The organism is Shewanella sp. GJ50-10 (genome assembly GCF_055808815.1).
This window is the reverse complement of record NZ_JBVVSS010000001.1, coordinates 173,015-634,387: the sequence shown is the minus strand read 5'-3', so window position 1 is coordinate 634,387 and position 461,373 is coordinate 173,015. Positions and strand designations below refer to the sequence as shown.

At 41.4% G+C, this 461,373-nt stretch carries 373 protein-coding genes, 5 tRNA genes and 4 pseudogenes (2 of these 382 only partly in view); 167 read left to right on the top strand and 215 right to left on the bottom strand.

All coding sequences use genetic code 11. The features are described 5' to 3' along the window. Nucleotides 1-1,031, bottom strand: the start of a protein-coding gene (locus AC0L4E_RS02540; RefSeq protein ID WP_473677865.1) for a S9 family peptidase. The gene continues 1,246 nt to the left of window position 1, outside the view; only the first 1,031 of its 2,277 coding nucleotides appear in the window; its start codon is at nt 1,029-1,031; its stop codon lies beyond the left edge, outside the window. A 234-nt stretch (nt 1,032-1,265) separates the two neighbouring features. Between AC0L4E_RS02540 and AC0L4E_RS02535 the strand changes: the two genes are divergently transcribed. Next, complete coding sequence (locus tag AC0L4E_RS02535; protein ID WP_473677864.1) at nt 1,266-2,258, top strand: class 1 fructose-bisphosphatase; 993 nt, start codon at nt 1,266-1,268, stop codon at nt 2,256-2,258. Between the two features lie 352 nt (nt 2,259-2,610). Further along, nucleotides 2,611-2,733: a hypothetical protein gene (locus AC0L4E_RS02530; protein ID WP_473677863.1), complete on the top strand. Its 123-nt coding sequence runs from the start codon at nt 2,611-2,613 to the stop codon at nt 2,731-2,733. A 14-nt stretch (nt 2,734-2,747) separates the two neighbouring features. Here AC0L4E_RS02530 and AC0L4E_RS02525 read toward each other — a convergent pair whose 3' ends face one another. The 10 genes from AC0L4E_RS02525 to AC0L4E_RS02480 form a co-directional block, all read right to left on the bottom strand. Then, a complete protein-coding gene (locus tag AC0L4E_RS02525; protein ID WP_473677862.1) occupies nt 2,748-3,503 on the bottom strand; it encodes a thioredoxin family protein in 756 nt (251 codons plus the stop codon). 105 nt (nt 3,504-3,608) lie between these two features. Next, complete coding sequence (locus AC0L4E_RS02520; protein WP_473677861.1) at nt 3,609-4,853, bottom strand: dicarboxylate/amino acid:cation symporter; 1,245 nt, start codon at nt 4,851-4,853, stop codon at nt 3,609-3,611. Nucleotides 4,854-5,462: 609 nt separating this feature from the next. Continuing rightward, a complete protein-coding gene (locus AC0L4E_RS02515) occupies nt 5,463-6,683 on the bottom strand; it encodes a phosphoenolpyruvate carboxylase (RefSeq protein WP_473677859.1) in 1,221 nt (406 codons plus the stop codon). Beyond that, on the bottom strand, nt 6,680-7,351 hold the full coding sequence (locus AC0L4E_RS02510; RefSeq protein WP_473677858.1) for a condensin complex protein MksE: 672 nt from the start codon (nt 7,349-7,351) through the stop codon (nt 6,680-6,682). Before AC0L4E_RS02510 ends, AC0L4E_RS02515 begins: the two co-directional genes overlap by 4 nt. Next, a complete protein-coding gene (locus AC0L4E_RS02505) occupies nt 7,351-11,025 on the bottom strand; it encodes an ATP-binding protein (protein WP_473677857.1) in 3,675 nt (1,224 codons plus the stop codon). Before AC0L4E_RS02505 ends, AC0L4E_RS02510 begins: the two co-directional genes overlap by 1 nt. 437 nt (nt 11,026-11,462) lie before the next feature. After that, nucleotides 11,463-13,082, bottom strand: coding sequence for a methyl-accepting chemotaxis protein (locus tag AC0L4E_RS02500; RefSeq protein ID WP_473677856.1), 1,620 nt, complete (start codon nt 13,080-13,082; stop codon nt 11,463-11,465). 190 nt (nt 13,083-13,272) lie between these two features. Continuing rightward, complete coding sequence (locus AC0L4E_RS02495) at nt 13,273-14,385, bottom strand: GGDEF domain-containing protein (protein WP_473677855.1); 1,113 nt, start codon at nt 14,383-14,385, stop codon at nt 13,273-13,275. 300 nt (nt 14,386-14,685) lie between these two features. Next, nucleotides 14,686-16,287, bottom strand: coding sequence for an alkyl hydroperoxide reductase subunit F (gene ahpF, locus AC0L4E_RS02490; RefSeq protein WP_473677854.1), 1,602 nt, complete (start codon nt 16,285-16,287; stop codon nt 14,686-14,688). Nucleotides 16,288-16,479: 192 nt separating this feature from the next. After that, nucleotides 16,480-17,049 (bottom strand): alkyl hydroperoxide reductase subunit C, encoded by a 570-nt coding sequence (gene ahpC, locus AC0L4E_RS02485; RefSeq protein ID WP_473677853.1) that lies wholly within the window; start codon nt 17,047-17,049, stop codon nt 16,480-16,482. A 179-nt stretch (nt 17,050-17,228) separates the two neighbouring features. Beyond that, a complete protein-coding gene (locus AC0L4E_RS02480) occupies nt 17,229-17,975 on the bottom strand; it encodes a spermidine synthase (RefSeq protein WP_473677852.1) in 747 nt (248 codons plus the stop codon). Nucleotides 17,976-18,169: 194 nt separating this feature from the next. On the opposite strand from AC0L4E_RS02480, the gene AC0L4E_RS02475 reads away from it, so the two are divergent. Then, on the top strand, nt 18,170-18,757 hold the full coding sequence (locus AC0L4E_RS02475; protein WP_473677851.1) for a mechanosensitive ion channel domain-containing protein: 588 nt from the start codon (nt 18,170-18,172) through the stop codon (nt 18,755-18,757). 72 nt (nt 18,758-18,829) lie between these two features. Here AC0L4E_RS02475 and AC0L4E_RS02470 read toward each other — a convergent pair whose 3' ends face one another. Then, nucleotides 18,830-19,567: a dienelactone hydrolase family protein gene (locus tag AC0L4E_RS02470; protein WP_473677850.1), complete on the bottom strand. Its 738-nt coding sequence runs from the start codon at nt 19,565-19,567 to the stop codon at nt 18,830-18,832. Between the two features lie 34 nt (nt 19,568-19,601). Continuing rightward, a complete protein-coding gene (locus AC0L4E_RS02465; RefSeq protein ID WP_473677849.1) occupies nt 19,602-20,591 on the bottom strand; it encodes a 2-hydroxyacid dehydrogenase in 990 nt (329 codons plus the stop codon). A gap of 172 nt (nt 20,592-20,763) precedes the next feature. Between AC0L4E_RS02465 and AC0L4E_RS02460 the strand changes: the two genes are divergently transcribed. The 5 genes from AC0L4E_RS02460 (at nt 20,764) to AC0L4E_RS02440 (ending at nt 27,160) form a co-directional block, all read left to right on the top strand. Further along, complete coding sequence (locus AC0L4E_RS02460) at nt 20,764-21,183, top strand: hypothetical protein (protein ID WP_473677848.1); 420 nt, start codon at nt 20,764-20,766, stop codon at nt 21,181-21,183. A 36-nt stretch (nt 21,184-21,219) separates the two neighbouring features. Then, nucleotides 21,220-21,510, top strand: coding sequence for a hypothetical protein (locus AC0L4E_RS02455; RefSeq protein WP_055022681.1), 291 nt, complete (start codon nt 21,220-21,222; stop codon nt 21,508-21,510). A gap of 208 nt (nt 21,511-21,718) precedes the next feature. Next, entirely contained in the window at nt 21,719-22,396 is a 678-nt protein-coding gene (rluA, locus tag AC0L4E_RS02450) for a bifunctional tRNA pseudouridine(32) synthase/23S rRNA pseudouridine(746) synthase RluA (RefSeq protein WP_473677847.1), read from the top strand. 156 nt (nt 22,397-22,552) lie between these two features. Then, complete coding sequence (gene asnC / locus AC0L4E_RS02445) at nt 22,553-23,014, top strand: transcriptional regulator AsnC (protein ID WP_220752653.1); 462 nt, start codon at nt 22,553-22,555, stop codon at nt 23,012-23,014. Nucleotides 23,015-23,269: 255 nt separating this feature from the next. Continuing rightward, nucleotides 23,270-27,160 (top strand): S8 family serine peptidase, encoded by a 3,891-nt coding sequence (locus AC0L4E_RS02440; RefSeq protein ID WP_473677846.1) that lies wholly within the window; start codon nt 23,270-23,272, stop codon nt 27,158-27,160. A 174-nt stretch (nt 27,161-27,334) separates the two neighbouring features. On the opposite strand, the gene AC0L4E_RS02435 is transcribed toward AC0L4E_RS02440, so the two are convergent. Beyond that, entirely contained in the window at nt 27,335-28,558 is a 1,224-nt protein-coding gene (locus AC0L4E_RS02435) for an anaerobic C4-dicarboxylate transporter (RefSeq protein WP_473677845.1), read from the bottom strand. Nucleotides 28,559-29,096: 538 nt separating this feature from the next. On the opposite strand from AC0L4E_RS02435, the gene AC0L4E_RS02430 reads away from it, so the two are divergent. Together AC0L4E_RS02430 and AC0L4E_RS02425 are read left to right on the top strand one after the other, a co-directional pair. Beyond that, complete coding sequence (locus tag AC0L4E_RS02430) at nt 29,097-29,657, top strand: outer membrane beta-barrel protein (RefSeq protein ID WP_473677844.1); 561 nt, start codon at nt 29,097-29,099, stop codon at nt 29,655-29,657. Nucleotides 29,658-30,034: 377 nt separating this feature from the next. Then, nucleotides 30,035-30,265: a hypothetical protein gene (locus tag AC0L4E_RS02425; RefSeq protein WP_473677843.1), complete on the top strand. Its 231-nt coding sequence runs from the start codon at nt 30,035-30,037 to the stop codon at nt 30,263-30,265. Between the two features lie 138 nt (nt 30,266-30,403). On the opposite strand, the gene AC0L4E_RS02420 is transcribed toward AC0L4E_RS02425, so the two are convergent. Then, nucleotides 30,404-30,488, bottom strand: a tRNA-Leu gene (locus tag AC0L4E_RS02420). Between the two features lie 325 nt (nt 30,489-30,813). Here AC0L4E_RS02420 and AC0L4E_RS02415 point away from each other — a divergent pair. After that, nucleotides 30,814-30,945 carry a DUF3149 domain-containing protein gene (locus AC0L4E_RS02415; protein ID WP_076540587.1) on the top strand — a complete coding sequence of 44 codons (132 nt, stop codon included), beginning with the start codon at nt 30,814-30,816 and terminating at the stop codon, nt 30,943-30,945. A gap of 195 nt (nt 30,946-31,140) precedes the next feature. Here the strand turns inward: AC0L4E_RS02415 and AC0L4E_RS02410 are convergent, their stop codons facing one another. Together AC0L4E_RS02410 and tcdA are read right to left on the bottom strand one after the other, a co-directional pair. Continuing rightward, nucleotides 31,141-31,752: a superinfection exclusion B family protein gene (locus AC0L4E_RS02410; protein ID WP_473677842.1), complete on the bottom strand. Its 612-nt coding sequence runs from the start codon at nt 31,750-31,752 to the stop codon at nt 31,141-31,143. A gap of 94 nt (nt 31,753-31,846) precedes the next feature. Continuing rightward, nucleotides 31,847-32,641, bottom strand: coding sequence for a tRNA cyclic N6-threonylcarbamoyladenosine(37) synthase TcdA (gene tcdA / locus AC0L4E_RS02405; protein ID WP_473681472.1), 795 nt, complete (start codon nt 32,639-32,641; stop codon nt 31,847-31,849). Nucleotides 32,642-33,086: 445 nt separating this feature from the next. On the opposite strand from tcdA, the gene AC0L4E_RS02400 reads away from it, so the two are divergent. Both AC0L4E_RS02400 and AC0L4E_RS02395 read left to right on the top strand, forming a co-directional pair. Continuing rightward, nucleotides 33,087-34,145, top strand: a complete 1,059-nt coding sequence (locus tag AC0L4E_RS02400; protein ID WP_473681470.1) for a porin — start codon at nt 33,087-33,089, stop codon at nt 34,143-34,145. A 483-nt stretch (nt 34,146-34,628) separates the two neighbouring features. Beyond that, a complete protein-coding gene (locus AC0L4E_RS02395) occupies nt 34,629-35,660 on the top strand; it encodes a porin (RefSeq protein ID WP_473677841.1) in 1,032 nt (343 codons plus the stop codon). A gap of 117 nt (nt 35,661-35,777) precedes the next feature. Here the strand turns inward: AC0L4E_RS02395 and AC0L4E_RS02390 are convergent, their stop codons facing one another. Both AC0L4E_RS02390 and AC0L4E_RS02385 read right to left on the bottom strand, forming a co-directional pair. Beyond that, nucleotides 35,778-36,443, bottom strand: a complete 666-nt coding sequence (locus tag AC0L4E_RS02390) for a thiopurine S-methyltransferase (protein ID WP_473677840.1) — start codon at nt 36,441-36,443, stop codon at nt 35,778-35,780. A 207-nt stretch (nt 36,444-36,650) separates the two neighbouring features. After that, nucleotides 36,651-37,001 carry a hypothetical protein gene (locus AC0L4E_RS02385; RefSeq protein ID WP_473677839.1) on the bottom strand — a complete coding sequence of 117 codons (351 nt, stop codon included), beginning with the start codon at nt 36,999-37,001 and terminating at the stop codon, nt 36,651-36,653. A gap of 299 nt (nt 37,002-37,300) precedes the next feature. Here AC0L4E_RS02385 and AC0L4E_RS02380 point away from each other — a divergent pair, with 299 nt between their 5' ends. Then, nucleotides 37,301-39,103, top strand: a complete 1,803-nt coding sequence (locus AC0L4E_RS02380; protein WP_473677838.1) for a protein kinase domain-containing protein — start codon at nt 37,301-37,303, stop codon at nt 39,101-39,103. Between the two features lie 121 nt (nt 39,104-39,224). On the opposite strand, the gene AC0L4E_RS02375 is transcribed toward AC0L4E_RS02380, so the two are convergent. The 5 genes from AC0L4E_RS02375 to AC0L4E_RS02355 all read right to left on the bottom strand — a co-directional run bounded on the left by AC0L4E_RS02375 (nt 39,225) and on the right by AC0L4E_RS02355 (nt 50,890). Then, nucleotides 39,225-41,603: a zinc-dependent metalloprotease gene (locus AC0L4E_RS02375; RefSeq protein ID WP_473677837.1), complete on the bottom strand. Its 2,379-nt coding sequence runs from the start codon at nt 41,601-41,603 to the stop codon at nt 39,225-39,227. Between the two features lie 111 nt (nt 41,604-41,714). Continuing rightward, nucleotides 41,715-45,422 (bottom strand): response regulator, encoded by a 3,708-nt coding sequence (locus AC0L4E_RS02370; RefSeq protein ID WP_473677836.1) that lies wholly within the window; start codon nt 45,420-45,422, stop codon nt 41,715-41,717. A gap of 449 nt (nt 45,423-45,871) precedes the next feature. Next, complete coding sequence (locus AC0L4E_RS02365; protein WP_473677835.1) at nt 45,872-46,645, bottom strand: oligogalacturonate-specific porin KdgM family protein; 774 nt, start codon at nt 46,643-46,645, stop codon at nt 45,872-45,874. 87 nt (nt 46,646-46,732) lie between these two features. Then, nucleotides 46,733-49,300 (bottom strand): hypothetical protein, encoded by a 2,568-nt coding sequence (locus tag AC0L4E_RS02360; RefSeq protein ID WP_473677834.1) that lies wholly within the window; start codon nt 49,298-49,300, stop codon nt 46,733-46,735. Nucleotides 49,301-49,339: 39 nt separating this feature from the next. Continuing rightward, the gene (locus AC0L4E_RS02355; RefSeq protein WP_473677833.1) at nt 49,340-50,890 is read right to left on the bottom strand and encodes a polysaccharide lyase 6 family protein; all 1,551 of its coding nucleotides are present in this window, start codon (nt 50,888-50,890) and stop codon (nt 49,340-49,342) included. A 298-nt stretch (nt 50,891-51,188) separates the two neighbouring features. Between AC0L4E_RS02355 and AC0L4E_RS02350 the strand changes: the two genes are divergently transcribed. The 3 genes from AC0L4E_RS02350 (at nt 51,189) to AC0L4E_RS02340 (ending at nt 55,009) form a co-directional block, all read left to right on the top strand. Next, nucleotides 51,189-52,133, top strand: a complete 945-nt coding sequence (locus AC0L4E_RS02350; protein ID WP_473677832.1) for a polysaccharide lyase family 7 protein — start codon at nt 51,189-51,191, stop codon at nt 52,131-52,133. Between the two features lie 291 nt (nt 52,134-52,424). Then, the gene (locus tag AC0L4E_RS02345) at nt 52,425-54,290 is read left to right on the top strand and encodes a putative nucleotidyltransferase substrate binding domain-containing protein (RefSeq protein ID WP_473677831.1); all 1,866 of its coding nucleotides are present in this window, start codon (nt 52,425-52,427) and stop codon (nt 54,288-54,290) included. Further along, a complete protein-coding gene (locus AC0L4E_RS02340) occupies nt 54,290-55,009 on the top strand; it encodes a 3'-5' exonuclease (protein ID WP_473677830.1) in 720 nt (239 codons plus the stop codon). The genes AC0L4E_RS02345 and AC0L4E_RS02340 overlap by 1 nt, the downstream gene beginning before the upstream one ends. A gap of 150 nt (nt 55,010-55,159) precedes the next feature. Here the strand turns inward: AC0L4E_RS02340 and AC0L4E_RS02335 are convergent, their stop codons facing one another. Next, nucleotides 55,160-56,413, bottom strand: a complete 1,254-nt coding sequence (locus AC0L4E_RS02335) for an alginate lyase family protein (RefSeq protein WP_473677829.1) — start codon at nt 56,411-56,413, stop codon at nt 55,160-55,162. A 589-nt stretch (nt 56,414-57,002) separates the two neighbouring features. Between AC0L4E_RS02335 and AC0L4E_RS02330 the strand changes: the two genes are divergently transcribed. Beyond that, on the top strand, nt 57,003-58,778 hold the full coding sequence (locus AC0L4E_RS02330; protein WP_220752672.1) for a sodium:solute symporter family protein: 1,776 nt from the start codon (nt 57,003-57,005) through the stop codon (nt 58,776-58,778). A gap of 144 nt (nt 58,779-58,922) precedes the next feature. On the opposite strand, the gene AC0L4E_RS02325 is transcribed toward AC0L4E_RS02330, so the two are convergent. Further along, on the bottom strand, nt 58,923-59,636 hold the full coding sequence (locus AC0L4E_RS02325; RefSeq protein ID WP_473677828.1) for a FadR/GntR family transcriptional regulator: 714 nt from the start codon (nt 59,634-59,636) through the stop codon (nt 58,923-58,925). An 879-nt stretch (nt 59,637-60,515) separates the two neighbouring features. Here AC0L4E_RS02325 and AC0L4E_RS02320 point away from each other — a divergent pair. The 3 genes from AC0L4E_RS02320 (at nt 60,516) to AC0L4E_RS02310 (ending at nt 63,533) form a co-directional block, all read left to right on the top strand. Then, complete coding sequence (locus AC0L4E_RS02320; RefSeq protein ID WP_473677827.1) at nt 60,516-61,226, top strand: FadR/GntR family transcriptional regulator; 711 nt, start codon at nt 60,516-60,518, stop codon at nt 61,224-61,226. A 135-nt stretch (nt 61,227-61,361) separates the two neighbouring features. Next, nucleotides 61,362-62,750 carry an MATE family efflux transporter gene (locus AC0L4E_RS02315; RefSeq protein ID WP_473677826.1) on the top strand — a complete coding sequence of 463 codons (1,389 nt, stop codon included), beginning with the start codon at nt 61,362-61,364 and terminating at the stop codon, nt 62,748-62,750. Nucleotides 62,751-63,011: 261 nt separating this feature from the next. Beyond that, the gene (locus AC0L4E_RS02310; RefSeq protein WP_473677825.1) at nt 63,012-63,533 is read left to right on the top strand and encodes a DUF4823 domain-containing protein; all 522 of its coding nucleotides are present in this window, start codon (nt 63,012-63,014) and stop codon (nt 63,531-63,533) included. Nucleotides 63,534-63,600: 67 nt separating this feature from the next. Here AC0L4E_RS02310 and AC0L4E_RS02305 read toward each other — a convergent pair whose 3' ends face one another. Beyond that, complete coding sequence (locus AC0L4E_RS02305) at nt 63,601-64,086, bottom strand: VOC family protein (RefSeq protein WP_473677824.1); 486 nt, start codon at nt 64,084-64,086, stop codon at nt 63,601-63,603. Between the two features lie 262 nt (nt 64,087-64,348). After that, a complete protein-coding gene (locus AC0L4E_RS02300) occupies nt 64,349-65,425 on the bottom strand; it encodes a DUF1254 domain-containing protein (RefSeq protein WP_473677823.1) in 1,077 nt (358 codons plus the stop codon). Nucleotides 65,426-65,639: 214 nt separating this feature from the next. On the opposite strand from AC0L4E_RS02300, the gene AC0L4E_RS02295 reads away from it, so the two are divergent. Further along, the gene (locus tag AC0L4E_RS02295; protein WP_473677822.1) at nt 65,640-66,590 is read left to right on the top strand and encodes a LysR family transcriptional regulator; all 951 of its coding nucleotides are present in this window, start codon (nt 65,640-65,642) and stop codon (nt 66,588-66,590) included. Nucleotides 66,591-66,703: 113 nt separating this feature from the next. Here AC0L4E_RS02295 and AC0L4E_RS02290 read toward each other — a convergent pair whose 3' ends face one another. Both AC0L4E_RS02290 and AC0L4E_RS02285 read right to left on the bottom strand, forming a co-directional pair. Beyond that, nucleotides 66,704-68,878, bottom strand: coding sequence for a heparinase II/III domain-containing protein (locus tag AC0L4E_RS02290; protein WP_473677821.1), 2,175 nt, complete (start codon nt 68,876-68,878; stop codon nt 66,704-66,706). 1 nt (nt 68,879) lies between these two features. Further along, the gene (locus tag AC0L4E_RS02285) at nt 68,880-71,042 is read right to left on the bottom strand and encodes a heparinase II/III domain-containing protein (RefSeq protein WP_473677820.1); all 2,163 of its coding nucleotides are present in this window, start codon (nt 71,040-71,042) and stop codon (nt 68,880-68,882) included. Between the two features lie 299 nt (nt 71,043-71,341). Between AC0L4E_RS02285 and AC0L4E_RS02280 the strand changes: the two genes are divergently transcribed. From AC0L4E_RS02280 to AC0L4E_RS02270, 3 genes are all read left to right on the top strand, one after another. Further along, entirely contained in the window at nt 71,342-71,677 is a 336-nt protein-coding gene (locus tag AC0L4E_RS02280; RefSeq protein WP_473677818.1) for a cupin domain-containing protein, read from the top strand. Between the two features lie 27 nt (nt 71,678-71,704). Next, nucleotides 71,705-72,640 carry a 2-dehydro-3-deoxygluconokinase gene (gene kdgK, locus AC0L4E_RS02275; protein WP_473677817.1) on the top strand — a complete coding sequence of 312 codons (936 nt, stop codon included), beginning with the start codon at nt 71,705-71,707 and terminating at the stop codon, nt 72,638-72,640. An 85-nt stretch (nt 72,641-72,725) separates the two neighbouring features. Beyond that, nucleotides 72,726-73,349, top strand: coding sequence for a bifunctional 4-hydroxy-2-oxoglutarate aldolase/2-dehydro-3-deoxy-phosphogluconate aldolase (locus AC0L4E_RS02270; protein ID WP_473677816.1), 624 nt, complete (start codon nt 72,726-72,728; stop codon nt 73,347-73,349). 419 nt (nt 73,350-73,768) lie between these two features. Here AC0L4E_RS02270 and AC0L4E_RS02265 read toward each other — a convergent pair whose 3' ends face one another. Next, nucleotides 73,769-75,163 carry a PhoH family protein gene (locus AC0L4E_RS02265; protein ID WP_473677815.1) on the bottom strand — a complete coding sequence of 465 codons (1,395 nt, stop codon included), beginning with the start codon at nt 75,161-75,163 and terminating at the stop codon, nt 73,769-73,771. Between the two features lie 345 nt (nt 75,164-75,508). Here AC0L4E_RS02265 and rapA point away from each other — a divergent pair, with 345 nt between their 5' ends. Continuing rightward, on the top strand, nt 75,509-78,415 hold the full coding sequence (gene rapA / locus AC0L4E_RS02260; protein ID WP_473677814.1) for an RNA polymerase-associated protein RapA: 2,907 nt from the start codon (nt 75,509-75,511) through the stop codon (nt 78,413-78,415). A gap of 93 nt (nt 78,416-78,508) precedes the next feature. Next, nucleotides 78,509-79,480: a DUF3530 family protein gene (locus tag AC0L4E_RS02255; RefSeq protein WP_473677813.1), complete on the top strand. Its 972-nt coding sequence runs from the start codon at nt 78,509-78,511 to the stop codon at nt 79,478-79,480. A gap of 47 nt (nt 79,481-79,527) precedes the next feature. Here the strand turns inward: AC0L4E_RS02255 and AC0L4E_RS02250 are convergent, their stop codons facing one another. Together AC0L4E_RS02250 and AC0L4E_RS02245 are read right to left on the bottom strand one after the other, a co-directional pair. Further along, nucleotides 79,528-79,863 carry a YqhA family protein gene (locus AC0L4E_RS02250; RefSeq protein ID WP_473681468.1) on the bottom strand — a complete coding sequence of 112 codons (336 nt, stop codon included), beginning with the start codon at nt 79,861-79,863 and terminating at the stop codon, nt 79,528-79,530. Between the two features lie 275 nt (nt 79,864-80,138). Further along, the gene (locus AC0L4E_RS02245) at nt 80,139-80,945 is read right to left on the bottom strand and encodes a crotonase/enoyl-CoA hydratase family protein (protein WP_473677812.1); all 807 of its coding nucleotides are present in this window, start codon (nt 80,943-80,945) and stop codon (nt 80,139-80,141) included. Nucleotides 80,946-81,325: 380 nt separating this feature from the next. Between AC0L4E_RS02245 and AC0L4E_RS02240 the strand changes: the two genes are divergently transcribed. Then, nucleotides 81,326-82,321, top strand: coding sequence for a response regulator (locus tag AC0L4E_RS02240; protein WP_473677811.1), 996 nt, complete (start codon nt 81,326-81,328; stop codon nt 82,319-82,321). Nucleotides 82,322-82,383: 62 nt separating this feature from the next. Then, the gene (locus AC0L4E_RS02235; RefSeq protein ID WP_473677810.1) at nt 82,384-83,346 is read left to right on the top strand and encodes a GGDEF domain-containing protein; all 963 of its coding nucleotides are present in this window, start codon (nt 82,384-82,386) and stop codon (nt 83,344-83,346) included. A 167-nt stretch (nt 83,347-83,513) separates the two neighbouring features. On the opposite strand, the gene rraB is transcribed toward AC0L4E_RS02235, so the two are convergent. The 6 genes from rraB to AC0L4E_RS02205 form a co-directional block, all read right to left on the bottom strand. Beyond that, nucleotides 83,514-83,912, bottom strand: coding sequence for a ribonuclease E inhibitor RraB (rraB, locus tag AC0L4E_RS02230; protein ID WP_473677809.1), 399 nt, complete (start codon nt 83,910-83,912; stop codon nt 83,514-83,516). A gap of 55 nt (nt 83,913-83,967) precedes the next feature. Continuing rightward, nucleotides 83,968-84,699 (bottom strand): 1-acylglycerol-3-phosphate O-acyltransferase, encoded by a 732-nt coding sequence (locus AC0L4E_RS02225; RefSeq protein ID WP_473677808.1) that lies wholly within the window; start codon nt 84,697-84,699, stop codon nt 83,968-83,970. Nucleotides 84,700-84,914: 215 nt separating this feature from the next. Beyond that, nucleotides 84,915-85,700, bottom strand: coding sequence for a metal ABC transporter permease (locus AC0L4E_RS02220; RefSeq protein ID WP_473677807.1), 786 nt, complete (start codon nt 85,698-85,700; stop codon nt 84,915-84,917). A gap of 3 nt (nt 85,701-85,703) precedes the next feature. Then, on the bottom strand, nt 85,704-86,612 hold the full coding sequence (locus AC0L4E_RS02215) for a metal ABC transporter solute-binding protein, Zn/Mn family (RefSeq protein ID WP_473677806.1): 909 nt from the start codon (nt 86,610-86,612) through the stop codon (nt 85,704-85,706). Then, the gene (locus AC0L4E_RS02210; RefSeq protein WP_473677805.1) at nt 86,596-87,795 is read right to left on the bottom strand and encodes a hypothetical protein; all 1,200 of its coding nucleotides are present in this window, start codon (nt 87,793-87,795) and stop codon (nt 86,596-86,598) included. The genes AC0L4E_RS02215 and AC0L4E_RS02210 overlap by 17 nt, the downstream gene beginning before the upstream one ends. A 105-nt stretch (nt 87,796-87,900) precedes the next feature. After that, entirely contained in the window at nt 87,901-88,179 is a 279-nt protein-coding gene (locus AC0L4E_RS02205) for an ABC-type zinc uptake system zinc chaperone (protein ID WP_473677804.1), read from the bottom strand. Between the two features lie 231 nt (nt 88,180-88,410). Here AC0L4E_RS02205 and AC0L4E_RS02200 point away from each other — a divergent pair, with 231 nt between their 5' ends. After that, complete coding sequence (locus tag AC0L4E_RS02200; protein ID WP_259651232.1) at nt 88,411-88,536, top strand: hypothetical protein; 126 nt, start codon at nt 88,411-88,413, stop codon at nt 88,534-88,536. Between the two features lie 38 nt (nt 88,537-88,574). Here AC0L4E_RS02200 and AC0L4E_RS02195 read toward each other — a convergent pair whose 3' ends face one another. Further along, entirely contained in the window at nt 88,575-88,886 is a 312-nt protein-coding gene (locus tag AC0L4E_RS02195) for a hypothetical protein (RefSeq protein ID WP_473677803.1), read from the bottom strand. A gap of 107 nt (nt 88,887-88,993) precedes the next feature. Here AC0L4E_RS02195 and AC0L4E_RS02190 point away from each other — a divergent pair, with 107 nt between their 5' ends. Then, nucleotides 88,994-90,619: a mechanosensitive ion channel family protein gene (locus tag AC0L4E_RS02190; RefSeq protein ID WP_473677802.1), complete on the top strand. Its 1,626-nt coding sequence runs from the start codon at nt 88,994-88,996 to the stop codon at nt 90,617-90,619. 110 nt (nt 90,620-90,729) lie between these two features. On the opposite strand, the gene AC0L4E_RS02185 is transcribed toward AC0L4E_RS02190, so the two are convergent. Together AC0L4E_RS02185 and AC0L4E_RS02180 are read right to left on the bottom strand one after the other, a co-directional pair. Beyond that, nucleotides 90,730-91,599, bottom strand: a complete 870-nt coding sequence (locus AC0L4E_RS02185) for a MaoC family dehydratase (RefSeq protein WP_473677801.1) — start codon at nt 91,597-91,599, stop codon at nt 90,730-90,732. A 159-nt stretch (nt 91,600-91,758) separates the two neighbouring features. Next, nucleotides 91,759-92,670, bottom strand: a complete 912-nt coding sequence (locus AC0L4E_RS02180) for a TraB/GumN family protein (protein ID WP_473677800.1) — start codon at nt 92,668-92,670, stop codon at nt 91,759-91,761. A 50-nt stretch (nt 92,671-92,720) separates the two neighbouring features. Here AC0L4E_RS02180 and AC0L4E_RS02175 point away from each other — a divergent pair, with 50 nt between their 5' ends. Together AC0L4E_RS02175 and AC0L4E_RS02170 are read left to right on the top strand one after the other, a co-directional pair. Continuing rightward, nucleotides 92,721-93,032: a prephenate dehydrogenase gene (locus tag AC0L4E_RS02175; RefSeq protein WP_220752699.1), complete on the top strand. Its 312-nt coding sequence runs from the start codon at nt 92,721-92,723 to the stop codon at nt 93,030-93,032. A 358-nt stretch (nt 93,033-93,390) separates the two neighbouring features. Then, complete coding sequence (locus AC0L4E_RS02170) at nt 93,391-95,133, top strand: EAL domain-containing protein (protein WP_473677799.1); 1,743 nt, start codon at nt 93,391-93,393, stop codon at nt 95,131-95,133. A gap of 92 nt (nt 95,134-95,225) precedes the next feature. On the opposite strand, the gene AC0L4E_RS02165 is transcribed toward AC0L4E_RS02170, so the two are convergent. Beyond that, the gene (locus AC0L4E_RS02165; protein ID WP_473677798.1) at nt 95,226-95,756 is read right to left on the bottom strand and encodes a DUF3016 domain-containing protein; all 531 of its coding nucleotides are present in this window, start codon (nt 95,754-95,756) and stop codon (nt 95,226-95,228) included. A 324-nt stretch (nt 95,757-96,080) separates the two neighbouring features. On the opposite strand from AC0L4E_RS02165, the gene AC0L4E_RS02160 reads away from it, so the two are divergent. Then, nucleotides 96,081-96,407 carry a hypothetical protein gene (locus tag AC0L4E_RS02160; RefSeq protein WP_473677797.1) on the top strand — a complete coding sequence of 109 codons (327 nt, stop codon included), beginning with the start codon at nt 96,081-96,083 and terminating at the stop codon, nt 96,405-96,407. Between the two features lie 128 nt (nt 96,408-96,535). Here the strand turns inward: AC0L4E_RS02160 and AC0L4E_RS02155 are convergent, their stop codons facing one another. Next, nucleotides 96,536-97,045 carry a DUF4240 domain-containing protein gene (locus AC0L4E_RS02155; protein ID WP_473677796.1) on the bottom strand — a complete coding sequence of 170 codons (510 nt, stop codon included), beginning with the start codon at nt 97,043-97,045 and terminating at the stop codon, nt 96,536-96,538. 158 nt (nt 97,046-97,203) lie between these two features. On the opposite strand from AC0L4E_RS02155, the gene AC0L4E_RS02150 reads away from it, so the two are divergent. The 5 genes from AC0L4E_RS02150 (at nt 97,204) to AC0L4E_RS02130 (ending at nt 100,426) form a co-directional block, all read left to right on the top strand. Next, the gene (locus AC0L4E_RS02150) at nt 97,204-97,557 is read left to right on the top strand and encodes a hypothetical protein (RefSeq protein ID WP_473681466.1); all 354 of its coding nucleotides are present in this window, start codon (nt 97,204-97,206) and stop codon (nt 97,555-97,557) included. Nucleotides 97,558-97,646: 89 nt separating this feature from the next. Further along, a complete protein-coding gene (locus tag AC0L4E_RS02145; RefSeq protein ID WP_473677795.1) occupies nt 97,647-98,444 on the top strand; it encodes a response regulator transcription factor in 798 nt (265 codons plus the stop codon). A 211-nt stretch (nt 98,445-98,655) separates the two neighbouring features. Continuing rightward, entirely contained in the window at nt 98,656-98,928 is a 273-nt protein-coding gene (locus AC0L4E_RS02140; RefSeq protein WP_102526648.1) for an HU family DNA-binding protein, read from the top strand. A gap of 297 nt (nt 98,929-99,225) precedes the next feature. Continuing rightward, a complete protein-coding gene (locus AC0L4E_RS02135) occupies nt 99,226-99,918 on the top strand; it encodes a TorF family putative porin (RefSeq protein ID WP_220752706.1) in 693 nt (230 codons plus the stop codon). Nucleotides 99,919-100,249: 331 nt separating this feature from the next. Continuing rightward, entirely contained in the window at nt 100,250-100,426 is a 177-nt protein-coding gene (locus tag AC0L4E_RS02130; RefSeq protein WP_473681772.1) for a hypothetical protein, read from the top strand. Between the two features lie 69 nt (nt 100,427-100,495). Here AC0L4E_RS02130 and AC0L4E_RS02125 read toward each other — a convergent pair whose 3' ends face one another. The 7 genes from AC0L4E_RS02125 to metB form a co-directional block, all read right to left on the bottom strand. Further along, a complete protein-coding gene (locus AC0L4E_RS02125; RefSeq protein ID WP_473677794.1) occupies nt 100,496-100,894 on the bottom strand; it encodes a hypothetical protein in 399 nt (132 codons plus the stop codon). A gap of 69 nt (nt 100,895-100,963) precedes the next feature. Continuing rightward, a complete protein-coding gene (locus AC0L4E_RS02120; RefSeq protein ID WP_473677793.1) occupies nt 100,964-102,328 on the bottom strand; it encodes an alanine/glycine:cation symporter family protein in 1,365 nt (454 codons plus the stop codon). Between the two features lie 523 nt (nt 102,329-102,851). Beyond that, nucleotides 102,852-103,118, bottom strand: coding sequence for a cysteine-rich CWC family protein (locus AC0L4E_RS02115; protein WP_473677792.1), 267 nt, complete (start codon nt 103,116-103,118; stop codon nt 102,852-102,854). A 165-nt stretch (nt 103,119-103,283) separates the two neighbouring features. After that, the gene (locus AC0L4E_RS02110; RefSeq protein WP_473677791.1) at nt 103,284-104,339 is read right to left on the bottom strand and encodes a c-type cytochrome; all 1,056 of its coding nucleotides are present in this window, start codon (nt 104,337-104,339) and stop codon (nt 103,284-103,286) included. Nucleotides 104,340-104,348: 9 nt separating this feature from the next. Next, a complete protein-coding gene (locus tag AC0L4E_RS02105; protein WP_473677790.1) occupies nt 104,349-105,026 on the bottom strand; it encodes a c-type cytochrome in 678 nt (225 codons plus the stop codon). A gap of 200 nt (nt 105,027-105,226) precedes the next feature. Continuing rightward, complete coding sequence (locus AC0L4E_RS02100) at nt 105,227-107,620, bottom strand: bifunctional aspartate kinase/homoserine dehydrogenase II (protein ID WP_473677789.1); 2,394 nt, start codon at nt 107,618-107,620, stop codon at nt 105,227-105,229. Nucleotides 107,621-107,718: 98 nt separating this feature from the next. Beyond that, entirely contained in the window at nt 107,719-108,879 is a 1,161-nt protein-coding gene (metB, locus tag AC0L4E_RS02095; protein WP_473677788.1) for a cystathionine gamma-synthase, read from the bottom strand. A 221-nt stretch (nt 108,880-109,100) separates the two neighbouring features. On the opposite strand from metB, the gene metJ reads away from it, so the two are divergent. Together metJ and AC0L4E_RS02085 are read left to right on the top strand one after the other, a co-directional pair. Then, the gene (gene metJ / locus AC0L4E_RS02090; RefSeq protein ID WP_102526657.1) at nt 109,101-109,418 is read left to right on the top strand and encodes a met regulon transcriptional regulator MetJ; all 318 of its coding nucleotides are present in this window, start codon (nt 109,101-109,103) and stop codon (nt 109,416-109,418) included. A gap of 132 nt (nt 109,419-109,550) precedes the next feature. Then, a pseudogene (locus AC0L4E_RS02085) lies at nt 109,551-110,290 on the top strand (sulfite exporter TauE/SafE family protein). 138 nt (nt 110,291-110,428) lie between these two features. On the opposite strand, the gene AC0L4E_RS02080 reads toward AC0L4E_RS02085, so the two are convergent. After that, nucleotides 110,429-111,655 (bottom strand): conjugal transfer protein TraF, encoded by a 1,227-nt coding sequence (locus tag AC0L4E_RS02080; protein WP_473677787.1) that lies wholly within the window; start codon nt 111,653-111,655, stop codon nt 110,429-110,431. A gap of 122 nt (nt 111,656-111,777) precedes the next feature. Further along, nucleotides 111,778-112,686: a LysR family transcriptional regulator gene (locus tag AC0L4E_RS02075; protein ID WP_473681464.1), complete on the bottom strand. Its 909-nt coding sequence runs from the start codon at nt 112,684-112,686 to the stop codon at nt 111,778-111,780. 208 nt (nt 112,687-112,894) lie between these two features. Between AC0L4E_RS02075 and AC0L4E_RS02070 the strand changes: the two genes are divergently transcribed. From AC0L4E_RS02070 to AC0L4E_RS02035, 8 genes are all read left to right on the top strand, one after another. Further along, nucleotides 112,895-113,614, top strand: coding sequence for an SDR family oxidoreductase (locus tag AC0L4E_RS02070; RefSeq protein WP_473677786.1), 720 nt, complete (start codon nt 112,895-112,897; stop codon nt 113,612-113,614). A 457-nt stretch (nt 113,615-114,071) separates the two neighbouring features. Then, on the top strand, nt 114,072-114,401 hold the full coding sequence (locus tag AC0L4E_RS02065; protein ID WP_473677785.1) for a c-type cytochrome: 330 nt from the start codon (nt 114,072-114,074) through the stop codon (nt 114,399-114,401). Nucleotides 114,402-114,562: 161 nt separating this feature from the next. Continuing rightward, nucleotides 114,563-116,305: a DUF3373 domain-containing protein gene (locus AC0L4E_RS02060; RefSeq protein ID WP_473677784.1), complete on the top strand. Its 1,743-nt coding sequence runs from the start codon at nt 114,563-114,565 to the stop codon at nt 116,303-116,305. A 45-nt stretch (nt 116,306-116,350) separates the two neighbouring features. Beyond that, a complete protein-coding gene (locus AC0L4E_RS02055; RefSeq protein ID WP_473677783.1) occupies nt 116,351-117,754 on the top strand; it encodes a tetrathionate reductase family octaheme c-type cytochrome in 1,404 nt (467 codons plus the stop codon). Nucleotides 117,755-118,071: 317 nt separating this feature from the next. Continuing rightward, entirely contained in the window at nt 118,072-119,745 is a 1,674-nt protein-coding gene (locus AC0L4E_RS02050; protein ID WP_473677782.1) for an ABC transporter transmembrane domain-containing protein, read from the top strand. Then, entirely contained in the window at nt 119,742-121,838 is a 2,097-nt protein-coding gene (locus AC0L4E_RS02045; RefSeq protein ID WP_473677781.1) for a peptidase domain-containing ABC transporter, read from the top strand. The genes AC0L4E_RS02050 and AC0L4E_RS02045 overlap by 4 nt, the downstream gene beginning before the upstream one ends. Then, nucleotides 121,831-123,156, top strand: a complete 1,326-nt coding sequence (locus tag AC0L4E_RS02040; RefSeq protein ID WP_473677780.1) for an HlyD family type I secretion periplasmic adaptor subunit — start codon at nt 121,831-121,833, stop codon at nt 123,154-123,156. Before AC0L4E_RS02045 ends, AC0L4E_RS02040 begins: the two co-directional genes overlap by 8 nt. 9 nt (nt 123,157-123,165) lie before the next feature. Then, the gene (locus AC0L4E_RS02035; protein WP_473677779.1) at nt 123,166-135,117 is read left to right on the top strand and encodes a VCBS domain-containing protein; all 11,952 of its coding nucleotides are present in this window, start codon (nt 123,166-123,168) and stop codon (nt 135,115-135,117) included. Between the two features lie 162 nt (nt 135,118-135,279). Here AC0L4E_RS02035 and AC0L4E_RS02030 read toward each other — a convergent pair whose 3' ends face one another. The 3 genes from AC0L4E_RS02030 to AC0L4E_RS02020 form a co-directional block, all read right to left on the bottom strand. Further along, on the bottom strand, nt 135,280-136,305 hold the full coding sequence (locus AC0L4E_RS02030; protein ID WP_473677778.1) for a lipid A deacylase LpxR family protein: 1,026 nt from the start codon (nt 136,303-136,305) through the stop codon (nt 135,280-135,282). Between the two features lie 252 nt (nt 136,306-136,557). Further along, the gene (locus AC0L4E_RS02025) at nt 136,558-137,493 is read right to left on the bottom strand and encodes a pseudouridine synthase (RefSeq protein WP_473677777.1); all 936 of its coding nucleotides are present in this window, start codon (nt 137,491-137,493) and stop codon (nt 136,558-136,560) included. Between the two features lie 145 nt (nt 137,494-137,638). Further along, complete coding sequence (locus tag AC0L4E_RS02020; RefSeq protein WP_473677776.1) at nt 137,639-138,217, bottom strand: LON peptidase substrate-binding domain-containing protein; 579 nt, start codon at nt 138,215-138,217, stop codon at nt 137,639-137,641. A gap of 673 nt (nt 138,218-138,890) precedes the next feature. On the opposite strand from AC0L4E_RS02020, the gene AC0L4E_RS02015 reads away from it, so the two are divergent. Continuing rightward, nucleotides 138,891-139,379 (top strand): hypothetical protein, encoded by a 489-nt coding sequence (locus tag AC0L4E_RS02015; RefSeq protein WP_473677775.1) that lies wholly within the window; start codon nt 138,891-138,893, stop codon nt 139,377-139,379. A gap of 190 nt (nt 139,380-139,569) precedes the next feature. Here the strand turns inward: AC0L4E_RS02015 and AC0L4E_RS02010 are convergent, their stop codons facing one another. Continuing rightward, complete coding sequence (locus AC0L4E_RS02010; RefSeq protein ID WP_473677774.1) at nt 139,570-140,625, bottom strand: patatin-like phospholipase domain-containing protein; 1,056 nt, start codon at nt 140,623-140,625, stop codon at nt 139,570-139,572. Between the two features lie 277 nt (nt 140,626-140,902). Here AC0L4E_RS02010 and AC0L4E_RS02005 point away from each other — a divergent pair, with 277 nt between their 5' ends. From AC0L4E_RS02005 to AC0L4E_RS01980, 6 genes are all read left to right on the top strand, one after another. Further along, nucleotides 140,903-141,364 (top strand): NanQ anomerase/TabA/YiaL family protein, encoded by a 462-nt coding sequence (locus tag AC0L4E_RS02005; RefSeq protein WP_473677773.1) that lies wholly within the window; start codon nt 140,903-140,905, stop codon nt 141,362-141,364. 359 nt (nt 141,365-141,723) lie between these two features. After that, the gene (locus tag AC0L4E_RS02000; RefSeq protein ID WP_473677772.1) at nt 141,724-144,012 is read left to right on the top strand and encodes an aminotransferase class V-fold PLP-dependent enzyme; all 2,289 of its coding nucleotides are present in this window, start codon (nt 141,724-141,726) and stop codon (nt 144,010-144,012) included. A 243-nt stretch (nt 144,013-144,255) separates the two neighbouring features. Then, the gene (locus AC0L4E_RS01995) at nt 144,256-144,591 is read left to right on the top strand and encodes a 5-carboxymethyl-2-hydroxymuconate Delta-isomerase (protein ID WP_473677771.1); all 336 of its coding nucleotides are present in this window, start codon (nt 144,256-144,258) and stop codon (nt 144,589-144,591) included. Between the two features lie 41 nt (nt 144,592-144,632). After that, on the top strand, nt 144,633-144,980 hold the full coding sequence (locus tag AC0L4E_RS01990) for a hypothetical protein (protein ID WP_473677770.1): 348 nt from the start codon (nt 144,633-144,635) through the stop codon (nt 144,978-144,980). Between the two features lie 459 nt (nt 144,981-145,439). Further along, nucleotides 145,440-146,516 (top strand): hypothetical protein, encoded by a 1,077-nt coding sequence (locus tag AC0L4E_RS01985; protein ID WP_473677769.1) that lies wholly within the window; start codon nt 145,440-145,442, stop codon nt 146,514-146,516. Nucleotides 146,517-147,301: 785 nt separating this feature from the next. Continuing rightward, nucleotides 147,302-149,821, top strand: a complete 2,520-nt coding sequence (locus tag AC0L4E_RS01980; RefSeq protein WP_473677768.1) for a PKD domain-containing protein — start codon at nt 147,302-147,304, stop codon at nt 149,819-149,821. A 2,340-nt stretch (nt 149,822-152,161) separates the two neighbouring features. Here the strand turns inward: AC0L4E_RS01980 and lysS are convergent. From lysS to AC0L4E_RS01965, 3 genes are all read right to left on the bottom strand, one after another. Continuing rightward, nucleotides 152,162-153,664: a lysine--tRNA ligase gene (gene lysS, locus AC0L4E_RS01975; protein WP_473677767.1), complete on the bottom strand. Its 1,503-nt coding sequence runs from the start codon at nt 153,662-153,664 to the stop codon at nt 152,162-152,164. A gap of 12 nt (nt 153,665-153,676) precedes the next feature. Continuing rightward, a protein-coding gene (prfB, locus tag AC0L4E_RS01970; RefSeq protein ID WP_473677766.1) for a peptide chain release factor 2 occupies nt 153,677-154,775 on the bottom strand; the annotation gives its coding sequence in 2 pieces (ribosomal slippage) (nt 153,677-154,699 and nt 154,701-154,775; 1,098 coding nt in all). A gap of 278 nt (nt 154,776-155,053) precedes the next feature. After that, nucleotides 155,054-156,718 (bottom strand): methyl-accepting chemotaxis protein, encoded by a 1,665-nt coding sequence (locus AC0L4E_RS01965; protein WP_473677765.1) that lies wholly within the window; start codon nt 156,716-156,718, stop codon nt 155,054-155,056. A gap of 385 nt (nt 156,719-157,103) precedes the next feature. Between AC0L4E_RS01965 and fdhF the strand changes: the two genes are divergently transcribed. Then, entirely contained in the window at nt 157,104-161,378 is a 4,275-nt protein-coding gene (fdhF, locus tag AC0L4E_RS01960; RefSeq protein WP_473677764.1) for a formate dehydrogenase subunit alpha, read from the top strand. An 80-nt stretch (nt 161,379-161,458) separates the two neighbouring features. Here the strand turns inward: fdhF and AC0L4E_RS01955 are convergent, their stop codons facing one another. Then, nucleotides 161,459-162,409: a LysR family transcriptional regulator gene (locus AC0L4E_RS01955; protein WP_473677763.1), complete on the bottom strand. Its 951-nt coding sequence runs from the start codon at nt 162,407-162,409 to the stop codon at nt 161,459-161,461. A 144-nt stretch (nt 162,410-162,553) separates the two neighbouring features. On the opposite strand from AC0L4E_RS01955, the gene AC0L4E_RS01950 reads away from it, so the two are divergent. Further along, a complete protein-coding gene (locus tag AC0L4E_RS01950; RefSeq protein ID WP_473677762.1) occupies nt 162,554-163,366 on the top strand; it encodes an enoyl-CoA hydratase/isomerase family protein in 813 nt (270 codons plus the stop codon). 119 nt (nt 163,367-163,485) lie between these two features. Here AC0L4E_RS01950 and chrA read toward each other — a convergent pair whose 3' ends face one another. Together chrA and ohrR are read right to left on the bottom strand one after the other, a co-directional pair. Further along, nucleotides 163,486-164,637 carry a chromate efflux transporter gene (gene chrA, locus AC0L4E_RS01945; protein WP_473677761.1) on the bottom strand — a complete coding sequence of 384 codons (1,152 nt, stop codon included), beginning with the start codon at nt 164,635-164,637 and terminating at the stop codon, nt 163,486-163,488. 126 nt (nt 164,638-164,763) lie between these two features. Further along, nucleotides 164,764-165,201: a transcriptional regulator OhrR gene (gene ohrR, locus AC0L4E_RS01940; protein WP_473677760.1), complete on the bottom strand. Its 438-nt coding sequence runs from the start codon at nt 165,199-165,201 to the stop codon at nt 164,764-164,766. A 194-nt stretch (nt 165,202-165,395) separates the two neighbouring features. Between ohrR and AC0L4E_RS01935 the strand changes: the two genes are divergently transcribed. After that, a complete protein-coding gene (locus AC0L4E_RS01935; RefSeq protein ID WP_473677759.1) occupies nt 165,396-165,587 on the top strand; it encodes a cytoplasmic protein in 192 nt (63 codons plus the stop codon). 98 nt (nt 165,588-165,685) lie between these two features. After that, nucleotides 165,686-166,318: a lysozyme inhibitor LprI family protein gene (locus AC0L4E_RS01930; protein WP_473677758.1), complete on the top strand. Its 633-nt coding sequence runs from the start codon at nt 165,686-165,688 to the stop codon at nt 166,316-166,318. Nucleotides 166,319-166,451: 133 nt separating this feature from the next. Here AC0L4E_RS01930 and AC0L4E_RS01925 read toward each other — a convergent pair whose 3' ends face one another. Then, the gene (locus AC0L4E_RS01925; RefSeq protein ID WP_473677757.1) at nt 166,452-166,838 is read right to left on the bottom strand and encodes a glycine zipper family protein; all 387 of its coding nucleotides are present in this window, start codon (nt 166,836-166,838) and stop codon (nt 166,452-166,454) included. A gap of 206 nt (nt 166,839-167,044) precedes the next feature. Further along, nucleotides 167,045-167,743: a DUF3581 domain-containing protein gene (locus AC0L4E_RS01920; protein WP_473677756.1), complete on the bottom strand. Its 699-nt coding sequence runs from the start codon at nt 167,741-167,743 to the stop codon at nt 167,045-167,047. 320 nt (nt 167,744-168,063) lie between these two features. Between AC0L4E_RS01920 and AC0L4E_RS01915 the strand changes: the two genes are divergently transcribed. Further along, nucleotides 168,064-170,250: a TonB-dependent receptor family protein gene (locus AC0L4E_RS01915; protein WP_473677755.1), complete on the top strand. Its 2,187-nt coding sequence runs from the start codon at nt 168,064-168,066 to the stop codon at nt 170,248-170,250. 187 nt (nt 170,251-170,437) lie between these two features. Here AC0L4E_RS01915 and mrcB read toward each other — a convergent pair whose 3' ends face one another. The 3 genes from mrcB to AC0L4E_RS01900 all read right to left on the bottom strand — a co-directional run bounded on the left by mrcB (nt 170,438) and on the right by AC0L4E_RS01900 (nt 177,827). Beyond that, complete coding sequence (gene mrcB / locus AC0L4E_RS01910) at nt 170,438-172,867, bottom strand: penicillin-binding protein 1B (RefSeq protein WP_473677754.1); 2,430 nt, start codon at nt 172,865-172,867, stop codon at nt 170,438-170,440. A gap of 33 nt (nt 172,868-172,900) precedes the next feature. Beyond that, nucleotides 172,901-175,480: an ATP-dependent helicase HrpB gene (gene hrpB, locus AC0L4E_RS01905; RefSeq protein WP_473677753.1), complete on the bottom strand. Its 2,580-nt coding sequence runs from the start codon at nt 175,478-175,480 to the stop codon at nt 172,901-172,903. 103 nt (nt 175,481-175,583) lie between these two features. Beyond that, on the bottom strand, nt 175,584-177,827 hold the full coding sequence (locus AC0L4E_RS01900; RefSeq protein WP_473677752.1) for a putative bifunctional diguanylate cyclase/phosphodiesterase: 2,244 nt from the start codon (nt 177,825-177,827) through the stop codon (nt 175,584-175,586). Nucleotides 177,828-178,102: 275 nt separating this feature from the next. Here AC0L4E_RS01900 and thpR point away from each other — a divergent pair, with 275 nt between their 5' ends. Continuing rightward, nucleotides 178,103-178,684, top strand: coding sequence for an RNA 2',3'-cyclic phosphodiesterase (gene thpR / locus AC0L4E_RS01895; RefSeq protein ID WP_473677751.1), 582 nt, complete (start codon nt 178,103-178,105; stop codon nt 178,682-178,684). Between the two features lie 82 nt (nt 178,685-178,766). Here the strand turns inward: thpR and pepB are convergent, their stop codons facing one another. Beyond that, the gene (pepB, locus tag AC0L4E_RS01890; RefSeq protein WP_473677750.1) at nt 178,767-180,041 is read right to left on the bottom strand and encodes an aminopeptidase PepB; all 1,275 of its coding nucleotides are present in this window, start codon (nt 180,039-180,041) and stop codon (nt 178,767-178,769) included. Between the two features lie 141 nt (nt 180,042-180,182). On the opposite strand from pepB, the gene sfsA reads away from it, so the two are divergent. The 8 genes from sfsA (at nt 180,183) to AC0L4E_RS01850 (ending at nt 187,100) form a co-directional block, all read left to right on the top strand. Beyond that, nucleotides 180,183-180,887 carry a DNA/RNA nuclease SfsA gene (gene sfsA / locus AC0L4E_RS01885; RefSeq protein ID WP_473677749.1) on the top strand — a complete coding sequence of 235 codons (705 nt, stop codon included), beginning with the start codon at nt 180,183-180,185 and terminating at the stop codon, nt 180,885-180,887. A gap of 118 nt (nt 180,888-181,005) precedes the next feature. Then, nucleotides 181,006-181,449: an RNA polymerase-binding protein DksA gene (gene dksA / locus AC0L4E_RS01880; RefSeq protein WP_055024924.1), complete on the top strand. Its 444-nt coding sequence runs from the start codon at nt 181,006-181,008 to the stop codon at nt 181,447-181,449. A 124-nt stretch (nt 181,450-181,573) separates the two neighbouring features. Beyond that, complete coding sequence (gluQRS, locus tag AC0L4E_RS01875) at nt 181,574-182,446, top strand: tRNA glutamyl-Q(34) synthetase GluQRS (RefSeq protein ID WP_473677748.1); 873 nt, start codon at nt 181,574-181,576, stop codon at nt 182,444-182,446. 180 nt (nt 182,447-182,626) lie between these two features. After that, the gene (pcnB, locus tag AC0L4E_RS01870) at nt 182,627-183,988 is read left to right on the top strand and encodes a polynucleotide adenylyltransferase PcnB (RefSeq protein ID WP_473681462.1); all 1,362 of its coding nucleotides are present in this window, start codon (nt 182,627-182,629) and stop codon (nt 183,986-183,988) included. Between the two features lie 2 nt (nt 183,989-183,990). Then, nucleotides 183,991-184,470, top strand: a complete 480-nt coding sequence (gene folK, locus AC0L4E_RS01865) for a 2-amino-4-hydroxy-6-hydroxymethyldihydropteridine diphosphokinase (protein WP_473677747.1) — start codon at nt 183,991-183,993, stop codon at nt 184,468-184,470. A 66-nt stretch (nt 184,471-184,536) separates the two neighbouring features. Next, nucleotides 184,537-185,331 (top strand): 3-methyl-2-oxobutanoate hydroxymethyltransferase, encoded by a 795-nt coding sequence (gene panB / locus AC0L4E_RS01860; protein ID WP_473677746.1) that lies wholly within the window; start codon nt 184,537-184,539, stop codon nt 185,329-185,331. Nucleotides 185,332-185,430: 99 nt separating this feature from the next. Beyond that, a complete protein-coding gene (panC, locus tag AC0L4E_RS01855) occupies nt 185,431-186,276 on the top strand; it encodes a pantoate--beta-alanine ligase (protein ID WP_473677745.1) in 846 nt (281 codons plus the stop codon). 287 nt (nt 186,277-186,563) lie between these two features. Beyond that, entirely contained in the window at nt 186,564-187,100 is a 537-nt protein-coding gene (locus tag AC0L4E_RS01850) for a DUF4124 domain-containing protein (protein ID WP_473677744.1), read from the top strand. Between the two features lie 159 nt (nt 187,101-187,259). Here AC0L4E_RS01850 and AC0L4E_RS01845 read toward each other — a convergent pair whose 3' ends face one another. Further along, the gene (locus tag AC0L4E_RS01845; RefSeq protein WP_473677743.1) at nt 187,260-187,457 is read right to left on the bottom strand and encodes a YheV family putative zinc ribbon protein; all 198 of its coding nucleotides are present in this window, start codon (nt 187,455-187,457) and stop codon (nt 187,260-187,262) included. A 151-nt stretch (nt 187,458-187,608) separates the two neighbouring features. On the opposite strand from AC0L4E_RS01845, the gene AC0L4E_RS01840 reads away from it, so the two are divergent. Further along, the gene (locus tag AC0L4E_RS01840; protein WP_473677742.1) at nt 187,609-189,519 is read left to right on the top strand and encodes an ABC transporter ATP-binding protein; all 1,911 of its coding nucleotides are present in this window, start codon (nt 187,609-187,611) and stop codon (nt 189,517-189,519) included. A 218-nt stretch (nt 189,520-189,737) separates the two neighbouring features. Next, a complete protein-coding gene (locus AC0L4E_RS01835) occupies nt 189,738-190,196 on the top strand; it encodes a TIGR02444 family protein (protein ID WP_473677741.1) in 459 nt (152 codons plus the stop codon). A gap of 80 nt (nt 190,197-190,276) precedes the next feature. Here AC0L4E_RS01835 and arsJ read toward each other — a convergent pair whose 3' ends face one another. From arsJ to AC0L4E_RS01810, 5 genes are all read right to left on the bottom strand, one after another. Further along, a complete protein-coding gene (gene arsJ, locus AC0L4E_RS01830) occupies nt 190,277-191,500 on the bottom strand; it encodes an organoarsenical effux MFS transporter ArsJ (RefSeq protein WP_473677740.1) in 1,224 nt (407 codons plus the stop codon). A gap of 54 nt (nt 191,501-191,554) precedes the next feature. Beyond that, nucleotides 191,555-192,571 (bottom strand): ArsJ-associated glyceraldehyde-3-phosphate dehydrogenase, encoded by a 1,017-nt coding sequence (locus tag AC0L4E_RS01825; RefSeq protein WP_473677739.1) that lies wholly within the window; start codon nt 192,569-192,571, stop codon nt 191,555-191,557. Nucleotides 192,572-192,627: 56 nt separating this feature from the next. Further along, nucleotides 192,628-192,966 carry a metalloregulator ArsR/SmtB family transcription factor gene (locus tag AC0L4E_RS01820; RefSeq protein WP_473677738.1) on the bottom strand — a complete coding sequence of 113 codons (339 nt, stop codon included), beginning with the start codon at nt 192,964-192,966 and terminating at the stop codon, nt 192,628-192,630. Nucleotides 192,967-193,274: 308 nt separating this feature from the next. Next, nucleotides 193,275-194,864 carry a GMC family oxidoreductase N-terminal domain-containing protein gene (locus AC0L4E_RS01815; protein ID WP_473677737.1) on the bottom strand — a complete coding sequence of 530 codons (1,590 nt, stop codon included), beginning with the start codon at nt 194,862-194,864 and terminating at the stop codon, nt 193,275-193,277. 43 nt (nt 194,865-194,907) lie between these two features. After that, the gene (locus tag AC0L4E_RS01810) at nt 194,908-195,408 is read right to left on the bottom strand and encodes a TAT leader-containing periplasmic protein (RefSeq protein WP_473677736.1); all 501 of its coding nucleotides are present in this window, start codon (nt 195,406-195,408) and stop codon (nt 194,908-194,910) included. A 155-nt stretch (nt 195,409-195,563) separates the two neighbouring features. Between AC0L4E_RS01810 and AC0L4E_RS01805 the strand changes: the two genes are divergently transcribed. The 3 genes from AC0L4E_RS01805 (at nt 195,564) to AC0L4E_RS01795 (ending at nt 197,829) form a co-directional block, all read left to right on the top strand. After that, the gene (locus AC0L4E_RS01805; protein ID WP_473677735.1) at nt 195,564-196,526 is read left to right on the top strand and encodes a hydrolase; all 963 of its coding nucleotides are present in this window, start codon (nt 195,564-195,566) and stop codon (nt 196,524-196,526) included. Nucleotides 196,527-196,544: 18 nt separating this feature from the next. After that, nucleotides 196,545-196,799, top strand: coding sequence for a YheU family protein (locus AC0L4E_RS01800; protein ID WP_473677734.1), 255 nt, complete (start codon nt 196,545-196,547; stop codon nt 196,797-196,799). 154 nt (nt 196,800-196,953) lie between these two features. Further along, nucleotides 196,954-197,829, top strand: coding sequence for a phosphoribulokinase (locus tag AC0L4E_RS01795; RefSeq protein ID WP_473677733.1), 876 nt, complete (start codon nt 196,954-196,956; stop codon nt 197,827-197,829). Nucleotides 197,830-198,166: 337 nt separating this feature from the next. On the opposite strand, the gene AC0L4E_RS01790 is transcribed toward AC0L4E_RS01795, so the two are convergent. After that, a complete protein-coding gene (locus tag AC0L4E_RS01790; protein ID WP_473677732.1) occupies nt 198,167-198,586 on the bottom strand; it encodes a hypothetical protein in 420 nt (139 codons plus the stop codon). 192 nt (nt 198,587-198,778) lie between these two features. After that, nucleotides 198,779-199,570, bottom strand: a complete 792-nt coding sequence (locus AC0L4E_RS01785; RefSeq protein ID WP_473677731.1) for a tetratricopeptide repeat protein — start codon at nt 199,568-199,570, stop codon at nt 198,779-198,781. A 376-nt stretch (nt 199,571-199,946) separates the two neighbouring features. Here AC0L4E_RS01785 and crp point away from each other — a divergent pair, with 376 nt between their 5' ends. From crp to AC0L4E_RS01765, 4 genes are all read left to right on the top strand, one after another. Then, nucleotides 199,947-200,582, top strand: a complete 636-nt coding sequence (crp, locus tag AC0L4E_RS01780) for a cAMP-activated global transcriptional regulator CRP (protein WP_055024942.1) — start codon at nt 199,947-199,949, stop codon at nt 200,580-200,582. An 86-nt stretch (nt 200,583-200,668) separates the two neighbouring features. Further along, nucleotides 200,669-201,013 (top strand): PepSY domain-containing protein, encoded by a 345-nt coding sequence (locus tag AC0L4E_RS01775; RefSeq protein WP_473677730.1) that lies wholly within the window; start codon nt 200,669-200,671, stop codon nt 201,011-201,013. Next, nucleotides 200,994-201,668 (top strand): response regulator, encoded by a 675-nt coding sequence (locus AC0L4E_RS01770; protein ID WP_102529218.1) that lies wholly within the window; start codon nt 200,994-200,996, stop codon nt 201,666-201,668. The genes AC0L4E_RS01775 and AC0L4E_RS01770 overlap by 20 nt, the downstream gene beginning before the upstream one ends. Beyond that, on the top strand, nt 201,665-203,035 hold the full coding sequence (locus tag AC0L4E_RS01765) for an ATP-binding protein (protein WP_473677729.1): 1,371 nt from the start codon (nt 201,665-201,667) through the stop codon (nt 203,033-203,035). The genes AC0L4E_RS01770 and AC0L4E_RS01765 overlap by 4 nt, the downstream gene beginning before the upstream one ends. 201 nt (nt 203,036-203,236) lie before the next feature. Here AC0L4E_RS01765 and AC0L4E_RS01760 read toward each other — a convergent pair whose 3' ends face one another. The 7 genes from AC0L4E_RS01760 to AC0L4E_RS01730 all read right to left on the bottom strand — a co-directional run bounded on the left by AC0L4E_RS01760 (nt 203,237) and on the right by AC0L4E_RS01730 (nt 212,776). Continuing rightward, nucleotides 203,237-204,037, bottom strand: coding sequence for a 2-oxoadipate dioxygenase/decarboxylase family protein (locus tag AC0L4E_RS01760; protein ID WP_473677728.1), 801 nt, complete (start codon nt 204,035-204,037; stop codon nt 203,237-203,239). Between the two features lie 64 nt (nt 204,038-204,101). Then, nucleotides 204,102-205,562 carry a succinylglutamate-semialdehyde dehydrogenase gene (gene astD / locus AC0L4E_RS01755; protein ID WP_473677727.1) on the bottom strand — a complete coding sequence of 487 codons (1,461 nt, stop codon included), beginning with the start codon at nt 205,560-205,562 and terminating at the stop codon, nt 204,102-204,104. Nucleotides 205,563-205,571: 9 nt separating this feature from the next. After that, complete coding sequence (astA, locus tag AC0L4E_RS01750) at nt 205,572-206,591, bottom strand: arginine N-succinyltransferase (RefSeq protein WP_473677726.1); 1,020 nt, start codon at nt 206,589-206,591, stop codon at nt 205,572-205,574. Between the two features lie 120 nt (nt 206,592-206,711). Next, a complete protein-coding gene (locus AC0L4E_RS01745; protein WP_102529213.1) occupies nt 206,712-207,929 on the bottom strand; it encodes an aspartate aminotransferase family protein in 1,218 nt (405 codons plus the stop codon). 336 nt (nt 207,930-208,265) lie between these two features. Then, the gene (locus AC0L4E_RS01740) at nt 208,266-209,408 is read right to left on the bottom strand and encodes an HDOD domain-containing protein (protein ID WP_473677725.1); all 1,143 of its coding nucleotides are present in this window, start codon (nt 209,406-209,408) and stop codon (nt 208,266-208,268) included. A 170-nt stretch (nt 209,409-209,578) separates the two neighbouring features. Next, complete coding sequence (locus AC0L4E_RS01735) at nt 209,579-212,062, bottom strand: S9 family peptidase (protein ID WP_473677724.1); 2,484 nt, start codon at nt 212,060-212,062, stop codon at nt 209,579-209,581. Between the two features lie 141 nt (nt 212,063-212,203). Further along, nucleotides 212,204-212,776 carry an anthranilate synthase component II gene (locus AC0L4E_RS01730; protein ID WP_473677723.1) on the bottom strand — a complete coding sequence of 191 codons (573 nt, stop codon included), beginning with the start codon at nt 212,774-212,776 and terminating at the stop codon, nt 212,204-212,206. 289 nt (nt 212,777-213,065) lie between these two features. Between AC0L4E_RS01730 and AC0L4E_RS01725 the strand changes: the two genes are divergently transcribed. After that, entirely contained in the window at nt 213,066-214,346 is a 1,281-nt protein-coding gene (locus AC0L4E_RS01725; RefSeq protein WP_473677722.1) for a metallophosphoesterase family protein, read from the top strand. A 188-nt stretch (nt 214,347-214,534) separates the two neighbouring features. Here the strand turns inward: AC0L4E_RS01725 and AC0L4E_RS01720 are convergent, their stop codons facing one another. The 19 genes from AC0L4E_RS01720 to orn all read right to left on the bottom strand — a co-directional run bounded on the left by AC0L4E_RS01720 (nt 214,535) and on the right by orn (nt 229,546). Continuing rightward, nucleotides 214,535-215,008: a ClpXP protease specificity-enhancing factor gene (locus tag AC0L4E_RS01720; RefSeq protein ID WP_473677721.1), complete on the bottom strand. Its 474-nt coding sequence runs from the start codon at nt 215,006-215,008 to the stop codon at nt 214,535-214,537. Then, complete coding sequence (gene sspA / locus AC0L4E_RS01715; protein WP_220752204.1) at nt 215,008-215,637, bottom strand: stringent starvation protein SspA; 630 nt, start codon at nt 215,635-215,637, stop codon at nt 215,008-215,010. The genes AC0L4E_RS01720 and sspA overlap by 1 nt, the downstream gene beginning before the upstream one ends. A 96-nt stretch (nt 215,638-215,733) precedes the next feature. Next, the gene (locus AC0L4E_RS01710; protein WP_473677720.1) at nt 215,734-216,471 is read right to left on the bottom strand and encodes a cytochrome c1; all 738 of its coding nucleotides are present in this window, start codon (nt 216,469-216,471) and stop codon (nt 215,734-215,736) included. Next, the gene (locus AC0L4E_RS01705) at nt 216,471-217,685 is read right to left on the bottom strand and encodes a cytochrome b (protein WP_220752200.1); all 1,215 of its coding nucleotides are present in this window, start codon (nt 217,683-217,685) and stop codon (nt 216,471-216,473) included. The genes AC0L4E_RS01710 and AC0L4E_RS01705 overlap by 1 nt, the downstream gene beginning before the upstream one ends. Beyond that, entirely contained in the window at nt 217,685-218,275 is a 591-nt protein-coding gene (gene petA / locus AC0L4E_RS01700) for a ubiquinol-cytochrome c reductase iron-sulfur subunit (protein ID WP_473677719.1), read from the bottom strand. The genes AC0L4E_RS01705 and petA overlap by 1 nt, the downstream gene beginning before the upstream one ends. Nucleotides 218,276-218,673: 398 nt before the next feature. Beyond that, on the bottom strand, nt 218,674-219,564 hold the full coding sequence (hflC, locus tag AC0L4E_RS01695; RefSeq protein ID WP_473677718.1) for a protease modulator HflC: 891 nt from the start codon (nt 219,562-219,564) through the stop codon (nt 218,674-218,676). Nucleotides 219,565-219,567: 3 nt separating this feature from the next. Then, complete coding sequence (hflK, locus tag AC0L4E_RS01690) at nt 219,568-220,725, bottom strand: FtsH protease activity modulator HflK (protein ID WP_220752193.1); 1,158 nt, start codon at nt 220,723-220,725, stop codon at nt 219,568-219,570. A gap of 33 nt (nt 220,726-220,758) precedes the next feature. Beyond that, nucleotides 220,759-222,078 carry a ribosome rescue GTPase HflX gene (gene hflX / locus AC0L4E_RS01685; RefSeq protein WP_473677717.1) on the bottom strand — a complete coding sequence of 440 codons (1,320 nt, stop codon included), beginning with the start codon at nt 222,076-222,078 and terminating at the stop codon, nt 220,759-220,761. A 19-nt stretch (nt 222,079-222,097) separates the two neighbouring features. Beyond that, nucleotides 222,098-222,358, bottom strand: coding sequence for an RNA chaperone Hfq (hfq, locus tag AC0L4E_RS01680; protein WP_220752189.1), 261 nt, complete (start codon nt 222,356-222,358; stop codon nt 222,098-222,100). An 88-nt stretch (nt 222,359-222,446) separates the two neighbouring features. After that, nucleotides 222,447-223,373 (bottom strand): tRNA (adenosine(37)-N6)-dimethylallyltransferase MiaA, encoded by a 927-nt coding sequence (gene miaA / locus AC0L4E_RS01675; protein WP_473677716.1) that lies wholly within the window; start codon nt 223,371-223,373, stop codon nt 222,447-222,449. A 1-nt stretch (nt 223,374) separates the two neighbouring features. Continuing rightward, the gene (gene mutL / locus AC0L4E_RS01670; RefSeq protein ID WP_473677715.1) at nt 223,375-225,273 is read right to left on the bottom strand and encodes a DNA mismatch repair endonuclease MutL; all 1,899 of its coding nucleotides are present in this window, start codon (nt 225,271-225,273) and stop codon (nt 223,375-223,377) included. A 3-nt stretch (nt 225,274-225,276) separates the two neighbouring features. Further along, nucleotides 225,277-226,584, bottom strand: coding sequence for an N-acetylmuramoyl-L-alanine amidase (locus AC0L4E_RS01665; RefSeq protein ID WP_473677714.1), 1,308 nt, complete (start codon nt 226,582-226,584; stop codon nt 225,277-225,279). Between the two features lie 17 nt (nt 226,585-226,601). Then, nucleotides 226,602-227,060 (bottom strand): tRNA (adenosine(37)-N6)-threonylcarbamoyltransferase complex ATPase subunit type 1 TsaE, encoded by a 459-nt coding sequence (tsaE, locus tag AC0L4E_RS01660; protein WP_473677713.1) that lies wholly within the window; start codon nt 227,058-227,060, stop codon nt 226,602-226,604. Nucleotides 227,061-227,232: 172 nt separating this feature from the next. Then, complete coding sequence (locus AC0L4E_RS01655) at nt 227,233-227,688, bottom strand: hypothetical protein (protein ID WP_220752319.1); 456 nt, start codon at nt 227,686-227,688, stop codon at nt 227,233-227,235. Between the two features lie 682 nt (nt 227,689-228,370). Then, a tRNA-Gly gene (locus tag AC0L4E_RS01650) sits at nt 228,371-228,446 on the bottom strand. Nucleotides 228,447-228,469: 23 nt separating this feature from the next. Beyond that, a tRNA-Gly gene (locus AC0L4E_RS01645) sits at nt 228,470-228,545 on the bottom strand. Nucleotides 228,546-228,569: 24 nt separating this feature from the next. Beyond that, a tRNA-Gly gene (locus AC0L4E_RS01640) sits at nt 228,570-228,645 on the bottom strand. A 97-nt stretch (nt 228,646-228,742) separates the two neighbouring features. Next, a tRNA-Gly gene (locus tag AC0L4E_RS01635) sits at nt 228,743-228,818 on the bottom strand. A gap of 182 nt (nt 228,819-229,000) precedes the next feature. Continuing rightward, nucleotides 229,001-229,546 carry an oligoribonuclease gene (orn, locus tag AC0L4E_RS01630; RefSeq protein WP_473677712.1) on the bottom strand — a complete coding sequence of 182 codons (546 nt, stop codon included), beginning with the start codon at nt 229,544-229,546 and terminating at the stop codon, nt 229,001-229,003. A gap of 113 nt (nt 229,547-229,659) precedes the next feature. Between orn and rsgA the strand changes: the two genes are divergently transcribed. From rsgA to AC0L4E_RS01605, 5 genes and pseudogenes are all read left to right on the top strand, one after another. Next, a complete protein-coding gene (gene rsgA / locus AC0L4E_RS01625) occupies nt 229,660-230,715 on the top strand; it encodes a small ribosomal subunit biogenesis GTPase RsgA (protein WP_220752178.1) in 1,056 nt (351 codons plus the stop codon). Between the two features lie 65 nt (nt 230,716-230,780). Beyond that, the gene (gene asd, locus AC0L4E_RS01620) at nt 230,781-231,641 is read left to right on the top strand and encodes an archaetidylserine decarboxylase (RefSeq protein WP_473677711.1); all 861 of its coding nucleotides are present in this window, start codon (nt 230,781-230,783) and stop codon (nt 231,639-231,641) included. A gap of 9 nt (nt 231,642-231,650) precedes the next feature. Then, entirely contained in the window at nt 231,651-232,577 is a 927-nt protein-coding gene (locus AC0L4E_RS01615; RefSeq protein ID WP_473677710.1) for a DMT family transporter, read from the top strand. A gap of 23 nt (nt 232,578-232,600) precedes the next feature. Beyond that, nucleotides 232,601-235,803: pseudogene (locus AC0L4E_RS01610) on the top strand (mechanosensitive ion channel domain-containing protein). Nucleotides 235,804-235,807: 4 nt separating this feature from the next. Beyond that, nucleotides 235,808-236,533 carry a glycerophosphodiester phosphodiesterase gene (locus tag AC0L4E_RS01605; protein ID WP_473677709.1) on the top strand — a complete coding sequence of 242 codons (726 nt, stop codon included), beginning with the start codon at nt 235,808-235,810 and terminating at the stop codon, nt 236,531-236,533. Between the two features lie 81 nt (nt 236,534-236,614). Here the strand turns inward: AC0L4E_RS01605 and AC0L4E_RS01600 are convergent, their stop codons facing one another. Continuing rightward, on the bottom strand, nt 236,615-236,947 hold the full coding sequence (locus tag AC0L4E_RS01600) for a DUF3392 domain-containing protein (RefSeq protein ID WP_473677708.1): 333 nt from the start codon (nt 236,945-236,947) through the stop codon (nt 236,615-236,617). A 36-nt stretch (nt 236,948-236,983) separates the two neighbouring features. On the opposite strand from AC0L4E_RS01600, the gene AC0L4E_RS01595 reads away from it, so the two are divergent. Both AC0L4E_RS01595 and AC0L4E_RS01590 read left to right on the top strand, forming a co-directional pair. Then, nucleotides 236,984-237,910 carry a D-2-hydroxyacid dehydrogenase gene (locus AC0L4E_RS01595; RefSeq protein WP_473677707.1) on the top strand — a complete coding sequence of 309 codons (927 nt, stop codon included), beginning with the start codon at nt 236,984-236,986 and terminating at the stop codon, nt 237,908-237,910. A gap of 226 nt (nt 237,911-238,136) precedes the next feature. Continuing rightward, complete coding sequence (locus tag AC0L4E_RS01590) at nt 238,137-238,331, top strand: bacterioferritin-associated ferredoxin (protein WP_055023428.1); 195 nt, start codon at nt 238,137-238,139, stop codon at nt 238,329-238,331. A gap of 101 nt (nt 238,332-238,432) precedes the next feature. Here AC0L4E_RS01590 and parC read toward each other — a convergent pair whose 3' ends face one another. The 7 genes from parC to nudF form a co-directional block, all read right to left on the bottom strand. Then, nucleotides 238,433-240,727, bottom strand: coding sequence for a DNA topoisomerase IV subunit A (gene parC / locus AC0L4E_RS01585; RefSeq protein ID WP_473677706.1), 2,295 nt, complete (start codon nt 240,725-240,727; stop codon nt 238,433-238,435). Further along, nucleotides 240,727-241,767: a PQQ-dependent sugar dehydrogenase gene (locus tag AC0L4E_RS01580; RefSeq protein WP_473681460.1), complete on the bottom strand. Its 1,041-nt coding sequence runs from the start codon at nt 241,765-241,767 to the stop codon at nt 240,727-240,729. Before AC0L4E_RS01580 ends, parC begins: the two co-directional genes overlap by 1 nt. Before the next feature lie 180 nt (nt 241,768-241,947). Further along, a complete protein-coding gene (gene parE / locus AC0L4E_RS01575; protein WP_473677705.1) occupies nt 241,948-243,834 on the bottom strand; it encodes a DNA topoisomerase IV subunit B in 1,887 nt (628 codons plus the stop codon). 56 nt (nt 243,835-243,890) lie between these two features. After that, the gene (locus tag AC0L4E_RS01570) at nt 243,891-244,466 is read right to left on the bottom strand and encodes a YqiA/YcfP family alpha/beta fold hydrolase (RefSeq protein WP_473677704.1); all 576 of its coding nucleotides are present in this window, start codon (nt 244,464-244,466) and stop codon (nt 243,891-243,893) included. 74 nt (nt 244,467-244,540) lie between these two features. Then, the gene (gene cpdA / locus AC0L4E_RS01565; RefSeq protein ID WP_473677703.1) at nt 244,541-245,380 is read right to left on the bottom strand and encodes a 3',5'-cyclic-AMP phosphodiesterase; all 840 of its coding nucleotides are present in this window, start codon (nt 245,378-245,380) and stop codon (nt 244,541-244,543) included. 32 nt (nt 245,381-245,412) lie between these two features. Continuing rightward, complete coding sequence (locus AC0L4E_RS01560; RefSeq protein ID WP_473681458.1) at nt 245,413-245,871, bottom strand: DUF1249 domain-containing protein; 459 nt, start codon at nt 245,869-245,871, stop codon at nt 245,413-245,415. Nucleotides 245,872-246,014: 143 nt separating this feature from the next. Then, the gene (gene nudF, locus AC0L4E_RS01555; RefSeq protein WP_473677702.1) at nt 246,015-246,638 is read right to left on the bottom strand and encodes an ADP-ribose diphosphatase; all 624 of its coding nucleotides are present in this window, start codon (nt 246,636-246,638) and stop codon (nt 246,015-246,017) included. 282 nt (nt 246,639-246,920) lie between these two features. Here nudF and tolC point away from each other — a divergent pair, with 282 nt between their 5' ends. Continuing rightward, the gene (gene tolC / locus AC0L4E_RS01550) at nt 246,921-248,231 is read left to right on the top strand and encodes an outer membrane channel protein TolC (protein WP_473677701.1); all 1,311 of its coding nucleotides are present in this window, start codon (nt 246,921-246,923) and stop codon (nt 248,229-248,231) included. 353 nt (nt 248,232-248,584) lie between these two features. On the opposite strand, the gene AC0L4E_RS01545 is transcribed toward tolC, so the two are convergent. The 3 genes from AC0L4E_RS01545 to AC0L4E_RS01535 are packed head-to-tail and all read right to left on the bottom strand — an operon-like array spanning nt 248,585 to nt 250,794. Then, nucleotides 248,585-249,322, bottom strand: coding sequence for a TIGR04219 family outer membrane beta-barrel protein (locus AC0L4E_RS01545; RefSeq protein ID WP_473677700.1), 738 nt, complete (start codon nt 249,320-249,322; stop codon nt 248,585-248,587). Nucleotides 249,323-249,324: 2 nt separating this feature from the next. Then, nucleotides 249,325-250,296 (bottom strand): DUF2333 family protein, encoded by a 972-nt coding sequence (locus AC0L4E_RS01540; RefSeq protein ID WP_473677699.1) that lies wholly within the window; start codon nt 250,294-250,296, stop codon nt 249,325-249,327. A gap of 12 nt (nt 250,297-250,308) precedes the next feature. Further along, complete coding sequence (locus tag AC0L4E_RS01535; RefSeq protein WP_473677698.1) at nt 250,309-250,794, bottom strand: copper chaperone PCu(A)C; 486 nt, start codon at nt 250,792-250,794, stop codon at nt 250,309-250,311. A 35-nt stretch (nt 250,795-250,829) separates the two neighbouring features. On the opposite strand from AC0L4E_RS01535, the gene AC0L4E_RS01530 reads away from it, so the two are divergent. Further along, complete coding sequence (locus AC0L4E_RS01530; protein WP_473677697.1) at nt 250,830-251,567, top strand: enoyl-CoA hydratase-related protein; 738 nt, start codon at nt 250,830-250,832, stop codon at nt 251,565-251,567. A 129-nt stretch (nt 251,568-251,696) separates the two neighbouring features. Here AC0L4E_RS01530 and AC0L4E_RS01525 read toward each other — a convergent pair whose 3' ends face one another. The 7 genes from AC0L4E_RS01525 to dnaB form a co-directional block, all read right to left on the bottom strand. Then, a complete protein-coding gene (locus tag AC0L4E_RS01525; protein WP_220752145.1) occupies nt 251,697-251,903 on the bottom strand; it encodes a PspC domain-containing protein in 207 nt (68 codons plus the stop codon). Next, nucleotides 251,900-252,079 carry a hypothetical protein gene (locus AC0L4E_RS01520; protein WP_285164076.1) on the bottom strand — a complete coding sequence of 60 codons (180 nt, stop codon included), beginning with the start codon at nt 252,077-252,079 and terminating at the stop codon, nt 251,900-251,902. The genes AC0L4E_RS01525 and AC0L4E_RS01520 overlap by 4 nt, the downstream gene beginning before the upstream one ends. 3 nt (nt 252,080-252,082) lie before the next feature. Next, nucleotides 252,083-252,430, bottom strand: a complete 348-nt coding sequence (locus AC0L4E_RS01515; protein WP_473677696.1) for a hypothetical protein — start codon at nt 252,428-252,430, stop codon at nt 252,083-252,085. A gap of 304 nt (nt 252,431-252,734) precedes the next feature. Then, a complete protein-coding gene (dusA, locus tag AC0L4E_RS01510) occupies nt 252,735-253,751 on the bottom strand; it encodes a tRNA dihydrouridine(20/20a) synthase DusA (RefSeq protein WP_473677695.1) in 1,017 nt (338 codons plus the stop codon). A gap of 166 nt (nt 253,752-253,917) precedes the next feature. Then, complete coding sequence (locus AC0L4E_RS01505) at nt 253,918-255,243, bottom strand: BamA/TamA family outer membrane protein (protein ID WP_473677694.1); 1,326 nt, start codon at nt 255,241-255,243, stop codon at nt 253,918-253,920. Nucleotides 255,244-255,281: 38 nt separating this feature from the next. Beyond that, nucleotides 255,282-256,361 carry an alanine racemase gene (gene alr, locus AC0L4E_RS01500; protein ID WP_473677693.1) on the bottom strand — a complete coding sequence of 360 codons (1,080 nt, stop codon included), beginning with the start codon at nt 256,359-256,361 and terminating at the stop codon, nt 255,282-255,284. A gap of 134 nt (nt 256,362-256,495) precedes the next feature. Continuing rightward, complete coding sequence (dnaB, locus tag AC0L4E_RS01495) at nt 256,496-257,905, bottom strand: replicative DNA helicase (RefSeq protein WP_220752133.1); 1,410 nt, start codon at nt 257,903-257,905, stop codon at nt 256,496-256,498. A 131-nt stretch (nt 257,906-258,036) separates the two neighbouring features. On the opposite strand from dnaB, the gene AC0L4E_RS01490 reads away from it, so the two are divergent. Next, nucleotides 258,037-260,235, top strand: coding sequence for a S46 family peptidase (locus tag AC0L4E_RS01490; protein WP_473677692.1), 2,199 nt, complete (start codon nt 258,037-258,039; stop codon nt 260,233-260,235). Nucleotides 260,236-260,538: 303 nt separating this feature from the next. Here AC0L4E_RS01490 and rplI read toward each other — a convergent pair whose 3' ends face one another. The 4 genes from rplI to rpsF are packed head-to-tail and all read right to left on the bottom strand — an operon-like array spanning nt 260,539 to nt 261,974. Beyond that, nucleotides 260,539-260,991 (bottom strand): 50S ribosomal protein L9, encoded by a 453-nt coding sequence (gene rplI / locus AC0L4E_RS01485; RefSeq protein ID WP_220752128.1) that lies wholly within the window; start codon nt 260,989-260,991, stop codon nt 260,539-260,541. 28 nt (nt 260,992-261,019) lie between these two features. Then, nucleotides 261,020-261,247, bottom strand: coding sequence for a 30S ribosomal protein S18 (gene rpsR, locus AC0L4E_RS01480; RefSeq protein ID WP_055023454.1), 228 nt, complete (start codon nt 261,245-261,247; stop codon nt 261,020-261,022). A gap of 12 nt (nt 261,248-261,259) precedes the next feature. Continuing rightward, nucleotides 261,260-261,562, bottom strand: a complete 303-nt coding sequence (gene priB, locus AC0L4E_RS01475) for a primosomal replication protein N (RefSeq protein ID WP_102528004.1) — start codon at nt 261,560-261,562, stop codon at nt 261,260-261,262. A 7-nt stretch (nt 261,563-261,569) separates the two neighbouring features. Further along, a complete protein-coding gene (rpsF, locus tag AC0L4E_RS01470; RefSeq protein ID WP_220752126.1) occupies nt 261,570-261,974 on the bottom strand; it encodes a 30S ribosomal protein S6 in 405 nt (134 codons plus the stop codon). A gap of 339 nt (nt 261,975-262,313) precedes the next feature. Here rpsF and AC0L4E_RS01465 point away from each other — a divergent pair, with 339 nt between their 5' ends. Continuing rightward, a complete protein-coding gene (locus AC0L4E_RS01465) occupies nt 262,314-263,057 on the top strand; it encodes a DUF481 domain-containing protein (protein ID WP_220752124.1) in 744 nt (247 codons plus the stop codon). Between the two features lie 90 nt (nt 263,058-263,147). Here the strand turns inward: AC0L4E_RS01465 and rlmB are convergent, their stop codons facing one another. From rlmB to zapE, 8 genes are all read right to left on the bottom strand, one after another. Continuing rightward, a complete protein-coding gene (gene rlmB, locus AC0L4E_RS01460; RefSeq protein WP_473677691.1) occupies nt 263,148-263,894 on the bottom strand; it encodes a 23S rRNA (guanosine(2251)-2'-O)-methyltransferase RlmB in 747 nt (248 codons plus the stop codon). A 4-nt stretch (nt 263,895-263,898) separates the two neighbouring features. Continuing rightward, entirely contained in the window at nt 263,899-266,397 is a 2,499-nt protein-coding gene (gene rnr / locus AC0L4E_RS01455) for a ribonuclease R (RefSeq protein WP_473677690.1), read from the bottom strand. 42 nt (nt 266,398-266,439) lie between these two features. After that, nucleotides 266,440-267,051, bottom strand: coding sequence for a tetratricopeptide repeat protein (locus tag AC0L4E_RS01450; protein ID WP_473677689.1), 612 nt, complete (start codon nt 267,049-267,051; stop codon nt 266,440-266,442). Nucleotides 267,052-267,290: 239 nt separating this feature from the next. Next, nucleotides 267,291-268,586: an adenylosuccinate synthase gene (locus AC0L4E_RS01445; protein ID WP_220752116.1), complete on the bottom strand. Its 1,296-nt coding sequence runs from the start codon at nt 268,584-268,586 to the stop codon at nt 267,291-267,293. Nucleotides 268,587-268,653: 67 nt separating this feature from the next. After that, the gene (locus tag AC0L4E_RS01440; RefSeq protein WP_473677688.1) at nt 268,654-268,842 is read right to left on the bottom strand and encodes a DUF2065 domain-containing protein; all 189 of its coding nucleotides are present in this window, start codon (nt 268,840-268,842) and stop codon (nt 268,654-268,656) included. Between the two features lie 157 nt (nt 268,843-268,999). Next, nucleotides 269,000-269,392, bottom strand: coding sequence for a 30S ribosomal protein S9 (gene rpsI, locus AC0L4E_RS01435; RefSeq protein WP_102528011.1), 393 nt, complete (start codon nt 269,390-269,392; stop codon nt 269,000-269,002). A 15-nt stretch (nt 269,393-269,407) separates the two neighbouring features. Further along, complete coding sequence (gene rplM / locus AC0L4E_RS01430) at nt 269,408-269,839, bottom strand: 50S ribosomal protein L13 (protein WP_020910899.1); 432 nt, start codon at nt 269,837-269,839, stop codon at nt 269,408-269,410. A gap of 347 nt (nt 269,840-270,186) precedes the next feature. Further along, nucleotides 270,187-271,299, bottom strand: coding sequence for a cell division protein ZapE (gene zapE, locus AC0L4E_RS01425; RefSeq protein ID WP_473677687.1), 1,113 nt, complete (start codon nt 271,297-271,299; stop codon nt 270,187-270,189). Nucleotides 271,300-271,535: 236 nt separating this feature from the next. Here zapE and AC0L4E_RS01420 point away from each other — a divergent pair, with 236 nt between their 5' ends. After that, a complete protein-coding gene (locus tag AC0L4E_RS01420) occupies nt 271,536-272,888 on the top strand; it encodes a DegQ family serine endoprotease (protein WP_473677686.1) in 1,353 nt (450 codons plus the stop codon). 118 nt (nt 272,889-273,006) lie between these two features. Further along, nucleotides 273,007-274,089, top strand: coding sequence for an outer membrane-stress sensor serine endopeptidase DegS (gene degS, locus AC0L4E_RS01415; RefSeq protein ID WP_473677685.1), 1,083 nt, complete (start codon nt 273,007-273,009; stop codon nt 274,087-274,089). Between the two features lie 382 nt (nt 274,090-274,471). Here the strand turns inward: degS and AC0L4E_RS01410 are convergent, their stop codons facing one another. From AC0L4E_RS01410 to mlaF, 11 genes are all read right to left on the bottom strand, one after another. Continuing rightward, on the bottom strand, nt 274,472-276,115 hold the full coding sequence (locus AC0L4E_RS01410; protein WP_473677684.1) for an Ig-like domain-containing protein: 1,644 nt from the start codon (nt 276,113-276,115) through the stop codon (nt 274,472-274,474). 484 nt (nt 276,116-276,599) lie between these two features. Further along, nucleotides 276,600-278,123, bottom strand: coding sequence for an Ig-like domain-containing protein (locus AC0L4E_RS01405; protein WP_473677683.1), 1,524 nt, complete (start codon nt 278,121-278,123; stop codon nt 276,600-276,602). Nucleotides 278,124-278,469: 346 nt separating this feature from the next. After that, the gene (locus tag AC0L4E_RS01400; RefSeq protein ID WP_211029358.1) at nt 278,470-279,102 is read right to left on the bottom strand and encodes a response regulator; all 633 of its coding nucleotides are present in this window, start codon (nt 279,100-279,102) and stop codon (nt 278,470-278,472) included. Then, nucleotides 279,095-280,498, bottom strand: coding sequence for a sensor histidine kinase (locus AC0L4E_RS01395; protein WP_473677682.1), 1,404 nt, complete (start codon nt 280,496-280,498; stop codon nt 279,095-279,097). Before AC0L4E_RS01395 ends, AC0L4E_RS01400 begins: the two co-directional genes overlap by 8 nt. Nucleotides 280,499-280,652: 154 nt before the next feature. After that, complete coding sequence (murA, locus tag AC0L4E_RS01390; RefSeq protein ID WP_473677681.1) at nt 280,653-281,912, bottom strand: UDP-N-acetylglucosamine 1-carboxyvinyltransferase; 1,260 nt, start codon at nt 281,910-281,912, stop codon at nt 280,653-280,655. A 15-nt stretch (nt 281,913-281,927) separates the two neighbouring features. After that, complete coding sequence (locus AC0L4E_RS01385) at nt 281,928-282,179, bottom strand: BolA family protein (RefSeq protein ID WP_153915444.1); 252 nt, start codon at nt 282,177-282,179, stop codon at nt 281,928-281,930. 25 nt (nt 282,180-282,204) lie between these two features. Continuing rightward, complete coding sequence (locus tag AC0L4E_RS01380; RefSeq protein ID WP_220752104.1) at nt 282,205-282,501, bottom strand: STAS domain-containing protein; 297 nt, start codon at nt 282,499-282,501, stop codon at nt 282,205-282,207. Continuing rightward, nucleotides 282,498-283,163 (bottom strand): MlaC/ttg2D family ABC transporter substrate-binding protein, encoded by a 666-nt coding sequence (locus tag AC0L4E_RS01375; RefSeq protein ID WP_473677680.1) that lies wholly within the window; start codon nt 283,161-283,163, stop codon nt 282,498-282,500. Before AC0L4E_RS01375 ends, AC0L4E_RS01380 begins: the two co-directional genes overlap by 4 nt. Nucleotides 283,164-283,175: 12 nt before the next feature. Further along, the gene (gene mlaD / locus AC0L4E_RS01370; protein ID WP_220752102.1) at nt 283,176-283,646 is read right to left on the bottom strand and encodes an outer membrane lipid asymmetry maintenance protein MlaD; all 471 of its coding nucleotides are present in this window, start codon (nt 283,644-283,646) and stop codon (nt 283,176-283,178) included. Nucleotides 283,647-283,683: 37 nt separating this feature from the next. After that, entirely contained in the window at nt 283,684-284,469 is a 786-nt protein-coding gene (gene mlaE / locus AC0L4E_RS01365; RefSeq protein WP_473677679.1) for a lipid asymmetry maintenance ABC transporter permease subunit MlaE, read from the bottom strand. Beyond that, complete coding sequence (mlaF, locus tag AC0L4E_RS01360) at nt 284,456-285,283, bottom strand: phospholipid ABC transporter ATP-binding protein MlaF (RefSeq protein WP_473677678.1); 828 nt, start codon at nt 285,281-285,283, stop codon at nt 284,456-284,458. Before mlaF ends, mlaE begins: the two co-directional genes overlap by 14 nt. Before the next feature lie 177 nt (nt 285,284-285,460). Between mlaF and AC0L4E_RS01355 the strand changes: the two genes are divergently transcribed. From AC0L4E_RS01355 to AC0L4E_RS01295, 13 genes and pseudogenes are all read left to right on the top strand, one after another. Beyond that, entirely contained in the window at nt 285,461-286,423 is a 963-nt protein-coding gene (locus tag AC0L4E_RS01355) for a calcium/sodium antiporter (protein ID WP_473677677.1), read from the top strand. A 68-nt stretch (nt 286,424-286,491) separates the two neighbouring features. Continuing rightward, on the top strand, nt 286,492-287,469 hold the full coding sequence (locus AC0L4E_RS01350; RefSeq protein WP_473677676.1) for a KpsF/GutQ family sugar-phosphate isomerase: 978 nt from the start codon (nt 286,492-286,494) through the stop codon (nt 287,467-287,469). A 1-nt stretch (nt 287,470) separates the two neighbouring features. After that, nucleotides 287,471-288,034 carry a 3-deoxy-manno-octulosonate-8-phosphatase KdsC gene (gene kdsC, locus AC0L4E_RS01345; protein WP_473677675.1) on the top strand — a complete coding sequence of 188 codons (564 nt, stop codon included), beginning with the start codon at nt 287,471-287,473 and terminating at the stop codon, nt 288,032-288,034. After that, nucleotides 288,031-288,591: an LPS export ABC transporter periplasmic protein LptC gene (gene lptC / locus AC0L4E_RS01340; RefSeq protein ID WP_473677674.1), complete on the top strand. Its 561-nt coding sequence runs from the start codon at nt 288,031-288,033 to the stop codon at nt 288,589-288,591. Before kdsC ends, lptC begins: the two co-directional genes overlap by 4 nt. 34 nt (nt 288,592-288,625) lie before the next feature. After that, nucleotides 288,626-289,108 (top strand): annotated as a pseudogene (lptA, locus tag AC0L4E_RS01335) (lipopolysaccharide transport periplasmic protein LptA); the annotation flags it as partial. A 284-nt stretch (nt 289,109-289,392) separates the two neighbouring features. Further along, the gene (gene lptB / locus AC0L4E_RS01330) at nt 289,393-290,124 is read left to right on the top strand and encodes an LPS export ABC transporter ATP-binding protein (RefSeq protein ID WP_153915579.1); all 732 of its coding nucleotides are present in this window, start codon (nt 289,393-289,395) and stop codon (nt 290,122-290,124) included. A gap of 181 nt (nt 290,125-290,305) precedes the next feature. After that, complete coding sequence (locus AC0L4E_RS01325) at nt 290,306-291,790, top strand: RNA polymerase factor sigma-54 (protein ID WP_473677673.1); 1,485 nt, start codon at nt 290,306-290,308, stop codon at nt 291,788-291,790. A 24-nt stretch (nt 291,791-291,814) separates the two neighbouring features. Then, nucleotides 291,815-292,102: a ribosome hibernation promoting factor gene (hpf, locus tag AC0L4E_RS01320; protein WP_102528030.1), complete on the top strand. Its 288-nt coding sequence runs from the start codon at nt 291,815-291,817 to the stop codon at nt 292,100-292,102. Nucleotides 292,103-292,104: 2 nt separating this feature from the next. Next, complete coding sequence (ptsN, locus tag AC0L4E_RS01315; protein WP_473677672.1) at nt 292,105-292,548, top strand: PTS IIA-like nitrogen regulatory protein PtsN; 444 nt, start codon at nt 292,105-292,107, stop codon at nt 292,546-292,548. Next, the gene (rapZ, locus tag AC0L4E_RS01310; protein WP_473677671.1) at nt 292,545-293,390 is read left to right on the top strand and encodes an RNase adapter RapZ; all 846 of its coding nucleotides are present in this window, start codon (nt 292,545-292,547) and stop codon (nt 293,388-293,390) included. The genes ptsN and rapZ overlap by 4 nt, the downstream gene beginning before the upstream one ends. 14 nt (nt 293,391-293,404) lie before the next feature. After that, the gene (locus tag AC0L4E_RS01305) at nt 293,405-293,671 is read left to right on the top strand and encodes an HPr family phosphocarrier protein (RefSeq protein ID WP_473681456.1); all 267 of its coding nucleotides are present in this window, start codon (nt 293,405-293,407) and stop codon (nt 293,669-293,671) included. 278 nt (nt 293,672-293,949) lie between these two features. Next, complete coding sequence (gene mgtE, locus AC0L4E_RS01300; RefSeq protein ID WP_473677670.1) at nt 293,950-295,311, top strand: magnesium transporter; 1,362 nt, start codon at nt 293,950-293,952, stop codon at nt 295,309-295,311. A gap of 805 nt (nt 295,312-296,116) precedes the next feature. Beyond that, complete coding sequence (locus AC0L4E_RS01295) at nt 296,117-296,284, top strand: transposase (RefSeq protein WP_473677669.1); 168 nt, start codon at nt 296,117-296,119, stop codon at nt 296,282-296,284. A gap of 976 nt (nt 296,285-297,260) precedes the next feature. Here AC0L4E_RS01295 and AC0L4E_RS01290 read toward each other — a convergent pair. Next, a complete protein-coding gene (locus AC0L4E_RS01290) occupies nt 297,261-297,986 on the bottom strand; it encodes a hypothetical protein (protein ID WP_473677668.1) in 726 nt (241 codons plus the stop codon). A gap of 223 nt (nt 297,987-298,209) precedes the next feature. Between AC0L4E_RS01290 and ubiD the strand changes: the two genes are divergently transcribed. Together ubiD and fre are read left to right on the top strand one after the other, a co-directional pair. After that, the gene (gene ubiD, locus AC0L4E_RS01285) at nt 298,210-299,691 is read left to right on the top strand and encodes a 4-hydroxy-3-polyprenylbenzoate decarboxylase (RefSeq protein ID WP_473677667.1); all 1,482 of its coding nucleotides are present in this window, start codon (nt 298,210-298,212) and stop codon (nt 299,689-299,691) included. Between the two features lie 86 nt (nt 299,692-299,777). After that, nucleotides 299,778-300,476, top strand: coding sequence for an NAD(P)H-flavin reductase (gene fre, locus AC0L4E_RS01280; protein WP_473677666.1), 699 nt, complete (start codon nt 299,778-299,780; stop codon nt 300,474-300,476). Between the two features lie 125 nt (nt 300,477-300,601). Here the strand turns inward: fre and AC0L4E_RS01275 are convergent, their stop codons facing one another. The 11 genes from AC0L4E_RS01275 to AC0L4E_RS01225 form a co-directional block, all read right to left on the bottom strand. Then, nucleotides 300,602-301,891, bottom strand: a complete 1,290-nt coding sequence (locus AC0L4E_RS01275; RefSeq protein WP_473677665.1) for a winged helix-turn-helix domain-containing protein — start codon at nt 301,889-301,891, stop codon at nt 300,602-300,604. A gap of 188 nt (nt 301,892-302,079) precedes the next feature. After that, nucleotides 302,080-302,901 (bottom strand): ABC transporter permease, encoded by an 822-nt coding sequence (locus AC0L4E_RS01270; RefSeq protein WP_473677664.1) that lies wholly within the window; start codon nt 302,899-302,901, stop codon nt 302,080-302,082. 9 nt (nt 302,902-302,910) lie between these two features. Next, nucleotides 302,911-303,813, bottom strand: coding sequence for an ABC transporter ATP-binding protein (locus tag AC0L4E_RS01265; protein WP_473677663.1), 903 nt, complete (start codon nt 303,811-303,813; stop codon nt 302,911-302,913). Nucleotides 303,814-303,819: 6 nt separating this feature from the next. Next, entirely contained in the window at nt 303,820-305,187 is a 1,368-nt protein-coding gene (gene nosD, locus AC0L4E_RS01260; RefSeq protein ID WP_473677662.1) for a nitrous oxide reductase family maturation protein NosD, read from the bottom strand. Between the two features lie 96 nt (nt 305,188-305,283). Further along, nucleotides 305,284-305,787 (bottom strand): nitrous oxide reductase accessory protein NosL, encoded by a 504-nt coding sequence (locus AC0L4E_RS01255; RefSeq protein ID WP_473677661.1) that lies wholly within the window; start codon nt 305,785-305,787, stop codon nt 305,284-305,286. A gap of 105 nt (nt 305,788-305,892) precedes the next feature. Continuing rightward, on the bottom strand, nt 305,893-306,840 hold the full coding sequence (nrfD, locus tag AC0L4E_RS01250) for an NrfD/PsrC family molybdoenzyme membrane anchor subunit (RefSeq protein WP_473677660.1): 948 nt from the start codon (nt 306,838-306,840) through the stop codon (nt 305,893-305,895). A 1-nt stretch (nt 306,841) separates the two neighbouring features. Next, nucleotides 306,842-307,549 carry a 4Fe-4S dicluster domain-containing protein gene (locus AC0L4E_RS01245; RefSeq protein WP_473677659.1) on the bottom strand — a complete coding sequence of 236 codons (708 nt, stop codon included), beginning with the start codon at nt 307,547-307,549 and terminating at the stop codon, nt 306,842-306,844. Between the two features lie 69 nt (nt 307,550-307,618). After that, nucleotides 307,619-308,359, bottom strand: a complete 741-nt coding sequence (locus AC0L4E_RS01240) for a tetratricopeptide repeat protein (protein ID WP_473677658.1) — start codon at nt 308,357-308,359, stop codon at nt 307,619-307,621. A 76-nt stretch (nt 308,360-308,435) separates the two neighbouring features. Continuing rightward, complete coding sequence (locus AC0L4E_RS01235; protein ID WP_473677657.1) at nt 308,436-309,209, bottom strand: FKBP-type peptidyl-prolyl cis-trans isomerase; 774 nt, start codon at nt 309,207-309,209, stop codon at nt 308,436-308,438. Between the two features lie 73 nt (nt 309,210-309,282). Further along, nucleotides 309,283-309,714 (bottom strand): rhodanese-like domain-containing protein, encoded by a 432-nt coding sequence (locus tag AC0L4E_RS01230; RefSeq protein WP_473677656.1) that lies wholly within the window; start codon nt 309,712-309,714, stop codon nt 309,283-309,285. Nucleotides 309,715-309,799: 85 nt separating this feature from the next. Further along, the gene (locus AC0L4E_RS01225; RefSeq protein ID WP_473677655.1) at nt 309,800-311,824 is read right to left on the bottom strand and encodes a cytochrome c3 family protein; all 2,025 of its coding nucleotides are present in this window, start codon (nt 311,822-311,824) and stop codon (nt 309,800-309,802) included. A 515-nt stretch (nt 311,825-312,339) separates the two neighbouring features. Here AC0L4E_RS01225 and AC0L4E_RS01220 point away from each other — a divergent pair. The 4 genes from AC0L4E_RS01220 (at nt 312,340) to AC0L4E_RS01205 (ending at nt 316,129) form a co-directional block, all read left to right on the top strand. Continuing rightward, nucleotides 312,340-314,316, top strand: a complete 1,977-nt coding sequence (locus AC0L4E_RS01220) for a heme lyase CcmF/NrfE family subunit (RefSeq protein WP_473677654.1) — start codon at nt 312,340-312,342, stop codon at nt 314,314-314,316. After that, nucleotides 314,313-314,798, top strand: coding sequence for a cytochrome c-type biogenesis protein (locus tag AC0L4E_RS01215; protein WP_473677653.1), 486 nt, complete (start codon nt 314,313-314,315; stop codon nt 314,796-314,798). Before AC0L4E_RS01220 ends, AC0L4E_RS01215 begins: the two co-directional genes overlap by 4 nt. Further along, on the top strand, nt 314,791-315,375 hold the full coding sequence (locus AC0L4E_RS01210) for a redoxin domain-containing protein (protein ID WP_473677652.1): 585 nt from the start codon (nt 314,791-314,793) through the stop codon (nt 315,373-315,375). Before AC0L4E_RS01215 ends, AC0L4E_RS01210 begins: the two co-directional genes overlap by 8 nt. Nucleotides 315,376-315,550: 175 nt before the next feature. Next, nucleotides 315,551-316,129 carry a nucleoside triphosphate pyrophosphohydrolase family protein gene (locus tag AC0L4E_RS01205; RefSeq protein ID WP_473677651.1) on the top strand — a complete coding sequence of 193 codons (579 nt, stop codon included), beginning with the start codon at nt 315,551-315,553 and terminating at the stop codon, nt 316,127-316,129. A gap of 138 nt (nt 316,130-316,267) precedes the next feature. Here AC0L4E_RS01205 and AC0L4E_RS01200 read toward each other — a convergent pair whose 3' ends face one another. The 5 genes from AC0L4E_RS01200 to AC0L4E_RS01180 form a co-directional block, all read right to left on the bottom strand. Further along, a complete protein-coding gene (locus AC0L4E_RS01200) occupies nt 316,268-317,269 on the bottom strand; it encodes a hypothetical protein (protein ID WP_473677650.1) in 1,002 nt (333 codons plus the stop codon). 31 nt (nt 317,270-317,300) lie between these two features. Continuing rightward, entirely contained in the window at nt 317,301-318,188 is an 888-nt protein-coding gene (locus AC0L4E_RS01195) for an alpha/beta hydrolase (protein ID WP_473677649.1), read from the bottom strand. Between the two features lie 113 nt (nt 318,189-318,301). Further along, nucleotides 318,302-319,183: a 4-hydroxybenzoate octaprenyltransferase gene (ubiA, locus tag AC0L4E_RS01190; RefSeq protein WP_473677648.1), complete on the bottom strand. Its 882-nt coding sequence runs from the start codon at nt 319,181-319,183 to the stop codon at nt 318,302-318,304. Nucleotides 319,184-319,387: 204 nt separating this feature from the next. Further along, nucleotides 319,388-321,556 (bottom strand): DNA helicase II, encoded by a 2,169-nt coding sequence (uvrD, locus tag AC0L4E_RS01185; protein WP_473677647.1) that lies wholly within the window; start codon nt 321,554-321,556, stop codon nt 319,388-319,390. A gap of 199 nt (nt 321,557-321,755) precedes the next feature. Continuing rightward, complete coding sequence (locus AC0L4E_RS01180) at nt 321,756-322,115, bottom strand: RidA family protein (protein WP_473677646.1); 360 nt, start codon at nt 322,113-322,115, stop codon at nt 321,756-321,758. A 239-nt stretch (nt 322,116-322,354) separates the two neighbouring features. Between AC0L4E_RS01180 and AC0L4E_RS01175 the strand changes: the two genes are divergently transcribed. Beyond that, nucleotides 322,355-323,287 carry a LysR family transcriptional regulator gene (locus AC0L4E_RS01175; protein WP_473677645.1) on the top strand — a complete coding sequence of 311 codons (933 nt, stop codon included), beginning with the start codon at nt 322,355-322,357 and terminating at the stop codon, nt 323,285-323,287. Nucleotides 323,288-323,425: 138 nt separating this feature from the next. Here the strand turns inward: AC0L4E_RS01175 and AC0L4E_RS01170 are convergent, their stop codons facing one another. Further along, nucleotides 323,426-323,968 carry an outer membrane beta-barrel protein gene (locus tag AC0L4E_RS01170; RefSeq protein ID WP_473677644.1) on the bottom strand — a complete coding sequence of 181 codons (543 nt, stop codon included), beginning with the start codon at nt 323,966-323,968 and terminating at the stop codon, nt 323,426-323,428. A 417-nt stretch (nt 323,969-324,385) separates the two neighbouring features. Here AC0L4E_RS01170 and AC0L4E_RS01165 point away from each other — a divergent pair, with 417 nt between their 5' ends. The 3 genes from AC0L4E_RS01165 to AC0L4E_RS01155 are packed head-to-tail and all read left to right on the top strand — an operon-like array spanning nt 324,386 to nt 330,019. Beyond that, complete coding sequence (locus AC0L4E_RS01165) at nt 324,386-325,480, top strand: efflux RND transporter periplasmic adaptor subunit (protein ID WP_473677643.1); 1,095 nt, start codon at nt 324,386-324,388, stop codon at nt 325,478-325,480. Between the two features lie 2 nt (nt 325,481-325,482). Next, nucleotides 325,483-328,533 carry an efflux RND transporter permease subunit gene (locus tag AC0L4E_RS01160; protein WP_473677642.1) on the top strand — a complete coding sequence of 1,017 codons (3,051 nt, stop codon included), beginning with the start codon at nt 325,483-325,485 and terminating at the stop codon, nt 328,531-328,533. Then, nucleotides 328,520-330,019 carry an efflux transporter outer membrane subunit gene (locus tag AC0L4E_RS01155; protein WP_473677641.1) on the top strand — a complete coding sequence of 500 codons (1,500 nt, stop codon included), beginning with the start codon at nt 328,520-328,522 and terminating at the stop codon, nt 330,017-330,019. Before AC0L4E_RS01160 ends, AC0L4E_RS01155 begins: the two co-directional genes overlap by 14 nt. Nucleotides 330,020-330,166: 147 nt before the next feature. On the opposite strand, the gene AC0L4E_RS01150 is transcribed toward AC0L4E_RS01155, so the two are convergent. The 7 genes from AC0L4E_RS01150 to udp form a co-directional block, all read right to left on the bottom strand. Beyond that, nucleotides 330,167-330,790, bottom strand: a complete 624-nt coding sequence (locus AC0L4E_RS01150) for a hypothetical protein (protein ID WP_473677640.1) — start codon at nt 330,788-330,790, stop codon at nt 330,167-330,169. 97 nt (nt 330,791-330,887) lie between these two features. After that, nucleotides 330,888-333,107 carry an LruC domain-containing protein gene (locus tag AC0L4E_RS01145; RefSeq protein ID WP_473677639.1) on the bottom strand — a complete coding sequence of 740 codons (2,220 nt, stop codon included), beginning with the start codon at nt 333,105-333,107 and terminating at the stop codon, nt 330,888-330,890. Nucleotides 333,108-334,111: 1,004 nt separating this feature from the next. Next, nucleotides 334,112-335,182 carry a glycosyltransferase family 4 protein gene (locus AC0L4E_RS01140; protein WP_473677638.1) on the bottom strand — a complete coding sequence of 357 codons (1,071 nt, stop codon included), beginning with the start codon at nt 335,180-335,182 and terminating at the stop codon, nt 334,112-334,114. A gap of 246 nt (nt 335,183-335,428) precedes the next feature. Continuing rightward, a complete protein-coding gene (locus tag AC0L4E_RS01135; RefSeq protein ID WP_473677637.1) occupies nt 335,429-336,367 on the bottom strand; it encodes an SPFH domain-containing protein in 939 nt (312 codons plus the stop codon). A gap of 1 nt (nt 336,368) precedes the next feature. Beyond that, entirely contained in the window at nt 336,369-337,304 is a 936-nt protein-coding gene (locus AC0L4E_RS01130) for an SPFH domain-containing protein (protein WP_473677636.1), read from the bottom strand. 103 nt (nt 337,305-337,407) lie between these two features. Continuing rightward, on the bottom strand, nt 337,408-337,878 hold the full coding sequence (locus AC0L4E_RS01125; RefSeq protein WP_220755239.1) for an NfeD family protein: 471 nt from the start codon (nt 337,876-337,878) through the stop codon (nt 337,408-337,410). A 334-nt stretch (nt 337,879-338,212) separates the two neighbouring features. Beyond that, the gene (gene udp / locus AC0L4E_RS01120; protein ID WP_220755238.1) at nt 338,213-338,971 is read right to left on the bottom strand and encodes a uridine phosphorylase; all 759 of its coding nucleotides are present in this window, start codon (nt 338,969-338,971) and stop codon (nt 338,213-338,215) included. Nucleotides 338,972-339,276: 305 nt separating this feature from the next. Here udp and AC0L4E_RS01115 point away from each other — a divergent pair, with 305 nt between their 5' ends. Then, complete coding sequence (locus tag AC0L4E_RS01115; RefSeq protein ID WP_473677635.1) at nt 339,277-339,486, top strand: YdcH family protein; 210 nt, start codon at nt 339,277-339,279, stop codon at nt 339,484-339,486. Nucleotides 339,487-339,635: 149 nt separating this feature from the next. On the opposite strand, the gene AC0L4E_RS01110 is transcribed toward AC0L4E_RS01115, so the two are convergent. Further along, nucleotides 339,636-340,100, bottom strand: a complete 465-nt coding sequence (locus tag AC0L4E_RS01110; RefSeq protein WP_473677634.1) for a hypothetical protein — start codon at nt 340,098-340,100, stop codon at nt 339,636-339,638. 284 nt (nt 340,101-340,384) lie between these two features. Between AC0L4E_RS01110 and AC0L4E_RS01105 the strand changes: the two genes are divergently transcribed. The 3 genes from AC0L4E_RS01105 (at nt 340,385) to AC0L4E_RS01095 (ending at nt 342,174) form a co-directional block, all read left to right on the top strand. Further along, nucleotides 340,385-341,224: a mechanosensitive ion channel family protein gene (locus AC0L4E_RS01105; RefSeq protein ID WP_473677633.1), complete on the top strand. Its 840-nt coding sequence runs from the start codon at nt 340,385-340,387 to the stop codon at nt 341,222-341,224. Between the two features lie 333 nt (nt 341,225-341,557). Continuing rightward, entirely contained in the window at nt 341,558-341,977 is a 420-nt protein-coding gene (locus tag AC0L4E_RS01100) for a hypothetical protein (RefSeq protein WP_473677632.1), read from the top strand. Next, nucleotides 341,974-342,174, top strand: a complete 201-nt coding sequence (locus AC0L4E_RS01095; RefSeq protein ID WP_473677631.1) for a helix-turn-helix transcriptional regulator — start codon at nt 341,974-341,976, stop codon at nt 342,172-342,174. The genes AC0L4E_RS01100 and AC0L4E_RS01095 overlap by 4 nt, the downstream gene beginning before the upstream one ends. A gap of 32 nt (nt 342,175-342,206) precedes the next feature. Here the strand turns inward: AC0L4E_RS01095 and AC0L4E_RS01090 are convergent, their stop codons facing one another. Continuing rightward, nucleotides 342,207-342,662, bottom strand: coding sequence for a GNAT family N-acetyltransferase (locus AC0L4E_RS01090; RefSeq protein ID WP_473677630.1), 456 nt, complete (start codon nt 342,660-342,662; stop codon nt 342,207-342,209). Nucleotides 342,663-342,806: 144 nt separating this feature from the next. On the opposite strand from AC0L4E_RS01090, the gene AC0L4E_RS01085 reads away from it, so the two are divergent. Beyond that, entirely contained in the window at nt 342,807-343,514 is a 708-nt protein-coding gene (locus AC0L4E_RS01085; protein WP_473677629.1) for a DUF3313 family protein, read from the top strand. A gap of 60 nt (nt 343,515-343,574) precedes the next feature. Here AC0L4E_RS01085 and AC0L4E_RS01080 read toward each other — a convergent pair whose 3' ends face one another. Further along, nucleotides 343,575-344,501 (bottom strand): radical SAM protein, encoded by a 927-nt coding sequence (locus AC0L4E_RS01080; protein WP_473681454.1) that lies wholly within the window; start codon nt 344,499-344,501, stop codon nt 343,575-343,577. A 108-nt stretch (nt 344,502-344,609) separates the two neighbouring features. On the opposite strand from AC0L4E_RS01080, the gene AC0L4E_RS01075 reads away from it, so the two are divergent. Beyond that, the gene (locus tag AC0L4E_RS01075; RefSeq protein WP_473677628.1) at nt 344,610-344,861 is read left to right on the top strand and encodes a hypothetical protein; all 252 of its coding nucleotides are present in this window, start codon (nt 344,610-344,612) and stop codon (nt 344,859-344,861) included. A 175-nt stretch (nt 344,862-345,036) separates the two neighbouring features. Here AC0L4E_RS01075 and AC0L4E_RS01070 read toward each other — a convergent pair whose 3' ends face one another. From AC0L4E_RS01070 to AC0L4E_RS01060, 3 genes are all read right to left on the bottom strand, one after another. Beyond that, on the bottom strand, nt 345,037-345,498 hold the full coding sequence (locus AC0L4E_RS01070) for a GNAT family N-acetyltransferase (protein ID WP_473681452.1): 462 nt from the start codon (nt 345,496-345,498) through the stop codon (nt 345,037-345,039). 155 nt (nt 345,499-345,653) lie between these two features. Continuing rightward, nucleotides 345,654-348,818: a TonB-dependent receptor gene (locus tag AC0L4E_RS01065; RefSeq protein ID WP_473677627.1), complete on the bottom strand. Its 3,165-nt coding sequence runs from the start codon at nt 348,816-348,818 to the stop codon at nt 345,654-345,656. 462 nt (nt 348,819-349,280) lie between these two features. Continuing rightward, entirely contained in the window at nt 349,281-352,442 is a 3,162-nt protein-coding gene (locus AC0L4E_RS01060; protein WP_473677626.1) for a TonB-dependent receptor, read from the bottom strand. A gap of 330 nt (nt 352,443-352,772) precedes the next feature. On the opposite strand from AC0L4E_RS01060, the gene AC0L4E_RS01055 reads away from it, so the two are divergent. Further along, nucleotides 352,773-353,567, top strand: a complete 795-nt coding sequence (locus AC0L4E_RS01055; RefSeq protein WP_473677625.1) for a S1/P1 nuclease — start codon at nt 352,773-352,775, stop codon at nt 353,565-353,567. Between the two features lie 363 nt (nt 353,568-353,930). Here AC0L4E_RS01055 and AC0L4E_RS01050 read toward each other — a convergent pair whose 3' ends face one another. The 6 genes from AC0L4E_RS01050 to zntR all read right to left on the bottom strand — a co-directional run bounded on the left by AC0L4E_RS01050 (nt 353,931) and on the right by zntR (nt 365,358). Further along, a complete protein-coding gene (locus AC0L4E_RS01050; protein WP_473677624.1) occupies nt 353,931-355,928 on the bottom strand; it encodes a multiheme c-type cytochrome in 1,998 nt (665 codons plus the stop codon). Nucleotides 355,929-356,358: 430 nt separating this feature from the next. Beyond that, nucleotides 356,359-358,338 carry a multiheme c-type cytochrome gene (locus AC0L4E_RS01045; protein ID WP_473677623.1) on the bottom strand — a complete coding sequence of 660 codons (1,980 nt, stop codon included), beginning with the start codon at nt 358,336-358,338 and terminating at the stop codon, nt 356,359-356,361. Nucleotides 358,339-358,808: 470 nt separating this feature from the next. Next, on the bottom strand, nt 358,809-360,698 hold the full coding sequence (locus AC0L4E_RS01040; RefSeq protein ID WP_473677622.1) for a multiheme c-type cytochrome: 1,890 nt from the start codon (nt 360,696-360,698) through the stop codon (nt 358,809-358,811). Nucleotides 360,699-361,262: 564 nt separating this feature from the next. Beyond that, on the bottom strand, nt 361,263-363,083 hold the full coding sequence (locus AC0L4E_RS01035) for a multiheme c-type cytochrome (protein ID WP_473677621.1): 1,821 nt from the start codon (nt 363,081-363,083) through the stop codon (nt 361,263-361,265). 329 nt (nt 363,084-363,412) lie between these two features. Then, complete coding sequence (locus AC0L4E_RS01030; RefSeq protein WP_473677620.1) at nt 363,413-364,894, bottom strand: SO_0444 family Cu/Zn efflux transporter; 1,482 nt, start codon at nt 364,892-364,894, stop codon at nt 363,413-363,415. 14 nt (nt 364,895-364,908) lie between these two features. Next, a complete protein-coding gene (gene zntR, locus AC0L4E_RS01025; RefSeq protein ID WP_473681450.1) occupies nt 364,909-365,358 on the bottom strand; it encodes a Zn(2+)-responsive transcriptional regulator in 450 nt (149 codons plus the stop codon). A gap of 319 nt (nt 365,359-365,677) precedes the next feature. Between zntR and purH the strand changes: the two genes are divergently transcribed. The 5 genes from purH to AC0L4E_RS01000 all read left to right on the top strand — a co-directional run bounded on the left by purH (nt 365,678) and on the right by AC0L4E_RS01000 (nt 370,421). Next, nucleotides 365,678-367,267, top strand: a complete 1,590-nt coding sequence (gene purH, locus AC0L4E_RS01020; protein ID WP_473677619.1) for a bifunctional phosphoribosylaminoimidazolecarboxamide formyltransferase/IMP cyclohydrolase — start codon at nt 365,678-365,680, stop codon at nt 367,265-367,267. An 83-nt stretch (nt 367,268-367,350) separates the two neighbouring features. Then, nucleotides 367,351-368,652 carry a phosphoribosylamine--glycine ligase gene (gene purD / locus AC0L4E_RS01015; protein WP_473677618.1) on the top strand — a complete coding sequence of 434 codons (1,302 nt, stop codon included), beginning with the start codon at nt 367,351-367,353 and terminating at the stop codon, nt 368,650-368,652. Nucleotides 368,653-369,057: 405 nt separating this feature from the next. After that, entirely contained in the window at nt 369,058-369,381 is a 324-nt protein-coding gene (locus tag AC0L4E_RS01010; RefSeq protein WP_473677617.1) for a hypothetical protein, read from the top strand. A gap of 9 nt (nt 369,382-369,390) precedes the next feature. Continuing rightward, on the top strand, nt 369,391-369,684 hold the full coding sequence (locus AC0L4E_RS01005; protein WP_473677616.1) for a hypothetical protein: 294 nt from the start codon (nt 369,391-369,393) through the stop codon (nt 369,682-369,684). Between the two features lie 569 nt (nt 369,685-370,253). Next, entirely contained in the window at nt 370,254-370,421 is a 168-nt protein-coding gene (locus AC0L4E_RS01000; RefSeq protein WP_473677615.1) for a hypothetical protein, read from the top strand. Between the two features lie 28 nt (nt 370,422-370,449). Here the strand turns inward: AC0L4E_RS01000 and AC0L4E_RS00995 are convergent, their stop codons facing one another. Together AC0L4E_RS00995 and AC0L4E_RS00990 are read right to left on the bottom strand one after the other, a co-directional pair. After that, entirely contained in the window at nt 370,450-370,986 is a 537-nt protein-coding gene (locus AC0L4E_RS00995; RefSeq protein ID WP_473677614.1) for a GNAT family N-acetyltransferase, read from the bottom strand. A gap of 205 nt (nt 370,987-371,191) precedes the next feature. Further along, nucleotides 371,192-371,623 carry a hypothetical protein gene (locus AC0L4E_RS00990; RefSeq protein ID WP_473677613.1) on the bottom strand — a complete coding sequence of 144 codons (432 nt, stop codon included), beginning with the start codon at nt 371,621-371,623 and terminating at the stop codon, nt 371,192-371,194. A gap of 450 nt (nt 371,624-372,073) precedes the next feature. On the opposite strand from AC0L4E_RS00990, the gene nhaC reads away from it, so the two are divergent. After that, the gene (gene nhaC, locus AC0L4E_RS00985) at nt 372,074-373,549 is read left to right on the top strand and encodes a Na+/H+ antiporter NhaC (RefSeq protein ID WP_473677612.1); all 1,476 of its coding nucleotides are present in this window, start codon (nt 372,074-372,076) and stop codon (nt 373,547-373,549) included. Nucleotides 373,550-373,553: 4 nt separating this feature from the next. On the opposite strand, the gene AC0L4E_RS00980 is transcribed toward nhaC, so the two are convergent. Together AC0L4E_RS00980 and AC0L4E_RS00975 are read right to left on the bottom strand one after the other, a co-directional pair. After that, on the bottom strand, nt 373,554-374,906 hold the full coding sequence (locus AC0L4E_RS00980) for an NAD(P)/FAD-dependent oxidoreductase (RefSeq protein ID WP_473677611.1): 1,353 nt from the start codon (nt 374,904-374,906) through the stop codon (nt 373,554-373,556). Nucleotides 374,907-374,997: 91 nt separating this feature from the next. Next, nucleotides 374,998-375,588: a GNAT family N-acetyltransferase gene (locus AC0L4E_RS00975; protein ID WP_473677610.1), complete on the bottom strand. Its 591-nt coding sequence runs from the start codon at nt 375,586-375,588 to the stop codon at nt 374,998-375,000. A 207-nt stretch (nt 375,589-375,795) separates the two neighbouring features. Here AC0L4E_RS00975 and AC0L4E_RS00970 point away from each other — a divergent pair, with 207 nt between their 5' ends. The 4 genes from AC0L4E_RS00970 (at nt 375,796) to AC0L4E_RS00955 (ending at nt 379,763) form a co-directional block, all read left to right on the top strand. After that, the gene (locus tag AC0L4E_RS00970; RefSeq protein ID WP_473681448.1) at nt 375,796-376,503 is read left to right on the top strand and encodes a spondin domain-containing protein; all 708 of its coding nucleotides are present in this window, start codon (nt 375,796-375,798) and stop codon (nt 376,501-376,503) included. Between the two features lie 11 nt (nt 376,504-376,514). Then, complete coding sequence (locus tag AC0L4E_RS00965) at nt 376,515-377,279, top strand: spondin domain-containing protein (RefSeq protein WP_473677609.1); 765 nt, start codon at nt 376,515-376,517, stop codon at nt 377,277-377,279. A 144-nt stretch (nt 377,280-377,423) separates the two neighbouring features. Next, complete coding sequence (locus tag AC0L4E_RS00960) at nt 377,424-378,158, top strand: response regulator transcription factor (RefSeq protein ID WP_473677608.1); 735 nt, start codon at nt 377,424-377,426, stop codon at nt 378,156-378,158. Between the two features lie 150 nt (nt 378,159-378,308). Beyond that, nucleotides 378,309-379,763, top strand: coding sequence for an ATP-binding protein (locus AC0L4E_RS00955; protein WP_473677607.1), 1,455 nt, complete (start codon nt 378,309-378,311; stop codon nt 379,761-379,763). A gap of 142 nt (nt 379,764-379,905) precedes the next feature. Here the strand turns inward: AC0L4E_RS00955 and AC0L4E_RS00950 are convergent, their stop codons facing one another. The 3 genes from AC0L4E_RS00950 to hemE form a co-directional block, all read right to left on the bottom strand. After that, the gene (locus AC0L4E_RS00950; protein WP_473677606.1) at nt 379,906-380,124 is read right to left on the bottom strand and encodes a hypothetical protein; all 219 of its coding nucleotides are present in this window, start codon (nt 380,122-380,124) and stop codon (nt 379,906-379,908) included. Between the two features lie 330 nt (nt 380,125-380,454). Further along, nucleotides 380,455-380,886 (bottom strand): hypothetical protein, encoded by a 432-nt coding sequence (locus AC0L4E_RS00945; protein WP_473677605.1) that lies wholly within the window; start codon nt 380,884-380,886, stop codon nt 380,455-380,457. Between the two features lie 242 nt (nt 380,887-381,128). Continuing rightward, nucleotides 381,129-382,193 (bottom strand): uroporphyrinogen decarboxylase, encoded by a 1,065-nt coding sequence (gene hemE / locus AC0L4E_RS00940; protein ID WP_473677604.1) that lies wholly within the window; start codon nt 382,191-382,193, stop codon nt 381,129-381,131. 468 nt (nt 382,194-382,661) lie between these two features. Between hemE and rsd the strand changes: the two genes are divergently transcribed. Then, nucleotides 382,662-383,138, top strand: coding sequence for a sigma D regulator (gene rsd / locus AC0L4E_RS00935; protein WP_473677603.1), 477 nt, complete (start codon nt 382,662-382,664; stop codon nt 383,136-383,138). 165 nt (nt 383,139-383,303) lie between these two features. Here rsd and AC0L4E_RS00930 read toward each other — a convergent pair whose 3' ends face one another. The 3 genes from AC0L4E_RS00930 to AC0L4E_RS00920 form a co-directional block, all read right to left on the bottom strand. Continuing rightward, nucleotides 383,304-384,347, bottom strand: coding sequence for an MJ1255/VC2487 family glycosyltransferase (locus tag AC0L4E_RS00930; RefSeq protein ID WP_473677602.1), 1,044 nt, complete (start codon nt 384,345-384,347; stop codon nt 383,304-383,306). A gap of 148 nt (nt 384,348-384,495) precedes the next feature. Next, the gene (locus AC0L4E_RS00925; protein ID WP_473677601.1) at nt 384,496-385,020 is read right to left on the bottom strand and encodes a phosphatase PAP2 family protein; all 525 of its coding nucleotides are present in this window, start codon (nt 385,018-385,020) and stop codon (nt 384,496-384,498) included. Between the two features lie 237 nt (nt 385,021-385,257). Continuing rightward, on the bottom strand, nt 385,258-385,515 hold the full coding sequence (locus AC0L4E_RS00920; protein ID WP_220753765.1) for a uroporphyrinogen decarboxylase: 258 nt from the start codon (nt 385,513-385,515) through the stop codon (nt 385,258-385,260). 382 nt (nt 385,516-385,897) lie between these two features. Between AC0L4E_RS00920 and rraA the strand changes: the two genes are divergently transcribed. The 18 genes from rraA (at nt 385,898) to AC0L4E_RS00830 (ending at nt 415,864) form a co-directional block, all read left to right on the top strand. Further along, nucleotides 385,898-386,383, top strand: a complete 486-nt coding sequence (gene rraA / locus AC0L4E_RS00915; RefSeq protein ID WP_220753764.1) for a ribonuclease E activity regulator RraA — start codon at nt 385,898-385,900, stop codon at nt 386,381-386,383. A gap of 195 nt (nt 386,384-386,578) precedes the next feature. Continuing rightward, the gene (locus AC0L4E_RS00910) at nt 386,579-387,616 is read left to right on the top strand and encodes a formimidoylglutamase (protein WP_473677600.1); all 1,038 of its coding nucleotides are present in this window, start codon (nt 386,579-386,581) and stop codon (nt 387,614-387,616) included. Nucleotides 387,617-387,993: 377 nt separating this feature from the next. Further along, nucleotides 387,994-388,749: a bifunctional demethylmenaquinone methyltransferase/2-methoxy-6-polyprenyl-1,4-benzoquinol methylase UbiE gene (gene ubiE, locus AC0L4E_RS00905; RefSeq protein WP_473677599.1), complete on the top strand. Its 756-nt coding sequence runs from the start codon at nt 387,994-387,996 to the stop codon at nt 388,747-388,749. Beyond that, entirely contained in the window at nt 388,749-389,369 is a 621-nt protein-coding gene (locus AC0L4E_RS00900; RefSeq protein ID WP_473677598.1) for a ubiquinone biosynthesis accessory factor UbiJ, read from the top strand. The genes ubiE and AC0L4E_RS00900 overlap by 1 nt, the downstream gene beginning before the upstream one ends. Next, nucleotides 389,366-391,015 (top strand): ubiquinone biosynthesis regulatory protein kinase UbiB, encoded by a 1,650-nt coding sequence (gene ubiB, locus AC0L4E_RS00895; protein WP_473677597.1) that lies wholly within the window; start codon nt 389,366-389,368, stop codon nt 391,013-391,015. Before AC0L4E_RS00900 ends, ubiB begins: the two co-directional genes overlap by 4 nt. A 100-nt stretch (nt 391,016-391,115) precedes the next feature. Continuing rightward, nucleotides 391,116-391,355, top strand: a complete 240-nt coding sequence (tatA, locus tag AC0L4E_RS00890) for a Sec-independent protein translocase subunit TatA (RefSeq protein WP_102526388.1) — start codon at nt 391,116-391,118, stop codon at nt 391,353-391,355. 6 nt (nt 391,356-391,361) lie between these two features. Continuing rightward, nucleotides 391,362-391,760: a Sec-independent protein translocase protein TatB gene (gene tatB / locus AC0L4E_RS00885; protein WP_220753759.1), complete on the top strand. Its 399-nt coding sequence runs from the start codon at nt 391,362-391,364 to the stop codon at nt 391,758-391,760. 10 nt (nt 391,761-391,770) lie between these two features. Further along, the gene (gene tatC / locus AC0L4E_RS00880) at nt 391,771-392,529 is read left to right on the top strand and encodes a twin-arginine translocase subunit TatC (protein ID WP_473677596.1); all 759 of its coding nucleotides are present in this window, start codon (nt 391,771-391,773) and stop codon (nt 392,527-392,529) included. 52 nt (nt 392,530-392,581) lie between these two features. Then, nucleotides 392,582-393,121, top strand: coding sequence for a hypothetical protein (locus AC0L4E_RS00875; protein WP_473677595.1), 540 nt, complete (start codon nt 392,582-392,584; stop codon nt 393,119-393,121). Between the two features lie 2 nt (nt 393,122-393,123). Next, complete coding sequence (locus tag AC0L4E_RS00870; protein ID WP_473677594.1) at nt 393,124-393,921, top strand: TatD family hydrolase; 798 nt, start codon at nt 393,124-393,126, stop codon at nt 393,919-393,921. Next, nucleotides 393,921-395,825, top strand: a complete 1,905-nt coding sequence (locus AC0L4E_RS00865; protein ID WP_473677593.1) for a sensor domain-containing diguanylate cyclase — start codon at nt 393,921-393,923, stop codon at nt 395,823-395,825. The genes AC0L4E_RS00870 and AC0L4E_RS00865 overlap by 1 nt, the downstream gene beginning before the upstream one ends. 26 nt (nt 395,826-395,851) lie before the next feature. Further along, complete coding sequence (gene hemB / locus AC0L4E_RS00860) at nt 395,852-396,862, top strand: porphobilinogen synthase (protein WP_473677592.1); 1,011 nt, start codon at nt 395,852-395,854, stop codon at nt 396,860-396,862. 229 nt (nt 396,863-397,091) lie between these two features. Further along, on the top strand, nt 397,092-409,523 hold the full coding sequence (locus AC0L4E_RS00855; protein WP_473677591.1) for a T1SS-143 repeat domain-containing protein: 12,432 nt from the start codon (nt 397,092-397,094) through the stop codon (nt 409,521-409,523). Nucleotides 409,524-409,629: 106 nt separating this feature from the next. Continuing rightward, nucleotides 409,630-411,858, top strand: coding sequence for a type I secretion system permease/ATPase (locus tag AC0L4E_RS00850; RefSeq protein WP_473677590.1), 2,229 nt, complete (start codon nt 409,630-409,632; stop codon nt 411,856-411,858). Beyond that, entirely contained in the window at nt 411,855-413,168 is a 1,314-nt protein-coding gene (locus AC0L4E_RS00845) for an HlyD family type I secretion periplasmic adaptor subunit (RefSeq protein WP_473677589.1), read from the top strand. Before AC0L4E_RS00850 ends, AC0L4E_RS00845 begins: the two co-directional genes overlap by 4 nt. Nucleotides 413,169-413,192: 24 nt before the next feature. Continuing rightward, nucleotides 413,193-414,488, top strand: a complete 1,296-nt coding sequence (locus AC0L4E_RS00840) for a TolC family outer membrane protein (RefSeq protein WP_473677588.1) — start codon at nt 413,193-413,195, stop codon at nt 414,486-414,488. A 1-nt stretch (nt 414,489) separates the two neighbouring features. Then, complete coding sequence (locus tag AC0L4E_RS00835; RefSeq protein WP_473677587.1) at nt 414,490-415,125, top strand: OmpA family protein; 636 nt, start codon at nt 414,490-414,492, stop codon at nt 415,123-415,125. A 187-nt stretch (nt 415,126-415,312) separates the two neighbouring features. Further along, on the top strand, nt 415,313-415,864 hold the full coding sequence (locus AC0L4E_RS00830) for a thioredoxin family protein (protein ID WP_473677586.1): 552 nt from the start codon (nt 415,313-415,315) through the stop codon (nt 415,862-415,864). 95 nt (nt 415,865-415,959) lie between these two features. Here AC0L4E_RS00830 and AC0L4E_RS00825 read toward each other — a convergent pair whose 3' ends face one another. Both AC0L4E_RS00825 and rhlB read right to left on the bottom strand, forming a co-directional pair. Beyond that, nucleotides 415,960-416,904, bottom strand: a complete 945-nt coding sequence (locus AC0L4E_RS00825; protein ID WP_473677585.1) for a Ppx/GppA phosphatase family protein — start codon at nt 416,902-416,904, stop codon at nt 415,960-415,962. Next, entirely contained in the window at nt 416,905-418,203 is a 1,299-nt protein-coding gene (rhlB, locus tag AC0L4E_RS00820; RefSeq protein WP_473677584.1) for an ATP-dependent RNA helicase RhlB, read from the bottom strand. A 145-nt stretch (nt 418,204-418,348) separates the two neighbouring features. On the opposite strand from rhlB, the gene trxA reads away from it, so the two are divergent. The 3 genes from trxA (at nt 418,349) to AC0L4E_RS00805 (ending at nt 421,102) form a co-directional block, all read left to right on the top strand. Further along, nucleotides 418,349-418,675 carry a thioredoxin TrxA gene (gene trxA, locus AC0L4E_RS00815; RefSeq protein ID WP_102529367.1) on the top strand — a complete coding sequence of 109 codons (327 nt, stop codon included), beginning with the start codon at nt 418,349-418,351 and terminating at the stop codon, nt 418,673-418,675. A gap of 355 nt (nt 418,676-419,030) precedes the next feature. Further along, a complete protein-coding gene (rho, locus tag AC0L4E_RS00810) occupies nt 419,031-420,296 on the top strand; it encodes a transcription termination factor Rho (protein WP_473677583.1) in 1,266 nt (421 codons plus the stop codon). A gap of 113 nt (nt 420,297-420,409) precedes the next feature. Continuing rightward, nucleotides 420,410-421,102, top strand: a complete 693-nt coding sequence (locus AC0L4E_RS00805) for a hypothetical protein (protein ID WP_473677582.1) — start codon at nt 420,410-420,412, stop codon at nt 421,100-421,102. Between the two features lie 103 nt (nt 421,103-421,205). On the opposite strand, the gene nrfD (AC0L4E_RS00800) is transcribed toward AC0L4E_RS00805, so the two are convergent. The 4 genes from nrfD (AC0L4E_RS00800) to AC0L4E_RS00785 all read right to left on the bottom strand — a co-directional run bounded on the left by nrfD (AC0L4E_RS00800) (nt 421,206) and on the right by AC0L4E_RS00785 (nt 427,144). Then, nucleotides 421,206-422,153 (bottom strand): NrfD/PsrC family molybdoenzyme membrane anchor subunit, encoded by a 948-nt coding sequence (gene nrfD, locus AC0L4E_RS00800; RefSeq protein WP_473677581.1) that lies wholly within the window; start codon nt 422,151-422,153, stop codon nt 421,206-421,208. Continuing rightward, on the bottom strand, nt 422,150-422,722 hold the full coding sequence (locus tag AC0L4E_RS00795) for a 4Fe-4S dicluster domain-containing protein (RefSeq protein WP_473677580.1): 573 nt from the start codon (nt 422,720-422,722) through the stop codon (nt 422,150-422,152). Before AC0L4E_RS00795 ends, nrfD (AC0L4E_RS00800) begins: the two co-directional genes overlap by 4 nt. Nucleotides 422,723-422,734: 12 nt before the next feature. Continuing rightward, nucleotides 422,735-425,011, bottom strand: a complete 2,277-nt coding sequence (phsA, locus tag AC0L4E_RS00790) for a thiosulfate reductase PhsA (RefSeq protein WP_473677579.1) — start codon at nt 425,009-425,011, stop codon at nt 422,735-422,737. A 348-nt stretch (nt 425,012-425,359) separates the two neighbouring features. Next, nucleotides 425,360-427,144 (bottom strand): sensor histidine kinase, encoded by a 1,785-nt coding sequence (locus AC0L4E_RS00785; protein ID WP_473677578.1) that lies wholly within the window; start codon nt 427,142-427,144, stop codon nt 425,360-425,362. A gap of 153 nt (nt 427,145-427,297) precedes the next feature. On the opposite strand from AC0L4E_RS00785, the gene AC0L4E_RS00780 reads away from it, so the two are divergent. Further along, nucleotides 427,298-427,894: a response regulator transcription factor gene (locus AC0L4E_RS00780; protein WP_473677577.1), complete on the top strand. Its 597-nt coding sequence runs from the start codon at nt 427,298-427,300 to the stop codon at nt 427,892-427,894. A 195-nt stretch (nt 427,895-428,089) separates the two neighbouring features. On the opposite strand, the gene AC0L4E_RS00775 is transcribed toward AC0L4E_RS00780, so the two are convergent. Continuing rightward, nucleotides 428,090-428,809, bottom strand: a complete 720-nt coding sequence (locus tag AC0L4E_RS00775; protein ID WP_473677576.1) for an FRG domain-containing protein — start codon at nt 428,807-428,809, stop codon at nt 428,090-428,092. 1,653 nt (nt 428,810-430,462) lie between these two features. On the opposite strand from AC0L4E_RS00775, the gene AC0L4E_RS00770 reads away from it, so the two are divergent. Next, nucleotides 430,463-430,801 (top strand): cytosolic protein, encoded by a 339-nt coding sequence (locus AC0L4E_RS00770; RefSeq protein ID WP_473677575.1) that lies wholly within the window; start codon nt 430,463-430,465, stop codon nt 430,799-430,801. Nucleotides 430,802-431,414: 613 nt separating this feature from the next. Here AC0L4E_RS00770 and AC0L4E_RS00765 read toward each other — a convergent pair. From AC0L4E_RS00765 to AC0L4E_RS00755, 3 genes are all read right to left on the bottom strand, one after another. After that, nucleotides 431,415-432,152, bottom strand: a complete 738-nt coding sequence (locus AC0L4E_RS00765) for a fumarate reductase iron-sulfur subunit (RefSeq protein ID WP_473677574.1) — start codon at nt 432,150-432,152, stop codon at nt 431,415-431,417. Then, entirely contained in the window at nt 432,152-434,140 is a 1,989-nt protein-coding gene (locus AC0L4E_RS00760; RefSeq protein WP_473677573.1) for a fumarate reductase flavoprotein subunit, read from the bottom strand. Before AC0L4E_RS00760 ends, AC0L4E_RS00765 begins: the two co-directional genes overlap by 1 nt. Before the next feature lie 68 nt (nt 434,141-434,208). Beyond that, nucleotides 434,209-434,949 (bottom strand): fumarate reductase cytochrome b subunit, encoded by a 741-nt coding sequence (locus AC0L4E_RS00755; RefSeq protein ID WP_220753737.1) that lies wholly within the window; start codon nt 434,947-434,949, stop codon nt 434,209-434,211. 380 nt (nt 434,950-435,329) lie between these two features. Here AC0L4E_RS00755 and prmA point away from each other — a divergent pair, with 380 nt between their 5' ends. From prmA to AC0L4E_RS00735, 4 genes are all read left to right on the top strand, one after another. Beyond that, nucleotides 435,330-436,211: a 50S ribosomal protein L11 methyltransferase gene (prmA, locus tag AC0L4E_RS00750; RefSeq protein ID WP_102529535.1), complete on the top strand. Its 882-nt coding sequence runs from the start codon at nt 435,330-435,332 to the stop codon at nt 436,209-436,211. A gap of 173 nt (nt 436,212-436,384) precedes the next feature. After that, a complete protein-coding gene (gene dusB / locus AC0L4E_RS00745; protein ID WP_473677572.1) occupies nt 436,385-437,353 on the top strand; it encodes a tRNA dihydrouridine synthase DusB in 969 nt (322 codons plus the stop codon). Nucleotides 437,354-437,371: 18 nt separating this feature from the next. Further along, nucleotides 437,372-437,680 (top strand): DNA-binding transcriptional regulator Fis, encoded by a 309-nt coding sequence (fis, locus tag AC0L4E_RS00740; RefSeq protein ID WP_055023591.1) that lies wholly within the window; start codon nt 437,372-437,374, stop codon nt 437,678-437,680. Nucleotides 437,681-437,884: 204 nt separating this feature from the next. After that, nucleotides 437,885-438,553, top strand: coding sequence for a cyclase family protein (locus tag AC0L4E_RS00735; RefSeq protein ID WP_473677571.1), 669 nt, complete (start codon nt 437,885-437,887; stop codon nt 438,551-438,553). 2 nt (nt 438,554-438,555) lie between these two features. Here the strand turns inward: AC0L4E_RS00735 and AC0L4E_RS00730 are convergent, their stop codons facing one another. Beyond that, nucleotides 438,556-438,750 (bottom strand): helix-turn-helix domain-containing protein, encoded by a 195-nt coding sequence (locus AC0L4E_RS00730; RefSeq protein ID WP_473681446.1) that lies wholly within the window; start codon nt 438,748-438,750, stop codon nt 438,556-438,558. Between the two features lie 512 nt (nt 438,751-439,262). Between AC0L4E_RS00730 and AC0L4E_RS00725 the strand changes: the two genes are divergently transcribed. Beyond that, nucleotides 439,263-441,791 (top strand): Ig-like domain-containing protein, encoded by a 2,529-nt coding sequence (locus AC0L4E_RS00725; protein ID WP_473677570.1) that lies wholly within the window; start codon nt 439,263-439,265, stop codon nt 441,789-441,791. Between the two features lie 128 nt (nt 441,792-441,919). Here the strand turns inward: AC0L4E_RS00725 and AC0L4E_RS00720 are convergent, their stop codons facing one another. Together AC0L4E_RS00720 and AC0L4E_RS00715 are read right to left on the bottom strand one after the other, a co-directional pair. Continuing rightward, nucleotides 441,920-442,663 (bottom strand): PepSY domain-containing protein, encoded by a 744-nt coding sequence (locus AC0L4E_RS00720; RefSeq protein ID WP_473677569.1) that lies wholly within the window; start codon nt 442,661-442,663, stop codon nt 441,920-441,922. Next, the gene (locus AC0L4E_RS00715; RefSeq protein WP_473677568.1) at nt 442,663-443,325 is read right to left on the bottom strand and encodes a peptidase; all 663 of its coding nucleotides are present in this window, start codon (nt 443,323-443,325) and stop codon (nt 442,663-442,665) included. Before AC0L4E_RS00715 ends, AC0L4E_RS00720 begins: the two co-directional genes overlap by 1 nt. A gap of 401 nt (nt 443,326-443,726) precedes the next feature. Between AC0L4E_RS00715 and AC0L4E_RS00710 the strand changes: the two genes are divergently transcribed. From AC0L4E_RS00710 to AC0L4E_RS00700, 3 genes and pseudogenes are all read left to right on the top strand, one after another. Then, on the top strand, nt 443,727-444,812 hold the full coding sequence (locus AC0L4E_RS00710; protein ID WP_473677567.1) for a Kelch repeat-containing protein: 1,086 nt from the start codon (nt 443,727-443,729) through the stop codon (nt 444,810-444,812). Nucleotides 444,813-444,902: 90 nt separating this feature from the next. Next, nucleotides 444,903-445,439 (top strand): annotated as a pseudogene (locus tag AC0L4E_RS00705) (hemerythrin domain-containing protein); the annotation flags it as partial. Between the two features lie 325 nt (nt 445,440-445,764). Then, nucleotides 445,765-446,952 carry an alkane 1-monooxygenase gene (locus AC0L4E_RS00700; protein WP_473677566.1) on the top strand — a complete coding sequence of 396 codons (1,188 nt, stop codon included), beginning with the start codon at nt 445,765-445,767 and terminating at the stop codon, nt 446,950-446,952. A gap of 121 nt (nt 446,953-447,073) precedes the next feature. Here the strand turns inward: AC0L4E_RS00700 and AC0L4E_RS00695 are convergent, their stop codons facing one another. The 10 genes from AC0L4E_RS00695 to lptM all read right to left on the bottom strand — a co-directional run bounded on the left by AC0L4E_RS00695 (nt 447,074) and on the right by lptM (nt 458,156). Beyond that, nucleotides 447,074-450,187 carry an efflux RND transporter permease subunit gene (locus tag AC0L4E_RS00695; RefSeq protein ID WP_473677565.1) on the bottom strand — a complete coding sequence of 1,038 codons (3,114 nt, stop codon included), beginning with the start codon at nt 450,185-450,187 and terminating at the stop codon, nt 447,074-447,076. 11 nt (nt 450,188-450,198) lie between these two features. Beyond that, on the bottom strand, nt 450,199-451,296 hold the full coding sequence (locus tag AC0L4E_RS00690) for an efflux RND transporter periplasmic adaptor subunit (RefSeq protein WP_473677564.1): 1,098 nt from the start codon (nt 451,294-451,296) through the stop codon (nt 450,199-450,201). Further along, nucleotides 451,293-452,585 (bottom strand): TolC family protein, encoded by a 1,293-nt coding sequence (locus AC0L4E_RS00685; RefSeq protein ID WP_473677563.1) that lies wholly within the window; start codon nt 452,583-452,585, stop codon nt 451,293-451,295. The genes AC0L4E_RS00690 and AC0L4E_RS00685 overlap by 4 nt, the downstream gene beginning before the upstream one ends. Nucleotides 452,586-452,753: 168 nt before the next feature. After that, complete coding sequence (locus AC0L4E_RS00680) at nt 452,754-453,185, bottom strand: hypothetical protein (protein WP_473677562.1); 432 nt, start codon at nt 453,183-453,185, stop codon at nt 452,754-452,756. A gap of 225 nt (nt 453,186-453,410) precedes the next feature. After that, entirely contained in the window at nt 453,411-454,121 is a 711-nt protein-coding gene (locus tag AC0L4E_RS00675) for an HAD-IA family hydrolase (RefSeq protein WP_473677561.1), read from the bottom strand. Next, nucleotides 454,121-455,077 (bottom strand): tyrosine recombinase XerC, encoded by a 957-nt coding sequence (gene xerC, locus AC0L4E_RS00670; RefSeq protein ID WP_473677560.1) that lies wholly within the window; start codon nt 455,075-455,077, stop codon nt 454,121-454,123. Before xerC ends, AC0L4E_RS00675 begins: the two co-directional genes overlap by 1 nt. A gap of 35 nt (nt 455,078-455,112) precedes the next feature. Beyond that, entirely contained in the window at nt 455,113-455,730 is a 618-nt protein-coding gene (locus tag AC0L4E_RS00665; protein WP_473681444.1) for a DUF484 family protein, read from the bottom strand. Nucleotides 455,731-455,804: 74 nt separating this feature from the next. Further along, nucleotides 455,805-456,632 (bottom strand): diaminopimelate epimerase, encoded by an 828-nt coding sequence (gene dapF, locus AC0L4E_RS00660; protein WP_473677559.1) that lies wholly within the window; start codon nt 456,630-456,632, stop codon nt 455,805-455,807. A gap of 71 nt (nt 456,633-456,703) precedes the next feature. Then, the gene (lysA, locus tag AC0L4E_RS00655; protein ID WP_473677558.1) at nt 456,704-457,948 is read right to left on the bottom strand and encodes a diaminopimelate decarboxylase; all 1,245 of its coding nucleotides are present in this window, start codon (nt 457,946-457,948) and stop codon (nt 456,704-456,706) included. 31 nt (nt 457,949-457,979) lie between these two features. Then, nucleotides 457,980-458,156, bottom strand: a complete 177-nt coding sequence (gene lptM, locus AC0L4E_RS00650; RefSeq protein ID WP_473677557.1) for an LPS translocon maturation chaperone LptM — start codon at nt 458,154-458,156, stop codon at nt 457,980-457,982. Nucleotides 458,157-458,236: 80 nt separating this feature from the next. On the opposite strand from lptM, the gene cyaY reads away from it, so the two are divergent. Then, entirely contained in the window at nt 458,237-458,566 is a 330-nt protein-coding gene (gene cyaY / locus AC0L4E_RS00645; RefSeq protein WP_220753724.1) for an iron donor protein CyaY, read from the top strand. A gap of 65 nt (nt 458,567-458,631) precedes the next feature. Here the strand turns inward: cyaY and AC0L4E_RS00640 are convergent, their stop codons facing one another. Next, a complete protein-coding gene (locus AC0L4E_RS00640; protein WP_473677556.1) occupies nt 458,632-461,061 on the bottom strand; it encodes a class I adenylate cyclase in 2,430 nt (809 codons plus the stop codon). A gap of 255 nt (nt 461,062-461,316) precedes the next feature. Between AC0L4E_RS00640 and hemC the strand changes: the two genes are divergently transcribed. Then, nucleotides 461,317-461,373: the start of a hydroxymethylbilane synthase gene (hemC, locus tag AC0L4E_RS00635; protein ID WP_473677555.1), read on the top strand. Its footprint extends 873 nt past the window's final position; the window shows 57 of its 930 coding nt (coding positions 1-57); its start codon is at nt 461,317-461,319; the stop codon falls past the right edge of the window.

Genomic DNA, 461,373 nt, shown 5'->3' with positions numbered 1-461,373 from the left:
TCAGCCTTGCCACTATCACTCACATCAGCAATGCGCAAATCGAGTGATTGTTGGTCGCGACTCTGCCATTGGAATGACAGATGCTTACTATCAGGTAACCATTTCACTCTTGGCAGGTAAATGTCTTTCTCTTTGCCTAAATCAATCCAAGAAACAGATTGTTTGTTATTGCCCTTTGCAAGCTTGATTACACCCAGCTCAATCTCGACATTGGTTTTGCCAGCATAAGGGTAGCGTTGTTCAGTGAGCTTAATTCCGTCGGCATAAATCTCATTACGAGTCACCAGCTCAACACCTGACTCATCAATACGATTAAAAGCGATTGATGATTCATCTGGCGACCACCAGTAACCTGTCATGCGACCCATTTCCTCTTGGGCAACAAATTCAGCCATGCCATTTTTAATTGGCCCTTTACCGTCAAAGGTCAATTGCGTCAGTGTCGATGAGTCTAGCGCTAATACATAAATGTTTTGCTCACGAACAAATGAAACAAAGTTGCCTTTTGGCGATAAACGCGCATCAGTGACAAAACCTTCGCCAGTATCTAGCTCAATCGTTTTATTATCCGTAAGCGTAAAATAATACAGTTTGCCAGCGGCAGGGATTAATAACGCTTGGCTGTTTTCAGCCCAAAAGTATTCCATGATCCCTTGACCATAAATACGCTGTCGCTCTCGACGCGCTTTCTCTTCGTCTGACAATTCACCCGATGCTAAATCATCAGCATTTAACAGCATGCTGCGTTTTGATGTTTTGATATCCATTTGCCACAAATCGTAAAAATGCTGATTATCTTCACGGCTAGCAAGATAGGTCACAAGGCGACCGTCTGGCGATAACTTAAGGCCGCGAGGACTCGCACCAGCCAGGGCTGGAGAGGCATGAATACGTTCAATTGTCAGTGGTGTTGAATTACCAGTCATTTTCATTGTGGTGGCCATAACGTGAGGTGAAATAAGTGAGCTAGCAAATACTAGCGGAATCGCTGACACCAATGAAAGCGTCGCTGATTTCCAATTATTAATCATTGTTATTCCTTGTAGTAAGCCGTGGCAACCTGTGTTGTTTTAGTTATTTAATTAACCTGATGCCTACGAGAAACCTTAATTTCGCCTGAGTTTATAACAAATCAGTCCGAAGTCATATAAAGTGCAGCTTTTTCACGCTGTAATGAAAGCCGATCTAAGGTATTATCTGTGCCAATAAATTAGAACATTAACCACTGGTTACCGACCTTAACCTCTATTGTCTTAGGAACAAGCATGCAAACTTTGACACAAACCCTTACAAAACAGGCTGTATCAGCTTCACTTTCTCAACTGATTTTAAGTTTGGCTGATTGCTCAAAAGAAATCAGCCAAGCAGTTCGCCATGGCGCTTTAGCAGGTGTTTTGGGCGCAACAGAACAAGAAAATGTCCAAGGTGAAACCCAAAAGAAGCTCGACGTTATCACTAACGACATGCTTAAAGATGCGCTTAAAGCCGAAGGTAATGTACGTGGGTTAGCGTCTGAAGAAGAAGACTATGTTGTTGAAGTTAATAAGCAAGGTGAATACCTAGTTTGTTTTGACCCACTAGATGGCTCATCAAACATTGATATTAACTCGTTAGTCGGCACTATTTTCTCAGTATTGCCTGCACAAGATGGTGAGTTTACTGAAAGCAGCTTTTTACAAAATGGCCGCAAACAAGTTGCCGCAGGTTATGTGCTTTACGGTCCGTCAACCATGATGGCGCTAACAACTGGTCAAGGTACTCAGCTATACACGTTAGATCCAGATACTAATGACTTTTTGCTAACCGATGAAGCCGTTAGCATCAGTAAAGACACTGCTGAATTTGCTATTAATATGTCAAACCAACGCTTCTGGGAAGCGCCGATGCAAACTTACATTAGCGACTTATTGCTAGGTAAAATCGGCACTCGTGAAAAGTCATTCAACATGCGTTGGATTGCGGCAATGGTGGGCGATGTTCATCGCGTATTATGTCGTGGCGGTATCTTTATGTACCCTACTGATAACAAGAACCCTGAGAAGCCATACAAGCTGCGTTTAATGTATGAAGCTAATCCAATGGCATTATTAGTAGAACAAGCCGGTGGTAAGGCATCTACTGGCTATGGGGATATTTTAGATATTGAACCTGAAGCCATCCACCAGCGTGTAGCTGTTATCTTAGGTAGTGCTAACGAAGTTGATACTTGCTTAAGCTATCACGGCCTTGATTACAGCAATGAGCCTAATATAGATTAAGCTATAGCTCGCAATTCATATTCTACAAAAAGCCAGTAAATTAAATTACTGGCTTTTTTACTTGTTAAAAATGTATCACTTTGCAACTTAGTAACGATTTCTTCCTATAGCGCCTTCAAATACTCATAATCAAACGTTAAGATCTAAAAAGGTTAATTAATAATCGATAAAACCAATTACAGCTATATTATTTTAAAGACAAGGCCGTCAGAATATGGATTTTTCTTCACCTAAAAAGCGCATTAACCTACTATTCAATACTGTTTATTTTTATTTGGTTTCGAATCTTTTATTCTATATATACAGCTCTTTTACTCTGGCTCCAGAATATACCCAAACATTCGAATACATAATGAAATCAGATCTATTTAGACATATTTTACCCTTAATGGCTTTGCTACCTATTAATATAGCCATCAATGCCCTATTAGATGATTTAGCCAAAATAAAAGACAAGCTCGAAATTAAAGATTAATTATTGCCAATTATTTATTGCCAGCTAAAGTCAGCATATTCAGGAAACAACAATTTGGCATCAGGATTATCGGTAAGCTCAGATTTAAGTCTAAAAATATCTTGTTGAAGTTGAACTCGAAACTTCCAAACTTCGGTCGCAACCTGTTGAAGCTGCTTAGAGTCAGTTGCTGTACCATTTCTCACCGCGGCCCATATTGGACGTAGATAATCAAAACCCTGCTTTAAATGGGCCACATTATCATCAATGAAGTCATCTAGTTGCGGTGATGTCGGTAATGATTCAACAGGCTGAGTGCCAATGGTTGAGAAAAAGTCGATATATTCATCTAACGGAACGCTGTCTGCACTTTGCCATTTTGATAGATTTGCTTCATTAAGCAACTGCCCCGTTTTCGGTTCAATAACCATCACAGTAGGCGTGCCGAAGTAAGCGGGATAACCATACTTTTGCGCTAAGCTATGCATATCGTCAAAATATGCCACATCGACGAATACGGTTTCAAAGCGTGAGATTAAAATAGGCTGCATTGTTTGGTCTGAAAAGTTACCCGCTAAACCTCTGCTGTCATGGCACCACTGTGCCCCCATCACTACCAGCAGTAATTTTCCTTGCTCTACAGCCTTTGACTGAGCCAACTCAACTCTTTGCAGGTCATTATCATGGGCGATAAAAGTGTATTGCGGTAACACTTCAGCGTGGTGTTCTGTTGACTGACAGCCCATCAATAACATCAATGGCACTAATAATATTCCAATTGCTAATCTCACTTAACGCTCCCTTTTGGCCAGTGATACAGATTTACTTTATCAGCATATACAAAAAAGGCCTGCTAATGCAGACCTCTTTTTAATTAACCAATAATCTAACTATGCTTACGCTTTTTCAGCGTCTAATTGATGCGGCTTTTCAGTTTGATCAACGATGGTTAATACCGCGGTATCACCTACGACATTACAAGAGGTCAGTACCATATCAATAATACGGTCAAGGGCAGCAACAATCGCAAAGGCTTCAACAGGTAAACCCATTTGGTGAATAAGCACACCAATCATTACCATCCCGCCACCTGGAACGCCACCAGCGCCAACTGATAATAAGAACACACTGAACAATAATGCAGGGATTTGTTCGCCACTGATTGGCATACCAAAAGCATTCGCCACAAAGAAAATAGCGATGGTAATGTAAATTGATACGCCACCCATATTCATGGTTGCACCAAGCGGAACACCAAAACCTGCTACCGCGCGATTAACGCCTAACTTATCGGTTAAAGTTCGCATAGTGACTGGAATCGTCGCGTTCGAGCTGGCCGTTGAAAGCGAAAATAAGATTTGCTCACGGGTTTTCTCTCGGAACTGCTTGGCAGTCACTTGAGTAAAGAAGCTAACTGCGTATGGGTAAACCACAAAAATCCACACTAATAACAAACCAAGGATCAGCAGCAGATACTGCACAACACTAAAGAAGATTGCAGGCTCTAAAGTGGCACCTAATTTAAACATCAGGGCAAAAACACCGATTGGCGCAAGACTCATGACCACTGTAATTAGGCGCATCATAATCACGTTAGCAGTTTGAAAACCTTTAACAGCTCCCTTAGCCACTTCGCCTAATGACTTAATCACACCACCAAGTAGTAGCGCCATGAAAATCACTTGCAGCATGTTGCCTGAAGTAAATGCAGAGAATGGATTATTCGGTACAATATCAACAATCAAAGTCATTAAGTTAGGCAGTTCAGTCGCTGTAATCGCAACATCAACATTACTAGACATGTCGACGCCTTTACCTGGTTGAATCAACATCGCAACGGCGAATGCGGCAGTCATAGCCACTAACGTGTTGATAATGTAAAAGCTGAATGTTTTTCCGCCCAAACGACCAAAGCTTTTTAAATCTTGAAGTTCGCACACACCACAAACAATACTGACAAATACTAATGGCACCACCAGCATCATGATCATATTGACGAACATTTTGCCTATGCCGGAAGCTGCTTCAACCAAAGTGCCCGAAAAGAACGCCACGTCATTTAGCGCAAATTGAACAATGCTACCCAGTAGCACCCCTAAGAATAACCCGATAAAAATTCGAGTTGATAATGATTTAGTCATGATTGTTGTATTCCTAGTTCAAGCCGACTTCAGAAAGCAAACGCCTAAAAACGACAAAAAATTTGTTTTAATTATTTTTAACGACAAGGATACTGAAACAAGATGCAACATATTTCAATGTTAGAGATCAATAAGTTGCCAGTCGCTTTGAAAGGAGATATTTACAACCAAGCTTAAGTTTCTGATTTTAATAGACTTAGTGTTTAAATGTTATTTTCACTCTCCAAAACTAGTTCTGAAAACTAAAACACATCCTCATAACAGATAAATATACCAGCCAAGAAACTTTCAACAGTTAATTTATCTAGCTCGTTGAGTGATATTTCCGCTTGATACCAGTCATGACTATTCGAGTAACATATATGGCTAAATCAATTTAATCTAGACGTTACAGCATCGCCCAATAAGCACAACTGAGCCGTAACAATGTTCAGCGTTACCGTTACATCCAGGTTCGCTAACCACATTATTATCTAGCTTGAATAGCCCTTTAAATCAGCATTTGAAAATAAGCCTAACAATTAAAGCCAATAAAAAAGCAGTTGAGTTAACTCAACTGCTTTTTAGTTTAATGCCAAGTTAATCAACTATAGCTAACTCAAACTTATTTTAAGCTAACCACAGCTCCACATCGTGGATCATAAAGTTACCGCTATAAACTGGATCTGGCTCACCAATAGGTTCTAATTCAAAGTAAGCTTTATGCTCATCGGGCAGGCCTTCATAGCCACCAATCACTTGATACAGCCAGTTTTCAGCAGCCCAATCCAGTTGATTAGCTTGCAAGTATTCCAATGCCGATTGACGCACGCCAGAATCGATAACCTCACAGAAATACTGATCCACCGCTAATTTGAGCGGATTGTCTGGTATATCAAAGTCCTCAACCTCGCTCATAGTCATTTCAACATTATGCTCACGCACTTTTGCTGGCAGCAGATCACGGCTAATGGCTTTTATTTTCGATACCGTATCCAGTAAAATCAGCTCATGTTCACTGTTACTCACATCAACACTAGCTGGTTTGATTATGGCTTCAGCGCAATTGAACAGGTTAGGCACATACTTATGAGCAACATGATTCTCAGGCTGATAGTCAGGATGCAAATCCGTGTGCAGTAAGAAGCCTTTTAGCAATCTCGTTCTGCCTTGAATTTGTCTGAAGCGACCCAGTAATTCAAGTAACCTGCCCTGTACGGCACTGATCTCTTGAGTACATTGACTCAAGGTTTCTTGCAAACTGGTCACAAGTAATCGTCTGAGTTCGCGTATATCGCCAGCAATTTCACTTAGTTCACTAAACTGGAACATTTCCAGTCCATTTAATAATTCAGAAACTTGGCTTTGCGCTAACTCATTTTCGCGAATTTTAGCGCTAATACTGCCTACATAGCCAAATTCATTATTTATCCGGCTCCACAACACCCTTATGGAATAACGTAGGCTGTCGGTAAAGCTATAAACATGCTCACTTAAATCAGCCAAGTAAGCTTCAGCTGCGCCGTAATCAATATTATGACGCGCTTCTTTATAATGATCGGCTAAGGTTTTAATGGTGCTAAACGCCGAACCAACATTGGCATCAATTTGACGATTACGCTCATCACTCAAAGCCTCTTCAAGTAAGGCTCGAACAGAACGTTTTAGGCGCAGCTCTTCATCGGGTTCGGGTCGCCATAAGATGCCACTCTTCTTAAGTTTCTCAATCACTGCAGCATCATGAGTCATCTCATTTACCGATCCTGCTAGATAGGCATCCATAACCACATCAGCATGACGGCTAAGCTGTTTGAGCAGCTTAACCCCGGCTTGATGTAAATTATTACTCATACTAAGTCCCTTTGAGTGGCCGTTTCCGCTTGCGCTTCTAGGCTTAAGCCTTCGGTTTCATCGATAAAGCGAATCACTTCATATAAGTAATCAAGCTTACCAGTGGCAATATAAATTTGTTTTTCGCTGTTCGGTTTAACTAAGTAACCTAATTCAACCAAACGCTTAAAGACCAGCTTAATCTGATTATCGACATTGCTACTGGTTGAGCCAAATAAGCGATATTGACTGAGTTTGGCCAATTGTTCCATAAAGGCTGGCGTATCTTCTATTCGAGCTTGCAACTCAGTTAAGCGAATGGGTGCGCCTTCACTTAATGGTGCATCTTGGCCACTGCTTTCTTGTACCAGCACTAGCCATTCCACTAATGGAATTAAAGCCGAACAAATGTCTTTAAATTGGCTCGAAATAACCTTCTTTTCTTGCTCGCCTAACTGCTGGTATCCGCAAAAGAATACATCGCCTTCGGCAGCTGACGAAATCGTACGATTAATTTGATTAAGGTATTGCTCAACTTTCTCAAATGTTTGACTGTTCTTAAGTGCGCGCCAACCATCTTCATTAGTCGTGCGGCAAATAAACTCACCTCGAAGTAACTGCTCGATAAGCATGCCTGTTCCCACTAATGTGGTTTCTGAAGAGAAGGCAGTTTGGTTTGATTCAGACATTAGATTGCCTCCTTATTAGCGCGTTGACTTAAGCGTTCAGCCAAAGGGTTACTTTTAGGTTTTACCACTTGGAGTTTACGGGTTTGCTTATTGATGATGTAGCGGTTAGCAAACAGGTTAAGCACTTCAGATTCAGGGTTCGGGAATGCCCCTAATACACTGATATTGTTATTCACACAGGCATCAAAAATCTTCTTCACATTAGTGTGATGCAAGGTGCCTAACTCATCAATTGGCCAATGGATAGTCACATCAGCTTTACCACGTAATAAACGGGTAAATGCCAATAAGAACTTACACAAAATTAAGTAAGCCATACCGTGACTTGATGACTCATTAAGCTGTCTATCGGTGCGGATAATCAAATCACTATTGCCTTCTTTTAGGCGCAGCTCAATTTCCAGTAACTTAGCAATGCCACCAGATAATGCTGAGCGGCCAATAATATCTAGGGCGCGGCGCATACTTGAGGTGTAATGCTCATCAGGTAATTGGCTGAATCCATCAGCTTTCCACTGTTTGAAGGCTTTTACAAACACTTCAAGTTCAGGCCAGAACTCAAGCTCGCTTATCCGCGAACGAATTCTGACTGCAGACTCAGAAACACCATCGAGGAATAACTCTTCACCAACTTCACGGGTAATACGCGCGCTTTGTGAAGCAATACGGCGATCAATATCTGCTAATACGTCATAGTAGGCAGTCAAATCGATACCGAAAATACGTCCTTGCTCGCGAATCGCCATTAACGATTGCGGCACCATGACATTCAGCAGTTGCTCAAGTTGCGGCACTAGCTTGCGGTAATCTAATAAGCGGATGCCTTTGTCATTAGTAAAGCTAGACTCATCACGAGCTCGCTCCCAAAACTCAGCTAAGCTTGAACCTGACTTACTAGCGATAACGGAATCAAAGTGTTCAACATACTGCTTTACTGAGCCCAGTAAATAATCTCGTTGCAACAGTAACTCTTCACCTTGGCGTAAACGCTCGCCAATACTACCGTCTGCTTCATCTTTGCTTTTAGGTAATTTAAGCTCAGCCAGTTTACGCATTACAGCACGTAATTTTGTGAGATTTTCAGAGGCATCAACTTGGGCCGCATCTGAGGCTTTTTTCATTGTCTCAAGTTGCTGTTTTCGCTGCTTAACATCGGCTGTTTTATTCGCTAGTTGTTGCTCTAATTCAAGCGCAGCTTGCTTAACCTTTGATAAGTCAGTTTGCAGCTTAGGCTTAGTAACAAGCCAAGCATTTTGATACCAATGGTCGTAACGTAGTACATCACTACGACGTTTTTCTGCATTACTGATTTGAATTTCTAACTCACGAATTTTGCCTTTAAGCGCAACAATCGCCGCTTCATCAACACCACGGGATTTGAGCTCATTTTTATACCAAGTATCACACGCTTTTTGCTCTTGCTTGGCATTGCTACGACGGGTATCAATGTTGGCTTTTAATTGACCTAATTGATTATCCAGTGACCCCACCACATCTTGCCAATAAGCATTCTTTTCCATTCGCGCTTCAAGGGCTTGGTCTTTTTGCTCACTAAGCCATTCAAGATGATGGTTGTGTTGTTGCTTTAACTCATTTTCAAGTTGAACTAGGCGCTTACCCGCATGGGCTTTTCTATCTGCTAGTGCTTGGTTTATTTGATTTTGCGTACTGCGCTTTTCATCAAATAAACGGCGTACATCTTCACGGCTATTTTTATAAGCTGTACGAGCGAAAGTCAGCTCTTTATTGAGATTATCTAGCTCATCATTAATCGCAACCAGTTGATCTTCGTGCTCAGCTTTTAACTCTTCAGCTTGGGCTAACGCTTCTTCCGCTTTAGTTAGGCGTAATCGTAAGTCCTGCTCCGATGCGGCGTAATCAGGAACATCAATCGCTTTTAAATCAAGACCGATACCAAATAAAGCTTCATCACTATTGCCTGCAACATTCGGGTGTAAGTCAGTGCGGTGGAGTAATTCTGGCGCAATCACCTTACCGAAACTTTGTTCCCAGCCTGGAGACTCTTTACGAAGGAACTCTAGCAACGTATGAGATTGCGGGAATAAAATACCTTTTACATCATCTACGTCACTCAAGCGCTCGTTAACGCGTACACTGGCAATGCGCAGCGCTTCACTAACTTGGTCACGTTTGGCACGGAGTTTACGTTCATCAATTGATAAACGATCGACTTTTTGATTACAGATCTCTTGTTCTTCATCTGCGCGGCTAATGCGCTCATCAAAAATCGCTAATGTGGTTTTCTCTTCCTCGGTGTAAGTGACACCATCAACTTGATGGCTGAGCTCACCGCGAGTTAATTTAAGCTTATACTCTTGCTCAGCAAATGCCGCTTTACCTGCATCGGTTTTCTCACGCCACAGATTTTCTAACTTAGCTAAATCATCTGCTGATGCTTCACGCTGCGCATCTCTGTTTTCCCGCAGCTCATCTTGCTCTTCGTGGAGTGATTCAAGCTCTCGGTGCAACTGTTCAGCAATTTTACTTCGGCGAGTGCTGTAAGCGGCTTCAATATCCTGATGTTTCTCAGTTTGCAGTTTGTGGCGTTCGGTTAAATTCTCTAAGTCACTACGCCAGTTATCTAGGCTATCTAAATCAGCTTTGGCTTGTTCGATATTTGAATTTAAAAAGCCTTCATATTGATCTTCAATAGCATCTAAATCAGCTTCAAATTTACGTGTATCACCTTGAGCAAACGATAGCTCTTGGCTAATTTCATCACGGGCTTCTTTCCACTCTTCATCTAACATGCGCAGCTGTAAGCTGGCGTCTTTAGACTCGTTTTGACTTAACTCTTGTCTTTCAGCCTCAAAGGTTTCATCTGCACGATAACCTTTAGCTAAACTGCCTAAGCGAAGTTCAGCACTGAGTAATTGATTAAACTCTTGCTCAAGCTTTTCAAATTCCGGACGAATTTGTTCAAAACCTTGCACTAACTGGCTTTCTCGGATCCAACTCTCAACTCGTTGAGGGTTTAATCGAGAAGTCGGTGGATTAACACCATCTTCTTCTAAAATCGCCGCCACCATCGACTTAACGGTTTCCATTTTTCCTTCTTTGGAATGCACCGCTTTTGCGAGTTTTTCAATATGACGTAATGAGTATTCACTATCACATAATGAGAATTGGTGACCATAAGTGCGCAGCTCGCCTTTATTACCACCTGTTGTGAGTAAGCTGCGATCATGCTGAATAATGGCGCGATACTCACGAGTATTTAATAAATTGGTGTGAGTGACTTGGGCGCGTTTCATTTCACGGCCGAGTTCTGCCATGGTATGACAAATGATCGTGTCGCCATTACGAGTTTTGACATAATCATCAAGCTCAAAACCTTTAGCAATAAAGCGGTAATTTACCCCTTTGCCATCACCAGCAGACGCCATAACTGCTTGATATAATTTACCATCACTCTTTTTATATTCGTAAATGATGTAACTTGAATCATGGGGAAGATACCAACGCTCAAAACTGTCACGTGTTGACGGTACAACTCGACTTGGGTACTCGCCATAAAAGACAGGAACAAGACGCTGCAGTGTCGTCTTACCCGAGGCATTGGTACCACAAATATTGGTGTGTCCATCGAGTTGCAGTTCAACGACACCCGGAAGATGGGTATTAATTAACACGATTCTTATCAAGCTTGGCATTGGGATCCTTTTACGCACTGTCTGCGAAAGCCAAAACGGTAATACACGTTTTTGGTATGAGCTATTTTCTTATGGCTTTTTATTGATTATTTTTAGTTACGGGTAATAAGTTAAATCAAAGCGATGAATGAAGCAATTTCACTGTTTATATAGTTTGAGATAATACGCTAACACAGTGAAAAGTAGCGCTTAACAAAGCAGCAGTTGATAAAGCTAACGGGAAGTTTTTTCAATTATTTGTTAAACATTTTAGAAACTAATATCGATGCAAACTCAATTATTGTTTTAATTGAAAGCAGCTATTGTTTGAATTAAAAACAGCAATAAAAAAACCACCCTAAGGTGGTTTTATAAAAGCCCTAATGGCTTTTAGCTAGAGCTAACTAACTTTTGAATTGCACCAGCTTTAACTTGAGCCGATTTTAGCTTGAACTGACTTACAGCTTGAATTGCGAAGTCGCATTTTGTAGTTCATCAGAAAAATCGAGTAGACCATCAGATACATCTTGCACTTCTGCCAAAATATCTAAGGTTTGTACAAACGATGCATTCATTTCTACTACGTTATTACTCACCTGCGCAGCTACCGCTGACTGCTGCTCAGTCGCCGCAGCTATGTGGGTGTTCATAGTATTAATATTAACGATTCGCTCTTGAATCGACTTAAGCACATCCCCTGTTTCACGGGCATGTTTTTCATTATCGGACGCTTTACCAATTGCCACATCCATGGTGCTAACCGAAGACTCAGCCGCCACTTTTAAACGCGATAACACTTCTCTAATTTCTTTAGTGGCATCAGCCGTTTTTGAAGCAAGCGCTCTCACTTCATCAGCAACAACCGCAAAACCACGTCCTTGCTCACCTGCTCGCGCCGCTTCAATCGCAGCATTTAAAGCAAGCAAGTTAGTTTGCTCAGCAATGGAGGTAATGACATTCAAAATAGAATTGACGCTTTCGGTATCTTTGGCAAGTTCATTAATCGATTCAGACGCCACTTCGATTTCGGCATTCAATTCTTGTGAAATATTGATTGTACTTGCCACTACAGCTAAACCGTTGGTGGCTTCTTGCTCAGCGCTATCTGCAGCTTCTGCAGCTTGTTGGGCGCTTTGGGAAATTTCATTAACTGATAAACCCATTTCTTCCATTGAATGCTGCACAGCTTTAGCGTCCAAACTTTGTTTTTCAGTTGCTTGGGTGGCAATACCCATGCGCTCTTTTAATGATTCAGCGCTTTGTAATAACGGCGCAGTCACACTCACCACTTGCTGAATAGCATCGGCTAGCAAACGTAAAAAACGATTAAAGTTGGTAGATACTTGGCCTAGTTCGTCTCGACCTGCTACATCTAGTTGATGACGTAAGTCGCCCTTACCATCTGCTAGCTCACCCAATGAATTAGCAAGGTTACCCGCTGAGCTACTTAATGACTTAGCAATGGAAATTGTCGCAATGGCCATTATTAATAATAAAACTAAGCCAATTGATAATGTCAGCACTAAACTGCTTTCCGAGCGGCTTACTGACTCTTGGATGGTATTGTTAAACTCGGCTACTTTATCAGTTTTATAACGTTGAACGCCATCAATCAGCTTGTCATACACTTTGGTTTTATTGGTAATGATTTCACTCACTTTGCTCATATCAAGGGTGTTATCAATCATGCCATGGGCCAGATCGTAAGTGATATCGTTGTATTGGCTTAACTCACGGTTTAGGGTTGATAAGTTTCCTGCTTGCTCGCTATCAATTCCCGATAAGCTATTGAGGTTTTTCTTTAATGATTCGAATGTTTTATTGGCATTATCAATTAAGTCTTCGTCTGCAAACGATACCGCTTGCGTATAAAGTTCATCAAGGCGCTGCACAAAAATCACATTTTGATTTGCTAGTTCAACACGCTGAGAAACCTTGTCTTGCATAAACGTCATCGTATCGTTGTTTTTATTAATTGATACGATACTGATGGTTAAGTTAACCGCAAAAATGATCACTGATAATACGAATATCAGCCCGATTTTCTTAAAAATAGACATATTGCTGAACCAATTCATTTATTGCCCCCAAAAGCATTCGAAAAAGGAAATCTAGACCTTTAATACACGTATATTTTTAAACAGCTGCGACTTTAAGCAAAATTAGGATGATGTGTTGTGCTGTTTGTTCAGAGAAACGCGTAAATCCTTTTAATCAGGCATGAACCTAAATACGTTACAAATTGTATATCGGCTATAAAACATAGAACTAAAGTGCGAAAGCAATATTATTTCTGCTATTTGCTTTAACCTCATAAAGTTTATCATCAGCTTGTTTCACTAATTGCTCGACTGTCATTCCTTTGCGCCATTGCGCGACACCTTGTGATACGGTAACAAACTCACTAGCGGCTGAGTCCGGGTGTCTAAATCCTAATTTGTTTAACTTGATTTTTACCTTATGCGCCACATCTACCGCACCGGTAACATCAGTTTCAGGCAGCAAAACAATAAACTCTTCACCACCATAACGGGCACATACATCTCTCGGCCTTTTTATCTGATTTTTTAGTAACTTAGCCAGTTCCACTAAGCACTCATCACCTCGTTGATGCCCTAAGTAATCGTTAAGTTTTTTAAAGTAATCTATGTCCATGAGAATAATCGACATGGGTTGACCTGTTCGCTCTGAATGTTGGATCTCTTTTTTCAGCATCATATCGAAGTGACGTCGATTACTTAGCTTGGTCAGCCCGTCAGTTAACGCGAGTTGATTGAGCTCTTCAAATAATCTTTGATTTTCCACATCTTTAAAAACGGCTTTACGGAACCACTTTTCCATCACTTGTTGACCAGAGATAACCACACCTGCAAAACAAAGCATTTTTACAATAGGGAAAAATAACTCTTCTGAGTAAAATATCCTCAAAGTAGCCATATAACTTGCCATAACAAAAACAGATAGTAATAAAATACCGCGTTTTGGAAATAAGGCCACAGACAGTGAAAAAATTAATAAATGAAGTATCGCTTCAACTCGAACTTGAGCCGAAATCCCCTGCACAACCAGCATATTACACACAGTCACCCAGCATAGGACTAAGGCTAAAATGTATCTGTAGTAGCGATTGAAGTTTTCAACATCAGGTTTTTCTGCGTGTAAGAAGTTATGTACTGAACCATAAAAAGAGACACCAACTAAAGGCAAAATACTGAGCGTAGTGAACATCAAATCTTGATTAGGGTTATTGTATAGTTTGGCGAAAAATGTCACTAATCCTAAAACAAAACTCAATATGCTTATCCAACGACACCCTTTGGCAAGGTATTGCTGAGTTTCGATATGTAATTGGTGTTCAAATGTTGGAGTTGGCTTGAGCATTTAGCGCTTTAGTTGAATTGTTATCTATTGATTATAACGATTATTTAACGAATTGTGACATGAGAAATGAGTTTAATTTGCTCAGTGCAAAGCCGCTTTGAATTAAGACGCCTGATTTACCTGAGTCAATTTTAAAAGTGAAAACAAAAAAGCAGCTAACCTAGGCTTTTATATTTGTAGAATATACATGCCGAATATCCGTACTAAATATATAGGTTAACTGCTAGATGATTTGAGGTTCCCCCTCAAATCAACTTGTCTAAGTGGTTGTCTAAGTGGCTGTCTAGGTGGCTCTTAAATTTAAGCTGCAACAACCTGCGCAGAAGTAGTTTCAGTCACTTGCTCAGTCACTTGCTCAGTTTCACTATGACGAATTAAGTAATCAAATGCACCTAGTGAAGCTGTTGCGCCGCTCCCCATCGCAATAATGATTTGCTTATAAGCTGAATTAGTCACATCGCCTGCAGCAAATACACCAGGAATAGACGTTTGCCCTTTTCCATCGACAATAATTTCGCCGCGATTGGTTAGCTCAACGGTATCAGTTAACCATTCAGTGTTAGGCACTAATCCAATTTGTACAAAAATACCTGCTAACTCAACGTCGTGTGATTCATTGGTGCTTCGGTCAGTGTACTTAAGTCCAGTAACCCGCTTGCCATCACCAACAACTTCAGTGGTCATTGCTTGAGTAATAATATCAATATTGCCCATTGAATTTGCTTTACGTTGTAGCACTTCATCTGCACGTAATGTGGTATCAAATTCAAGTACCGTTACATGCTCTACAATGTTTGCTAAATCGATAGCTGCTTCGATGCCTGAATTACCGCCACCAATGACAGCAACTCGCTTTCCTTTAAATAAAGGGCCATCGCAATGTGGGCAATAAGCCACGCCGCTGCCACGATATTCTTGCTCACCAGGGACGTTCATTTCACGCCAGCGAGCACCTGTTGCGAGTAATACTGTTTTACTTGATAACTTAGCGCCGCTTTCAAGTTCTAACTCAAATAAACCGCCGTCTTTTAATGACAAGGCACGTTGGTTATCCATGATATCGACATCATAATCTTTAACGTGGGCTTCTAAATTGGCCACAAGTTTTGGACCTTCAGTTTTTGATACTGAAATAAAGTTTTCAATGCCGACAGTTTCAGCGACTTGGCCACCAAATTTATCAGCAACAATACCAGTTCTAAGCCCTTTGCGTGCTGCATAAATTGCTGCAGAAGCGCCCGCTGGGCCGCCGCCTACTACAAGCACATCAAAAGCTTCTTTGTTGTTAATCTGCTCGGCTTTTCTGGCTACTGCATTAACATCGAGCTTATTTAAAATTTCAACAACACTGATTGCGCCAACAGAGAACGGTTCGCCATTCATGTAAACGCTAGGGACTGACATGATATTACGGTCATTCACTTCATCTTGAAATAACGCACCGTCAATCATCACATTAGTAATATTTGGGTTAATCGCTGCCATCATATTTAATGCCTGTACCACTTCAGGACAGGTTTGGCAGCTCAATGAAACATAGGTTTCGAAATGAAACTCACCCGGCAGTGACTTAATTTGCTCGATGACTTCGTCAGCTAATTTAATCGGGTGACCACCGGAATGCAGCAAAGCTAAAACTAGAGAAGTGAATTCATGCCCCATAGGTAAACCAGCAAAGGTAATATTGGTTCCATTTTGCGGGTTTTGTATGGCCATTGACGGTGTTCTAGCCGATGACAGCTGCTTTAAGCTCACTAATGTTGAGAGGCCTTCAACATCTTTAGCAAGCGATAATAATTCTTGAGATTTAGGGCTATCGTCTGCTGACACGACAAGTTCAACTGGGTACTTGAGGTTCTGCAGATAAGTGTTCAGTTGGTTTTTAATATTCGTATCTAACATACGTGTGCTCCTAGAATAATAAATGAATTGAGCAAAAAAATATCAACCTTAGAGAGTCAAACCGGTGATGAATCCAGCTTGAGTCATGGGACGTCTAAGGTTGATTGGAGATGATTTGAAACAGTGTGGGTAAATCTATTGTGATAAAAGCTCACTCACGATGATGAGATGAGTGAGCCCAATTTCAATAGTTTAGATTTTACCGACTAGGTCAATTGATGGAGCAAGAGTTTCTTCACCTGGCTGCCATGCTGCTGGACATACTTCGCCGTCATGAGTTGCAACATACTGTGCAGCTTGAATTTTACGTACTAGCTCAGATGCGCTACGGCCAATACCTAGGTCATGTACTTCAGCAACTTTAACTTCGCCTTCTGGGTTCATTACAAATGTACCGCGAAGTGCTAGACCGTCTTCTTCAATCATCACACCGAAGTTGCGAGTGATTGCGCCGGTTGGGTCACCAATCATTGGGTAAGTAATTTTACCGATAGTGTCAGAACTTGCATGCCATGCTTTATGAGTGAAGTGAGTGTCAGTTGATACTGAGTAAACTTCTACGCCCATTTCTTGTAACTTAGCGTAATGGTCAGCCATGTCGCCTAATTCAGTAGGACAAACAAAAGTGAAATCAGCTGGGTAAAAGAATACCACTGACCATTTGCCTAAAAGGTCTTGCTCAGTCACTGGAACAAACTCGCCGTTGTGAAATGCAGTTGCTGAAAATGGCTTGATTGTTGAGTTGATAATTGATTGAGTCATTGTGTTACTCCGATATATTTAATTAAGTGTTTAGCTGTATCCGTTTGATGGAATAGATAATAGCGGTAACTTAAAATTAAATATAACGGGTAAAAACTATCAGCTTAATCGGTTTTTCAGAATGAAAGCACGCTGTTAATCTCAGGTTATCGGATTTTCCGATAACCTGAGATTTCAAATCAATTCTGCCATTGCGTAAAGCGGGTTAACGATCTTGCCACAGGATAGTCTAACTGTTGTGATAATAACTGCAGCTGCTGCTTATTGGTCGCTGCGCTAAATGAATGTGGTTGCTTACTGGCATAAATAACCCAATTGCCACCGCCGGTTAATGTTGCATATACACTGGCAAATTGTTGCGACAATATTTGCTTTAACACTTCACTCTTACTGTGCTCTTTCCAGCAATTAAGCACTAAAAAGCCATCCGCTTTTAAGCCTTTATGACAATTTTCGATAAACTCATTGGTGAGCTGCTTTTCATCAACACCTTGTTCGATATACATATCAGCGAAAATAATATCTACTCTTTTGTGCTCAGTTTCAGCTAAAAAACTGCCGCCATCTTGATGAACAAGATTTAGCTTTTTACCAATAGGCAACTGAAAAAATCGTTTGGCAATTTGGATGACATGCTCGCGAAGCTCAACTGCGGTCAGCTTAATAGCTGCGTCATAGCGACGCAGAGCATGAACTAATCCACCGCCACCTAAACCTAAAATAATCGCACTCTTGGGTTTTGAAAATAACAAAACAGCCAACATGGCTTGGATATAAGTATGTTGAGGGATGTGAGGCTGAGCTTTGAGGATTTTACTTTGCTCGTCGTTATCACCAAAAGATAAAATTCTGAAATCGCCATCTTCAAGTACAAAGATCGGGCCGATTTCATCGCTGACATGGTGTAACTGCTGGTAATCTGACATTAAACTGACTCGGTTTTATTCGCTTTCACCCTTATCGCTAACGCTATTCACGCTTGGTTTGCGATTTCAAACAAACAGGTTTGTAACGAATTAGATTGCAAGCTCGACAGTTTACAGGATAAATTCAAACTCACATCATCTTGAGTTCAAAGTTAGCCTAAATAAGCTAAACAACACAGAACAAGCGAGCCATCATGACCACTCAAATTTTCATTTGTGCAATTTGTTTAGCTGTATTTATGTTTATACAACGCCAACTAAAGTACTTTATTAGTCAACAAGCTAAAAAGAAACAAGTTAACGAAGTACGCAGTCGCTTAGTGACTCGATTACTAACTTACTTACTATTTTTTATTACCGCCTCGATTATGGCGGTGTCATTAGGACTTGGGTATCAAGAGGTTTCGCTATTCGTGTCGTCGGCATTTGCCGTTTTGGGCGTGGCATTATTTGCCCAATGGTCGATTTTAAGCAACATTACGGCTGGAGTACTTATCTTCTTCGCTTGCCCTTATCGCATTGGCGATAAGATTAAAATTGTCGATAAAGATGAAGATATGACAGGCATTATTGTGGAAATCAGTTTATTTCATGTGATTATCAAGCGCGATCAGGGCGACGTAATGACTTACCCTAATAACCTAATGTTACAAAAAGCAGTGATTAAAGTGCCGTCGTCAGCTACACCAACCCGCACCTCAAATATATCAGCCAGCACCACTCAAACACCTATGCCTGAGACGATCAAAACAGTGACTCAAGAAACAACTGATACTAATTAACTCACAAGGGAAATGCTATAGAGTTAATAATCTGTGCAGATTACTAACTCTACTCATATTAAGTGTTTACGATTAGCTCAATATTCGTTGGAAAAATGCGACAGCCTGAAGGTACATTTGCAGTGCAAGGGCTGCATCATAACGCTCACCTTCATCGCGCATGAATGCATGCTGAGCATTAACTTCCTGCCAGCTAAAATTAACCTCTTCTTGTTCAAGCTTTTGATAAATCAATTTACGTCCTTCACTGGATACATGAGGGTCTTGCTTGCCAAAAATAATAGCCACTTCGCCAGCAATATCGCCCGTACGGGTTAGTGAGTCATTGTTATCATCACAAGGTAGAGTATTCGAATGAATGTCGGTTGGGTACAGACAAAACGCACCACTGATATCAGGGTTTAGTCCAGCTCGATAAGCCAAATGACCACCAATACATACCCCCATCGCACCCACTTTACTGGTGCAGTAAGCTTGGCTGCGCGCAAACTCAACCATTGCTTCGGTATCACTATCATGATGTTCTAAGGTTTTAGCAAACTTGTCAGCATTACCTTTATCTTTGCCAACATCGTCGTACTCAAGCACTGTGCCTATTGGATTAAGTTCATGAAATACTTCCGGTACTAACACCACAAAACCGTGGCCTGCTAATATCGCGGCGCTTCGAGCTATCGGCGCCGTTTGCTGAAAAATCTCCGAATAAAAAATAATACTCGCAAACTGACCTGGTGCGTCAGGGCGATAAACATAAGTGCGCATCACGCCTGTCGGTGTCGCAATATCATGAACTTCCTTAGTGATTATCATATTCCCTCTTTATGCTTATAGTTTTAGTTGCGGTTTAATTTAGTTCATTGGCAGAATGCTGACCTGAAAGTAAGTCGGTGACGTTTTTCAAGGTTGTTAACGCAATCGCATTTAATGCTTCGTCGGTTAAAAATGCCTGATGTCCGGTGAAAATAACATTGTGACAGGCTGAAAGCCTTCTAAACACATCATCTTGAATTATTTCATTAGACTTATCTTGAAAAAATAGCTCTTTTTCATTTTCATAAACATCCAACCCTAACGCCCCTATTTGGCCAAGTTTTAATGCTTCCATAGCATCTATCGCGTTAAGTAAGCCACCACGACTAGTATTCACCACCATTGCGCCTTTTTTCATTTGATTAAAACTATGGGCGCATAATAAATGATGGTTTTCTGGGGTTTGCGGACAATGCAGACTGATAATGTCGCACTGAGGGTATAACGACTCCAAACTGATATATTCAACACCTAAGCCTTTAACTATATCGCTAGGGTAAGGATCGTAAGCAACTACCTTACAGCCAAAGCCCAGTAAAATTTTGATGGTTGCAATACCAATTTTACCCGTCCCAATTACCCCAACAGTTTTTCCATGCATGTTAAAGCCCACTAGGCCAGTGAGTGCAAAGTTGGCATCGCGAGTACGCTGATAAGCTTTATGAATTTTACGATTTAACGTCAGCATTAATGCAATTGTGTGCTCCGCCACAGATTCAGGTGAGTATGCAGGTACATTTACCACAGTAATCCCAAGGCGTTTTGCCGCCGCTAAATCAACATTGTTAAAGCCTGCACAGCGCATTGCGATGATTTTTGTGCCACCTTTGGCCAGCTCAACCAGCACTTCTTCACACAGTGAATCATTCACAAATGCACACACGACCTCGAAACCCACGGCTAACTTGGCATTTTGCATACAAAGACGGTAGTCAAAGTATTCTATAGTGGCACCAAACTGTTTATTCATCGCATCAAAATGTTGAATATCATAATGTTTGGCACTGAAGAATCCGATTTTCATATTGCAATCCTTAACTCAAAAAGCAGAAGCCCAATAATGTTTCATCTGCGCTTCAATTGATTCATTTCTACCTTTAGCATATCAATAATTTAGATTTTGCTATAGATCGCTATTCATTCGAGATGAATTTGCTAAGCTGATGCTTCATTAAAAGCAACAAATGTGTCCTCCCATGTCTAAAAAGCAATACCAAGAAGTATCCGAGTTTCAATTTTGGCTACAAAGATTAGGCAAAACCAGCTTACGTGCATTGCATATCGTTGGAATTGTTGGCGCTGGCGGCGGTTTATTATTAGGTATCGAACAAAGTCAGTGGCTTAACTATTGGATTTTGGCGATGACCAGTGGGGTCGCTTTATTTGCTTGGGAAGTGATTAGAGACTGGCGCTGGTTAATCCAATTAAAAGGCGTATTAACGATTCTAAAAGTGTTACTGCTTGGCTTATTTATTCCTATGGCCGACTGGAAGCCCGAAATAACAATTTTTATCGTGTTGTTATCAGTAGTCGTGTCGCACGGTCCAGCCGGATTAAGGCATTATTCTGTGGTCCATAGAAAAGTAATACATGGCAAAAAGGAAATTAAAGGTTAATCTAGTGTTATCTTTTGTTATTTTTAAGGTAATAGGATGTTTCCTTATCCAGAGCAATACCGGTTAGCTGCGCCGCCACTAACCACCAGTTTTATGGTGTTTTGGGCGCTGTTTAGTCACAGCATATTTGCTGATGCCAGCCCGTTTGCGCTATACCCATTATTATCTTTGTTTCCATTGGTGCTTATTGCGCATGTGTATTTGATTTGGAATGCCCAAGGAATGTCGCGATTGGATCAAAGCTTTTATGCCTTGGTACATGTGCCATTGGCCTTTGTTGTTTGGACATTTACAATTATGCACGTCAATGGCAATGCATTCTCATAATCAGCTAATCATTAAGCTTTGAGCATCGACATCATATAAGTGCTATCGCTTAAATCCTTTAGCTCTATAAAGTTTCAGGTGCTGATTACAGTTACTAGTTACAGCTGCTAATTACAGAGGCTAATTACAGGAGCTTTAACCATTAGATGACTTGCACTATTCATAGCTGAAAGGTATCTTTGCCGCGCATTCTAGTAAAAGGCTTACCATGGCAGACTTCATCTATACTCCCCCTACCGATCCTTGGCTTGATATTATTCATGAAGATAAAGATATTATTGTTCTGAATAAACCTTCAGGCCTATTGTCAATCCCAGGCCGTGAAGCCCAATACCATGACAGCATCTATAGTCGTGTACTCGAAAAGTATACCAACGCTCAAATAGTCCATAGATTAGACATGGCAACATCAGGCGTAATTGTTGTTGCACTTCGTCGTAATGCCGAGCGCGAATTAAAACGCCAATTCAGAGACCGTGAAACAGCTAAAACCTATTACGCAAGAGTTGCTGGTCATGTCAGCTCCAAGGTTAAACAAGTTGATTATCCACTCATATGTGATTGGCCTAATCGTCCAAAGCAAAAAGTTGATCATAATTTAGGCAAACCTTCGTTAACTCACGTAGAAGTGGTCAGTTACGCCAAACAATCAACCTTAGTGAAGCTAACACCTATCACAGGCCGCTCCCATCAATTGCGCATTCATATGATGGCCATAGGTCATGTAATTTTAGGTGATGGTTTTTATGCCGACCCGCTCGCTAAACGTTTATCTGAACGACTTTTATTGCATGCAGCAGAACTTACTATTCATCACCCTTATAGTCAGCAAGAAATGACATTTACCTCAGACGTGCCTTTTATTGAGCCTGTTGGCTCACAATAGAGTTAACTAAAGTTTCAGACTGAAAGTTCTCACACACCGCTTAAAGACTTGATGGTTCAAGTTAGATAAAAACTCTTCATGAGAACTTTTTGATAGCCATTATTCATCATTCATCGTAAATTAATGCCTAATTATAATTTAATTAGGCATTTTACTATGGAAACTCCATTTCAAAGAGATCAGCTCGACAACCAAATTCTTCAAGCATTAATGGAAGAAGCAAGAACGCCATTTGCAGAGCTCGCCAAACGATTTGCAGTCAGTGCCGGCACTATTCATGTTCGTGTCGAAAAAATGAAGCAAGCTGGCATCATTACAGGTGCGCGTATAACAGTAGATCCTAAAGCTTTAGGTTATGACGTTTGCTGTTTTATTGGCATTAATTTAAAAAGTGCAGGCGATTATCCTGCTGCCATATCAAAGTTAAATGCACTAGAGGAAGTTGTTGAAGCATATTATACCACTGGTAATTACAGCGTTTTTGTAAAGGTAATGTGCCAGTCTATCGATGGATTACAGCATGTTTTGATTAATCGCATTCAATCAATTGATGAAATTCAATCAACAGAAACCTTGATAAGCCTACAAAACCCTATTGTTCGTGGTGTTAAACCTTAGGCCTTTTAATTATTAATTATAACAAGTCGAAAAACAAACTACCTCAAAAGAAATAGTATCTATTTACATTAAATTTAACGATTTGTAACAACTTTGATTACCTTTGTTAAATATTTGTGTTAAAAAGTCGTAGAGCGCATCAAAGAATGCACTAAACACATTAATACAAAAATATAACAATCAGCATTACCACCGACCTAGTCTCTATCCTACAAATACTTGGACGTGGTAAATGCTTAAACCAAGGAAGAAGTTGTGAAGACTAAATTATCTCTAGCTATATCAGCAGCGCTACTCTCTAGCGCTAGCTTTGCAAACACCGAAATGACTGGCAACAAGTACAACTTAGAAATATTGTCTATTGATCAGCATAAGAAACCAGCAAATAAATTAACCAACATAAATGCCCCTCAACGTTTCATTGTAGAGCTGTCATCTCCTGCTTTAGCAGTTTCTGGTAAATCGGCTGCAATGTCAGACAAAAAGACTAAACTGGATATTCAGTCAGCTGCAGTACAAAACTATGCTTCACAGCTAGCCAATGAACAAAAAGCATTCTCGAATGCATTAAATAAAGTTTCAGCTAATAGCAAAATAGAACGTCAATTCAAAACCTTATTTAACGGTGTAACCGTTGCGGGTCAAAACTTAACTGTGGAACAGTTAATGGCGATTCCTGGGGTTAAATCCGTTTATCCAGAAACCATGTATGACATTAGTATGGATGCATCGCTTCAAGTGATTAACACTGAAGCAATGTGGAATACCGTTAGCGGAATGGAGAATGCGGGTAAAGGTATTCGAGTAGCAGTTATTGATGGTGGTATTCGCCCAGAAAACCCAATGTTTGCTGACGAAGGTTTTGAAGCGCCAATGGGTGCTATGCCAACTGATGATTATTGCTCAACAACCGATGAAGCTTTTTGTAATAACAAGTTAATCGTTGCACGCTGGTCACAACCTACCTTTGAAGTCTGCCCAGATGAATACATGAGCCCACTAGGTTACGGCGGTCACGGAACTCACGTTGCAGGTACTGCTGTAGGTAACTTAGTCTCTACACAATTTAATGACATTGATGTTGAATTATCAGGCGTAGCTCCAGCAGCTTACTTGATGTCTTATAAAGCACTTTACTCAAAAGCTGATTGTTCTGGCGGTAGTGGTTCTAACATCATGTTAATGGAAGCGTTAGAGCACGCTGTCAATGATGGCGCTGACGTAATCAACAACTCTTGGGGCGGTGGTGCAGGTGCAGATCCAGCAAGTAGCCCATACAAAACAATGTTTGAAGCTGCAGAAGCCGCTGGTGTTGTTGTAGTTTCAGCTGCTGGTAACGATGGCAATGGCGCGAGCACTATTGGTTGTCCTGCATGTATTGAGTCTGGTATTGCTGTGGCCAACAGCACAACAGGCCGTTACTTTGCTAACAGCTTTAATGCGGGCGGAGAGGATTTATTAGCAATCCCTGGTTCTGATACTGTTATCGAAATGGATGTAACAGCCTCTGTTGTTGCTGCAATTAACCTTAACCCAGACAATGTTAAGGGTTGTGATGCATTCGAAGCTGATAGCTTTAAAGACAGTATTGCACTGATTTCACGTGGAGATTGTGCATTCTCTGACAAAGCAGAAAATGCCATGAATGCAGGTGCAACAGGATTGGTGGTTTATAACAGTAATCCAGGTGCTCCAATTACCATGTCTATGCCTGGTGTTACTTTCCCATCGGTAATGATTTCTAAAGGTGATGGTGAAGCTCTAGTTGAAGCTATGGGAGAAACAGCATCAGATGGCACAATTGGTTCTGAAGTTAAACGTTTAATGGTACCTAGCCTTGCCGATACGATTAATAGTTCGAGCTCTCGTGGCCCGAATGGTAATCAAAATATGCTAAAACCAGATTTAGCAGCACCAGGAACCAATATTTTATCAGCTTACTCACCAGATGATGGTGGAGAAGACTTTAATATGATTTCGGGTACAAGTATGGCAAGCCCTCATGTTGCAGGTGCTGCGGCAATGATGCGTCAGCTTCACCCTGATTGGTCTGCTAATGACATTAAGACTGCATTAACTTCGACTTCAACAGTTGATGGAATTTTAGACGATGATGCCACCACTGCAGCAACTCCGTTTGCTATGGGTGCAGGTCGTATGGATTTAGATGCTGCTGCTAAAGCGGTATTAACCTTCGATAAACCTTCTATTGCTGCTGACTCATGTGTTGGACCATGTACTTTCACTCGCACCGTTTATAACAAGAGCGATGAAGACACATCTTGGTCATTGGCTGCAAGTTCTGACTCTGCAGGTATTATGGTTTCTCCTTCTACATTGGATATTCCAGCAGGTGGCTCGGCAAGCTTCATGGTTACTGTAGATTCTACTTTTACTGAATACGGTGAGTGGATTTTTGGTAATATTATGCTTTCAAGCGCTTCAGGACTTCAAGATGCACACCTACCCCTAGCTGCGCTTGCTCAAGAATCTAGTAATGCTTCACTCATTTCAATTTCATCAGATGACAGTGATTTAACGACTGCTGATGATATGGAAATAACTGCTGTTTTAAATAATACCATGTTTGAAAATACGGTAACTTTTGTTGCTAAAGCGCCTGAAGGGTCAAAATTAACTTCAGCAGATGACGTATCAGTGACGTTAACTAACGCTTCTCAAAATGGTTTTAGTGTAAACGAAGACACTGGTGTAATCACATGGGTTGGTAGTCTTGAGCAATCACAGATGTCAATTGATGCTTCTACAGGCACTTATCCAAGCATCTTTGATGCTGGTTTAGCATATGTGCCAGCTTGTGAGGATGGTTGTGATGAGAAATCTTTTACCTTTGAAGGTTTACCAGAGTTTTTATTTAATGGCGTAGCTTACGACACCATCACAATCTCGGATAACGGTATTGTATTAGTGGGCGGCGGCAATACTGGTGGTACATGGAATAATAAAGAATTACCAGATAGTACAGCACCAAATAATATCCTAGCCCCATTTTGGTCTGATTTTGATTTAAGTGATACTACTGGTACCGATTCGGGTGGTGGTCAGCTTGGTCTTAATATCATTGATTTAGGTATTGATCCCGATACTGGTAACCCAATCAAGTATATAGTTGTTGAATGGAAAGATGGCCAACTTTATGCTGATGCTTCTGAAACTCCTTATTCATTCAGTGTTTGGATTAAAGCAATTGATGAGGAAAAAGTTGTTGAAGATGTATCATTTAATTACTTGAACATCCCCAATATGCCTGCAAATGTGTCAATTGGCGCAGAGAATGTCGGTGGTACTGTTGGTATAACTCATCATTACAATGGTGAAGGTTCAGCTGTAACAACAGGGGATTACTTACAAATTTTATCTTCTGCTGCAGGTCAAGTTAAAATCGACTACATGGCGACAGGTAGTGACTTTGACTTAGGTTCTATGGACAGTTCAACTACAGTTGAAGAAACTGCTGTGACATTTAATGTACTAGACAATGACACTATGCCAGCTCAAAAAGTGGCTCGTTCGCAAGTAACAGGTGACGGTATTACTGCAACAGCTCAGCGTATTATCAATATTGCCGCTTCTGGCGTTCTTGGTAGTGTTGTTGTAGTTGATGAGCCAGCAAACGGTTCTGTGGTATTGACTGAATCAGGTGAAGCAACATATACACCTAACAAAGATTTCTTCGGAAAGGATACATTCAGTTATTCAGCAACAGATGCTGCTGGTACTGTGAGTACTCCAACTGAAGTTGTAGTTGATGTAACCAATGTAAACGATGCACCGACTGTATCTCCTTCAGCCAGCAAAATCTTAGTAGGACTAGAAGCTACCGTTAGTTCTGGCGCTGCAGATGTTGATGGTGATGACCTAACATACGCTTGGACTCAAACTGCTGGACCTGTAGATGTATCTTTTGATAGTACAGCTAAAGATATTAGCTTTGTTTCTACTAAGACTGGTGTATATACCTTCTCTGTCACGGCAAATGATGGCGAAGCAGATAGCACTACTGAGCAAGTATCAATAGATGTTATATCTGCTCCAGATCTTAAAGATGATAGTGGCTCTATGGGCTGGTTAACAACACTTCTTCTTCCTTTAGCGGCATTCCGTCGTCGTAAAATGAAGTCTTAATTGTTGATTAAAACATAACGTAAAAAGCCCAGCATATGCTGGGCTTTTTTATATCTAGCTTTTAATCAATCACATTAGTGATTAATAACCAATGTCGATATGAAATAACCTAAAACAGTCGCCGTTGTTACTCCAATAAACCCTGGAATAATAAAGCTATGGTTAAGGACGTATTTACCAATATTGGTAGTACCCGATTCTATCAAAGCTAATCGCCGCTAAATCACTTGGGTAGAATGGGAAGAAGAAATAAGCATAACACGCTGGAATAACACCAATTAATACTGGCGCAGGAATGCCTAACGCAAAGCCTAATGGGAACATAATCGTCAATACTGCAGCTTGGCTCTTTAAGAATACAGATGCCATAAACATCGCAATAGCGAACGACCAAGGATAAGCGCTCACTAAGTCACTCAACGAGCTCACTAAATAACTCTTATGGTGACTAATAATAGTGTCACTTAGCCAAGCAATACCAAAAATTATCACCACAGCCGTCATACCAGCAGTAAACACATTACTGTTAACGATTTTTTGCGGAGATACTTTCGTTGCTAATAATATAATCGCACCAACCGATAGCATCATGAACTGAATGGCCACCGACATACTCACACCTTCAGGTAGCAACTCCTTGCTAAACATAGCGATGACAATGACAGAAAGGATACCCGCTAAGAATAACGCTAATCCACGTTTAGCAATGCTATCAGTATGAGCCTGATCAGTTGATTCTACTTCTGGGTCAACTAGGTTATTGCGAAAATCTTCATCTTGTAAGCGGGCTTGAAACGCTTCATCTTTATCTAAATCTTTACCGCGATTTAAACTCCACGCACAACCTGCAAGTACACCGACTAACGTAGCAGGGATTGTTACAGACAATACATTGATTAAGCTAATATCAAGGTTATTGTCCATGGCAGTTGCCATAACAACTGCAGCAGCTGCTGCTATTGGGCTGGCTGTAATCCCCATTTGCGATGCAACTGTTGCCATAGCAAGCGGACGTTCAGGTCTGATACCTTTCTTATAAGCAACATCATAAATAACAGGTAATAATGGATAAACTGAGTGACCCGTTCCGACCAATACTGTTAAAGAATACGTACATAAAGGGCCAAGGAAAGTAATTTGACTTGGATGTTTTCTTAATAATTTTTCAGCGTACTTTACCAGTAACTTAAGACCACCAGTCGCCTCTAATGTTGCAGATGCTGCAACAACAGCCAGAATAATCAGCATGACACTGACTGGTGGTGAGCCTGGTGCAATACCAAATACGAACGCCAGCACTGACACACCTAAGCCGCCTAACAAACCAAAAGCGACGCCACCATGACGGATACCGACAAATATCACGGCCAATAACAACAGCATATGAATATAAAACATTAGCTAAATCTCCTTAGCAAACATTGAGTAATCTATGGCAACTCCAGCCATAAAAGTAAAACTTAGTATTAATACCCTATTGATATAAGGGATTTGTATATCAAGTAATAAACACTAAAATTCGTCGTCGAGAGCTAATTGAATTGTTATCTTTTTGGTTAGCCCTCAGATTGTTTATACAACAAATAACTAGCTGCAAATATAAGCCAGGAACGATACAGTGACCTCGCGCATAGAATCTTTGAAGTAAGTTATAAATTTGTGATCTCTCAATATTTAAGTATTCCATCATGTAAATATTCTTGTTTAAAATCAGCTTAATTAAACCAATGTAAAGCCAATTTTTATGACTAACACTCAATAAAAACGCAATCACTAATTTCAATTATTAGAAGCCCAATATGAACAATATTTCACTAAATATTTTTACTTCAATAATTCACTAATTAAATTCATTCAGTTTTTATACAGCAAGCGGGGCTTATAGTGACTCCAACAAAAACGAGATAACAAATTTCTTAATACCTTGGAGTGAATTATGAAAACTAAACAACTTATTTTAGCTGGTGTAATAACGTCTATGATGTCAGTACCTGCAATGGCATCAGATTGGTTTGTCGGTGGTGCAGCTGGTTATCAGAAAAATACTTACAAGCTAGACTCTTCAGTCGATGGCTCTAAAGAGAAAGAAAAAGATATGGCCTATCAACTTCGTGTTGGTAAGTATATTAATGATAATAGTCGTGTGTATGGTACTTATGGCTACAATTCTGAAGATATTGGTAAACAGCAGAACTTCTTATTATCTTATGACTACCTAGTACCACTTGGTCAAAGTAATATGAACTGGTTCGTTGGCGCCACGGCCGGTATGACCCACACTAGTATCGACGCTGCTAACTTAGATTCGGGCAACAATTTTGTTTGGGGTGGCCAAACCGGTTTCACGTATAACATCAATGACAATTGGTCTACTGAAATTGGCTACCAGTACTTAAAGCAAGATTATGAGAAAGATGTCAGTAATGGTGCGAACACAAGTTCACTCTCATTAAATGATACCCAGCAGGTTTATCTAGCAATTGATTATAAGTTTTAATTAAAAACTACTCCAATTTAAATAAAGGGCACATTTAGTGTGCCTTTATTTATAGTCCCCAAATATACTTAATTTGCTAAATTCTTTGGATGAATTTTAATTAACTAATAGATAAATATAAGTAATAAGAGTAAATCGGCAATAGATCTAATTATGAATTACCAAGAATATTTCTGATAATTTATTACTACCCTGTGCCAAATAAATAGAAAGCTTATAGTTAAATTAATGAATCAAAAACACATTCATAAAAACGTAACCAATGCTCTTTAGTATTCATGCCATTATTATTTTGGTTGTCTTTATTTCTGTTATCAATTTGATTAAAAAATAGGATGACTCACCGATAAGACACAAGCTATATAAAAGAGACAGCTATGGGACAATACTTTTCTGGGATCATCCAATACACCTGCATTACAGCAGTGCTTCTTTATGGCTTGGGCTGGTACGAAGGAGAGAAAATTGCCGATAGTTTGTCCATAGATGACACTAACTATTCATTGGCTCAAGAATCTTTAGCGCGGAAAATTCCATTCTACGAACTGGGGATTACTGCAGGTTATGAAAAACAACAACTCCTAAACACCGCCCTTCGCACTCAATAATCGAGTATTGGGATTAAACTAAGAAGCAAGAAAGCGTTACCGCTATGAAATGAAGCTGGCAAACGACGTTATAGATTTAAGTAAACGTCAGGCACAAAAAAACCGACATAAAGTCGGTTTAATCCTCTTAAGAGGAGATGGTACCGGTGGGCGGACTTGAACCGCCACGCTCGAAAGCAACGGATTTTGAATCCGTCGTGTATACCAATTTCACCACACCGGCATCATATTGATGTCTCAAAAGAGCTAGGCTCAATCGAGAGTCAGAATTATACCTAGGCTAAGGCCAATGGCAAGCCCTTTCAGCGCGATATTCTCAGTTTTCAATTCAATAGCTCAAAACTCATTCAAACTATAGCTTATGAAGCTTAGGGATGTTGTCACTCCGACCAAGTGAATAAACAATGAATCACCATAATGATTTACACTTTACTAATTTAATACATTAGCGATAAAGCAATAACTGAAACATTAATTGATCGAGATCATAATTGTTAACAGATGTTTGCAGTATGTTATTTATGACTTCACTATAAAGGAGATAAAAAATGGCATTCTGGTTAGATTTAATGTTTGGTAATGCAATTGGTTTGCTATCAATGATTGTTATCTTCTGCACCATGGGAATTATGTCGTACATGATGTGGATGTTTATCGTGAAGTCGGCTCCAAAAGAATAGGTAGTACTTATTTAGATTTAAGTCAGTTTTTTGTGTTTTTTGCAAATAATTAGGGGGCATTTAGCCCCCATTTTTGTGTCTATGATTGCTTGTATCAAAATCTTCTATATCTAAAATTCTTATAATCTAAATTCATTCGTCAGACTAACAATTTACCCTTAACACATCCTAGTTACTGAGAGTGCATATCAAGCATTAAGCTGCATGCTTTCTTGGTTGAACTAAGCCATTGATAAATTGTGGTCTTGCTTTAATCAAATGCGATAGTTCTTCTTTACTTGGTTCGCCTGCCGGTAATCGTAAAACATCACGATTTAAGTATACTCTGGCTTTCATCGAAATTTTATATTCCGCAGTAGGGCCTTGTATTGCGTAATGACGTTCATTGCCAACAAGTTCAAGAATGCTGGTCGCTATCAAGCCTTTCACAGCCAATTCATTTTGAGGTAATGCCAATATAGTGGCACCTTGAAGGAAAAACTCTCTCAGTAAGGCGCGTTCTGCAGGGTCTAGCAATTTCACCTTGGCTTCAATGGTCTCGATTGCGCGCTTTTCACGTAAATGACTAATGGATTCATCAACAACAAAAGTGAATAACTGACTTAAGAAAAAGGCTGCGCCAACAATCAAGCCTAAACCAATAAAATGACCATAGTCGCTTACTAAACTATCAAGGGACAGGGTTTGTAGTACATGGGAAGGAGCAAACAACAGCACAGCACAAGCAACAACCCACCAAAGCATAACACTGACTAAAACACGCTTTACGCTGGCTAACTTTATGTTATCAAATTTAATTTTCATCATCTCGCTTCCAAAGTGTCAGATTTTTGAATCTATCACTTCAAAAGCAATTTTAATGCCAATGAATAAACTTAATTTATCTTTTTAAATTAAATCGTTATTTATCGGCAAGTCTTGCTAATACTCGGCTCGCAGCAATGAACCCAAACGTGCCTGTAACCATAGTCACAGCGCCAAATCCAGATGCACAGTCCATACGCATGCTGCCTTCTGCAGTTGCTTTTGTGCTGCAAACACTGCCATCATTTTGTGGGTAAACTAGGTGCTGAGTAGAAAACACGGCATCGACAGCAAAACGTCGTTGGGTATTCTTAGTAAAATTATATTCGCGGCGTAGAATGCCTCGAACTTTAGCAAGTAATGGGTCTTGAACCGTTTTAGCCAAATCAGTGAGCTGAATTTGAGTAGGATCTGTTTGACCACCAGCGCCACCTACAGTGACAATCTTTAGCTTGTTGCGCTTACACCAAGCAATTAAAGCAGCCTTTTGTTTTACAGCATCAATACAATCAACCACATAATCAATCGATAATGGGTCGTTTTTAGTCCCTAAGTATTCAGCTAAGTTGTCAGCAGTCACAAAGTCTTCTATCTCGTTGACCACACACTCCGGGTTAATATCGCGAATACGCTTAGCCATAACCTCAACTTTAGACTCACCAATTGTTGATGCAACGGCATGTGATTGACGGTTGGTATTAGTGACACAAATATCATCCAAATCAATTAGCGATATTTGCCCAATCCCACTACGTGCTAAAGATTCAGCAACCCAAGTACCCACACCGCCAATACCTATGATGACTACATGAGCGTTAGCAAAGTTTTGTAGCGCATTTTGACCGTATAAACGACCTATTCCACCAAAACGATTTATATAAGATTCTGACAACATGTAACGCTCTTGAGTGCTCACTAATAAGGGGGCGATATTTTATACGAAACTGACATAAATCGAAATAACTGAGTGACTAAAAATAACTGCACATTTTTATTCCATAACTGCCACTTTAAACCCGCTCACAAACGACACAATTGTTATCAATTTACGCCAATAGGACAAACAAGAGGTCCTGTTAGTTAAGCAAGCTAAAAAATATGTTACCCAGAACCACAAACCTTGTAAATCAATATGATGCATATCGAATAAATCCAACCTTTAGTGATAAGTATCACACTTTTTTATTAACTTTTTATGGCAATATCGAGCGCAGATACAGGATTCCATAAATGGCGTACGCACCGTATCCGTTGCGTCATCGCTATTTCTATCAATGTTAGGCACAACTGATGAGTGTCCAACAAAATCAAGCCCTTACCAAAGGAAGATTAAGATGATGAAAAAAAACCTGATCACTGCTGCAATTTTATCTTGCACTGCAATGACCTCTTTTACTGCGCTAGCTGATGGCCCAAATTTCTACGGGCGTGCTGATCTTGCATTCACCAATTCTGATACGGGTGTAGCCACTCAAAATCAAAAAGACGGCACTATTATTGAAAACAACTTCTCATGGTTAGGTGTTAAAGGCACTGAAAAAATCAATGATGATTTTGAAGTGATTTACCAAATGGAGTTCGGTGTAAGCAACTTTGATAACTCAGGCAATACTTTCGCAGCTCGTAACACATTCATCGGTTTAAAAACCAATGCTGGTACTGCACTAGTTGGTCGTAACGATACTGTATTCAAAGCTTCTGAAGGTGGTTTCGATTTATTTGGTAACACTAACTCAGATATCGACTTATTAGCTGCTGGCCAAACACGTTCAGGCGATGGCATCAGCTACTATTCTCCAAAAATTGCTGACATGGTAACACTAAACGCGACTTACCTAATGGACGACAACTACGATTCACAAAGTGATTCTATGTACGCTGTTAGTGCAACAATTGGTGATAAAGCCCTTAAAGCACAAAACTTCTACGCTGCTGCGGCATACCAAGACGGTATTACAGACATCGAAGCTTACCGTGGTGTTGTACAAGCTAAATTCGGCAACTTCATTGTTGGTGGTTTATACCAAAACACAGAAAGCCTAAAAAGTGAATTAGCGCACCTTGAAGGTGACAGCTATTTCATCAACGCAGCTTATGTAATGGGTAACCTAAAAATTAAAGCTATGTACGGTTACGATGATTCAGGTCTAGGTAAAATTGTAGACCGTCGTACTGGTCAACTTGAAAACAACGAAGGTGCAAACATTTTAGATGCTCGTAAAGATGTATCTGATGTTGAAATCCAACAATTCAGTGTTGGTGCTGATTACCGCTTAAGTTCAAACACTTTAGTTTATGGTCACTACACTAAATACGATGGCGACATGAAATTAAATGGTGTTGTTGAAGATTTAAGTGACGACATCTTTACTGTTGGTGTTCGTTTAGACTTCTAAACTAACCAATTAGCCGCTGATTTACACCGCGGCAAGTTGTTGCAAAAATGATAAAGCGACCTTAAAAGGTCGCTTTTTTTATCGCCTTTATTTTATTCAACCTTTAGATTATGCAAAACAGCATAACTTCATCAGTTTTACCGCTTAAGAGTTAACAATTTAGCAACACCTTAACTAGCCGCATAGTCAATACAGATAAGCCTTACACGAATTAACAAAGCTTGTGAACCTCTATAAATAGGTAGTTTGCTAAAAAGCTGTTAACCAATGCTCAAAAGTATCGAATTTGTCACATTTTTACCTTAAATCATTACGTTAAACCAAAAACTTTGACCTACTCCACAACTTATCCCCTATAAACCTGCAAAAATTCCGATCAGTTCGTTATGCAAAAGCATTTTCTATTACGTTTTTTGCAACTGAAATTCACTATAACACCCATAATGGGAATAGGACTTCGGTTCTATAAGGGAGTATGAAAAGATGAAAAAGACGCTAATCTCAGCATCTGTAGCCTCAGTTATTGCTTTAACTTCATTCGGTGCGCTAGCCGATGGTCCAAATTTTTACGGTCGTTTAGACCTAGCAGTAACTAATTCTGATCTTGGTGTTACTACCCAAGAAGGTAAAGAAGGTACAGTATTCGAAAACAACTTCTCTCACTTAGGTGTTAAAGGTAGCGAAAAAATTTCTGATGCTGTTGAAGTTTTATACCAAATGGAATTCCAAGTTGAAAACACTTCTTCAAGTTCAGATGTTTTCAAAGCACGTAATACTTACCTAGGTCTAAAAACTAACTTCGGTACTGTATTAGTTGGTCGTAACGACACAGTATTCAAGCAATCTGAAGGCGGCGTAGACGTTTTCGGTAACACCAATGCTGATATCGACCGTTTAGTTGCAGGTCAAACTCGTTCTGCAGATGGTATCTGGTACTACTCTCCAAAAATCGCTGATTTAATTACCTTAAACGCGACTTACTTAATGGAAGATAACTACACTGATGCTGATGACAACGAGTCTTATGAAGATCAATATGCATTGAGTGCAACGATTGGTGATAAAAAACTTAAAGCTCAAAACTACTATGTAGCTGGTGCTTACAACACTATCGGTGGCATCGATGCTTACCGTGCAGTGGGTCAAGTTAAATTTGGCGATTTCAAAGTTGGCGGTTTATACCAAAACACAGAAAGCCAAACAACTGATCAAGAAGGTGATTCTTACTTCTTAAACGTAGTTTACAACCTAAACGGCGTTAACTTAAAAGCTGAGTACGGTGTTGATGAAGGTGGTTTCGGTCGTTACCTAACTAAGCAAAAATCAGCAGATGGTGTTGTTACTGATGCTAGCATCACTCAAATCACTGTAGGTGCTGATTACCGCATCTCTAAATCTACTCTAGTATATGGCCATTACGCTATGTACGAAGGTGATTACCAACTTGACGGTGGCCCAACCATCGATTTAGAAGATGACAACGTATTTACTGTAGGTATGCGTTACGACTTCTAAATGAGAAAATAACTTTTAATTAAGTTACTCATAATAAAAAAGCGACCTAGTGGTCGCTTTTTTATTGCCTTTTGATTAGATATGAAGCTTTAATAACGTTTAACTATTCAGATATTTTCAGCTTGATACTTTTCGAGTCAGCACGTAAGCCGCTTCGTTAAGCCAAGGAACATTCTTTTTCACAAATCGCTGATTGTCAGCCAAAACATCTGCACACTCTAAAAGCTCAACATCAAAGAAAGGTGCTAGATATTGTTCAATCCACTGCGGACTAACAGCAAATGGCGGGCCATTAAGGGTTTCTTGTGGGTAATCCAAGGTCACCAGTAAACCTTTAACGCCAGCAGGAATTAATGCTGCCAGCTTTGTCGCATATTGCTGACGCATTGCTTCTGGCCAGGCAATAAGTGCAGCGCGATCATAAAAAGCAGTAATTGATTGAGTAGATTCTGTCGGCAAGGTAAATATATCACCTTGAATAAGCGAAACTTGCTCGGTGGAGTAAACTTGATGCTCACCTTTAACTTGATGAGTCACGGGGAGGTTGTTTTCTTTGAAAAAATCTTCGACTGCAATTTGATTTAGTTCGCAGCCAAGTACGTTATGCCCTAACTCCGCTAAGTAACACATATCTAATGACTTGCCGCACAATGGAACAAACACCTCTGCTGAGGTAGCTAACGATAAACGCGACCAATACTTAACCAGAAATTCATTAATTTGCGGTTGATGGAATCCAATTTGTTTTAAATCCCATTTTTCGTGCCAAAAACTCGGCTCCATGATTACAAACCCCTAGTGATATATTATCAACAACTAATGGGCTTCACTGTAATCACAAAAATAGTGATATGCAATATGGCGCAGAAACTTAATCACTCAGAAAAATCTGATATAGGGATTGTTATTAAGGCGCTATTCACTTTAATAATGGCTGCCAATATGGATGATTTACCAAGTTGCTAACTTAAAGTGAGCTAGTCTAATAGACTATTCAGGTTTACCTTCTAACACTTGTTGCACTTTCTTAAGCCATTTGCAGTTATCACATTGGCAGTTGCGGCGTGATAAATGGTGTGGGCTTAAATTTGAATCAATAAAATCCACAGCGATCAATAATTGCTGCTTTAGCTCTTCAACGGATTTCTTCTCAATCGCCACTAGCTCATCATTGTGATTCATCCAAATACATTCTTCCCCTTGATGGCAAGTGGTACATTGCTCATCACTGGCATTGTAGAACACTGCATGTGGGCAATGCGTTACTTCCATCGACTGTAAAATACGCTGACGCGGAAAAGAAAATAGTGGAATTAAGTCAGCTTTATTAATGGTAGGCATAAGCACTCCTTGATTAAACCGAATCCGTTGATTCACTTAAATAGTACCTGTCTATCGCTAAAAACAAATTGATTCATGTCAAAGTTTACAACTCCGTTTTTTTGAGATAGGCAGCTTTACGCGCAATAGCTAATATAAAACTCACTTTAGGCCTAATTGCAGCTGTTCTGTCGCTCATTTTGCTTTTTACTCATTAATAATAGTAAAAAGTTATCGCAGACCTTGCCTGATAAATCGAAATATGAGTTTATGGTGTTTCTAATTCATTACGCCGATGAGTTAGCTAACAGGAGTACCCAGTGCAAACACCTCAGCTACAACACTTTTATATTAATGAAGAGCAGTCTGTTTATTTATTAAAAGCTGAAGATGCCCGTAAACATCGCGCGTGGATCCGATTATGTAACCAGCAACTAAGTAAACTCGGTTATGCCGATATCGAGTTTATTGGTAAAGGCGCTTATGGCTTTGTATTTGCTGGCACCAACGACATTGGCGAATCCCATGTGTTTAAATTCTCTCGTATAACCCTGCCCCGTAGCGTCCAAGACCGACTTGAAGAAGAAGCATTTATGCTAAGTCAGTTAGTCCACCCTAACGTGCCAAGCGGCATCAAATTTGAGCGGGTAGGTAAGCAAGGGATTATGGTAATGGAGCGAGCGCAGGGTGAGGATTTAGATAAAATCTGTCATCGTTTGGGCGTATTACCAGTGGCAATGATTGTTAGTATTGCACGCCAATTAGCCAACCTACTTTATTACCTTCGCACTGGTAAGTGTCTTGTTCACGGCGATATTAAACCTTCTAATTTAGTCTATGACATCGAAAATGATCACCTGTCTTTGATCGATTGGGGCTCTGCGGTCTTCGCTCAACGTGATGAACATAATAAAGCCGTTGAAGATAACGTGATGTCTTTGATGTCGAGCGATCAACACCATACTAATGCCAGAATGGGTGACGTTTACTTTATTGGTTCTGAGCAACTTAACGGCGCACTCTCCAGCCCACGCTTTGATGAGCAAGGTGTCGCTGCCACCTTATATGCATTAGCTTCAGGACAAATCAGTCGCTTTGGCAGTAAAGTGATACCCGCTAGCAGTTTGGGGCTGCCCATTGAGCTTGCACGCACGTTAGACGGCATGCTTAGTGATGATGTTGAAAGACAAAACCTTGCTGGCGATTACTTTTTAAAAAGTATGCGCCATAACCACAGAATGCACTTGCCCAATTTGCAAACTCAGCCACTGCACGAAGATATTCCACTGTGGGTACTGCCAAAACAGAAACAAGTTGAAACGGTAAGCTATAGTTCTCGAAAATCATTTTTAAAAGAGCACAACACCCAAGATCCCATCGCCAAAATGGACGACGTACAACTAGAGAAGTACTACCGAAATTTCTTAGCAGGCATGGGGGATACCGAAAAAGGCTTTGTCGCTGCAGTGGGTAAATTAGCCCAGTATCCGATTGTAGGAGGCTTAGCTATCCATTGGCGTAAAAGCGGGGTTTATATTGACTCAAACCTTGCGATTTATGACCCTGAAACTAAAGATGTACTCATCAAGGCAGTCAATAATATGGTTACCCTCGCCCGTGGCATTAAGCGTATCGGGGTGTTTAAAGCCTGCTTTTTTAACGCTAAAGACACATTGCATTTGGAGCGAGAAAACGCATCAGAACCTTACAAAATGGTTAACGACGCGCAGTTAAGTTTTGAAGTCGGTGATGTCCCTGCATCAGAGGGGCGGTCGCGATTACACTCTTACTTTGAAGACGGTAAAGATCCAGAGGAAAACTTAGAGCTGCCAACCGAAATCATGACCGAACTAGGCTGGATTAACCAAATCCATCATACCGGTTGCATCATCTTTGAAGCGCTACCTAACCACCTAAAAGTGCACAGTTATTTACGACTATTAAATCCGCGTAAACAGGCGGCTTTTCGCGCTTCACTTGATCGGATTTTACATCATGCCACTAAGATTCAAGGCCACGGCGTATCAGGGTTTATGAAACTCCCTTATAAGAATACCCGTCAGTTTTCACATATCGACAGTAAGGCTGATCATTTCTACCCTAAAAACCCCAAACAAGTGTAAAGCTAAGCTTTTAGAAATATCAGCTTTTAGATAAAAAAGCTTCAAGAAAAATAAGCTCTAAGTGAATAGTTTTAAGACCAGAAACAAATAAGCCTCATTTAAAAATGAGGCTTTTAATCAATTAGATTGGTGAACCCGGGGGCATTTTCAGCGGCTTATCAATAAAGCGGTATTCTTTCGACTCTATTCCCTGAGCGAGGCCCTGTAATAACCAATCAAAATGGGCAGCTTGGTAATTACTGGCGCGATTACTACGACGCTTTAGTTGTTTTTCAGCATAGTGAAGTCTAGCAAGTAACTGAGCTTTAACTTCTGGTGAAGTTTTATCATCATGATAACTGGCTAATACTTCATCCAATACCACTGCGTTTACCCGCATTTGTACGGCTAACAATTGGCCTCGTTGTAAGTCTTGATACACAGTTTTTGCCAATAATTTATCCACTAAGCTGACAACTGACAACTGCTCTGAATCATCCATAAATCCTTGATTAACACGATTTAGGCGCTCGGGCGCTAAAAGCCTGTTCGCAATTTGACGACTCAATACTTCCGCCATGCCAATAGGATCGGTTAACACCCCAATACCAGAATCAAAGCTTTCGCGGGTTTTACGATAGTTGCCTGCTTTAGGCACTAGCATCTCTGTCACTTCAGCTGGAACAGATAAGCTTTGGGCCGATATAACATCAAGTAATGAGGCTAATGCAGAATGTTGCAGCTTGGGAGAAAGATAATGCCAACGTTCAGCCGAACCTTGTTGTTGGTAGCTGTAGTCACTGCCACCAATCCACTTAGCAGCCGCATCGATTTGATATCGAGTTAACAAATAAATTGGCACAAACGCATCACTCAACTCGCCTAACGGCTGCTCTTCAAGCAGTGCTTGGGCATTAAACTGCTCAATGGCGCTGCGGCGAACTTTTTCTAATCGAGTCAACTCATCGGCGGCAGATGCACCATTATCCCATAAGCTCGCATAAGCATGACTAGATGAAGGTGAACGTGAATCAGCTTCCCCAATGTAGCGTAAACCTTGAGTTCTCGCCTGACGTACTAGTTCAGCCATGTTGGCTTCATTGCCATAACCATAGGCAATGGTAAATTTATCCCATTCACCAATACCTTCTGAGTATGGCGCCGAAATATCAATTTTATCGCCATTTAATGTGGCATTAGGATGCGGGTAATCCATCACCGAAGCATTGTCATTAGTAGATGATGCGAAGTTATGATCCAGTCCAATCGTATGGCCAATTTCATGGGCCGATAACTGACGAATTCGGGCTAGCGCTAATGCCATTGATGCATCACTAGCAGCTTCTCTGTCTTCCCACCCTGCTGTTAAGCCACGGGCGATTAAGTGATCTTGTTTAACCCGCAAGCTGCCTAAGGTCACATGCCCTTTAATGATTTCGCCTGTGCGAGGATCTTTAATTGATGCGCCATAAGACCAACCACGGGTCGCTCTGTGAACCCACTGGATCATGTTATAGCGAATATCTTGTGGGTCAGCATCCTCAGGGAGCATTTCCACTTTAAAACCATCAATAAAGCCTGCTTCAGTAAAAGCTTCTTCCCACCAGCGGGCACCATCAAGTAATGCTGTGCGGATAGGTTCAGGCACCCCCGGGTCGAGGTAATAAGTTATAGGTTTAACCACTTCGCTAGACGCAAGACCTGGAGTGACTTTTTCTAAACGATGTCTGAGTAAATAGCGTTTGCTCACTGGTGAGTCTATCGGCGCAGAGTAATCAAAGTACTCACCTGATAGATAACCGCTCATTGGTTGATACTCGCGGGGCTGATATCCTTCTTCAGGCAAATCGACAAACGAGTAACGCATACGTACCGATACGAATTTACCATCAGGAGTCACTTGGCGAACGTGCTCACCTTCTTTCTGGCTAGTAAATGTCAGTAATACATCCACGTCTGCATTTTTTTCAAAAGACTTAATACCCTCTTCTAGAATCACTGAGCGCGAGGTATCTAAGCTGTAATTACCTTGTTTGGTATCAGCAAAACGTTGCGCTACGCCATGTAGATCGTTAAGGACTAAATTATTGATTGAGACTAAGGGCGTTTTGCCATCTAAGACTTTTCCGCGCCACAAAACTGACTCTGCGAATGCTTCTTTAACAGCTAATCGCTCGGCGGGATTATCACTACTGGCTCGATAAAAGGTGTTTAATTGCTTTAGTAAAATGAACGGCCCTTGGCGCTCAAACTGCACCATTCGAGTTTCACCTAACTGACCACGATCTAGGCCAATGTCATTCGACCCTACGCCATGTGGCAAGCTGGTTATCATCAAAAACGGTTGATTAAGTTTTTTGGCTTCTACATACAACTCACCTGATTGGTTTTGATAGTAAAAGTTAATAAACCCGCTGGCTTTCTCACTTTTTTTTATCACTTCTTGCGCAGGTGTAGCCGCATGAGTCATAACCGGTATTGCGGTTAATACCAATGAAAGTGCAATGCTGTGGCGGATCATTCAACTATCTCCAATTCGATAAAACAGGGTTACTCACGTTTTAACAGTGCAAGCGTTAAGCAAGTTAATACAAATAGCAGCGCTAGGCTAGAACTAACGCTGTCTGCATAACTACGACTTGTGACTATTCTTGTAATCTATCCAATGCTCTAACGTATCAAACAACTCATTCAACACAATAGGTTTAGTAATATGAGCATTCATGCCAGCTTTTAAGCTCTTTTCTCTATCGCCCGACATCGCATGTGCCGTCATCGCAATAATAGGCATTTGTTCGCTAGAGTAACGCTTGCGTAGCTCTTGGGCGGCGGTTAAACCGTCCATTACCGGCATTTGAATATCCATCAACACCGCATCAAAAGCTTTAGTGTCAATGATGTCTAATGCTATTTGACCATTATCAGCTAGTACTACTTCATAGCCCGCGCTCTTAAGTAATTCTGTCGCCACCTGTTGGTTGATAAAGTTATCTTCCACTAATAGCACCAAACCAGCTTCTTTGGTTTGCTCAGGATCTTCTTCCACAACAGGTGCTACGTTTAGCTTAGGCTCAGCAGCAAATGCACCGATAATCTCATCAAATAAGGCTGACGCTTTAAAAGGTTTTTGTAATATTGCAAACACGCGGTTTTCATCAAACTCAGCTTCTAAAGGCTCAGCTGAGTAAGCCGTCATTAAGATAATTACAGGGCGTTTTTTCAGTCGACCGTCTGCTACCATCTCATCAACGATATCCACCACATCGCCGCCACCCATTTCAGGCATCATCCAATCTAGCAATAACAAATCAACTGGTGAGTGAGATAATACTTCAAGGGCTTCAGCGCCACTTTGTGCCGTCTTAACTTCAAAGCTAAAGTCGCTCATTACGGTTGAGTATATTTGTAATGCACTTGGATTATCGTCGACCACTAACGTGGTCAAATTATTCAACTGCTCAGGGACCACTAACGGGGTAACGACATTCTCTTCGGCAATTTCAAAGCTAATATTAAAGCTAAAGGTACTGCCTTGATTTGGCTCAGATGACACTTCCATCGTACCGCCCATTAGCGACACTAAGTGTTTACTAATCGACAAGCCTAAACCTGTGCCGCCATACTTACGCGTGGTTGAACCATCGGCTTGTGAGAAGGCATCAAACAACTTAGCTTGCTGCTCTTTGCTAATACCAATACCAGTATCACGTACCCAGAATTTAAGGGTAATGCGATGGTCACGCTCGCCCACATCTTCACAACCCAGCTCAATTTCACCATTTTGAGTAAATTTAACTGCGTTAGATAGTAAGTTCACCAACACTTGACCTAAACGTAGTGGATCACCATTTAGAATCAATCCAGCTGTTACTGGTGCATAAAGCAGTAACTCAACCCCTTTTTCTTGGGCTTTTTGTGCGTTCATATCAATAACATGATCGAGTACTTTATCTAACGGGAATGACACTCGCTCAAGCTCTAACTTACCAGCCTCAATTTTAGAGAAATCGAGAATGTCATTAATAATCCGCAATAATGACTGAGCAGAGAAGCCGGCTTTATTTAGGTAATCTTGTTGTTGCGGCGTCAACTGAGTACGCTGAGCTAACTGCAACATACCGATAATCGCATTCATTGGCGTGCGGATTTCATGACTCATGTTAGCCAAGAATTCACTCTTATACATGTTAGCTAATTCAGCGTCTTGTTTCGCTTCCAGCAAGGCCACTTCGTTACTCTTTTGACGAGTAATATCTTTATGGGTACCCAACATACGTTTTGATTGGCCATCTTCAGCAAACTCTACCGCACGACCACGTGATAACACCCAATGATATTCGCCCGACTTAGCCCGCATTCGGTACTCAATCTCATAGGTACCTTCAGGATTTTTAGCATAATCACTTCGGTATTCTTCAACTCGCATACGGTCATCAGGATGAATAAGTGCATCCGTTGATGATATCAGCGCAGGGAATTCATTAGGTTTATAGCCCAGCATTGAGTAAAACGCTGGGTTACAGATCAATTGTTCAGAGTCTAAATACCAATCCCATAAACCATCTTCTACTGCGTCCATCGCTAAATGGTAACGTTCTTCAGATAAACGTAATTGCTCAGCCGATTCGTACTCACGAGTGACATCACGCCATACCGAAATCAAACCCAGTAGCTCACCGCGACGATTATAAAAAGGCAGTTTAAGTGTATCGAGTAGTACGGTTTTACCACCGATATCCACTTTTTCTTGATAACGCAGTAATGAACGATCGCTTAAGACTTTTTGGTCTTCCTCACGGATCCTGTCGCCTTGATCATGGGTAGTTGCTAATGACATCTGGCCAACCATGTCGTTTTCTTTGCAGCCCAGCATGTACTCAGCTGACTTATTACAGCCTAAATACTTACCTTCTTTATCTTTATAAACAATGGCCTCTGGGATCGAATCAATCAGCGAACGCAGTAGCGCAAACTCTCGTTCACGCCGCTCAGTGGTATCACGTAAACGTTGGGTGCGCCGCGCCACCAGATTATCTAAGCGTTTGTTTTGTTCGGCTAAGTGGCGGGTATATTGCTTGTTCTCTTCAAAAATTCGGCTCACTAATAAGAACCATGGCTCCCAACCTTCAGTAATTTTTTTCGGTGCAGCAATTGGCTCACGCGAACAGGCTTCTAAATGAGTTAATAAGCGAGACGCTGGGTTTACGAATGAGCGACGAGTCTGCCAGTGAACAATCGTCACCAACACCGACAGTGCCAAAACCACTAACAAGAAGGTCAGCTTTAGCTTGTCCCAGGCATCTTCAAATAACACATCTTCATCTTGCAGATACAGTAAACGCCAAGGTGGGTTTTGCAGCGCAACAGAGTGAATATAATAACCATTACGCAATATGCCATCGTGGGCATCAAACAGTTCTGATTCAGGTAAGGAATGCAGCTCTGACGGAATTCGCTGACTGATATGATAAACACGGTTCATATCATTGGAATCAAAGTCACTGTGGGACAGGATATTGTTGTATTGATCCAGCAATATCACTGTTCCTGGCATCTTAAAGTACATCCGCATTTGCTTAGCAAGCGATGCCAATGTCATATCTAAGTTGATTGAACCGATAAAATCATCTTCAAGGTATACCGGTAAACCAAGGGTAGTAAGTAAACCTTGGTCTGCTAAGTCAACATAAGCTTCGCGCCAAAATACACTACGTTGAGGATTCATCGCAGGTGTCGCAAGTTGAAATTGCTTCTTGTTTAACAACTCTTCCCTAAAGCGGGACTCGTTAGTCGCCCAAGGGAACGACGACATAATCCGCTGCTTTGAGATGTAATAGATTGATGAAGCTTTAGGTGCAGCTTCTTTAGCAACAGGAAATGACAGTGATAGCTCAAACAACATTTCTAGTTCTTGATAGAAGGTGTCGCTGCGACCATCTAACGACCCCATGCCTGTGATTCGCCCCATGTTAGTGAACGGTTCACCACTAATGGCATAGCTAGGTTCTAGGGTAAAAAATTGGCCATCTTCATTGAATTTTTCATATTGAGGCAAGCGGTCTTTACGAACGAGCTCCCCCAATCGTAAGTTATCAACCGCCACATTTCGCAGGCTTTTTACCGCGCGAATACTGGACTCAAGCAATAGATCAATTTGCAATACATGACGCAAAACCTGTTCTTCACGCTCTTTAATTAGTTGTGTTTTTTGGCGTTCAAACAACATCCAAGCCGACAATAAAGCCATCACAATCACACCAATATAGGTATAAAAAACGGCTCGATTATACTTTCGTTGAATAAGCGATTTTAGATGTAAATCTGGCTCGGTCGATTTCATTGAAATCCCTTTGGTTTACTCAGTAGTGTCGGTGTTCTAAAAAAGGAGAAGCGCTACTCTAGTTTATTTTTATTTAGTTCTTATTGACTAATACATGTTATCAGGAAGGCATTCTTAAGCACATGAATAACCTAGATCAATCGTTATAAAATGTGTCACTTTACTGAGTTTATTCATGGCTACTAAAACATAGCAAATTATCGCCATAGAATCATGGTCAATTAGTCTTTAATAATAAGAAATCTGATTCTTTGTATCGTGATAGATAAAAGCATCAATTTGAATGTCTTTCTAAAGTCATTTCTTTGCTAACAAACTAAGGAAAGTAGCGTAACGCCCTCTAGTTCAGTCAATACCATAATAAACATACAAAACCCGATTAAATGTATAAAAAAACCGATGGTGCTAACACACCATCGGTTTATTTTTTTGAATACGTTTAAACCTGATTAGAATCGATATTTGTAACCAATTTCGACTGCATTATCACGCTTTCCATACCAATCATATTCACTGTTTAAATGGCTATTTTTGAGCAATTCAGCTTTATACTTAAATTTGCCATAAAAAGCATGGGCACGGGCATCAGGTAAACGGTACTCAGCACTTAACTCGTGCTCCCACACATTACCTTTATTGTTATCAAAAACGTTATCATCTAACTTGTCTTTGTAAATTGCATCCCAGACAAATCTAAAGTCATTCCACGTATAAGTTAACCAAAGATCGTAACGCATCTCTTTACCCACAGCGTCATCGTACACGCCACTGCTAAGGCTTAAACGGTCTAAATCTTCAGAGTAACGCGCACGCACTTTCATGCGAAAGTTTTCTGTTAAACGGTAACCATAGAAAGCACCATAGCGGATTTTCTTAGCGTTCTCTTTGATTTGATAATCAAGGATTGGGCCGACTTCATGCTCATTACGATCGCCCCAACGATGGCGGTAACCGGTTTTGATCGTGAACTCATACTGATCAGGTGCATAACCTGTTTCAAGTTCTGACTTACTGCGATCGTATTGCCATACTTGCTCAAAGCCAAACATGAAACCATTGTCCATTCTGTGGCTAAATTCGACTTTAGGGCGAGTAGTTCTGCCATCTAACAATTTATGTTCCCATTTCATGGTGATGGTGCTATTTGCTAATGCAGAGCCACTGACTAATGTCGAACCACTCACTATACTTAATACGCTTAAGGCTAAAATTGATTTTTTCATCTTAAAATATCTTCCTGTAGGTAGTTAAATACCCAGCATGTGCTCGGCACATGCCTTTTCAATTTCAATTAACAATTCTCGGAATAGTTAGTTGTGAGTGTTATCAGTGAATTCGTTGGTACTTTCTGCAGGTAAGCGAGCAAAAATTGCTGCATCGCGTACACCACTACCTACATCATTAACCGCTTCAAGGGTATAGTCAGTGAAGGTGTTATTACTCACCGTCACAGCACAGGTATTCTCATTGTCAGCATCTTTAATAATGCCGCCACTTGAGTCACCAATTTTGACTGCGGCAGTTTCTTTATTGCCGTCACCAATGATGCTGAAAGTATTGCCATCAATTAGCGTACCCATGCGACCTTTACTTGAGCTACAAGTCAGTTTGACCATGTCATTTTGAAGGTTACGGCTTTGAGAAAGGAATTCGCTACCTGTTAAGTTGATGAAACCGTATGAACGTATCCAAGCACCTTTGTTTTCAATTTGGTCTTGCTCAGTAATACCTGAAGCATCAAATGAAAGGTTATTGAGTACTATCGGCATGTTATCTTCACCGACTTTTTGGATGTTAATTACCGCTTCTTTGGCATCACCTGTAAGACCGCATTTAGCAATAGAGTCATTATTGAATGCGATGTTTGAGATTTCCGCGCCTGCAGCGCCATCAATCACATCAATACACGCACTACCAGAAATAGCTGCGCCATCTTGACCTGTTAATGTAATCGCTCTATCGATAGTGATAACCCCTGTTGAATACTCAAAGCTTGCGCCTAAAGTAATCGTGGTGCCTGCTGTTGCAGCTTGAATTGCAGCATTCACTTCTTCAACGTTTTCTGGATATGTTGGCTCTGGATCTGTGCCGCCGCCAGTCACTGTGTTATTGGTTTCAGTGGTGTCACCAAACACATCATAAAGTGCTGTAGAGATGTCATTGGTTTCACTGATTAACTCATTGAAGTTATCAAAGGTGTTTTCAGAGAACTCTGCAACACAGTTTTTATTTTCTTGGCCTAAGTTACTTGGCACACCAATAGTTGCAGCAATGGTCATCCCAGAAGTATTTTCAGCACCCAAGCCAAAAGTACTACCCGAAATGATTGAACCGCGAGGGTCGGTATTAACTCCACCGCGAGAAGCTGAGCTGCCGCAGTTTAGGTAAACAATGTTTTGCGCATCTGCAGACTTATTAGCAAATACTGAGTCAGAAATATCCACTAAACCACGTGAATAAACCCAAGCATCACTTTCACCCGTTGATTCTTCAAAACCACTGCCATCAAAGGCTAAGTTATCAAGGATAACCGCTGTTTTGTCTTTACCGACTTTACCGATGTTAATGATAGAAGTTGAGGCGCTTTCACCTGTACCACAATCACTCATCACAACATTTTCAAATGCGATATTAGTCAGCTTAGCTTGATTACCACCACGTAACTCTTCAGCAGCTTCAGTAGGAATATCGATACAAACTGCGCCAGAGAATACCGCTTGCTCAGTCTCACTCACCACACCATCTGCATCGGTAGATTGTAAAGTGATAGCTTTGTTTATAACGATGGTGCCTGCGTTAGCAAAGTCTCCAGCAACATCTAAATTGATTGTGGTACCTGAACTTGCAGCTTCAATAGCCGCAACTAATTCATCAACAGTTGTAACCACACCTGGATCAACTGGTGGAAGGCCTGGATCAGTCTCTTCATCAGGTAAAAGGTTATCTGACTGAGTTGTATCACCAAACACATCGTAAAGTGCAGTTGATTGATCACTTGATTCGCTTATTAAGAAGCCAAACTTCTCAAAAGTGTTCTCTGTGAATGTTGCTGCACAGTTTTTATTTTCTTGGCCTAAGTTACTTGGCACACCAATAGTGGTCGCTTTTGTTGCATCATTGGCATTAATTTCTGCGAGAGCAAAAGTATTACCCGTCATGATTGAGCCAGTATCATTGGCGTAACTGCCACCACGTGATGCTGAACTACCACAGTTAAGGTAAAGCATGCTTTGTGCATCGGTAGATTTATTAGTGAAAACACTGCTAGAGATATTGACCAATCCGCGAGAGTAAACCCAAGCAGCGCTGTCACTGGTAGACTCTTCATAGCCTGTGCCATCAAAAGTTAAGTTATCTAAAATAACCGGCGTTTTATCTTTACCGACTTTACCAATGTTAATAATTGAATTTGATGTGCTTACACCACTACCACAGCTGTCCATGGTGATGTTTTCAAATGCAATGTTTGAAACACGCGCTTGGCTGCCACCACGAAGGGTTTCAGCGGCTTCAGTAGGAATATCAATACAAATAGCGCCCGATAATACTGCTTGCTCCCCAGCAACAGGATCATCAATTGCACCGTCTGCATCAGAGGTAATTAAGGTAATCGCTTTATCAATGATCACAGTCCCGACATTTTCGAACGTGCCAGCAATGTTTAAACCAATCACATCACCTGCAGTTGCTGTATCGATGGCCGCTAGTAATTCAGCAGAGCTTGATGCTACGACATCAGCAACATCAGGTGTTTCTACTGGTGGTAACCCAGGATCAGTACCGCCGTCTCCTGGTGGTTCATCATAAAAATCACAACCTGCTAATAAACTTGTAGATAAAGCAATGGCCACAAAAGCCGATAGTTTTTTAATTCTCATTTTACTGCCCCATTAATGAGTTTAATGTTCATCTTGTTATTATTTGATACGGTAACTTGCACCAGTATCTTGAGTCGTTAACACTTTCAAACCTTTAGCTCCGCCATCAAAATTGGTTGCTTCTAGCAAGCCATTTTCAGCACGTTCTAGTTTAGGGTTTCGATAAATCACCCCATCCCAAGGAAGTTCAATTCCTGACACTGGGCCATAGTACAAATCGTTTTCATAAGTTGGATTTACTAGCGGCGCAACACTCTCATTACCAGTTAACGCTAGGGTTCTTGAACCTTTTGCGTAAGACAGATTATTTTTAAAAGAGATGTCTGTTCCGGCAAAAATCGTACTCACTTTGGCATTGTCATATAGGCTGACACGGTGAGTTTTAGTTGAATAAAGGATGTTTTGACGAGAGTCGACAATAGTATTGTTTTCGATACTGACTTTATAAGGTGTGGCTTGCTTATTAAGCTCTTTGCCTTTGACGTCGTTATTAAGCGTTTCGCCATTAGCAACATCTGTAATACCGGTATTTACCGCAATACCGCCACGCACATCGCCCGTCCCCATAACTCGTTCAATGTAATTGTTACGAATGGTATGACCCGCATCATAAAATCGAATACCGCCAGACTGTTTCTTGTTGTTGCCTAAAATGACATTGTCTTCAACTACGTTATTGGTGCCATGACGCATTGAAATCATTGAAGCATTATCAACAAATGTATTGCCGCGCAGTGTGTTACCACCAGACTTTAATGACACTAATTCAGTCTCACCATCACACTTTAAGAACAAGTTACCTTCGATTAAGGTTTTCGAAGCGTAAATAGAGCTCTTTGAATCACCTAAACGAATCGCTTCCCAGCTGTTTGAGTTATAACGAACCGCATCTTTGTTATCGAACTCGTTAAACTGGTTGTGCTGCTGGTTATAAAAAAGGTTGCCTTTAATGGTGTGGAAATCAGGAGTCGTGTCGCCTTTTGATTTTTGAACACCAATCAATGTGCCGCGTTTATGCTTACCTTCAAAAGTGTTGTTAATTAGGCTGTTGTGCTTGCCATATAACGAAATCCACAAGTATTTAGGATATTCAGCGCGTTTGTCATCTGGCTGATAAAGGTAGTCGTCATTGAAAAAATAGAAAGTAGAGTTGGTTAAGGTATTATTGTCACCACGGAAAACCACCCCGCCCATTCTTTCTGCTGGGCCGCCATCGGTAAATACCACACCATCAAGAGTGATATTGTCGCCGCGAAGATTAATCTGTACTAATCCCGTAAACCAAACTTCGCCAGGGTTCGCAGCTTTAATCGTGACATTATTTGCTTTGATATCGAACTTACCAAGGTTGGCATATTTGCCAGCGTCAATGACGAGTGTTTCGCCATCTTGGAGTGTGAGTAATTTATCTTTTAATGCGGCAGCATCTGCTGTTTGCAAAGACGTCGCATCAATAGCACTTTTATTATTTTGCTCAACCATTGCTCCTGTGATTGTTGCTGTCCCCACAACATCAACCGCAGGTTCTGTTACTGCACAACCCGTTAGCAGTACCAAAGAAATAGCTGAAGCAATAATACGCTTTCTCATACCTTCCCCTTTTTATTTGTATTATTTAACACAAGCTTATTTGTATTATTAATCTTTTGGTAGGAAAAACTGTGAGATCGTTCATAAAGTAACTAATTAGAGGTAACTCTATGAATAAAACTTATCACACGACCACATAAAGCCTTAATACAAGCACGTAAAGATTAATAAATAACCAAAAAAACAAACATACGTATCGAGTAAATGTTACAAATTAGGTAGAATAATAAAAATTCCTCCCACTTTTTCGATTAAAATCGTAAGCTATATTGTCTTACAAATAAGGAAAGTTATCGTTATGTTAATACGCATTGCTCTAATAAATGTATTACTTATAGCTCTTTTGGGTTGTTCAGGTTCTTCAGAACCGGCAGATACACCACCAGAAACTACACCACCTGAAACTCCGCCATGCGAAACCTGTAATTGGACCATAGAGCAATGGAAGTTAACGATTCCAGAAAGCAAAGATAGCTTTTATGGCTCAGGTGGAAGCAGTGCCGCAGAATTAAAACCAGCCACATGCAGCAGCAACCAAACCTTGGATAATGACACTGATATTGCCTATTTTTGGACTGAGCAAAGTCCACAGCAAATGGTGTTTAACGTTGATTTAGGAATAGATGGCGCCACAACACCTAATGCTCAATATGTTCGTTCAGAGCTAAGAGAGTTATATCGATACGATAGTGAAGATCCGTGCTCAGCCACCAACCAGAATTGGCCTATCGCGGGCTCGCATCAATTAGATGCGACTTTGAATGTCATTCAATATCCACAAATTTCATCAACAACGCCTAAAGTGATCGTGGGTCAAGTACACGGCAAAGACATTAAGCAAGCATTAGTTAAAGTGCTGTGGGAAGGTGAAAGCAAACCCGTCAGAGTCATATTAAATGACAGCTTCAAACCTAATAATGAAACCTGTGATACTTGTCAGCCATTTAGTATTGAGCTTGGCACTGCTGAAGCTTACCAAGATTGGCAATACTCTATTGAAGTCGATACCACTGGCATTACGCTTTCAACAACCATTGAAGGGACAGTCAATCAAAGGTTATTAAAATGGGGTGAAGCCATCATTGCTAATGATGGTAAAGAGTACACTTTAGACAAAGCTTGGCTTGATGAAGAGTATTACTTTAAAGCTGGTATATATCCGCAAATCACGACTTCGGCTGATTATGCAGGACAAATATTTGAAGTAGGCTTCACTGAACTTACAGTTACTCATGATCTTTAAATCACAGTAAGGCTATTTATTTAGCGAGTCCAAGTTATGGGTACCGTAACTTGAACTCGACTAGTTAAAGAAACAAGAACAAAACTAAAAAACAAATTTACCCACAATGTGCACTAGTGGCTAAAGCCCAAATGTAAAACAAATTATTCAAGCAACTCAATTGATAAGCGTTTAAGCTTGAAGAGAAAACAACCAAGCTTAAACGCTGACTCACATTACAATAGCCAAATAAACTTAAGCGGCTAGATTCTAATCGGCAAGCTTAAGTCATATATTACGTAAGGTATTAAGATGGACGAATCTTTACTTCCCAACGTCATCCAATTCATTGGCCAAATTGATCCATTTGATAAACTGCCTAAAGAAGTGGTTCGCGATCTTGCTGAAGTGGTCAAAATTATCTATGTAGCCCAAGGCGAAGTTGTCGACTTATCTGCAGATAATGAAGAAAAGCATCTTTATATTGTTCGTTCTGGCGCCATGGAACAACGCAAAAAAAGCGGTGTACTTCGCGCACGTCTAGAGTCTGAAGACTTATTCGGTTTTACCTTTTTAGACTCAGATGTCGATGATGACCAAGGCTACCAAGCCATTGCCATCGAGCCTTGCTTACTTTACCTGATTCCGCATTCTGCTTTGCTTAGCTTGTTTTCTAAAACACCTGAATATGCCGAGCATTTTGCCTCCCAAGCTCAGGTACGCTTAAACTCAGCATTAGATGTTGTGTGGTCTAATAAAGAAAAGGGATTGTTCATCCGTAAGGTGAAAGATGTCGCCAGCGGACGAATTGCTGTCGTTACCGCAGACATGAGCATTCAGGCTGTTGCCCACGAAATGCGAATGATTAAGCGTACTTCTTGCGCCGTTATTTATGAAGATGACAAGATTGTGGGGCTAATCACCGATCGCGATATGACTAAACGCGTCATCGTTGAAGGCTACCCGATTGATAATCCGATTAAAGATGTAATGACATCAAACCCGTTAACGGTCAGCCCTGACGATCTTGTGTTGCAAGCTGCATCACTCATGATGCAGTACAACGTACGAAACCTACCTGTAGTTGAAAACAATAAAGTAGTGGGCTTATTAACCACCACCCATTTGGTGCAAAATCACCGTATGCAGGCAATCTTCCTAATTGAAAAAATTAAGTATGCCGTCAGCGTTAAAGAATTAGCCGAGTTAAACCCTGAGCGCCAAGCGATTTTCGAAGCCTTAGTTGAAGGGAAAGTCGTTCCTGAAACCATAGGTAAAGTGATGGCAATGATTTTTGATGCTTACACGCGAAGATTAATCAATATCATGATTGATCAGCTGGGCGAACCGCCTTGTGATTTTGCTTGGATTGTCGCAGGCTCGCACGCTCGAAATGAAGTGCATTGTTTAACAGACCAAGATAGCGCGATTGTTTTAGCAGATAACGCCACCGATAATGATCGGATTTACTTTAAGCATTTAGCAGACTTTGTTACTCAAGGACTTGACCGTTGTGACTACCCTCTTTGCACTGGCAATTACATGCCCACCACTGAAAAGTGGCGTCAGCCTCTATTAATGTGGAAGCAATATTATAAAAAATGGGTCGCCAACCCTGAATATGAACGCCTATTAAACATCAGTGTGTTTTTAGAAATTAGAACCGTATTTGGTAACCCAAACTTTGAAATAGAATTGCATGAATCTATGCATACCCACATTCGCAACAATGCCGAGTTCTTAGGTATTTTGGTAAAGGATGCCACCAACACGAGTCCGCCTCTCGGTATTTTTAACTCCTTGGTATTAGAAAAAAGTGGCGAGAACAATAAAACCCTCAATATTAAGAAGTATGCGATTAATTTAATTATCGATTTAGCGCGAATTTACGCTTTAGCTGTGGGCAGTGATGCGCTGCAAACCGAGGCTCGTTTTGAGGCTGCCAATAAAGCTGGAGTGTTAAGCGATGACGCCTTTAAAAATATTATGGGGGCTTATCGGTTTATTTTATCGTTCAGATACAGTCATCAATTAACCGCTTTAAAAGAAGGCAAAGTTCCAGACAACCACATTAATCCAGACACCTTTGGCAGTTTCGAGCGTAAACATTTAAAAGATGCCTTTAGGATTATTGCAGATCAACAAGATGCGGCTAAATTGCGCTTTGGAAATATCTAATGAGTCTTTTAGATTACTTTCATCCCCTGTCAGCTTTAAAAAGGCAGCGTGAAAACTTTAAGATTAAAGACAGCTTAATGAGTAGTTTAGTCAAGCCAACCTCAGCGCCATTACCTGAACTTAAAGCCTTGTGCAGTGAACTGACTTATGTGGTACTTGATATTGAAACCACAGGGTTTGATCCTGTCGAAGATGAAATACTCAGCATGGGCTGGGTAGTGATAAAAAATCAACAAATTGATTTAGCTAATAGCCAGCATGTTTATATAAAGCATTTTGATAAGGTAAAACCTGAGTCAGCAGTGATTAACCATATCACCCCGCAAATGTTGGCTAACGGTGTATCGCTTCATGAAGCCATGAGTTACTTCTTCACTCAACTAGGCGACAAAGTGTTAGTGGCTCATGGCTCAGTGATTGAGGCTGAGTTTATCAATTACTACGCCAAAAAATATTGGCAACTACCAACTCTGCCTTTGCTCTGGCTCGACACCTTATGCTTAGAAAAGCACTTTGCCACTGCGATAGATCATTATTCAGATGTCGACCTAACATTAGCAGGAACCCGAAAACGCTACGGATTGCCTGAATATAATAGCCACAATGCCTTAGTCGATGCCCTCGGTGCCGCGGAGTTGTTATTAGCTCAACAAAAAAGGCTATCAAGAGGCAGTCGAGATAGCTTTGCCCGCTTATATAGGCTCAGTCAGCGTAAATAAAAGGCCAGCGTCAGTAAATCCAACGTAAGTAAAATCAGGCAATACAAATATCTAACACTAAAAAAGCGAATACCTCGGTATTCGCTTTTTTATTTGGGCTGAACTTTGATTAAGAGAGTGATTAAACTCGCTTAAAACTGTTATTAACAACTACTCAGCACGATACAACAATTCAATTTCGCGTTGAGCCCATACTTCTGCCAAGTTTTTACTTACAGTATATTGGCTAAAATCAGTTTCTTTAGCTAAGTTAATCCACTGTTTATTATCTAATGCCTGACCTGCTTTTAAATATATAGGCGACATACGCGCGATCCTACGGCTATCTTTTTCAGGAAATGGCCACTTTGCTTGAGGGTCGTTGTACTTCACCATAAAATCGATGCCTTTTGATAACGACACCCCTTGTTGATTTTCATAGTGCCATAAATCAACCCCCACTTTATCGCCAAGCTGAGCAATGCCCACTAGTGGATCTAAGCTAAAGTAATGGTAGTGATACGAACGAGTACGTTGGGCCTCATGGGGCTGCGAGCCATCTTCAGCAAACTGAGTATCAACCCGCACCTTACCTTTTTGTACCATTTGCTTAGTTAAATGTGCATTCCCAAGGAAATAAGCAATACCTGCCATTTGATAATCGTACCAAGTGCCATGGTTATTAGGGGCATAAGCTTCACCTTTTGGTCCGCCACTTAAGTCATCTTCAATCAGCCAATCAAGATAATCGCTATACCATTGGTTAATCCCTTGCTCATCTTTGTCTGTCCAAGCAGGAGATTGAGATAAAATGGCTATCGCATCTAAATTTCGTTCAACCAGGGTTCGGGTATCAATCAAGCCACTGCGTCTTCCATCGGCAACACCAGGAACACCCTGACCGAAATTAACATTCGGATTCATCCGAGTCGCATCATCTATATACCAAGCACGAACGAGCTCAATAGCTTTATTGGCATAAGCCTCATCTTCACTGAAGTAATAACCCAAAGCTAATGCACGCACAGTTCGAGTAAAAGTACCAATACGCACTGAATCCGTTTCGTCAGATTTAGACGCTGGATTTGTTTTTCCATCAAAGCGTATCCAAGGTAGGCCATCCGCTTTAGTTTCATCAGGCCACCAATAAGGACTAATACTCATATAGTCATTTTTATCACCACTAGGTGGAGTGAAACCTTTATGTGCCACACTAAAAATGCCTGCTTGTTTACCAATATCCGCTTCTTCTATTAATTGCTGATAACTGTGTTGCATAGCTTTTGGCACATTATCTGATTGTAATAAATCACGATTAGCCGCCAATGTGGCCTCGTCTAAAAAAACAAAATTTGCAGCCCATGCAGAACTATTGGCAAAAATGCCCATTAAGGCGACTGCACACAAAGATTTTGGGACTTTCATTTGCTATCTCCAGCTATTAAGTAATACAAATATAGCACAAGATAAAAGAACTTCAGTGATTTCGATCATGAAAAATCACAATTCACAATTCACAAATAAAACATTAAACCTTAAATAACAGTGGCTTAGCCAAGTTAAAATTCTAGCTCAATAAATACTGCAATGAAATATGACCCGTATCTCACAATTGATATTGTATTATGTTAGTATCATTTTATTAATTTAGTGAGAATTCAGTTAACAGTCCTTACCTTGTTTAGCGGATAAGGTTCCAGTGGACATGATGAATTAAGCCTTATTAATGCTTTTATCGCTAACAAATGAGTAAGCACCTTTTACTAACAAACTTGATAAAAGGTCTGACTGAAGTTAGCTACTGATTGTAATGAGTAAGCAGTTGCTATCAGTTTTTTGAACGGCTATTTAGCTATTCATACAAGAAGAGTTGTTAACGTTTTTATTAAAGTCAGTCTGATTACACAGTGACTAATTTACACAATGATTAGTTTACACGGTAATAAAGACTTGTTTTTCAGCATTGCTGCTGAAGTTGGTTCCCATAGATTTACTCTTATAAAAGGTTATAAAAATGGAGCTAAATACAATCATTGTAGGTATCTATTTTCTATTCTTAATTGCAATAGGATGGATGTTCCGAACATTTACAAGCAATACCAGTGACTATTTCCGTGGGGGCGGAAGTATGTTGTGGTGGATGGTAGGGGCAACTGCCTTTATGACCCAATTCAGCGCATGGACATTTACAGGCGCCGCCGGTAAAGCCTACACAGATGGCTTTAGTGTCGCGATTCTTTTCTTAGCCAATGCCTTTGGTTACTTAATGAATTACGTTTATTTCGCACCTAAATTCCGCCAACTCCGCGTTGTAACGGTAATTGAAGCGATTCGTATGCGATTCGGTAATGCCAATGAGCAAGTATTTACTTGGACAGGCATGCCTAACAGCGTCATCACTGCTGGTATTTGGTTGAATGGACTAGCAATTATTGCATCGGGTATCTTCGGCTTTGATATGACCACCACCATCGTACTCACAGGCTTGGTTGTATTAGTTATGTCGGTAACGGGTGGATCATGGGCGGTTATCGCATCTGACTTTATGCAAATGGTTATCATCATGGCGGTGACAATTACCTGTGCGGTGATGGCTTATGTTCATGGCGGTGGTATCACCAATATTATTGATAACTTCCCGACAGATTCATTTGTATCTGGCGGTGATTTAAATTACCTAAGTATCTTTGGTGTTTGGGCTGTATTTATCTTCTTAAAGCAGTTCAGCATTACCAACAACATGTTGAACTCGTACCGTTACTTAGCAGCAAAAGATTCTAAAAATGCACGAAAAGCGGCATTACTTGCCTGTATTCTAATGAGTATTGGTCCTGTTATCTGGTTCCTACCTAGCTGGTACTTAGCAGGTTCTGGTGTCGATTTAGCAGCAATATACCCTGAAGCAGGTAGTAAAGCAGCTGACTTTGCATACCTATACTTCGTACAAGAGTACATGCCTGTTGGTATGGTCGGCTTATTGATTGCTGCCATGTTTGCAGCAACCATGTCATCTATGGACTCAGGCCTTAACCGTAACTCTGGTATTTTTGTTAAAAACTTCTACGAGCCAGTGGTTCGTCCACATGCTAGTGAAAAAGAGCTGATGTTAGTGTCTAAACTGACTTCGACCTTCTTTGGTATTGCCATTATCTTAGTATCGTTATTTATTAACTCACTAAAAGGGTTAAGCCTATTTGATACCATGATGTATGTAGGTGCCTTAATCGGCTTCCCAATGACAATTCCAGCGTTCTGTGGTTTCTTTATTAAGAAAACACCAGACTGGGCAGCTTGGGGAACACTCGTTGTAGGTGGCTTTGTTTCTTACATTGTCGGCTTCGTTATTACTGCTGAAATGGTTGAAAACGCACTGGGTCTTGAACATGCATTAACTGGACGTGAATGGTCTGACTTAACGGTAGCAATTGGTCTGATGGCGCACGTTGTGTTCACTGCTGGTTTCTTCGTTGCTTCAACTTTATTCTACAAACCTTTGACTGAAGAACGTCAAAAGAATGTTGATAAGTTCTTCGAAAACTTAGCTACACCGCTAGTATCTGAAGGTAACGCTCAGAAGCAATTGGATAACAAGCAACGTCGTATGTTAGGTACCCTAATCGCAGTAGCAGGTATCTTTGTTATGGCAATGTTCCTTCTACCTAACCCATTCTGGTCTCGCATGATATTCGTATTATGTGGTGCAATTGTACTCTCTGTTGGCTTGTTATTGGTCAATGCGGTTGATAGTAAAATCGAGGATGAAGCAGCGGCAGAAGCTGAAGCAAAATAAGGTTAAACGGCATCAGGTTAACTCACTGGCTATAAGCATTAAGTGAGTTAACCCAAATAATGCCTAGCCATAAAAAAACGCAGACCTAAGTCTGCGTTTTTTATTGGGTGTCTTTTGTATATTTAACAGTAAAACAATGACAACTTATTCATCGATTCGGTGATTAATCGACTGTAAATGATCTTGAGACATCTCACGCGCTTTAGCGGCATCACCAATCATAATCGCTTCATAAATCAATTTATGCTCATTAAAGCAGGTGCCACCTTCTTCAGATGAGTAGGCAATAAAGTGCTCAAACATGGTCGTAAGGATATTGCCAAACGGCAGGTAAAAATCATTACCTGTTGAGAAGAAAATAATTCGATGGAATTGAATATCAATTTTAATCCATGCTTCATTGTCTAGTACTGGCGCTGAGTTTAATTCACTCATTTGTTGGAATACTGACGACAGCTCTTTGCGCTGCTCTACCGTGGCATTTTGAGCCGCTAAAGCACAGGCTTCTGGCTCAATAGCGCGGCGAAAACCTAGGAACTGATTACAAAAATCATTGATATCAGTCAGGCCATCCATCCACTCAATTAATTGCGGGTCTAAAAAGTTCCAGTTGCTCTTTTCAACAACTCGAGTACCAATTTTAGGACGTGATTGCAGTAAGCCTTTTGAAGTCAGCAACTTTACCGCTTCTCTTAGTGCAGTTCGGCTGATGCCAAATTGTTCACACAGCACCATTTCGCTCGGAATAATGCTGCCCTGAGCAAGTTCACCAGAAAGGATGGCACGGGCGATTTCGCGGGCAACGTGTAAATGCAAGCTACGTTTAGCCCCTGATATTGAATTGAAGCCAGTCGACATTTTGTTTTCACAACGCTGTTTTTAAGAATTATCGGCGTAATATAGCATGATAAATATGAGACTAAAATGCTATCGATTTGCACTTTACGACTGATTTATAACAAGTTTAATCACACTTACCTTGCTTAAATCATACAAATAAAAGCAAGTTCATTAAGAGATAAAATCGCTAACGACAATATAGAATATGAAACTAACGCGCTTCTGAGCAGAGTCATTTATTCTTTTTCATAACAATCATAACTTTACAAATTTTAATCAATTGGTAACTTTGGAATGTTACACAGCGCGAGACATACAAACTTGTTATAACTGAATAACTTAGCTAAACCTTAACCTATAGACTCGCAAACCCACTCAATTTGTACGACAATAAAAGGCCGTTACCGCTGATTTTATCGATTAAAAAATGATTAAAAAAAATCAATAAAAATACAAATATTATTAATATATGTGAGTTACAACAACTTTTAACACCCCTTGATAACATAAACAGGTTTTCTAAAACCCACACATATTGTAGTATAATACAACAGGAAAAGATGAGCGTTACCGGTCCATATTTCGGTACAAGGGTAAGCCTTTTAGCAACGCGTTGTACCAGTAACCTAGATACTAGGCGTTATATGCTCACTCTATTGTTACGGTATAAACATGATTTGATATGTATCAAATTCATTAATACCCCGTTCTATAACAGCCTTTTAAGCAGTAAATCTATATAGGTTTATTGTCGCCAACAAGTAATACCACTTTTATCACTATCTGTGATGGACACTGACATCAATCAACTACGCTAGGCGCGTTTTTGTTTACCAATGTTCTGAGCATATCGATATTTTTGAGCCAGTTTTCATATTTAAAAAGGATCGAGAGATCATGTTCATACAAGTAGAAGATTCAAGCAGACGAGTCCACGTGCAAGTCGCTAGACAAATTGCCCGTAAAATACTGTCAGGTGAAATCGAACCTTTGCAACGACTTCCTTGTGAAATGGATTTATGTGAAATGTTTGGTGTGAGCCGCACAGCTTTGCGTGAATCAACGAAATTATTATCAGCGAAAGGCTTAATTGAATCGCGACCTAAAGTGGGTACCACAGTCAGAGCACGTGCTAACTGGCACTTTCTTGATCCGCAATTATTAGACTGGATCCAAGGACTTGAAAATACTGAAGTGTTTTTAAGCAAGTTTTTAGGCTTACGAAAAGCAATTGAACCTGAAGCCTGCGCCCTTGCAGCAACCTACGCCACAATTGAACAACGCAAACAGTTGTCAGTATTGATGCAAAATATGATCAAAGCGGCAGAAGAGTTCGATTATGAACAGTGGACGATTAACGATCATTTGTTCCATCAAACGATTTACTTATCTACTGAAAACCAGTTTTATATCCCGTTTGGTAACATTTTAACTACCATCTTTAAGCTGTTTATTGATCACTCGGCAGAAGGCGGTCGTTTTTGTATTAATGAGCATAAAGGTATTTATGACTCCATTATGTCTGGCGACGCCGAGCAAGCCCGCAGTTACTGTCAGCAATTATTAAAAGACGACAACCAGCGTTTCTCAGAGGTTCCTGGGGTATAAGCCGCCAAGTTTATTTAAGTCACCGAAGTGGCTTCTGCACAAAATCGATTAAGAATGACAGTAAAGTAACTCACTAGCAGAAGCCCTAATTCAAGGAAGAATTCATGATAGAACCATTAATGATTGTAGGTAAGCATGCAGCTCATTAATCGCTATATTCGCAACCAATATGTTCGTAACAACATTGCCTTAGCATGGCCGTTGGCGCTAAATGCCTTACTCATGCAATCAATGCTGATGATCGACACCTTGTTAGTCTCTCCACTCGGAGAAATTCCATTAGCCGCCATGGGTATTGCGACCACCATTGTTGCCTTTATCATGGGTATTCAAATGGCGTTGGCAAATGGTTCGCAATTAGTCATGAGCCGCGCAGTAGGCTCAAAAAACGCCCTCGCACTAACAAAATCATGCTGGTCAGGCATGAGCATCAACTTCTCAGTAGCACTGTTTTTTTGGTCGATACTATTACTATTTGAAAAATCAATTGTTGAACTGATCACCAGCAATACACCCTTACAAGCTGAGGTGCTTCGCTACTTAAGTGTCGCCAAATATGTGGTGTTATTTAATGCCATCACCCAAGTTTGTATTGCGTTATTCAATAGCTTAGGGAAAACAAAAATCGCCTTCAAAGGCTATTTAATCGAGCTACCAATAAATGCCGCCTTGTCCTATGCGTTTATTTACGGCATCGCAATAAATGGCACTAACATTACCCCTGAACTAGGTGTGGTAGGCGCTGCAGTAGGTAGTTTAGTCGCTATTTTTGTGCGCTTTATTTATCTCGCCTTGTGCGTATCGACCCTTGATAACATCAACCTTAAGCTAGCAGTAAATCCGCAAGAAGGACTCATTAATATGCGCAAGCATTTTATTGAGATTTTCCCTGTGGCCGCCAATGTCACTATGCTCTCTATTGGCGTCAGTGTTTATCAGCTGCTCTACTCACAATTATCGATTAATGCTTATGTTGCTATCACTCTTGTTTTACCTTGGATGCGAGCTGGCGGGCAATTTATAACGGCTTGGGCCCACTCTTCAGCTATATCAATAAGCCAAGCAATTGGTTCTAAAAAGCTCCATGATTTAGAAGAAAACGTTAATATCAGCATCAGATTGGCAGTGGCAATATCACTGGTTACCATGGGATTTTTCTTCGTATTAAGTTTTTGGATTGCAGATATTTATCCAGATATGGCAGACGAAACTTACCAAGCGTTAGCCATCATCGCGCCTATTTATATCATCTTGCCACTGGTGCGAGGTTACAACACAGTTCATGGTCATGTACTCAGAGCCATGGGACACACAACAGCAGTATTTAAAATCAACTTCACTGGGCAGTGGGTAATATCAATCCCCTTATGTGCCCTACTTATTTTGTATTTTGATGCATCAATATTCTGGGCATTTGCGATTCAACCCTTTGAAGAAATCATTAAAGCATTTCCATTTCGCTTTTTAGCCCGTAAAGCCGTGAAAGAATTTAGTCATCATGATGCTGAAAAGCTGAGTTATTGATTTCAAATCAATTTTTAAGAGGTTTGTTTATTCAAACCTTTTAAGTATCACTACTCCCCATCCTCACATTATCTGTTGATGTCAAAGTAATTAGCCCAAACTAGACGCAATAACCCTTTCAAATAAATAAGGCTCATGTGTTTTTAGAAGTTGCTTACGCTAATAGGCATCAATATGTAATATGTTAGTTATTAATGTAGTTTGAAACTAAAGCTCTTTAAAGCAGACAAATAAATTTGAAGTATCAAAGGAGTGATTAACATGAAGCGTAATATTATTTTTGCAGGGTTAACCTTATTAATTGCATCGGGTTGTAGCTCTTCTTATCAGCGAAGTGAATTGCAAACCCCAGAGGTTAAGTTAGATCGAAATCTTGGCGTGTTAATTTCAACGCCTGAGAATGGTTGGTATGAGCAAACAGAATATCAAAACTCAGGTCGCATGACGGCAAATGCTGTTAGAAGTGCATTTAGCAAAAATGCTCAAAAAGTCACTGTCACTTCAGATTGTGAAGCAATGAAATGCTTAGAAACCATTGATAGTGAAATGTTCGGCTATTATGTTCAGCCCATTATTCTACATTGGGAAGATCGCTCAACTGAGTGGTCAGGTAAATCCGATAAGTTAGAAATCCAAATCATTACCTATGACACCAAAACCAAAAAAGAAATTGGTAACTCGACTTATTCAGGCCAAAGTAAGTGGGCAACATTTGGCGGCGATCACCCTCAGGATCTTTTAGCTGAACCAACAAATCAATATGTTGAAAGCCTTTATAAGTAATGACTCGTTAACCCCAATAACAAAAAAGGCCGACTTTATAGTCGGCCTTGTACTTTTTGTCGCTAGATTACTCGTAATCTGCAGCGTACGTTTCTTCATAGGTGTGCGAATATAATTCGAATAAGTTTCCGAATGGGTCTTCTAGATACACCATTTGTGCGGTGTTGTTGTCACTTTCTGGGTGGTAGCGCATGATGTCCATACGTACTTTACCGCCAAGCTCTTGGGTGCGTTTAATCACACCGTGAAAGTCGTCTGTTTGCAAACAGAAATGGAAAATACCGATGCGAGAGAAATCAACTTCGTGACGCTCTTGGCGCTGTTTCATTTCGAAAAGCTCAAAGCCGATACCGTCTGATGTGAGTAAGTGAGCAATGTTAAAGCCTTTAAAGCCCTCACCGAATACTGCAATACACATTCTACCGATAGCAGTTTCGCGCTCTTCTTTGACTTTGGTGTTACCCATAACCACTTTCATATCAAGTGCTTTAGTGTAAAACTCAACAGCTTTGTTCATGTCGCCAACCATGATTCCTACGTGATTCATTTTCATAACTTACCTCAAAATTCGTTTGGTTAATTCGTGTTCTGTTTCGATGAGGTAATATTAAGCCTTTAGTTAAATAAACAAAAATTATTATATTTTATAGTATTGATAATATAAATTTATTAAAAGTCATAGCGCTTCAAGCAAGTTAAAAGAGTTACAGATAAGGGCATAACTTACTGCCATAAAAAATGGGAAGCTATTGCTTCCCATTTTGGGCTTACGTCTCGCCAGCTTTTACTACTAAGCCCTTAATCAATGTCTCTTACTACTGAGCTTTTACCAGCGGTAGGATGCGATATCCATCCATTTTTACTTTATCGCTTGGCTGATAATGGCGGATACCAATATTGAACACTCCAGAGTCATTGTCTGTAGCAATATTATTTATCGCATCTGCGCCGCAGCCAAAGCTCACCGTATAAGTGCCATCACTGTTCACCTTTGCGTTATTTGAGCTGACATTGGCGACATCGTTAAACATAAACCCAGACTTGTTATATATGGTGATAGACCAAAATGCGTGGTTGTTAGGGTCCGCAAAAGTAGCCTGATGACACGTTTGAGCAGGGAAATTACCTGACACTTCGTAAATGTTATCCTGAGCTTGAGCACCGCCCCAACCTATCGCTGCGCCCACTTCATACTTCTCTTGGGTAAATATCTGATTTGATTCATCATCAACATCAGTAAACATACCTTGCAGTGCATCACTACCATCACGCTGATTAATCATCGGCATTTTAGCTTTAAGCTCATCTTCAACACGTTTGAAAGAGGCTTTATCTACCGCTTCAGAGGTAAACTTATTAGCGCTATTGGCACTAATGCTCATTTGCTCTTGATACATGGCCGCTTCAGCTTCAGTGAAGGTAGCATCAAGTCGCACCACTAAATATAAATGGTCTCCAATGTGAGTTGATAAGTTAAAGGTACCCGCACCGTAATACATAGGTTGAATGCGATGGTCTTCTGTAATCGGCTGCACTGAAATGTATTTACCTTTAGGAAGCTCTGGCATTGTCACTGTTGCTCCTTTCGAAATATCGACGACCGCCATTGAGTAGTAAGTGTCGCGATTCATGCGTACCACGGGTTGCTCATTAGTTGGCGTTAACTGACGCTTATGCAAAAACTTATTCACTCCAACCAAGTCTTGGTTTTTTAGAAGTTGATGTGAAGTCTCATGTGTAGGATAAGTATCAGCTGTCACTATGCTGCCACCTTCGACAAAAAAGCCATTCAGATTTTCTGTAGCTGATGATGCTATTTGCGCTGCAGAAGCAAAGCTCACTGTCGCAATTGCACTGAATAAAATACCGCGAGTAATTGGTGATAGTTTCATGGTGTAGCTCCTGTGAAGTTGTTTAATTAGATGCTATTTTCAAGCTTGGATGAATATTAGCCAAAAAATGATATCCACGGAAATCATAAAATTTAATATCTGATATACTTATTGGTAATATTATTAAGCGATATGAGTTTCACTACAGAGGCGCCGCTTAATTGCGAGTGATGAGTATTGCGGTATCAGCACTCCATGAGCATTAAGGTAAATAATGAAAACACTTGAACAAGAATTATCACGCATCGATTTGAACTTATTGGTGTCGTTAAGCGTGTTAATTAAAGAAAGAAATGTGTCACGTGCGGCTGAAAAGCTGTACTTATCGCAACCTGCGATGAGTCGAATACTGGCACGCCTAAGGGATGTTTTTGATGATCCGTTGTTTTATCGAGAATCTAATGGGCTGCAACCCACCGCTAAAACCTTAGAACTTGAAAGCCAGTTAGATAGCATCTTGTTCTCCATCGACAGCCTAGTGAATAGTTCAAACTTTTCTCCTGCATTGTGTGAAAAGACCTTTAGAATTTCAACGCCACCGCTAATGAGCAAACTCATGACTCCGCTTATTGCTAAAGCAATAAACTTAGCAGCACCTAAAGTGACTCTTGAAGAGTACCCTTCAGCAATTGATCCCAGTTTATTGCTTAAAGAAGGCTCAGTAGATTTTTCTATCCACGTCACAGATACGGTCATTGCGGATGAGTACTACTCTGAAAAGGTCGGACACACTTATCCAGTGATTTATGGCGCAGCAGACCATCCATTATTGCAAATGGACAACGTTAGTATCGATGACTGCCTTAAGTATGCATTCGTCGATTTATCATTAGATATTCGCTCCACTGGCGAATACCTCAATACTTTAGATGTTGAACTCATGGCGCAAGGAAAAAGTAGAAATGTGGCATTGAAATCAGGGCAGCTTTCAACCTTAGTGGAGTCAATTCACGGAACCGATAGACTGATGATTGCAGGGCATTTGCTTGAACAAGACGCAACGGACGGAGCAAACTTTAAAGCGATTAAAACCTTTAACCACCTGCCTTACATCACTAATATTTATTTGATTGAACATAAACGCACATTGAGTAGCCAGCCCCATAAATGGTTTAGAGATTTAATCACACAATCTATTCGCAACACCTTTGGGATGCCAGATTAATAGTTAGCGATAAAACCGCTTTTTATCCATAAAAAATGGGAAGCTCTATTGCTTCCCATTTTACTCTCTAGCTTAATATCTATTTAAGCTGAAGTTGCTTATTCAAGTGCTGATTATTCAGGTTCTACATCCGTAGGCTCAATTTGAGCGAATGCGCCTGTCCAGGTGTAGTAATGCGAGTCAAACTTCACGGTGCGCGTTTCAGCATGTTTAGCTTCTTGTTCGTTTGAAATCGCAAAGTAATAGTCGTTACCTTTAACTGTTTCGATACGGATAACCGTACCAATGTCGTCATGGCCCATTACGTTAACTGACTTCACTTCACCACGAGCATTTAGTGATGCTTCGGTAGACTCGTTAAAGTAGCCGTGGGTTTCAAGCACTGAGGCAAACACATGGTTTTTACCTGACTGACGCATAATAAATGCAGGTTCGCTGCGCATATTAAAGTCTGGATCATTTGCGCCAGTGCGAGCAAAAATCACTTCGCTGTTTTCGACGGCACTCGTCACTAAGCTGTAGTAGCTGCTGTCGTGTAACCAAGTCACTAAAGCACTGGCTTCCACTTTACCGCTACCTACATTCCATAAATGCTCGTAACCATTATCTTGGCCTAATGGGCGTAACTTGCTTTCAACTTGGTAGTCAAAGTCAGTACGAATAATCTGACCACTGTAATGCACTGGCAAGTCGTATTGGTGCTCAGCATCGGCTTCGATTAAGTAAACATCAATCACTAACGGCTTTTCAAACTCTTCAAGCTCAGCCAATATCACGCTGCGCTGCATAGTAATGCCATCATAGTAATCGCTAATAACGCCACTCATACCTTGCAGTGCAGGGTTATCTGCCACAAAGAAGTGCTTTTGACCAAACTTAGATTCAGCTGTTGCTGTGTCGAAGTTGTTTTGCGTTTTCTGGTCTACGGTTACCGTGTTATGGGCAACGGTTTGTTTGCAGTAAGATTTGTTTTCAGGGATATAACGGCCACCAAATTTCGGCTCAACGTTTACCCAACGACCAAAGCCATAGTCGTTTAAGACTTCATGACCACGGTTAAATACACTTAAATGCAAACCATCATAATGACCATGATCTAGCGCCGAATGGTACTGGTGATCACTACCATGTTGGCCAAACCAAATTAGTGCCATAGTGTCATCATCTTGGCTATCACGGTGACGTAAAATACTCACGCCGCCCTTCTCACCTTCCGGCCCATCGGTCACAAACAAGCTACCCCAGTTAAACGGTTTAATGTTGTCTGCATTGGCTACAGCTGTTGATAATGTCTGACCTGAAGAATGAACCCACACATCTTGTTGATGGTTAGCCATACCTAATAGGGTTTCAGTTTGCTCGTAACGATGGAAACACACAGATGTTGCCATGATCACGCCTTCATCGTTGATCGAAATCGTTTTCGATGAATCGTTTAATGCAGGTAAAGAACCGTCTGGGAATGCGGTTTTAAATACTGCATAAGACGTCGTTTTAATGACTGAGTCATTGAACTGATAAATACCAATATCAGGTTGACGACGCTCAATTGCTTCAGCGAACAAGTAAATTGGACGCAGTGAGAAACGGTGATAATAAGGACCTTCCATGTAATAGCCATCTGGCGAAAACAATTGGTCTAACTGAGCTAAGAAACCGCCGCTCACTTTATCAAGTTTTAAACCGTATAGTGCTTTATCAACTGACGCTTGGTCATTGATGGCGTAACCACAAATACCTACTGCCGCAACCGCCCATAAACCATGGTTATGCACAATGTCGAAGTCGTGGGCGTAAGTCACCACAAACATTTCGATCATTTGCTTTAATAAATCGTCTTCGATTAAACGTTTTTGGCTGTCACTTAACGTGTGATAAATACAGCTATATGCACAAGAAGCGTAAAGCATCCACATGTTTTCGTTTAACGTTTGGTGGAACAACTTACCCGGTGGGTTCGAGTCCTTGCTGACGTTACTTTCAAGCGTTGGATATACGGTTGCATATGCAGTTAGCATATCGACAATGTAATCACGGTATTTAGTGTCTTCAGTTATTAAGAACAAACGACCCGCAAGATCCATATGAATATAGTTTTGCTTATGACGGTTATGTTCATAACCGCCACCTTCGCCATGGCCTGGCACTTCAATGCCGACTTCAACCATGTAACCGTCAGTTTGTTTAATGTCGCGGCTTAATGCATTGCCAAGCAATGTATCTTTGCCTAATTCTTTACGCAGCTCGATGGCTTCATCAAAGCTAATTAATAATGGTTGATAGCTCATCTTACTTCTCCTGCGCTGTGGCTGAGATTGCGGTGCTTGAAACGGCGTAGAAGCCTGTCCAAGTAAAGATTTGACCGTTAACATCAATATGATGTTCAGTGGTGTTAGTTGCATCTGCTTGGTTGCTAATCATCACAGTAACTAAGCTTTCAGCTGTTTCAATTTCAACGACTGAACCCACTTCACTATGACCAATCACCTTGATGTTTTTAACTTGACCACGAGCATTAACAGACTGCTCGAACTCTTCATTAAAGTAGCCATGCGTCTCTAACACTGAGGCGAATAAAGTATTGCCGCCTTTACTACGAAGCGTAAAAGCAGGCTCGCTACGTAAATTGAAGCTAGGGTCATTAGCGCCTGTGCGAGTAAAGATAACTTCTTCGTTGTCGTTAGAGCTTGTACCCAACCAAGTGTAATAATTGTTGTTTTGCAGCCAGCTAACTAATGCTGTGTAATTCACTTTACCGTCTGCCACATGCCATAAATGTTGGTAGCCGTCTTTGTCACCTAAGGTGTCGAGCTCTTTATGGGTGGTGTAGTCAAAGTTAGTGCGAATAATCTGGCCATCGTATTGATGCGAGTAATCGTATTGATGCTCACCTTCGCCATTTAAGCGGTAAAGGTCTAACAGTAATGGCGCTTCTAACTCATCAATGTTTAGCATAAACACACTGCGCTGCATGGTGAATCCATCGTAATGGTCATTTGCAAAAGCACTCATGCCTTTAATGCTGTCACTGTCGACGGCGAAGAAATGCGGAATACCATGTACGCCATCAGCACGGGCTACATCAAAGTAGTTTTGACAGGTTTCATCAATCGTCACTAAGTTATGTGCGATAGTTTGACGAGCATATGATTTGTTTTCATCTAAGTAACGGCCGCCAAATTTTGGCTCTACGTTTACCCAGCGTCCAAAGCCATATTCACGTAATACTTCTTGGCCACGGTTAAAGTAAGTAATACCCAAAGTATCGAAGTTACCATGACCCATACCGTGTTGACCGTAGTTCATCACCAGTTGGAATACGTCTTGTTTTTTATCCTGCATGCGGATAAAACCTTGTGCGCCACTTTGGCCTTCAGGGCCTTCGTTAAGCTCAACACTTGGCCAGAACGGCATGCCGATTTCACGTTCTTCACTGGCTTTTTCAAATGCTTGTGACAATGCTAAACCACATGGGTGCATCCATACTGCATCTTGAATTTTTGCCATGCCTAGTAAGTTGTCATCTAAGCCGTAATGTTTGCTGTAAACACTGACTGCAACTTGCACGCCCATATCGGTAATACCCATAGTGCGAGAAGCATCGTTTAATGCAGGGAATTCACCATTAGGGTAAGCAGTAGATAATAATGCTTGAACTGTGTTGCCAATCACGCCGTCTTTGTATTGGTAAATATCAACTTCTGGCATGTGACGATGCAAGATTTCTGCAAATACACAAGTAGGACGAATTGCATAACGGTGGTAATACGGGCCTTCCATGTAGTAACCCGATGGGGCAAATAACTGTGATATTTGCGCTAAGAAACCACCGGTATCATCACGGTCTAAACCGTATACAGCGTGCTCTAAGTATTCACGCTTACCAATAGCTAAACCACATATACCCACTGCGGCTACCGCCCATATGCCATGATTATGAATGCGGTCAAAATCATGGGCATATTTAACAGTGAACATATCTAGCATAGGTTCAAAAATTCGCGCTTTAATGCGCTCTTGTTGTGCTTCGCTCATTTGTGAAGCCACACAAGAATAGGCAATACTGGTGTAAAACAACCAGCAATGCTCATTCAAAATCTGATGGAATAAACGCCCTGTTGGGTTGGTATTTTTTTGAACGTGGAAATCAAATGTCAGGTACTTATCTGCATATTGTTCTAATACAGCAATGACAAAGTCTGCATACTTCTGTTCTTTAGTGATCAGAAATAATCGACCGGCTAAATTCATATAGGTGTAATTTTGCTTATGGCGATTATGCTCATATCCACCCGCTTCACCATGCCCAGGTATATCAATTGGCAGTTGCATAAATGCATCGACATCTTTCTGGTTAGCCGCAATGGTTTTGCCCATCAGGCTTGAACGACCGACTTCTTTACTTAACAGTGAAATCTCGGCTTCAGTTAGCAATATAGGTTGCGTTGCCATAAGTTTAGTCACCTTTTAACAGTCATGAAATTTAAGAGCTAGACATAAAGTAATACAATATACGTTATAGTTGTATCTAATCCTATCAGAAAAATGAACTTGATCACATTCGCAATCAACTGGACAAGACTCAAGGTATACAACGTTTTACAGATAAACAGCTTACTTATTTGACGATAAATAATACTTGATTTAGCTCACACAAATAAAAACATATTGTATTACAAATCAAAAGTAAGCATTATGATAAACAAATATTGATGATAAGCAATGTTTTTAAACCCCTTTGGAGCGACAAGATGAACGTATTTTTTAAAGCTGATGAACATCCATGGGAAGTAATTGATGAAGGGATTAAAAGAAAGATTGTTGGTTTTACTGATGATCTAATGGTTGTTCATGTGTGTTTTGATAAAGGTGCTGTGGGCACTCCGCACACTCATGAGATCCACGATCAAATAGGCTATGTGGTTCAAGGTAAATTTGAAGCACAAATAAATGGCGAAAAACAAATTTTAAATCCTGGCGATGCTTTCATTGCGCGTAAGCACTTTGAACATGGCGCCGTAGCTTTAGAACAAGACAGTGTACTGGTCGATGTATTCTCGCCTTCAAGAGAAGACTTTCTTAAGTAACAGATAACCCTAAATAGGCACTTGAATATGAAAAATCAAAAAATTGCGATAATTGGCGAATGCATGGTTGAGCTAAGGCCATCAGGCGAGATGCTAGCGCAAAACTTTGGTGGAGACACATTAAATACCGCGCTGTATTTAGCGCGACTAACCCAAGATGCCGATTTAGCGACCTATTATGTTACCGCATTAGGTCATGACCCTTTCAGCACTGCAATGAAATCAACTTGGCAAGCTGAAGGGATTATTACAGACCATGTATTACATGTTGAAGGGAAACAGCCTGGCTTGTATTACATTAAAACCGACGATTGCGGCGAACGTTCATTTTTCTACTGGCGAAATGATACTGCAGCCAAGTATTTATTTGAACAAGCAGACAGTAAACAACTCGCTGAATCGCTAGTAGAATTTGATGCTGTTTATTTAAGTGGGATCTCGCTGGCTATTCTAACCACCGAAAGCCGCAACGTATTATTCAATGTACTGAAGCAATTTAAACAAGCCGGTGGCAAAGTTATTTTTGACAATAACTATCGACCACAACTCTGGCAAGAGCCGTCTCAAGCCATTGAAAATTACAAAATCATGTTGGAATTTACCGATATTGCATGTTTAACCTTTGAGGACGAACAAGCGTTATACGGTGATACCGATGTAGAGCAATGTATTGCACGCACTCAAGCACTTGGTGTCACTGAAATCGTAGTCAAACTCGGTAGTGAACCTTGTTTAGTCATAACCCCTGATGAACGTATCAGTGTAGCAGCGACAGTGGTAGACAAAGTTGTTGATACCACCGCTGCAGGAGACTCTTTTAGCGCTGGTTATCTAGCGAAAAGGCTCACAGGCGGTAGTACTGAAGCTGCAGCAAAAGCGGGACATCTACTAGCGGGAACCGTCATTCAGCATGCAGGCGCAATTATTAGCCCGCAAGCTATGCCTAATTTAAGTCTTAACTAGGCCACGTTAGCCTGAGTTAGGTCTAGTTAGCCTAAGTTAGATCAAAGTTAAGCCTTTTGAATTCAAGTAATAAGTGAGAAGTATTGTGCCAACATTAAATGAAAAGTTATCTCAATTAAAAGTCATTCCAGTTATCGCGATTGAAAATGCGGATGATGCAATCCCACTAGGTAAAGCATTAGTTGAAAATGGCATGAATTGCGCTGAAGTGACCTACAGAACTGCCTGTGCCTCACAAGCGATTCGTAATATGCGTGAAGCCTTTCCTGATATGTTGATTGGTGCTGGTACTATTTTAACCACTGAACAAGTGGATGACGCTATCGACTCGGGCGTAGATTTTATTGTTAGCCCTGGATTTAATCCAAAGATTGTTCAGTACTGCTTAGATAAAAACATCCCAATTATTCCCGGTGTTAATAACCCAAGTTTAGTTGAGCAAGCGATGGAAATGGGCTTAAAAACAGTTAAGTTCTTCCCTGCTGAGCCATCTGGCGGCATTCCAATGCTAAAAGCGTTAACTGCCGTATATCCAGTATCGTTTATGCCAACAGGCGGCGTGAGCTTAGCCAATGTTGATAAATACCTTGCCATCCCTGCGGTTCTGGCTTGTGGTGGCACTTGGATGTTACCGCCAAAAATGATTGCTGATGGTCAATGGGATGAGATTGGTCGCTTAGTTAAAGAAGCTGTGGCTCACGTAGCTTAATCATATCGATTAAAAGTTAATGTCTTAGTAGCTATTTAGCCGTGAATTAAGCCAAGCCTTGATAAGAGTTAACAACAAAAATTAAGCTGATTTATCAGCTCTTGCCTAACATCATCAGTAGGCAACTTAACACTGACATTTCTAGATGCATGCTAGAACGTCAGTGTTTTTTTATGGGTGCTTTTTATAAAAACATGAATATATAAAAGATACAGACTATTTAGTTAACCCAATACCCAAACAATAGAAAGCCACCGATTAAAATCGATGGCTTGATGATGCTGCTATTTTCACACTTCTAACTGACTTACTCTTTATCAGTGCGCTTGTTATAAGTGCGCTTGTTATAAGTGCTCTTGTTATAAGCGCTCTTGTTATAAGCGCTCTTGTTATAAGCGCTCTTGTTATAAATGGTCTTGTTATAAGTGCTCTTCGGCAAATTCAGCCAAACGTGAACGTACCACTCCGTTAAGGTACACATTTGCGCTGCCATCAAAGTCCTTAAAACGCTCAACAATATAAGTGAGTCCTGAGGTTACGGCTGTTAAGTATGTCGAATCAATTTGCGATAAGTTACCGCAACACACTAACTTAGTCCCCTCACCCATACGCGTTATCATGGTTTTGATTTGCGATGCAGTGAGGTTTTGACACTCATCTAAAATCACCACCGAATTTTGAATAGAGCGGCCGCGCATAAAGTTTATCGACTTAAACTGCACATTGGCCTTTTCCATGATGTAATTCATGCTGCCTTGAGGGTTTACATCGTTTTTATGTAATACCTCTAACGTATCGGTAATTGCAGCCAACCATGGCGCCATTTTCTCTTCTTCAGTGCCAGGTAAAAAACCTATGGATTCGGCAATTTCAGGAGTATTACGGGTGACAATAACCTTCTCGTATTGTTTTTTCTCAACCACTAACTCAAGTGCTGCAGCCATGGCGATTAGGGTTTTACCACAACCTGCGGGACCAGTGAGAATAACCAAGTCGATTTCAGGATCAAGTAAGGCATTTAACGCCATACCTTGATAGATATTTTTCGGTTTAATTCCCCAAGCTTGCAAGTGCTCTAAGCGATCGCGGCCGTAATCAATAATATTAAGGTGCGTTTCAGTACGACTAGCAACCTTGCCGCAGAACTCGGTATCTTCATCAATCAAGTACTGGTTTTTGTAAAATGGCTCGTTACCCACTTCATCAATATTCACCTGATGCACGGTTTTACCACCAATACGATCGGTTGAGACTTTATCGACATTTCCCCAAAAATCGCCGTCAAACTGATAAAACCCTTTGGCAAGAAAGCGAATGTCATCAATTAACTGATCGGTGCGATAATCTTCCACCCTTTCAATACCCGCGCCTTTAGCTTTAAGACGCATATTAATGTCTTTAGTAACGAGTACGACTTGTCGAGGGTGGTGCAGCTTTTGAAGATGAAGTGCGGTATTAATGATGCGGTTATCGTTGTTATCACCGGGCAAGGCGCCAGTAGTAAAGTCGATTTGATGGTCTGGAAAAATGGATAAGCTGCCTGAAACGTCTAAATGGCCTTCGCGGCTGGGGAGTGAAACACCGTTAAGAATTTGTTCTGGTGAAGTTTTTCCTCCGAGTATATCTTCTAACGCCCTAATGGCGACTCGCGCGTCACGACTAATATCGTGCTTTCTGTCCTTAATATTGTCTAACTCTTCTAACACTGTCATTGGGATGATTACGTCATGTTCCTTAAACGAATATATCGCTAAAGGTTCATGCAGTAACACATTGGTATCCAGTACAAACAACTTTCTGTCGTTATGTTCCATGGCGCCTCCAGAGTGCTCAATGCATAGGGGTAACTAAGGGATTAATCCAATTTAAACTCCTGATAATAAAAACATAATAAACTTACAACGATAGATAATCTCTATCAATGCACAATTAAACTATGCCAGTAAATTTACTAACTCTCAATAGTTAATCGGATGTATACGGGGTCAGTTTAGGGGGATAAAGATGTCATTGAGATGACAATAATGTGTCAAATTCAGCGTTAGCTAAATAAAATTGCCCATCATGAATATTTAAATCGCTGCTAGAATTTAAATCTAGTAGCGTTTGTTATAACATACGCGCCCTTTGTATATATCTGTTCCGAATGAGAGTAAAAAATGCCGTTTGCTTTAGGTCAACGTTGGATTAGTGATACCGAGTCAGAACTTGGTTTAGGTACCGTAGTCGCAGTCGAAGGACGCATGGTTACAGTACTGTTTGCTGCCGCTGATGAAAACCGTTTGTTTTCACGCGATGAAGCTCCATTAACTCGTGTTATTTTTAATCCAGGTGACTCAATTGAAAGCCATGAAGGCTGGAAACTTACCGTCAATGAAGTCGAAGAAAAAGATGGTTTAGTGACCTATATCGGCATTCACAGTGAAACGAACGAAAGCGTTCGTTTACGTGAAACCTTATTGAACCACAATATTCGTTTTAATAAGCCACAAGATCGCTTATTTGCAGGTCAAATTGACCGTTTAGAGCGCTTTGGTATTCGTTATCAAAGTCAGCTTTTACGCCACAAACTAGCCACCTCAGACTTACTTGGCCAGCAAGGCCCGCGTGTAGGGTTAATCCCGCACCAACAGTGGATTGCACATGAAGTGGGTCGCCGTTATGCCCCACGTGTTTTACTGGCTGATGAAGTTGGCTTAGGTAAAACCATTGAAGCAGGTTTAATTATTCACCAGCAACTGCTTACTGGCCGCGCTGAACGTATTTTAGTCATTGTGCCTGACACATTACGCCATCAATGGTTAGTCGAAATGCTGCGCCGCTTTAACTTAAAGTTTTCAATCTTTGATGAAGATCGCTGTGTTGAAGCCTACGCCGATAACGACAACCCATTTTACACAGAACAATTAGTCATTTGTTCGCTTGAGTTATTACGTAAAAAACGTCGTTTAGAACAAGCTATCGATGCTGATTGGGACTTAATGGTGGTTGATGAAGCTCATCACCTTGAGTGGAGCGAAACCGCGCCAAGTCGCGCTTATCAAATCGTTGAAGCTTTAAGTGAAGAAGTGCCAGGTGTATTGCTATTGACCGCAACCCCAGATCAACTCGGCCATCAAAGTCACTTTGCCCGCTTACGTCTACTTGACCCTGATCGTTTCTATGATTACGACGCATTTCTTGAAGAAGAAAAAAGCTACCAAAGTGTCGCTGAAGCCGCTGAAGCACTGACTGCCAACACTAAGCTAGCTGATAGCGCCATTAATAGCTTAACTGAACTACTTAGTGAGAAAGACATTATGCCTAGCATCAATGTAATTCAAGCTGAAGATGTTGCTGATGACGTTAAACAGGCCGCTCGCGAAGAGTTACTGCAAGAATTACTCGACCGTCATGGTACCGGCCGTATTTTGTACCGTAATAGCCGCGTATCTGTCAGTGGTTTCCCGCAGCGATTCTTTAACCCTTATCCATTAGCGATGCCGCAGGAATACGTTACTGCAGAGCGTGTTAATGCCATGATGGGTTCTAAAAAGTCGCCACAAGATCAAGCCAAGCAATCACTGAGTCCTGAAAAGCTATACCAAGCGTTTGAAAGTGACAGTGCCAGTTGGTGGAAGTTTGATCCCCGCGTTGATTGGTTAATCGATTTCTTAAAAGAACATCGCAGCAAAAAAGTGCTGATTATTGCCAGCCAAGCCGAAACAGCTTTAAGCCTTGAAGAAGCTTTACGTACTCGTGAAGGTATTCAAGCAACCGTGTTCCATGAAGGTATGTCCATTATCGAACGTGACAAAGCCGGTGCTTACTTTGCTCAAGAAGAAGGCGGCGCTCAGGCATTAATTTGTTCTGAAATTGGTTCTGAAGGTCGTAACTTCCAGTTTGCCAGTCACCTTGTGTTATTTGATTTGCCGTTAAACCCAGACTTACTGGAACAGCGTATTGGCCGCTTAGATCGTATCGGTCAGCAAAATGATATTCAAATTCACCTGCCTTACTTAAAAGACACGGCGCAAGAGCGTTTAATGAATTGGTATCACCAAGGTCTTAATTCATTCGAACTAACTTGCCCAAGTGGCCATGTCCTTTACTCAGAATTTGCAGATGAGTTAACTGCTGTACTTAATGATGCTGACCCAGAGTTAATGACGCAGTTACTTAATCACACTCAAAGCCGTTACCAAGAGCTTAAACAAGCAATGGAGCAAGGCCGTGATAAGTTATTAGAAATCAACTCTCATGGCGGCGAGCAGTCTAAGAAGTTAGTTGAACGTTTAGCTGAGCGAGATTCAGATACTCACTTAATCGGCTCTGTTATCCGCTTATGGGACATTATTGGTGTCGATCAAGAAGATCGCGGTGAGAACTCTATCGTATTACGCCCAAGTGAGCACATGCTATTCCCATCATACCCAGGATTGCCTGAAGATGGTGTGTCAGTGACATTTGACCGTGAAACCGCGCTTTCTCGTGACGATATTGCCTTTATCTCTCAAGAGCACCCGCTGGTGCAAACGGCATTAGATTTAATCACGGACTCTGAAACAGGCACCACCAGTGTCGCCGTGCTTAAAAACAAAGCATTACCTGCTGGCACCTTGTTCTTAGAACTGATTTATATGGCAGATGTGACAGCTCCTAAATCATCACAGCTTTACCGTTATATGCCACCAACACCGATTCGTGTGTTGTTAGATAAAAACGGTCAAAACTTAGCGGATAAAGTTGACTATGCAAGCTTTGATAAGCAGCTAAGTGCGGTGAATCGTCACATTGCCAGTAAGCTTGTTAATGCATCGCAGCCAATTCTGCACCCGTTATTAGCTAAAGGTGAAGAGCAAGCAGAAGCAGCTTTAGCAGGATTAGTTGAGCAAGCACGTGAGAAAATGACTCAGCAATTAAACGGCGAGTTAACCCGTTTAGAGGCACTTAAAGCGGTGAATCCGAACATTCGAGATTCTGAGTTAGATTATATTCGTAATCAAATGGCAGAACTCAATGGTTACATTGATGACAGCCAATTCCAGCTTGATGCCATTAGAATGGTATTAGTTAGCCACGTATAATACACTGCTAACACTAAGTAAAAAGCCCTGAACTTCTTATGTAGTACAGGGCTTTTTTGTATTTATCTTGCAGATTTTGTATAAGTTATCGCGATGAAACTAATTCAACGAACTCGTCTAACTCAACTAACTGGGCTAGCTAAAGTCAGTAGACTGTCTTTACACTCTCGATGCCGCACATGGTTGTTTTTAAGCTTGCTTGCACCGATAAGCTTGTTGCCATTCAGCGCTCAGAGCTCTATTTTAATCAGTGCCAGCTTATTATCCGAGAGTGTTTTTACCCCTGTCAGTGATTCTGAGAAACAGCAAATCACAGTCCAAGACAAAACTGTCGACGTATTAGTTAAACCTTGGCAAGGTAAAAAGCAGCGCGGCGCCGTTGTGGTCGTTGGCCCCACTGACACTCAAGCCAGTGGCCGTGGTTTTACTCGGTATTTACGACAAGAAATTCCCGCAATGGGCTGGGCAAGTATCAGTTTAAAACCCACAGAAGGCTTGTACCGTCCCAATTTCGCTACCTCAGTCGATCAAGTGACGAAAGCCGGTGAAAAACAAATTGCATTAGACCCTCATCAAGTAACCCCTAAATACAGTTCAAGCCAGCTTTTAGAACTGAGAAACTTTCAACAAAATGTAATGAACGAGTGCTTAGCCCAGCTGGATGACATTGGTGCGCAATTCCCAGGAAAACGCATTTTAATCGTCACTGACGATAGTGCAGGAATGGTGGTTAACCTTCTTCACCAAGACAAGTTAGCTAAACCTGATTTATTAGTAGTGATTAACCCTTACCGAGAGTTCGAACAATTAATTGATGAGCAAAGCCGTGACTTGTCCATTGCCATGCAGTTAAAAGAGCTCGATATTCCAGTTTTAGATTTACAGTCAGCTAATGCCAACCAAGTGTCCATTTCTGAGGCTAAAGACCGAAAGCAGCAAAATGAAATCAAATCGAGTCAATTGTACCGTCAATACATAATGCAGTTAGATCTGAATAATCTAGGTGGCTGGGAAGAAGCAATGGAATACATTGAAGGGTTTGCCCGCAAAATAGTTGGCCGCTAAGTGCAGCCAACTTCACTCTACTATCGTTATGGTTAGGGTTAGGGTCTTTACTCTTTTTTATCTTTGCTTAGCATCAGTGACAGTGCGACAAGTACCACAATGATGCCCATATACAATAAATCTAACATCGACTCAGGCTTCATCTCAGTAAAGTAAGAAAACACCTTGATGATCAACATCATCAGTATCACTTTACCCAGTTTGCTTTTTAAAGAATCGATACTGCTAATCACTAAAATTCGGCCACCACTGTTAGTGTCATTGGCATTTTTTAAATCGCTAATAAACAACTCATAAAGGCCAAAAGCAAAAATCAGCATCACAGAACCCAATAGGAAGGTATCTAGGATCTCAACCACCACCATAATGATGTCGTTGCGAATTTCATGACTGCCGCTGATAAGGTAATTCCAAAGTAACTAGAGTAAATGAACAACATCTTTTATGCCCACAGCAAAAATCACCAAAGCCCCAACAACACAGGCTATCACTCCAACAGTTACAGAGAGTCGGCTACTCCATAATAGCTTCTCAAAAAAATCACGCATTACTCAATCTCATACAATAAATAGGTATTAGTTATGATCATAGCAAGGAATTATTGCAGCAGCATAAATTCCTTACACACGCTAAAAGCTCTAAACACTCAATACTCTAGCTACCAGCCTGACTGCCTATTTTGATAAGGCTTGTCAGACTTTTTGATTTCTCTATGGCCAGCTATGCTGCGGTTTTTACCAACAAGTAAGCGAATTTGGCTTAAAGATTCACGGCGCAACAAACTGCGTAACGTCCCTGACCAGTTATTGTTAATACTCAGTTTTACCGCGGCATTAGTATCAGGTGAACGTTGCATCAGTTTTTCAGCAAATAACAAAGCTTGTTGATGCGGGTCTTCATACACTTCGGTTACCAAACCAAACTCTAAGGCTTTATCAGCGCTAATAATATCTGCGGTATAGGTCAGCTGCAGTGCTTTATCTTTAGGCATGATTTGCCTTAATCCTGCAAGCCCAGCCATGTCAGGTAATAGCCCCCATTTAGATTCCATTATAGATAATTGCGCATCTTTACTGGCAAATCTAAAGTCTGCACCTAGGGCGATTTGCACCCCGCCGCCATAGCAAAAACCTTCGATAACCGCGATAACTGGGATAGGTAATTTCTGCCAACCCAATGACACTCTTTGGGCCAAATTAGCATTACCCGGTAGCCATTTAAATAATAACTTAAGCGCTGGCATAATCGATTTAGACACGCTTTTCACATCAAGACCTGAACTAAAGTTACCTTCAGCACCCGACAAAATGACCACTCTTACTGATTTATTCTTATGTAGTTTGTTGATGGTTTTATCTATGGCCTGAAATAATTCAATATTCAATGCATTGTATTTATCGGGTCTATTTAACGTGACATGGGCTATGCCATTTTCAACCGTTAACTCAACGAGTTTATTATCCATGGTTCATCCTTTACTGGTCAGTCCAGATTGCAAGTTATCATACATCGGCAATTTGGCGAATAGTTAACCACTATTAAACCCTTTAAAAAAATTAACCAAATCAAACACCAAAAAAACACCAAGTTCAAACAGATGTATCCAGCGCAATATAAAAAACTGCCATAAAAGATACAAAATAACGACAAACGCCAAAAAACCGTCGAATTTTAATGCTAATTGTCAGTAATAAGTTGTAAAATATTGTTTAATAAATGTAGGATGCACTAAAACGACCATTTCAACAGCTAACTCACTGTTGCTTAATGAAATATGCTCGATTAATAAATTTGTCGACTACAATCAATAATAATAATAACCCTGTAAAAGGATCATCAGTCTCTATGACTATTCCTATTTTGATATGCGATGACTCAGGATTAGCCAGAAAGCAAATGGCGCGAACCTTACCCAAAGAATGGGACGTTGATATCAGTTATGCCACTAATGGTGCTGAAGGGCTCGACGTTATTCGAGCTGGTAAAGGCGAGATCGTATTTCTCGACCTTAATATGCCTGTTATGGACGGTTATGAAGTATTAGAAGCCATTCAAAAAGAAGATTTACCCGCGCTAGTTATCGTGGTGTCTGGTGATATTCAAATTAAAGCTCATGAGCGAGTCAAAGCGCTCGGTGCACTCGACTTTATACAAAAGCCAGTTAGTGCTGAATCCATTAGTAATATTCTCGAAGAATACGGCATTCTCACATTGGCGTTGAAAGATGCAAGTAATGACACGCCAATGTTCGAAGTGGATTTACGTGATGCTTGCCAAGAAATAGCCAACGTTGCAATGGGACGCGCTGCAGACTTATTGGCAACCCTTTTAGATGTGTTCGTTATGCTCCCTATTCCTAACGTTAATGTGTTAGAAGTTAGCGAACTAACCATGGCGCTTAAAGCAACCGAAGAAAGCTCAAAAATATCAGCTTTATGCCAAGGCTTTATTGGTGCGGGAGTCGCGGGCGAAGCATTGTTGTTATTCCACGATTCAAGTTTTGAAGATATGGCCAAATTAATGGGTCACAAAAACCCACAAGATACGGCCAATGAAATTGAAGTATTAATCGATACGGGGAATGTGCTTATCGGGGCATTTCTCAACGGTATTTCTGAACAATTAGACATGAAGTTTAGTCAAGGTCATCCAGTCGTTTTAGGCCGCCACTGTACAGTAAACGAGCTTATTCATGATAATTCAGAAAAATGGCAACGTACCTTAGCAATGGAAATCAATTACCAGATTGAAAACCATAATGTGCAATGTGATTTATTACTATTATTTACTGAAGATTCCATCCCAACGCTTAACTTCAAGCTGGGTTATTTACTCGATTAACCAATCTATTTAGCGATCAATTCGCAAATAATTAAAATAATAAAGAAGTTGGATGTTAACTCATGTCTACTGATCAAAATGCAATGAACGAACTTCACTGGCTTATTGATATGGTGCAAACCATAGAAGTTGGCTTGGTCGTATTAGATCGTAATTACAACATCCAACTTTGGAATGGGTTTATGGAAAACCACAGTGGCGTGTCTCCCAACGCCATAAAGGGCAAAAACCTATTTGAAACCTTTCCCGATTTACCCAATGAATGGTTAACCCAAAAAATGGAGTCGGTTTTTTTACTCAGAAACCGCTCATTCATCAGCTGGGAACAACGCCCTAATGTATTCGAGTTTAAAAATTATCGTCCAATAACAGGACGCGCTGATCATATGTATCAGAACATCACCTTGCTACCACTAGCCTCGCTTGCTGGCAACATTACTCATATCAGTATTATTGTGTATGACGTTACCGATGTGGCGATAAACAAGTTGCAATTAAAGTCTGCTAACGAGCAGTTAGAAAAACTCAGCCAGACAGATAGCCTAACGCAGTTGTTTAACCGTCGTCATTGGCAAGAGTGCTTTGACAAAGAATACGAACGCTTTGCCCGATACGGTGAGAACGGCAGTATGATCATGATTGATATCGATAACTTCAAGCAAGTTAATGATAAATACGGCCATCCAGCTGGCGACAAAGTGATTCAGAGTATTGCCCACATATTAAAGCAATCATTACGTGAAACCGACTTTGCTGGCCGATATGGTGGTGAAGAGTTTGCAGTGGTACTGACCAATACTAACGCTGACGAATCAAAGTATTTCACTGAACGCTTACGTAAAAAAGTCGAAGCCTCGCAAGTGGTATATAAGAATCAAATTATTAAGGTGACGATCAGCATTGGGGTTAACTCACTATCTGAAGATACCAAAAACAGTGCGAACTGGTTATCTGGCGCTGATAAAGCCTTGTACCTTTCAAAAGAGAATGGCCGAAACCAAACCACAGTATTCAAAAACGACTAGCTCACTACTTGCTTGCGTATGACTCATGCTATCGAGCATTAATTAAAATGTTAGAGCATTAGCACATAAGCCTAAATAGTAGAATATTGACCTTAATAGCCAATAAAAAACCCGCTCATTTGAGCGGGCTTTTTATTATATTTTCTACGAGAGACTAAGTAAGCTAATTAAAAATTATCTTGTTCATCTTCTTCGCCATCAAGGTCATCTTCGTCACCGACAAAGAAAGTACCCCAACCGTCATAATCCACTTTTTGCTTTTGCGCTAAAATCATTAACTGCTCACAAGCCTTATCCAACAAGTCAGCTTCAAGCGCATGATTAGCAATCGCATCAAAACAGAAAATGATTGAGCCATCTTCTAGCTCCATCTCTTCGGCATCGTTCACTTCAAAACCAAGTTTAAATGCATCAACCGCGGCTTTTTCTAAACGGTCAAAATTAGTCGACGAAAAGTGATGCTCAATCGTGTATTCGGCATCGGCTTGCGAACCATCATCAAGCAACGCTTGGATGATTTCACGGTTCTCAGCAAACTGCTCTTTTAATAGACCTTCAATAGACATGGAGTAACTCCGTTAACAAAATAATGCGGCTAATCGCTAATTATACTTGATAAATCTACTGAGGTTTAGCCATTAATGCCGAAGCTTCTTGATTTAATTCAGCCAAACGCGTCGACATAGCCTCATGCACCTTGGCACAAAGCTTTTTAACATCCGCTTTATCCACATTTGCTGTCGACATCGGTGCCATCATTTCCACAATCACCACACCGTTATTCCAGCGATTTAACTTTATATGGTTTTGACATGACGCCAATACAGGCACAATTGACGCTTTAGCTGCAACAGCAGTATGGAAAGCACCAACTTTAAAAGGTAATAAACCACGGCCGCGAGAGCGAGTGCCTTCAGGGAAAATCCACACTGAAAGTAACTTATTTTTCATCTTCTCGACGGTTTTAGCCATGGTATCAAAAGCACTATGACGGTTCTTACGGTCAATAAGAATATTGCCCGATAACCAGTAAATCTGTCCAAATAGCGGCATCCACGCCAAACTTTTCTTACCTAAACTTACTGTCGCTTTTGGAACAGCTGAAGTATGAGTAAATAAATCAAAGTTATTTTGATGGTTGGCTAAATAGATTTTAGGTTCTGTTTGAGTTTCTTCAGTGGCATGGCGAGTAATGACTTTAATACCCAAAATTGGCGCAACTGATGAAAAAATACGAGCAATAACATGGACATTATCGCGATGCATTGGTCTAACTAGACAAAGAATTATTGCGAAAAAAAACGCCAGTGTTAATAACACTGCAAGAATAATTGAACGAGCAATTAACAGCACAAGCAGACTCCTGCGAAAAAAGTGGCGACAGTATAGCCAGCACTGAAGCTGGACTCAATGGTTTGTTTGATTTGAGTTTACAATTGTAAGCTTAAATTATTATACACCAGCTAAGATGAATTAATGATGCGTTAAACATTAACGCATCATTAATTATGCAGTATGACTCTTGTTTTGACTTTGACGTTATTAGAGTGTGTTGATTAATGTCTGCATTAAGTTGTTGATGAAGAAACCGTTTCAGATTTCTTCACCGACAATAACACTCGCATCAATACTGCACTCACAGCCAAAGCGGCAACAATTGCTGCACCACTCGGTAAATCATAACTGGCCGAGAGTATAAGCCCTGCTAGGTATCCAACAAATCCAACCACATAAGTGAGTGCTAGCACTCCTTTGCCTTGGTATTTATTTAAAGCGAGTGCTGGCAGAATTAAGGTACTAAATACCAAGTAAACTCCCACTAACTCAACCGAAAGTGTTATCACTATCGCGAACAAGAAATAAAAACCAGCTCCTTCTAACACCTGAGGCTTTAACACCACAACGGCCAAGATAATTGCAGAAACAATGGCAGGAAGCACGAGCTGCGACCAGTTAACCCATAATATTTGTCCTGACATGAGTTGTTTTAATAGCTCAGCCCCATGAGGGTCATTTGACAACAGCAGCATAGCTGCCACTGCACTGAGTACATAAAAACAACCAATGATTGCTTCAAGTTCATCAGCAAAACGCTTTGAAAGCCAAGCAATAAATCCAGCTCCAGCTAAGGCAAAAATAGCAGGCATCCAAACATGTGAAAATGGCAGTTCTTCAATGCGGTGATCCATATGCGCCACGATTGCACCTAGTGCTGCCACTTGTGCAATCGCTAAATCGATAAAGATAATCCCACGTTTAAGAACCTGACGCCCTAACAACACATGTGTAGAAAGTACCAGTAAGCCTGCTACAAAAGCAGGCAATAGAATGGGTAGCAAGTCGAGATCTAGCATAGGCTATTCAACCTCAGTTAATAGCGTTAGCACGCTATCATATAGGCTAAATAAATCTTTACTGTCACTATTACCGCCAACTGACATAGGTAGGACTAATACCGGTAAATCAGTGCGCTCACCCAGCCAATTTGCGCCACGTTCATCTTGGTAAGACGTCACTAAAATCGCCATCACATCGCCTTGCTGGCTGCGACTGACAAGTTTAGCTAAATGACTGCTGCTTGGTGGGATACCAGGTTTTGGCTCTAAGTCTTCGACCTGTTCAATGCCTAACCAATTAAACAAGTAACGAAAACTTGAATGGTAAGCTATGACCTTTTTGCCTTTTAAACCCGCTGCTTTTTGTTCCCATTTAGGAATAGCTTGTTGCCACTTTTCACTAAATTCAGCAAGCTGCGCTTGGTATATTTGAATACCATCGGGATCTAAGGCGATCATTTTGGCAGACAAGGCATTAGCCACTTTTAACATTTTACGCGGGTCAAAATGAAGATGTGGATTGCCTTTGGCATGAACATCGCCCATAGAGCGGTCAACATGATCAAGCTGATCTAAAGTTTCAATGTGTTCTGCAGCATAAAACAAACCATTATCTGTTGAACGCACTTTATTGTTTGATGCCTTCATTTGCAGCATAGGTAACCAGCCAATTTCTAAATCAGCCCCAGCACAAACAACAAGGTCTGCTTGGCGCATTTTAGCAATCAGGCTAGGTCTAGCTTGTACTTGATGCGGGTCTTGTAATGCACTGGTGGCAGAATAGACTTTGGCATCTGGCGCAAGTTCCTGCGCTAAAGCTGCATATTCTGGCTCACAAGCAAATACATTTAACTTGGCATTAGCCGTACTCGTAATAAAGGCGCTACATAGCGCGCCCATAACGATTAGTTTCTTAGAATTGATGCGCACCGTGAGCTCCTAATGTCATAACGTACTGAAGAGTGACGATGTTATCGTCTTCAAAACCATCAAAGTTAGTGCCCTTTTGATTGGTATATTGTAGACGTACAGTAGAGAAGTGACTGTGATGCCAAGCTAAACTTAACTCAGTTTCCTTTAGTTTTTGTGCATCTAAATGGTCGCCATGAAGTTCAAATGTATCAACTTCACCATAACGTAAGCCCGCAGACCAATGAGGAGAGAACTGATACACACCGCTTAAGTACCAACCTTCGTGGTAATCATCGCCGTGTGACTCTTCATGTTCTTGCTCATCATGATCATGCTCTTCCTCAAAAGAGAAAATATCATTAACTCTAAAGTACTCACCACTCACGGTTAAATGTTGGTATTTGTAGTTACCGTTTGGCGCCCATTTATAAACAAAATCTGCGATGTAGGTGTTTTCACCCGTGTAAGATGCACTGTGGCTATGACCTTCATGATCGTGGTCGTCATCGGTATGTTCTTCGTGCTCATCTTCAACCACACCTTTACCATTTGAGTTACGTAAGTAGCTCAAACCCACTTGCCACGAACTCGACATACCAATGTCGCCACCAAATTTGGTGAATGCAGAATAAACACCAACAGTGTCGAAATCACGCTCACCATGTTCATCTTCAGCGCGCATTTTTTCGCCTTTAAACGCTTCAACACCCATAGTCCAATAAAGGTCTGTCGGTGCAACATACGTTAAACGCACACCATCATCAAAGTAATGGCCACCCATAAAGGCACGATAAGCACCTGGACGATCAACAAATGAATCTGTGTGTAGATGTTGGTTATTTAAATAACCAACATCTGATAAGAATCGACCAGCACGAATACCTAAACCAGCTGGTAATCCCATGGTTTGAATAAAGGCTTCTTCTAGCTCAATTTCAGTTTCACCGTCGTGGGACTCTAAAATTGCGGTCACTTTACCGTAGAACATATCATCAATGTTGGCACTGATCGCAAGCTCTGTTTCGCCTAAACCAAAACCTTCGCTACGACCACCTAAACCACGATCACCAGTTTGATAAAAGCCATCTAAAACAGCACTGATGTTAGGGTTAGTTAAGCTAGAATCTTCAGCGACAGCGTGAGTAGAAGCGAATGCGCAGGCAACTGCGACCAAAGAAAGGCGTTTGTTTAAATAAGACATTTTTTCTCCAAAATACAACAAGTATTCGACCATCATTAATGATGGACGAGTAATAAATTTATCCGTAAAAATTTGTTGAGTGATTGTTCAATAAAAAATATTGAATTAGGAGAAAACAGGTGGAGCGCGACTGTGGTATACAACTTGATGGGTAAAATAAGAATAGGCAACCGGATCTGGCGTGAGCTCAAACGTTTGACGAATAACGGCAAACTGAAATTCACTACCAACAATGGTTTTATGTAACTGGTGCTGATGAAAACAAAGAGTACAGTCTGTGCTAACGCCTTCATGCTGATGTGCAGAATCATGTGCGGCAGCTGCAAACGACAACAAAACGAGCATGGCTGAAAGCCAGATCGCTATTACTTGTCTTGTTCGCATTGAATTGGGCAAAGAAGTGTTCTCTGTTTGACAAAAATCGCGACTATCTTAAAAAAATTGAAAAAAAAGCAACCGAAAGAATGTTACAAATCACTTTTTGAGAATTTTTGTGACTGAGTATGCCAATATATGGCATTCGACATTTGGTTGATTTAAGATTAGCTTAAGCTGAAAAAGCTAAAATATTAGCCATATATAGCAACGTATACAGCCTAAATAGAGGATTTAACTATGATGAATTTGCTCAAAGACAACATCGGTATTATTTTAACCATGGTGATCATTGGTGTTGTTGTACTTGGCGGTATTTATTACGTTGAAGCAGCTTTAGAAAACCAAGTACAAGTTGTTGACTAGTATTTAATTGATGGCTCTGTTATTTAAGCCCTTTTGATTTAAGCGTCTTCCTCAGGTGCTTCTATCACCAACAGATGATCCATCAAATGCGTTACCCCTGTTAGTATCAGCGATAGCATGATCACAGGGGTAATGATATTAGCAAGCCCTGCCACAAAATATCCTGTAATAGCCGCAATCACAGCCGTATAAAACCCTATCACTTTTAGTACTGTTAATATGCCATGGCGCCCTAACCATGCTTGACAGTGATAACACTGTATTTGCGCAGAAAACCCTTTACCACGAGTTCCTGTAATTTTTGTCACTGAAATGGGTTTGTGACAATGCGCACATTGCAAAGCAGCCATATTAACTCTACCGAAAAATAAAAAGTGCGTAAGTCTAGCAAATTATCGTCAAACTTCCCGCAATAACTTATCATTAGATTTCTACTATATTGACAGGAAGTTTTACCATGCCAAGAATTCTGTTTATTATTTGCTGTTTGCTCAGTGTAATTAGCTTTTCTGGTACCAGTTTTGCCGCTGAAGTCAGCCCAGCAACTGATAATAAAATTCAACAATTACAACAAAAAATCGATACCGATATTATTTGGCTCAAAACCGCTAAAGGCGAGTTAAAAGACGTCAGCGAATATCGTATCCGCAACAAAACCAATTTACTACGTGAAGAATTGGCTGCCCTCGTAAATCAACCCGACCCAGATATTGAATACCTAGTTCCACAGGTAAACAAGCAATTGGTGTTTCTTGATAAAGTTGGCCAATACCTTGATGAAAGGGTCAATGAATTAAAGCTTCAATTAGGCGGTGACAATGATGCCTCTATCATGCAAAAAATCATCAAACGAGAAGAAGACCGCGACCATTTCCTTGAAGCTGAACTAGAAACGATTAACTGGGGCAAAACCCTCAACATCAATGTCGACAACGCAGAAGCGGCATTAACGGCAGAAGTACTACTTCGCGCTGACTACTTTGAAAGCTTGGTGACCTATACTCAGGCACAATTAAAAAGTGCCATAGCTGATGCATCTGATGCTGGAGCCGATGTTACCGCAGAGCAAAAAAGTGAAGTGAGTTTACTTAAAGATCGCCTCGCTATGCACACTGAAAGCTTAAATGTTGCCGTTAATATGATGGAATCATTAGGCGAAGACACGACGCAGATTAAACAAACCCTATTTAGTGTTTCAGGTGATATCACTCAAGATGTACTTAACTTTGATGTGGCATCAAGCCTTATTGAAGAATGGATGACTATTGCTAAAAACCAAGCATTAGAAAATGGCGCAGGCATTACGTTTAAAGTGATCATCTTTTTAATCATTTTATTCTTAGCAAGCATCGTCGCTAAGCTTGTTCGTAAGGTCGTTCGTAAGGCGGTTAATTCATCTAAGTTAAACTTCAGCATGCTACTGCAAGATTTCTTTACCTCAATCTCAGGTAACGTGATTTATGTGCTTGGTTTGCTGATTGCTCTATCACAACTTGGATTTGAATTAGCACCATTACTCGCAGGTTTCGGTATCGCAGGTGTGATTATTGGTTTTGCGTTGCAAGACACCTTATCTAACTTTGCATCAGGCATGATGATCTTAGTCTATCGTCCTTTTGATGTCGGTGACTTGATTAATGCTGCTGGTGTTACAGGCCGTGTCAGCCACATGAGCTTAGTATCAACCACAGTTAAAACATTAGATAACCAACGTTTAATTGTGCCAAATAATAAGATTTGGGGAGACACCATTAACAACATCACCGTAGAGCAAGAACGTCGCGTTGATATGACATTTGGTATTGGTTATGGCGACGATATTCCTAAAGCAGAAAAAATTCTCACGGATATCGTAATGGCTCATCCAAAAGTGAAACAGTTCCCAGAGCCAATGATAAAGCTGCACACCTTAGGTGAATCATCGGTTGATTTTATTGTCCGTCCTTGGGCTGCCCCTCTCGACTACTGGGATGTATATTGGGATATTACTCGCGAAGTGAAAATGCAGTTTGACGCACAAGGCGTGAGCATTCCATTCCCGCAGCGCGATGTGCATATTTACCACGAGAAAGCAGCAGACTAGTTCTGTATTCCCTTTATAGAGGTTTAGACTATACCAACAAAAAGCCCGAGTGAATTCACTCGGGCTTTTTAATTTATACTGTGCAACTCTTGCCAGTTAACCGCTTTTGTTTAATCGAGGTAAGTCATGTTACCGAGTAAATGCGGGCGACGACCTTTGATATCACGCATTTCAAAGCGCTTACCATTTTCCATACTCTCAAAAGCAAATGTCACTTCCGATGGCATAAACACGGGTAGTTTAAATTCAACATCGACTTTGAAAGGACGATGACCAATAAACTGCATGAGTGCCGCAAGCGATCGTGCTTTAGACCACATGCCATGAGCAAGTACACGTTCAAATCCAAAACGTTTAGACACCACAGGATGTAAGTGGATTAAATTATAATCCCCAGATGCTTTGGCATATTTACGGCCTAAATCTTCTGGCAATGTCCACGTTTGAACATCTTCCCATGTCATATCAGATGCGCGTGGCGGTCTAGCTCTGCGCCCTTTCGATTCGATACGATAAAGGTAAGTTGATAAAGCTTCCCAAACGAGTTCATCACCAACATAAATTTTAGAAACAAGTTCGAACTCTAGACCGGCATCAGTCGTTTGGCTTGAACTCAGTTCACACTGCACATCAAACACTTCATCTGCACCAATTGGCCGATATAAGCTGATACTGTTCTTTAAATGGATCATTCCGAGCAGCGGAAAGGTAATCGCTTTATCGGTAAAAATCGTGGCGTGCAATCTAAATGCAAGCACATACAAGAAAGTTGGTGGCAAAATTTTACCGTCAAAATCAAACTCGCACACTTCAGCATACTGATTGATTTTCTTGTCAGAGACTTGAATTCCTTTAGCCTGAACTTTCACATTCGGCAAAGGTTGTTGATCCCAACCAGGCTTACGGGTCAATAATATCTTGCGATACAATGACAACAAAGATGGCATCGAAGCTAATTCTATAGAGTAATCGTTACTCAAATGAGTTACCTTTTCTGTAAATAACGGAAAACGCAGTATTTAGCTAACCTAAACACTGCGTCATAAAATGTTTCATTGGCATTATTATACATCTAGATTGGTAACATCAGTCAAAAAATGACTAACATTGCTAATTAATCAAGAATTAAATTCACATTCTCAATACGCATTACACCTTATTTGCCAACAATCAATCACGCTTAATCCTGATTTTTGTAACAACTCTGGCAGGGCTTGCTGACCCACTACATGACCTGCGCCGACAATCACAAACAGCTTTTGGTAATCAGTTTTCGCTAACATTTCAACAATTCGCTGGGTCATAGTATGGTTGCGCTGCCAAAGTAATTTGTCGAGTAACTCTTCAGAATCTTCAGCTTGATGCTCCATAATATCGGCAATGGCTTGATGGTCGCCACTACGCCACGCCGAAACGAGTTTTAGCATTTCATCATCGGTAGCATTTATCGCTTCATCCAATAATTGCGCTTGGGTTTTATCTGAAAAAGATGAAATGAGATCGAACTGAAACTCCACGCTTTCTAGTTCAAGTAATGGTTTGGCAGGATCCCGCGCTATAAAAGTCACATCGACACCCGCTTCAGGCGTAAAACCTAAAGCAGCAAATCGCGATACCCCAATTTGATTTGCTTGTAGCCAAGTCGCTAAAGGCTTTAAGCCGTCGCACATGGTTTGGTTCTGACCACAAAAGCTTGGGTATAAACGGGTAATATCAGACTGTTTTGCTGTGGCAAAACCATACTGTTGCAGTAGCTGTTGCACATTCGCTTTAGTCACATCCGCCTCAACCACTAAAGCATCAGACTCCACAAAAGCTTGCTCAATCTGCAGTGGCAAAGGATAAAAATCAGCTTTACCAATATGAATAGAACCTAATAAGTAGACTTCTTTGCCTTGATAGTTTGCTTTGAAAAATGGTGGTTTATCAGAATCGGCGGCAAAGACACTACCACTGACTAACAATGATAAAACCACCAGCGCAGTTACTTTTCTGGTGCAAAACTGCAGCATCATTGCGATTTTTAACGGTATTTGACTTGTTAGTACCATGCCAGCCCCTTATAATTTAGCTTAATATTATGATGTTAAATGAGGCTATCATGCCGTATACCCAAGTTATCCATCAATTAAAAGAAAGTCTACAAACAGGATACCGCCAAGCCATTGATGCCGATAAAAGGCTCGACGAGTTGCGTCAAGCTGGCCATGGTAAGTTTGTGGCAATTTTCACTGAAGAACAAGGCTTTAGCCAAAAAAGCAATCGCTTTTTACCCTATGTTCAGGAACTTGCAAATGAGTTAGAAGAGCTACAAGGCCTAACCCATATTCCACCTGAAGCGCTGGAAGCACACGTGAAAAAAATTGGTGCTTTGCTGCAAACCCTGCATTTATTTAAGCAAAATACTAAATAAGCCAGCTAAGCATAATCTCTTAACGCTTATCTCTTAACGCAGCCTTTTGGCTGCGTTTTAGTTTTATTGGCTTGCTTATCATTTGAAAATAAAACACTTCCTACAAAGCTTCCAATACTAAACAGCTAACACAAAGCAGCGAACACAAATTAACCCAGATTAAGCAACTTAGACAGAGCAACTCAAACAAAGCGCAGCAAACGTCTAGTCGCCCAAATTTCAGCTCAATCTCATTATTTCACTATGAACACTTTTCAAGTTAATACCTTGGTTTTAATAACTTACTCAGCATAGTCGACATAATTCTGTCATTTGTCTGCAATAGACTGACCCAATTACTTTTGATGGGATTGATAGAATGAGCGTTATAGATCTAGAAAAAGAACTGACTAAGATTATTAATAAACAATCCATTAAAGCCATTTTTCAGCCCATTTTTAATATTACTAATCAAAAAATTCATGGCTTTGAAGCATTAAGTCGCGGCCCTGAACACAGCACCTTATACTCTCCAGTACCATTATTTAAAACCGCAGAACATCTGGGAAAACTCAGTGAACTAGAAACCCTTTGCCGCAGCATTTCTATCAATGCTTTTAAAACCTGTGAGCTTAACGGCAAGCTTTTTATCAATATTTCCCCAAAAGCATTGCTCGACCCAGATCACCCCAAAGGCTTGACCTTACAGCTAATAAAGCAAATGGGTTTGCGACCAGAAGATGTCGTGATTGAGCTGTCTGAGCAATATCCAGCTGACGATATCGATTTACTCAAAGATTGTTTAAACCATTATCGTAATCAGGGCTTCTTAACTGCAATTGATGACTTAGGCGCTGGCTATTCAGGTTTACGTTTATGGTCAGAGTTATCACCGGATTATGTCAAAATTGATCGCCACTTCATTCATCAAATCGATAGTACCGCCGTCAAACAAGAATTTGTTCGCTCAATAGTTGAGTTATGTCAAAACTTAACCTGCAAAGTCATTGCTGAAGGCATCGAAACCCCTGCTGAGCTAACAATGCTTAAACAACTCGGTGTCACATATTGCCAAGGCTACCTACTTGGGCGTCCCAAAGTAAAACCTAATACCCATATGGATTCAGAGTTGGTTTCTATACCGATGGCTCCGCAAAATCGCTACTGCGAAACAGCAGAAAGCTTATGCGTCCCAGCAAATATTGCCGCACCAGGTACAAAGCTCAAGCAACTTAGTGAGCAATTTATTAACCAACCAGCGTTACAAGCCATTGTTATTGCTGATAACGGACAGGCTCAAGGCATTGTTAGCCGCAATCATATCTTGGAATTATTTAGTACTCCCTACGGTAGAGCACTACACGAAAACCACCCTGCAAATGCGGTAATGGATAAACAAGTATTACAAATTGATGCCTGTGAGCCGTTATCGACTGTCAGCCAGTTACTCACATCAGAGCATTCAACCACGGTGGCACAGCAATTCATTATTTTACGTCATGATAAATTGATAGGAATTGGCCACACCAAAGATCTGCTGCAGCGTATTACAGAACACCGAATTAAAGTCGCAAGACACGCAAATCCGCTTAGTAACTTACCTGGAAATGTGCCAATTCAAGAGGAGTTAAAACGATTACGAGCCCAGAAAAAAGCCTTCTACTTAGCTTACTTCGACTTATGTCATTTTAAACCTTATAACGATATTTACGGTTTCTCCCGTGGTGATGAAGTCATAATGGAAGTGGCAAACCTATTAACCCAACACCAACACGAAGGCTGCTTCGTTGGTCATGTAGGTGGGGATGATTTTGTGATGATTTGTACTTGTTTTGAGGCAATGAATCATAGCCAAGCGATCATTAAACAATTTGAGCATAGTAAACACGCCTTTTACAGTGACCAACATTGGCAAGCGCAAACCATGCATGCCAAAGATCGACAAGACAACATGGTCGATCATCCACTGATATCGCTTTGTGTTGGCGTGTTATCACCTGATGTCACTGTCAATACAACGGATCATGAGTTATCAATGCTTAGCGCAGAAGCTAAGAAACAAGCAAAATTTGCTAAAAATGGTTTTTACGCGTTAAATTTTACCCAACAAAAAACGGCTTAATGAATAAGCCGTTTCAGTGGTATTACTATAGTGAACTTTGTACTTGGTGCTTGGCGCTTAGCTCAGGACTAGCTCAACCTAAGAGTTAGCCGTTAAAGCTTTGGTTCAACCGTTTTCTTTAACCAATCTTTTAGCATATCTGACTCATACTGAAATGGCTTTTGATTTCGCTTTGAGCTAGTTCCGTACATAAAGTTCATATCAACAAGCTTCTCGTCACCAGCCATAATCACTTTATCACCTTCTGTGATACTGTATGTAAAAGTCATTCTTGGCGGATATAAATCCTTCACGATACGCAGTTCATTAGCAGTTGTTGCGCCAAATGTAGGACGTAAATCCCCCGCTAAATCAACATCCGAAACTTGCATCTCAAGCTTCTGATTAGGTTTAAGAAACTTTTCAGCTTCTTTATTCAAATTTTCAGTTATTGTATCAAAAAAGCGCTGTTGAAAACGCGACTTTACTTCAGTTGCTGTTTTCAAGTCTCGATAATTATTAGGCTCTTGCCATTCGACTTTAACTACCCCTTCCTCAGTTACAGGATTTGGGACCACTTCTTCGTCTGCAATAGCTGCATTACACATTAATGCGCCTGCAATAAGTAGATGTCTAACTTTCATATGTCGTCTCCTGGCTGTATATCTCTCAAACCTAATTTATGCCATTAGTATAAAACCCTAACCTGTATATCAGCTTAACGTAAAGTGTTTAAGTTTGCTGTAGGAAATTGACCCATTGAGATGCAAGGCAAACAACTTAATGGTCAAAACAACACCAACATCTGTTCAGTTTCTATTCAGCAAGCTTTCGCTAATATACATCCCAAGCAAACGCACAGCGCCAAACAAGGCAGCAGATAAACAAAACTCTGTTAGCGTCACTGCACATTATCGCTCAAGGAATTAGCGCAAATACTAACCTAAGTGTACTACTGGAGTAATAATATGAACAACATCGCAACTCAAACGACTTTTTCTACTGCCGGCATGACTAAAAAACTTTCTTTAGCCGCGACCTTCTTCGTTGCCCTAGTCGTTTCATCTTCAAGTTTCGCTTATCAATTTGATGTTGATGCTCAAGGCGAGCAGGCGATTAAAGAACATCACCAATTAATGGATCAACATATGGCTTCAGCAGAACAAGAATACTCTGCAGAACTGAATCAAGAGTTTGACAAGCAACTGGAAACAGCTGAGAGTAAATTCTTAGACCAGAAATGCGAACAACGCGGAATGGACTTTGATAGCCAATCTGAGGTTTGCGAAGGCTAATCAAAAAAATACTAATTCAATAAAAAATGCAGTCACTGAATAAGCAGCGGCTGCATTTTTTTGGATAAATCAATAAGGCTGATTCATTAGTGATGCTTCATCAAAGATGATTCTTTAGCAATAGTTTACTAAAACGGAAAACGATCACTTAAATTAGGGTAGTTTTTTCTTAAATCTTTTTTCTTGGTACTGAACTTTTTACCTTGCGGACTATGTTGACCAGAAGGTACAAACGGTAATTCATCGCCTGTTCTATCTTCATAGATCTGACCTGCCACTAAATCATAATCTTCAATAAACGGATATGCAGAACCATCTTTAGTTGGCCATAAGGCTAACTCACCTAAAGCATCAGGCTCGTTAATGATTTTGTTGTACCACTGTTCACCTAATGACAGTATGAAACCTCTAAACTCTGCAAAGGCGTAATCTGAATCACAGCCAGTAATAATATATGCTGCCCCCCAGACTGCCCAGCTGTAGCTGCGGCGCATTTGTTGACCAAACATTTTATCAAATGCCGCCAATGACTCATCATCAAGCAAAGCCAGTTTTTCTTTTAAGGCATCGTGGCACTCTTGCTCGGATTGCTGTGGTGCACTTCGGGTAACTAGAGACCAAAATTCAGCGTCTGTCATTTCAATTTTCCTAAATTCTTTTCAAACAACTCACAAAACTGAGTCTACTCGCGCTATTCTACACCACATAAAATCTAAAACCTTACAGCCTATATCTAATCCTTATGAATAAACTCAGCACAACCAGCATTAAACCTCCGCGCAGGCTTATCATTTTGATGGTATTTTACGTATTGCTTTCTATTTTAGCATTACTGCGTTCTTACTCCATCCAAGGCATAGATCTATTTACTATTGGTGTTATCCCTGTCCTTTTTGGACTAATAAAACGTAGTCACTGGGCTGGAGTGGTATTTAAGATTTATCTTGGGATCCAAACCCTTGCCGCATTAGCGTTAACAACCACTGCAGTCATTGCCTATCAAATTACCCCTGAAGATGTAAAAGTCGAATTTAATGGCATCAATATTCCTATTCCAGCAATTGCATTATCGATCTTTATCATTCTTGGATTTCAGTATTGGGTCGCATTAAGTAAAAAAACCAAAGAATACTTACAGCAAGCTTGTTAACGAAAACCTGCATAAATGTGTATTCGGAACCAAGCTTGAGTTAAAATAGGCGTTATAAGACTCAATTATAATAATAAGAAGTAATAAAAATGAGCCATTTATCACCCAGTGAATTATCCATTTTGCTGCTAGAACCTTCTGATGTTCAACGTAAAATCATCACAGGCAGATTAAATCAAGAAGGCGTTAATAGCATTCAAACCGCTTCGAGTATTAGTGAAGCAAAAGAGATTATCGCCCGTCATACGCCAGATCTCATTGTCAGTGCATTACATTTTGAGGACGGTGAAGCCACCGAACTATTAAGCTTTATTAAACAAAGTAAAGCTTACCAAGATATTCAATTTATGCTGGTTTCTAGCGAATGCCGCCGTGAACAATTAGAGATATTTAGACAGTCTGGGGTAGTGGCGATCTTACCTAAACCTTTCGATGCTGATCATCTCGCTACTGCACTGAACTCAACCATTGACTTAATCAGTAATGATGAGTTGGATTTGAGCCATTTTGATGTTCAAGATATTCGCACTTTGGTGGTTGATGATAGCCGTATGGCCCGTAACGTCATTAAACGCACCATTGGTAATCTAGGGATAAGAATTATCAGTGAAGCCGAAGATGGCGCTCAAGCCATTGAGTTAATGCAACAACAAATGTTTGATTTGGTCATCACCGATTACAATATGCCTAGTGTTGATGGCTTAGCCTTGACGCAATATATTCGCAACGAAAGTCAGCAATCACATATTCCCATTTTAATGGTTTCTTCTGAGGCCAATGACACCCATTTAAGCAATGTGTCTAGTGCCGGCGTTAACGCCCTGTGTGATAAGCCTTTTGAACCCAAACTTGTCAAACAACTCTTGTATCAACTGTTAGAGGAATAACATTTAGCCTCAGCTATTTAAGTTGACTGACTTAATTGACTAGTCATATTCGCCTTTTAAGTAGCTCAATCAGGTAATTTATCCCTTAAATGTCGTCTAAATGCCATATAGCTACACATTTATCAGATAAAAGGCTTTCAAAGCCCCATGGCTTATGGCATGTTAATCTAGTTTTAAATAAACACATCTATGGAAAGCAGAGAATATCAACATGAACAAAAGTGAATTAATTGCAAAAATTGCAGAAAATGCTGAGTTAACTAAAGCTGAAGCTGGTCGCGCACTAAAGTCTTTTGAAGAAGCTGTTACTGAAGCCATGAAAAGTGGTGACAAGATTTCTATCGTAGGTTTTGGTTCTTTTGAAACCTCAGTTCGTGCAGCACGTACTGGCCGTAACCCACAAACCGGCAAAGAAATTCAAATCGCTGAAGCGACTGTACCAAAATTCAAAGCTGGTAAAACACTTAAAGATAGCGTTAATTAATTTAACAGCTTGAATTATAAAACCTCCTAACTTGGAGGTTTTTTTATGCCTCAAACTTAATGTTCCCTACTGAATTCTGCAGCAATAACGCACAACAAATGTGCACCTCCGCCTCATTTTAATGCAACATTTTTGCTACAAGTCGGTGCAAAATACGCCAATAGACTGATATTAATACCTTTTTAAACATGGCACACCATTAGCAATACCTCATACAGATAAAATCAACATTGAACCAAGCTGCCCGATGAACAAGCAATTGGTGCAATGAATAAGAAAAACTTGAGGGAATGAAAAATGAAAAAATCGTTATATAAAGCTATTGCGCTATCAACAGGTTTATTACTCAGTGGTTCAGCATTAGCTGAAGTCACGGGTAATATCGGTGCGACGTCTAACTACCTATGGCGTGGTGTGAGCCAAACAGATAATGGCGCTGCAGTTCAAGGTGGCATTGATTATGCTGCAGACTCAGGTTTTTATGTTGGCGGTTGGGCTTCAAATGTCGACTTTGGTGACGGCACCTCATACGAGCTTGATATTTACGCGGGTTACGGTGGCAATATCACAGAAGACTTAAGCTATGACATCAATTATCTTTATTACGCTTACCCAGACTCTCCTGGTAGCGTAGATTTTGGTGAAGTGACTGTTGGTCTAGCTTGGAAATGGTTAGATGTTTCATACTCTCATACAGTGAATGGCGGTGATGATATTGCTGCAGAACCATTAGATTCAAAAGACATGATGTATGCACAAGCTAACCTAACCTTCCCATTAACTGAAAAGTTATCACTGGGCGTGCATTACGGTTACTCAGATGGTGATGTCATCACAAGCTGGTTCGGTACAGATAGCTACTCAGAATACAATGTTTCACTCAGCGCAGATACTGATTACGGTACAGTGTCATTTACTGCATCAGATACTGACTTAGATGAAGACGATGCTAAAATTGTACTAGGTTACTCATATAGCTTTGGATTATAAGACTTAATTAACGCTTTCAACATTATGGAAGCTTGATTTAAGCATGTTAAGCACAAAAAACGCCACTCACTTGAGTGGCGTTTTTAATGGCAGAAATAAAAATTTTCAATTCTACAATTAAGCAATTATTTAAATAGCTGCTACATTCAAATTATGTCGCTAATTTGATGTTTTCGCTTACGTCTATTAGCCCAATTTTATCGTTTTACCAAACATTGACGTTGCTGGCACCAAGTAACCTGTGACACTCAGGGCAGATTTACCTTTCGCTTTTCACACTTGTTTGAACACTGACTCAGCACTGTCAGTGAACAATGACATAGAGGGTAGAATGATGGCCAATATTACTGAAAACATTCCCAATGACACTGAAATTGAAGCTATGGTCACGCCTAGAAACAAACGTTCAGCAGAAATTATTGAACGTAAAAGGCAGGTTAAACGACGTCTAGATGATTATTTAGAACAGGCAGAGCTAAGAAGAAATCTTGATGATGAGCTGTTTTGAATCAATAAACTCACTTATCGATCAAGCTTTTTATAAGTGAGTTAATTAAGCTATAGACACTTTTAATCATTACGATTTTAAAAAGTATGCAAGCCCACTGCACTCTAAATAAACAGAGCAAGCAGGATAAATCATTTCCCCGCAGTCAGTAATAATAAGCGCATTTCCGCCTCTTTCCTTGGTTTGTACTTTCAGTTCTTTCTGTAAAGTGTTCAAGCTAGGGGTACCAAATTCTATTTGTTCGCGGGTGCTGGCGCAAAATGTTGTCACCACTTCACCTAATGGTTCATTGTCGTGATTATAAAGCTCGCTCGGTTGATAAACCTCAACTGTAGAGGCTACAGCTTGATGGGTAATATATTGATCTGCATTGGTTCTAAACGACACCCCATTACAGCCAGCCAACAATAACGAACATACCAATAATCCACTCAGTGTCTGTATCGTTTTGCGAGTTACTTTTATCATGTAATATCCTTTTTAAAGTAAAGGCATACACTCCCCTGTGTATGCCATTGCATGAAACCTATAGCTTCATTAGTTCTCTAAAGCTTGCGCCTTCTGCTTAGCAAAATATTCACGAGTTAGAGCAAATACCACTGGGCTTAATAGCGCGAGCGCAATCAAGTTTGGAATCGCCATCATAGCGTTCAGCGTATCCGCTAATAACCAGATAAATTCAAGAGAGCTCACTGCGCCAATTGGCACCACGAGTGTCCACACTAATCTAAACGGTTTAACTACCTTGTCACCAAACAAATACTGCATACATTTTTCACTATAAAAACTCCAGCCTAGGATAGTGGTAAATGCAAAAACAGCCAGAGCGATAGCAACAATATAATTGCCCATAGGCAGTGCATGCGAAAAGGCAAATGATGTTAATGCAGCGCCTGTTTCACCTGATGTCCAAGCGCCAGAAACAATAATCGCCAAGCCTGTAATCGAACACACAATAATGGTGTCAATGAATGTACCCAGCATGGCAATTAAGCCTTGCTTTACTGGTTCATTGGTTTGCGCTGCGGCATGAGCAATAGGGGCGCTACCTAAACCTGCTTCATTTGAAAATACACCTCGGGCGACACCAAAACGAATCGCTGCCCACACTGCAGCACCAGCAAAACCGCCTTGAGCAGCGACAGGATTAAACGCACTGTGAATAATTAATTGAAATGCTGCAGGAACTTGGTCGGCATAAACCACTAATACCGCTAAACCAGCTGTAATGTAGAACAAGGTCATTAACGGCACTAATTTACCAGCGACATCAGCAATACGCTTAATTCCGCCCATCAGTACAGCGCCAACTAATACCATTAGCACTAAACCTGTAACCCAGTTAGGGACACCAAAGTTACTACTCATCGCATCAGCAACAGAGTTAGTTTGCACTGTATTACCGATACCGAAACCAGCGAGTGATCCTAATACCGCGAATGCTGTGCCTAACCAAGCCCATTTGCTGCCGAGGCCATTTTTGATGTAATACATCGGACCGCCGACATGATTACCATTACCGTCTTTTTCACGAAATTTTACTGCTAACACGGCTTCAGCAAACTTGGTTGCCATACCGACTAAAGCAGTGCACCACATCCAAAACAAAGCACCTGGGCCACCTAAGAAAATAGCCGTTGCCACACCAGCAATATTACCGGTACCAATGGTGGCTGATAATGAGGTCATCAAGGCATTAAACGGGCTAATCTCGCCTTTTCCATCTTTATCAGATGTATCACGTCCTGACCATAACAGCTTAAAGCCTGTGCCTAATTTTAGGATTGGCATTAATTTCAATCCAATGGATAAAAATAATCCCACTCCTAAAATCATCACCAACATGGGAACACCCCATACGATGCCGTTAATCGTGTTTACAAATGCTGTAACCTGTTCCATCTAAAACCTCATAATGAGTTAAGTATTTATTGTTATTTTCATTATTGTTAGCTGTTGTTATCACTTAAGTTTTAATCAGCAACTATGCTTCCTATTTACATCACGCTAAAAAGAAGAGAATTCAGATTACCTGCATTACACACAAATTGGAAACACCAACGTGATAATCATCTAAAATTATGCCATTAACTGTATAAAATCAGCAGATTGATTGGATTTAATTATTAAAAAAGGCACTGCTAATATTGCAGTGCCTTTTGCAAGAGTTTTAATATTGCCGCTTTACAAAGCAGGCTCTTGATAAGATAAAGCAGACTTGCGAAGGGTAAGCAGAGTAAAAACTCTCTCTTCAGTATCACCTTCAAGTGTTCAAGCCCTGCTTGTAAGTCATTACCTATTGCGGTTTCAAAGTTCATCAGCATCTATACCAACACCAACACCAACACCAACACCAACACCAACACCAACACCAACATGCTAATCATCGGATTATCCATATGGCCGCTAAAGCCCCAAGTTACTTTTATTCGTTGTTTGGCAATTGAGTTAATTTTTTATAGCATTCTTGGCAAATACAAGCTTTACCTGATAAATCAGATAATAATTTCGGGTCCACTTTTTTTTCAGCTGACTGAGTCAAACACCAGCAACTTTCAATCGATAAACCCGTGGTTACCGCGCACTGATTTTGTTTAAAGCATATTGGACAAGTTAAAGGTTCACTCACCTCTTTCGAGCCAACTGACTCATCACTTGGTTGAAAAACCTGTACTGGGGTGACTTTTGCCATTAAGGCTCCTCATTTCAAACCCATAGAGTTTAAGTTTACTTTGGTTAACTTTACTTAACTGCAGTTATTACTTACGTCATTGTGAGCCCAGAGTATAAAACAAAGAATCGGTGCCAAAGCACCGATTCTTTTACTTACAAAAGCTTACTGACTTAAAGTTATCTTTTATTGCGATGTTGGGAATATCGGATAAGCTTTTGCGCCTAATATGACACTCGCATCTATTGGGCTTGGCTTGCCATAAAAACCATCATGCTGGTGAAAGCTGGCTTGGGTTTCAACGATATCACCTTTAAACCTTGGGTCTTGCGGACGTTCATGAGCATTAACAAACGCGGCGACATCCCAAGCTTGCTGCACGGTTAGCTGCATGCTTTTACCTAGCGGCATATTTTCATAAATAAAATTAGCACCTGTGTTAACTCGGTGCATACCTGCGCCCCAGTTATAGCTTTGTGGTCCCCACAATGGCGGTAATGAACTGACTTCTGCCATCTTCAAGCCTTGGCCATCATCACCATGACATGCCTGACAATGGGCTTGATAAACGGCTTCACCGCGCTGCACTGAATAAGCCAACTCAGGCTTAGCTAGCTTTGGAAAACCTCGTCCAGGTAACATGGTAAGCGCCTTTTGATCGAGCTTTGAAGTTACCGCCTCAGGTAAAGGAAAATCTTCTCTATTTCCGCCCTTAAGCAGCTCTCCATCAGCCATTTCAGGCACAGATCCAGTAATGCCAAACTGATTCATTAAGCCACTCATGGCTAACCAATATGAATAAGCTGAAATCGCCACCAAAGGTTCACTGCCAGATTCTGGCGCTTGACCATTCATTGAGTAAGTAAAACAGCCTTGAATACGCTCTTCATAAGAGTTCACTTTATCGTTTTTCTTACGATATGCTGGGTAAGCCATATAGGCGCCCCAAAGCGGCGAAGCATTTGCCTTGTTACCTGCATTCATATGGCAATTAACACAGTTTAATTCGTTACCCACGTAGGTATCGCGCATTTGCTGACTGTTCACAAATAACTGATACCCCTTTCTGACTTTGTCGCCAAATTCGCCTTTAGGAATAGTAGATAACGCACTTGGTGTTAAATATTGTGCATTAGCATCTTTTGCAACTGAGGGAAGTTGCGCTTGTCTATCAGGTAACTCTGTTGCTGATAATCCCAAACTTAGGAACACACCAGCCACTGAAAAATAATATAGCTTCATAGTATGTCCTTATTTCTGAGCCGAAAAGTATTGAGTTAATGCATCAATTTCTGCAGCGGTGAGCTTTTTAGCAATATTGCCCATCATGTTGTCAGCATCCCCAGTACGGGTACCTGCTTGCCATGCCAATAATTGATTTTTAAAGTAGGTGGGTTCTTGACCGGCTAATCGAGGGAATTGGCCCGCGCCAATACCTGACGGGCCATGACAACTGGTACATGCAGGAATATCCCGTTGCCAGTCACCTTGATATGCCAGTTTCTCACCAATGTCGTCGATGACCACTTTGTCACCTCGATATTGCAACTTAATATCTGTCACAGGCTTTGATGCAAAAAAATCCGACACTACTTTGATATTATCGCCTTGGACTGTCATCGCCATAGCCATCATTGTTGGGTTTTGACGTAACCCAGTCTGAAAATGACTCACTTGTGCAGCAATATACTCGCTGGATAACCCCGCTAAACGAGGCCCTACAACTCCTAGTCCTTCACCATTTACACCATGACAGCTAAGACAAACTTGCGCAGCTGCTGGCACAGTTTGTAATAACTCTTTGGGTGATTCGTCAGGAATATTAGCCATTGCACTAAAACTCATAACACTGCTTAAAAAGATACTAGCCCAAACGGCAGAATTTACACTCGTCAAACAGTCATCCTTTAAACGATTATTTTTATTCATTTATCAGCCTCTTGTTGAAATCCATCTCCGACTTAATACCACTATAGACAAAAACGTCACGCTTAAACAGAATGTTTTTTGTACAAAAGCATTGAATTAGGTTCAATACATATCTTCCTATCATTTAGCGACAAAAAAGGCCTATTCCCTTTAGGAATAAGCCTTTTGTAAATACAATTATTGCTAAACTACAGCAAAAGTTACTCTTGCAGTAGGTCTTTGCAGATCTGTACTAAATCAGATTGCACCGCTGCTGCTGTCACTTCTCTGCCAGCTCCAGGGCCCCGGATAATGAGTGGGTTGCCTTGATAAAACGCACTGCGGATAACAAACACATTATCGCCAGGGGTTAAATTGGCATAAGGATGATTGGAATCAACCCATTGAATACCCACTTCAGCATGCATTTTGCCATCGACTTTATCCAGAGACGCCACATATCGCAGCACTTTATTTTGCTCAGAAGCCGCAGTAAATTGTTGCAACATGCTTTGATCTAATTCGCCAATTCGGGCGAGAAAGTCATCCAAAGATAAATCCGCTAACTCTGCAGGCACTAACGAGTTTAAAACAATATCTTCAAGCTCAATATCAAAGCCAATCTCACGGGCTAGGATCAGTAACTTGCGCTGCATGTCTCGACCAGAAAGATCGTCTCGAGGATCGGGCTCTGTTATCCCTAATCCACGTGCTTCAACCACTAATTCAGAAAACGACTTTTGACCATCGTAATGTTCAAATAACCAACATAAAGTGCCTGAGAAAATACCGCCAACAGCTTCAATCGCATCACCACTATTTCGCAAGTCATTTAACGCATGCTGAATCGGCAGTCCTGCACCACAACTGGCGTTATAACGCCAAAATAAACGGCGATTACTGAGTTGTTGCTTTAACTCACGATAAAACGGCAATGGTCCAGAGCCTGCAAGTTTATTGGCACTCACCATATGAATGCCACGAGCAAATAGTTCAGGGTATTGCAGTGTTAAACTCGCACTTGCACTGATATCTAATGCCACTAACTCATCGCAATCAAGCTGTTCTAACTGTTCAAATAAGCTCGGGTAGTCCCACTTATTGGCTGTGGTATCAAAACTGTCTTGCCAGTTATTAATATCGATACCTTGAGGGCAAATTAACGCTTCTTTTGAACTAAGTAAGCCAACTAACTGCACGGTAGCTTCTAATTCACGGTTTAGCGCAGTTGATGAGCGCTGGAATAAATCAATCCACGCCTCACCAATATTACCTACACCTAACAGCAACACACCAATTCGCATACGCGGGCCTGCGCAGCGGCGATGCACTTTTTGAGTCAATAAATTAACTTGGGCTTTAGGCACTAATGTCACTAAGCTCAATCCATCTTGATATAACGGCTTAGCGTCACGACTTAGCAGACGAGCAAAACTGCGACGATAATGCTCAGCATCAGCGCTAACGAGTGCCACTAAACCTAAATCGTTATTCACGCGAATATCACTGATCGCCAAAGCTTCGCTATGTAATTCAAGTAAACTATGAACCTGCTTTTGGTTTTCAAGGGTAAAGGCTAATTCCACCTTATGATGGGCAGAAGTCCAGTAAGCTAATGGCGCAATGCCTTCTTGAGCTAATACCGCAATTAAATCTTGAGCTTGAGACTGCTGCTTAATTCGAAACAACACCACTTCGTTTAGATTAGTCACCACTGGCGCACTGGCCGATGAGCTTTGTGGCGCAATTAAGGTAAAGTCTGTGTGTGATGCATAACTTGAGCGCACAGCTAAGCTGACATTGGTATCAAATAATGGCTGTAAAGTTCGGTTATGCAGCACTGGAGAGCCCAGGTGAGCAAGACGATCAGCTTCAACAAGTGACATGCTATTCAATAATTTTGCATCACTGATTTTATTTGGGTCGGCGTTAAATACCCCTTCAACATCAGTCCAAATTGTCACCCGTTCAATATCCGCTAAGCTCGCAATAAGAGTTGCGCTGTAATCAGAACCATTGCGACCAAGTAACAAGGTTTCATTGTGCTCATTAGCACAAATAAAGCCAGTAATAACCAAACGCTCATCAGGGTGTGCTTCAAGAAGCTTCTGCACTCTTTGACGAGACTCTTCAATGCGAATATTTGGTACAACACCTTCGTCAGCCACAAGAATCGAGCAAGCATCAACATTGATTGCTGCAACCCCTGACTCACGCAAAAGCGCCGCCATTAATCTTGCAGACCAACGCTCGCCAAAACTCAGCACATGGTTAAGCTGAAATTCGTTTCGTTGCTCTAAAGATAACAAACTAATGAGTTGTGATTTGTCAGTTGATAAGCGCTCGCGTAGATCCCGAGCTTGCTCATTGGAAAGTAACTGTTCGATAAGGTTTTGCTGATAACTTACCAGCACTTGTAGTTCTTCTTGCCAAAGCTCGCCTGTTTCTCGAAGCGACAGTAACTTATACAAAAAGTTAGTACTTTTACCCGCAGCTGACACAACGACTAAATCATCACAATTGCCATGAGTCAGCAAAATATGTGCGACACGGCGATAGCAATCAGCATCAGCTAAACTTGAACCACCAAACTTATGTAAATGACTGCGGGTCATTTGTAACTCCTTAAACCACTTCAAACTGCCATGCAGATTTAGCATGGCAGCTAATAAAATCTTACTTGTTCAACTTAAGACTGTTTAACGGCACTCACTTAAAGCGCGGCAACAGCAGCTAGACCAGCTTGAATATCAGTCACTAAGTCTTCAGCATCTTCAATACCGACAGATAGTCTCAATAATGTATCTTTAATACCAGCTTCATAACGGGCTTCAGGCGCCATTGCTCTATGAGTCATAGTTGCAGGTACGGCAACTAAGCTTTCCACTCCGCCTAAGCTTTCAGCAACACAGAAAATCGACAATGCATTTAAGAAAGCAACAACTTCAGCTTCGCCACCTTTAAGTTCAAAACTTAACATAGCGCCAAAGCCTTTTTGTTGTTTGGCTGCAATATCGTGACCTGGGTGGTCTTTTAAACCTGGGTAATAGATTTTATCGACCACATTACTGGCTTGCAGCACTTCAATGACCCGTTGAGCATTAGTTTGATGCTCACGAATACGCACCGCAAGAGTGCGAATACCGCGTAAGGTCAAATAACTATCAAAAGCTGACCCCGTTAGGCCTAAGGTGTTAGACCACCAATGGAGTAATTCGCCAAGCTCAGGATCTTTAGCCACAACTGCGCCGCCAACCACATCACTGTGACCATTAATGTATTTCGTGGTTGAGTGCATCACGATGTCTGCACCTAGCTCTAATGGCTGCTGTAAAATAGGCGAAAGGAAGGTGTTATCAACCACCACTAGCGCATCAACATCATGGCTTGCCGCCACAATCGCTTTAATGTCTACCACTCGTAATAAAGGATTCGATGGGGTTTCTAACCAAACCATTTTTGGTTTTTGTGCAATGGCATCAGCCAGTGCTTTTTCATCTGTTTGATCAACGACGACTAATTTAAATTGACCTTTGCTGGCAAGATTAGTGAACAGTCGGTAGCTACCGCCATAGCAATCATGGGGAACCACGATTAAATCTTCTGGCCCCAATAAGCTGGTAACCAAAGTTATTGCAGCCATTCCTGTGCATGTCACCACACCCGTCGCGCCATTTTCAAGCTTGGCAATTGCCTCACCTAATACGCAACGAGTCGGATTACCAGAGCGGCTATAGTCGAACTCTCTTGGGTTTGTGTGTCCATCGAACGAATAGTTGGTCGAAAGATAAATCGGCGGGACTACTGCGCCATATTGCGTATCTGATTCGATACCTTGGCGAACGGCAAGTGTAGCAGCGCGATGTTTGGTCATAATAAGCTCCTAAAGATTGACACACTAGAATAAAACAGCAAAGAGATGTCTAGATGGCTAAATGTACCTAAGCTAAATCTGATCGTCAACACAAATTAGACGTTTAGACGTCTAAACATAAAGAAATCTATTTGCTTTCGTTATAGAATAGCAGCAATAATTTGACTGTAATAAATAAGCAGTTAAAATCTGCCACGAATCTATCGTATAAAGGTGAGTTAATGACTGAATGGAATGGCGACTATATCAGCCCATATGCCGAACATGGCAAAAAAAATGAACAAGTTAAAAAGATCACGGTATCGATTCCTTTAAAAGTATTAAAAGTATTGACCGATGAACGAACTCGCCGTCAGGTGAATAACTTGCGTCATGCGACCAACAGTGAACTTTTATGTGAAGCATTTTTACACGCATACACTGGTCAGCCACTGCCAAATGATGATGACTTATCTAAAGAAGGCCCAGACAGTATCCCAAGTGAAGCAAAAGCACTGATGGATCAAATGGGTATTGAGTGGGAAGACTTAGACGACTAAGTTAAATAGGAGCTAAATGCGTCTTGCGCTTATTTTTTAATGTAAGCCCCATTAGTTTAGCTTACCCACATCGCCACATTACCCAATGTAATATGGCGATTTCTGAGTCACCTTGTACTCACAGAGAAGTATATGGCATTTATCGATCCGCAAACCTTGATGCTTGCATCGGTTATTATATTTCTTGGCGCATTAACCCAAGGCCTTATCGGCTTTGGTTTAGCGGTTGTTGCAAGCCCCCTGCTTTACATTATTGACCCTCAACTTGTCCCAGCACCTGTTATTGCCTGTGGGTTTTCCATTGCCTTTTTGACCTTGCTACGGGAACGTACTTCGCTGCAATTTAATGGTCTGCAATATGCTTTGATTGGGCGTATTCCTGGTGGGTTTCTTGGCGCAGCATTACTGGTATTTGCTCCGCAATCGGTACTTGGCCTCGCCATTGCCTTTATTGTTGCTTCAGCGGTCATTCTCAGTTTTTACAAGATTACCGCCCCCGTTAATCGTATAACCTTATTTATCGCTGGAGTGCTATCGGGGATTTTTGGCAACATAGCCGCAATAGGCGGCCCCCCTTGGCCATTTTGTTAGCAGGAAAAGATGCGCCACAGTTCCGTGCAGCGTTATCAATATTCTTTGTATTCAGCTCAATGATTGCGATGGTGATTCTAATCATTGTTGGTTTAGTTGAAACCAAACATGTTTGGCTGTCATTAATGCTATTACCATCGGTATTTTTAGGCAGTTACGTGGCAGGAAAACTCAGCAATAAAGTCGATAAACAGAAAACCCGGATGGCAACGCTTGTATTATGCGGACTTAGCGCCTTAGTGTTAACCATAAAATCATTACTCGAGCTCTCCGCGGGTTAAAGCGATAACCTTTGAGAATTAGTAAAGTGCAAAGATTGAATTAGTCATAGAGGTTGAATGGCTCCCTAAAACAAAATTGAAGCAAGAGAGGTTAATACAAGCACAATGATGTTTTGCTAAAACAGATGCTAGAAAGAGCTAGAAATGATAAGAGGTTTGAAGCACAGCGCCTATGGCATCATCTTCACCATAGCTACCACTCATATCAAGCTTAAAAGCCTGACCAATGGCAAAACCAGTCCCAAATGAGTATATATCGACACTGTTATCTTTAAGATCATGACGATAGCCCATACGCAAATACAACCAATTTGTAGCTTTTACTTCACCGCCAACGCGCCAATATTGCACCGCATCAAACTCTTTAAAACGGGTCTGGTCTATCAAATCAATATCTGTAGTTAAGGTCACTGATGCCCAATCATATGCGGCTCCAGCTGTAATAAGCGGCTCAACTTGATAATGAAATTCACGCCCTTGCGACTCAACTGTTTTAACGGTTTTACTGAATAAGTTTCGCGCCGATAACCCAATAGTCAGTGCATCCATTGGCTCAAAAGCAACGCCAATATCGAGATTAAAAAGATTCTCATCATTGCGGTATTTATCATCGTCAAAATCATCAGCATCGAAGTTATTGGCATTGACAGAATAGTGGTACGTATCTATACGCTGAAACTTAGGTGAAATCCCCACTCTAACCGGCATATTGACAATCGATAATGGGAAACTTAATGCCACACCAAAGTCAGTGACGCCACCTGCTAACACTACACCTTGAGAGTCTAAGTCAGTGATTTCTGATGGTGGATTTAGTGGGTCAAGCGTACTCAAGGTATCTATATCTGACTGAGCAATATCGGCAACCCCAACAGCGTCTAGGTAGCTTTTATAAAACACCGCCATAGGCAGATACTCATTAGGGATAACAAAAGCTGCGCCAATGCCAGCAGATACATTGGCGGTATTACCTTTTAGAGATTCTAAATCAACGACTAAGTCATCTCGAAAAACTTCTATATCATTGGAATCACCGTTATTGATAGCCGCCTCAAGACCATCATAAGAGTCTTGTAATGAATCAAACTTATCAATCATATTATCGCTATCAGCGCCTTCGGCGCCAACTGCAGGCAGTAATAAAGAAAACTCTTGAGTCTTCTTTATTTCTTCATTGGTATATGTGGCATGCGGAGTCAGAATCGCCAATAAAGCAGGGTTAATAAAACTTGCGCCAACTCGGTTAGATGCAGCTACACCAGTACCGCCCATACTGTCACTGCGAGCTTCAAAATAAAGCCCGCTAGCTTGCACATTACTGGCAAGCATAAGTAAACAGAAAGGTAGCGCTAGCCTTTTTAGCATCCATCATTTCCCTATTTTTATTGTTTTATAAAGATAGTAGAAATATAGAAAAATGTGATACTAATCACTTAGCCACAAAGCAATAAAACAGAGTCTTTTTGTCTGTCTCTAAAAAGATCTATCTATAAATCAGGCAGATAAGTTTTAAAGTTTTCATGGGTGAATTGTATAAATTTTTTTAAACGTTCAGGTTGAAATTTATCTTTATGATAAAGCACATAAAACGGCGTATCAGGGATATGCCAATCGCTAAATACCTCGACTAATTCATTGGCTCGCATTTCTTCAGAGCAATACAAGTACGGTAATCTAACAATCCCATTACCCGCTAACGCACTGATTTTCATCGCGCGGCCATTTTTACATCTAAAGCTGCCTTTAATTGCCACTTCTACGCTGTCTTTACTTGAGCCCTGTTGCTCAAAACGCCAATGATTTATCGAGCCAACAATACACGCATATTTATTAAGTTGGTTCGGATGTGTCGGTTGTCCATATTTTTCAAGATAAGCAGGTGATGCCAAGGTGCAGTTTTTAATATCCATCAACTTTCTGGCGATAAGGCCCGAGTCTGCCAAGGCGCCCATTCTAAACACCGCATCAAAATGATCTTCAATCAAATCCACTCGCTGACTACTAAAGTCCAAGTCGATAGTGATATCTGGGTAGAGTTGGATAAAGTCATTGACCAACTTAACGATAATTTCTTCACCTAAAATCCCCCCAACACAATTGATATAAATATTACCTTTAAGACGTTCTGCACTTTCGACCGTAGTCGCAACAGCTTGATCTATTTGCTGCAGAGCTTGCTGACATTGCTGTAAAAACAACTCGCCTTGATCAGTTAAGCGCTGTGTGCGCGTGGTACGAATAATTAAACTCACCCCAAGAAATGTTTCTAAACTCAATAATTGCTTAGACAGGTGCGATCGCGAGCAACCAAGCACTTCTGCTGCCACAGTAAAATTCCCTTGCTCAGCAATAACTACAAAAGCGCGAATATCCACCAGATTTATCTCAGTGTTCATTATGGAACTGCCTATAATTTTATTCATTGAGTAAAACCTCCTAACCGTTACACCAGATACTTACCGCGTTATTCGGCAGGTAATGAAGCATCAACCAAGCAGCAATCAATTAGAAGTTATAAGTAAACAATTATGTTCTTTATTGATTATATATCAACAATAAAAAGCTCACTATAATTCTCGCAACTTACAAACAGAGGTCGACACAATGAAACAACTTATCGTAATTACAGGCGCATCTTCAGGTATTGGTGCAGCTATGGCTAAAGCTTTTAATGCAAAGGGCCACCCTCTATTATTGCTGGCACGTCGCATTGAACCAATGCTGGCGCTACAACTAGAAAACAGCTTATCAATCAGTGTTGATGTGACTGACGCAGCAGCAATGAAACAAGCCATTGCCACTGCAGAAGAAAAATTTGGACCAGTGGGCTGCTTAATTAACAACGCAGGTGTGATGTTACTAGGCCAAGCTGATGTGCAAGACCCTGCTGAATGGAGCCAAATGCTCAACGTTAATGTGATGGGCGTTTTGAATGGCATTCACTGTGTACTTGCTGATATGAAAGCCCGCAAAACAGGTACTATTATCAACGTAAGCTCTATTGCAGGTCGTAAAACGTTCCCGAATCACGCAGCATACTGTGCGACAAAGTTTGCAGTACACGCACTAACTGAGAACATTCGTGAAGAAGTCGCAATGGATGATGTACGTATGGTCACTATCGCCCCTGGTGCTGTTGAAACAGAGCTATTGAGCCATACCACCAACCAAGAGATTAAAGATGGTTACGCAGACTGGAAAGAAGTCATGGGCGGTGTGTTAGCTGCTGAGCATATTGCTGAAACGGCTGTATTTGCTTACGAAATGCCACAAAATGTTTGTGTTCGTGAAATCGTTTTAGCTCCAACTCGTCAGCAACCATAAGCTTACCGACAACATCAATAGACACAGCTCATTTAAGAAAAGCCAATAGACATTAGTCAATAGACATATCTGTCAATGTGCACTGTAACTAATACAGTGCACAATTTCTGCTACACCCTTCCTCCTATTTACTTTTATGCAACCACCATGTATCACTTTAGAGATAGTTAAATATTAAAAATGTGATCTAAAACCTACCTCTAAAAGCGAAACTAAGGCTTAAACAATACTTACCCTCTCTTAATGAAAAATAAAATACCTATATTTATCAATAACAAAAACAGACACCACTTAAATCATTAGATTTTTATCAATGATATTTTTATCAATTAGATTTTTATAATTTACTTGATCAACCTCAATAATTACTTTTATTACAACTGTTAAATTTAATAACAAGCAGGATACATAAATATCCAAGCCCATTAACTCAGTACAAAGTAAGACAAAGGAAATGATGATGAAAACAATAAATAAAATACTCGTATGCGTCACTCTCGCTTTATGTTTTGGAGCACAAGTTCAAGCTGCTGATGGAGGTAATCCTAAAAAAGGCAAACACCTCTATAAAAAAGAGTGCAAGGCTTGTCATGGCGTAGGCGATGAAGGTGGAGAAGTAACCCCAATGAGCAAAACAATGAGCCAATGGGACCGTTTTTTTAAGCGTAATAAGCACAAAGCAAAAGCTGAAGTATTCAACGCCCTGGATGAACAAGAATTATTAGATATCCAACAGTTTCTATATGACCATGCAGCGGATTCAGACCAACCACAAACCTGTGGCTAGTTAACCTATTTCGACTGTAAAACACTTTTAATTCAATAAATTAATAAAAAATGGGAATTATCTCAGGGCTTCATGCTGCCTAAATTTAGCAAAACTGAGGATTTCCAACATCAATCGAAGGCAGTTTATGTAAGAGCTGCTCATTCGAAAGGAGAGATGATATGCGTACTCTAATTTCACTATTAGTTGCTAATGCTTTGATGTTATCAGCAAGCGCTTATGCTAATGATGTTGATATACAAAGAGATAGCCTTAATAAAACCGATGCACAAAAAATTGCAGAGCTTAAAAAACAGCTTGTCGATATCAATGATGAACTTGATGATATTAACAACCGAGTCGATAAAAATGAGCGCCACACAGCATTAGATAGAATAGAAATCACTGGTGACTTTAGAACTAAAGTTCATTCACTTCACTACCAAGATGTCACGTGGAACCCTGCCATTAATGTCGACTTTAACGATTTTGGTGCCAAGGCGATGGGCGGCGAGTTTGGAATGCCCGATGATGCCAACTCACCTTTAGCAAAAATGATGGCGGCTAACCCCAACTTAGCGACAGCTTTTCAAAATGGACAGCTTCAAGGCACCATGCCTTACGTATTGTCGCCCAAGTCCGTACAAGATATTGATAACGACCTATATTACACCACTCGATTAAGACTGAACCTTAAAGCCAAAGTATGGGACAACGTCAGCTTTGCTGGTCGCCTGAGTATGTTCAAGAACTGGGGAGATTCAACAGGAGTACAAGTCTTTGATTCTTGGCGTTCATTTACTATGGATGGCACCAATAGCGGCAACCCAAGCGGCGACTGGCTCAGAGTTGAACGCGCCTATTTTGATTGGAAAAATATTAACGGTTCACCACTGTATTTATCCATAGGGCGCCGACCTTCAACTTATGGCCCACCAACCCAGTATCGTGAAAATGAAAAACGCGGCGGCACCCCTTCAGGCCATTTAGTTAACTTCAATTTTGATGGCGCCACTATGGGTTATCACTTAAGTGATATCACTGGTGTTGAAGGTCAAGTAGTTCGCTTTTGTTACGGTCAAGGGTTCGAATCCCAATGGGGAAATGGCGAAATGTTTGGCGATATCGTCACTAAAGACACTCACTTAGGTGGCTTTAATATTGATGTCGTTAACGACGGAAAAAACTTCCTTCAACTCACCTTGTTTGGCGCAAAAGATGTCAATGATGGCTTTAAAGGCACCATGGCTTTTCCAACTCAATTGGCTGAAATATTTGCCCCAACCATGTATCAAGACATGCAAAAGTTTGAGGACTTCAACTTCGTCACTCGAGTGCAACCTAGCGATGTCATTGGCGATATGTTCTTAGGTGGCATTGGCTTTGCTCGCGAAGAAGATAATGACGTGAAGTGGTTCGTATCTGGAGGATGGACCCGCGCCGATGGTAATGGCAATGCGGGTATGTTTGGCGGCATGCTAACTGATGCAGTATTTGAAGCTCAATTAAATGCAGATTCCAGTGAAATTATCATGATGCCTTCAGCCGCTGAAGAAAATGATGCCAAAGACGGCTACGGAATTTATGTCGGCGTACAAATCCCAGCACCTTACGGTAAAGTCGGCCTTGAATATAACTATGGCTCTGAATATTGGACTCCTTTCACCCAAGCTCAAGATGACCCTATTGGCAGCAAACTGGCTACCAGAGGACATGTGGCTGAAGCCTATTACATGTTTGATATTAATCCGAGAATGTTTATCAAACTCGCTGGGCTCTATTACGACTTTGAATATACAGGTAGCGGCACGCCTGTTGGCAAACCACAAAAAGTGGATGATGTTGTTGCAGGCACAGCCTACTCAATGCTGCCAGTCGTCGATACCGCTTACGACGTGAATGCATCTCTTACCGTTAATTTCTAAAGCTAATAACTTCCCTCGGTCATCGCCGAGGGATGGAGCCTCACTATGAAACTATTATTTATAAGCTTAATCACCAGCGGATTATGTTGCTTCAGCTTAGCGGCTAATGCTGCAAATCCACATAAAGACTATATCGAAGGGCCTTTTACTCAAGGCAGCGAAGTCACTAGTCAGTGTATCGAATGTCATGAAGATCATGCTAAAGACGTGATGAAATCTTCTCATTGGACGTGGGAGCTTGAACAACAACTGCCAGGGCGCACAGTCAAACGTGGTAAAAAAAATGCCATCAATAACTTTTGTATCGCCGTCTCAGGTAATGAGCCTCGATGCACTAGCTGCCACGCAGGTTATGGCTGGAAAGATGACAGCTTTGATTTCAATGACATGACCAAAGTCGACTGTTTAATTTGTCACGACACTACTGGTACTTATGTCAAAGATCCTGCAGGTGCAGGCGAAGTACTTGCCAAAGTTAACCTTGAGCGAGTGGCCCAAAATGTCGGTGCCCCAGTTAGAGATAATTGCGGTAGTTGTCACTTCTATGGCGGCGGTGGCGATGGGGTTAAACATGGCGATTTAGACTCATCGATGTCTTACCCTGATAAAGTCACTGATGTGCATATGGATATTGATGGAAATGACTTCCAATGCCAAACTTGTCATACAACGGAGAGTCATCAAATCACAGGTAATGCCATGGGAGTATCACCTGGTGGCATGAGCGATATTGGTTGTGAAAATTGCCATGAAGCCGCTCCACATGACAATAAACGACTCAATAGCCATACCGCAAGTATTGCATGTCAAACCTGTCATATCCCTGAATTTGCTAAAAATGAACCCACCAAAATGAGCTGGGATTGGTCAACGGCTGGGCAAGATATTGAGCAAACCAAAGATGAGTACGGCAAACATACCTACATGAAAAAGAAAGGTAACTTTGTTTGGGCTAAAAATGTTCAACCTCAATATGCTTGGTATAACGGTAAGGCTGATGCCTATATGGCAGGCGATAAAATGGACCCTAAGGTGGTCACTAAATTGACTTACCCTCTCGGTGATATCAATGATAAAAAAGCCAAGATATATCCATTTAAAGTGCATACTGGTAAGCAAATTTATGACAGCAAACAAAACATTTTCATCACTGCTAAGGTCTTTGGGAAAGGCGGTTATTGGAAAACCTTTGATTGGAATAAAGCTGCTGAACTCGGTATGCAGGCCAATCAAGCGATGTTAGATAAAGGCATAAAATACAGTGGCGAGTATGGCTTTGCTGAAACTGAGATGTGGTGGCGTATCAATCATATGGTTGCCCCAACAGAGCAGGCTTTAAACTGTAATGATTGTCATAATAAAGGCACTCGCATGGATTGGAAAGCATTAGGTTATGAAGGCGACCCAATCAAAAATAAGTCGATTAAGAAACATGCAACAACAGACTAGCTAACCCGATTTGAGATAAAAGAAGGTTTAAACTTGAAAACTGCCCAATGCAAAGAGGGCAGTTTTTTATATAGAGTGCTACAAATATTCCTTTCCATTTCCCCTTCCACCTTTATCTCAATCTATAACTCTATAAACCGATCAACCGACATAATTATTCTCAATCAAACACGCCCTTTTCCCAACGTTCAACTTTCGAACTATAACTAACGTTAATTGTTGAATTAATGACCTTTAGCATTTAACTTAGAGGTAATTCACCCAAAGTGAACTACGCTTTATGGATATCAGTTAGTGTTTATAAGGAAGTTGAATAAATGCGGGAAAACTTCAGTTTACTTTCCAAAAATAAAGCCTTTCCGGAGCTTTTTTTATCGTCGACATTTATTAATTTATTGTCGCTTGCCCTGCCTTTCACCATGCTGCAAATTTATGACCGAATTTTACCTAACCAAGGTTATGGAACTGCAACTATTTTAGTCTCTGGCGTCGCTATCGCTATTTTGCTTGAGCTGCTGCTCAGGTATGTAAGAAGCTGGCTCCTTGCGGCATCTGCAGCCAACTTCGAATTAAACACTACCAAGGATGTGGTCAATAAATTAATGCTAGCCGATTACCACCATGTTGAAGCGATGGGGACAGGTAAAATTGCCAATGGACTGGCCAGCATTGCGAACATGAGGGAACTCTATTCAGGGCAAGCTATTGTGGCTTTGATGGACTTTCCTTTTGTACTGATTTTTCTTGCTTTAGTGACCTATATTGGCGGCACATTGGTGTTTATCCCCATTGCAGTATGGTTAGTTGTCGGCGCATTAGTCTATTTTATTGGAAAAAAACTCGCAGTTGCCACACACGCACTGGCTCTGTCTGATGCTGAACGAACTAGAATGCTGATACTGGTTTTATCAGGTTTAACAACAGCGAAAGCCTTGTCACTAGAAGATCGTTTATCAGGCATTTATAACAACATCAATTACCAGCGTCTTGATAAGCAGCAGCAAGTCGATTGGTTATCGGCAAAATTACAAGAAGTGATTCAAGGCGCTTCCCAAGGTACGACTCTGATTTTAGTCATGCTGGGTTGTCTCGAAGTATTAAACGGCTCACTGACGACAGGTGGGCTTGCCGCTTGTTCGATTTTGGCAGGCCGCGCCGTTGCGCCATTGAGTGCAATTATTAGCCTGCGTTCAAGGTTAGTCAGCGCTAAAACCGCCATGTCACATGTTAACGACCTTACCCAAGTTCCAGCTGAGTCGTTTAAAGCCACAAAGGTTTATCACCAAAAGCTCCCTTTAGGCCCGATTACATTTGAGAATGTCACCAGTAATAATCTTGGCACTGCCATCAATAACTTCACCCAATCCATCCAGCCCAATAGCTTAGTCAATTTGCAGTCTAATCCTTTAAGTCACGCAAGCCATGTGCTCAGCATTATTGCAGGTTTCCAAAAAGTATCAGATGGCCAAGTCTGCATTGATGGTATTGCAATTGAAGATCACGATGGCAAGGAATTCAGGCAATCAATAACCTATGTTGCCCCCTGGCCTACACTCTTTGCTGGCAGCTTATTAGAAAACATGACCATGTTTAGAGCTGAGTACGAACCTCAGGCAATGGCCATTGCTGATGCACTCGGGCTAACCAGTAAAATTGCCGAACTCCCCAATGGTTACCAAACCCTGGTCGGTGACAGTGATAGTCAAATGCTCAATAAGGGCGCAATAAAAATCATTGCGATTGTTCGGGCTGTTGTTCAATCACCTTCAATATTATTGTTAGACGAACCCATGATATCGCTAGATGCTGATGCCCAAAGTCGGTTAGTTAATTTGCTCGAAAAACTAAAGCAGCAAATGACCATTATCACAGCATCTCACTTCCTTGAACTGGCCAATATTAGTGATAGTAATATTGAAATCATGGGTCATGCCCACAATACACCTAACACTAAAAATGAGCTTAAATCGAATAAAGAGGTGAACTCATGAGCACTTCTGATGTAGAACTTAAACCACTTATTGTTGAACTGTTTAAGCAGTTAGGTCTTTATACTCAGGCCAGTAACATTTCTAGCGATAACAATACCATTCAACTAAATACCCTTGGGTTATCACGCTTACTTAAAAAGCATCAAATTGATTTCACTGTCACAAACAATTCAGCCAAGCATCTTCATCTCTCGATTCACCCATTCTTGGTCATTCCACAAGATGAGGCTGGCTTTATTGTTAGAAGACAAGCGAATGTTTTCGAGAAATTTCAAGATAACCAATGGCAGCTATTCGATCTAACGCAAATAGATGATTCAGCATATATATTCTTAATCGAGTCATTGCCGACAACGAAGAAAAATGTTCAAGCTTTCGCAGCACATATGAGTAAGCGAACCAAGTGGTATCGCCCTGTATTTTGGTTAAGTTTATTGGCAAGTTTGACTGGGTTAGCCGTACCTCTATTCACAATGGCAGTATATGACCGTGTTATTGGCGGGCAAACTCCTGCCATTTTACCCAGTATTGCCTTGGGCGGATTATTAGCCGTAGGCATACTCGTTAGCACTCGCCTTGCTCGCGCACAAATATTAGCGACAACCAGTAATCGATTCGCCAGAGACCTATCAGAAATTACCTTTTATCGACTACTGCATATGCCACTCATGGTGTTATCTAGAGTGGGCATATCCAACCATATTGCCCGCATGCGAAATGCAGAAAAAGTCAGGATGCTGTTATCAGGTCCCGGTGGCGGTGGTTTGGTCGACTTACCTTTCACCCTAATCGCATTATTCGCCATTATGTTTTTAAGTGGCTGGTTAGTGTTAGTGCCAATTGGCATGTTAATTCTGTATTACTTGGTCATGAAAGTATTGAGCCGTTATGTGCAGTCAGCATCACCCACCATCAGTGGCGAATATCAAAATGCCATGAGTGAATTATCAAAAAATTTACTGCAATTAAAAGCGGCTGGTGACACTGAAGCTTGGCAAACTAAATTCATTCGTCAAAGCCAAGAAAACAGTCGCCAAAACTTCCTTTATGCCAAGCGCAATGGCCTCAATGCCGCAGTGGCTCACTCTTTAAGTCTATTTACTGCCTTGATAACCGTTTTTACAGGTATCTTTTTAGTGTTAGATCAAACCATATCGCCAGGTGCGCTCATTGCCTGTGTGATGATGATTTGGCGCATTACAGGTCCTGCACAGTTAGCATTTTCATCTAAGCAGAAGTTCACCATGATGGACATTGCAGTGAAACAGTTTGATCGTTTCATGCAAGCGAGTACTGAACAGTCAGAGTTAAGATTAGATACGCCCGATAATACCAAGGCGCCTTCGTTAGCATTTCAGCATCTCACTTTGCGCTATAAAGCTGAGGGGGAAGCGGCATTATCAGGCGTGTCATTTGATGTTGAACCGGGTGAACTTGTTGCGATTATTGGCCCCAATGCCTGTGGTAAATCAACCCTATTACTCAGCGCACTTGGCGTACTTGAAGCCCAAGCAGGCTTCGTGACCTTAAATGGCAAAAACCTAAAACAGTACGATACTGAGCAGTTTCGCCACTGGGCAGCTTATAGTCCATCACAGCCTGACATATTCCCGGGGTCATTAGCCGAAAATATCAGAATTGCCAAACCTGGCGCCAGCGATGAACAAATCATTGCAGCGCTGGAAAATGCTGGCGGAGAAAGCTTTTTTAACAGTATCAATAATGATTTAACCGTCGACTTATTGGGCGAGAATAATGCCATGCTCTCAGCCATTGAAGGCAGTTATATCAATTTAGCCAGAGCCTTCATAAAACAATCGCCATTCATATTATTAGACGAACCCTTGCCTCACCGTAACCCTGCGTCCAAGGCTAAATTGATTGAAACCTTACTAAACCTCAAAGGCAAATCCACCGTATTGTTTACGAGTCACGATCAAGATTTAATTAAACATGCTGATAAAGTCGTCATTCTCGATAAAGGCGCTGTTGTATACGCAGGGCCTATTCCAGATAAAGCTGCTGAATCTCCCCAAGCTTCAACAACATCACCTTCAGAGCAAGCCATGCAGGAGTCTCCGACTAATGGATAATCGTCAACTAGCTAACAGAGTATGGCCTGAACATGAATTTGCAGAGGCCATTGAAGCACCCGCAGAACGCAAAATGATCCGGAACGTTATTTTGATCATTACCGGATCCATTTTATTGATGCTGATTTGGTCTATTTTCACCGATGTTGAAGAAATCTCGAAATCCAAAGGCCAAGTTGTTCCATTAGGTCACCGCCAAGTGATTCAAAGCCGCGCAGGAGGAACAATTGCGTCAGTAGTGGTTGAAGAAGGTGATGTGGTTAAAAAAGGCGATATTTTAGCAAGCTTTGTGTCTATCGACAGCTTGTCAGCTGAAGAAGAGTTAACCAGTAAACGTGCCAACCTTATCATGCGAATCGAGCGCTATGACGCCTTTGCGGAGCAAAGAGAGGCTGACTTTAGCGAGCTTGCTATCGAATATCCTGAGCTACTGCGACTTCATACTTCCGCTTTAAGACGTATGAATGAAGAACGTATTGCAATGGAGCAATTGTCAGAATCCGATATTGCCAAAACCCAAGCAGAACTTGATGGTCTCAAAGCAGAAATCCCGCCACTAAGCGACCAAATACAAACTGCTGAACAAACCCTAAAAATGATGCTGTCAGTCACTGCTGAACAAGCTGTCTCTAAGTTACGCATTTTAGAATCGCAACAAAAACTTGATTCCTACATGCGTGAACTTAAATCAATGGAAAGTAAGCAGCAAGTGCTATCTAAAAACCTCATCAATTTAGAGCGACAGCTTAAGCAAAAACAGGCATCGCTATTTAAAGAAGTCGGCGAGAAACGCACTGATACTCAGGCAGAATTGCTCGGGGTGGTTGCAAGACTTAAATCTTCTGATTCTTTAGTCTCCCAAAATACTGTCACCGCCCCAGTTGATGGCATTATTCAATCCATTCCAACAAGTTCAACTGGCAGTGTCATTCAGCCGGGAGGCACAGTGGCTGTTATTGTACCCATGACAAAAACGGGTCTAATGGAAATTAAATTATCGCCCCGAGACATAGGTTTTGTTCACGTTGGACAAAGTGCACGAATTAAAATTGATGCATTTGATTACAGCCGTTATGGCGCACTCGACGGAGTAGTAAAGCGTATCTCGCCCAGTACTGATTCCGATGAAAAAGGCGGCGTTTTCTACAAGGTTCAACTGGCCATCGATAAGCCTTATTTCTTAGATAACCCCAGCCAGTTTGAACTCATACCTGGCATGACAGGTGAAGCTGATATTGTCACGGGTGAGAAGAGTGTTTTCCAATACTTATGGAAACCCGTTTTTACCAATATTAACGAAGCATTTGGCGAAAGATAGGAGTCCAGCATGAGTAAGGACAAGAACAATAATAGCACGTCAAATGTCGGAAAAACTGCACAAAAAAATGAACAAAAAAAGCGCGATAACAAAGCGAAACAAGCAGTTAAAAAAATCACTGCTGAAGCAGAAAAAATAAAAGCCAAAGAAGCCAGAGATGCGACCAAAATTTCAGGAACAGTTAATCAAGATTTAGTGGCAGATAAATCGTCTTCTGCCTTATTGGCGAATCAAGCAGAAGCGCCAGCTACTCAAGCTGACAGTGCTCAAGCTGACAGTGCTCAAGCTGACAGTCTTAAAGCTGCACAACTACAAGGCTCAGAACTGACAGCTACGACTAAAAATAATTCGGGCAGCTCAGACAAACAAGCACAGAGCCACGAACCAAGTTCACAAGCCGAAACGACTTTAGAAACCGCAGCAACAAAGCCACCTTCCCCTGTCAAAGAAAGCGGCTCTACTGAGACCACTGGAATAACTTCAAATGGTACTTTTCAAGGCGGCCACACTCAAACACAAGATATTAGCCAATTTAGAACGCCACAAATAAGCTTAGCAAACCACAATACTACGCCATCATTTTTAATCAGCTCTGTAGACCATCAAATATCAACGATGACAACTACAGCTAAAATTACAACGACTGGCACTGGCACTGGCACTGGCACTGGCACCGGCACTGGCACTGGCACCGGCACCGGCACCGGCACCGGCACCGGCACCGGCACCGGCACCGGCACCGGCACCGGCACCGGCACCGGCACCGGCACCGGCACCGGCACCGGCACTGGCACCGGCACCGGCACCGGCACCGGCACCGGCACCGGCACCGGCACCGGCACCGGCACCGGCACCGGCACCGGCACCGGCACCGGCACCGGCACCGGCACCGGCACTGGCACCGGCACCGGCACTGGCACTGGCACTGGCACTGGCACTGGCACTGGCACTGGCACTGGCACTGGCACTGGCACTGGCACTGGCACTGGCACTGGCACTGGCACTCACGAAAAGCCAACCACTATTTTAAGTCAAGCATCAATTCCAAATTTAAAAGAAGATGAGCAAATAAATTCAGCAAGTGGCACGCTTCAAGCTGAAGGAACGCACACATCTAATATCAGTTGGGGTGCAGAAAATACACAAGGAACATTTGGTCAATTGGTTCTCAACCCAACCACAGGCCAATGGCAATACATACTGGATAACAGTAACCCCAATACAGATGCCTTGAATGAAGGTGAGCATCAAACTGAACAATTCACCATTACTGCTACTGACAATAATGGCGATAAAGTTTCCGCCGTCATCGCAATTGAAATTCAAGGTAGTAATGATCTCCCAGTCATATCGGGATTGCATCAAGCCAGCCTTAATGAGCTTGGGAGTATTGATAGTGCTAACGGAAAACTCACGGCGACAGATCCCGATAAAGGCGATATCAGTGTGTGGGGAGTTACTCAGTCTCAAGGTCAATTCGGCCAACTGACTATCGACCCATCAACCGGAGAATGGCATTACCAGCTTGATAATCAATCGACTAAAACATTAGGGTTAAATGCGGGTGATATTGCGAATGAACATTTTCAAGTCACAGCAACAGATAGCTCAGGTAAACCCGTCACACAAATTGTCACCATAGAGGTTCACGGCACCAATGAAAGTGCTCAAATAGGTGGGATAAATTCAGGTTCGGTTACCGAAGACAAAGATGTTCACTCTGGACAATTAAGCATTGCAGGCGCCCTCTCCGTCACTGATGTCGATAACGGGCAAAATCAGTTCCAAGCAGAATCCATTCAAGGCCAGTTTGGTACCCTATCGATTAATAACTTAGGCCATTGGGTTTACACCGCCGATAACTCGCAATCTGGCATTCAAGGGCTGAAAATCGGTGATTCGATTACTGATACTGTAATAGTTCACTCGGTGGATGGCACGTCGCAAAAAGTGACTTTGACCATTAACGGCACTGACGATAAAGCGGTAATTGCAGGTACTTCAACTGCCAGCCTGACTGAAGATAATGACCTTCATTCAGGCATCTCATCACAAGAGCTTCGAGTTGATGGCGCCCTCACCGTCACCGATGCAGATAACGGTCAAAACCAATTCCAAGCCGAATCGATTCAAGGTCAATTTGGTACCTTGAGCATCAATAATCTCGGCCATTGGACGTACACCGCCGATAACTCGCAATCAGGCATTCAAGGCTTGAAAACCGGTGACTCGGTAACTGATACTGTAATGGTTCACTCGGTCGATGGCACATCGCAAAAAGTCACTGTCACCATTAACGGTACCGATGATAAAGCGGTGATTGCTGGCACCTCAACGGCCACTCTCACTGAAGATAAAGACCTTCATTCAGGCATCTCATCACAAGAGCTTCGAGTTGATGGCGCCCTCACCGTCACCGATGTCGATAACGGTCAAAACCAATTCCAAGCTGAATCGATTCAAGGTCAATTTGGTACCTTGAGTATCAACAACTTAGGCCATTGGATTTACACCGCCGATAACACTCAAGTCAGTATTCAAGGCTTGAAAACCGGTGATTCAGTTACTGATACTGTAATGGTTCACTCGGTCGATGGCACATCGCAAAAAGTGACTGTCACCATTAACGGTACCGATGATAAAGCAGTAATTGCAGGTACTTCAACCGCCAGCCTTACTGAAGACAAAGACCTTCATGCAGGACAATTGCGTGTGGACGGTGCCCTCACCGTCACCGATGTCGATAACGGTCAAAACCAATTCCAAGCTGAATCGATTCAAGGTCAATTTGGTCAGCTATCTATCAACAATTTAGGTCACTGGACTTACACCGCTGATAACTCGCAATCTGGCATTCAAGGGCTGAAAACCGGTGATTCGATTACTGATACTGTAATAGTTCACTCGGTGGATGGCACGTCGCAAAAAGTGACTGTGACCATTAACGGCACTGACGATAAAGCTCAGATTGCAGGTACTTCAACCGCCAGCCTTACTGAAGATAAAGAGGTTCATTCAGGCATCTCGTCACAAGAGCTTCGTGTCGATGGTGCCCTCACCGTCACTGATGTGGATAACGGTCAAAACCAATTCCAAGCTGAGTCGATTCAAGGTCAGTTTGGTACCCTATCGATTAATAACTTAGGTCATTGGGTTTACACCGCCGATAACTCGCAATCTGGCATTCAAGGCTTAAAAACCGGTGATTCGATTACTGATACGGTATTGGTTCACTCCGTTGATGGCACGTCGCAAAAAGTGACTGTGACCATTAACGGCACAGACGATAAAGCGGTGATTGCTGGCACTTCAACCGCCACTCTCACTGAAGATAAAGACGTTCATTCAGGCATCTCGTCACAAGAGCTTCGCGTTGATGGTGCACTCACCGTCACTGATGTGGATAACGGTCAAAACCAATTCCAAGCTGAGTCGATTCAAGGTCAGTTTGGTACCCTATCGATTAATAACTTAGGTCATTGGTCTTACACCGCCGATAACTCACAAGCTGGCATTCAAGGTTTAAAAACCGGTGACTCAGTTATTGATACGGTAATGGTTCACTCGGTTGATGGCACGTCGCAAAAAGTGACTGTGACCATTAACGGCACTGACGATAAGGCTATAATTGCTGGTGTAGATACCGCAAGTGTTGATGAAGGACATGGTCATTACTTTGATATGTCACCTAATTATGGCAAAAGCCAGTTAACTTCCGAAGCGCTTTATGCCGATGGGAAGTTAGACATCACCGACCCTGATTTGGGTGAAAGTAAGTTTGACGACCATGGCGGTGGTTATAGCTACAGTGGCCAATATGGCCGTATTAATCTGCATGAAGACGGCACTTGGCACTATATGGTTGATATCGGCCATAATGGATTTACCAGTGGCACAGCGACTACCAATGTCGGTACAACCATTGATAAATTAGGAGATGGTGACTCGTTAACGGATACCATCACTGTCTACTCAAAAGACGGTACTGCGCATGATATTGTGGTGACCATTCATGGTGATAATGATGCCCCGTATTGCTCATCTGAAGTCCAGCTAAATTCAGGCAAAGAAGATATTGCTCAAACCTTAACGCTAAATCAATTACTGCAAAATACAGTCGATGTTGATACCAATGATGCGGGTCAACTGGCTATTGGTAACCTACAAGTTGATCACGGTTCCATTGCGATGAATGCCGATGGCACATTTACCTTTACCCCAGCTAAAGATTATAACGGTCCCGTCCACTTTACTTACGATGTAAAAGATGCACACGGCGGTGTGACGCATACGGGGGCAAGTCTTGATTTAGCTGCCGTCGATGATGCTGCAATAATCACAGGCCAATCAACCGGTGATGTGGATGAAGGCTATGGCACTTTTGGAGATAGATCTCCAGATTATGCTCAAGCTGGCATGGCGAAAATAGGGCAAGGCGCATTAACAGCCGATGGCAAGTTGAATATTGTTGACCCGGATACTGGTGAATCTCAGTTTGACCCTAAAGGCGGAGCTTGGAATAACTCCTACCACGGGCAATATGGGCATTTACTATTAAATACTGATGGCACTTGGCATTACGATGTCCCTGTAGGCAGTGTTGATTGGGTTGGTAATCGTAAAACAACAGTCGGCACTACCATAGATAAACTCGGTGAAGGGCAGACGCTCACCGATACAATCACCATTCAATCTAAAGACGGCACAACTCACGACATAGTGATTACCATTCATGGTGATAATGACAAGCCTTATTGCTCATCAGAAGTTCAGCTAAATTCAGGTAAAGAAGATACTGCTCAAGTATTAACGTTAAATCAGTTATTACAAAACACAGTGGATGTTGATGCCAATGATGCCGGTCAACTCACCATTGAAAATTTACATGCGGACCATGGTTCAATTCTCGATAACAAGGATGGGACATTTACCTTCACCCCAGCTAAAGACTACAACGGCGGCGTCCATTTTAATTATGATATAAAAGATGCGCACGGTGGTGTGACGCACACTGGCGCGAACATGACATTATCAAGCCAACAAGATACGGCTACTTTTAGTGGTGTGGAAACTGGTGATGTACACGAAGGTCATACTTATACTGCGCCTGATGGACATATGACGGGCGGCAGTGTGGATGACCGCTCTCCAGATCATATGCATGGCAATATTGGTAAATTGTCGAATGATTTAATTCACACTGAAGGCCAGCTTATTGTCAATGATGCCGATAAAGGCGAGAGTCATGTCGCTACAGGCACTTATCAAGGGCATTATGGCCATATCATCATGTTACCAAGCGGTGAGTGGAACTATTACGCCTCAATTGGCCAAGATAGCACAGGCCGGGAAATCGATCATTTAGGTAAAGGTGAAATATTAACCGACACCGTTACCATTAAATCAGCAGACGGTACACGCCATGATATTAATATCACGATTCACGGTGATAATGACAGTCCGTACTGTTCTTCAGAAGTCACTTTAGTCAATGGTGAAGAAGACAAAGCCATTATTTTAACATCTGCACAATTACTACAAAATACCGTCGATGTTGATGCGAATGATGCAGGTAAACTGAGTATTGATAACCTGCAGGCAACTCATGGCGCAATAACGATTAATCCTGATGGTACGTTTACTTTTACACCAGAGAAAGATTATAACGGAGCAGTGCATTTTGATTATGATATCAAAGATGCACATGGTGGGGTAACTCATACAGGAGCGACAACCACGTTAGTCGCTGTAAACGATAATCCCGATGTACAACCTTTAACAGACAGTGTTATTGAAGGAGCGACATCACCGCACCACCTAGATCTGCTAGCAGGCGCGACAGATAAGGAAGGAGACGCTCTAAATATTGAACAGCTGTCATTTTCAGTTGATGGCGGCAATACCTCTCGCTCACTGCCTGATGGAATTACAATTGCAAAAGATGGTCACTCTTTGATTGTCGATGCTACTGATCCTGCATTTGATCATCTTAGTGCTGGGCAATCGTTAAAAATCCAAGCATCTTATCTCGTAAGCGATGGTCATGGTGGTCAAGCTCAACAAACCGCTGTTGTTACCATTGAAGGAACTGACGACAAAGCTGCATTGGTTTCAAACGTCATCCAAATGAGTGAAACAGAAGCATTGCAGAGTGAGTTTACCCGCTATCAAGGTAAACTACAGCTTATTGACCCAGATACTGGCGACAATACTCAATTTCAATTTGGCGGTGTTTATATAGGGCAAGGTTTTCCCCCTGGTGAACTTGATATATGGCCTGATGGGTCGTACTCATTCCATTTAGAAACAGCTCTCAATCGCCATTCTGATGACTTAGTCAGTAGCTTACATAAAGGGGAATCAATGGAATTCCCTTATACTGTTAAAACCACTGATGGGCAAACAGTGACTATCATGGTGAAAGTCATTGGTGAAGACAGCCAAGCAAGAATCGAAATTGGTCGTTATTCAAGTGTTGATAACCATGTCACTGAAGACCACTTTACTCCCGGAAGTACCCATAACCTAATAAGTAGCAGTGGTCATTTACATGTTATCGATCCCGATCATGATCAAGCTGGTTTCATAGCACAAAACATCAGTATCCCGGAAGGTGGTCATTTTCATATAAATGCTCGCGGAAGCTGGGCTTACAATATAGATAACAGCAAGTTACAACACTTAGGTGCTGGTGAAAGCTACCAGAAAACATTCACCGTAGAATCTATTGATGGTAGTGCCCATCGAGATATAACTGTCACAGTGCATGGTACTAACGATAGCCCTGTAATTTCCTCTGCAATAACCCTAGCTGCTGGAGTCGAAGATACTCAAATCACACTCACTTCAGACCAGTTGCTTGCTAATGCAACGGATATTGATGATAACGATTCAGGGCTGCTTGCTGTCACAAATTTACAGGTCGATCACGGATCTATTGCCGCTAATGTAGGTGGCACTTTTACCTTTACCCCTGAAGCTAACTACCACGGACAGGTAAAATTCACTTATGACGTTAAAGATGCACATGGTGGCATTACGCACACAAGTGCGAGCACAACATTGGCAGCGGTTAATGACGCAGGTGTAATCACAGGAGATAAATCAGGCACTGTCACCGAAGATAGCCACGTACAAGGTGATGCTCAACATACGATTTATACCGTTGGCGTTCTTAATGTCACCGATCCCGATACTGGGGAAAATCATTTCCATGAAAACCATAATGTTCATGCTCTCCATGACCCATTTGGAGGGGCTTTCACCATAGGAAAAGCTGGAGATTGGAGTTACTCTGTTCCTAATTCCAACGTACAGCACCTTGCTAAGGATCAAGTTGAGACAGTGCAATACGAAGTGCTCACACAAGGTGGCGATAAACAAATCGTTACCGTGAGTATCCACGGCACCAACGATGCACCAATACTTTCGGTCACGCAAACTACGCCAACAACAGGTACGCTGACTGAAACAGATATCGATTTAACAGATACGCATTCTTTCTCAGTAGTACACCCTACAGGGCAATTTGGCGCTCTATCGGTTGATTCTACCTCTGGCGCTTATGTTTATACGCCAAACGCTTCTGTTTCAGGCATGAGCTATAACTCTGCCACTCACACCTACCATGGCGCAGATGTGTTTGAAGTTAAAGTTGCAGATAATCATGGTGGCGAGTCATCAAGGTTTGTTACTTTTGATACTAATGGACAGGTTACATCGACTAATGGACTACCGCCTAGTATCTCTACAACCGTTCCACAAAACCCAATCGTGACTACGGCACAGCCAACTCTCCCAGCAGGCACTAATACGCCACCAAGTAATACGGTTAGCGTAGATTTAGCGGCATCAACAGATACTGGAGCATCTGATACTGATAACTTGACGAATAACAATACGCCAACCATAACCGGTCAAACTGATATTCCCTATTCGCAAGTCACGATTTACGATGGTTCCATCCCAATCGGGCATGCAGTTTCAGATGCTTCAGGTCAATACAGTGCCGTAGTAAGCAACTTAACAGATGGCGATCATAATTTATCCGCCAAAGCGCTGGCTCCTTCATCAGTACTGCCTGCAACGTCTTCACTGCTTTCTGTTCATGTCGATACTGCCATTGCCCCACTTACCATCGCGCTGACCAATGATACAGGCAGCAACGCTTCTGACTTAATTACCAACGATGGTGCACTAACAATTGGTGGGCAAGATGCAGGCGCAACCGTTGAGTATTCAACGGACAGTGGTCAAACATGGACATCGAGCTTTACACCGCAGCAAGGCGTGAACACGGTTAGCGTGAGACAGACAGATACTGCGGGGAATGTGTCAGCTTCGACATCATTAACATTTACTCTTGATGACCAAATCGCAGCACCTTCTATTGATTTGAAATCATCGACTGACTCCGGCTCGTCCTCTACAGATGAGCTTACTAATATTCACACTCCAATCATTACAGGTAGCGCCGAAGCGAACTCTATCATTGCCATCACCGATGAAACTGGCAAGGTGATTGCGACAGGTACAGCTAATAACAATGGTATTTATCAGCTCACCACATCCGATATTACTGAGGGAAAACATACCCTAACAGTAGAAGCCACCGATATAGCTGGCAACCATCAAAGCAATGCTCTGGCACTTGAAGTTGATTACACTGCGCCAAATATCTCTAAAGTAAACTTAAAAACAGAAACCACTCATCAACCCACATTTAGCGGTACCGTTAGTTTAGATACTGAAAATGTTGATATTGCCATTAAACAAGGCAGCACAGTGGTACAAACCTTACATGCTGCTCTCGATGGGAATGGTGGGTATAGCGTGGATGCTAGCAATTTACCAGATGGGCATTATACCGCTTATATTCAAGCAACAGATAAGGCAGGTAACCAAACTCCTTCCGGCTATACTGGCGAATATGATAATTTTTCTGTGGATACACACGCCAAAGCGCCAACCATTAGCTTTGAAAATACCGGTAGCGACAATCTGTATAATGCAGCTGAAGTTGCTGCAGGTGCAGCCAATACCATAACTGCCACTATTCATCTGCCCGATGATGTCTATGCAGCAGATACATTAATAATCAATGGCGTATCTCATGTGATCAGCAACACTGATGTTGTTGCAAGGCAAGTTAATGTCGAAGTGTTACCTGGCTCAACTCTCAGCGCGAGTATTATTGATTCAGAGGGCAATCAATCCACACTCACCAGCCAAACAGCTCCCACAGCTGACTTGAGCGCCGCCCCTTTAACCCTGTCTTTAACCCATGACACCGGAAGCAGCGCTGCCGACTTAATCACTAACGATGGCGCATTAACGATTAGCGGCCAAGAAGCAGGCGCGATCGTTGAGTACTCAACAGATAATGGCACCCATTGGAGCCAGAGCTTTACAGCAGGTCAAGGGGCAAATACCGTTACGGTAAGACAAACCGATAGCGCTGGTAATGTTTCTCCGTCCAGCTCATTGAGTTTCACATTAGATAATCAAGTTACCGCCCCAAGTGTGAGTTTACGCAGTGATACCAGCGGTCAATTTCATCCAACGGCTGACCTTATAACCCAAGATGCTCGCTTGTCTATTCAGACTGAAGCGGGCGCGCAAGTCGAGTATTCTAATAACGGTGGTCAGAGCTGGAGTAGCATGTTCAACCCAGTTGAAGGCGTAAATAACCTACTGGTTAGACAAACAGATATTGCTGGCAATCAATCAGCAACGACCCACTTCAGCTTCACCTTAGACACGACTCCAGGTACCGTTTCGGTAAACCCAATTTCAACAGACAATGCGCTTAATGCCATTGAAAACAATCAAGCATTAGTCATCACAGGAACCACCTCCAATATTGCTGCCGGAGATCGCGTATACCTCAATTTCGGCAACAATCATTTTCGTGAAGCGAGTGTGCATAGTGATGGGACTTGGAGTTTAACCGTCAGTGCTAGCGATCATCAAAGGTACTTTAGTGCCGATGGAAACTACCCCATTAAAATTGGTACTGTCGATCTTGCAGGAAACGCGACCCCTGAGATATCAACTCACTTAATCGTTGATACCCAAAAACCTATCCCGCATATTAGTGTCGATAGCGTGACTCGCGACAATATTATTAATCTTGCAGAGTCAGGACAGAACATTGATATCACAGGGCATGTCAGTGGTGACTTTAATGTAGGAGATGCTGTCAGTCTCAGTGTTAATGGCGCAACTATAAGTGCCTTAACAGGTGTCGTCGATAGCCAAGGCAATTACAGTATTTCTGTGCCAGCTCAAACGCTCATAAAAGCGAATATTCATAGTATTTATGCCTCTGGTCAGCAACCCGTTCATTCGATTGAAGCCACTGTTATCACCACAGATCAAGCCGGCAATATTGGTAGTGCCACAACCGGTACCCAAGCATTCTCAATCGATAAGATCGCATCCGCCAATATCCAACTTGATCCTGTCACCGCAGACAATGTGATTAATGCGGCTGAATCTAATCACAATGTCAGTATTACAGGTCATGTCAGTGGTGATGTGCAGCAAGGAGACACTGTCAATATTCTTGTAGGGCAGCAGACACATACAGGCATTGTTGATCAAAATGGACAATTTAGTATTGATGTCGCCGGCTCAGAGTTAACAGCACAAACGGCGATAACAGCAACGGTGGACACAACTGATAATGCAGGTAATTCAGCTCATGCGAGCCAAACCTTAAGTTACGCTGTCGATACCCAAGTCGATATGCCCACTATTACCTTTGAAAACCCAGGTATTGATAATGCCTATAGCAAGGCGGAAATAGCGCAGGGACATGCTGGAACTATAACCGCGACGGTACATGCCGCAGCGGATGCAAAAATTGGCGAGCATATCAATATCAATGGTGTTGACCATGTACTCGATGCCGATAGTTTAAACCATGGTATTTCGTTAGAGGTCGCACCAAGTACTATCGTTAAAGCCATCATGACTGATGAACATGGCAATGTAAGCTCTAACTTAAACATTGCAGCAGGAGCCAAACCTGAGCCTATTGTCGTTAAGGCACCACCTGGTAGCCATCAAATCAGTGCATCCTTAGGTATACCATCGTTAATACCGACACAAACTCCAGTTCCAGTTGCTGAGCAAGGCTGGAAAATTTTAGTCAACGGCCACTATCAAACAACCTACAACAGCCAATGGGGAACACTGTCGATAAATCCTAAAACAGGCGAACTCAGTTACCATGAGCATGCCAACACTCACACAGGGCCTCACGGTTCAGCACAAAATGTTGGCATCCACGAAGACAGGTTTGAAGTCGCGCTGCAAGGCTCGCATCATGATGACGTCATCATGCATGTTGAAGTGAGTATTTTAAGTCATGGGCCGGGCAATAGTGGCAAGTTAACGCTAGGCTCAGAAGTCCTCGATATGACAGTCACTCCGGTGATAAACCACCAACCTTCGCCGCCTCCCGCACCCGTGATGCATGATGCTCCTCAAGACATTCAAAATATTGAAGTTTCGTTTGACGAAGTCATATCTATTTCGCCAGATGAGGCGCTGCAAGCGCAAAACGAGGAACATCTTCATACTCAAACAGATACTACTGAGGCACATTTAGTTGAAACCCCAGTTCAAACATCAAGCTCCCCTATCGACCATTATTTAAATATGGTCGGTATGAGCCAGCAAGATATCTCGCCACCAGCAAGCAGTGCACCGTCAGCAGATATTGCAGGTGTACCAGAGCTAACCTCATCAGATAGTCAGACTGACATGTTGGATGTCACTCAGGTAGATCCGTTTGAAAATCCATTAGACGATGATAACAAAGCACATCATCAACACGCTGACATTGACGCCGCTAGCATGATTGATGAGCCCACTGATGAGAGCAACATTAATCAAGATAATGACGATGACATGCTTCATCAAGCATTGAATGATATGCACAATCAATTTTAAGGGAATAGCTTGAAATAAGTGAAGTTAATCATTCAATGCTAAGAGTTTGCCATTAAGCGCTAAACGTATGTTTTGACGTGATAAAAAATAAAGCCCTCATCATTATCCATGATAAGGGCTTTTTTTATCTATTTTTTGTTTATCTGCTTTTGTTTACAAATTTCAAAGCACTTTGGTGTAACTAATCACGCCGTAACCGTGCCAGTCATCGACATCAGATTGATATTCTTTGCTGTAAAAATTAAAGCTCCAACTGACTGACCAAGTTGGGAATGCCCAGATAACACCTAAGTTCGCTTGAACTTGTTGATGTTCAATTTCAAGCAAGGAGTCATAAGGTAAATCACCTTCAATGGTTAAGTCATTAAACCGATAACCCGCCTGCATTCTAAGGTAAGCTTGCCAACTGCCATATTGATTGGCCGCAGAAGTATAATTCCCCATGTGCCCCGCTTGACTCGACAACTGGCCAAAGGTTTCAGCTAAATCATCACCCCATCGTAAAGTTAGGCCTAAACTCGATTGGGAGCGTAAATTACCCGCCATGGTGTGATTATAAACACTTATATCCCACTGACTATTTTCAAACGCCTGTTGACGCGATAGCAAAGCATCGACTTCGTACGCCAGTTGATAGGTCATTTGATTTTCAATTTGATAATCCCAGCCCTTGGGTGACGTTGAGCCAGTAATTTTATGAACAAAAGTCTGCATTTCATCAGCAAAAGATGCAGGCCCAATAACCCCTAATGTTAGCCAATTTTTTTGCGCTAGACTTGGGCTAAAAGCACCTGTGTAGCTTTCAAACTCAAGTAGACCTGCATAAGGACGTTCATTGCTTTGTGGGTAGTCATAGGCAATTTCGGTAGGTGTCCACATGCGGTGGTACATTTTTGCGCCCCAATTTACATGGGTAGATGATTGAGGAAACATTAGTTTGGATTGCCACTGCATTGGCGTAATTGCAGATGAAAAATCAGTTTCAGGTGACGCTAACCACCCAACAACAAAACCACTAGAATAATCACCATCAGAGCCAATAATCACATCGTTATCAAAGTTAAAATACAATTGGTCTGCGACAGAAAGTGGCGAAAAGCTTGAACATAGCAGCGTGACAGCACAGCCAGAAGTGGCGACAAAACGACGAGAAATCACCCAGCGATTGAAAGCATTTACGTATGTCAAAACAGCCCCTTATCTTGGTAATGGATCTGACAACCTTATCTATCTACCTTTAGTGTAAACGCCCTTCTTAATAGCTCAATGACAATTCAACCATTTAGTTTAAAAGCGCTGTCAAAAACAATATCACTCACAACTCAATCACAAGAGAACCACTCAAGCCACCACCTCGTCAGCAATTCATTTTCAACTCGCGCACTCACCAAACAGCCGCATCCTTATGTATCACAAGGATAGATCAAGCTTTCTTCACTGTTAAACATTAAAATAAGCGTCGTACCCTTCGCAATTAACTTGCCTTTTTATCTTGCTTATCGGATCCACAAAGGTCAATGACTTGGCAATTAATCGTAATGGTTTTTCAAAATTATCAGCTGCTTTCTCAGCCAGCACTGGATAGTTAGTATCATTTTCCAGCGGCATACCAAGGGACATCATATGCACTCTAAGCTGATGCATTTTTCCTGTAATTGGGCTTAATTCAAACAAGCCTCGATTTCCTTTTACCGCAATTAACCGAATTTCGGAGTGTGTGTTTGCTTCACCCTCAGTGATTTTCATTAAAAAGCTCGGAGTTGAACGCACCATTCGATTCTTCACAGTCCAATGCATAGGCAAACTGAGTTCGCCCGCTTGATGCTGAGCTAACAACTCTGGGGTTAACTGCGCTATCGCTTGATATTGCTTACTTATGCTTCCAGTAGTAAACAGCTCATGATAAGCATGCCTTGATTCAGGGTTTACCGTCATTAGCATCACCCCAGCGGTTGGCCGATCAAGTCGGTGAGCCGGTGATATGGTATCAATCCCAGTAGCAATTCTCAGACGGTGAATTAAGCACTCATTGACATAATTACCACTCGGCGTGACGGGCAAAAAATGAGGTTTAAACACTAAAATGCAGTGCTTATCTTGATGCAGCACCTTTTGCTGAAACGGTATTTTAGTTTCAACAGCGACTTCACGATAGTAATACACTCGAGTGGCAGGTCGATAAGCAGTCTTAGGAGTAATTAACTCACCATCAGTCCAGTGCACCTTGCCTAAATCAACCCTTTGCTGCCATACCGAAGCTGGGATCTGCTTAAAATGTGAAATTAAAAACTCAAGCACGGTTTCAGGGTGCGAAGATTGCTGTGGTAACACAACATAAGAAGGTTGAGCGGCGCGAGCTGAAGTATCGACAGGCATAATTCCGTATAAACAAAGAGCGACATTTTGATACAGTATAACCAACTAACAAGGGTTAACTAAAGCCTAGTAAAGGCATTAGTTAACCAAAGTACACATTCAAGTAAATTATCAGTAAATGAGTAAATTAATGACTATTTAACCATCAAACATCAACGTGTGACTTTAGTAATTGCAGCACAAAGTCCATAGTTTTATGGCAGTTAGGTTGCTCGACCAGCAACAACTTATCTTTGTTATACATAGGTAAAACCTCTAACCATCGCTGGCTAACCCAAGTTGCATCTTCAAGATGAACCTGATTATATAAATCCAGTAAGTCAGGATTAACCTCGTAAAACTGCTCTAGTGCGGCACTGATAATTTCAAACTCTTCACCAATGGGTTCATCTTGCCAGTTTTGACAAGGCAAAGTGCGCGCTATCCAGCTTTGGTCTCTTAATTGAGCCCCAGACAATATTTTTACCCGCTGACGTCCTTCCACCACAATACTAAGTGAATCATCATCTAATTGATGAAAGTCGATAATCTCACACTCTGTTGCAGTGTCATAACAAGGCGGAACACAGCTACTTTTGCTAGCAGCCAGCGCCAGTCGGTAATGCCCTTTAAGGACATTCGCGACCATAATTAACTGGCTTGGTGACGCCATTCTAATCTCTTGTCGACCTCCAGGAAGCAATACAGCCTCTTGGATAAGTAACGCCATTTCTATCGTTTGCATAGCAACCTCCAGACCACAGCGCTTCTCGATTATTCCATTTATAAGGAGGTAAAAACCTCTTAAGAATGCTGCAGAGATAGTAGCCTACCGCTACCAAGGACCAATAAAAATCAACACCTTGTATTTTGAATTACAAAAATAAGTTTAGCAGTCAAATTGGAGTTTTCCAGCTTTAGCAAAGCTAATACAACTTTATGATTAGCCAAGAAAACGTGTTCTCAATTATCAAATCCACAATTACAACTGGTTATTTATTAGACAGGCAAAGATACGAAATAGTTTCAGTAAATGATCACTATTTGAGTTGAACAGATTAAGGAAGTTATTAAGTGTAAATGAAGCACGCTGGAATGGTGATAAGTCTTAATTGTTGATTTTGATAGCTGACGTAAAAAGTTAATTGGCTTTTCTAAGTCAAAATATAAATCACAGTCGTGGCGCTTCGCCCTGCGTCGTTAATGCCCAGATCACGGCTCTTTCGTAATAGGCTGTATTCATGTCTTGTCTGTAAGGCTTTTATTTATTAATTGCTAATAGAGGTTACGATCAGTTTAAAGCTAATCAATCGACTTTAATTTCATATAGGAAAAATCTAAAAATATGCTTAAGCTTAAAACCCAGTAAACTACCAAGCTCAGCTTAAGTGTCAGGCAATCAAGGAAGTCTTGTTGTTATGAATATTATTCGATTTATCTTTGTGGTTCTCATTAGTGGTTGTGTATCGTCTGGAAACCAAGCTATTGGATATCTTGGTTTCGTCGATAACGGAAAGTGGGCAATTCAATTTAACGATTGTTCGGTGGTTTCATTTGAACAAGCACAGCAATATATTTGGTTTAATCGTGGGTTAAGCTCAATAAGTTGTTACACACTAAAAGATGACGATACATCAGCAATAAGAAACATACCCATTCGAGTTTATTCTCAACCCAATAAAAATTCAGAGTACAAAGAAATATTAGAATTCAGCGAACTAAGTATTTCAGAGTCAGGCTGGGGAACTTTTCCTAGAGTTTACAAAAAGATGAATTCAAATTGGTTTAAAGTTGCAGATGGGTGGATTCAATTGAATAGTTCAGATAAAGCTTTTGTTAACTTCTATTCAGGGTCTCAAAATTTAGAAGGAAAAAAAGAACACGATTTATATTTTTTGAGACACTAATTACTATGTATATGAAGATTTACCTAACAGCTGATTATGATTAAACCTTAACTCATTTCAGCCAAAAATGAGTTAAGATATGATCAGACTTTATTGTCTTTTTCATTTGAATTTGAGTAAAAAAAGGCCTTCATAAACGACTCACATCTTACGCTTTTAATACTTATTACATTTCAAAACAGAACCAGCTTTAAAGCCGCTCTATATGATCCATTATTGATTGCTTTTCAACAATATCCGCAAACAACTCACCTAGTTGCTCACTTCGTTTCAATGATTCACGCCAATAAGCTATGCGGCTATCGCTATCTAATTGTTTAAAGTCTTCACGATCTGGGATCTTTTGATACGGCAGTGACTTTAAAAACTCAGCAGTAGGCGCGAGAATTAATGCATTGTGATAATGCTTTTTAGCCCGTCGCCATTTTAACGATTTATCAAACCAACCTGGGCTCATGTGCGGATAAAAATGTGGGTATAAACTTAAGCCTTCAGGTGTGTGGGTTGGCATATCAAAGTGATAATCAGTAATGCCGCCATCATAGTAAGCGCCATCACTAATCCCATTAATACGCTTTACTGGTGCAAGTAATAACGGAATAGACCCTGTCGCTAGCAAGACTTGATTGATGTTATTACGGGTTAACTGCGCATGCTCTGTGGGCAAATCGTTTAACTGCGAAAAAGGTGACTTAACCTGCTGATGGCTAAATACGACTCGCTCAAAATGCCAGCCTAAGCTTCGACGACTCACAGCATTACTTAACGCTGTTGCCGCAAGTCCCAATGCCAGCTTACCTCTAGAGCGACTCGCATTTAAATGCTTGGCCTTACACACAACAAAATGGCTTTGAATAATACGGTTATTAACGATATCCATCGCACCGTGTTCGCCCAATATGCCACTAATGATCCGCTCAACTTGTTCTGTTACTTCTTGGCGATTAGGCACATGGTCGTAACGTTGGCCAATATAAAAATCTTCTAAACGCGTATAAGCTGCTAACGGATCTTTCTGAGCTAAACAGGCTAAGCGCCATGCACCTGATGAAGCGCCCATGGTATATAGAGGGGTTTGCCTGTCAGCGAAGAACTCACCAAACAAATACTTATCAAGCCCTGCAACGCCAATCCATTTGGGGCCGCCAGATGCGGCAAATAACTGAGTGAACATTTGCGGCGTTAAACCATTTTGTTCTATTTGTTGATAAGCGGTTTTACCGGCGAGTAATCGTAATACTGTCACTGCACATCCTGTATTTAAATATCAGCTATAAACCAAGGCTTGTGGGTCTAATCCCATGAGCTAAAACTTATGGTTCATCCCCTATTTAGGGAGCCTGTGTAATTTATCTTAACTAAGTTTGTCATAGGGTTAAACCACCTAAGGGTTGAAACCATTATTAACTCAAAGACTAATCTAATCATCAATTCAACTAATAGCGTCATCAAAGGCATATCAACGTGGCACTGTCACAGTGAATAAGTAATAATATTGCATCATCAAAAATCAGAGAACCATTATGGTCGTCGATAGCCTTGCAAACCATTCGCTTTATCACTCAATCAGCCCAAGACTTGCTATAGCGCTGACTCACTTATCTGAAACTGATTTTACCCAAGCCGAAGTAGGAACCTATCCATTAGACGGCAAAGATATTTTTGTTATCGTTAATGATTACCAAACTAAGCCGAAACACACAGAGCCTTTTGAAGTCCACCAGCGCTATATTGATGTGCAGTATGTGGTTAGCGGTGAAGAAGAATTTGGTTATTTACCACTGGCAGAACAAACGCCACTGGCGCCTTATCATCAAGAACATGACTTTACCGAGTTTGATTATGAATCAAATAAGCAAGACGCTGCTTTTATTCCATTAAAAGCAGGCATGTTTGCCTTATTCTTTCCAGATGACATGCACATGCCAGGCACATTTGATACAGCTAAACCAGTAAGAAAGGTCGTGATAAAAGTGAAGATTTAATCGCGTTTATCGCTGAGTTAATATCATCCATTTAAATCAACTAAACTATCCCGCAATATTATGCCTATGAATAAAAGCTGCGGTTGCGTAGCTTTTATTCCTGTCTAATAAGAACACATCCAATCTCCCCCAACGACTCATCACCTTCTATTTTTCTACTTCATCAAACTGCCAAAAACTAAACCCAACAAATCATAAACTTAGCTTTAAATATTATTTCGTACAATAAACTTGACGAAAAAACACTCAAACACTCAAAACGTGATCTTGATCAATATTTAAAGAATGCTAATATAACCGCAAGAAATTAGTTATAACTAAAAGCTATATAACAACTAATCAATAGATGAGTCGCTCCCATGAAGAATACGTCACCATTAAGCCAGATTTATTTAGATGCTAACGCCACAACCCCCGTTTTGCCACAGGCTGCAGAAGCGGCATTAAACAGTATGAAAGTATTGTTTGGTAATCCAAGTAGTAGCCACATTACCGGCCTTAAAGCGAAAGACTTAATGGAACAAACCCGTAGCAATGCCAAAAAAGTCATTGGTGCAGATACTGGCAAAGTTATCTTTACTAGTGGGGCCACCGAAGGGATCCAAACTGCAATCATCTCAGCCTTGGTTGAAGCCAAAAAAAGAATTGAAGCAAACAAACTCTCTGCAACGAATCAAAGCTATAGCTTGTTATATGGCGCAACAGAACATAAAGCGGTGCCTGAGTCATTAAAACACTGGAATCAAATCTTAGGGATCAATGCAGACCTTAAAGCAATTCCAGTTGATGCCTTAGGTAACCTCGATAAGCAGTTCATCGCAGAAGAAGCGCCTAATGCTTTAATGATTTGTACCATGGCAGTAAACAACGAAACAGGTGTGTTTCAAGACTTAGCTGAACTAGACCAAGTCATACGCAGTGCCAACAATGACATTTTTTGGATGGTAGATTGCGTACAAGCACTAGGTAAAACCTCATTAAACCTTGCTGACACCACAATCGATTACGCCCCTTTCAGTGGCCATAAACTCTATGCACCTAAAGGCATTGGCTTTGTTTATATCCGCCAATCAGCACCTTTCACGCCAATTATTGCTGGAGGCGGACAAGAAAGTGGCCTGCGTTCAGGCACCGAAAACTTACCAGGAATGGCAGCGATTAACGTTATTTTCGAGATGTTATTAAATCAACAAGATAGTGCATTTGCCGACATTGATATTCTACGAGGTTATCAAGCTCAATTGGTTGATACCCTAAAAGCTGTTTTCCCTGAAGTAGTGTTTAATCACAGCTTTAAAAACAGCGTGCCAACCACCCTTAACTTTGCAATTGCAGGCTTTAGTAGTAAAGAAATCATGGATTTATTCGATGCTGCCAATATCCGTGTCAGTTCAGGCTCAGCATGTTCATCGAAAGTGACCCGAAGCTTTGTACTCGACGCCATGGGGTTACCTGCTTGGCAAAGTGAGTCAGCCATTAGAATGTCGTTTGGCCCTGCAATGACTCAAGCACAAGTGGATGAAGCATGCGCGCGCATCACTTCTGCAGCAAAAGCATTAACCCATAGCTGCATGATATTAGACAGTGGCGAAATTAATGAAAAACAACCTCTCAATGGATTAGTTCAGCTGCGCTCAGGCTCTAATTGCACTTGGGTGTACGCTGATCAACAAAGCAAACAAGCCTTCATTATCGATCCATTGCCAGAAATTAACGATCGCTTAGATACCTTATTGCAATGCCAGCAATTAGAGTTAGTGGCCATTATTGACACCCATGGTCACGCCGATCATCAATCTGGACGCACTTTCCTTGCAGACAAACATCTGCCGACGCAACAAACAGATGCCTTAGGTTGGCCACAAGATTGCCAACAGTTCAATCAATTGCAGTACATCAATATCGGTCAGCAATGGTTAGTAAAGATTGCTACCCCCGGTCACACCGATGACAGCATGTCATTATTACTGTGTAACCCATTTGATAATGAACAAGACATTAGCCAGCAGTGCCAATTCGCATTTTGTGGCGATACGATTTTAATGGGTAGCTTAGGCCGAACTAACTTTGACTCAAGTAGTGCAGCTTCAATGTTCTTAAGCCTTAAAAAACTCCATTCGTTGATCGGCGATCAAACCTTGATCTGCGCAAGCCATGATTACAATAACGAATTTACCACCCATCTCAGTGCTGAATGTGCTCGAAACCTGTTATTGGCAAACACCCTCAACGGCAGTCTTAACCTTGCACAATTTGAAGTGCAAAAGGCACAGCTAGACAGCCACTTGTGCGACCAAAGCGGCAGCGAAATCATGTGCGGTGCATTAACTGAGAGTCAGTTAGCAGGGCAACCGATTGTTGAATACAATCATCAAAGCCTGAATGATGCCTTACAGCAAGACAACGTCACCCTAATTGATATTCGTGAGCCTCACGAATATGCATTGCAACACACTGAAGATTCCAGCGAAAACGTGCCGCTCACCCGTTTAGTCCAGTTTATTCAACAGCAGCAAGATCAAAAGCACCGAAAATGGGTATTAGTTTGTCGTAGTGGCAGCCGATCATTTGTGGCCGCTCAAGCAATGCAGCGTTTAGGCTTTAATAATGTAGCCCATCTAAAAGGTGGTTATGCATTGAGTAGCTAAAAGGCATTCAATTGTAGAAACTAAGGTTTCAGCTCTAGTTGGAGTTGAAGCCTTTTTTATACCAGCGATTAAACGCCTGATACGATATTAACTCTTCGACTTACTCCCTAGGTCTTGCTACATCACTTAACCTTACTAAATGATCTCCTAAGTTCACTCCTAAACTTCACTTGGCATTAATCATGGTATTTCGTCTTCATCTGGCGCAAGATAAGCAAAACTTATTCTAGATTGGAGAGCTAAATGCCCCATTGCATTGTCGAACATTCAGCTAACCTTAACGGCCAAGCTTTGGTCAACTTGGTACATCAAGGCGCTTTAACGTCAGGGTTATTTCAAGCACAAGGCAGTGATATTAAAGTAAGAGCCATTGCTTATTCAGACTTCAAAACAGGCAGTGTTGATATCGGATTTGTCCATGTGACGATGAGGATCTTATCTGGCAGGAATGATGAGCAAAAGACAATGTTAACCCAGCAGGTGTTAACCCAGTTACAAACCTTGATTAAGGTGGATTGCTCTTTGTCGGTTGAGGTGGCGGATATTAACCGCGAAACTTATTCTAAAGTGGTTGTTTAACCACTTCATTCTTCTGTCAGTGTTTCCAAGGAATTGTTTACATGCCTCATGTAGAGATTAAGTATTCAGATAATCTAGAGTTCAGTTCAAAAGATATGTTTGATGAGATAGAAGGTATCATTAATCTAAGAGATGCCAGTGCAGGCCTTTGTAAATCAAGAGCTTACCCTTGCTCTGAGTATAAACATACTCATATTCTTATCACAGTCTCTTTACTCACTAAACCACATAGAAACGAGCAGTTTACTAAGGAGTTAAGCACAGAACTTGAGCAAGCGATTAAACGTCACCTTAAACAGAGTGTGTATTTTTCATTAAATATCGAATACAGCGGAGCGTATTACTCAACCAATGTTCATCATGTTGATGGAGACACTTTAGCTAGCTAAGTTATCTAGATTTTGAATAGCGTCGTGAATTCTTCATTCAACCTAGTTCAATCTAATTCAATCCAAAGAGAAGAGAAGAAAAGCCGCTTCACTTATTCGAGAATCCTACCTACTTGAGGGTTCTAGCTGTTTATTATGGGTGAATCAGCAGTCACAATTTACAATACCATTGGCTAACACAGCTCAAACCAATACCACTCAAACTATCATCATTCAAATCAACACTTAAACCAATAAAATCAACACTTTAACCAATAAAATCAACCGATAATCAATTTATACTTATGTGTTTTACTATCCATAAATTCATTGACCGCATATTGAGTTACTCCCCTTTAAAACGAAAAATTATAAAGATATTTCGAATATCATCCTTTAACTGTTAACATTATTGTATCAATCAAGAAAAGGGAATTATCTAAGTCTTCGCTCAGTGAAGTCTTTTAAATGGATTTAATAATGAAAAAACTACTCACTTTATTGTTAGTGTTATTGCCGTTTGCCACTCAAGCAGACTTTGATACTAAAGACACCATCTACGTTGACTTACTCACCAGCAACAATCTACAAGAAGTAAAATTAGGTGCAAAAGCATTGCACCACAGCTTGCCTGAAAATATTCAGCTATGGGATCTAGCTGCCTTTACACTTTGGTCGATGAACCAAAAAGGCGATAAAGAACATGATGAATTTGACGACACAATATCTTGGTTAGCGAAAGCTATTGGTGAAAGCCAAAACCCAAGGTACCGAACACTTTTGACCGAACAAAATAGCAGTGAAGCGTCACGGAAAGTGAAGAAGTATTTCAAAAGTGCAATCAGAGCCCTTAACAAAGACGACGTCCCACAATTTCAACCTCAAGAGTTTGACCTCGCAGCAATAAAAGTTAGCCCCAACACGGTTACCCCAACCCTTGCTAACTTTGAGTTGATTACCCAAGGTGTGACGCTGGACACCGTCATCGAAAACCTTGGTAAACCTGATGGTGTAGGCCAATATCTTCGTAGTTATCGACGTCCATTTATTGGTCGTCAAACTTTTCATAATCTTAGGCTTTCTTATATCAACTTAGGCTCTATGGAGCTTAAGTATGAAAAAACAGAATGGGTGGTTGATTTAATCTCAACTCAAACCAGCCTTGATATTTCAGGCGTTGCAGATCAATACCGAGACTTATTATCCAGACTTGTGAGTAATGATGTCACTCAAATCAGATCCGCTGCTAGAGAGGCTATTAAACTGCCACTACAAGATGAGCAAAGCCTTGATCATATTGCCCAGTACATTTGGAATGCTCAAAACACCCAAGACAAACAATTTGCCGACTCTTTAGCTTGGTTATGTAAAGTACTTAGCAATAGCGGTAATGGACGCTATAAGGAAATGCTACTGACCTTATCTCAAAAACCGCTGCATTCTAAGATTACACGCTATGCAGCAAAATCAGCTGAGTCATTAACCAGCACAGAACCATTTTTTACTCCTGCAGTTCAAGTTAAAGGCGCAGACAGCAGCAAAACGGACAATTTATAAATATATAATTTAAAAGTATAAACTCACCTTGGGTACTCATGCTTATCAAAGGCATGAGTACCTGCTCGCTTAGCGGTTAAGTGTTTTTATTTGGTGCTACCTCTAACGCGCTAACGATGTTTTATGCATTCTTTAACGAATAATCGAATTCAATGGCGCATATTACACGCCCCATATTCATCAAATTAGTGAAGATAATATTTTCCTGCTTCGCTTGGATTAACGTCGTGAGGCTTCGTCCATACCAGACGAACAGGGAGTGAACAGTGACTCCCTCTTATTTTTGCTAATAGTTACGCCTTGTAGCTCCGGCGGAATATCCAACAAAGAACCATCCACCTTTAACCTTCTTTTGTAGCTACATCTGTAAGCAACCAAAACCTTCAACACTTAGGGTGGAGTCCCATTTTCACTCATCATTGTTGACCCTCTTCTCTAACGCAAATTTTTTGTGAGATTAAGTTAACTTCTATAATCTCAGTCAACCTGAAGTAAGAGTCTATTTATTACCTTTTAGACTTCAGTTAAAAATTTCAATATTAGTCTCTTTCTTAGATAAAAGAGTCCTACAAAAACAGTTGATTAGTCATTCATTCTAAGCTTAACAATTTGTAACTTTCCCCAGTTGCTTTTTTGTTATTTCAATGTAAATTCATGGTGATATTTAGGATAATAACAAGCTTAAACACTGCATATATTGTAAGCGCTTAAAAAGGAATTAAAGCAGTAACTAATCAATATGTAGACAATAGGTTTACCAATAATAATCATAATAAAGGTAAGGTATGTCTAAAAAAACAATCACTTCACTTGCACTATTACCTCTAACATTGGCATTAACAGCTTGTGGCGGCAGTGATGAATCAACACCCACTCCTCAGAACCAGATACCTCAAATAGCACCAATTGCAGAGCAGACAGTTAAAGAAGGATTGCCGTTAACAATAAACGCTAGTGCAACTGATAGCGATGGCAGTATTGCCAGCTACTTATGGCAACAAACGGCAGGTATTACTGTGCAGATGACTGATGCAGATAGTGCTAGTCTGAACCTTACAATGCCGATGATAGATCAAGATCAAAAAGTGACATTCGAGCTGACTGTCACAGACAATCAAGGCGCAAAGGCATCAAGTTCAGTCAATGTGCAATTGCTCAACAATAAGGCTCCAACTGTCGTTATAGCTCCATTAACTCAAATTGATGAAGGCAAAACTTACACTCTTTCTGCCACAGTGGAAGATGAAGATGGTGAAGTTGCAACAACCCAGTGGCAGCAGGTCCTAGGCAATAAGGCTGAACTGTCTGGTGAAATGAGCGACACACTCACCATAACGATGCCCAAAGTCACTCAAGCAGAAATCGGTCAGCTTAAATTTATTGCTACCGATGACAGCGGTGAATCAACGGAGGTATTACTTGATTTCACTGTTAATAATACTCATCACAATATTGAGCTGACTGGTAATGCTAACACTAACGGTACTATCGTTAGCGACACTAATATTACATTAACTCTTAATGAACAAAGCTTTGTTACCTCAACCGATGCCGATGGTAATTATGTACTAGCTGTAGATATCGATATATTGCAGCAACAAGGCTCTTATAAATTGAGTGCAGATGTAGCTCAAAACCCACTAGTACGAACTGGCTTAATTGCCGAACTACTACAACATATCGACTTGCAGGAGCCTGAAGCTAATAAAACAGAACTTAATAAAGTAACTAGATTACAACAGGTATCTGCTGTTAATGGCAATGTAAAAGCTGATCTCAATAGCTTAACCACAGCTGACTACTTATATTTAGCCACGCTTTTTGATGATAATAACTTTATAAATGATACAAGTATTGACGCAACAGTATTAGCGACAAAATATAAAAGCGTTGATACTGAGCTGCTATTAGAGATAGCCACCGCATTAAGTTATGCAAAAGAACAAAATCAGCTTGTCCCAACCAGCAATGGCATGGTCGGGCTTCAAGAATACTTAAATGAGATTTATGCCGATGAGGCAGGAAAAGCACTGTTTGATACATTACTAAATCAACAAAAACAGCAAACGGGCAATAATGCGAGTGAATTCTTAGCCAATGGCAAAACCTACTACGCTACCTTAGCCAGCGCACCTGGAACGGTTAGATTGGGTCTGCCATTTAATTTATCCTACAACTTCGCGGAGAATGGGCTTTTCACACAACAGAGCATTGACGAAATCATCACAGCGAGTTGGTCCGTTGACGGAAATGGCATTGTGGTTGATGCCTCAACTTGGTCAACTCAAGTTTATTCTAATTGGATAGAAGGGGTCGAAGAGCCTGCTACTTGCACCTATACACCGATAAGTAAACGTTTTGAGATGATCAAGGGGCGCTTTAAAGGTGTCCAACAAGCTGTCGAAATCTTTAAACGCCATCGAGTATGTGTAGATAGAGACAACGGCATTGAGGTTGCCAACGAAATCATCGATGAAGAGATGTATTTCACAGCCTTTAATATCGATGATATAGAAGTCTGGCAAGAGAAGGATCTACAGGGACAATCTATTGTCTTTGAACATTATTCTGATACCGCACTTGAGTTGAATCGCCTGCAAAATAGCTTTCCTGCAATGACTTATCAGTTTGATGAGAATGGCAGCGGTTCGGTGCTGGAAGATAATGCGAATTTCACTTGGCTTATCGATGCTGATGGCGCATTAACAATGACTTTTAGCGATTACAGCATTCGATGGTTAAAACTGTTTGATGATCGCTCTGACCGTAAAGGCGGTGCCTCTATATTTGCCCAATATGAAAAAGGCGAAGTCAATGTGCAGTACACTAATATGGCGACAACACTATCAACGTCAAACTGGCAAACCAGTGATTTGGTGGGTAACTGGGATCATGGTTTTAGCAGCAGCCAGCCCAAATATGATGTAATGGGTTACGGGATCAAATGGGAGTTGCTAGCCGACGGTAGTGCGAACCTAAAAGCAACTTCTGCAGATGGCAGCATATTGTATAGAACAACGCCCATGCAATGGTATATGGAAAACAATCAAGTGGTTCTGTACCGTTCACTTGAATGGGTAAATGGTAATCCAACTAGCAGTAATTGCGATCCTCGTAGTGATAATAACTGTTCTTATCGTCAGTACAGAAGCTGGCAATTATTAAATCAGCACGGTAATCGTTATTACGTACTTGAGTCCCTATATGACAATGGTAACCCTTGGCAAGATGGTCCATTAGCACTAGAGGATATTCCTGTGCACCATCGTACCAATTTTTACCAGCCGTTCAAAAAAGGTCAATAGTCACTTCATAGCGTTGACTATCTATCTGATACAAAAACCAGCCAATCGGCTGGTTTTTTGTTTTATTCATATGCAACAACATATCCAAACTTCGTTTGGATTAACATCGTTGGTTTTCCACCCACACCCGACCAAAAGGGTCCCCAACGAAATAATCTGAAAGCGATTATTTCCAATGGAGTTTTCATAGCTTTCGGCTTTATTCGTAGCCTGCTTCAGCAAGCTGCAACTTTGGTTTAATGAAGCTCTAACGCTTACGATGGGGCGCCCTAATTTCATTTCCAAACTTCGTTTGGATTAAGTTCAAAGTCGTGACGCTTCGCCCACACCAGACTAAAAGGGAGTGAACTGCGACTCCCTCTTACTTTTTGCTAAGAGCTATACCCCGCAGCTCCGGCGAAATTTAAACAGCAAAATTTCCAACGGAGAATTATCCAGCTTTAGCCTTCAAATTTAGTCTGTATCAGCAAGCTACAAAAATCACTAACGCTTACGATGGGGCATCCCTTCCCCTCGAAAGCTAGCCAGACATCCCTGTCTGGACTCACGTAATTTTCTTGCTTACCTCAATTCAAATTGAATATTCATAGAAGATCAAAAGCATAATAAATAGAGATAAAATCAACTTCCTGACAATTAGAAACAACAAGCGAACTTGCAGGCTCAATGTTCCCCCATTGAAATTGCTGAAATGCGTTGAAGAAAATAGCGTAAGCCTGACAGGACGTCAGGCTAGCTTTCGTTTGGCCATGGATGGCCGATCGGAAGCGTTAGCTATTTTTGAATAAGCATGAGGCTTGCTCGCTTTTAAGAGCAATTTCGTAGGGGCGGCAAGGGATATCGAAAAGGGAAATGCTGTTGTTTCCCTTTCGTCTGGTGTGGGCGAAGCGCCACGACTTTATTTCTTATTTCCACACTTACAAATTTCCAAACTTTGTTTGGATTAACATCGTGGGTTTTCCACCCACAACCGACCAAAAGGGAGTGGACGTCAACTCCCTCTTGGAACACCCACCCGCTCCAACGAAATAATCTGAAAAACGATTATTTCCAATGGAGTTTTCATAGCTTGCGGCTTTATTCGTAGCCCGCTTCGACAAGCTACGAAAATCACTAACGCTTACGATGGGGCGTCCCTTCCCCTCGAAAGCTAGCTGGCCGTCCATGGCCAGACTCACGCAATTTTCTTGCTTACCTCAATTCAAATTGAACATTCATAGAAGATCAAAAGCATAATAAATAGAGATAAAATCAACTTCCTGACAATTAGAAACAACAAGCGAACTTGCAGGCTCAATGTTCCCCCATTGAAATTGCTGAAATGCGTTGAAGAAAATAGCGTAAGCCTGACAGGACGTCAGGCTAGCTTTCGTTTGGCCATGGATGGCCGATCGGAAGCGTTAGCTATTTTTGAATAAGCATGAGGCTTGCTCGCTTTTAAGAGCAATTTCGTAGGGGCGGCAAGGGATATCGAAAAGGGAAATGCTGTTGTTTCCCTTTCGTCTGGTGTGGGCGAAGCGCCACGACTTTATTTCTTATTTCCATACTTACAAATTTCCAAACTTTGTTTGGATTAACATCGTGGGTTTTCCACCCACACCCGACCAAAAGGGAGTGGACGTCAACTCCCTCTTACTTTTTACTAAAAGCTAGGCCCACCCGCTCCAACGAAATAATCTGAAAAACGATTATTTCCAATGGAGTTTTCATAACTTTCGGCTTTATTCGTAGCCTGCTTCAGCAAGCTGCAACTTTGGTTTAATGAAGCTCTAACGCTTACGAAGGGCCGTCCCTTCCCCTCGAAAGCTAGCTGGCAATCCGTGGCCAGACTCTCGTGATTTTCATGCTTACCTCAAGTCAAATGGAACATTCAAGGAAGATCAAAACACTAACTTAGCTCGAACTATTAAATTTAGAAATGCTCTCTTAAACAACAAACGAGCCTGCGGGCACAACAATTCCCCATTGAAATTGCTGAAATGCGTTGAAGAAAATAGCGTAAGCCTGACAGGACGTCAGGCTAGCTTTAGTTGGCCATGGATGGCCTGTCTAAAGCGTTAGCTATTTTCGAATAAGTATGAGGCTTGCTCGCTTTTAGGAGCAATTTCGTAGGGGCGGCAAGGGATATCGAAAAGGGAAATGCTGTTGTTTCCCTTTCGTCGGGTGTGGGCGAAGCACCACGACTTTGATTTCTTATTAAGTAAACAAATAAAATAACTGTTACTGATAAGATCTAGAAAAATTCCCCACAAAAAAACCAGCCTTGCGGCTGGTTTTTAGTTTCTTGCTTTAAAGCAAAATTAAGCCCTGCTCTTAATGAACATCAGGCTTAACCAACAATTACCCTTGTGGGCGCATTGCTGGGAACAAGATCACGTCACGGATAGTGTGAGTGTTAGTGAATAACATCACTAAACGGTCGATACCAATACCTTGACCAGCAGTTGGCGGTAAGCCGTGCTCTAGTGCTGTGATGTAGTCAGCGTCGTAGAACATTGCTTCGTCATCACCTGCATCTTTTGCATCAACTTGCGCTTTAAAGCGGTTGTCTTGATCTTCTGCATCGTTGAGCTCAGAGAAACCATTAGCCACTTCACGTCCGCCGATGAAGAACTCGAAACGGTCGGTGATGAAATGGTTTTCATCGTTACGACGTGCAAGTGGTGAGATGTCAGCTGGGTAACCAGTAATGAAGGTAGGTTGCATTAACTGTGGCTCTGCAGTTTCACCGAAGATTTCTTCAAGTAATTGACCACAAGTCCAGAACTTCTCGATTGTCATACCAATGCTTTTCGCAAGGTTACGCATAAACTCAAGGTCTTTAACTTCTTCGTAAGTCATAGACTGAATTGTTTCGTTGTCTGGGTTGTACTTCTTAATCGCATCTAACATGCTTAAACGCGCGTAAGGACCACCAAAATCAACCGTATGCTCGCCGTATGGAAGTTGTGGAGAACCACAAAGTTCAGTCGCGATAGAGCTTAGCATTTCTTCAGTTAAGTCCATTAGATCGTTGAAATCAGCGTATGCCATATAGAATTCCATCATAGTGAATTCTGGGTTATGACGTGGCGATAAACCTTCGTTACGGAAGTTACGGTTTATTTCGAAAACTCGCTCGAAACCACCAACCACTAGACGCTTAAGGTAAAGCTCAGGTGCAATACGTAAGTACATAGCGATATCGAGTGCATTGTGATGCGTTTCGAATGGACGAGCTGAAGCGCCACCAGGGATGCTGTGCATCATTGGGGTTTCAACTTCCATGAACTCTTTTTTCACCATGAAGTTACGGATAGCCGAAACCACTTTTGAACGCATGACGAATGCTTCACGTGACTCTTCGTTAACGATTAGGTCAACGTAACGCTGACGGTAACGGGTTTCTTGGTCAGTTAAGCCGTGGAACTTTTCAGGTAGCGGACGCAATGCTTTAGTCAGCAATTGGTACTGCTCCATGTTCACGTATAAGTCGCCTTTACCAGAAAGGTGAAGCTTACCGGTCACACCGATGATGTCGCCGATGTCTAAACCTTGGAACGTGGCTTTAAGATCTTTTTGAACATCTTTGCCTGCGTACGCTTGAATGCGACCAGATACATCTTGGATAACCAAGAATGGGCCACGTTTAGCCATAACACGACCAGCGATTGAGCGCTGGATGTCCATGCCTTCCAATTCTTCTTTAGTGTGATGACCGTATTCAGCTTGAATATCGGCAGCCTTGTGTTTTCGATCGAAGTTATTTGGGTGACCATTTGCTGGGCAGTTTTCGCGGATGTGGTCTAACTTCGCGCGGCGCTCTGCAATTAACTTGTTTTCGTCTTGAGTTTGTTCAGTCATCTTCTTCTCTCGTTAAAGGCCAGATTTAAGGCTAGCTTCAATAAACTTGTCCAAGTCGCCATCTAAGACGCTTTGGGTATTTCGGTTTTCAACACCAGTACGTAAATCTTTAATACGGGCATCATCAAGCACGTACGAACGGATTTGACTGCCCCAACCAATATCTGATTTGGCGTCTTCCGCTGCTTGCTTATCAGCATTCTGTTTAAGCATTTCTAACTCAAACAGTTTAGCTTTTAATTGTTTCATTGCAGCGTCACGGTTCTTATGTTGCGAACGGTCATTTTGACACTGCACCACGGTATTCGTCGGTAAATGAGTAATACGAATTGCAGATTCTGTTTTGTTAACGTGCTGTCCACCAGCACCAGAGGCGCGGTAGGTATCGACACGTAGGTCAGATGGATTGATATCAATTTCAATCGAGTCGTCAATCTCTGGGTAAACGAATACCGAACAGAATGAGGTGTGACGCTTACCTGACGAGTCAAATGGTGACTTACGTACTAAACGGTGAACACCAGTTTCTGTACGTAATGAACCAAAGGCATATTCGCCATTAAACTTAATGGTTGCCCCTTTAATACCGGCGACATCACCATCGGTCACTTCCATCAATTCAGGTTTATAATCGTGGGCTTCGCCCCAACGTAAATACATACGTAAGATCATGTTAGCCCAATCTTGAGCTTCCGTTCCGCCTGAACCTGATTGAATATCTAAATAGCAGTTTGATGCATCATGTGGACCTGAGAACATACGACGGAACTCAAGTTCCTCTAAACGTTTTTCAAGACCATCAAGCTCAGCACTGGCATCATTGAAGGTTTCTTCATCGTCTTCTTCAATGGCAAGTTCGAGTAATCCTTCAATATCTTCAAGACCACTGTCCATATCATCAATCGTTTTTACAACGGCTTCTAATGATGAACGCTCTTTACCAAGTGCTTGGGCGTTATCTGGATCGTTCCATACTTCGGCACTTTCTAACTCACGTGTTACTTCTTCTAAACGCTCTTGCTTAGCAGCGTAGTCAAAGATACCCCCGAAGAAGTTCGGTGCGATCAGCGAGTTCCTTGATTTTGAATTTAACTGGATTTACTTCAAACATGATGATTTCTACTTTATGGAAATTTAGATTGCTGCAAACCGAGTATTCTAACCTATCGCCAGCGCTAAACCTAGGTCGTTTTAATGACTTTTTGTCACTTTAGTTGGCCATGATTACAATCAAGTAAGTTGAATAAGTTTGATGAACACATTAACTGACCTTTTATGAATTAATTAGACATAAAAAAGAGCCAAGCAACAAACGTTGCAATGGCTCTTTTATCTCAGTAAATACAATGAAATTAACTCACTGTTGGGCTTTATAATTCAATAATGGATTTACACCTTAAATTGACTCACCAACGTCGATAAGTAATCTCCAGAACTTGCCACAGTAGTACTGACTTCTGCCGCTTGCTGACTTGACGACAATAGCTCGTTAACGATTTCTTGCACTGAAGTAATATTGCGATTAATTTCCTCTGTCACTGAGCTTTGCTCTGTTGCCGCCGTAGCAATTTGGGTGCTCATATCATTAATGCTGGTAACAGAAGATGTTACCGCACCAAGGCTTTCTGATATCGCTTTTGATGAATCCACTGAGCGCACGCCGCTTTTCTGACTTTGCTCCATAGCATCAACGGCCTGACTGACTAAATTATGCAATTCCGATAGCATTTCATTAATCTCAACCGTGCTGGCTTGGGTGCGACTAGCAAGGCTGCGAACTTCATCGGCGACAACAGCAAAACCTCGGCCTTGCTCGCCAGCCCTTGCTGCTTCAATAGCTGCATTTAATGCCAGCAAATTGGTCTGTTCAGCAATACCGCCAATCACAGATAACACCGAATTAATCTTTTTAGACTGCTCGCTAAGTGACTCAATATTACCCGCTGCACTGTCAATTTGAGTCATTAATTGCGACACCTCATTAAGCGAGATATCAACACACTCTTGCGCTTTTAATACAAAATCAGAGGCATCTTCAGTGGCTTCAGCAACGCTATTAGTGTTTTGGGCAACATCGTTAGCGGTGGCTGACATTTCAGTAATCGCGGTGACTATCTGGTCGACTTCGCTGTTATGACTATAAAGCTGATTTGAAATTGTCACAGTTTGATCGTTGATGGTTTTAGCCGCGCCTTTTACTTCATCGGTCGCCCCCGATACTTCAGTGATAATGGCTTGCAGTTTTTCAACAAACAAATTAAATGCCAACCCTAACTGAGCAATTTCATCACTGCCATTTACGACTAATCTTTGGGTTAAATCCCCATCGCCATTGGCAATATCATTTAATGAGTGAGCCATATTCTGAATCGGCTGCACCATCCGATGGGCAATAACAATTAACGATACTGCGGTGATGACTCCTAATATTGAAGTGAGCAGTAAGAATGACAACACGCTCGCGTTCATTTCCTCTTGCTTAGTGGTTTCAAAATTGGCAATCACATCTTCAATATCATCAATATACGCACCCGAACCTAGCATCCAATTGGTATTGGGGATCATGACCGCATAGCCCAGTTTTTCGGTTAATCCTTGAGTGTTGGGCTTTTGGTAATAATAAGAGAAGTTACCTTCACCCGATTTGGCCGCATTCAATAAACCGACAATTATTTTTGTCCCATTAGGATCGGTCATATCGATTTTGTTTTGGCCTTCAAGCTGAGGTTGCATCGGGTGGAAGATATTTACCCCCGCATCATCATAAATAAAAAAGTAACCTGCACTACCAAAGCGTAGATCCCTTAACGCTTGATTCACGCTACCTTGGTCACCTAAATTAAGTTGGTACTCAACTACACCTTGAGCAATTTCGACAGCTTCTTTGAGTTGATTTTTACGTTCTAACACTAACTCGTGACGAAAATCATTAATGTCATTATTTAAAGATTTTTGCTCACTGATATAGAACAGCACTAACACTAGGGTGAGAATGACAAAAAGAGGAATAAGAGACAGTGCAAGCAGCTTATTTCGAAGGGATAAACGCAGCATATAACTTACCTTAAAAGTTGATAACCTTTAAAGTATATATGTCATCTTCAATTTAACTTTATAAATTTGACATTAATAACAAGCCGGTCACAAACATTACCATTTCGTGATACACGTTAGCGTTCACTTAACAAGATAAGGCTAATAACTTAGCATCATTTCAACTCATGCGATCGCTGAACCATCTTGCAAACTAAGGGCGATCAACTTCAAATTTTCAATACCAACAAATCTGCTTGGCGCACAAAATCCCCCCTGAGCGTGAGACTGTTTGCAAAAAAGGCCACCCACTATCCCAGTTCATTCTGTTCCTATCTAAATCAGTATATTTTGTAGGACTAATAAAGGCTTTAAAGCCAAAGATAACTCTAACAAGGCCTTCAAGATGATTACACTCAAAATAGACGGCAAGTCTTTGTCGGTTAATAGTGAAAGGAATCTTCTACAAGCTGCACAGGAAGCAGGCATTATTATCCCTAGCTTATGTGACTCGAACTCTACAGATAATCAACACAAACAAGACTGTAATCTTTGTGTTGTTGATATTAAAAACAACGATGGCAGTTGCCGCAAAGCCAAGGCGTGTAAAACTCTCGTTGCCAACGACATGCAAGTCACTACCCAAACAGCTGAGTTAAGTGAACTTCGCCGTGAAGCATTAACTCATATTTTGTCTGATCATTTTGCTGACTGTGAAGCGCCCTGTCAGCAAGCCTGCCCTGCTGGCGTTGATATACAAAGTTACCTGCATCATATCGCCCAAGGTAATCACACCGAAGCTGTAAAAGTGATTAAGCAAACCTTACCACTGCCTTTATCTATTGGCCGTGTATGTCCTGCATTTTGTGAAGCAGAATGTCGCCGAGGTTTAGTGGATGAGCCCGTTGCCATTCGTCAGTTAAAGCGCCACGCCGCGGATCTTGATTTAGCTGATGACAATAGTTACCAAATTGAGCGTAAGCCAGATACGGGTAAGAAAGTTGCCATTATTGGTAGCGGCCCAGCGGGATTAAGTGCTGGTTACTTTTTAGCAAACCAAGGCCATGAAGTCCGCATTATTGAGTCCATGCCACAAGCTGGCGGCTGGCTTCGTTACGGTATTCCAGAGTACCGTTTACCAAAAGATATTCTCGATAAAGAAATTGCCCTACTCAGCAATAATGGCCTTGAAATCGAGACCAATACTCGCCTTGGTGAAGACGTCCATTTAAAGCAACTCACTGATGACTATGACGCGGTTTGTTTAGCCATTGGCGCGCAAAAAGCCGTGCCGATGAACTATCCAGGTAGCGAATTGGCTGGTTGCTATTTAGGTGTCGATTATTTACGGGATTACTGCACTGAACAAACCTTCACTATAGGTAAAAAAGTCGCCGTGATTGGTGGCGGTAACACCGCTATTGATTGTGCTCGCACCGCAGTTCGTGCTGGCCATGATGTCACGCTTATCTATCGCCGTACCCGCGATGCGATGCCAGCTGAGCCTTATGAAGTGCATGAAGCAGAAGTCGAGGGAGTAAAGTTTCACTTTTTAACCAATCCAGTTGAAAATATCAGTGATGATAATGGCCAAGTGACCGCCATTAACCTTGCAAAAATGGCATTAGGCGAACCAGACTCATCAGGCAGACGCTCACCTAAAGCCACTGGTGAAACCTTTATTGAAGCCTTTGATACTGTGATTGCCGCGGTATCTCAAACACCAGACATGAGTTTTTTAGAGCACCCTGACAGTTTCTTAACTAGCGGAGAAATCGCCTTAAGTCGCTGGAATACCTTTATTGGCTGTGAACACACCATGTCAGCAGGTGTTGATAAGCTATTTGTGATTGGTGATTCCCGAACAGGACCCGCCACAGCAGTAGCAGCAATTGGTGATGGTCGCAAAGCGGCCGTGGCAATCGATAAGCTACTTAATCAAGGATTAAGCTGCGAGCTAACGCCGCAACAATTTAATGCAACTAAGGCACCTAAAACCGCAGATTTAAGCGCCGAACTTTACCCAAGCACTCAAACTGAAGCCCGCTACAAAATGGCTGAGTTAAGTGCCATTGAACGCCAGCTTAACTTTAATGAAGTTGAGCAAGGCTTTGAGCACACAGAGGCAATGAAAGAAGCAGCTCGCTGTTTAGAGTGTGCCTGTCAGGCCAATACTGATTGTAAGCTGCGAGATTACGCCACTGAATATCATGTTGAAGCCAAGTCACTCGATACCGCCAGCATGCAGCAATTTGCCGTAGATAAAACCAGCCCATTTATTCAGTTTGATGCTAACCGCTGTATTAGTTGTGGTAAATGTGTCGATATTTGTGACCAGCAAAGCGGCCATAGTGCGATTCGATTTGAGCAAGACAGCTTTCAAGCGCTGCCGACTGAGTTAACGGATCAAGCATGCCAATTACGTCAAGCGCCTCGAGTGGGCTTTAAAGCTACGATGGCCGACAGTGATTGCGTGCAATGCGGAAACTGCGTGCAAGTTTGCCCAACGGGTGCGTTAGTCGATTCTCGTGATAAACGCCAAGGCAGTACCGAACAACTTGAAACGACCTCAACCATTTGTACCTATTGTGGTGTCGGTTGTCGTATTAACGTTAGCGTATCACCATCAACAGGCAAAATTTGCCACGTTGAAGGCAGTAACGATTCAGACGTAAACGAAGGTATGTTGTGTGTTAAAGGCCGCTTTGGTTACGACTTTATTCAAAGTGAGCAACGTTTAACTACACCACTGATGCGTAAAAATGGTGAACTAATTCCATGCACATGGGATGAAGCGATTGACACCATTGCAGGTAAACTCAGCCAAGTAAAAGCCAGTAAAGGTGGCGATGCCATTGCCACTTTGGCGTCGGCGAAAGCGACCAATGAAGATAACTACTTATTGCAAAAGTTTGTCCGCAGTGTGCTAGGTACCAATAACGTCGACCATTGTGCCCGCTTATGTCATGCAAGTACGGTATCTGCGCTGCAGCAAAGTTTAGGTAGCGGCGCGATGACCGGTGATATCCCGGGAATTAAAGATTCAGAGTTAATCTTTATTTTGGGCTCAGACACCTGTAATGCGCACCCCATTATTGCCTCTAAAATCAAGCAAGCCATTCGTCATCATGGTGCCCGTTTGCTGGTTGCCGATCCTAAGCGAGTCTCTATTGCAGATGAAGCCGAGCTTTATGTGGCGCAAAAACCGGGCAGCGATGTGGCCTTAATCAACGCCATTATGGCCGAGATAATCCGTCATGATTGGCATGACACTGATTACATTGCTGCGCACACTGAAGGTTTTGATGCAGTAATCGATACAGTACTGCAAGCTGAATATAGCTTAGAAAATGCCGCCAAAGTGTGTGGGATCAGTGCAGATAATATTGCTGCAATGGCAAGAATGATCGGCACCGCTGAAAAGACTGCCATCTACTATGCCATGGGCATTACCCAGCATACCTCTGGCCATGACAATGTGACTGCAATTTCTAACCTGCAAATGCTATGTGGCAACTTAGGTAAGTCAGGTGCAGGTATTAACCCACTACGCGGTCAAAGCAATGTGCAAGGTGCCTGTGACATGGGTGCATTGCCGCAGTATTACACTGGCTATCAAAAAGTCGATAACCCAGTCGTTCAGGCGAAGTTTGAGCAGCATTGGAATACCACGCTATCACCAAATGTAGGCTTGACCGCTACTGAAGTGATGCATGCTATCAGTCACGATAAAGTCGATGCACTTTATGTGATGGGCGAAAATCCAGTACTTAGCGATCCCGACCAAGCCCACGTATTTGAAGCATTAGAGAAAATTCCATTCTTAGTTGTGCAAGATATCTTTTTGACTGAAACCGCTCAAATGGCTGATATCGTTTTACCTGCGGCTTCATTTGCTGAAAAACTCGGCCACTTCACTAACACCGAACGCCGCGTGCAGCGTCTGCAACCAGTGCTAACACCACCTGGGCAAGCTAAACAAGATTGGAAAATCGTTCATGCTATTGCCAACAAAATGGGCGCAAATTGGAATTATGCTAACGAGCAAGCTATTACTGATGAGATAAATCAAGTCACGCCACAATATCAAGGTATCACTTGGGACAGGCTCAATAATGATGCACAAGGCAAACCTAGCAAAGGCATTCAATGGCCATGTGCTAGCGAGCAAGATGCGGGCACTTCGGTGCTGCATCAAACTGGGCCAATTAAAGGCAAAGGTTTGTTTACTGCCGTTGAGCATCGTAGTCCCGCGGAGCCTACCGATGACGAATATCCATTGATATTATCGACGGGTCGCTTGTTAGAGCAATTCCATACCGGCACCTTAAGTCGTAAAACCCAAGGTTTAGACACATTAGGTTCACCGCGGGTGATGATTTCTGTGTTTGATGCAGAGCAATTAGGCGTGAACAATGGCGATATGCTAAAACTGTCGACTCGTCGCGGCGAAATTGAAATCAGCGCTTTTGTCACTAAGCGAGCCCAAGCTGGAGTATTGTTTTTGCCGTTCCATTTTGTAGAAGCGGCCGCCAATAAGCTCACTATTAATGCCATTGACCCTGTGGCAAAAATTCCTGAGTTTAAAGTGTGTGCCGTAAAAGCTGAATTACTGACCCAAACCCCATTGGTCAAACAGCTGAAAGGACTAGTGAACCAAGAAAATGCACTGCTAGCTTAGGGTTGATTTTTAGATAAAAAACATAAAAGCCCTGAGCTGAGCTCAGGGCTTTTTATTAATTGAATATACTAACAATGGTTTCACGTAGCATTACCGTACATGGTGTCGAACCCGGGTATACGCGACTCCCAAATAGGCTTTTTATCGCCAATCACTTCCTTCAGAGTTTCAATAAATAGTTTTGTTTTTAAAGGTGAATCTCTATGAGGATATACTGCGTAAAAGGTGCCATAATCGGCCAAGTTCACATGAGTCATTATTGGTATTAGCTGACCAGCTAAAATCTCATTTTCAATCATCTGAGCCGTAGTCACGGTGAACATTCTTCCAGCGACTGCTGTGTTAACCATCATTTCAACTTCATTGACTTTATAAGCGCAATTAAGCTGAATAAATCCTTCGTCCCCCAAGGCGTCATGATACTTAAACTTATCAATAACTAATCCATTCGCAGAATATACAACTGCAGGTAGACTCTCTAGCTTTGGAATTGAGTTCGGTTGACCATATTTTTCGACAAACTCTGGTGCAGCGACAATGAGTAACCTGTTCCTCGCTATTTTTCTTGCAATCAAATTCGACTCTTTAGGCTCGCCAATTCGAAACCCAATATCAAAGCCTTCTCCGATTAAATCAACTTTCCGATCTTCTAACAATAGCTCTACGCTAATGTCTGGATACTGAGCCTGAAACTTCAAAATAGCTTGCTGAACATACTGACGACCAAACAGCGTAGAACTGGAAATCTTAAGGTTTCCCCTAGGTTCACTGTGATAATTCTCAGCTAAACGCTTAGCATTATTGAGTAAGTCTCTCAATTGCTTTGCTTGATTCACCATCTCCGCTCCAGCAGCAGTTAATGACAATGAACGTGTCGTTCTATTCAGTAGATGCACACCAAGCTCTTTCTCTAATTTGTCTATCTGCTTGGAAATGGCAGACCGATTGACATTCCTATGTTCAGATACTTTTGCAAAGCTACCTAACTCTGAAACTTCAAGTAACAGTAATAATCGACTCGCGAGATCCATATAAGCTCAATTGTTTCCATTTTGGAATCAGTATAGTTCACTTTAGCTTGTATATGGATGCTAATAAATTTTTTATAGTGGCTATCTAGATTCGAAGTGACACAAACGTTGTCGCTAACTTGATTGTTATAAGAGGAAATTATTATGAATAAATTGATGATATCTAAAGAAGCAGGCGTGGCAACAGTACTTATAAAAAACCCTCCTGTTAATATTTTAACCATTGATTTAATTAACGAGTTGAACTCATTTATCTTGTCATTAAAAGATGATCGAGAAACTAAAGCTGTTGTATTCACATCTTTTCATGATGCATTTTTTATTGCTCATTTAGATCTTAACGTGATTAATGGAACAACAGGTGGGCAAGCATCATCTATAGAATTTAACCACCTGATTGCCAACATTAAAGCAATGAAACAACTTTCTATTGCTGTGGTTAATGGTGTAGCACGCGGCGGCGGTAATGAATTTGTTATGGCATGTGATTTAGCTTACGGCACCGAAAATTCCGCTTTTGCACAACCAGAGCTATACATCAATATCCCAACGGGTGGACAAGGGGCGGTGCAATTTGCTCGTCGTTTAGGTAAAGGAAAAGCGCTTCAAGCATTACTCACTGGCGCAGATTTTAGCCCTCAGCAAGCTGAAGCATTAAACATAATTACTCAGTTTGTACCAGAAGCAGAAATTGAATCGTTTATAGCTCAATTACTTGCCATAGTCGTTGGCTGGGAAATACGTGATATTGTCATGTATAAAGAGATTATTGCTGCTTCTATAAAGAATGAAGATGTGGGGACTGAGCTTGAATTACGCTACTTTTTAGAACGAGCGAAAGAAGAAAAAACGCAAACGATTATTAGCGCTTTCCTTAAGCACGGAGGCCAAACTGAAAGAGAAGCAAAAGACATGCAAGGCATTTTTGCCGACACAGCCGCTGAACTTGCGAAATAAAGGCTAAACATTAATTGTGGTAACCACTAAAAAGTCGGTTACCACTTTTTGTATTTCAATCATCAGCAGTAGCTAATTAACGATTATTGGTAATTAACTACTATTGCTGGTGATACCTTTTATAAAAAGCTAACCAGTGCGCCTGTTATCGCAAAACCAAGTACCAATAATACAATGTTAGGTTTGGCAATCTTCAATACGGCAAAGCCAATTAACACTAGCGCCATATCAATGGGTTCAACCACTGCCGAGGTAAATACTGGGCTATAAAGTGCAGCTAATAGTAATCCAACTACTGCGGCATTCACGCCAGCAATCGCCCCTGAAATGGCAGGTCTTTCACTAATAGCATGCCAGCTTTTAAGTCCCACCAGCATTAATAAAAAGCCAGGAATGAAAATAGCTAATGTCGCGACAATAGCACCTAATATAGGTTGCTCTAACCATAAATCAGCGCCTAAAAAGGTTGCCAAGGTGAACATAGGTCCAGGAACCGCTTGCGCTAATGCATAACCCGTTAAGAAGCGATCTGAACTCACCATTTCACCGACATTGGCTTCAAGCAGGGGCAGTACAACATGCCCGCCGCCAAACACTAAACTACCCACTTGATAAAACTGGGCAAAAACTTGTCCTAAAGTGCCTGTTTGATTGATGAAATAAAAGCTGGCGAGTAAGCCTATGATAAATACGCTCAGCCAAACATAATTCAGCTTTATCGGTGTATTGTCTGGGGTAATGTTTTCGCCTTTAGTCAGCAGCACTAAACCTATGATGGCAGCGACTAACAGCACCACTATTTGAGTTAATAGCGATGGAAATAGCATAATACTTGCCGCAGTTGCGACCATTAACATGCGCGCGGTTTTACGTTGGCAAAATTGACCGAACATACCTAGTGTTGCATCTGCAACCACCACTACAGCCAGTAATTTCAGGCCATGAATAACGCCGCCAACCACTTGGGTTTCAAGCCAATGCGCACTAGTTACAGCCAGCAAAAAGAGTAAAACAAAGGAAGGCAAAGTGAAGCCAACAAAAGCGGCAATCGCGCCAGCAAGACCACCGCGATGGTACCCAATAGCAAAGCCTACTTGGCTTGAGCCTGGTCCGGGCATAAACTGGCTTAACGCCACTAAACTGCCATAGCGTTTATCATCAAGCCAGTTCAGCTCTTTAACAAAGGTTTGCCTGAAGTAACCTATATGGGCTGCTGGGCCACCAAAACTAATAAAACCTAATGCTAAAAAGCGGGTAAAAATTTGCCACATAATCAAACGACTTCCATTTCCTTTTACCAAAGGATAGTGCTCAAGCCAATGTTGAGATTGATGGGTATGATAAATTGAAGTATATGACAGTTTAATTTAACTTTTATGACAGAAGTGTAAATTAGTTTAACCTTGTAAATGCTTCAACGCTTTTTCGCTTAACTGCTTTAATTGTCGTAGTTCATCGCTATTACCGCCCACTTTACAACGCATTAATTCAGGGATTTTTTTAGCTTGCTCATGCAAGGCTGTACCTTCTTCAGTGAGATGCAAAACTCTAACTCGTTCGTCTTCTTTGTTGCGATCGCGGATCACCAACCCTTTCAGTTCCAATCGTTTTAAAAGTGGTGTTAACGTACCTGAATCTAAATGTAGTTTCTCACCGAGGATTTTGACACTGATACCAGACTCTTTCCAAAGCACCATCATCACTAAATATTGCGGATAGGTCAGTGATAGCTCATCCAGTAACGGGCGATATGCTCGGATAAGTGCATTAGTAGCACTGTACATAGCAAAACACACTTGGTTTTCTAGTGCTAAGGGATCAAGTTCTTGGCTCATGATCGCTCCTAATTTTTTAAATGGTTTGGCTTAAATAGCAGTAATTTATCTTAGCATATTTTAATTGCGCGCAAGGTAATAGCCATTCAGAAAAAATTTGTAAAATACACTTCAGAGTTTTATTAGGAAGTCGATAACAAGTTAAGCTATCTACATGTCGTATTGAATAGCCATAATTTAATAAGTGAGCTCCCATGTCTTTATCTATTAACTCTCCATCATCAATGCCAACTAACATCGATTCAGGTAGCAGTTTAAAAATCGCTGTTATGGCCAAAAATCAGCAAAAGGTAGAAGGACAAATGGCAATGCAGTTAATTGAAGCAGCTCAACCCCAACCGCAACCTGTTGGAAATGCAGGTCATATCATCAGCACTAAAGCGTAAATTTAGCATCGAAAGTTAGCGTCTAAAAACTGTACTAATTAAATCTGAATACGCTATGATTTGTTCTATAAGAGATTTAGAACAGGATGTTATAAACAATGCGTATTCAGACTTGGCTATTCACTTCACTCGCTTTATCTAGTGCCTTACTTTCTTTTTCAGTGTTTGCCACTGACTCAATATCCCCCGCATATGATTGTCAAAAAGCTCAGGGACAAGTCGAAATATTAATTTGCAAAGACGAGCAATTAGCTAAGCTAGATCTGCAGTTATCTACGACTTACCAAAAAGCGATTAATCAAATAGGTAACGATGAGCTAGCAAATTTTAAAGCGTTTCAAAGAGGCTGGATTAAAGGACGCAACGATTGCTGGAAAGCCGCAGATATTAAGCAATGTGTACAATCATCTTATGAAACTCGATTAACTGAATTACAAATTGCTGCCGCTGAATTCGAAGTACCTGAACCCATTCAGTATGAATGCGGTTTGAAAGCAAATGGCACCCTAACCAAAATCACCGCTTATTTTTATAATGAAACCGCCCTACCTGCAGCGATGCTGACTATAACTCCAACGTCCAATTATATTCAAGCCACCAATTTAGCGCTATTAACTCGCACTGCATCAGGCGCTAAATACCAAGGACAAAACTTCAGTTTTTGGACCCACCAAGGCGAAGCTATTTTTAGCCAATTTGAGCAAGCAGATTTAAACTGCACAATACAATAGCCATAGCTAAACTAGCTATAAGTACAGTAGCCATCATTGCAGCAAACTTAAATTAATGATGACAGTTAAAACAAAAAACCATGTCATTCGACATGGTTTTTTATGGGGCTAATAAGATCAAACTAAAACATGATTAGTTTAAAATGGTATAGCCACGGTTTGCCATACAGTTGCGAATAACGGTTTCTTTTTCCGCTTGGTAGTTTGCTTCGTTCGCTCGTCTGTCACGAGAACCACCTAATAAACCTGAAGCAACCCCAACGCCAGCACCAATTTTAGCACCATCAGAACCACTTCCACCGGCAATTGCAGTACCAGCCGCGCCAACTGCAGCGCCTTTGGCTGCGCTACTTACCACGCCACGAGAACTGGTATTCTTTTGTACTTGTTGCGACATTTCAGTGCACTGATGCTCATCATAAACAAAATCTTTATCATCAACGCCCGTTTTATCATAAATGATATTTGCGTTGGCAGAGAAAGCAAAAAAGGTCAGAGAAATCAGTAATAATTTTTTCATGTGCATGCCTCAAACTGGAGAAAACTTGACTGCAAAAAAGCTCTTTAAACGCTGTAATGCAAGTAACAATTGCTATCCTACCTAAAGCTTAGTGTAAAAACGGAATATCGTATTTAACCATTGGAATAACGCTATCTAACAAATGCAAAAAAGCAGCGATATACGCTGCTTTTTTACATTTTGAATGAAACGACTTTAATATAAAGTTAGCTCAGTTTACTGCTTTCATAGGTGTGGCACATTTGTTGAGCTTGTTCTTCGTTATATTCTCGCAGACCGCTTAATACTAATGTTTTAACACCGGTTCCAATAACCTTACCTTCGCTTTTTAACGCAAACTGTAGAGTCACATCTCCACGTTTGCCATTAATGTCCATGTGTTGTTCTATTAATTCCAAGCTCATTTCGGTGAAATCGAAGGTATCTAAATGAAACGACATACTTTCATATATTACCAATGGACGCATTGGATTAATCATCACGTTATATTGCTTCATCATAGGTACTAATACATGAATGAAGTTAAGTCCTGAAAAGGCGACATAACTTTTAATGAAAGCTGCGGTTTGTACGTCGCACTGACATACCTCGCCTTGACGTTCGATATGTAAATACTCTTTGCCTTTGGTGTCACAAATACTAAAGTTTTCACCCGCTTGGTTATCAAGGTTTAACTCAATACCATCTCCTACCATGCCGGCAAATTTAAACTGCATGTTTTGGCTTAAACCGAATTCAGTTAACACTAAGGCAAAAAGCAAATCGCCTGGAACACAGAAACGTTTAGCACCGACATTATGAATAGGGTTAAAGTCTTCTGCGACGAGCTTGGCAAAATCGCTGGCTTGTTGGGCTGAAATAAACACACTCTGATCTTGCTTGGCATAATAAGGTGACAAAAACATATACATCCATTCTTATATCGTGAAAGAAATCCCTCTCTCATCGAGTTGGGCTTTTTTATTTGTTCCGAGTGTACTAGAAAAAACCTAAAACACTCAGCCGATGACTCATTTAAAAAATGAAACTCGAACCATTAACCACATACAACGTGTGACCTAGTTCCCAACTATGTTAATTCAAACTACAAAAGCAGCGCAAATGTTAACAACGATCAAGTAAATGTTGATTTTGAGGTTTATTTCAGTAAACTCCACGACATTAAGATACAAATAGAAATAATTTCTATTTGCATTTTGTTTACAAGTCGTCTTTGGAGAACAGCATGACTCAGCGCAACAGCCTTCGTATTAGTATTCTAGCCAGTGCCCTTCTAGCCACTTTCGCAGCAACAGCTGATGAAAATGAATCAAACGCAACCATGGAGCAAATCTCTATTTTTGGTAGCTCTAACCCAGTTAATAATGTGCCAGGTAGTGCCCATGTTATTAACGACGTTGAAATAGAGAACTTCAAATATACAGATATCATGCGTACGCTAGCGTCTGTACCAGGTGTGTATATTCAGGAAGAAGATGGTTACGGTTTACGTCCTAACATCGGTATGCGCGGTACAGGTCAAAATCGCTCTGAAAAGATTACTATCATGGAAGATGGCGTTCTTGCGGCTCCTGCACCTTATGCATCACCTGCTGCTTACTATTTCCCTACCTCAGGCAGAATGCAAACAGTAGAAATTATGAAAGGGGGTTCTACCCTAAAATACGGCCCTCGCACCACAGGCGGTATTGTTAACATGATTTCACGTCAGATCCCGCAAGAAGAATTAGCAGGTGGAATTGATGTTGCAGCAGGCCAAGATGGATTTGCTAAATTGCATGCTCATGCTGGTGGTCAGGGCGAACGTGTAGGTGCAGTAGCTGAAGTTTATCGTTATCAAGCTGATGGTTTCCGCGATATTAATGGTGTAGGCGGTGACACTGGTTTTACTAAGAATGATGCACTTGCAAAAATTAGCATCGACAGTAGCGAAGATGCGAAATACCAACAACGCGTTGAACTAAAATTAAAGTATTCTGATGAGGTTTCAAACGAAACTTACATGGGATTAACTGAAGAAGATTACAACAATAGTCCTTTCACTCGTTATTCTGCTTCACAAAAAGATGTAATGACAACGGATCATAAACAGATCCAGTTGAACCACATCATTGATTTCAATGACTCTGTGACTTTGGCAACGACAGCGTACTATAACAACTTCGCCCGTAACTGGTACAAAACCTCTAAAGTGGATGGTCAAAGCTTAAGCAGTGGCGGTATTGAAGCGGCGGCAGATTTTGATCGTGATCCATCAGCTGCATCGCCAATTGATGTTCAAGTCAAAGCCAACAACCGTGAATACTTGTCTCAAGGTATTCAAACTGAGCTAAATTGGTTATTAGGTGATCATGAGCTATCGTTTGGTGCTCGTTACCACGAAGACGAGATGGATCGTTACCAGTGGGTTGATACTTATGAGCTAAACAACAACCAAGTGATGTCACTGACTGACAGCGGTACACCGGGCACTGATTCAAACCGTATCGATAGTGCAGAAGCGTTAGCCCTTTATGTTCAAGACCAAATTACATTAGGTGATTTAGCGATTACTGCTGGTCTTCGCTATGAAGATGTAACCACTCAACGCCGTGACTGGGGCAAAGCAAATCCTGGCCGTGAAGGTGCTCCAGATAAAGATATCAGCAACAGCTTTGATGTGTTATTGCCTTCTGTTGCCGCGACATACCACATCACTGATGATCTTATTGTGTTAGCCGGTGTTCAAAAAGGTTTTGCACCTTCTGCGCCTGGTAATGACGATGGCGAAGAAGAAGAAAGCTGGAACTACGAAGCTGGCCTTCGTTACAACACGGGTGCCTTAAGCTCAGAAGCCATTGTTTTCTACAGTGACTACAGCAACATGCACGGTAACTGTACTGCTGCGCAAGGTTGTGATGATGACAATATTGGCAACCAATACAATGCAGGTGAAGTAGAAGTAACCGGTCTAGAACTTAGCTTAGGTTACGAGTTCAACCAAACAGGTGAATTTACTTTCCCTGTAAAAATGGCTTACACCTACACCAGTGCTGAATTCCAAAACAGCTTTAGTTCAGACTTTGAGTCTTGGGGCGATGTTGTAAAAGGTGACGAACTCCCTTACCTTCCTGATAACCAGCTATTTATTTCAGCAGGCGTACAAGCAGAGTCTTGGCAGGTAACTATTGCAGGTCGTTATACTTCTGACATGCGCACAAAAGCGGGTCAAGGTACGATTCCTTCTGATGAACTCATTGCAGATAAAACTATTGTCGATTTATCAGCGCGTTACTTCATCAGTGATGCATCAGAAGTTTACCTAACGGTTGATAACTTGTTTGATGAAACCTATATGACCACTCGTATCCATGGCTCTATCTTCTCAGGTAAGCCACAAACTGCCACATTAGGTTATAACTACAAGTTCTAAATTTATAGTTAGTTATACCGTTTAAAAGCCAGCTTTTTAGCTGGCTTTTTTATATCTAAAGCTATTCGACTTCACCATCTAAAGAAGTTTTGTTCAGCCTATTTTTAGCTCTCAAAGGAATGAGTTATGAACATTAAAAAGCCCATCAGTGATGAGCTTTTTTTGTTGCTGAAATGACTAACTAAATCTAGTTAATAATCTTTTGCCACCAAGAACGCTCTTCACCGCAGTTATCAACCGGCTGATAACTATCTACTCTGGCCGGTAAAGCCACAACATTATCGCAATCAGATTGTTTAGCGACGCCCGTTGATCGATCAAAATAACCTTGTGTTATGCCATTTGCAGGAGTCATACGAAGTCCTAACGGAGGTCGCTGCTTTAAGAAGGCCTGATACACTGCCATAGCGCCACTTGAGCCATATAAACCTGTTTTAGAGTTATCATCTTGGCCAACCCAAATTGCCGCCACATTTCGCTCATCAAAGCCCGCAAACCAAGAATCACGGCTGTCATTACTGGTGCCAGTTTTACCTGCTAAGTCCACATTCGGGAATGCTTGACCTAAGCGTTTCGCCGTACCGTTTTTAACCACTTGATTCATGGCATATTGCACAAGGTAGTCGGTTGCAGGTTCCATTCCCTGTACGGCACTTTCACGGCTGACTTTTAATGGCTGGTTATTGGTATCTAACACTGCAGTAATGGATGTCAGTGGACGGTAACGGCCATTATTTGCAATGGTTTGATACGCTTGTGCCACCATATAAGGGGAGCCATTAATCGCACCTAGTAGCATAGATGGATAACGTGGAATGGCTTCACTCCAACCTGCACTGGTCATCGTTTTCGCCACATTATCAACACCAATTTCAATACCGACATTCACTGTTGGTACATTCATCGAGTTTTTAAACGCCGTTAATAACGGCACTTCGTCTCTGAACACTCTATCCACATTTTGTGGTGACCATGTTTTACCTTGTCCATTTTGCAACGTGATGGGTTTATCTGCCACAGGTGAAGCTAAGTTGTATTTTTTACCTTGCTGTAATGCGGTGGCATACACAAACGGTTTAACTAACGAACCGATAGGACGGCGTATCTCTACTGCGCGATTAAAGCCATCAAAGCTTGGCACTCTGTCACCCACCATAGCTGCAATACCATCGGTGTACTTATCGGTGACCACCATGCCGACCTGCACATTCTTGGCGCGCTCATCTAGTGTTTTCATGGTAGATACCACGGCTTTCTCTGCCGCGTCCTGCGCCATAGGATCGAGTGTGGTGTATACCTTCACCCCAGATTGCTGTAATAAACTGTCACCGTAGCGACGACGTAATTCATTTTTAACCACAGCAAAGAATGCAGGCAGTTTTTGATGCACTGATTTATTAAAGTCACGTAATCCTATTGGCGACTCAACCGCGGCTTTATATTGCTCAACGGTTAGCTTGTCATCTTCCATGAGTAAACGCAGTACTAAGTCGCGACGATTTTGTGCTCTCTCAGGTGAGCGCCAAGGGTTGTAATAAGATGGGCCTTTAATCGCTGCGATCAAAAAAGCTTGCTGCGATACTGTTAGCTCGGCGATTGGGCGACCAAAATAGAACTGCGACGCCAGACCCATACCGTGTACGCCACGGGATTTATCTTGCCCCATGTACACTTCATTTAAATAAGCTTCGAGAATCTCATCTTTGCTGTAACGAAAATCAATAATAATCGCCATTAAGGCTTCACGAATTTTACGTACAATTGAGCGTTCACTGGTTAAAAAGAAGTTTTTAGCTAACTGCTGAGTTAGTGTTGAGCCACCTTGCACAGTGCGCCCTGCGGTAATATTAACAATGGCAGCACGCACAATAGCAAACGGGTTAACCCCGTGATGTTCATAAAAGCTACGGTCTTCAACTAAAATCAATGCATCAACAATGGCTTGAGGCATTTCTTCCGTTGGGACGAATAAGCGGTCTTCTCCACCTGAAGCCAGTATTCTGTCTAGTAATACAGGCTCTAAATGAAACACTGCCATCTGGCGTTTGTCAGACATACGCTGCACCGACGACACACCCTGACTATCGAATGAAATCATCACTCGTTGAGCGACTTGATCGCCTTCTGGATGCAAGAAAGGTCGGCGCCATAATTCAATTTTTGTACTTGAAGCTGAAAACTCACCCACCTGCCTTGGATTAGAAACTTTTCGATAGCCAAGTAACTTAAGTTCAGACATTAACTGTGGGTGGTTAATTGCCGCGCCAGGATAAATAGCCATTGAGCGACTAAAGACCTGTGCAGGCAAATGCCATTTCTGCCCTTCAAACTTACGCGCAATGATTTGATCGAGATAAATCCCGTAAGAACACACGATGACCAAGCCTATCAAGCCAAGCTTCCAGGTAATTGACCATAATTTTTTCCATTTAGACGGCGCTTTATTGTTAGCGCTTACCCGTCTGACACCCGGTTTTTTGGCTGCAGTTTTCTTTGCAGGGGCTTTTTTAGCTGGCGGCTTCTTTTCAGGCGTTTTTTTCGCTGGAGGCTTTTTCGCTGCTGCGCCCTTCAATGGTATTTGCTGACTTGGGGCTGCGCGTTTAATACTGTCTGTCATAGTTCAATCAATTCTTTAGTGACCACCAGCGCCTTATTTAAGCCCTGGGGTTTTCTTTTTAGTAAATTTGGTTGCCGTAGTATTCACGGGGTCTTCAGGCCATAAATGGCGTGGATATCGGCCACGCATTTCTTTTTTGACTTCGACATATGGCCCTTGCCAGAAGCTGGCTAAATCGGCAGTAACCGCTATTGGTCGCTGCGCAGGAGATAACAACTCCATGGTAACGACTAGCTTACCATGAAGTAACAAAGGACTTTGTGATAAACCTAGTGCCTCTTGTAATCGCACACTTAACAAGGCTCGCCCTTGTGATTGTGTATTTGCAGCTTCGGTAGTGTCATCAGCTGATTGTTCAAGTATCGACGTCTGTTCTACTTGATAAGTAATCGGTGCTGATGTCCCTGTTGCCATTTTCCAATGAGTCGGTAACAGTTCATCCAATACTTGTTGCTGCGACCAAGTTAGCAGGTTCTTGACGTGGCCTAATATATCCACTTTTTGCAGTTTAGCAACCGAATTAACCTCGGTTAAATATGGTGCTAACCAGTGAGTTAAACTAGCCAATAAATGTGGCGAGTCGATACAAGGCCAGTCATGTTCTGGGGCAAATTGCTGCGCTAATTTTAGTCGATATTGTAACTGATAAAATCGTTCATCAAGGTTAAGAATGCTTAACCCTTTTTGTTGAATATGACTTATTAAAGCTTGTACGATAAGCGCTGAATCGACATTAGTTTCGCGAACTTTGCTAACAATAAGATCTCCAATTTTTTGTTGTTTCTCAGCAAAAAATCGCCCCTTGTTTTCGTCCCACTCACAGACTTTGTGCTCTGTGATTAAAAAACCTAAATCTTGGATTATATGATCAGGATTAATCGCCGCAGCTAAATAACCCCGTCCAGCATTACGTCCTTGAGACTCTTGAAAGTCAGCCACTACCAGCCAATCATGGGTCGACATGTTATCTTCGACATCAATGGTAACACCAGTTCCATTACTCAGCTGGAACCCTTGCTTTCCCCTTGCTTTGGCAATTCTGTCGGGAAATGCCAACGCTAATAAACAACTGATATCGCGACTGGCTGCATCACGGGCGATTTGTTTTATATCACCTGTAACGGCTAACATTTTCTGCCATTTTCTGACTTGGCTCGCCATTAGTCCTTGAGTCGCCAGACTGATGTAATGACTAATATCGACACCTTTTCTTGGTAAACCTCTCGCTTCTAATACTGCTGTTAATAAACACGCTAACGACACTAAATCAGCTTGCTGTTGAGTATTAGCAAGCACTTTAGATTGCAGTAACATGTGCGCTAGTCGTGGGTGGCAACCTAGCTCATAGGCGGCTTTACCTTGTGCTGTAATTTTGTTGCTAAGGTCTACAAGTTCAAGCTGGGATAATAACCGCCAAGCCACTTGCTGATGAATAACTGGAGGAGAGGTCAATAAAGGCAAGTTTTCGATATTGCCCTCGCCCCAATAGGCGCAGTCGAGCGCCATAGAAGTTAATTCACTTAGACTAATTTCTGGAGACTCGGCTTTAGCTAAACGACTTTGCTCTTCTTGCCCCCACAGCCTTACACAACAGCCTGGCGCTAAGCGCCCTGCACGGCCAGCTCGCTGAATAGAAGATGCTTGGCTAATACGCTTCAGTGATAATCGACTCACGCCTGTGCGAGGGTTAAAACTGGCTTCTCGTTTATACCCACTGTCGACCACAATAGTAATGCCATCAATGGTCAAACTCGATTCAGCAACATTGGTTGCAATGACAACTTTTCGCTTTCCAATAGGCGCTGCAGCAATCGCTTTATCTTGCTCTACAGGGGTTAAATCCCCATAAAGCGGACATAGAACAAATTGCTGACTATCGAGTTTTTGGCTGAGGATACGCAGTAGTTTATTGATTTCACCTTTACCAGGCAAAAAGGCTAATACCGAGCCTAGTTGGTACTGTTCTGGCACTGCTGTCGAGTTAGAACTGACACAATCAATAATGACACTGGCTAAATATTCTAGCCATTGCTGCTGTCCAGGTACTGGGCGGTATACTTTTTCAACCTCAAAGCTTCGTCCTTCGCTAACAAGCATTGCCGCATTCGGCATTAACTGCTGTAAAGGTAAACCTGAAAGCGTTGCTGACATGGCAATCAAAGTTAAATCATCACGCAATGACTCTTGTACTTCTAACGCCAGTGCTAAACCTAAGTCAGTAGGTAAATGACGTTCGTGTATTTCATCAAAAATGATCACTTCGATACCTGTTAACTCGGGATCTTGTTGGATCATTCTTGTCAAAATGCCTTCAGTGACAATTTCTAAGCGTGTATTTGCACTTACTTTAGTTTCACCACGCACCCGATAACCGACACTGTCACCAACCTTCTCGCCTATTGAAGAGGCAATAAACTGCGCTACGCTACGAGCTGCAACGCGTCTAGGTTCTAACATCAGGATTTTGCCGTTGATTTGCGACCATTGCAGCATCGCCATAGGCAAAGCTGTGGATTTACCTGCACCAGTTGGTGCTTCGAGGATAATTTGGCTATGGTCGCTTAATGCTTGCTGTAATGGCGCAAACAAGGCTTGGATAGGTAATGAACTCAAAAGAATAACTTTAACAACGGATGATAACGCTCAGTTTACGCATATTCGAATATTGATGCCATCTCACAAGTAGAGATAGCAATGCTAAATGAACCTACTGAAACTAATTGATTAACCAAGGAGTACGAACCCCTGAAGGCAATTCAGTCAAACGCGTCGGTTTACCAATCGCATAGCCTTGACCATAATCCACCCCCAATTCGCGCAGTAACTGTCCAATGGCTTCACTTTCAACAAACTCACCAATGACTTCAAAGTCCATATCTTTACCTAGCTGGCAAATCGCAGACACAATCGCTTTATCACTGCGGTCATCACAAACATTCACCACAAACTGACCATCAATTTTAACGTAATCCACATCTAAACATTTAAGATAAGCAAAGCTTGAGAAGCCAGAACCAAAATCATCTAACGCCAGTTTACAGCCAAGTGGTTTAAGTAAATCAATTAATGCAGTCGCTTGTTCAAGCTGGCTCACTGCAGCTGTTTCAGTAATTTCAAAACACAGTTTTGAAACTAAATCAGGCTCAACCATTAAACGCATTTCAAGCCAGCTCATGAATTTACTATCAGATAGTGACAGCGCTGATAAGTTTACCGACACCATCGAAAGCCGCTCCCATATTTCCATATGGCGAGCGCCCCACTTTAATAAATTATCAATCACCCAGCGATCGATCCGTGAAGCAAGGTTATAGCGCTCAGCTGCAGGTAAAAACACGCCTGGAGAGACATATCGACCATCTTCTTGCACCATGCGCAGCAAGATTTCCATATGAATACCTGATTCATCAGACGACAAGGGCTCAATGAGTTGATAGAACAGCTCAAACTGATTTAACGCTAGTGCAGAAATGATATCCACTGACGCTAACATTTGATTATATAACTGGTGCATTTGCGGATCATTTTTACTATAAAAGTGCCAACGATTGCGACCATCTTCTTTAGCAATACGGCATGCTGCATCCGCTTGGCTCATGACACTATAAATGTCTGCTGTACGAGAATTAAGTTCAGATAACCCCATACTGATACTGACATTATGAGTGATCTCCCCCCAAGTGAATTCGTGCTCTGATAACTGCTGACAAATACGCTTGGCCACTTGTTCAGCGGACTCTTTATCAGCATGAAACATCAATATACCGAATTCGTCACCACCTAACCTTGCGACAATATCGCCAGTGCGTAATAACAAGCTTAATCGTTTAGATACTTGGCATAGGAGTTCATCACCTGCTTTATGGCCGCTAACATCATTAATCACCTGAAATTGATCTAAGTCGAGAAAGGCAACACATGCGGGCAAGCGTTCTTTGGCATCAATTGCTTCCTCTAACATGGCTTCAAACTGCACTCGATTTGGCAAGCCAGTTAGGGGGTCATAGTTTGACTGGAATGACAGTTCATCCGCTAAACGATATCGCTCTGAGATATCTTCAACCATCATCAATAAGTGCTGTTCAATATCAAGTGCGCGGCAAAAACTCATTTTATACCAATGTTTTGTCCCACCGATGATCAATGGAATTTCACACCAAGACTGATGTAAGGCGCCTTCTCTTACGATATGCAGACAATCTTCAAGCAATAGATGATCATCTGAATTAATCATTGAGAATAAACTTTCGTTTAGACGCAACGGCAAGTTGTGAATTGCAACTTGGTTTTGTTTACTAACATTGTCATCTTTATCAATTAGTGCACAGGCAACAGGAAGCTGTTGAAATAACTCTAAGTATTGAATTTCTTTATTATGTAATAACTCAGAAACCCGAGTTAACTCTGCGTGAGAACATATCTTTAATGTGCTTTCATTACCTTTATGAAACGTATCAGTGTTTGCCCTTGCTGCGCTGTTAAGGTCGTCTGCTTGATGCTGATAAGAGATTAAACATAAACGGCTATTGCCAATAACAGCGCAATGATTGATATGTAAAACAATAGGTTTAGCTAAACCACGACACAGCCCACTCAGCTCATTGGTTAATAACTCGGAAAACTTTTGTTGTTCAGGCTCAGTGGAGGCGTGGTTAGGAAATAAACCAGAAAATGGGTTAAGTAGTAATTGTTCACAAAGGATAGGAAATGAAACTAGCGCTAAACCAAGCATTTCAGCATGTTGGCTATTAGGTTCATACACTTTTAATGCATTAGCTTGAGTAACGAAGTCACTGGTAATGTGCTCTGAGATTTGCGATAAAATAACCACCACACCGTCGCAGTTAAGTTGTTGCTGTAAATGTTCAACCTCTGCCGTCACTTGCTCAGAAGATAGCAAGCTACTTAATTCAGCAGACTGTTTACTGACCCATATCGATTCCAATTCGCTATCAATCATTCACTAACTCATTATGTAATGGCAATTTAACTCACATACTCTGTAGAAAGGTTCTCAGAAGCTAAGTTTTTAGAAGCTAAAGTATTCTGCAAAAATACTCATGTTCAGTGGCAGACTTACTTCCCTTAAAGTTAACCACATTTTTAATCCATATATGTAATATTAGATTAAAAACGGCAACCTACCCGATTATCTTTAATTAGGGACCATAAATTAACCTAGATAATAACTCTTTGCGATACAATTCAATTAACAACGATTTATAAGGTGGTTTAATGTCCAAAAATGATAGTAAACGCACTTTTATTGGAATTTCCATAACATTCAGTAATCAGCAAGAGTTAATCGACATACAGCAACGGTTAGTAGCGATAATCAATCCGTCAGCAAAACCTGTGCAAATAGCTAATTTACACATAACAGCCGTATTCTTAGGACTGACCAGTCAAAAGCATATGCAACAAATCGATTCTTTTATCTCGTCAATGTCATTCAAGCGCTCCAGTCAAACCCTTGAAAGTATCGCTTATTGGCCGAATGCCAAGGTAGTGTGTATAGAAGGGGAAGCCAATAATGAGTTAGCTAATATTGCTGTGCAATTAGCCAAGATGTCTAAAAAGCTTAATTTATATCAAAGCCAACATGCTTATCGACCTCATATCAGCTTATTTCGCCAAGTAAGCTCAATAGCTTTTGAGCATCAATCAATAGGCGACCTTTTAAACACAAGTGAAACCAGCAAATCAAACAAGTTTAATCCAATCGTCATAAACATCGATGAACTCACTTTATTTGAGTCACAAACCACAGCTGCTGGGGTTCAATATATCCCCATTAAAAGCTGGCCTTTGATATAGTGAGCCAATTTTAAGACACAAAAAAGCCGCATATAGCGGCTTTTTGAATGGTACATCGACATGCTATTACACAATAATACTGTTACTTATTCAGTATCGCTGCAATTGTCAGTACACCATGACCTGTCGCACCAGCGCTCCATAGAGAGTTAGCAGATGATGCATAAGCGCCAGCTAAATCCATATGTAACCAGTTAACGTCTGGACGCACAAAACGCCATAAGAAACCAGCAGCATTTGAAGCTCCACCTGCTCCGCCACCTTTCATTGCACGGCTATTTGCGGTGTCAGCAAAAGGAGATGGGCACATATCTTTGTGCCAAGCATCTAATGGTAAAGGCCATACGTTTTCAGCCACTGTTGCCGCTTGTTGCTGCGCCAGTTGCAAGGTTTCCATTTGTGGAGAGAAAATAGCATTGTAGTTAGTACCTACTGCCATTACTGCAGCGCCTGTTAATGTTGCCGCATCAATAATCAGCTCTGCACCAGTATCAGATGCAGCCTGTAAACCATCAGCAAGCACTAGGCGCCCTTCAGCATCAGTGTTCACTACTTCTACGGTCACACCATTCTTATAAGTTAAAATGTCGCCTAACTTATATGCATGCCCACTAATAAGGTTTTCAGCACAGCATAAGAAAAGTTTTACGCGTTTATTAAGGCCAGCTTTCATTGCAAGGCCTAATGCAGCAGTTACTGTCGCCGCACCGCCCATATCGCACTTCATATCAAGCATGCCTTCAGATGGCTTAATGCTGTAGCCGCCAGAATCAAAAGTGATACCTTTACCCACTAAGGCGGTTGATACCTCGGCATCTGCATCTAATGGATTGAAATCAAGTACCAACATAGCAGGCGGGCGTTCACTGCCGCGGCCTACAGCATGTAAACCGATCCACTGGGCTTCTAATAACTCTTGGCCTTCAATGATTTCATAACTGACCTTGTCACCACCGATTGCTTTTAACCATTTAGCTGCATGGTTAGCCAAAATCACTGGCGATAATTCTTCTGGTGTCTCGTTGACCAGCATACGGGCAAAACTTGCCGACTCTGAGCGATGAGTTAAGGTCTTTTGAGTATCATTATCCCCACACCAAAGTACTTCAAATGCACCTTTAGCCGTGGTGAAACCTTGTGAGAAAGCCCATTGTGAATCTATGCTCCAAAGTGCACCTTCTAACTGAACCTTATCCACCCCTTGGCTACGAATTTTTCTCGCGGCCATTTGTATCTGACGTAATTCATCAGTACCAGATAAGTGAATTAATGCTTGGCTGCCTTGATAAGTAACATCTGCTTTACCCCAAAGGCTCTGTGGCGCTTCTTGTGTTAGGGTAACGATCATTATTTCCATTATGATTTCCTTGTTGTTCTTGCATTGTAACTTTTGTTTCTAATGAGCTAAGTGTACTGTAATTCGATAATGAAACGTGACAAAAACCAATATAGTTATCAATAAAAAGTGTAAACACTATTTTTCGGAGAAAACTTTTTCATGGACTTTACCCCAGCGCTGCAACAGGGAACCTTGATTAAACGCTATAAACGTTTTTTAGCGGATGTCAGACTCGATGACGGAACAGAAATAACCATTCATTGCCCGAATACTGGGTCAATGAAAAACTGCTTATTCCCAGGTGAAAAGGTATGGTTTTCGACCTCTGACAACCCTAAACGCAAATACCCCAATACCTGGGAAATAGCGCAAACAACAGAGCAACACCTTATTGGTATTAACACTGGCAGAGCCAACGCTCTAGCAGAAGAAGCCATAAAAGCAGGAGTGATAACTGAGTTAGCGGGTTACTCCAGCATTAAGCGAGAGGTTAAATACGGTGACGAAAATAGCCGCATAGATATCCTATTAAGCGACGACAATCGTCCTTTATGCTATGTGGAAATCAAAAGCTGTACATTATTAGAGCAAACAGTAGGCTATTTCCCCGATTCAGTCACAACAAGGGGTCAAAAGCATTTGCGCGAGCTAATGCATATGGTTAGTCTAGGTCATAGAGCAGTATTGCTGTTTGTTGTTCAGCATACTGGTATCAATATCGTGCAAGCTGCAGAGCATATCGATCCGCAATATGCATTATTACTAAAACAAGCGGTAAATAGCGGCGTAGAAGTTTTAGCTTATCAAACTGAATTATCGGCTATCTCAAGTACCCTGACCCGTTCATGCAAAGTAATTGTTTAGTTCAAAAAAGATAAAAATACTAATCAAATAATTTGCCACGCTATAGAGTTTCTGCTATAGATAGCGGCCATAAATTTTACGACGCACATAAATCGCTAATTATTACAGGAGATGCGTTATGCCTGAAGGCACCAAAAAACTCGGCGTACTCGCTATCGCAGGTGTAGAACCTTACCAGGAAAAAGCTGGTGAGGAGTATATGGGTGAAGAGCAACGTGGTCATTTTAAAATGATTTTAGAAGCTTGGCGTAACCAGTTACGTGAAGAAGTTGACCGCACGTTGAACCATATGCAAGACGAAGCTGCTAACTTCCCAGATCCAGTTGATCGCGCAGCCCAGGAAGAAGAATTTAGTTTAGAATTACGTGCTCGTGACAGAGAACGTAAACTAATTAAAAAGATTGAAAAAACATTACAAAAAATTGAAGAAGATGATTTTGGCTTCTGTGATTCTTGTGGTGTTGAGATCGGTATCCGCCGTCTTGAAGCACGTCCAACAGCTGATCAATGTATCGACTGTAAGACACTTGCTGAAATTAAAGAAAAGCAAATGGCTGGCTAATTCAGCAACCACTGACAATCGGTTCATACTGTTTTCCGATATCAGTATATTGGGCGAGATTATTCTCGCCCTTTGTTTTTGTATTTTTCCTGTCGCTAAACTGATTTAAGCAAAAGGTATATCGGTGAACTCACCTCATTATATTGGTCGCTTTGCTCCATCCCCTTCTGGCCCATTACATTTCGGCTCCCTCATTGCTGCACTCGGAAGTTACCTTCGCGCAAAACATCAAAATGGAAAATGGTTGGTTCGTATTGAAGATATTGATCCTCCACGTGAAGTAAAGGGTGCGAGCCGTGACATTCTAGCGACGCTAGAAGCCTATGGATTATGTTGGGATGACCAAGAGTTATATCAAAGTCAGCGAACAGAAGTGTATCAAAATCAAATTGATACACTATTAAATAATGACTTAGCCTACTTTTGCCAATGCACCCGAAAACAAATTGGTCAAATGGGCGGTGTATACGATAGTCGTTGCGGACAATTATCGACGCCACTCAATCAAGGCGCTATTCGAATTCGAAATAGCGCCAAAACAGCTCAATTTGATGACTTATTAATGGGCAATGTGACAGTTAGTGAAGGTTTTGCTGGCGAAGACTTTATCATCAAACGCAGTGATGGCTTATACGCATATCAGCTGGCCGTGGTTATCGATGACGCTTTTCAAGGCATCACAGAAATTGTCCGAGGTTGCGATTTACTCGAAACCAGCTGCAGACAGCTCAGCATGAATAAAATTCTTGGTTTTTGTTCGCCAAACTGGCTGCATTTACCCCTTGCTTGCACCAAACCTGGATTTAAATTATCTAAACAGAATTATGCCAATGCCATTGATGTAAAACGGCCACAAGCCAGTATAAATGCAGCCTTAGCGTTTTTAGGTCAAGCACAAGTAGACATAGACCATGTGGATATCATGCTAAAACAAGCTTGCGAGCAATTTAGTATTACTGATATTCCTCAAGTATCTGAGATTCTGATAGCGCAGTGATATACTCATTAGCTTACAATTGGTATATCATAGCCGCCAGATTTTTAACCATTTTATTTTAACCATTAATCGTATCGTTCGAGGTGTATTATTTTTCGCCGTATTAGCCAATTCTGCAAACAACTGTTTGAAGACAATAAATCCACTCCAGTCATTGAGCCAGAAGCTCAGGATGACGGACTGCGCCTGGACATTGTCACCAGAGATGCCCATACAATATCTAGGCGTCAAATCAGTGAAAATGCACTCAAAGTCCTATACCGACTTAGTAAGTCTGGTTACAAAGCCTATCTAGTTGGCGGTGGTGTTCGCGATATTCTTTTAGGCATGGAACCTAAAGATTTCGACGTAGTGACTAACGCTACCCCAGAAGAAATCAAAAAATTATTCCGTAATAGCCGTCTTGTTGGACGTAGATTTAGATTGGCCCACATTGTATTTGGTCGTGACGTCATTGAAGTGGCAACGTTTCGTGGCCATCACGGTGAAACCGACGACAAGATTTCAAAATCTAATGCAGAAGGTCGCTTGTTACGTGACAACGTCTATGGCGAAATCGATGAAGATGCCGAGCGCCGTGACTTTACGGTAAATGCACTTTATTACGATATCAGTGATTACTCGATCCGCAGTTATGGCGGCGGCATTAGCGATTTAGATACCAGAACCATTCGTTTGATTGGTGATCCTGAAACTCGTTACCGTGAAGATCCGGTACGTATGCTTCGTGCTGTGCGTTTTGCCACTAAGCTTGATATGCAAATCGAGCCAAAAACAGCAGCGCCAATTAAAGAGTTAGCACCGCTGCTGAAAGATATTCCTGCTGCAAGAATGTACGAAGAAGTACTGAAGCTATTTTTTGCCGGTAAAGCACAAGCTAATTATGAAATGATGCGAGATTTAGGCTTATTTCAGCCATTATTCCCGCAAATTTCAGCGCAAATCAAAGAGCAACCTAATGGCTATACAGCCAAAATGCTTAATGCAGTTATGAGCAACACCGATTTACGCGTTAGCCAAGACAAACCTGTGACACCAGCATTCTTTTACGCTGCCCTGCTTTGGTACCCATTAAAGCAACGTGCTGATGATATAGCGCTAGAAAGTGGTTTAACCCATTATGATGCCCACGTGGCAGCTATGGGTGATGTGATGGAGCAGCAATGTCGCACCATCAGTATTCCACGTCGCTTTAGCACACCAGCAAAAGATATTTGGCAGTTACAATTACGTCTTGAACGTAGCCAAGGCACTCGTGCTTTTAAACTTCTTGAGCATCCTAAGTTCCGCGCAGCTTATGATTTATTGCTACTTCGTGGTGAAGCCGAAGCGGGCAATATTGGTAAAATTGCCGCTTGGTGGAAGTCCTTTGTTGAAGCCGACGAACAAGAGCGTTCTGAAATAGCTAAAAGCAGTAAAAAGGGCCCGAGTCGTAATCGCAATGCGCACCAGCGCAAGCGTCGCCGCCCAAACAAACCAAAAACAGATGCCTCAGGTGCACCGGAAACCAAACCAGCACCTAAAGCTGACAATAAAGGTTAACCATGAGCACCACGGTATATGTGGCGTTAGGTGCAAACCTAAATAAACCAGTACAGCAAATTCATCATGCTGTACTGGCTTTAAAAAGCATTGCATTAAATTCTGAAGTGACTGTGTCGCCACTTTATCGTTCAGTCCCAATGGGCGATGTAGAGCAACCTGATTACGTCAATGGTGTGGCACAATTTAACACTGACCTTGAACCTCTTGTTTTACTCGATGCACTGCAAGAAATTGAAAATACTCAAGGCCGTGTCAGAGAAGTACGCTGGGGGCCTCGTACACTGGATTTAGATATCTTGTTGTATGGAAAGCAAATCATCGATGAACTTCGATTATCAGTCCCCCATTATGGAATGAAGCAGCGCAGTTTTGTTCTCATTCCACTTGCAGATATTAATCAAGAGTTAGTACTGCCTTGCAATACCGAATTAACAAGCTTAATTACCCGTGAAATGCGAGCTGAATTAGTTCAAATTTAATCAGCTTTTGTGCCGTTGGCATCGCATATCCATTACTTGAATATGAATTGCTTCTAAGAGTTTATTATGTCAAAAGTCACTAGCTCAACCCTCATTAAATTCAAACAAGAAGGTAAGAAATTTACCGCGCTCACCGCTTACGATGCCAGTTTTGCAGGTGCATTTGATAGTGAAGGCGTCGATGTTTTACTGGTCGGTGATTCTTTAGGTATGGTGCTTCAAGGTCACAGGGACACTTTACCTGTGACGGTTAATGACATTGCCTACCACACAGCCAGTGTTAACCGCGGCTGTCAACGTGCTCTGCTTATCGCAGATATGCCGTTCATGAGTTATGCCACCCCAGAACAAACCATGGCCAATGCAGCGATTCTGATGCAAGCTGGCGCGACTATGGTCAAACTTGAAGGCGGCGAGTGGTTACTTGATAGCGTTAAAATGCTCACTGAGCGCGGTATTCCAGTTTGTGCCCACTTAGGTTTAACCCCGCAATCAGTGCATGTATTTGGCGGTTTTAAAGTACAAGGCCGTGAAGAAGACAAAGCACAACGTATGGTTGATGATGCCTTAGCACTGCAAAATGCAGGCGCTCAATTACTTGTGGTTGAATGCATTCCTAGCTCTTTAGCTAAGCGTATCTCTGAAGCGTTAACCATTCCGGTTATTGGAATTGGAGCTGGCCGTGATACAGACGGACAAATCTTAGTCATGCATGATGTATTAGGGATTTCTAGTGGTTATATTCCTAAGTTCTCTAAGAACTATTTACAGCAAACAGGCGAAATTCGCTCAGCTGTAAAAGCCTATATTGAAGAAGTGGCCAATGGCACTTTCCCTGCAGATGAGCACTCTTTTAATTAAGAACTCTTTTATAACCACTGATAGCAGCGTTTGGGTTTGTGCAACTGATTTTAGATAACCAAACGCTTGAAAATATATCGTACAACTAGGTAAATATTAATGATTACCACAGCGAATATTGCTGAAATCCGAGCTCAAGTAAAACAATGGCACATGCAAGGTGATACCGTTGCCTTTGTTCCAACCATGGGAAATTTGCATAAAGGCCATATCACATTAGTGACTGAAGCCTTAAAGCGTGCAGACCATGTTGTTGTGTCTATTTTTGTCAATCCAATGCAGTTTGGCCAAAATGAAGATCTTGATGCCTACCCGCGTACATTAGCTGCGGACAGTGAAGCCTTAGTGAATGCAGGCGCTGAATTACTGTTTACCCCGACGCCTGAAATCATCTACCCTAAAGGGCTTGAGCAGCAGACTTTTGTTGAAGTGCCAAATATTGGCGATGAGTTTTGCGGCGCAAGTCGACCAGGACATTTTCGCGGTGTCGCGACGGTAGTTTGCAAGCTGTTTAATATCGTTCAAGCTGATGTGGCAGTTTTTGGTCGTAAAGACTATCAACAGCTTATGGTGATTAAAGCCATGGCTGAAGATTTATCATTACCAATTGAAATTATTGGCATTGACACCATCAGAGAAGCATCGGGTTTAGCCATGAGCTCAAGAAATGGCTATTTAACCTTAGAACAAAAACAACAAGCTGCCGCTATTAAACAATGCATGGATGAACTGGCGCTTCAGGTTACCAATGGCAAGGATATTGAGCAAAGCGAAGCGCTCGCAGCAACATTGTTAGTTGAAGCTGGCTTTAAGATGGATTATTTATCCGTCAGAAATGCCTCAAATTTAGCCCCAGTAAAAACCTCAGATACTAATCTTGTGATCTTAGTTGCTGCTTATTTGGGTAACACCCGCCTAATCGATAATCTTACCTTTACCCGCTAATCTATTCGCCATTCAGATTGTAAGACTTAGTTGATTGTGTACTAAGTCTTACAAATTTAACGCAAAGTTCTCAAGTGACAATAAAAAATCCACTGTCAAAAAACTGGTTTTATCGTTAAAATTAAGCCATAGTAAATAAGTATATTAAACATAATTACTACAACCGACTATAATAATTCACAACCTACTAGTGCCAATGGATATTGGCCAACTAGCGGTAACCATCTGATAAGCCTCTAACACTAGTGTTAAGGTAATATTAGAGATACAAAAGGATCTGTGGCCGCATGCCAATTAGACTATTACTGACATTATTGATTGTATTTTTTATGGGGCCCAACTTTGCCTCAGCCAATACAATTTATAAATGTATGAAGGACAATAAAATTGCCTTCAGTCAAACTGTCTGTCCGAAGGAATTTCGTCAGCATAAAATTGAATATCAATTGGGGATCACCACTGAAGTTGATTCAGATAAAATTGTCTTAAAAGAAGACCCACTGAAAGCCTTGCTCAATAAGCAAACCATTTCAAAAGAGAAACTCATTCAATTGCTTGATAGTGAAGTTTACCGACTCAAGCAAGAAAACAGTTACTTTGAAATTTTGCGCGCTAGTGAAATTCAAAAACTTGATCGTAATCGCTACTGGCACAAAAAAGAGAAAGATGATCCTGATTATGTGGAAGACTTATCTGAAATCAATAACCGTTTTGATGAGTTAATGAAGAACAACCGCCACGTGATTATCGTATTGGTTGAACACAAAAATAAAATTCTTGCTGAAAGCGCTAATGACAGTGATTTAGCTAAAGAAGAAGGCTAAAACTAACGACTGTTTAGCGATTAGCCTTTTTCTTCCTTTCTAATTAACTGATTCTATTACCTGACATACCTCAATCAGTTCCAAGTTAAATATAATACTAAATCTATCATTAGCCGCTCACACGGCTTATCCAGCAGACTCTAGTAAGAATAAATCTATTTAATCAGGCTTAAATACCCCAATCACATTACCAGTGGCTTTTTCTGCCACTTTAGCTTCAGTTTGCTGCTCACGATAATCGCAATCGGTACATTCAACGGTTTCAATACCATTTTCTTTAAATAATTGAATACTGTCTTGAGCATGACATTTAGGACATTTTGCCCCTGCTACAAAGCGTTTTTTAATTTTAGCCATAATCTTATTATTGTTCTTCTGTGCAATTGCGATATCAATAGCAGTATTTTGCCACGAATTGGCTGATCCAGTCTCGCTCTAGTGTTAAAAAAGTATCAATTACGCTATTATCGCTGCACTTTTTGTATTATCACCAATCAAGTTGCCATTCATGATTAACATCAGCCAAGCCCAGCTCATTCGCGGAACTAAAACCCTACTCGACGAAGCCAATCTCACCATTTATCCTGGTCATAAAGTCGGCTTAGTTGGCGCGAACGGTACTGGGAAATCTTCATTGTTGGCGCTTATTTTAGGCAAGTTACAGCTGGATAAGGGGGAATTTAGTTTACCTGCAGGCTGGCAAGTGGCGACAGTAGCTCAAGAAACACCTGCTCTGGAAGTATCAGCACTTGAGTATGTACTTGATGGTGATATTGAATTTAGACAACTTGAAGCCCAATTAGTTAAAGCGCAGGAAGAAGATAATGGGCATGACATTGCCCTAATTCATGGCAAAATAGATGCAATCGGTGGCTACGCTATTCGTTCCCGTGGTAGCTCACTGTTGGCAGGTTTAGGCTTTAGTGAGGCCGAGCAAAGTAATCCCGTTAAAAGCTTTTCAGGTGGTTGGCGAATGCGTCTTAACTTGGCTCAAGCCCTGTTATGCCGCTCGGATCTATTACTACTTGATGAACCAACCAACCATTTAGATTTAGATACCATGTATTGGTTAGAAGGTTGGATTAAAGCCTACCAAGGCACTTTGATACTAATCAGTCATGACCGAGATTTTATTGATGGTATCGTCGATGAAATTGTTCATGTTGAAAACGCTAAGCTGAATTACTACAAAGGTAATTACAGCTCATTTGAACGTATTCGCGCAGAAAGATTATCGCAGCAACAAGCTGCATTTGAACGTCAGCAAAAAGAGCGTGCTCATATGCAGTCTTTTGTGGATCGTTTCAGATACAAAGCCAGTAAAGCTAAACAAGCCCAAAGCCGCTTAAAAGCCTTAGAGAAAATGGCCAACTTGCTACCTTCTCAGGTGGATAGTCAATTCCATATGGCTTTTCGTGAGCCAGATGCGCTGCCAAACCCATTGGTCACCATGGAAAACGTATCCATTGGATACGGTGAAAAAACGATTTTAAGCGAAGTAAAACTCAACTTAGTGCCTGGCGCTCGTATTGGTTTACTCGGTCGTAATGGTGCGGGTAAATCAACCCTGATTAAGTTGCTTACAGGGGATCTTGAACCCAAAACAGGTAAGTACCAACCAAATCCAGGCCTTAATATTGGTTACTTTGCCCAGCATCAAATCGAATTTTTGAGTTTAGATGACACTCCATTGCAGCACTTAGTCCGTTTGGCGCCTAATGCCAAGGAGCTGGAGTTACGTAATTTCTTAGGTGGTTTTGGCTTTAATGGCGATATGGCAATGTCGCCAGTCAAGCCATTCTCTGGCGGTGAAAAAGCGCGCTTAGTATTAGCCTTGTTAGTGTGGCAGAAGCCTAATGTGCTGCTGTTAGATGAACCAACCAACCACCTTGATTTAGAAATGCGTCACGCATTAACGATGGCACTGCAGACGTTTGAAGGCGCTATGGTTATTGTGTCACATGATCGACATCTTTTACGGTTAAGCTGTAGTGACTATTACCTTGTAGACCAAGGTGCAGTGAAGCCTTTCCAAGGCGATCTTGATGATTATCATCAATGGTTATTAGATGCAGCAAAAACGGCGCAATCTTCAGAAGTAAAAGATAGCAATGCCAAGCCAACCATTGATAAAAAACAGCAAAAGCGCATTGAAGCTGAGCTAAGACAAAAAGTGTCACCTTTACGTAAGCAACAAATTAAGCTCGAAACTCAACAGCAGAAGATAACAAGCCGTTTAGCAGAACTTGAAATTGATTTGGCAGATGGTTCGCTTTACGAGGCTGAAAATAAAGCTAAAATGACTAAAGTGCTTAATGAAAGAACTGAGCTCACTCAAGCAATGGATGAAAGCGAAATGACATGGCTTGAAATCCAAGAGCAGATTGAACTTATCGAGCAAGAGTTCAATCTGAGTTAAGCTACAAAAGGAAGAGCTGAAGATAACACTGAGGGTGACACCTGACATTTTCAGTGTTTTAAAAACTCTGAAACGGATCAAGGTATGAAACTGTTTTATGTGCAAAAACGACTTCTTAATTGCACTATATGCTGTTGAAAAATAACGATTACAGCAAATTAAAAACAAGCTTGTATTAATCTCAATAAAATGGATATTTACTTTTCGGAGAAGGCACTGTGCAGCAGTTTAACTCATTAATTTGGCGTGAATGCGACACACGCTACGCGGTAAACCCACTAAGTTACATCAGTGTTCAAGATGACTATCAAGTTAATGTAAACCTACTATTGTTAGCTCAATATCTAGATCAGCAAAATCATCATTTACCATTGGCACAATGGGAAACATTAGCTGCAACTATTGAAGATTGGGATACTAAAGTCGTCACTCCATATCGAAAGTTACGTCGCCTAGCCAAATCTCATCTACAAGCCGGTGAGTATCAGCAAATGTTAGACATTGAGTTGATGATGGAGCGTAAAACCCAACAAATGCTGCTAAAGAAATTAAATCAATTTGAATCAGAAGGGATAAGTACCATTACCGATTCTAGTAATGATACTTACAACACAGACAATTATTTGTGCCTATTTGGTATCGATGCCGATTACTTTATTGGATTACAAAGCGCTTAAAAGCTGCAAAGGCGGATAAACCGTTTCTGCAGCTTATTTGTTATTCACATCGTAAAAACAGCTCTTCATAGCAGTGCAGATTAACCATTATGCTGCGGTAACCGAGTTGAAATTATAGCAGCAAGCGCAATCATAACACTCGAGAGCCACAAACAAGCCTCAAGCCCGTATTGCTGAAATACCCAACCAGACAATAACGTACCTATCAACCTACCCATGGCATTCGCCATGTAGTAAAAACCAACATCTAAAGACACGCCATCTTTATCTGCATAGCTCACGATCAAATAACTATGCATCGAAGAGTTCACAGCAAACAAACCACCAAAAACCAGTAAACCACCAATTAACACAAGATGAATATGCCAATCAGCAGTTAATGCCAATGCAATCATTGCAGGGATAACAGCTAACACCGCCGCCCACACAAAAGCACTTTTACCATCAGGCACTTTGCCTTGCTTCTTACCGGTAAAGTAAGGGGCAAAAGATTGCACTGCGCCATAAGCGATAACCCAAAGCGCTAAAAAGCCACCAACATACCAATGACCCCAGCCAAATTGACTAGCAAGAAACACCGGTAGCGCCACCACAAACCATACATCTCTTGCGGCAAATAAAAACAACCGCGCAGCAGATAAGTAGTTGATGGTACTACTTTTAGAAAATATCTCGGTAAACTTGGGTTTAGCTGTCGCTTTTCCTAATTGGCTTTTTAAGGTTAAAACACTAAATACCCAAACCAGCAGCAACGCCACAGCCATGATCAAAATAGCGATTTGAAAACCAAATAGACTTAATAAAGCCCCACCTAAGAAAAAGCCCACACCTTTGAGAGCATTTTTAGAGCCTGTAAGAATAGCAACCCACTGGTATAACTTACCTTCAGCACCAGCGGGAACCAATGTCTTAATCGCGCTTTTGGCGCTCATTTTATTCAAATCTTTGGCTATACCAGATAAAGCCTGAGCTGCCATAACCCATACTACGGTTAACCATGTTGTAGGGACTAACAACATTGATAGTGCAACGACTTGCATTCCAAGACCAATGTTCATGGTGCGATTTAACCCTACTCTTGCTCCTAGCCAGCCACCAACCAAGTTAGTGACTACGCCAAAGATTTCGTAGAATAAAAACAGCATCGAAATTTCAATTGGGCTAAAACCTAGCCCATGAAAATGCAGCACCACCAGCATGCGCAAGGCACCATCTGTCAGTGTAAAAGCCCAGTAATTACCCGTCACAATTAAGTACTGTTTGATTTCAGTGGGCAAATTTGCCAGTTTAGCCACAAAAGACATTGCTACAACCCTATATCACTCTGCAAATACTGATTTAATTAACTTACTCATTAATTAAGCGTCGACTTTATCTTGTAAGCCAACTAAACGCATAAGTTCTGCAGTGCGATTAGCATAGCCCCACTCATTGTCATACCAAACATACAGTTTCACTTGTGTACCGTTAACAACCATGGTCGATGGGGCATCAATCACACCTGAGCGTGGATCAGTTTTATAATCAATTGACACTAAAGGTCTGGTTTCGAAGCCAAGTACACCATCAAGCTCACCTGCTGCTGCTTCGCTGAGTAATTGGTTCACTTCGGTTTCAGTGGTTTCGCGGCTAACTTCAAATACGCAATCAGTAATTGAAGCATTCGCTAACGGAACACGGATTGCGTGACCATTTAAGCGGCCTTTAAGCTCAGGAAATATATGCGTAATCGCAGTCGCTGAACCTGTGGTCGTAGGAATTAAGCTCATGCCGCAAGCACGAGCGCGGCGTAAGTCTTTATGGGGCGCATCGAGAATCGTCTGAGTATTAGTAATATCGTGGATGGTGGTCATTGAACCATGAACAATACCTAATGACTCATGGATCACTTTAACAACAGGCGCTAAACAGTTAGTAGTACAAGATGCTGCAGTAATAATTGGGTGAATCGCTTTATCATAATCTTGATGATTCACGCCCATAACCACATTTAACACGCCATCTTCTTTAACTGGTGCCGTAACAACAACACGTTTCACACCTTGATCTAAATAAGCTTGTAATTTTGCCTTGGTTTTCATTTTACCTGAGGCTTCAATCACCACATCACAACCCGACCAATCAGTATCAGCAATTGCTTTGTTGGCAGTACAAACAATCTTATGCCCATTCACTTCAATGATATTGTCAGTGGCAACGGCTTCATGGGCCCAGCGGCCATGAACTGAGTCAAAATTAACTAAGTGAGCGAGTGTAGCAGCGTCACCTGCAGGATCGTTGATTTGTACAAATTCAACATCATCCCAATCAAATGCTGCACGAAAAGATAAACGTCCCATACGGCCAAAACCGTTAATTCCTACTTTAATTGTCATAACTCAACCTTTGTCTTGGTATTACCGTTTTAAATAAATTGATTTCTTTTAAGCATTTAGCATCTATTACAGTTAGGTCTGTTGACCATGTCAGCGAGCCGCTTTACATAGGGTTCAATAAATAGTTGATTGCCAGATGCTGTCTGGCTGACAACGTCTTTAGCCCATTGTGGTAACGCGTCATTAAGACGATAAAACACCCACTGCCCTTGTCTTCTGTCAGTTAATAGGCCTTCTCTGCGCAGCAAAGCTAAGTGTCGTGATACTTTGGGCTGACTATCATCAAGTGCCGCCATTAACTCACAGACACACAACTCTTTATTGAGCGAGATTAAAATTAAACTCTTTAATCGAGTTTCATCTGCTAAACATTTAAAGAACACGCTGGGTTGCATGGATAACCTCTTTAATCCCCCACCGTTCTTTTGATTCATTAGCGTGATTAAATAGTGCAGCCTTGATATATCACTGACTAAAACGCTTAAAATAATACAAATAACGATGACGACATAATGCAATGAAAAGATATGCAACAAAGATATACGCAAAAACAGATATACGCAATTACGTATATACCTAAAAACTGATATTTAATAAAAGTGTCATAATACTGAGTGATTTTTGTCTGGTTATTAACAACAAAAAAACCGACTAATTACAGTCGGTTTATAAAGTTTAGTTACATTTACAACTATTTTTATTACTAGGTTTTAGCTGTTAAACGCTCAGCAAGTAAAGTCGCATTTCTAGCCACTATGCCATAAATAGATAATTGTGGATTAGCACCTAAGCTGGTTGGGAACATGGAGCCATCCATCACTGATAAGTTTTCAAAATAATGAGATTGGCCTTCGCTGTTGATCATCGACATTGCTTTATCTTCACCCATTGCGCAACCACCCATAACATGTGCTGAGGCAACAATAGTTTTAAGTAGACCAATATCCATAGTATTAATCGTTTCTTTAGCTTGCGCCCAGTTAAGCTGCATCTCGACACCATCATTAATTGGCAACACTTTTTTAGCACCGGCAGCAAATTGCAGTTCAGCCATAGTGGCAAAGGCGCGTCTTGCGGTATCCCAAAAAGGTTGTTCCAGTGGATAATCGAGTGCAAATCCTTTATCTGTGAGCCTAACTTGGCCACCAGGACTTTGGTTTGAGTAGCCGTCCCTGACTAGCGCTATCATCACCTGAAGGTTATTAAAATGGCTCATTAACTCTGCATGGCTTCGGCCATAACCTATGGTTTTCGAAGCAATCAGCACTGGATGAATTGGCGGTACTTCAAGCTTATAACCTATCTCGCCCGCTGCACCATCTCGCCAAACAAACTCATCCGAGTATATCGACTGCGGCGCTCCGCTATGACCATCAATTTGTTTATCAAAAATACTCCCAGACAGTAAGGTCGGATGTAAAAATGTCTTACCGAGTAATTTATGAGGGTCAGGCGTGTTGGCGCGCATTAAAATGGTCGGCGTATGAATTGCACCGGCGCTTAAAATATAGTGTTTAGCGCTAAAAGTCAGTGTAGCTGCACTTGAGCTGCCTGACTGCGCTTTAGCCGACAAGCCTTCAACTTTGTCGCCCTTATGCTTTAAATCAATCACTTTAGCATTTGAAATTAAGGTTGCACCTTGCTCTAACGCACTGGGAATTGTGGTCACTAACATTGACTGCTTTGCATTTACTGGGCAGCCCATTCCGCAGTAGCCAGTATTCCAACAACCTTTAACATTGCGCTTAATGACGGTGTAATCCCAACCCAGCTTTTCACAGCCTTCCTTTAATGCGGCATTATTCAAATTGGGCTGAAATTGCCATTCACTAATATTAAGTCTGGCTTCCATTTTTTCAAACCAAGGCTTTAATGAGTCAGCAGAGAGCCCTGATACAGACTTTTCTTTCTCCCAAAAAGCTAATGCGTTACTTGGCGTTCTGATTGAAGTGGTCCAGTTAACAGTCGTTGAGCCACCAACGCTTCTACCTTGAAATATTCCAATACCTTTATCAGAAGTTTTCATCGCTGCAGCTTGTTGGTATAGATCTGGATAAGCTTTTCGCTCTTCCATATTAAAGTCACTAGAAGATTTCAATGGTCCACCTTCAACCATAATGACACTTAGCCCAGCTTCGGTGAGGATTTCGGCAGCTGTGCCACCGCCAGCTCCTGTGCCAACAATTATTACATCAGCTTCAAAATGTTGATTCTCAGTGAGTTGATTAGCATCAATGTGCTGCCACCCCGCAGCTAAGCCAGTGGTAATCGGATCAATGATATTTGCTGCCATTTGTTACTCCAGAATTAATATTATTTTTGAAAATACAAACAGCTTAGGCATCTAAAAAAGTAGGCTTAGCATAATGAAGGCGTCCCCAATGCTCGGGGCAAGCGTAATAACTGGATATGATGAGTTCTCGCAAACCTATATACGCAGTTTGCATCATCTCAAGAAAATGATGACGCCAATGTTCTAACATTTCATTTAACTGCTCAGGTGTTCTTAACATCAGCGGAGTAATACTACTGGTGAGGATCAGCACGCCAAATCTTGACTCAAGCATCGTAAGTAATTGCTCTAACTCTTGCTTTTGGTGCTCAGGCAATACACTAATGGTTTGATTGATAGCATTTATAGTTCTATTAAGAAATGCTTCACGGTAGTTAGCAACCTCAGGTAGTGCACCATCCATAAACACGGGTATCAGCACACCAAATAATAGACGGTGGGTATCGTCAGGACTGTCAGTCACTTCTGGGGTATATAAACTTACCCCCAAAGCGAGCGCAGCTGTGCCAGTAAACGCACCTGTTAAAAAGGTTCTTCTTTTCATTGTTATCCCTTTTCTATTATTGACTCCCGTTAGCATAAACCTAAAGCATGAAATGCCTTATTTGTTGCCACAAAAGTATCTATGATAAAGTGAACTCAACCAACATTTAAACATACGTTTGAATATTAACAAACTATTGCATATAAAATACCCATATGAAAAAGCTTTTCTCTCCGCCATGGTGGGCTGCAAGTGCCCATGTTCAAACGATTTTACCCGTATTCTTCAAAGTGGACAAACCAGCAGTTTCTAGACAGAGACAAGAGCTATCTGATGGTGATTTCATTGATTTGGATTGGGTGGGAGAAGCAAGTAATGGCCAAGCGATTCTAGTCATTTTGCATGGCCTTGAAGGTAGCAGTGACTCTCACTATGTTCGCCGCATGCTTCAAACCGCCAAAGATAATGGACTTTGCGCTGTGGTACACCATCACCGTAGTTGTTCTGGCGAACCTAATCGACTAGCACGCAGTTATCATAGTGGTGATACCCAAGATATCCACTTCACCCTAACCCAGCTAAAACAGCAATATCCTGACTCGCCGCTTTATGCGGTTGGTTATAGTCTCGGTGGTAATGTCTTAGCCAAATATCAAGGCGAACAAGGCAGTGAAAGCCTATTAGAAAAAACCATTATTGTGTCAGCGCCCTTGTGTTTAGCTGCTTGCGCTAAAAAGTTAGAGAACGGCTTCTCAACTGTCTATCAGCAACATTTAATTAAGCAGTTACAAGATAAAATGCAGGCAAAAGTCGCAGAATCACATTTAACCAGTGACATGCCTGTTACCGCCAATGAAATTAATAACTTAACAACCTTTCATCTATTTGATGATAAAGTAACAGCCCCGCTGCATGGATTTAGTGATGTTTTTGATTACTATACACGCGCAAGTGGTAAACCATTTTTAAAGCATGTTAAAAAGTCGACATTAGTCATTCATGCTCAGGATGATCCCTTTATGACTGATGCAGTTATCCCGTCGAGCGCAGAATTATCTGAACATGTTCAATATGAGCTTCATAAAAATGGTGGCCATGTAGGCTTTATCTCAGGTGGCGCACCTTGGAAACCGACTTTTTATCTAGAATCTCGCATTATCCAATTTATTAAAAGTTAAGTTATTAAGAGTTAATTTATGCTAATTCCATACGAAGCACTGCTGCAATTGCCACAAGAAACCCTCAACAATCTGATTAAAGAGTACTTATTAACCCAAGTAGAAGACGGCTCCTTTGGTCAATTAGACGATCAGCAGATTGAAGTTGCTATCGAGAAATGTAAACAATCTCTCAAACAGGGTGAGCTTAAAGTTGAATTTAGCGAGGAAGACGAATCAATTGCTATAAGGCATAAAGATCAAATCATTTACCCGACGGCTGAGGCCGATTAACATTGTAAGATTGACCTCAATCGATTCACCCCGTATAAATAGAGTCTGTTTTTCTTCAAGTTTAATCATGAAAGTGTTAACGATGAGCAGAACGATAAAACACTGAACTGTCTCAGTTATTTAGCTAATTTCACGTTTGATCTAGGTAGGATAAATGTCAACAAAACATCCCATAATTGCTGTTACTGGTTCTTCAGGAGCCGGCACAACAACAACGACAACTGCATTTACTCATATCTTTCGTCAACTCGGCATCAATGCTGCTTTTATCGAAGGTGACAGTTTTCATAACTTCACCCGTGCAGAAATGGAAGTTTTGATCCGTAAGTCTCAAGCTGAGAATCGTAATATTAGCTATTTTGGTCCGGAGGCCAATAACTTCGTCAAACTTGAAGAATGTTTCCAAAGTTATTCAGACACAGGTCAGGGTCAAACCCGTAGCTATTTACACACCTTCGATGAAGCTGTGCCATTTAACCAAATGCCAGGGACTTTTACTCAATGGCATCCACTGCCAGAAAATACCGATATGCTTTATTATGAAGGCTTGCATGGTGGTGTGGTTACTGAAGATGCCAATGTCGCTCAGCATGTGGATTTACTGATTGGCATGGTACCGATTGTCAATTTAGAGTGGATTCAAAAAATCATTCGAGATACTTCCGATAGAGGCCATAGCCGTGAAAAGGTAATGGGTTCAATTGTTCGCAGTATGGATGATTATATTAAACATATGACGCCACAATTTTCACGAACGCACATTAACTTCCAACGCGTACCGACAGTTGATACTTCTAACCCATTTAGCGCCAAAGATATTCCTAGCCTAGATGAAAGTTTCGTCGTGATCCGCTTTCGCGATATTAACAATGTCGACTTCCCTTATTACCTCAGCATGATTGAAGGTTCATTCATGTCCCGAGTAAACACCTTAGTGGTTCCTGGCGGTAAGATGTCATTAGCAATGGAGTTAATCTTAACCCCACTAATTAAAGAACTCATGCATAAAAAAGCCGCTGAAAACGCCTAAATTAGCTGGTTAAGCTGACTTATTAGAGTAGGATACAACACTAGGATTAGCACTTGAATGAGTTGCATACTAACGGTAAATAACTTGTTACTGTTTAAGCTTGGTTTAAGCCATGGGCTATATCATTCTCGCTGTCGGGACTTCAGGCGAAAGAACGATAGTTGATGTGCTCATGGGTGTTAATTCCCCCATCTTTATCTGTTAGCGCACTTGGGCATATCAGCAAACCTCTCTTAATACCTCTATCTGTTTAATACATTTCAATCAAACTCAACACCGACTCACTGACACCTTTAAACATACTCAGCGCTAATTGAATGACACTAATTGAAAGGCACTAATTGAGTGACACTAACAACAGTTTTATGTCAGCCCGAACAATATCCACTTGTTCAATAATTTCATTCGCAGCAATTTCATCCTCAGCCATGTCTTGCCACTGACTAGACCACACTTGGGTTAATTGCTTTGATGACTTAATAACAGATGCACCGGTTAAACTGCTTAAGTCTTCAATTAAGCCGACCTTCACCCATCCGACTCTTGGGCTGCCTAGTTTAAGGTCTTGATCATAATGAGCCGTATAAACCAATTGTTGCAACTGCGCCAACTCCAATAGCATTTCAAAACAGGCCGTTCTCACATTACTATTATGCTCGGTAATTTCCATCCGCCATACATTGTACGAAAAGCCCATAAGCGAAAATAATAAACTGAAGATAACGGTTATTTGATATAGCTGTAGTTTTTGATTCATCCTATCCCCTTATAAGTGACATGAACCACAAGCAAAAAACCATGAAAAATTCATCATGTCTCTATCAAGCATAGGCAACAAACCTATAAGCGGGAAAATCTGTTGAAAAATAGGAAGCTTTTTGAGGCTATAAAACCAAAAAACGGCCAATTGGCCGTTTGATAATTATGACTTAATAACTAACAGGTACGCTTAATTCATTAACGGAATAATTTCTCGATATGCTTGGCGTTGACGATATTGTTCAAGTCGCATATTGAATTCATCGCTAAGGGCTACCGCAGGATCTTGCTTCAGTGCTTCAATCGCTTTTTGCTGGGTATCAACTGCTAATTCAAACTCACCCATTTCGGCGTAACCTGCAGCAAGGTTGTCTAAATTAGTTGGGTCATTAGAGTCATTTTCAAGTAATTTTAGTGCCAGTTCCACAGCCTTCGAACCATCTCTATATTGCTCTTCTGGACAAGTTGCTAAAATCCAAGCCACATTACCTAGTGCAATAGTGTCACCCACCTGGTTAAACTGATCTAATGCCTTACCACAATTGCGCTCAACACCATCGCCACCTGCTGAATAAATAAAGCCTAAACGGAAATGTGCGCGTTGATCACCATGTTCTGCTAAGGTTTGGTACCACTGCTCAGCAACTTCTAGATTTCTTGGTAATAATTGACCTTCGAATGATAAGTCTGCAATGGTTTGCTGAGCTTTAATATGATCTTGCAGTGCAGCTTGCTCAACCCAATAAAGGCCTTGCTCAGTATCTTGTTCGACAAATCTGCCAGCCAAATTCATTAACCCTAACAAAAACTGGGCATCAGCATTGCCATCAGCAGCCCTTAACTGAATATGAACCAGTTTAGATGCCGCTTGAGAGTCTACTGAGGCAGGGATAGAAAAAGCATGAGCAGGCTGAATGGCACTGCCAAGCATAAATAATGAGCATGCAAGCCCTACATTTAATAGCTTTTGAGAATATTTCAAATCAACCCCTACTACTCAACTTCACTTTGATAATCGAATTAACAATAACTATCAATTGGCCCTTTTACAATAATTGAAATCAGTTTAAATCTGCAAATTAAAGTAAATTAACCAATCTAAAACACAAAAAACACACAAAATATGTATTTTTTAGTAGCTTAAGTACTTGCCAAATAATTTAACAGCCACTAAATTAGATTGACATAGTTAGCTAAAGTAGCAAAAATAAATCTTTAATTTAATAAGTTAATAGTGCCTTTGTAGCATTTTTCATAATGTTAAACTCGATCTTCATCAAGGTTTTGCTGCTACAAGTCAAGTACAATTACTTTATTAGATAGTCCTTACTTTCATTTTATCAATCGAGGAAATAAACATGGCTCTGATTGGCAAGCCTAAACCTGATCCAACTTTGGAGTGGTTTCTTTCACACTGTCACATCCATAAATACCCAGCGAAAAGCACCTTGATACATGCAGGTGAAGAGTCTGATACGCTTTACTACATAGTAAAAGGTTCAGTCGCTGTATTGATTAAAGATGAAGAAGGTAAAGAGATGATCCTTTCTTACCTTAATCAAGGTGATTTCATCGGTGAACTTGGTTTATTCGAAGAACAAGCAGAACGTACTGCTTGGGTTCGTGCAAAACAACCATGTGAAATCGCGGAAATTTCTTACAAGAAATTTAAGCAACTGATTCAGGTTAACCCTGAAATCCTAATGAAGCTTACTGCTCAAATGGCTTACCGCTTACAAAGCACTAGCCAAAAAGTAGGTGATTTAGCATTCTTAGACGTTGCTGGAAGAATTGCGCAAACATTATTACATCTAGCAAAACAGCCAGATGCAATGACTCACCCTGATGGCATGCAAATTAAGATCACTCGTCAAGAGATTGGTCAGATTGTAGGTTGTTCGCGTGAAACAGTTGGCCGTATCTTAAAAATGCTTGAAGAACAGAACCTTATTCAAGCACACGGTAAAACTATAGTCGTATATGGAACTCGTTAAGTTAAGCTTCAGCTTGATTTAAGAGTAATTAATTAAAGTGATAATTAGTCAATCTAATTATCACTTTTTTTATGGGAGTCGTTCCAATGAGGCTGCTGCCAGCGTTTTGTTTCAGTTTATTTGCATTTACTCTCACTCCAGCATCAAATGCAATAACAACCGAGCTTCAACATGATGAAGTTCAGCGCTTGGTCACATCTGGTAGCATTCGTTCACTTGATTATTCCCTTACTTTACTTGCACAATACTGTCATGGTGAATTAATTGATGCCAGCCTCTATCAAGAGGATGATAAATGGCGTTATGATTTACAATTGAAGTTAAAAAAAGGGCATGTTATCCATTTAAATATCGATGCAACAAATGGAATGCCGGAGTCTATTGACCAACTACCAAGTGAATGCCGAATAAATGAAACTGTTACTCGTTGAAGATAATACCCTTTTAGTTGCTGAACTTGAGAAACAACTTAAACAAGCAGGCTACGTCACCGACGTAACTGATAAAGCTGTTGAAGCAGACTATTTAATTAAAGAAACCCAGTACGACTGTGTCATTCTAGATATTGGCCTACCTGACGGTAACGGTTTAACCCTAGTGCAATCTTGGCGTGAAAAAGGCATAGATACACCGGTTATCATGCTAACAGCTCGTAGTCAGTGGCATGAAAAAGTTGAAGGCTTCAATGCTGGCGCAGATGACTACCTTGGCAAACCTTTCCACGCTCAAGAGTTATTAGCTCGAGTTCAAGCCCTTATCCACCGAGCCCATGGCCGGTTAAATACCTCTTCAAAGCAATTGAGCTATGGCGGTATTACGTTAGATGAAGCTGAACAAAGAGTGCACATTGGTGAAAACCATTTTGAACTCACAGCAATGGAATTCAGATTATTAAAAATCTTCCTGATGTCACCTAAAAAGTTACTATCCAAAGCCCAATTGACTGACAAGCTATACCAATTTGATGATGAAAAAGAGTCAAATGTCGTTGAAGTTTACGTTACTCATTTACGTAAAAAACTCGGTAAAACGGCTATCGAAACTCGCCGTGGTCAAGGATATATCTTTCACGGCATAGTGGAATGATATCAATCCGCAGTAAACTAAGCTTATGGCTTAGTGCGCTTATTATTATTGCGACCGTCATTGGACTCATATTGTTTGAGTCCATGCTTAGGCAAGCCTTTCATGACTCCATCATTAATCGCCTTGAAGAAGATTTAGAGCACATCATTCTGGCAAGCCATATTAATGCTGGCGAAATCATCATCGACCAAAATGAGCTATCAAGCTTTTATAAACCCGCATACTCTGGACGCTACTTTCAATTTAACTCCGAAAGCCAAGTTATTCGCTCTCGCTCTCTCTGGGACGTCCAACTCGATATTGAACTACTTCAACAAAACCAAACTCGTGTATGGCAAGCTAAAGGGCCTAAAAATAATGACATGCAGTTATTATCCATAGGCATAGGCTCCACCAGCGGTGAAAAAATCGCAACCCTAACCGTTGCACAAGATTTGAGTATTGGTAGACGAGTGTTCAGCGAGGTATTTGGCACTAAACTAGCAATAAATATTGCCATGTTACTGGCAATGATTTGCGGTATTTTTATCATCATCAGACAATCATTTAAACCCGTTAAGTCTATTCAAGACTCTCTGGCCAAACTGCGACAAGGTGAAATTAACTCTCTGGAAATTAATCAAATTCCAGTAGAAATAAAACCCTTAGCAGAAACCTATAATGAGTTATTAGATTACACAGCCAATCAAATTGAGCGCAGCCGCAATAATCTCGGCAATTTAAGTCATGGCTTAAAAACTCCGCTTGCGGTCATGCAACAACAAGTTGAAGTATTGGGGTTATCGAACCCTGAAACCGCTGAGGCGATGCAACAGCAACTCGATCAAATCCGCAATATGATTGAACGAAAATTAGCTGCTGCTAGAATTACTGGGGACATGCTCCCTGCAGCGCAAATGGTCATTCCTAGAGACTTTGAAGCACTCATCAGTACCTTGGACAAGGTCCATCATCATAAGCAGATTGACTGTACTGTGAACATTCTTGCTGACACCAGCCGTCTGCCTATCCATCGAGAAGATGGTATGGAATTATTTGGTAACTTACTGGATAACGCTTATAAATGGGCTGAATCGAGCATTTATGTTGATATCAACATGTCTGATATTGGTAATAGTCATACACTCAACCTCACTATCGAAGATGACGGCCCAGGTGTAAATGATGATCAACTCAGCCAGTTAACAAATCGAGGGAAACGATTAGATGAGGCTGTTGTGGGCCATGGGCTTGGCTTATCCATCGTTAAAGAGATTATTGAACAGTATGGCTACAATTTGATATTTAAGCGTTCAGAACGCTTAGGCGGCCTTAGAGTGACGATTGAATTTACCAACCCCAAAGTAAAAACTAACGTTGTTAGCTAATTTAAAGCGAATCCAAACTAAAAAAGCCCAGAATCAACTCATGTATCGAGAGTTGAATCTGAGCTTTTGAGATCATCATATTAGATGGCTTTAACTTTAGCTGACTTTAAATGGCCTTGATTGGCTTTAACTTTAGATAAAGCTGATTAATGTCGCAGCGGTTATGGAACACCAGCAATACCAAGAGCCTATCAACTTGATTTAACCAGCGGCGTTAGTGCTTTCAAAAATCTTATCGGCAGAAGCAGCAACAAAACCGGTATACAAATTGCCATCAGCCATTGGATAGCGACGAGCAAACTCATAGAAGCAAGTCGGGATGTCTAATTCACCATCTTCAAAGCTCACCATCATTCTGTCAGCCATTGTTGAAGACTGCTCAAGTAACACCTCAGCAGACCCCTTCACTTCGCCGCCCGACGTATTCAATTTAAAGCCAGCGCCTTTTAGGGCATCATTTACCGCTTCAATTTGCTCAAACTCAGGCAAGGCATTAATCGAAACAGTGAAGTGGTTGGCACGATAACCAATAGCGGCAACCCAAGCAGCATATTCACTTTCAACTAACAGCGTTTTATAGTCTGCTAGGTTTACGTTCCAGTGACGGCCAGAATAAAGGAAGTTATCCGCTTTGGTTGCAGCAACATCAACTTGCTCAATCAAACCATGGATAATAGCTTGAGCTTCAGGGCTAAACTCTTCAACTAAAAGTTCAGAAATAAACACTTTAGGTTGATTCGCATCAGGGTGCTCAAAGTGTTTTGCAATTAACTTCTTTTGCTCAAAGTTGTAATCACCACAAGCCACATAACCAATAGATTCAAAATGTTCAGCTAACACTGACAAGTTCACTTTAGCAATATTGAACGTTCTCAAAGCAATATGATCGTTTATGATCGGCTCACCTTGGCTAAGCAGCTTATGAATACTGTCAGCTGATGGCGTCATGTTGATATAGTCTTGCCATAAAGCAGCGAATAAAGCATTTACGTCGGTATGCATAATAAAATCCTTCTTTATAAAAAAGGCAATGACGGAGTCATTGCCTTGATAGCGTTTGGTTATATTAGATTGAAAGCCCTGGGCTTAAATTCGCTGGTAGACTCACACTGTCAGCTTCAACAGAAGCAACAGGATAAGCACAGTAATCAGCAGCATAGAATGCACTTGCACGATGGTTACCTGAAGCGCCAACACCACCAAACGGTGCTGAACCTGAAGCGCCAGTGATTTGCTTATTCCAGTTAACAATACCGGCGCGAATACGAGCGAGGAAGTAATCATAATCTTCACGGCTGTCAGCTAAAATACCTGCTGATAAACCATAACGAGTGTTATTAGCCATATCAATTGCTTGATCAAACTCTTGGTATCTCACTAATTGCAGTAATGGGCCAAAGTATTCTTCATCTGGCAACTCTGCAATTTCAGTCACATCAATTAACCCAGGAGAAACTAAGCCTGTTCCCGCTTCAACATGGGTTAATTCAATTAAAGATTGCCCACCAAGCGCTTGCAGCTCAGCTTGAGCGGCAACCATACCTTTCGCAGCGCCCTCTGAAATCATAGAACCCATAAATGGCTGTGGTTGAGCATTCCAGCTCCCTACTTTGATTTGCTTAATTGCAGCGATAAGCTGTTCAATTAACGCATCACCCGCAGCGCCTTGCTCGATATAAAGACGACGAGCACAAGTACAACGTTGACCTGATGAGATATAAGCTGACTGGATAATGTCATGAACAGCGGCTTTAGTATCTTTAACATCTTTAATGATTAACGGGTTATTACCACCCATTTCAAGGGCTAAGATTTTACCAGGATGCCCTGCATATTGCTGATGCAACAAATGACCAGTGCGAGAACTACCTGTAAAGAACAAACCATCAATTTGTGGGTGAGAAGCCAGTGCTTTACCAGTTTCTAGTTCACCTTGCACAAGGTTAATCACCCCTTGCGGTAATCCAGCTTTATCCCAAAGTTTTAGCATTTCTTCGGCAACTTTTGGGGTCAATTCTGATGGCTTAAATACAACCGTGTTACCTGCAAGTAGTGCAGGAACAATATGGCCATTAGGTAGGTGACCTGGGAAGTTATAAGGACCAAATACCGCAACAACACCGTGTGGCTTATGACGTAATACTGCACGACCTGCTGGAATATCGTTAGTTTCAGTACCTGTGCGCTTATCGTGAGCTGCAGCAGATAGTCCGATTTTACCAATCATTGCGCCAACTTCAGTTGCGGTTTCCCACTGCGGCTTACCTGTTTCTTGAGCAATGACTTCTGCAAGTTCAGCTTTGTTTGCTTCGAGCTCACTGCGGTAAGCTTCAACAATAGCTAAACGAGCATCATAGCCCAACATGAACCAATCAAACTGTGCTGCACGAGCTGCATCAATTGCTGTATTCACTTGCGATGCTGTCGCAGTTTTACCACTCCAGATGACTTCGCCATTGGCAGGGTTAACTGATGTTACTTCATGGCCTTCGCCATTAGACCATTGGCCTTTAATAAATTGTGTCATTTTGCTGTCCTAAAGTTCTAGTACGCGAATTTTGTCGCCATTAGCCACTTTTAATGCTTCAGCCAATTCTGGGCTAAGCGTGACCTTGTCATGTTTATCCGACACTTTAATTTTTGCCGCCGTAGCGCGGTAGTCCGCTAATAAAGTATTGGCAACAATGTACTGGTGATCGGCATGAGGCATTTTTCCGATGGTTACCGTGAGCTCTTTGCTCTGTTGAACTGAGCGAATATCATTTAACGCACACTCAACCGTTGGGCCACCATCAAAAATATCGACGTAGTTTCTAAATTTGAAGCCTTCTGCTTGCAGCAGTTTCAATGCTGGTTTGGTGTTGCGATGTACTTCACCGATAACCTTTTGCGCTTTTTTAGGTAAAAGGCAGACATGAATTGGGCTTCGCGGCATCATTTCAGCCATAAAGGCTTTTTTGCCAAGGCCTGACAAATAATCAGCCTCAACAAAATCGATACCGAGGAAATGATCTTGTAACCATTCATAAAAAGGCGAGTCGCCCTTTTCATCGCTAACACCGCGCATTTCTGCAATAACCGTGCTGCCAAAACGTTGCTCATGCTGTGCTAAAAACAAAAAGCGTGAACGTGACAACATGCGGCCGTTATAACCACGGCGGTAATCTTTGTTCAAAAATAATGTACAAAGCTCTGCAGCGCCTGTGTAGTCATGGCACAAGGTCAGAGTTTCAACTTCATTTCGAACTGAGATTTGCTTTGAATGATAAACTTCAGTACCTAAACGGTAATGATAAAAGGCATCTTCCATCCCAACAGCAGCTTCAATACCACAGGTACCGACAACTTCATTGGTTTTCAGATCTTCAAGCACCATCAAATAACCTTCATCAAAAGGTTTTTCAACTTGCTTGGAAAAAGAGGCTTCTGCACGAGCAATTTTCGATCGCAATAGCTCTTCATTGACTGGTAAGGAAGTAAATCCATGACCAGACTCAACAGCTACCTTGTATAGAGCATCGTAATCACTGGCACGAATTGGTCGAATGATTAGCATCAAACTCTCCTAAATAACACCATATAAAATCAAGCATTCAACCCACTTGGTTTAAATACTTAACTCCATTGGTTACCCAAACAAAAAAGCGCAACCATAATGGCTGCGCAATCTTATCGATTAACCTGCTACTACTTTAGCTACAGCACGTTCAAAACGCGCTAAACCTTCAGCAATATCAGCTTCTGGGATCACAAGAGAAGGAGCAAAACGCACAACGTTAGCACCAGCAATAAGGCTCATTAAACCTTCTGCAACTGATGCAACTAGGAAGTCACGGCTACGACCAGCGTATTGTTCGTTAAGTACTGCGCCAAGTAACATACCTTGACCACGTACTTCTTCAAATACATTATATTTTGCGTTAATAGCGGCTAAACCATCACGGAATAACTGTTCACGATGCTTAACACCATTAAGTACTTCTGGGGTGTTAACCACATCCATTACAGCATTACCAATAGCACAAGCTAGTGGGTTACCACCGTATGTAGAACCGTGAGTACCAATTTTTAAATGTGCTGCAATTTTTGCAGTCGTTAGCATTGCTGCGATTGGGAAACCACCACCTAATGCTTTAGCGCTGGTTAAAATATCAGGAACAATATCAGTACCCATGTAAGCAAATAGCTCACCAGTACGACCAACACCTGTTTGTACTTCATCGAAGATAACTAATGCGTCATGCTTGTCAGCTAAAGCACGTACCGCTTTTAAGAATTCTGGATCACCATTAATGATACCGCCTTCACCTTGAAGAGGTTCAAGCATGATGGCACATGTGTTGTCAGAGATTACTGCTTCTAATGCAGCAATATCGTTAAACGGTACATGAGTAACACTTTGTGGTTTAGGACCGAAACCGTCAGAGTAAGCCGCTTGGCCACCAACAGTTACAGTGAAGAAAGTACGGCCGTGGAATGCTTTATCAAATGCAATGATTTGATCTTTTTGTGGGCCATGGTTTTCAAGTGCGTAGCGACGGGCAAGCTTAAGTGCTGCTTCGTTAGCTTCAGCGCCTGAATTTGCAAAATATACACGTTCAGCAAATGTTGCATTAACTAACTTTGTCGCCAACTCTAATGCTGGTTCGTTAGTCATAACATTTGAAAGATGCCAAAGTTTTTCACCTTGCTCTTTAAGCGCGCCAACTAATGCTGGGTGACAATGACCTAAACAGTTCACTGCAATACCACCAGCAAAGTCAATAAACTCGTTGCCTTGTTGATCCCATACTCGGCTACCTTCACCGCGAACAGGAATTACTGCTGCAGGCGCATAATTAGGCACCATGACTTCATCAAATTGGGCACGTGTTAAGTTCATTTCAACGCTCATTACTTTTCGTCCTTTGGTTATTAAGTGATTTTAAAATCACTCTATTCCGCTGTCTGTATTGATTTTGGTTTAGTATCGCAGCGGTTGCTTGTCTAACTTGAAGGACATTATTAGCTAAAATGTGATCAAAATACCAGTTTTTAGCTGTTAACTATTCATTACTTAAATGATTAGTGAATAAAGAGTGAGAAAAATGCGCATACAAAGTGCTTATTTTGCTAATTCACAGCATAAATAGTCATAAAAAAAGTTATTTGAGCAAGATTTAGTTAGCTATTCATCAAAAATGCATAATTACACAAGCTAATTAAGCCTGAGATAAGCTGCTAACCATAGTTAAACTAGATCTAACTTACGGTAGTTTTGGCCTTTCAGCCTTATAAGCTCTTGCTCGGTAAACTCATAATAATCAAACATCACACGCTTTTCTTGTGGTTCGATAAGACGGGATTCTTCTAGTAAAAGCACTTTGGCATAGCAACTCGCTTTGGCCACGATAGCGCTTTCAACTGAAAACTCACTGAAGTGATAGTTGAAATCGAGCTCTTTCAACAGCTTAGTTAGCTTGCTGTTTTCAAATTCAAGTAGATCAAGCATTTGCCAGTTTAGCTGTTCGCCGTGGGACATCACTTTTTCGAACACTTCATTTGCAGGAAATTCCGATGCCATTACAGCGTCATAAAGGTTTTTATCCCCTTTAGCACTGGTTTCTCTAAGCCAGGTGCCCCAAGTTTTTTCAAACTGTCTCGCACTGGTATTCAATATGGTTGCGCTACCGAGTTGCTTCATTAATGAGGCACTATAAACAAGCGCCACATCTTTTTCGTGAAGAACAGCCAGAGCTTTAGCCGCAATTGCCGTCATCATGCTGTATCGCCATAACTTTCTGGTGGTCCAGACTAAATTCGCGTTGCCAGCAGGTAACCAATTGCGCAGACAAAAATAAGGCACCACAGCTTGTAGGTTCTCAATACCAATATAATTGAGTACTAACTTAATATCTGTCACCTTAACTTCTGAACGCTGAGGTCTTCTATGGCTCGATGCAGGGCTATTTATTAAATTAACTAAATCAGTGTACAACCAAGAGATATTTTCGACTAAGGGGCGGATACGGCGTAAATCTGGGTCTTTGTTTAGTAATAAATCCAGTAACAATACCTGTGACTCGGCTAATCCAGATTGTTCAAGCATTTGTTTAGGAGAACTTAATTGATGCTCTAAACTGTTCATCACTGTTAAAGTTAGCTGCTGTGAGATCCGCTTAAGCACCTGCTGCGCTTTAGCTTGCTCTTCCATACGCGCTTTAATCGCTTTGCGCTCAACTTCTAACTTATTCGCATCGTCTTCGAGTTGTTTGTCACGATCATCAAACTGTTGGGTTAGTTTTTCCTTCCCAACGATCAGTTGTTTATATAAGCGGTTTTCAACTTCTATGACTTTACCTGGCCTAACTCCACCAGCTACTGATACTGCCACTACGATTTACCCTAACCCTGAAACATTTATTGTTGATAATAAAGGATATCGGCCAATTTATGTAACAATTGATAGTATTAACTTAAAAAGAAATAGATAAAAAAGGCTTCCAATAGGAAGCCTTAATTCAGTTGAGCTTGTTCATGTATTCTATGATGCTAATGCTCTTGTTATTTAAGCTCTTGTTCAAATAACTTATAAATACGACGATATTCATCTAACCAGCTTGATGGTTGTCTAAACCCATGCGGCTCTACTGGGTAAATCGCAGTTTCAAACATTGGCTTTTCAAGTTCAATCAAACGCTGCACAAGACGCACACTGTCTTGGAAGAACACGTTGTCATCCAGTACACCACTCATAATCAGTAAAGGTTTCTCTAATCCTTGAGCATGTTCTATTGGTGAACTACGTTCGTAAGCTATTGGATCGACATCAGGCGTATTAAGAATGTTTGACGTGTATGGGGCATTGTAGTGCGCCCAATCCGTTACCGGTCTTAACGCTGCACCAGCTTGGAATAACTCAGGTTCATTAAACAGAGCCATAAAGGTTAAGAAGCCGCCATAAGAGCCACCGTAAGTTCCTACTTTAGCCGCATCAACGTGGGTATTTTTTGCCATCCAGTTAACACCATCTTTTAAATCTTCGACTTCTGGGTGCCCCATATTACGGTAAACAGCGGTGCGCCAATCACGGCCATAGCCTTTTGAGCCTCGATAATCCATATCCATTACTACATAACCTTGCTGTGTTAGCAGGTTATGGAACATGAACTCACGGAAGTAACCAGAAAAACCATTATGGGCATTTTGTAAGTAACCCGCACCATGGTTGAAGATAACCGCAGGATACTTATCAGCATTACTAGCGTCGTAACCTTGTGGTAAATACACTCTTGCATAGATGTCTTTAGCACCATGGCTAGAAGGAACTTTTACCACTTGAGGCGCTTGCCACGCATAATTACTAAATGCTTTGCTGGTATATTGGGTTAACTGCTTAAGCTCGCCGCCGATTGCTTGCACATAAAGTTCATTAGGGTTAATCGCTGTTGAAGCGGTTAACAATAACGACTGACCGTCAGGACTTAGTTCGTAATCTAAAGTACCAGTCCACTGGGTTAACTGCTCAGTTTTACCTGTCGCAACGTCCACACGATACACATTATAAGTTCCTGGGTGGTCTTTATTGGCGCGGTAATATAAATGGCTTGCATCAGGTGATAATGTCACTTGATCAACGACATATTCGCCATTAGTTAACGCCGTCGTTTTGCCGTTAGATTTAAGGTATAGCTGAGAAAAGCCTGATTCTTCAGATAAGTAATAGAATTTATCAGTGCCAGTCACCCAACCAAATTGATTGAAAGTGTAATTAATCCAAGCATCATCATGTAAACGATGTTCTGTGGTGAGTTTGCCATTTTCAAGATCAACACTAGCGATCCAGCGATCTTTATTATCAACCGCTTCCATCATCACTAATAATTTATTTTCAGTGTCGTGCCAGCGAATTGCACTTTGGTTCCAACCCCAGTCTTGCATTAACTGCAGTAAACGTGGCTCAGGCTTGCTTTTATAACTGTTACCTTGTGCTTTTGCATTCTCAGCTTTTACTGATGCTAAAACATCTTCATCAAAGCCTGTTAGACCTTCAATGGTAATATCTTTTTTTACATGCTCAGCTAAATCAAGCAAAACTAACCTTTCACCCGGATAGCTATCTTCAGCGACTCTAGCTCTAGCAGGCACAGCATCAACGTAACCATCTTTACCGAGATAGTTAGGCATAATGTCATGATCTGCTCGCCAGCTGTAATTCTTATCTGACAAAGCTACAACTAAGTATCGGCCATCAGCAGATAGACTCATTTCATTGACTTTTTCACTGTCGCCTAAGTACCAAGTTTTTGCAGCAAAAGTAGGATCTTTTGCTGCAAGTTCTTCAGCATATTCTGCACGTGTTTTACTCTTGTCATGCTGCAATGCAACATAAGCAATTAAACGATGCTGCTGCTTAGCAATGTAAGATTCAGGATCTTTAACACCTTTTGGCGCTTTTGCCATTTGAATATCGGCAAGTTGCTCGGTCATGCCCGACTTTAAGTGTAATTTAAAAACACTGTTGCCTTGCATGTAAGCGATATCACCTGAAATTAAGAACTTCACTTCGTCAATTGAGGTGTTTTGGCGGGTAAACTGTTTAACCTCACCAGAATCAAGCTGCTTTACGAAAATATTACCTTTGTATAAGTAGGCCTTTTGCGTCTTATCAGTATTGAAAACACCATGCTTTTGATCTGCTAAGTGCAACTGATTCAGTTGAATAATGCTGGCTTGCGCTTGATTAATCTCTTGATGGTAAACATCTGCAATCGGGGATTGATGCTCTTGGCGGCTAAAGTAGACCGATTGACTATCGTCTGACCAATAAGCATTCTTTGCAAGTAATCCCATCCAATCAGGATTTGCCATGATTTGATTAAGCGTCAGTGTTTGCTCAGCTTGCGGCGGCATAGCGAACGGAACCATTACGCTAGCTGATTGATTAGTTACCGTTGAAGTATCACTGTTGCTTGCTGTAGCGCTGCAACCTGAAATAATTGCGAGAGAAAGCGCGCTCAGAGCGGCATTTCGCAGTAGCCTGGTCATATTAAATCCCTTGTCATCAAAGATGAATGATATTTTCTCGCCTAAACGTTATTAGTTTGGCAAGTGCTTTTATTATTGGCCTTTTATATCACAAAAAATGACAACATTTGTGGGGATTTATCGCTTAAGTTGTAACAGAAGTTAGCTGCGGGTAAGAAAATTATTGAGAAGCTCGTGCCCTTGTTCAGTCAAAATCGCTTCAGGGTGAAATTGTACCCCGTAAATCGGCATGGTTTTGTGGCTCATAGCCATAATTTCACGACCATGAATAGGGTCGTCGAGCCACGCATCTAACTGGAAGTGTTCAGGCAATGACTCAACTAACAATGAATGGTAACGGGTGACTGTAAGTGGTTGGTTCAACTCTTCAAACAACCCCTCTTCCCTATGGGTTATCAAACTAGTTTTACCATGCATGACACGTTTAGCTTTTATCACTTTAGCGCCAAACACCTGAGCAATCGCTTGATGACCTAAACAAACACCTAATAGCGGCAATTTCCCAGCAAAATGGGCAATGGCATCGAGTGAGATCCCTGACTCATTTGGTGAACAAGGCCCTGGAGATATAATAAGGTGAGTTGGATTAAGTGCTTCTATTTCGCTGATTGTAATCTGATCATTTCTTTTAACCATGATCTCATAACCCAAGCGCTGAAAGTACTGCACTAAATTAAAGGTAAATGAATCATAGTTATCAATCATTAACAGCATTAAACATCCCAGCTTTAATATGGATTTCTGCAGTAGCAAAGTATTTTGAAACCGATAAGTATTTTGAAACCGATAAGTATTTTGAAACCGATCTCCGAAGCGGTGAAAAACTCAACTAGTTAATCAAAATATATCGCTTCAATCATACAAGTGCTCTAAATCGCGGATAATAGCATAGCTTAGTCTGTCACTTAAATAATTAGCGCTTGATATGAATTTTTCAGCTGTAACGATTGCTTGCTAGGTTATAATCTCTACCTCATTACTTCTTTACCACCTAGGTTTGATCATGCACAGCCACATACAAAAAATCGACAATACCAGCTTATATTTTATCGGAGACGTCTATGGTCGATTAGACAAGTTGCATGATTTACTCACTGAAATAGATTTTGATATTGATGATCCTGAATCGAGCGTCCAATTTGTAAAATTAGTTTTTTGTGGCAACCTAATTGCGTCCACTGAAGGTGAGAATATAGAACACATTGCACTACTCACTCTAGTGAAAGACATGGTCGATAAAGGCCATGCGTATTGTTTGCTTGGCAGCAATGAATTTGAAGTGATTGGTTGGAGCAAGCATCACCCGATCACTGACGCACCCTATTTGCCAGTGAATTTAACCACGGAAGTAAATAACAAAAAACCGCAATTTCTATCTGAGTTCGAGCAAGGTGATGAAACACTATTCCAGTGGGTTGATTGGTTTATGGCGCTACCTCTTTATTTAGATTTCGAACACATTCGTGCGATTCACGCTTGTTGGGATAATAAAGTCGTCAATGAGCTGAATCCATATTTAAATTTAACAAATCAAAAAACTGAAGATAGTCCTAACGGTACAAGTAATAGTTTAACTGCCGTGATGACCAATGCCTTAGCACAACAGTTTTGGCCTGCAGCATTTGATACTAAGCATCCATTATCAACATTGATGAACTCGTGTTTAAACTACCCTCAACTTGAGATTAATGATTTACATCCGCACCAGCAATTAACGACGCCCGTCGTTATCGGCCATTACCCACAAGACAGTTTTCCTGATATTCACAACGAGCACCTAGTTTGCGTTAATTACAACGCTGGAGTTGAGGATTATCCTTTAGTAAGTTTTGCTTGGCATCAAGGGCGTAAAAAGTCGATTGAGGTAACCGCCTCTGAGAATGCCAAATTAAGCTTAGGTGAGTTTTGTTTCATCGATCAGCCTACAGCTGAAGAGCATATTGCTGATGGTATCGAAAGCTTATTAGCAGGAATTGTAGCGATGTTACCTCAACCAACAATTGACCAATCAGCACTTAAGCAATTTCAATTTCAAGTCGCTGAGTGCCTTTGCCATGACTGGAACCCATTAGCACTGAGTCAACAAATGCACAGTCGTCATCCATATAATCCGTTCATAGAACCCACGACCTTATTAGCTTTGTCTCAAGAATCTGAGCAGCTTTCAGCTTACCTTGCCGTGGTTGCGCGCTATCAACTTGAAACTGAAAATGACAATTTAGAAAATCGCAGTTTAAAAGTTGCATTTAAACTGACTCGAATAGCAAAATCCTATCTCGACTAATCTGAAATGACTTAGTTATTTTAGGCTGTGACGCTGCGGGGATTAGAGGCTTTTGGTTTTAGCGTTTTAGCTTAGTCGTTTTTGTAGCAGTACTTTATAAATGGGCTAAAAATAAAAAACCAGTCATTTTACAATGACTGGTTTGATTTTGAATCGAACTCACACATTACACAGTTGCTAAACGACAGTTACTTAACGACAGTTAAATGCGCACGTCCTTTTGGTTTTTCAGAATTGCCTGTAGGCTTTTCTTCTGTCACTTCAGTTTTATCTGTTGTTTCAACCGCAGAGAAAGAGCGTGGCGCTGGAGATAAGTCTTCTGACTCATCTTCAGGCATATAAGCATCTTCCATATCAAACACAGTCCCAGCACCGTTTTCGCGCGCATAAATCGCAACGATTGCAGCCATAGGTAAAACAACTTGCTGAGGTACACCACCAAATCGAGCATTAAACTCGACAAATTCATTGGTCATTTGTAAATTGCCCACTGCACCGCCAGCAATATTAAGAACGATTTGGCCATCCTTAACAAACTCTTGAGGTACTTGAGTGCCTTTTACAAATGCATCCACAACAACATGTGGGGTAAAGTGATTATCCATCAACCACTCGTAGTAAGCCCGCAACAAATATGGACGGTTAGGTGTAATTGCTTTCATTACATGCCCATGCGCATTTCGCGCTCAACCTCAGTTAACGATGCTTTAAATGATTCACGCTCAAAAATGCGTGTCATGTAAGCATGGATATCTTTAGATGTACGAACATCTAAGTTGATACCTAACTCAGGTAAACGCCATAATAACGGACCTAAGTAACAATCAGCTAAGCCGAACTCTTCACTCATGAAGTATGGCATTTCAGCAAATACTGGCGCTAAAGCAACTAAGCTTTCAGTTAGCTCTTTACGAGCAGCGTCAGCTTTTTCACCTTTACGGATACGGTCAACTAGTACATACCAGTCAGTATCAATACGGTGCATCATTAGACGGCTTTGGCCACGAGCAACCGGATATACAGGCATTAATGGAGGATGAGGAAAACGCTCATCTAAATATTCCATAATAATACGAGATTCATACAGCACTAATTCACGATCAACTAGAGTCGGTACTGAGTTATATGGATTTACATCCAATAGCTCTTGAGGTCTCTCACTAGGTTCTACCTGCAATACATCAACAGTTACACCTTTTTCAGCCAAGACGATACGTACTTGGTGGCTATATAAATCATCGGCACCAGAAAAAAGTGTCATGATAGAGCGTTTGTTGGCAGCTACAGCCATTGTTACCCTCCAGAAAAACGGAAAAAACAAAACAAACGAGGGGCAAAGCCCCTCGTTTAAAGTATGCGAATAATGTATTTTACCCGTTATTCGTGTCTAGTGCACATCTTTCCAGTATTCTTTCTTCAACAAATAAGCAACGATGAAGAAAATAAACAAGAATCCGAGTACCCACCAACCTAAAGCTTCACGCTCTAACTTCACTGGATCAGCAGAATATGCAAGGAAACCAGTAATATCGCGAACAGCTTGATCATACTCTTCGGCGTTCATTGAACCACCAACAGCAGGTTCAAGTCCGACTAACTTAGACACTTCAACACCATTTTCTTCGACTGTTTCGTAGATTGGTTTCGAAATACCTTGTAGATCTTCAAGTACATGTGGCATCCCCACTAGTGGGAATACATTGTTGTTCACACCAAATGGGCGGCTTTCATCTTTATAAAAGCCTTTAAGGTATGAATACACCCAGTCTTGCCCACGTACACGAGCTACTAGCGTTAAGTCAGGAGCTGCTGCGCCAAACCACTTTGCAGCATCTGCAGGTGGAATCGCATTTTCCATCAACTCACCAATCTTAGCGTCAGTGAACATGTACTTTTGACGCATATCGTCAACTGAGATATCTAAATCTTCAGCTACACGACCATAGCGTTGGTACTGTGTACTGTGACAGCCAGAGCAATATCGTTGAAATAAATTCAAACCACGTTCTAGAGACTCTTTATCATGAAAGTCTACATTGGCACTTTCTAAATGAACATTGCTGCCACCTGCTGCAATAGCAAGTGATGGCAACAATGTAACTAATGCAATTAATAACTTTTTCATTAGTGTGTCACCCTCGTAGGAACCGTTTTTGTCTTTTCATTTTTACTGTAAACCCACAGCGCAACAAAGAAGCCAAAATAAGTAAGTGTAAAGATACGAGCCGCAATAGTTAATGTTGGTGTTGCCGGAACAGCACCTAAGTAACCAAGGATTAAGAAAGACACAGTAAATTGTGCAATATTAATCTTGTGGATCAAGCCACGGTAACGGATAGATTTCACTTTACAGCGATCTAGCCAAGGTAGTACGAACAATACTGCAATCGCAAGACCCATACCGACAACACCTAGAAGCTTGTCAGGAATCGCACGTAAGATTGCATAGAACGGTGTGAAGTACCAAACCGGCGCAATATGTTCAGGTGTCTTCATTGGATTAGCCGCTTCAAAGTTTGGCTTCTCAAGGAAGTAACCGCCACCTTCAGGCATGAAGAACAATACATAGCAGAACACGATTAAGAAACCGGCCACACCCATGATGTCTTTCACTGTGTAATAAGGGTGGAAAGGAATAGCGTCTACTGGCCATCCGTTTTCATCTTTATTCTTCTTAACTTCAACACCGTCTGGGTTATTCGAACCCACTTCGTGTAATGCAATTAAGTGAAGGAAAACAAGTACAACAAGTACTAATGGCAGAGCAATAACATGCAATGCGAAGAAGCGGTTTAGCGTAGCACCAGAAACAACATAGTCACCACGGATCCACAATGTTAGATCATCACCAATAAACGGTATGGCGCCAAACAAAGAGATAATTACCTGTGCGCCCCAGTAAGACATTTGTCCCCAAGGTAGCAAGTAACCCATAAAGGCTTCAGCCATTAATACAAGGAAAATCAACATACCGAATAACCAAAGTAACTCTCTTGGCTTTTGGTAAGAGCCGTAGATAAGGCCACGGAACATATGAAGATAAACCACCACAAAGAATGCCGAAGCACCTGTGGAATGCATATAACGAAGTAACCAACCGTATTCAACATCACGCATGATGTATTCAACAGAAGCGAATGCGCCTTCTGCAGTAGGTACGTAATTCATGGTCAACCAAATACCAGTCAGTAGTTGGTTAACTAAAACAAGCAGAGCTAATGAACCAAAGAAATACCAGAAGTTAAAGTTCTTTGGAGTTGGATATTGACCAACATGACGATTATAAGTCGCCGTCATTGGGATGCGAGCATCAATCCAATCAACAATATTCTTAACCATTATGCAGCTCCTGTGTCTACACCGATGAGCACCGTGCCATCATCAACATATTGATGTGGCGGTACAACAAGGTTTAATGGTGCAGGTACACCCTGGAATACACGACCAGCCATATCAAACTTAGAACCATGACATGGACAGAAGAAACCAGCAGTCACACCTTCTACTTGCTCACCAAATGAGTCTGGTAAGTAAGTTGGTGAACAACCTAGGTGAGTACAAATACCTACAGCAATGAAAAACTCAGGCTTAATTGAACGTGCAGGGTTAGCTGCATAGTCAGGCTGTTGTAATTCTTCAGAGGCAGGATCGCGTAATTGACCATCTAATTCAGGCAGTTGGCTCAGAATTGCATCTGTACGACGTACAACCCAAACAGGTTTGCCACGCCATTCAACACGAATTAATTGACCTGGCTCTACTTTACTAATATTAACTTCAACCGGTGCACCTGCAGCTTTCGCTTTAGCGCTCGGATTCCATGACTTAATAAAAGGCACCGCTACAGCGACGGCACCAGCTCCACCAACTACGGCGGTTGCGGCTGTCAGGAATCTGCGGCGTCCGGTATCGACTGGCGCATTGCTCATCCACTTATCTCCCAGAGGGTGTTGGAATTCTTATATTTTAATAACTTAGCAACATTAGAATCACTAATCGCTAAATCTATACTTTGAGGCGGGGCTCATTATAGCGAAAAATTAGAACCAGATCATAGTAAAACACACAACTAAGTTGCGGGATTTGTATGTTTTTTTCAACAAGCTCAAAAAACGAACAGCCATTTCTATACATTTAGAACAATATATGTAGAAGTGTTTTTTATAAGTTACTGTAAATAAATAAATTTTAATGAAATATTCTTAATCTAAATTAGTCTTGGCTGATTAATTAACTCAAACAGCAAAAATTCATTTTTTTTGTCTAAAAACGAACAGACATAAAAAAACCCGGTAATAACCGGGTTTTTATTCAAGTAAATTCTAATTTACTTGCCGTCAATTGACTTCATGTACTTGAAGAAATCACTATCAGGCTCTAAAACCATAACATCACTGTTGCCAGCAAAACTTTCTTTGTAGGCTTCTAAGCTACGTAAAAAGCCATAAAACTCAGGATCTTTGTTGAATGCATCTGCGTAAATCTTAGCAGATAATGCATCACCTTCACCTCGAACTGTAAGAGCTTTACGTTCAGCTTCTGCAACTTTTACCGTTACATCAGCATCAATCGTTGCACGGATGATTTCAGATTGCTCTTTACCTTGTGCACGATGCTCTTTAGCAACAGCTTGACGCTCTGCACGCATACGTTGGAAAATACTGCTACTCACGTTGGCTGGTAAGTTAATTTGCTTAACACGAACGTCAACCACTTCAATACCAAGATCTTGTGAACTTTCAGCAGCGTTTTCTAGTGCGTCATTTTGCAATTCGTCACGTTTACCTGAAACAATTTCTTTAATGGTACGACGACCAAACTCAGTACGTAAATCATTGTTGATTTTACGCTGTAGTAAGTCCTCTGCAGTCACGATGTTACCGCCACCTGTTGAAAGGTAGAAAGTTTCAAAGTCATTGATACGCCATTTAACGTATGAATCAACCATCAAATCTTTCTTTTCAGAAGTAACGAAACGGTCAGCTGCGCCATCTAGAGTTTGGATACGTGCATCAAGATATTTAACTTTATCGATAGCAGGTATTTTAAAATGGATTCCCGGTGCTAGCACACGAGTAACAGCTTCGCCATTAACATCATCTTTTAAAATTTCACCAAAACGAGACACAATGGCACGTTCGCCTTCATTTACTACCATCAAAGATGAAAAACCAATCCCTAACAGGATGACTAAAATAATCAGTCCAAATCTACCCATGAGTTAGTCCCTCCCTTGGCGAGAACGAGACTCGCGAGTTTGGCGGCCATCAAGCGGCATTGATGAATCAAACAAGTTATTTGAAGGTGTATTGATATGCGTTTCAACAACAGGTTCAACCACTTTACGCTTAGTTTGATTATCCATCATTTTATCTAAAGGCAAATACATTAAGTTACCACTGTTTTTGGTATCAATAAGTACCTTGTTGGTGTCAGCCATGACTTCTTGCATTGCATCTAAATAAAGACGTTTACGAGTCACTTCTGGTGCCATTTCATATTCAGGTAATAACTGCTCAAATCGTGCAACTTTACCTTGAGCTTCTAATACTTCACGCTGTTTATAAGCACTAGCATCTTGAGCCATACGTTCAACTTGACCACGAGCTTTAGGTTCAATTTCACGTGCATAAGCTTCTGCTTCGCGAATAAAACGTTGTTCATCTTCTTGTGCCGAAATTGCATCATCAAAAGCATCTTTCACTTCTTCAGGTGGACGCGCAGGCAAGAAGTTGACGTCTTGAATTGATAAACCCAATTTGTATGGTTCAAGAATACGTTCGAGCTCAGACCATGTATCACGACGAATTGCATCACGACCAGTGGTCAGGATGTCATCCATAGTGTTATGTCCAATCACATAACGTAAAGCACTATCAGTTGCTTCTCTTAAACTTGCATTAGCATCAACAGCGCTGAACAAATACAAATAAGCATCGTCTACACGGTATTGAACATCTAGCTCAACTTTAACCAAGTTTTCGTCAGATGTAAGCATGCTGCCAGAAGATGGAATTGATCGAACTGCTTTAATATTTACAGGGAAAACCTCATCGACAAATGTCGCTTTCCAATGTAAACCAGGTCCAACTTCGCCTGAGTGCTGACCAAAACGTAAGGTCACCCCACGCTCAGCTTCTTTAATGGTATAAAAACCTGAAGCGCCCCATACCAACAAACCAATAACTAAAACAACAATAATGCTGGTTGAGTTAAATGAAGGACTTGACGATCCACCTGAACCACCTTTACCACCGCCAAAGCGCTTTGAAAGATTACGAAATACTTCGTCTAGATCTGGTGGGCCTTTATCGTTACCGTTTTTGTTTCCCCAAGGGTCTTTGTCTTTCCCCTTGTTACCGGGCTCATTCCAAGCCATTTAGCACTCCATAAGTGGATGAAATAAATGTTATTAGCAAGTAACGTCTACTTCTGAGTCTTCTAATGAATCCTCACAAATAAACGTCTCTAATTCGCCTTGACTCTGTTTTGTTAATCGACGCCAATTGGCTTCCGACAAACGAACAGACAAAATACAGTTCCCCAGATCGTCATACTCTTTCTGCTGTATCGCGTCCAGTCCATAAAACTGACCAAGATAATGCCCAGCCGTCGCTGGTATTTTCAATGTTTGCTCCACAATGACTTCACCGATTAACTCGTTGATAGCCTGTAATAGCAATTCAAATCCAATTTGTTTTTGTGCAGATACCCAAACTCGTTCAGGCATCCCCTCATCGTCGTAATCAATGCGAGGTACAAAGTCTTCCAGTAAGTCGATTTTATTACAAACAACTAGTTGTGGAATAGTATCTGCGTCAATTTCTTCAAGTACATTTTGAACTTGTTCGAAATTTTCCGTCATATTTTCATCTGCACAATCGATCGCATGCAATAACAAGTCAGCTTGACGAGTTTCTTGCAGTGTAGCTTTGAAGGCTGCGACTAAATCATGAGGTAGATGACGAATAAACCCAACGGTATCCGCTAAAATAACGGCACCATCAGGTAAATTTAGCTTGCGCAGTGTTGGATCCAGAGTGGCGAACAACTGGTCCGCTGCATACACTTCAGAAGCGGTTAAAGCATTAAACAACGTTGACTTACCTGCGTTGGTGTAACCCACCAATGACACAGTTGATAAGTCACTGCGTTTACGCGAACGACGACTCTGTTCACGTTGCTTGTCTACTTTCTCTAGTCGACGATTAATACTTTTAATTCGTCCACGCAGTAAACGTCTATCGGTTTCGAGCTGGGTTTCCCCAGGGCCTCGCATACCAATACCACCTTTTTGTCTCTCCAAGTGAGTCCAACCACGAATTAGACGAGTCGACATGTGGCGCAATTGCGCTAGCTCCACTTGCAACTTACCTTCGTGTGTTCTCGCTCGTTGAGCAAAAATATCTAAAATCAGTGCTGTCCGGTCTAATACTCGGCATTCACAAATTTGTTCTAAGTTTCTTTCTTGCGCAGGGCTTAATGCGTGATTAAAAATCACCACATTTGCTTCAGTAGCAGCCACCATAGCGGCTAACTCTTCTACTTTACCTGTCCCAACAAAAAACTTTCGATCAGGTGAACGTCGGCTTCCGGTAATAACACCAACAGAGCGAGCACCTGCTGATTCGACTAATAATTGTAACTCTGTAATGTCTTCTCTTCGTTCGTCATCAGAAAAGTCAATGTGTACAAGAACTGCGGTTTCACCCGCTTCATAGCGATCAAACAAGTAACAAACTCCTTAAAGATTATTCAGATGCTGGTGCTTCATCATGCGTTGTATGAGTAGTTTGAGCAGTCACATTAAATGGACGTGCTGGAACTACAGTCGAAATAGCATGCTTGTAAACCATTTGGCTTACTGTATTTTTCAACAAAATAACGAATTGGTCGAATGACTCAACTTGTCCTTGCAACTTAATACCGTTCACTAAATAGATTGAAACTGGTACACGTTCACGACGCAGTGCGTTCAAAAATGGGTCTTGTAAAGATTGCCCCTTAGCCATTTCGATTTCCTTTTTTTATTTTCAAAACAAATTTTTTGAATAATGTTTTATTGTTTAGTTTGAGTATTATACAGCAACGGCGAATAATCTAGCTCGAATGTCGTATAAGTGTAACTAAATTTCCTTCGGCTCCACTTTCAAGCCAATTTAAATCAGGCCAACTTCTCAACCATGTTAATTGACGTTTAGCCAATTGCCTAGTAGCAGCAGTCGCTTTTTCTACCAAAGTATCACGGTCAAACTCTTCATCTAAGTATTGCCAGCACTGTCTGTAACCAACACAGCGCATTGAAGGCATATCTAAATGCAAATCACCTCGGTCTTTCAATCGCTGAACTTCTTCGATAAAACCTTGTTCCATCATCAGTTTAAATCTTTTTGCGATTAATTCATGTAATACTTTTCTATCAAGTGGCGCAATGGCAAATTGCACTACATCATAAGGCAATGCTTCTGACTTAGTTGCAGTCAATTCAGTCATTGTCTTACCCGTTATTCTAAATACTTCTAAAGCACGTGATAACCGCTGAGGATCATTAGGGTGAATTCGCTCACCTGCAACAGGGTCTATTTCACACAGTTGCTGATGCAACACATCCCAGCCTAAGGATTCTGCTTGTTTATTTATCTCAGCCCTGATGTCCTCGTCAGCGGCAGGAAGTGGCGATAACCCCTCAAGCAATGCTTTAAAATACATCATGGTTCCACCAACTAGTAATGGGGTTTTACCACGAGCAATAATTTGTTCTATTTCATTAAGTGCATCGCGTCTAAAATCTGCTGCCGAATAGCTTTCACTCGGATCTAATATATCAATTAAGCGATGCGGAGCTAATGCTAACTCATCAGCATTAGGTTTAGCTGAACCAATGTCCATTTGACGATAAATCAGCGCAGAATCAACTGAAATAATTTCACAGTTGTGATTTTGCGCCATTTCAATAGCTAAAGATGTCTTACCAGAAGCCGTAGGCCCCATTAAAAACAATACTTTAGGTTGCTTAAGTTGGTTCACATTAATTCTCTTCTAACCATGTTTTCCACGGTAACGATTTCGCCTGAGACTCTAAGCTCAACTTCTGTTCGCTATCTAACTGACAGTATTTAAACCAAATATCAGATGCAGCTGTAAACGATTGCGTTTGATGTTTTGCAATCCACAGTGATAATGCTTCATCTGAAGGGGTTTCTAATTTAATCCAGTTTAATAACTCTGGAATTAATACCGCTAACTGGCTATCTCTCAGATATGGGGGCACATTCTTAATTATCAACTGTTGGTAGCGAATAGATAAGGTTAAACCCAGTCTGCGCAGCAATATATCTCGTTCTTCCAGCAAAACTTTCCAATCGACATCAGCTTGAATTGAAACCGGCATTAATAAAGGTTGCCCTACTAAACCTGTTTTAATTTTAGCTAACACTTCATTTTTAGTAACAATAACTGACACTTGCGAAATATCTAATAATTGTAATTGACTATCTTTTGCTAGTACCCAGTATTGGCCACCCAACAAAGGCGGCATGGTGTTCAATGCCGCGACATTTACTTCATTAACTTGTGTTAATGAAGTATTTTCACCTTGAGTTTGCAACAGTTGGCCATAATTGGCGATTGCAGTCGGCGTCACTTCAGCTGAATCCACCGCCCTACTATTACCGCCTTGTGAGCCACTATATTGATGACCTTGAGCAGGTACAGACATATTACCGAAGCGATTACTGCTCACTTCCCTTGGCTGATATTCTTGATCACTATTAGTATGATTAGCCCCGATTTGGTTTAAATAGTTATTAGCTTGGCTACCTTCAGCACCATATAAATCACTTGTATGTGAACCTCGGCTGACTTGTGATTGTTGTCCTAAAGGCTGATTGGACGGTTGTTCAGCGGTTTGATCAAATGGATCAATTTCCAATTCAGAAATCTGTTCCAATACTGATTGCAGCGCCTGCAATATAAAATCATGAACCAAACGACTTTGATGGAACCGTACTTCATGCTTAGCAGGATGTACGTTTACATCTACTTGATGAGGGTCAATCTCAAGCATCAACACATAGCCAGGTTGATGTTGAATATTAAAGCGCCCAAAAGCTTGCTTAACAGCGTGATTAACTAAGCGATCACGCACTAAGCGACCATTAACGTAGAAATAGCAGCTATCAGTAACATGAGTATCGCTAGGAGATTGTAAATATCCTGATAAGGTTAACCCATCATGCTCACACGCTAAATGTAATGCTTGCTCAGCAAAGCCACGACCACAAATCTGCCCTAAACGTTGTTTATATTGGATTTCAGTATTTGCAGGGCGATATTGGCGAACTAACTTACCATTATGAGTTAGGGTAAAGTGCACATCTGTTCTAGCAATAGCGATGCGCTTAAGCCATTCGTCTATATGGGTAAACTCAGTTTTATCACTCTTTAAAAAGCGTCGTCTTGCAGGCGTATTAAAGAATAAATCCACCACATCGATGGTTGAGCCTTTTGGGTGAGCTGCTGGGGTGATTTTTACATCCATTTGTGAGCCAGCAGCATTCGCTTGCCACGCTTCTGATTGTTCAGCAGGTTTAGAGGTTAAGCTAAGTCTTGCCACTGAGCTAATACTCGCAAGGGCTTCACCACGAAAACCAAAGCTTAAAATAGCTTCTAAGTCATCTAATGAATGAACTTTGGATGTTGCATGGCGCGATAACGCCAAGGCCAGCTCTTCTTTTGCAATGCCTTTACCATTATCACGGATACGAATGAGCTTACTGCCGCCTTTGTCGATCTCTATATCAACCCTTGTTGCGCCAGCATCTAAGCTATTTTCAACCAACTCTTTAACGACTGAAGCTGGTCTTTCAACAACTTCACCAGCCGCGATTTGGTTAGCAAGTTGCGGCGGTAAAATTTGAATCGTCATAATTTACGCCCTCGGAATGACCAGCTTTTGGCCTATTCGTAATACATCGGACTTTAAGTTATTACTCTTTTTGATATTTGCGACGCTGACTTTATAGCGCTGAGCAATAACCGATAATGACTCACCGCTTCTGACTGTATGCTTAACGTTACTTTGCTTAGCAAAAGAGGTTCCAGATGGCGGATTCGACTCAAAATAGTTCACCACACCTTTATGAATAGCATTGGCTAATTTTTGTTGATGATTTCCGTTGAGCAACTGTTTCTCTTCTTTAGGGTTCGAGATGAAGCCTGTTTCAATCAAAATAGAAGGAATATCGGTTGACTTTAATACCGCAAAGCTCGCTGACTCAGGTTTATTCTTATGTAATTTAGTGACTTTACCTAGACCAGAAAGAATATCTGTTGCGATGCTGTGGCTCTCAGCCATTGAATGGTCCATCGACATATCGATTAGTGTCATCACCAAGTACTGCTCACTATCGGTATTTTGAATAATGTCACCAACACCACCCAACAGCTCCGAGTGTTTTTCTTTATCTTCGAACACTCGACCTATTTCGGTATTTGCACGGCGTTTAGACAAAACCCAAACTGAAGCTCCTTTAGGGTGAGGTGTAGTAAATGCGTCAGCATGAATCGATAACAATAAATCTGCACGGCTGTTTCTTGCTAACTCTGAACGCTGATTTAAGTTAACAAAATAATCTCCTGTACGGGTCATAACCGCTTTCATACCAGGGGTTTCATTAATCTTACGTTCAAGCCTTTTTGAAATAGCTAATACGACTTTCTTCTCAAAGGTGCCTTTCGGCCCAATGGAACCTGGATCTTCTCCGCCGTGACCAGCATCAATAGCAACAATCACATCTGTCGAACGTTTGCTGGTTTGCACGACTTGTTTTTTGGTTGCCGACTTATTGGCAGAATTGTCTAGATCAACGACTAAGCGGTTGCCATAAGGCGCTGTAGGCGTAAGCGAAAACAGACTTGCTTTAACTGGGGAGGCTAATTCAAGTACTAATCTTAAAGTGCCTTTTTTAGGCGGCGAACTGAGCCTAACTTTGCTAATTAATTTGCTGCTTTTCGCTAAATTTTCAAACTTAACCTTGGTTGAGGCATCTTTTAAATCAATGACTAATCGCTGGGGGTTCGTTAACGAAAAATAACTATAGTCAGGCGCTTTAGATAAATCCAAAACAACTCGTGTTGAATCAGGTGCATCCCAAATTCTAACGCTATCTAATTTGTTCGCAGCTTCAGCAATAAAACTGAAGCTAAGCAGAAGTGTAAAAATAAAAATTCGAGTCATTTTATCTTAAGTCATTATTATTTTAATTTATCGACGATAAGCTGTCCTGAAGGTGTCAGTCCACTTAATTCAACTTGTCTTTGCACACCTTGGTAGCTTAAATGTATTGCTAGATCAGCCTCTGGTAGCAAACCATGGCCTCTGTCTGGCCACTCAATAATACTGATACTTTTATCAGTAAAGTAATCACGGATCCCCATGTACTCAAGCTCTTCAGGGTCGAGTAAACGGTATAAGTCAAAATGAAACACATCCATATTTTTTAATTCGTACGGCTCAACAAGTGTATATGTTGGGCTTTTTACGTTACCAGCATGACCCAAGCCCTGAATTAACCCGCGGCTTAAAGTCGTTTTTCCTGCTCCTAAATCACCCGTTAGGTAAATAACCAGAGGTGCAGAAACCCATAACGACAAAGTTACGCCTAATTCTATTGTAGCTTGTTCATCTTGAAGATTTTTTGTTATCGAAGTCATGTTAACTTACCAGCACTTGAGGGATTAATCATATAAAAAGTGCAACTTTACAGAGATAAATAGCACCTCCAGTAATATTACTCGATTTAGATAGCAGAAAAAAATAGAGCCAGCTTAAAAAGCTGACTCCATTTGAAATATTAACATAAAATCTAAACGGTCAAAATATCTGTTAAATGTCGTCCATTCTTAGTGCGCTATGGACAAGCCTTTTTTGCTGAGTACGTTCAACCCGAACAAGATCCATTAAAGCCTCTTTAATTTCGGTCACAGCAGTACTATTTGCTGTTTTCTCAATTAAACCAATAAGGCGGTTTTCAAGATCTAGATGTAGTTCTAGTACATCGTCTTCGGTCATATTGGCCGCTAATGCAGACTCATTACAGCGCTTTTTAAAATCTTCAAACGTAATGTCTTTATACCAAGTATCAAGCATTCGTGTTGGTGCTTCATCAATATAATTTTCAATACTGTCATGCACATGCTGCTGATGTTGCTGCAGGTACTCCAACATCATTTTCACTCGAGTCGAATCAGCATTGCGATGCAATCGACTATAAAGTTGTTTCATGTCTAATCTCGATGTTGCTATAAATTCAAGCAATTCACTTAGTTGTTGAATACGTATCATAAACACTCCACCAGTATCTGCATTCTCATGCAGCTAATAAATTAGTTTGTAAAAGCTTGTATTTATTATGGTTGAAAAATAAAAATGAATATTTGAGCAAGCTCATATTTTACATATAAAAGACAGGTAAATTAGTAAATATGAAATAAACCGTAGCGAAACACTAGTATTACAAAGCTAAAAGCGCAACTGAGCTAATTTTTAATTTGTAAAGTTTGCTAAAGGTAAAACTTGGGGGAAATTGAACTGAAGGAAGTTTGGAGCGACCTAATATTTTCAAAAAAATGGTTCGAACTGATGACCTATACCTTGGCGACCAAAAAGGTATCGCTATGCTAAAAACGCAACTGAGCTAATTTTTAATTTGGAAAGTTTGCTTGGGATATAAAAGAAGGAAGTTTGGAGCGACCTAATATTTTCAAAAAAAATGGTTCGAACTGATGACCTATACCTTGGCGACAAAAAAGGTATCGCTATGCTAAAAACGCAACTGAGCTAATTTTTAATTTGGAAAGTTTGCTTGGGATATAAAAGAAGAAAGTTTGGAGCGACCTAATATTCTCAAAAAGAGTGGTTCGAACTGATGACCTATACCTTGGCAAGGTATCGCTATGCTAAAAACGCAACTGATCTAATTTTTAATTTGGAAAGTTTGCTTGGGATATAAAAGAAGGAAGTTTGGAGCGACATATCAGGTTCGAACTGATGACCTATACCTTGGCAAGGTATCGCTCTACCAACTGAGCTAATGTCGCCTTACAAAACTTGGTATTGAAATTGGAGCGACATATCAGGTTCGAACTGATGACCTATACCTTGGCAAGGTATCGCTCTACCAACTGAGCTAATGTCGCGTCATATATTTCAATTTTAAAAATTGGAGCGACATATCAGGTTCGAACTGATGACCTATACCTTGGCAAGGTATCGCTCTACCAACTGAGCTAATGTCGCATTTAGTATGCTTTATTAAAACATTTGGCAAGGTATCGTTTGAACCAAAGCCAACTGAGCTAATGTCGCATCTTAATCAATTTTTATTTTGAAAATTTGGAGCGACATATCAGGTTCGAACTGATGACCTATACCTTGGCAAGGTATCGCTCTACCAACTGAGCTAATGTCGCATCTTGTAGCTTTATTAAAACATCTGGCAAGGTATCATTTCAACCTTATCAACTGAGCTAATATCGCAAATTTTCAAATTTCAACTATCAACAGGAAAGTGATTTGCTGTAAAAAGTTGAGGCCGCATTATATGTAATATTCACTACACTGCAACCCCTAATTCAAAAAAAGGTTTGATTGCTTAAATTTTAAATACTTCTTGACGATAAAACTGCAATTCAGCAATAGATTCTTTGATATCTTCTAATGCTTGATGAGTATTCTTTTTGCTAAAGCCTTGCATGACTTCTGGCTTCCAACGATTTGTAAGCTCTTTAATCGTGCTGACATCGATATTGCGATAATGAAAGAAATCTTCTAACTCGAGCATATATTTATTCAAAAAGCGGCGATCTTGTCCAATACTATTGCCACACATTGGTGAAGCACCTTTCGGCACGTATTGCTCCAAAAACTCAATAGTTGCTTTTATAACGTCTTCTTCAGAATGTTGACTGCTTTTAACGCGATCAATTAATCCAGACTCGCCATGATGTTTTTGGTTCCAGTCGTCCATACCTGCTAACACGTCATCAGATTGATGAACCGCCATAACAGGGCCTTGGGCAATGATATTCAATTCTTGGTCAGTCACAATCGTCGCGATTTCAATAATACGATCGACACTGGGCTCTAAACCAGTCATTTCCAAATCAACCCAAATCAGATTGCTCGAGTTTACAGCCATAATATCTGCCTTATTCTGTCAAAAGCCCTAAATTCAGGCTTTTTTATTAAAGAGGGTGTATCATACTGTTTTTTTATACGACAAAAAAACACCTAATTAATGAAGATTTGCCTGTGAGTAAAAAGAAACCTCTTAGCCAAGGTCAAAAGCGCAGAATGCGCGACAATCAAAGTAAGCGCCTAAAGCGTAAAGATAATCCAGATCAAGCCAACGATCTACAGGATAGTCTACTGGGACCAGAACAACAGGGAATCGTTATTTCACGTTTCGGCCAGCACGCAGACATCGAAACCGAAGACGGTACTGTGGCGCGTTGTAATATTCGCCGAAATATCACCAGTCTCGTAACCGGTGACAAGGTTCTTGTTCGCTTAGCCACTGAGACCGATCGCGGTATTGGTGGAATCGTTGAAGCTGTTCACCCCCGTAAGTCTTCCCTCACCCGTCCAGATTTATATGACGGCGTAAAAATTATTGCAGCCAATATTGATCAGATTCTAATTGTCTCTTCAATTTTACCAAGTTTCACCACCCAAATTATCGATCGATATTTAGTGGCCGCAGAAGATACTTCAATTCCACCGGTTATCATCCTTAATAAAATGGATTTATTAACCGATGAAAATCGTGAAGAAGTCGAAGTGGCTTTAGAGCGTTATCGCCAAATTGGTTACCCTGTTTATATGGTAAGCAGTCACACTGGTGAAGGTGTTGAACAAATAAAGTCATTACTTTCAGATAGTATTAGCGTATTCGCGGGTCAATCTGGTGTGGGTAAGTCATCATTAATCAATGCATTAATGCCCGAAGCAGACCTTCAAATTGGTGATGTATCTGGGAACTCTGGCTTAGGACAACACACCACCACAACCGCAAAATTATTACACTTCGAAAGTGGTGGAGACTTAATTGACTCTCCTGGTGTTCGAGAATTTGCTTTATGGCATTTACCCGCGCCACGCGTCGGTGAATGCTTTATTGAATTCAGAGAATACATCGGCACTTGTAAGTTCAGAGATTGTAAACACGGTAATGATCCGGGGTGCGCCTTGCAAGCAGCACTCGCGGATGGGAAAATAACCGAAGATAGATTTAATAATTATCATCGAATTATTGCCAGTCTTGATGAACAGCGTCATGCTCGACACTTCAGAGCATTAGATGAATAAGTCAGTTTATATTGCTTCAACCATCAAGATTTGAATAAAGATTAATCACTAAAAAGGGTACTCAATTGGATTCTGTTAAAATTGCTTTGCAATATATCTTACCTAAACATTTGCTATCACGCCTTGTGGGTAAGCTTGCGGCAGCGGAAGCTGGCGCGATAACAACCGCTGGTATTAAATGGTTTATCAAACAATATAAAATTGATATGTCAGAAGCGGCGCAGAGCGAACCAGAAGCTTACAAAACATTTAATGCATTCTTTACCCGCGCTTTAAAAACAGGCCTTCGCCCTATTGTTGATGACGCTAAAACCATGGCTCATCCTGTCGATGGCGCTGTGAGCCAATGCGGACCTATTGAAGCAGGTAAAATTGTCCAAGCCAAAAATCATGATTACACCACATTGGCTTTATTAGGTGGACAACAAAAAGATGCTGAGCGTTTTAATGGCGGTGATTTCGCTACTATTTATTTAGCGCCAAAAGACTACCATCGTATCCACATGCCTATCACTGGTACCTTGTCAAAAATGACCTACGTGCCGGGCGAGCTGTTTTCAGTTAACCCACTGACAGCGCAAAACGTACCTGGTTTATTCGCTCGTAATGAACGTGTTGTAGCTATTTTTGAAACCGAAGTTGGCCCAATGGCAATGGTATTAGTGGGCGCGACAATTGTGGCGAGCATTGAAACAATTTGGGCTGGTACAGTTACCCCTCCGTGTGGCAAACAAGTTTTCACATGGGACTACCCTACTGAAGGCGCAGAAGCGTTAACCCTTGAAAAAGGTGCTGAAATGGGTCGATTCAAATTAGGTTCAACAGTGGTGATGTTATTTGGCCAAGATGCGATTGATACGTTTGCAGAAGGCGTTGAGCCGACTGAAACGACTCGAATGGGCCAAGCTTTCGCACATTTAAAATAGCTTTTTATTATGCCACTCGGCATGATTAAATCTGGACGCCCTGATTTATCTAATACATCAGGGTTAATTCAGCTTCATATTGCAGTGCTACTGTTTGGAGGCACTGCATTATTTTCAAAAATCATTCCTCTTAATGCGCTAGATATCACCGTTCTTCGCTGTGCTGTCGCCTTCTTTGTGCTCGCCTGTATCGTTAAAATAAATCGCCAAGCATTACTGTTATCAAAACCCAAGCATTATTTAATTGCTGTTGGCTTAGGGCTTTTAGTGAGCTTACATTGGGTCACTTACTTTGCCTCAATGCAGTTATCATCAGTTGCCATTGGCATGATTGCTTTTTTTACTTACCCTGTCATGACTGTTTTAATAGAGCCCTTAGTCAATAAAACCCGCTTAAGGTTAATTGACTTGCTCTCTGGTATCGCCGTATTAACTGGGGTTTTCATGCTCATTCCTGAGCCTAACCTAGATAATGATGTCACCTTAGGTATCGCAGTTGGCGTACTTTCTGCTGCGTTATTTACTGCTCGTAACATATTGCATAAGAAGTACTTTTCGGAATATAGCGGCCCCCAAGCAATGTTTTATCAAACCTTAGTCGCTGTCATTGTGTTAAGCCCTTTTTTAGAGGTTAAGCTGAGCACTATTAGTTTAGATATCTGGCTAACAATTGCTGTTCTAGGGGTATTTTTTACCGCTGCCCCGCACGCATTATTCGCCTCATCATTGCGACAACTAAGTGCGAAAACCGTCGGATTAGTGTCTTGCTTACAACCTTTTTACGGTACAGTGCTAGCGTTATTGTTACTCAATGAACACGTCAACTTGAATACTGTGCTTGGTGGTTTGATTATATTAGCCACAGCAATATTCGAAACTCAGCAAAATCATAAAAAAATAAAGCGTAAACTCAGGTTTTTGTTACCATTGTATTAGTCTCTCACTAGCAATCATTCCCTATGTTACGTATTGCGTTTTTTATACTGTGCTTTATTCCTTTTTTTGCATCGGCAAACTCTCCCCTGCAACTTGATAAACGCTTGGGCTTTTCTCAAGGTAGCAGTTCATCGCAAACCGCAGATTTGTCGACACAAATTGAAAACGTGAAAACCAGTATCGAGAAACTCGATATGGAAGAAAAAAGCTATCTTGAGCTTGAGAAAAACAGTGACGTGATTATCCAAAAAATCACCACTGAGATTAATAAACCCACTGCCGAAATCTCTATCAGCACGGATGTAGATGAAGGACAGCAAGCTTCGATGGCCTACTATCATTTATCTGAGCTCAAACAGTCAGAAAATGATTTAAGTGAGCAGTTGGTCGAGCTAACCAAAAGGCAGCAACAATTACCGAGTTTGTTAAGACAGGCGAAAGATGCTTCAATTCAGCATCAAAGAACTAAGCTTGCACCTGCTGACACACCTTTAGGGCAACTGCATCTGTTGCAAGGCGAATTACTCAAACAACACATTGATACTTTGACCTCCGAGTTATCCAGCAGCCCCAAGCAAAAACAAATAACCCAATTACAGCTACAGCTATTGCGTATTGAACATGCCCAACAAGAAAAGTTAATTGAAACATTAAATAAAAAAATAATCAGAACCGCCAACAGCAAGCTGCTAATACCATTGCCAATAATATTATTGATGAGCAACAATTAGCCGACACTGTTTCGCAACAAATCAGTCAGCAAAATCAGCAATATGCCCAAGAGCTTATTCGGATAACCGATGGCATCACCCGTGTAATTACCCAACAAGAAAAGACCGAAAAACAATATCAATCCCATGCTCTACAATTAACCAATGTGGAAGAACAAATCACTTGGGTTGAAACCAATTCAGCTTTTGGCGATAGGTTCTTGCAAATGCTGCAATCTTTACCAAAGCCACCAAATCAAGATCTGTTACTGTCTGAAATAGCCGACTCTCGCTTAAAACGCTATCAAGCCGAACAACAAAAAGCGTTAAATAAGCAACAACTCACCAATGAAGACTTTCTGAATCATACCCAAATAAAGCTGCTTGAATCACAGCAAAGCTTAATTGAACAGTTAGTGCAAAACTACGATGTTTACCTCAATGAACAAGCTAAATTACGTAATAGTAATGAACAATTAAATCGCATCTATTTACGCTTAAAAAACACCCTTAATGAACATTTATTTTGGGTACCAAACGCGGCTAGTATTTCAGGTTTATGGTTAATCGATTTAAAAAATGCCGCAATTTGGTTAACTCAAGCCCCTCAAAGAGAAAAATTAAAGCAAGCTTGGCAGGCTCAAAATATTTATTGGGCTTGGTGGGTTATTATTTTAATTCTCTGCTTAATGGCGCAAGATTTATTAACCCCAAAGTTTAATCGTGCGATTGAAGATTTTGGTCAAAATGTCGGTAACGTAACCCAAGATAGGTTCATTTATACTGCTAAGACACTTGGGTTATCTTTGCTTTATTCGTTAGTAAAACCCCTTCCTTTGCTGCTTGCGGGTTTCATCTTTTTTTCCTCAGAACTCAATTTTGTTCACTCAATTGGTGTAGGAATACTATCAATTGGTTGCGCTTATTGGGTGTATCGATTTTTTGCCTTATTGTCGTTAGACAATGGTATTCTCATTAGTCACTTCAGACGCCCACAGCCTTTGGTTAAACGCCTACAAGAAAAAACCTTAAGATTTATTTTTGTGAGTTGGCCACTTATCGGCATTATGGGATTCAGCGAGGCAATTGATGCATCTTTGATCCGTAATAGTATTGGCCGAGGTGCATTTTTAGTTTTCACTATCACTTTACTTATTCTTTATCGTGATATGTACGCGTTCATTAACGACTTTCGTGCGAATGCCAATGATGGCAAGAACATGAAACTATTAAACAAACTTACATGGGCATTCCTTATTTCCGTGCCTTGTGCTTGTATAGTTTTAGCTGTTATTGGCTATTACTTTAGTGCCTTCCAAGTTTTATTACAGCTACAACTATCCTTACTCCTCGGCTTAGGCTTTTTACTGCTGTATCAAGTGATAAAACGTTGGATGTTAATCGAAAGACGGCTAATTGCTTTCGACCGTGCCAAAGCCCGCCGAGCAGAGCGCCTTGCACAGCGTGAACGTGGCGACCTAAATAACGCTGCTGATGTTAATGATAACTATGAAGAACCCATTGTTGATCTAGAGACCATTGCCAGCCAATCATTGGGCTTAGTGCGATCGCTATTAATATTAGCTTTCTTTGGTAGTTTACTGGCATTGGTCTCACAAACCCATACCGCTTTATTTTCTTTTTTAGATGGCATCACCTTGTGGAATACGCACTCTGTCGTGAACGGTATTGAACAGCAAATTCCAATCACGCTTAAATCAATCCTGTTTTCATTTACTGTCGTCGGTTTCTCGGCAATGATTGCTAAAAATTTGCCAGGTTTGCTAGAGCTGACCATTTTGCAACGACTTGAATTGCCCCCTGGTACGGGCTTTGCTATTACCACTGTGAGTAGTTACTTAGTCATATTGATTGGCTTGTTAGTCGGGTTCTCAACCATCGGAGTTGAGTGGTCGAAATTACAGTGGTTAGTTGCTGCTCTATCTGTTGGCTTAGGCTTTGGTATGCAGGAGATTTTCGCTAACTTTATCTCTGGTTTAATCATCTTATTCGAAAAACCTATTCGTATTGGCGATACCGTCACAATCCGCGATTTAACCGGTACCGTAAGCAAAATTGAAATTCGGGCCACTACCATTGTCGACTGGGACAGAAAAGAAATCATCGTGCCCAACAAAGCCTTTATTACCGAACAGTTAGTTAACTGGTCTCTATCAGATCCAATCACACGTGTAATCGTTAGCGTGTCGGTACAGCGTGATGCTGACCCATCAAAAGTTGAAGCATTACTTCATCAAGCTGTAAGAGAATGTGATTTATCATTGACCTTCCCTGAACCAGAAGTTTGGTTTGCAGGCTTTGGTCAGCACACCCAAGATTATGAAGTCAGATCCTATGCTAAAGACATGAGTGATCGCTGGCCATTAAGACACAATTTACACAAGCGGATCTGTAAAAAGCTAAAAGATAATCACGTTGAGTTGGCCTATCCTCAAATGGAAATCCATATCAATAACGGTCAGTCTCGTGATATTAACCAAATTATTAAAGGCTAAATAAATGCTGATTTTTGCACACCGTGGCGCAAGTGGTTATGAAGTAGAAAACACCTTAGCCGCCATGGATAAGGCACTTGCACTGAATGTGCAAGCAATTGAACTTGATGTTTATAATATTGAAGGTGAGCTCTATGTGTTTCATGACCGCCGACTAGAACTCAAAACGTCAGGCTTTGGCCTAACTCACCTAAAATCGAAACAAGAAATCGATAACGTCACTATAAAGCAACACCCGATACCAACGCTGTGGCAAGTGATGGAGTTAATTAATGGCCGTTGTGTTGTTAATATCGAATTAAAGGGCTATCACACAGCTGAGCCCTTAGTGGCAATTTATCCCAAGTTAATCGACAAGCTAAATTTTACCGAAGAGCAAATATTAGTTTCATCGTTTAATCAACCATATTTAAGTCTTGTTAAACAACATTTTCCAAATGCCAGAGTTGCGCCAATTCTTGCCGGTGTGCCGCTACATTATGCCGAGTCAGTTACGACGTTAAATGCCTACTCTATTCATGTCGACCTTCACTTTGTTACCCATGAAATGGTAAAAGATGCTCACCAACGAGGTGCAAAAATCTATGTCTATACCGTCGATAACCCTGAAGACATTTGTGCACTTAAAGGCTTAGGTGTTGATGGTATTTTCAGTAACTATCCAGATAAAGCCGCTGCTGCATTAATCGAATGCAAAACTGATGATAGTCATCAACAGTGGTTCGGATAAGCTTTAGCCATGAGGGGTTAGCAAATTAGTTAGACACAGTTCACGCTTGTTAGCGTGAACTAGCTAGATATAGCAACCTCTTTATACCTGCCTGTTTCGCTGAGCCCAAGCTCCGATGCCGAAAAATATACCAATAACAAGAAGTAACATCCATTGGGATGGCATCACCCTAAGCTGACTTGCAAGCCATGGGCTAATACTTACAATCGCTAAACCATAACCAAACGCATTCACCAAAACAAACGCACAGGTTCGAATAAAAAAACCACTTCCTGATAGGGTTTTTCTCAACACGCGATTTATATCGGTCGCAAAAATAACTATCGTACAGGCCACTAAAGCGGTGGCAATTTCAGTCATCCATGGATGTAACATAGCGCCTACTTTCGATAAAAATGCTATGATTTGATTCATTAACCTTCCCTTGAAATTTCGAAAAATGGAATATTTATGGCACATAAATTACTGCTATTAACCCAAGAAAATGATAAATATCGCGAGTTATTAACCAGCTATAACTTACCAGATCTTATTATTTTAGGGGATAATCCAAGCAGTATTTGTGAAGCCAATATTTGGTTTGCAGAGCCCCAACTTGCAGCCCCACTATTAAACTTAGGCGCAGAGCTTAAATGGTTGCAATCAACATTTGCCGGCGTTGATAAAATCACAGGTTCACGCCAACGCCGCGATTATACCCTCACAAATATCAAAGGCATTTTTGGCCCGTTAATGAGCGAATACTTGTTTGGTTATTTGCTTGCACATCAGCGTGAACACGCCAAATATAAGCAGCAACAACTGCAACAACAATGGGCACCAGGTAACTTCCGCACGCTTCAAGGCCAGAATCTATTACTGCTTGGAACTGGCTCCATTGCACAGCATATTGCCCAAACTGCCAAACATTTCGGTATGAAAGTCACAGGATTAAGTAAGACCGGAACCAGCAAACCATTTTTTGACCGTGTGGATACGATTGATCATTTAGCAGAGTACTTACCTAAATCACACGCTGTAGCCAGTATTTTACCTAGCACTTTAGATACTGAAAACATGCTCAATGAAACCATGTTAGCGTTATTACCTGCGGAATCAGTTCTGTTTAACCTAGGACGAGGAAATGTTCTAGATTTAAATGCCCTCGCTAAGCAGTTACAACATCAACCGCAACAATATGCTGTATTAGATGTATTTAACCAAGAACCACTTCCAAGTGAACACGCAATTTGGCAATGCCCTAATGCCATTATCACTCCCCACATTGCTGCCCCAAGTTTTCCAGAACAAGTCGCTGAAGTGTTCGTAGAAAACTTCCATTTATGGAATAAACAGCAGCCCCTTAATCACCAAGTTGATTTTATTAAAGGCTATTAACTTTCCATCAAAAAGTACTCTTCAGAGCTCGTTATTGCTGATTTCGTGAGCTAGTTTGCAGTTTATAATAACCATTACTTTTCGTTAATTATCAGTTTTGTTCAAAAAGTTATTAGCAATGAGAACTGTTTTCATTTACAATTACATTATTGTTGATTAGCTAGCATATTTAATCCGACTCATTCTTTTTGCTTAAATATGTCATCAAACTTTACGAAGAGGCTTTATGTACGTTTGTCTTTGTCACGGAATTACTGATACCCAAATCAGAGAAGCAGTAAGCAAACATGGTGACAGCTCTTTAGCTGACGTTAAAAAACGCTTAGGTGTTGCTGATCAGTGTGGTAAGTGTTCACGTATGGCGACTAACATTATTAAAGCCCAAGTCGATGTCGAGCCTAACTTCTACGAAGTCGCTTAATTTCATTTCTCTTTAGCGTTAATTCTTCAAAATCTATTCATAAAAAATGCTGCCCTAAGGCAGCATTTTTGTTTTAAAGCTTTTGACTACTCACAATTACATTATTCGCTAGCTTCATCTGATTCAAGCTCAGCGGCTTGTGAGCCCTGCTCAATCTGCACGCTATCAACCCGCTGTAAGCCTCTAGGCAGTTTAGCGCCGCGACGGCCTCTCTCACCACGATAATGCTCTAAGTCAGATGGTTTCAAGGTTAACTTACGTTTACCTGCCCATAAGGTCACTGAGGCGTCTTCAGGGATGATATCAAGATGGATAAGTAACTCTTCACGGCTCTTAGCACGATCCGTTGGAATACCTATAATCTTATTACCTTTACCTTTAGATAATTGCGGCAGTGCATCCACATCAAATATCAACATGCGGCCTTCATTGGTAATGGCAATAATTGACTGTGTCACGCCCTTGTTCACAAGCTTAGGCATTAACGACTGTGCATTGGCTGGTAAGCTGAGTAAGGCTTTACCCGCTTTATTACGACTTATCATATCGGCATAAGAACCAATAAAGCCGTAACCGGCGTCACTAGCAAGTAAATAGCATTGGCTATCCACGCCCAATAATACGTGACGCATGACCGCGCCAGGCGATAAATTGAAGCGAGTGGTGATCGGTTCGCCCTGACTTCTAGCAGAAGGTAAAGTATGGGTGTCAGTTGCAAAAGCCCGCCCAGTAGAGTCAATAAACACCGTTGGTTGGTTACTCTTACCACTCGCACTACAGAGGAAAGCATCCCCCGCTTTATAGTTTAGTCCTTCGCCATCAACATCATGACCTTTGGCGCAGCGAACCCAACCTTTATCTGACAGTACAACCGTCACAGATTCCGCAGGTGTAAGCTCTTGCTCTGTTAATGCTTTAGATTCTAAGCGTTCAATAATTGGTGAGCGTCTGTCATCGCCAAATGTTTCACCGTCTTGAATCAATTCTTTCTTAACTAAAGTTTTTAAACGACGTTCAGAACCTAAAATTAACTCAAGCTTGTCACGTTCAGCAGCTAACTCTTCCTGCTCGCCTTTAATCTTGAATTCTTCAAGTTTGGCTAAGTGACGCAGCTTTAAATCTAAAATGGCTTCTGCTTGCTTCTCTGATAACTCAAAACGCGCCATTAGCTCGGCTTTAGGTTCATCATGGAAGCGAATAATTTCAATGACTTCATCAATATTCAAGAACGCGATCATTAACGCATCAAGAATATGAAGTCGCGCCAGCACTTTATCTAGTCGGAACTGCAAACGGCGAGTCACTGTAGAAATACGGTAGGTCAGCCATTCAGTTAATAGCTCTTTTAGCCCTTTCACTTTAGGGCGGCCATCAAGACCTAAGACATTTAAATTAACCCTAAAGCTCTTTTCTAAATCTGTGGTGGCAAACAAATGCGCCATCAGCTGATCGCAATCAACGCGATTTGAACGAGGCACAACCACTAATCGCACAGGGTTTTCGTGATCGGATTCGTCACGTAAATCAGCCACCATTGGCAGCTTTTTGGCCTGCATTTGATTAGCGATTTGTTCAAGAATTTTGCCGCTGCCCGCTTGATGCGGTAAAGCAGTAATGACTACTTCACCATTATCAATATCGTAAACCGCGCGCATTTTGATCGAGCCGCGGCCAGTCTCGTATATCTTAGCGATATCTTTACTTGGGGTAATAATCTCAGCGTAAGTTGGATAATCAGGACCGGGAACAAACTCCATCAGGCGTTCTAAGTCAGCCTTAGGGTTTTCGAGTAACTCAACACATGCTGATACTAATTCACGCACGTTATGCGGTGGAATATCAGTTGCCATACCAACAGCAATACCAGTAATACCATTAAGTAAAATATGTGGTAATCGAGCGGGTAATGACTTTGGCTCTTTCATGGTGCCGTCAAAGTTAACGCCCCAATCTACCGTGCCTTGGCCAAGTTCAGACAATAGTACTTCAGAAAATTTTGACAGTTTTGCTTCGGTATAACGCATCGCAGCGAAAGATTTAGGATCGTCTGGAGCACCCCAGTTTCCTTGACCGTCTACCAAGGGGTAGCGATATGAGAATGGCTGCGCCATTAATACCATGGCTTCGTAACATGCGCTGTCACCATGGGGATGGTATTTACCTAATACATCACCAACGGTACGGGCTGATTTCTTATGCTTTGACTGGGCTGATAAGCCAAGTTCGCTCATTGCATAAATAATACGACGTTGAACAGGTTTTAAACCATCGCCAATATGTGGCAATGCACGGTCCATAATCACGTACATTGAATAGTTTAAATAAGCCTCTTCAGTAAAACGGCGTAGAGGCATTTGCTCAACGCCATCAAGGCTTAATTCAATCGCATCACTCATTAGTTCTTATCCTGTGATTGTTCTGTCGCTTTGTAATACAAGCGGTATATATTGCCTTTTAAGTCATCAGAGATGAACATTGCACCATCAGGTGCATTTATCAGGTCATAAGGTCTAGCGACGGGAAATTCTCCGTCTAAAAAGCTTACCACTCTTTCACGTTCAGTAATTTGGTCACCGTCAAGAGTTAGCATGACAACTTGATAACCGATCTTACTTGAACGATTCCAAGAGCCATTTTCGGCAACAAAAAGTTGATTGTGGTAACGCTTGGGAAACAGCTTACCTTCATAAAAAAGCAAACTTGTGGGTTTAACATGAGCAGGAAGCTCAAATTCTGGTGCTGTTATATTTAACGTGTCTGGTTTATTAAATGCAGGCTCTTTGACGTCGGTTCCGTGAATATACGGAAAACCAAAATGGCTACCTTTAACATCAATGCGATTGATTTCATCAGCGGGCATATTATCACCCATCCAATTTCGGCCTTGGTCGGCAAACCATAATTTATCTGTAGACGGTGACCAATCAAATCCAATTACGCGACGAAGCCCAGAAGCCACTTGTTCGGTATCACCGGACTCAATATCGATAGCCAATAAACTGCCAAAAGGTGCTGGCGCTTCACACACATTACATGGAGAGCCTATCGACAAATATAATCGTCCATCAGGACCAAACTCCATTCCTCTGGCGTGTTTTTTATCGATGCTTGGTAAGCCTGAGTAAACCTCTTTCGGCCTACCGGGTCTGCGCAAACGGTTTTCGACATCCTGATAGCGCAATATGCGATCGTCTTCAGCGACGTATAAATCACCATTATGAAATGCAATAGCTTCTGGGTACTCTAAACCTTTGCCAATCAAATAGCGTTTATTCACTTGGCCATCGTTATCAGTATCCACTAACGCGTATATGGTGCCACTCTTTCTTGAACCTACAAACAAAGTGCCTTGGCTACCTATTGCCATCTGCTTGGAGTCACCCAAGTCTGAAGCATATAAAGTGAGTCCAAATCCTTTTGTCACAGTAATCATCATAGGATCGGCAGCAAGTGCCTTAACCGCAGCTAGCTGAGCTAAGGCTATGACAGACAGTGTTTTTAACGCTGTTGAAATTTGCTTGATATCCATTTTAATTATTATTCTCGACATTATATTTATTCTTTGCCTTAGTCTTTGGGCAATGCGCAAGGTATCCATACGTATCTAACTACCGTGTTAGATCTCTGCTAAGTCGCCTTTTGACTCTAGCCAAACTTTTCGGTCTGGTGAGCGTTTTTTAGCTAAGAGCATATCCATTATCGCCATTGTGTCGTCATTATCATCAATCGTTAGCTGAACTAATCGACGTGTATTCGGATCCATGGTGGTTTCACGTAACTGTAATGGATTCATTTCACCCAATCCTTTAAATCGAGTGACCTGCACTTTACCTTTTTTCTTTTCTGCAACAATTCTATCTAATATACCGTTTTTTTCGCCTTCATCTAGGGCATAAAATACTTCTTTGCCTAAATCGATACGGAATAACGGTGGCATTGCGATATAAACATGACCTTTTTCTACTAGCACGCGATAGTGCTTCATAAACAAAGCACATAATAAGGTCGCAATATGCAATCCATCAGAATCGGCATCCGCCAAGATACAGATTTTGCCATAACGCAGTTCTGAAATATCTTCACTGTCAGGGTCGCAACCTATGGCCACAGAAATATCATGAACCTCTTGTGAAGCTAGCACTTGAGATGCATCCACTTCCCAAGTATTTAAGATTTTACCACGTAGCGGCATAATCGCCTGAAACTCTCGATCACGTGCTTGTTTTGCACTACCGCCTGCAGAGTCACCCTCCACAAGGAATAGCTCACCGCGCATTGGGTCTTGACCACTACAATCAGTTAACTTTCCTGGTAAAGCAGGACCAGAAGTGACTTTTTTACGTGCTACTTTTTTCGCAGCTTTTAAACGGCGCTGGGCATTACTAATGCACAATTCAGCTAATTGCTCAGCTTGTTCAGTATTTGAGTTTAACCAAAGCGCAAATGCATCACGAACGATCCCTGAAACAAATGCCGAGCTTTGACGGCTCGATAATTTCTCTTTTGTTTGACCAGAAAACTGCGGGTCTTGCATCTTAATCGATAAGATAAACGATGCTTTGTCCCAAATATCTTCAGGTGATAGTTTAATACCACGAGGCACTAGGTTTCTGAATTCACAGAACTCACGCATCGATTCCAATAACCCCTGCCTAAAACCATTGACATGGGTGCCGCCTAACGGCGTTGGGATTAAGTTAACGTAGCTCTCGTAAATGCTATTTCCACCTTCAGGAAGCCAAGTAATAGCCCATTCAGCTGCGTCAGTTTTACCTGAAAACTCACCAATAAATGGCTCTTCTGGTAATAGAACGGATCCCTTCACAGCTTCTTTCAAATAATCAGTTAAGCCACTCTCGTAATACCATTCATTCACTTCACCGTTTTGCTTATTAGTGAACTTAATACGTAAACCAGGACATAACACTGCTTTAGCACGTAATTGGTATAACAGTTTGGAGATTGAAAAGTTACCCGAGTCAAAGTAGCTTGCATCAGGCCAAAAGTGCACACGAGTACCTGTGTTGCGTCTGCCACAAGTACCAGTCACATGCAGATCTTCTACTTTGTCGCCGTTCTCGAAAGCGATTTCGTAAACTTGCGCATCACGGCGAACGCTGATTTCTACCCGTTTAGATAACGCGTTGACGACTGAAATTCCCACACCATGCAAGCCACCAGAGAATTGGTAGCTGTCATTTGAAAACTTACCACCAGCATGTAGTTTGGTCAGGATAAGCTCGACACCAGGGATCCCTTCTTCAGGGTGGATGTCTACTGGCATACCACGACCATCATCGATCACTTCTAATGAGTTATCGGCATGAAGCACCACATCAATTTTAGTTGCATGACCAGCTAAAGCTTCATCGACACTGTTATCAATGACTTCTTGACCTAGATGGTTAGGTCGAGTGGTATCGGTGTACATACCTGGACGGCGTTTTACTGGGTCGAGTCCGTTAAGAACCTCGATGGCATCAGAAGTGTATTGATTGGTCATAGTCCACACATTTGGTCAATTGTTAGCCCACAATATTGGGCCATAATAAAAACTGATTAAGAAATCTTTAAAAATTCACATATCTTATCTAGCTGATTTTTATAGCCAATAAAACTGTGGTCACCATTGGGCTCTAAATGCAGCTCACAACAATGATACTTAGATAACGCTTGACGATAATCTAACACTTCATCGCCAGTTTGCAAAAATACTAAGAAACGGTCGGGACGATATATCACTTCAGTATTAAATTCTGCTACATCAAACTTATGTTGCGGTAATACTTGATAATGCTCGTCTGTATACGGGTTATATTGAGGGCCGATAAACTCATCAAACAACTCAAATGGTTTCACCGCTGGGTTGATCAGAACGGCTTTTCCGCCATAGATTTCAGCTAAATAGCTGGCAAAATACCCACCTAAAGAAGAGCCAATAAACCTTAATGGCTCACCTTCCGCTTTCGCGCGCTCTACAATACCACATAATAATGCCATCGCTTCTTTTGGCGATGAGGGTAATTGAGGTTGGATGAAGGGTAAATTTGGAAAACGGTGTTGAATGTACTGCGCCGTTTCTACTGCTTTATCTGACTGAGGGGAACTATTAAATCCATGTATATAGAGAAGCATGTTTCCTCTCGCATTAATTAGCCTAAAATGCCTAAGCATCTAAAAAATCAGGCCAACACATGAAAAATTAGCGTTTAGTATCCGCTAGCATCATTGTCTGGAGAGAATTTTTCACCAGGCACCCGATAAACATTAGTTTGAATGCTACCATTGCTGGCTAACTCCAGCAAACGATAGCCGGGTTGAAGCCCATCTAAGGCAAAATATGATGATTTCGGCTTGAATTGTATACAGGTCGATGGCGTCGCCATTAAATGAATGCCAGCTTCTGCAGTCGGATAAACGGTATCAATGGATTGATGAACATGTCCCCAGAGTGCGCCTCTGACCTGTGGGTATTGGCTCACCCGCTTTAAAAAGTCTTTACCATTACTCATGCAATGCTGATCAAGCCAGCTACACTCAACCAAAATGGGATTGTGATGCATAACGAGCAATACATGCTTATCAGGATGAGCTTTTATGGCCGCATCAATCAGGGAAAATTGCTGCTCAGCCATATAACCACCGGGTTTACCCCGTACGGTAGAATCTAACATCAAAATTAGCCACTTACCCGCAATAATCTGCTGCTGACCAAATAAATGGCTTCCTTGCATGTGCAAGCTCATTAACCTAGGGTCATCATGGTTGCCAGGAAGATAATGACAAGGAAGGTTTAACTCAGCAATTGTGCTAGAAAAATGCTGGTAAGACTGAGGGGAGTAATCTTGGCTAATATCACCCGTTGCTAAAATCATGTCAGCAGGATATTCAGTCGCAAGGAAGGTATTTAAAACAGCCTGAAAACTGGCAGCCGTATTTACACCTAATAGCTTCGCTTCAGGGTCTGCAAATAAATGCGGGTCAGTAACTTGAATAAGTCGCACGACATCCGTTTCAGCAATTGAATAAGACACAGGCTCTTTAAGCACTAATTAATCCCAAAATAAATTAATTCAATGTTTCAGAGTGATGAAGAACAGACTTGCACTGGGCGACATCCAATCTTTAACAACTCTTCGAGAAATGCATTAACTTGATACTTCTCATCCGTTTGATGCATATGTACATTTGGATAATCATACACTGCTTGTAACCGATAAATCTGTTGGCTAGTTAACACTTCTGCTAATTGGGCATCATGATAGACTCGCACACAAGCTTTAGGTGTGATAAGGAAATCGCTATTGGGTAAATGGCGTGTTATTTCAATTAATTGAGTATACTTTGTGTTCTCTAAAATCGTGACATCTAACAAGCCGAACTCACCTTCAATTGTCCATGATTCATTGACCTCAGCAGCTTCAGGTAACCACTTTAAAATCAAAGCATAATTACGTCCGCACAGGGCTAAGAACGCACTGACGTTAGGTTGGTATTTATCTTTAGTGTTTGGTTGCTTCAAACTTGATGGCTTCACAATGGTCTCACTTGCATACTTCTGTAATTGAATTTTTGAATTAACTTTTGATTGAACAATTGATTAAAATTACTGATTAAATCACTGCTAGATGCATTTCAACGCTAGTAGTACCTCAATCACCTTAGCTAACTCTAGTGAACCCTCTAACCTTGTCTAACCTTAGCTAAGTTAAGGGCTAACCACTGTAAGCCAATAACCGTTGAGGCGTTGTCTATACGACCTGAGTTAACCATTTCCATTGCAGCATCAAAGTCGACAACATGCACTTTGATATCTTCATGCTCATAATCTAAGCCATGAATGCCTTCTGCTTTGCTGGCATCCACCTTTGCCCAATAAAAATGAAAACGTTCAGAAGAACCACCCGGTGTTGCTAAATAACTATTAACAAAGTGCACTTCACTGGCAATCAAGCCAGTTTCTTCAAATAATTCACGCTCTGCCACTTCTGCAGGTACTTCATCGGTAGCAATCATACCTGCCACAAGTTCAAGAAGCCAAACAGAATTAGTGGTTGCTAATGCAGGAAGTCTAATTTGTTCAATCAAAACCACTTGATGTGTTGTTGGATCATAAGGCAATACGACCACTGCATTTCCGCGTTCAAATACTTCACGTGTGACGACCTCACTCCAACCACCAGAAAATAACTTATGCTTGAATTTATATTCGTCTAATTGAAAGAAACCTTTATACAAAGTTTTAGTCGAAATGACTTCCACATCGCTTTTTGCGTTAAATTGTTCTATTACTTCACTATCTTTCATATTTTTTCTTACAGTTTGTAAGCCCTTTGAAATATTTAATGCATTATTATATTAGCTAAGCATTTAAGCATGTGTGTCTAAAAAAATCTGTTACAACTTGAAAGTTGATATTTAGCTTAAAGATGATAGTCTTTTTATCATACACACTAGATACATAGCGGGATTGCACAAAGTTTTAGCGGGTTCACAAAATGCTAAAGCGATCTTGCTTAAAAATTTAAATTGTGAACAAACAAGATTATCTTACCTCCCAAGTGGAGACTATGTCTAAAAGGGCAGCAAATGAAATTTAAAATACGTTCTTTATACGCAGCACTAACACTAGCTGTTGCTGCACCTGCAGCAAATGCTGACGATTTATTGCAGATTTATCAGCAAGCGCTGACAAGCGATACCATCGTACTTCAAGCTCAGTCTCAACGTGATGCATTATACGAAACGATTGAAGAAAACCGTGCTCCCCTACTTCCTACCATCAGTGCTAATGTCGGTTACTCAAAAGCATGGAATGACATTGATGATGGCAGCCCAACAGAAAAACCAGAAGGTTTTACTGGTGGATTATCACTTAATCAAGTCATTTATGACCACAGTGCATGGGTTGGACTAGACCTAGCTGAAATGGCAGCGTCTCAAGCTGACTCTGCATATGCATCAGCTCTGCAAGCGCTCATCATCCGTGTGACCACCGCATACTTTGATGTATTAACTGCAAAAGATAACTTTGAGTTCCAAGGCGCTGAGAAACGTGCGATTGAACGTCAACTAGAGCAAACTAAACAACGTTTTGCTGTAGGTCTAACGGCAATTACCGACGTACATGAAGCACAAGCGCAATACGATTTAGCTTCAGCAACTGAGATTCTAGCTGAAAACACATTAGCGAACAGCTATGAAGCATTACGTGAAATCACAGGTATAGATCATAAAACCATTAATACCCTAGATACTAACCGCTTCTCAGCTGGGGCACCTAGCCCAACCACTTCATCTGAATGGTTAAAAATTGCTGAAACCAATAGCATCGATTTAATGACCCAACGTATTGGTCGTGATATCGCGAGCGAAACCATCACCCTTTACAAAGCTGGCCACATGCCTTCGCTAAACTTAGGTGCTGGTTACACTAAAGGTTTTGACCAAAGCCCAGGTGCTGATTATGACAATGCCAACATTGCTGTGACATTGAGTGTACCGATTTTTGAAGGCTTCAAAGTCACCTCACAAGTTAAACAAGCGCAGTTCCAGTATGTTGAAGCAAGTGAAAAACTTGAACAAGTACACCGTGGTGTAGTTAAAGATGTACGTAATAACTTTAACAACGTTGGCGCATCAATCAGTTCAATCCGCGCTTATGAACAATCAGTGGTTTCATCTGAAAGTGCACTAAAAGCGACTCAAGCAGGTTTTGAAGTCGGTACTCGTACTATCGTTGACGTACTAAACCGTACTCGTGACTTGTATGATTCAAAGCGTCAGTTATCTGATGCGCGTTATGGTTACATCAACTCAATCCTAGCACTTAAACAAGCTGCTGGTACCTTGAGTGAAGATGACATCATCTCAATCAACAACGGCTTAATCGCTCAATAATGTTGAACAGATAACACATAAAAAACCGCCAATTGGCGGTTTTTTTATATCTATAAATTCACTCTGGAGAAAGTCAGTTCACTTTCTGTGAAACATCTTTAAATGCCAAGTCTTACTGAATGCTTGAATCCTTAAACATCCAAGTTGAAATCACGATAACTAATACCTTTCACAGTATCGAATTCAACTGCAACAAGTAACATCAACTCTGCCTAGTACTTGAACAATTTTAAACACCTTAAGTTGAAATGATGTCTGCTCAAAATACAGCTTAATAATTCTGTAAATAATATTAAATTTGAGCCACAAAAAAGCCGCCATAAGGCGGCTTATTCTTTCTATGAACTAACTGATTAGAAAGTCAGTTCAACACCAGCAAATGCACCTTTAAAGGTCATATTCTGTGTTGTGCTAGAAAAGTCATCAACATCAAAGTTGAACTCACGGTAACCAACACGTACTGCAGTATCAAGTGCAACGCCATCAAACTTCCAACCAAGACCTGCGTTGTAATCGTAAACACTAGTTTCATCTACGCCTAGCATTACATCAGCAAAAGCATACAAACCTAAACCTGGAACACCAACTTCAGCGCTGGCGTAAACCATCACGATACCGCTATCTACGTCAACTTCTTCTGGGTGGCCAGGATCTTGAACACGTAAAGAGCCATGCATTTGCTTGTAAGCCGCACCTAAGTCCAATGCCACTAGATCGTTATCTAAGATTTCGTAGTAAAGAACAAAATCAGTGTTACTTAGGTCGTTATATACGGTCGTGTCAGTTTCGAACTGATGACCATTGAACATAAAGTTTGAGCCAACTTGGCTGCCCTTACCTTCTAAACGGTTTTCACGAATTTTAATGTTTGGCACTAAAGGAATTGGGTGCTCAATTGCAATCCATAAGCTTCCTTGAGATTTAGACTCGTAGTTATAAGTTTGTGCTACACCATCATCGCTGTTGAATGAACCACTGGTATCAGCATCCCAGTAATCACCACCAACTTTAAAACCAACAACAGTAGCTGCATGAGCAGAAGAAACGCTCAACATACCTAATAAGGCAGTGGCAAGAAGTGTCTTTTTCATCATTATCCCTGAGAGAGTAAGTTAGTTAAATCAATCACCGCAGCATTTGCGCGGGATATATAGTTAGCCATCACCAATGAGTGATTAGCGACTAATCCAAATCCATCTCCGTTAAGAACCATCGGGCTCCAAACGGTTTGCTGTGTCGCTTCAAGTTCACGAATGATTTGACGTAAACTGACTTCAGCATTTTTCTTTTCTAACACGTCGGCGAAATCAACTTCGATGGCTTTCATGAAATTTAATAACGCCCAAGCAGAGCCTCGGCTTTCATAAAGCACATCATCAATTTTCCACCAACTTGTCTTAATTTCGGCACTGGCAAGTGAAGGGGTTGACTGCCTTGCTGTTGAATCACCAGCTAAGTCAGTGTTTAGTCTGTCTTGGCCGACACTAGCCGATAAACGTTGAGACATACTACCTAAACGTTTTTGAACCTCTTTTAGCCATTCATTCAAGTTATCAGCACGAGCATAAAACTGGGCATTACTGTTTTTAGTATCGCTAATTTTTGCGCGATATAATTTCAGTAATTTGATTGCTTCACGGTACTCGCCCTCAGCACTTGGTACTAACCAGCTCGTATGTTCAATATTTAACTTTGAGTGTGCAGCAAGTAAATCGCCATCAGCGGTAGATTGCGATTGCGAGCGACTGAACTCTTTACGCATAATCAAGGCTAAGTCACGAGATTGCTCAAGCGCACCAAATTCAAATGCCGGCATATTATCCATCATCACTGATGGCGGCATAATATCATTGGATAACCAGCCACCTGGTTTGTCCAATAAGGTTTCCATGGTTGAAATAAGTGAAGATGTGGTCGCATAACCTACAATGTTCTCACCACGTTCATTTTGCAGCACTTCAGGCTCGAGAATATCAGGCTCAATACTCCACCAAACCGCAATGAAATAACCAATTAATAAGATTATTCCTACGACGCCAAATACTTTATTCCTTGTCATTTGCATCAATACAACTCCTTAATGATGATGGTGGTGATGGCTTTCTTGAGTTTCGTTAGTCGATCTTTTCTCAACAGCCAATTCAATAGCAAGTGTTTTGCCATCTTTGAATGTCAAAACTAATGGAACAGTATCACCAATAGTTAATGGTGCTGTTAATGATAGCAGCATAATATGATCACCTGAGGGTTGCAGCGATAACGTGCCATGAGATGGAATATCAAAACCTTCTACTTGACGCATTTTAACCATGCCATTTTCTTCAACCAAGGTATGTAATTGCGCTTCTTTTGCTGCTGGCGTAGTCACAGAAACTAAAGTCACAGCCTCGTCAGAATGATTCATCAAGGTTAAATAAGCTGCGGTGTTTGGCACGCTCGCAGGCATTGCTCGTACATGTCCTTCACTCAGCATTATTCCGGCTGAAGCAGAAAAAGAAAATACGCTTAACGCTAAAAAACTAAACAGTTGTTTGAATATTGCTTTCAATGTCATAAACTCCATTTACACCCTACTCGTGTCCATAAGGAAAACAACGAATGAGTCAGATTCAGGTTAAGGATGATCAAGGCGTACGTATTATCAGTTTTAATCGTCCTGAAAAACGTAATGCATTTAATCTTAAAATGTACCAACAGGTTACAGAATACCTGATCCAAGGTGAAGCCGACAACGACATTCGTACCTTTATGTTACGAGGTGAAGATAACTGTTTCACTTCCGGTAACGATATCGCAGATTTCCTTGCCAGCGGTGAATTAAATGAATCTCACCCAACGGTACAATTTCTTCATTGTTTGCTTAACTTAAAAAAACCAATAGTTGCAGCCGTATCTGGTGCCGCTGTTGGCATTGGCACCACAATGCTGCTGCATTGCGACCTAGTTTATGCAGATAACAGTGCTAAATTTCAGCTGCCCTTCGTTAATCTGGCACTAGTTCCAGAAGCCGCCTCAAGTTTACTATTACCGCTTATTGTCGGCCAACAAAAAGCTGCTGAATTAATACTGCTAGCAGAAAGCTTTAACGCGGAAACAGCCTGCGAACTCAACATCATCAATAGCGTCATTGAGCAAGCTGAACTTGATGCATTTGTCCTTGGCCAAGCCAAAAAGCTGGCAGCTCAGCCGCCGCTTGCACTACAAGCATCTAAAAAGTTACTACGCTATAACCAAGCTGAGGTTAAGGCGCAAATGCTGGCTGAATTAGAGGTGTTTGGCGAAAGGCTAAAAAGTGATGAAGCTAAAGCACGCTTCCAGGCCTTTTTAAAAAGATAATAGTCTCAGCAAAAGCGAATAAAGTGGCGGATTAATAACACTTTGAATGTTTAGGTTATTAATATTGCTTAAAGTCGATAACAGACTCTAGTTTGCGAAGTCTTGATGTTAGGGAAATTTACCCTAACATCAGTATTTTGTTTTTTGCTGGCTCACAACGATTGCTGTTACAAAATAAGCAATCAATCCCATCGTCGGGTTTAAACAAATAGCTAATAACGATAATACTCGCGTCCACATAACTGACCAGCCAAACTGTTTTGATACTGAGTTAGTTGCGCCGCATATAATGCTTTTATCTGCTTTTAAAAACTTTTCCACATCAGACATGTTCATTTTCTTTCTCCAGCGAAATCTAAACTTGTCATCTCTTTAGAAATCGCATCAACACTTTTAAATTGGTACCACTGCAACCCGCATATCAATAATGAACAAACAATAAAGCTAACAACGGGAAGCAGAAGTAATGAAATTAATGGATCTGCTAAATGAAGTATCATCATTAAATCCATGAATTAGTCCTCATTGCTGGCTAAAACAGAATCAGTTGTTGCTTCTTGCTTCGTTTCAGCTAACTCCAGTGAGCTGTTTAACTCAAACACTTGCTCTGCAATTTGGCTATGCAGCGACAGGACAATTTCTTGTTTTGCTGTATGCAGCATTTCAGTTGCAGTTTCACTAATGCGTGTTTCTAGCACATCAATCATATCGGCACTGTTTAAGTCATTTGCTTGAGCGCCCATACTTGCTGTTGCAAATAATGCGACTAAAGCCACTTTTGTCAATACACTTTTAGCTGATGAATTTGCGTTAGTGTTTGTAGTAGAAATTAAACCAGTTGTATTAGTTGTTGAGTTAAACATGATGTCTTCCTTTTCAATTGTTGGGTACACCATGGTTATTACAAGCTACGTGCCAAGTTTTAAAAATATTTTTAAATACTGAATTTAAAGAGTTTTTTAGCAGGAAACACTTTATCCTCTCAAAATCGAACTGAACATTTTTTAAACTATTAGTATTTTTAACCACTAAAATAGTGAATTTAGCTAAAACTTAATTAGCTAAATAGAACCCACAAAAAAAGCGCCATCAAAAGGCGCTTTTAAAACTAAGAAATAATCCACTAATTAGTATCGTTAAACTGTTAGATCACGTTAGTTTAATGAATTAAACATTATTAGGATAAAAAGTCACATCCGCCGGCGGACGGCTTTGCTCCATTCTTGCAACCGCATCCCAAATAACTGAAACACCCGCTCCAGCTTTATGGGCGTTCTCACTTAAATGTCTGCGCCAACCTCTTGAACCTGGTAAGCCTTGGAATAACCCAATCATGTGACGGGTTATATGGTTTAGTCTGCCACCATCTTTTAAATGCTGCTCAATATACGGCATCATTTGCTCAATCACTTGCTCACGAGTGATAACGGGTTTGTCTTCGCCATATATCAATTGATCCACTTTAGCTAACAGATATGGATTCTGGTAAGCCTCACGCCCAATCATAACTCCATCAAGTTGCTTAAGATGCGATAGAGAGTCTTCTAAGGTTTTTACCCCGCCATTAATACTGATATTCAAATCAGCGTAATCACGCTTGAGCTGATAAACACGTTCATAGTTAAGTTCAGGTATTTCACGGTTCTCTTTCGGACTTAAACCTTGCAGCCAAGCCTTTCTGGCATGCACAATGAAAGTATCGCAGCCAACAGCTTTAACCGTATCGACAAAATCAGTTAAAAATTCATAACTGTCTTGCTCATCAATACCGATCCGCGTTTTAACTGTCACAGGAATATCGGCCACTTGCTTCATGGCATCAACACATTCAGCCACTAGCGCCGGCTCACCCATTAAACAGGCACCAAAACGACCATTCTGAACTCGATCAGACGGACAACCAACATTTAGATTAATCTCGTCATAGCCACGCTCAAACGCCAATTTGGCACAGGCCGCTAAATCTTTTGAATTAGAACCACCTAATTGCAATGCGACAGGATGCTCTTCTTGGTTATAGGCTAGGTAATCGCCTTGCCCATGAATAATCGCACCTGTGGTGACCATTTCGGTATACAGCACAGTATTTGCCGACATTAATCTCGCAAAATAGCGATAATGCCTATCAGTCCAATCAAGCATTGGGGCGATGGAAAGTGCTCTATTCAGTGTTGTTGAAGCCAAAACTTTACCTTATCGATGATAATCAGCGACTTAATGAACTTAACTTAATACTGACAATTTATTTAATTACCAGTCAAAATTACAGCCGCACATTATATCACTATGCTGCCTTTAATAAATATTGTTTATGATTAATTTCTAATCTTCAGCAAAATAACAAAGCTGATTAAAAAGGTTGGTTGACCATCACCCAAAACTGACTTTCATCACCACCTGTGACAAAGTCACCACGAATAACGATATCTTCAACTTCAAAGCGAACACTCGCGCCATATGAGGTTTTCATGTCTTGATGCAAAGCGCTCATACTAAACTCGTCACTGACATTACCTGCCTCAAGTAATAGTGCCCACTGCCACCAAGGTACATTATATAAATTAAACACTGGCAAACTTTGAAGCGGCTGCCAGCGCGGAGTTACCCGATACTCCATTGCATAATTAACTGCACTTCGTGCGGTAAACTGTCTTGAGTCATAACCTCTTAAGCGATCAAAGCCGCCCAGAGATACTCCTGCAAAGCTGGGCGGACGCTTATAATCTTGGCTGTCACCATCATAACTATCCCAGCTAGGGGTGTCTGCTACGTAAACATTCGCTGCTAATACTTGCTCTTCAAACCATGCATTACCACCTAAAGATAAAAATGCACTTTGTTCGAATTCCCACATGAACCAATTTGGGTCATCGTTAATTTCACTTCCGCGGGTTAATGTCAGATTCGTCTGACCACCTTGAGTCGTATTATTAGCAGAATCTCGATTATCCCAATCAAGCGCCAATTCAAAGCCCCTAGCTTCGTCTGGCAAGTAGTCTAACGCTTCTAATTCACGGTATTTATTGAATGGCGTAAGCGTCACAGAGGTTACACCTGACTCTAATGGATTCCAGCTAACTGCATTTTTCTTGCGAGCAAGTGATGCTGCAGCGCCATTGGCACCGCCGCCAATTGGCAGTACATATTTGATATGTAATTTTGAAAAACCTTCATCACCGACACTGATAATACGATCAGTTTGTTGATCCTTTACTGACTGAGGTAAATAATAAATACCTTGCTCATAATGACCACGAAATAATTCAGCACTGAACAGCCATTGATCTAATGTGGGGATTTGATAATTATAAAAGCCTGCGTAGGTTAACCAGCTATCATTAGCTGAATAAAGCCCTATCCCTAGCGCCACGGCTTGAGCCTGGCCAGCATGTTTAATCAAGCCTGCGCCGCCAAAAGTCGTACTTAGCGTTTCCGTTGAAAATACAATGGGTACGGCAACAAATTCGGCATCATATTGTGGCATCGCTTTCGAAGCTGCGTCATCAGTATTATCGTCTGATGGTTTTTGGCTTGGATCAGCCGATTCTTCCACTGGCAGCTCTACTGAAACAGCTGTGCCTTCTGTAGCAATTTGTTGAATGGTAGTTGTTTGAGCAAGACTGTCTAAACTGAATAACACGCAATAAATCATTACGACTGATTTATACAACTGCACCTAAGGTTCCTTTTAACATTTCTTAGCAAATGACAATGTCATTCTTGTAGATCGACGACGACTCTTGGGGTTAGCTTAGTCACTAACTCATAAGCAATTGTACCTATGTGTTCTGCTACTTCTTCTACCGCTAATGCTTTGCCCCAAAGCTGAACGAGATCGCCCACTTTGTCTGTGGCTTGAGCGCCTAAATCAACAGTTAACATATCCATCGACACTCGACCCACTACCGGAACACGGCGTCCGTTTAGCCAAACTGGTGTGCCTTCTGGTGCATTGCGCGGGTAACCATCGCCATAACCAATAGCCACGACGCCAAGCTTAGTATCTTTTGTTGCAGTCCAATGCGCACCATACCCAACACTTTGACCCGCCTTGTGATCGCGTACGGCAATTAAATTAGATACTAACTCCATTGCAGGAACTAAACCGTGATGAGTGCCTTTATCTCCATAAACAGGCGAAACACCATAAAGGGCAATACCCGGTCTTATCCAGTCACATTGGCTTTGAGGCCAAAACAATGTACCCGCTGAGTTAGCTAAAGTGCGATCACCAGGAAGATCTGCGATCAATTTATTAAAGGCATCCATTTGTTGCTGAGTAAGGCTGTTATCAGGTTCATCAGCGCAAGCAAAGTGAGTCATTAAATGAATAGGTTGTTTTACATTCGGACACGCTTTTAAGCGTTGATAAACATCTTGGAATTGCTCAATTCCAAAGCCTAGTCGATGCATACCTGAATCGACTTTAAGCCAAACAGTGATTGGCGCAGTTAAATTAGACTGCTCAAGCATTTCGAGCTGAGACTCATGGTGAACAACGGTATCGATTTGATGTTGTACCAATAAAGGCAAATCAGATTGACGAAAGCAGCCTTCAAGTAGCAATAACTTTGCCGTCACCCCACCTTCACGAAGCTGTAATGCTTCTTCCAGTCTTGCTAATCCAAATCCGTCGGCATTATCGACACATTCAGCCACATTGAGTAAACCATGGCCGTAACCATTAGCTTTAACCACAGCCATCACTTTACTATTAGGTGCAATCTCTCTAAGCCTTGTAAGGTTATCTTGCAGGGCTTGACGACTAATTTCAGCACGGGGAAATGGTTTCAAATAATTGACCTTATTTGGCAAACTAACTCAGGTAGTATCACCTGAACGACTAAAAAATGAGCCTCTGTTTTAACAACAGAGGCTTGTTTTGATCATAGCAACTTACTGACGTATTTCAGCTTTGTGAAGTAGGATTAATCTTCATCAAATATTTGCGTACCAGAGTAATTATCAAAGCGAGAGAATTGACCTTGGAAGGTTAACGGCACACGACCAATCGGTCCGTTACGTTGCTTACCAATAATAATCTCTGCCACACCTTTTTGTTCAGAATCATCGTTATACACTTCATCACGATAAATAAACATGATCAAATCGGCATCTTGCTCAATCGAACCAGATTCACGTAGATCCGAGTTAACAGGACGTTTATCGGCACGTTGCTCCAACGAGCGGTTAAGCTGTGACAGTGCAATAACTGGGATTTCTAGCTCTTTAGCTAATGATTTTAGCGAGCGTGAAATTTCTGCAATTTCTAAGGTACGATTATCTTTTAACGATGGTACCTGCATTAACTGCAAGTAATCGATCATGATCATAGATAAGCCGCCATACTCACGGGCAATACGTCGTGCACGACTTCGTACTTCAGTTGGGGTTAAGCCTGAGCCATCATCAATGTACATCTTGCCTTGTTCAAGCATGATACCCATAGTCGATGACACGCGCGCCCAATCTTCATCGTCCAATTGTCCGGTACGGATCTTAGTTTGATCCACTCGCCCAAGAGACGCCAACATACGCATCATGATTTGTTCTGACGGCATCTCCAAGCTGAAAATAAGTACTGGCTTGTCTTCATTCATGGCGGCTTGTTCACACAAGTTCATCGCAAAGGTCGTTTTACCCATCGATGGACGAGCGGCCACAATCACTAAATCGCCAGACTGAAAGCCTGCTGTCATTTTATCTAAATCACTAAACCCACTGGATACCCCAGTAACACCGTTATGAGGGTTATTATATAACTGCTCGATTTTATCGACGGTTTTTTCAAGAATCGATTTAATACCTTCAGGGCCTTCATTGGCATTAGCTCGGGACTCAGCAATTTTAAACACTTTAGTTTCGGCTAAATCGAGTAAATCACCCGAGTTTCGCCCTTCAGGGTTATAACCTGCATCGGCAATTTCATGTGCAACACCAATCATGTCGCGAACAACAGCACGCTCACGTACGATGTCAGCATAGGATAAAATGTTACCCGCGCTTGGGGTGTTTTTAGCAATTTCCCCTAAATACGCAAATCCACCTGCATCTTCAAGCTGATCTTCAACTTCAAGACGTTCGGATACGGTGATCAAATCGATCGGTTGCCCCGTTTCGACTAAACGGCTCATGGCGGCATAAATCATTCGGTGTGAACGAGAATAGAAGTCATCTGCCACGATAGCTTCAGAGACCCTGTCCCAAGCTTCAGCATCAAGCATCAAGCCACCTAAAACAGATTGCTCAGCTTCAATAGAATGAGGCGGTAATTTAAGCGCATCGACTTGAGCGTCTTTTAACCTTTCCTTTGCCTTAAAAACACCTTTTTGTGACATTAAAACTCCCAATTCCCAACCTGTTTGTAAAATATGGTATAACACCGAGGTCATGCAAACATGTTGCGCAACAAATGGCGCAACATTAACCGCTGATGCGGACTAACAATAATAATATTTAAGGAAAGAACATGCGTATTGCACTCGTTGCAGCCCTTGTGCTGTCTTCCGGGCTAGCCCAAGCCGATGAAGGCCAATGGCAACCCTATCAAATGCCTTCTATCGCAGATAAATTAGCACAACGCGGCATCGAAATTCCTGCAAAACAACTTGCAGACTTAACCCAGTATCCAATGAATGCTGTTGTCGGTCTCGGCTATTGTACCGCCAGTTTCGTTTCGCCCCAAGGGCTAGTTGTTACCAATCATCATTGTGCCTATCGAGCAATACAATATAACAGCAAAACTGAGCATAATTACCTAGAAGAAGGCTTTCTTGCGAATACCAAAGCTGAAGAACCTTCAGCTGGCCCTAACGAGCGATTATACATCACAGAAGCTGTAACGGATGTAACTAAAAGCGTTAATGCCAATTTAAGCGAAGAACCATTGGCACGTTACGAAGATATCCAATCAAATCGCAAAGCTTTAATTAAAGAATGTGAAACCGATGACAACTACCGCTGTTCAGTGAGTAGCTTTCACAACGGTTTAGAATATTACTTAATTAAGCAGCTTATTATTCGTGATGTACGCTTAGTGTATGCACCACCTGAAAGCGTAGGCGCATTTGGCGGCGATATTGATAACTATGAATACCCACGTCATTCAGGGGATTTTACCTTCCTACGCGCTTATGTTGGTAAAGATGGTAAACCAGCCGGCTACGCTGAAGATAACGTACCGTTTGAACCAAAGAGCTACCTCAAAATTAATGCTGATGGTGTTAAAGCTGGCGACGGTGTATTTGCTGCAGGCTACCCAGGTTCAACAAGCCGTTATCGTCTCACCAGTGAATTAGAGTTTGCCAGTGATTGGATGTACCCAACTTATGCCAAACGCTACCAACTGCAAATCGACACCATTAATCAAATGGCCGCCGACAATAATACCATCGCGATTAAATATGCTGGCAGCTTAGCATCAATGGCTAACCGCATGAAAAAGCTCAATGGATTATTAGATGGTTTTAAAGCCACTGACATTGTGGGCATCAAACAAGCACGCGAGAATAATTTCTTAGCTTGGCTTAAAAAAGATACTCAAGCGAATCAAAACTTAATCACTGAACTTGAAGCGCTACTTGCTAAGCAGCAAAATCAAATTCAAACGGATTACTTCTTTAATAACGCTCAATCTAGTTCGCTACTTTCAGCGGCGAAAAAGCTGTATCGCTTAGCTAAAGAGAAACAATTACCTGACGCTAAACGTGAGCAAGGTTTCCAGGAACGCGACATGAAAATGTTTGCGGCCAACCTTAAGCGCTTAGAGCGCAGCTTTGATGTTTCAGTGGATAAAACCTTGTGGCTCCAAGACTTGAATGCTTACATGGCGCAAAATCAGCGAGTGGCTATTTTAGACGAAGCACTCAACAAAATTTCAGATGCTGAGGCTTTATCTGCAAAGCTTGACGGTTACTATGCGTTAACCAATCTAACCGATAAAGAACAGCGTTTAGCTTGGATGGATAAAGATGCTGAAGCTTTTGAAACCAGTTCAGATCCGTTTATTCGTTTAGCCGTTGCCCTGCACGATACTAATATGGCTCAGGAAAAAACGGAGAAGTCTTTAAAAGGACAGCTTTCAACTGCGCGTCCTGAGTATATGAAAGCCATTATTGCTTATTACAAAGCAAACGATTGGCCTGTATATCCAGACGCTAACCGCACCTTACGTATTACTTACGGCATGGTAGATGGATATCAATCTCGTGATGCGCTTTACAAGCAACCGTTCACTCGCCTTGAAGGGATTGTAGGTAAGCACACTGGTGAAGACCCATATAATGCACCTAAGAAGTTATTAGATGCTATCGCGACTAAAGACTATGGCAAACATACGGTTGCTTCTGTTTACCAAGATCCACGTTCATGGATTTGCAGCTTGTTCTCATGCTTAGACAAACCTGAAGAGTTTAACTCAGTACCGGTTAACTTTTTATCAAGCGTAGATACGACAGGCGGTAACTCAGGTTCACCAGTATTTAATGGAAAAGGTGAATTAGTTGGATTGAACTTCGACTCAACTTACGAAGCAATTACCAAAGACTGGTTCTTTAACCCAACTATTACCCGTGCAGTTCATGTCGACTTCCGCTACATTCTGTGGATGATGGATAAAGTGGACCACGCAGATAATTTAATCCAAGAGTTGGATTTAGTGAGAAACTAATAACTCGTTAATGCACAGTTCAAACAGCCTCGGTTAAGTGATTAATCGGGGCTTTTTTATCTTATACCAATCAGCATAAGAATATGATCATTTTTACTGGTTAAAATCGCTTATAACTTCGTTAGAAATTTTGTAGATAGAGCAATTAGCTAGCTGCAATTCCTGCCTCGTTCTAAGCGATTTTTCCTACGCAATATCTGATCACTAATTTATCCCGATTAGTATTAATCTTAAGCCAGACATAAATTTCAGGCATAAAAAAACACCGCCAATTGGCGGTGTTTTCTTTAAAGCAATTTGCTATTAGTCTTCTGCAACAACAGAAACTTTAACAACAGCTTTAACTTCAGTGTGAAGCTGAACTTCAACTTCGAAGTCACCTAAAGTGCGTAAAGCACCTAAAGGTAGACGTACTTCAGCTTTAGCAAGCTCAACGCCAGCAGCAGTAACTGCATCAGCGATGTCGCGAGTACCAACTGAACCGAATAGTTTACCTTCGTCACCAGCTTTAGAAGCGATAACAACTGCGTCTAATGCAGCAAGCTTTTCAGCTCGTGCAGCACAAACACCTAATTCAGCAGCTAATTTAGCTTCTAATTCAGCGCGACGTGCTTCGAAAACTTTAACGTTTTCGTCATTAGCAACAACAGCTTTGCCTTGTGGCAAAAGGAAGTTACGTGCGTAACCGGCTTTAACTGAAACTTGGTCACCTAGGTTTCCAAGGTTAGCGATTTTATCAAGCAGAATAACGTTCATTATCTAATTCCTCTGATTAATACTGCGATTACTGATGTAAATCAGTGTAAGGCAGTAGAGAAAGATAACGAGCACGCTTAATCGCGCGAGCTAGTTGGCGTTGATATTTAGCACTAGTACCAGTGATACGGCTAGGAACAATCTTACCGCTTTCTGTTACGTAGTTTTTTAAAGTAACGATATCTTTGTAATCAATTTCTGCAACACCTTCAGAGGTGAAACGACAGAACTTGCGACGACGGAAATAACGTGCCATGTTGACAGTCTCCTAAGTTTTCAATTCGACATTTTCGGCATGCATAACCAATTTATTTTGGCCATTTCGTCCTTGCTGCATAGAGATAAACCCTTCAACTTGGACCTGCACGCCTGCTTTTAATTCTTCTGTAACGCTATTAAAACGTTGGCCACTTAATATGACTTGGATGAGGCAATAAACGTTTCTCAACATCTGGCCTTCATACCGCTGCGCTTTGTGCTCTAACGTGATTACCTTATGTGGAATCCCGCTTGGACTATCAAACCGCTTAGAACGAGTTATCGTTCCCGACAATACTAAGTGATTAACCACAGATTAATTATTCAGCAGATTCTTCAGCGCTTGCTTCAACTTCTTTTTCAGCAGCTGGTGCAGCAGTAGGAGCACGACGTGAATCACGCTCATCTTTTGCTTTAGCCATTGGAGAAGCTTCAGTAACAGCAGTTTTAGTGCGCATTACCATGTTACGCAGAACAGCGTCATTGAAACGGAAAGCTGTTTCTAACTCTTCGATAGACTCTGCAGTTGCTTCTACGTTCATAAGAACATAGTGAGCTTTATGTAGGTCTTGAATTGGGTAAGCCAATTGACGACGACCCCAATCTTCTAGACGGCTGATAGTACCGTTAGCATCAGTGATTAGACTGCTGTAACGCTCGATCATACCTGGGACTTGTTCACTTTGATCTGGGTGAACCATAAATACGATTTCATAATGACGCATTTATTGCTCCTTACGGTTAATTAGCCTCACGTGTGGCTCAGTCAGACCAAGTTGGAGGCAAGGAACGAAATTAAATGACTGATTTGAGCGCGACATAGTACATAAACACAACACCAAACTCAAGTAATACTTTACTCACAAGCTTATTAGTTATTAATCCTGTGATTCTTCATTTTTCTTTTAAATGAACAGTGCAAAAATACACTATGAAAGTGAGTATCTTAATGCTGGTAGCAAGGGATTTAATGATGCTTTGCTTTGCAGCAAACTCGAATACAGGTATTATGTCGCTTCACCCGTATTTCAGGCGTTCCTCATAACTATTCATAGAAAAGCGTAATGAAAAAAGTCATCATTTTTACTTCTACTTTGCTCGCCTCATCTTCTGCGTGGGCATTAGTGCCACCAGACTACAAAGAGCCTCCAAGTGACTTTAATGCTGAAATTGAAGCTGGTATGCAACTTAATACCGGTAATAACCAATCGCAAAACTTTAATGGCCGTACCTATTTAAAGTACGATACTGACAAAGCAGTGCAAGAGTTTACCTTTAAGGTTTACTATGCCGCTGATGATGAGTCGACAACCGCTGAGAAGTATGATGTCTACGCTCAATCTAGTTACAAGCTTGAAAGTGGCTACATTTTCGGTCGTGGGGAATTCACTTGGGATGACTTTGGTAGTTATACCAAATTATCTACTTTATCTACTGGTTATGGTTTCGATATCATTTCTAACTACCAAACCAAGCTCAGTTTAGAAGTCGGTCCTGGTTATCGTTATGACTTACCAAAAGCGACAGATTCTGATTTAAATCCAGACGCCAACCAAGATATTATCTTACGTACTGCCGCCAAGTATTCAGTCAAGCTGCAAGAATACACCACATTAAATGCGGACCTAACCTCTGAAGTCGGTGAAGACAACAACACCCTGACATTAGATTTGAGCTACAAAAATACCTTCCTACAGGATTGGGCATTTAAAATTGGCGTTAATGTTAAGTATACCGCCGTAGTCCCAGAAGACAGTTTTAAAACCGATACGATTACCACCTTTAATTTACTTTATACCTTCCAGTAATCAGCAGTTTTCAAACCTCATAAAACAAAAAACGGGCTCTAGGCCCGTTTTTAATATCATTAAAATATCTATTTAATGTCGTATTACGCTTTAGGCTTTAATCTGGCGCTGACGAACCGCTTCAAACAAACAAATACCAGTCGCAACTGATACGTTTAAACTTGAAACACTACCTGCCATTGGGATCGATACGATTGAATCGCAGCTTTCACGCGTTAAACGGCGTAAACCTTTATCTTCGGCGCCCATAGCAATGGCCAAAGGCCCTTTTAAATCTGCTTGGTACAACTCACAACCAGCTTCACCCGCTGCACCAATTATCCACACACCTTTTTGCTGAATATGACGCATGGTACGTGCAAGATTGGTGACTTGAAACAGTGGAATACTTTCTGCAGCGCCGCAAGCAACTTTACTAACAGTTGCTGTTAATCCGACAGAGTTATCTTTTGGTACGATAATACCTTGAACACCTGCAGCATCAGCGTTACGCAAACATGCACCTAGGTTATGCGGATCTGTCACGCCATCAAGGATAAGTAGAAACGGCTGCTCTGTTTTTTCAAGCAAGGCATCTAAATCATTTTCAGTCAGTACTTTAGCTGGTTTCACTCGTGCCACAATACCTTGATGTTGGCTACTTGCTGATTTGTCATCAAGGACTTTACGGCCTGAACGTTGCACTGACACACCGTATTGATTGGCTGTATTGATTAATGGCAATACACGTTCGTCTTCACGCCCTTGTACTACCCACAACTCAATCACACGCTCAGGTGAATTACGTAGCAAAGCTTCAACAGCATGGATGCCAAAAATGATATCTTGTTTTTTCATTTACTTATTTTCTCTTACGCTTTGCTTTAGACGGTTTGTTTGCAGCTGTTGCTGCTGAACTTTTTACTGGTTTTTTAGATGATTTACTGGTGCTCTTTTTCTTAGCACTGGTTTTTGAGCGAGGTTTTTTACTACTAGAACCACCCTTAGCACCTGAGCGCTTTGAACCTGTATTAGCGCCGCCCTTTTCATCTTTACTATCACCACTTGATTGACTCTTATCGCCACCAGACTTGCTTGCACCAGCTTTGGCACCTTCAAGGTTGGCTCGCTCACGAGCAGTCAAAGGCTTACGACTCGACTTTTTACGGCTCTTACCGTGATCGCCCAGCATAATAAGATCTATTTGACGATCGTCCAAATTAACCGCGGCAACTTTAACGCTAACTTCATCACCAACTTGGTAAATATTCTTAGTGTTTTCACCAATCAAACGCTGGCGCATCGGATCAAATTGGTAGTAGTCACTGACTAAACTTGAAATGTGTACTAAGCCATCAATGTAAAGATCTTTTAATCTCACAAACAAACCAAAGCTGGTGACAGAGGCAATAACGGCTTCAAAGTCGTCACCAACATGATCTTGCATGTATTCACATTTAAGCCAGTCTGCTACATCTCGAGTGGCTTCATCGGCGCGGCGCTCAGTCGTTGAACACTCTTCGCCTAACTTATCCAACTCTTCAAGGTCGTAATGATAACCACCTTCTGGGGTCCATTTATCCTTAACATTGCCCTCTTGCGCTGCTAATAAATAGCGGATAACACGGTGCAATACCAAATCAGGATAACGACGAATTGGCGAAGTAAAATGCGAATATTCGGTTAATGCTAAACCAAAGTGACCATCATCATCAGGGCTATATACCGCTTGTCTCATTGAGCGCAGTAACATGATTTGAATTAATTCAGCATCAGGTCTGTCGGCAATTTTTAGCATCACATCTTGGTAATCAGATGGTGTCGGTTCATCACCGCCATTCATTGATAAGCCACGTTCAGCTAAAAACTCTTTAAAGTTAGCTAATTTGGTTTCTGATGGGGCTTCATGCACGCGATACAGCACTTCACCTTTATTTTTTTTAACAAACTTAGCTGAGGCTACGTTTGCTAAAATCATGCACTCTTCAATAATTTTATGGGCTTGATTACGACTGCGAGGCACAATAGCTTCAATCTTACGCTGCTCATTAAAAATGAACTGTGTTTCGACCGTTTCAAATGCAATTGCACCACGCTCAGCTCGGCGCTCATTCAAGGTTAAATACAAAGATTGTAAACATTGAAGGTGCGGGAATAAGCTTTCGTGTTCAGGTGCAATTTCACCGCCTTCAAGCATTGCTGCTACTTGGGTGTATGTGAATCTTGCATGCGAATGCATTACCGCCGGATAAAATTTATAACCAGACAGCTTACCCGCTGCTGAAATCGTCATCTCTGCGACCATACATAAACGGTCAACATGTGGGTTTAACGAACATAAACCATTGGAAATTTTCTCAGGCAACATTGGGATAACTTGCGAAGGAAAATACACAGAGTTACCTCGTGCACGCGCTTCTTCATCTAATGCTGAATCAGTGCGAACATAATGACTCACATCAGCAATAGCAACCAATAAACGCCAGCCACCACTAGGTTTTGTTTCTGCATATACAGCGTCATCAAAATCTCGGGCATCTTCGCCATCAATGGTTACCAAAGGCAGGTGACGTAAATCAACGCGACCTTGCTTGTCAGATTCTGGCACTTCATCAGGTATACGTTTAAGCTTTTTCTCAATCACAGAAGACCATTTGTACGGTAAATCGTAATTGCGCAGTGCAATTTCAATTTCCATACCAGGAGCCATTGTCTTACCAAGCACTTCAGTCACTTTTGCGGCAGCTTTTACAAAGCGGCCAGGTCTACGAGTGAGTTCAACCACAACAACGTCACCCGCACGGGCACCATTACTGTCTTCTTTTGCAATTAGAATCTCTTGGGTAATACGTCTATCATCAGCAATAACAAACGCCATTCCAGCATCGACATGATAGCGACCGACTAGCGGCGCAACACGTTGCTGAACTAACCTGACAATACGCGCTTCGCGACGACCACGACGATCTGAGCCTGCTTTTTGTGCTAAGACTTTGTCGCCATGAAAATACATCTGCATATCACGGTTATTGATAAATAAATCGTCACCACCTTCGTCAGATTTAAAAAATCCGAATCCGTCTCGGTGACCAATCACGCTACCTGAAAGTAAATCCATCTTTTCAGGTAAGCCATAGCTATGGCCGCGGGTATAAACCAGTTGTCCATCACGCTCCATTGCACGCAAACGTCTTCTTAACGCTTCAAGATGATCTTCATCGACCATTTTTAATGCTGTTGCAATGTGTTCTCTGGTGACAGGTGATTTCTGAGCGCGTAAATACTCTAAGATATATTCACGGCTAGGGATTGGGTTTTCGTACTTGTCTTGCTCTCTCTCAAAATGAGGATCGTTGATCATTCAATTTCCAAATAATTTACTCCAATGTCGGAGCATTAGCGCTTAGTGCAGCTGCGGCTGTTGTGCTCGCGCGACAATACTTGCGGGCATCTTAGCGGCTAATTTCTGCAATAATGAAGTCGCTTTTTTCTGTGTCGCTTCATCATCAAATACGCTGTTATATAACCAATGGTAACCTAATTTGTAATCTACAGGGCTACCATAACCTTCGCCAAAAAGGCGAACTAACATTAATCGTGCTGGTACATCACCATTAGCAGCAGCAGGCATCACATACTGCACTGCACGATTCTTATCTTTGACCACCAAATTGCCGTGGTAGTAATATTCGGCCAGTTTTAGCATCGCCTCGGCGCTACCTTGCTCTGCAGCAATTTGTACTTGTTTCATGCCTCGTGATGCGTGCTGAGGCACACAAACACCATGGTTAAGCATTTCGCCCCATAAAAACTGATACATGGGCTGCTTTAACACTTCGGCTCTTGCTTCGATATCCTGCACTAGTTGGCAGTCATCGGCTTTAACTTGCTGTAAATATTGATTCGTTCGGATCAATTTAAGTAATTGCTCATCGTTATAAATGTCTACTGAAGCCATTTCAGCCACAACAACATACGGGATAAAGCACAATACTAATAAACTTAAACGCAGCATAACGATTCTCAATGACACTTTAGTTACTCAATGCATCGGCATTATAGCTCAATTCTTGAGTATTAACTGCACAAACTGCAATTAATCAACACAATAGAAAATGCTGACAAACGTATTAGATAGGAGAAAAATGACGAAGGTAACTGGAGACTAGCAGTGAATATTCGATTTAAATTTTCAATCTGAAAACGGGTTAACTACACAATAAAAAGGCCGCTAAGTTAGCGGCCTTCAATGTGTTAGTTAAATGGATTAACTAATACGATTGTTTCGTTTCTGTCAGGACCAGTTGAAATAACATCAACAGGTGCTTCAAGTAACTCTTCAATGCGTTTGATGTAATTTAGCGCTGCTTGTGGCAGTTGCTCAATTGACGTCGCACCGAAAGTCGTTTCGCTCCAGCCTGGCATAGTTTCGAAAACAGGAGTTACCTGCTCGTAACCTTCAGCCGCTAAAGGCGTCACTGTTTCAACAGTCCCATCTGGGTACTGGTAACCAACACAAATCTTAACTTCTTCTAGGCCATCTAGAACGTCAAGTTTGGTTAGACAGAAGCCACTTACACTGTTGATTTGAACTGCGCGGCGCATTGCCACAGCATCCAACCAACCTGGACGACGTTTACGACCAGTGGTAGCACCAAACTCTTGACCTTTGTGGCCTAAGTAGTCACCAATCTCATTCTCAAGTTCTGTTGGGAATGGACCTGCACCTACGCGAGTGGTGTAAGCTTTCATGATACCTAACACATAATCTAAGTGACGAGGACCAAAACCAGAACCAGTAGCTACGCCACCTGCTGTAGTATTTGATGAAGTCACATATGGGTATGTACCATGGTCGATATCAAGTAATGTACCTTGAGCACCTTCAAACAAGATAGGCTCACCCGCTTTACGGGCAGTATCAAGTAATTCAGTAACATCAGTACACATGCTCTTAAGATAATCAGCAATTGCTAACGCATCTTCAAGTGTCTTTTGATAATCAACTGCTTCACAGTCATAGTATTCAGTAAGCATGAAGTTGTGATATTTCATCACTTCTTTAAGCTTAACAGCGAAAAGTTCAGCATTGAACAAATCACCTACGCGAAGACCACGACGAGAAATTTTATCTTCATAAGCTGGACCAATACCACGACCCGTTGTACCGATAGCTTGATTGCCGCGCGCTTTTTCGCGAGCTACATCAAGAGCACAATGGAAAGGTAGAATTAGAGGACATGCTTCTGAAATAAGAAGACGCTCTTCGACAGGGACACCACGCTCTTTAAGCATGTTGATCTCTTTCATCAAAGCATCGGGAGCGAGTACTACACCATTACCAATAATGCATTTCACATTGTCGCGTAAGATCCCTGACGGAATCAAATGAAGTACTGTTTTATCGCCGTCGATAACAAGAGTATGACCAGCATTGTGGCCGCCTTGGTAACGAACTACATATTTTGCCTGTTCTGTTAGAAGGTCGACAATCTTACCTTTTCCTTCGTCACCCCATTGAGTGCCGAGTACTACTACGTTTTTGCCCATCGTCTGCTGCAAGGTTGCGGTATAAAGGCGAATTTTAACAGATTTTTGGGGGTATATTGCAAGTATTTTATGCGAAAATTATTAATAGTACTATGCCAGCAGACACCAAAGACCCACCTAACCTCCTGAGAACATTCTTATTTTGCGTAGAAATCTCGGCTAAATATTTTTTCCATTGTTCGGGAAATAATAACGGTCCAACACCTTCTAAAACCAAAACCAAACCAATAGCAAACATCAACACTTGAAAATTCATCATTCATCCTACAATTTTGTATTAGTTCAACAACAGAACAATGATGACACTCAGTAGCAACAACATCATTATCAATTTGTATCATAGCTGTATTTGATGAAAAAAAGGCAATAAAAAACCCAGCATATAGCTGGGTTTTTTGAACTCTGAAAACGAATTAACGTTTTGAGAATTGTGGCTTACGACGTGCTTTACGTAGACCAACTTTCTTACGCTCAACTTTACGAGCATCACGGGTAACGAAACCAGCGCCGCGTAAAGAAGGACGTAGAGCTTCGTCTAACTGAAGCAATGCACGAGTAATACCGTGACGAATTGCACCTGCTTGGCCAGTGGTTCCACCGCCTTTAACAGTTACATAGATGTCAAGTTTGTCAGTCATTTCAACAAGCTCTAGTGGTTGACGAACAACCATACGAGCAGTTTCACGACCAAAATATACATCAAGTGGACGTTGGTTAACAACGATTTGACCACTACCTGCTTTAGCGAATACGCGAGCAGTTGATGTTTTACGACGGCCAGTGCCGTAGTACTGAGTTGCAGACATTAGCTTACTCCCGTATTAGATATCAAGAACTTGAGGTTGTTGTGCAGCATGGTTATGTTCAGTGCCAGCGTAAACTTTAAGTTTACGGAACATAGCACGGCCCAAAGGACCTTTTGGCAACATACCCTTAACTGCTTTCTCGATAATCATTTCAGGCTTATGATCTTGCAGCTTTTCAAAAGTAATCTGCTTAATACCACCGATGAAACCTGAATGTGAGTAGTAAACTTTGCCTTTAGCTTTGTTACCAGTCACTGTAACTTTATCAGCGTTAATAACGATGATGTAGTCACCAGTGTCAACATGAGGAGTATACTCTGGCTTATGCTTACCGCGTAAACGAGTAGCAATTTCAGTAGCGATACGACCTAAAGTCTTACCTTCGGCGTCAACGACGAACCAGTCACGTGTGACTGTTTCTGGTGTAGCAGTAAATGTAGTCTTCATTTTACAAAAACCCAATGTTTAAAATTCTGTCTCAATGCTGACTGCACATGCAATCAACACAATGACCATTTCAAAGCCCCTTCGAGCTGAAATTGGTTTAAATCGTCCACCCAAATTCGGTGGAGTAACGAGGGCAGGTGGCGGATTATAGACAAAGCTGAGTTAAAAATCACCTAATTTTTTCATTATTATAAAAAAATCACCTCTGCGGGTGATTTGTTTATTTATCGCTGATTTTAGACCCACATATAAGTACAAGTTGGTTAGAAAATATTCAGCTTGATTTACCAAGCGTTATATCTACCTTTATATGTACAGCGATTTTAATTGAAGTGTTAGCCCGGCCTTTAAGGTAAATGCTCTAAGGTCAAATAATCATGGGACTGCATTTCAATCAACCTTGAACGACAACGCCTGAATTCAAAGTTTAATAAACCATCGGTATAAATATCTTCCAGCGAGACTTCGGCTGAGATAATCAGTTTAACGTTACGCTCGTAAAACTCATCAACCATTGCTAGAAAACGTCTCGCAATATCATCACCTGTAGTAGAAGACCCCATTTGCTCAAGCCCGCTAACTAATACAGTATGATATAACCTAGCCACTTCCATATAGTCACGCTGAGAGCGCGGCCCATCACATAGATCTCTAAAGTTAGCTAATAGTACCCCTTGAGATTGCTGACGAATGCCGATTTCACGCCCTTCAATCTCAATAGAACCAGTTAACACCTCTGACTCTGGTGCTAATTGGCCAAAGTAAGTCAGTAAATTAGTATCTGCCTGTTCATCTAAAGGGAAATGATAAATTTCGGCTTGCTCAAGTGTACGCAAACGGTAATCAATGCCTGAATCGACATTTAGAATTTCACAGTTTTCATTGATTAATTTAATGGCAGGTAAAAAACGGGCTCGCTGTAGACCGTTCTTATATAAGTCGTCAGGGATGATGTTTGAAGTCGCGACTAAAGCAACGCCTTCTTTGAATAAGTATTGGAACAAGGTACCCAGTAACATCGCATCAGTGATATCTGAGACAAAAAACTCATCAAAACAGATAATTTTATATTGCTGGGCCATTTTCTTAGCAATGCTAATTAAAGGATCTTGAACCCCTTCCATTTCCCCAAGGTCATGATGCAGTTGATGCATAAAACGATGAAAGTGCGCACGTAGTTTTTTATCTGTAGGCAGCGCATCAAAAAAGGTGTCCATGAGATAGGTTTTACCGCGCCCTACTCCGCCCCACAAATACAAACCTTGCACTGTCGATGTCGATTTTTTCAAACCTACCGCGCCAAGTAGTTTGCTAAAACCGGTAGGCTGAATATTAGCGGCAATAACTTCTTCATAAACACGTTGCAGTGATTTTACTGCTTGCTCTTGAGCCAAGTCGTGAGAAAAACCATCACGGGTTAAATCTTGTTGATAATGCTGCCAAGGGCTTAACTGCGACACGGATTCGACTCTCTTATACTGCTGAAAATTCGAAGCAATCATAGCATGCAGCTACAATAGAGGTAACGCTTATAACTACAAAAAATTAACCTTTGTTAATAAACGCTGAACTTATTGAAACTTCATCGACTCCGAGGTTATATATTTAGTGTAAGTTTATTTGATTAATCTCATCTAAGGCGGCCGTTCAAGCGTATTGCCAGAGACATGATTTAATTTTCAAGGAGCAAAAATTAATGAAACCAAAATTAACATTACTCTCAGCAGCTATTTTATCAGCCTCACTTTCTTTAATGCCGGCTTTATCTCAAGCCGCTATTCCCCATGCGGTTGACGGGCAAGCATTACCAAGCCTCGCTCCTATGCTTGAAAGAACCACACCAGCAGTCGTATCAGTGGCAGTGAGTGGCACCCAAGTTTCTAAACAACAAATCCCAGACGTATTTAAGTACTTTTTCGGCCCCAATGCACCACAAGAGCAAGTTCAAGAACGTCCATTTCGCGGTTTAGGCTCAGGGGTGATTATTGACGCTAAAGAAGGGTATATCGTTACCAACAATCACGTCATTAATGGTGCTGACGAAATCAAAATTGGCTTACATGACGGCCGTGAAATCGAAGCCAAATTGATTGGTTCTGATCCTGAATCTGATATTGCTTTATTACAAATCGAAGCAAAAAACCTGACGGCAATTAAACAGACTAACTCTGATGATATTCGAGTGGGTGACTTTGCTGTGGCCATTGGTAATCCATTTGGCCTTGGACAAACCGTAACTTCAGGGATTGTTAGTGCACTAGGTCGCAGCGGCCTTGGCATTGAGATGCTGGAAAACTTTATTCAAACCGATGCAGCCATTAATAGTGGTAATTCTGGCGGCGCACTCGTTAATTTAAATGGTGAGCTAATAGGTATCAATACTGCAATCGTTGCTCCAAGTGGCGGTAACGTCGGGATTGGTTTTGCTATTCCAGCCAATATGGTCAATAACCTGATCAATCAAATTATTGAGCACGGTGAAGTCAAACGCGGTGTATTAGGAGTAACGGGGCGCGATTTAGATAATGAACTCGCTAAAGCATTTGGTTTAGAAACCCAACACGGCGGCTTTATCAGCGAAGTTATGCCAGATAGCGCTGCAGATAAAGCAGGCATCGAAGCTGGCGACATTATTGTGAGTGTTAATGGTAAAAAGATTAAAAACTTCCAAGAGCTCAGAGCAAAAGTTGCCACGATGGGCGCCGGTGCAAAAGTTAAAATAGGCATTATCCGTGACGGTGATGACGAAACCGCTAACGTAGTATTGGGTGAGTCAACCTCTAGTAGCGGCGCAGCTGACGATGCACTTCATCCTATGCTTGAAGGTGCGAAGCTTAACGATACCCGTAAAGGCATCGAAATTACTGACGTTGCTCAGGGTTCTCCCGCTGCAAGAAATGGCCTTGAGAAAGGCGATTTAATTGTCGGCTTAAACCGCAGTAAAGTGAAAAGTCTAAAAGCATTAAAAGAAGCACTTAAGAACCCGCAGGGCGCTGTGGCGTTGAAGGTGTTGCGTGATAACAAACTGATGTACTTAGTGCTGAGATAACACGCTAATATCCTTCTAGTTATCAAACTGTAATTAAGCATCGTGGTGTGTAGCCACGATGCTTAATTTTTTTAATCATGATAATATATTTGATTAACTTTCCTAATGTAGTCGACCCATGAATCTCAAAGACACTATTCTCTATTTAAGCAAGGCTGTGGTATTTGGTTTGGTGATGGCTGCGGCATTCTTATTCGTTAATTCAATCACTAACAACAATAGTTTCAATAATGGCCTCACTGTCACTCAACATAACAACGAGTTGTCATTTGCTAGTGCAGTTAGACGAGCAGCACCTGCTGTTGTAAATATTTACAGTCTTAGTTTGGATCAAAATTCTCCACTTAACTCAAGCTCACTTCAAGGCCTTGGCTCTGGGGTTATTATGAGTAAAGAGGGCTATATTTTAACCAACTACCATGTCATCAAAAAAGCCGATGAAATTGTTATCGCTTTACAAGATGGTAGAAAGTTCACCTCTGAAGTTGTCGGCTCAGATCAAATCACCGATTTAGCCGTACTTAAAATCGAGATTGATGGTGATAACGTCCCCATTGTACCAATTAATCTCAATAACCCAGCCCAAGTTGGCGACGTCGTATTAGCGATTGGTAACCCATACAATTTAGGCCAAACCATTACGCAAGGCATCATTAGTGCTACAGGCCGTAATGGGTTAAGTTCAGGCTATCTCGACTTTTTACAAACCGATGCCGCTATTAATGCAGGTAACTCAGGTGGCGCCTTAATTGATACGGGCGGAGAGCTTATTGGTATTAATACCGCAGCTTTTCAAATTGGTGCTGAAGGTGGTGGTCACGGGATTAACTTTGCTATTCCAATCAAGCTTGCCCATAGCATTATGGGTAAATTAATTACTAATGGCCGGGTTATCCGCGGTGCCCTAGGTATTTCGGGTGAACCGCTCAGCCCTGTTATGGCACAGATCTTAAACCTACCCGATCTTAAAGGTGTGTTAGTCACAGGAGTTGATCCTAATGGTCCAGCGTCTAAAGCGACACTGCGCCCTAGAGATGTCATTATTCAATATGCGGAAGAAAGCGTACCTGGCGTTGAAATGTTGATGGATAGAATCGCTGAAACGACTCCTGGTAACAAAGTAAATATCACTATTATTCGTGAAGGTAAGCCCATTGAACTTCCGGTAGTTATCGGCGAAAAGCTACCAGAAAACAGCTAAATAGAGGCGACTTTATTCGAGAATGAAGTCGCTGTAAGCTACCTTAAGCAAGAGCCTAAATCTATTCTCACTCTATTAGCGATAAGCTGAAATAATCACATCATACTAGCCCAACCTTATCTCCTAAAGCTAAGCCTTCACTTCTAAGCTAATAAACTAAAACCTCGACCACATGATGTCACCATCAACAGCTTTTTAAGATGGTAACAAGAGTCTTACCATAAACTATTTACTAATAGCTCAAATGACTACGTTTAATAAAATGAACTGCAAAGCTGATAGAAAAAGCAGCTATCTCAAAACAAAAAAAGCCCTACAGAGTAGGGCTTTACGAGGAGTCGGGAGTAATGTTCTATAGTAAGGTTAATGCAATATAAACTAACTAGTTTTTATGCATTTTGCCGCCATAGTTATTTTGTAAACTGTCTAACTTAGAACCTTGAGTATGACACTCTCCACATGCAAAGCCATCTTGAAGATAAGGGTACATAAAGGTATCTTTCGCTTCAGCGTCTTGGAATTGGCCTTTCTCGTTATACAAGTCGATAGCGAAAGTATGAATGCGAATATCGCCTACTTTGTTTCCTTGATCATTTGTAAATGACACAGCGTTTTTCACTACATCAGGCATATGACAGTCGATACACTCTTTAGCAAAGTAACCATCAGGGCCATGTCCTGCATTCATTTCTACTTTATCTGCATGACAAGTTGCACAGTCCATTTTTATCGCCCCCATATGCTCAGGTTCATCTTGATAAACAGCTGATTTATGGCTGTCATGACAAGTACTACACGTCATACCGGCATTGTATTTAGCACTCATAATGTCACCATTATCAGGATCTATTCCCATAAACTCATCATGGCCTTGGTGATGACGTGGTAAACCACTTCTTACAGCAACTCGGGCACCAAATTCTGGTCCTTCAGGAAATGCTTTATTAAATCCACTAGTGTAATCATTACCTGCATTTCGGTCGCCATCACGAGTATGACACTCAGCACAATGCATGGCTTCACCATAACCCATAGTGTCAGACTTTAACGATGCGGTTGTTCGCGGTGTCGCCTTACGAACGATATCACTTGGGTTACCAGTATTTGAATGAGTTAAGCCTGCGCCATGACAAGCTTCACATTGAACCCCTGCCTCAAAGAAAGTTCCATGAACCCCAGGTAAGTCATCTTGTTTTTGAGCATATAAACCTTCTGAATAAGGCTTCCATCCTGTGTTGTGACAATTACCACAAGTGTAAGGTTTATCAACTGAGCCGCCATTATAGTTGACCATGATTTGATCATCTAAACCTAATGCCTCAGCGTGAATATTGAATTGAGCTTCGCTACCCGTAACTATGTATCCATCTTTATCTAGCCAGCGATATTTCCAAGCAAAACCACCAGATGTGTATGACACATCAGCATAAGAATCAGGCTTGCCTAACGTATTATCAGTTGACTCAGAAGAAGCTAGCAGTTTATCAATGGCGCCATCGACACTAGAGTATGGAAAGGCTGGCGTTTCATCATTGGCAATTTTACTAATCTTAAAGTTGTGTCCGTGCAACTGGTGACTAGAGATGTCATTAAATGGACTACCTGCACCATGACAATCTAAACAGCGCTGCGTGCCTGCATACATAGCCGCTTCAACGTTGATCACAATCTCAGCTGACGCTTCATCAGTACCGTCAGTCACTGTGTAATTAATCGTAATATCACCAGCTTGAAACTCTGGGTCAATTTGAACCAAATCACCATCTAATAATGTCAGTTCACCTTTATCGGCAGTGGCAGATACTAATGAGATAACATCCCCCTCATCTCCAGCTGTAACGTGCAACATAGGATTGATAATTAAACTGCGATTTGCATCAGTCGTACGTTGAGAGTTTTCAGCAGTAGGCGGTGTATTAGGTGGCGTGACGGGTTTATCGTCATCTGAACTATCGCTACTACACGCGCATAACATGGTCACCATGCTGGCTAATAATAGTTTTTTAGTTGGAAAATGTGCGTTCATCAATTCATCCTCAAAATGGTATCGCAATTGCGCTTTTATGCTGCAATTGGTATGTCTCTTTGGACATGCGCACAGTATTTGCTTAATACTCATAAAGGGATAGATAACTCAAATTCACAAGCAACTAATAACTGTGAATTTTAATTATCAAGTTACACTTAACACATTGATTTTATGAAGATATAAATAGTTAAGATAAGTTGTGATTTTGTAGTACAAACTGACCTGTATTTGTCAAAATATAGATCTTGTTCTCACTTTACATAACCGAAGCAGCCTTATTATGCTGATTTGCATACAAATACTTAGTTAACTTAATTAGTGGAAAAACTAATCAACCTCCATTTCTATAACTGCTTTAAAAATCACTTTCTATAGTTTTCAATTACAACTGGTTTTCACAAATAGTACTGCAAATAAAATAAAAACCGCTCTCATGGGGATGAAAGCGGTTTTGAAATAAAAGGAGTGATGAATTTAAACTTTACTTATGAATCTTAGGTAATGCTGCAGCCTTGTCTGCGTAATCAGCATGACACTCACCACAAGAGTACTGAGCTGTAGACCAAGGCATTTGGAACTTGCCATCTTCAGTAAATTGTTTTGCAGCTGGGTCTAAATCAATGGTGAATAAGTGAGACTTAACATCACCAAATACAGTAGTACCATCTTTACCTAAGTGTGTTATGGCACTCTTAGCCAGTTTAGGCATATGACAGTCTGTACATTCAGCAATCATACTGTGGCCCATTGCACCACCGCCATCGGTGAACGCCACATCTGTATGACAACTAGTACATTCTTTTACTGCACCAGTATGTAAGCCATCGGCACTATCAACATTCTTAGTTGACTTGTGCGAGTCATGACACGTTGTACACGCCATACCACTCTTAGGACCTATCTCGTCACCAGCTTTATAAGTGCCATGATCTTCTGGAACAACACCTAGGAGTTCATCTCCTGTTTGGTGATGCTTAGATAAACCACTGCTAGAAATGATACGGCCACCCACTTTGCTACCATCAGGGAAAGCAACGTTGTAAGCACTCACGTAACTAGGGTAATCCTTTTCACCATCACGAGTATGACACTCAGCACAGGTAACGGCTTTACCATACCCCATATCATCAGCTAAGAAATCTTCAGTTAAACGAGCTACTGCAATCTTAGTAATATTCTCTGCTGACGGTGCTGCAACATGCTCACTACCTGCACCATGACAGGCTTCACATTGAACGCCTCCAGCGACGAAAGTTCCACCCATTCCAGGTAAATCATCTTGGCGATCTAGGTTACGTGTATCGCCCTCATCTGTAGTTGTTCGCTTCCAACCTGTAGTGTGACAATTACCACACTTGTATTGGTAGTTCATGTCTCCAGTTTTATAATTACCCATCACATCGGGATCGTTAAGATGGTTGTCAGGAATATTTAACTCCCCTTCGGCGTTGCGAATATTGTACTGGACATTTGTACCAGTAACGATATAACCATCAGCATCTAACCAGCGCATCTTCCAGTGATACCCACCGACTACGTAACTTACATCATCGTAACTTGTTGGTGCTCCTAAATCGTTATTGGTTGTACCATCGCCATCGGGTCCTGCAAACTGAAGTAAATCAATGGCTCCTGTAATTGTTTCTTCTGGTGTGTATGGGAAGCTAGGTTGTTCACCATTACTAATTTTTTGAATTTTGAAATTGTGACCAGTCTTAACAAACGATTCGTGCTTACCAGCGTGACACGTAGAACAAGCGTCTGACCCCACGTAACTTAGTGGCTCTGGCTCAGGAATAGCTTCAACTATAACGGTGACGACTGCAGAAGCATTATCAACACCATCAGTGATGGTATAATTGAATGTAATCTCCCCAGCTTCAGCGCCGGCTGTAAAATCAACTTTACCATTGTTGATAACAGCACTGCTCGAATCAACTGATACAATAGATAGTGTGTCACCATCTGCATCGGTATCGTTAGCGAGTACATCAATTGTGACCATTTTTGTTGCCATTACATTGGCGGCATCATCGACTGCTACGGGGGAGTATTCTCTACTGGGGGAGTTGTATTATCATCGTCATTACTACAAGCGACTAACATAGTTATCATCGTCGCGAGTAGTAATTTTTTACATGGAATTGTTGTTTTCATTAGTTCATCCTCAAGTTATCGCTCAATCACACTCTAATGTTTTAGCTATGATTGATATGTCTCTTTGGACATGGATACAGTATTCGCCCAATACCCATAAAGAGATAGATAACTCGACTTCACAAACAACAAACATCCGTGAATTATAATTATCACAAATGAAGTAAGTACATGAATTTATTAAATATAAACAATCAAGATAAGTTATGGTTTTGTAGCACAAATTGACCAGTATTTGTCAAAATGTAGATCTTGTTCTCATTTTGCGTTACTAAACCTGCCTTCTTTAGCTGACGTAAATGAAAGTTAAACTTGGTATGGTCATCCACTCCCACAAGCCGACATAAGTCCATAAACTTGAGCTTTTTATGGCTACCTAACTGCTTTAATGTTTCCCTTCTAAGTTCATTAGCTAATGCCGCATAAACACTATCAGGATCAATATCACTGGTTGTTTTTAGTAACTGCTTCTCTTGAATACTTCGTTTTATAGTTACAATCAGCTCAGCTGCATTGAATGGCTTAGTAATAACACTATCAGCACCTTTCTTCATTGCATCAACAGCGGTATCAACCGTGGCATAAGCTGTCACAATAACAACAGCCATAAAAGGATTAAGTTGACGTAAATTTGAGATAGCTTCAACACCTGTCATACCTGACATCACTAAATCTAATAATGCAATATCAAAGGTTTCCTCCTCACAAGCATTAATAGCGGCTTCAGCGCTATCTACATCGGATATTTGATAACCTTCCAACTCAAGAATATCGACCATGTTCCTGCGAAGTTCATAGTCGTCTTCAGCAATAAGAACCTTAACCATTGTGCTCGTTCCTTAATGTAAAATTGATAAGCACTCTAGTGCCAACACCTTTTGCGCTCATTAGCTGCATGCTGCCATGGTGATTACTGACAATTTGCTCACATATAGCCAGCCCAAGTCCCGTGCCCTTCCCAATCGGCTTTGTGGAATAAAATAATTCCGTAGCTCGTGTTAACGTTTGCTTATCCATACCTTCGCCGTAATCTGTTATTTCTACAACGACAGCTTGTTCATCTGCTGCTACATTGATATCGATACTGCCATTGGTGTCGCTTGCATCGATTGCATTGTTGAGTAAGTTAATCAGCAATTCTTCTAATTTTACTTTTTGACCAGTAACATACACATTGTTATCGCAGTTAACTGTCAAAGTGTATGGAGCAAGTTTATGGCTAAGCAATTGTTTAGCTCCTTCAATCACATCGCAAAAATATACCTTTTGTGAATGACTCAAGTCTGCGCGTGCATAGGTTAACAATTCTTTACTGATAACAGATGCTCTATCAATGCCTAATCTTGCACGCTGGATATAATCTGCTACGCCAACTTGCTGCTGAGGCACTTTTCTCTCAAGTAAATCTAGCGCCAACATTGAAGATGCCAAAGGATTGTTAATCTCGTGAGCAACCCCCATAGCTAAATGACCTATAGCTTTGTATTTATCAGCCTCAACCGCTCGCTTTAATTTAGCTTCTGTTGCCGCTTCTTTTTCAATATCAAAAATTTTTAAGGCTTTATATAAAGTCACTAAAACAAGCGCCGCAGCTAATGTTCTCAATACTGGCACAACAGAATGAAAACTTGTCGGAACCAGTCCAGCGAGGACTCCATAGAGTACTAACCCAAAACCTGTAGCAATGAAATATTGGCCGTACTCATGACTTTCTTGGCGTAACTGATAACCATAAATAGCAATACCTATGCCTGCAAGCGTCGCACTACCAAAACCTAGCAATACACGAGTATAACTTGCCGCTTCAGAAAAGGTATCAGCAAGTAGTGAGGTCCCTTGATAGAAAAACAGCATTACCAGCGTGTAAGTCACAACTATTAAGGCTGTAATTATTTGACCAACTTTAGAGTATGGTTTGGGAATAATACGAAATAACAGCCATGCAAAAATCATCAAACCAGCAAAAGACAGCGATAACTTAATTAACCTCAGCCATTGCACTACATATTGATATTGATTAGGTAACTCATCACGAAATAAAATCACATAAAGCTCTGACCATTCATGGAAAGCATGGGAAAAACCAAATAATGCCAAAGCCCATAAAGTCGATGAGATAGATAGCTGACTATATTTAAAGTTGCGAAAAACCACCACGCAACCAATCGTAAAGAATACGAGGCCGTAAAAGAGGTAAATATTGAAAATGATAAAAGTGTCCATTAAGACACAGTATCAGTTAAGCCTAATTGAATAAGTGATCAGGCTAGCATTAGAACAAGCTAATCACCCAATTTGTTACAGAGTTTTGAACTACATCAAACATAAAAAAGCCGCACTTAAAAGTACGGCTTTGAAGAAAGAAACTAAGAAAAGTTTAACTGACACGAACCACTTTGCCGCCTAAGCCTGCAAACTTATCTTCGATATGTTCGTAGCCGCGATCTAAATGATAAATACGATCAACCGTTGTAATCCCATCCGCCATTAAGCCTGCAATCACTAAACTGGCAGAAGCACGCAAATCTGTAGCCATCACTTGGGCACCATTCATGCGTTCAATACCTTTGATGATGCAGGTATTACCTTCAAGCTCCATATCTGCGCCCATGCGGCTTAGCTCTGGAACATGCATAAATCGATTCTCAAAGATCGTTTCTGTTACATGACTCGTCCCTTCAGCTAATGCATTGAGCACACAAAACTGTGCTTGCATATCCGTTGGAAAAGCCGGATACGGCGCGGTTTTAATATTGACAGCTTTTGGACGTTCGCCCTGCATATCAAGCTCAATCCAGTCTTCACCAGTGGTGATTTTCGCACCTGCATCTTCAAGCTTTGCTAGCACAGCTTCAAGTGAAGAAGGGTCTGCATCCACACAGCGTATACTTCCGCGCGTCACAGCAGCGGCCACCAAGAAAGAACCGGTTTCAATTCTATCTGGCATCACGCGATGCTCACAACCCGATAAGCGCTCAACACCTTCAATACGAAGAGTTGCAGTACCAACACCGGTAATTTTTGCGCCCATAGCAATTAAGCAATGTGCTAAATCATTAATTTCAGGTTCGCGTGCGGCATTTTCAATAATGGTCTCGCCATCAGCAAGCGTTGCAGCCATTAATAGATTTTCTGTCGCGCCAACACTGACCATATCCATAAAGATATGCGCACCTTTCAGGCGTCCATCTACGCGAGCCTTGATATAACCTTCTTTCACTTCAATCTTAGCGCCCATTTGCTCTAAGCCTTGCAAGTGAAGATTCACAGGGCGTGCCCCGATAGCGCAGCCGCCAGGTAAAGATACATCTGCCGTACCAAATCTGGCTAACAATGGGCCTAAAATCAAAATAGAGGCACGCATGGTTTTAACTAGGTCATACGGAGCACAAAACTCGTTTAAGTTTTGTGTTGAGATACAGTACTTACTGTCGCCTAACTCTGTTACTTCCGCGCCTAAACAACGTAATAATTTGCAGGTTGTATTGACGTCTCGAAGGCTAGGTACATTAGACACGACAAAGTCTGTCTCTGCTAACACACCTGCAAATAATATTGGCAAAGCGGCGTTTTTCGCACCAGAAATGGTGACATTTCCAGAAAGCGGCTGACTCGCTTGAATTGTTAATTTATCCACACTGACTCTCTGAAATTACATATTAAATAGTTTTTCACGCTTCCACTGAGTCGGCGTAAAGGTTTTGATGGTCAGCGCATGCAACTCACCACTAGCAATGTGCTCATTCAATGGTGCATAAATCGTTTGTTGTTGCTTAACTTTGCTCATGCCGTCAAAACATTCGCCTACGGCAACGACCTTATAATGACTGCCATCTGACGTTACGTGTACTTCATCAATGGTTAATGCGTCTGATAAAATTTGTTCGATTACTTTGCAATCCATGGAATTTGCTACCTTAAATTCAATGCTAGTTTTCTAGAAAAAAGGATTCTAAATCATATAACTCTATGAGTCTTTTTAGATGTTGACTCGGATTTGCCAATGTCCTTGGCTGAGTCGTGCTTTTACTGCAATTACCTAAACATATCAGTTCAAGTAAAAAAGCGACGCCTGCGCTGTCGGCATACTCTAAAGCAGACAAGTCTAACACTTGAGTGCTATCAGTAAACAACTGTTGTCGTTTTGGCCATAAATCTATGACCTCTGTTTGCCTTAATTGCCCTTTAATTTCACAAGTGTCACCTTGTTGTAAAAACTCAATCACGCAGCATTTTCCTTATCCTGTTTGTAATTGATTTCTTGGTCGGTGCGCTCTTTAAGCATTTCAATCACTGAATCCACACCTTTTTGGCGAATAAGGTTTGAAATTTCTGACTGCTTTGACGCTAACAAGCTCACCCCTTCAGCAACTAAATCAAAAGCTTTCCAACTATCATCCTTAAGGCGTCTAGCTTTAAACATCACTTTAATCGGCGGGCGACCTTCTTCAATGATTTGCACATTCACATCAACAAACTTTTCATCAGCAAAATCACTTGGCGGCGAGAACTGGACTTTTTGATTGGTGTATTCAGTAAAGGCTTGAGCATAAGTTGCGACAAGATACCCTTCAAAAGCTTCAACAAACCGTTCTCGTTGCTCAGGAGTCGTATCACGTAAATACTGCCCCATCACTTTATATGCCGCATATTTATAATCGACGTAAGGCATTAACTCTTCGCGTACAATGACTTTTAAATAACCTAAATCCGCATCAATCAGGGCTTTATCTGCGGTAAAACGATCGAAGGTTTTATTAGACACCTGCTGAACAAGTTTAAAAGGATCATGAGTATCAATCTCTTCAGCCGCCACTGCAGCCAAAGCAAATAGACTGGCAGTAATAAAAATAACGCTCTGTATAAACGGTTTTAATAATTGGCTCATTTGACTCTCCTATTAATCCTTTGAAGAAACGCTATAAAGTAACTGCCCAATCAAGTCCTCTAAAATCAGAGCTGAACGTGTGTCATGCACTCTGTCACCGTCACTGAGCATTTCAATGTCATCATCCATAAAACCAGGCGTCAGCCCTAAAAATTGCTCACCCAATAAACCTGAAGTTAAAATCGATAAACTGCTGGTTTCAGGAAATTGATCATATCGCTTATTCATCGTCAACGTGACCACAGGTACTAACTTTTTAGTGTCCAAGGTAATATCTGTCACTCGACCAACAACAACTCCTCCCACCTTAACAGGTGAACGAACTTTTAATCCGCCGATATTGTTAAACTCAGCTCTTAAAGTATAGGTTGCTTGATTGGGTTTGAGTTCAACATTGGCAACGTTAAACACCAGCACACAAAAAGCTACCAAACCCGATAGCAAAAACAACCCAACTAATAATTCTACTTTCCTTGTCAACATACGCTTCAACCACTTAATTAATGAATGCGAAAAAACCTTACTGACCAAACATAATTGCTGTCAGCAAAAAGTCGAGTGCGAGTACCGCTAAGCTTGCTTGAACAACTGTCGAAGTTGTCGCTTTACTAATCCCTTCAGGGTTTGGAGCAACTTCATAACCTCGGTATAAGGCAATCCAAGTCACTACAACACCAAATAGGACACTTTTGATTAAACAGTTCACAATGTCTTGGCGCCACTCAATCGACGCTTGTAGGATTGACCAAAAAGAGCCGCTATCAATGCCTTTCCATTCAACGCCCACTAGATGCCCACCTAATATCCCGACCAGACAAAACATCATGGTCAGTAAAGGGACACTTATTACTCCAGCCCAAAAGCGTGGCGCAATCACTTGTCTTAACGGATCCACAGCCATCATTTCTAAGCTAGACAATTGCTCGGTAGATTTCATCAAACCGATTTCTGCAGTCAGCGCAGAACCTGCCCGTCCTGCGAACAATAATGCAGTGACCACTGGGCCTAATTCCCGCAACAAACTTAGCGCTACCATGGGCCCTAGGCTTTCAACTGTGCCGAAATCTGCTAATACCGTATAACCTTGAAGCGCCAATACCATGCCGATAAAAAGACCCGACACAATAATAATCACCATAGACCGAACACCAAGCACATACATTTGCTTAGTCAATAACGGTAAGCCTTTGGCGATATTGGGCACGTTGATAATAGCGCCCCAAAGCATCAAACCCGCACGGCCTAATCCTGCTATAACATCTAGCGTATAACGGCCAATATTGGCAATATTATTAACTATTCCCACTTAGCATCTCCTGTTGATAGTCTTCAGCTGGGAAATGAAATGGAACAGGGCCATCTGGACGACCATTTATAAATTGTTCAATTTGTGGGTTATTTGATCCACGGAGCTCATCTGGCGTTCCTGAGGCAATCACTTTCTTTTCAGCGATGACATAAACGTAATCGGCAATGCTGAGTACCGCATCTACGTCATGAGAAACCACAACGGAAGTTAACTTTAAGGTACTAGAAAGCTCGCTGATGAGTTTAACTAACATCCCCATAGAAATCGGGTCTTGACCGGCAAAGGGCTCATCATAAAGGATCATTTCTGGCTCAAGGGCTATGGCACGCGCTAATGCAGCGCGTCTTTGCATACCGCCAGATAACTCATTGGGGTTCATGTGAGCAGCACCTCGCAAACCAACGGCTTGCAGCTTCATCATCACCACTTTACGAATAATGCTTTCAGGTAAACCTGAGTGTTCTCGCAGCGCAAATGCCACGTTATCAAACACATCCATATCAGTGAATAAAGCGCCGCTTTGAAATAGCATGCTCATGCGTTTACGTAGCTCAAATAATTGCTGACGTTTGAGTTGGTGAATATTTTCACCACTGAATAACACTTCACCACTGTCCGGTGTTAATTGGCCGCCAATCAGCTTAAGCAGAGTCGTTTTACCGATACCACTTGGGCCCATAATTGCTGTCACTTTCCCTTTAGGAATGCTCAAGCAAATATCATCAAAAATGACACGTGAACCACGATTGAATTTCATGTGACGAATTTCAACCAAAGGTGGAGATATGTTTAATAAACTAGGATCTGACATAGAGGAAATAATAGCCTTCCTGGCCCGTTAGATGTAGATCTGAATTGTACGAAATTGTGTAAGAACCTACAACAAATCAATCACCATGAGTTACAATCCACAACAATTATCGCATCAGCTCATATTTTTGTTAAAATTCTACATAAATATCGCTATCAACACATTTTTTGGAAAAACATGCTTTTTAATATCTTGATGCTAATCGCTGGTTTAGGCGTTTTAGTTTGGAGCGCGGACCGCTTCGTATATGGCGCAGCCGCGTTTGCTCGAAACCTTGGTTTGCCGCCAATGCTAATCGGTTTGACAATTGTGGCAATGGGTAGCTCGGCTCCCGAAATGTTTGTTGCTGCAACGGCATCAATGGAAGGGATGAGTAATACCGCTGTTGGTAATGTCCTTGGTTCTAACGTCGCTAACATCACTCTTATTCTTGGTATTACTGCATTACTTGGTGCCATTTCTGTTAGTTCACAGACCCTAAAACGTGAAATACCATTAATGTTAGCAGCAACCGTTTTAGCTGGTTATCTCATCCATGACGGCATGTTAACCCGATTTGAAGGCGTAATATTATTGGTCGCGTTTTTCGCCTTAATGGGCTATTTCATTTGGCAAGCCATGAGAAATAAACAAATTGATCCATTATCTGACGAATCTGATGCAGAGATCCCTAAAAATGTACCCACATTACATGCTATTATCTGGATCATTGTAGGCATGATACTGTTGCCGCTTTCAGCTGACTGGATGGTGACTGGCGCTGTCGGCATAGCCAAAACATTTGGACTGTCGGATTTAGTCATTGGTTTAACTATCATTGCTGTCGGCACTAGCTTGCCAGAGCTTGCTGCATGTATTGCAGGGGTACTTAAAAAAGAAGATGATTTGGCAATAGGTAATATTGTTGGGTCGAACTTATTTAATATTTTAGCGGTATTGGCAATACCAGGACTTATTGCACCTGGTGAGATTGATGCCCATGCCAGCAGTCGAGATTTTTATATGGTGCTGGGTACCAGTACCGCATTGGCTGTTCTAGTTTTATCCAGTGGCGCCAAAAAGCAGCTTACTCGCTGGCATGGCGCCATTTTATTAGTCGTCTTTATTGCGTACCAGATTGTCCTATTTCAATCTCAATAACGGGGCATAAAGATTTTTATCTCACCAATGCTAATGGTTGATTAGCATTGGAACAGAGCGAGAGACCTATGATAGATCAGAAACAATTGCGTCAGTGGGGCCGTCAGGTCATTGATATCGAGAAAACGGCTTTAGATAATCTATATCAGTACGTTGATTCCGATGCATTTGGACAAGCTTGTGAACTAATTTTGCAGTGCAAAGGCAAAGTTATTGTTATGGGGATGGGCAAATCTGGCCATATCGGCAATAAGATTTCAGCAACTCTAGCCAGTACCGGCACTCCTGCGTTTTTTGTTCACCCAGGTGAAGCAAGCCATGGTGACTTAGGCGCTCTCGCTAAAAACGATATTATTCTCGCCATCTCAAACTCTGGCGAATCAAGTGAAATCCTCACTTTACTGCCTGTCATTCAACGTATGGGCGTACCAGTTATTGCCATAACCGGTAAACCAGATTCGAATATGGCGCGTTTATCAAAACTACACCTTTGTATCGAAGTGCCAGAAGAAGCCTGTCCGCTTGGACTAGCACCAACATCCAGTACCACAGCGACATTAGTCATGGGCGATGCTTTAGCAGTTGCATTACTGCAAGCAAAAGGCTTTACCCGCGATGACTTTGCACTATCACATCCAGGTGGCTCTTTAGGGCGAAAACTACTGTTAAAAGTGTCGGATGTCATGCATCAAGGTAATGATGTACCTCAAGTTAACAGTAATGTCTGTATCACTGAATCTTTATACGAAATCTCAAATAAAGGTTTAGGTATGACAGCCGTTACCGATGATGACGGTAAACTTGTGGGTATTTTTACTGACGGTGATTTACGCCGAGTAATTGATGCCGAAAAGAATTTACGCACAACTGCCATTGCCGATGTGATGACCCCAAACTGTATTACAATTAGTGCAGATATTTTAGCAGCGCAAGCTCTACAAATAATGGATGAAAAAAGCATTAACGGCTTAATCGTTGTTGACAGCAATCAACACCCTGTCGGCGCACTTAACATGCTAGACATGGTCAAAGCAGGAGTCATTTAATATGTCAGATACACAAGTTCATCAAGGTTTATATGGCCCTGTTAGTGATGACATTTGGCAACGTGCTAAAAAAATCAAACTCCTCATCTGTGATGTTGATGGGGTATTTTCAGACGGCCGAATTTATTTAAGTAATGCCGGTGAAGAACTCAAAGCTTTCCATACTCGCGATGGCTATGGCGTTCGTTCAATATTAACCAGCGGCATTAACGTCGCGGTTATTACGGGGCGCAAATCAGCCATTGTTGAAAACCGCATGACCGCTTTAGGGGTTAGCCACATTTATCAAGGCGTTGACGATAAACTTACCCCATTTAAAGACCTGTTAAACATTTATAATGTTAATCCTGATGAAGTCGCTTATATCGGTGATGATATGGTCGACTTACCTGTCATGAAAGAAGTAGGTTTAGCTGTTTGTGTTGCTGATGGGCACCCATTTGTAAAACGTCATTGCCAGATGATTACCAGTATAAATGGCGGTAATGGTGCACTACGTGAGTTAACTGATTTACTATTAGTTAGCCAAGATAAGTTTGAATCGGCCCATGGAATGAGTATATGAGTCGCACCACACTAGCGATCATAGCCTTTTTCGGCGCTGCACTGGTTTTATATTGGCAAGTCCAAGTAAAACGCAGTGCCATGGAAGCAACAAAGCTGCCAGATCCTGCTCGTCCAGAATTTATCGCTAATGATTTACGCAGTACAGAATTTAACGAACAAGGTTTAGTGCAAAGCCGTGTTTCAGCAAAACACATGGAACACTTTCAGCAAACAAATGAAACCTTGTTCACTGAACCTGTTTATCTTGTCTATCCTGAAAACGGTGAAGCTGAATGGCAATTAACAGCTGATTTAGGCAAGCTTAATAAAGAGACTGGCAAAGTCGTACTGCAAAATAATGTTATTATTGATGCAATAAACATCAATGAACCAGTACAATCGCTAACAACAAGCATGTTGGCATTAGATTTGAACACCATGATAATGACGTCTGATCGACAAATTTATGTCTCAGGCCAAGACTTTAATATACAAGGCTTAGGCCTTTATGCTGATTTAAATGCCGAAGAATTAGAGCTTTTAAGTCAAGTAGAAGGAACGTATGAAGCAAAGTAAAAACCTTACTGTCTCACTACATAATTTTGTAAAGATGAGTCTAGTTGGAATAAGCCTAATTGGGGTCACTAGCGTAAGCGCAAAAGAAGGTGACTTACAGCAAGAACTAAAAGTCGCCGCAGTGAGCCAAAAAGCAGACATTAAAAATAACCAAGTTATTTTCTTTGGTCCTGTCACAGTGACACAAGGTACGATTAACATTAATGCCGATGAACTTCGTGCATTCAGTGCTGAATCCGGTGGCAAAAAAACCATGATTGCCACAGGTAATCCGGCAACCTTTTCCCAAGAATTAGACGACGGCCGGATTGGTACTGCAAGCGCAAATGAAATCAAGTATGAACTCGCTACCAGTATTTTGACTTTAAAAGGCAACGCAAAACTTGATCAAGCTGGCAGCCAAGTGACAGGTAACTTGATTAGCTACAATATTGATAAGCAACAATTAATTGCTGAAAGTACTGGTGACGGTAAAGATCGCGTTATTACGATTTTCCAGCCAGAGAACTACCCAGATTTAAATGATTCAAAAGGCAATTCAGAGCAGCCTGAATTAGAATCACCAAAAACTGAAGAGTCAGAAAAGCTCATTGAAGATCAAGCAGCATCAATCAATGAAGTGAAAACAGAAGCTAATAATGCTGAAATAACAGCGACTGAAGTAACTGATACAGAAGCTTCTACGCCTGTAGTCGAAGTGCCTGAAGCAAATGCAGACACTTCAATTGAAGGCCTGCAAATTGAAGACAAGCCAAGTACAGATTCATTACCTGAAACACCAGCGCTAGAGCAAACTCAATAATGACACAAATAACGTTAACAGCTGAAAACTTGGCAAAAAGTTATAAAAGCCGTCAAGTGGTTAAAAATGTCAGCCTGACAGTTAAAACCGGGCAAATTGTTGGGCTATTAGGGCCAAATGGTGCAGGTAAAACCACCACCTTTTATATGGTGGTTGGGTTAGTTAAAAGCGATAAAGGCCGGATATTAATTGATTCTGACGATCTCACCGCAGACCCAATGCACCTTCGTGCTCGAAAAGGCATTGGTTATTTGCCACAAGAAGCCAGTATTTTTCGAAAGCTGACTGTACACGATAATATTATGGCTGTACTACAAACTCGCAAGAGTTTAACCACAGAGCAGCGTATTGAAGAATTAGAGCACTTATTAGAAGAGTTCAATATCACCCATATTCGAGATAGCCAAGGCATGGCATTATCGGGTGGTGAACGTCGCCGAGTAGAAATCGCACGCGCATTGGCAGCCAATCCTAAGTTCATTTTATTGGATGAGCCTTTCGCAGGTGTTGATCCTATCTCTGTGATAGATATCAAGAAAATTATTCAACAATTAAAAAGTCGTGGTTTAGGTGTGTTAATTACAGACCATAATGTTCGTGAAACACTTGATGTGTGTGAGCGCGCGTATATTGTCAGCCACGGAGATTTAATTGCAGAAGGCACGCCTGCTGAAATCTTAGACAATCAGCAAGTCAGGTCAGTATACTTAGGTGAGCAATTCAAGCTATAGTTAGCATTCTTTAGTGCACAATATGGCATTTCGCGACCAGTATCAGTCCCACTTTTTAGCGCTATGTTCTAGACTCAACTTAAGCCAAGGTTCAGCTTAAGCCTAGAAGCAGTTTAAAAAGGTGCTAGACCCACACAATTGTTAGTCGCGATGATGAAATTCAATTAGGGATAAGCGGTAAATGAAAGCCTCACTCCAACTTAAAATGGGTCAACACCTGACAATGACCCCTCAGTTGCAACAAGCCATTCGCTTATTGCAACTTTCCTCATTGGAGCTCCAGCAAGAAATTCAACAAGCACTAGACTCAAATCCACTCCTTGAGCTCGAAGATGAGTTTGCTAAAGCAAAAGAACCTGTAAAAGAGAACGCCCAGCAAACCGATACTGATTTTAGTGACAACAGCCAAGTTACCGTTGAAAAAGACACCTCAACAGTTGATACCACAGAATCATTGACCAAAGAGTCAATGCCTGAAGATCTCCCAATGGACACCACATGGGATGAAGTTTATACCGCCTCTCCTAGCTCAGGTTCTGGGGCAGTTGCTCGTGATGACGATATGCCCTTTCAAGGTGAAACCACCGAAGGCCTTTATGAACATCTTGAGTGGCAAAAAAACCTTACCCCATTTTCAGAAAATGATTTGGTCATCGCCACTGCCATTATCGATGCAGTAGATGAGCGTGGTTATTTAACTCAAACCACCGAAGATATTTTACAAGCTTTAGGTCTTGAAGATATTGAACTCGACGAAGTTGAAGCCGTACTCAAACGAGTTCAGCATTTTGATCCTGTAGGCGTTGCAGCAAGAGATTTAAGTGAATGCTTAATGATCCAACTCGGGCAATACCCTGATGAGATCCCTTGCATCGACAATGTAAAATTGCTCATCGGTGAACACCTTGATTTAATTGCTGGTCGCGACTTTAGATTATTAATGCGTAAAACCAAGCTTAAAGAAGATGATCTACGTGAAGCGATTCAATTTATTCAAACGCTGAACCCTCGTCCAGGCTTACAAATCACTCCTATTAAAGATGAATATGTCATTCCTGATGTGACAGTGTTTAAAAAGAGTGGTCGTTGGGTCGTTGAATTAAATCCAGATAACATGCCAAAAATTGGTGTGAATCAGCAATATGCAGCTATGGCGAAAGGTTCTGCAAATCAGTCAGACAGCCAGTTTATTCGCGGCCATTTACAAGAAGCAAAATGGTTTATTAAGAGTATTGAAAGCCGCAATGAAACCTTATTAAAAGTGGCTAATTGCATTGTGCAATTCCAGCAAGGCTTCTTTGAGTTTGGTGAAGAAGCCATGAAACCAATGGTACTTAATGACATTGCTGAAGCCGTTGAGATGCATGAATCAACCATTTCTCGTGTTACCACTCAAAAGTACATGCACACCCCTCGCGGACTTTTTGAACTAAAATATTTCTTCTCTAGCCACGTTAGTACCGATGATGGCGGAGAATGTTCTTCTACTGCAATTCGTGCCTTTATTAAGAAACTTGTTGCAGCGGAAAACCAGAAAAAGCCACTTAGCGATAGTAAAATGGCGACGCTACTGGCTGAACAAGGGATTAATGTTGCTCGGCGTACGATCGCCAAATATCGTGAAGCAATGCTCATCCCTCCCTCAAACCAACGCAAGAGCTTATAAGCCTTTGTTATTGGAGGATGATCTATGCAAATTAACCTGACTGGGCACCATGTAGAAATCACGCAATCTTTACGTGAGTATGTACAAACTAAGTTTTCAAAGCTTGAACGACACTTCGAACAGATCAATAATGTACACGTTGTGCTCAATGTTCAGAAGCTGCAACAAATTGCTGAAGCAAAATTGCACCTCAAAGGAGGTGAAGTTTTTGCCGTATCTCAGAACGCAGATATGTATGTCGCAATTGACGCCCTGATAGACAAATTAGATCGTCAGGTAATTAAACACAAAGAGAAGTTAATTAAACACTAACGATGGAACTTCGTACCATTCTGCAGCCGGCGTGCACCTCCTGCGCCACGCCGGGCAGTAAGAAAAAAGTACTGGAACTTATCAGCGATTTAATGGCTGCCCAGTACCCAACCCTATCTTCACAGGCTATTTTTGAAAGTTTAATAGCTCGTGAAAAAATGGGTAGTACAGGTATAGGAAATGGCATAGCGATTCCCCATGGTCGATTAACTGATATCGAACAACCGATAGCAATTTTGATCAAGTGTGAAGAAGGCATCGAGTTTGATGCTATCGATAAAAAACCCGTGGATATATTATTTGCGCTGCTAGTTCCTTCTGATCAATGCCAACAGCATTTAAGTACGCTGTCGACGATGGCTGAAAAACTGAGCGATAAATTAATCCTTAAGCGACTTCGAAAGAGTCATGACGCTACAGAACTTTATCAGGTTATTACTGCATGAAACTTGTCATCGTATCAGGACGATCAGGCTCAGGTAAATCAGTTGCACTAAGGGTATTAGAAGATTTAGGTTATTACTGTGTTGATAACCTTCCTTTACCACTTATTGGCAGCTTACTTGAGCAGCTCAAAGGAAATAACGAACTTGTCGCTATTAGCGTCGACGTTCGAAATATTGAAGAGCAAGGTAAAGTGCTTAAAGAGCAAATAGCCTTATTATCTGATGATACGACCATCATTAGTTTATTCTTAAACTCAAATGATCAGGTTCTGCTTAAACGCTACAGTGAAACCCGTCGATTACATCCTCTTTCTAAGAATCAAATCTCGTTACAAGAAGCCATTCAGCTTGAAGGTCGATTACTCGAACCGATTGCTAAAATGGTTGATCACTACATTGATACCTCGCAATTGACCATTTATGATCTTAGCGATCAGGTCAGACAGATATTAATGGGCAGTGTTGATAAAGAGTTAGTGATTCATTTTGAGTCATTTGGCTTCAAGCATGGCATGCCAGCTGAAGCTGACTTTATGTTTGATGTGCGTTTCTTACCCAATCCACATTGGGAAACAGAGCTAAGACCGTTAACTGGCTTAGATCAGCCAGTTCAAGAATTTTTAGGCAGACAACCTCTAGTCAATAAATTCATTTGGCAAATTGAAAACCTATTTGAAACCTGGATGCCGCACCTTGAACGTAATAACCGTAGCTACTTAACCATAGCTATAGGTTGTACAGGCGGCCAGCATCGCTCGGTCTACATTGCCGATCAACTAACTAAACGCTTCAGTAATAGTAAGCATCAAGTCAGTGCTCGTCACAGAGAACTCAAACTGTGACATCCCCTGCGAGTATTTCAAAAGAAATTACTATCAGTAATAAACTCGGGCTCCATGCTAGAGCGGCCACCAAGTTGGCTATTTTAGCCACCGAGTTTGAAGCGAACATCACGCTTATCCAAGGCGAAAAACAAGCCAGCGCTGCGAGTGTATTAGGACTATTAATGCTCGAAAGTGGCATTGGTAAAGTCATCACTGTTGAAGCTAGCGGCGCAGATGCGCAGCAAGCGTTAGATGCGGTGTGTAAATTGATAAATGATAAGTTTGACGAAGAAAGCTAATTTTTCTCACTCTCAACCCTTTAGTTCAACCTACTATTTGGCTCTTGTTTCAGTTATCAATAAAACAAAATAAAAAACTAACAAATCACACTGGCAATACGACGACTTCTGCAGTTAATTCTCTTTATATTTGTTTTGTTCGCTATACTCATTAAAGTCTAACAAAAATCAATAAAGCGCTTAATTTTTATGCAGTAACTTATCAAGAAATAGAAACTGCTTCTCCCTTTCCACCCTGTTAAGTTAATATTGGCAATCGAATTTTTGAGGAGTGGCGAATGGGTATCGAAGTAATCGACAGCGAGCTTACCGAACAACGCCTAAATCAGCTGACCCAGGCATTGGGCAGCGGTATGTTTGTCCATGTAAGAAACATGCTACATGATATGGCAGCATCAGATGTCGCCCTCATTCTTGAATCTTCACCACCTAAAACTCGTCAAGTACTATGGCAACTTATTGACCAAGAGCAAGCGGGTGAGATCCTCGAAGAATTAGGTGAAGAACTTAAAGACTCCTTGATCAGTGGCATGTCACCTGAAAAAGTGGCTCAAGCAACGTCGGGTATGGATACCGATGATCTAGCCTACATTTTAAGAAGTCTCCCAGACGCCGTGTATAAAAAAGTACTGCAATCAATGAGCAGTCAAGATCGCCACCGCGTCGAGCAAGCATTATCTTACCCAGATGATACTGCTGGCAGTATCATGAACACAGATACTGTCACCTTGCGCCCTGACGTCAATATTGACGTAGTACTGCGCTACCTTCGCCAACGTGGAAACTTACCCGATACCACAGACACCTTGTATGTGGTTGATAGAAACGATCATGTACTTGGTGGTGTTAGGCTAGCTGATTTACTTACCTGTAATCCAAGTGAAACCATCCGTACCATCATGGATCCTGAGCTTGAAAGTATCCCAGTTGATATGCCTGACAATGAGGTCGCCCAGTTATTCGAGCGTCATGATTGGATCTCAGCTCCCGTGGTAGATGAAGAACAAAAGCTACTTGGGCGTATCACCATTGATGATGTCGTCGATGTTATTCGTGAAGATGCCGAACATTCCATGATGGGGATGGCAGGTATGGATGATGATGAAGATACATTCGGCCCTGTCATGAAAAGTACTTTCAGACGCTCTCTATGGCTCACCATCAACTTGTTTGCCGCTTTACTTGCTGCATCAGTCAGTAACATGTTTGAAGGCACCTTAGAGCAGTTTGCAACGATTGCGATCTTAATGACGATTGTACCTAGTATGGGCGGTGTGGCAGGCAATCAAACTCTCGCATTGGTTATTCGTGGTATCGCATTAGGTCATATCGGCCAAAGTAACTCTCGCTGGCTTATTGGTAAAGAGTTAGCCATTGGCTTCCTAAATGGGATCATGTGGTCAGTACTGGTATTTTTCGCGGTATGGCTTTGGAAAGATGACATTGCTTTAGGCGGCTTGATTGGTGGCGCGATGCTAATCAACATGACCGTAGCAGGCTTAGCTGGGGCGAGTATTCCATTGTTCCTTAAAAAGCTAAACATTGACCCTGCACTCGCTGGCGGAATGGTACTTACCACAGTCACTGATGTCATTGGCTTATTCGCATTCTTAGGATTGGCAACAATATTCTTGATGTAATTAGGGCCTGTTGATATTGCGTAGTTAAAACAATATATCGAACACAGAGCGCTAAATTAAATCCATGCAACTCAAGCAACTCTAAATGTAGCAAAAGGGGCATGGATTTTTTGTGTCTGCTGTTCAAGCCTCTAGTCCTATATAAAAAGCAAATACAATTCACGAGATTCCACTCTCAACTCTCAGCTTTATAGTGCTTTCATGCCAATATTCAGGTTCAAATTTCTGACACAAAGTTAGGTTACTATCATAGGCTAAACCCCTGGTTAATTCACTTTACCAATTTATCTTATATTTGCACCAAAAAAGAACCATTGCACCATGGTGAAGCATAACCACATTTTAGAGTTAACACTTTAAAAAATTAAACAATTGTTTTTAAACGAATAAATATTTATTTTAAAATTGGCACAAGTATTCCATATAGATATATACCACCTAAGGGGTAGTTTAATAATTGACCAATTTAGCGTGAATAGGGTAAGTTTTATAGCAGTACTTTTAGAACCTAGAGCATTTAAAACCTAGAGCATTTAAAACCTAGAGCATTTAAAACCTAGAGCATTTAAAACCTAGAGCATTTATAAGGAGAACAACATGGATCATTTAAAAACTATTTTTGAGCAATGCCAGTATCAATGGAACTTCTTTAATCATCTAGGTTTTAGCAGCTGGGATGTTGAAAACAACATCAATAAAAAATAGCACTTAGCAAACAGATTAATTTATCCACCTGACTTGGTGAACTCGATTAAGAAAGTGGAACAGACAATAGCAGTGACAAGTTAGAGCAGTAGGTAGCGTTATGACAACATTAAATAGAATCTATTCAAACGAGCTTAAACAGCAAGTGATCATAGAAGTTCAGCAACATAATCGATTAATTTCGGATGTCGCAAAGCAATACAGTGTGTCAGCTAAAACCATCTACCAGTGGGTAAGAAAAAAGATAATAAACTTGTATCGAATATGAAAAAAAGTGCCATTACAGCTGAAATTGCAAACTTACAACGTAAGCTAACGCAGCTAAATCAACAGCTTGTTGCAATTAATGGCAATTAACTCGTTTTAACGATGAATACAATTAGCATATTGGTTCATTAGCGGTTCAGGCAAGATAAGTGGCTTTAACTTTCGTCCCCCAGCGACAGTTAGATAAATTTAGTCACTTTTCTTGTCAATTTTATAGTGACAGTTCGAGCAGGTTGTTTGATTAATTTGCCTCGGACCTTCATTAGCGGTTCAGGCAAGATAAATGGCTTTAACTTTCGTCCCCCAGCGACAGTTAGATATACAGTCATTTTTCTTGTCAATTTTATAGTGACAGTTCGAGCAGATTGTTTGATTAATTTGCCTCGGACCATCATTAGCGGTTCAGGCAAGATAAGTGGCTTTAACTTTCGTCCCCCAGCGACAGTTAGATATACAGTCATTTTTCTTGTCAATTTTATAGTGACATTTGACCACTAAGTTAAGCGAGTTGGTTTAAAAGTCATTAGCTGTTCCGGCAAGATAGGTTGTTTTGATATTAATTTTCGGTCCCCAGCGAAAATTAATGAAATCACAGCTCTTCTTGTCAACTTATTAGGCTGAACTTAATGGTATAGGCATTCAGTTCATGCTTAACGTGTTACGACAAACTTACTTAACTTCTCATCGGCGTAAAGCGTTTGGGAAGGGATAATAAAAATATAAGTACAAGTAAGTTTGTCAGTTCATTCTTAATAATTGCTGTTGTTACCCCCATAAAACAACAGCGGCTATTTTGAAGTACGTTACAGGGAATAAAAACAACAATATGTAACGATAAAATGTCGGAAGACAATGCAACACAAAAGCCCTAATGAAATGGATTCATTAGGGCTTTTACCTTTCTAGACCAGTGGTTGTTAATTTGACGGTTATTAAATAAATCGAAGATAATCTACAATAATCTTAGTTCGATTCAATTACTGTGGCTGTGCTTCCAACACGACATAACGCTCTGTAGACCAATCAAAATAGTACTCCTTTCCTTCCCACTGATAAAATGTCTGCCCATCCCGTTGGATAACCCGCGCGTTTTCAGGTAACTGGGTTAATCCTTTAGCATATTCAATACTGGTTGTTGTCCGCTTAGCTGGCTCAACTTGCGTTACTGGCTCAACATAGTTAGATCTTGGCGCTGAATTATTCATGTACTGATTGCGCATATATTGATCGCGATAGTGACGATCGTAATAGTCATATCGATAAGGATAACGCCAGCCATTCCCCCATCTTCCACCCCAACCATTATAGCCCCATCGGTTATGCCATCGATTGTTCCAACCACTACTCCAGCCAATACCGACACTGGGTCCCCAATAATTGTTATAACCTACGCCCCACCTAACCGATGAACCCGAATGCCGAGAATAACGATCGCTCGAATGTCGACCAGTAGAATAGGAACCTTGATGCTTTGAGTTAGCATCAGCAGTCAGCTTTGATAATGGCTGAGTACTATAAACTTCAGCGTTGACCCCAGTAGCGTAAATAGTTAACACGATAGTTAAGATTAAAAATAAGGGGGAATAAAAACGAGAATGACTGCCAGCACTCGCGCTACTCAGGCTAAAGCTCGACGTAAACAAGTCAACTAAATCATGCTTAATTTGAAGCTTAAAAGGATGTCGATGAGCTAATGTTTTCATAGAATCGCTCCTTGGCTATATCTCTACCTATAAAGGAAAAGTCTTTTACTAGCCTTGTAATGCCATAAGCCATACTCAAAAGAATGTGCTAAGACAATGAACAAACTTAACTCATTTCAGTTTACCTCATAAAGGCGCTTAACCAATAATCTTGGCTTAACCCAATATTATAAAAATGCTATAGTGCGCCTCAAAGCGCTATTAATAAACGAGTGAATAAGCCATGAGTTTTAAGGATTTACGTAGCTTCATCGATCACCTAGAAACCAACGGTGAACTTAAACGTATTAGTTACCCTGTTGATCCCAATCTGGAAATGACTGAAATTGCCGATCGCGTATTGCGTTCAGGTGGTCCTGCCCTACTTTTTGAAAATCCAACAGATAACAGCATGCCTGTGTTAGTTAATCTATTTGGTACTCCCAAACGTGTTGCTATGGCACTGGGAAAAGAAGATCCATTAGCGCTGCGTGAAGTCGGTGAATTGCTTGCTTTCCTTAAAGAGCCTGAACCTCCAAGCGGTTTTAAAGACGCTATCGCTAAAATCCCTAAATTCAAGCAAGCCTTGAATATGCCACCTAAAACCGTGCGTAACCCTCCTTGTCAGGAAGTGGTTATAACCGGTGATGATGTTGATTTAACCAAATTACCTGTCCAGCATTGCTGGCCTGGCGATGTAGCACCATTAGTGACTTGGGGACTGACCATCACTAAAGGCCCTCGCCAAAAACGTCAAAACTTAGGCATTTATCGCCAGCAGTTACTGGGTAAAAATAAGCTAATTATGCGCTGGCTTGACCATCGCGGCGGCGCATTAGACTTTAAAGATTTTAAAGAAAAACACCCAGGTGAGCGCTACCCCGTTGTTGTGGCTTTGGGCGCAGATCCAGTCACTATTTTAGGGGCAGTCACCCCTGTTCCTGATTCTATGAGCGAATACGCATTTGCAGGACTACTTCGCGGCGAACGCACTGAAGTATGTAAAGCATTAAGCTGTGATTTAGAAGTACCGGCCACCAGCGAAATCATTTTAGAAGGTTATATAGACCCAGAAGAAATGGCAGAAGAAGGCCCTTATGGTGATCACACAGGTTACTATAACGAGACTGACAAATTCCCTGTGTTTACCGTTACCCACATGACACAACGTAAAGATGCCATTTATCACAGCACCTACACTGGCCGTCCGCCTGATGAGCCAGCCATGCTAGGTGTTGCACTTAACGAAGTCTTTGTGCCTATTCTACGTAAGCAATACCCTGAAATAATCGACTTTTACCTGCCGCCAGAAGGCTGTTCGTATCGTATGGCGGTGATTTCTATCCGTAAGCAATACGCAGGACATGCCAAACGCGTGATGATGGGAGCATGGTCGTTCTTACGTCAGTTTATGTATACCAAGTTCATCATCATTGTCGATGAAGATGTCAATTGTCGAGATTGGCAAGATGTTATTTGGGCCATTACCACCCGTATGGATCCGACTCGTGACACCGTCATGGTGGATAACACTCCAATTGATTACTTAGACTTTGCCTCACCTGTAGCAGGCTTAGGTTCAAAAATGGGCTTAGATGCAACCAATAAGTGGCCAGGTGAAACTGACAGAGAATGGGGTACACCAATAGTGATGGATCCTAAAGTGAAAGAAAAGATTGATCATATTTGGGAAGAATTAGGTATTGATGACACTCCAACGCTATAATGGTGATCTATATCACACTAGCTTGACCTAGAACCCACATATAAAAAGAAATTACCCTTCATAGAAAGGGCTACAAAGGACGTTAGATGAACACCATTCGCTGTAAAGTTGAAAAAGTCACCGCGTTTAATGACGCTGTTTTTCAGGTATTTCTTAAACCTGAAGTGACTTTTGAGTTTCAAGCTGGGCAATACTTATCGATTGTGATGGGAGAAAAAGACAAACGTCCTTTCTCAATAGCATCGGCTCCAAATGCTGAATTGCTTGAACTACATATTGGCGCAGCAGTATCTGAAAGCTACCCAATGCAAGTGGTTGAGCGTTTAAAAACCCAAGAGTTCATTGATATTGAAGCGCCAGCTGGTAATGCTTTTTTACGCTCAGACAGCAAACGTCCGCGTATCATGGTTGCAGGCGGTACAGGTTTTTCTTATATCAAAAGCATCATTGAGCAACAAATTGCTTTAGGTCAAACAACTCCAACTCAATTCTATTGGGGTTGCCGTACTGAAGATGCCATGTACTACCAAGCCATTGCTCGTCAATGGCACGCTGATAACAACTGGCTTGAATTTATTCCGGTCGTTGAAGAAGCACCAGCTAATTGGAATGGCAAACAAGCTAACTTGCTTGAGCAAATCAAACAAGACTATGTCAGCTTAGTGGGTTATGACATCTACATTGCAGGTCGTTTTGATATGGTCGGTGCAGCACGTGAAGTGTTCCGTGAAATGGGTGTAGATGAAGCACACTTATTTGGAGATGCATTCGCATTTATCAAATAACGCATAGTTAATACTCACTTTTCGCAAATACATACAAGCGTAGACACTAAAAAGCCGACTTTTATCAGTCGGCTTTTTGTTATGTATTTTGTTATTTTTGCTGTAATACAATCATCAATGAATCACTAAAAATGTACTTTCTCATACTTAGACCAAGCCACTAGCCCGCCCATGAATGGGAAGATCCATACCGCAGTATTATCAGTTTGATGGACTCTAAAAAACACCATTTGAGTCTCTTGAATATCGACTCGACGTATTTCACGGTAAAAGCGCATGGCTGACGGCGTAACAAAATCAGGTTTAATAAACTCTTTCTGCTCAATTTTGGTATAAAATACATCAACATCGTATTCACCAATTTGCTGCTTGTATTGGTTGAATGTGCCGCGAGTTTTCCATCTGATTGGGGTTGTTAGGCAGTCTTCATCAGTAATACAAGTAGTGGTATAAATCTGGCCACTTTTATCGCTTTCGTAAACTAAAGACAAACTAAAGTCACCTCGAATCAGTTTCTCTTCAGCAATAGGGAAATACACATCGGCGTGATAATGGTGCTCAACAATTTTACCATCAAAATTTTCGACGCTAGTTTGCGGCACTAACACGCGGTTGTAGCGAATGCGCTCTTCCATGGTTTTACTGAGCGGCACAAACTGTTGCATATTTAAACCAGCAGGCTCTGGTGACAATGAATTAATGTTTATGATGCCTTTACCATCACAATCATTCAGTGAGTAACCAGGACATGATGCAAATGAGTAATTACTGCCATTGGTCAGCGCAAAAGCACTAAAGCCTTTTAAACCACTCACGATATTGCTTTCAGGAGCAAGATGCTTTTGCCATTTAGAGCCATGTAGTTGATCAGTATTGTTTTTGTATAGCAAGATGGCACTTTCTTTTACCCCACCAATATTAAGCTCTACTTGCTTATCACTGCTCCATAAGGAGGTTTGCTTTAACACCTTATGATATTCACATTGATACCAAGCGAATATAAGCAATCCAATAGCAATCAGCGCACCGACAATTTTTACCATTACGCTAACATCTAAAAATGCCGCTCGAATAGTGTCACTGTCGGTTAATGACACCATTTTGACATGGCTACGCTCATTAATGTGCAACTGGTAACCGCGTCTTGCAACTGCTTTTAAATGAATTTCTGAGAAAGGCTCTAGCTTGCGGCGCAATGTACTAATACATTGGGTTAATGATGTAGGTGCAACTACTCTATCAGGCCAGCCTTCGGCCAGTAATTGCTCTTTAGTCCAGATTTCTTCGCTATTATCTAATAGTTTTATGAGTACAGCATTTTCAGAAAAAGTCAGTGAGGTCTTTTCATCATTTAGATGATTAATCAACTGCTTGGCTGAAGTATCAAGTGTTAAATATGACGTTATTTTTAGCACTGCCTGCACCTAAATTTATACTATTAATCCAATATTGAATCTCAAGAGCATAATCTAATTCTACTCAAAAATATGTGATTACCTGCTCAGTCTTAATAAATTTAACACCATATAATACAGTAACTTATATAAGTTAGCTGTCACATCACATATTTATATAATTCGAATGGCTGACACAGTAAACACTACTACAAACGCTTACAATGAAATAACCCCATAGCGAAAATCGTCATAAAACTCACCCAAGCCAGTAGAGCACCATATAAACTCGATAATGGCCATTGGATCAAAGCAGCTAAACTGTCAGCGCTATTGAGTTGCGGCGCAGCCACTAGCATCAAAGCGCGGAAAATATCACTTGGATTAAGTAGTATCAGAATTTGTAATAATTGATTGGAGAGGTTCGCTGTTTCAGCCACCATTAGCGTCAGTAAAACAAGGTCATATACCAAAACGACTGCGACCCAAATAAACAATAAAATCGCAATGGCTTTGGCTTTCTCAACCACTTGTAAACTCACAACGTAGCCTACTAAGACAAAGCACATGCTCAGTAAAATACTACTGACAATTAAGTGGCTAAATAACGGCAATAGTAATGAAATAGCCGTGCCAGCAAACAGATGAATAAGTGCTGCAGTTAAGCCAAAAGAAAACACGATGGTACAAGCCAGTACCGCAATATGGCCGACAAACTTACCCAATAAAATCTGATTGCGACTCAATGGGTAAGACAATAGTAACAGTAAGGTACCTGATTCTTCCTCGCCAATAAAACTGTCATAGCTGAGTAATATTGCAGTTAAGGGTAAAATAAATACCCCAACCGAGCTTAAACTTGCCATTAGCATGGGTAACTCGGGGATGACTAACTGTCCGCTGACTACTGAACCCGAAAAGGTAATTAATAGCGCTAAGCTCGTGAGAATCAAACCGATAAACACAACCCAACGGTTTCGAAAGTTGTCTTTAATTTCTTTACTGGCGATGGTTAAAATGGGTGTAAACATCTCAATTCCTCAAGCAGCATTTAGCTGACGGTTATTCATGCAATGATGATAAATATCACTTAAGCCAGGTTCTTCAATAGAGAAGTTATAAACGCCACAATGCTGGGTGAGATACTGCACGACTCTGGGTTTATCTACCTGATGAATCAACAATTGATTATTCACCGCCAACGTATTTAAAAACTCATCCTCTGCTATAGCTTGATTAATTTCCTCTCCTTTAAACAACACTTTTAAGTCGGTTGATTGGCGCAACGTCTCTAAACATCCAGAGGCTAACTCCTTGCCGTCAGCCATGATAAAAGCACGATCAATATTATCTTCAACCACGGCCAACTCATGGGTACACACTACAATGGCGCACCCTTGACGTTTTAATTCATCAATCTTGTGATACATAAATAATGAAGCCTGAGGATCAAGCCCCACAGTAGGTTCATCAAGTAGTAAAATGTCAGGAGATGACAATATTGCTTGGGCAAAACCTAGACGCTGCTTCATGCCTTTTGAATAGCTTTTAACCGGATTATCTTGCGCATGCTCAAGGCCAAATTCGGCTAACACCTTAACGACATTACGCTTATCAATGCGCTTTAACGCGGCAAAGTAATTCAATACCTCTTTGCCGGTTAACTTTTCATATAAACTGATATTTTCAGGCAGGTAACCTAGATTGATCTGACGGCGATCTTTCTCGTGTGTCACCGTTTTACCCATCATGCTAATACGACCAGATGTTGGTTTAACTATGCCTAACAGCATTTTTATCAAGCTAGACTTACCTGCACCGTTATGGCCAAGCAAAGCTAACGTTTCCCCCGCATGCACCTGTAAACTAATATCGTCGACGGCATTAAATTCACCGTACTGTTTAATGAGGTTCTGAACCTGAATAACTGAACTGCTTGGCATAAAAACCTACTTACTTAACGAATGCTCAGAAGACTGAGTGGTAGAAACCATGTTTGAATGACCAGATGGGTAATCTGCTAATTCAGCGGCATAACCAATATTGGAATTTGCAGTTGGACTCATCATTGGATAGCTGTCCATCACACCTGCTTCAGGCATTATTTGAAATTGCTGCTGAGTCCAGCGCAGCAAAGAAGCCACAGGACTTTTCAATAAAAAATGCGCTTCAGGATATAACCAATACAAACGATCTAAATGATCGCTTGGCTGATAAGCTTGCTCGCTAACCCCATCACCTGAACGATCCCAACCAATAAACCCGCTCCAATAATTCCCTTGCTCTTTATGACTCCATTCAACAACCGTATCGCCGACGTACTTCACCTGAGCTTGATTATTAATAAACTGATTGCGATATATTTGATTACCTTCACCGCCCATCGCCATGTATATGCCAATTTCGCTATTGGCAAATTCATTGTCATAAACACGGTTATCACGGGCGCCATAAATGAACATGCTTTTACCTTCATCGCCCGTTGGCATCTTAGGGTTTGCATTAACGATATTATTCACTTGATTGGCATGTACGTCTGAATCGTTGGTCATGTTTAGCAACACACCAAATGTCGCAGCATCAATAACTTGATTATGATGCAGATTGATCCGCTTAGAATTCATTAATGCGTAACCACCATCGACTTTTGTGGCTGCATTATTAAAGGCTTCGTCATCTTCGGTATACATGTAATGAATACCGTATTGCTGTTTAGAAAATTGATTATTAGTGACTAAACTATGTTTACCTGACTCTAGATAAACGCCATCTCTTACATTTTTAATCATATTGTCATTGATAACAGCATGGTCCACGCGTTTTAAATAGATGCCATCGCCCCTATCTAACACAAACATTTGTGAATTCCCTTGGATGCGGTTTTGAGATATCTCAATATGATGAGAGTTATCAGCCCTGACCCCAAAGCCATTACCTGTTAAGTCATTATCCAATATAGACACTTGAGTCACGCCGTCATTAAGTAAGATACCTGCGTTTAACTCATACTGTTCTGCGCCCCAATTAACAATCGAGAGCTGTTTAATAATGACATGACTGGTGGCAACGGTAATAGCACTACCCGTACCTTGGGCATCAATAACGGTATCTTCCTGACCGATTAATGTAAGAGGTTTATTAATGGTGACATTGCCCTGGTAAACCAGATTATCGAGCACTAAGGTATCGTGGGGCTTGGCCTGATCAATCAGATACTGAAGTTGTGTTTCATCATGTGCAGAAATTTGCTCAGCAAAGCCAAAAGGTGTGACAACCACGCCTATCATTAGCCAAGATTGAAGAACAAATTTTTTCATCTCATTTCTCACTTTAGAGCAAACTATAACGGTAACTTTCAAAAACCTGTGACGATAAAACTAATAATTTGAGCGTATATCCATATTCTCAATATTTTAATGGTGGTCCATACCTTCGCCCAATAACTCAATAGTGATGTCATCAAACTCTAAAACTGCGCCGCCATATTCATTAGCAAACTTTTCAGCAGCTTCTACTGTGCTAAATGATGCTACAGCTGGGCCCATAACCGCTTGACGACTGGTACCGTAAACATAGGTTGCTGTCTTACCATCAATGAAGTGCTCATCTTGAGGATTCTCCCAAGACGTAGCCGCCATATCATGCACCCAGACTTGGTTAACTTGGCGTGCATTTTCTGGCTGAAGCAAGAAACTAAACATATCTCTTGTTGAGCAAAAAGATGGATTATTCTTTACATTTCCTAACTGTAACTGACCTTTAGGTCCTGGGTATTTAGTGATCATCATGCCGCACATATGGCAGCGATCATGTTCATGTATTCCATGGGCGTGACTATCAATCTCGGCCACGACATTTTCTGGACTACAAGCAAATAACAATGGCACCAATAACAATATCGATAGTATTTTCTTCATTTCAACTTCCAACTAAAACACAGAATAAAACATTAACTTTAAAAAGAATCACCCTTAAAAATAACTAAGGGAAGTCATGCGGCTTAAGGGTGATTCTGGCAAACATTAAATCGCGTAGGTTTGTCCTGCATACAGAATAAACAAACGTAAACACATCATGCCGCTAATGACACAAACCCCAGATAAGTAAAAGGCTTTAGCTGAATGACTAAAGGTTTTACCTGTGGCGAAGTTAAGCAAGATAGGCCCTAAGAACCCAACACCTACAACACCAATCCAGAATAGATTTGCCCACACGCCAGATGTAAATGCTGCAAAGGCTGATTGTGCGCCTGCATTACCTGTCGCAAGTGACATAGCAATCATGCAAATAAACAAAATTTCCGCAATCATGATTGGCCATTCAGCCCCATGAAGGATTTTAAGTTCACTGCTGTGCATGTCTTCTTTGAACAAGAATACTGACAACATTTTTGACGCTGCAGCTCCCGCAGATACACCAGACGCAATAAATAAAGCAGGCAGTACTGCTGTATTAATTAACGGGAAACGGATTAACGCAGAAATCAAGAAACCAGTATAAGCACACACTGATGCCGCTAAAATTAACGCCACAACCTCGCAAGGTTTGCGAACAGGTTTTAGCATATTAATGATTGGCAACAAGATCCTTAACGCAGGAATCGATTTGATTTCATCTTCAAATGCATACAAACACAGTACAGCGGTCAGCGGGATATACACACACAGTGCAATAACCCCAATAGACATCACTGATGTGAAGTTGTAAAACACAAGAATACGCCAGAAAAACAATGGATTAGTTAAATCTAAAACTAGACATAACATCCCCAATGCAATCGTAACGAATGAAATTAAGCTCGCTGCTTTGTAAAGCGGAGTATTTGCGGTTTGTCCTTTAAAGAAGCGAATTGCTAACGCAACCACTAAAGCGCCACCCGAAATACCGGCTAAGAAAAGGTAAATAGCGATTGGCCATGGCCAAGCAACCCCTTCAGATAGCCCCATGGTAAACTCCATTGAACCGTCCATCTTATACCCCCAACTTAACAACTGGAATGTAACGAAGGCTTGGTTCAGTACCAAACTGCGGCTTCATGCGGACAGAGTCTTTTACCGCTAATAACTTATTAACGTATGAATTAGGATCATTGGCATCGCCAAAGATCAATGCATCATATTTACACTGTTGCACACAGGCAGGTAACTCACCTTTCGATAACTTAGTGTCTAAACAGAAATTACAGTTATCAGCGACATCAGTCTCTTCATTGATAAAACGTGCGTTGTATGGACAAGCGCCAATACAGTATTTACAACCCGCACACTTGCTCGCATCCATAGTGACGATCCCAGTTTTAGGATCTTTATGAGCCGCACCTGTTGGACAAACACTGACACATGGAGCACTTTTACACTGCTGGCATGAAACGCGTACAAATTTACGTTCGCAGTTACATGAATCTTTGCCGCAATGAGGACAAGTTTGCCCTTCAACACCGCCAGATTGATGCTCCATTAGTACTTTAGATACGCCATCAGGTAAGTTGTTTGCGACATTACATGCCTCTTTACACTCGCCACATCCGACACATTTATTTTGATCAAACACCATGACGTAATGAGGTTTATTGGCATCTTCATTGTCATCTTTAACCGAGGTACACCCCATAGGGCCCAAGATTAAAGAAGCAGCTCCAATACCTTTTAGAAACCTCCGTCTCTCTATATTTTCACTCACAACATCCTCCCTAGTTCAGCCTTAGCTGACTGGTTTTTTATTGGTTCGCTGCAAATTCAAACGACGAAATTAACGACTCAATTCATCCAATTTAAATTCGGCTTTCATAATTGCATTATTAATAGATTGTCTATTAAAGGGCTGGGTTTGGTTGGATAGTAAGAGACGCCAATGCTCAATTGCGTTGGTATATTCACCATTAAGAAAAGCATCAGTTGCGAGCAACATGCGAGTATTCAGTTCGTCGGTTTGTAACGTCAATGCACGACCAATGATCTGCTCAGTCTCAGGTAAAAACTTGCGATCATCGCGGTAATACATTGAAGTTGCCTGTAAACCTAATAACGTGGCATCTTCACCCACTACATTAATAAGCTGAGTTAGCGTCGCCACAGAGTCAGCGTACAAGCCACCTTCTGCATATGACTGCGCTAATGCCATCAATGCCATCTCATTCTCTGGTTGTTGCTGTACTTGGTCACGGCCTTTAGTAATATTGGCTGCAAGTAAGTAATCCACAGAATCATCAACTATCCCTTCGTCCCAACCATTGAAGTGTCCTCCACTGGCATATATAGATAACGAAAAGATCAATACAGTGACCGACATCCATAATGGATATTGATACGACCCAGCAACGTTGAACTCATCATGTTCAAAGGACTGCTCAGCGTGATTACCTTCGGTCACTCTATTGGTTTGTTTCATCACAGCGCTGCTCAAATTACGGTTATATACGCTGTGATGAATCCAGAAGAGTCCGATAAATATACTCAGACATACTGCGATACCTAAGGCCAGAATATTCATAAGTTTCTCTTCTTTCTTAAATTCGATTGGTGACTATTGACTGGGGTATCAGTCAATAGTCGTAATTAATACAGAGTTAGTGAGAACCTATTGCGCCATTCATGCCCATGCCGCTAAGGCCCATGCCTTTAGCGTTATCACCTGGTTTTTCAGACTTCACTAATTCCACTTCAAAAATAATTGCTGTGTCGCCAGGGATGTCACCTGCGCCATCTTTGCCATAAGCTAAATCAGATGGGATAGTTAAACGGAAAGTCGAACCTTCAGGCATTAAACGTAGACCTTCTTCCCAACCTGGAATCGCTGTTAATAAAGCAAAGCGAACAGGTTCTGCAGTTTCATCAAATACAGTGCCATCAACCAGCGTGCCTTTGTACTTCACCGTCACCACATCTTCTGCTTGTGGCTTAACACCAGTCCCCATAGTGATGACTTCATATTGAAGGCCTGAGTCTGTAATAATTACGCCTTCTTTGTCTTTATTTTCAGCCAGAAACGCATCACTTGCTTGTTTACTTTCCAGTGCAATTTGCTTCATTTTTTGCGAACTTAATAAATTAAGTAATTCACTACGTTCGTTTAGGTAAGTAACCACTTCTTCATCTGACATTTTTTGCTGATTTTTAAGGGCATCAATCACACCTTCAACCACAGAATCCATATTAATTTCAGCGCCCAATTCCGTTTGTGAATACACTTGGCTTGATAAATAGTTGCCAATTGAAGCCCCCATACTGTATGACTGCTTATCAACAGCGCTTTCAGTGCTATTTGATGCAAAAGCGCTTACTGATAAAGCCAGTGACATACAAGTTGCAATGGCGATGGTGCTTTTTTTAATAAATTTCATTTGATACGCTCTCTTTGAAAAAGTTAACCCGCTGATGTCACATCATTGGACCAAAAGTCGAAAATATAAAAGGTTATGGTATTTCTGTAAGCTTGCCAGCAATGCGCCAGCCATAAATTCCCTCAGCCATATGCCTAACACCTGTGTAGCCAAGCTTTACAGTCTCGCGAGCTGCCATAGCACTTGAGGTACACAAGGTATTTGCGCAGTAGAAAACCATTACAGCATCCTTATTTTTTGGAAGTAATTCTTTCCAATTTTTTACATTGAAATAGACAGCACCTGGGATATGTCCTTCAGCCCATAACTCCATGGTATTTACATCAAAAAAATAAACATCCTCATCGCCTAATAACCACTCAGCTTCACGCATAGAAATTGGATTTAGTTGAATCTTATCAATCTGAACAGGAATGAGATCTCCACCCGCTCCAGCAAAAACTTGCGTTTGTACTGCGACGAATAACGATACTGAAATCAAAATTTTGCTAAGTAGTTTTTTCATGTTTTTCTCTCTAAATATCTCGGCATCTGCTGATGCCGAGTTATTAAAAAATGACTACCCACTAACGTGAGTAGTCATTAAGGTTTTACATTTTTTTGCCATTAATAATGGCTTGAGCTTGAGTTACATATACCAAGGCAGTATCAATACGTCTTTGCGTATAGTTAGCGCCATGTACACCCCAAGAACCGTCTTCTTCAAGTAGTTTCACAGTATCTTGAGCTTTGTCCGCTAATAGAAGAACTTGAGCTTTATCTTCAATAGATAAACGTGTCACTTCTAATAACTTATGAATAGCTTCAATACCAACAACCACTTTACCGTAGGTTTCTTTGATCGGTGTTTGCCACTTCATCACTTCACCGTAAATCGCTTGTTGATCTTTGTAGTGTAAGCTTGGGTCAAGTTCAGACTGGAACTGACTGTGACAACCTTTACCGTTGACGACGTTGTCATCAGAGATAGCAGTACGAGCACAAGACCACATTAAGTCTAAGTAGTAGTTATCATCAGCGTTCTTAGCAACAGTCCAACCTTTAACAGAGGCGTCACGAGCTTCACCTTCAGGCGGGTTCAATGTTTTCGCAACTGGGTCAATATCAATCTTCCAGATGTGAGATTTACGTACAGCATCGAAACCAGCATCGTCTGGGAACTGCATCGCGGTGAAGTTTTCACAACTGCCCATGTTAGGCATATGACAGCTTGTACAGCTCGCTTCACTATGAGTATCTGAATTCGCCATGAATTCAGCTTGAACAGCGTGACAGTCAGTACACTCTTGCTTCATTTTCGGCTTGGTGTAGTCAGACTTCCAATCGTTGCTTGTTACTTCATGTGGATCATGACAAGTTGCACAACGCATGCCTTTTTCATAATGCTTTGAACCAAACAATTGTGAACCTTCAGTACCACAAGAAGGACAAGATGACTTCATTTTCACGCCGAAGGCATATTCAAGCTTTTCTTGGCCTTTAGGCGTATCAGCTGCCACGTCATCAAACTCAAAACGTTGGTGACAACGTTCACAGTTAGATGGCATTCCGCCGCCATTACCACCGTCTAAGTGACCACCAGCGCCATGACACTCTTCACAAGCAATACCCTTAGAAATCGTATGCTTACGAAGTTTCTCTGGATCGCCTAATGCGTCTAAGTACTCTTCTTTAGATTGGAAATCAAACTTGAAGCTATGACACACTTCACAGTAAGAACTGGCAGGTTGGAACAACATTGCTTTTTCGTATTTCGCACCGTATGAGCTCATGCCCACTTGATGAGAACCACTATCGCCAAATGCTTCACCGCTGTTTGAAGATGGGAATTCTGGAATCGCGGCATTAATTTTTGTAGCCATTTCAGGGGTTAACCATTCAGCCCAACCACGAGAGAACTGGTTACCACCGGCAACCATTTTACCAGAACCATCTCTGAGTAAACCGTCACGGATATGGTAAGTACCACGTACCATCCACGCATCAATGAAACCATATTTAGTACGTGGAGTACCAACAACACCATAAATCATATCTTCAGTGATACCTGAAGGTAAAATAGAGGTATCTTTAGTGTTGTACATGGTTTTTTGTAAATCGTTGTCAACTTCTTCGAAATCCCCAGGGAAACGAATAGTTTTAGCGTGACGAGAACGACTCCATGCTTCATATTGTACTGCGTGACATTCACCACATTTCTCAGGTCCAACAAATTTATTTGGATAATCAAGAATTGATTTAGCACCTAAACGATATTGAACCGCACTTGGACGGCCTACACGTTCGCTATATTTTTGGCTTGAACCCGTATCTAAATATTCTTCACCACGGTCACTAATGTGGTAATCACCCACTAAGTTACCTTCTTCATGGTATTTAAATACTGGATGATTCTGAAATAAGTAATCAAAAAGTTCTTTTTCTTGAACAATATAATCTTGAAGTGTTTTAACACCTTTTGATTCTTCATCACCATTTGAATTAGCAATTACTTTCTGAGCTGACTTGCCCATCGCTGGTACGCTATCATATTTACCAGCGGCATTCGCATTGCCAACAATGCCAAGACAAACTAGCACACTCAGTGCTGTTATCTTGTATTTAGCCTGTTTCATTGTCCCACTCCTAATCATCATTATTTTATATTTCTTCGTCAAACCTGGCAGTTCAGCGAACGATATAATTAATTTGAGCAAGACTTAGTTTAAGGATAAAAACCAGGTAGAGATTGAGCTAGATCACACAAAGAAACGCCTTAGAGCTAACAAAAGATAAAATCAACATTAATCATATTAAACAGTAACTTAATTTATTTTTTATTTTATTTTTTATATAAAACAACCATTTTTTAAACTATCAAAAATCCTAAAAATTAATTTTGAAAATAAAAAATAATTGAATATTTAAACTAGCTAAATTAATAAGAGCCACCTCACAGAAAAATTTTATCAGGATAGATAATCTCTAACCAGTTTCTATTTATATTTAATATTTAACTTTATTTAAATGCAGAACAGATTAAATAAACAAACGATATTAAGCTCTCTTATATATTAGTAACTCTCTTTATATAAACAGCATTTAAAAACTTACAATTAAATTAAATACAACATGAATAGCAGGTCATAATATGATTCCAGAAATTGGACATTTACTTTTAATAATAGCTACTGGCTTATCATTATTATTAGCTGTCATTCCTGCAATTGGCTTATATAAAAACAATGATTACTTAGTGAGCTATTATCGACCAATTAGCAATATGATGATCACAGCCTTTATGGGCGCAATTATTTGTTTAGGTATCAGCTTTATAACCAATGACTTTTCTGTCGCTTATGTTGCCGACCATTCAAATACCCAACTTGCGACTTTTTATAAAGTTGCAGCAATTTGGGGAAGTCATGAAGGTTCTATGTTGTTCTGGGTCAGTGCTATAGCCCTATGGACCACCATCATTGCTAATACTCATCACGATGACAATCACGCCTTCTTTATTCGCACGGTATCAGTGTTAGCCGCCGTCATTTTTGGCTACAGCTTATTCATTATTTTTACCTCTAACCCATTCGTGAGGTTATTACCAAACTTTCCTATTGAAGGGCGAGATTTAAACCCAATTTTGCAAAATATTGGCTTGATTATTCACCCGCCATTATTATTTCTAGGCTATGTCGGTTTAACAGTTTGTTTTGCCGCATCCGTGGCAGCACTGTTAACAAAGCAGTTTAATCAACAACATGCCAAATATATGCGCCCTTGGGCCATCTTAGCTTGGGTCTTCTTAACTGGTGGCAATGCATTCGGTTCTTGGTGGGCTTATAACGAACTTGGTTGGGGTGGATGGTGGTTTTGGGATCCAGTGGAAAACGCATCATTTATTCCATGGTTAGTTGCTACAGCACTCGTTCATTCTGTGGTTATGAGCGAACGCCTAGGACAGTGTAAAAAACTGACTCTATTCTTAGCCATTCTTGCTTTTTCACTAAGTTTGCTAGGCACCTTTATTGTTCGTTCTGGCGTAGTGCAATCCGTACATGCATTCGCAGCTGACCCTACTCGAGGTATGTCTATTCTACTATTACTACTAGTGTTTTCAGGCAGTGCTCTGGCGCTATTTGCCGCGCGAGTCCACCACATTAAGACCACCGATAAATTTGCATTAATTTCTCGTAATAGCCTGATATTGATGGGCAACTTATTGTTAGTCGCAGCAGCTTTATCGGTACTTTTAGGTAGTTACTATCCAATTATTTATCGCGTTATTACAGGTGTCACCATCTCGGTTGGTGCACCTTACTTCAACAGTATATTTGTGCCAATTTTAGTTATGCTCAGTTTGCTTATGGGACTAGCGCCGTTACTTCGCTGGCAACAAGATCGAGCGAATAACTTGCAAGTGCCGGCTCTATTATTTGTCATTTCAGTTGTTCTAGCTGCCATTATCAACCAGTCGTTCGAACAAGCCAATGCTTGGTTCTTTATAGGTCTTATGTCGGTGACCTGGCTAGTGCTCACGTTAATCATTGCCATGATCCAACATCAATTGCATACAAGCTCTTTAGTACAAACTCGCCGTTTTTATGCCATGTGCGTGGCTCACTTTGGTGTCGCTGTAGCCATATTTGCAGGCACTGTGGTATCAAACCTTGAGCAAGAAGAAGTGCTCAGCATGGGACCAAATCAAGGGCGTGAGCTTGCTGGTTATACCTTCGTGTTCGAGCAAACGCAGCAGGTATCAACCAATAGCTACGATGCACTGCAAGCCAACATTCGTATTATGGATGAAGATGACAATACCGTCGGTTATGCCTACCCACAGCGTCAAACGTTTAAAACTAACGGTATGCAGATGTCTGCTGCAGGGGTTTACTCGACCTTAGCAAAAGATTTGTATGTCTCTATGGGTAATCAGCTTAATGACACTGAGTATTTAATTCGTATCAGTTATAAACCTATGGTCAATTGGTTATGGATTGGTGCTTTTTTAATGATGCTGGCAGGACTTGGTAGTGTAATGACTTGTCGAGAAAAATCGTCAAACAAAAAGGCGATTGAACAAGACAACAAACTTCATCCCGCACGATTACAGGAAGCCACTTCATGAAGAAACTAGAACGTGTCCTCAACATATTGACGAGTCCACTATTAACTTTACTTTTAGCTGTCTGGCTTATTTTGTTCTCCATTACAACCTGTGCCAATGAAGCCAGCGAGCAATTTTCACGTGCTAAATATTCTGCCGATGAAAAGCGCCAACTTGGCTTTGAAATCGCTCAAGAACTGCGATGTCCTGCTTCAGATAATCGCAACTTGTTTGATTCTGAAACCCAGATTGCCAATGAACTTAAGGGACATATTTTCCAAAAACTTAATCAAGGTCAATCTAAGCAAGAAATTATTGATTTCATGGTCGATCGTTTCGGCGAACGTATCCGTTATCAACCCAGCCTCAATTCAGGCACGTTAGCCTTATGGGTCATCCCTATTGGATTAATTTTTCTAGCAGCTGTTGGCTGCATTGCTTGGATAATCAGACAACCAAAGACCCAAATCAAACTCCATTTAGACGAGAATAACTATGAATAAATTAATCCCAATGACATTACTGTTGTTAACCAGCAGCGTGACATTTAATGCCTCAGCAAAGCCTGTCGATGTAAAAGTGTATGAGACCGGTGAAGCCATTGAAAAACCAATGGTAATGACTCGGTTTGTCGAGCTGAGAAATGCCAGAAGAATTCCGTCTATTGATTTCAAAGATCAACACGATAACGATGTTAATTTCAGCCAACACAAAGGCAAATTAGTCATGGTTAATTTATGGGCTACCTGGTGCCCACCTTGTATAAAAGAAATCCCTGTAATGCTGGATATTAAAGAAGCAAACAAAGACAAAGATTTTGTGCTGTTACCTATTTCTGTGGATTCTGAACCTGAACTTATCCAACCTTTTTTACAAGAGCACGGCTTTGAAGATTATGTCTCTTGGATTGATCCAGAAAAAGATATTGATTACATCATGCCAGCAGACTTAATCCCTGCAACCTTCATTTTAGATGGCCAAGGTCACCTAGTCGGTTTTGTTCGCGGCTACATTGATTGGACTGATAAAGACATTCAACCATACTTAGATGCGCTAATTAAAAAATACGCGAATATTTAGTTTCATCATCACAAAAGGTTAATTTTCAACCTCCGCTCAATCCCTGTTTACCCGAGCGGTTTCTTTTATTTAAAGCGGCGGTGCTATCATTTGATAGCACCGCCGTCTGCCTTGTAGAACTCACTTCAATTCATTACCATAACCGCCTATTTCTATTTTCTAGGCTTATTCAACCATGAAGTTATCTGTTTTAGACCAAGCGACATTTGACCATCTATACCGTGATATCAAACAATTCCGCAGCACATTTGATTTACCTATCGAAGATGCGACAAGCCTAGATGACAAAGCGGATACCCTTCATACCTCACTCATCATTGAAGAGCTAACAGAACTAGCAGAAGCTGATTGCCGTGTTGAACAAGCTGATGCCATCGTAGACTCGGTTTATGTGCTTATGGGGCGTTTAGTGCATTTAGGCGCGAGCAAAATCACTGACCGTCTAGAAATTAGCTACTTAGTTGATTTGCTTTTATGTGTGGCTAACAATCGCGAGATTAACTTCATTGAATGTTGGGATGAAGTGCATTCAAGCAACATGAGTAAAGTATGCCGTAACGAGCAAGAGCTCAGTGAAACCATTGCTCATTATGCTAAACAAGGCGTAGAGATTGTTGGCAGTACTAAAGGTGAGTTTATTATCGCTAAATGCGCTAAAGACGTAGAAATGGCTGGAAAAGTCGTCCGCCAAGGTAAAGTATTAAAATCAGTTTACTACCGCCCAGCTGACTTAGATAAGTTAGTGACGAACTAATTACCACTCGCGTAAATAGCTAACATATTGAAATGCGTTCAACCCTACTAGGTTGGGCGCATTTTTATATGTTGAAGACGAAAATCAAAGTGAAGGTGAAGATGAAGGTGAAGGTGAAGATGAAGTCAGCGTTAAGACTTAGCTTTGTTGCAAGCCTTCAATGACTAATTTGAGCTGCTGTGGTTCATCAAGCACCAATAGTAATTGCTCAATCGGCTCAGGCATTTGCCCCATCGCGCCAAAATATCGCTGAGTTTGATTAAAATCGACAATGACATTGGCGCTATCAGCGCGACCAACAAATAGGATGTCCTCATCCTTAGTTCTGGCTGTATCCTTAAGTGTTACCGCTTTAATATCAGCGATATCAACCATCATCAAGCCCCACATACTATTGTTAACCACCAATTTATCATCGTGCATATACAGTGAGTAATGACGGGATAGTCTGTAATTGGCAATAAAACTTAAAAAGCCATAGCCCACAATCGCCGACACTAAAACTGCAGCAATCTCACTCCAGTCAACCAGTAATAAATACGCGATAGTGGAGCCGATAAAGCATAATGAAATCATTAACCACATGAACCATACATTGGCACTGAGCAGTTTAATATTGGCTATTGCTTTGGGATGATTAGCACTAAACTTAGGGATACTGTAAAACCAATTAGCCGCTTCACCCGCCATTATCATGCCCACCATTTGGCTTTTTTCATCCTTGTTCATGTTCAGTGCTTTTATTCTTGGGTCGCCTTTGAGTTTTCTTGCTTGCCATAAGCCTTTCACCACACTGATGAGTAAATACATTTCTAGTAAAATGATAATCACTAAAACGGGGTATTTAATCCACATCATAAATTCAAAATAACTGGCAATTTCAGGTGGAAAACTAAGACGAGCCATCAAGGAACTCAAGCTTAGAATCATCAAGATTTTCCAAGGTTTTTGCTGGCCAATATTAATAATCGCTATCCAATACAAGATAGGTAAAACTAGGAAATACAGCACCGAAATTCCACCGACAATTGTCATTTCATAAGTGCTATTAAGCTGTTCAGGTAATACCTGAAAACCAATCACATAACTGATAATGGCTAGAGCTAAAAAGCCCAAACGAAATTTCATAGAACGTTTCACAATACACTCCTTGTAACGCTAAACGGTAAGATTAGTGCAGAGCCAACCTATTTTGCTGAGGCAAAAACCAGCTAAGACCCTGAATCGCGGCAGTTGGAAAAGCCATGCTGTGATCTGCCTCGGCAATAATCTGTAATTTGAGATTCATTCCTTGGGTCGCCGACAGCCGATTTTTTTGTTCTAAAATGGCTTTAAACTCCTTCGCATCGTTGACCATATCATGACCGAAATCAGTCAGTTCGGCAGTTTCATATTCTCCAATAGTAATAAACACATTGGCATTCACCCTTTTGAGCATAAAGTCACTAGCGCGAAACTGCTTCATCAACTGTTTGTCGTTAAACCATAAAGACGGGCTGCTCAGTAAGTAATTGTTAAACAATTCAGGTTGAGTCAATAAAGCATAAGCGCCAAATAACCCACCTAAAGAGTGACCCACTAAAGTGTTTTGGTTTGGATTTGTACGATAGGTTTTATTAATGCGGGGCATCAACTTATTAGCGATAAATCGCAAGTGTCGCTCGGCTTCACCGGTCTTTCGTTTCCAACCTTTATCTGCACTAGGGGTGTAATCACGAATACGACTCGCCGCTGGGCTCATACCTTCTTGCCAATCAATACCGACCAAAATGGCTTGCTGCATATGGCGCATATTCATCGGTAATCGCGTCACGCCCGATACCACTTGAAAATTGTACATGGCATCCGTCATATAAATAACTGGATAATATTGGGCAGGATCTTGGTCTTGATAGCTATTAGGTAGCTTTACAAACACCTTATAACTTCTATCTGAGTCTTCTAAAATAAACGAAGTAGTATTAGGAATGGAAAAGGCATCATCAGCCTTTACTGGTGTCGGTAAGGCTGATAAAAACAGCCCGAATACCGCCACAACCAGCAATAAAAAAGTGTGCATCAGCTATCCTTGTTGATGTTGTTTTAGCGCGATTTATTGGTGCTGAGCCTTATTTAGGCTCAGCTATTTTCCACGCTATTGTACCGTTTTTAGCGTAGAGTTTTTAAGTTATATTAGTAAGGCAACATGTAATCAGCAGCTAAAGCCACAAACAAGGCGAATCCGGCCCAGTTATTATTTAAAAATGCTTTGAAACAAAGTGCACGTTCACGGCTAAAGATCAGATATTGCTGATAACCACTAAAGAGAATAAATGTGCTAATGCCAATGCCATAAAACAAACCACGTTCAGCTGACCAGCCCGCTAAGATAAAGAAAACTAACGCCGCTAGTTGAAATAAAGCAATCCACTCTCGATCATATCGGCCGAACAAAATGGCTGTCGATTTGATGCCCACTTTTAAATCGTCATCTCTATCAACCATGGCGTACATAGTGTCGTAAGCTACTGTCCAGCACCAGTTTGCGGCAAACAACCACCAAGCCTCAATCGGCACAGTACCTAATTGGGCAGCGTAAGCCATAGGGATAGACCAGCTCCAAACAATGCCTAAAAACATCTGCGGCATATTGGTCACGCGTTTCATAAACGGATACATGATGGTGAGAATAATCCCCACCACAGAAAGCTTAACCACCAGCGGATTTAAAAACAGCACTAAACTAAAGGCAATCAAGGCCATCACGACAAACAGCATTAAGGCTTCTTTGCTGCTGACTTCACCAGAGGCTAATGGTCGATGTTTAGTACGCTCAACATGAGCATCTAGCTTTCGGTCGGCAAAATCATTAATCACACAACCACAGGCGCGCATGATAAAAACGCCAAAAATAAAGATAATCAAAACTTTAAGATCTGGCATGCCACCAGCAGCTAACACTAGCGCCATTAAGCATGGCCACATTAGCAATAATGTACCTATGGGTCTGTCTAAGCGCGTTAAGCGCTGGTATATCGAAATTTTCTGTTTTAGCGTCCATGAGGATACTGCCATGGCTAACTCACTCCCGCATTTGAAGTTTATTCACTTCTTATTCACCATCTTGTGATGGCTTTATTTGTATATGTTGGCCAAAATAATAATCTAACACGATGAAAAATTTATTAAACAATAACAAGCCAAAGCTAGTGATGCCAATGGCTATAGCTTGATCGACATCAAAGCTTATATCGATTTTAAATAAACTCGCTTTAACGTTTAACAGGCCTCTAATTTCGCCAGTGACACCAATAACCACTTACTGCCAAAATCGGTAAAATTAACTTGCACTCGGGCTTTATCAGCTGTGCCTTCAAAATCGGTCACAATTCCCTGACCAAACTTAAAGTGCTTCACTTTTTGGCCCACTTTAAAGCCACTATCATTAGCAATTGATTGGCGTGGTACATTAAAACGGCTGCTCATTGATGGTGCTGATACCGAGGCTTTCATGCGAATTTCTTCGACATATTCCGATGGAATTTCACCAATGAAACGTGAAGGACTGGCATAGTCTTCACGGCCATAAATACGACGAGATTCAGCGTAACTGATATACAGTTTTTGCATCGCACGAGTCATGCCTACATAACATAGCCGGCGCTCTTCATCTAAACGGTCGCCTTCATCCAGCGCCATTTTACTTGGGAAAATCCCTTCTTCGACACCCGCCATAAACACCATTGGGAACTCAAGTCCTTTGGCGGAGTGCAATGTCATTAACTGCACAGCATCGGTAAACTTATCAGCTTGCCCTTCGCCCGCCTCTAATGCCGCATGGGATAAAAAGGCATTTAACTCGCCCATATCTTCCAGCTCTTCTGGCATTTCGAAGCTGCGCGCAGCAGTGACTAATTCATTTAAGTTTTCTACTCGTGATTGCGCTTTTTCGCCTTTTTCAGCTTCGTACATAGCCCGCAAGCCTGAACGCTGAATAACCGTATCAGCCATGCTATATAGACTCATGTCGCTAGTGTCGGTGCGCATACCAATCACTAAGTCCATAAACCCATTAACCGCATTCGCCGCACGGCCTGTTAATACTTTTTCTTCAATAAGTCGCACGCTCGCTTGCCACATGGTCATTTCTTGCTGACGTGCTGTGGAGCGAATAATTTCTAAGGTGCGATTACCAATACCACGAGTTGGTGTGTTAACCACCCTTTCGAAGGCTGCATCATCATCTTTATTGTTGATTAGACGCATGTAACCCATGGCATCTTTAATTTCTTGGCGCTCGAAGAAACGTAAGCCACCGTATATTCGGTAAGCTAAGCCCTTATGCAATAAGGCTTCTTCCAATACACGCGACTGCGCATTAGAGCGATATAAAATAGCGCAATCAGCAAGATTGCCGCCACTTGCATGCCACTCAGCCATTTTGCCGACAATAAAACGCGCTTCATCCATTTCGTTAAAGGCGCAGTAAACAGAAATGGGCTCACCAGCCTTATCTTCAGTCCACAGCTTTTTGCCTAAACGTTCAGGGTTATTGGCAATCAATTCATTCGAGGCATTCAAGATGTTGGCTGTTGAGCGGTAATTCTGCTCCAGCCTGACAGTATTTGAACCTGGGAAGTCGGTTAAGAAACGATGTAAGTTTTCAACTTGTGCCCCGCGCCAGCCGTAAATTGATTGGTCATCATCACCCACAATCATCACATTGGCAGACTTACCAGCTAATACACGGATCCACGCATACTGAATTGCGTTGGTATCTTGGAATTCGTCAACCAAAATGTGCTTAAAGCGTTCTTGATAATGTGCAAGCACATGAGGTTTATTGAGCCATAACTCATGGGCACGTAATAAAATTTCGGCAAAATCTACCAAGCCTGCGCGATCGCACGACTCTTGATAAATCTTGTAGATGTTTAATAGGTTTTGCTCAATAGGAAAGCCGCCTGCATCGATATGCTTGGGACGTAAACCTTGGTCTTTTTTGCCATTGATATAACCTTGGCATTGACGCGGAGGATATTGCTTTTCATCTAAATTGAGGCTTTTAAGAATACGTTTTAATAAACGTAATTGATCGTCAGAATCGATGATCTGAAAGCTTTGCGGTAAGTTCGCATCTTGATAATGGGTGCGCAATAAACGATGAGCTAAGCCATGGAAGGTACCTATCCACATGCGGCCCATATTTGTGCCGACAACCTTCTCAACCCGCTCGCGCATTTCTGCCGCCGCTTTATTGGTAAAGGTCACTGCTAAAATAGAGTATGGACTTTGTTGTTCCACCTGCATCAGCCAAGCAATACGGTGGGTTAATACCCGTGTTTTACCACTGCCTGCCCCAGCTAAAACGAGCATACTCGAAAGTGGTGCACCCACAGCTTCGCGTTGCATTTCGTTTAGGCCATCTAATAATGATGATACGTCCATTGGTCCTCCCAAAAATCAAGCGGGCAGTATATCAGTTCAATGGCGTGTGAGCCTAGGGTCGAAACAGGCTAAATCATAGAAGAATAAACAGCGATAACAGTAGGAATAACCTCTGTCAATTAACGGAGATTCAAGATTGACACTCAAGTCATCGACATCAATGACTTAAGTGTATTGGCGCAAGCTGTATATCGAGGTGTTATGATGGAGTAATCTCAGCAGCAATCACTGAAATTTCAACTAATAAGGCTTCGCGCGCCATCTTTGCGGCAACACAAGCGCGTGCTGGTGCGTAACCTTCAATCACCCATGCATCCCAAACCGCATTCATTTCAGCAAAATATGACATGTCTTTGACATAAATAGTGGCTGATAACATATGCTTTTTATCACTGCCCGCTTGCAGTAATAACGCCTCAACTTTATCCAACATGGTTTGAGTTTGTTCGGTGATGTCTTTAGTGGCATCTTGGCAAACTTGGCCACATAAATAGATAGTGCCGTTGTGCTTCACAATACGACTCATGCGGGTTTTGGTTTCCATACGTTCAATGGTCATGTTTGCTCTCTTAAAATGGGACATAAATAGATGTCCAATATTATCCGCCATATCAATCAACAATAACAACTGAGAATCGCTCAACTGTCGAAGGAATTTACCAGCCGAAACCATTACTATTCTCGCCTTTGAGATCAAGATAAAGCTGTGAAGTCATAGACGAAAACATCAGCCAGAATTGACAGAGTAAACACCGAAAAACTACACTGATATATTGCAAAACTAATGAAGAACAGCATATGCACATCAATGACTTAGAGTTATTTATCGCGGTAGCAAAATTAGGTAGTTTTTCTAAAGCCGCAGAATCGCTAGATACTCGACGCGCTTTAGTGAGTCGCCGCATTGCTGAACTCGAAAAACATCTGGGTGCACCGCTGTTCATTCGCACCACCCGCGCCATGTCATTAACTCCCAATGGTGAGCAATTTCTGGAGCAAGTTGAGCCCTTAGTCGATCAAATACGTAATGCCGCTCACGTCATGCGTAATCAACAAGCCAAAGTACAGGGTAAAATTCGTATTGGGCTAATCCCTTATAGCGATAAGTTACTGCAACGTCATATTGCTGAATTTATGCAACAGTATCCTGAAGTGCAACTTGATATATTCATGATCCATGGTGATTATCGTGACCTCACCCGATTAGGGTTAGACTTTATTTTATATTCTGGCGACTTAACCGACAGTAGCTTTATCGCCAAAAAGCTCACGACTTTCAAACTAAAGTTATTTGCAGCACCTAGTTACTTTGAAAATAGACCCGCCATTAATTGTATTGATGACTTAAGCGAGCATTTCTTTATCGGTAGGCGTGACTATGACGGGACTTTAGAGTCTCAAGTGACATTAAACGACCAAACGATCAATTTAAATTACAACATTATTACTAATGAGATTAACTCTCTACTCAACTTCTGTCATGCAGGTTCTGGCATTGCCATTCTACCTTACAGCATTGTGGCTGAGTCAGTTGCATCAGGACAACTGGTGAGTATATTACCTGAGTTAGAATCAGAATCGTTCGAATGCTCTCTGGTTTACCCAAGTAGAAAGCACCTATCTTCAGCAGCAAAATTATTCATTAATACTGTGGTGGAAATGGCAGAAACTTTAGCCGACACTGAAACCGAATTTCGTATCCAACAAAAAAAGCATAACACCAATGACTAATGCACAAATTTAGTCTTGGTCTTATGCTTAAAAGGGTAACCATCAAGGATTACCCATAAAGTTAGCTTTATAATAAAGCTAAAAATAATACTCAATGATAAAGCCAATGGGTGCTTTATCATCAGGGAAGAGTATCAGTTAGAATTTGTAATCAAGCGTCAGGTAAACCTGTTGGCTGTTATCAATTTGAATATTGTTCTCGCTATAATCTTGCTCTAAGTAGCGGTAACCTAAATCAGATGAGAAGTGCTCACTCCATTTGTATTGCATACCAACTTGGCCGCCGTAAACAAAATCAGTCGATGCTCTACCAGCCACTTTATTGTCGTTAGCACCCGCCACAACACCAACGAATAAATTCACATCTTTATGCACTGGGATAAGGTAGTCATAAGCGACTAACCAGCTGTACTGCTCTTGCTTGTACTTGTCGCCACTGACTGAAAACTTGTCTTCCATGTAGCCGAAAGTACCTGTGATTCGGTGCTGTTCATTAATCAACGCACCCACACGTAACTGCCAAGACACATCTTCAGAGTCTTTTTTAATGTCACCTTTAATGGTGTCAGTTTGATAGCCTGCTGCACCACCAACAAAATATTCAATATCTGCTGCTTGGGCTGCTGAAGTGCTACCGACCATTACACCGGCTAATAAGATTGCTTTATAGAGTTTATTCATCACATTCACCTTTAATTTCAATTTGTTATTTGTTTCAACATCCCTGAATGACGAATTCATCTTATAAAAGTGATTAGCGGATAAAAAGCCCCTAAAGTGGTTCTCTCAGTCTCAAAAAACGGGACAATACCATTCAAGGCAAGCTATTGAATAATAATGTAAAAGCAAGCAACAACTCAAAGAAAAACCTCACGACAAACGCTAACAATAACATCACAAATACTCATATAAAAAAACCTATCGGCTCCATTACTATTACCTATCGAGGGAAATCACTCTTCTTTACTTAAGGAATCAACATACTTTTACTTTTTTATGATTGTCTCATTTTTAAAGACAATAAAACTCAATTTCCCCCTCTAATGTTTCAGTTTGTATCAGCCTAGAATTAGCCATCAAATTTTAGAGGGAAACGCAATGAAATCCATGACCAGCAAACTATCAACAATGAGCTGTTGCCTTTTGGCCTTAACTGCTTGTAGCGAGCAGCCACAAGTTGCCACTAAAGTGATGCAGCCGATTTCGGTAATTCAACTTGATAACCATATGGATCAACACTCATTACGTTTTTCAGGAGTGGTTGAAGCGCAGCAAAAAGCTGACTTGTCCTTTCGAGTGTCGGGCACATTAAATGAATTGCTTTTTGAGCAAGGAGATAGCGTTAAAAAAGGCCAGATAATCGCAAGGCTTGATCCTCACGATTATCAAGTTAGAGCCAACGAGCTCACTGCGCGCCTAGCCGAAGCTGAAGCAAGTTTGCAACTAGCCAAAGATGAGCTTAAGAGAACTCAAATGGCCAGTGATGACAATGCGATATCTGATATTAGCTTACAAAGAGCCAAGACTGGAGTTGTGCGTGCTCAAGCAGGTGTTGATGTGGTCACGCTCAATCTACAACAAGCTAAAGATGCCTTACGATACACTGAGCTTAAAGCACCATTTGATGGCGTTATTGGTCGCAAGCAGTTTGATAACTATGAGCAAGTTATTCCTGGTGTTGCCTTTACCACGATTCATCAGCCAAATAGTCTCAATGCGATTGTTGATATTCCAGAAGCACAACTAAATGTATTTTATAAAGATCAACTAGCATTGATCAGTTCAAATAATGTACCTCAGCAGTTAAAAGGCCAAATCACTGAAATCACCACAGTACCCGATCCGATCAAACGTACCTTTAGTGCAACAATTGCCATTTCAGGCACATCAGAAAACCTATACCCAGGCAAGGTAGTCAATGTTCGCATAAATGATGAAACTCTTGACCCCAATAGCATTTGCTTGCCATCTACTGCATTAACCAGCAAAGAACAATCTATGTACATTGCGACCTTAGTTGATCAGAAGGTACATAGGATTGCTGTCGAGGTGACTAAAACAGGTCGTAAACAAACTTGTATTATTGCTAAAGAAGGCAATAAATTAACCGGCCTTGAAACCGTTATCGTAGCAGGTGCAGCTTATCTATCAGACGGCCAATTAGCCACTAATCTGGTTGAATTAGGAGAGTAGTCATGAACTTTGCTGAATTTGCTATTCGCCAACGGGTATTTGTTACCTTTTTTACCGTACTGGCGGTCATTGCTGGTATTTATTCTTACTTCGACTTAGGTAAGCTTGAAGATCCGTCTTTTACTGTTAAAACTGCCGTTGTCGTCACTCTATACCCAGGTGCTTCTGCTAGTGAAGTTGAAAACCTTGTCACAGATAAGGTCGAAACGAAGCTGCAGGAAATGGCATCTTTAAAAACCCTGCGCTCGCTATCAAAGCCTGGTGTTTCAATGATTTTTGTCGACCTAGTCAGTAAAACCTCATCATCTGATTTACCTCAAGAATGGGATTTGCTCCGTCGTAAAGTCAATGACATTCAACTAGCCCTGCCACCGCAAGCTCAAATCAATATCGTTCAAGATGAGTTTTCAGAAGTGTATGGCATGCTATTCGCCATCCACAGTAATGATGCTGAAGCTTACCAAATTAAAGATTACGCTGAAGAATTACAGCGCCGCCTGAAAGAAGTGAAAGGTATTAAAAAGATTGAGCTTCACGGCGTACAAAACCGTGTAGTGCATATTGATATTAGCGATGAACGTATCGCAGAATCAGGGTTATCTTCAGCTCAAGTGCTAAATCAACTCAATAGCCAAAATATGTCGCTTGATGCAGGCAGTTTTGATGTGGGGATTGAACGTCTGCGCGTGGCACAAAGTGGTGCTTTTAATAGTATTGAAGACATTAAAAACCTTTCCATTAAAACAGGTGTTGGTAAGTTATCGAGTGGCTTAGTTCGCCTAGGTGATGTAGCCGATATTTACTATGATTATCAGAAGCCTGCATTAACAAAAAGCCGTTTTAATGGCGAACCTGCCATTACCCTCGCAGTCAGCCCTGTCAGCGGGATTAATGTAGTATCGCTTGGTGATGAGTTAATGGATATTATCGACAGCTACCAAGCTGAATTACCACTGGGCGTTACCATTAGCACGATTGCGTTTCAGCCTGAAGAGGTGCATAAATCCATTACCAGTTTTGTGTCTAACCTGATTGAAAGTATCGCAATTGTTGTAGTGGTATTACTAATTTTCATGGGCTGGCGCAGTGCTGCTATTGTGGGTTCAAGCTTACTGTTAACCATTCTATTCACTCTCATTTATATGAATGTGTCTGGTGTAGATCTGCAACGAGTCTCTGTCGGTTCATTTATTCTTGCTTTGGGCATGTTGGTCGATAACGCCATTGTTATCACCGATATGTTTGTCGGCAAGCTCAAACAAGGTATGGCGAGATTAGAAGCGGCTAAAAGCTGTATTAGCGAAACGGCGGTACCATTATTAGGTGCAACAATCATTGCTATTATGGGCGCCTCACCAGTGATTTTTTCAACCACAGATGCCTCAGAATTCTCTCTTTCAATCATTCAAATCTTAGGTAGTTCATTATTATTGTCGTGGGTTATCGCGATGACTATCACCCCATTAATGTGTTGGGCATTTATTAAAGTCGATGTGAATAATAGTGAGGAAAAACCGAATCAATTTATGACCAAGCTTCGTTTAACGGTGCAATGGGTTATTCGCCATCCTAAGTACACTATTGGCTGGGTTTTACTGGCAGTAGCCATAACCGCAACCCTCGTGCCTTCAGTCAAAATTAACTTCTTCCCAAGCTCAGATAGAGCCATGGTGTTCCTTGACTACTGGTTACCGAATGGCAGCCGTATAGAAGATGTTTCAAGTGATATGAAACAGATTGAACAATGGTTAATGGCGCGCCCTGAAGTCAGCAGTATTTCGACTTCAATTGGTGCCAGTGCCCCACGCTTCTCTGTCACGATCGAACCTGAGCCAATGGATAGCAGTTATGGACAAATCCTAATTAATACCCATGATTATCATGATATTAAGTCATTAGTTACTGATGGTAATATTTGGATAGCCAAAACTTTCCCACAAGCCCAGCCGCGCTTTAGAGATTTAAAACTGGCCACCAAGGATAAATTTAATATCGAAGCGCGTTTTTCTGGCCCAGATCAAAAAGTGCTCCACCAACTTTCAAAACAAGCGCAAGCCATCATTAATGAACATCCGAATACCCGTTATGTTCGTGATGATTGGCGTCAAGAAAGTAAAGTGATGATCCCAGTGATGAACCAAGAGCAAGCACGACTTGCAGGGATTAATCGCACTGATATTTCACTAGCATTAAAACGTGCCACTGACGGGTTAACCGTTGGCCAGCTGCGTGAAAATGACACCTTAATGCCAATTTTATTCAAGTCGACTAATGCCAGTATTGATGACATTGGTGATATCCCAGTACGCTCATTTATGGGGCTGCACAGTGTGCCATTAGCTCATGTTGTCGATGACTTTGAAATTGAAGGCGAGCAAAGCATGTTATGGCGCCGAAATCGCGTGCCGACATTAACCGTTCAAGCAGGCGTTGTAGGTGATGCTGTCGGTAAAGTACGTAATGAAATTAGTGCTCAAATTGAAGCCATTGAATTGCCTAAAGGCTACAAGCTTGAGTGGGGTGGCGAGTATGCTGATGAAAAAGAAGCTGTTGATGACTTAATCCAACAAACACCTAAAGCATTCTTAATTATGATTGTTATTTTAATGGCATTATTTAGCGCTTACCGACAACCTACCATCATCTTCATGTTAGTACCGCTTGCGGGAATGGGTGTTTGTTGGAGCTTACTCTTATTCGGTAAACCCTTTGGTTTCATGGCTCTAGTTGGCGCCATCGCCTTGTCAGGCATGATTATTAAAAACGGCATTGTATTGGCTGACCAAATCGAATTAGAGCGAAAAACAGGTAAATCGCTAGATGATTCAATTTTATCAGCAACCCTCAACCGTACGATGGCTATTTCAATGGGCGCACTGACCACCGCATTAGGTATGGTGCCACTGTTAAGCGATCTGCTATTCGATCAAATGGCGGCAACCATTATTGGCGGCTTATTCGTGGCCACCTTCTTAACCTTGCTGTTAATGCCTGCGTTATACAAACTTTTCTTTAAAAATGACTCTCAGGAGGTTGCCAATGAAGAAGCGTAATCTATCTCTGCTTATTGGCCTCTTACTCACAGGTTGTAGCATGACACCCGACTATCAAGTCGAGGACACTATCAAGCTTGATACTGTGTATTTACATGACGCCAGCCAAGGCGAAAGTCAAATAGAACACGATGCTTGGTGGCAACGCTTTAACGATCCACAGCTTAATCAGTTAATTGAACAAGTGCAGCAACAAAACATCACCATTCAATTAGCGGCGCAGCGGATCCAATCAGCTAAGGCTTATGAAACCAGCGTATCGTCATTTAAAATACCAACAGTTTCTGTAGGCGCCGGTGGGTTTTCATATGGGATCTCTGAAAAAGATCCACTTTTGGGTGCTGCGGTATCTGGCATTAATTTCGGTGGCCAAAATTTGGCACTGGATAATGATTATCAAGGCGCTGTGGTCGGGGCTAATATCAGCTGGGAAGTGGATATTTTTGGCAAGATTGACTCCCTCAGTAATGCTGCGAGCATTCGTATTGAGCAAGCCGAAATTATCCAACAAGGCATGGTGACCTTAATCACTGCAGATGTAGTTCATAATTATCTGCAATATCGCGGCGCTCAAGCAAGATTGGCGATTGCCAAGCGCAATATTGATGAGCAAGAGCAAACCTTGAACATGGTTAAAAGTTTAGTCAAAAGCGGTTATGGCTCAGATCTCGACTTAGCCAATGCAAGCGCTGCACTAGCTACTGTAAAAGCGACCCAAACTGTGTTTGAAACCGCAGAAAAAGTCCACTTGTACCGTATCTCAACCTTACTTGGGCTACACCCATCACAAGTGACTAATAAGTTTAGCCAAGCGCCATTACCTTTGGTAACTGGACAAATTCCGGTTGGGTTACCATCTGACTTATTAAAGCGCCGTACAGATATCGCCTTTGCTGAGCGTGATATGGCTGCAATCAATGAAGAACTTGGTGCGAGTATCGCCGCTCAGTACCCGAGCTTTTTCATTACCGCATCGCCAGCCACGCTAGCTAAAAATGTGGATGATTTATTCAGCTCAGGTTCTGCCTCATGGATGGGCGGTATAGGGGTAAAATGGAACTTAATCGACGGCGGCCGTGGGCAAGCTATGGTGGACTTACAGGAATCTCGCTTTAAGCAGGCAAGCTTAGGCTATCAGCAAACCGTTAATGATGCGTTTAATGAAGTTGAAACCACCTTAATGAGTTACGGCAACAGCCTTAAGTTTTACCAGCAGCTCAACACAGCTGCTGGCCAAACTCAAACTGCGGTAAGTAAAGCTAAAAGTTTGTATAAAGCGGGCTTGATTGATTATATACAAGTCCTTGATGCCCAGCGCCAAGATAACTTGATGCAAGATAGTTTAGTGGTGGCTCAGCTAAATATTGCCAGTAATTTGATTTTGGTGAATAAAGCCTTGGGCGGAGATTGGACTGCAGTTTCAGAGCAAACCACGACTGAAACGGCAACGACATCAACAGAGATGGTAACAACACCAGCAGAGTAATCAGTTAATTTATAAATTAAAAATCCCCCAAGCATCGTCTAAATGTGATGCTTGGGGATATTAACCCGTTCAACTGTTAAAGCGGTTTATACATCAGCAGTAAATGCATTTACGTTAGTGCATATACGTTAAGCATAAGTGACTGAGTTAGTTAATCGTTAGCTTCTGTTCTTCCACTTCCATGTCATATGACCACATTTGATACACAGGGTCTGAACCATCATAGAACCACACCACAGCAATTAGATTTTGCTGATGATTTGCCACTAACAGCGCATCATTCAAACTGCCCTCATCTAAGGCACCACGTAATAAACATGATTCAAAATTCACTGTCACCTGCGCACCACTTTGCTCATATTGGTCACAAAGCGAAAAATATCCACGTTGAGTTGAATCCATTGCCACATCAATCGCTAAAGTGAATGCGGCTTGCAAATCAAAGTCTGCATCAACCACTAAGTCATCAATTGACGTAGGCGCTGGAGCTGGCTCTTCTGGAGTCTCAGGATCGGGATCCGTTGGTGTTTCAGGCGTGGTCGGCGTTGTTGGAGTCGTCGGTGTCGTTGGCGTCGTTACCGCTGGAGTCGCTGGAGTCGCTGCCGCAGGTTCTGGAGAACTATCGTCACCACCGCCTCCCCCACAAGCAGTTAATTGGCTCAGCATTATAACCATAGCGATGCTACCGAGTTTCATTTCTTTTAAAGCCATGCCGTTACCAAACGTTACTTGTTCATTTTTTTGAGTTTTATCAGTTGTTAATGTGTTCATAATATTTACCTTTTAAATTCCGTCTTACTTAAATTCATTGTGTTTGCTATCAATTCATTTTTTACATTTATCAAAGTGCTAGTTGTTGTAGTTAGCATTAGTCTTTGAAAATTAATGAATCAGCAGCGGTTAGGTACCAATAAGGTTTTGTCGCACCTGTTGCGTCTGCAGCAAATTCAATAAATTCAATATAGGCATTATCAACACGCTGTTTTTCAGCAGGGTGCTGCCATGTATCTGGTACTTCAATCGCCCAGCTCATACCATTTTTATCTTGGAAATACTGACCTTGTGAAGCGGTAGAAGCATCGTCATGCATCCCTAAAAAGCGAGTATCAAACAAATCAGTTGGCGCTTTATTTTTCAGATGGATTTCAAGTTTACGACCCGGATTTTTACCGTCAGTAATATTTTTAGCGGCTAATCCATGATCGGTATCAGGTGTCGCAAAAATGAATGGGTCATATGGGAATTCAGGCATTTCATCCACATGGATTGAATCAATAAATGGTACGGTCATTTGCCATGTTGCGCGGTATTGGGTCCCACAACCCGGCTCTGTTCTAAAGTACAAACAACCGTTACCAGGAGTGGCGTGTTGCCACAAATCTTCACTAAATAGTAGTACTGCATTAGTTTGATTTTCTTCTAGTGGTGACGTGGTTTGTTTAACGCCTTGCATGCTCCACTCAATTGCTGACTCTTGTACGTTGCCACGCCCCACATCAGGAAGCTGCACCGCAAAACCGTTATGGTAAGCCGCACCCATTGCAACTAGTTGGGCATCAAATGCCACTCGACGCACCAAGTCATTTTTACTGAACTGGCTAATACGTAACTGCATCACCACATCGTTCATATCAAAGTCACCTTGGTTCGGATATAAATCCTCATAAGCTAAGGTGGTGTATTCAGATGAAGATGGGTAGTAACTAATCGTTACCCCAGTTTCAGTCACTGTTAGCGGGTAATCCTCCACCTCACCATCACTCACACCGCCGTTTGGCAGCAAGTCAGCAACTGAACTTAGGCGGAAACGTGACCATGTTTCACCAGTTTTGGCCCAGTTAGGCACATCGATAGATATCGTGGTTGTGCCTGCGCTAACAGAGCGACCCGCAATCACTTTTTCATCGGTATCGAACTCGCCATTTTGGTTCCAATCGACCCAAGCATTTAAGAATGCAGCGTCACCTTGAGTCGTGACAATTAACATTGCAGATTCACCGACTTCGAACCCCGTTGGCATGCTAATACCGTCATCGTCATCAATGCCATCGCTTTCATCATCTGAAAGCGGCGCTGGATAACCGTCAGATTCATTATCCACAAGGCTACCCAGAGACATACCTGCAACAATGCTGTGACGGGCACCGTTTGAATCAATCAAGGTGCCGTAGCTGTCTGGCGCATCACCAAAGTCGACACTGTCACCAACAGGCACTTCAGCCAAGGCACAACGAGCACCGTCATTAGAGGTGGAAGAAGGGCCATAAGAAAATAATTCAGCTTCAGGTGTGTCGCTGTCCACGTTAACTTTATACACGTTACCGTCGCCGTTATTACTTAGGTAGAGGTTGCCATCGGGGTCAAAGAATTGCGCACCAAAAGTGAAACTACCGCTATCTTTAGTAATAACCATTCCGATGGTTTCAGCAGCACCTGTACTTGGGTCAATCTTGATTAATGACCCTGTACTACCGTTAGTGACTGCGTACAAGAAGCCATTACTTGGATGAAATGCAAAATCAGTGACGTTGTAAGTGGCATTTGATTTACTGCCTGGAACAATGTTCATTGGGTGGTCATTTCCATCAAGCGGTACGGTAAATAAGCCTTTATTTTTACGATAGCCGTACCAGACGTTTTCGTTGATAGCGACATCACCCACATAGAAGTTACCGGCCGCTGCAGCTGAACTGTCTTTTACAATCGTTAGTGGCTCAACTTGATAATCTTCGCCAACTTTACCCACAGTACCGTGCTCATAATCCCAACCGTAAAGGTAGTTATCTATGTAACTGAAACCAACACCATTGAATCCTTTGTTTAACCCCATGTCTGGAGACAGCACGGTGTAACTACCTGTGCCGAGTTGAACACCAAATGTTTTTGGTACACCAGATGGCGTTTGCACAATGAATGCTTCAGTCGGACACGCTTCGAAGGCTTCAGCGGCATTGGTATTAGCGCTAAATAGCGCCATGCTAGTACCAATAGCAATACTACTAAAACCAAGAATATTGATAATCTGCGAATTCAGTGAATTTACCGCGACTGTTTTCGTTTGTGATGGTGTTGCTTTAAATGTTTGCATATTGGCATCTCGCTATTCGTTATCAGGATGTAACGGGATAATGCATAGTGGATGCCAATTTTATTTACCGTTAAAATACAATAACTTAACTTTGTTTATGAATTGTTTTTAAGACTAAAATGCATTCTGCAATGCATTCTGAATTTGAGAAGATGGGTGTTTATATTTCCAAACTTGGTTTGGATTAAGGTCAAGGTCGTGGTGCTTCAACCGCACCAGATTGCAGTTGCAGCTCTCTCGTATTTTCCAAACTCCGTTTGGATTAAGGTCAACGTCGTGGCGCTTCAACCGCACCAGATTGCAGTTGCAGCTCTCTCTTATTTTCCAAACTCCGTTTGGATTAAGGTCAAGGTCGTGGTGCTTCGCCCACACCAGACGAAAGGGAAACAGCAGCATTTCCCTTCTCGACATCCCTTGCCGCTCCGACGAAGTGTTTTTCCTCATGCTATAGAGCGAATTTACTACCGCCTCAGACTCGCCATCCATGGCTCAACTGAGGCTATGTCGGCATCCTGCCTCCATCACGCAAATTAGCTCAACGCATTCGGACACTTCCAACGGAGACCATTAAGCCTGCAAGTTCATTTGTTGTTTCAGAGAGTATTTCTACATGAGTAGTTCGAGCAATGTCGGTTTTTTTAATTTTCTTTGAATACTCAACTTGAATTGAGGCAAGCAAGAAAATCGCGTGAGTCTAGCCATGGATGGCTAGCTAGCTTTCGAGGGGAAGGGACGCCCCATCGTAAGCGTTAGTGATTTTTGCCGCTTGCCGAAGCGGGCTAAATTGAAGTTAAACGCTATAAGGTACTCCGTTGGAAATTTTGCTGTTTAAATTTCGCCGGAGCTGCGGGGTGTTCTAAGAGGGAGTCGCAGTTCACTTCCTTTTAGTCTGGTGTGGGCGAAGCGCCACGACTTTGAGTTACTCCAAACATAGCTAAATAAATAGGGCTGAGTAAACTTTTTCTGACTCCATTTCCTACTGAAGCCTTCCAAAAAAATAACCCTTATTTATCTCTCAACAATTGCTCAAACAAGCCTTTCCATGCTTGTTGTAGCTCAAGCCATTGTTGCTGTTTCCAGTGATTGATATAGCCAATATTCGAGTCTGTGTCTGATGAAAACCCTTGAGATAGAAATTGATCGATGGCATCAGCTATGGTTTCAACTGAAATAGGTTCAGCAATTGGGGTTATCGCAGATTGATGACCACCTTCAACAAGGTGATGCGCAGAGTGTTGGTTAATCTGATCCCCTAACCCATCCACTTGGCTTGAGATAATCGGTTTATTCATCGCCAGTGATTCAATAAATATCAAGCCAAATGGTTCCCATCGAGAAGGAATAATCGCTGCATCGCAAGCTTGTAGAAAGCTGGGTACATCATCAACTTTGCCAACAAACTCAATATTTGCCGAGCCCAGATTCGAATGCTCTGACGCTAACTCTTTTAGCTCGGTAGCTTGCTCGCCTTCACCCGCTAATCTTAATCGGCAAGGCTGCTTGACTCGCTTCATTGCGTTAATTAATAAATCAAAGCCTTTTTGATGGTGAAATCTGCCATAGGCAGCGATTACTGGAACTGCATTCTCGCTCTTCTGCTGTATCGAACTATGGGTAGCTATAAACTCTGTTAAATCACGCCCCTGCCCTAATAATGCAATTTTATTTGCTGTTGTTAGCTGATGTTTTAGCATCCATTGTTGCTGCGATGGCGCAATAGCGATAACGCTATCCATCAAGCTATAACTCAATTTCAGCATCAAATAAAAACGTCGAGGTGATTGGATATTTTCATCGACAAATGCAGCGCTGTAATGATGCTCTTGTAGAGCCAGTTTCACTTTAGGGTACTTGAGTTTAAACCTCAGGATGTGGAATAAACTACACCAGTTAGAAGCGCCGTGCAGACAAACGATATCAGGGACTTCATCTAATGTTACCCCTTGGCTAAAGTCGATATATTGAATGGTAAAATCAACATCATTTTGCAAAGGCGAGCTGCACAAACTCTGCAGCGCAAAGTTTACGCCGCCCATGTTTGGGTCATCAACACAATGCAAAACCTTTGGCTTCATTTATATTCCGTCTGTATTTGAAATTACGATATGAGTTCAACTCAATCCAACAGCGTTAGCCCAATTAATTAGTTAAAGTGGCTTCAAAGTCGTTTAATTAAACATAACGTTATCTCATTGATTTCGCAAAGGCTTCCTTTACGAGTCATCTAGATAGATAAAAGAACACTACAGACAAAAAAAGAGGCTAGCTCAGTGCTAACCTCTTTTATTATTTTAATAAACTTGAATTAAAGCTGCTAAACGCTACTTCTTCTTTTGATCTTCAAGACCCATGCTGTTCATCCATTGATCAAAGTGAATCAAATTCGCCGGTAATACCACTCGGTTATCTTTGTCACTTAGACCTTCAAGCTGCTTAAAGTACTGCTCACCTAATTGTAAACGCAGCGCGCTTTGGCCACCTGGCTTTGAAATTACCACAGCTAGGCGTTCGATAGATTCAGCAGTCGCTTTAGCAAGGGTTAGAATCTCTTCCGCTTTACCTTCAGCTTCGTTGACAATACGCTGCATTTCACCTTCTGAGCGGTTAATGGTTTCTGCCATAACACCTTCAGAACGGTTGATTTTACTTTGCTTATCACCTTCACTTTGAGCCAGTAATGCACGGCGCTCACGTTCAGCATTTACCTGCATTTCCATGGCATTTTTAACAGTTTCAGGCGGGGTAATATTCTTGATTTCATAACGATGAACTCGAATACCCCAAATAGCACCAGCTTCGTCTAACACTTCTACCACTTTGGCAGAAATCACATCACGCTCTTCAAAAGTACGGTCTAAATCAAGGGTACCAATAACTGAACGAGTAGTGGTTTGCGCCAGTTGAATCGCAGCGTAGCGGTAATCTGTAATACCGTAGCTTGCCTTAACTGGGTCGATGACTGAGATATAAATCACTCCATCAACTTCAACATTAACTTCATCACTTGAGAAACACTCTTGTGGTGGTACATCGATAGTTTCTTCTTTTAAGTCATGAATATAAGCGACTTTATCAATAAAAGGCACTAAGGCATGGAAACCTGCATCAAGCGTATTGTGGTACTTACCTAAACGCTCAACAATGTATGCTGACTTGGTTGGTACTAAGCGGATAGATTGAAACAGTTTTAAGACGAATATTAAAAAAATTGCGCCCCAAATAATCATCACCACGAAATCGGTATCAATTCCATTTAACATATTAGCGTGCTCCTTTTGTTGCTGACGGTGCTTTGGCTACTGCGTGGGTGACTTGTTCCATTCCTTCAAAGAACCCTTCAAGCTTGGCCATTTCAGCAGGCACAATCGATACTTGAGATTCAGATAGAATATTACCCACTTGGCTGATGAACTGCTCTTTAAGCATCATATTCATCGCGTCATTACCGCCTTGGTTAGCTAAAGCGCCACAAATCATATCCATGCCTTCAGATTTTGCTTTGGCAATAATAGTAATTTGTTGTCCTGAACCTACCGCTTCATTAATCCGCTTTTGTTTTTGCCCTTCTGACAAGTTAATCGCCTCTTGACGCTCACCTTGCGAGATATTGATCATTGCGTCTTTTTCAGCGTTAGCTAGGGTAATTTCAGCACGTTTGCGACGCTCTGCTTCCATTTGTTTTTCAAGGGTATGAATAACATGAATAGAAGGAGTAATATTTTTGATCTCGTAACGCAGAACTTTGATCCCCCAAGGATCGGATGCTTTGTCAATTTCACGAACAATCGATTCGTTCAAGCTGTCACGCTCTGAGAAAGTTTGCGATAGGGTTAATTTACCAATCTCTGAACGCATGGTGGTTTGCGCTAAGTTAACTGCTGCGCGGCGATAATCTTCAATACCATAGCTGGCTAACTTGCCGTCCATGACTTTTAAGTACACTAAGCCGTCGACTTCTAATTGAGTGTTATCTTTTGAAATACAGCTTTGCGGCGGCACATCTAATACTTCTTCACGGGTGTCGTGGCGATACGCGACACGATCAACAAATGGCACTAAGAAATGAAAACCCGGTTTAAGTACCGTTCTAAATTTTCCTAAACGTTCGATCACATTGACCTCACGCATAGGCACGATCAACATCAGTTTAAAAAGAATAAACATGATAAATAAAAAAGCGATGGTTAGTTCAAACATACTTCCCCTTCCTTCTGAAAATAATATTGCGCACCATTAACTGTAATGATGTAAATATTGTTTTTTACATAAATTAGCGATTTATTGTTAGCGCGAAAACCCGTTAGCTAGGCGCTTCAGTTTCTACGTAAGGCTCAACGATTAAGGCAATATTCTCACGGCAAATGATCCGTACTTTGCTACCAGATTTAATCTCTGTACCGTCACCTAACGCTGGCCATTCAGTGCCTGAAAACGTCACCCGTCCTTCTTGCTCACCAGGACCAATATCAGCCTTTACCGTGACAACTTGATTATATAAATCCATTTCTTCATCTGTATTATCAACATGAGCATCGCCACCAATCATTTTTTGAGTAATATGGCGGAAACTGAGTAACAACACGATTGAGGTGATAAACCAGAGCGTAAAGCTTTGCGTTGCTCCGTCGACAATACCCGCAAACAAAGCGGCTGCGACGATGACGCATGCGGCGCCGAGTAAGATAACGATGCCACCCGGAACAATGATTTCCGCGAGCATTAAGACAAGACCAACAATTAACCAAATGCTGGTTGGATTTGAAAACTCCATATACCCCCCTGTAAAAACGTTATCATAAAATCCTTTAAGCTATTTAACCCTGTTCCAATTCCGACTTCTGGGATGCGGTTAATAGACTTGATAACTAGTGGAATGCCTAAGGCACATTCATCAAAACTATGGCGTTTATTGATAATAGCTCTTGCATCAACAGCACGACATATTATGTCAACAATACAGTAAAACGATGAAATTGCAATCACATTCCCTTTCAGGAAACGTTCATTTACATTAAATTCACTTCATGTTCAGTTAAAAAAAGACAACAAAAAAGGTGCCTAAGCACCTTTAATAACAATAAGTTAAGCTGTCAAATCAATATAGATTAAGCTAATAACTTACGTGCCGCATCAACCACGATGGTGATTGCGCTGACTTCGGTTTTCTTCATCATCGCTTCATCAGGAATTTCTTGCTGAGTACGATTAACAATTACACCGGCCACACAAGCTGCGCGCCAACCTTGTGATGCACACATAGTGAATAAGGTCGCTGACTCCATTTCATAGTTCAGTACGCCCATAGATTGCCACTCTTTCATTGATCCAACAAAACGGCTAGTCACACGACCCGAAACAGTGTCATAACGCTCTTGACCTGGGTAGAAGGTATCTGAAGAAGCAGTAATACCAACATGAGGTTCTAAACCATAATCGCGACACGCCGCTACCATAGCGGTAGTACAGTTAAAGTCGGCAGCAGCTGGGAACTCAAGTGGAGCAAAATGTAAGCTAGCGCCGTCTAAACGTACTGATGCTTGAGTCACAATCACATCACCTACGTTAACTTCTGGTTGAATCGCACCTGTTGTTCCAACACGTAAGAAGGTTGAGACACCTAATTGCGCTAATTCTTCAACTGCGATTGAAGTCGAAGGACCACCAATACCTGTTGAACAAACCACAACGGCTTTGCCATCAATATAAGCAAGATACGTTGTATATTCACGGTGACTTGCTAAGAAAGTCGCGTTGTCCATTAATTCGGCAATACGCTTAACTCTTTCTGGATCACCCGGCACGATTGCCAAAGTTGCGCCATCAAGCATTTGCTTGGTTAAACCTAAGTGAAATACGTCGGCCATGTTGAAAACCCCTTTCATTATTGAATATAAAATCCTAATTGTGTCGACTTTAACCCACTATTCGCTGAGTTAAGGTTAACTCGATCACATAAACCTTGATAATTATAAAACGATTGCTGTGACAAATTTACAAATGCGAACAGTGAATACTAATTTAGCGAACAATAAACCACTTAAAAAATAATAGCTAATTTTAGTTCATTGGCAGCGATTTTACCCAATCGAGCAATAGTTGATCTTTGTCACGTTACTAGGGAAAAAGAGGGAGTAATTTTAAGTTAACAGTAACTAAAAGGAGTTGTTCTATGTTTCCAGAGTACCGCGATTTAATCAGTAAATTAAAAACATCAAATGCACACTTTTCTAAAATTTTTGATGAGCATAATCAGTTAGACGAAAAAATTAAGCAGCATGAAAAGCATTACAATAGCGACACCACGCCTGAGCTTAAAATACTTAAATCGAAGAAGTTACATTTAAAAGAAGAAATATATACCATGCTGAAAAAGCAGTAAGTCATTTGGCGGGAGTTTCAGCTTACTCGCACCTAAGTAATCAACTGGCACCTAAGTCGTAAGCTAGCATCAAAGCAATGAGTTGCCAGTTGAACAATAAAAAAGGACGCTTATGCGTCCTTTAGTTTAAGCAGTATTTATTGGCAAAATTATTTCTGACTAATCGCTTCAACAATCGCTTCACTGTTATCAAAGAATTCAATGCTAGTCACAGTAAACTTATCTAGCGTAACCACTGTGGCCATATCTTTTTCTGCAGGCCATGGGGCTGTCACCTCACCTTCGCGGTCAAGTCCCATTGAAAAAGGTAAGTCTTTCATTTTTGGGATAGCAACAAAACGGGCAATTAACGAAGGCATACCGCTGATATCTGCAATATAAGCCATGTTTTCAGGTTGTTTTTCTGCAGGGATAGCTTCTAAAGCAGCTTGAATAAAGTCGCCACCTTTCATACCACGGCTAAATAGTACAACTTGGGTTTGCTCGTTTATTACTAGCGGTTGTTCAAATTGATCTTCTAACGTCACAGGTTCAATTTTATCGTTCACAGCAAACACATTGGCTTGTGCCGTCGTCATAAAAAATAAACTTACTACAAATAAAATTGCTTTCATCTTGTTATTCCTGAAGTAGGGTTTAAAGCCTTAATCATCGAAAAAGTCTTCAAATAGAGGGTGCAATAAACTATACCTTAATGAGATTTCCTACCTATTAAGCAGCCTAAAAAACTTGAGGTATCTCACGTATTAACGACATTAAAACTAATGAAATAGGATTAATGAATGTTTTGTAAAGTTAATTGTCTAAAAACGTTAAAAAACAACCCAAGACAACACTTAATTACAACACTATAATCTGTCATTATCTGTTTGTTCATCCAATAAAAAAGATCATTATTATGAATGAGACTCCAGCGGGTTTAGATCAAGAATTAGCACAACTGCAGAATGTTTATGAAATGCTGACAGAATTTATTGTCCAGTACAGCTTTCAAATCGTTGGTGCCATCATCATTTTGCTTATTGGTATTTGGGTCGCCAACAAGATGTCTGATGTTGTTACCAATCAATTTGAAAAACATAATATTGATGTCACCTTAGGTAATTTTGTTTCTAACCTCGTCAGAATTACCATCATCGTCATGGTGTCGATTATCTGTTTAGGTAAACTCGGTATTAGCGTCACCCCAATGGTCGCAGCGATTGGTGCCGCCTCTCTAGGTGCTGGTTTAGCCTTACAAGGTATGCTGGCAAATTATGCTGCAGGGGTAACCATCATCGTCACTCGACCTTTTGTCATTGGTAATACTATCGAGATCCAAGGGGTGTCTGGTGTAGTGCAAAAAATTCAATTAGGCCTGACGATTCTGACTAATGAAGAAGGTGAGTTAATTAACATTCCGAACAAACATATTGTTGGGGAAATTTTACACAACTCTCAGGAATATAAACTGGTAGAAACCAAGTTTAATATTGATTATGAGACTGATCCGCAATTAGTCACCAAGCTCATCACTGATGCTTTGTTATCTCAAGAAAAGGTGACTCAATCTCGCCCTCCACAAGTAGGCATTAACGACTTCAACAGTATTGGTATGGAGATTGGTGTGCGCTATTGGGTGCCAACCAACAGTTATTATGATGATAAATATCAAAGCAACCTGGCGATCATTAACGCACTAAGAACCGCCAGTATTACCATCCCTTGCCCTGTCAGAGAGATCCATCTGCAGCAATAGTCTTAGTAAAAAAGGCTGCAGTAATAAAAGGTTAACAGCTAACTAACTCCTTTAGGCTCAAGCTTATACTTAGATTAAGCTTGAGCCTTTCTCATTTTATTTTCGTCTCAAATCCTCCTCATTTCGATCTCTCTCAAAAACACTTAAGAGTCTGTTTTCAAATCATATTAATCAAAAATTATGAGCAATTGATTATCTCTAATAATTATCATTAATGTCATCAAACAAAGACAAAAAGTAAAATACACTTGACTTTGGGTGATTGAATAACGCACCATAAAGTCAAGTTTGATTGACATTATGACAAGTTAACTTAAATCTAAGGAGAGAGAGATGACCCACAATGAACCTAAAAAAAGCTGGAAAGCTAACAATCATAGACACACAAAGTCATTAGCTAAATGGACCGCAGCTTGGGTAATTACCATGGCGATCGCTAACTTTGGTTCCAAACTAATATGGCAAGAGAATGATTTGCTCACTTTATTGGCAATTGGTTTAAATCTCGCAGTTGGTGTCGGTATGATCCTCGCTAACAAACGTCATTTAGCCAACTTAGATGAAATGCAGCAACGTATTCAACTGAATGCCATGGCTGGCAGTTTAGGCGTAGGGCTTATTGTTGGCTTAAGTTATTCAAATTTAGATGTAACAGGATTGATTGGGTTTAATGCCGAGATATCTCACTTGGTAATAATAATGGCACTGACTTACATGGTGGGCATTCTGTTAGGCAATAGGAAGTACCAATGAAAAATAGACTTAAAGTGCTTCGAGCTGAACGCGATTTAACTCAAGCCCAGCTGGCTGAATTACTCAATGTGTCGCGGCAAACCATTAATGCGATCGAAAAAGGAAAATTTGATCCTAGTTTGCCTTTAGCGTTTAAGGCCGCGAGGTTATTTGGGCTCACTATTGAAGACATCTTCCAAGATGAGCTAGAAGATTAAATAACTGGCGAACTGCCAGTATAAAGAGTGTGTCACAAAGAACGTGTCATAAACACGCTATTGGGATCGGCTTGATAATCAGCAAACGGGCCACATTCTGTAAAACCATGACGAGCATATAACCGTCTTGCAGGGGCAAAAAAATCCATTGAACCCGTTTCTAAATTAACCGTTTTAGCCCCGCTGTTTTTTACTTCATTAAGCATAAAGCCCAGTAATGTCGCTGCAACGCCTCGGCCACGAAACTGATTAGAAACGCGCATCGATTTTATTTCTACATGCTCAACTGAATACCGATTAATGGCACCACAGCCTGCTAATAAGCCGTTTTCCCATATCGTCCAAAAAGTAATATTTGGCTGTTTCAATTTATCTAAATCAAGGGCATGCACCGATTCAGCTGGAGATGTAGCGTACATATCTTGTAAGTGTTCATTCAATAATTCGGCAATTTCAGGACCCGATAAATCATCGACTCGAATATCCATATCAGTAAAATTCCTTAAACGAGTTAAAAAATATGACGCTAACATTGCCACTCATGACAATTAAAAGGCTCAGAAAGTAACAATTGACACACCTGTGAGAACTGCCATATTTATTAATATAATATAAATTAAGGGATTGATTATATGCTCAATACTCATGCTATATCTATTGCTGGCGTAATGTTATTTACGATGGCGGGTTGTGCTTCTGGCCCTGCGACCCTGCAACAAGGACCCGATGCAGAAGTCACCAAAGAGGGATTAATTAAAGTTGATAACTCACAACTCGACTTATCTTACGCTAGACCCGATGTGAATTGGCATCAATACAGCAAACTCTATTTCAAACCAACCCAAGTCACTAATGATCATCCAGCCGACTATCGAGCCCCTAAAGTGGACAAAAGAACGGAAGGAATGAATGCCACATATGATTTGCCTCAAACATCCTTGGATAAAATGGCGCAGCAGTTTTCTGTAACCGTCACAGAAGTCTTTAATAGTGAACAACCATTTGAATTGGTAAATGAGCCTGGACCAAACACATTAATGGTTGAAACAGCTGTGACTGACATCCGTCTTAGTGCCCCAGTCGAAAATAGTCGTCGTAGCTATAACTCAATGGGTAAAACTTATACTCAAAACTCCGGTTCAATGGTATTACTTGCCGTAGTGAAAGACGGACAAACGGGTGAAGTACTCGCTAAAGCGGCAGATAAAGGCGTAGGTTTTGATCAATGGCGCCAAAATACTAAAGTATTTAATTGGAGTGATGTAAAGACAGTATACCGACGTTGGGTGACTGACTTTAAGAATGCATTAATGACCGCTGCTGCGGAGCAAAAAGATTAATCTCGTTGCTGCAATGCACTTTGGTAGTGTTCAGCCAAAGTGCATGCCTTAATAATGATTTTATAAGCCTCGCTGCCATTCTTGGCGTAATGGCACCATGCCTTGCATAGCTTGCTCAACTTGGTTTAATAACTGAGGCTTATCTTTACCTAGCACACCTTTTAACACTAAATAATTTGATGCGTGATCAGATCTGAAAATAGTTTTATCTAACTCAAGGTGAGCTAATAAAGTCTGCATTTCGCTGAGCAGGCCTAGCTGATCTGGCAGCTCAAATTGTCCATCAAAAGCAGCATCCATTCTTTCTGTGCCCAAAGGAAGTGTCACCACCAAAGTGGATAAATATTCAGGTTGGGCTGCATTCATTAACTCAGCTGATGCTTTAGCATGCTGCAATGACAGTTGTTTGCCGCCTAATCCCATTAAAATCATCACCGATGACTTCATTCCTGCTTGTTTTATTTTCTTAAGCGCCACTAAAGATGAGTCAAAGTCTTCACCTTTTTCAATACGTTTAAGCACTTCGTTATCACCACTTTCGCAGCCAATATAAAGTAGCGACAAACCCATTTGGCGTAGCTCTGCCAGTTGTTCTACGGTTTTATTAGTAAGATTACGTGGCAAGCAGTAACTACTAATTCGAGTAACACTGGGAAGATGAGTATTAATTAATTGGCAAATTTCTTTTAGGCGTTTAAAGGGTAACGTCATTGCATCACCATCAGCCAAAAACACACGACTTATAGGGTGACCTGATGCCGCAGCTGCTAAGATATCTTGTTCAATTTTATCGACTTTATTGGCTCTGAACTTTTTTTGCTCTTGAGTATACATATCGCAAAAGCTGCAGTTGTTCCAACTACAGCCATTAGTGACTTGTAAAATAAGCGATTTCCACTCAGAAGGCGGACGAAAAACGGGCTCAATATAGCTAATCAATGTTGTTTCCTTTGATGAAAAACCACCATACTTTGTATAAATACACATCATAGCGGTTATTTTTTATTCTAATTATTGATCCAAATCGTTTGAATTGATCGTATGCCTTGATATAGTCGTTTTGTTAAACCAATAAATTATTCAGGCTTATTGATTATGAATCAAGTTGCATATGCAATCAGTGAACGTAGAGGTGAAACTCTCGATCAGGAACACCATTGGGAACTCATGACAGCAGAACAAAAAGTTGCGCTGTATGATTTAAACCGATTTGGTTACCGATTGCTTTTCGTCAGGATGATGTCAGAAGGCCCTCTGGCAGTCATTGCTCAACAAAAAGAGTTAGCTGTGATTGATTTTGAGGGAGAGCTCAATTTACGCCCTAACGTCAAATTACGAGGCGAATAGCAATATAGCACTGCTTTAACTACAGCAGTGAAAAGCACTAACAAAAAACAGTTCTAGTTGTATGTAACGCAATTTAAAAGAGTGCCTTAGCACTCTTTTTTATGGGCGAATTTAATGCTTCTACCCAAATTCTCTTTAATTCAATTAAGCTTAATCGTTCGCCACTCTTTGATGATCAATCTTGTTGCAAAGTAAGCAACATATCAATATGTGGAATGCCATCTTCAAGATACATTTCTGAGTTATTGATAAATCCTTGCTGCTGATAAAAATTGTTCAGATGTTGCTGAGCACCAATTTGAATATTTTGCTCAGGCCATTGTGCTTTAACCACATCAATCGAACGTTGCATTAGTTCATGGGCAATCCCTTTACCACGGCCTTGTTCAGCAATGATTACCCGACCAATACTGGCTTCTGGGTAGCTCACTCCTGCTGGTAATACTCGGGTATAAGCGATTAATTCGCCCTGTTGATTAAATCCCAGCAAGTGTTTGGCATCAGGTAATCTATCTTTGTTATCCAACTCTGGATATGGGCAATTTTGCTCAACCACAAATACGTCAACCCGCAGTTTTAGTACATCATAAAGTTCATCAAGACTAAGCTGATTAAAGCTTAATAGTTTCCATTGCATTGAATCTAATAGCGACATAGTTAAGCGTTCTCATTACTGGCGAAGTCAGCAGTTTATCACGAATAAATTACTTGATTAAACTGCTTAGATTTCATAAAAATCAGACAAAAAAATACCGAGCTGATGCTCGGTATTTTTAAGTTAAAGCGTCCTGTTTAGAACATGTATTTAACCCCAACTTTAATCTGCCATGCAGACTGGTTGATATCATACGTATCGTGCGTAGATGTATCTAAACCATCTTGACCAAATGGTGTCGAGTAGGTGTAAACACCTGTGTCGGCATCATAAGAATGATCCACTAGCACCTTGCTGCCATAACTTTGATACTCGACCACACCCCAATCATCATTTAATAGGTTTAGGACGTTTTTAATATCAAAATACAACATACCTTTATGCTCTTTAGTAAAGCCAGGTAACTCTTGGGTAAAGCGGAAATCTAACTGATGTACCCAAGGTTGATTGTGGGTACCTTTGTCAATTAAGCCACCCGCATATTTACCAAGACCAAGCTCATCAATCGCCTTTTTAAACTCTTCATACGTTAGGCCACCAGCATATTCAACATTAGCATCATCTGCACCTGTTGGAATGTAAGGCAGGTAAGCGTTTGAGTATGCGTAGTCGCCTTGGTCACCAAAGCCTCGATCATTATATGAACCTAGTACCCAGCTCATAGGATTACCTTGGCGTGCTTCATAGAACATATTGAAGCTAGAGTTGTAACCGGCAAATATTTCAGTGTCGTAACCTAAGCTAAGCGTAAAGCGGTGTGGTGTTTCGTAGTAGCCTGGTCCCATTGTGGTGCCGTTACGATCTGCGCCAACAATTGGATATTGGTAGTTTGAACCCGCTGTTGAAGATGAACCTTGGTTACCTTCATCAACTTGGTTATAAGCATAACCAAAGCGCATGTTCAGACCCATGTCCCAGTTCTTAGCCAATGAAAAGCTGATTGTTTGGCTAGAACCATCTTCTTCAGCATTTGTTAGCATCAGATCAGAACGTTCAGTGTGTCCGCCTTGACCATTATTTGCTAATGGATCCCAAGTTTCATAAATCACACGACCTGTATCATCGGTTCTAACTTTACGGCGTGATAAATCGACCCAAGTGACGTCATTCTCTTTTTGGATATATAAGAATTCACCACCAAAGAACCAGTCTTGACCTAATGCGCCAAAGTCCCAAGTACTATCAAAACCTACGCTCACGCGCCAATCTGATGGTAGCTCAAAGTCTGGGTCAAGTGAGTTAGTATTACCGTCGCCGCCAACTAAGCCATCTTGCGCTTCGCCCGGTACATTACCAAAGTCAGGTGTGCCCCAAGCATCATTCCAGCCACCGGTATAGCTTAATAAGCTGTTACCATCATTTGAGAAGCTATTAGACATCCAAACTGTTGGGTAACCGCCGCTGTAACGACCTACACCACCACGCAATGTCACATCATCACTTAATACATAAGTTAAACCAACACGTGGTAACCAAATATCTAGACCATCCATGGTGCCGTTATTCGCAAAGCCATAACGTTCAACATAGTTGTCATTTAACTCTGGCGAGTCAGACATCATGATCCTTTCGTAACGCATACCAAAGGTCATTTCTAAGTCATGGTTAATTTCCCAGGTATCTTCTAAGAATAATGCCAGCGTTTCCATGTTAAATTGAGCTGCAACATCATCTGGATTGCCTGATAAAGCATTTTGATAGCGGAAACGATCGACAATACCGCGCTCAAAATCTTCAATCGAATCAAAGTCCCATGTACCCATAGTGTCTTGAGCGAATAAATTGAAAACGTCAATGCTGTTATATTGGAAGCCGAAACCAATTTTGTGCTCATCTAGGTAGTAATCACCCACAAAACGCACTTCTAGATTTTGGTTATCTAACTCGTTAGATTGGCGTGAACGCTCAGTACCAAAGCTTACCGTACCGTTGTCAGTTCTCACCGCAACTTGACCAATACCTAGATTATCAACAGGGTTTGAGCTACTGACAGTGTCTTTATATGCCACTTTAAATTCAGTGGTGAAGTCATGGCTCCAGTCACTGTAAATAATGGCAGCGTAAGACTCAAAGTCTTCTTCTTTATCGTACAAGTAGCTTGATAAATTTAGGTAATCTGCGCTATCAGATACGCGGTTGGTCATGTTACCAACGGTTTTTTGGTACGTTAACGATGCACGATGATCGTCATTAATGTTCCAATCTAACTTAGCTAAGATCTTCTCATCTTTTTCTTGCGGTGTGGCGTTATAACTACCAATATTATCAAGACCGTACACACTACTTGCTATGCTGTTAATCTGATTTAACTCTTCAAGAGTTACCCGAGAGTCATTGGCAAAACCAGCACCTGCTGGTCCCCACTCTGCAGCTTGTGGCGCATCAAAATTCTCATAGGATCCAAAGAAAAATAATTTATCTTTTATCAGTGGAAAACCAATGGTTCCGCCAAACGTGGTTTCTTCAAAATCCTGTTTAAGCGCTTCACCAGTGATTTGATCTTTACCGTCGCCAGCCATGCTGTCATTGGTGGTTTCCCAAAACATGGTGCCCGATAATTCATTGGTACCTGACTTGGTTACAGCATTAACTTGTGCGCCAGAGAAACCACCACTACGAGCGGTAAACGGAGAAGTGTTTAACGCTACACTCTCTACCGCATCAATTGAAATCGGTGACCGTTGCGTTGGGTAACCATTTGAGTTCAAGCCAAAATCATCATTTTGCGATACACCATCAACAACGAAGGTATTAAAACGCGGGTTAATCCCGGCAACACTCATTGAGATGCCATCATTACCAACAACGGCCATTGGGTTTTGACGTAATACATCTTTTAAATCACGGTTAATACCTGGTGAGTTAGCGATTTCTTTCGCGCCAAATTCGCTATTACTTCCTGCACTACGGTAATAACTGGCATTACCCACAACACCAATACGCTCAATGTCAGCCGCTGACTTTAACTCACGGTTAAAGCGTAATGTTTCGCCGACATTTAAAAACAAACCTTGCTCAACATCATCCGCAAATTCATCAGAACCGACTTTAATAATGTATGGACCACCAACACGTAAACCACGGGCAGCAAACTGACCGTCTGCACCTACTGGTACTTCTGTAACGGTACCTGTTGGCTCGTGAATAATAGTAATAGTTGCATCGGTTACTGCATTACCCATAGGTCCAACAATGTGCCCTCGAATGTTAGATGCAGTTTGCGATGCGGTAGCTGGTAAAGATACGACACCTAAAGCAAAGCAAGTCGCCAGCGCTAAGCGACTAATTTTATGGTTAAACATTATCTGACCCCTGATTTTTTTGTAATTTAGCTAGTTGTTCTAGCTTTATTTGAAGCTGTAGAGAAAAACTTCAGGGCGGATGCTATTGAGGATATATGTCAGAGCCATTTCATATTTGTAGCAAAACGCATCATTTGAATAGAGCATGTTTTTACAAATAGGGAGTTTTCGTAACGAAACCACCAGCATTGATACGTGAACAATTGCGATAAAGCTGATGTAGCCTAGGTTAACGATTGTTAATCTTGTGGAATGGGAGTGTTTATTTATAGGAATTAAGTAAAAAAAACAGATTTATGGCTAAGAAAATTAAATTTATCGATCACCTATACACAAACCAAACAGAAACAATGTCACACCAAATTACCCACAAAAGACAAACAGATACGCAACAAGCGTGTGTAGCAGGCAAAAAAATACCGAGCCTAAGCTCGGTATTTTTATCGGTTAAATCAGTTCAATTTAGAACTTGTATTTAACACCTACTTTTAACTGCCAAGCTGACTTATTGATGTCATAAGTATTTTGGTTAGCTGTTTCGATACCGTCTTGACCATAAGGTACAGAATAAGTGTAAACACCCGTATCTGCGTTGTAGTTATGGTCAACTAAGATTTTGCTACCGAAAGATTGATACTCAACAACACCCCAATCATCATTCATTAGGTTAAGTACGTTTTTCACGTCGAAGTATAAGATACCTTTATGGTCATCCATAAATCCAGGTAACTCTTGAGTGAAACGGAAATCTAACTGATGTACCCAAGGTTGGTTGTCTGAACCCTTACCTGCGATACTACCAGCATATTTTCCTAAACCTATTTCATCGATTGCCGCTTTAAACTCTTCATAAGTTAAGCCACCAGCATACTCAACGTTGGCATCATCTGCACCAGTTGGGATGTAAGGAAGGTAAGAGTCTGAGTAAGCAAATGCACCTTGGTCACCAAAACCACGGTCATTATGCGAACCTAGTACCCAAGTCATTGGACGACCTTCACGTGCTTCATAGAACATGTTAAAGCTAGAGTTATAACCTGCTATAAACTCAACATCATAGCCTAAGCTCATAGTGAAACGATGCGGTGTTTCATAGTAGCCAGGGCCAATAGTCGTGCCGTTACGATCCGCGCCTACTGACGTGTATTGGTAGTTAGACGTTGCTGTTGAAGATGAACCTTGGTTACCTTCATCAACTTGGTTATATGCATAACCTAGACGCATGTTAAGACCCATGTCCCAGTTCTTTTGCAAGCTGAAACTTAATGTTTGGCTCTTACCATCTTCTTCAGCATTGGTTAGCATTAAGTCGTAACGTTCAGTGTTGCCACCTGCGCCATTATTCGCTAATGGATCCCACGTTTCATAGATAACACGGCCAGTGGCATCAGTAGTCACTTCACGGCGAGCTAAATCAACCCAAGCAACGTCATTTTCTTTTTGGATATATAAGAATTCACCACCGAAGAACCAATCTTGACCTAGAGCACCAAAGTCCCAAGTACTGTCAAAACCAATGCTTGCACGCCAGTCTGAAGGAAGCTCAAAGTTAGGGTCTAATGAGTTAGTGTTACCATCGCCGCCCACTAAACCATCTTGTGCACCACTTGGTACATTACCAAAATCAGGTGTGCCCCAAGCATCATTCCAGCCATCGTTAAAGCTTAATAAGCTATTACCATCATTTGAGAAGCTGTTAGACATCCAAACTGTTGGGTAACCACCACTGTAACGACCTACGCCACCACGAATAGTCACATCATCAGAAAGCACATACGTTAAGCCTACACGAGGTAAGAAGATGTCTTTGCCATCCATTGTTTCGTTATTAGCAAAGCCATAACGGTCAACAAAGTTATCATTGAGTGCAGGTGAATCTGACATGCTAATGGTTTCGTAACGAATACCGTATGTCATTTCTAAATCTGAATTGATTTCCCAAGTATCTTCAACAAATAATGCCAATGTTTCCATGTTAAATGTTGCAGCAACATCATTTGCATTACCTGACTCAGCATTTTGGTAGCGGAAACGATCCACAACACCATTTTCGAAATCATCGATTGAATCGAAATCCCAAGAACCCATAGTGTCTTGAGCAAATAAGTTAAATACTTCTACATTATTAAACTGGAAGCCAAAACCGATTGTGTGCTCATCTAAGTAGTAATCACCAACAAAACGTAATTCTAAGTTTTGGTTGTTTAATTCATTAGATTGACGAGAACGCTCAGTACCGAAATTAACATCACCAGCGTCAGTACGAACATTGACTTGGCCAATACCGATGTTTTCAACAGGGTTAGAACTACTTGTTGTATCTTTATAAGCAACTTTGATTTCTGTGGTGAAAGAATCAGTCCAGTCACTGTATAACGTTGCAGCGTATGACTCTAACTCTTCTTCTTTATCGTACCAGTAGCTTGATAAATTCAGTGATGATTCATCATCTGATACTTTGTTAGTTCTGTTACCAATTGTGCTTTGGTAAGTCAATGAAGCACGGTGTTCGTTAGTGATGTTCCAATCTAATTTCGCTAAGATTTTTTCATCTTTCTCTTGTGGAGAAGCGCTGTAGCTACCAAGATTACTTAAACCATACACATCACTAGCAATAGAGTTAATGCGATCTAATTCTGCAGATGTAACGCGAGAATCATTAGCAAAACCTGCACCAGCAGGTCCCCACTCTGCAGCCTGTGGCGCATCGTAGTTTTCGTATGAACCGAAGAAGAATAATGTGTCTTTAATCAGTGGGAAACCTACTGTGCCACCAAAAGTTGTTTCTTCGAAATCTTGCTTAAGCTTCTCACCTGTTTCTTGGTCTTTACCATCACCAGCCATGCTGTCATTGGTCGTTTCCCAGAATACTGTACCTGATAACTCGTTAGTTCCTGATTTAGTTACTGCGTTAACTTGAGCACCAGAAAAACCACCAGTACGAGCAGAGAAAGGAGACGTATTTAATGCAACACTTTCTACTGCATCAATTGAGATAGGTGAACGCTGAGTCGGGTAACCATTTGAGTTAAGGCCGAAGTCATCATTTTGAGATACACCGTCAACAACGAAGGTGTTAAAGCGTGGGTTAATACCCGCAACACTCATTGATACGCCATCAGTACCAACTACTGCCATTGGGTTTTGACGTAAAACATCTTTAAGGTCACGGTTAATACCTGGAGAGTTAGCAATATCTTTCGCGCCAAACTCGCTGTTACCGCCAGCACTACGGAAGTAGTTAGCATTGCCAACAACACCGATACGTTCCATATCAGCTGCTGATTGCAGAGTACGGTTATAACGTAAAGTTTCGCCAACGTTTAAATATAGGTCTTGCTCTAAATCATCAGCAAACTCTTCCGAATCAACTTTAATGATATATGGACCACCAACACGAAGGCCACGTGCAGAGAATAAACCATCAGCACCTACTGACACTTCAGTAACGGTACCTGTTGGTTCATGGATGATAGTAATTGTTGCATCTGTAACAGCATTTCCTTGAGGTCCAACAATCTGGCCTCGGATATTTGATGCAGTATCTGCTGCCATGGCTGGTAGAGAAACACCCATAGCAAAGCAAGTCGCTAGCGCTAAGCGACTGATTTTATTGTTTAACATTTTCAGACCCCTGAAATATTTTTATATTTTAATTTGTTTGCTAGTTAATCTAGCTTTTAATATGAAGTCGTAGAGTAAAAACTTCAGGGCGGATTTTATAACCAATTTGTTTCAAAATCATGTCATTCTTGAACTATTTTTCAACAATCTTTAAACTATTTGCGTCAATTCTGTTTCACACCTTTAACCAAAGCTATACACAGGTTGGACTTGCGCCTTTTTTTGTCACAAAAATTTAATTTAAAAAAGATATTATAAAAATCTTCTAATCTCACGATTTAGCACCTCTACTAGGGTCAAGGTGTCTTAATCGCTTATGGAATAATAATAATGAAACCTGCAACACTTCTATTTAGTGCAACCATTGCGCTCACCAGCCTTGTCAGCCAACCCGTTCACGCATGGGGACAAAATGGACACCGTATTATTGGTGAGCTTGCGCAAAATAACCTGTCTTCTTCTGCTCAAGATAAAATTAATCAGTTAACTCAAGGTGAGTCATTAGCACAAATGTCGACTTGGGCAGACGAAATTCGTTCTGACAAAAACTGGTATCACGCATCTCCTTGGCATTACGTTTCTATTGCTGACGATGAAACCTGGGAAACAGTTAACAGAAACCCTAAAGGCGATATTATTGAAAGCCTCGAACGATTTGAAAAAATACTGAAAGACCCTAAAGCCAGCGATAAAGATAAATGGGAAGCTTTAGCATTCTATGTCCATTTCGTTGGTGATATTCATCAACCGCTGCATGTAGGTCATAGCCATGATCATGGCGGTAATAAAGTAAAACTAAAATGGTTCGGTGACGACACCAACCTGCACACGGTTTGGGATAGTAAACTTATTGATAATAAACAGTTAAGTTATACTGAATATACGCAGTTCATTAACCGTATCTCTGATAAAAACGTCAAAAGCTGGGTTGGTAAAAGTTATTATGACTGGGCTGATGAATCAAAAGCACTTCGCGGAGCAACTTATAACTTAGAAAAAAATCGCGATGACCAGCCTGATTTGCGCTATCAATATATTTTCGATCACACTCCAACGGTTGAATTACGCTTACAACAAGCCGGTATTCGTTTAGCTGATAAACTTAATGTCATATTTGGCAAGTAGGCTTTGTTGATGCATTAAGTACCTAAAAGTGCTGTCTGTTGATAATACTTTTAGAAAAAACACTAACCCCACATATGCCAATCATATGTGGGGTTAGTTTTATTGTTTGTTTGTTTGTTTGTTTGTTTGCCCATTAATAAAACAGCCTTATTACTGTCACTTACCCGCAATTAAACTGCCGTTATAACACCTTTAAAATGCCGTTTTATCGACTTAATTACGTCACTTTTTTGCCATTTAATTTGGGCGTAAATATAAAAAGGGAGCCTATTGGCTCCCTTTATTTTTTACTCTAACACTTGGGTTATATCCACATCCCTGTGGAGCGAGATGAATCGCTTCTTGATATAGTGTTAAGTAATATTAACGCTCGAATACGTGGAACTTATCGATACCGAATGACTTACCTTCAGCATGACATGTCGCACAAGATTCTTGTGGGACTGCTTCATACCAAACTGGCACTTCATCAACTTTAGCATCGATTTCACCACCATTTTGCTCCATGTGGCTTAATGCAGAAGCTGAATCATGACAGGCATAACAGTTAGCCGTAATTGGGCTCGCCATGATGTTAGTATCTGGATTATTGTTTTCATCGACGCCCAGCGTTTTAGCGCGCATGTACTGGTTAGGTATCGCATATAAATCAATGCCTTCTGCGTGACAAGATACACAGTTTTCTGCATTGAGTTCTGCTGATGAATTGTACATATAGCCATCTTCATCAGAACCTACGATGGTTTGCGAAGCGCCCCAATGCATTGCATGGATCATTGGACCAAACGCAGGACCACTCTTCGCCATCCAGCCATCTCCACCATAAGATGCATTGATTGTGTAACCAGCTTTGATTCTCTCTTCTTCGCTAGCAAATTCAGAACCGTCCAAGCTAATGTGTCGAGAGCTCATTCTGTTTTGGCCATTGTTATGACAGGCGACACAATCATAGCCACCTTGGCTGTAACCACCATTTTTGTGATAGTTAGTTTCATCATTATGACAAGTGCTACAGCTATCAGTTGTCACAGCATGGCGACGGTCATAATCAGTCACTTCTCCATCCGCAATTGCAAACACAGGAGAGTAACTGGTAAATGTCACACCGTCATAACCAGGATCTTCACCGTGAGCAAATGTTAATCGAGAGCTAGCCATAATTTGTGGTGCATTGATAGCAAAGCTTGCTTGGCCATAACACATGGTTTTAGAGCCATCACCTTTAAAACTAGCTTCGTAAGAGTTTGTTTCACGGCCTACAATAGACATATTGTTATAACCATGCATATAACCGCCTGCATAGCTTAATGTTCCATCATTATACAAAACTTCTATATCAAGCATGGTCTCACCTTGGTAAAGGCTGAGATCTGTACAATAAGTCACACCAGAATCCGTGGTGTAGATATCTGAAAGCACAGTAGAGTGCTCGCTTCTAGAAGCTTGTCTATCAGCTAATCCGATTTTTTCTGCTTGTGCATGGAATGCACGAGCATCAAAGTCCGAGTTAGGTACGATAATTGACGTTGCTGAATCAACAGTGTGACAGTCATTACAGCCATTACCCGCAATACTTGTATTAATCACAGGCTCTGCGTGACAGGTATAACAATTGGTTGGAGCGAAATCTTTTTCAAACTTCTGGTGATTAATATGACCAATTTTTTGTAATGTATTCGTCGCATAACCGCCATCTTCTTCAGCACGAGATACGTTGTTATGACACACTAAACAACCCGCGACAAAATCAGCATCACCTTCAGTATTCACAGCTGTATAACTAGGATGTTTCATGCCAGATGTCGCATAATCAACGTGACAGCTGTAACAAGTTTCAGTTGTAGACGTATGGATCATCTCTGGCTTATCCACAACAATTGGTTGCGAGCGAGCAATTTCAGATTCCCCGCCACCTACTCGTAACCAAACAATCCCTTCAGATGCTGCGGTTACTGCTGGCATTGGCGCAATTAACTCGTAACGGCCATCACCTAATGCGGTTAACTCTGCACCGTCTTCTTTGGTTGTATCAGTGTAGCCACCAATTTTTCCATCTCGGTTTAGCACGATACCTTTGTCTGTTAACTCAGCAAATTTTGCTTCTGCTTTCATTAAGCCATCAACTAATTCATCATTTTCGTTGGTGACCTCAAATTCATAGCGCACTTGGCCGTCTTCAATGGCATAAGCAATCACAGATACACTGGTTACTTCTGACTTTTCAGTTACTGGTGGATTTGGCCCAGGGCCTGGTTCTCCTGGTGCGCCATCTTCACCGTCTTTTCCATCATCAGCACAACCTGCAATCCCCATTGCTGCTGCAACAACGAAGGCTAATCTGCGTTTCGTTAAATGTTTCATCATCACTCCGAATAGTTTAATTACTACTTTTTAGGTAAAACCTAGGATGATAGTAAGGACTTCGACATATCGCTGGAGTGATAATGGTCACGAAAAATTGTTCAACTGAATTCTTAAAAGCGTTTTTATATCAGATATTTGAATGAGTTCAGAATGAGAATATCTATATTTTAGGTATCAAAAATTCACTTTTAAAATAGCTGGTACTTTTTTAAATCAAGTGTATCAAATTGAATTAACTGCGAAGGATGCACCAAGGTTAAACCTCTGACTTAAGATAAATAGTGATTGCAGCTTTATAAGGGGTATAGATAAAGAAAAAGCCACTATTTTATCAATAGTGGCTTTTTAAAGGTTACTGCAGCCAGATTGCAGGGAGGACTGCAGTAACCTTTTATTTTGAGTATAAGCTTACTCTTGCAAAATTAGCTTAACGCTCGAAGTTATGGAACTTGTCGATACCGAAAGACTTACCAGTATCATGACAAGTTGCACATGACTCTGCAGTTCCTTCAGTGAACCATTTATCGGTAGTTGGTACGTTGAACTCACCACCATTTTGCTCCATATGGCTCAGCGCTGAGTCTGAATCATGACAAGCAAAACAGTTAGCTGTGATTGGGCTAGTCATTACCCCAGAAACACCACCATTGAACGCTTTTGACAACATGTACTGATTAGGCACATCAGCTAGGCTTACACCATCAGCATGACAAGACACACAGTTGTCAGCATTCAAACTTGCCGCAGAGTTTTCAACGTTGTTGCCATCTTCATCAGTTTTAGCACCTGAAAGTGCATTACCAATACCCCAGTGCATGCTGTGAACCATAGGTCCGAAGCCTGGCGCTGAATATGCAGCTCTGCGGTCTTGACCGTTATTATGACAAGCAACACAATCTAAACCACCATCACGATAGCCACCATTTTTGTGGTAGTTAGTATCGTTGTTATGACAAGTTGTACAGCTATCTTCAGTGACTGCGTGACGACGTCCCCAATCTTGTACTTTTTCAAAGTTAATTGGGTCAACAACTTCACTGTAACCTGTGAATGAGACACCGAACTCACCATCACTATCTTCCCAGTTTGTATCTGCGATTGTGATACGAGAGCTTGCAGAAAGATTCGCATCTTCAAAGCCATCAGTTAATTCACCGTAACAAACTGAACGAGAGCCGTCTGCATTCTCAATGTAACCTTCAGCGCCATGAGAAATCACACGAGCCACAATAGAATCATTATGGTAGTTATTAATGTAAGCACCACCATAAGTCACTTCATGTGCTGCGTACATTTCACCGATATTTAATTGCACAGGTGTGTCACCTGAGTTATCAAATAACGCAATATCCACACAATAACCAGAAGTCCATGCGACATCTTTGTGGTCAATCCACTCATCCATTGTTGGATTAAAGTATGGGTTACTTGTTGTGGTGTAATGGTTTGCACGAATTTCTTCACGCTCAACTAAACCAATTGAAGTCGCTTCAGCATGGAATGCACGTGCATCGAAGCCTTCAGCAGGAACAATCACACCAGATTGGCCATCACCATGACAGTCACTACAACCGTTACCAGCAATACTAGTATTCACTACAGGCTCTGCGTGACAGGTATAACAATTTGTTGGGGTGAAATCTTTTTCAAATTTTTGGTGGTTAATATGACCCAGTTTTTGCATGCTGTTTTTAGCATAACCACCCGTATCTAATGAAGTACCATCTTCAGCTATATCACGTGGTACATTGTTATGACACACCATACAACCGCCAACGAAATCCACTTCGCCTTCGGTATTCAGCGCGACGTACTTACTATGTTTTATATCTGATGTTGCGTAATCTACGTGGCATGAGTAACAAGTTTCAGTTGTACTTGTATGGGTATTTTCTGGCTTATTGATAATGATATATGGTGAAGCAGCTATACCTTCATCATTTCCCACTTGTAAACGAATCAAGCCTTCTGTGTCTGCTTGAACAGCAGCCATTGGAGCGACTAGCGTATATTGACCATCGTCGACTTCAGTAATCGTCGCCCCTTCTGTTGGCGTATCGCCACCAAAAGTCGCGTTACCACCAACGGTGCCATCCCTACTGCGTTGAATACCACTATCAGTCATTGCCGCAAGGTAAATAGCCGCATTTTCTAGCCCAGTGATTGCCGTGCCATCTTCATCAGTTATATTAAATTCAACAGTCACTTGGCCTTCTTCTACCATGTGAGCAATATACTCAACATTGGTAATTTCAGACACCTCAGTTACTGGTGTTTCTGGAACTCCGGGCTCACCTGGTTCACCAGGGGCACCATCTTCACCATCTTTTCCATCGCTACCACAACCTGCAATCCCCATTGCAGCTGCGACAACGAAAGCGAGTCTGCGTTTCGTTAAATGCTTCATCTTCATCACTCCGATTTATTTTACTACTTTTTAGGTACATCTGATTTTTATACTAGACGTTTCTAATTTTCTAAATAGTGATAAAGGTCACGGCGAACCTTAAATGAAGCTTAATGAATGCTTTTTTTGATTAAAATTTGATTTAGATCTAAATAAATACAATGGTGCCAACTAAATAACAATTACAACACAAAGCAAACCTGAGTCACTCAAAAAAAATACAGTCGAATAAAAATGTAACCCTCATAAAATATTACTTTTCATGAGGTTAAAGCTGTTGAACTCATAAATTTATTCATTAACCGATTATCCTCTTAAGGAAACTGATTGTTTCTTTTTAAGAACAGGTATTCAAGTAAAATTTGGCAATAAAAAAGCCACTCATGATGAGTGGCTTTTTGTATCAATGTAACGTTAAAAACAAGTCAGCAGGGATATTGCTTTTAACAGTTAAACATTAGTACGTCATATTAACGCTCGAAGTTATGGAACTTGTCGATACCAAAAGACTTACCAGTATCATGACATGTTGCACAAGATTCAGCAGTACCATGAGTGTACCAGTCATCACCAGCATCAACATTCAGCTCACCGCCATTTTGTTCCATGTGGCTTAGTGCTGATGCACTGTCGTGACAAGCATAACAGTTCGCAGTTACAGGGCTAGTCATTACACCTGAAGTGCCACCATTGAATGCTTTAGAAAGCATGTATTGGTTAGGAATTTCAGCTAATGAGATACCTTCAGCGTGACAAGATACACAGTTATCAGCGTTTAAGCTGTCTGCTGAATTTGGTACGTTGTTACCATCTTCATCTTGCTTAGCACCTGAAAGCTCGTTACCGATACCCCAGTGCATGCTGTGAACCATAGGTCCGAAACCAGGTGCAGAACCTGCAGCGTTACGGTCTTGGCCATTGTTATGACAAGCAACACAATCTAAGCCACCTTCAACATAGCTACCGTTCTTGTGGTAGTTAGTTTCGTTGTTGTGACAAGTAGTACAGCTATCAGTAGTTACAGCATGACGACGGTCATATTCTGTTTCTTCAGATAGATCTGCAAGTTCAGTCACTGGCGAGTAGCTAGTGAAAGAAACACCGTATTTGCTATCGTCATCAATCCAGTTGCCGCCTTTAAAGGTAAGACGAGAGCTTGCCATGATTTGTGCAGTTTGAAGATCTAACGTTGGGTGACACATGGTTTTAGAACCATCACCTTTGTAGCTTTCGTTATAAGTACGAGACTCACGACCAACAATAGATTCGTTGTGGTATCCGTGGATATAAGTACTTGCGTAACTTAGCGTACCGTCAGTGTATAATGCTTCGATATCAAGCATTTCTTCGCCTTTGTACAGCGTTAAATCTGTACAGTATTCATTAGCATCATTCATGTAAACAGCAGAAAGTGTTGTTGAATGCTCTGCACGAATAGTTTGACGCTCTTCAAGACCAATTAGTGCAGATTGAGCATGGAATGCACGTGCATCAAAATCACTATTTGCTTGAACAATTGCCGCTGCAGCAGAATCTGAAGCATGACAATCACTACAACCGTTACCAGCGATGCTAGTATTGATTACTGGCTCAGCGTGACAGCTGTAACAGTTAGTCGGTGTGAAGTCTTTTTCAAACTTCTGGTGATTGATATGACCAATCTTTTGTAACGTTGCAGTAGCATAGCCACCGTCTTCTTCTGCACGTGACACGTTGTTGTGACACACTAAACAACCTGCAACAAAGTCAACATCGCCTTCAACGTTAATCGCTGTATAGCTTGCATGTCTTTGGCTAGATGTCGCGTAATCAACGTGACAGCTATAACAAGTTTCAGTAGTTGAAGTGTGGATCATTTCAGGTTTATCAACCACAAGTGGTTGTGAACGAGCGATTTGAGTTGAATCGTCACCGCCAACACGTAACCAAACAATACCCTCAGATGCTACTGTCACTGCAGGCATAGCAGCAACAAACTCGTAGCGTCCTTCACCTAAAGATATAAGCTCAGAACCTTCTTTAGCGCTATCAGTGTAACCACCAATTGCGCCATCACGATTTAGCACTACACCTTTATCAGTTAATTCTGCAAATTTTGCTTCTGCTTTAACTAGGCCTTCAACTAACTCATCTTCTTCGTTAGTGACTTCAAATTCATAACGAATTTGACCTTCTTCAATAGCATGAGAAATCATAGTGATATGAGTCACTTCAGACATCTCTGTTACTGGTGGATTCGGTCCAGGACCTGGTTCACCTGGTGCGCCATCTTCACCATCTTTGCCATCGCTACCACAGCCTGCAATCCCCATTGCCGCTGCAACAACGAAAGCTAATCTGCATTTCGTTAAATTTTTCATCATCACTCCGAATATTTTTAAATACTACTTTGTAGGTATAACCCGTTTTTAATACTAGGCTTTTCTCTATTTTGAAATAGTGATTATGATCACAGCCGCCTATATAACAAGTTCAAAATATAGTCTTTATTCCAGAACTTTGATTTAGATCTTTATAACTACTCCCTTATATAATAAATAACGAATATAACATATATGCAAGCAGCTGTTTTTAAAGGGTTTACACTTTATTAATTTTTGCAACATTATATAAATTTGTTGTTTTTCATGCAGCTAGCCTAAAATTATCCTATGCGATTAGTGTTAATAAACCATAAGTTAAAGCTCACTAATAATAAATTAAGGTTATTTTAAGCTTGAGCCGCAAGTTTGTAGCAGTTTGTATCATAAGCGACTGTATAAGCTAATTTTAGTTAGTCGCATAAGATATTTTTCTTTTTAAGCTATTACAGGATGTGGATTTCAGAAATTAAAAAAGCCACTAATAATTAGTGGCTTTTTAGGTTATTTAACAATCAACTCAAATGGCTTGTTGAACAAGCCCCTTTACTATTGATTTATAAATTAACGTTCAAAAACGTGGAATTTTTCGATACCGAAAGACTTACCTTCAGCATGACAAGTTGCACAAGATTCTGATGTAGATTGAGTATGCCAATCAGCAGTAACCGGTACGTTTAGCTCACCACCATTTTGCTCCATATGGCTTTGTGCTTTCTCATCGTTATGACAAGCAAAACAGTTTGCCATAACAGGAGAAGTCATCACACCAGCGTCACCACCATTGAATGCTTTAGATTTGATGTATGCATTTGGCACTTCGTATAAGTCGATACCATCAGCATGACAAGCAACACAGTTTTCAGCATTTAGCTTAGTCGCAGAGTTTGGCTCGCCAGTTACCGCATCGCTACCTTCACCCCAGTGCATGCTATGAACCATAGGTCCAAAGCCAGGAGCTGAACTTTTAGCATTACGATCTTGACCGTTGTTATGACATGCTAAACAACCAAAGCCACCTTCATCAAAGCTACCGCCTTTATGGTAATCGCCTTCTGAGTTATGACATGAAGTACAGCTGTCAGCAGTCACACTATGACGACGCTCAAATTCATTGATGAATGCACCTTCTGCGCTAACGATGTCAGAGTGAGCAGTAATACTCATTAAGCCATCAAACGTAATACGTGCAGAAGCAAATAGCTCAGAACCGGCAAAGCTTTCATCTAAAGAGCCACATAAAGCAATGCTCTCACCAGATGTAGAAACGCTCATAGAAGCAGCACGACCAGTGATCGAAGCTTCGTAGTAACCGTGTAAGTAGCTAGATACTGAAACAGTACCTGCATCAACAAGTTCACCTAGGTTAAGTTGGTTTTCTTCAACATCGTGAAGAGAAACATCACTACACCACTGTGAAGTCTCTTGAACAAAGTAAGGCGCTGAAGCAGAAGCAACATGCTCTTCTTTCAGTTCTTTACGTTCAGTCATTACAGTGTGGAATTCACGCCAGTCATCACCTGATTGGTTAAAGCTGTTGAATGTCGCTTCAACTTCTGTGCTCGCAACACCTGCAGCATCATGACAGTCATGACAAGTCTGTTGGCTGTATACAGTCGTGATTGGATCTACGTGACAAGTGGTACAGTTAGATACTTCAAAACCAGTTTCAAAACCTTGGTGATTGATATGACCAATTTTTTGCATGTGGGTGTTTGAACCATTGTCATCACGAGTAACATGACCATGACAAGTCATACAACCCGCAACAAAATCAACTTGACCTTCAACATCAACGGCAACGCGTGACGGATGTCTAAAGCTTGAAGTTGAATAATCTACGTGACAGGTATAACAAGCTTCAGTTGACGTTGTCATCGCTGCTTCTGGCTTTTCAATTACGATGTAATCTGAAGTCGCAATATCAGTGTCGCCGCCACCAACTTGTAAACGGAAGATACCATTAGTATCAGCTTGAATTGCCGCCATTGGGCCAACAAACTCATAGTTGCCGTTTTCAAGTAAGGTTAACGATGCACCTTCATCACTAGCTTTGGCCACGCCGCCAACAGGATTTTCATCACTGCTGTTACTACGCTTAATACCTTGTTCAGTTAAAGCAGCAACGTAAAGCTCAGCATCTTCTAAACCAACAATTTGGATATCGTCTTCGTTAGTGATACCAAACTCAACCGTAACTTGACCTTCTTCAACTAAATGAGAGATATACTCTACATTAGTAATTTCAGAAGTTTCTACTTCTGGTGGGTTAGGCCCTGGACCTGGTTCACCTGGTGCGCCATCTTTACCGTCGCTACCACAACCCGCAATCCCCACTGCTGCTGCAATAACAAATGCTAATTTGCACTTTGTTAAATGTTTCATCATCACTCCGTTTTTTTAATACCAACTAATAGGTACTTGCGCGCATATTAGATATTCCATTTAATGAAATGAGTGACTCGGATCACGTAAGATCCGAATTTTAACAAATCTGATATTGTTTAAATTGAAAGCTTGAGCTGTGTCTTGTTTAGGTAAAGCTGATATTAACAACTGGTAGCTGAATACTAACTTGATGGTTAAAAATCAATAAACTAGGTGACAGTATGTATCAGTGAGCGTTGAGTAATGGATATTCCTCCACAAAAAAAGACCCTCGCGGGTCTTTTAAGTAATGCAGCTATGAAGTGACTAATCCATCAATAGTAAAATTAAGAGCAGCAGTCTCTTCGCATACTCTTTATTGGTAACTTCTCGTAAATCACTTTCGCCATTAATAGTGCCAATACAACACCTGAAGTGATCGTCACAAAGTCTGGCAATAGCTCATGTTGTTCACCAATTTGTGGCATGACCACAAAACCAAAGTTGGCCACCAAGTAATTAACTAGCACACCAAACAGCAATGCAACGCCTAGCACCCCGCCTAAATAGCCAAATAATGCACGCTTACCTAACTCTTTACTGACTACCCCAAGCGTAGCGATATTGGTCGCTGGACCCGCCATCATAAACACTAATACCGCGCCAGGTGATACGCCTGCTAATAATAACCCCGCCGCTATTGGCGTTGATGCAGTAGCGCAGATATACATAGGTACTGATACCAATACCATCACTAGCATTGCTAAAATGCCGTCACCCCATTTGGCTAAAAAGTCTCCCGGCACAAAGGTTTGCACCAAAGCAGCAAAGAATAAGCCTACTAATAGCCATAAAGCAGTGTCTCGGACTAAATCGGTTGCGGCATACATGAGCCCTGACTTAATGCGAGATAATACCGACTCGCTTTTAAGCTCTGTCGCCATATCTTTGGTCGACTCACAGCAGCTTTCTTCTGACACTGCAGCTTTATCTTTCTTGCTTGAACAACAACTAGCTGCTTCAGTTTTAGTTTCCGCACTCGCCGCTGTTTTACTTGCACAACAACTGGCATTTTCGGCTGTCGTTTCTACATTCGTTTCTAACTTAGTCGCTTTACTTGAGCAGCAGCTAACTTTCTCTGCATTGTTATCAGCTTTAGTTTGAGCGGTAACCTCTGTTTTAGCGCAACAACTTGCAGCAGGTTTTTCCACTGATAATGATTTAACGCCTGATAATGAATTAATGCCCGACTGAGCCATCATAGGGGCAGTATCTGGCTTAAATTTAGGTGTGTCAGTCACAGAGTGAGCAATCGCTGTGTCGTTAGATTGTTTGCTACTACAACAAGACGATGTCACTTCACCTGCACCACTAAGTTCATTAGTAAGATCATTAGCAAGTTTGCCCGAATTACCTGTCGTTTTCGTATCTATCTTATCGTCTCTACCAACTAATAAGCCTGCCACAATAGCGCTAGTGATTGCTGCAATTGGGCGGATGATAGCCATGAATGGGCCAAGTAATACGTAAGAAACTGTCACTGAGTCAACTCCAGTTTCAGGCGTCGACACTAAAAAGGAAGTGGTCGCTGCTTTTGAAGCGCCACTACGTCGTAAACCCACAGCGGCAGGAATAACCCCGCATGAACATAACGGCAGAGGCGCGCCAATGACTGCGGCTTTCACCACTGTTTTTAAACCGTGGCCACCCAGCTGTTTTTGCATCCACGCCATTGGCACAAACACTTTTAATAAACCTGCAAGCACTAAGCCTAATAATAACCAAGGCGCAGACTCTAAAAATAACTCGACAAAGTTAGCGATTAACATGTTTTGTTCCACTCTTAATTCTGTATAGCAGCGTGATGTTCAGCTTTTGGCTGCAATTCTTTATCTGATGATTCTAACGCTTCCAATATAGAGCAATGCTCTGCGCTTTCAGGTCCACCACAACAAGCCTGAGATAACTTGTTTAATGAGCTGGCAAAAAATTCAAGTTCTGCAATTTTGGCTTGAACTTGCTCGAGCTTGGTGTCCACCATCCCCTTAACATCCGCACAAGCCCAATTGGACTTATCCAGTTCAATGGATAACAACTCAGCAATGTCACTTAAACTAAAACCTACTGCTTTAGCGCGAATGATAAAACGTAACTTTTGCGCATCGTCTTGGTTATACAGTCTATAGCCCGCGTCAGAACGATTAGACGGCGCCAATAAACCATGTTTTTCATAAAATCGCAGCGTATCTGTTTTTACTTCAAATAACCTTGCAAGCTCACCAATTCGATACATATTTTTACCTGCTAAATTGAATCCGATCTCAATGTATAACACTCAGTATAAACCTTAGAGTTAAATCCAAGGTCAAGGGTTTTATAGAACATAAATAACCTACTTACTTTGTTCTTATTTCAATATTGTGAAATCGCGCAGAAATTTCCCGAAATAACACTGATTACGTTAAAATACGCGCGTTTCATTACGGCTCACTTCAAAATAACAATAAGATGAAGGGCGTAGGAACTTTGGCAAAACAGATTTCACACCACAATGTTCGAGTAATTCTGTTTTGCCAAACTTCCTTAAAATAAATAGTGGACACTGTACCTACATGAATAATGTCAGACCTATTCGTCGCGCGCTGTTAAGCGTATCTGATAAAACTGGAATGCTTGAGTTTGCACAAGCATTACATGAGCAAGGCGTAGAGTTACTTTCTACTGGTGGCACCGCTAAATTACTTGCTGATAATAATATTCCAGTGACCGAAGTCTCTGACTACACCGGGCATCCTGAGATCATGGATGGTCGTGTTAAAACACTTCACCCTAAAGTACATGGCGGCATTCTTGCGCGTCGTGGTATCGATGAAATCGTGATGGAACAAAATGCCATCAAACCAATCGACTTAGTTGCCGTTAACCTTTACCCATTTGCCTCTACAGTGGCAAAAGAAGGTTGTACTTTGGCTGACGCAGTTGAAAACATCGATATTGGCGGCCCTACTATGGTTCGCTCTACTGCTAAAAACCACAAAGACACCACGATTGTTGTTAATGCTAGCGACTACGGCCGCGTGATTGCAGAAATGCAAGCTAACGAAGGCAGCACAACACTTGAAACTCGCTTTGACTTAGCCATTGCCGCATTCGAGCATACTGCAGCTTATGACGGCATGATTGCTAACTACTTCGGCACTATGGTTCCTGCCCACAGTAAAGATGAGTGTCACGAAGATTCAAGCTTCCCACGCACTTTCAATACTCAGTTAGTGAAAAAACAAGATTTACGTTACGGTGAAAACAGCCACCAAAAAGCCGCATTCTATGTTGATGCACACATTGATGAAGCCTCAGTGGCGAGCGCAACACAACTGCAAGGTAAGGCGCTGTCTTACAACAACATCGCAGATACTGACGCAGCACTTGAGTGTGTTAAAGAATTTGAAGGCCCAGCTTGTGTCATCGTTAAGCATGCTAACCCATGTGGCGTAGCACTAGGCGATAGCTTATTAGAAGCATACGACCGTGCATTCAAAACCGATCCTACATCAGCGTTTGGTGGCATCATTGCTTTCAACCAAGAATTAGATGCAGACACAGCGAAAGCGATTGTTGACCGTCAATTCGTTGAAGTGATTATCGCCCCTAAAGTTAGCCAAGCAGCACGTGATATCGTTGCAGCTAAAGCTAACGTACGTTTATTAGAGTGTGGCGAGTGGAACACTAAAACCACGACTCAAGACTTTAAGCGTGTTAATGGTGGCTTGTTAGTTCAAGACCGTGACCAAGGTATGGTTAACGTTGAAGACGTTAAAGTGGTTTCAAAACGCCAACCAACTGCTGAAGAGTTAACTGACTTAATGTTCTGCTGGAAAGTGGCTAAGTTTGTTAAATCAAACGCGATTGTATACGCAAAAGATGGCATGACAATCGGCGTAGGCGCAGGCCAAATGAGCCGCGTTTATTCAGCGAAAGTTGCAGGTATTAAAGCTGCTGACGAAGGTTTAGTGGTTGAAAACTCAGTTATGGCATCAGATGCATTCTTCCCATTCCGTGATGGTATTGATGCAGCCGCAGCAGCGGGCATCAGCTGTATCATCCAACCGGGCGGTTCAATCCGCGATGAAGAAATCATCGCAGCAGCAGACGAGCACGGCATTGCTATGGTGTTCACCGGAATGCGTCACTTCCGTCACTAAATAGCATTTGAATAGAGCAGCCTCATTTGGCTGCTTTTTTCGTTTTAAAAAGATTATATTTTTAATTGTTTGAGGGTGAATCAATGAGAGTTTTAGTAATTGGCGGCGGCGGACGCGAACATGCGTTAGCTTGGAAAGCAGCACAATCACCACAAGTTGACACTGTATTTGTGGCGCCAGGTAATGCGGGCACATCTTTAGAACCAAAATTAGAAAACGTCGACATTAAGGTTGAAGCAATTTCAGAGTTAGTGAAATTTGCTCAAGACAACAAAATTGAACTCACTATTGTTGGCCCAGAAGTACCATTAGCACTTGGTGTAGTGGATGCCTTTAACGAAGCAGGTTTAGCGATCTTTGGCCCAACTCAAGGCGCAGCGCAGCTTGAGTCTTCAAAAGCCTTCACTAAAGACTTTTTAGCTCGTCATAACATCCCAACAGCGGACTACTCAAACTTCACCGAAATTGACGCAGCAAAAGTTTACTCAGTTGAGTTAACCAACAAAACAGGTTTCCCTGTTGTGATTAAAGCTGACGGTTTAGCAGCGGGTAAAGGCGTGATTATCGCCGCTGACCAAGCTGAAGCTGATGCCGCTATCGAAGACATGCTAGCAGGCAATAAGTTTGGCGAAGCCGGTTCTCGCGTGGTTATCGAAGAATTCTTAAAAGGTGAAGAAGCCAGCTTTATCGTCATGGTAGACGGCAAAAACATCTTAGCCATGGCCACCAGCCAAGACCATAAAGCCCGTGATAACGGTGATTACGGCCCAAACACTGGCGGCATGGGTGCATACTCACCAGCACCTGTTGTGACTCAAAAAGTACACGACTGGACAATTGCTAACGTTATCCGCCCAACGGTTGACGGCATGGCAGCTGAAGGCAATGTTTACACCGGTTTCTTATACGCAGGCTTAATGATTGCACCAGACGGCAGCGCAAAAGTGCTTGAGTACAACTGCCGCTTTGGCGACCCAGAAACACAGCCAATCATGATGCGTCTACAATCTGATTTAGTTGAGCTTTGTTTAGCAGCCACCCGCGGCGAGCTTGCTACAGTAACAGCAGAATTTGATTCACGCGCAGCAGTCGGTGTTGTACTAGCAGCAGGCGGATACCCTGATGCATACCGCAAAGCAGACGTGATTGATGGTTTATCTTTAGGTGATAACAACGCCAAAGTATTCCACGCTGGTACAGCCATGGAAGACGGCCACGTTGTCACAGCAGGCGGCCGCGTATTATGTGCCACAGCACTAGGTAACACAGTGACAGAAGCACAAGCTAGCGCATACAAGCTAGTCGACGCCATCCACTGGGATGACGTCTACTTCCGCACCGATATCGCCTACCGCGCAATCGCACGCGAGCAAGGAAAAGACTAACTCGTTAGTTTTTGCTTGTTGTTGAAGCGATAAAAAAATCCCTGTGATAGAAGCCAATGCTAATAATCACAGGGATTTTTTTGTTTTCGTCACTTAAATACTTTTGCATTTACAGCCCTACATAATCGGTTGCAACTTCCATCTAGCATTCATAAAAACAAGTGTAAGCGTCTGATTTAAATAAGTTACATTGAATATATAACAATAAAATTGATACAAGATGCTACAAACGTTCAACAAGTAAGCAGTTAAGCTTGAAATATACTATAACTCTTTTAAAAACAACCCGATAACTGTATTGTGCGGGTGCGGAACAATACATTTAACATGGATAACAAACTACTATCAGGAAGATAACGACACTCCTAATGTGTATTTGTGTCCATTTATTTTTTTGGAGAATAAATGAACATACTCAACGCTGCTCTTTTAGCTACTTCAGTAGCTTTCAGCTCTATCGCTTTAGCCCAAGAATCCTCTATTGATAACGTCAAAGTTAATGTAACAACCCTCCCAGATACTCTTTTAGTAGACAATTTATCAAATGAAACATTTATCCTAGATCTCTATGGGGAGCAATATACTCTACAACCTGCATCAGGTTTAACTTTCATATGCCAAGGCAATACTCACTTAGAGATACTGCTGCCAGAAATGATTCACGATTATTTTGAAGTTAACTGTAGCTCTCATGTCACATTCACCCAAGATTTCACAACAAAACAATAAGTAGGCATTATGAAAAAGTTATTAATTTTATCAGTATTCTTACTTACTGCTTGTGGTGGCAGTTCCGATGGTTCTAGTAAAAGCACCTACTCATCTTGTAAAATTACAGATTCCTCGGCTTTATTAGCAGGTGATCGCTCTAACGATTTATCACAATGCTGGAATGCTGCAGGGAATGGATATGAATCTCAAGGGGATGCATTACAGTGGTGTAGAAGTACTGTAAACACTTATATAAGCAATACATATGTACTTGGCCATTCTGTACAGTTTGCTGTTGAGTCAACATATTGCCCTAAATAAATTTAAAATATTAGAAATATAGTATGGGAAACATTTTTGTTCCCATACTATTTTTGGACACCCTTACTATTTACACTTAACTCTTTGACAGGAAAAGTATTTAGTTAAATATATCGACTATAGCAAGCTATAACTCCACCATAAGCTCTGCCAAAACCAACAACATCCATATTTAACAGCCAGCTCTGCATCCTTGCCTTCACTCAAAGCCTTTCAAATCATTTAATTTCGCCATTTTTGGGAAGCTCGCTGCTGCATCTGCATTGGGAATTTTTATTTCTGCGATTTAACTTCATGTGAGTATTCAGTAAAAGGCAAAGCCGCAGCATTCACTAGGCTTGAGTACATCAAGAAAATCGCGTGAGTCCTGACATGGATGTCAGGCTAGCTTTCGAGGGGAAGAGACGCCCCATCGTAAGCGTTAGTGATTTTTGAAGATGGGCGAAGCGGAATACAAACGAAGTTAAAAGCTGGCTAGATCACCGTTGAAATTTTTCGTTTTTCAGAAAATTTATTAGGTGCGGCGGGGTGATCCAAGAGGGTATTGCTGTTGATACCCTTTTGGTCTGGTGTGGGCGAAGCGCCACGACCTTGATTTCGATGTAGATGTAGATGTAGATGTAGATGTAGATGTAGATGTAGATGTAGATGTAGATGTAGATGTAGATGTAGATGTAGATGTAGATGTAGATGTAAATGTAGATTTAGATTTAGATTTAGATTTAAAGAATAAATAAAAACTTCGGCATTTCAGCCGAAACCCAATTACCAGTAAGACTGCTCATTCAACGCATCAACACAAAAGCTCTCACCCTCAATCGCTTCAATCTCTGAGCCCGTTAACGACTGTGCCAACCACCCTTCTGGATAAGTTAGAATAAGCGGTGCTTTGATACAAGATTCGCTCATAGGCTTAAAGCCCACTTTAACGTAGTAGTTAGGATCGCCGTAAGTAAACGCTAACTCAACGCCTTGCTCTTTTAATGCTTTAAGCCCAAAACTAATCAGTGCTTGGCCAACACCTAGGCCCTGATTAGACGTATCAACCGCAACTGGCGATAGAATAAATGCCTTAGTGCTATTAGCTAAAGTCAGCTTACTAAACAAAATACAGCCAACGATTTGATGATCAATCGTCGCCACAAAGCCGAATAAATCTTCAGGTTTCGTCGTGGCTAATATCTCAGACACTAAGTGACCAATGACTTTACCCTCAGACTCCCCTTCTGCATCACCAAACACTTGAGTGTAAAGCGCAATAACCTCTTCGCTAGAGTCTGGATGAAAAGTCGATAGCTTCATAAATATTCCTAAAATAGTGTCCAAGTTCAGTAAAAATGCCTAGGGTCTGTTGATCTTTGCTGTTTAAGTTTTTTTCGAAATAAAGCACTAATCTAATTCCCCTAGTATCTAACGTTCACAGCCTACACGCTAGAATAACAATCACTAAATATAAAAAAGCCGAGCATGAGCTCGGCAAAGGGGTGAATCAAATCAGAATGGTTTACTATTTATTTACTAGGTCTTCGTATTCGGTCACTTTTGCACCAAACTGATAACCACCATTATTGCGGTTATATTCACGAAATAAACTCACTGAGAAATAGGTTGGGTTATCAGCATCAATAATGTTCGACATCACTTGAGTCAGTGTTGCAATATTTGGCTCTGCGGATAAATAAAAGTGCTTTGTCTTCACTAAAGATAGGTCTTTAGCTTGCTCATTAGTGATTAAAATTTCACTAAACTCTGTGGTAATTAATGTCATAAATTCAGTATGGTATTGGTCGCCTTCTTCAAGCATCAACATAGATGTTTCAACAACCACTAACTCACTCATCGCTTCTGCAACTTGAGCCTGTTCTATCGCTTCATTTTCCTGTGCCATTGCGCTTAATGAAACTGAAACGACCACTGCGCCCATTATTATTTTATTCATCTTTTACCTTTGTTACTGCTGTTATCTCGTGTTGTCGGAGTAAACTCTTAGTCCACGATAAATAAGGAAGTTGTTTAATGAATAAAGTGTAACCTTAGCTGCAAATTAGCATTAATCGCATATGCAGGATTCAATCCTCTCTTTTCTATTAACTAAGTAAGATTAAAAACCAAGGTTAATTCCCTCAAGCCCATTTTGTTAATTATGCAACAGTAGCCACTCATGATGAGTAAATATGCCACTTGAATATGCTAAAGATTCAATAAGGGATAATTTAGCGCTTTTCTCACTATTCTAAAGCATCTAACAAACATCGACTTAGCCACTGTATCTATGGCAGGATGTCGCACTACCACAAATAAGTAACAGCTGTAACGGTTAATATTAACAACTAAAATCAACAGCCAATAAAACGATACCTATAATAAAAATAACATTAGGGATAGCTCCATGTCTGACACCCAACATAAACAGCCGAGCCTGTTTGATGCCCTTGCTCCCGTCATTGCACTTATTACTATGCTTGGCGCTGCGGTTTACCTTTTCTCTTCTGATAGTTCATCAGGCGCGAATCAAATCGCGCTGATCCTTGCTGCGTGTATTGCCATTGTTATTGGTTATAAAAATGGCTATAGCTGGAACCAAATGGAGCGCGGGATCATTAAAAGTATTGGCGTGGCGACAGGCGCTTTACTGATCTTATTTACTGTGGGCTCACTCATTGGCACATGGATTTTAGCGGGCACAGTGCCGACCATGATTTACTACGGCATGCAAATTCTACATCCGCAATATTTTTATGCGGCCAGCTGTATTTTATGTGCTGTGGTGGCAATCAGTATTGGTAGTTCGTGGACGGTTGCGGGCACCATTGGTATCGCACTGATTGGCATTGCATCAGCCATGGGGTTAGATGTAAATATTACCGCTGGCGCTATTATTAGTGGCGCATATTTTGGCGATAAAATGTCACCATTATCAGACACAACCAACCTAGCGCCAGCAGTGGCAGGTTCAAACATTTTTAGCCACATCAAACATATGACTTGGACTACTGTGCCGAGCATTATCATTGCGCTCATTGTGTTTATATTTTTAGGTTTATCGGCCGATGTATCGAGCTTTAATTCGCAACTAGGCGACACGCTCACCTTACTTGAGAAGACGTATCAACCTGGGCTGCATTTATTGCTGCCATTACTCGTGGTGCTCTTTCTGGCCAATAAGAAAATGCCCGCTTTTCCAACTGTGATTATAGGCACACTTGCTGGCGCAATTTGTGCTGCAATATTTCAATTCGACAATGTAGTGGCTTATGTGAATGAGCCTGATTTATTACCTCTAATCGCTATTATCAAAGGTATTTGGATAGCAATGTTTGACGGTTATGTGGCAAGTACTGGAGACGTGGTTTTAGATAATCTGTTAAGTCGTGGCGGCATGAGCAGTATGGTGACAACCGTATGGCTAATTTTATGTGCTATGGCCTTCGGCGGCGTGATGGAAGTCACCGGGTTATTAGCCCGCTTACTTGAAAGCATCATGAGCTTAGTAACAGGTACTAGCAGTTTGATTATCACCACATTAGGCGTTTGTATTGGTGCGAATGTAATAACTGCAGACCAATACATTGCCATTGTACTTCCCGGGCGTATGCTGAAACTTGAGTATCAAAAACGTAATCTAGCTGCGGTCAATTTAAGCCGCGCTTTGGAAGATTCAGCAACAGTCACCAGCCCACTCATCCCATGGAATACTTGCGGCGCATTTATGGCTAGCACCTTAGGTGTTGCCACCATTGCCTACTTGCCTTACGCCATATTCAACTTAGTTTGCCCATTTATCAGCGCGTCTTACGCCTATTTCAATTTTAAAATTGAGCCATTGGATGAAGCTGAGCTGAGTCAGGAAGCTGAGCTTGGCTAACATATTAGCCAAACTTATCTTTGAGCCAGCCATAATGATAATAGCCCCACTGCCCTATTCGTCTTGCTTTTGTAAAAGGCATTTGCGGTAGTGGGGAGTTATACAAAGGTAAATTAGGTAAGCTTTCGCCTGCAATACTTTGGGCTAATCTAAAAGCCGCTTGAGCACTAAAAGACACGCCTGCACCGCAATAACCTAGGCTGTAACCTACACCATTATTGCTATACACATGGGGCATATCATCCATCGATGCAGCTATCCAACCAGTCCAGTTATAAGCGACTTTCTTTCGACTTAAATGTGGAAAGCACTTATCCATAGCAAGCTTTAACCGCTGACCATAAATCGTTTTAGCTGCATCTTTGCCCCATACGGCGCCGCGCCCACCAAATAACAATCGATTATCTGGCAGCAATCTAAAGTAATACTTTAAAATCCGCGTATCCATAGTGACTTGATGACTATGTAAGCCAGCAACTTGCAATTCATCGACAGTCAAAGGTTCGGTGACGATAATATTGCTCAAAATAGGTAAAAACTTGTCATCGATTCTTTGATTAAGTCGCCTAGGAGAATAAGCATTGCCTGCCATTATCACCTTATTAGCCAGCAATTCGCCCTGCTCAGTTAACAAGCGGTGTTTACCGTTTTCTTCTACCCAATCGAGCACGCAAGATTGCTCGTTAATGGTTATTTCCTGCTTTTCAACCATGGATTTATAACCCAGCAATAGCTTAAGAGGGTTAATCCCAAAGCCATCATTAAGCCTTAACGCGCCATAAGCTTGATGATGATTAAGGTATTGGCTTCTAAATTCATCAGCATTGATAAATTGCGCTGAAAAATCACTGTCCTTAGCCATATTTTGCTGAATAAAATCAGCGGCGCTTTTTAGATTATTTAACGCTTTAGGGTTGTGCGCTACTTTGAGATAACCATGCTCTTGCGGCTCACAAGGTATTTGATGTTGGTTAATCAAGCCTTCGACTCGCGTCACCGCTTGGCTAAATTCGTGATAAATGCCTTGGGCGGTGGCCATATCCCAGCGTTTTGCCATAGCCGAGTAACCTAACCGGCCCGAGCCTTTTAATACAAAGCCCGCATTACGTGCACTGGCACCAAAACCCACTTGGTTTGCTTCAAGTACATGGCAATCAATATTGTATTCTGTTGCTAAGTAGTAAGCTGTAAGTAGGCCAGTGTATCCACCACCGATAATGGCTACATCCGTTTGCTGATGACCATTTAATGAGGGCAATAATTTAGGTAGTGCTTGCGTACTTGCCCAGTAGCTATTAGCAAAGGGCTGTGATGCAGGTGATGAAGCAAGCAAAGGATCATAAAACTGTTGAGACATAACAAATACTCAGGATTAAAGTGCGTGGTGATACGCTAAAGTGAAGCTGCAGGTAAATAGCTGCTTAGCCTTAACACTACTTTGATTTCAATTAACTAAAATCAATCACCATTTCACAAGCTGTGCAGTGACAATCATCCCCGCACAATACACACAGGTAATCACTATTATCATGTTGTTGATTCCAGCGACTTGGGTGCTCTTTTATCAGTTTGCCACCAGCATGACTAAAATAACCAACCGCAGAGTTGTTCGGGCTTTGTTGCCATAAATGACTCACCCCCGCTTTTGCCCCTTGTTGTTTTACTGCCTCAATTGAGGCTTGCAGTAGCTGCGAACCAATTCCTTTACCCCGCTCAGTTTCTGCGACGGTATTGCACTTGAAGTAGCACATATCCTCAATGGCTACAGGCCATTCTTCAGGTGTGCACCATCGATCAACTGGCCACTTTCCAGCGGCATAAGTCAGCCTAAAACCGACAATATTAGCCTTCGAATTATGGGGATTTTTAGTTGGTGATAATTGTTCACTTTCTGCGATGAAGTGAGCATTGATATTATTTTTTATACCCATTTGATAAATTTTTTCAAGCGAAGATAGATTTAAATACCCTTCACCATGAACCAAGTTTCCGAGTTTAATAACTTGTTGAAAATCATCAGGAGTTAAGCTTCTTATCATTATTATATTGACTCCAGGTTGTCTTAATATATCGCCAAGATAGCACAATTATTTAGCAAAAATAACGATGTTAAACTTTTGTGATAATTTGGCGATAACACAGTGAGATCCCTTTGGCAGAATCGATTGCAATTAAACAAAAGGAGCTCTGTTATGAAATCATCAGTCTTAAAGGCATCAGCAAACAATACGTCAGTTTCAAAATCAATGGCCACCAAAGCCAGCCTACTTTCTTTAGGTCTAGTGGCTGCTGGTTTATTCAGTGTTTCTGCAACGGCTGCAGAATTAGAAATTAGCGTTGTGAACTTAACCCACGGTAACCATTTCACCCCATTGCTTATTGCAGCACATGATGCTGATAGCCACTTATTTGAAGTGGGCGGCACTGCGACCCCTGCACTTCAGAAAATGGCAGAAGGTGGTGACATTGGTGATTTAGATGCGGCAGTGACGGGTGCAGGCGGTCAAACTTCTGCTAACCCAGCAATGGGATTATTAGCACCCGGCGCTACTGTTAATGAAGTGATGCTTGATTCAATGGACATGACGCACCTGTCGATTGTGGCAATGGTTCTACCGACCAATGATGCCTTTATTGGTTTAGATGGTTGGGAGATTCCTACAGAAGCTGGTAGCTATACCGTATACCTCAATGCTTATGATGCTGGTACTGAAGCCAATGACGAAATGGTTAATGGCGGCGGTATGTCTGGCGTACCTGGTATCCCAGCCGCGCCAGGTGGTGATGCAGGCATGAATGGTACTGGTGTAATGGACGGTTCAAGCAATAGCTATGTTCATATTCATCCAGGTGTTTTAGGTGATACCGATGCTGCTGGCGGCTCAAGTGATTTAGATAGCCGTATTCACCGTTGGTTAAACCCTGTGGCGAAAGTAGTTGTTACCGTCAAATAAGGGGATTCGCGATGAGAAACTTAACCAATAATACAAATATGCACAGTCATAAATTCAGCCGAAAATATAGCCTTACTGCTGTGGCATTAGTTGCGGTATTAGGATTAGCGGGTTGTTCTGATGACGATGACGACACACCAACGCCAGAACCTGTTACGCCAACTGAACCTGCAGTAGTTATGCAGACTTACACTGTGACAGTAACAAACTTAACCGCGAACCAACCTATGTCGCCAATTGCCATTGCGTCGCACAGTTCAGACGTCATGTTATGGCAAGCTGGTGAAGCGGCTAATGTCGCACTTGAAAAAATAGCTGAGGGTGGCGATGCTGCTGATGTTGCAGCGATTGAAGGTGTGAACTCTACTGCTAGCGGTGCAGGTATATTAATGCCTGGAATGTCTGAAACTATTACTGTAACGCTGAATGAAGCCGATGTTGCCAACCTTACGGTAGCAACCATGCTAGTCAATACCAACGATGCATTCACTGGTCTAAACGGTTATGACATTACCATGTTAGCAGTTGATGATTCAGTGTCGATGCGCGGTATGGTTTACGATGCAGGAACCGAAGCTAACTCTGAAGCAAAAGGCACTATGCCAGGGCCTGCTGATGGCGGCGAAGGGTATAACTCAGAGCGAGATGATGTTGATTTTGTCCATATTCATCCGGGTGTGATCACTATGTATGACGGCCTAATGGACAGTGTATTAACGCCATCACATCGTTTTGATAATCCTGCTGTGGCCATTTCAATTAGTCGCACAGAATAACTGAGACGAGCAAACCTATTTAGCTGGTTTGCTCCATTCTCAGGTTGTCGGAAGATATGTTTGTTTAACATAAATTAAACAAATTGAAATTTAATCTCCCAATGTCAGGTCTGCTCAATAGGGATCTGATTTGGGAAATTTTAGATGAACGATAACACTAAGCATAACGGCCATCAGATAAAGCAGCATATTTTGCTGGTTGAAGACGAGCAAGATTTAGCCAAGTTGATTATGTTGAATCTAACCGCATTAAATTACGAAGTGTTTCATGCCACTACGTTAAGCCAAGCCATGCAAATCATCGACACTAAGACGCTGGATTTGATCTTAATGGATCGAATGCTGCCTGACGGTGACGGTATTATGCTTTGTCAGCAGCTACGCGAAGCAGGAAAGTTATTACCCATTATGATGCTCACCGCAAAAGATTCTGAAGCCGACATTGTACTGGGTTTAGAAGCTGGCGCAGATGATTACTTAGTCAAACCCTTTAGCGTTTTAGAGCTTAGAGCCCGCGTTAAAGCCATGCTAAGGCGCAGTAAAGTGCAACAAGTACAAACTGAGCAGCTTGAATTTAATGGGGTGACGATTAACTCAACCACTCGCGAGGTGGTATCAAATAACAGCGCTTTAGAACTCACAGCCAGAGAGTTTGATTTATTGCTATTTTTAGCTCAGCACCCACAACAAGTATTCAGCAGAATGCAGTTACTCGAGGCGGTTTGGGGCTATAACTATGACGGTTATGAGCACACGGTGAACAGCCACATTAACCGTTTACGTACTAAACTTTCAAACAGCCCAGGTCACCCAGAATTAGTTAAAACCGTCTGGGGAATAGGTTATAAGTTTTCTCCACCAACAGCTGAAGCACATTAGCTAACTTCAACTTGAGTTAACTTCAACTTGGGTTACTAGCATCAGCCGTTACTAACACCATTCGTTACTAAAGCCATTAGTTACTAAAGCCATTAGTTACTAAAGCCATTAGTTAATAACACCAGTCGATACCAAGGTAGGTTTCACATTATGAATCGATTATTTAACCGACTCTTCCTCTCTGCGACTGTGGTTGTATTAATGTTATTTGTCGCTTTATGGCAATGGCTACAGCTAAACCATGAGTTCAGCCGTAATCAAATCCAGCAATCTTTGCATCTGCAACTTGCTGAGCACATGGCGCATATTAATCCCTTACTTTCCCAAGGCATTACTTCTGACGCTGCTTTAAAAGAAGCTTTTCATGATTTTATGTTGCTGGGACCAAGCTTTGAAATCTATACCCTCGATCCTGAAGGAAGAGTGGTCGCTTACGATGCAAAAGAAGAAAAAATTAAAAAAGACCGCGTAGATTTAAACAAAATCCAGCAGTTTATTGCCGGCCGTGATCTACCCATTTTAGGCACAGATCCTCGCTCTACCGAAACCCAAAAAATATTTTCAGTCAGCCCACTGGTCACTGAAAATGGCCTTCACAGTGGTTACTTATATGTGATTATTGGCGGTGAAGATTACGACAGTTGGCAGGCGCTGATTAACTCAGAAAACCAGCCTAAACTCTGGGGGGCAACTATCGGTTTCTGGGTCATTTTCGCGTTAATTTTATTTGTACTGTTACTCGGTTTTTTCACTCGCCCTATTCAAAAGCTGGCCAGTGATTTAACCCGTTTGAAAGATGCACCGCTTGAAGAAAACTTGAGCCTACCTAACCGCTACAATGGTAGTTTAGAAATCAAAAACCTGAGTGAGCACATTAACCATTTATTGCAAGAATTGAATCGTCAACATCAGCAAGTCAAACGCCAGCAACAAGCCAAACACGACTTTTTATTGCACTTATCACATGACTTGAAAACACCGTTAACCTCGTTGATTGGTTATATCGATACTTGGTTGCTGTCACCTCCAGATGAACGTCAGCCTGAATACATAGAATACGCAGCTAATTCAGGGCAAAACTTACAACAACTCTTGTCACAATTACTTGAACTTGCCGCGTTAGAAAACGGTCAGATAAGTGCTCAAATTAAACAAATCAACTTGCGTGAAGTGTTACTCGACTTACAACAAACTTTTGCACCGAGAGCCCAAAAGCTAGGGGTGACCTTAGATTTCGATATTACCGATGAACTGCAGGTTTATACCGATCCACAATTAATGCGCCGAATATTGAATAACCTCGTTGATAATGCACTGCGATACACTCCCAAGCATGGCACCATTACGGTATACAGCGAAACCTTAAATGGACATAGTTGGCTAGCAGTTAAAGATACAGGTGCAGGCATGCACAAACATGAAGTTGAAGCGTTAAAGCAATTATCGATGCAACAACTTAACTTTGCCCCTGATCAACCTCTGCCGCAACTGGGAGTTGGACTTGCAATTGTCAGGCAGTTGCTTGGACTATTAAAGTGTCGTATTGATATTAAAAGTACTCCTGGAAAAGGTAGTCACTTTATGATTGAGTTAGCCATAACCTAACTCAGTTATCTAAAGTCATAAATAACAAAGCCACCTTTGAAGGTGGCTTTGGCGTTTAGGTACATCAATATAACTCTGCAATGAAAGTAATCTCCGAAGAGTAATGACTTTGTGCGAATTACTTTTTGTGAATTACTTAGGATTAACCATTAGCAATTGATTGATACACTTTTTTGATTTTGTGGAAGAAAAGACTAGCAAAACCAGCAAATAAGCTAATCCACATTAACAATACTGACGCAACGGTTACAAATTGGCCCATGTAATAGTCGGCATTAGCAACGTAGATGTAATGAGTGCCTGGAAGTAGTGCCGCAAAAATAGCAAAGAACACTAAAGCTACAATAATTTGAATTTTCATTTTTAACTCTCTTTTAGCGAAGGGCTACTAGATGTGGCTTCCATCCCACCATGAAACAAAGCTAGTCAGCTTAATAATTTATCTTATGAATATAGATAAAATATCAAATTAACTCTATGAAGAATTTTGCAAAGATCACAAATTAGAATATCTCATTCTCATTTTGTGATATCGCTCACCACATAATTAACACACATCCAGCTTCAACATAAATAGCAGGTACCATTTAGTTAAAAAATAATTAATAAAGTTAATTATCATAAGCATAAAGTCGACGCGTAAGTATGACTTACCTCTATAACAACGAGATATCTGTTAAGTCGCCTTTAATCAATTACTGCCGACACTCAGGTCTAATGACCCATTCCACAAGTCATCAGATTTAAAAGCATAGCGATACGGCGCGATTAATAGCCCCACAAAAATCACTATCGGTACAATAGCGAATAACAAGATTTGAAGAAAATCAGTCAAGCTGAGTATCAAATATAAATAGCCCAAACCTAGCACCAATGATATGACATAGTTGAAAACCTGAAAGCCAAAAATGAGTTTCCAAACAAATGCGGTCAATATCACCTTTTGGTATGCATAACCATAATATGGAAGCAGTATGACAGTACCTACTACAGCTACAATAGCCGCAGATATGAAGGTATAACTATCATGTTCTAAAGTGAATAAGGGCACCAATATTGTGAGTAATAAATAAGCTAACCCACACCAAAATTGCCCTTTCCAAACTAAGCCTTTCTTTTGCATACAACATCCTTTTTAAAACCGCAGAATCTATATTTCTTCTACAAAAGCAACTCCTAAAACTAATAATAAAACCTAATAGTTAAATCTATATTACTAATAATTTTAATGAGTTACATTCATCGGTATCACTAAATAGAATGGTATTACTTAATGGAAGAGAGATGAAGGGGACTGAACAAAATGACACAAACAAAAAAGCGAATCTAAATAGATTCGCCTTTAGTATTACCAAACAAGATTAATTACTTGTGGTATTTACGCGATAGCTCATTAACAGAGTTAATGAATGCACCTGCATGTTCAGGATTAACATGTTGATGAATACCATGGCCCAAGTTAAATACGTGGCCAGTACCTTCACCGTAAGATGACAAGATTTGGTCAACTTCTTGGTGAATACGCTCTGGAGAGGCGTAAAGTACAGATGGGTCCATGTTGCCTTGTAGTGCAACTTTATGTCCAACACGACGACGTGCATCACCGATATCAACAGTCCAGTCTAAACCTAGTGCATCACAACCTGTTTCTGCCATAGATTCTAACCATAGTCCGCCACCTTTAGTGAATAAGGTTACTGGTACTTGGCGACCGTCTGCATGGCGAGTTAGGCCATCAACGATTTTTTGCATGTAACGTAATGAGAACTCACGGTAAGCGTGGTGAGATAACGCACCGCCCCATGAATCGAAAATCATTAACGATTGAGCACCGTTAGCAACTTGTGCGTTTAGGTATAAGATAACTGAATCAGCTAACTTATCTAAAAGCATGTGTAACGTTGCTGGCTCTTCGTAAGCCATTTTCTTGATTTTTTCGAAAGTCTTGCTTGAACCACCTTCAACCATGTATGTGGCTAGTGTCCAAGGAGAACCAGAGAAACCGATTAATGGCACTTCGCCTTTAAGTTCACGACGGATGGTGCTAACAGCACGCATTACGTAACCTAACTCATCTTCTGGATCTGGGATGCAAAGCTTTTTGATTGAATCGATGGTGTCAGTCGGACGCTCAAAACGTGGACCTTCACCTGTTTCAAAGTATAGACCTAAGCCCATTGCATCTGGAACGGTAAGAATATCTGAGAAAAGAATTGCAGCATCTAAGTCGTAACGACGAAGTGGTTGTAATGTCACTTCACATGCTAAATCTTGATTCTTACAAAGAGACATAAAGTCACCCGCTTCTGCGCGAGTCGCTTTATATTCAGGTAGATAACGTCCAGCTTGACGCATCATCCATACAGGTGTTTTGTCAACAGGCTGCTTTAATAAGGCGCGTAAATAACGATCATTCTTTAATTCTGCCATTGGGCTTAATTCCTAAACATATAGTGATATCCGCTGGCGCGTAGTTTAGCACTTATGCGATTAATGTAACCAGCGATGCTAAATTAATGTGAACTAACACCCTAACTAGTATCGAAATTGCTAATGTAATCGTTAGCACGCTCACAATAATACCTATATTTAGGTATCAAGTAGCCTAATTGGATAAAAAAGTTGCACCTCTTGTTCGCCTTTGGTATAAAAAGTCTGCGCTAGCAAGAACAATCAAGAAGCACGATAAATCGAGCCCTTAAAAAATCTATTTGCCCAGTGATAGCTTGCTATCACTGGGCATTTTTCTTTTTTCCCCTTCCCGCATTACTATTATTCTCTATCAAATAGAGCTTTATCTGGTCGATCCATTCGATCTTTTACAGAAAATAGTTGATCAATAGTTACTTTCTCTCATACATTAAGTGTTATGGATTAGTTGTAAAACTGGAATTAGCTATGCTGACAAAACTCGAGAAAGCCGAACAGAAATGGGGCGGGTCTAATAAACTTGTCGATCAATGGCTACATCATCGCAGAGTATTGCTGATCCAATATTTTAAAATTGCAGGTCTAGCACCATATACCATGCCTGCAAAAAGCCTTCCTAAAGCCGATGCGGTTAAGCAGTTCTGTGCACAATTGGTCGATTACGTCTCTGAGGGACACTTCGAGGTTTATGATCAAGTGGTCAACGAATGCGAGAAGTTCGGCGAAAGCAGTAAAGCCAGAGCCCAACTCCTACTGCCACAGATTAGCGAAACAACTGATGCAGCGCTGGATTTCAATGATAAATATACTGAAGCCGATAATGACGATGTGTTAATGGATTTAGATGCTGATTTATCCAAATTAGCTCAAGCTATGGAAACTCGCTTTGCTTTTGAAGATGAACTGTTAGAACAACTTCATGAGCATCATTCAAAAGCTAGTTAATAGGCTTTTAAGCAAACAATACAAATTCCTTTCAACATAAACATAAAAGCTCTCTTTGCGATAAATAAAGGGAGCTTCCTAGTTTGACAAAAGTGCCACCAACTCCACTCTAGTTCGATTCTCGCGTAAAAATATACTCACGTTCAAATTGGTTCAGATCGACATTTATTTACGCCAGTTATCTGGTAATTCCACCTGCGACCATAAATCGTTACACAGCACTTGATGTTGGTGCCAATTACCTTGCTTTAACCACTTCACCAATGCATCACCCACTTGTGGATATTTAATTGCCTTAGGCGAAGCTGATTTTAACCAACGATTTAAGATCACCCCATCAAGCTTTTCCATGCTCTGCGCTGCGGCGAGTAATTCTAGTGCGGCAACGTTAGATGACTGCTCGAATTGACCTAATAAGGGTTTTACCAACAGCTTTTTTCCAAGCGTCATGGCCTCACTCGCCAATTCAAACCCTGCATTGCCAATCACCCCACCACACTGTGACATATGGCTTTTAAAGCCAGCTCGATTAAAGCCGAACCAATTAATATGTTCAGGTAAGTCGAGTGATGGTTTATCTGCGTGATACACAAAAAACTGGTAATCAGTAAAGGGGCTGAGAAATTTAGCAATGGCATCAGCACTTTCAAAAGGAAGATAGACGAGTATCTGATGACTATGATCCCCACAGTTTGGCTCCACTTCCACAAATGGTGGCAATATAGGAAAACCAAAGTGATGCCAATGACAGCCCAATTTAATATCCGTTGGCGCGAAATTATTTAAGAGTATTTCATCAAACCAGCTCATTCCCTGCTTAGGCACGGGATATTGCAGCGCAGCTTGATGACTAATACTAATCGACGTCACTCCTTGCTTTTTAGCCGCCCAAGCGGTGACAGGTTCAAAGTCATTGAGTACTAAATCATAGTCAGTCAAATCCATTTGCTGAACTTCCGACAAAATCGGCGAAGTCACATTTCGTTTAACGGTTTTCGTTAAATTAACTCGGCCGCCTTCAGTGATGAACGACATGCCCTTTCTGACTTGATAATCACCAAAGCACTCCATATCAAAATATTGGTCTTCATTGCGGCCACTAAATAGAAAGTCCACTTCTATATCTGTTTTACTCAATGATTTCGCCATGACTCGTGCACGACTAATATGGCCATTTCCAGTCCCTTGAACACCATATAATATTTTCATAAAGTTCCTTGTGTTAACACATGCTGATTGCATCACGCCAATTAAGGCAATGTGCTGGTTACTTTTAGTTATTGTTTAACTCAATTTGAACTTGAGCTAGACCTAGCTGCGTGCCACTTATATAAGACGGCACAATAAAATCGATAGATTAAACAAATTGACCAGCCAATAAGACAGCGCCCATCCCTAACCCCATACCCGCGAGGATATCTAATGGGTAATGAACCCCTAAAGCAATGCGCGATAAACCAATGAATATCGCCCAAGCAAAGGCGATTGGTGCAAGTGCGGGGAAAATACTTAACACCACAGATGACATAATGAACGCTGCTGCGGTATGGCCTGACGGTAAACTGAATTTATCTGAAGGTTGAAAATCAGACTCAAACCCAGCAAAAGCTGCACAGGGGCGAGTGCGACGAATTGAATTTTTTAATAGTAAATACAGTGGCAGCTCAATGACGTAACTCAGCAGCATCAAATTAAAAAAATGGCCACCTTGAGGATGAAGAAACAGCAAACCGACACCAATATACACATAGAAGTGTCCATCGCCTGTGGCTGATACTTTTTTAGCAAAGTCAGTTAATTTATGATCACGGCAGAAAGTCAAAATATGACAAAACAACAGCTTATCTAGAGTTGCTATGTTCAACGTCAGGTCCTTAGCCATAATAAATCCCTATTGATTAATTGTTATTCAACCATTGTAAGGACTGTAATTATTACCAATGACGCTGACGTGACATTCTGTCGAAGGTTTTATGACAAGATATTGATTGGGGCGTTTAAGAGTAAGAAGTTATAGATTAAAGGGGGCGTAAAAAAGGAATGTTAATAAAAAGATGAGTATGAGATTAAGGTGCCTTATTAATTATTCATTAGTAAGACACCTCATTCGACAGCAAGCTTAAGCAGATGCCTCTTCAAGGCTGTCCGACTTACTTGTGCGATAAATTTTGATCAAATGAAATATATTGATCCCAGCAACAAATGCATTCATGCCTGCAACTGGCCATGCTTCAATTTGTACACCGTAAATAACGAATAATGTACAACCGACAAAGTTTAACCAACGTAGCCAAATAATATCTTTCATCATTAATGAGATAGCCACCATAACCGATGCGCCATAACCAATGATTTCAACAACGTCTAACCCTTCCATAAGAACCTCTCATTAAGGCTCTCTGCCATCCATAAGCGTTACGGGGGGTCCGTGCCCCTAAAGCAAATAAAACAAACTGCATTTAATTAAGTGCTGATATTAACAAAAATTCATACAAGATTGTAATAAAAATCCGTAATATGATGACTAAGATCAATATATGTCGCACCTCAGCGCCATAATGTAAGTTACTTTCTTACAGAGTGGATTAAACTGAGTTATTCTAACTTTTTATAACATCGGTTTATAAATCAACTTGTTGCTTTATCGCAATCTGGTGATGAATATCGCTGTTAATTTCATAAAAAGCTCATATAATTCATTTAAGATTGCTTAACTACTAGCGAGAAGTATCAAATCGCTAACCCCAAGGAGTGTCACTATGGAATACAACACCTCAGAACTGTGTGATATGTATTTAGATGTTGTTGATGTCGTCGAACCTATGTTCAGTAACTACGGCGGTACTAGCTCTTTTGGTGGTTCTATTAGCACCATTAAATGCTTCGAAGATAACGGCCTTATTGCTGACGCACTTCAAGCTGAAGGCGAAGGTAAGGTATTATTAGTTGATGGTGGTGGCTCTATGCGCCGCGCCCTGGTAGATGCCTCAATAGCTGAAATTGCTGTCGCAAACAAATGGGAAGGCATTATCGTTTATGGCTCAGTAAGAGACGTAGATGCGCTAGAAGAAATGGACATTGGTATTCAAGCATTGGCTTCAATTCCAATTGGTGCTGATAGTAATGGTGTCGGCGAAGTCGAAATCCCAGTTAATTTTGGTGGCGTGACCTTCTTACCTTTCGACCATATTTATGCTGATAACACTGGTGTGATTTTATCACCTGAAGCATTAGATATTGAATAACGGTTTAAGCAATGCTTAAATTGACTAAAGCCAGCCATGCTGGCTTTTTTATTGCCTCATTTTAATGAAAAATATATCCTCAATTATGTTTTTCCTTAAACTGATTCTGTTTAAATTCAGTAATAAATTAAAAAATAGCTTCTCAAACAATACTTAACTAGAAAAATAACAATAATCATCAGATAAGTAGGCCCTATGCTACAAGTTATGACTCAAACTTGGTTAGACACATTTATTTCAACCCGCGATGGCGAAACTAAATTAGGTCAGCAAGTCCAATTACTAACAAGCCCTCAAACTGAGCCAAATCAGCTCAAGCAATCATTGCGAGATGCCAAAACCCAAGGTGCGCAATTTGTTATCTTAGGAATAAGTGAAGATGCAGGCCCTAGAGCTAATTTAGGTCGCGGGGGCTCAACCACAGCATTTAATGCAGCGTTAGGTCAGCTAGTTAATTTCCAGTCGAATCGTTACCTCAATGGCCAAGAATGTTTGATTCTAGGTAATATCGAACCTAAACCATTAGACAGTAACGCCACGACAGAACAGTTAAGACAGGCCACTGCTGCGCTTGATAATCAAGTCATTGAAGTGGTAACTCAAATCCTTGCTGCAGATCTCGAGCCTATTGTCATTGGCGGTGGGCACAATAATGCCTATGGACTATTAATGGCGACAAAGGCGCATTTCAATCAAGCTGCTGCAGCCGTTAACTTAGACCCTCACAGTGACTTTAGACCAAGAGAAGGCAGGCATAGCGGCAATGGGTTTAGTTATGCCGCCGCAAACGGGGCGTTAGCTTATTATCATGTATTAGGCTTACACGAGCTTAAAAACAGTGAAACAACCCTTGAGCAACTAAGTTTGTTTGGCGGTCATTGGCATAGCTTTCAACAAATATGGGTCAGACGCGAAATCAGCTTTGAAGATGCATTAAAAGCGATTGCTAACAATTTAAATCAAACCCAGTTACCTGTCGCACTCGAACTTGATGTTGATGCTATTGCGAAAATGCCTAGCAGTGCCTCAACTTATGCTGGCGTGCCTTTATTAGATGCCTGTCATTACATTCATTATATTGCCAAGCATTGCCAAACAGCTTATTTACACATCGCCGAAGCGGCGCCACAATGCCATGAAGCTGGTGAAAGTGCAGGCAATAGAGATGTTGGTCAAAGTGTCAACGAATTGATTTACGCTTATATTCAAGCCAAAAAACCAGTTCAGTACTGAATAGAGTTAAAGAAATAGTTAAGTGGATCATTAAGTAAAAAGTTACGTTCAGATTAGTGAGCTTTTCAGCTTGGCTCACTAAAATTGAACCCTACTTTTAAATTGATCGTATGAATTATTGTTCATGCTATGTTTTCAATAATTACAGACTATTCAATATCGAATAGATTTATGGTCTAATGCAGGGCAATTTTTATGGTGCCTTTTTATAGCGCCTGAATGCAGAGTGTTAATGAACACCATTGAATCAAATCTGCAGGGCTACATTCCAAGCTGTTTCTAGTAAACTGGATCACACTCTCGCTGATTAAAGTTTCTGCAAAGCAAGCAATGGCATACACTCGCAGTTAATTACCGCACATTATAGGAATACACAGATGTCTGAGGGCGACCCAAAGAACACTCATTTTGGTTATAAAACCGTTGATTCAGAAAAGAAAGCTGACTTAGTCGCTGACGTATTTCACTCGGTTGCTGCCAAATACGACATCATGAATGATGTAATGTCATTTGGTGTTCATCGTTTCTGGAAACGTCACACTATTGCTACTGCTGGTGCGCGTCCAGGCATGAAAGTATTAGATTTAGCTGGCGGCACTGGTGACTTAACCGCTAAGTTTTCACATTTAGTTGGCGATCGCGGCCAAGTTGTTTTAGCTGACATCAATGATTCAATGCTAAAAGTTGGCCGTAGTAAACTGCGTGACAAGGGCATTGTTAGTAATGTTAATTACGTACAAGCCAATGCTGAAGCTCTACCATTCCCAGATAACCACTTCGACATTATTACGATTGCGTTTGGTCTACGTAACGTGACAGATAAAGATGCAGCATTGCGTTCAATGCGCCGTGTGTTAAAACCAGGTGGTAAGTTACTCGTCCTTGAGTTCTCTAAACCTCAACACGAAGTGATGCGCAAAGTTTACGACTTATATAGCTTCAAAGTGCTACCAAAAATGGGCGCATTAATTACTCAAGATGCAGACAGCTATGAATACTTAGCTGAATCTATTCGTATGCACCCAGATCAAGAAACATTAAAGCAAATGATGATTGATGCAGGTCTTGAGCAAGTGGATTACACCAACATGACTGATGGTGTTGTTGCATTGCACCGTGGTTATAAGTTCTGATGCAACCCAATCATTTTTCATTACTGACTTGCGCGGCCTTAGAAACTGCGATTACGCAGCTACAAGCGCAAGATCAGGGTGAATATGCTCGCCTCAAAAATTTACACGGTAAAGTGTTTTGCATTCAGTTAAGTCAACTCGAATGGCCGTTATACTTGGTATTTGCTAAGCAAATTCAAGTGCTCAGTATCTATGAAGGCGAAGTGGATGTCAGTGTTACCGCTGACGCCACTACACTGTACCAAATATCTGAAGGCGAAAGCCTTACTGAGCTGATTAAACAAGACAAGCTTAAACTTGATGGTGACGTCAATTTACTGCAAACCTTCAGTCATTATCTACGGCATATTGAATTAGATTTTGCTGAGCCTTTGTCTCGTTATATCGGTGATGCACCAACGCATATGTTGGTGTCTGGCAGCAAACACTTTGCTAATACAGCAAAGCAAATATTCGAAAAGTCGCGTTCTCACGTTGGCCAATTAACCACCGAAGAATATCGTCTTGCGCCTCATCAAATAGAATTCATTCATTTTCGTGATAATCTTGAAGACCTTGTCGAAGACACCTCAACAATTGCTTCGCGAATTGATAAATTAAGAGAAAAAATTACCCCATGACAATTGCAAGTATCAGGCGCGGTTATCAAGTCATCAAGACTGTATTACATTACGGCTTAGATGATGTTTTACCTCATAAGAAAACCCCCTGGTACTTCTCTCTTCTGCGTAATAGCTTTTTTTGGATCCGCAATCAACACCAAGATAAACCTGCGGCTGAGCGCCTAAAACTTGCAATGCAAGAGTTAGGGCCTGTGTATATCAAGCTTGGACAAATGTTGTCGACCCGCCGTGACTTATTAAATGATGAGTGGGCAGAAGAGCTTGCCATGCTTCAAGACAGAGTCCCACCGTTTGACTCAGCTTTAGCCCGTGAAGCCATTGAAACTGAATTAAAAGCGCCCATTGAAAGCCTATTCGATAACTTTGACGATACCCCACTTGCCTCCGCTTCAATCTCCCAGGTTCACACAGCCAATTTAAAAGAAAATGGCGCAGAGGTCGTGCTAAAGGTCCTCCGTCCTAATGTTGAAGCACAAGTTAAAGCTGATTTACAGCTTATGTGCCAAGCAGCCGATTTACTCGAGAAACTCTTAGGTGAAGGTAATCGTCTGCGCCCTGCTGAAGTAATTGAAGATTACCGCACCACGATTCTCGGTGAACTCAATTTAAAGCTTGAAGCATTAAATGCCGTTAAACTTCGAAACAACTTTTTAGATTCAGACGCCTTATATGTTCCGTATGTTTACGAAGATTATTGCTTTACTCGCCTGATGGTTATGGAGCGAGTTTATGGTATTCCGGTTTCTGATGTTGAAGCGCTTAAAGCTCAGGGCACTAATTTAAAACTACTTGCTGAACGTGGCGTGGAATTGTTTTTCACCCAAGTATTCCGTGATAACTTTTTCCATGCTGACATGCACCCTGGCAATATTTTTATTAGCCATGAGCACCCAGACAATCCATTCTATATTGGTATGGACTGCGGCATCATGGGCACATTAAGCGATATCGATAAACGGTATTTAGCAGAAAACTTTTTAGCCTTCTTCAACCGTGACTACCAACGTATTGCTCAGCTTTATATTGAATCTGGTTGGGTATCAGAGAACACTGATGTATTGGCGTTTGAACAAGCCGTTAAAGTGGTTTGTGAGCCGATGTTCAACAAACCATTAGATGAAATTTCATTTGGCCATGTGCTTTTAGAACTGTTCCGCACAGCTCGTCAATTCGACATTGTCGTGCAGCCACAATTAGTGTTACTTGAAAAAACCTTACTGTATATCGAAGGTTTAGGGCGTCAGCTATACCCTCAACTTGATTTGTGGTCTACCGCGAAACCATTTTTAGAGCAGTGGATGTCTGAGCAAGTAGGTCCGAAGGCAATTTTTGATAAAGTTAAAATGAAGACGCCTTATTGGGCCGAAAAACTGCCGGAATTTCCAGAGCTTATCTACGACAACTTAAAAGTTGGCAGAAAGTTGCTTGGAACACAGCAGCAAATGCTAGATAAGTACCTGAAGTTTCAGCATAAAGCTCATAAGAGTAACTACTTATTAATTACATCTGCCGTATTATTGATCTGCGGCACACTATTATTAAATCAAGACGCTACACTATGGCCTTCTTATATTTGTCTAACTGCAGGTATAGTGCTTTGGTTCACAGGATGGCGATCCAGACCAAAGAATCGTAAATTTTAACTAGCACTTATTCATTAGAGGTTCATAATACTCAATGTAATAAAGGTTATAATTTTGACTTTATTCAACATCACTTGTTTATTCTATAGAGGAAATGTTCATGGGCGGCATCAGTATTTGGCAGCTTCTTATCGTTGCGTTAATTGTTGTTTTGTTATTCGGAACTAAAAAGTTACGTTCTTTAGGTGGTGATTTAGGTGGCGCAGTTAAAGGCTTCAAAAATGCTATGAATCCTGAAGACGAAGAGAAAAAGTCTTTAGAAGATAAAGATAGCACTGCGAAAACTTCACAACAGGCAACTGAACAAAAGTCCGAGTCAAAGGACAAAGAACAGGCGTAATTCATTATGTTCGACGGTATTGGCTTTATGGAGCTACTGCTGATTGGAATTTTGGGGCTAGTGGTTCTCGGCCCCGAAAGACTTCCAGGTGCAGTACGTTCAATCTCTGGGTGGATTCGCTCATTAAAGCGAATGGCAAACTCTGTTAAAGACGAATTAGAGCAAGAGCTTAAAATCGAAGAGCTTCATGCTGACTTGAAAAAAGCAGAAAGCAAAGGTTTGTCTAACCTATCTCCTGAATTACAAGAGTCTATTGATCAGCTAAAGGATGCTGCACAATCAGTAAATCGTCCCTACCAAGTAGAAGACGTTAAAAAGGATGCGCCTGCGGCACAGCCTACTGAAGTTGCCACGCCAACGACTGAGCAAACTAACGACTCTACCAGTTCAAATACCAAAAGCTAGCGGGTAATCAATGTCACAACAGCTACCTCTCATTAGTCATTTGCTTGAATTGCGTAATAAATTACTCAGAGCTATCGGCAGTGTTTTGCTGGTTTTCATCTGTTTAGTTTACTGGGCAAATGATATTTACCATTACATGGCGATTCCATTAATGCAGTCACTGCCTGAAACAAGCAGTATGATTGCTACCGATGTAGCTGCGCCATTTTTCGCCCCATTTAAATTAACCTTAGTTTTAGCATTTTTTGTGGCGATTCCGTATGTGTTATATCAAGCTTGGTCATTTGTTGCGCCTGGTTTATATAAGCACGAAAAACGCTTAGTGACGCCACTTCTGGTTAGCAGTACCTTACTGTTCTATTCAGGCATCGCGTTTGCTTATTACATCGTATTCCCAGTTGTATTCGGTTTTTTCACCAGTGTAGCCCCTGAAGGTGTCACGGTTGCAACCGATATCAGCAGTTATTTAAGCTTCATTCTTAAGTTATTTTTTGCCTTTGGTTTAGCCTTTGAAATCCCAGTTGCTGTGGTATTAATGTGCTGGGCAGGGGTAACAACACCTGAAGAGCTAAAATTAAAACGACCTTATATTGTCGTTGGCGCTTTTGTGGTTGGTATGATGCTGACACCTCCTGATATTATTTCACAAACAATGTTAGCGATTCCTATGTTAATATTGTTCGAAGGCGGATTATTAGCAGCCAAGCTATATACGCCAAAAGAAGATACAGATAATGAAGAGTCTGAGAGCGAACGCACCGACAGTTAATTGCATTTGATACTCATGGACTAGTAAAACAATAATAAAGAAGGATTCTGTTATGCGTTTAACCTTGGTTGCCACTTTTGCTTTGGCTATCTCTTCACAAGCTCATGCTAACATTGAGCAACAACTGGCAAATTGTGCCAGCCATACTGATAAATTAGACCGCCTAATGTGTTACGACGCATTGGCGGCTTCAGTAAAATCTCCAGTTCCTACTCAACTTCCTGCTGCACCTGAAGCCACTGCTGTTTCTGCCAGTGCACCTGCTGTCGTAGCCCCTGTAGCTGCGACGACTGCTGTTGCGGCAACCTCGCCTCAAACTGTCAGTTCGGTAGAGCAAGAATTTGGTTTAAAGAAAAAATCAGCTGAAGAAGATGAACTTCGTCTATACGCAGAAGTATCATCAGTCAAGAAAGATCCTTATGGTTCGTTAATCTTGACCCTGTCTAACAACCAAACTTGGAAACAAGTCGGCACCGAGCGTTATAAACTTAAAGTGGGTAACAAAGTTTATATCGAAAAAGGGGCTCTAAGTTCATATTTGTTAGGCACTGATGACCGCAATTCAACCATGCGAGTTAAGCGTCTAAATTAATCATGTCTCAGCATATCGATATTGCAGTTAATCTACTGAGTAGTCGATTTGCTGCTGATATAGACAGCGTTATAAACAATGCGGTGGAACATCATGTTTCACCGTTAATCGTTATCGGCAGTGATATAGCCGAAAGTATCGAGTCTGCCAACCTCTGCCAGCAATACCCAACAAAACTCTATAGCACAGCAGGTATTCATCCTCATCAAGCCAGTAGCTGGGATGGCGACAGTCTGTCACAATTAACTCAACTAGCTTCGAGTAAACATGTCGTAGCCATAGGTGAGTGTGGTTTAGACTACAATCGTGACTTTTCCCCTCGTGATAAACAGCGTCAAGCTTTCGAAGCGCAATTAGCGTTAGCAGCTCAATTGCAAATGCCAGTATTAATGCATTGTCGAGATGCTCATGATGATTTCATTACGATATTGAAGCAGTATCGGCATAAGCTTCCTAGTGCAGTCTTGCATTGCTTTACAGGTTCCAAGGAAGAGTTACTCGAGTGCTTAGCCTTAGATATCTATATTGGTATTACTGGTTGGGTATGCGATGAAAGGCGCGGTGCTGAGCTTGCTAGCATAGTGCCATTAATTCCAGATAACCGTCTTATGGTTGAGACGGATAGCCCGTACCTTTTACCAAGAAGTATGCGGCCAAAGCCTAAATCAAGTAAAAATCTACCGCAGTATTTACCTTACATTGTAGAGTCCATTGCAAAGTTGCGTGGTCAAAGTTACCAAGAGTTAGCGGGTTATTGCTATGAAAATAGCATCAGTTTCTTCAGACTGGATAGTCAATAATGAAACTTGCTCACCTTCAGTTAACTCCATTTTTTATCATTGGATTATTGTTTATCTTATTGGTTACTAGCACTCAAAGTTTTGCCAATGCCCACATTAATACACCACTAAGGTTAACTGAGTCCTCCATTACTAAAATAGAGTTAATTGACTGGCTGTATATCCATGATTCGAACGATATCAAAGAACTGGCAAGACTAAAACTGCACAATAATAATCAAAGTCATTGGCGTAAATTAACCACTAAAGACATGCGTCAGATTGGCGTTAAAAACACTTGGGTTAGTTTCAGTATTTATAACCCTAATGACCAATTATCAAGAATAATCGCCTTAGATAATCCCTTATTGGACAGTTTGAAGTTATTCCATTTAGTTGATAATGAATTAAAACAAGTAGAACTGATGGGCGACACTGTACCTTTCGAGCAAAGGCCCTTACAAAGTAACTTGTTTTTGTACCCTTTTGATATGAAACCTGGTGAGCTGCATACCTTTTACTTCAAAATCAATAACCGAGGCAGCCTTAACATACCACTGGTACTTTGGAGTAAAAATGACTTTAGCCATGCTATCGAAGCACAAAGTTTAGCCTATGGATTTCAAATTGGTATCTTGAGTGCCATCGGAATATTCAGCTTATTTATTGCTTTAGCATCCGGTTCATTTAGTTACAGTTATTATAGTGGTTATGTAATTTCTTTAACTATCATAGTCGCAAGTATCCACGGTATTTCATTTCAGTACTTATGGCCTAATTTACCGACACTTCAGCAACTTGCGATACCGATGTTAATCCCAATAGCCCTTGCCTTTGCCCTCATGTTCACCGAAAAAGTCATGCAGCTCAAGTATCACAACAAGCGTATGTTGCTATTGGGGCGCTATTTGGCGGTTTACTGCATACTGCTAAGTTTGGTCGTTTCCTTCTTAGACTTTAAATTCGCACTCTATTTACTGGCTTTATCAGTAATTACTATCAGTTTCATCTTGATTCTTTTCTCGTTATTTCAAGTTATAAAAGGCACCAAAAACGCTAGGCTGCATGCCATAGGTCGAATTGGGCTTTTCATAGGTTCTTTGTTAAGTGGTTTGATTTATCTCGGTCATATTGATTTGCAAATACTGCCACAAACCCCGGTAATGATAGGCTTAACTTTTGAAGTTATAACCATGGCTGCAGTATTGGCGATGCGTTATAACGACGAACGCAAAGCTAAACTGCAAATGCAGCAAAAAGCACTTGAGCAAGCCGTGCGTTTACAACAAAACCGTGACGAAGCATTACGGGCTGAAGCAAAAGCAAACGAACGCTTAGAGCAAATGGTGGCACAAAGGACCTTAGAGTTAGAAGTCACCTTACGTGAGTTAAATGACGCTAACCAAAAACTCACTCAGCAAAACACAATTGATAGCTTAACTGGGGTTAAAAATCGCAGTGCATTCGATAAACGATTGACTGCCGAAGGTCGCATAAGTCGACGTCAGCAAACACCGTTAGCTGTGTTAATGATTGATATTGATAAGTTCAAAGCCATTAATGATGAGCATGGACATCTTGCTGGTGACCACTCGATTAAGGTGATTGCCACAACAATTTCAGACTTTTTAAAACGTCCAACCGATCTGGTGTCACGTTTTGGCGGTGAAGAGTTTGCTATTATATTACCAAATACTGATAGTGAAGGGGCGATGCTGTTAGCGGAAAAGATTCGCCTAGCAATATCTGAATTATCAATTGATTGGGAGGATAACCCTATCCCCCTTTATGTAAGTATTGGAGTCAGTGCGGCGGTAATTGAAACCGATGACCACCCGACTCTGTTACTTGAGCAAGCAGATAAAGCGCTTTATCAAGCTAAGCGCAGTGGACGAAACCAAGTATGCGAGTTTTCGTCAGAATAAGAGCAAATTAATTTCAGGAGTCGAATGTGAATATTATTACTAGTGCGTTTCCACAGCGCAGAATGCGCCGCATGCGTAAACATGATTTCAGCCGCCGTTTAATGTCAGAAAACAAATTATCGGTAAATGATCTTATCTACCCAATGTTTATTCTTGAAGGAAACAATCGCACTGAACAAGTTGCCTCAATGCCTGGTGTTGAACGCTACTCAATCGACTTGTTATTAAAGGAAGCTGCTGAACTTGTTGAACTTGGGATCCCGCTAATTGCATTATTCCCTGTTACACCAGCAGAGAAAAAGTCATTAATGGCAGAAGAAGCTTATAACTCTGATGGACTTGTGCAACGTGCAGTTCGTGAGTTAAAGCAAGCTTTCCCTGAGTTAGGCGTAATGACTGATGTAGCTTTAGACCCTTTCACAACACATGGTCAAGATGGCATCATCGATGAAACAGGCTATATCCTCAACGACATCACTACTGAAATTCTTGTGAAGCAAGCGTTATCTCATGCTGAAGCTGGTGCCGATATTGTTGCCCCTTCTGACATGATGGATGGTCGTATTGGCGCTATCCGTGAAGCACTGGAAGCCGCGGGTCATGTGAATACCCAAATTATGGCTTATTCAGCTAAGTATTCTTCTAGCTACTATGGCCCTTTCCGTGATGCAGTTGGTTCTGCTGGTAACCTTAAAGGTGGCAACAAACATAGCTACCAAATGGATCCTGCCAATAGCGATGAAGCACTTCACGAGGTGGCACTTGATATTCAAGAGGGTGCAGACATGGTGATGGTTAAACCTGGTATGCCATATCTAGATATCGTTCGCCGCGTTAAAACAGAGCTTGCAGTGCCGACCTTTGCCTACCAAGTCAGTGGTGAATATGCGATGCACATGGCTGCGATTCAAAACGGTTGGTTAGCTGAAAAAGCCATCGTGATGGAGTCATTATTGTGCTTCAAGCGTGCTGGTGCTGACGGTATCCTTACTTATTTTGCCAAGAGTGCCGCTCAATGGCTTAAAGAAGAAAAGTAAATTGCTAAAATAAAGCGTCTAAATTTCTAGATTGTTTATAAAAAGAGGCCAATCGGCCTCTTTTTTTGTCACATTTTACAACTCTCCCCCTTAAAAGCATCAACATGTCTTTAATTCTTAAATAACAAGGTTTATGCTTAAATTTGCACTTAATTTGCCAGTGATCCTAGTATTAAGCTAAATACGTATAGATTACTGACAGCAATGGATTGAAAGTTAAGGAAAGCAAATGATTGTTGATGGTACCGAGGTAGTGTATTTCGTCAAAATAGGCTCAGGCATTTTCGCAATTGCGAACGATGGCCAATGGCATGCGATCACTCAAGAACAAATAGTTGATAGCATTCCTGTTTATGATATTTCGGCTGAAGATATTTTAATTAATAACGACAGCGCGCCATATATTGTTGTTAACCAACAAACAGTCATTATCCCCAACTCATTACTCATCAAATCATCTCAAGCACAAGCTTCTACGCAAGAAGCAAATACTGCTGAAACTCAAACATCAGATAATCAAAATACACAAGCTCAACCTACTGAAACTGAAGGGCTGAACTATTTTTATAATGTTATACAGACTCAATATAATAGTTTAATCGCTCAATCAGGTTATAACTCTCAAGGCGATAACCTTAACAATGATAGTGTTGGGATCAATTCTCTTATTGGTGAACAAGACTCATTTGTCACACTCACTTTATCCGTCAATATTGAAGATGCCAATGATGGATACTTAAACCAATTCGAAGTCCCAGCCGTCAATCTCTTTGGCCAAGCTTTAGATGCTATCAATGGTCAATTGTTAACCTTGATACTTACAGATACTCAAGGCAAACAACTGATGTTTGAAGTCATAGCAAATGATGATGCTTGGCAACTTACTAATGTTGATATTTCAAGCCTCGCAGAGGGGCTTATAACTGCTGAAATAAGTGCACCAACTTATCAAGGTATCGCCGAGCCCGCCTTTGATAATTCAATCAAAGATACTTTAGCGAATATCAGTATCGAAATTGAAGATCTTGATAATGTCATTAATGCTGCAGAAATATCTGCAGTCGTTATCAAAGGTACAGTCAATAATGTCGAAGATGGGCAAACAGTTGTAGTCACACTCACAGATGCAAACGGATTAAGCCGCCAAATCAGCACTACTGTAACGAATGGCTTATGGGTGCTACCCGCTCAAGATTTATCAGATTTTGATAATGGCTCGTTGTTCGCTACTGCTGAGGTCGTAGATATCGCTGGTAATCCTGTTGCTACGTCAACAACTGACCCTATTGATATTCTTGCTGCTGTAAATATTGTTGTCGACACCGGAAACGACGAATTTATTAACCGTTTTGAAATGTTGAAACTCGACTTTTCAGGCGTTGTTGAAGATATTGAAGATGGCCAACCTATTACCATAACCATCACAGATATTAACGGCCAAACCCTGACCTACAATACACAGGTAATAAATGGTGCTTGGCAAATTGAAAATGCTGATATTAGCCTACTTGTTGACGGCGCATTAAGATTTGACGTCAATTCAATTGATATAGCCGGAAATCCAGCAACTTCATCAACCACAGTTGTCAAAGACACTGTGGCCAATATTAGCATTAATGTCATTGACCAGGACCAAATTCTAAATCAGCAAGATATTGAGGATCTCAATACGATTTTTGGGGTCGCTAACAATATTGAAGATGGTCAAAAAATCATTATCACTATTACCGATATTGAAGGGCAAGTCGTTCATCTAACTTCCCAGGTTAATAATGGTATCTGGTCTTTATCTGGATTAGATGCTTCAGATCTTGCCGACGGTATTTTGCATCTTTATGCCGTCGCTATTGATGCTGAAGGTAACCCTGCCTTTGCGACCAATACCATTATTAAAGATACCCAAGCAGATATAACAGTTGAAATCCTTGATAACGATGGTGTACTCAATGCCAACGAAATGGCCCAAGTCGCCATTCAAGGTACAGTCACTAACGTTGAAGATGGTCAAACTGTCACCGTGACAATGACAGATAATCAAGGTAACTCAATCACTGTGACAACCATTGTAACCAACGGTATTTGGAGTTTGTCTCCTCAAGATTTATCAAACTTTGATGACGGTTCTTTATTTGTCAGTGCTGAAGTCAAGGATATCGCAGGAAACCTTGCTTCAAATTCTACTGATATTTTTGTCGATACCAGCGCTGAAATTACAATAGAAATCATTGATCTTGATGGAGTCATAAATACCACTGAATTAACACAAGTGATGATTCGAGGTAGCGTCGATAATATAGAAGATGGCCAACTCGTTACTATCACTTTAACGGATGACTTCAATAATTCATTGACCCTAACCACAAGCATATTGAACGGTGTGTGGAGCCTACCAGCTCAAGATTTATCTGCTTTTGATGATGGTTCATTAGTTGCTACAGCTGTAGCTACCGACGCCGTTGGCAATCAGGCACAAGCATCAACACTTATTCCAATTGATACGACAGCATTAATAGACATCACTATTGTCGATAACGATGGCGTCATTAACGCCACTGAAATGACTCAAGTGGTGATTCAAGGGACGGTCACCAACGTTGAAGATGGTCAAACCGTTACGGTGAACCTGACTGATAATCAAGGCCACTCGCTTACCCTAACCGCCATTGTCACTGGCGGTATTTGGACTCTTGCTGCACAAGATTTATCAGCCTTTAATGATGGCTCACTTGAAGTGACTGCTGAGGTCAGTGATGTTGCGGGTAACCCAGCGACTGCCACGACTCAAATACCTGTGGATATTCTTGCCGACATCACTATCGATGTGGATACCGGTAGAGACACTATTATTAACCGCTTTGAAATGTTGCGACTAGACTTTTCTGGGCAAGTTGATGATGTTGAAGATGGCCAAACCATTACCATTATCGTCACTGATAGTCTCAATAACCAACTCACTTTCAACACTACCGTTAATGCAGGTATGTGGCAGATTAATGATGCCGATGTTTCCTCTTTGATTGATGGTGATATTAGCTTTACGGCCAGTACTGTCGATGTCGCAGGGAATCCAACCTCAGTATCAACCTCTGTCAGTAAAGACTCTCAGGCAACAGTAACCATTGAAGCTGTCGATGCTGACAATACCCTTAACGCCGTTGAAGTCACAACCACCACGTTACGTGGTGAAGCGTTAAATATTGAAGAAGGTCAAAATGTATTGGTGTGGGTCACTGATGATAGTGGTACTAGACTGATATTTAATACCACGGTCGTTGATGGTTTATGGCAATTAGATAACCTCGACTTATCATCGCTCATTGACGGTGAGCTTACATTAAGAGCCTTTGCAGTTGATGTCGAAGGTAATCCAACTATAGGCAATAATACTGTTGATAAAGATGTTGCTGCCGACATCAGTGTTGAAGTTCTCGATAACGATGGCGTCATTAACGCCACTGAAATGACTCAAGTGGTGATTCAAGGGACGATCACCAACGTTGAAGATGGTCAAACCGTTACCGTGAACCTGACTGATAATCAAGGCCACTCCCTCATCCTAACAGCAATAGTCACTGGCGGTGTTTGGACTCTTGCCGCACAAGATTTATCAGCCTTTGATGATGGTTCACTTGAAGTGACCGCAGAGGTCAGTGATGTTGCGGGTAATCCAGCGACTGCCACAACCCAACTGCCCGTTGATACAACGGCATTAATAGATATCACCATTGTCGATAATGATGGTGTCATCAACGCAGTTGAAATGACCCACGTGGTGATTCAAGGGACGGTCACTAACGTTGAAGACGGTCAGACTGTTACGGTAAATTTAACCGATAACCAAGGTCATTCGCTTACCCTAACAGCCATAGTCACTGGCGGTATTTGGACGCTTGCAGCACAAGATTTATCTACCTTTGATGATGGTTCACTTGAAGTAACCGCTGAGGTCAGTGATGTTGCGGGTAATCTTGCTACAGCAACGACTGACTTACCTGTCGATACCACAGCATCTATCACTATTGATATCATTGATAATGACAACGTTATTAATCAAACAGAGCTCACTGGTGTTGTTGCAAGTGGCACTGTAACCAATATAGAAGTCGGCCAAACGATTACAGTCACCTTTAAAGACAGTAATAACCTTGAAACCACGGTAAGCACCTTAGTGTTAGCCGGTGGTGTTTGGTCAATAACGGCACAAGATTTAGCAGCATTGAGCTTCAGTGACGGCTTATTAACTGCTACAGCAACCACTGTTGATGTTGCAGGAAACCCAGCCTCAGCGACTGACCAAATTAATATCGATACCCAAGTCACTATTGATATCGACACTGGCGCTGATGGCTTTGATGTCGGTAAATTAACTTATGGTATTGAAAAGTCTCTTTCTGGCACGACCACCGGTGTAGAAGAAGGGCAAACTGTCACTCTCACATTGACAGACGGTTCACTCACTAAAACCTTTACCACCACAGTTCAAGCAGATGGCAGTTGGTTATTTGATGATGTAATTGATGTAGCAGGTTTAGATCAACGTCTAAGTTGGCAAATGGATGTCAGTGTTACCGATGTAGCAGGTAATAGCGCCGTTGATGACATGCCAAACCTAGATATCCCGATCGATGGCTACCTATATGAAATAGCGTTGAATATTAATAACCAAACCACAGCTAGTTTCAGTTTTGATATTCCTAATGCAGAACTTAGTCTTTCTGCTGACCAATCTTTTTTACTGCGAAATGAGTCAAACGGTGAAACCTTAACTATTGTGCTAGCGCCTGATGGTAAATCGTTCGAAGTTTTCAGAGACGGTGATGGTGAATTAGTTCTTGAAGCAACGCTTACGGGCACCGAGCTTGAGGTTCATTTATTCCAAACGCTAGATAATAATTCAGCTCAGAATTTATCAACCTTAATCAAATTAGAGGGTTTGCAAACCGATACCGATGGCACAACAGAGCAAATCATCACTTATGCCATTCTACATGTAAAAGACACCCCTGAACTTGCCATTGATGACCACTTCACCACCATTGAAGATACAAGCTTAACTGGCTCAATTACTGGTAATGATTACACTATTGAAGGGCCTCTCAAGGTAGAAAACATCAACTTTAATGGTGTCGATTATCCTGTGTCGGATGGCTCGCCAGCTATCATCGACACAGGCAAAGGCCAACTCACGGTTTTATTCAATGGTTTTTGGGAGTTTATTGCCGCTGATAACTTGGATAATACCGTTGAACAAGCAATTAGTTTTGATTACACAGTAACAGATTTCGATGGCAGTATTGCTTATGCCACCAGCACCATTACCATCATTGACGGTGCAATAGGCGTTATGGCTGACGCCAATGCGACAACTGCCGAAAGCACCATTAACAGCCCCAATGTCGATACCAAGCAATTCACTATTGCAGCAGGTTCTGACGCACTAGATCCAAACAGTGTTGTCTTCAGTATTCTTTCCACAACATCATTAGATGCGCTAGCCTTAACCTCAAATGGCGATACATTAATTTATACGCTTTCTGGCGATGCTAAAACGCTTACAGCCACTGCAAATGGTGAAACCGTATTCACCCTTACTCTCAATGCCGTCAGTAATGGCGACGATGTAGATGTGACCGCTACGCTTAATTTATCGCGCCCCATTGATCACATTGATTCTGATAACTTCGATTTAGTCACCTTAATCGATGCCACTGACACTGACGGCAGTAATATTGATCTCGGTAAACTAACCTGGTCGATTAATGACGGTGGTAATGCGGCCATTGAAAATGTTGAAACATTAACCTTTGATGAGTCGGCATTAAGCGGCTCTGCAATCGTGCAAAATGGAAAGTTAGACATTCAAGTCGGAGCCGATGCAATTAGCGATATTGGATTTGATATCAATCAAATGCCAACACTAACAGCAGGCGGAAATGCGATTGTTTTTGTGCTCAGCGCCGATGGATTAACGTTAACTGCTCACACTGGTGATATCGCCAACCCAGTATTTACCATTGAAATAGATTCAGGTTGGAATACTGAAACCAACACACTAAACCACGAATACACCACCAGCCTTTATCGCCCATTTGATCAAATAGGAACAGAAGAATCTCAATTTGGTTTGTTAGTGACGGATTTTGACGGCGACACCAGCACAAGCTTATTAACCATGATTGTTCAAGATGATACTCCTGGTGTCATTACAGATATAAGCGTTGAAGTGAGTGAATTGCCAAGCGTTACTGCTGGTATAAACAATCGCACAGAAGGCTTAATTGATATTACGACTAATGGCGATCCCATTGTAGATATTAAGTTTAGCGCTTTAGATGGAAACCCAGTCACTGATGTTGACGGCAACACGCTCACTCAAAATGGACAAGATATCCATTGGGTTATAACCAACGATGGTGCTACGGCTGAAGGGAAACTAGATGATGGTACAGTCGTATTTAGAATGTTTTTACCTGACGATATTCAAATTGATCCCGAAAGCAGCTCACAAGTTGCTTTTAACATGCGATTGCTAGGTCCTATCGACAATAATACTGACGACGGTACCTTTACAGCTATTGATGTAAGCGTCATTGCCTTTGACAGTGATAACACAGAAATAAATGCCAACATCAACATTAATATCTATGATGGCGAAACCCCTACCCTACCTGATGCGTTAAGTATCAATGTAAATGAAGGCGAATTAGTCGATAGCAATAGCGTATTAAACAGTGCCGAACTCAATATCGATAACGGCAGTGATGACATTATTAGTATTGAGCTAGATAGTGGTTTTATTTTTAGTGGATACACCAGTAACGGTCAAGCCATCACTCTCAGTAGCACATCAGATGGTAACGGTTGGTATAACGCCATAAGAACGGGCGATAACGACGCCGTATTTAGAATTCGATTTAATGCTAATGGTAAAGTTGAATTCGAACAATTTGAAGCTGTCGATCACCCATTAGCCGATGGTGAAAACAACTTAACCATGAGTTTTGACATTTTCGCCACTGACGCTGATGGCGATAAATCAAATACTCAAACCATTAATATCAATATCCAAGATGATGTCCCCGTGCAAAAGGACTCATCACTGACCTTCACTGAAGAAGATAATACCGATTATAGCGTGCAGCTATTTAACCAAAAACAGCAAGGCGCTGATGGCGCAACTGTCAGTAAGTTTATTTACAATAGTATTGAATATTCAGCCGGAGACTCTGTCGATCTGTTCACCGATACAGGGGTTAAATACGGTAGCTTAACCATTACTGCTGATGGTCAAGCCATTGTATCCAGTAAAATATTTGAATATGACGAACCTCTATATAGTGAAGTCGTACAGGTATACGTCACCGATAAGGACGGTGATACGGTTATTGATAACCTAACTATTACCGCTAAAGATAAATCAGGCTCAATCAGACTGCTCAATGCCGACTTTACTGAAGATACCGCTGGTACAGTGATCGTTTCCGCCTTCCCTGGGGATCTCGATGAAGGTGAGTTGATTCAAAGCATTGTATTTAACATGGCTTCTCTTGGCGGCGGCACACTCACATTAGACGGTATTCCAGTGCCTACAGACGGCGATGGCAACTACATTCTCGAGGGCGACGATTTATATATCAATAATTTTGGAGTGGCGATCCCTAGCGGCGACTTACAATACCACCCTGCAGAAGATTCATCCGATGCGACTCAATCTCTTGAGTTTGCTATCACTGTTAATATTAATAATAAGCCTTCTATTACGACTCTTTTCCCGGTCACCGTTGAATCAGTAGCCGACACACCAGAATGGGATGATAGTAGCCAGTTTACCTATGACGTAAATGAAGACTCTGGCGATATTGATGTCGATTTATTGGCAGCATCTAAAGATTTAGTGGCTGCTGATGCGCAAGGCTCAGAAGTCATTACTTATGTTGTCAGTAATATCTCTCTAGGGCTAACCATCTCAATACTCGATGATAATGGCAATAAGTTCTCTCTTGCTAACGGTCAAACGATTACCGCTGAACAATTAGAATCTTTAACCGCCAGTATTAGTGAAAACTTGGCGGGACAATTTAGTTTTGATATCCAAGCAACCACCACAGAGCCTGATAATGGCGATACTGCAGTAAGTACAGTGGAAACAGTGGTATTCAACGTCAATCCAGTCGCTGACTTACCTACCTTAAGCACCCGTGATATCAGTAGCAATGAAGATCAGGCTATCGCACTTTACGATATTCTAAGTGGCGAGCTAACGGACACTTCTGGCTCTGAAACACTACACTTTGAATTAACCCTACCTGACGGATGGACCATTGATGCCCCATCGGCAGTGTATTTAGGTAATGGCGTTTGGAATGTCGCGGCTGAAGATATCAACCCGACACCTCCTGCAACAGCGGCGATGCTAATCCCACTTGCTGATGCCAGCTCTGCGAATTTAGGTGACTTTACAATTACTGTGCGCAGCTATGCGACTGAGTCAGAACAAGATGGCTTAGAACCGGTTGATTCAGTCATAAGACCTAACCCTAATTACAGCGATCCACAAACCTTAACAGTCAGCCTTACGGGCGTTGCAAATGATGCGCCTACGATTACATCAGATCCTGCAGTTTGGGAAATATCCCCTGATGGCAACATCAACAGTGTTGTAGCATTTAATGAAGACACTGACATTCCGCTAAGCTTTACCTTAGTCACATCAGATGATGACGGCTCAGAGTCACTCAGTATTCGTTTAGTCGGTTTGCCTGAAGGCGCAAGTTTTATTGATTCTAACGGTCAAATAGTCAATTTACCTGTCGTCGGCTTTGAAGCAGGTGAACCTGTTTATAGCGTCACAGCCGATTTACTATCAAGTTTATCTATCCGCCCACCAGAAGATTTCAGTGGTCAAATAAACATATCCTTATTTGTCGAAAGTACTGAACTAGACGGTGATGTCGCGGAATATGAGCTTAACCTCAATATTGATATTGCACCTGTCGTAGATGAAACAACAACCTCACTGCGCACCACCAGCTATGGCCGTGAAGATCAGCCTATCGTGCTTAACTTACTGCCCGCATTGCTTGCCGACATAGATGGCAGTGAAACGATTTCGCAAATGACGATTTACCCATCCAGTGAAGGGATGATATTCCTCTTTGATGGTTCAGAAATTCAAGTCAGCGATTTAGGTTTATTACTGAGTGAATTAACCGATGAAAATAGTCCAACACTCATTGACCTGCTTTCTTCTGGTCGCCTTGCAGTATTACCTCCTGAAGATGCCGATGGTGATTTTAATCTTGATGTCACTTATCAAATCAAAGATACCTCTGAAACGGGAGAGGTTGTTTACCAAGATATCGATACCCAACTCACTGTCGTTGTCGACGCCGTAGTCGAGCTTATCACTCGCCTTCAAACCAATGACCAAGTGCTGCATAGTACCGACGGTACTCCTGTTGAACTCAGCGATGAAATCGTCTTTTTTGATGCTGATATCGATGGTTCAGAAGTGCTCGATTACATCGTTATTATCATGCCAAGTTCAGATGGCTGGTTTGTCACTCACCCAAATGGTGCCATTCATGACGGCGACGGCCGTTGGTTAATTCCAACTGATGGCATGACCAGTGATACGGTTCAAGAGCAGTCTCTTAATATCCTTGAGGGCATGACAATATCCAGTGAGAATGTCACAGGGCTGGAAACCATTACTGTTGAAGCCCGAGTGTTAGACAGAGACGATCCAGAAATCATCTCAACCAATATTTTTGTGACATTTGATCAACCCACATCAAACTCTAGCGCTTCAACCGTTACTACAGTGCAAGCATCAACTATTGATGCCATTGAAGACAACACCATTGATTTTGCAGGCCATTTAAACCTGTCAATCACCAGTGATGGCAATGATGTCATTAGCTTTAGAATACTTGCTAGCGATTTACCTGAAGGGGGCTATTTTACTGGTAGTGATGTAATTGCTTTATATGATAATAGTGGCGAGAATATTATTGAGTACGTATTCACTAGCGCCTCACTATCGAGCTTAAAACTACATAATGTCAGTGATGATTATGCTGGTGATTTAACCATACCCATCAGAATTATCGCGACTGACTCTCTCAGTGGTGACACTGTTATTGATGAAAGCCAAAGCTTTGATATTAATATCACTCCAGTAGCCGACGGGCTTAGTTTAAGTGCAGTTGTCAGTAAGATGAATGAAGACCAACCTGTCTCGTTAGGATTATCACTGTCATATGTTGATACGGATTCCACCGCCAATACAGGTGGTGTAGAAACGGTCATCTTGGACGACCCTGCAAACTTGTTCACCATCCAGCTACTCGATGGTGGCACCTTGATTGACCCAAGTGGGTTATTCCAGCTTAAATCAGGCACCACTGACACTTGGGAATTCACCGGTAATACGCAAGCAGCGCTTAACGGCGCATTGACCTTTATCCAGTTCTCCCCTCCCGAGCATTTAAGTGGCGACTTTAGAATTAAAGTTTCCGGCAGTGTCATCGACACAGCCGATATTGATGGCGCCGATGTCACTGACTCATTAACCTTCAGCGATACCATCACCATTAATGTATTACCAGTAACAGATGCCGCAGACGTACCACTAGACACGGTAACAATACTGGGCACTGAAGATACAGACATTGCGTTAACGGGTATCGACAGCAATGTGGTCGGCCTAATTGATTTAGATGGCTCAGAGGTCATGTACATCACCTTAAATGGTGTCCCAGAGGGCGCAACGGTTTATTATCAAGATGCAGGTGGCAGCTTACATATTTTGCCAAATGATGGGCCTGACGGCGGACAACTTGATGGCGCACCAACCAGTTATTGGACTGTAACGCCAGACCAGCTTGATAGCCTAGTGATAAAACCACCCCATAATTTCAATGGTGATATACCGTTATCACTGTCTATTATCACCCAAGAATTAGGTACCAGTGATTACGTCACTACCAGCATGGATTTACTTATCGGAGTAAGCCCTGTGGCCGATGGCGTGCAAATTATTACTCCACCTCAATCCCAGTATGATGCCATCGAAGGCGATATCATCGACGTGGATTTAGATGCCGAGTTAATTGACCTTACCGGTAATGAAGTCTTCTTCGTTGAAGTCATCATTACCTCTGCCGATGCAGAGGCACTCGTTAGCCTATCAGGTATTCAAATTGGCAATCAATTTACCCAGCTAACTCCAGATGGTAGTGGCGGATTTATTGCGAGCTTAACAGTCACCGCGACAGAACTCAGCACTGTGAGTATTTTGCCGGGGGAATTGGCGTTTGGTAACTTAAATGTCGTCATGAATATCGCCAGTATTGACTCAGCGAATGTACTAGGAAGCCAAGAAGTTGATCAAAGCACGGCTCAGACAGTTAACTTTGATATCGAATTGACCCCCGAAGTCGATGCGCCAATTTGGACCCAGTTTGCCGATATTGATGCGACCACGACCAATAATATCCCTTTGAATCTAGGGCTTGAGTTACAAAATCCTGCCCCTGGAGAAACCGCCACACTGACCATTCTAGGAGTGCCTGACGGAGCAACATTGTCAGCAGGAACCCAGCAAGGCAATAAATGGCTTGTCCCTATTGCCGACGTTGCTAGCCTCACACTCAGTGGTGTTACAGCTGGAACTAGCTTTGAACTCACCCTAGATCCGACTGCAACACTCAACGGCGAATCTGCTGACGGTTTCTTAGAAACGATAACCGTAACAGTGGATCCAGCCGCTGTAATGAGCAGTGCAGCTGTTATGGCTAACTTTGGTGCCTTAAATGCCAATGAGCTAATGATTGCTAACGAACCAGTGCAAGATAATGCCAAAGTTTACGATGTTGAGTTTGAAGATTTCCAGCAAGAAGTAATGCAAGAAATGTATCAACGAATGCAGCATGAGCATATGCAACAGTACGACACTCATTATCGTTATCTACTGCCTATAGACCCTAGCGACTCTATATTACCAATAGAAGTTGAGCTAACTGATGCAGATGTAAGTACAAGTGCAACAGCCTCAAATGAAGATATAACATCTTCTATACAGCTGCAGACGATTGCCAACTCAGAAGCAATATCAGCAAATTCTGAGCATCAACAACAAACTCACATAGCGGATAATGCTAAGCCAGAGTATGGCTATCAAGATCCAATAGCAATTGACGATGCTATTCAGCCACAACTTGTGCCGACTGAATCGCTTCCTGTAGAAGTGTCTTTTACTGAAATAGCTTCTCTATTGCCTGAGCCAATTTCAGTGTTATTACCTGAAGCGGAATTATTGAGTATTATCAGCGCAACGCAAGATCCTGAGCTACTGCTCGTAAGCGTAGAATCTTATGTAGGAGACAAATTTGTTGAACAACCAGGATTGGGTCACATACAGCCTATTCCTGAAACAGTTACACAAACGGCTTCTCAAACTCTTGCAGCACAAATAGTAAAAGATGGTTCTGAAGCTGAAGGACACACTTTAACCTCTCTTAGCGATGCAATAAAAGAGTCAATTGCAAATCAAGATTCATTAATCACTAATGTTGAAAGTGAAAGCTTTTTGAATCAATCAGAACTGGATGAAATAAACCAATTAACACAGCAACAAACGCTATTAAATCAGAGCTAAACATTAATTAAACATAAATTAAGAATGCAACAAAGCGATTAAGCTAACCTCAAAAAAGCGGTTAACTAGCTGATAAAATAATGATGCCAAGGATAAGCAGTCAATAATGTCAGAAAATGAAAGCACTACTCAGCAAGTCAGTAATAATGAGTCATTAATCAGTTTACTCGCACTGATTAAGGAACATTTTGGCCTGCCTATTACGCTAGAAAATCTCTCTCAGATTGTGGCTTATTCAGCCAACGACAAAAATTCAACAGCATTAACTGAGCAAATGCCTCTGCTACTCAAACAGATCCAAATTGATAGCGCCTCACAGGCAGTTAACTTCAAACATATTGCCTTACCAGCCGTGTTAATAGGTCAAAGTAATCAAATCTATTTTGCGATAAAAAAGCAGCGAGGCGCTTTATTGCTGGTTGATACTCAAGGACAACAAACACAGCTTGATGAAAGCCAGTTTGTAGACCAATTCTCAGTAAAAAAAGGACAGCAGAAACCACATTGCTGGTATATCAAACCCATAGAACAATTAGATGAACGCGGCACAGAGCACCATAAAGATACCCGCAGACACTGGTTACTGGCAGCATTTGACGAAGTAAAACCCTTTTATGGCAGCTTTTTAATTGGCTCTTTAGCCATCAACTTACTGGCTCTTGTGACCCCATTATTTACCATGAATGTCTACGACCGCGTAGTACCCAACCAGGCCATCGACACCTTATGGGTACTTGCTAGCGGCGCTTCGATTGCCATCGTATTTGATTGGTTGCTTCGCCAAGCGCGCACTCGCTTAGCTGATGTTGCGGGTAAGCAAGTCGATATCAAACTGTCGTCGACACTATTTGAAAAAGTGATTGGCATGCGCCTCGAAAACCGCCCTGCATCATCGGGAGCGTTCGCCAAACAACTACAAGAGTTTGATAGTATTCGTGACTTCATCACCTCGGTTACGCTGGTTACAGCAGTAGACTTACCTTTCACCTTATTATTTTTAGTACTAATAGCATGGCTTGGCGGCGTAATGGTATTTGTACCATTAACCTGCATGATAGTGCTTATTCTACTCAGCGTATTTATGCAAAAGCGCTTATCCGTCACCATTGAAGAATCTTCCAAATTGTCGACTCAGCGCCAAGCGCATTTAGTTGAAAGCTTGAATATGCTGACAGAAATCAAACAAAATAATGGCCAAGCAAAAGCATCACGTATTTGGAATGAAACCGTTAGCAGCCTCGCTGATTGGCAAAATGAATCCCGCATCAGTTCCAACACCTTAAGCCACAGTGTGATGAACTGTCAGCAACTGGTATCCATTGGGTTGATCATTACTGGGGTCTATCAAATCCATCAAGGTAATTTGAGTATGGGTGGCTTAATCGCCATCGTCATGCTGAGTGGTAGAGCCTCTAGCGCCATCAACCAAATAGCGATGTTGCTGCTAAAATACCAGCAAACTCGCTCTGCTATTACTTCGGTCGAATCAATATTAGAGCTACCCCAAGAAAACCAACAACAGTCACTCAATGTGGCGCAGTTTCCTTTTAACGGTAGCTTGAACCTTCGCAGTGCTAGCTTTAGCTACCCCGAGCAACCATTGTCAGCATTTAATGATGTATCACTTGAGATCAAAGCTGGCGAAAAAGTCGGCTTTTATGGCCCTGCAGGCGCTGGTAAATCTACTCTCATGGCATTAATTGCAGGCCAATATCAGCTCAGTGAAGGACAATTATTTTACAACCAGTTAGAAGCTCAACAATGGTCAATTGCTCGACTGCGAGAGCATATTGGCTATATGGGACAACAGCCAAACTTAGTCTATGGCACAGTGCTTGATAACTTACTTTACGGTATTGGCCAAGTTGATGAAACCTTACTTGCTAAAACAATGATGAGTACTGGGATCGATAAGTTAATGGATAGACTGGGTAGTGGGTTAAATAGCCAAGTGGGAGAATTTGGTCGCCAATTATCAGGAGGGCAACGCCAAGCCATTGCCCTGTGTCGTACCCTATTGCGTCAACCAACATTGTTAATTCTCGACGAACCCACTAGCGCCATGGATGAACGCAGCGAAAACCAAATTATCAGCAGTTTAAAAATGAATACTCAAGACTGCACCTTATTGATTTCATCCCACAACCCTAAAGTTCTGAGTCTTTGTGACCGTATTATTGTCATGGACAAAGGTGTGGTTATCGGCGAAAAAACTGCAAGTGAATTACTTGAACCCAGTAAGCGTCGTATCAAGGCGGTCAGTGTCAGAAGTCAGTCAGATAAAAAGCTGGCTGATGAAAGCCTAAAACCTCAAAACAGCGAGGTGAAATCATGAGTGCCAATATGCATATCAAACACCTTGAAGGAGCAAAACGAGCCAACATCGTTATTTTACTGACCTTTGGGCTCATTTGTGCCACCGTTATTTGGGCTGCATTTGCAACCTTAGAAGAAGTGGTTGTCGGCCAAGGTAAAGTGGTTCCAGCTACCGCAGTGCAGCAAATAGAAAGCCTAGATGGCGGCAGCTTAAAAGAGATCCTTGTTAGAGAAGGCGACACAGTAACTGCTGGTCAAACGCTGCTTGTCATTGATGAGCTCAGATTTGCGTCAGCGTTTCATGAAGCAAGGCTCAACAGTTTTGCCCTTAAAAATCAGCTTACTCGACTCGAAGCTTTACTTGAAAGCGTTACCATTAATGACGACGAACCATTGTGGTTTTCACAAGTTCAAGTGGTTCCACAACAATTTGAAATCCTCGACCCTGCTGCCAATCGCCGTGCACAAGCCATCTATTCATCACAGCTTTCTCAGCTAGTCTCTCAACTGGACCAAACTGCGCAAATCGTTGAGCAAAAGCGCCAAGCCAAAGAAGAAGTGAATATCAATATTAATGCCCAGCGTAGCGGTCTCAATATGGCAAAACAAGAGATACGTATGACCCGTGAGGCAGTAGGTGAAGGCGCTGTTGCAGAGTTAGAGCTATTAAAACTTGAACGTGATGCAGTAAGGCTCCAAGGCGAATTATCAGCCTCACAAGCCAGTGAAAGACAGTTGCAAGCTGCAATAAGCCAAGCAGTCGCTGAACGTCGCAATGTGGCGCTCGATTTTGTCAACCGAGCCACTGATGAGCGCAATAAAACCAGTAATGAATTATCAGCGCTCACTGAGAATATGAAAGCTCTTGCCGACCGATTAGAACGAACTCAAATTACCACGCCAGTGGCTGGCAGCGTGTCGAATATATTGGTCCGCTCTGCAGGGCAAGTAGTAGAGCCTGGGCAAGTGATAATGGAAATTGTCCCGCAAGATGACCAATTAATTATCGAAAGCCAAATTGCCCCAAAAGATATTGCCTTTGTTCGCAAAGGATTAAAAGCCATGGTTAAGTTTACCGCCTATGACTTTGTCATATATGGTGGAATTAAAGGCGAAGTGATTTACGTCAGCCCAGATGCCCAGCAACTTGAAGATGGCACCACTTATTATGAAGCCCATATTCAAACGGACGAAAACCAACTTAATGGCTGGCCTATTATTTCTGGTATGCAAGCATCAACCGATATTTTAACTGGCAATAAAACCGTACTAAATTACTGGCTGAAACCGCTACTGCGGGCCAGAGCCAACGCGCTAAGAGAACCGTAAGGTAAGAAAAAAGGTAAGGATACTATGCAAAAACTGCTATTCATTTCTGCTTTAGTGATTTCAACTCAAGCCCAAGCGCTGACGTTGGAACAATCTGTTGCAGAGGCGATTAATCATCACCCAAGGTTACAGCAAAAATATGCCAGCTTTGAAGCGGCCGTAAGATACAAAAAAGCGGCTGTGGGCGACTACTTACCTCAAGTTAAACTCTATGGTGGAGTCGGCTATGAAGAAGTGCGCTATAACAGTGGCCAACGGGTCGATACCGATTTAAACCGCACCGAACTTGGGGTAAAGGTTTCTCAGTTGCTATTTGATGGTTTCAGAACCACATCAGAAATTGACCGCCTTGAATTTGAGCAAGAGGCTGAACGGTTTGGATTAATTTCAGAAGCTGAAAACTTATCGTTAGAAGTCGCCACCGTTTACCTAAACTTGGTGGAATCTAATCGTGTCGTTAGCCTTGCTGAGCGCAATATTGAAGAACATGAAGATATCTTGAAAGATATTATTTTGCGCCAAAGTAAAGGCTTAAGCAGTGAGTCTGATGTAGCGCAAGTCAAAGCCCGCGTCGCAACCAGTCAATCAGGCTACCTTGCAGCCCGAAATCAACAAATGGATTTACAGGCCAAATATTACGATCTTGTCGGTCAGCTGCCTGTCGAGTTACATGACGCCAAACCCGACTTCACCTATGTGCCGACTTCACTAAAAGTTGCCCTTGAGCAGGCCGTTAAGAATCACCCTGAAATTGATGCTGCCATCAATGACACTCAAGCGGCATCATCTCAATATGAGCGCGAAAAAAGTGATTACTGGCCTAAGCTTTCTATCGAACTACAAGCCAATAAAAATGACAATATCGGTGGTATTGAAGGCCCAGATGAAGATGCCCGCGCCATGCTAATGCTCAGCTATGATATCTATAATGGTGGCTCAACTAATGATCGAGCGGAAGCCGCGGCTTGGCAAGTACAACAAGCTAAATCTATTCGCCAACAAACCGAAAAACAAGTCATCGAAGGCACCCGCCTTGCTTGGAACTCCTATGAGTTTGTCGGCCAACAACGTAAGTTTTATCAAGTTAACGTTGACCAAGCCGTTCAAGCTGAACAAGGCTATCAGCGCCAATTTGAATTAGGGCGTCGCTCTTTACTCGATGTGCTCGATGCAAAAGTCGAAGTATACTTAGCACGTAAAAACTACCTCAGTGCCTACTACAACTACCATATTGCTTCTTATCGGTTAATTAATGCCACAGGCCAATTAATTGAGTCCTTTAGAGTCGACACCCCAACACAATGGCAAGAGGAGAAGTAACATGAAAACACCTTTCATTAAAGCAACTAACCTACTGCCATTGTGCATACTAACGATAACGCTAAGCGCATGTATCGAGACTCCGCGCCCTGCCTTGGTTGAGCAACAGAGCCGTGATTTAACCGACATCGATACTGACGGCGTAATCACTGCGCGAGATTTATGCTTAACCACTCCCGATGGATCGGTAATTAATAATGATGGCTGTGAAAGTTCAACCACAGTTGATAAAGAAGCCAGTCGAGTAGTGATGTTTGAGTTTGATAAACACACCTTAACCACCTACGAGTCAGACCGATTGGCTAAAATGGTTAATGCAGTTAAACATTACCCTGACGCCAAAATCTTTCTTATTGGCGATACCAGTCCAGAAGGCAGCGACGCCTATAACCATGAACTTGCTAAAAAACGCGCTGCTGAAATCACACGCTTAATTGTGTCGCAAGGTGTCAGCGAACAACAAATCACTTCACAGGTCTATTTTGAGTCGAATATGATCCCAGCAGCGATTAAGGGTCGTGAACATCGACTGGTTGCTGTAGCTAAATGGCAAGAATCCGGTATTGAAAAAGCTTGGCATATTTTTTCAACAGAGTCAGAGAAGAAAGCAAGCTCAAATAAGACGTCAGGTATATGATATAGAGACAAATTATTACACTTTAAATCTGTGTTATGAATGATTTGTTTAATGATGGGCGAGTTCAAAGTTATGTTTGAATTATCGCCCATCAGAGTGATCTAGCTAACACGTAGAGAATATTCAACTTCACTAACTTACGCCGAAATGATTGAATTATTGTATTCTTCATTCATGAGGCCTTATCATGCATAAAACCGTTAAAACATTATTAGCCACAACCGCCCTTTTCTTTGGCAGCCACTTGGCTGCAGGTTCAGCCCTTGCAAGCAGCGGCTGTGCGTTCGATGAAGAGCAGTCAGGCTTCATGGCAACATGCAGCGAGGAGAAACAAGAAGTGATTATCACGGGTATTGTTGAAGTTTCAGCATTAGAAAAAGATTTACCGGGTTACGCAGAGGAATATGAAAATTATCAGTCTGATGCGGCAACTATTTCGGCATTAAAAGCCATCACCACACCAACAAATGTTGTAGTGATTATTGGTACTTGGTGTCCAGATTGTCACCGTGAAACTCCACGTTTCATGCGTATCATCGAAGAAGTGGCTAACCCAAATATCACTGTGACCTACATTGGTGTAGATCGTAGCAAGCTTGATCCAGAAGGTTTAGCAGCTAACTATGAATTCAGCCGTATTCCTACTTTTATTGTTGAACAAGACGATAAAGAAATTGGCCGTATCATTGAAAGACCTGAAGTAACACTTGAGCAAGACTTACTGAACATCGTTAAGTAATTCATGCTTTAGCGGTAATAAACCTACATAAAAAACGGGAGACTCATATGAGTCTCCCGTTTTTATTTATCTTGTTTCAATCTTAACTGCTACAGCTAACTGCCTAGCTCACCTTCAACCACTCTGTCCGCCAGCATTTGCAGTACGCCTTCACGAAGTGCCCCACCTGATAAGTTGAGCGATTCAATATCCAATAGCTCAAACAAGGCGATTAAAATAGCAATGCCTGAAGCAAACGTTGGAGCTTTCTCTTCAGATAAGCCCTGAATATGATGCAAGCTCTCGTTTTTTTGCACTAATACTTCATCTCGAAAACGATACAGTACTTTCAAGGTTATGATTTCGGATAACTCACGATGATTTAACACTGAGACCACCGACTGCACTGCACCTGAAGCACCAACAACCCCTTGCCAGCCCAGTTCTCTCAATAACTCAGTATGAGGAAGTAATGCATTTGAAACGGCGGCTTTGGCTTGTTCGAAGTGGTGAATTTGATAAGGAACTTGATTGAAGAATTGCTGATTAAAGCGCACACAACCAAAATCTAAGCTGGTTTTAAATAGCACTTCATTGCCATTGCCAATAATAAACTCAGTACTTGCGCCGCCAATATCAATCACCAGCCGCTGACCATCGCCTTGGGTGGTTGCTGCCATGCCTTGGTAAATCAGCTCAGCTTCACGCAGACCGCTAATCACCTCAATAGGGTGACCTAATATCGGTAACGCACGTTGATGGAATGCTTCCGCATTGGAAATAACCCGCAGGGTTGCGGTTGCAAAGACAGCGACGTGTTGCTGAGCAACTTGATGCTTATCAAGCATGTCAGCAAACATCTGCAAGCAATCTAAACCTCGTTGCAAGACATCTTCAGCTAGGCGATTATCCTCGCCAATACCTTCAGCCAAACGCACTTTTTGCTTATATTTAGCAATAATCGTTGGTTGGCCATCCAATGTTTGGGCAACCAACATATTAAAGCTATTTGAGCCAAGCGTTATCGCGGCGTAACAAGGTAATGTAGCTGAACCAGTCATTTACGAGTGTCTGCGATTCCTTTGTGGTGGACGACCACCGCTACGGTGTGCACCGTTACGATTACCACCATCACGACCACGAGTCGTTGGGTGTTTACGATGAATACGCACTGGAGGCGGTAAATCATCAAGCAATGCTTCACGATCGTAATTTGTCACTGGAATTGAGTGCTTAATGTAAGTCTCAATTGCAGGTAAGTTCAATGCATACTCTTCACATGCAAAGCTCACTGACACACCTTTTTGACCAGCACGACCAGTACGGCCAATACGGTGAACATAGTCTTCGCAATCATCTGGTAGGTCGTAGTTATATACGTGCGATACATCAGAAATATGCAGACCACGGGCAGCAACATCAGTCGCCACTAACAAATCAAGTGCACCAGAAGTGAATTGCTCAAGAATACGAATACGTTTCTTTTGCGGCACGTCACCTGTCAGTAAACCAACACGATGACCATCACCTTCTAACCATGACCATACCTTTTCACAGCTATGCTTGGTATTGGAGAAAATAATGGCTTTTTCAGGCCAATCTTCTTCAAGTAAGGTCAACAACAGACGCATTTTATCTTCTGTTGATGGGTAGAAAATTTCTTCTTTAATATTCTTCGACGTTTTTTGCTCAGGTGCAATTTCAACTTTCTCAGGATCATTCATATGATCGTAAGCAAGCTCCTGCACTTTCATTGATAACGTCGCAGAATAAAGCATATTCAAACGTGATTTCGCATCTGGCATACGTCTAAACAAGAAACGGATGTCTTTAATGAAACCTAAATCGAACATGCGATCCGCTTCATCAAGCACTACCGCCTGAATAGAGTTCAGACTGATCACACCTTGGCGAACGTAATCAATAATACGACCTGTTGTACCGATAAGGATATCAACACCAGCATCAAGCACTTGACGCTGTACATCGTAACTTTCACCGCCATAAACGATACCGACTTTAAGGCCAGTATGTTTTTCAAGTAATTTGGCATCTTTTGCAATCTGAATCGCTAATTCGCGAGTCGGCGCCATGATAATAGAACGTGGCTGATTGACTTGTCGTCCTTCCGGAACGGCAACAGATAAAAGGTGGTTAAAAGTAGCAACCAAAAAAGCCATTGTCTTGCCAGTACCTGTTTGTGCCTGACCTGCAATATCTTTTTGTTGTAATAAAATGGGGAGAGATAACGCCTGAATTGGCGTACAAAATTCAAAGCCATTTTCGTTTAAAGCCTGAATTACCTCTGGTTTCAAAGGGAAGTCAGCGAACTTCTGGGTAGATAAATGTGTTTCGCTCATAGCTCAAGCATACTCGTTAAGTGTTGCAAAAAAAGACTCAATCGTTTGAAATAGCCCACACGTTTACTTGAAAACTATTTAACCGCCCCAATATACATGGTAAGCCATTAATAAACTAGCAATGGTGCCAAATCTGGAGATTTACATGAGCGATAAAATTGTATACCTAAGCGATGACAGCTTCGAAAATGACGTCATTAACTCAGAATTGCCTGTATTGGTAGACTTCTGGGCTGAATGGTGTGGTCCTTGTAAAATGATTGCCCCAATCTTAGACGACGTAGCTGAAGAGTACGCTGGTAAGATTACTGTAGCTAAACTTAACGTTGACCAAAATAATGTATCACCTGCTAAGTACGGCGTACGTGGCATTCCTACATTATTAATGTTCAAAGGCGGCGAGTTAGTTGCCACTAAAGTAGGTGCATTATCAAAAACTCAATTAAAAGAGTTCATTGACGCACAAGCTTAATCAAGCCTCTAATTAAAATCGCAGCTTATCAGTCTGGAAGGTGAATTTTATTCATAACGAGTTAACTCAGTTAGCTCGTTGTTGTTTATAAACTAACAATATTTAGTTAACTCAACCGACACACGACATGGCAAAGCCGCGCATTTTAAGCTTGAATAGTGATTATCGGCACAATATGTGAACAATTTGTGCCGATATTTCGCTAAAATTCTGGACGCCCAGTCCATATAGTGCTAATTTATTCAGCAGATTTTTTCAACTAAACTCCTACTCGCTTATCAATCACACTTTTCTACATTGTTATACCCTTTGATTGATTGCGGTAAGCATCGTCGCGTAATACAAGACCCCCAACATGAATTTAACTGAATTAAAAGACACGTCTATATCAGACCTAGTTTCACTAGCAGAAAGCATGAAATTAGAAAATATGGCCCGTGCTCGCAAGCAGGACATCATTTTCTCCATTCTGAAAGCCCACGCCAAAAGCGGTGAAGATATCTTTGGTGGCGGTGTATTAGAAATCCTCCAAGATGGATTTGGATTTTTAAGAAGTTCAGATGGTTCTTACTTAGCTGGCCCAGATGACATTTATGTCTCACCAAGCCAGATCAGACGCTTCAATATGCGTACCGGTGATACCATTTTTGGTAAAATCCGCCCACCAAAAGACGGTGAACGCTATTTTGCTCTGCTAAAAGTCAACGAAGTTAACTTCGACAAGCCTGAAAATTCTCGTTCTAAAATCTTATTCGAAAACCTTACCCCACTACATGCTGAAGATCGTCTGCGTATGGAACGTGGTAACGGTTCTACTGAAGACATCACTTCACGAATTCTTGATTTATGTTCTCCGATTGGTAAAGGTCAACGTGGTTTGATCGTTGCACCGCCAAAAGCAGGTAAAACATTACTACTGCAAAACATGGCGCAAAGCATTACCCATAACAACCCAGAAGTGGTGTTAATGGTATTGCTAATCGACGAACGTCCTGAAGAAGTAACCGAAATGCAGCGCATGGTTAAAGGTGAAGTTATTGCTTCTACTTTCGATGAGCCAGCATCACGTCACGTTCAAGTGGCAGAAATGGTTATCGAAAAAGCCAAGCGTTTAGTTGAACACAAAAAAGACGTGGTGATTTTATTAGACTCAATCACTCGTCTAGCACGTGCATACAACACAGTAATTCCATCATCAGGTAAAGTTCTTACCGGTGGTGTTGATGCTAACGCACTTCATCGTCCAAAGCGTTTCTTTGGTGCAGCTCGTAACATCGAACACGGTGGCAGCTTAACCATTATCGCAACAGCACTAGTTGATACTGGTTCTAAAATGGATGAAGTTATTTACGAAGAATTTAAAGGTACAGGTAACCAAGAGTTACACCTTTCTCGTAAAGCAGCTGAAAAACGTGTTTTCCCAGCGATTGATTTCAACCGTTCAGGTACACGTCGTGAAGAGAAACTCACCACGCCAGATGAACTTCAGAAGATGTGGATTTTACGTAAAATCCTTAATCCAATGGATGAAGTATCAGGTATGGAATTCCTTATCGACAAATTGGCAATGACCAAGACTAACGATGAGTTCTTCACCGCGATGAAACGCGCTAAGACCTAATAGGTTTTTAAAACAAAATTTAAAAATGCCGTTAACTCCATTGAGTTAACGGCATTTTTTTATGTAGAATCAGACGGATTTACTAAAAAGTTAACCAACAAAAAGGATTTGATGTGTTTAAATTTATCATGGTGTTTTTCACCATTGTTACGCTTACTGGCTGTGTTACTCCTATTAACCTACAAGAACAAGCCCCTTCCCCCGAATATCAAAATCAACAACCCATTTTGATCAGCGTTATTGATAATCGAAAAAGAGTAAAAGAAGGTAAACCTGAAACGTTTATTGGCCGAGCTCACGCAACATTTGGCATTCCAGTAGATTGGAATGTTGATGCATTACTCGCCACAGAAAAAGATGATAAATCGCTTACTCTTAGTGAATGGCTACAAAAAAGAATTGTTCTCGGTTTAACGGATAAAGGTTGGCAGGTTAAACCAGCAGATTTAGATGCTGTTCCAACTGAAACTATTGCGAGTGATGTATTAGTAGAACAAGAATCACAACACCTTCTAGTACTTGATTTACAAGAGTGGTTTTTCAGTATCAATTTAAACTGGGTTTCGTCGTTTAACTTTGATACCGAAGTAAATACTTATTTATTTGATAAAGATCAGGGTCTAGCGCATCAAGCAAACCTCAAAGAAAGAGACGTTATTGATGAGAAATCCGATGAATCGCCACAAAATAACGTACTAAGAGCATATCGAGATCAGTTATTTCAAATTTTATCTGATCCAGCATTAAAAGCTGAAATACAAGGTTCGACAAAAGTTAGAACCACTGATTCAGGGACTGTTTTATAAATCCTATTTACCTAAAAAACCTATGTACACTAAAAAACCGCTTAACAAATATTGTTAAGCGGCTTTTTTATTCGCTGTGGGTTATCAATCTTTAATAAATAACCTAGCTAATATAACTCTGACCTGCGTATACCACGAAGTGTCTAAGTGCCAATACACCAAGAATAGTGCTACACGATACTGTGACCAAGAAGCCTTTAGTATGGCGCCATGACTTAGGTGATATTGTGCTAGCCAATACTGGTACCACTAAGCCTAAGCCGACAACACCTATCCAAAATACACTTGCCCAAGTACCTGTGGTAATCGCCGCAGTTGCCGCTTGTGCTGCTGGACCTGAAAAGTTAAGTCCAACAAACAACAATACCAAACATAAGGCTTCGTTAAAGGCCACTGGGTATTCAATGCGATGCACTTGTTCAATACAGTCAGATTCTTTCTTACTGAAAAACAAGGTTGCCACTAAAACATTACCAGCAGATCCCACCGACAACGCTGATGCCAAGAACAATGCAGGTAACACCGCCGTATTCAAAATTGGATAGCTAATCAATGCTGAAAGTAAGAAGCCAGTGTAAATCCCAACACCTATCGCCAGTACAAAAATCAGCTTATTCAGGCTATTTTCAAGTTTGCGACATATTTTAGTTACGCCTGATAACCAAGGGGCAAGACTGAGTAATTGCTTTTCAAATATCAAACCAGAAAATACAAACACCAGCGGGATATAAAACAATAACGCCAATACCCCCCAAGCCATTACCGAAGTAAAGTTGTAATTCAGCAGAATATGATAAAACTCAAATGGCTTCGTCAAATCAAGCATTAGCAATGCCATACCGATACAAATAGATATCGGTCCAACAACAGCTGCAGCCTTGATAACGGGTAAGCCTTCAGTAGGCAATCCACGACTCTGCCTATACCATTTAAGTCCTATTGCCACCATCATTGAGCCAGCAGATAAACCTGCCATAAATAAATAAACAGCGATTATCCAGTTCCAGACGACTGGATCATATTGCTCCATTGAGCCCCAGATATTGTTCATACTTTGATCCCTCCTTTACGGCTAGGAATTCGGTAAACTCTTGGCTTTGTGCCTAGGTTCACTTTATGTTGGTAATGATTCTTGGTGTCCAGTAATTGGCTCACTTCTGAGGTTGAATCGTTGGCATCACCAAAAGCCAATGCTTGAGTTGGACATACCGCGACACAAGCTGGGTCTTCACCACGAGCAAGGCGACTCTCTTTACAGAAATCACACTTGTCTGGCACTCGGGTTTCTGGATTAATAAAGCGCACTTTGTATGGGCAAGCCGCAACGCAATATAAACAACCTACGCATTTCTTTTCATTGATAGACACAATGCCATCATCATTCACGTAAGCCGCACCCGTTGGGCAAACTTTCACACAAGGTGCATCTTCACATTGCTCACACGACACACGATTATATTTAAAATGAAGGTTTGGGAAATTGCCATAAGGCCCTTCGATTCGTACCTGAATTCGGGTCACCGACTCAGGGACATTATTTTCACTGCGACAAGCGACATTACACGCTTGGCAGCCAATGCACTTGTTTTCATCGTGCACAAGGACATAACGTTTAGTCATAATGAACTCCGATTAAATCTTGGCTATTTTGACGCCGGTAGTATGTAAGTTCATACCTGTAACCGGAGACGTAACGTGAGGAAGTAAGTTGCCGCAATGGATACCTTTACCAGTAGCACGAGCAAGTTCTTTGTTTTTAGAACCGCAACCCATATAAGCAAACACTGTGTCAGGACGAATACCTGGCGTGACTAGGGCATGACCTTCTTCACTGCCTGTTTCGTTATAAATCCGAATTTTGTCGCCGCTCGAAATCCCCATATGTCCCGCTGTAATCGGATGGATCCACAGAGCGTTATCTGACATTAAGCTAGCAAGCATAGGTACATTTTGAGTTGCACCATTGGTATGCACAGCAACCTTGCCTTGAATGAAAAACAGCTCATCGGCTTTTTTCATCGTAACTTCGCGATATTTAATCACTCCGCGACCTGGTGCCATTTTCTCAACTTTATTCGAACTTAATTCAATCTTGCCTGATGGAGTTTTGAAGCTCAGATGGCTTGCATATGTGGTATCTGTATCGGGAGTTTTTGCATTTGGGTATTCCGCTACAAACTCTTTCACCATGCCAGGTTCACGAAGCATTAGTGGCTTGCCGTAGCTCACCCAACCATCGTGTTTAATTTTGTCTAATAAGCTGACATCTTTGTTCACTTGGAACATTTGCAAGGTCTGCATATTTTCCCAAGGGAAGTATTCACCTAGACCTAATTTGTCAGCCACCTCTTTCCAGATCTGCCAGCTTGGCTTAGTATCGCCAATGGTGTCGACCACCCGCTGACGCACATAATAAGCTGGGTTTTTACCTGACTTATCTTTGATCTCTTCATCACGTTCAAGGTAAGTCGATTCAGGAAGGAACACATCGGCATAAGCTGCACTTTCAGTGATGTATAAATCACAGGCCACAACGAAATCCATTTTCTGCATAGATTCGACGATTCGCGCTCTATCAGTCATGGTTTGCATTGGGTTAGTACGACTCATTACCCAGCCGTGCAATTGATAAGGCACAGCTTCAAGAGTCGCATCTAAGATGCTTTGGTATACTCCGCCAGATGACCAGAGTAATGAATACTGCTCATCCACCATATCAATGCGTTTCGCATCAATTTTTGGTAAATCTTTAACGCCCGGCTTAGACAAGGTTGGCGCTACTTTTTCACCCGCATATTTATTGTAGCTAGAGGCTTTCTTGCCGAAATATAACCCACCTTTACGCTCAATATTGCCCACCAGTACGTTGGCAGCATAAAGTGCGCGGCGCATTTCAAACTCTTCGGTTGTGAAAGATGCGCGGTGACCGAAATCAACTAATGCGTGAGGCGCGGCTGCTGCATACTCGTGAGTAATGCGGCGAATATCTTCAGCAGGCACATCACTGATGGCTTCAGCCCACTCAGGAGTGTAATTTTTAACTTCTTTGGCAAACTCATCAAAGCCTTCAACGTATTGCGCAACAAAGTCTTTATCGTATAAGTCATCAGCAATAAGCGTATGACAAATAGCCAGTGCAACAGCGACGTCAGTACCCGGCTTAATCGCGTACCACTCATCCGCTTTATCAGCCACAATAGAAAAGCGTGGTTCAAATACCACTAGCTTAGCGCCCTTTTCCATTTGTGCATTCATCATGCCACGGGTTTCAGACATGTTAATGCCTTCATACAAGTTATGGCCAAAGTTGATGATGTACTTTGAGTTACTTAAATCGCGTTTAATTTTGCCGCCAAAGATGGCTTTAGCTGCAACCACATAACCTGCTGGACAAGTCGATGCGTGAGTAAAGGTATTTGGGCTGCCAAAGGTTTTAGCAAGATGAAAAAGATGACCTTCAAGCGAGCCAGATTTTGAAGAGAATGCAACTGACTCAGCGCCATGTTTGGCTTTAATTTTATTGAGGTTTTCAGCAATAAGACTGTAAGCTTCATCCCACTCGATTTCAGCCCATTTGCCTTCGCCACGTTCACCAACTCGCTTAAGCGGCTTAACAATACGCTGCTTATCGTAAAGTAAACTATGACCAGCGCCACCACGGGCACAAACTGCGCCACCGAATGATTTGGCTTTTTTATTCCCTAAGATAGAGACGTTTTTGCCATTAACAACACGTGCAGATATAGGACAGCGGGTAGAACACATCTCGCAGCTACTAGCGATTGATGTTTCACTGCCTTTTACTGAGACACTGCCCAAGGCGGCAATCGAGCCTGGCAGCGCAGCCAATGCACAACCTGCTGTGCCTGCTCCTGCGCCTTTGATAAAGGTTCGCCGATCTAGTTTCATGGTACTTCTCCCAATTGACAACGATACCCAAGAACCTTAATCGGCGTACTTTATATCCGGATTAGCAGGACTACAGAACGATTAAGCAGTTCTAAGGTTTTCATCATTTTCAAATAGGAAAGAACAATTGAATATTGTGGTAAACCACATTTCGAAAGACGGTTATCTTGCTTTGTGACTATGTTCACGGTTTAAAAAACCACCAACACAGCCCTTTGACTTTAGCTATTGTGGTAAACCACATTTCGAACAGATAATAAAAAAGACGGCCTAAAAGGAAGTCTTTTTTATTGTTAAATCAAACGACTAAATTTATAACTGTAGATAAAACCTGCTTATTTTATCCAATTACTTTTTGCTCAGAGCCTCTTTTTTCAAACATATTTTTGCAATACAGCCAGATGAAATATCTTGACGGTTTGTAAGGCTAAACGTGCCTTCATGCTCTTTAATCACCTCATTACATATCGCAAGTCCAAGCCCTAAACCGTTCTCTTTGGTGGTGTAAAAGGTCGCCATCAAGGCATCAGACTCTTCTGGTAATCCTGGGCCATTATCAATAATAGACACATCGACTTGATGTTCTTTAAATTCCATTGCGATGACTATCTTAGGACGTTTTATAGTGCCTTCTCGTTCACTATCACTTATAGCGTCGATACTATTCTTGATTAAGTTAATCAGCACTTGCATCAAACCCACTCTGTCGGCGGTAATAAAAAATGGCTCGCCCTTGGTGCTAGTTTCAATGCTAATGTCATGCCTAGCCAATTCAATCTTCAATAATGAAACACTTTCATCAATTAAGCTCAGAAGATTCACATCCACCATCACAGCTTCTTTTCGTTTTAATAGCCCGCGAATACGATGAACCACTTCGCCTGCTCGTGTTGACTGTTGATGAATTTTAGTCAGTAATTCAATCGTCTTTTCTTCATCCATGGGCTGATTATTTTCCATGCGCATTAATGCACCTTCACTGTAACTAGTGACAGCTGCAATAGGCTGATTTATCTCATGGGCTAAACCAGCGCCAATTTCACCAATAATGGCAGTACTTTGTAGCTTCTCTAATGCAAGCTCTTGCTGTTTTAGTTGTCGCTCAGACTCTATTAATGATTCACTTTTTTGATGAAAGCGATACTCAATCCACAAGTGATAAACAGTCGCGACGATAAATAACAATATCGCCAAGCCGCCCCAGTGGCGATTATCATTAAGCCAGTTAAGCAAAGTATCCCAGCGATTTACATCTGAGACTTCAACATGGAGTTCGCTAAATAGTTGAATGACTGCCAATTGACTGATTGGCGATGTCCAACCTTTTAGGTTTGCTTGAATCGCAGCCGGATGCTCTGAAGGCAAATCCATTAATGCTTGGGTGATATGTTTACTGAGTTCAATATCGACACTCTCACTAGCAGCAAATGACCAGTTTGGGTAAAGCTTGGTACTACACTGACAATCAAAACCTTCAGGGCGGCTAGGGTTTAATATACGAAACTCATCCTCTTTGATAAGCCCACGTTCCACCATATCTTCAAAGGTACATAAGGGCGTAATTGCCGCATCGACATTGCCATCACGCACTTGATACAGGAGAGGGTCGAGAGGAAACCCGAGAAATTTAATCTCTTTAAAGTAGTTATTGGTGTCCATCCCCAGTTTATGCATTAAACCTATTGTGGCTTGATATCCGCCTAGTGCATGAGGGTCGCTGGCAGCAATGGACTTCTGTTTTAAGTCATACAGGGTGCGATAGTCACTATCAGCTCTTACGATAATTGCCGAGCCAATCGCCGATGTTGCCCCGTTATGTCGTCTTGAGCGCATAGTGGCTAGCCAAGACAAAGGAAACTGATTAGAAAGGTAAAGGTATTGGCCAGGGTTGGTAATAATAAATTGGATTTTACCTGACTCCATGGCCTGATTTAGTGCCACAAAATTGCCAGGATAAACATGAAATCGAGTATCAGGCACATGCTCGTTCAAGTAATCCATCATGGGTGTCCAACGAGCAATTGCCTGCTGATCGCCCCAATTAGCTAACACCCCAACATAGAGCTCTTGAGGCTTAGCCCAAACTGGCGATAAAAAACTGATGGCTATAAGAAGCAATAATATCCGCAGCACAGTAAAAACCTTCATTAGAAAAGTATAATAAGCTTACGACGAGCCACTCTGGCGCAACGTGATGCATTTCATGGTTTATGCAAAATAAGTTCGCTTAAACATTCAAACTGAGATATTTATCAATTAAGCATTCGCTTTAAGCAAGGATTTACTGTGCAACAAGACTCTCTCGGACCTGTTTACTTGGTCGATGATGACGATGCCATTATCGACTCGATTACCTTCTTAATGGATGGTTTTGGTTATCAAATTGAAAGCTTTAACTCCGGCGATCGCTTTTTAGCTAACGTGGACTTATCGCTAGCAGGCTGCGTTATTTTAGATGCCAGAATGCCAGGACTTAGCGGCCCAGAAGTGCAACAACTGCTTATTGAAGCCAAAAGCCCGTTGTCGATTATCTTCTTAACCGGCCACGGTGATGTACCCATGGCGGTAGATGCATTTAAACAAGGTGCGTTTGATTTCTTTCAAAAACCCGTTCAAGGCAAAGTGCTAGCCCAATCCATAGAAAAGGGGCTGCAGTACAGCACACGTCAACATTGGAAAATGCACAACTTAGCTTTAATTGATGCCCTATCTGAGCGTGAACATCAAATTTTCAAGCTAGTGATTGCAGGTAACACCAACAAACAAATGTCTAACGAGTTATGCGTAGCGGTCAGAACCATTGAAGTTCATCGTTCAAAATTAATGGAAAAGCTGGGCGTGCAAAACATTGCAGAGCTAATGAAATTAGCGCCTTTGGTTTAGCTATCTAGCAATGTCTTCAATGGATAAAATTGGAAGATTATTTTTGGACAGAAATGAGTTAGCACATAAATTCTGATTCGTGAGTTTCAGGTTAAATTTTCTATGTGTAACGCCGCATTAAGGTGTGAGCGGCGCTTGGCTATACTTGAGCGAAGCGAAACTGCCAAGCGTTGCGAATCACTCTTAAATGCTTTGTTATGCAAATTTATCCCGCCAATTTAGATACTTACATAAGCCTTCTAAATCTGGAAATAGGGTTCTGCTATTAATACCGTAACGGTCTAATGAGACTAAGATATCTTGCTTAGACTTACTTGAAATCGTGAATTCAGTAATGAACTTTTTAATATCTTTATTCTTCTCAAGAGCAACAAACCTTGAGTTCTTTTGGGCATATCGATGCAATGTAAACCACCCATGTTGGGCTATTATTCTTTCATTGTTTAGCCTAGGCTGTAAAACGCTAGTTTTTCCTATGCTAAACGGATCTTTAGAGTAAATTTCCTTGTCTAAGAACGCATCAGAGTCGAGAGCATATACGTATGCATCCCCGTCATCAGTAGTATTACAAGCAAACCATAGTGCAACCAATGGGTTGGAGCTCCAATCTAATAATCTCGTTTTCAGACCAAAGTGCTGGGCTAAAACCAGCAAATCTACGTCATTACTATTATTTTCTTCTAGATACCTGGAACCAACTAACCTTAGGTGAGTCAATTGGCTCTTTTCTAATTCTGTTGTGTCCAGTTTAGGATTATTCCTAGCAATACTAGGCAATAGATTTCCTTTTACACTTTGCCCTCGAAACAAAAAGTTTGATTTGGTTCCTGATATATCTAAAAACTCTATCCTCTCGATATAATCGCTAAGACTAAGTATGTAATTATCAGTACGAATAGTTCTCGCTTTTCTCATTGGCTTCCTTATTTGCATAACAGCTTATTAGCGAGAATTTCGATAAACACCCCTAGGCTACTTACCAAAAATCAATTACTTTTCCGCTTCATTTGTTAATAATTTTAATAACTTATCAGTAAGGTTTCTGTGAGGCAACGACCATTTTTGCGGCGAAAACGAGAATTTAGATAGTCGAGAATTAAGTTGGGTCGTTATGTAAACTTTATCAAGTATAAAATGCATATACTTCAATGATATAAATTTTTTCGTTTGGAGAATCGAGAATTTTCTGCTTTTACATAACGAGAAGCAAATGTTGCCAATTGCTGTATTTAAATTATAACTGTATAAATATCCAGTTAGTTGTGATGTTTAATTAAAGAGAATCCAGGCTTAAAATGACTAGGTAAACAGGTGTAAAGTCTCACAAGCTTCGAGGCAGAAATGAGCTAGATATTAAATTTGTATAATGCATTTTTGATTATGATCGTCACCTCATCTTTTATTTCCAAACTTCGTTTGGATTAAGGTCAAGGTCGTGGCGCTTCGCCCACACCAGAGCAAGAGGGGAAACAACAGCAATCCCCCTCTTGCATCACCCTTGCCGCTCCCACGAATTAATCTGAAAAGCGATTATTTCAATGGAGAAATATCCAGCTTTTTACTTCATTTTTAGCCAACTTCAGCAAGCTGCAAAAATCACTAACGCTTACGATGGGGCGTCCCTTCCCCTCGAAAGCTAGCTAGCCATCCATGGCTAGACTCACGCGATTTTCTTGCTTGCCTCAATTCAAATTGAGCATTTAAGCCCAAGAATAATTTCAAGAAATAATTGTAGGTACAAAAGAACCTGCGGGCTCAATAGTCTCCGTTGGAAGTGTCCGAATGCGTTGAGCTAATTTGCGTGATGGAGGCAGGACGCCGACATAGCCTCAGGTTGAGCCAGGGATGGCGAGTCTGAGGCGGTAGTAAATTCGCTCATTTAGCATGAGGAACAACACTTCGTCGGAGCGGCAAGGGATATCGAAAAGGGAAATGCTGTTGTTTCCCTTTCGTCGGGTGTGGGCGAAGCGCCACGACCTTGATTTGGCTTTTGCTCAAAAAGTTACTCTTCAATAACACTCGCTGAAACAATTTATTGAACAAAATCAGACACAGAAATGAACCTGCGGGCAAAATGATCTCCGTTGGAAGTGTCCGAATGCGTTGAGCTAATTTGCGTGATGGAGGCAGGACGCCGACATAGCCTCAGATTGAGCCAGGGATGGCGAATCTGAGGCGATAGCAAATTCGCTCTATAGCATGAGGAACAACACTTCGTCGGAGCGGCAAGGGATGTCGAGAAGGGAAATGCTGTTGTTTCCCTTTCGTCTGGTGTGGGCGAAGCGCCACGATTTTGATTCAATCCAAACGAAGTTTGGAAGCCGAGAGAACACCACGACTTTGATTCAACTCAAACGAAGTTTGGAAGCCGAGAGAACACCACGACTTTGATTCAACTCAAACGAAGTTTAGAAGCCGAGAGAACACCACGACGCTGACCTTAATTCAAACAAAGTTTGGAAATAAAACGACTGCACAACCTTCAGCAACTAAATATCTACTAGGTTCTCTCTTAATAATGATAAAATCTCCGCATCAGAATTACCGAGAAACTAGGTATTTATAAAAATGTTTATCCATCATGTTAACGACATCGACTGGCTAGTGATTACAGCTTTTGAAGAACTGAAAACGATGTTTATCGAAGAAGCAGGTGCTATCCCGTCTTGTTTCTCAAGCGCCAGCGAATTGAGCTTGATCGATCAAGCCAAGCGCACTTATGGATATTTGCCTTCATTCAGCGGCGTAATCACCGATACTGGTACTTTTCAAAGTCAGGATAACGAAGAAGATTTGAACCCTCAGCTTGCCTGCCTAGTTGAGGGGCGTGGTCGAGTATTTATCTATCACGGCGGTTTTGTGGCTTTTGTGGATGACGAGCAAACCTTTATTACCCAAATAAGCTGAAATTAGCATCTCTGCCAAGAAATAGGGCAAAGCGAGTTACAGCCTCTAACTTTATACTTCATTTATATTAGCTCTGCTACAGAAAGGCATGACTTCAATCTAATCCATTGCCTGCCGCAGGCTTATGCGCAGATACAACTGCGAGACGCAGCAAGTACATCCCTGTAAGCTCTGCCAAAACATCCATGTTTTGGAAGCTCGCTGCTGCATCTACACTGGGATTAGTGTCTCTTCGATTTGACTGCGTCCGCGACAATTTAAAGAGCTAAAAGACTCAATTTGAATTGAGGACGTTGAAGAAAATAGCGTGACGCTCACATGGATGTGAGCATAACTTTCGCGGTGCATGGATGCACCATCGGAAGCGTTAGTATTTTCGAATAAGCCTGAAGTTAGCAACAAACGAAGTTCAAAGCTGGATAATCCCCCGTTGGAAATCTTTCGCTTTTCAGAAAATTTCGCCGGGGCTGCTGGGGAGATGCAAGAGGGGTGAGCAGTTTCACCCTTCTTGCTCTGGTGTGGGCGAAGCGCCACGACGTTGATTTATTAAAATAGCAAACAAAAAAGCCGCTTACCTCTGCAGGTATGCGGCTTTAAAATGTTTAGCGATTAATTAACAGCTAACAATCGTTTGCGCCATTTTGCGTCTCAGGTAAGCAATTTGCTGCATATGCGGTAAGTCTTTCGGGCAAGCATCTTGGCAACCCAATAAGGTCATACAACCAAACACGCCGTCTTGATTACCAATGACATGATAGAAATCTTCAGCGCTACGGGTATCGCGGCTGTCCATTTCAAATCGAGCAATTTTCATCATCCCAACAGCGCCAACAAAGGTATCTTTCATTTGTTTGGTTGCACAAGCAGAAACACACACACCACATTCAACGCAGCGTTCTAGTTCATATAACTTAGCCGCTTCAGCTGGATCCATTGGGTTTTCTAAGCGGTGAATATCGATATCATTACTGTCAGGTTGTAGCCAAAGCTGTAAGCGCTCAGCAAGTTCACGCATGAACTTACCTGTATTCACCGATAAATCGCCAATCAACTCAAAACCCGGTAATGGCATAAGTTTGATTTTTCCATCTGGGAAGTTAGCTGTTAAAGTGCGACACGCCAAAGTTGGCTTGCCATTAATCACCATAGCGCAGCTGCCACAAATACCTGCACGGCAAACAAAATCAAACTGCAAAGAAGGATCTTGCTGCTCACGTAGCAGGTTTAAAGCAATAAACACTGTCATTCCCGGCGCTTCAGTGATCTCGTAAGTCACCATTTTTGGCTTATCGTTAGGATCTTGCGGATCGTATCGAAAGATTTCAAAACTGATAGTACGTGGGCTACTCATTACTTCTCTCCCGACACTGCGATAGTGTCACTTAATCTTTCATTACGAGGACGTAATGTTTCAGGTAAATCGAATGGCATGATGGCAGCTTGCTTATCAAAGCGGTCGGCATCATCACCTAATTCAGCAAGAATTCCTGCAATCTGCGCTTCACGCGCTGCGGTATCAGGGTGTGCAACCGCATTATCATTTCCATAGCCGCGATAACCTGGTGGAAGCTCCATCTTCATCACATCAAGCTGCTCGTAACTTAGCTTAGGTTCTAGAGCATTTTCATCTGGCCAGGTTGATAATGTGCGGTTTAGCCACTCTTTATCGTTACGTTGCGGGTAATCTTCACGGGCATGAGCGCCGCGACTTTCTGTGCGCGCATTAGCGCCACATGCAACGGTTAAGGCCACACGCAGCATACGTGGCACTCTTAATGCTTCGACAAGTTCAGGGTTAGCGTGACGTTTTTTACACTTAAGACCGATATTTTTACTGCGCTTAAGTAAGTCTTTTAACTCTGTCACAGCCTTTTCTAGTTCAGTGCCGTTACGGAAAATACCCACGTAATCCATCATAATTCGCTGCATAGCAAGCTTGATATCAAATACGTTTTCAGTGCCTTTACCCACTAACAACTCATCAATTTCTTGCTGCATCTTGGTCATGCTGGCTTCAATCTCGCCAGTGTTGATTTCAAGGGTGTTCTTTTCACAAAAATCGGCCACATACTTACCGATAATCATCCCGCCAACGACAGTTTCAGCGAGAGAATTGCCGCCTAAACGGTTAAAGCCATGCATATCCCAACAGGCTGCCTCACCAACACTGAATAAACCTGCAAGTTGCGGGCTTTCACCGGTAGCATTGGTACGAATACCACCCATTGAATAATGCTGAGTCGGTCTTACTGGGATCCAGTCTTTCGCAGGGTCGATGCCAAGGAAGTTTTCACAAATCTCTTTTACTTCACGTAAGTTGGTTTCAACGTGTTTACGACCAAGCAAGGTAATATCTAGCCATAAATGCGGGCCATAAGGGCTATCAACCCCTTTGCCTTTACGCATATGTTCGGTCATGCGCCGTGATACCACATCACGTGATGCGAGCTCTTTCTTTTCGGGCTCATAGTCAGGCATAAAGCGATGACCGTCTTTGTCTCGAAGCAGGCCGCCATCACCACGACAACCTTCAGTTGTCAAAATTCCTACTGGCACAATCGCTGTTGGGTGGAACTGCACTGCTTCCATGTTCCCTAGCGTTGCAACGCCTGTATCTAATGCCAATGCTTGGCCGATACCTTCACAAATAATTGCATTGGTAGACACTTCGTAAATACGACCATAGCCGCCAGTAGCAATAGTGGTAGCCTTGCCAATATAGGCACGCAATTCACCTGTGATTAAACAGCGTGCAATCACACCGTGACAGCGTTTGCCATCATGGATAAGTGATAAAGCTTCAATACGTTCATGAACAGGGATGTCCATTTCAATGGCTTTGTTATCTACTGCGTATAGCAATGAATGGCCTGTACCGTCAGCGGTATAGCATGTACGCCACTTTTTAGTGCCACCAAAGTCACGGGCATTAATTAAACCATGGGCTTTTTCTGCTTCGGTAATGGTGACCTTTTCTGCATTCACTACCACTTGACGATCGCCAGCAGTAATTCGCGACCAAGGCACGCCCCAGTTAGCTAGTTCACGCACCGCTTTTGGCGCGCAATGGGCAAACATTCTTGCTACGTCTTGATCGCAGCCCCAATCAGACCCTTTTACAGTATCTTGGAAATGGACATCTTCATCGTCGCCCATACCTTTAACTGTATTACCAAGGCTGGCTTGCATGCCACCTTGAGCCGCTGCTGAGTGAGAGCGCTTAGCAGGGATTAGCGATAAAACCACGGTATCTAAACCACGTTCTTTTGAAGCAATAGCAACGCGCAAACCAGCAAGGCCTGCGCCAACGACTAATGAGTCTGTATAAATTATTTTCACGGGTATTCCTTAAATTCGATACGAGGTTAATGGCATATGCGACTCATTAACCTAAAACTCTAAAGCCTCTAGCTCGGCACAAAAGGAGTCACTGGTAACTCCAACGATTGACCAATCACGATGTAAGTCATCAAACTTGCGATACCAATAATCATCAAGTAAATCACCATGAACTTGGCAAGTTTTAAAGCCGCCATGCGTTTAGTGGTAATGCCCCACTTAACAGCTACACGGTATAGGCCAAACATTGCATGGATAACCACAGCTGGCAGTAACAACACATAAAGCATCCACACATCTTGGTGGTAAACACGCTCTGCCGATAAATGCGGACCAATCGCAGGGTTAGTGATCATGTCGTAAAGATGAACTGGCGCGAGGAAGAATAATAAGAAGCCAGTAATCAGCTGCCAGAACCAAATTTTAGTATCTTGGTGCGGCATAATGGTCATTTGGCTGCGAAGTGCTCGCCATTGTTGAATTTGCGCAGGAAAACGTCTTAACGCGAACGCTGCATGGATGATCACCACCAGCAACATAAACGCAGAAATAAATTTAGTGAGCACAGGAAAACCATGTCCTGTTTCGCTAAAAATACCACCTTCTAAAAAGTGACCCACATGATAAAAGGCCTCTTTACTGATTAATATGCTCGACTCAAAATGCAAATGCATAATGATGAAGAAGCCTAACAACAACCCGGTAGCACTTTGTAATTTATCGGCTCTGGCTGCCCAAATCGGGTTCAAATACCCTTTTGACGAAACGTCATGAATTTTTTGTGTTTGAGTTTGCGATGAAGCAGTCATAGTTTCCATGCCTGTATGACATATTTCTGGTGAAATCAGCTTATCAGCTATCCCTATTTCTCCTCGGCTATAAAAATTAAACCGTGATCAAGCTCACCTAACATTCATCGGCTTTTAGAACTTGATCACAGTCACATATTGTTCAAATATAAGAACTCAAAATTTTACTTAACTTTCATTAATTTATAGTGACATTCAAACAAAACCAGTGTTTGAATGATTTCATCATGGATATTAATAGCTTAAAGATTAACCATAGGATAAAAGTTCTAAAACAGCCCTTTCAATGCAAATAAGCAATATTTCACTATCAAATGCTGCTGTTTTTCCCGCCAAGCAGGTACAATGCGCCATTAAATTATTCTCATAGGAAAAACTCCATGCCTTGGATTCAACTTCGCATTAGTACTAACAGCGACCATGCCGACGCGCTCGGTGACCTTTTAATGGAGCAAGGTTCAGTATCAATTACCTATGAAGATGGTAAAGACACCCCTATTTTTGAACCTAAGTTAGGTGAAACGCCGTTATGGCAAGACACAATTGTGATTGCCTTATTTGATGCAGGCACTGACTTAAGTCCAACAGTGAGCTTTTTAGAGACCCTTCCTTATTTAGGTAAAGGCTTTAAACATAAAATCGAACAGATTGAAGACAAAGATTGGGTTCGCGAATGGATGGACAGCTTTCACCCAATTAAATTCGGTCAACGTTTATGGATATGCCCAAGCTGGCGCGACATTCCTGAGCCAGAGGCAGTAAACGTCATACTCGATCCTGGTTTAGCTTTCGGTACAGGCACCCACGCTACCACGGCTTTATGTTTAGAGTGGTTAGACGGTTTAGACCTTTCAGATAAAGAAGTTATCGACTTTGGTTGTGGCTCAGGCATTTTAGCCATCGCCGCCCTTAAACTAGGCGCAAAAACCGTCACCGGTGTTGATATTGACTACCAAGCGATTGATGCATCGACCGCCAACGCTGAACGTAACGGCGTTGCAGACAAACTGGCTTTATACTTACCTGAAAACCAACCAGAGAATCTGCAAGCCGATATCTTGGTTGCTAACATCCTTGCGGGTCCACTTCGCGAGTTAGCACCACTGATTGCAGAAAAAGTTAAAACTGGCGGGAAATTAGCTTTATCAGGCCTCTTAGAAGAACAAGCAGAAGAAATCTCACAGTTTTATAGCCAATGGTTCATCATGGATGAAGCGGCTCACAAAGAAGACTGGAGTCGCTTGACAGGTACCCGCAAATAACGGTAAAGGCATTGCACCCCTTATGGCAGCTAGATCTGCGCTTAAGGGAGTGCAGAATACTCTCCAACTAAAAGTCAAGCAAAAAAGTTACATTTAGTTCATTTATTGACCTTTTCAGGAAGGCAAAAAAGGGCTAATATAGCGCCCCTTTGACGAGCAAGGTGAATAACTCAATGCAAATTGGCCCGTATCAACTGAAGAATCAGCTGATTGTGGCACCAATGGCAGGTGTCACCGATCGCGCTTTTAGAAACCTCTGTTTACGCTATGGCGCAGGTCTAGCTGTTTCAGAGATGCTTTCATCGAATCCTGAAGTTTGGGATACCGATAAAAGTCGCCAGCGCATGATGCATTCTGGTGAAGAAGGTATTCGCTCAGTACAAATCGCAGGTGCAGATCCTGAATTAATGGCAAACGCGGCCCAGTTCAACGTTGAACAAGGTGCGCATATCATTGATATCAATATGGGCTGCCCCGCAAAAAAGGTAAACAAAAAGCTCGCAGGCTCGGCATTAATGCAAGATCCCCAGCTAGTAAAAGAGATTTTAAAGGCTGTTGTTAGTGCAGTTGATGTTCCTGTGACACTCAAGATCCGCACAGGTTGGCAACCTGAACATCGTAATGGTGTTGAAATTGCCCGCATTGCTGAAGATTGTGGCATCGCCTCTATCGCCGTTCACGGTCGAACGAGACAATGTATGTATAAAGGCTTTGCCGAATACGACACGATTAAAGCGATAAAACAAAATGTCTCACTCCCTGTTGTTGCCAACGGAGATATCGACAGCCCAGAGAAAGCTAAGTTCGTCTTAGATTACACTGGCGCCGATGCCCTGATGGTAGGACGCGGAGCCCAAGGCAGACCGTGGATTTTTAGAGAAATCCACCACTACTTGGAAACAGGTAAAAAATTACCGCCAGTTGAGGCGAGCGAGCAGCGAGAAATCATGCTCGAACACCTGAACAAATTGTACGAATTGTACGGCGAATACAAAGGTGTCCGATTTGCCCGAAAGCATATGGGATGGTACCTAAACCAAGAAGAACAGCGACAGTTCCGTGCTGACTTTAATAGGCTTGAAACCGCTGAACAGCAATATTCCTTAGTGGAATGTTACTTTGATGAATTAGTAAATTTTTAATATAAAGAGCAGAATAGAATGTTTGATCAGACAACTACTAACACAGAAGTTCACCAGCTAACCGTAGGTAAGATTGAAACCGCTAACGGTACTATCAAGCCACAACTATTACGTGACGCAGTAAAGCGTGCAGTAACAAACTTCTTCTCTCAGTTAGACGGTCAAGAAGCGTCTGAAGTATATGAAATGGTTTTAAGTGAAGTTGAAGCACCATTACTAGACATCATCATGCAACACACTCGTGGTAACCAAACACGTGCTGCGAACATGTTAGGTATCAACCGTGGTACTTTACGTAAGAAATTAAAAAAATACGGCATGAACTAGAATTAGTTTATATCGCATTGATACTTAAAGGCTTAATGTAAAATCATTAAGCCTTTTTTCTTTATAGTTACACGCATAGTTACACACATCTATTAGTCATTCATTCGGTATCGTGTCATTCAAATAGATATAGTGATTTATTTTTGAGAACATTATGATAGAGAAAAATCTCTACTGACAGCTAATCTTCTTTAAGGCCTAAAAATGAACATTATTGATATATCTATCCCCATTACAAATCAAACCGTACCGTACAAAGAGGAATGGAAAAATGAGTTATCAACCATACAGTCTACCCTTAACGGTGACTCCAGTACGGTTTATCGATTGAATATTTGCTCACATACTGGGACTTATATTGAGACTTCACAACATAAATTAAACAATCAAAAAACTTTAGATAAAGTCAATTTAGATAGATTTTTCTGTAAAGTAAAACTGATCGAAGTGATTACATCAAGCGATAACCTTATAACTTTAGAGCAGTTTAAATCAGCATTATCAGAAAGAAGCATTCAGTTAGCTGATGGCGACTCACTGATTATCTACACAGGTTGGGGAGTCAGAAACTATAATGACAAAAACTTCATAATTGACAGTCCTGGGTTCACAAGAGAACTAACAGGCTACCTTTCACAATTTAAGTTCAACCTTTTAGCTGTAGATACACCGGTTATTGATAACCAATCTGAACCATATAACGCAGTCTCACGATTATTCGAAAAGAATACAGATTTGCTTTTGCTAGCTCCTCTAGCAATTGACTCAAACTTAGTTAAAGGCAAAAACTATTTTCTAAATGCCTTTCCGCTGAAGTTATTGAACACATCAGCCTCTCAATGTAGAGCTGTTCTAATTGAAATCAAAGATTAATCTTAAATAATATGCTTGAGGCTTAACAGAGGAGAAACCTCAAGAGCCTCGCAGTATTGAATATACTCAACCACATCCAAACGCCTTTCACCCTGCTCAACCTTACCAACAAAAGAGTGTGGAACCTCTAGCCTTTCGGCTAAATCGCGCATGGTCAAGCCCTGCTCACTTCTCTGCTGCTTCAGCCAAGCGATCAGTTTTAAGTTTTGAGGACTATGAAATGAACTAAGAAATGACCATTAATTCATTGTATTTAAAAGGATTAACCAGAAATGATTAACCCTTTTTGTTGATATTTTTCCTCTAAAGCCATCAAAGCTCTCTCAAACTCTAGTACTGCGTATGGAGGAAATTATTTTTTATTGGGAAACCATAAAACTACACCGCCAAATGTGAATATTTGTCTAACTATTAATACTGATAATTCGCAAACTTAATGAAGTCCTAAATAGCACCTTTAACCTTTCAGGCATCCCTAACAAATTTACTAGATATAGGTTTCTAATATTTGCCCATAAGGTGATGAAAAGTTATGTCAATGAACAAGTCTTAAGGTTACAGCTCACAAAAAAATTCAGTGGTATCCCTCTAAGAAAATTGATTAAGCAAGGTTTGCACGTAAGTCAAAAGTCTTGTACATTTCATTAACAACAATAGGTTACCTACTATTGTTCGGTATTTACAATGGAATGTAATTCATAAGGAAATCATGAAACAATTTACCCTTACTTTGATCGCTGCCGCTTTTCTTAGCGCCTGCGGTGGTTCAGACTCTACTTCAGAAACTCCCGACCCGGCACCTACTCCTTCACCAACTGCGATTTCAGATACAGGACTTGCTCAAAATAATCTAGCGGTAACGCTCGATGTGCTGGCCAATGACACTGATCATAGTGGCAATGGCTTAACGATTATATCAACTTCAAATCTGGAACTTGGAAATGTTGAAATAGTAAATAATCAACTTGTTTTCACACCTGAAGCAGATACTACAGGCACAGTAACCTTTAATTATGAAGTTAGCGATGGCACCAACAAAGCGAATGCTGACGTTACAGTAACCGTTAACCATACCTTAACCCTTTCAGGTCAGATAACTGACAACCCCATTGCCAATGCCGAAGTAGTGGTCACCCTAGATGGTATAGACCACACAGCAACTGCTGATAGCGAAGGTTACTACTTGCTCCCATTAACCATCAATAATCTTGATGAAATTATTAAAATACAAGCATTCGGCGCAACAGAAAATAACCAACAAAATGTAGAGCTAATCTCAATTGTTGGCCAATCAGGTACATTACTGCAAAAGGTTGATGAACAACGCAAGATTACTGCTGAACAGGCAAAATCGCTTAATGCTACCCACTTATCAACAGCTGCTTATTTGATTGCTAAAGACCTTAATAACAATGAAGAATTTGAGTCTGCAGAGCAATTTGAGCAGGCTCTAGCTGGAGTACCAGCACAGCATTTACTTGAAACTGCTGGATTCATAAAACTGTTAGTTGATAATAGCGAATTTGAAATTCCCGAGGGGAAAACAGTAGTCACATTGTTGAATGACGAAGAACTCGATACCCAACAGTTGATTAATCAGTATCTGACAAATAATGAACTGATTGATGAAAGCGGCAATCTGAGTGAAGCTTACGAAGAAGCGCTGGAAGAGGCAATCAAACAAACCTTAGCCGATCCAAAGGTTGTTGATAGCTTTACCAAAGAGATGTTTAGTGACAAATCAATGAGCTGGCTAGTAGGAGCGCAACCTGGTTGGCTAGAGTTCCGCGGCGACAGTATTCTCTTTAATGCCAATGGTTCAGGGACTGTATATTTGGAGCTATTCACCCTAGGCAGCGAATTACCTGAGCCTGAGGGATTTGATTGGTCGATTAACAATGGCAAGGCAATAATTGAGTACACTGACAGAAGTTATGTTTCATACACCTCTGTTTCCTACCCTTACTACCAGCTTGAAGAGGATTATGGATTTTCATCCGAGGTCGTCGAAGCATTTATTGCTGCTTATGAAAGTGGATATTATGAAAGTCAAATTCCGCTAACTTACCGCACCCAAAGCGACAGCATTACTTTACTTCAAGCCAATGAGATTTCTTATCAAGTTAATGTTGACTCTGCTATAGAATTAACAATTGAAATGCCTGAGTGGGTCGATTGGAATGAAGAGAACCCCAAAGCAGTGATTACTGAGTCATCACAACAAGTACTTCACCATAATTACAAAAGTGCATTTGCAGGTAAAGCGCTTGAAGATTTCAATGGTAAGTGGGTACTACCTATAGAAAGCGACTACCTCGCCCAACCTGAATTCAGCGAATCAACAGGTGAATACGAGCCAAACCTGAAAACTGCAGTCAAAGCTGATGTGATTACAATCAACAATGGGCAGGCTCAAAGTCAAATCGGAGAAAAGAGCTTTACCGTCAGCTTGGAGAATGATGCTCTTAAACTAACTACTGGTGATACACACTTTGAATATACTCCATATGCTTCACAAGGTGATGAGCACTTGGTCTTAGTGGAAAAATATCAAAATAATGCATTCCAGTATTCAACTTCCCAACGTATGGCTAAGTATACCGCTGATGACTTTGTGGTAGGGAGTAAACTTGTGACAGAATTACCTGAAATGTCACTTTCAAATATCAATGCTTACTTACCTTCATACTGGAATGGTAATCAAATGACTGTAGGTGGGGTGTGGGGACGCCTATTTAGAGCTGATGGCACTTTTAATCATGGCATCTCAGGAGTGGAACCTGGTTTTTGGAGCAATGAACAGCAAAAAGTAACTGATATACCTATGTTTGAGATAGGTTTCTTAGAGGGAACATGGACAAGCGTCGGTAATAAAGTTGACCTGCATATTACACAAGATTATATTTTGAGAACGCGTCATCGCGAGTGGGAAGTTGTTTCTGTGGATTCTGAATCAGGTCGTATGGTCGTATTTGAATATTCAAATTGGCATCAAGATTTTGACTTTGACGGTACTCTAGAAGATGGTGAGCGTTACACTATAATTCCTCCGAGAATCAATTATGTTTCTACCATTGATCTCAGCGAGTGGGAAGATGCTTGGAAAAACTCTCAAGACTTAGGCTCCATGCAAATCAACGCTACAACGCCAGCACTGACCTCTAAATCAAAGGCATCAAAGGTGAGTGACTTAGGTAAGCGGTCTATCAACAACCAGTTTGTGGAACCAAGCAACTAACTGAAGAAGTAATGATGTAACACTTTAAAGCAAAAATAATAAATCCGTAAGCCTTGACAAGGCTGCGGATTTTTTCTATTTGATAAACAGTCTTTTGTTATTCAATTCCGCTTTACCATCTCAACTTGCTACTCAAACTTTAATCGATATCGCTTCAAGACTAAATTCTCAATCACCCAATACAGACCTGTTAGCGACAGAATCAACATCATTAATCCAAATACCCAGCTAAAGGGATTATTAAAACTGCCTTGGTGAAGGTAATCCATAAAGTGCAGTTTAAACATCAAATCGGCTAAATCAGTGTGGTCATTTTTATGGCCAACTAATCGACCATTTATGCCGTTAATGTAAATACGTGTATTCAACTCATCATTAATGCTGACTTGCCATAATGGGTTACATTCTTTCGGCCACTCTTTAAAGCTGGTAGATAATTGTCGGTGACTCATTATCTCGCCTGCTCCGGTATAACTTTGCAAGGCTATGGATTCTGCCAACTCGACATCAATAAGGACTTCTTTACCACTATATGCATCAACTACGACTTGTTGTTGGCAATTATGCTGATATCGCTGTACTCGCTCGTCTAATAAATACATAGGTCGGTCATTAAGCACAATAGTGCTGACCTGCTCCATCGGCTTATATCGCTCGAGAATAGACGATAAAGGCTCGAGATCATGACTGCTAAATGAAGTTAAATCTAGCGGCGCTATACTGCGATAATAATGAGTGCCTTTAAGGTCTTCACTTGGGGTGATATTGAAATAAATTCCTGTCCCTAGCCAGATTAATAATTGAATGCCAACAATAGTGCCCAACCAATAGTGACAAAACCTCAGCCAACGTTTTAGATTTTTGGTTTTCATTAGCTGTACCTCTTACGGCGTTGCCAAATCAATATCCCACCAGCGAATACAGCAATAAACGATCCTATCGCAGTATAAAATAATAAGGCGTTATCAATGGCTTCACCGTCGTCATAATCCATTATGTGCCACTTCCAAAATAAGTCGAACCAACGCCAATATTCATGACGCCTTGTCACCACATCGCCTGTCTGCGCCGATATATACAGTGTTGATTGGGCAATATCATCAAACCTGATTTGCCAGACAGGTAAATGTCTTGCAGCTAATTCTGACGGAGCTTGAGTGGTGAGTAATTTGGTTAAAACGATACTTGCAGAAGGTGAGATTGCATCCTGATGTTGAAATGTTAATGCAATGGCTTTTGCTTGCGCTTCGGTAATACTGCCAAACGGCTGGCCAGATTGCGCGTTAATCAATAATGACTTTTCTGGTAACTTAAGTTGATACACCATTTGTTTAAGTAAGGGTTTTACAATGACAGCTTGAGCATCAGGGTAAGCTTGGTAAAGCTCTGAAACTGGGTAAGAGATAGAAGATGGTGATATTTTATCAGCTTGTTTCACTGCAACATGATCGCTGCGAATAAAGCCAATATCCATCAATACAAAATAGCTGCCAGTAAAGCCCCATATAATAATTGGAACAGCAAATATCAACATGAGCCATCGGTGAAGAAACTGAGCTGATGAGACCTTTTTAAGGGTTTTATTGACTGCTTTTTTTGGATTCAAAGTAACAAATTGCCTGTGTCTTATTATTCTATTTTTGAGTGAATAGGGTTACTCATAACAGTGAGCAAATTAATTCAGAAAAAACTAACTTACCGTAAAATTGACCATAAAACAGCATTTAAATCCTGGTCAAAATTACAAACTTAATTATCAAAGCCATCAGCACTATTTCTTACCTCCATTAGCTTCAATTTACTGCTGAGATAACAAATATGTTTAAATGTGCATGACTAAAAATAGAATAAAAATAATAAAGATAACAAACACAAGGATTGAGAATGAGTCGTTTAAGCTAACTTGGCGCTGTTATCACAGCGCTTGTGAGTTTTGTGCCTTCAGCAAATGCGAGTTATCCCCAGTTACCCGAAGGTGTGTCTAATAACGCTGTAGCCAAAGTGACGACAGCAAAAGGCGACTACTTATTGAGTTTTACTGGCTTGGCTGAGGGTAAAGATTATCAAGCAGTGCATAACAAGGTTTGGGGGGCTAATCTTTCTGCGCCTAATCCACAATGGCAGCCGTTAAACCCAGTTCCTTTTGTCGCGCCATTAGCGGGTCGCCTTGCTTCAATCGCTGTGGGGCTTAATGATAAAGCTTATGTTTTTGGCGGTTATACCGTGGCTAAAAACCATGAAGAAATAAGCACTGTCGATAACTACCAATTTGATGTGCTGACTAATCAATACCAACGCATTGCTGATATGCCAGTAGCCGTTGATGATACTGCAGCGAGTGTATATCAGCAGAGATATATCTATTTGTTTGGCGGCTGGCATAACGACGGAAACGTCAACCTAGTCCAAATTTACGACACCAAAACGAACACCTGGGATCAAGCGAGCCCTATGCCAGCCCCTGCTGTTTTTGGCCAAGCAGTTGCTATGACAGGCAACAAAATCGTGTTCTGTGATGGTGTGAAAGTACAGGCCAATATTGGCAAACGTCGCAGCTACCAGTCATCACCTGTGTGTTTATATGGTGAAGTTAATCCTCAAAACCATTTAAGAATCAGTTGGCAGTTACTGCCTCACTACTCTGTTGCGAATACCCAAACAAACAATGCTGAAGGTCTGCAAAACTTAGCAATCGCCCATTACCGAATGGCAGCCACAGGCGTGAACTCAGGTAAATCTGGGCAAGCTATTTTTATGGCGGGCAGTGACAATCCCTATAACTACAGTGGCATTGGATATAACGGCGAGCCGAGCGAGCCACACAGCCAACAATACACCTTTGACTTTGACACCATGCAATGGCTTAAACCACTTAAGCTTGAAACACCAAGCATGGATCATCGAGGCTTAATTTGTCATCAGGGCAAGTTGTTACGAGTTGGCGGCATGTTAGCAAAACAACAACTCAACCAACACGTACTATCTAGTCCGTTAATGGCTCAACAATCTTGTACTCAGTAAGGGATATTAGCGCCGATATTTTGTGATCGACTTATCATTTGGTCGTCATGATGATTGAACAACCAAAAGATGCATTTAAAATATATGTATAAATTAAATGCATCTTTTGGAGCCATCATGTCTTCTGCTAGTTTTGAACAGTTACAAGCTTTACCTATACCCGCTTTAATTGATCATATTGAAGCCACGCATCACCAATATGTACGTGAGACGGCGCCGCTTTTGGTGGAATATTCCCAAAGAATGGTACAAGCACACGGCGAAGATCATGCTGAAATTAAGCCACTGGCGATGCTAATAGGTGCATTAGTGGCTGATTTAATGCCGCATTTAATGAAAGAAGAACAAATTCTATTTCCAGCAATGCGCAAGCTTGCCGCTGGCGAAGAAGTCAATGGCTGTTTTGGCCATATTGGCAACCCAATTAATGCCATGGAACACGAGCATGATCATGCTGGCACCGTTTTGCAGCAATTAAGAGAGCTCACTAATAACTACCAAATTCCAGCAGGCGTATGTAGCACTTGGCAAAAATGCTACAAAACCTTGGCTGAATTTGATGCTGATTTACAAACCCATATTCACGTTGAGAACAACTTACTGTTCCCACAAGCATTAGCGATTTAGTTTAATCAGTAGACTTTAGCGCTAATGAACGCGTAACACTTTGCTCCATCATGTCCTCGGCTCTTGCTTCCCCCAGCAGAGCCTTTTTTTGATTTTATCCTCAATGCCATTCAACAACTCTAGGGTAATTTGATTTCTCAAGGCTTGATAACATCTTTTGATTAACACGCTATCACCACAAAATATGCCTGTCACCACAGCGAAATCCTCACAGTTTATCTTCAAAGCAATGTGTGCTTAACTAATAAACAGTATGGTTAACTGTTAAACAGCTTGTTTAAGCTATAAGCCATGCTTATTGTAATAATGGTTCTGGAGAGTCTGCATGGGAAAAGCTGGGGTATTTATTGCCACAGATGGCACAACATACGTAGACAAGAAACGTCACTTTTGGTGGCTGTCATTATTAATCCCCACCATTGCTGTCGCAGGACCTTTGCTATATCAAACATATCAGCAAGAAGTTTTTCTATGGTTGTTTTTTGTCGTGGTCTACATGTTATTTCCCTTAATTGATTATGTAATGGGAGAAGACACCAGTAATCCACCTGAATCGGTTATACCTGCACTCGAATCCGACCCGTTTTACGCTCGAATTACACGATTAAATGTGTTTGTCGTACTGGCAACATTCATCTATTGTGCTTGGTTTGTTGCCAATTATTCCCTAAGTTATTCCGGATACTTAGCCGTTGCCTTATTGGCAGGCAGTATTGGTGGGCATGGATTAAATATTGGTCATGAACTCGGGCATAAACGCAAAAATATAGACAAATGGTTGGCTAAGATTGTGTTGGCTCCTGCAGCTTACGGTCATTTTTTTATTGAACATAATCGAGGTCATCATAAACATGTGGCCACACCAGAAGATCCCGCCTCAGCTCAAATGGGAGAAAGCATCTATCGATTTGTACTGCGAGAGCTCCCTGGAGCCATCATGCGCGCTCACCAAATCGAAAATTTACGGCTCAACAAGGCTGGAAAATCCTCCTTGAGTTTAAACAATGAATTTTTGCAAGCCATGCTATTAACATTTTCGCTATTTATTGGTTTGGTTATCTGGTTAGGTGTGTCAGTCATTCCCTATCTGCTCATTTGCGCTTTTTGGTCTATGTGGCAGTTAACCTCGGCAAATTATATTGAGCATTATGGCCTATTAAGGCGAACGCTACCCAATGGTCGTTATGAGCCTCCGCAACCACATCATAGTTGGAACAGTAATCATATTTTCTCCAATTGGGCACTGTTTCATTTACAACGTCATTCTGATCACCACGCCAATGCAACTCGCAGTTACCAATCATTACGACATTTCGATGACTTACCGACACTGCCAAGCGGCTACTTTGGTATGTATGTTCTGGCTTATATTCCTTGGCTGTGGTTTAAAGTGATGGATATACGACTATTAGCAACCACTGGTGGCGATGCAAGTAAAATCAATATGCTTGCCAGCAAACGGCAACATCTCATTGAAAAATATAAGATGGTGATACAACACCCTACTGATTAACTATCAATGCATTGAATTAAGCGGCTAGCAATGTGGGAAAAACTAAACAGTTAATATAAAGACATATCGTAAAAGCCCAGCAATTGCTGGGCTTTGTAATGTGTAAATACACTTGATTTCTTTACGCTTTAGCTCGGCCATGTATCCATTGATACAAAGCAGGTAAAACAAACAAGGTGAGAATAGTCGATGAAATAATACCGCCAATAACCACTGTCGCAAGCGGACGTTGCACTTCAGCACCGGTACCAATATTCAGCGCCATCGGCACAAAGCCAAGTCCTGCCACTAATGCAGTCATCAACACAGGACGTAATCTAATCAGTGCGCCATCAATAATGGCATCCAATAACTCGCCTTTTTCTTGGTATAACTGACGAATAAAGCTCAGCAGCACTAAGCCATTAAGCACCGCCACTCCAGATAACGCGATGAATCCAACACCTGCGGAAATAGATAACGGCATGTCTCTGAGCCATAACGAAATAACACCACCTGTTAACGCAAGCGGGATCCCTGTAAAGACAATGGCAGCATCTCTTACCGAATTAAACGCCATAACTAGCAAGCCTAAAATAAGCGCGAGCGTTAATGGCACCACTATCAATAAACGCTGACTGGCTGATTCTAGTTGCTCAAATGTGCCACCATATTCCAACCAGTAACCTGCAGGTAAATCTACTTGCTGACTAATTTGTTGTTTTGCTTCAGTGACGAATGAGCCTAAATCACGGCCGCGCACGTTAGCAGTCACGACAATACGACGTTTACCGTTCTCACGGCTAATTTGATTTGGAGATGGCGCGATATCTAATGTCGCGACTTCAGATAAAGGCACATACTGCCCCGATGGCAGCACAATAGGTAACGCTTGTAAGTGCTCTACATCTTTACGAATATTTTCAGGTAAACGCTGAACAATCTTAAAGCGACGATCACCTTCAAAAATAAGTCCCGCCTCTTCACCACCGATTGCAGTTGCAACAAAATCTTGCAACTCACTGACTGTTAAACCATAGCGTGCTAACGCCATGCGATCGGGTTGAATCGACAACATGGGCAAACCCGTTACCTGTTCAACTTGAAGGTCTGACGCCCCCTCAATTTTCTCTAACACTTCATGAATGGCATTGGCCGAAGTCAATAATTGCTGTAAATCATCACCAACCACTTTAATGCCTAAGTCAGCACGAACACCTGAAATGAGTTCGTTAAAACGCATTTCAATTGGCTGAGTTAGCTCAAAGTTATTACCGGGCTGACCAGAAACAGCATCGACAATATCGGCAGCAAGCGCATCATGGCTCATTTTAGGGTTTGGCCACTCATTACGTGGTTTAAGCATAATGAAGGTATCGGCAATATTTGGCGGCATTGGGTCGTTCGCCACCTCCGGAGTTCCGATTTTAGAAAATACATTCAGCACTTGAGGGAAGTGTTTGATTCTATCCTCAAGCATCATTTGCATCTCTACAGATTGCTCTAAGCCAGTACCAGGAATGCGAATCGCCTGTAGTAAAATATCTTCTTCATTAAGCTGTGGAATAAACTCTGAGCCCAGCGTAGTGGCTAACCAAATTGAAAATGCCACCAACCCAACAGCTGCACTCAACACTAACCAGCGAAACTTCATTGCTAATATTAACAATGGCTTATACAAAGATTTACTTAAGGTAATAACGCGGCTTTCTTTTTCGCTAATCTTACCTGTCATAAACAAAGCAACAGCGGCAGGAACCAGTGTTAACGACAGCACTAACGCTGCTAAAAGCGCCATCACAACTGTGGCTGCCATTGGGTGGAACATCTTGCCTTCAACACCCGTAAGACTAAACAGTGGAATATAAACCACGGTAATGATCAATACGCCAAATAAGCTTGGGCGAATGACTTCATTCGTTGCCTCATACACCAATTGTAAACGTTGTTTACGAGGCAGAATATTCCCGCCATTTTGTACCTGTGCTTGACCCAGTCTGCGAATGGCATTCTCGACAATAATCACCGCACCATCGACAATCAAACCAAAATCTAATGCCCCTAAGCTCATCAGGTTTGCTGAAACGCCAGCTTGCACCATCCCTGTCATCGTCGCTAACATTGCCAGCGGAATGACCGCTGCAGTGATTAGCGCGGCTCTTGCATTGCCCAACAAAATGAATAACACCACGATAACCAGTAACGCACCTTCAACGAGGTTTTTTTGGACTGTATATACCGCTTTATCGACCAAAGTTGTGCGATCGTATACGGCCTCTACTTTAATTCCATCAGGCAATGACGCTTTAACATCTTCAAGTCTTTCGGCCACGGCTAATGATACTTGGCGTGAATTTTCACCCACCAGCATCATTGCACTGCCTAGTACTGTTTCTTTTCCGTCTCTAGTGGCTGCCCCCGTTCTTAACGCCTTACCAATGCCGACCTCTGCCACATCACTAATTAAGATTGGTGCATTATCGATACGCTTAACAACAACCTGTTTAATATCGCTAATGGTTTTAAGCTGCCCGGCTGAACGAACTGTCAATTGCTGGCCATCACGCTCAATATAACCTGCGCCACGATTACTGTTGCTGCTTTGCAGCGCCATTTTTATATCGACAAAGGAAACCCCATAGGTCAACATTTTCAATGGTTGAGGCGTAATGTGATATTCCTTATCAAAGCCCCCTATGGTGTTTATTTCAGTCACACCGTTTACTTGAGCTAATTGCGGTTTAATAATCCAATCTTGGATTTCTCTTAGCGCTGTTGCATCGAAGTCACTTCCGTCAGCTTGTTTGGCATCCGGTTTCGCTTCGATGGTATACATGAAGATTTCACCCAAACCGGTAGAAATTGGCCCCATTTCAGGCTCAATTCCAACAGGTAAAGCTCCTTTTATGCCATTTAAACGCTCGCTAATAAGGTTACGAGCAAAATAAAGGTCGGTGCCTTCATCAAACACGACTGTCACCTGCGATAATCCATAGCGCGACAATGAACGAGTGTTAGACAAATTCGGAATACCCATCAGGGCATTTTCAATCGGATAAGTAATCCGCTGTTCGGTTTCTTGTGGTGAGTACCCCGCAGCACGCGTGCTTATTTGCACTTGTACATTGGTAATATCTGGCACGGCATCAATCGGTAATTTCTGATAACTCCAAAGCCCTACAGCAACCAGCAATAAAGCTAAAAACATCATCATCCAGCGGCGATTAATCGCAAGACGTAAAACTGATTCAATCATTTTCGTCTCCTTTAATGGACGTGTGCAGCGCTAGATTTCTCAAGATCTGCTTTAAGAAGAAAGCTCTTCTCTACGGCATACTCTTCGCCAATTGCTACGCCAGATAACACCTCTGTCATTTGGCTATCACTTTGTCCTAGCTCAACGATGCGTTTTTCAAAGCCCTCTTCATTACGGACAAACACCACTTGCTGACCTTCCATAATCTGCACTGCACGATTATCAATAACCATCGCCACAGACTGCTGACTCAAGGTTAACACCCCTGATAATAAAGCGCCCACCGCCCATTGACCTTGCTTATTGTCTAGTGGCGCACGAGCTAACGTGTAAGCTTGGTTATTGGTTGAGTTGAGAAGGTGTTTTATTGTTGAATCCACTTGCTGCTTATTTGCATTAGCTGGGTTTGATTCGATAATAAGGTGCTGACCAACCGATACTGAATTTAATTGTCCTGGAAAGATTTGGTACTCAACCCACAACTCTGTGTCATTCATAATAGTAAGCAGAACATTGTCTGTGGCTAACTCGCCGACATTAGCATATCGGTTTACCACTACACCTGAAATTGGTGCAGTTATTGAGTAATGTTTTAAGCTTGCATTAGATTCAACTTTAGCAATCACTTGCCCCGCTTTTACCTTGTCACCTACCGCGAAGTTAAACTCGGTGATAAGTCCTGAAAATCTAGCTTTCACTGGACTTATAGCCGTTTCTGGTACCACTGTTCGACCATAAAGAGTCACTGTTTGTTTGATATCACCAGACTGCGCTAGTTGAGTAACGATCCCAGATACAGACAGTTGCTCTGCACTGATATGAACTTGGCCTTCTTCATGTTCATCATGCCCATGCTCGTCATGGCCGTGTTCGTCATGTGATTGCTCATCGGCATGGCTATCAGAGTGACTATCATAGTGACTATCTGAATGGCCGCTTTGATGTTCATTATGCCCATGTTCGCCATGTGCTTGTTCATTAGCATGTTTATCTGAATGCACACCTTCATGGTCATGATCGCCCGAAGCATAAGCTGGAACAGCAAGCATTAAGACGGCCGTTACAGCAAGATGAACCATAGTAAGGTTATTGAATGGTCTTAAGTTCATTTTGGGAATCCTTGGAAATCTTTAAAAAAGGTATGTTGAGACGCTGATAGAGGCTCAGCAATTAATTGCTCTATATCCACGCCATGACGCAATGCAGAAGCAGCAGCATCAATCAAAGCTCGGCGTGAAAAAAGTAATTCTTCTCTTGCTGTTAAATAATCAAGATAGCTATATAACCCTTGCTCATAAGCTTTTTGAGTATCTTCTAAGGCTAGGGTTAAAGTAGGAATTACGCTGGCCTGCAAACGATTAACCGTGACAATTGCTTGTTTACGACTGGCATAAGCACGATATAACTGAGCATAGAGTTCAAGCAGTGCGACTTCGCGGTTGATCATTACTTCATCTTTCGCCGCTTGTGCAGAAATGACCGCTCCTGAATTTCGGTCTCCACTAAATAACGGCACACTGAATCCCGCCGTTAATGCCATATCGCTGGTTTGCTGCATTTGCTTCACGCCAACAGACCAACTCACATCTGCACTCGATTGAGTTTGAGCAAACCGTAATTCAGCTTCCTTTAATTGAGCTTGGGTTAGGTATGCTTCAATAGCAGGGCTGTATTTCACCTTTTCAAACAATGGAGCTAACGCAACATCATCAGTAAATTCAAATAAACTACCTTCCAAAGATTCAAAGTTAACATTGGATTCACCCCACATCATACTGAGGGCTAATTTGGCATAATCGTGCTGATGTAATTGAGTTTCTGCGACAAGTCTGCCATTAAATACTGCAGCTTGAGCACGTTTAACTTCGGCATCAGGAGTGACGCCAGCTTCCGCACGGTTTTTCACTACCCTTAAGGTTTCTTCCGCAAGCGTCAAGGAGTCAGCAGCCAGCTCTAATTGTGATTGTGCAGCTAACACATCGATATAACGACGAGTCGTTTCACCCAGTAGACTTAGGGCTGCAATTTTTTGTTCAGCTTCAAGTAAGGCACGCTTTTCATTCACCATCCCAGAACGCGCTTCTAACTTATCACCCAGTTCAATGACTGAAGACAATGACACGCTAAATTCGGCACTATCGATGCCTTGGTAATCTCCTGAACCTGCAACATTGTCGACATCAAACCCGATTTCATAACCAGGTGTTAATGCTTGCGTGTACGCTTCGCCATCTAGGGCAAGTTGACGAAATTTGAATACTTTTAATGAGGGATGTTGCTGCTTAACACGCTCAAGTACCGTCGTTAATGACAGGGTAGAATTTTGTTCTTCAGCACTAACGTTATGGGATATCGGCGCAAGCAGCGCGAATACGCAACACAAGAAAAGTTTGGACAAAATAATGCCCAGTCGGGCGATATTAACATTGTAAAACATCTGAGTTTTGGCCTCGATTTAATACAAAAATACAAGACAAGCTGAGTGCTATTACGAGCACAAAATACAGCTAGTCAAAGCAAATCGATTAATAGAATTTGCTTATTAGATAAAATTTTGAATTAAAGGCTAAACTTGGGGAGGGCGTAAAAAACTAAAAAATGGAGTTTCGATTTCAGTAGAGATAAATGAAAATACAAAGGAGTCTGGGGCTGACTGAGCGGTATGCATCACTGTCACGGGCTGCATTAACGTCATACAGCAAGAACAACAATTATTACTACACTCACCGCAATCTTTATCAATATGACTAATTATTTGTACTTTTTCATCGCACTGCTTTGAGTCTTTTTCTGAAGCATGCTCTTGATTTACTATATGAGAATCCATATCAGCGATCATAAGCGCAACAGGGGTGTCATCACAATCTTGGTGCTCAAATGTACAATCATCTGCCATCGCACCAACAGACTGCATCGTTAAAATCGCGATCAACAACATTCGCCCCAGCTTAGCAGGAGACGTCATGATGATAGTTCGGATTGCACGATATAAATTCATCTGAATTTAGCAGTTACCTTGGCAGTAAAAAGCATTTAAAGGTGTAGTAACATTTGTATCAATACAGTTTAAAGCAATCAAAATTAAAACACTATGGGCAGGGCGTGTTGAGTATTAAAACTGGATGAAATAAGTTCAAAAACCTCGACAACTGCACAAATTTATATAAATAACATACTCTAATGTGTCACAAATCAACTTACCAACCTATATAACTAAAATACCTTAATGTGCAGCAAGCAAACTAATTTCTTGTAGCTCATCGACTTCAATATGAGGCAGAATATGACGAGCTTGCTGGTTATCGTTAAGGTTTAACCACAAACTCTGACAGCCTGCGGCGCGAGAACCTAACACATCACTGATAGGATGATCGCCAATGTGCAACAGGTCTTGATGTTCAATCTCAAGATGTTGACAACTTAAGTCAAACAGGTCGCTGTAAGGTTTCATTCTAACCCCATGCCCAGGATGAACCACAAACTCAAGCACATCCTCAAGCCCAATTCTGCGGGCATCAACATTACCATTGGTTATGCCAACTAATGGATAATGTTCGCCTAAGTCAGTCAGTAATTTCAGCACATTTTCATCGACTTTAAAGTCACTGCGGTGAAAGCAAAAACACTCTAGACCTTGCTGAGCACCTTGGCTAGCTTCAACTTCTGAGTAATCCCATTGAATTAAAGCCTGACGAAGCACCTCATAACGAGCTGCGGTAGTGTCATGAGCAAGTTCTTCATGTACCGCAATCACCTTCGCTTTTAATTCGCGCCATTGAGTGAGCCCCCAAGCATCAGGTACGTTAAATTGCTCCTGCATAAACAGAGACAACTTGGACTCGGCTTTAATTATATGCGGCGCGTTATGGTACAAGGTGTCATCTAAATCAAAACTGATAGCCTTAAAAGGTCGAAGTCGTAAATACTGTTTCATTATTTCCCCTTGGCTTTTTTCGCCCTAGGATGAGCGCCATCATAAACTTTTGCCAAGTGCTGAAAATCGAGACTGGTATAAATTTGGGTGGTGGATAAGTTAGCGTGTCCCAATAATTCTTGCACTGCTCTTAAATCTGCACTTGATTCAAGCATATGCGTTGCAAAGGAATGTCGCAATTTATGAGGGTGAACTTTTGCAGATAAAGATTGTTCCTGCCCCCACTTTTTCATTCTGAGTTGAATGCTTCGATGCGATAAGCGTTTGCCTTGCTGGCTAACAAATAAGGCGTCACCAGCTTCAGCCTTAACCAAATCATTGCGGCAATCACACCAACGGTTAATCGCTTCAATCGCCATTTTGCCTATCGGCACGACTCGCTGCTTACTGCCCTTACCCATTACTTTGACTTCGTGTTGGCTAAAGTCGATATCAGTCAGGTTTAAACTGGCAAGCTCAGCTAAACGCAAACCACTGGAGTAAAACAGCTCCATAATAGCTTTGTCACGTTTACTTAAGTGATCATCGGCATCGATATCTAATAGGTGCGTGACCGCATCCAAGTCCATATTTTTAGGTAATGGCTTAGCTTGTTTCGGTGCATTGAGGGTTTTAGCTGGGTTTACTTTTATGGCTTGTTCACGGACAAGAAATTCAAAAAATTGCTTAAGTGAAGACAAGCACAAAGATAATGAACGAGGGCTTAGGCCTTGGCGATGAAGTTTAGATAGCACAGCTTGTAATTGGTCACGATTGACCGTTAACCACTGGCGGTCATATTCCTCTAACGATGTGCCTTTTGGGATCGAAAAGATAATTTCTGCCGCACGATGAATTTCATACAAATAGTTTCGCACTGTGTGTGGCGAAAGTTGTTTCTCTGAACGAAGGTAGCGTTCAAATGCAGCTAGCCAACTGAGTTGACCCATGACACTGCCTCCAATAGTTGCAGTCATGCCTATTTAATCCACTGAATTAAATAGGCAGCCAATTAAAATTTTGGCAACATATGATCCAGTAAATCTCTTATTTGTTGGAAAAAGAGATGATCCATATCCGGATGGAAATGAGCAGCATCAACTGAAGCGACACCAAAAATGACTTGGCCGTTTTCATCAGATAACTTAGTCAATGCCACCGAACCGACTTCTGAACCAAAAAGTCGTTTAGATTCAGACTGTGTCAGGCGACCAAAGTAAAAGCCTTGTTGGATACGCTGACGCCAAATATTAGCGAGTTCACTATCGATATCATGGACGGTAATTAAACGAACATGAGTAAAGCCAAATTCAGTCTTTAACTTTTCCGATAGCACTTGTCTGAGTTCACCCAAATCTTCACACTTTAAAATTTTCATCGATAAATCACTGTTAAAACGGAATATCTTCTCGTTTTCAGTGGCTATCTTCATTAAAGAGGTAATTTCTTCTTCAAGTTGGGTCACGCGCCCACGCAGCATTTCTTGGCGACGTTCAATCAACGACACTGAACCGCGTTCGTGATGCGACAGTCGCATTGCTAGCAGTAGTTCAGGGTAGCGATTAAAAAACTCAGGATTATCGAGCAAGTATTCGCGGATCATCAACTCATCAAGAGGCAGGTCTTCCATTACGATATCAGTGCCTAATGAAGCTGCAGATTGCGCATTTTCAGCCAATAACTTTTTAGTATTGATTACGTCGCTCATAACTGGATTTGTCCATCAAAAACGTGTTCAGCAGGCCCAGTCATCCACAATGGTTTTCCTTCACCTTCCCAATTAATGATCAAGCGGCCACCAGGCAAATCAACTTTCACCTGTCTGTCTAATTTATTTTGCATAATTCCGATTGCGACAGCAGCACATGCGCCTGTGCCACAAGCTAGTGTTTCGGCTGCACCGCGCTCATACACTCTTAATTTGATATGACCGCGATCGACAACTTGCATAAAGCCAACATTCACCCCTTTAGGGAAACGTTCATGCTTAGTCAGCATTTGACCGATATCTTCAACCTCGGCAGTCGCAACATCATCCACTTCAAGCACACAATGAGGGTTGCCCATTGAAATAGCGCCACACAAGAACGTTTGCTTTGGCGTTTGCAGTAAATAGGTTTTTTCAGGGCGTTTAGCACGAAAAGGGATTTTACCAGGTTCGGTAACTGGTACGCCCATATTAACGGTGACAGTGCCGTCACGTTCAAGTCGCAGGGTCATTTTACCTGAACTGGTACTTACGCGAATTTTGTACTTATTAATTAAGCCTTTATTACGCACGAAGCGGGCAAAACAGCGAGCGCCATTGCCACATTGTTCGACTTCACCACCATCGGCATTAAAGATTCGATAATGGAAATCTAAATCAGGATCGTACGGCGGTTCAACTAACAAGAGTTGGTCAAAGCCAATACCGAAATTACGGTCTGCTAAACGGCGAATTTGATCAGGCGAAAAAAACACATTTTGTGTCACGCCATCAACCACCATAAAGTCATTACCCAGTCCATGCATCTTGGTGAATTGGATCAAAAGAGTTTCCCTTATCGAACTAAAAAATAAACCGAATCGGCTTTAATCAAATGATTAAAGCCATCAAACGATTAAGGCAGTAGATGTTCACCTTGCCACAATTGCTCAAGCTTTTCACGCTCACGGATCACTTGGTTTTGATCTTTATCGACCATGACCTCTGCTGGTTTCGGGCGTGAATTGTAATTTGATGCCATCACGAAACCATAAGCACCACTTGAACGCACCGCAAGTAAGTCACCAGCTTGCACATTCAGCTGACGGTTTTTACCCAAAAAGTCGCCGGTTTCACATACTGGGCCTACTACATCGTATTCAAAGCTTGGCGCTGAGGTGAGCTGCACAGGAATAATGTTTTGCCACGCACTGTAAAGCGCTGGGCGGATTAAGTCATTCATCGCACCATCAACAATGGCGAAACGTTTATCACTATTTTCTTTAAGAGAAAGCACTTCAGTGACAAAAATACCTGCATTTGCTGCAATCGCACGGCCAGGTTCAAATATCAATTTAAGTGGACGGTCGCCCAAGCGTTCAAGTAACGCTGCAGCATAAACATCTGGATGTGGCGGTGTTTCATCATCATAAGGCACACCTAAGCCACCACCAACATCAAAGTGTTTAATTTCAATGCCATTGGCTGCTAAACGGTCAATAAGTGCCAACATACGATCCATAGCATCTAAAAACGGCTGCATTTCAGTCAACTGTGAACCAATATGACAATCAACCCCTTTAACAGCAAGATGAGGTAATTCATGGGCGCGAGCAAACACTTGCTCAGCTTCATCCATGGCAATACCAAATTTGTTTTCTTTAAGGCCAGTAGAAATATAAGGATGTGTCCCTGCATCAACATCAGGATTTACCCGCAGTGAAATTGGCGCAACCTTACCTAATTTACCAGCAACCTCGTTTAACAATTCAAGCTCAGCACTTGATTCAACGTTAAAACAATAAATACCGGTATTCAGCGCTTGTTCCATTTCGGCTGTGGTTTTACCTACACCAGAAAACACCACTTTCTTAGGATCGCCGCCTGCAGCGATAACACGGGAAAGCTCGCCACCAGAAACAATGTCAAAACCACTACCTAACCGAGCCAGCACATTTAACACTGCAAGGTTTGAGTTTGCTTTTACGGCATAGCAAATCAAATGAGGGTGATCAGCGACAGCATTATCAAATGCATTCCAATGGCGCTCTAATGTCGCGCGCGAATAGATATATAGCGGTGTGCCGTGGGTACGAGCAAGTTCAGCAACAGAGCAGCCTTCAGCAAAAAGTTGATCTTGTTGATATGTAAAATGATCCAAAATGCGGTTCCTTCAAATTCTTTTGTATTTTTTATGTCGACTCTTGAGACTGCTCTTGAGTTTTTTGTTCGGTTTTTTCACTAGTAGGCTCTTGCGGTTTTCGCTCTTCCTGATTGGTTTCTACTTCAGGAGTTTTATATAACGGGCCTTGTTGTCCGCAGCCAATAATGAATAGGCTAGCAAGCATTACTAATAAAAACAGTCTCATTTTTCTCAACATCTATGCATCTGGGGAGTTATAGCCTTATAATCGCATTCATAACCTAGGAAGTACAAGGATAGAAATGCATGGCTATGACAGATACAGAGTTTCATCAGTTGGCTGATGAGATGTTCAGCAAGATTGAAAATGCCATTGAGGCTGCGATTGACGAACAAGATGCCGATGTCGATATCTTCGCAAGCGGTAATGTACTGCAGTTAGAATTTGAAGACGGTTCGCAAATTGTCATCAACAAACAAGAGCCTTTACATGAGTTGTGGATAGCCAGCCGTACCGGTGGTTACCATTTTGCTTTTGTAGACGGCAAATGGTTTGATGAGCGTAATAACAGTGAATTCATGCCTTTTGTTATTGATGCCATTACTAAGCAAAGCGGTATTGCACTTTCTATCTAGTGAGCTTGTTTAGCGCATCAGGTTTGATTTAATCGAATCAATGCCTGATTGACGATGAATTGAGTTTAGATATCTGAACTCAATTCATTCATCGCCACCCCGAATGGCACCACATTAAGCTCGCCATCAATTCTTTCCAATTTAAAAAATTGCGGCATATTAAAATAGTGCAGCGACGAATCATCTCGCTCGAAGGCGAAGCTGTGACTTTCTTTTTCAACTAATTCCTTCATCGACAGGTCATCAAATATCTGATGCTTTAACTGATTAACTTCATCAATAATAAATACATCCAGTGCATCGGGGCGTTGTCTTAAAAAGTACTGTTTAGCGCCTTTTGAAATATACAGTTTAATCACACTGGGAATACTGCGATAAGGATCTTGCTTTAATACCGCAACCGGCGCTGTTAATTCAGGCTTTTTAAATCGCTCAACTTTTATTGGCGCAACTTTAACTTCGTTGCCTTTAAGCTCTTTGTAGACCATTCCCATTGAATTAAAATACAAACCGTAGCGCTTATCTGACAACTCAATTGGATGCATTAGCGCGGATGACGCCCTCGCCTCATGGCAAAACTTAACGCAAAGATTAAACACAGCAAGTAACGCGTCATTAATCTGTTTTTTGAGCCGTTCTGCACACACCACGACCTCAATATCCACTTGTTCTGGAGTGCCTTTTAACCCTAATGCCACAAAAGCGAGTGCTTCTAATAAACCTTGCTCACCTTTAAAACGATGACATTGCCATTCGCCCCAACTGTTGAGACAAATCAGTTCAACAGTCGACAGCATATTTTGCTGTTTTTTACCTAATGAGAAAACATTGCCATTCATGTAGTCAATCATGATTTCTTGACCTTGCCACTTTAATGTAGGGTCGCCATCGACATTCGCCACCACAATGACTTTTTTGTAAAAATAGGGCTGACATAACTCAGCTTTTGAAACTTTATTGGCAGTGGTGAGTAACGGTACTAAGCGACTGGCTAATTCGGTTAATACGCTAGAGCGATGCTTTTTACGACCATATTCTTGCCAAGAGGTGTCATCAGTAGAAATACCATTCATCGCAGACCAAGCAATTAAGGCGGTGGGAGTATCAGCCTTAATTATTGATGACTCACCTAATAATTGTCCTGACTTTAGCGGCTGACGATAAAGATAATAGCGCGACTCTTTAAGGCTATGAATAATGGTCATGTTCGGTTCGAATACCGAGCAGCTCCATAACTTATTCAATGGCAACAGCTGATGTTCATCATCACTAAAGTAAGTATGGAGTTTGCGCGCAAGCATGCCCAATTCTTCAACTCTAAATCGGTCACTTAATGCTTGTTTTGAGGCAAATTCTAACAAGGTACGATAGCTGACTAATAACAACTCGTTCAGTTGTTTGTTAAACCATTTCAGCTGACCTGAATGCCAGTGTTGACTGTTATCTAAGGTTTCTAGCAAGCTGGGTGGCCAACTCCAATCATTGACGATTTGCTGCATTTTGTTGCGGCGCCAGTCAGTACCAACGCAGGCATTGGTGAGGTTAACACCACATTTAAGATAAAAGCAGCGACGCACAATTTCTAGACGCCTGATATCGCGCTTACTTAATAAGTAACGTTCAATACGTTGATATAGAATCAAATAAGCATCATTGGATTCTGAAAAATCCCCCTGTTCACATTGCTGCCAAATTTGTGCGGTAATGAAGTGTGACTCAGGATAATCGGCGGCATAGGTTTCTAACAGTAATACTTTCAGTAAGGCTTTATGGGGTTTATTTAGGCCCTTATACAATTGCCATAGTGAAGCGCCAAAATATTCTGTGGCTGGCATAGATTGCACATCACCTAAAAACAATACCGACTCATCTTGATTCGAATTTGGCCACCAACCCACGGTTTTACCAGCCAGTCGTATGTGCGAGCGATAAAACTCTTCCAGTAATAACCAATGTTGTGTGCTGCCGCTATGTTCCTCGCCTAACGAGCTATAACAGTTTTCAAAGGCGCTACACTCACGAAATTGCAGTGGATGAACTAAGTAAAAATTAACTTCAAAGTCAAAGGAAGCAAACCACTGGGTTAACGCGGTGGTTTTTTCAGTAATTAAGCTTAAATCGGCATGACTTAAGTTAGCTTTATAAACCAGCCATACATCTACATCACTTTTAGGGTTCTGACCAAAGCTTGCCGTACTACCCATTGAATAAACACCTTCGAAAGCACAAGGCTCTGCGATGTTTGAAGTCAGTTTAGGTAAATTGAATGCATCACAAGCTAGATAATCTTTTTCAGAATCCTGATATTGGCTAATACCAAAAGGCGTTAATGCAGAATTACCACCAGGGAGTTGTGGATGATGATGTTGAATGAGGTATCCGATGAGATCAAACAGCTTTTGCTGTTTTGGTGACAACAAAGATTGAACTCGTTCGTAGCGAACAAGATTGAGTTGATTGGCTATGTCGGCTGAAGGACAAACATTTTCTATCAAGGCTTCCATCCTTGTACTATCACTCTACGACTGATTCGAACTAAAAATTAAAGTAATTACTTACTTTAATTAGCATTAAATTCATTAGTAATAACTTGTTCATGGTATCAGTTTTATTGAAATACGCCAGCAAATGAGATCTAGGTCACAAAAAAATTATGTGCATAGGTCAAACAATCGCTATCGGTTTGTTACATAAGCCAACGGGCAATGTTAGCATTGTCGCAATTAAGTCTATCGATGGAACTCTCTGGCATGTCTCAAAATGTTATTCGTATCGCTACTCGTAAAAGTCCACTGGCTATGTGGCAA

What these genes read in the sequence shown, in the direction of transcription:
- uvrD (WP_473677647.1), bottom strand. Translation starts at nt 321,556, where the DNA reads ATGGACGTATCATCATTATTAGATGGCCTAAACGAAATGCAACGCGAA.
- AC0L4E_RS00770 (WP_473677575.1), top strand. Translation starts at nt 430,463, where the DNA reads ATGTTTATCCATCATGTTAACGACATCGACTGGCTAGTGATTACAGCT.
- AC0L4E_RS01540 (WP_473677699.1), bottom strand. Translation starts at nt 250,296, where the DNA reads ATGCAAATGACAAGGAATAAAGTATTTGGCGTCGTAGGAATAATCTTA.
- AC0L4E_RS02280 (WP_473677818.1), top strand. Translation starts at nt 71,342, where the DNA reads ATGAACGTATTTTTTAAAGCTGATGAACATCCATGGGAAGTAATTGAT.
- rsd (WP_473677603.1), top strand. Translation starts at nt 382,662, where the DNA reads ATGCTGACAAAACTCGAGAAAGCCGAACAGAAATGGGGCGGGTCTAAT.
- AC0L4E_RS00715 (WP_473677568.1), bottom strand. Translation starts at nt 443,325, where the DNA reads ATGTTGATATTTGCTGTTCCAATTATTATATGGGGCTTTACTGGCAGC.
- AC0L4E_RS01985 (WP_473677769.1), top strand. Translation starts at nt 145,440, where the DNA reads ATGAAAAAACTACTCACTTTATTGTTAGTGTTATTGCCGTTTGCCACT.
- AC0L4E_RS02025 (WP_473677777.1), bottom strand. Translation starts at nt 137,493, where the DNA reads ATGCCTGTCGATACTTCAGCTCGCGCCGCTCAACCTTCTTATGTTGTG.
- dksA (WP_055024924.1), top strand. Translation starts at nt 181,006, where the DNA reads ATGCCTGAAGGCACCAAAAAACTCGGCGTACTCGCTATCGCAGGTGTA.
- AC0L4E_RS01385 (WP_153915444.1), bottom strand. Translation starts at nt 282,179, where the DNA reads ATGGATTGCAAAGTAATCGAACAAATTTTATCAGACGCATTAACCATT.
- ahpC (WP_473677853.1), bottom strand. Translation starts at nt 17,049, where the DNA reads ATGACTCAATCAATTATCAACTCAACAATCAAGCCATTTTCAGCAACT.
- AC0L4E_RS01925 (WP_473677757.1), bottom strand. Translation starts at nt 166,838, where the DNA reads ATGAAAAAATTATTACTGATTTCTCTGACCTTTTTTGCTTTCTCTGCC.
- AC0L4E_RS02355 (WP_473677833.1), bottom strand. Translation starts at nt 50,890, where the DNA reads ATGAGAAAGCGTATTATTGCTTCAGCTATTTCTTTGGTACTGCTAACG.
- AC0L4E_RS00690 (WP_473677564.1), bottom strand. Translation starts at nt 451,296, where the DNA reads ATGAACTTAAGACCATTCAATAACCTTACTATGGTTCATCTTGCTGTA.
- AC0L4E_RS02435 (WP_473677845.1), bottom strand. Translation starts at nt 28,558, where the DNA reads ATGTTTTATATTCATATGCTGTTGTTATTGGCCGTGATATTTGTCGGT.
- astA (WP_473677726.1), bottom strand. Translation starts at nt 206,591, where the DNA reads ATGCTAATCATTCGACCAATTCGTGCCAGTGATTACGATGCTCTATAC.
- AC0L4E_RS02295 (WP_473677822.1), top strand. Translation starts at nt 65,640, where the DNA reads ATGAAAACACTTGAACAAGAATTATCACGCATCGATTTGAACTTATTG.
- AC0L4E_RS01405 (WP_473677683.1), bottom strand. Translation starts at nt 278,123, where the DNA reads ATGGTCACAATTGATGTACTCGCTAACGATACCGATGCAGATGGTGAC.
- AC0L4E_RS00865 (WP_473677593.1), top strand. Translation starts at nt 393,921, where the DNA reads ATGAAACTTGCTCACCTTCAGTTAACTCCATTTTTTATCATTGGATTA.
- AC0L4E_RS01915 (WP_473677755.1), top strand. Translation starts at nt 168,064, where the DNA reads ATGACTCAGCGCAACAGCCTTCGTATTAGTATTCTAGCCAGTGCCCTT.
- crp (WP_055024942.1), top strand. Translation starts at nt 199,947, where the DNA reads ATGGCTCTGATTGGCAAGCCTAAACCTGATCCAACTTTGGAGTGGTTT.
- thpR (WP_473677751.1), top strand. Translation starts at nt 178,103, where the DNA reads ATGTCCAAAAATGATAGTAAACGCACTTTTATTGGAATTTCCATAACA.
- AC0L4E_RS02470 (WP_473677850.1), bottom strand. Translation starts at nt 19,567, where the DNA reads ATGATAATCACTAAGGAAGTTCATGATATTGCGACACCGACAGGCGTG.
- AC0L4E_RS00960 (WP_473677608.1), top strand. Translation starts at nt 377,424, where the DNA reads ATGAACGATAACACTAAGCATAACGGCCATCAGATAAAGCAGCATATT.
- AC0L4E_RS02040 (WP_473677780.1), top strand. Translation starts at nt 121,831, where the DNA reads ATGGATAATCGTCAACTAGCTAACAGAGTATGGCCTGAACATGAATTT.
- AC0L4E_RS01115 (WP_473677635.1), top strand. Translation starts at nt 339,277, where the DNA reads ATGTTTCCAGAGTACCGCGATTTAATCAGTAAATTAAAAACATCAAAT.
- AC0L4E_RS01075 (WP_473677628.1), top strand. Translation starts at nt 344,610, where the DNA reads ATGAATCAAGTTGCATATGCAATCAGTGAACGTAGAGGTGAAACTCTC.
- AC0L4E_RS00795 (WP_473677580.1), bottom strand. Translation starts at nt 422,722, where the DNA reads ATGACTAAACGTTATGTCCTTGTGCACGATGAAAACAAGTGCATTGGC.
- AC0L4E_RS02510 (WP_473677858.1), bottom strand. Translation starts at nt 7,351, where the DNA reads ATGTCTGAATCAAACCAAACTGCCTTCTCTTCAGAAACCACATTAGTG.
- nosD (WP_473677662.1), bottom strand. Translation starts at nt 305,187, where the DNA reads ATGAAAAAATTTGTTCTTCAATCTTGGCTAATGATAGGCGTGGTTGTC.
- AC0L4E_RS02170 (WP_473677799.1), top strand. Translation starts at nt 93,391, where the DNA reads ATGAGCGTTATAGATCTAGAAAAAGAACTGACTAAGATTATTAATAAA.
- AC0L4E_RS01570 (WP_473677704.1), bottom strand. Translation starts at nt 244,466, where the DNA reads ATGCTTCTCTATATACATGGATTTAATAGTTCCCCTCAGTCAGATAAA.
- AC0L4E_RS00970 (WP_473681448.1), top strand. Translation starts at nt 375,796, where the DNA reads ATGGCCACCAAAGCCAGCCTACTTTCTTTAGGTCTAGTGGCTGCTGGT.
- AC0L4E_RS01950 (WP_473677762.1), top strand. Translation starts at nt 162,554, where the DNA reads ATGAATAAATTGATGATATCTAAAGAAGCAGGCGTGGCAACAGTACTT.
- AC0L4E_RS02505 (WP_473677857.1), bottom strand. Translation starts at nt 11,025, where the DNA reads ATGCCAAGCTTGATAAGAATCGTGTTAATTAATACCCATCTTCCGGGT.
- AC0L4E_RS01095 (WP_473677631.1), top strand. Translation starts at nt 341,974, where the DNA reads ATGAAAAATAGACTTAAAGTGCTTCGAGCTGAACGCGATTTAACTCAA.
- rplI (WP_220752128.1), bottom strand. Translation starts at nt 260,991, where the DNA reads ATGAACGTTATTCTGCTTGATAAAATCGCTAACCTTGGAAACCTAGGT.
- AC0L4E_RS01665 (WP_473677714.1), bottom strand. Translation starts at nt 226,584, where the DNA reads ATGACTCGAATTTTTATTTTTACACTTCTGCTTAGCTTCAGTTTTATT.
- AC0L4E_RS01710 (WP_473677720.1), bottom strand. Translation starts at nt 216,471, where the DNA reads ATGAAAAAGTTATTAATTGCATTAGTTACATTGTTGCCATCACTTGCT.
- AC0L4E_RS02065 (WP_473677785.1), top strand. Translation starts at nt 114,072, where the DNA reads ATGATGAAAACAATAAATAAAATACTCGTATGCGTCACTCTCGCTTTA.
- AC0L4E_RS00835 (WP_473677587.1), top strand. Translation starts at nt 414,490, where the DNA reads ATGAAAACACCTTTCATTAAAGCAACTAACCTACTGCCATTGTGCATA.
- AC0L4E_RS02105 (WP_473677790.1), bottom strand. Translation starts at nt 105,026, where the DNA reads ATGAATAAAAATAATCGTTTAAAGGATGACTGTTTGACGAGTGTAAAT.
- degS (WP_473677685.1), top strand. Translation starts at nt 273,007, where the DNA reads ATGAATCTCAAAGACACTATTCTCTATTTAAGCAAGGCTGTGGTATTT.
- rapA (WP_473677814.1), top strand. Translation starts at nt 75,509, where the DNA reads ATGCCGTTTGCTTTAGGTCAACGTTGGATTAGTGATACCGAGTCAGAA.
- AC0L4E_RS00825 (WP_473677585.1), bottom strand. Translation starts at nt 416,904, where the DNA reads ATGACTGGTTCAGCTACATTACCTTGTTACGCCGCGATAACGCTTGGC.
- mlaF (WP_473677678.1), bottom strand. Translation starts at nt 285,283, where the DNA reads ATGTCAGATCCTAGTTTATTAAACATATCTCCACCTTTGGTTGAAATT.
- metJ (WP_102526657.1), top strand. Translation starts at nt 109,101, where the DNA reads ATGACTGAATGGAATGGCGACTATATCAGCCCATATGCCGAACATGGC.
- ptsN (WP_473677672.1), top strand. Translation starts at nt 292,105, where the DNA reads ATGGAACTTCGTACCATTCTGCAGCCGGCGTGCACCTCCTGCGCCACG.
- AC0L4E_RS01850 (WP_473677744.1), top strand. Translation starts at nt 186,564, where the DNA reads ATGCCAATTAGACTATTACTGACATTATTGATTGTATTTTTTATGGGG.
- AC0L4E_RS01035 (WP_473677621.1), bottom strand. Translation starts at nt 363,083, where the DNA reads ATGAAACATTTAACAAAGTGCAAATTAGCATTTGTTATTGCAGCAGCA.
- AC0L4E_RS02205 (WP_473677804.1), bottom strand. Translation starts at nt 88,179, where the DNA reads ATGCGAACAAGACAAGTAATAGCGATCTGGCTTTCAGCCATGCTCGTT.
- AC0L4E_RS01450 (WP_473677689.1), bottom strand. Translation starts at nt 267,051, where the DNA reads ATGCTGCGTTTAAGTTTATTAGTATTGTGCTTTATCCCGTATGTTGTT.
- AC0L4E_RS00995 (WP_473677614.1), bottom strand. Translation starts at nt 370,986, where the DNA reads ATGAAGCTATCGACTTTTCATCCAGACTCTAGCGAAGAGGTTATTGCG.
- AC0L4E_RS01350 (WP_473677676.1), top strand. Translation starts at nt 286,492, where the DNA reads ATGATAGATCAGAAACAATTGCGTCAGTGGGGCCGTCAGGTCATTGAT.
- AC0L4E_RS02495 (WP_473677855.1), bottom strand. Translation starts at nt 14,385, where the DNA reads ATGCTCAAGCCAACTCCAACATTTGAACACCAATTACATATCGAAACT.
- AC0L4E_RS02335 (WP_473677829.1), bottom strand. Translation starts at nt 56,413, where the DNA reads ATGAAAGTCCCAAAATCTTTGTGTGCAGTCGCCTTAATGGGCATTTTT.
- AC0L4E_RS02415 (WP_076540587.1), top strand. Translation starts at nt 30,814, where the DNA reads ATGGCATTCTGGTTAGATTTAATGTTTGGTAATGCAATTGGTTTGCTA.
- rpsF (WP_220752126.1), bottom strand. Translation starts at nt 261,974, where the DNA reads ATGCGTCATTATGAAATCGTATTTATGGTTCACCCAGATCAAAGTGAA.
- AC0L4E_RS01775 (WP_473677730.1), top strand. Translation starts at nt 200,669, where the DNA reads ATGAGGCTGCTGCCAGCGTTTTGTTTCAGTTTATTTGCATTTACTCTC.
- AC0L4E_RS01790 (WP_473677732.1), bottom strand. Translation starts at nt 198,586, where the DNA reads ATGAATCAAAAACTACAGCTATATCAAATAACCGTTATCTTCAGTTTA.
- kdgK (WP_473677817.1), top strand. Translation starts at nt 71,705, where the DNA reads ATGAAAAATCAAAAAATTGCGATAATTGGCGAATGCATGGTTGAGCTA.
- AC0L4E_RS01525 (WP_220752145.1), bottom strand. Translation starts at nt 251,903, where the DNA reads ATGAACATGTCTGATGTGGAAAAGTTTTTAAAAGCAGATAAAAGCATT.
- tatA (WP_102526388.1), top strand. Translation starts at nt 391,116, where the DNA reads ATGGGCGGCATCAGTATTTGGCAGCTTCTTATCGTTGCGTTAATTGTT.
- hflK (WP_220752193.1), bottom strand. Translation starts at nt 220,725, where the DNA reads ATGGCTTGGAATGAGCCCGGTAACAAGGGGAAAGACAAAGACCCTTGG.
- AC0L4E_RS02515 (WP_473677859.1), bottom strand. Translation starts at nt 6,683, where the DNA reads ATGAGTAATAATTTACATCAAGCCGGGGTTAAGCTGCTCAAACAGCTT.
- AC0L4E_RS02340 (WP_473677830.1), top strand. Translation starts at nt 54,290, where the DNA reads ATGAGTCTTTTAGATTACTTTCATCCCCTGTCAGCTTTAAAAAGGCAG.
- hfq (WP_220752189.1), bottom strand. Translation starts at nt 222,358, where the DNA reads ATGGCTAAGGGGCAATCTTTACAAGACCCATTTTTGAACGCACTGCGT.
- AC0L4E_RS01820 (WP_473677738.1), bottom strand. Translation starts at nt 192,966, where the DNA reads ATGCAACCCAGCGTGTTCTTTAAATGTTTAGCAGATGAAACTCGATTA.
- lptM (WP_473677557.1), bottom strand. Translation starts at nt 458,156, where the DNA reads ATGAGACTGTTTTTATTAGTAATGCTTGCTAGCCTATTCATTATTGGC.
- AC0L4E_RS02050 (WP_473677782.1), top strand. Translation starts at nt 118,072, where the DNA reads ATGCGGGAAAACTTCAGTTTACTTTCCAAAAATAAAGCCTTTCCGGAG.
- AC0L4E_RS00675 (WP_473677561.1), bottom strand. Translation starts at nt 454,121, where the DNA reads ATGAAACAGTATTTACGACTTCGACCTTTTAAGGCTATCAGTTTTGAT.
- AC0L4E_RS01720 (WP_473677721.1), bottom strand. Translation starts at nt 215,008, where the DNA reads ATGAAAGCAATTACACCTAACCGTCCATATTTGTTGCGGGCTTACTAC.
- AC0L4E_RS00870 (WP_473677594.1), top strand. Translation starts at nt 393,124, where the DNA reads ATGTCTCAGCATATCGATATTGCAGTTAATCTACTGAGTAGTCGATTT.
- AC0L4E_RS02365 (WP_473677835.1), bottom strand. Translation starts at nt 46,645, where the DNA reads ATGAAAAAATCAATTTTAGCCTTAAGCGTATTAAGTATAGTGAGTGGT.
- AC0L4E_RS01205 (WP_473677651.1), top strand. Translation starts at nt 315,551, where the DNA reads ATGAAGTTATCTGTTTTAGACCAAGCGACATTTGACCATCTATACCGT.
- AC0L4E_RS02070 (WP_473677786.1), top strand. Translation starts at nt 112,895, where the DNA reads ATGAAACAACTTATCGTAATTACAGGCGCATCTTCAGGTATTGGTGCA.
- AC0L4E_RS01150 (WP_473677640.1), bottom strand. Translation starts at nt 330,790, where the DNA reads ATGAACACATTAACAACTGATAAAACTCAAAAAAATGAACAAGTAACG.
- mutL (WP_473677715.1), bottom strand. Translation starts at nt 225,273, where the DNA reads ATGACGATTCAAATTTTACCGCCGCAACTTGCTAACCAAATCGCGGCT.
- AC0L4E_RS02305 (WP_473677824.1), bottom strand. Translation starts at nt 64,086, where the DNA reads ATGAAAATGAATCACGTAGGAATCATGGTTGGCGACATGAACAAAGCT.
- AC0L4E_RS02375 (WP_473677837.1), bottom strand. Translation starts at nt 41,603, where the DNA reads ATGATCCGCCACAGCATTGCACTTTCATTGGTATTAACCGCAATACCG.
- petA (WP_473677719.1), bottom strand. Translation starts at nt 218,275, where the DNA reads ATGAGCAATGCGCCAGTCGATACCGGACGCCGCAGATTCCTGACAGCC.
- AC0L4E_RS02465 (WP_473677849.1), bottom strand. Translation starts at nt 20,591, where the DNA reads ATGAAAATCGGATTCTTCAGTGCCAAACATTATGATATTCAACATTTT.
- AC0L4E_RS01125 (WP_220755239.1), bottom strand. Translation starts at nt 337,878, where the DNA reads ATGGAGTTTTCAAATCCAACCAGCATTTGGTTAATTGTTGGTCTTGTC.
- AC0L4E_RS02400 (WP_473681470.1), top strand. Translation starts at nt 33,087, where the DNA reads ATGAAAAAAAACCTGATCACTGCTGCAATTTTATCTTGCACTGCAATG.
- AC0L4E_RS02020 (WP_473677776.1), bottom strand. Translation starts at nt 138,217, where the DNA reads ATGCAAACGATAGAAATGGCGTTACTTATCCAAGAGGCTGTATTGCTT.
- AC0L4E_RS02210 (WP_473677805.1), bottom strand. Translation starts at nt 87,795, where the DNA reads ATGTCTTATTTAAACAAACGCCTTTCTTTGGTCGCAGTTGCCTGCGCA.
- AC0L4E_RS01535 (WP_473677698.1), bottom strand. Translation starts at nt 250,794, where the DNA reads ATGGAGTTTATGACATTGAAAGCAATATTCAAACAACTGTTTAGTTTT.
- AC0L4E_RS02370 (WP_473677836.1), bottom strand. Translation starts at nt 45,422, where the DNA reads ATGAAATCGACCGAGCCAGATTTACATCTAAAATCGCTTATTCAACGA.
- AC0L4E_RS01135 (WP_473677637.1), bottom strand. Translation starts at nt 336,367, where the DNA reads ATGTTAAATGGAATTGATACCGATTTCGTGGTGATGATTATTTGGGGC.
- AC0L4E_RS01920 (WP_473677756.1), bottom strand. Translation starts at nt 167,743, where the DNA reads ATGTTTTTGTCACCTTATTATGCCAAGCAAGATCAGAGTGTGTTTATT.
- AC0L4E_RS02390 (WP_473677840.1), bottom strand. Translation starts at nt 36,443, where the DNA reads ATGGAGCCGAGTTTTTGGCACGAAAAATGGGATTTAAAACAAATTGGA.
- AC0L4E_RS01615 (WP_473677710.1), top strand. Translation starts at nt 231,651, where the DNA reads ATGCCACTCGGCATGATTAAATCTGGACGCCCTGATTTATCTAATACA.
- AC0L4E_RS00665 (WP_473681444.1), bottom strand. Translation starts at nt 455,730, where the DNA reads ATGGAAGACCTGCCTCTTGATGAGTTGATGATCCGCGAATACTTGCTC.
- AC0L4E_RS01825 (WP_473677739.1), bottom strand. Translation starts at nt 192,571, where the DNA reads ATGACAATTAAAGTAGGAATTAACGGTTTTGGCCGTATGGGACGTTTA.
- AC0L4E_RS00910 (WP_473677600.1), top strand. Translation starts at nt 386,579, where the DNA reads ATGCTACAAGTTATGACTCAAACTTGGTTAGACACATTTATTTCAACC.
- AC0L4E_RS00945 (WP_473677605.1), bottom strand. Translation starts at nt 380,886, where the DNA reads ATGCAAAAGAAAGGCTTAGTTTGGAAAGGGCAATTTTGGTGTGGGTTA.
- AC0L4E_RS01770 (WP_102529218.1), top strand. Translation starts at nt 200,994, where the DNA reads ATGAAACTGTTACTCGTTGAAGATAATACCCTTTTAGTTGCTGAACTT.
- AC0L4E_RS01965 (WP_473677765.1), bottom strand. Translation starts at nt 156,718, where the DNA reads ATGCTGCGTTTATCCCTTCGAAATAAGCTGCTTGCACTGTCTCTTATT.
- tatC (WP_473677596.1), top strand. Translation starts at nt 391,771, where the DNA reads ATGTCACAACAGCTACCTCTCATTAGTCATTTGCTTGAATTGCGTAAT.
- AC0L4E_RS01040 (WP_473677622.1), bottom strand. Translation starts at nt 360,698, where the DNA reads ATGAAAAATTTAACGAAATGCAGATTAGCTTTCGTTGTTGCAGCGGCA.
- AC0L4E_RS02500 (WP_473677856.1), bottom strand. Translation starts at nt 13,082, where the DNA reads ATGAATTGGTTCAGCAATATGTCTATTTTTAAGAAAATCGGGCTGATA.
- AC0L4E_RS02190 (WP_473677802.1), top strand. Translation starts at nt 88,994, where the DNA reads ATGCCAAGAATTCTGTTTATTATTTGCTGTTTGCTCAGTGTAATTAGC.
- AC0L4E_RS02080 (WP_473677787.1), bottom strand. Translation starts at nt 111,655, where the DNA reads ATGCTAAAAAGGCTAGCGCTACCTTTCTGTTTACTTATGCTTGCCAGT.
- AC0L4E_RS01290 (WP_473677668.1), bottom strand. Translation starts at nt 297,986, where the DNA reads ATGAAAACATTAGCTCATCGACATCCTTTTAAGCTTCAAATTAAGCAT.
- AC0L4E_RS01980 (WP_473677768.1), top strand. Translation starts at nt 147,302, where the DNA reads ATGTCTAAAAAAACAATCACTTCACTTGCACTATTACCTCTAACATTG.
- AC0L4E_RS00680 (WP_473677562.1), bottom strand. Translation starts at nt 453,185, where the DNA reads ATGAATTTATATCGTGCAATCCGAACTATCATCATGACGTCTCCTGCT.
- AC0L4E_RS01735 (WP_473677724.1), bottom strand. Translation starts at nt 212,062, where the DNA reads ATGACCAGGCTACTGCGAAATGCCGCTCTGAGCGCGCTTTCTCTCGCA.
- AC0L4E_RS01705 (WP_220752200.1), bottom strand. Translation starts at nt 217,685, where the DNA reads ATGGTTAAGAATATTGTTGATTGGATTGATGCTCGCATCCCAATGACG.
- AC0L4E_RS01160 (WP_473677642.1), top strand. Translation starts at nt 325,483, where the DNA reads ATGAACTTTGCTGAATTTGCTATTCGCCAACGGGTATTTGTTACCTTT.
- AC0L4E_RS02155 (WP_473677796.1), bottom strand. Translation starts at nt 97,045, where the DNA reads ATGACAGACGCTGAATTTTGGTCTCTAGTTACCCGAAGTGCACCACAG.
- AC0L4E_RS01935 (WP_473677759.1), top strand. Translation starts at nt 165,396, where the DNA reads ATGTCTTTATCTATTAACTCTCCATCATCAATGCCAACTAACATCGAT.
- AC0L4E_RS01595 (WP_473677707.1), top strand. Translation starts at nt 236,984, where the DNA reads ATGGCACATAAATTACTGCTATTAACCCAAGAAAATGATAAATATCGC.
- AC0L4E_RS02165 (WP_473677798.1), bottom strand. Translation starts at nt 95,756, where the DNA reads ATGAAAGTTAGACATCTACTTATTGCAGGCGCATTAATGTGTAATGCA.
- AC0L4E_RS01760 (WP_473677728.1), bottom strand. Translation starts at nt 204,037, where the DNA reads ATGCATACCGACGTAAATGCTTTATTCGCTGCTTTATGGCAAGACTAT.
- AC0L4E_RS01530 (WP_473677697.1), top strand. Translation starts at nt 250,830, where the DNA reads ATGAGTCAGATTCAGGTTAAGGATGATCAAGGCGTACGTATTATCAGT.
- AC0L4E_RS02055 (WP_473677783.1), top strand. Translation starts at nt 116,351, where the DNA reads ATGAAACTATTATTTATAAGCTTAATCACCAGCGGATTATGTTGCTTC.
- AC0L4E_RS01130 (WP_473677636.1), bottom strand. Translation starts at nt 337,304, where the DNA reads ATGTTTGAACTAACCATCGCTTTTTTATTTATCATGTTTATTCTTTTT.
- rapZ (WP_473677671.1), top strand. Translation starts at nt 292,545, where the DNA reads ATGAAACTTGTCATCGTATCAGGACGATCAGGCTCAGGTAAATCAGTT.
- phsA (WP_473677579.1), bottom strand. Translation starts at nt 425,011, where the DNA reads ATGAAACTAGATCGGCGAACCTTTATCAAAGGCGCAGGAGCAGGCACA.
- AC0L4E_RS01045 (WP_473677623.1), bottom strand. Translation starts at nt 358,338, where the DNA reads ATGAAGCATTTAACGAAACGCAGACTCGCTTTCGTTGTCGCAGCTGCA.
- dnaB (WP_220752133.1), bottom strand. Translation starts at nt 257,905, where the DNA reads ATGTCACAAAAAGGTGTTTTTAAGGCAAAGGAAAGGTTAAAAGACGCT.
- AC0L4E_RS02350 (WP_473677832.1), top strand. Translation starts at nt 51,189, where the DNA reads ATGTTAATACGCATTGCTCTAATAAATGTATTACTTATAGCTCTTTTG.
- AC0L4E_RS00720 (WP_473677569.1), bottom strand. Translation starts at nt 442,663, where the DNA reads ATGAAAACCAAAAATCTAAAACGTTGGCTGAGGTTTTGTCACTATTGG.
- rpsI (WP_102528011.1), bottom strand. Translation starts at nt 269,392, where the DNA reads ATGTCTGCAACTCAGTACTACGGCACTGGCCGTCGTAAAACATCAACT.
- AC0L4E_RS02430 (WP_473677844.1), top strand. Translation starts at nt 29,097, where the DNA reads ATGAAAACTAAACAACTTATTTTAGCTGGTGTAATAACGTCTATGATG.
- lysS (WP_473677767.1), bottom strand. Translation starts at nt 153,664, where the DNA reads ATGACTGAACAAACTCAAGACGAAAACAAGTTAATTGCAGAGCGCCGC.
- AC0L4E_RS00765 (WP_473677574.1), bottom strand. Translation starts at nt 432,152, where the DNA reads ATGAGTAGCCCACGTACTATCAGTTTTGAAATCTTTCGATACGATCCG.
- rlmB (WP_473677691.1), bottom strand. Translation starts at nt 263,894, where the DNA reads ATGAAAAAACAAGATATCATTTTTGGCATCCATGCTGTTGAAGCTTTG.
- AC0L4E_RS02395 (WP_473677841.1), top strand. Translation starts at nt 34,629, where the DNA reads ATGAAAAAGACGCTAATCTCAGCATCTGTAGCCTCAGTTATTGCTTTA.
- mrcB (WP_473677754.1), bottom strand. Translation starts at nt 172,867, where the DNA reads ATGACAGACAGTATTAAACGCGCAGCCCCAAGTCAGCAAATACCATTG.
- purH (WP_473677619.1), top strand. Translation starts at nt 365,678, where the DNA reads ATGAATAATGTCAGACCTATTCGTCGCGCGCTGTTAAGCGTATCTGAT.
- AC0L4E_RS01545 (WP_473677700.1), bottom strand. Translation starts at nt 249,322, where the DNA reads ATGAAAAAGACACTTCTTGCCACTGCCTTATTAGGTATGTTGAGCGTT.
- fis (WP_055023591.1), top strand. Translation starts at nt 437,372, where the DNA reads ATGTTTGATCAGACAACTACTAACACAGAAGTTCACCAGCTAACCGTA.
- AC0L4E_RS02160 (WP_473677797.1), top strand. Translation starts at nt 96,081, where the DNA reads ATGAACAACATCGCAACTCAAACGACTTTTTCTACTGCCGGCATGACT.
- panC (WP_473677745.1), top strand. Translation starts at nt 185,431, where the DNA reads ATGATTACCACAGCGAATATTGCTGAAATCCGAGCTCAAGTAAAACAA.
- AC0L4E_RS01215 (WP_473677653.1), top strand. Translation starts at nt 314,313, where the DNA reads ATGAAGAAACTAGAACGTGTCCTCAACATATTGACGAGTCCACTATTA.
- AC0L4E_RS00875 (WP_473677595.1), top strand. Translation starts at nt 392,582, where the DNA reads ATGCGTTTAACCTTGGTTGCCACTTTTGCTTTGGCTATCTCTTCACAA.
- AC0L4E_RS01195 (WP_473677649.1), bottom strand. Translation starts at nt 318,188, where the DNA reads ATGCACACTTTTTTATTGCTGGTTGTGGCGGTATTCGGGCTGTTTTTA.
- nrfD (WP_473677581.1), bottom strand. Translation starts at nt 422,153, where the DNA reads ATGAACAATATCTGGGGCTCAATGGAGCAATATGATCCAGTCGTCTGG.
- AC0L4E_RS01900 (WP_473677752.1), bottom strand. Translation starts at nt 177,827, where the DNA reads ATGATTGATAGCGAATTGGAATCGATATGGGTCAGTAAACAGTCTGCT.
- lptC (WP_473677674.1), top strand. Translation starts at nt 288,031, where the DNA reads ATGAGTCGCACCACACTAGCGATCATAGCCTTTTTCGGCGCTGCACTG.
- AC0L4E_RS00725 (WP_473677570.1), top strand. Translation starts at nt 439,263, where the DNA reads ATGAAACAATTTACCCTTACTTTGATCGCTGCCGCTTTTCTTAGCGCC.
- udp (WP_220755238.1), bottom strand. Translation starts at nt 338,971, where the DNA reads ATGGCCGACGTATTTCACTTAGGTTTAACCAAGCAAATGCTTGATGGC.
- AC0L4E_RS02320 (WP_473677827.1), top strand. Translation starts at nt 60,516, where the DNA reads ATGTTCATACAAGTAGAAGATTCAAGCAGACGAGTCCACGTGCAAGTC.
- AC0L4E_RS00950 (WP_473677606.1), bottom strand. Translation starts at nt 380,124, where the DNA reads ATGAAAATTCAAATTATTGTAGCTTTAGTGTTCTTTGCTATTTTTGCG.
- AC0L4E_RS02140 (WP_102526648.1), top strand. Translation starts at nt 98,656, where the DNA reads ATGAACAAAAGTGAATTAATTGCAAAAATTGCAGAAAATGCTGAGTTA.
- AC0L4E_RS02130 (WP_473681772.1), top strand. Translation starts at nt 100,250, where the DNA reads ATGATGGCCAATATTACTGAAAACATTCCCAATGACACTGAAATTGAA.
- AC0L4E_RS00775 (WP_473677576.1), bottom strand. Translation starts at nt 428,809, where the DNA reads ATGAGAAAAGCGAGAACTATTCGTACTGATAATTACATACTTAGTCTT.
- AC0L4E_RS01270 (WP_473677664.1), bottom strand. Translation starts at nt 302,901, where the DNA reads ATGTTTACACCCATTTTAACCATCGCCAGTAAAGAAATTAAAGACAAC.
- rhlB (WP_473677584.1), bottom strand. Translation starts at nt 418,203, where the DNA reads ATGAGCGAAACACATTTATCTACCCAGAAGTTCGCTGACTTCCCTTTG.
- AC0L4E_RS01410 (WP_473677684.1), bottom strand. Translation starts at nt 276,115, where the DNA reads ATGAACGCACATTTTCCAACTAAAAAACTATTATTAGCCAGCATGGTG.
- zntR (WP_473681450.1), bottom strand. Translation starts at nt 365,358, where the DNA reads ATGTATCGAATTGGTGAGCTTGCAAGGTTATTTGAAGTAAAAACAGAT.
- kdsC (WP_473677675.1), top strand. Translation starts at nt 287,471, where the DNA reads ATGTCAGATACACAAGTTCATCAAGGTTTATATGGCCCTGTTAGTGAT.
- rplM (WP_020910899.1), bottom strand. Translation starts at nt 269,839, where the DNA reads ATGAAGACTACATTTACTGCTACACCAGAAACAGTCACACGTGACTGG.
- fre (WP_473677666.1), top strand. Translation starts at nt 299,778, where the DNA reads ATGAACACCATTCGCTGTAAAGTTGAAAAAGTCACCGCGTTTAATGAC.
- AC0L4E_RS01235 (WP_473677657.1), bottom strand. Translation starts at nt 309,209, where the DNA reads ATGAAATTTATTAAAAAAAGCACCATCGCCATTGCAACTTGTATGTCA.
- AC0L4E_RS01795 (WP_473677733.1), top strand. Translation starts at nt 196,954, where the DNA reads ATGTCAACAAAACATCCCATAATTGCTGTTACTGGTTCTTCAGGAGCC.
- asnC (WP_220752653.1), top strand. Translation starts at nt 22,553, where the DNA reads ATGGAAACTCCATTTCAAAGAGATCAGCTCGACAACCAAATTCTTCAA.
- ubiB (WP_473677597.1), top strand. Translation starts at nt 389,366, where the DNA reads ATGACAATTGCAAGTATCAGGCGCGGTTATCAAGTCATCAAGACTGTA.
- AC0L4E_RS02240 (WP_473677811.1), top strand. Translation starts at nt 81,326, where the DNA reads ATGACTATTCCTATTTTGATATGCGATGACTCAGGATTAGCCAGAAAG.
- AC0L4E_RS01295 (WP_473677669.1), top strand. Translation starts at nt 296,117, where the DNA reads ATGACAACATTAAATAGAATCTATTCAAACGAGCTTAAACAGCAAGTG.
- AC0L4E_RS01165 (WP_473677643.1), top strand. Translation starts at nt 324,386, where the DNA reads ATGAAATCCATGACCAGCAAACTATCAACAATGAGCTGTTGCCTTTTG.
- AC0L4E_RS01180 (WP_473677646.1), bottom strand. Translation starts at nt 322,115, where the DNA reads ATGACCATTGAACGTATGGAAACCAAAACCCGCATGAGTCGTATTGTG.
- AC0L4E_RS01465 (WP_220752124.1), top strand. Translation starts at nt 262,314, where the DNA reads ATGAAAAAAGTCATCATTTTTACTTCTACTTTGCTCGCCTCATCTTCT.
- AC0L4E_RS01225 (WP_473677655.1), bottom strand. Translation starts at nt 311,824, where the DNA reads ATGAAACAGGCTAAATACAAGATAACAGCACTGAGTGTGCTAGTTTGT.
- AC0L4E_RS01100 (WP_473677632.1), top strand. Translation starts at nt 341,558, where the DNA reads ATGACCCACAATGAACCTAAAAAAAGCTGGAAAGCTAACAATCATAGA.
- AC0L4E_RS01930 (WP_473677758.1), top strand. Translation starts at nt 165,686, where the DNA reads ATGCGTATTCAGACTTGGCTATTCACTTCACTCGCTTTATCTAGTGCC.
- AC0L4E_RS01240 (WP_473677658.1), bottom strand. Translation starts at nt 308,359, where the DNA reads ATGAATATTCTGGCCTTAGGTATCGCAGTATGTCTGAGTATATTTATC.
- AC0L4E_RS01210 (WP_473677652.1), top strand. Translation starts at nt 314,791, where the DNA reads ATGAATAAATTAATCCCAATGACATTACTGTTGTTAACCAGCAGCGTG.
- AC0L4E_RS02005 (WP_473677773.1), top strand. Translation starts at nt 140,903, where the DNA reads ATGGTCGTCGATAGCCTTGCAAACCATTCGCTTTATCACTCAATCAGC.
- sspA (WP_220752204.1), bottom strand. Translation starts at nt 215,637, where the DNA reads ATGGCTGTAGCTGCCAACAAACGCTCTATCATGACACTTTTTTCTGGT.
- AC0L4E_RS01155 (WP_473677641.1), top strand. Translation starts at nt 328,520, where the DNA reads ATGAAGAAGCGTAATCTATCTCTGCTTATTGGCCTCTTACTCACAGGT.
- ubiE (WP_473677599.1), top strand. Translation starts at nt 387,994, where the DNA reads ATGTCTGAGGGCGACCCAAAGAACACTCATTTTGGTTATAAAACCGTT.
- hpf (WP_102528030.1), top strand. Translation starts at nt 291,815, where the DNA reads ATGCAAATTAACCTGACTGGGCACCATGTAGAAATCACGCAATCTTTA.
- AC0L4E_RS01955 (WP_473677763.1), bottom strand. Translation starts at nt 162,409, where the DNA reads ATGGATCTCGCGAGTCGATTATTACTGTTACTTGAAGTTTCAGAGTTA.
- AC0L4E_RS02455 (WP_055022681.1), top strand. Translation starts at nt 21,220, where the DNA reads ATGTTTCCTTATCCAGAGCAATACCGGTTAGCTGCGCCGCCACTAACC.
- AC0L4E_RS02285 (WP_473677820.1), bottom strand. Translation starts at nt 71,042, where the DNA reads ATGGCAACGCAACCTATATTGCTAACTGAAGCCGAGATTTCACTGTTA.
- AC0L4E_RS00955 (WP_473677607.1), top strand. Translation starts at nt 378,309, where the DNA reads ATGAATCGATTATTTAACCGACTCTTCCTCTCTGCGACTGTGGTTGTA.
- rnr (WP_473677690.1), bottom strand. Translation starts at nt 266,397, where the DNA reads ATGATCAACGATCCTCATTTTGAGAGAGAGCAAGACAAGTACGAAAAC.
- AC0L4E_RS02345 (WP_473677831.1), top strand. Translation starts at nt 52,425, where the DNA reads ATGGACGAATCTTTACTTCCCAACGTCATCCAATTCATTGGCCAAATT.
- AC0L4E_RS02520 (WP_473677861.1), bottom strand. Translation starts at nt 4,853, where the DNA reads ATGACTAAATCATTATCAACTCGAATTTTTATCGGGTTATTCTTAGGG.
- AC0L4E_RS00840 (WP_473677588.1), top strand. Translation starts at nt 413,193, where the DNA reads ATGCAAAAACTGCTATTCATTTCTGCTTTAGTGATTTCAACTCAAGCC.
- AC0L4E_RS02115 (WP_473677792.1), bottom strand. Translation starts at nt 103,118, where the DNA reads ATGGCAAAAGTCACCCCAGTACAGGTTTTTCAACCAAGTGATGAGTCA.
- AC0L4E_RS01060 (WP_473677626.1), bottom strand. Translation starts at nt 352,442, where the DNA reads ATGTTAAACAATAAAATCAGTCGCTTAGCGCTAGCGACTTGCTTTGCT.
- AC0L4E_RS02015 (WP_473677775.1), top strand. Translation starts at nt 138,891, where the DNA reads ATGAATATTATTCGATTTATCTTTGTGGTTCTCATTAGTGGTTGTGTA.
- AC0L4E_RS02135 (WP_220752706.1), top strand. Translation starts at nt 99,226, where the DNA reads ATGAAAAAATCGTTATATAAAGCTATTGCGCTATCAACAGGTTTATTA.
- lptB (WP_153915579.1), top strand. Translation starts at nt 289,393, where the DNA reads ATGACACAAATAACGTTAACAGCTGAAAACTTGGCAAAAAGTTATAAA.
- AC0L4E_RS02060 (WP_473677784.1), top strand. Translation starts at nt 114,563, where the DNA reads ATGCGTACTCTAATTTCACTATTAGTTGCTAATGCTTTGATGTTATCA.
- AC0L4E_RS01420 (WP_473677686.1), top strand. Translation starts at nt 271,536, where the DNA reads ATGAAACCAAAATTAACATTACTCTCAGCAGCTATTTTATCAGCCTCA.
- AC0L4E_RS02480 (WP_473677852.1), bottom strand. Translation starts at nt 17,975, where the DNA reads ATGTCAGATTACCAGCAGTTACACCATGTCAGCGATGAAATCGGCCCG.
- AC0L4E_RS01055 (WP_473677625.1), top strand. Translation starts at nt 352,773, where the DNA reads ATGAAACCTGCAACACTTCTATTTAGTGCAACCATTGCGCTCACCAGC.
- AC0L4E_RS01325 (WP_473677673.1), top strand. Translation starts at nt 290,306, where the DNA reads ATGAAAGCCTCACTCCAACTTAAAATGGGTCAACACCTGACAATGACC.
- rpsR (WP_055023454.1), bottom strand. Translation starts at nt 261,247, where the DNA reads ATGGCACGTTATTTCCGTCGTCGCAAGTTCTGTCGTTTCACCTCTGAA.
- AC0L4E_RS01090 (WP_473677630.1), bottom strand. Translation starts at nt 342,662, where the DNA reads ATGGATATTCGAGTCGATGATTTATCGGGTCCTGAAATTGCCGAATTA.
- rraA (WP_220753764.1), top strand. Translation starts at nt 385,898, where the DNA reads ATGGAATACAACACCTCAGAACTGTGTGATATGTATTTAGATGTTGTT.
- AC0L4E_RS02300 (WP_473677823.1), bottom strand. Translation starts at nt 65,425, where the DNA reads ATGAAACTATCACCAATTACTCGCGGTATTTTATTCAGTGCAATTGCG.
- AC0L4E_RS02120 (WP_473677793.1), bottom strand. Translation starts at nt 102,328, where the DNA reads ATGGAACAGGTTACAGCATTTGTAAACACGATTAACGGCATCGTATGG.
- AC0L4E_RS00735 (WP_473677571.1), top strand. Translation starts at nt 437,885, where the DNA reads ATGAACATTATTGATATATCTATCCCCATTACAAATCAAACCGTACCG.
- nrfD (WP_473677660.1), bottom strand. Translation starts at nt 306,840, where the DNA reads ATGGACGGTTCAATGGAGTTTACCATGGGGCTATCTGAAGGGGTTGCT.
- AC0L4E_RS01990 (WP_473677770.1), top strand. Translation starts at nt 144,633, where the DNA reads ATGCCTCATGTAGAGATTAAGTATTCAGATAATCTAGAGTTCAGTTCA.
- dusB (WP_473677572.1), top strand. Translation starts at nt 436,385, where the DNA reads ATGCAAATTGGCCCGTATCAACTGAAGAATCAGCTGATTGTGGCACCA.
- tolC (WP_473677701.1), top strand. Translation starts at nt 246,921, where the DNA reads ATGAAATTTAAAATACGTTCTTTATACGCAGCACTAACACTAGCTGTT.
- mlaD (WP_220752102.1), bottom strand. Translation starts at nt 283,646, where the DNA reads ATGTTGACAAGGAAAGTAGAATTATTAGTTGGGTTGTTTTTGCTATCG.
- purD (WP_473677618.1), top strand. Translation starts at nt 367,351, where the DNA reads ATGAGAGTTTTAGTAATTGGCGGCGGCGGACGCGAACATGCGTTAGCT.
- cyaY (WP_220753724.1), top strand. Translation starts at nt 458,237, where the DNA reads ATGGCTATGACAGATACAGAGTTTCATCAGTTGGCTGATGAGATGTTC.
- AC0L4E_RS00755 (WP_220753737.1), bottom strand. Translation starts at nt 434,949, where the DNA reads ATGACTGCTTCATCGCAAACTCAAACACAAAAAATTCATGACGTTTCG.
- AC0L4E_RS00855 (WP_473677591.1), top strand. Translation starts at nt 397,092, where the DNA reads ATGATTGTTGATGGTACCGAGGTAGTGTATTTCGTCAAAATAGGCTCA.
- sfsA (WP_473677749.1), top strand. Translation starts at nt 180,183, where the DNA reads ATGGACTTTACCCCAGCGCTGCAACAGGGAACCTTGATTAAACGCTAT.
- AC0L4E_RS01355 (WP_473677677.1), top strand. Translation starts at nt 285,461, where the DNA reads ATGCTTTTTAATATCTTGATGCTAATCGCTGGTTTAGGCGTTTTAGTT.
- AC0L4E_RS02110 (WP_473677791.1), bottom strand. Translation starts at nt 104,339, where the DNA reads ATGAAGCTATATTATTTTTCAGTGGCTGGTGTGTTCCTAAGTTTGGGA.
- AC0L4E_RS01515 (WP_473677696.1), bottom strand. Translation starts at nt 252,430, where the DNA reads ATGTTTAACTCAACAACTAATACAACTGGTTTAATTTCTACTACAAAC.
- AC0L4E_RS01105 (WP_473677633.1), top strand. Translation starts at nt 340,385, where the DNA reads ATGAATGAGACTCCAGCGGGTTTAGATCAAGAATTAGCACAACTGCAG.
- pepB (WP_473677750.1), bottom strand. Translation starts at nt 180,041, where the DNA reads ATGGAAATAATGATCGTTACCCTAACACAAGAAGCGCCACAGAGCCTT.
- AC0L4E_RS02315 (WP_473677826.1), top strand. Translation starts at nt 61,362, where the DNA reads ATGCAGCTCATTAATCGCTATATTCGCAACCAATATGTTCGTAACAAC.
- AC0L4E_RS00980 (WP_473677611.1), bottom strand. Translation starts at nt 374,906, where the DNA reads ATGTCTCAACAGTTTTATGATCCTTTGCTTGCTTCATCACCTGCATCA.
- AC0L4E_RS01730 (WP_473677723.1), bottom strand. Translation starts at nt 212,776, where the DNA reads ATGCTGTTAATGATTGATAACTATGATTCATTTACCTTTAATTTAGTG.
- AC0L4E_RS01605 (WP_473677709.1), top strand. Translation starts at nt 235,808, where the DNA reads ATGCTGATTTTTGCACACCGTGGCGCAAGTGGTTATGAAGTAGAAAAC.
- AC0L4E_RS01010 (WP_473677617.1), top strand. Translation starts at nt 369,058, where the DNA reads ATGAACATACTCAACGCTGCTCTTTTAGCTACTTCAGTAGCTTTCAGC.
- AC0L4E_RS00830 (WP_473677586.1), top strand. Translation starts at nt 415,313, where the DNA reads ATGCATAAAACCGTTAAAACATTATTAGCCACAACCGCCCTTTTCTTT.
- fdhF (WP_473677764.1), top strand. Translation starts at nt 157,104, where the DNA reads ATGATTACACTCAAAATAGACGGCAAGTCTTTGTCGGTTAATAGTGAA.
- AC0L4E_RS01030 (WP_473677620.1), bottom strand. Translation starts at nt 364,894, where the DNA reads ATGTTAATCGCTAACTTTGTCGAGTTATTTTTAGAGTCTGCGCCTTGG.
- AC0L4E_RS01175 (WP_473677645.1), top strand. Translation starts at nt 322,355, where the DNA reads ATGCACATCAATGACTTAGAGTTATTTATCGCGGTAGCAAAATTAGGT.
- xerC (WP_473677560.1), bottom strand. Translation starts at nt 455,077, where the DNA reads ATGACTGCAACTATTGGAGGCAGTGTCATGGGTCAACTCAGTTGGCTA.
- AC0L4E_RS00900 (WP_473677598.1), top strand. Translation starts at nt 388,749, where the DNA reads ATGCAACCCAATCATTTTTCATTACTGACTTGCGCGGCCTTAGAAACT.
- AC0L4E_RS02530 (WP_473677863.1), top strand. Translation starts at nt 2,611, where the DNA reads ATGAAATCAGATCTATTTAGACATATTTTACCCTTAATGGCTTTGCTA.
- AC0L4E_RS01440 (WP_473677688.1), bottom strand. Translation starts at nt 268,842, where the DNA reads ATGAATTTTCAAGTGTTGATGTTTGCTATTGGTTTGGTTTTGGTTTTA.
- AC0L4E_RS01580 (WP_473681460.1), bottom strand. Translation starts at nt 241,767, where the DNA reads ATGATGATTACTGTGACAAAAGGATTTGGACTCACTTTATATGCTTCA.
- AC0L4E_RS01140 (WP_473677638.1), bottom strand. Translation starts at nt 335,182, where the DNA reads ATGAAGCCAAAGGTTTTGCATTGTGTTGATGACCCAAACATGGGCGGC.
- AC0L4E_RS01255 (WP_473677661.1), bottom strand. Translation starts at nt 305,787, where the DNA reads ATGAAGAAAATACTATCGATATTGTTATTGGTGCCATTGTTATTTGCT.
- AC0L4E_RS01490 (WP_473677692.1), top strand. Translation starts at nt 258,037, where the DNA reads ATGCGTATTGCACTCGTTGCAGCCCTTGTGCTGTCTTCCGGGCTAGCC.
- AC0L4E_RS02000 (WP_473677772.1), top strand. Translation starts at nt 141,724, where the DNA reads ATGAAGAATACGTCACCATTAAGCCAGATTTATTTAGATGCTAACGCC.
- AC0L4E_RS01745 (WP_102529213.1), bottom strand. Translation starts at nt 207,929, where the DNA reads ATGAGCGTTGAAATGAACTTAACACGTGCCCAATTTGATGAAGTCATG.
- AC0L4E_RS02125 (WP_473677794.1), bottom strand. Translation starts at nt 100,894, where the DNA reads ATGATAAAAGTAACTCGCAAAACGATACAGACACTGAGTGGATTATTG.
- AC0L4E_RS02385 (WP_473677839.1), bottom strand. Translation starts at nt 37,001, where the DNA reads ATGCCTACCATTAATAAAGCTGACTTAATTCCACTATTTTCTTTTCCG.
- prmA (WP_102529535.1), top strand. Translation starts at nt 435,330, where the DNA reads ATGCCTTGGATTCAACTTCGCATTAGTACTAACAGCGACCATGCCGAC.
- rraB (WP_473677809.1), bottom strand. Translation starts at nt 83,912, where the DNA reads ATGTCTATTGAAGGTCTATTAAAAGAGCAGTTTGCTGAGAACCGTGAA.
- nudF (WP_473677702.1), bottom strand. Translation starts at nt 246,638, where the DNA reads ATGAAAGATAGTGAAGTAATAGAACAATTTAACGCAAAAAGCGATGTG.
- AC0L4E_RS02410 (WP_473677842.1), bottom strand. Translation starts at nt 31,752, where the DNA reads ATGATGAAAATTAAATTTGATAACATAAAGTTAGCCAGCGTAAAGCGT.
- mgtE (WP_473677670.1), top strand. Translation starts at nt 293,950, where the DNA reads ATGGGTATCGAAGTAATCGACAGCGAGCTTACCGAACAACGCCTAAAT.
- AC0L4E_RS02245 (WP_473677812.1), bottom strand. Translation starts at nt 80,945, where the DNA reads ATGGATAATAAACTCGTTGAGTTAACGGTTGAAAATGGCATAGCCCAT.
- AC0L4E_RS02145 (WP_473677795.1), top strand. Translation starts at nt 97,647, where the DNA reads ATGAGCCATTTATCACCCAGTGAATTATCCATTTTGCTGCTAGAACCT.
- rluA (WP_473677847.1), top strand. Translation starts at nt 21,719, where the DNA reads ATGGCAGACTTCATCTATACTCCCCCTACCGATCCTTGGCTTGATATT.
- AC0L4E_RS00965 (WP_473677609.1), top strand. Translation starts at nt 376,515, where the DNA reads ATGAGAAACTTAACCAATAATACAAATATGCACAGTCATAAATTCAGC.
- ubiD (WP_473677667.1), top strand. Translation starts at nt 298,210, where the DNA reads ATGAGTTTTAAGGATTTACGTAGCTTCATCGATCACCTAGAAACCAAC.
- AC0L4E_RS02265 (WP_473677815.1), bottom strand. Translation starts at nt 75,163, where the DNA reads ATGGAACATAACGACAGAAAGTTGTTTGTACTGGATACCAATGTGTTA.
- AC0L4E_RS01070 (WP_473681452.1), bottom strand. Translation starts at nt 345,498, where the DNA reads ATGCAATGGAAACTATTAAGCTTTAATCAGCTTAGTCTTGATGAACTT.
- AC0L4E_RS01840 (WP_473677742.1), top strand. Translation starts at nt 187,609, where the DNA reads ATGATTAACATCAGCCAAGCCCAGCTCATTCGCGGAACTAAAACCCTA.
- AC0L4E_RS02200 (WP_259651232.1), top strand. Translation starts at nt 88,411, where the DNA reads ATGATGAATTTGCTCAAAGACAACATCGGTATTATTTTAACCATGGTG.
- AC0L4E_RS02290 (WP_473677821.1), bottom strand. Translation starts at nt 68,878, where the DNA reads ATGAGCTATCAACCATTATTAATTAGCTTTGATGAAGCCATCGAGCTG.
- AC0L4E_RS02035 (WP_473677779.1), top strand. Translation starts at nt 123,166, where the DNA reads ATGAGTAAGGACAAGAACAATAATAGCACGTCAAATGTCGGAAAAACT.
- AC0L4E_RS00930 (WP_473677602.1), bottom strand. Translation starts at nt 384,347, where the DNA reads ATGAAAATATTATATGGTGTTCAAGGGACTGGAAATGGCCATATTAGT.
- ohrR (WP_473677760.1), bottom strand. Translation starts at nt 165,201, where the DNA reads ATGAGCCAAGAACTTGATCCCTTAGCACTAGAAAACCAAGTGTGTTTT.
- nhaC (WP_473677612.1), top strand. Translation starts at nt 372,074, where the DNA reads ATGTCTGACACCCAACATAAACAGCCGAGCCTGTTTGATGCCCTTGCT.
- ubiA (WP_473677648.1), bottom strand. Translation starts at nt 319,183, where the DNA reads ATGGCAGTATCCTCATGGACGCTAAAACAGAAAATTTCGATATACCAG.
- AC0L4E_RS02330 (WP_220752672.1), top strand. Translation starts at nt 57,003, where the DNA reads ATGGAGCTAAATACAATCATTGTAGGTATCTATTTTCTATTCTTAATT.
- AC0L4E_RS01230 (WP_473677656.1), bottom strand. Translation starts at nt 309,714, where the DNA reads ATGAAAAAACTACTTAGCAAAATTTTGATTTCAGTATCGTTATTCGTC.
- AC0L4E_RS00700 (WP_473677566.1), top strand. Translation starts at nt 445,765, where the DNA reads ATGGGAAAAGCTGGGGTATTTATTGCCACAGATGGCACAACATACGTA.
- AC0L4E_RS02075 (WP_473681464.1), bottom strand. Translation starts at nt 112,686, where the DNA reads ATGAACACTGAGATAAATCTGGTGGATATTCGCGCTTTTGTAGTTATT.
- AC0L4E_RS02235 (WP_473677810.1), top strand. Translation starts at nt 82,384, where the DNA reads ATGTCTACTGATCAAAATGCAATGAACGAACTTCACTGGCTTATTGAT.
- AC0L4E_RS01805 (WP_473677735.1), top strand. Translation starts at nt 195,564, where the DNA reads ATGAAAAAGCTTTTCTCTCCGCCATGGTGGGCTGCAAGTGCCCATGTT.
- AC0L4E_RS00920 (WP_220753765.1), bottom strand. Translation starts at nt 385,515, where the DNA reads ATGGAAGGGTTAGACGTTGTTGAAATCATTGGTTATGGCGCATCGGTT.
- AC0L4E_RS02535 (WP_473677864.1), top strand. Translation starts at nt 1,266, where the DNA reads ATGCAAACTTTGACACAAACCCTTACAAAACAGGCTGTATCAGCTTCA.
- AC0L4E_RS01810 (WP_473677736.1), bottom strand. Translation starts at nt 195,408, where the DNA reads ATGAAAAGAAGAACCTTTTTAACAGGTGCGTTTACTGGCACAGCTGCG.
- AC0L4E_RS01400 (WP_211029358.1), bottom strand. Translation starts at nt 279,102, where the DNA reads ATGGTTAAGGTTCTTATTGCTGAAGACGACTATGAACTTCGCAGGAAC.
- AC0L4E_RS02045 (WP_473677781.1), top strand. Translation starts at nt 119,742, where the DNA reads ATGAGCACTTCTGATGTAGAACTTAAACCACTTATTGTTGAACTGTTT.
- parE (WP_473677705.1), bottom strand. Translation starts at nt 243,834, where the DNA reads ATGACCAATCAATACACTTCTGATGCCATCGAGGTTCTTAACGGACTC.
- hemE (WP_473677604.1), bottom strand. Translation starts at nt 382,193, where the DNA reads ATGGCAGAATTAAAGAATGATCGTTATTTACGCGCCTTATTAAAGCAG.
- rho (WP_473677583.1), top strand. Translation starts at nt 419,031, where the DNA reads ATGAATTTAACTGAATTAAAAGACACGTCTATATCAGACCTAGTTTCA.
- AC0L4E_RS00925 (WP_473677601.1), bottom strand. Translation starts at nt 385,020, where the DNA reads ATGGCTAAGGACCTGACGTTGAACATAGCAACTCTAGATAAGCTGTTG.
- AC0L4E_RS00975 (WP_473677610.1), bottom strand. Translation starts at nt 375,588, where the DNA reads ATGATAAGAAGCTTAACTCCTGATGATTTTCAACAAGTTATTAAACTC.
- AC0L4E_RS01520 (WP_285164076.1), bottom strand. Translation starts at nt 252,079, where the DNA reads ATGGATTTAATGATGATACTTCATTTAGCAGATCCATTAATTTCATTA.
- AC0L4E_RS01800 (WP_473677734.1), top strand. Translation starts at nt 196,545, where the DNA reads ATGCTAATTCCATACGAAGCACTGCTGCAATTGCCACAAGAAACCCTC.
- AC0L4E_RS02100 (WP_473677789.1), bottom strand. Translation starts at nt 107,620, where the DNA reads ATGACCCGCAGTCATTTACATAAGTTTGGTGGTTCAAGTTTAGCTGAT.
- AC0L4E_RS02310 (WP_473677825.1), top strand. Translation starts at nt 63,012, where the DNA reads ATGAAGCGTAATATTATTTTTGCAGGGTTAACCTTATTAATTGCATCG.
- parC (WP_473677706.1), bottom strand. Translation starts at nt 240,727, where the DNA reads ATGAGTGATGCGATTGAATTAAGCCTTGATGGCGTTGAGCAAATGCCT.
- AC0L4E_RS01080 (WP_473681454.1), bottom strand. Translation starts at nt 344,501, where the DNA reads ATGTGTATTTATACAAAGTATGGTGGTTTTTCATCAAAGGAAACAACA.
- AC0L4E_RS02325 (WP_473677828.1), bottom strand. Translation starts at nt 59,636, where the DNA reads ATGTCGACTGGCTTCAATTCAATATCAGGGGCTAAACGTAGCTTGCAT.
- AC0L4E_RS01725 (WP_473677722.1), top strand. Translation starts at nt 213,066, where the DNA reads ATGCACAGCCACATACAAAAAATCGACAATACCAGCTTATATTTTATC.
- chrA (WP_473677761.1), bottom strand. Translation starts at nt 164,637, where the DNA reads ATGTGGCAAATTTTTACCCGCTTTTTAGCATTAGGTTTTATTAGTTTT.
- AC0L4E_RS01445 (WP_220752116.1), bottom strand. Translation starts at nt 268,586, where the DNA reads ATGGGCAAAAACGTAGTAGTACTCGGCACTCAATGGGGTGACGAAGGA.
- AC0L4E_RS01600 (WP_473677708.1), bottom strand. Translation starts at nt 236,947, where the DNA reads ATGAATCAAATCATAGCATTTTTATCGAAAGTAGGCGCTATGTTACAT.
- AC0L4E_RS02220 (WP_473677807.1), bottom strand. Translation starts at nt 85,700, where the DNA reads ATGCTAGATCTCGACTTGCTACCCATTCTATTGCCTGCTTTTGTAGCA.
- astD (WP_473677727.1), bottom strand. Translation starts at nt 205,562, where the DNA reads ATGACACAATTTATTAAAGGCCAATGGTCTAATGGCGAAGGCCATGAA.
- orn (WP_473677712.1), bottom strand. Translation starts at nt 229,546, where the DNA reads ATGGCTGTAAACTCGAGCAATCTGATTTGGGTTGATTTGGAAATGACT.
- AC0L4E_RS02180 (WP_473677800.1), bottom strand. Translation starts at nt 92,670, where the DNA reads ATGGTACTAACAAGTCAAATACCGTTAAAAATCGCAATGATGCTGCAG.
- AC0L4E_RS01220 (WP_473677654.1), top strand. Translation starts at nt 312,340, where the DNA reads ATGATTCCAGAAATTGGACATTTACTTTTAATAATAGCTACTGGCTTA.
- AC0L4E_RS02150 (WP_473681466.1), top strand. Translation starts at nt 97,204, where the DNA reads ATGGTATTTTACGTATTGCTTTCTATTTTAGCATTACTGCGTTCTTAC.
- AC0L4E_RS01845 (WP_473677743.1), bottom strand. Translation starts at nt 187,457, where the DNA reads ATGGCTAAAATTAAAAAACGCTTTGTAGCAGGGGCAAAATGTCCTAAA.
- AC0L4E_RS01145 (WP_473677639.1), bottom strand. Translation starts at nt 333,107, where the DNA reads ATGCAAACATTTAAAGCAACACCATCACAAACGAAAACAGTCGCGGTA.
- AC0L4E_RS02460 (WP_473677848.1), top strand. Translation starts at nt 20,764, where the DNA reads ATGTCTAAAAAGCAATACCAAGAAGTATCCGAGTTTCAATTTTGGCTA.
- AC0L4E_RS02360 (WP_473677834.1), bottom strand. Translation starts at nt 49,300, where the DNA reads ATGAGAATTAAAAAACTATCGGCTTTTGTGGCCATTGCTTTATCTACA.
- folK (WP_473677747.1), top strand. Translation starts at nt 183,991, where the DNA reads ATGAGCACCACGGTATATGTGGCGTTAGGTGCAAACCTAAATAAACCA.
- hflC (WP_473677718.1), bottom strand. Translation starts at nt 219,564, where the DNA reads ATGGGTAGATTTGGACTGATTATTTTAGTCATCCTGTTAGGGATTGGT.
- AC0L4E_RS02195 (WP_473677803.1), bottom strand. Translation starts at nt 88,886, where the DNA reads ATGGCTGCTTTGCAATGTGCGCATTGTCACAAACCCATTTCAGTGACA.
- AC0L4E_RS01265 (WP_473677663.1), bottom strand. Translation starts at nt 303,813, where the DNA reads ATGCCAAGCAGTTCAGTTATTCAGGTTCAGAACCTCATTAAACAGTAC.
- AC0L4E_RS01005 (WP_473677616.1), top strand. Translation starts at nt 369,391, where the DNA reads ATGAAAAAGTTATTAATTTTATCAGTATTCTTACTTACTGCTTGTGGT.
- AC0L4E_RS02425 (WP_473677843.1), top strand. Translation starts at nt 30,035, where the DNA reads ATGGGACAATACTTTTCTGGGATCATCCAATACACCTGCATTACAGCA.
- ahpF (WP_473677854.1), bottom strand. Translation starts at nt 16,287, where the DNA reads ATGTTAGATACGAATATTAAAAACCAACTGAACACTTATCTGCAGAAC.
- AC0L4E_RS02475 (WP_473677851.1), top strand. Translation starts at nt 18,170, where the DNA reads ATGACCACTCAAATTTTCATTTGTGCAATTTGTTTAGCTGTATTTATG.
- AC0L4E_RS02175 (WP_220752699.1), top strand. Translation starts at nt 92,721, where the DNA reads ATGCCGTATACCCAAGTTATCCATCAATTAAAAGAAAGTCTACAAACA.
- AC0L4E_RS01395 (WP_473677682.1), bottom strand. Translation starts at nt 280,498, where the DNA reads ATGGACACTTTTATCATTTTCAATATTTACCTCTTTTACGGCCTCGTA.
- AC0L4E_RS01170 (WP_473677644.1), bottom strand. Translation starts at nt 323,968, where the DNA reads ATGAATAAACTCTATAAAGCAATCTTATTAGCCGGTGTAATGGTCGGT.
- AC0L4E_RS01765 (WP_473677729.1), top strand. Translation starts at nt 201,665, where the DNA reads ATGATATCAATCCGCAGTAAACTAAGCTTATGGCTTAGTGCGCTTATT.
- metB (WP_473677788.1), bottom strand. Translation starts at nt 108,879, where the DNA reads ATGACCAAACATCGCGCTGCTACACTTGCCGTTCGCCAAGGTATCGAA.
- panB (WP_473677746.1), top strand. Translation starts at nt 184,537, where the DNA reads ATGTCAAAAGTCACTAGCTCAACCCTCATTAAATTCAAACAAGAAGGT.
- AC0L4E_RS01815 (WP_473677737.1), bottom strand. Translation starts at nt 194,864, where the DNA reads ATGGCAGCAAATATCATTGATCCGATTACCACTGGCTTAGCTGCGGGG.
- tsaE (WP_473677713.1), bottom strand. Translation starts at nt 227,060, where the DNA reads ATGACTTCGATAACAAAAAATCTTCAAGATGAACAAGCTACAATAGAA.
- AC0L4E_RS01085 (WP_473677629.1), top strand. Translation starts at nt 342,807, where the DNA reads ATGCTCAATACTCATGCTATATCTATTGCTGGCGTAATGTTATTTACG.
- AC0L4E_RS00845 (WP_473677589.1), top strand. Translation starts at nt 411,855, where the DNA reads ATGAGTGCCAATATGCATATCAAACACCTTGAAGGAGCAAAACGAGCC.
- AC0L4E_RS01110 (WP_473677634.1), bottom strand. Translation starts at nt 340,100, where the DNA reads ATGAAAGCAATTTTATTTGTAGTAAGTTTATTTTTTATGACGACGGCA.
- AC0L4E_RS02255 (WP_473677813.1), top strand. Translation starts at nt 78,509, where the DNA reads ATGAAACTAATTCAACGAACTCGTCTAACTCAACTAACTGGGCTAGCT.
- AC0L4E_RS01375 (WP_473677680.1), bottom strand. Translation starts at nt 283,163, where the DNA reads ATGAGCCAATTATTAAAACCGTTTATACAGAGCGTTATTTTTATTACT.
- trxA (WP_102529367.1), top strand. Translation starts at nt 418,349, where the DNA reads ATGAGCGATAAAATTGTATACCTAAGCGATGACAGCTTCGAAAATGAC.
- AC0L4E_RS00695 (WP_473677565.1), bottom strand. Translation starts at nt 450,187, where the DNA reads ATGATTGAATCAGTTTTACGTCTTGCGATTAATCGCCGCTGGATGATG.
- tatB (WP_220753759.1), top strand. Translation starts at nt 391,362, where the DNA reads ATGTTCGACGGTATTGGCTTTATGGAGCTACTGCTGATTGGAATTTTG.
- AC0L4E_RS01050 (WP_473677624.1), bottom strand. Translation starts at nt 355,928, where the DNA reads ATGAAACATTTAACGAAACGCAGATTAGCCTTCGTTGTTGCAGCAGCA.
- AC0L4E_RS00990 (WP_473677613.1), bottom strand. Translation starts at nt 371,623, where the DNA reads ATGAATAAAATAATAATGGGCGCAGTGGTCGTTTCAGTTTCATTAAGC.
- AC0L4E_RS01995 (WP_473677771.1), top strand. Translation starts at nt 144,256, where the DNA reads ATGCCCCATTGCATTGTCGAACATTCAGCTAACCTTAACGGCCAAGCT.
- AC0L4E_RS00850 (WP_473677590.1), top strand. Translation starts at nt 409,630, where the DNA reads ATGTCAGAAAATGAAAGCACTACTCAGCAAGTCAGTAATAATGAGTCA.
- arsJ (WP_473677740.1), bottom strand. Translation starts at nt 191,500, where the DNA reads ATGTCTTTTGTGGCTAAACTGGCAAATTTGCCCACTGAAATCAAACAG.
- AC0L4E_RS01590 (WP_055023428.1), top strand. Translation starts at nt 238,137, where the DNA reads ATGTACGTTTGTCTTTGTCACGGAATTACTGATACCCAAATCAGAGAA.
- AC0L4E_RS01065 (WP_473677627.1), bottom strand. Translation starts at nt 348,818, where the DNA reads ATGTTTAACCATAAAATTAGTCGCTTAGCGCTGGCGACTTGCTTTGCT.